The organism is Sphingomonas ginsengisoli An et al. 2013 (assembly GCF_009363895.1).
Taxonomy (GTDB): domain Bacteria; phylum Pseudomonadota; class Alphaproteobacteria; order Sphingomonadales; family Sphingomonadaceae; genus Sphingomicrobium; species Sphingomicrobium ginsengisoli.
In genome coordinates this window covers 897,667-1,350,484 of the sequence record NZ_CP045434.1, presented here as the reverse complement: position 1 = coordinate 1,350,484, position 452,818 = coordinate 897,667, and the positions used below count along the sequence as shown (strand labels likewise).

Below are 452,818 nucleotides of genomic sequence, written 5' to 3'. Positions count from 1 at the left end.
TTATTCGCTTGAGCTATCTCTCTCCCAAGATAGTGACCTTGATCCTCACTGGTGATCAACGCTCCCAGCTGAGCAGCAAGACGCTGCAAAAGGTGGACGGGCTGCCGCTGTGCTGGAGCCAGCAAGAAACATTGCTGCTGTGTAGTCTCGAGGCCGCGGAGATTCCCGAGACATGCCTTCCCCGCGCCAGAGAAAAGTCGACTTTTAAGCGGTAAGCCAAGACCCACCAAAGTCTCTGCGGAACCGCCGCATAAGAGACCCGCGGGATAACGGCGGAATTCAGCCAATCAATGAGGCGCGTTCGGAGGAAGCGCTCATTTCACGCCGGAGACTCAGTCCGTGGTGACCCCTACGGGAATCGAACCCGTGTTTCAGCCGTGAGAGGGCCGCGTCCTAACCGCTAGACGAAGGGGCCACATGCGGTGGCGAGGCGCGCATATGGCGGCGTCGGCCCGCTTCGTCAATCGGCGCGCCGCCAGCGGCGAAACGCGGTCGCGGCGTCAGGCGCTGAGCCGCACTTGCTCCTGTCCGCGGCGGCGGTCGAGCCAGTCGAGGCTGGCATCGGCGATCCGCTCGGCGGCGTGGCCGTCGCCGAAGGGCAGCGCGGGCAGCGCCATTTCCGCATGAGCGTCGGCATCGCCGAGCAGCCGCTCGACCTCATCGACGATCAGCTTCGTGTCGGTGCCGACCAGCCGGCTGTTGCCGCTGCGGATGCCTTCGGGCCGCTCGGTCTTGCTGCGCAGGACCAGCAGCGGAACGCCGAGCGCCGGAGCTTCTTCCTGCACCCCGCCGCTGTCGGAGAGGATGATGGTCGACTGGCGCATCGCCATCACCATCCCGCGATGATCGAGCGGCGGCAGCAGGCTGATCCGCGGGCGGCCGGCGAGCAGGTCGCGAACCGTGTCGGCCATTGCCGGGTTGGGGTGGAGGACGACGTCGATCGCCAGCCAGGGCGAGCGTGCGAGATGCAGCAGCGCCATCGCGACGGGAATGAAGGCGAGCCCCCAATTCTCGCGCCGATGGCAGGTCACCAGCAGCCGCGGCAGCCCGCCGAGCGGCGCGCCGATCCGGCGCGGCAGAGGGCCGACCAGCCGGCGCAGGGCATCGAGGCCGGTGTTGCCGGTGACCAGCACCTCGCCCGCCACCTTCTCGCGCTTCAGATTGGCGGCATTGTCGGGGGTCGGCGCGAACATGAGGCTCGCCAGCCGGTCGATGGTGGTGCGATTCTCCTCCTCGGGCCAGGGCAGAGCCGGGTCGAACGAGCGCAGCCCCGCCTCGACATGGGCGAGGGGCACATCGGCCTCGCGCGCGGCGAGCGCGCCGCCGAGCGCCGATGAGGTGTCGCCCTGCACCAGCACGAGGTCGGTTTCGACCAGTTGCGGGGCGAGCGCCGCCGCCACTCCTTGCGCGAAAGCGATCGGATTCTCGTGTGGCGCGCAGCGCAGGGTCTCCGCGGGAAGGTGCCCGATGCCGAGCCCGGCGAGGTCGAGCCGGGGATGCTGGCCGGTCAGGAACAGGCGAGGCGGGCAGCCGCGCGCTTCGAACGCCTGGGCAAGCGGGGCGAACTTGATCGCCTCGGGACGGGTGCCGAGGACAAAGGCGATGGATGGAAAAGACACCGGGACATTCGACTCCTCCGAGCAGAGTCGATCCGGCGTCGTCGTTTCTGACCCGAAATGCTTGGCTTGGCAAGCTGGTGTCGGCGCGCGGAGCGCTTATACCGGTCGATGGGGGACGAGGGGGAGCCAGATGACGCGACGCGGGACGGGGGACAAGCGATGCTGATCGCGCAGGTCACCGACATCCATTTGGGCTTCGATCGGGGCAACCCGCACGAGCTCAACGTTCGCCGGGTCAATCTGGTGATCGACCAGTTGAATGCGCTCACGCCGCGCCCCGATTTGCTGATCGTCAGCGGCGACCTGGTCGAGCATGGCGACGACACCCACGCCTACGACCATGTCCACGCGCTGATCGGGCGGTGGGAGGGGCCGGTGCTGCTGGCGGTCGGCAACCATGACGGGCGCGAAGCCTTTGCCGCCGAATTCCCGCAGGTGCCGCGCGATCCGAACGGGTTCGTTCAATATGTTCACCAGCAGGGCGAGTTGCGGATTATCGTCCTCGATACGCTCGACGAGGGGCGCCACGGCGGGGCCTTTTGCGCGGAGCGCGCCGGCTGGCTGGCCGAGCGGCTGGTCGAGGCGCCCAATGCGCCGACCTTGCTGGTGCTCCATCATCCGCCGCTCGATACCGGCATCCCGTGGATGAGCGCTCTGCCGCACGAGGGGTGGGTCGAGCGGCTGCGCGAGGTGGTCGCGCCGCACGATCAGATCGTCGGCATGATCTGCGGCCACGTCCACCGCGCGATCACCGCGACCTTTGCCGGCAAGCATTTGGTGGTGGCGCCGTCGACCGCACCGCAGGTGGCGCTCGACCTCGATCACGTCGATCCGCAGCATCCCGACGGACGCGCGCTGATCGTCGCCGACCCGCCCGCCTTCGCGCTCCACCAATGGGACGGGGAGCGGCTGCTGACGCATTTCGAAATCGCCGGGCCACGCAATGTGCTGGCGAGCTACAACAGCAATTTGCAGCCGATGATGCGCGAATTCCTGCGCGAGCGCGGGACGGGCTGAGCCCTAGCGGAAGTTGTCCGCGTAGGCCTGGAGCTTGAGCTTCACCGGCGCGGCGGGGACGAGGTGGTAGGCGAGGCCGTGCTTCTCGCAATAAGCGATCGCGGCTTCCTTCGTGTCGAAGGCGAGGCGGACTTGGGTCCGGGTGTCGGCGTTGCCGACCCAGCCGGTCAGCGGGTCGTGTGCCTGGGCGCGGCCGTTCTCGAACTCGAGGCTCCACTTGCCGGCCTTGGCCCGGCCCGACTGGGTGGTCTTGCGGTCAGCCTCGATGATGCGCGCGATTGCCATGGCCGCGCGGTGGCTCAAAGCGGGCCCGAAATCAAGCGCGCGGCTTGGCCCGCAGCGTTGGCGCGGCGCTTGCCGGATCGTCGGGCCAGGGGTGGCGCGGGTAGCGGCCGCGCATCTCCTTGGCGACCTCACGCCAGCTCCCGGCCCAGAAGCTCGGCAGGTCGCGGCTGGTCTGGATCGGGCGGCCCGCGGGGGAAGTGATGGCGAGCGTCAGCGGGACCTGTCCGCCCGCGACCGTCGGATGCTGGCGGAGACCGAATAGCGCCTGCGCCCGCACCTCGATGGTGGGACCGCCCGCCGCGCCATAGTCGATGGCGTGGCGGCTGCCGGCGGGGGTGGCGAAGTCGGGCGGGGCGAGGCGCTCAACGCTTCGAAGCGCTTCGTAGCCGAGCAGCTGTTCGAGCGCCTGGCGGAGGGCGGCGTCGCCGATGTCGGACAGGCGGCGCTTGCCGGCGACGAGCGGCGGCAGCCACTCCTCGAGCCGGTCGCGGAGGGCGTCGTCGTCGAGCGCGGGGAGGGTGGGGTCGTGCGTGGCGGCAAAGGCGGCGCGGTGGCGCAGCGCGGTCGCACCATCGCCCCACGGCAGAAGATTGAGGCCGTGGGTGCGGACGCCTTCGACCAGCGCGGCGGCGATCGCTTGCGGATCGGGCCTGGGGTCGGGGCCGCTCGACAGGCGGATGCTGCCGAGCCGGCGCGAGCGGGTCGGGGTGACCGCGCCGGTGGCGGGATCGAAGGCGCCGTCGTGCCCGGTCACCGCGCGCTCGCCGAAGAGGCTGAGCACCGCTTCCTCGTCGAGCGCGGCGGCGGAGAGGATGCGTGCCCCCGCCGCGCTGCCGGCGACCTCGGCGACCGCCAGCCAAGGCGCGCTGGCCAGCGAGGAAGCGGGGTCGAGGCGGAAGCCGCGCCCGCCGACCGATTGCCAGCGCTCGCCGTCGGCGCTGCGGCGGCGGGCGAGGCGATCGGGGAAAGCGAGGGCGATGGCCTGGGCGAGGGCTTCGCCACCGCTCGTCCCGAGCGCAGTCGAGGGGCGTTGGTCCGACGCCCCTCGACTACGGCCTTCGGCCTCCGCTCGGGACGAGCGGGTTTGTTGTTCCCACCGCCGCGCCAGCCCACGGGCCGCTTCGGCGCGCTTGCCTTTGTCGCCGCGCCAGCGTTGCCAACGGCGTTCGAGGTCGGGGTCGGTGCCGCCGAGGCCGCGCTCGGTGAGGAGGACGGCGGCCTCGGCGGCGATCCTGCCGAAGCCGCGCGTCGCGCCTTCGATCAGCATGTGCGCGAGGCGCGGTTCGAGGGGGAGGCGGGCGATGGCGCGGCCGTGGTCGGTGACTCGGCCGTCTGCGTCGATTGCGCCGAGGCTGGTCAGCCGCCGCCGCGCCTCGGCGAGGGCGGCGGCGGGGGGCGGGTCGAGGAAAGGGAGGCGCGCGGGATCGGGCTCGCCCCACAGCAGGCTGGTCAGCGCCAGGCTGGTGAGGTCGGCTTCGAGGATCTCGGGCGGGTCGTGCGCGGGCAGCGCATTGGTGGCGGCCTCCTCCCACAGCCGGATCGCCACCCCCGGCGCCTGGCGCGCGGCGCGGCCGGCGCGCTGGGTGACCGCGGCGCGGCTGGCGCGCTCGGTGACCAGCCGGGTCAGACCGGCCTCGCGGTCGTAGCGCGGGCGACGGGCGAGCCCGCTGTCGATCACGATCCGGACGTCGTCCAAGGTGACGCTGGTCTCGGCGATGCTGGTCGCGAGCACGAGTTTGCGGGTGCCGGGGGCGGGGGCGGCGAGGGCGGCGCGCTGGTCGCGCGGGTCGACCTGGCCGTGGAGGCGGTGGAGGACGATATCGGACGGCAGGTTGCCGAGCGCATCGGCAGTGCGCTCGATCTCGGCGACGCCGGGAAGGAAGGCGAGCAGCGAGCCTGGCTCTTCGGCAAGCGCGCGGCGGCAGGCGGCGGCAACCTGCGGTTCGATCCGCGCGGCAGCGTCGCGGCCGATGTGGCGTACGGTCAGCGTGTGACTGCGGCCTTCGCTCCCGATCCGGGGCGGGTCGCCGAGCAGTCGCCCGAAGCGCTCGCCGTCGAGCGTCGCCGACATCGCCACCAGCCGGAGGTCGTCGCGTAGCGCGCCGGCGGCGTCGAGGGCGAGGGCGAGGGCGAGGTCGCTGTCGAGGCTGCGTTCGTGGACTTCGTCGAACAGCACCGCCGAGACGCCGGCGAGCTCGGGGTCGGCTTGGATGCGGGCGAGGAAGACGCCGTGGGTCATCGCGATGACGCGCGTGGTGCGGCCGACCTTGCTGTCGAGGCGGGTCTGGTAGCCGATGGTCGCGCCCGGCTCCTCCCCCAGCTGGCGGGCGATGAACTCGGCTGCGGCGCGGGCGGCTAGGCGGCGGGGGACCAGCAGGAGGATCTGGCCGGTACACCACGGCTCGGCCAGCAAGGCGGGCGCGACCTGCGTCGTCTTGCCCGCGCCCGGTGGGGCGATCAGCAACGCGCGCGTCCCCGCCCGCAGTGCGGCGATGAGGTCGGGCAGGACGGCGTCGATCGGCAGGGTCACGCCGCCGCCTTAGGCGAAGCGCCGCCGTGCGCGCAAAAAGAGGGCTCAGACGGTGGCGGAGCGTCCGGCGGCGCCGTGACGGATCATCAGCCCGCCGAGGACTAGCGCGACCAGCAGCAGAGCGGGCACATCGCCGAGCAGATGCCCGCCCTGCATTGGCGACCGCAACGCTTCGAGCGCCATCACTACGGCGTGGACCACGCTCGACCAGACGGTGAACCAGATCAGCGAGGCGTTGGCCGCGGGGTCGCGGGCGGCGCGGATGAGGAAGACGCCAAGGGTCGCGTAGACGCCGACGATCATTAGGAAATAGTCGTTGCTGGCCGGGCTGCCCGAATGCCAGGCCCAGCCGCTCGGCCAGAACATCGCCAGCGGATAGACGAGGCAGAAGATCACTCCGAACAGCAGCAGCGCCGCGCTCAGCAAACGGTTGTCGGACATCGCAAGTCTCCCCCAACGGCGCCCTCATCGGGAAGCCGAGAAGCGTAATACCATGTTTTGCGCCATTTCCGATGCGCCGTCGGCGCAATGCGGCGGTTCGCCGTTAATCGGTTCCGGGGGTGCGGCCGGCCCGGTAGGACGACTGCTCCCCCGGAAATTTCCAGCGTCTTTTCAGATGGTTGGAGTGCCAAAACCTTGCATGAAGGAGTAATCCATGCGCAATTTCAGCCGGCTTGTGCCGGTTCTCGCCGCGGCCACTGCGATCGCGGCCTGCTCGACCAATTCGACGTCGCCCGCCAAGAGCAGCGACCTGACCGCACCGCCGGCCGACGCCGCCACGACCAGCACCACCCCCACCGACACGGGAACCACGACCCCGCCGACGACGGCACCGACCGATCCGACCAGCGGCACCTCGAGCACCGGGACCACGGGCACCGGAACGACCGGCACCACCACCACTCCGCCTCCGCCGCCCCCGCCGGGTCGCTAAGCGAGGCTAATAGGCGCGCGCCACGGCGAATTCGACCGCCTGCGACAGCGCGGCGCGCGCCTTTCCATTGGGAAACCCACTGATCGCGTCGAGCGCGCGACGGGCGTAGAGACGGGCGCGCTCGAGCGTGTCGCCGATCGCGTCGGTGTCGCGCAGCAAGGTGATGGCGTGGGCGAGGTCGTCGTCGCTGGTCCGCTCGCCGCTGACCGCCGCCTTCCAGAACGCCCGATCGGTCTCGCCGCCGCGGGCGTAGGCGAGGATGATCGGCAGCGTCATCTTGCCCTCACGGAAATCGTCGCCGAGGCTCTTGCCGCTGGTCCCCTCGTCGCTGGTGTAGTCGATCGCGTCGTCGACCAGCTGGAAGGCGATGCCGAGGTTGCGGCCGAACGCCTCGAGCGCGTCCTCGGCGTCCTCGCCCGCTTCGGCGACCACCGGGGCGATCCGGCAGGCGGCGGAGAAGAGCGCGGCGGTCTTGGCCTCGATGATGTGGAGGTAAGTGTCCTCGTTGGTCGCGATCTGGCGCTGCGCGGTCAGCTGCGCGACTTCGCCTTCGGCAATGACGGCGCTGGCATGGCTGAGGATCTTCAGGACTTTCAAGGAGCCGTCCTCGACCATCAGCTCGAAGGCGCGGCTGAACAGGAAGTCGCCGACCAGCACGCTTGCCGGATTGCCCCAGATGAGGTTGGCGGTGCGCTTGCCCCGCCGCATCCCCGAGCCGTCGACCACGTCGTCGTGGAGCAGGGTGGCGGTGTGGATGAACTCCACCGCGGCGGCGAGCTTGTGGTGGCGCGAGCCCGAATAGTCGCACAGCGCCGCCGAGGCGCAGGTCAGCATCGGCCGCATGCGCTTGCCGCCGCCCGCGATGAGGTGGCCGGCAAGCTCGGGGATGAGCGGGACCTGGCTCTGCATTCGGCCGAGGATGACCTGGTTGACCGCGTTCATGTCGGGCGCGGTCAGTTGGACCAGTGGCTCGAGGCTGGGGGAGGCGCCGGGGCGGAGGTCGTGGAGCGAGGCAGTCACGTGGGCGCGGTTAAAGGGGGCGGCGCGTCAGGGCAAGGATTCGACGGACGTCATTGCGAGCGTAGCGAAGCAATCCACTGTGCCATCGGGCGGCATGGATTGCCTCGCCTGCGGCTCGCAACGACGATTGGTTACCAGACGTGCACGCGGTCGGCGGGGGCGAGGTAGAGCTTGTCGCCGGGCTTGACGTTGAAGGCAGAATACCAGGCGTCGACGTTGCGGACGATGCCGTTGACGCGATATTTGGCGGGGCTGTGCGGGTCGGTCAGCAATTGCGCCCGGAGCGCGCCGTCGCGGGTCTTGGTTTCCCAGCTGTAGCCGTAAGCGATGAAGAAACGCTGGTCGCCGGTCAGCCCGTCGATCACCGGCGGTTCGCCATGCTGGGCGACGTAGCGGCGGTAAGCGGCGTAGGCGACCTCGAGCCCGCCAAGGTCGCCGAGATTCTCGCCGAGGGTAAGCTGGCCCTTGATGTGGACGCCGGGGATCGGCTCGTAGCCGTTATATTGCTCGACCAGCCGCTGCGCCTTGGCGGTATAGAGCTTGGCGGTCGCCGGGCTCCACCAGTCCTTGAGCTCACCCGCGGCGTTGAACTTGCGGCCCTGGTCGTCGAACCCGTGGCCGATCTCGTGGCCGATGGTCGCGCCGATGCTGCCGTAGTTCGACGCCGGGTCGGCGTTGGGGTCGAAGTAGGGCGGCTGGAGGATCGCGGCGGGGAAAGTGATCTGGTTCTGGGTCGGGTCGTAATAGGCGTTGTTGGTCTGGGGCAGCATGTCCCACAGCGTCCGGTCGACCGGCTTGGGATAGCGGCTGAGCAGGAGCTGCCAGTCGAACTGGTTCGAGCGGACGACGTTGCCGAGCAGGTCGTCGCGCTTCACTTGGAGGCTGGAATAATCGATGTACTTGGCGGGGTGGCCGGTGCGCGGGTCGAAGCTCGCCAGCTTGGCGAGCGCCTGGGCGCGGGTGCCGGCGTCCATCCAGCTCGCGCCGTTGATCTTGTCCTTGAGGGCGAGGCGGATGTTGGTGATGAGCTCACCCATCTGGCGGTCGCTCTCGGCCGGATAGTGGCGCTGGACGTAGATCTGCCCGAGCCCTTCGCCGAGCGCATTGTTGACGAGGTCGACCCCGCGCTTCCAGCGGGCGCGTTGGGTCGGCACGTCGCGGAGCGTCTTTGAGTAGAAGTTGAACTTCGCCTCGTCGAACGCCCTGGGGAGGTAGCCGGCGTAATTGCTGATGAAGTGGACGGCTTCCCAGTCCTTCCACGTCTGCAGGGGCACGCTGGCGAACAACTGCCCTTCGGCGGCGATCGCGCTGGGCTCGCTGACGATGACCTGGCTCGCGTTGCCGAGGCCGAGCTTGTCGAGGGCGCGGTCCCACTGCCACTGCGGAGCGAAGGCGCGGAGCTGGGCGCGGGTCTTGGGGTTGTAGCTCTTGTCGACGTCGCGGCTCTGCTCGGGCGTCCAGTGCGCCTTGGCGATCTGCGTCTCGAGCGCGATGATCCGGTCGGCGCGGGCGGCGGCGTCGCTGATGCCGGCCAGCTCCTGCAGGCGGATTAGGTAGGCGCGATAGGCCTGGCGGTAGCCGTCATATTTGGCGCCCGTCAGCAGGTAATAATCGCGGTTGGGCATGCCGAGCCCGCTCTGCGAGGCGTAGATGCCGTAGCGGGTCGGGGTCTTGACGTCGGAGTAGATGCTTAGGCCGATGGGCGAGGGGAAGGCGGGGTTGCTGAACAGGTCGATCAGCCCGTTGCGGTCCTGCACCGCCGCGATCTGCGCGAGATAGGGACGCAAGGGGGCCGTGCCGCGCTGCTCGATCCCCGCTTCGTCCATCCAGCTGCCGTAGAGGTCGCCGACCTGGCTGCCGATGCGGCCGCCCTTTTGGGGATCGCGGGAAAGGTCCTCGACGATCGCGCGGACGTCGCTGTCGATCTTGTCGTTCAGGACCGAGTCGATGCCGGCGAAGGTGCGGTCGGGCGCGATCTGGGTGCGCGCGTCCCAGGCGCCGTTGACGAAGGCGAAGAAGTCGTCGCCCGGCTTGACCGAGCGGTTCATCGCGGTCGCGTCATAGCCCCAGCTGCCGAACGCCGGCGGCGCGGCCGACACCGCCTGAACGCCCATCGCCAGCGCGGCCGCCGCAACGCCCGCCAGAATCACCTTTTTCATGTCTCTCATCCACCCTCGAAAAGCTGCGCTTTGGTTCGCCGCCCCCAGCGATAAGTCAAATGCCATTTCGACCGGACGACGAACGGCGGCTCAGCCGCGCGGCAGGGTCAGCCGCACCATGAGCCCGCCCAAATCCTCGCTCTCCTCGAGCGCGACCGAGCCGCCGTAGATTTCGGCGACGTCGCGGACGATGGCGAGGCCGAGGCCGGTGCCGGGCTTGCCGGTGGTGTCGAGCCGGACCCCGCGGGTGAACAGCTCGCTGCGCTGGTCGGCGGGGATTCCGGGGCCGTCGTCCTCGACCAGCACGTCGACCTTGGCAGCCCCCGGCTCGACGGTGACGAAGACGCGGCCGTGGCCATATTTGGCGGCATTCTCGACGAGGTTGCCGAGCATCTCGTCCAGGTCCTGGCGTTCAACCCGGACCTCGACCGTGCGGTCGCCGGCGATGTCGACGGTGACCGCCTCGTACATCCGGTCGACCGCGCGCTGCACCGCGTCGAGACTGTCCCACACCTTGGAGCGCGCCTGGGTCGAGGCGCGACGGCCGATCGCCCGGGCGCGGGCGAGATGGTGGTCGACCTGGCGGCGCATGGTGGTCGCCTCGCGGCAGACGAGGTCGGCGAGATCGGGGTCGCGCGCGGTGGCGGCGTTGGTGATGACGGTGAGCGGGGTCTTGAGCGCGTGGGCGAGGTTGCCGGCGTGGGTCCGGGCTTCCTCCGACTGGGCTTCGCCGTGGGCGAGCAATTGGTTGATCTCCTCGGTCAGCGGCTGGACCTCGACCGGGAAGTCGTCGGTCACCCGCGCCCGCGTGCCCGAGCGGATCGCCGCCACCTCGCGGCGCACGCGGCGGAGCGGCCACAGGCCGTAGACGGTCTGCAAGGCGGCGAGGACCACCAGCCCGATGCCGAGCAGGGCGAAACTCCAGATGAGCGTGCGGCGCAAATCCTTGATCTGCGCGTCGAGGTCCTCGCGGCTCTGCGCCACCTGGAAGCGCCAGTGGACGTTCGAACCGGGCAGGATGACGTCGCGCTCGACCAGCCGCAGCGGCTCGTCGGGGAATTCCTTGCTGTCGTAATAATGCGGCTCGACGTGGAAGCGGTTGCCGTCGCTGATTGCCAGACGCCGGTCCCATAGCGAGCGCGAGGGGAAGCAGAAGGGGGTCAAATCCTTCGCCTTGCAATGGTTCTGCGGAACGTCGGTGATCTGGAAGTAGAGACCCGAATAGGTCTCGATGAAGCGCTGATCGGCGGGCAGGCGAGTGAAGCGGACGTCGCCGTCGGGACCGATCTCGGACGAGGCGATCATGCCCTTGAGGATGTAATTGAGCTGCGTGTCGAAGCTGCGGATGAGGCTGGTCGTCAGCACCCGGTCGAGCGCGAACCCGCCGGCGAACAGCAGGATCGAGATCCAGATCGTCGCGATGACGATCATGCGGCGGGTCAGCGACCCGGTGTAACGCTCCGACCGGGTCGGCTGATGTTGTCCGGCAAGATTGTCGGGCTTCTCAGCCACCAGCTTCCGGCGGCCGCGCCACAGACGCTCAAGCCCATTGCCGATGCCGACGCCGCCGACGGCCGCAACGGTTCCGGCAAGGTCGAAGCCGCTTGAATTACCGACACCGGCTCGATGAAGGAACAAAGCGAACAGAATTCCGACCAGTCCGATGACCAGCCGCAGCAGCGCCGCGTTGACCGCGCGCAGCTGCAGCGGTGCCATTGTCACGCCGCGGGCTCCTCCAGGCTGTAGCCGAGGCCGCGGATGGTGGTGATGACGTCGGGGCCGAGCTTCTTGCGGATGCGGGTGACGAACACCTCGATCGTGTTCGAATCGCGGTCGAAGTCCTGGTCGTAGATATGCTCGATGAGCTCGGTCCGGCTGACCACCTTGCCCTTGTGGTGGAGCAGGTAGGAGAGGAGCTTATACTCCTGCGCAGTGAGCTTCACCGGCTCGCCGGCCTTGGTGACCTTGCCCGAGCGGGTGTCGAGGCGGATGTCGCCGGCGATGAGCTCGCTCGAGGCATTGCCCGAGGAGCGGCGGATGAGCGCGCGCAGGCGGGCGATCAGCTCCTCGGTCTGGAATGGCTTGGCGAGATAGTCGTCGGCGCCGGCGTCGAGGCCGGCGACCTTGTCCGACCAGCTGTCGCGCGCGGTCAGCACGAGGACGGGCATCTTCTTGCCTTCCTTGCGCCAGCGGTCGAGCACGGTCAGCCCGTCGACCTCGGGGAGGCCGAGGTCGAGCACCACCGCGTCGTAATTCTCGGTCTGGCCGAGATAATGGCCGTCCTCGCCGTCGGTGGCGAGGTCGACAGCATAGCCGGCGCCCTCCAACGTCGAGCGGAGCTGCCGCCCCAGATTGGGTTCGTCCTCGACGATCAACACGCGCATGAGCTCTGGTCCTTACGTCCTTAGGCCTTTGGCGCGTCTAACCCGTGCCAAGCTGAACGGTTGCTTAGACGGAATGAATGGGGGTGGGGAACCTCCCTGTGCGAGCGCAGCTCGGATGGGGAGGTGGCAGTCGCCGCAGGCGGCTGACGGAGGGGCCTGCAACGGCGCCGCTGGCCCCTCCACCATCCGCCTTCGGCGGACGGTCCCCCTCCCCACGGCTGCGCCGCAGGGAGGCTCTAGCGCGAGCGGCCGATGATGCGGCCGGTCTGAGCGTCGACGTCGACCCAGATGACGCGGCCGCCGCGCATGAACTTGAGGCGATAAGTGTCGCCGTTGAATTCGGGGCCGAGATAGTCGGCGCCGCCCATGAACGGCATCACCCGCCGCTCAATCGACGGCAGCGGCATCGAGCGGCCTTCGCGATAGGCCTCGAACACGCGGTCTTGGTCGCGGCCGCCGCGCTCGTGACCGGGACGCGGCTGGGGCGGGTCAGCCAGCACCGGGCTGGCGACAAGGCCGGCGGCGAGCGCGGCGAGGAGGAAGCGGAACTGGCGCATGGCGAATCTCGTGAGGGCGGTCCTACCAGAAGCCATTGAATAGGTTGTGAACAGCACTGTCAGCAAAGTCCACCGACACGGGTGACGCGGGACGACGGGCTGGGTAAAGGCCGCCGCCATGGCCGCTCCTCCCATCCTGTCGTTCGAAGACCTCGGCCTCGTCCAGGGCGACGGCTGGCTGTTCCGCAAGCTCGACATCTATGTCGGGCCGCGCGACCGGCTGGCGCTGATCGGGCGCAACGGGGCGGGCAAGACGACGCTGCTCAAATGCCTCGCGGGCGCAATCGACACCGACGAGGGGCGGCGGACGATCGTGCCGGGGACGCGGGTCGTGCTGCTCGAGCAGGACCCGGTGATGACCGGCCATGCTAGCCTTGAGGAGTGGGTGCTGGCCGGGGCCGACGCGCCGCCGGCGCATGCGGCGGCGGCGATTGCCGACCAGCTCGGGATCGACCTCACCCGTTCGACCGCGACCGCCAGCGGGGGCGAACGGCGGCGCGCGGCGATCGTGCGAGCGCTGGCGCAGGAGCCCGACGTGCTGCTGCTCGACGAGCCGACCAACCATCTCGACCTCGCGGCTATCGACTGGCTCGAGGATTGGCTCGGCCGCTTCACCGGGGCGTTCGTGGTGATCAGCCACGACCGGACATTCCTCACCCGGCTGACCAAGAGCTGCCTGTGGCTCGACCGCGGGCAGATTCGCCGCGCCGAGATCGGCTTCGGCGGGTTCGATGCGTGGACCGAGAAGGTCTATGCCGAGGAGGAGCGGGCGGCCGAGAAATTGGACGCCAAGCTGGCGATCGAGCTGCACTGGCTCCAGCGCGGGGTGACCGCGCGGCGGCGGCGCAACCAGGGGCGGCTGGCGAAGCTCGGCGAGATGCGGGCCGCACGCGCGGCGATGCTCGGGCCGGCGGGGGCGGCGAAGCTCGGGCTGGCGCGGGACGACACCAAGACCAAGTCGGTGATCGAGGCCGACAAGGTGTGGAAGTGGTTCGATACTGATCCCACCACCGCTCGTCCTGAGCGGCGGCCGGAGGCCGAAGTCGAAGGGCGTACCGCGGAACGCCCTTCGACTACGCTTCGCTCCGCTCAGGACGAGCGGGAGGGGGGCGCGGAGCGGCGCGTGGTCATTCGCGACTTTTCTCTGCGGATTCAGCGGGGCGACCGGATCGGGGTGGTCGGGGCGAATGGGACGGGCAAGACCACGCTCTTGAAGCTGCTGACCGGCGAAATGGCTCCTGACGAGGGGAAGGTCACGCTGGCGCGGACGCTGTCGGGGATCGTGATCGACCAGCAGCGCAAATTGATGAGCCCCGAGAAAAGGGTCCGCGACGTGCTCGCCGAGGGCGGTGACTGGATCGACGTCCGCGGGACCAAGAAGCACATCAAGGGCTACCTCAAGGAATATCTGTTCAACCCCGAGATGACCGAGGCGCCGGTCGCGAGCCTGTCGGGCGGCGAGCGGTCGCGGCTGCTGCTGGCGCGCGAGTTCGCGCGGGCGTCGAACCTGCTGGTCCTCGACGAGCCGACCAACGACCTCGACCTCGAAACGCTCGACCTCCTGCAGGAGGTGATCGCCGACTATGACGGGACGGTGCTGATCGTCAGCCACGACCGCGACTTCCTCGACCGGACGGTGACGGTGACGCTCGGGCTCGACGGGTCGGGCAAGGTCGACATCGTCGCGGGCGGCTATGACGATTGGGCGCGGCGGCGGGGCGAGGCGGCACGGCCGCAGCCCAAGCCGAAGAGCCCGGCGCCGGCTGCAGCGGCCGCGCCCGCCGCGCCGGCGAAGAAACTGAGCTACAAGGACCAGCGCGACCTCGACCGGCTGCCCGGCGAGATCGAGGCGATCGAGGCGAAGATCGCCACTGCCGAAGCCGCGCTGGCCGACCCCGACCTCTACACCCGTGATCCGAAGCGCTTCCAGGCGCTGATGGACCAGACGGCCAAGCTGCGCGCGGACAAGGAAGCCGCCGAATTGCGCTGGCTCGAGGTCGCGGAAATGGCCGAAGCGCTCTCTTAACCTGCTTTCACTGTCATTCGTGCCGGTTTCGCGCTAAGGCGTTCGCACATGCAACATGATCAAGCTCATCCCGTGCTCGCCGCGGCTCTCGCCGCGCGTGGGTATGACACGCTGACTGCCGTCCAGGACGCGGTCATCCAGCCCGAGGCCAAGGGCCGCGACCTCATCGTCTCGGCCAAGACCGGGTCGGGCAAGACCGTCGCCTTCGGGCTCGCTATCGCCGACCAGCTGATCGAGGTCGACAAGGCGCCGTGGACGCGCGAGCCGCTGGCGCTGTGCATTGCGCCGACCCGCGAGCTCGCGCTGCAGGTGTCGAAGGAGCTCGAGTGGCTCTATGCCGAGACCGGGGCGCGGGTGGTGACCTGCGTCGGCGGGATGGACCCGATGCGCGAGCGCCGTGCGCTGCAGGGCGGGGCGCATATCGTGGTCGGGACGCCTGGTCGCCTTCGTGATCACCTTGAGCGCGGTGCGCTCGACCTGTCGGCGCTCCGCGCGGTGGTGCTCGACGAGGCCGACGAGATGCTCGACATGGGCTTTCGCGAGGAGCTCGAGGAAATTCTCGACGCGACCCCAGCCGAGCGGCGCACTTTGCTGTTCTCGGCGACCATGCCGCGCCCCATCGTCGCGCTCGCCAAGCGCTACCAGAAGGACGCGCTGCGGATCGAGACGATGGGCGAGCGCGAGGCGCATGCCGACATCGCCTACCAGGCGGTGACCACCTCGCCGACCGACATCGAGCATGTCGTCGTCAACCTGCTCCGGCTGCACGAAGCCGAGACCGCGATCCTGTTCTGCGCGACGCGTGACGCCGTGCGGCGGCTCCACGCCAGCCTGACCGAGCGCGGCTTCCAGGCGGTGGCACTGTCGGGCGAGCACAGCCAGAACGAGCGCAACAATGCGCTGCAATCGCTGCGCGACGGACGCGCGCGCGTCCTGGTCGCGACCGACGTCGCCGCGCGCGGGATCGATTTGCCGACGGTGACCCTGGTTATCCACGTTGAATTGCCGCGCGATGCCGAGGCGTTGCAGCACCGCTCGGGCCGGACCGGGCGCGCCGGCCGCAAGGGAGTGGCGGTGCTGATCGTGCCTTACCGCCGTCGCCGCCAGGTCGAGGTCATGCTGCGCAATGCCAGCATCAAGGCCGAGTGGATCGTGGCGCCGACCGCGGAGGACATCCGGGTCAAGGATCGCGAGCGGCTGCTCGAGCGGCTGCGCGCGCCGGCCGAGGTCGACGAGGAGGATCAGGCGCTGGCGGCGACGCTGATGGCCGAATTGAGCCCCGAGGCGATCGCCACCGCGCTGGTGCGGACGCTGCGGACCGAGCTGCCCGCGCCCGAGGATATCCTGTCGAGCGACCCGGCGGAGCGGGGCGAGTCGCCCAACCGCGCCGGCTTCGAAGGCTCGACCTGGTTCCGGATCAATGCCGGGCGGCGCCACAATGCCGACCCGCGCTGGCTGCTGCCGCTGATCTGCCGCTACGGCCATGTCGGCCGACAGGACATTGGGGCGATCCGCGTCGCGCAGAACGAAAGCTATTTCGAGATCGCGGCGCGCAGCGTCCCGGGCTTCGTCAAGGCCCTGAAGCGCACCCCGGTCGCGCCCGAGGACGAGGGAATGGTGATCGAGGTCGCCCCGCCGCGCGATGTCGAGGCGGCGGCGCGGCCGGTCGGACCGCCGCGCCACAAGGGCCGGCCGATCCGCACTCCGCGTCCGGCGCGGGCAGGGCGCTGAGCCGGTCGCTTGAGTTCACTTCGCGAAGGCTCCGTTTCGGCATAACAGGTGGCGCATGAAGACGGCGCTGCTCATTCTCCTGCTCGCTTCCGCCACGCCTGCGTGGGCGGGAGATGACGATTTCTGCGCCGATCGGCCCGGCCTCGCCACCGGCACCTGCGTGGTGCCGGGCGGGCATGTGCAGGTCGAGTTCTCGCTCGGCGAATATAGTCGGATGCACAACAGCGATGGGACCGAGCACGACTGGTCGTGGTTGCCGGCAGAGCTCAGGATCGGGCTCGACCAAGCGACCGAGGTCAATTTTGCGTTTGCGCCGCTGCTGCGGTCGAAGCTGACCAGCGATGGCGTCACCGACCGCACGCACGGCGCCGGGGACCTCACCGTCGGGATCAAGCGTCGGCTGACTGCCGCCGACGCCAAGGTGGTGGTGACGGCGCTGCCGTTCGTTACCCTGCCGACGGGGTCGCGCGACTTCACGCAGGGGCGGGTGTCGGAGGGGATTTTGGTGTCGCTGACCGGTAATCTCAGCAAGAAGTGGTCTTGGACGCTGACGCCCGAGGGCGAGCGCAACCCCGACAGCGACGGCCCCGGCCATCACTGGCGGGGGGCGCTGGCGAGCGAGATCGCTTATGCGGTGTCGGACAAGTTGAACCTCGGGCTCGACGCCTTGGTCGCGCGCGAGCGCGACGGCGACGATCACAAGCGCGAGGCGCAACTGGGGCTCGCCGCGGCTTATCAGGCCAGCAAAAAGGTCCAGCTCGACGTCGAGGTCGACACGGGCTTCGCGCGCTCGTCGCCCGACCTGACGCTGATCAGCGGCGTCGCCGTCCGCTTCTAGCGGATCGGCTCGCCGAAGGTCAGCTGGCGGATGAAGCGCACCGGCGGGGAGCCGTGGCTCAAGGCCGAGTCATGGAAGCGCTTGAGGTTGAAACCCGGGCGTCGCTCGGCCGCGGCGCGGAAGTCCTTCCACTCCGAATAGCCGACCCAGTAGGTCGGCAATTGCGCGCTCGACAGCTGCATCCGCACCCACTTGCCGGCGGCCTCGCGCTCTTCCTGGAAGGCGGTGCGCGTCATCAGCCGCATCGCCGCCTCGCGAGTGAGGTTGCCGGTGTGGAAATCCTGGTCGAGGATCGCATTGACCGGCGGCCGCATCGCGAACTTGTAGTGGGCGAGGAGGTAGCGCGGGTCGCGATTGAGGAAGCCCGCCTCGGCCATCACATCCTGCCCGTAGCAAGCCCAGCCCTCGATCATCGAGCCCGACTGGAGCAGCGCGCGCAGCCGCGACTTGTAGAGATTGGCGTGGGCGAGCTGAAGGAGGTGGCCGGGCACGCCCTCGTGCAAGGTCAGCTCGTGCAGCGTCCACTTGTTATATTCGCGCAGGAAAGAGGCGGACTGTTGCGGCGTCCAGTCGGGCGGGATCGGGGTCACCGCGTAGTAGCCGCGCTGATCCTTTTCGAACGCGCCGGGCATGTCGGCATAGGCCGCCGCGACGCCGCGCGCATATTCGGGCATCTCGATGACGTTGAAGCTCTGCGTCGGGAAGCTGATGATGTTCTTTGCCTTGGCGAAGGCGATCGCCTCCGTAAGCGTGCCCTTGGTGAAGGGGATGACCTGGTCCTTGGCCGGCACGTCGGCGGTGACGATGGCGAGCCCGGCCTCGATCACGGCTTGCTGCTGATCGGAGCTCGGGTTGGCGGGGGTCGGTGGCGCGCCGGCTTTTCCGCGCAGCATGCCTGCGGCGACGGTGTACATCTCGGCGCGGAGGCGGGTGATCTCGGCCTCGGCGCGGGCGCGGATGTCCTGCCGGCTGAGTGTCGAGTTGAGCGCGAGGCGCAATTTCTCGTCGTAGAGCGCAACGCCGATCCGCTCGTTGCCGCGCGCCTGCGGGACGAGCGTCTTGTCGAGCCAGACCTGCTGCTGCGCGACGGCGGCTTTCGCCGCCGCGCCGGCGCGCACCAGCCGCGCGCGCTCGGCGGCGGGGAGGGCGGCCTGCTGCTTGACGATGTCGTCGATCAGGCTGGTGAGCCCGCCATTCTGCTTGGCGGCGGTCTCGGCATGGATCTTAGGGACGCGTGCCGGCACGAATGCTTCGCGCATCTGCTGGAGGAAGCGTGGCAGCGCCTCGAGCCGCTGCGTCGCGGCGCGCAAGCGCACCGGCAGCGGGGCGAACTCGCGCGAGGAGAGGCCGAACAGCGCGGTGCCGATCGGGCCGGTGTAGGTCAGCGGGTCCCATGCCCAGTCCTGCAGCCGCGCGTCGCTGAAGATAGTGTAGTCGAGCTGGTCGCGCAGCAGGATGGCGTCGACCTGATGCTCGCGGCTGAGACGGGCAGTGTCGAAGCGGGCGAGCTCGACCTTGGCCTGGTCGGCGAAGCGGCGCTGGGCGAGGCGGCCGGCGGCCGACACGTCGGTCAACTGGCCGTCGAAGCGATGGTCGCCGAGGGTGGTCGCGTAGATCGGGTTCAGGCGAAGAAACTGGTCGACCACGCGGTCGCTGAACGCCTGGAAGCGCGCGTCCTCGCTGACCCGGGCGGCGCGGGGCGGGGCGCCCGCCGCCGGGCCGACCAGCCCGATACCGGCGACACCGAGCGCGAGGGCAGCGATGAGAGACCGCATCGCGCTCACGCCCGGGCCTGCGCCGCGGCGCGCTCGCGCACCCGTCGCTCGAGGATGGTCAGCGGCATGGCGCCGTCCTTGAGCACTTCGTGGAACTGCTTGATGTCGAACTTGGCGCCGAGCTGGGCTTTGGCGGCCTCGCGGGCGCGGAGCCAGGCGAGGTGACCGATCTTGTAGCTGCAGGCCTGGCCGATCGAGGCGCAATAGCGCTCGACCTCGCGCTGGACACGCGGGCGGGGGAAGCCGGTGGTGGCGGTCATATAATCGACCGCATGTTCGCGGCTCCAGCCGAGGTGGTTGAGGCCGGTGTCGACGACGAGGCGGGCCGAGCGGAACAGGAAGCTCTGCAGATAGCCCGCTCGCTCGATCCCGGTGTAGCCGCCGATCTCGTCCGACAATTGCTCGGCATAGAGCGCCCAGCCTTCGACGTACGAATTGAAGAAACTGATCTTGCGCAGCATCGGGATGTCCTTGGACGCCTGCGCCAGGCTGATCTGGAGGTGATGCCCCGGAACGCCTTCGTGATAGGTGAGGCTGGGCAGCGAATAGCGCGGCCAGTCGCCGGTGGACTTCAAGTTGATCCAGTAGATCGCCGGGCGCGAGCCATCGAGCGAGGCGCTGTTGTAATAGCCGTTGGGGGCGCCGTCCTGGATGTCGACCGGCACGCGGCGGATCTCGAGCGGCTGGGCGGGGAGGGTCGCGAAGGCGCGGGGGAGCCGCGCGGTCATCGCCTTCACGCCCGCGTTCAGATCGGCGATGAGCTGGGTGCGGCCGGCGTCGGTCTCGGGATAGAGCTGCTTGGGATCCTTGTTGAGCGCGGCCAGCCGCTCACCGACGGTGCCCTGGGTGTAGCCCGCCTGTTTGAGCAGGCCGTCGAGCAGGCCGGTATATTCGGCGACCTGTGACAGGCCGAGCTTGTGGACCTCGTCGGGGGTCATGGTGGTGGTCGTCGCTTCGGCCAGCGCCGCGGCGTAGATGGCGTCGCCGTTGGGGATGCGCCGCGCGCCGTCGCCCGGCTGTGTGGTCCGCCGCAATTGCTCGACCAGCGCGATCTGGCGGTCGAGAGCGGGATAGACGCTGGTCTCGACAATCTTCGCGGCGCGGGCCGACCAGTCGCCGGCGATACCCTTGGCCTTGGCGCGGTCGGCGAGTGAATGGACCATGCCGCTGTCGGCCGGCGCCGGGCTGCGCAGCTTGCGCATCTGCCCGAGCGCGAGGTCGAGCGACCAGCCCGGCGCGACCCGGCCCTTGGCGGCCTGGCGCTTCTGCTCGGCGCTTTCGTAGTCGAGGATTTGCCCGAATTCACCGAGGCGCGAGAGATAGGCCTCGGCGTCGGCGCGGGTCTCGACCGGGTGCTGGCTGTTGAGGAAGTCGGGGATCTGGAAGTAGGCGCCGTCCTGCTGGGTGATGAGATAGGGGCTCTGCACGCTGTCGAGGTCGAAGCGGGTCGGGGCGAGGAGATTGCGCTCGAATCCGTAGAGGACAATCTCGCGGTTGAGCTGTGCGGCCTGGCTGAGGCTGGCGGCGGGGATCGCCTGCACTTCGGCCTGCCAGCGGCGGGTCCGCGCGACTTCCTTGGCGCGCGCCTGCTGCGCGGGTTCGGGGTCAAAGGTCGTGCGCAGCTTGGCGTTGGCGCCCTTGTCGAGCCCGAGCGCGGTGGCGAAGGCGGGCGATTCCCTGATCCGCTCGTCGAAGATCTGCTGGAACAGCGTATCGATCTTGGCATCGTTGCCGGCGACCGCGGCGGCGGCCTGCTCGGGCGCGCTCAAAACGGCGGTTGCGGTGACCGCTCCGGCGGTGGTCAGAAAGCTGCGACGGTCCACTTGCAGATACTCCCCTATTCTGTTCGGCAGGGAGCGTAGCGGGGCTTCACCCCGGGACAAGCCCCGCTCGATGAACGGCGGAAATCCGACCTTACGGTCCGATTGCAACCGATTCTTAACCCTGTTCCAGCACAACCGCGGCATGAGATTGGCGCAGGGGGCAGGGAAATTGGCGACGCGAACCGCGCACGGTCCGCCCGACGTCATCTGGCTGTCGGCGCTGTTCGGCCTCACCTTCTTTTGCACCGCGCTGGCGTTCGTCCTCGGGCAGGGCGCCGGGATCGACGCCATTCAGGTCTATTATCTCTACATCAGCCGGATTTTCCTGCTCGCCCCTGTGCTGCTGATCGGCGGCGCCTCGATCGGCGTCCTGATGCTGGTGATCGGCGGCGACCAGCTGCCGATGCAGACGTTCGGCAACTATTTCGGCAAGCGCTTCGAACGGCGCGGCAGCGTCGCCGCGGCGTTCGCGCCGGTCCTGTTGATGCCGCTGCTGCTGGGCGCGTTCGGGACGCTCAAGCAGCTCATTCCGATCTACAATCCGTTCAGCTGGGACGATACGTTCGCGCGGATCGGCTACCACATGTTCTTCAACCATTCGCCGTGGCGGTTGACCCACGCGCTGTTCGGCTCGCCCTTCGCAACGATGGCGCTCGACCGGCTTTATGCCGCTTGGGTGCCGCTGCTGTTCCTGGTGACCCCGGTGGTGGCGCTGGTCGCGCCGCCGCTGCTGCGCGCGCGCTTCTTCCTGAGCTTCGGCTTCGGCTTCATCCTGATCGGGGTGGTCGGCGCCTATTATTTCAGTTCGGCCGGGCCGTGCTTCGCCGCCCATCTCCATACCGAGACGGCGGTCCGCTATGTCGAATTGATGCAGCGGCTGCATACGATCGACCAGACGAGCTACCACCTGTCGTCGATCTACTTCCAGGATCACCTCTGGCAGGCCTATCAGAGCAACGAGTTCGGCTTCGGCAACGGCATCTCGGCGATGCCCTCGATGCACAATGCGGTGGCGATCCTCTACGCGCTGGCGGTCGGCGGGCTCGGCTGGCGGCTGCGGGCGGTGGCGTGGACCTTCGCGGGGCTGATCATGGTCGCCTCGGTTCACCTTGGCTGGCACTATACCGCAGACGGCATCATCGCCTGGTCGTCGATGTACTGCATCTGGTGGACGAGCGGCTGGTTCCTCCGGGCGACCGGCTATGAGCAAGCGGTGAGCGGACCGGCGACCGCGGAGCCGCAGCTCAGCCTCGTCGTCAACAATGGGGCACGGCTCGCCGCCTGAGCTGGTCGCGCCTGCCAAGTCGCGTCAGGCGGTCAGGCGATATTGCTTCAACAGATCGTAGAGCGTCGGACGGCTGATCCCGAGCAGCTTGGCCGCGCCCGAGATGTTGTTCTCGGTTCGGGTCAGCGCCTGGCGGATCGCCTTGCGGTCGGCGGCTTCGCGCGCGGCGCGCAGGTTGATCGCTCCCGGTCCGTCAAGGTCGGTGGCCTTGGCGCCGAGGTCGAGGTCGGCGGCGGTGACCTGCTTGCCCTCGGCCATGATCACCGCGCGCTTCAGCCGGTTCTCGAGCTCGCGGACGTTGCCCGGCCAGCCGTGCGCGTCGATCGCCGCGGCGGCATCGTCGGATAGCGACGTCACCGGCCGCCCGAGCTCGCGCGCGAAACGCTGGACGAAGTGGCGGGCAAGCAGCACCGAGTCCCCAGTCCGCTCCTTGAGGCTGGGGATGCGGACGACGATCTCGGCGAGGCGGTAGTAAAGGTCTTCGCGGAAGCGGCCATCGGCGGTCATCGCGTCTAGGTCCTGGTGGGTCGCGCTGACGATCCTTGTGTCGACCGGGATCGGGGCGCGGCCGCCGACCCGCTCGATCACCCGTTCCTGGAGGAAGCGCAGCAGCTTGACCTGGAGGGGCAAGGGCACATCGCCGATCTCGTCGAGGAAGAGGGTGCCGCCCTGCGCCAATTCGATCTTGCCCGGGGTGGTCTTGACCGCTCCGGTGAAGGCCCCGCGCTCGTAGCCGAACAGCTCGGCCTCGAGGAGGTTCTCGGGGATAGCCGCGCAGTTGATCGCGACGAAGCCGGCCTTGGCGCGGCGGCTCTTCTCGTGGACCGCGCGAGCGAGCAATTCCTTGCCGGTCCCGCTGGCGCCGAGCAGCATCACCGAGACGTCGGCACTCGCCACCCGCTCGATGGTGCGGGCGACGCTCAGCATTTCGGGCGCGGCGGAGATGATCGAGCCGAGCACGGTGGCGCCGCCGTCGAGGCTGTCGGCGAGGCGACGGTTCTCTTCCTCGAGCTCGTGGAGCTGGAAGGCGCGGCTGACGATCAGGCCGAGGTCGTCGATGTCGACCGGCTTGCGGTAGAAATCGTAGGCGCCGAGCGCGATCGCCTTCAATGCACTTTCGCGCGCGCCGTGGCCCGAGGCGACGATCACCTTGGCGTCGGGCTTGAGGGCGAGGATCTCGGACAGGCAGGCGAAACCTTCGCTGGTGCCGTCGGGATCGGGCGGCAGGCCGAGATCGAGCGTAGCCACCGCCGGCTCGTGCAGCCGCAGCATCTCGATCGCTTCGGCGCGGTTGTGCGCGGCGACCACGCGATAGCCGTCGTAGGCCCATTTCAGCTGGCGCTGGAGGCCCTCGTCGTCCTCGACGATCAGCAGCACGGGCAGGTCGGGGGCGGGCTCGGTCATGCGCTGAGGCTTTCGGGCTGGGCGAGGTGGGGGAGGAGGATGGTGAAGCGGCTGCCGTGGCCGGGGCGGCTCTCGACTGCGAGGCTGCCGCCCATCGCGGTGACCAGCGCGCGCGCCTCGTAGGCGCCGATGCCGAAGCCGCCGGGCTTGGTCGAGGCGAAGGGCTGGAAGAGGCGCTGGCGGATGAATTCGGGGTCCATCCCGGTGCCGCGGTCGATGATCTCGATCGCCACCTGGTCGTCGAACTGGGCGGTGTGGACGGTGACCGGCTCGTGCTCGGGGCTGGCGTCGAGGGCGTTCTGGAGCAGATGGCCGACCGCCTGCTCGAGGCCGCCCGGATCGCCGCGCACGACGAGGCCGGTGGGGCCGAGCAGCCGCACCGGATGGCGGCCTTGCTTGCCCGCCACCGCGGCGGCGAGCACGCCGCGCAAGGCGAAGGGGACCGGCGCGGGGGTGCCGCCCGGCGCGCTCGCCGGAGAAAGCTTGACGAGGAGGTCGTTCATCTTCCCGACCGAACTCTTCAGGGTGGCGATCATGTCGGCGCGGAAATCGGGGTTGTCGGCGTGCCGCTCGGCATTGCGGGTGAGCAGCGAGAGCTGGCTGACGAGATTCTTCACGTCGTGGAGGATGAAGGCGAAGCGGCGGTTGAAATCCTCGAAGGCGCGCGCGGTGGTGAGCGCCCGCTGGCCGACGCTTTCGGCGAGCGCCGAGGCGGCCTGCCGCGCGGCGGTGCGGAGGAGGTCGAAATCCTCCCAGTCGAGTATGCGACGGACCGGGGGCGGGGCGAGCAGGACGAGGCCGACCACCCGCTCCTGATGGACCAGGGGAATGCCGGCCCACAGCCGCTCGTCGATCAGCCAGTCGGCGGGCGGGGCGAGCGCGCGGTCGGCGGCCGAGCCGCGCGTCACCGCGCCGCGATCGAGCTCGATCACCCGGCCGCTGCTGAGCTGGTCCCACAGGGCCGCCAGCACGTCGCTGCCGGTGCTGGTCGGCAGGCGGCCGAGCCAGTTCCACTGGCCGGTCCAGCCGATCCCGCCCTCGTCATTGGTGAGCAATAGGCCGCCGGGCGCCTCGACGATCTCGGCCAGCGCCTGGATGACGCGCTCGGGGAGCGGCGGCGCGTGCGGGCCGCTGCGGCCGAGCGTGTCGGCGACGCGCAGCCATTCGGTGCGATAATCGTAGCGATGCTCGAACAAATGCTTGGCGGCGACGACCTTGAACCAGCCGCGCAGGCGGGCGGACGGCAGGATCGCCACCGCGGCGACGGTCATCAGCGCGAGCAGCAGCAGCGCTGCCGACTTGGCGATGCCCCAGTCGGACCCGCGCAGCGCGGTGGCGAGCACCGCCATCACCGCGAAGTAGGAGCAGACCGCGACCAGGCCCAGGGACTGGAAGGTCGCTGCGCGCGACAGCCGTAGCCGCCAGCCATCGAGCTGCTGACCGCCCAAGGCGAACAGGGGCGTGACCAACGCCACCATCAGCCCGCGCGCGGCGAAGGCCTCGTCGGCGGGGTTCGTACGCCAGTAGATGAGCGTGTAGAGGTTGAGGTCGTAGAGCCAGATCGCGCCGAGCCCGAGCATCAGCAGGCGGATCGACGAGCGGCTGGTCGGTGAGGCCTGGCCGTAGAGGTTGTGGACCAGCAGCAGCGCGCCCGAGGCGGCGACCGCGCGCAGCATGGTGCCGATGCGGCCGAGAAGGACCATGCGGGCGGGATCGGCGAAGATGAGCTGGTCGGTGATGAACTGCAGCGCGATGACCGCCGCCACCGCGGCATAGACCCAGCCGACGCCGTGGAGCTGGCGCCCGCTCTCGCGCCCGCTGCTGGCGAGCGCGTGGAGCAGGCTGACCCACATCAGGTTGCGGGCGGTCTCGGCGTGCGCGGCGAGCAGGCTGTGCGGGTCGATCGCGGTCAGCCACGCCCACAGGCAGGTCAGCAGCAGCGCGCCGAGGAGATTTTTCTGGACGCTGCTGCGCACCCCTTCGCGCAGCTGCCAGACGAGCAGCGTCGCGAACAGGATCGCCGCCAGCGCATGGCTCCAGAAGAGCAGCAACGCATTCACAGTGTCAGCTCCACCGACATGGAGCGGCACTGTCGGAGAAATTTACAAAGGAAGGGTGAAGATGGGGCGTTTCCTCCCTGGGACGGGGACGGGGACGGTGGCGCGGAGCGTGGAGGGGGTCCGTAGCCGCGCAAGCCCCTCCACCATGCTTCGCATGGTCCCCTCCCCGTCCCGGGGAGGAGATCAGGCCTTTTTCAGCACGTCTTGCGCGGCGACCGTCATCGCCTCGATCGCGGTGCCGATGACAGCTGGCGCGTCGGGCGCCCAGTAGGGCGAGTGGAGGCTCGGCAGCTTGGTGGTGTCGCCGCCGGCCGCGGCCCACTTCTCCTTGGGCACCCCGCCGACCCAGAAGATCAGGCTCTGCTTGCTCTGATCGGCGAGCCAGTAACGGCCGAAATCCTCGCCGACCATCGCCGGGGGGACGCTCTTCACCCGGTCGGCGCCGAAGGTTTGCGTGAACAGCGCGGCGGTGTGGGTCGCCAGGTCTTGCGTGTTGAAGGTCGAGGGGGTCGAGCGGTCCTCGACCGTCACCACCGGCATCCGGTCGTCGGGCATCCCGGCGGCGATCGCCTCACCGCGGGCTACGCGGGCGATGCCGTCGAGCAGGCTCTTGCGGACCTCGGGCGTGTAGCTGCGCACCGTGATCTGCAGCCGCGCCTCGTCGGGGATGATGTTGTGGGTGGCGCCGGCGTGGAAGCTGCCGACGGTGACCACCGCGGGATCGAGCGGATTGCGCTCGCGGCTGACGAGGGTCTGCAGGCTGCCGACGATCCGGCTGGCGAGAACGATCGGGTCGCGGCTGTTCTGCGGGGCGGCGCCGTGGCTGCCGACGCCCTTCACCAGCACATCGACGCTGTCGACATTGGCCATGACGTAGCCGCCGGCGACCCCGATCGTCCCGGCCGGCAGGCTCGCGCTGTCGTGGAAGGCGAGCTCGACGTCGGGCTTGGGAAAGCGGGTGAAGAGGCCGTCGGCGAGCATCGCCTTGGCGCCCTCGCTGGTTTCCTCGCCCGGCTGGAGGATCATCACCAGCGTGCCGCTCCATTGTGCCTTGCTCGCCATCAAGCGGCGGGCAGTGCCGAGGAAGGCGGTCATGTGGGTGTCGTGGCCGCAGGCGTGCATGACGCCGGTCTCGACGCCCGAATTGGCGGTCGCGCGGACCTTGGAGGCGAAGGGCAGGCCGGTCTGCTCGACCACCGGCAGCGCGTCCATGTCGGAGCGGATGAGCAGGGTTGGGCCCGGCCCGTTGCGGAGGACCGAGACGACGCCGGTCTTGCCGACATGCTCGGTCACCTGGAAGCCGAGCTTGCGCATTTCGCCGGCGAGCTTGGCCGATGTGCGCACCTCCTGCATCGACAGCTCGGGATTGGCGTGGAGGTCGCGGTAAAGGGTCAGCAATTGCGGCATGTCGCCGGCGATGCTCTCGCGCAGGGTTGCGGCGGAGGCGGGGGCAGCGAGGGATGCGGCGAGGAGGGCAATGCCCAAGGACTTTGTCATGCGGAACCCTTCGGCTTGCTCAGGACAGGCTTGTTTCAGCATCCATGCGCGAACGCAAACCGAGTCTTGGGTGAGGAACTGGACCCTGAGACAAGTTCAGGGTGACGGGCGCGCGTTGAAAGTTACGCCGGCACCAGTTCCATCACGTCGGTCAGGCTCTCGAAGGTCGGTGCGGGCATCACCAGCCGCCAGCGCTGCGGGCCGATCCGCTCGACGAAGCCGACCACGTCGCGGTCATGGTCCTGGCCATATACCAGCGCCCGCCGCTCGTCGCCGAGCACCAGCGTGCCGAGGAACACCGAGCGCATCTGGTCGGCCGGATAGAGCCCGCCGACCGGCCGCTGCGAGCCGCTGACCTTGGCTAGGCTCTGCAACTGGCCGTCGCTGCCCACCCGGCACCGGAAAGCGGGGTAGGCGATGTAGGGCAGCATCCCGGCGCTCTTGGCGCCGAGTTTGATCGTCCGGCAGCGATAGTCGCCGTTAGGGAGCGTCGAGCCGGGGAGCGCCGCGTCGGGCTGGAGCAGCACGCCCTCGCGCGCGATCTCCGCGCCGTGGCCCGCCTTGGTCGCCTGGTCCAGGCCGCGAAGCCAGTCCCTGCGCCAGTCGCGCAACCGGCCGCGGTCGGCGGGGGTGACCACCCGCTGCCAGTCGGCGGTGCGTTGGGGGACGACCGCGTTGGGCGCCATCGTCTGGCAAGCGGTGAGCGCGAGGAGGGCGCCGAGCGGGGCCAGTTTCATCGTCATTGCGAGCGCAGCGAAGCAATCCATTGCGGCCAAGTCAAACGGGATCGCCGCCGCGCTGCACGCCTCGCCATGACGAGGTTGGGTCACTGCGCGGTCCAGCCGCCGTCCATCGACAGGTTGGCGCCAGTGATGCTGCCCGCCTCGGGGCGGCAGAGGAAGAGCGCGAGGCTGGCGACCTCGACCGGCTCGACGAAGCGCTTGGTCGGCTGGGCGGCGAGGAGGACGTCGTTCATCACCTGCTCGCGGGTGAGGCCGCGGGCCTTCATCGTGTCGGGGATCTGGTTCTCGACCAGCGGCGTCCAGACGTAGCCGGGCGAGATGCAGTTGGCGGTGATCCCGTCCTTGGCGGTTTCGAGCGCGACCGCCTTGGTGAAGCCGGCGACGGCGTGCTTGGAGGCGACATAGGGCGCCTTGTTGGGGCTCGCGACCAGGCTGTGGGCGCTGGCGGTGTTGATGATCCGGCCCCAGCCGCGCTGGCGCATCGAGTGCAGGCACAGCCGGGTCGTATGGAACACCGCGCTCAAATTGACCGCCATGATCAGGTTCCACTTCTCCGGCGGGAAATCGTCGACCGGGGCAACGTGCTGGACCCCGGCGTTGTTGACGAGGATCGACGGACTGCCAAGCTCGTTGGTACAGGTGGCGATCATCTTATCGATCGCGTCGGGCTTGGAAAGGTCGGCGTCCGAATAGCCGGACAGGTCGTGGCTCAATTCGGCCATTTCCTCGCGCAGGGTCTTGATCTCGGCCTTGTCGCCGAAGCCGTTGAGCATCACCCGCGCGCCTTCGGCGGCAAGCGCCCGGGCGATCGCCAGCCCGATGCCCGAAGTCGACCCCGTGACCAGCGCAACCTTGTCCTTGAGCAGCATGCGGCTATCCTTTCGTCGATCGGCCTGTCGCGTGCCGCCGGGAACATTGCAACCGTTACGGTGCGCGAAGCATTTCAGGGCGCGGAGCGACAGGAGAAGACATGCGTCTCGACGGACCGGAAAGCAGCAATTTCGAGGACCGCACCGGGCAGGGCGGTGGCGGCTTCTCACTCGGTGGCGGAGGCGGAATCCTCGGTTTCCTGCTGCCGATGATCCTCGGCCGGTTCGGGATCGTCGGCATCTTGATCCTGGCGCTCGGCTATTGCGCGCTGTCGAGCCTTGGCGGGGGCGGCAGCATTCTTGGCGGCGGCAGCGCACCGACCCAGCAGACGCAGGGCAGCAGCGCCGCGGCCTCGCGCCTGCCGCCCGCGACGAAGCAGTTCATGACCAAGGTTCTCGGCTCGACCGAGCAGGTGTGGGGGCGGATCTTCCAGCAGTCGGGGTCGCGGTACACGCCGACGACGCTGGTCGCCTACAGCAGCAATTCGCAGTCGGGCTGCGGCGCGGCGCAGTCGGCGATGGGGCCGTTCTACTGCCCGACCGACAAGCAGATCTACATCGATCCGAGCTTCTTCAACGAGCTGTCGCAGCGGTTCGGCGCGCCGGGCGATTTCGCCCAGGCCTATGTCATCGCGCACGAGGTCGGGCACCATGTCCAGGACCTCCAGGGCCTGCTCGACAAAGCCAGCGCCCAGCAATCGAGCAGCAGTGAGGCGGCGGGCAATGCGGTGCAGGTCGGGATCGAGCTGCAGGCCGACTGCTACGCCGGCGTGTGGGCGGCTAATGCGACCAACCCCGACGGCACGAAGGTGCTCGAGGCGGGTGACGCCGAGGAGGGCCTCAAGGCCGCGCAGGCGATCGGCGACGACACGCTGCAGCAGGAAGCCGGTGGCCGCGTCCGCCCCGAGACTTTCACCCACGGCACCTCGGCCCAGCGGGTCGGCGCGCTGCGTAAGGGGCTGGAGACCGGCGATCCGAGCCAGTGCACGTATAATCAGGGGTGAGGAGATGCCCGCTCCGGTCCACCGGAGCGGGCTACCGGCTCAGAGCCGGACCAGCATCTTGCCGGTGTTCTTGCCACTGAACAGGCCGAGGAAGGCGTCGGGGGTGGCCTCGAGCCCGTCCATCACCGTCTCGCGGCCCTTGACCTGGCCGCCGGCGACCCATGGCCCCATCTCGCCGTAGAATTCGGGGTTGCGGCCCAGATAGTCGGTATAGATGAAGCCCTTCATCATGATCCGCATCGCGATCACCCGCATGATGTAGCGGAAGGCCGCTGGCTCGCCCGAATTATAGCCGTCAATCATCCCGCAGATGGCGAAGCGCGCATTCTGGCGGGCGGCGGCGAAAGCGGCGTCGAGGTGCTCGCCGCCGACATTGTCGAAATAGACGTCGATGCCCTTGGGTGCGGCTTCGGCCAGCGCCTTCACCAGCGGCGTGCCCGACTTGTAATCGACCACCGCGTCGGCGCCCAAGGACTTCACGAACTCGCACTTGTCGGCGCCGCCGGCCGAGCCGATCACGGTCATGCCCTTGGCCTTGGCGATCTGGACCACCGCCGAGCCGACCGCACCCGCCGCCGCCGAGACGAAGACGATGTCGCCGGCCTTGGCCTGCGCGGCATCGAGCAGGCCCCAATAGGCCGTCCCGCCGGTCAGCCCGAGATTGCCGAGGAAGGCTTCGGGCGCGACGCCGGGGATCGCCGGCAGCTTGGTGAAGTTGGCGGCGGGCTCGACCACCTCGTCGCGCCAGCCGGCCATGTGCACGACCAGATCGCCCGGCTGGAGCGAGGGATCGCGGCTCTCGACCACCTCGCCGACCGCGCCGCCGGTCATCGGCTCACCAATCTGGAACGGGGGGACGTAGCTCTTCACGTCGTTCATCCGCCCGCGCATGTAGGGGTCGACCGACAGCCAGCGGTTGCGGACATGGACCATCCCGTCGGTGAGTTCGGGAAGCGCGACCTCGGCGAGCTGGAAATTGTTCATCGTCGGCAGGCCGGTCGGCCGGCTCTTCAATTGCCATGCGCGTGCCATCGTCGTCTCTCCTCCGTGGGGCGTCGTCGCGCTTCGCTTGCAAGGCAGGCAGACCCCGGGTCAAGCCCGGGGTGACGAGCGTAGGGCAAAAGAAAGGCCCGGCCGCCTCGTGGCGACCGGGCCTTCCTGTCACGCCGTCAGCGTGAAGGCGGGTTAGGCCTTCTTGCTGCCGTCGTCATAGGTGCCGGAAAAGCTCCGATCGAGGATGTGAGGACCCTCGCTGGTGCTGTCCGTACTGCCGGTCGAACCGCTCATGGTCGCCGCGCCGGTCGAGCCGGTCGCGCCCGTCATGCTGTTCTGCCGGTTGAGGTCGTCGCGGTCGCGGTTGGAGCGGTCGCGATTGTCGCGGTCGTCACGGTCGCTGCCGAACAGCCCGCCGAGGAAGCCGCCCGAACCGCGGTCGTCGCCACGCTCTTCGTGGAGCTGGTTGCGGAGCGAGTCCTTGGTGCCGTTCAGCGTCACCTTGTTGCCTTCGACCTTGTCGAGCAGCTGGCAGGAGAAACTGCGGTGGACGCCGTTCGCTTCGGGGTCGTGCTTGGTCAGGATGACCTTGTCACCACGGACCTTGTCGACCGTGCCGATGCGCTCACCGCTCTGGTCGACGACCTCGAAATGCTCGCGAACCTGGCCGAGCAACTCACGCTTGGTCTGGCGCTGCTGACGGAAGCCCGTGAACTCATTCTCGAACCGGCTCTGATGCTCCTGCCGATAGGCATGATAATCATTGTCGAGCTCGTCGATCTGACGCTGGCGCCAGCTCGAATAATGGTCGTCGTGCGGGCTCGAGCCGCGGCCGAGCAACGAGGCGCCGGCCCCGCTTGCCGCGCCGACGAAGCCGCCGCGGTTGCGGCTGCGGTCGTCATCGCGGTCGCGGTCGCCGCCGAACATGCGGTCATTGCGCTGGTCCTGGCTATAGTCCTGGCGGCCGTACTGCTCGCGGCTGAAGTCCTGGCTGCCCATGCCCGAGCGGCCCATGTCGCTGCCGCGGCCATAGTCGCCGGTCAGCGGCTGGTAGCGGTCGCCGCCCTGGCTCTGGAAACCACGGCTCGAGCGATCCTGGTCGCGGTCCCAATTCTGCCCTTGCGACGACGAGTAGCCGCCGCTGCGCTGGCCATAAGCCGAGGGATAGTCGCGGCCGCGGTCGGCGCGGTCGTCCTCGCTGTAGTTGGTGCTGCCCCACGGCGAGCGTTCCTGGCGGGCATAGTCGCCGCTGCGGCCAGATTGGCTGCGGTAGTCGCTTTGACCCTGGCCGTAGCTCGACCGGCCGCCGAAGCCCGAACGGTCGTCGCGGTCGCGGTCGTTGCCGAAGAAGGCGCCGCGATCATTGCGGTCGCTGCCGAAGCGGTCGCGGTCCATGCGGGCATCGCGGTCACGCCGGCCGCCCGAGCTTTCGTCACCGAACCAGCTTTGCACCTCGTCGCGCGCACGGTCCCAGAAACCGCGGTTGTCGCCACCGCGATCGCGGTCGCCACTCATGCTGTTGCGGCTCGAATAGCGATCTTCGTCGCGATATCCGCTGCCACGATCATACCGGTCGTAAGCCATTGCAACTCCTCCAAAGAGAGCATGTCGGACGGGGCAGGGGGATGCCCGCCGCATGTGGTTTGGTTAACGAGCGGAGGTGCCCCGCGTTCCGATGAATACGGGCTTCGCAGGCCAAGGGGAGGCGGCGGATCGACGAGGCGAAAAGGCGCGTTGCATGGCAACAAAAGCGCCGCTAGAGGAGCGCTCACCCAAGGTGCGGGGCTGTAGCTCAGATGGGAGAGCGCTGCAATCGCACTGCAGAGGTCAGGGGTTCGATTCCCCTCAGCTCCACCACTCACCTTGGATTAGACGCCGCGCTGTTCGCGCCCGGATTTTCCCCTTTATTCGCACTGGCTCAGCGCACGGCCTGCTTCACATAGCGGTCGAACCAGGCGATCGAGCGCTTGCTGACGTCGGCGGCCTGGGTCGGCACGCAATGGCCGGCGTCGGGGTAGATGACGAGGCTGGTCGGGACGCCCTGGCTCTTGAGCGCATTCCACCATTCGACCGACTGGGTCGGCGGCACCTCGATGTCGCGCTCGCCGACGTAGATGAAGGTCGGCGTGCGCGCCTTCTTCACATGATAGACCGCCGAGGCATCCTCATAGGCCTTGGGGTCGTCGTAGGCGGTCTTGCCGAAGAAGGGCGTCATCCAGGTGTTGATCCCGTTGGTGCCGTAATAGCTGATCCAGTTGCTGAGGCCGGCGCCGGCGACGATCGCCTTGAAGCGGTTGGTCTGGGTGTTGGCCCACATCGCCATGAAGCCGCCGTAGGAACAGCCGGTCAGCCCGAGGCGATTGTCGTCGACCGGCGCGATCTTCTCGACCGCGTCGATCCCGGCGAGAATGTCGCGCAGGTCGCCGCCGCCGAAGTCGCGCTTGTTGGCGGCGGTGAAGGCCTCCCCCTGGCCGTAGGAGCCGCGCGGGTTGGGCAGGAAGACGTAGTAGCCGGCGTCCTCGAGCGCGCTGCCGAGGCCCTTCTCGATGAAGCGGGGGGTGCTCGCCGCCGAGGGGCCGCCGTGGACCGAGACGATCATCGGGGCGCGGGTGCGGGGGTCGGCGGTGAGGGGTGAGAGCAGCCAGCCCTGCACCGTATAGCCCTCGTTGCGCCAGCTGACGCTGCGCGCCTGCACGGCGGCGGGAGCGGCGTCATTGTCGTGGGTCAACTGGCGCGGGGCGGTGGCCGGGCCGGCGTAGATCGCCGGGGCATGGGTGAAGTCCTGGACGACGCTCGCCACCGTGGTTCCGTTTGTGTCCCAAGCGAGCTTGCCGTCGCCGGCGGCGAGGCTGACCGGCATGGCGAACAGCGGACGCGGGGCGCGGCCCGGCTCGAGCGTCATCGCGCCCATGCGGTCGTTCTGCAAAGTCGCCGCGCGCAGACCGCCGTTGGTCCACTCGAGCGAGGTGAAGGTGACCGGCTGACCCTTGGTCAGGTTGGTTGGCTGGCCGCCGGCGAGCGGCACGCTCCAGACGTCGCCGCCGATCGAGCCGAAGTCGCTCATCAAGCCGCCGATATAGGCGACGCTGCGGCCGTCGGGGGAGACCCGCGGCATGTTGAGCTGGGTCGTGGGGCGGGCGATGCTGGTGACCGCACCGGTCGCCGCATCGATCCGGTCGAGCGTCGCCACCCACCAATTGGCGTCGCCGTTGCCGAGCGCCGAGGTCACCACCAGCCCGCGCCCGTCGGGCGTCCAGTCATATTCGTAGATGTAGCGCCCGCTCGGCGAGAGCGGGGTGACTGCGGCGGTTGGGGCGCTGGCGAGCGACACGATGGCGAGACGCTGCTCATCGTTGGTGACGCCAATCTCGCCGACCTGGCGGGCGCCGGCTTGGGTCGCGCCGGTCTCCTTAGTGGCGCCAAGCGTCACCAGCAGCGCGATCCGCTGGCCGTCGGGCGAGAAACGCGGGGTCGAGGCGAGGCCGGCGACGGTCGCCACCGTGCTGACCCGCCCGCCGCGGGCGAGCATCAGCATCGCCTTGCCCTGCTTCTGATCGCGGGCGAGGAAGGCGAGCGCGCCGCCATTCGGCGCGTAGGTCAGGCCCGAGTAGGAGCAAGTCGCGCACGGATCGAGACGGCGGACGATCCGGCCGTCGCGCGCCGAGCGGATGACGATCGCGCTGTGCGGCGCGGCGTCGCCTTCGATCGCCGCCAGCTCGGTCCCCGACGGCGCCAGCGCGAGTCCCCCGTAGCGATGCAGCGCGGCCGAGGCCGGGGCGAGGCTGATGGAAGCGAGCAGAATGGCGGCGATCGAGTGCATCGGGGTTCCTCATCCAAGGCCGACCGAGCGACCGCGTCCGGCTCGCATATGGAGGCCGGCGGGCGCTGTCCATTCCGGGCGCGCCGGCGGCGGTCAGTGGCGCGCCAGTGTCGCCCGTGCCTGCCGCGCCGCCGCCCAATTGGGCGCCAGCCGCAGCGCGGCATCATATTCCTTGGTCGCGTCGGCGCTCCGGCCCTGCGCCGCGAACAGGTCGCCGCGCAGCTTGTGCGGATCGGCCCAGTTGGGCGCGAGCCGGATTGCGGTGGCGAGCTTCTCATCGGCCGTGTCGAAATGGCGGACCTTGCCGAGCAGCCGCCCCCAATCGGCATAAGCGGGGGCAAGCCGCGGCGCCTGGCGGACGGCCTCGGCGTACCAGCGCTGCGCCTCACGGGCATTGCCCATCGCCTCGGCGACGAGGCCGCGGTCGCGGACGCAGGTGTAGCAGTCGAGCGGGGTGCGGGCGATCAGCGCCGCCGCCTCGGGCAGGCGGCTGAGTGCGACCAGCGCCTCGGTCTCGAGCGGCCAGTCGCCGGTCAGCGCGATGCTGCGCGCCCGGGCGGGATAAGGGATCTCCGCTTCCTGCGCCGCCGCAGCTGTGCGGAAGGTGTTAAGGGCCGACGCCAGCGCGGGCGAAGGGCCGCGAAGCAATTCCGCGCTCAAAGAAGCGAAGGCGGCGTTCGCCGCGATTGCGGCCGGGGTATCGCCCAATCCGGGCGGGGGCCGGTAGGAAAGCGCAGCCGCGAGGTCGTGCCGCTCGATGCTGGCCTCGAGCCGGGTCGCCGCGGCGGCGTCGGCCCGTCCGCTCATCGCATCGAGGCATAAGGCGGACTGGTCGAGGGCGACCGGATCGCGGGCCAGGCTGGCGCTGATCGAGCGTTGCCGACAGCGGTTCGCCTCCATCTTCGCCGCATCATATTCCTTGCTCATCGGCAACGCGAGCGAACGGGCGATCACATCGACCGCGCGCTGGTCGTGACCCATGTTCTGCTCGGCCGAAGCGACGTTCGACGAGGCCGGGATCATCTGGGGATCGATCGCCAGCGCGCGATTGGCGGCGGCAAGCGAGCCGAGGTAATCGCCTTCGCCGCGCAAGGTAACCGACAGCCCGTTATACGCCCATTTGCGCTCGCGCTCGGACGGATCGTGGGTGAGGTCGAGCAGCACCTGCTTGGCCTCGGCCGCGCGCTTGGGATCGGTCTGGACATAGATGCTGTAGCGATAGGGCTGGGTTTCGCGGAAGATCAGCTCGGCGCCCTGATTGACGAGTGCGTCGAGGTCGCCGGTCTTGCTGACGAAGCGCTGGCCGGGGGTGCCGCTGACCCGCGCGGTGAGGGCGAGCCCGGCGGGGGTCTGGCTGACCTCGCCCGAAATGCGGGTTTCCTTGCCGAGCCAGGCGCGGAGCAGCTTCCAGATCTGGTCGGCTGTGGCGCCGGTGTTGGGGATGTCGATCTTGAGCTCGTCGCCCCAATTATTGTCGTAGCTCGACGCCGCCCGCGTCGTGTCTGTCTGGGCCTGCATGGCGGCCAGCCGGTCGAGCACCTGGCTCGCCACCACTTCGCCCGACAGTCCCTGCTGGGTCATCGCCGGGGGGACGCGAAAGCTTTCCACGATCAGCGCGTCGCTTCGCGCGGCGTGGACCAGCAAGGTGACGAGCAACCCGACGACGCCGAGCGCGGCGATGGCGAGCACCGCCCAAAGCGCCGCGCGGACTCGCTCGCCGACCTCGCGGACCCGAAGCTCGGTGCATTGGGCGTGGATGAGGTCGGCCTGCCGCTCTAGCAGCTTGCGCGCGACCTCGGGCAGGGGCCTTCCCGCCGCTGCCGCGGCCATCGCGATGTCGAGCGGGTTGGGGCTTTCGGGGAGCGGCTCGGCGCGCTGTTTGCGCTGGCGACGAGGCGGCGCTGCGGCGTCAGTGGCCATTGCTTCCCTGAACCCCCCAGTTCGTGACGGTGCGGAGGCTATCAGCAATGGCTGGAAAACCAAGGGGCTGGAATTGCTCGGCCTTTGGCACAGGTGGCGTCGGCTGTTTGGTCATGCTTGAAGGTGGAAGAGCCACGGTCGGGGCAAAACGGGGAGTGAGGGCGTGCGGGCAAATCTTCGGGTGGGAGTGGCGCTCGTGCTGGCGGTGGCTGCCTCGTCGTGCGGCAAGCAGCCGGCCGAGGCGCCGCTCGAGGCGCCGCCGCGGCTGACGACGCCGGCGGTGCTGCCGCAGACGACCTCGGCCTTCACCGTTCCGATCCAGCTTCCCACCGCCGTCCTCCGCGCGGCGCTCGAACGCAGCGCGCCGCGGCAATTATGGTCGATCGACGAGCGGCGGCCCAAGTGCGTCCCGGCGCAGCGGCTCAAGCTCTTCGGACGCCGCCTCAAGGTCACGCCCGACCTCTCATGCCGGATCGTCGGCCAGGTCACCCGGGGGGCGATCAGCATCGCCGGGCAGGGGGAGCGGCTCACGATCAGCCTGCCGGTGTTCGCGCGGATCAGCGCGCGCGATGTCGGCGGGGTGCTCAAGGGCGAGACGGCGACGGGCTCAGCGGTGGTCCGCGCCGCGGTCCGGCTGGCGCTTGGCGCCGACTGGCGGCCGCGCGCCACGGTGGCACTATCCTACGACTGGCGCGAGCCGCCGGGGATCGACTTCCTCGGCCAGCGGATCAAGTTCGTCGGTCGCGCCGACCGCGAGCTCGCCAAGGTGATCGGCGGGCTCGAACGCGACCTTCAGCGCGAGATCGCCAAGGCGCCGGTCAAGCCGCTGGTCGCGCAGGCCTGGCGCGAGGGCTTTACCGTGATCGAGCTCAACCGCGACAAGCCGCCGGCGTATATGCGGATCACGCCCAAGACACTCGGCCTCGCCAGCTATGCGGTCGACAGCCGTTCGGTGCAGCTGCTGATCGGCGGCACCGCGCTGACCGAGACGACGGTCGGCGCCGAGCGGCCGGCCCCGCCGGTGCTGACGCCCCTGCCGCCGGCGAGCAAGGTGGCGCCCGACTCGCGCGGGCTGTCCTTCACCGCGGCGGTGCTGGCCGACCCGCGCCAACTAGAGCCGGTGGTGCTGCGCGCGCTGCAGAAGCTCAACGCCAAGGGGATCAAGCTCGACAAGCTCGGCCCGATCGAGGCGCTGTTCGATAAGGTCACCATCTATCCGACCAGCAACGGCCGGCTGGCGGTCGGGATCGACGTTCGCGCGCGGCGGCTCGACCCGGCGGCGCGGATGCTCGACATGAAGTCGCAGGGCACCGTCTGGCTGACGGGCAAGCCGGTCAACGACAATGACAGCCAAGTGGTGCGGGTCGAGGACCTCGCCATCTTCGGGCGGACCGACAATCGGCTGACCAACCTCGCGCTGCCTTTGGTCCAGCGGCCCGACATCATGGCCGCGATCACCGCCGCGCTGACCCAGGACTTCACCAAGGATTACGACAAGGTGCTGACCTCCGCGAGGAAGGCGATCGCCGATCGGCCGCTGGGCAAGTTCCGGCTGCAGGCCACGATCGACCAGGTCCACCACGGCCAGCTGGTGGTAACCGGCTCGGGGCTGCTGCTGCCGGTCAGCGCGCGCGGCACCGCCCGGCTGCAGCTCGCGCGCTAGATGCCGTCGCCTCCCAGTGCGCGGAAGACCTCGACCCCGTTCTGCGCCTGCGCGAGCCGCGCCCCGACGAGATTGCGTTCCGCGCTATAGGCCGAGCGCTGCGCGTCGAGCGTGGTGAGGAAGGGGTCGATGCCCTCGCGATAGCGGGCGGTGACCAGCCGCAGGGTCTCGTCGGCGGCGGCGACGTTGCGCTGGTTGGCGCCGACCCGGTCGACCAGGGTCGAGCGGTCGGCGAGCGCGTCGGCGACTTCGCGGAAACCGGTCTGGATCGCCTTCTCGTAGGTCGCGACCGCGGCCTGGGCCTGCGCGCGGCGAAGCGCGACGGTGGCGCGGCTCGCCCCGCCGTTGAAGATCGGATAGTTGAGCGCGGCCCCGGCGGAAAAGCTCAGTGCGCCGCCGGTAAAGAGGCTGGTCAGCGCGCTGCTGGCGAAGCCGAGCAGGCCGGTCAGGCTGATCCGCGGGAACAGCGCAGCGCGCGCCGCGCCGACCTCGGCATTGGCGGCGCGCAGCTGATATTCGGCCTCGATGATGTCGGGACGGCGCAGCAAGATGCGGCTGTCGAGCCCGGCGGGCAGCTCGGCGATGGTTGGCGCCGCCTGCTCGATCGAGGTCGGCAGCAGCGAGGGGTCGATCGGCGCGCCGACCAGCAATTGCAGCAGGTTGATGTCCTGCGCCTTGGCGGCGCGCTGGACGGCGAGGTCGTTGCGCGCTGTCTCGAGGATCTGCTGGGCCTGGAGGAGGTCGGTCTTGGGCGCGACCCCGCCGCGCAGGCGAGCATCGGTCAGCTTGAGGCTCTGGTCGGCCGAGCGGACGGTCTGCTCGGCGATCACCAGCAGGCTCGAATCCGCGGCATATTGCAGCCAGGCATTGGCGATTTCGCCGAGCAATGTAACGCGGATCGCGCGCGCCTCGGCGCTGGTGGCGAGCAGCCGCTGCTGGTCGGCGCGGGTCAGCGAAGCGAGCCGGCCGAACAGGTCGAGCTCGAAGCTGGGCACCTGCAGCCCGAGGTTGCCGCCGACCTGGACCCCGTTGATGTCGCCATTGGCATTGCGGGTCGGAGTGGCGGTGACGCCGGCGTTGACGTCGAGCGCGGGTAGTTGGTTGGCGCGGGTGATCCGGACCTGTGCCCGCGCGGCGGCGATGTTGGCGACGGCAATCGCCAGGTCGCGATTGTTGATCAGCGCCTGCGCCACCAGCGTCTGGAGCCGGACGTCGCGGAACACCGTGTGGTGGTCGAAGGCCGGGAGCGAGGGCGCCTCCTGCACATAGGGGTCGCCGGTCGGCCAGGTGGACGGCACCGGCGGGGCCGGGCGGACATAGGCGGGGTCGAGGCTGGTGCAGCCGCTCAGCAGCAGCGCGCCGGCGGTCAAAGCGGTGGCAAACCTCATCATGTCGTGGCCTCGCGCGGTGTCTCCGGCGACGTCTCGGGCCTCTGGGCGCGGCGCTGCCGCCAGCGCTCGCGGACCCGGCCGAGGCCGTTCTTCACGCTGGCGCGAACGAGGACGAAGAAGAAGGGGATGTAGAACAGCGCGAGCATGGTCGCGGTCAGCATCCCGCCGATCACCGCGGTGCCGATTGCGATGCGGCTGTTGGCACCGGCACCGGTCGAGATCGCCAGTGGGAGCACGCCGAAGATGAAGGCGAAGCTGGTCATCAGGATCGGACGAAGCCGGATCCGGGCGGCTTCGAGCGCGGCATCCATCACATCCTTGCCCGCCCGCTCGGCCTGTTCGGCGAACTCGATCATCAGGATGGCGTTCTTGGCTGCCAGCCCCATCGTCGTCAGCAGCCCGATCTGGAGATAGACGTCATTCTCCAGCCCGCGCAGCGTCACCGCGATGATCGCGCCGACCAGGCCCAAGGGAATGACCAGCAGCACCGCCACCGGGATCGACCAGCTTTCGTAGAGTGCGGCGAGACAGAGGAAGACGACCAGTAGTGACAAGCCGTAGAGCAATGGTGCCTGACCCGACGACAGCCGCTCCTGATAGGAGGCGCCCGACCAGGCGACGCTGGTGCCGGGGATCTGGCTGGCAAGCTTCATCATCTCGTCCATCGCCTCGCCCGAGCTGACGCCGGGCGCGGCCGATCCCTGGAATTCGGCGGCGGGCACGCCGAGGAAGCGCGACAGGCTCGACGGACCAGTGTCCCAGCCGGTCTCGCTGAAAGCGGTGAACGGCGACATCTGCCCGCTCGAGCCGCGAACGTACCATTGGCTGAGGTCTGACGGGTCCTTGCGATAAGGCGCGTCGCCTTGGACGAAGACGCGCTTGACCCGGCCCTTGTCGATGAAGTCGTTGACGTAGCGACCGCCCCAGGCGGTCGACAGCGTCGAGTTGACGTCGCCCTGGTTGAGGCCGAGCGCGGTCAGCTTTTGCTGGTCGACCTTGATGTCGAGCTGGGCGACATCGGGGAGATCGGACAGGCGCACGCCGGTCAGCTTGGGATTGGCGTTGGCGGCCGCGAGCAACTGGTCGCGCGCGTCGGCGAAGGCCTGGCGGGTCATCCCGCTCGAATTCTGCAACTCCATGGTGAAGCCGCTCGACTGGCCGAGGCCGCGGATCGCGCCCGGCACGAGCGCGAACACCTGCGCGTCGCGGAAGCCGCGGAAGGCGCCCGAGGCGCGCGCGACGATCGCGTCGGCGCCATTCTCCTTCCCCTTGCGCTGGTCCCACGGGGCGAGGTTGATGAAGCCCTGGCCGGTGTTCTGTCCGGTCGCGCCGCCACCACCACCACCACCCGCGACGGTGAAGACGGTGGCGAGGTTCTTGTCCTCATATTTGGCGAGATATTGCTCGATGGCGGTCTGGACCTGGAGCGTGCGCTGCTGGGTGGCGCCGGCGGGAAGGCGGAACTGGATGCTGGCCGCGCCCTGGTCTTCGGTCGGCAGGAAGCTCGACGGCAGACGGAAGAACAACACCACCAGCACCGCGCAGACCACCGCGTAGACGCCGAGCGCGAGCCACTTGCGCGCGATCACGGCCTTGACCGCGCCCTCGTAGCGCTCGACCCCGCGGCTGAAGGTGCGGTTGAACCAGTCCTGGAAGCGGTGGGTCAGCGCCATGAAGCGATTGGAATCGTGGCGCTCGGCCGCTTCCTCCTCCTTGGGCTTGCGCGCTTTCAGCAGGCCCGAGGTGATCGCCGGCGAGAGAATCAGCGCGACCAGCACCGACAGCACCATGCAGCTGATGATGGTCAGTGAGAATTGCTTGTAGATGACGCCGGTCGAGCCGCCGAAGAAGGCCATCGGCAGGAACACCGCCGAGAGGACCACCGCGATGGCGACCAGCGCGACCTGGATCTCCTCCATCGACTTGAAGGTCGCTTCCTTCGGGCTCATGCCCGGATTTTCTTCCATCAGGCGCTCGACGTTCTCGACCACCACGATGGCGTCGTCGACGAGTAGGCCGATCGCCAGCACCAGCCCGAACAGGGTCAGCGTGTTGATGGTGAAGCCGACGAGATAGAAGATGGCGAAGGTGCCGAGCAGCACCACCGGCACCGCGATCGCCGGGACCAGCGTCGCCCGCCAGCTCTGCAGGAAGACGAACATCACGATGACCACGAGGACGACCGCCTCGAGCAGCGTCTTCACCACCTCGTCGACCGACAGTTTAATGAAGGCGGTCGTGTCGTTGGCGTAGGTGTGCTTGAGGTTCGACGGGAAGCCGGTCGCCAGATCGTTCATCTTGGCCTTGACCAGCTCGGCGGTCTTGAGCGCGTCGGCGCCGGGCGCGAGGCTGACCGCAATGCCGGCGCCGGGGTGGCCATTGACGTGAATGATCGCGTTGTAATTCTCGGCGCCCAATTCGACCCGGGCGACGTCGGCGATGCGTACCGTCGCGCCCGACGGCGCGGTCTTGAGGATGATATTCTCGAACTGCTCGGGGGTTTGCAGCCGCGACTGCGAAGTGACTGTGGCGTTGAGCAGCTGCGGACCGGCGGTCGGCAGGCTGCCGACCTCACCCGCCGCGACTTCGGTATTCTGGTTCTGAAGCGCGGTGATGACATCCGACGGCATCAGCGAGACCGCCGCCAACCGGGCGGGATTGAGCCAGATGCGCATCGCGCGCGGCGAGCCGAACACGTTGACGTCGCCGACCCCGGGAATGCGCGAGAGCGGATCCTGGATGTTCGAGGTGAGATAGTCCGAGACGTCGATGTTGGTCAGCCGGTTAGTCGGGTCGTAGACCGCGACGATCAGCAGGAAGTCGGGGTTGGACTTGGTGACCGTGATGCCCTGCTGCTGGACCTGCTGCGGCAGGCGGCTGGTGGCCTGCTGGACCTTGTTCTGGACCTGCACCTGGGCGGTGTCAGGATCGGTACCCTTGCTGAACACCGCCGAGACGCTGACCGAACCGCGCGAGCTCGAGGTCGAGCTGAAGTAGAGTAGACCGTCGAGACCGGTGAGCTGTTGCTCGATGATCTGGGTGACGCTGTTCTCGACCGTCTGGGCGTTGGCGCCGGGGTAGGTGGCGCGGACGTTGACCTGCGGCGGGGCGACGTCGGGATATTGTTCGACCGGCAGCAGGGTGATGCAGCCGATGCCGGCGAGCATCACGATGATCGCCAGCACCCAGGCGAAGATCGGCCGGTTGATGAACAGCTTGGACATGCGCTAGCGGCCGCCCCCCGCCGCCGCGCCGCCGCCGCCGCGCCCGCCACGACCGCCACCGCCCTGACCGGGCGCCCGCGGGGCGATCTTTTGCGGCGTGTTCGCCGGGACGGGCTTGAGCGCCGCGCCCTCCTTCAGATTGGCGAGACCCTGCGTGATGATCTTGTCGCCCGCGTTGAGACCGCTGGTAATCACCCAGTTGGTCCCGTAGGTGCGGTCGGCGTTGACATTGCGCCGCACCGCCTTGTTGCCGGGACCGACGATGTAGACGAACGCCTCGCCACCGAGATCGCGCTGGAGCGCGCTCTGCGGCACCAGGATCGCGTTGGGGGTCACCGCCTGGATGAAGTTCGCCTGGACGAACATGCCCGGAAGCAGCGTGCCCTGCGGATTGGGGAAGCTGGCGCGCAGGGTGACCGTGCCGGTCGCCTGGTCGACCATCATCTCGGCAAACTGGACCGTCCCCGTGTAGCCGTAGTCGGAGCCGTCTTCCTGCTTCAGCCGCACCTGGGTGCTGCCGGGGTCGGCGCCGCCAGACCGGATCGCCTGCCGGAGCGCGCTTAGCGCCGCGCTCGACTGCTGGATGTCGACGTAGATTGGGTCGGTTCGCTGGATCACCGCCAGCGGGTCGGTCTGGCTGTTGCTGACCAGCGCGCCCTGGGTGAACAGGCTGCGTCCGATCCGGCCGCTGATCGGCGCCTTGATGGTGGTGAAGTTCAAGTTGATGTTGGCGGTCTGCAGCGCCGCGCGGTTCTGCGCGACCTGCGCGGTCGCCTGCCGGGCCTGGGCCGCGGCGTCGGTGTAATCCTGCTGGCTGACCGCCTGGATCTGCGCCAGCGGACGATAACGCGCCGCCTTGGCCCGCGCGGCATCGGCCGCGGCGATCGCGTTGGCGACATTGGCGCGCTGTTGGTTGGCCGCGGCCTGATAGAGGCGTGCGTCGATCTGATAGAGCGGCTGGCCCTGGCGGACGAAGCTGCCCTCGGTGAACAGGCGTTTCTGGATGAGGCCGGTGACCTGCGGGCGTACTTCGGACGTCTCGAAGGCGACCGTGCGGCCGCCGAGTTCGTTGACCAGGGGCACGTTGCTCGGCTGGACGACGACGAAGCCAACCTCCTTGGGTCCGCCCGCGCCGCCGCGGCCGCCCGGACCGCCGGCGCCGCCGCCCGAATTGCCACCGTCGCTGCCGCCGCATCCGGCCAGGGCCGTGCCCAGCATCAGCAGGCCCGCCCAGCGCCCCACGCTCGGCCGCGCGCGGCCAGGGAGTGAGGGCCGCAGCGACCGTGCCGTCATCCGATCATCCTTCAAGCAAACTTCCGGTCTTGTCAGGGGAGGGGGCACTTGGGCGTCAGCCCCGCATCCGCCAACCCGCGCATCGGCGGACGGGCGGCGACGCTCGACGAAGGGAAAACGCCGCCAAGCGCCTGTCGGTTAAGTTCGTTCCTGCAACAAAGTTCCCCTACTGGCCCATAGACCAGCCATGAACTTTTGGTCAGGCGCTGGCCGGATCCTCGCGCACCCGCAGGGTGGCAAGCGCGGCAAGCACCAGCGTTCCGGCGGCGAAGGCCATCGTCCAGATCGGTTGGCCGGGGAAGAAGGCCTTCATGATCGAGCCCATGAGTGCCGCTACCAGAAGCTGCGGGAGGACGACGAAGACGTTGAACAGTCCCATGTAGATGCCGAGCTTGCGTTGGGGCAGGCTGGCGGCAAGGATCGCGTAGGGCATGGCGAGCAGCGAGGCCCAAGCGATCCCGATCGCGATCTCAGCGAATATCAACTGTGACGGCGTGCGAAGGACAAAGAAGCTGGCATAGCCGACTGCGCCGCAAAGCAGGCCAAATGCGTGAGTCCTTACCTTGCCGATGGTTCGCGCCAAGAACGGCAGTAATGTGAGCGCGGCGATCGCCGCGACCCCGTTGTAGATCGCAAACAAAACCCCCACCCAATTGCCTGCTTCCTGGAAGCTCGCGCTGGTGCTGTCGGTCGTCCCGTAGAAATATTGCGCGACTACTGGGGTCGTGAAGGCCCACATGATGAACAACGCAGACCAGGTGAAGAACTGGACCAGTGCCAGCTTTTTCATGACCGGCGGCATGCCCGAGAAATCGCCAACGATGCTCGACAGCATTCCTGCGCCTTTTCCGCGGCGGGCAAGGATGATTGCGAGCGCGCTCAACGCGGCATAACCGATCAGCAGCGCCCCCAAGAGGTAAACCTCCTTCTGGAGGTCGAGCGCGCGCGTCCCGACGATTACTAGCACGCCGGCCATCAGCCAGACGAAACACCAGCTGAAAGTCCGGCTGGCGAGGAGGCGGATCGTGTCGTCTCCGCTCTCGTGCTGTGTCGGCTCGCCGAACTGGCTAAGCTCCTCGGGCGAATATTCGCGGGTGCTGAGCACTGTCCACAGCACGGCGGCGAGCAGCGCCGCGCCGCCGGCCCAGAAGCTCCAGCGGACGGTCGGCGGGACGCCCCCGCCGGCGACCTCGTTCGCGACCCCGAAATGCTCGAGCAGGTATGGGAAGATCGAACCGACCACCGCGCCCGCGCCGATGAAGGCGGTCTGCACCGCATAGCCGGCAGTATGCTGATCCTTGCGCAGCACGTCGCCGACGAAGGCGCGGAACGGCTCCATCGAGATGTTGAGACTGGCGTCGAGCGTCCACAGCAAGAGGCCCGCCATTAGCAGCACCTGGCTTTCGGGCATCAGGATCAGGCTCAGCGTCGCCAGCAGCGCGCCGGCGAGGAAGTAGGGCCGCCGCCGCCCGAAGCGGCCAAGCCAGGTGCGGTCTGAAAGGAAGCCGATGATCGGCTGGATCAGCAGCCCGGTCAGCGGCGCGGCGATCCACAGCGCGGGCAGGTCATCGAGGCTCGCGCCCAAGGACTGGAAGACCCGGCTCATGTTGGCGTTCTGCAGTGCGAAGCCGATCTGGATGCCGAAGAAGCCGAAGCTCAGGTTCCACAGGCCCGCCCAATTAAGGCGCGGCTTCTCCGCCATGCTCGTGATCTGATCCAATGCTTGAGGCCTCCTCCGCCCGCAACGCTGGCCGCACGCTGGCACCGAAGCGCGCCGCTGCCAACGGCACATCGCGCTTGTGCGGCACGCGTGCATAGGTATTCACAGGTGACAGCGTGCGTCGGCATGGCCAGCGTGCGGCAGGAGAGGGGATTTTTCGATGGCCGTGACAAGCGTGGCGCCGGATGCGGCGGGGGATGGTTCGGGTTCGGCCGGTCAGCACATCGATGCGCCCGAGCTGCGCTATTTCGTGTTCGCATTGTTCTTCATCTTCGGCGGCATCACCAGCCTCAACGACGTCATCATCCCCAAGCTGAAGGAGCTGTTCACGCTCAGCTTCTTCGAGGCGAGCCTGGTCCAGTTCTGCTTCTTCATCGCCTATGCGATCGTCGGCATCCCCGGCGCGCGGCTGGTCAAGCGGATCGGCTACATGCGCGGCGCGCTGGCAGGCCTCGTCACCATGCTGGTCGGCTGCTTGCTGTTCATTCCGGCCAGCCGCCAGGCGCTCTTTCCCTTGTTCCTGTTCGCCTACTTCGTGCTCGCATCGGGCGTGGTGCTGGTCCAGATCGTCGCCAATCCGCTGATCAGCCTGCTCGGACCGGCACGGACGACCAGTAGCCGCCTGACGTTCGCCCAGGCGTTCAACTCGCTCGGCACGACCATCTTCCCCTATTTCGGCTCGATCCTGATCCTCGGCGGCCTCGCCACGGTCGCCGCCAAGGACCTGTCGGGCCCAGCGCTCGACGCCTATCGGACCAACGAAACCCACGCGATCGTCAGCGGCTATATTGGTCTGGCGATCGCTCTCGCGGTGGTCGCCGGGGCGGTGTGGCTGTTTCGCAATGCCTTGAAGGGCGAGCGGCACGAGCCGAGCAGCCTCGCCGACGGCCTCGCGCTGCTCAAGGGCACGCGCTTCGGCTGGGGCGCGGCGTGCATCTTTCTCTACGTCGGCGCCGAAGTGGCGATCGGCAGCTTCATCGTCAGCTATCTCAAGCAGCCCGAGGTGCTGAACGCGACCGATCTGTCGGCCGGCAAGCTCATCCCGCTCTACTGGGGCGGGGCGCTGATCGGCCGCTTCATCGGCTCGGCGGTGCTGCGCGTCGTCAGCCCGGGCAAGCTGCTGACCTTCAACGCGATCGGGGCGATCACGCTCATCCTCATCAGCGCCAACACCAGCGGCAACGTCGCCGCCTACACGCTGCTGGCGATCGGCCTGATGAACTCGATCATGTTCCCGACCATCTTCAGCCTCGCCTGCGAGGAACTCGGCGCCAAGGCGGCCGACGGGTCGGGGATCATCAACGTCGCCATCGCCGGCGGCGCGATCATCCCGGCCATCTACGGCGCGACCGCCGACAAGATCGGCCTGGCCGCGGCGCTGGCGCTGCCGGCGCTGTGCTATGCGCTGATCGCAGGCTTCGGCATGTGGTGCGCGCGGCATCATCATGCCGACCGCGAGGTGGGCGCCTAAGGGACGCTCGATCCGCGGACCTTGAGCGTGACCGGGAGCAATTTGCTCTCGGTCCCGCGTTGCTCGATGCTGGCGATGAGGCCTTCGACCAGCGCCTTGCCCGCGGCGCGGGCGTCCTGCGCGACGGTGGTCAGCGGCGGGTTGGCGTAGCCCGCCGCGGCGAGGTCGTCGAAGCCGACCACCGACACGTCGCGCGGAACGACGTTGCCGCCTTCCTGCAGCGCATGCATCGCCCCGACGGCGGCGAGGTCCGAGGAGGCGAACAGCCCGTCGGGGAGGGGGCCGCGCCGCGCCAATTCGGTGACCGCCGCACGGCCTTCGGCTTCGCTCGGCCCCGCCATTACGCGGAGCTGCTCATCGACCGGTAGACCGGCGTCGTGGTGCGCGCGAACGTAGCCGCGGTGGCGCTCGAGGAATTCGGGATAGGCCTCGGTGGCGGTGCCGATGAAGGCGATGCGGCGCCGGCCGGCGTCGAGCAAGTGGCGGGTCGCGTCATAGCCGCCCTGTTCATTGTCGCAGCCGACCACCGCGCCGAACTCGGCCGCGCGGGGATTGCCCCAGCAGATGAAGTGCGTCCCGTGCTTGACCAGCTGCTCTAGCCGCGGGCGATGCAGCGTATAGTCGCCGTAGCCCAGCAGGATGATGCCGTCGGCCTTGCGGCTGTCCTCGTAATCGACGTGCCAGTCGTCGGAGAGCTGCTGGAAGCTGATCAGCAGGTCGTAGCCGTGCGCTGCGCAGGCCCGCACCATCGAGCCCAGCATCGACAAATAGAAGGGATTGATCAGCGTGTCGTCGGGGGTCGGGTCCTCGAAGAACAACGCGGCGAGGGTGCGCGCCTGCTGCCGGCGGAGGCCCGAGGCGTTCTTGTCGACCTTGTAGTTGAGCTGCTCCGCGGCGGCGAAGACTCGGGCCCTGGTTTCAGCGCTGACCGCCGAATTTCCCGACAGCGCGCGGGACACGGTCGGCTGCGAGACGCCCGCCAGGGCCGCGATATCGAACGAAGTTGGCCGCCGCTGTGACATCTGTGCCGCACTGTAGCCGCTTGAATACGTATGTATAGCGGGGCCCGTCCGTTCCCCTCCCGAATATGGCTGGTAGATTACGCTTCGGGGCAGATCACTGGTTTGTCCGTGGAGGAACTTATCGGCCACGACGCCTGGGTGTCAGCGCCGACTGGAGGGGAACAAACGTGACTTCGAACCTGTATCTGCGGCGCTTTACCGGCGCGGCGAGCCCGCTGGCGCTTGGCGTCGCCCTGGCGATGACCGCGAACCCGGCCGCTGCGCAGTCGACCACGCCTCCGGCGCCGAGCCCAGTGGTCACCGGTGACGCCAGCCAGGCGACCGCGGCCGCCGCGCCCGTCGCCGATCCCGCCACCACCCCCGCGGTCGACCCCAACGCCGACAGCAGTGTCGTCGTGGTTCGCGGCTTCCGCGCCGCGCTGCAGTCCGCCGTCAACAAGAAGAAGAACAGCGACCAGGTCGTCGAGAGCGTCTCGGCCGAGGACATCGGCAAGCTGCCCGATGCCTCGATCGGTGAATCGATCGCCCGCCTGCCCGGCATCGCCTCGCAGCGCACCAACGGCCGCGCCAGCGGCATCGCCGTCCGCGGCTTCGGTCCCGACTTCTCGACCACGCTGCTGAACGGCCGCGAGCAGACCTCGACCAACGACGCCCGCGGCGTCGAGTTCGATCAGTATCCCTCGGAAATCGTCAGCCGCGTCGACGTCTACAAGACGCCGTCGGCGGCGCTGGTCGGCCAAGGCCTGGTCGGCACCATCGATATCCGCACCGCGCGTCCGCTCGACTATTCGAAGCCCGTGGTCGCGATCGGCGCCCGCGCCAGCTACGACGACATCGGCAAGCGTGCCGGCTTCCCCAAGTATGGCAAGCGCTTCAACGGCACCTTCATCGACCAGTTCGCCGACAAGCGCGTCGGGATCGCCATCTCGGCGTCCTACCTCGACGAGACCTATCCCAACCAGCAGTTCAACGCCTGGGGCTATTCCGGCAGCGGCACGTCGGGCGATCCCTATGTGATCGGCGGGTCGAAGTCGTACGTGTCGACCACGCGCCTCAAGCGCTACGGCATCAACGGCACGCTGCAGTTCAAGCCGACCGACACGGTGACGATCACCGCCGACGGCTTCTACAGCCACTTCAACGACGATGGTAATTTGAAGGGCATCGAGCTGCCGCTGGCGTTCGGCGGCGGCTTCAACACCACCGGTCCTGTCAACACCACCGTCAGCAACAATGTCATCGTCAGCGGGACCTTCCCGACCGTCTATGGCGTCGTCCGCAACGACATCTTCCAGCGCAAGGCCAAGCTCTACTCGGGCGGGCTCAACCTGACCTGGAACCCGGGTAACGGCTGGGCTGGCTTCATCGATTACGGCCGCTCGCGCACCCGCCGCAACGAGCTCAGCCTCGAGAGCTATTCGGGCACGGGCTACGGCAACAATGCCGCCGACCCGAGCGATCGCATCGGCTTCACCTCGACCGAGACCGGCACGACCTTCACCCACGTGCTGAACTATTCGGATCCGAACCTCATTCGCCTGACCGATCCGCTCGGCTGGGGCGGTTCGACGATCCAGGCCGGTTACTACAACAACCGCATCGTCAAGGACGACCTGGCGCAATATCGCGCCGAGGTCAGCCACGAGTATAACAACTTCTTCAATCGCCTGCGGCTCGGCTTCAACTTCACCGACCGCAACAAGTCGCTGACCCCGGACGAGGCCTTCATCAGCCTGCCGGCCGGCCAGACGAGCGCGGTGGTGCCCTCGCAGTATCTGCAGACGCCGACCAACCTCGACTATCTCGGCCTTGGTCCGATCATCAGCTACGACGCGCGCCAGCTGCTGGCCGCGGGCGTGCTGCGCTTCCTGCCGAACAACTCGCAGGACATCCCCGCCAAGGCGTTCAACGTCAAGGAACGCCTCGCCATCCCGTATGTGCAGGTCGACCTCAAGGGTGAGTTCGGCTCGGCCGAAGTGACCGGCAACATCGGCGTCCAGGCGGTTCACACCGACCAGTCGTCGAGCGGCCTGTTCTTCGTCGCGGGCAACTCGACCGCGCAGTTCCGCAAGCTCGGCGCCAAGTATCTCGACGTGCTGCCGAGCGCCAACCTGTCGCTCCGCTATCCGGGCGGTCAGGTGATCCGCCTCGGGCTCGCCCGCGAGATCCAGCGGCCGCGCCTCGACGACCTGCGTGAGGCGCTGTCCTACGGCGTCGACACCAACCCGGCCAACTGCCCGACCGCGGCGAGCAGCTGCTACAGCGGCGGCGGCGGCAACCCGTACCTGCGGCCCTACCGCGCCAATGCGCTCGACCTGACCTTCGAGCAGTATTTCGCCGGGTCGAAGGGCTACGCCGCCCTGCAGCTCTACTACAAGGACGTGTCGAGCTACATTTCGGACGGCAAGATCGTCTACGACTTCACCGGCCTGCCCGCCCCGACGGGCGTGCTGCCGGGGACCTCTACGGTCGGCTATCTCAGCGGCAAGGCCAACACGAGCGGCGGCGGCATGTACGGCGCCGAGCTGGCGGCGACCCTGCCGTTCACGGTGTTCACCAACTATCTCGACGGCTTCGGCTTCACCGGCGGCGTGGGCTACACCCACACCCGGGTGCGCGATCAGAACGGCAACATCAGCCAGATCCCGGGCTATTCGAAGTGGGTCGCCAACGGCACGCTGTTCTTCGAGAAGTGGGGCTTCAACGCCCGCGGCAGCGTCCGCTACCGCTCGAGCTTCCTGGGTGACTTCACCGGCTTCGGCGGCTCGCCGACCCGGCGGACCGCGCTGGGCGAGACGATCATCGACGCTCAGGTCGGTTACGACTTTGGCGAGGGGAGCATGCTCAAGGGCCTGTCGCTCTACCTCCAGGGCCAGAACCTGACGGACGAGCGGTTCGAGTCGGTCGCGAACACTGCCAACCCGCTGACGGTCATCGACCATCAGACCTATGGGCGGCGCTACCTCGCCGGCTTCACCTACAAGTTCTAAGGTGCCACCGGCCCCGCTCTCACACGGGAGCGGGGCCGGACTTTTTTTGGGCCACGGGAGCCATGATGTCCAAGTCCGGGATCCGGGACATCGTCATCGCCGGCGGTGGCTCCGCTGGCTGGATGGCGGCGGCGGCGCTCGGGCGTTTCCTCGGCCACGGCCATCGTCTGACCCTCGTTGAATCCGACGCCATCGGCACGGTTGGCGTGGGCGAAGCGACCATTCCGCAAATCCACTTGTTCAACGCCTCGCTGGGGATCGACGAGCGTGAGTTCGTCGCCGCCACCTCGGCGACCTTCAAGCTGGGGATCGAGTTCGCTGGTTGGGTCCGTCCCGACCACCGCTACATGCACGCCTTCGGCGTGGTCGGTCGCGGCAGCGGGCTGATCCCGTTCCGCCAACTGTGGTTGCGTGCTCGCGCAGCGGGGGTCGCGGGCCCCTATGGCGACTACAGTTTCAACGAAACCGCCGCGCGCGCCGGGCGGATGGGGCGCGGGAACGGGCAGCCAGGACCGGTGCCCGACCTCGCTTACGCCTATCATTTCGACGCCGCGCTCTATGCCGGCTTCCTCCGCCAGCTCGCCGAGGCGGCGGGCGTTACCCGGATCGAGGGTAAGATCGAACGGGTGGAGCGCGATCCCGCCAGCGGGGACATTGCCGCGCTCCATCTCGAGGCCGATCGACGGGTCGCGGGCGACCTGTTCATCGACTGCACCGGCTTTCGCTCGCTGCTGGTCGGCGAGACGTTGGGCACACCGTTCGAGGATTGGTCGCGCTACCTGCCGTGCGACCGCGCGCTGGCGATGCCGTGCGCGCGCTCTGACGCCTTCCGCCCTTACACCCAGTCGCTGGCGCGTGCCGCTGGCTGGCAGTGGCGCATCCCGCTCCAGCACCGCACCGGCAATGGGCATGTCTATTCGAGTGCGCACCTCAGCGACGACGAGGCTGAGCGGATCCTGCGAGACAACCTCGACGGCGAGCCGCTCGGCGACCCGCGCCCGATCAAGTTCACCAGCGGGCGGCGGACCATGCCGTGGACCGGAAATGCGATCGCGCTCGGACTCGCGGCGGGCTTCATGGAACCCCTGGAATCGACCAGCATCCACCTCGTTCAGTCGGGCATCGCGCGGCTCTTGACGATGCTTCCGGCGAGTGAGGACTGGTCGGCCGAGCGCGACCTGTTCAACCGCCTGTCCGCTACCGAGTGGGAGCGAATCCGCGACATGATTGTGCTCCACTACCACGCCAACGAGCGGGTCGGTGAAGCCTTCTGGGACGACTGCCGGGCAATGCCGATCCCCGACACGCTGGCGCAGAAGATCGCCGCCTTCCGCGCCTCGGGAACGCTGGTCCGCGAGGCCGACGAGCTGTTCACCGAGGAGGGTTGGGCGCAGGTGCTCATCGGGCAGAGCGTGCTGCCCGCGGGCGCTTCGCCGCTGACCGACGGGCTCGAACCCGCCGAGCTGCAAGGCTATCTCGCCGCGATCGCCGACGCCGGGCGACGCAAGGCCGCGAACCTGCCCACTCACGCCGAATTCGTTGCCGCCTTGACGCGCGGCCAGCTCGCTCGAATGAGCGCGGTTCACTAGGGGAATGACCATGACGCGCCGCCTGACCATGCTTGCTGCGGGGCTTGCCGCGCTGACCGCCGTGCCGGCGCTGGCCGCGCCGCCCGCCGCCGCGCCGGCAGCCGACTATCGCGCCCGCCTGCCGCAGGACGAGATCATCTATTTCCTGCTGCCCGACCGGTTCGAGAATGGCGATTCGCGCAACGATCGCGGCGGCCTCAAGGGCGACCGGCTGCATACCGGATACGACCCGACCTCGACCGCCTTCTACGAGGGCGGGGACTTGAAGGGGCTGATCAAGCGCCTCGACTACATCAAGGGGATGGGAGTCACCGCCATCTGGGTCGGGCCGATCTTCACCAACAAGGCGGTGCAGGGAGGTCCGGGCCACGAAAGCGCGGGCTATCACGGCTACTGGATCACCGACTTCACCAAGGTCGACCCGCACCTCGGCACCAACGCCGATTTCGCCGCGCTGGTCGCCGCCGCGCACGCGCGGGGCATGAAGGTCTATATGGACATCATCGCCAACCACACGGCGGATGTGATCCAGCTCAAGGAATGCCAGGGCAAGCAGGAGTGCCCCTACCGCAGCGTCGCCGACTATCCCTATCAGCGGCGGGGCGGCCCGGCGGGGGCGGCGATCAACCCCGGCTTCGCCGGTGCCGAGGATCATAGCCCGGCCAACTTCGCCAAGCTGACCGACCCCAATTACGCCTACACCGTCGAGGTCCCAGCGGCCGAGAAGACCATCAAGGTTCCGGCATGGCTCAACGACCCGATCTATTATCACAACCGCGGCAACTCGACCTTCAGCGGTGAATCCGCGCGGCTCGGCGATTTCGGCGGGCTCGACGACGTGATGACCGAGAACCCGCGCGTGGTCGCCGGCTTCATCGACATCTACGGCGCGTGGATCGACAAATACGGCATCGACGGTTTCCGCATCGACACCGCGCGGCACGTGAACCCCGAATTCTGGCAGCAGTTCGTGCCGGCGATGCTCGCCCGCGCCAAGGCCAAGGGCATCCCCAACTTCCACATCTTCGGTGAGGTGTTCGACGACAGCGGCCAGCCCGGTCGCACCGCGCGCTACACCCGCGAGGACAAGTTGCCGGCGGTACTCGACTTCGCTTTCGGGGTGACGACCATCGCCACCGTCTCGGGCAAGTCCGGGACCGAGCAGTGGCGCGACTTCTTCGCCCAGGACGTGCTCTACGAGGGCGGGCCGGCGAGCGCGCAGCAGCTGCCGACATTCATCGGCAACCATGACGCCGGCCGCTTCGCCATGTTCATGAAGAAGGAGCTGCCGCAGGCTAGCGACGCCGAGTTGCTCCAGCGGGTGATGCTCGGCCACGTGCTGATTCTCACCGCGCGCGGTGCGCCGACGATCTATTCGGGCGACGAGCAGGGCTTCGTTGGCCGCGGCGGCGACCAGGGCTCGCGCCAGCCGCTGTTTCCCTCGAAAGTGGCGATCTACAACGAGGACAGGTTGCTCGGCTCCACCCGCACTAACGCGGTCGAGAATTTCGCTACCGACCACCCACTCTACCGCCTGATTGCCGAATTGAGCGCGATCCGCACCGCCCAGCCGGCGCTGCGCCGCGGGGCGACGATCGTTCGCGCGACCGAGGACAAGCCCGGCCTGCTCGCTTTCTCGCGGCTGCTGGGCGAGGACGAGGTGCTGGTCCTCGTCAACACCTCGAACGCGCCGATCACGCGCAACGTCGCGCTCGCCACCGCGACCCGCGGCTTCACCAGGCTGGCGGGCGACTGTCCGACGCTACAGGCGCCGGGCAGCGCTCGGATTACCCTGCCGGCGCTCGGCTACGCGATCTGTCATGCCGATCGCTGAGGCCGCGACCGCCTTGCCCGCCGCCGCGCGCACTGAGCCCTGGTGGAAGGGCGCCTCGGTCTATCAGATCTATCCGCGCAGCTTCGCCGACACCAACGGTGACGGGGTCGGCGATCTGGCGGGCATCACCCGCAACCTCGATCATGTCGCGAGCCTTGGCGTCGACTGCATCTGGATCTCGCCTTTCTTCACCTCGCCGATGAAGGACTTCGGCTACGACGTCGCCGATTATTGCGCGGTGGATCCGCTGTTCGGCAGCCTGGCCGACTTCGATGCCTTGCTCGCCCGAGCGCACGAGCTCGGGCTCAAGGTCATCATCGACCAGGTCTATTCGCACAGCAGCGACCAGCACCCCTGGTTCCAGGAAAGCCGCTCGAGCCGCACCAATCCCAAGGCCGACTGGTACGTTTGGGCCGACGCCAAGCCCGACGGCTCGCCGCCGAACAACTGGCAGTCAGTATTCGGCGGCCCGTCGTGGACGTGGGACGCGCGACGCGAGCAATATTACCATCACAGTTTTCTGAAGGAGCAGCCGCAGCTCAACGCTCACCTGCCGGCGGTGCAGGATGCGCTGCTGGCGGTGACCCGCTTCTGGCTCGACCGCGGGGTCGACGGTTTCCGCTTCGACGCGCTCAATTTCGCGATGCACAATCCGGCGCTGACCGATAATCCGCCGGTCACGACGCCGGGCAAGCGGACGCGTCCGTTCGATTTCCAGCAGCACATCCACAATCAGTCGCACCCGGCGATCATCGGCTTCATCGAGCGGTTGCGCGCGATGATCGACAGCTATGGCGATCGCTTCGCGTTGGCCGAGGTCGGGGGCGAGCAGGCGCTGGGCGAGATGCACGCCTTCACCGCGGGCACCGACCGGCTGCACAGCGCCTACGGGTTCGATTTTCTCTACGCCTCCGCGCTGACCCCGCGGCTGGTCGCCGCGACCGCCGCCGCCTGGCCGGCCACTGCCGGGACGGGCTGGCCGAGCTGGGCGTTCGAGAATCACGACGCGCCGCGGGCGGTGTCGCGCTGGGTCGCCCCGGCCCACCGCGACCAGTTCGCGCGCACCAAGCTGCTGCTGCTGGCTGCGCTGCGCGGGACGATCATCCTCTACCAGGGCGAAGAGCTTGGGCTCACCCAGGTCGACGTGCCCTTCGATAAGCTGCGCGATCCCGAGGCGATCGCCAACTGGCCGCAGACGTTGAGCCGCGACGGTGCTCGCACGCCGATGCCGTGGCGCGGCCAGGCGAACGACGCCAACGGCTTCTCGACCGGTGAGCCGTGGCTGCCGCTCGGTCCCGACCATGCCGCGCTGGCGGTCGACCGGCAAGACGGGGATCCTGCCAGCATCCTCGCCTTTACCCGCCGCGTGCTTGCCCTGCGCCATTCGTCGCCGGCATTGAGCTGGGGCGACTTCGAATTGATCACCGCCAGCGACCGCAAGCTCTGCTTCGAGCGGGTGCATGAGCGTCAGCGGCTGCGCTGCACCTTCAACCTGTCGCCCGACGAAGTCCCGCTCCGCCGCAATAATGGCGCGCTGATCGAGACCGGAACTGTGCTAGCCGATGCCCTCGGCCCCTACGCCGCCCTGATCGAGGAAATCCGATGAAGCTGCTGCTCGCGTTCATTGCTCTGTTGTTCGCGGTGCCGGCCGCCGCCCAAGTCGAACAATCCGGGCTGGCGGACTCGGCGCTGGCGAGCGCGACTTCGCCCGACGGCCAGCTCAAGGTCGCACTGACCCTCAATGGCGAAGGGCGGATCGGCTATCAGGTGACCCGCGGCACGCAGCCGGTGATCACCGAAAGCCACCTTGGCTTCCTCTTTGCCGACGCGCCGCAGATGCTGCGCAACTTCGGCTTCGTCTCCGCCGAAAAGGGCAGCAAGGACGAGACGTGGCAGCAGCCGTGGGGCGAATGGCGCTCGGTCCGCGACCACCACAATGAGCTGACCGCTACCTTCCAGGAGAAGGACAAGCTCAAGCGCATCCTCCGCGTCCGCTTCCGCTTGTTCAACGACGCGGTCGCTCTCCGCTACGAATTCCCGCAGCAGCCCAACCTCAAGACCGCCAACATCACCGAGGAACTGACCCAGTTCCACCTCGCCGAGGATGGTGACGCCTGGTGGGCGCCCGCGTTCGAGAGCAACCGCGAGGAGCAGCTCTACAACCACACCGCCATCGACGGCATCGGCCAGGCCCAGACGCCGTTCACCATGGTGACCAAGAGCGGGCTCCACCTCGCTATCCACGAGGCCGCGCTGGTCAATTATTCGGGCATGAACATCGGCCGGGTGCAGGGGCTCGAGCTCAAGGCGATGCTCACCCCCTCGTCGAGCGGCCCGGCGGTGGTCCGCGACCTGCCGTTCGAGACCCCGTGGCGGGTGATCCTGATCACGCCGGACGCGCCGTCGCTCTACGCCGCCAACGCCGAGTTCCTGAACCTCAATGAATCCAACAAGCTGGGCGACGTCAGCTGGGTCAAGCCCCGCAAATATATGGGCATCTGGTGGGGGATGCACCTCGACGAGCAGAGCTGGGCGACCGGGCCCAAGCACGGCGCCACCACCGCCTATGCCAAGAAGATGATCGACTTCGCCGCCGCCAACGGCTTCACCGGGCTGCTGGTCGAGGGCTGGAACAAGGGCTGGGACGGCGACTGGTTCGCCAACGGCTGGGACTTCCGCTTCGCCGAGAATACCCCGGACTTCGACATCAACGCGGTCAGCAAATACGGCCTCGCCAAAGGCGTCCACCTGATCGGCCACCACGAAACCAGCGCCAACATCGCCAGTTACGAAGCGCAACTCGACGCCGCGATGGCCTTCGCCCGTGCCCATGGCGAGGACACGGTCAAGACCGGCTACGTGTCCGATGCGGGCGGGGTCCAGGCGCGGTTGCCCGACGGGCGGATCAGCTTCGAATGGCACGAAGGCCAGATCATGAGCCGGCACCACCTCCGGGTCGTGACCGAGGCCGCGAAATATCACATCAGCATCGACGCGCACGAGCCGATCAAGGACACCGGCCTCAGGCGCACCTACCCGAACTGGGTCAGCCGCGAGGGCCAGCGCGGGATGGAATATAACGCCTGGGGCGTGCCCAAGAATCCGCCGCACTACGACACGGCGATGATCTTCACCCGCATGCTGGGCGGGCCGTTCGACTTCACCCCGGGCATCCTCAGCCTGATGGGCCGCGGCAACACGCCGATCCCGTCGACGCTGGCTCGCCAGCTGGCTTATTATGTGGTGATCTATTCGCCGATCCAGATGGCCGCCGACCTGCCGGAGAATTACCAGGCCAACCGCGCTGCCTTCCAGTTCATCAAAGACGTCGCGGTCGACTGGGACGACACCCGCATGGTCGCCGGCAAGGTCGGTGAGTATGGGGTGTTCGCGAGGCGGGAGCGGGGCAAGCCGACCTGGTTCCTCGGCGGCATCACCGACGAGCAGGAGCGCCGGCTGAACCTGCCTTTGTCCTTCCTCGACAAGGGCGCGCGCTACCGGGCGGAGATCTACCGTGACGGCGACACCGCCGACTTCCGTACCAATCCGCGCAGCATCGTCATCGAGCAGCGCACCGTCACCGCCGCCGACACCATGCCGATCCGGATCGCGCCGGGCGGCGGTTTCGCGGTCCGCTTCGTGAGGCTCGGCCGATGATCCTCCGCTTCCTCCTCGCGCTACTGGCGTTGCTGGTCGCGACGCCGGCGCTCGCCGCCGCGGATACCGGCCGCTTCGTCGAGGCCGATGTGCCGTCCAAGGCTTTCGGCCCGATCCACACCGTCACCTGGCTCCCGCCGCGCTACGACCGCGACAAGGCGCGCCGCTACCCGGTCGTTTACATGCACGACGCGCAGAACCTCTTCTTCAAGGAGCGGTCGGGCTACAACAAGGTGTGGGCGGCCGACAAAGCCGCGCTGCAGCTCATCGCCGCGCACAAGGTCGCGCCGTTCATCATCGTCGGCATCAACCATCCCGGGCCGCTGCGCTACCAGCGCTACTTCCCTGACAAGGTCGCCGACCCGGTTCTCGCCCGCGGCATTGCCGGCAAGACCGGGCCGCTCCAGGGCGATGGCTACGTCAGCTTCCTCGCCGACGAATTGAAGCCGCTGATCGACCGCACCTACCGCACCCGGCCGCAGGCGAGGTTTACCGCGACCACTGGCTCGAGCATGGGCGGCCTCATCAGCATCTACCTGCTTGGCGAGCGGCCCGACGTGTTCGGCAAGGCGGCGGCGGTGTCGACCCACACCCCGCTCATCGATCCCGACACGATCAAGGCGCGGCCCGAGCTGGCGGACATCGTCAAGCGCGACTGGGCCGCATGGCTGACCACCCGGATGGGCGCGCCGCGCGGGCGCAAGCTGTGGATGGACCATGGCACCGAGACGCTCGATTCCAACTATGCGCCCTACCAGACCGCGGTCGACGCCGATCTGAAGCAGCTCGGCTGGACCGATGCCAATTACCGCAGCCGGGTCTTCCAGGGCGCAGCGCATGAGGAATATGCCTGGGCGGCGCGGCTGCCCGAGATGTGGGGCTGGCTGCTGGCGGACTGGAAGAAGTGAGCCTTCGCCCGGCCCCGCGCCGGATCGTCATCCTCGGCGGCGGCACCGCCGGCTGGATGGCCGCCAACCTGCTGCAGCATGAGTGGGGCGGGCAGGGGACTCAGATCACCCTGATCGAAAGCCCGGCGATCGGGATCATCGGGGTGGGGGAGGGCTCCACCCCACAGCTTAAGGCCTTCTTCGACAAGATCGGCGTTGCCGAGGCTGAGTGGATGCCGCGCTGCAACGCCACCTACAAGGCGGGGATCGAGTTCCGCGGCTGGTCGGACAAGCCCGGCTTCGAGCGCTATTTCCATCCCTTCCCGACTGAGGTCGACCGCTTCACGGAGGGCAAGTTCTTCTACTCCGCGCACGCCCGCCGCAGCGGCCGCGATACGCCGGGCCATCCCGATCCCTTCTTTCTCGCCAGCCGGATCGCCGCCGAGGGCAAGGCTCCGCTGGCACCCGCCAATTTCCCCTTCCACACCAGCTACGGATATCATTTCGACGCGCATCTGGTCGGCGCGACGCTGCGCGAGATCGCCGTCGGGCGCGGGGTCACTCATGCCGCCGCGACCATCGCCGAGGTCGAGCGGAGCGAGGAAGGCGACGTCGCCGCGCTGGTCGCCGACGACGGCCGCCGCTTCGAGGCCGACCTGTTCCTCGATGCGAGCGGGTTTCGCGCGGCAATCATCGAGGGCGCGCTGGGCGAGCGGCACCTGAGTTTCGCCGACAATCTGTTCAACGACCGCGCGGTGGTTGCGCCGACCGAGCTGCCCGCCGGCGGCCCCAAGGCCCAGACTACCGCCACGGCCAAAAGCGCGGGGTGGATCTGGCACATCCCGCTGACCAGTCGCGCCGGCAACGGCTACGTCTATTCTTCGCGCTTCATCGACGATGATGCCGCCGCGGCCGAGTTGCGCGAGCATTGCGGGCTCGCCCCCGACGTCGAGGTCCGCCACCTGGCGATGCGCTGCGGCCGGGTCGAGCGCAGCTGGGTCCGCAACTGCCTCGCCATCGGGCTCGCGCAGGGCTTTCTCGAACCGCTCGAGGCGACCGCATTGCACCTCGTCATCGCCACCGTCGAAGGCTTCATCGCCGCCTGGGAGCGAAGCGAGCGCGACGCCTTAAATGCCGCGATCGCCCGCCGCTACGAAGGCATCCGCGACTATCTCGTCTGCCACTATCGCACCGCCGGGCGCCGCGACACGCCCTACTGGCAGGAGGCGACCAGCCACGACCGGCTCAGCGACAGTTTGAAAGGCATCATCACCGCCTGGTTCACCGGCGAGGATCTGGTCCGCGAACTGCACGATCAGGGCATCGCCGACATTTATCCACCCTTGAGCTGGCACTGTCTGCTCGGCGGCTACGGCAATTATCCCGGCCCTGAGCGCTTGCGCCCGCCGGGTTCGGATGTCAGGCGCATCGACATGTCCGAGATAGACCGCTTCGTCGGCGGTTGCGCCATGAACTTCCCCAGCCATGCCGAGGCGCTCGCCCGGTTGCCGCAGGACGCACTCGCCGCATGACCGACCGCTCGCCTGTCGCCACCCTGATCCTGTTCGGCGCCACCGGCGACCTCGCCGCGCGGATGCTGCTGCCCTCGCTCTACGGGCTCGACCTCGACGGGCTGCTTCCCGCTGGCCTCAAGGTCCTCGCCACCGCGCGCAGCGAACACAGCGACGAGAATTTCCGCGACCACGCCCGCCAGGCGATCGCCGAGCATGTCGCCGCGCAATATGTCGACGCCGCGGTGCTCGACCGCTTCGTCGCCCGGCTGAGCTACGTCCAATTGGACGCGACCGACGCCGCAGGCTTCGCCCGCCTCGCCGCCGCCGTTCCCGACCGTAACGCCGGCATCGCCATTTTCCTTTCGACAGCGCCTTCGCTGTTCAAGCCGACCATCGACAATCTCGAGGCGGCCGGGCTGGCCGGGCCCAATGTCCGCATGGCGCTCGAAAAGCCGCTCGGCACCGACCTCGCCTCCAGCCGCGAGATCAATGACGCGGTCGTCAAGGCCTTTCCCGAGGAGCAGACCTTCCGGATCGACCATTATCTCGGCAAGGAAACGGTCCAGAACCTGCTCGCGCTGCGCTTCGCCAACCTGCTGTTCGAGCCGTTGTGGAACAGCCAGTATATCGCGCACGTCCAGATCACCGTCGCCGAGACGGTCGGTCTCGAAGGGCGCAGCGACTATTACGACGGCGCCGGCGCGCTCAGGGACATGGTCCAGAACCACATGCTCCAGCTTGTCGCGCTGGTCGCGATGGAGCCGCCTGCCAACTTCGACGCGACCGCCATTCGCGATGAAAAGGTCAAGGCGCTGCGCTCGCTCCGCCCGATCACGGCCGCCGACGTTGCCACCCATGTGGTGACCGGCCAGTACGGGGCCGGGGCGGTCGGCGGGAAGCCGGTCGGCGCCTATCTCGACGAGCTCGGCCGCCCGTCGGACACCGAGACCTTCGTCGCCTTGAAGGCGCAGCTCGACAATTGGCGCTGGGCCGGCGTGCCCTTCTACCTGCGCACCGGCAAGCGCATGCCCGAGCGCTCGACCGAGATCGTGATCACTTTCAAGCACGTGCCCCACAGCATGTTCGCCGCCAAGGGCGCGCACACGGTTCCCAATCGGCTGGTGATCTCGATCCAACCCGAGGAGAATATCAGCCTCGAATTGATGGCCAAGATGCCCGGGCTCGACCGCGGCGGCATCCGCCTGCGCGAGGTGCCGCTCGACATCCGCCTCGCCGATGCCTTCGCCGACACCCGCCGGCGGATCGCCTACGAACGGCTACTGCTGGATTTGATCGAAGGCGACCCCACCTTGTTCGTGCGCCGCGACGAGGTCGAGGCGCAGTGGCAGTGGATCGACGGCGTACGCGCGGCGTGGACCGCGGCCGGGCTCAAGCCCCGCAGCTACGGCAGCGGGAACTGGGGACCCACCGCGGCGATTGCCCTGGCCGAGCGCGATGGAGTGAGCTGGAATGATTGAAGCCGAATGGTGGGAATATGACGACGCGGGCGAGTTCGCCGACGCGGTCGCCGGGGACGTCGGCTTCATCGTCGAAAGCGCGGTCGATGCGCGCGGCGACTGCCTGATCGCGCTGCCGGGCGGCAACACACCCAAGCCCATCTTCGCCAAGCTGGCCAAGCAGAAGTTGCCGTGGAAGCAGACCACCATCATCCCGACCGACGACCGCTTGGTCGAGATGAGCGACGAGAAAAGCAACATCCGCCTGATCGCGCAGAGCTTCATCAGCACCGGGGCGCGGGTGTTCCCGACCGCGTCGATGATCCCGGACTACAAGCTGGCCGGCAACTCGGCCGACGCGAAACTGGCTGACCTGCGCTGGCCGCCCGACCTCGTCTGGCTCGGCATGGGCGAGGACGGCCACACCGCCTCGATCTTCCCCGGGCCCGACCTCGAGGATGCGCTGAACGCCCCCAAGGCGCGGCGGATGGTTGGGGTCATGCCCGATCCCCTGCCGCCCGAGGCGCCGGTTGCACGCGTGACCCTCACGCGTGCCGCCATTCTGTCGGCCCGCGCGATCCTGATCACGATTACCGGCGAGAAGAAAAAGGTATTGCTCGAGCAGGCGATCGCCGACGGGCACAGCTCGAAGCTGCCGATCGGCCGGGTGCTGGCCGAGGCCGAGCAGCCGATCGACATCCACTGGCTCGCCTGATGGCGCTCGATCCCCGCATCGCCGCGATCACCGGTCGCATTGTCGAGAAGTCCCGGCCGACCCGCCGCCGCTATCTCGAGCTGATGCAGCGCCAGTCCGAGAGCGGGATCAATCGTGGGCGCCTGTCGTGCGGTAACTTCGCCCACGGTTTCGCCTCGTCGGAGGGCGACAAGGACCGCATCCGCACGCGCGCCGGACCGAACATCGGCATCGTCACCGCCTACAACGACATGCTGAGCGCCCATCAACCCTATGCGCGCTTCCCCGAGCAGATGAAGATTTACGCCCGCGAAGTCGGCGCGACCGCGCAGGTCGCAGGCGGCGTCCCGGCGATGTGCGACGGCGTCACCCAGGGGCAGGACGGAATGGATCTGTCGCTGTTCAGCCGCGACACCATCGCCCTGTCGACCGCGGTCGCGCTGAGCCACGGGATGTTCGAGGGCGCGGCGCTGCTGGGCATCTGCGACAAGATCGTCCCCGGCCTGCTGATCGGCGCGCTCCGCTTCGGCCATTTGCCGATGCTGCTAATCCCCGGCGGGCCGATGCCGTCCGGACTCCCCAACAAGGAAAAACAGCGGGTCCGCCAGCTTTATGCCGAGGGCAAGGTCGGCCGCGACGAGCTGCTCGCCAGCGAAAGCGCCAGCTACCACGCGCCGGGCACCTGCACCTTCTACGGCACCGCCAACTCCAACCAGATGATGATGGAGCTGATGGGTCTGCATATCCCCAACAGCGCCTTCGTCCAGCCGAACACGCCGCTCCGCCAGGCGCTGACCCGCGCCGCCGTCCACCGCGTTGCCGAGCTCGCCGCGGGCAAGCAGCGTACCTTGGCCGAGTGCGTCGACGAGCGTGCCATCGTCAACGCGATGGTCGGCCTGCTCGCGACCGGCGGCTCGACCAACCACGCCATCCACCTGCCGGCGATCGCCCGCGCCGCCGGCATCCGCATCGACTGGCAGGACTTCGACGAGCTGTCCGCTGCCGTGCCGTTGATCGCGCGGGTCTATCCCAATGGCTCGGGCGACGTGAACGACTTCCATTATGCCGGGGGCACCGCCTTCGTTGCGCGCGAACTGACCGCTGCGGGCCTGCTCCACGCCGACCTCGTCACCGCCGGCGCCGACGACTTCAGCGCCTGGCACGGCAACCCCCACCTCGACGGCGACCGACTGACCTGGGTCGACGCCGGCGAAAGCCGCAACGACACCATGCTCCGTCCGGTCGCGACGCCATTCCTGGCCGATGGCGGCATGCGCCTGGTCAAAGGCAACCTTGGCCGCGCAACCTTCAAGACCAGCGCGGTCGACCCGAGCCGCTGGACGATCGAGGCGCCGGCGCGGATCTTCTCCGACCAGGACGCGGTGCTCAAGGCCTTCCAGGCCGGCGAGCTCGACCGCGACGTGGTGGTCGTGGTCCGTTTCCAGGGCCCGCGCGCCAACGGCATGCCCGAACTGCACAAGCTCACCCCGACGCTCGGCGTGCTCCAGGACCGCGGCCACCGCGTCGCACTGGTGACCGACGGGCGCATGTCGGGCGCCAGCGGCAAGGTCCCCGCCGCGATCCACGTGTCACCCGAAGCGCTCGGCGGAGGTCCACTCTCGCGCCTCCGCGATGGCGACGTGGTCCGCCTGTCGGGCGATGACGGCTCGCTTGAAGCGGTCGGGATCGACCTCGCCGCCCACGAGCCCGCCGCCCCGACCGCGCCGCCCGAGGGCACCGGCCGCGAGCTGTTCGCGCTGATGCGCCGCGACTGCGACGATGCCGAGCGCGGCGCCTCCGCCATGCTCGCGCTGATGGAGGCCGAGCAGCAGTCGGCGCCCCACCCGGAGTTCGCCGCGCCATGAGCCGCCAGATCGTCACCACCGACATCGGCGGCACCCACGCCCGCTTCGCGCTCGCCACCATCGACGCCGGCAAGGTCGTCGACCTGTCCGAGCCGGTTACCCTCAAGACCGCCGAGCACGCCAGTTTCCAGACCGCCTGGGAAGAGTTTGGCCGCCGCATCCACATCCCGATGCCCAAGGAGCTCGCCATCTCCTTCGCCGGGCCAGTCGGCGGCGAATTGCTCAAGCTCACGAACAATCCGTGGGTGATCCGGCCCAAGCTGATCGGCGAGAAATTGGGCGCCGAGCGCTACACGATCGTCAACGATTTCGGCGCGGTCGCCCATGCCGTCGCCGCCTTCGATGCCAGCGCCTTCACCCATTTGTGCGGTCCCGACCGGGCGCTGCCCGAGACTGGCGTTGTCACCATCCTCGGCCCGGGCACCGGGCTCGGGGTCGCCGGGCTGCTGCGTCGGCCCGGCCATTATGAGGTGCTGCAGACCGAGGGCGGGCACGTCGACTTTGCACCGCTCGACGCGCTCGAGGATCGCATCCTCACCGAATTGCGCCGCAGCTTCCGCCGGGTCTCGGTCGAGCGATTGATCTCGGGCCGCGGCCTGATGAACATCTACGAGGCGCTCGCCAGCGTCGAGCAGCGCCCGTCGGGCTTCCACGACGAAAAGGAGCTGTGGACCGCCGCGATGGCGGGCAGCGACAGCCTCGCCGCCGCAGCGCTCGATCGCTTCTGCCTCACGCTCGGCGCGGTCGCGGGCGACCTCGCGCTGGCGCAGGGCGCGTCGGCAGTGGCGATCGGTGGTGGCCTTGGATTGCGGCTTGCCGACCATCTGCCGCGCTCGGGCTTTCGCGACCGCTTCATCGCCAAGGGCCGGTTCGAGCGCATGATGGACGACATGCCGGTCAAGCTCATCACCTACCCGCAACCGGGCCTGTTCGGCGCCGCAGCGGCCTTCGCCAAGGAGCATGGATGACCATCGACGAGGTGATGACCGCCGCCCCTGTGATCCCGGTGCTGGTGCTCGACGGCAGCATCGATCCCGCCGCGCTGGCCGAGACGCTGGTCGCCGCCGGCCTGCCGGTGCTCGAGGTCACGCTGCGCACGCCGCAGGCGCTCGACGCGATCCGCGCGATGACCAAGGTGCCGGGCGCGATCGTCGGCGCGGGCACGGTGCTCAACCCCGCCCAGCTCGACCAGGCGCTGGAGGCCGGCGCTGAGTTCATCGTCGCCCCCGGCCTAACCGACAGCCTCAGCCGCGCGGCGATCGCCAGCGGGGTTGCCTACCTGCCCGGCGTCGCCACCGCCGCCGACATCATGCGCGGCCTCGACCACGGCCTCACTCGCTTCAAATTCTTTCCGGCCGAGACCAGCGGGGGCCTGTCCGCGCTGAAAGCGCTCGCCGGTCCCTTCGGCCAGGTCCGCTTCTGTCCGACCGGTGGGATCACCGCCGCCACCGCCCCCCAGTGGCTCGCCCACCCGGCGGTGAGCTGCGTCGGCGGGAGCTGGATCGTGCTGGCGGGCGAGACCGACCTTGGCCGGATCGGCGAGCTGGGACGTGCCGCGGCGGTTCTCGGTCGGAACTGATCAACCTCTCGCTTGTGGATCGCGTCGCCTTCCGCGACGGTGATCCGATGGGCGACGGCTTCGACTGGCATCTGCCGCTTTTCGCGCTGCTCGCTGTTGCTGCCATTTATCCGGCGCTTCAGGTCTGGCGCTTCGTCCAGACCCTGCGGATGCCGCGCGACGTCACGCAGCCGCCGCTTCCGCCACTCACGCCGATCGAGCGCAAGCGTCTGCTGCTGTGTGTCGCGGCACTGCCGTTACTGGGTTGCGCGGCAATCCTCGTCGCGCTGGCGCCGCACCCGGTGGCTGCGTTCCCGCTAATCGTCGGGAGCCTCTTCGGCCTCGCGATCAGCCTGCTGACCGGGTTTCGGGTGTTGTCCGCGTTGCGGACGGGGACAGCCGTGGTCAAAAGTCGCGGTTGGTCGGGCACCTACGATCGTGCCGCCCAGCCGGCCCATTTCTGGCTGGCGAATGCCTTTAATGGCTTCGCCGGCCTCTTCTTTGCCTTTCTGTTCGTGATTATGGTTCTTGCCGTCACCAATCCGGTCGCGGCGCCCCCCGAAAGCTGCTTCGAACCGGATAGCGTGGCGCTTCGCCATTGCTCGGTGATCACGCATCAGCGCGAAATGCGGACCCTGTCGAAGCAGCTCGCCACCAACCCTGACGACAGCGAGGCCCTCGAGAAACGGGCCCGGCTCTATGAATCGACTGACGATCTCGTCGATGCCCGCGCAGATTGGGACCGGCTGCGCGTCATCCGCAACCGCGAAGGTCGGCCGCTCACCGGGAGCTGAGGCGAAGCGAGCCGTCGGAACATGGACAGCGTCGGTTCGCTGTTTGACTATGGCCACCCGTTTCCAGAACCCCGTCGTACCATCACCCTCGCAATTCCAGACCGATGCTTTCCAGCAGGCGCTGGCGCGCTGGAATCGCGCTCGGCTCGAACCGTCCTTTCCTGACGACGCAGCGCAGGCGCTTGAGCGCGACCGGCCGATGCAGCGCCTTGAACTCGCCTTCCTCAGCGAATTGCGCGCCGAAGTCCGCGACCGGGCCGCGGCCGCGCCGATCAATCCCGAGGGCTTCGTCGCCTGGTTCGAGGGGCTCGAGCGCAGCGGCCCGGGGCAGCACGATTCGCTGTTCGATTGGCTCGAGCATGAGGCCACGCTCGACCAGCTCAAATATTATCTGACCCAGGAGGCCGCGGGGGAGGCGGGGTTCGACGACCTCGTCGCAATGACCCAGGTTCGCGTGCCTGACCGTGCGAAACTGGAGCTTGCGCGCAATTACTGGGACGAGATGGGCCGCGGCAATCCCAAGGGGATGCACGGCCCGATGCTTCATTTCGTGGTCGGCGCACTCGGGCTCGAGCCCAGCATCGAGAACACCGTGTGGGAAAGCCTCGCGCTCGCCAACGCGATGACCGCGATGGCGTCGAGCCGCAGCTGGACCTGGCATAGTATCGGCGCGCTCGGCGTGATCGAGCTGACTGCCCCGGCGCGGTCGGCCGCGGTCGGGCGGGCGATGCGCCGTCTTGGCCTCGATGCGAAGACGCGCCGCTACTTCGATCTCCACGCCACGCTCGACATCAAGCACAGCGAGGAGTGGAACAAGGAGGCGATCCTGCCACTCGTGTTTGACGCCGAGCAGGGCGCCAGCCGCGCGACCGCGATGGCCGAAGGCGCGCTGATGCGGCTCGAATGCGGCCGCCGCTGCTTCGAGCGTTATCGCGCGGCCCTGTGGTCGTGAGCCGCCGCGCCCGCTAGGGCGGCGGCCATGCATGATTCCCTCGTCGCGCTGCTGCGCGAGCTCGACGCCGACGGCTACCAATTCACCTGCGTGACCCCGGCCACGCACCAGCGGGTCCTCGCCCGCCGCGGCTCCAACGCGCGCGCGGCGGATCTCCGCGACGTGTTCGGCTGGAGCCTGCCGTTCGCCCGCGACCTGCTGCAAGGGCCGGTATTCGACGCGCTCAAGGAAGCCGGGGGAATCGAGCCCGCCGGCGACCTGCTGCGCAGCCGCTTCCGTGTCGCTGAGCTCGACGGCCGGCTGTTCCTTCATTCGGCCTTCCCGACGACGGCGGCGGACAGCGTCTTTTTCGGCCCCGACACCCATCGCTTCGCGCGCTTCGTCAGCGAGCAGCTCGCCGACCTGCCCGAGCCCTCCCATGTCGTCGACCTCGGCACGGGGAGCGGGGCGGGGGGCATCATCGTCGCTGGCCTCACGGACGCCGAGCAGGTGACGCTGGTGGACATTAATCCCGCCGCGCTCGCGCTCGCTGCCGCCAATGCCGAAGCGGCCGGGGTCGCGGTCGAATTGGTCGAAGGCGATCTCTCCGCGGTCGCGGGGACGCCCGACCTGATCATCGCCAACCCGCCGTTCATCGCCGACGACCGCCAGCGCTCCTACCGCGATGGAGGCGGCGACCTGGGCACCGGCCTGTCGGTGGCATGGGTCAACGCCGCGTTGGCACGACTGGCTGAGGGCGGCGCCATGCTGCTCTACACTGGCAGCCCGATCGTCGCCGGCGAGGACCGCCTGCTGACCGCGCTCAGCGACGCTGCCGACGAAGCCGGCGGCACCTTGCGTTATGACGAACTCGACCCCGATATCTTCGGCGAAGAACTCGATCAGCCCGTCTATCGCGCCGCCGAAGTCGAGCGGATCGCGGCGGTGGGGGCGGTGCTTCGGAAGGGCTGACGACGGTCATTTCTTGACCCAGGTTTGACTCGCTCGATGAACAGGCAGACGGCCACCTTTCCCCGCAAAGGAGTCGAAACGATGCCGTTCGTCACTGTCGCCGATGGGACCGAAATCTTCTATAAGGATTGGGGCCCGCGCGACGGGCAGGTGATCGCCTTCCACCACGGCTGGCCGCTCAGTTCGGACGACTGGGATCTTCAGCTGATGTATTTCGTCAGCCAGGGCTTCCGCGTCGTCGCGCACGACCGCCGCGGGCATGGCCGCTCGACCCAAGCCGCCGAGGGTCATGACATGGACACCTATGTCGCCGATGCGGCGGCGGTCGCAGACCACCTCGATCTCAAGAATGCGGTCCACGTCGGTCACTCGACCGGCGGCGGCGAAGTCGCCCGCTATGTCGCCAATGCCGCGCCCGGCCGGGTCGCCAAGGCAGTGCTGATCAGTGCGGTCACCCCGCTGATGGTCAAGACCGATGCCAATCCCGACGGCGTGCCGCTGGCGGTGTTCGACGACATCCGCCAGCAGACCTCGACCAATCGCGCGCAATATTTCGCCGACTTCCCGATGCCCTTCTTCGGCTACAACCGCCCAGGCGCCGAGGTGAAGGAAGGGGTCAAGCAGAATTGGTGGCGGCAGGGGATGACGGGCAGCATCCTCGCCCATACGCTGGGCATCAAAGCCTTCTCCGAGACCGACTTCACCGAAGATTTGAAGCGGATCGCGGTGCCGACCCTGATCCTCCACGGCGAGGACGACCAGATCGTTCCGATCGACATCACCGCGCGCAAGGCGGCGAAGCTCGTCCCTGGTGCGAAGCTCATCACCTACCCCGGTTTCCCGCATGGCATGCCCACCACGCAGGCCGAGCGGATCAATGCCGACCTCCTCGCCTTCATCCGCGAGTAGAGAAGAATTTGAGCGGCAGAAACAAATCGGGGTTCTGCTGCATCCGACGAAGTAATCTTGCGTAGCTGATTAACCATGAGTTCCGCGCCCTGCGGCCGCTCGCGGTAGGGAGCAACTCATGAATTACCTGAAACTGGTCGCGGCTATGCTTGCCGCGGCAACAGCGTCGACGCCGGCCGCGGCCGCGCAATTCGCATTCAATTTCAACACGACCAGCACGTTGTTCGGTGGTCCGACCCAAACCATCCAGGGCGTCTTCACCACTTCCGACACGCCTGTCGATCGCTTTGGTTTCAGCGGGCTGGAAATCACTGGCATCTCTGGGACGATCAACGGGGTCGCAATCTCAGGCCTCTACACGATCGCCGGTAACCCTTATTACTATCTGACCAGTGGCCCGACCTTCCTCGACGGCAGCGGCGTTCGGTTCAATGCTGGCGCCGCACAGAACATCGCTTTCTTTCATCAGGATAATGTGGCCTCGGATATTTATCGGGTGAATGGCAATGGCACGATCTCTGCTTTCGGCACGGCGTCGTCGAGCGCGGTGACCGCCACCAGTGCCGTCGCGGAGCCGGGGACTTGGATGCTGATGTTGCTTGGCTTCGGCGCCGTCGGCTATGCCGCACGCAGGCGGTCAGGCAGGACTGGAGCAGCGCTGCACGCCTGAGCGTGACGGGTCTTCGAGATGAGGCCTACGCAATCAGGGCCGCCGGTTCATCCCGGCGGCCCTTTGCTGTTCGACTGCTTGAGCCCGGTGCGGTTAGCCGGCGAAGGCAACCCGCACCGTCGTCGGCCGGCGGCGGCGCAGGGCGGTGCCGATGGCGCCGAAGCCAAGCAGCATCAGCGCCCAGGTCGCGGGCTCGGGCACGCCGCCGCTGACCGCGAACGACGCTGCGGTGGCGGTGGTCAGGTGGCAGCCGACGGAGGGGATGCCCGGCGGGCAGGACTGGAAGGAATAAGCGAGGTTGAGCCCCGTCAGAATCCCGTTGTTGTTGTTGATGGTGCCACTGAACAGTCCGCCCGAATAGATCGAGCCGAAGCTGAAGGGATTGTCGCCCTGCATGAGGTTGAGCGCCCCGAGCATAGTGCTGAAGCTGCCGCTATAGGGATCGACATGCTGGCTGTTACCAGGATTGCAGCTTGGCCCGCTGGTGCACAGGATGGTCGTGGTCGTGCCGCTCAGCGAGCCGCCGATGCCGACCAGATAGACCGCCGCATTGACAGGCGCGGCGAACAACGTCAGCGCCGCCGCTGCACCGAGACCCAGACGCATGCTTCTTCCCCCTTGTTGCCGCGACACCCAATTCCAGCCGTAGCCGCGACTCGTGTCGGAAATGTTTACGCCGTTGCTAAGGATGTCAAATTTCCGGCCAAAACGGCCGAAAACGCCTCCACACCGGCCCGAGCTATAATTCAGGCCGCGCGGCCTTGTTCCACCGCCGAACCGTTTGTGGCGGGCAAAGGATGCCCGAACAGGTGGCCCTGGCCAAGGTCGCAGCCGAGCCGCTGCAGGAATTGCTGCTGCTCGAACGTCTCGATCCCTTCCGCCACCACCTGCCGCCCGAGATTGTGGGCGAGGCTGACGATCGCGCGCACGATCTTGGTGCTCTCGGCGTCGCGGTTCATGCCGGCGATGAAGGAGCGGTCGATCTTGAGCACGTCGGCCGGCAGGTCGCGCAGGTGGACCAGCGAGGCGTAGCCCGTCCCGAAATCGTCGAGGCTGACCCCGACGCCGCGCGCGCGCAGCCGCCGGAGACACTCGACCACCGGGCCCCCCGGCCGGCCGAGCACGACATTCTCGGTGACCTCGACCGTTAGCGCGCCCGGCGGCAGGTCCCGCTCGGCGAGCGCGGCGAGGATGTGGTTGGCGCCCGCCTCGCCCTGCAGCTGGCAGGCAAGGAAATTGACGCTGATCGCCCGCGGGCCGGGACCGCCGCGGCGCGCCTCGCGTGCCGTGTCGAGCGCCATCACCAGCACGCTCTCCTGGATCGCGATGCTGACACCGGGGTCGTCGAACGCCTGCATGAAGGCGCCCGGACGAAGCAGTCCCTTGCCCGCGTGGCGCCAGCGTAGCAGCGCTTCATGATATTGGACGGCGCCGGTGCGCAGGTCGACGATCGGCTGGTAGTGAAGCTCGAACTCGTCGCGGTCCAAGCCGCCGCGTGCCTGCGCCACCCACGACCGCCGCGCTTCTAGCTCATCGCAGACGTCGGTGGAATAAGCGCGCCAGCAGCCGCGACCGTCGGCCTTGGCGCGGTACATCGCCAGATCGGCTTCCTTGTAGAGCCGCTCGGGGCTGCCGCTCTCCTGCTCCCAACTCGCCACCCCGCCCGAAAAGCGGAGCGAGACCGGCCGGCCGTCGTGGGTCAGTGGCTCGTCGCCCGAGCGTTCGACCACCCGCAGCAGCGCCGGCAGTAGCTCGCGTTCGCGGTCGACCAGCAGCACCGCCAGCTCGTCGCCGCCGAGGCGGGCGACGAAGCCGCGCTCACCAACCACCGCGCGGAGGCGGCGACCGGCCTCGACGATGGAGGCGTCGCCGGCGAGGTGCCCGGCGGTGTCGTTGACCTCCTTTAGGTCGTCGAGGTCGATGATCAGCAGGTCGGCGTTGCGATGGCGGCCCAGCAAGGCGATCCGCTGCTGGAAGGCGGCGCGATTGGCGAGACCGGTCAGTGCGTCGGTATTGGCGACCCGGCGCAAGATCTCATGCTCGGCATGCGCGGCGTCGCGCTGGCGCAGGAAGCCGCGGAAGCGGTCCGCGATCGCCAGGCTGAGGATGATGCTCTCGAAGGCGATCGCAGCGAAGCTCGCCATATCGAGCAGGTCGGACTGGCCCCACAGGCCGAAATTTCGCCCGACTCGCAGCATGAACACCAGCATCGGCGCAGTCCAGGCGGCGAGGTAGAACCACACGAAACGGCTCTGGCGGCGGATTCCGTAGACGATGCCGGTCCCGACCAGCAGGATCGAGACTACGAAGGCGACATTGAGCAGCAGATCGGTGCTACGCGCCGGGAGCCAGCGATCGCTCGCCGCAAGCCACCCGCACAGCACGATCGACAGAGCCGAAACCCGGCCCGCGCGGATCAGCCAGACGGGCAGTTTGCGACGTTCGATGAAGTCGAAGAAAAAGCCTGTCGCCGAGCCGATCAGCAGGCTCACCAAGAGGATGTTGCCGCGGACCCGCCAAGAGCCGTCAAGCCCTGGCCAGGCGAAGCTGACCAGCCCCGTCCAGCATAAGGTGTAGGCGATCCCGCTGCCGAGCCAGACGACGTACCAGCGCTGGAACTGGCTGCGCACCCACGCCATCAGGAACAGGTTGTAGGCAAGCGCGCATAGCAGCACGCCCGAGATGGCCATCGCCAGCCCGATCCACGTCTGCAGCTGGGCGGTCTGCTGCGTGGTCGACAGCGCATTGACCGAGCGCATCATGGCGAGATCGTCGATGCCCTGATAGCCAAGGCAGATGCGCTGCAGGCGATCGACCGGGACCGGGATCGGAATGGCGAGCCGGTTGCCGAGGGACTGGATGTCGCCGAGGTCGTTCGACGCACGCGACACCAGCAGCGGCGCGGCGCCGCGAGCCTGCAAGGCGACCGCGATCCGCTCGAACCTAATCTGGTCGACCTGCAACAGCCAGCGATCGCCGAGCGCGCGCCCGTGCGGCACCTCGACCTCGACCCAGCGCCAGTCCGAACCTTGTGCGCCCGCCGGTGCGGCGGCGGTGCAGCTCGCGCTTGGTGCAAAGCTCAATATCTCGCCGCGGGCGGACGCGGCGGTGGGCGAAGCGGCCAAGGCCACCCCCACGACTACCTTCAGCAACGCCCACAAACGCTTGAACATCAATCCCCTCGCGCGTCGTTTAACGCGCAAATGCTTCCTGAAGCTTAATATAGGTCAACACAACGGCCCGTCGGCGCGGGGTGGGAAATGGCGACGCGGCGTGACTTTCGGGCCGCGTTGATGCGCCATCGGAAGTGATCGTCAGCCGGCGTCGGCGCGATCGATCGACCCGTCGAGCTGCGCGATACGGCTGAGCAGCTCGGCCGAGCGGAACGGCTTTTCGATCCGCGGCACTTCGGCAGGGACGTCGCTGGTCTCGCTGGCGTAGCCGGTGACCAGCAGCGCGGGGAGGGCAGGGGCGAGCGTGCGCGCCGCGCGGATCAGCGCCGCGCCGGTCATCTGCGGCATCGCATAATCGGTGACAAGCACTTCGTAACCGGGGTCATCGCGCAGCTTTTCAAGTGCCGCCGCACCGCTATGGGCCTGGTCGACCCGGTGGCCGGCGTCGCGCAGCATCTCGGCGGTCGCAGCGCGGACCAGTTCCTCGTCGTCGACCAGCAGAATGCGGCGCGGCCTGGTCTCGCCGATCTCGATCCCGTCGCGGACTGGCTCGTCGACCTGGCCGCTGCCGCGCGGCACCCACAGGCTGACGGTCGTGCCCTCGCCGACCGCGCTGTCGATCGAGAGGCCGCCGCCCGACTGCGCCGCCAGGCCGTGGACCATCGACAGGCCAAGCCCGGTGCCCTTGCCGACTTCCTTGGTCGAATAGAATGGCTCGATCGCCAGCCGCAGCGTCTCGGGGGTCATGCCGTGACCGTCATCGTGGACGTCGATCCGGACGTAGTCGCCGGGCGCCAGGCTAGCCGGGTGCGCGCCAGTAACCTTCTGTTCGCTGACCGCGATGCGCAAGCGGCCGCCGGCTTCCATCGCGTCGCGCGCGTTAACCGCGAGGTTGAGCAGCGCGAGCTCGAGCTGATTGGGATCGATCCGTGCAGTGAGACCCGCCGGCGGCGGTTGCAGCTCAAGCTGGATGGTCGGACCGAGCGACTTGCCGATGAGGTCGGTCATGCCGATCAGGAGCCGCTGCAGCCCAACTTCCTTGTCTTCCAGCCGCTGCTTGCGGGCGAAGCTCAGCAGCCGCGCGATCAAAACCTTGGCGCGGTCTGCGCTGACCAGCGCGCCGTCGAGCAGGCGCCCGTTGCGCGGGGTGTGATCATGCCGGCGGAGCACGTCGAGCGCGCCGATGATCGGTGTCAGCAGATTGTTGAAGTCGTGCGCAATGCCGCCGGTGAGCTGGCCGAGCGCTTCCATCTTCTGGCTCTGGCGGAGCGCTTCCTGCGCCACCTGCAGTTCGGTCTCGCGTGCCTTGGCGTCACTAAGGTCGCGTCCAACCGCGATGAAGTTCTCTCCATCGGCCTCGGGCGCGACGGTCCATTCGATATGCTTCCAGCCACCGTCGGCGGTGGCGATGCGATTCTCGAACCGCGCCGGCTGGCGGTTTTCGCTCATCCGCCCTATTGCCGCCAGCGTCGGCGGCATGTCCTCATCGTGCATAAAGCTGGCGTAGGGCCGCGTCAGCAACTCGTCCTCGCGCCACCCGAGCACCCGGGTCCAGGCCGGGCTGACCGCCGACATCATGCCGGTGTAATCGGCCCGCGCGAGCATGTCCTGCGACAGGTCCCACAGCCGATCGCGCTCGGCCGCGCGTTCCGCCACCTGCGCTTCGAGCGTCTCATTCAGTTCGTGTAGCGCGGCATCGGCCTTTACCCGCTCGGTCGTCTCCGCGAGAATGCAGAATACGCCCGCAGGTACCCTGCTTTCATCGTAGATCGGCGAATAGTCGAGGTTCATCCAGACCTGCTCGGGCACCCCGTGCCGGTACAAGGTCAGTTCCTGGTCCTTGTAGGACAGGGTGTCGCCGGCGAGGCCGACCTTCATCACATGATCGTTGAAGTCGGCGACTTCGGGCCAGCCTTCGCGCACGTTCGAGCCAAGCAGTTCCGGATGCCGCCCTCCCGCGAACAGCGAATAGGGATCGTTGTAGAGCATCACCCCATGCTCGCCCCACAGCATCACGATGGGGACCGGCGAGCAGAGCAGGGTGACCGTCGCGGTGATCAGGCTTTGCGGCCACGCATCGAGCGGTCCGAGCGGAGAGGTCGACCAGTCGCGCCCGGCAATCAGTCGTCCGCACTCGGCGCCTGTCCGGCGGAACAATTCGGCGGCGGCGGCAGGGGCAGCAGGGGTTGACAGGGACATGAGTCGCTCACTCAAACGCAATGTTGATGCCGTGCGAAGCAAACGCGGCACCGTCGCTCCCGTTGCCCGAAACCGGCCGACAGGCAAGCGTCGGCCATTCCGACGAAGCGAATGCAAAAATGCGGGAACCCACCACGGCGAGGATGGTTAACCCTCCTGAAGACGGAGTCCCCCTTCCGCTTCAAGGCCCAATGCAGCCCGGTCGCCCTCCCCCCCGCGACCGGGCTGTTTCTTTGTGTGCAGCAAGCCGGGACAACAGATATGAAAAAGGGCCCGGCGTCGCCGCCGGGCCCTTTGGTTACGCATACTGGAAGGCGATTTTACGCCATCTGGGTCAGCAACTGCTGCGAATTGCGGCGGCGCATCGAGAAGCCGACCGCGCCGAAGCCGAGGAGCATCAGCGCCCAGGTGGCGGGCTCGGGCACCGCGGGGGTGGCGCCGAACGACAGCGTGCCGCTGTACGAGGCGTCGCCGAAGGTGGTGCCGTTGATGGTCAGCACGTTGGTCGCATTGGCGATCAGCGGGATCATCTCACGGCTGGCGCTGTCGAACACGCCGTTGGCGATGTTGAACGAATAGTTCGACACGCTGTTGTTCAGCACGACCGAATTGAAGTTCAGGTTCGTCAGCGGGTTCGACGTGTTGTAGGTCGAATTGAGGATCGACGACACGCTGTTGTAGCCGGTCGGGGTGGTGAACGTCACCGTGTCGGTGAACGACTGGCCCGACGGGCAGCTGTTGACGGTCGGCGTGCACTGCACGGTCGGGTTCGCAAACGAACCGGCATTACCGTCGATCTGCGGAGTGATGACGGCGGCGCTGGCGCCCGTGGCGAGGCCGGTTGAAAGGGCGAGTGCTGCGGCGAAACGCAATACATTGGTCATGGGGAAGTCCCTGTTACGAGAGGAAGTGAGCAATCCAGTAGGGTCTTAACAGCTCATTCACCCGTTCGTTCAACTTCGGCTTATCCGATGTCCCATAACAGGATTAAAAATCGATGTTGGCGGTTAGCGTTGCATCTCGGGCACAACATTTGTTCGTTTCTGTCCCGAAACGCCGCTCGAACAGCGTCTCCTGTTTTAGACGCCAGCAGGGGCATTCGATTTGCGCACGCGGCTGAGCATCTGCCGGCGCAAGGTCTCCTACGATTCGGTTGAAGGAGCCATTGCTGGCGCGCGGACCGGCCCTGCCGAACTCCGGCCCTATCGCTGCGACCGCTGCCGCGCGTTTCACCTCACCAGCCGCCTTAAAGGCAAGCGCCGGCTTCCGCCCGACCCGCGCTGAGCGCACCAATGAAAAAGGCCCCGCGGTCGCCCGCGAGGCCTCTTCATTCGATGGGAAGACGCGGCTTATTCGCCGTCGTTGTTCCCATTGCCGCCGGTTAGGAAGGCCGGCGCGAACTCGGGCGCGGGGCCGTCCTCGCGCTCGCGGCGCGGGCCGCGGTCTCCGCGATCTCCACCCTCGCGCGGGCCGCGATCGCCGCGGTCCCCGCGAGGACCACGGTCACCGCGGTCGCCGCCATCACGGCGCGGGCCGCGATCACGGTCGCCGCCGCCGCGACGGCGGTCGCCGTCACGGCCGCCACGGTCACCGCGCGGACCCCGGTCGCCACCCTCGCGCGGCTCGCGCGGCGGGCGGGTGTCGGGCAGTTCCTCGCCGGTATCCTGGTCGACCACACGCATCGACAGGCGGACCTTGCCGCGGCTGTCGACTTCGAGCAGCTTGACCTTGACCTCCTGGCCTTCGCTCAGGACATCGCGGACATTCTCGACCCGGTCGTTCTTGATCTCCGAGACGTGAACCAGTCCGTCCTTGCCGGGCATGAAGGTCACGAACGCGCCAAAGTCGACGATGCTTGCCACCTTGCCGGTGTAGATGGTGCCGGGCTCGGGCTCCTGGGTGATGCCCTGGATCCACTTGCGGGCCGCCTCGATCTGGTTGACGTCCGACGAGCTGATCTTGATCACGCCCTCGTCGTCGATGTCGACCTTGGCGCCGGTGGTGGCGACGATCTCGCGGATCACCTTGCCGCCGGTGCCGATCACTTCGCGGATCTTGTCCTTCGGGATCGACATGGTTTCGATCCGCGGCGCGTGCGCCGACAGCTCGTTGCGGGTGTGATCGAGCGCCTTGGCCATTTCGCCCAAGATGTGCGCACGGCCGTCCTTGGCCTGCGCCAGCGCGACCTTCATGATCTCCTCGGTGATGCCGGCGACCTTGATGTCCATCTGGAGCGAGGTGATGCCCTGGTCGGTGCCGGCGACCTTGAAGTCCATGTCTCCGAGGTGATCCTCGTCGCCGAGGATGTCGCTGATCACCGCGAAGTCGTTCCCGTCGAGGATCAGGCCCATGGCGATGCCCGCGACCGGACGCTTGAGGGGAACACCTGCGTCCATCATCGACAGCGAGCCGCCGCAGACGGTCGCCATCGACGAGGAGCCGTTGCTCTCGGTGATGTCGCTGAGAACGCGGATGGTGTAGGGGAATTCCTCGTTCGACGGCAGCATCGGGTGCAGCGCGCGCCAAGCGAGCTTGCCGTGGCCGACTTCGCGGCGGCCCGGGGCGCCGAAGCGGCCCACTTCACCGACCGAATAGGGCGGGAAGTTGTAGTGCAGCATGAAGCGCGAGTAGCTCAGGCCGTCGAGGCCATCGATCATCTGCTCGCTGTCCTTGGTGCCCAGCGTAGTGGTGCAGATCGCCTGCGTCTCGCCGCGGGTGAACAGCGCCGAGCCGTGGGTGCGCGGCAGCAGACCGACCATCGCCTCGATCGGGCGGACAGTCTTGGTGTCGCGGCCGTCGATGCGGCGGCCTTCCTTGAGGATCGCACCGCGGACGATGTCGGCCTCGAGGACCTTCACCATCTTCTGCGCGATCAGCTGCTCCTGCGGGTCGGCGTCGGCAAAGACTTCCTTGGCCTTGGCGCGGGCGGCGTTGAGCAGGTCCGAACGCTCGCTCTTGCCGGTGACGCGGTAGGCGGCGTCGATGTCGGCGCCGATCGCGTCCTTGAGCTTGGCCTTGATGGCGCTCTTGTCGAGGCCGGCGGCCAACTCCCACGGATCCTTGGCGGCCTTCTCGGCCAGGTCGATGATCGCGTTGCAGACCTTGCGGCTCGCCTCGTGGGCGAAGACCACAGCGCCGAGCATCTGCTCTTCGCTCAGTTCCTGCGCTTCGGATTCGACCATCATTACCGCGTTCGGGGTCGCGGCGACGACTAGGTCGAGCTGGCTCTCCTTGATCTGCTCAGGCGACGGATTGAGCACATACTCACCGTCGATGAAACCGACGCGCGCGCCGCCGATCGGACCCATGAACGGCACACCCGAGATGGTGAGGGCCGCGGACGCGGCGCACATCGCGACGATGTCGGGCTCGTTCTCGCCGTCGTACGACAGGACCTGCGCGATCACGAGGACTTCGTTGTAGAAGCCTTCCGGGAACAGCGGGCGGATCGGACGGTCGATCAGGCGGCTGGTCAGCGTTTCCTTTTCGGTCGCCCCGCGCTCGCGCTTGAAGAAGCCACCCGGGATACGGCCGGCGGCGGAGAACTTCTCCTGATAGTGGACGGTCAGCGGGAAGAAGTCCTGGCCCGGCTTGACGCTCTTGGCGGCGGTGACCGCACAGAGGACGACGGTCTCGCCCATGGTGGCGAGCACGGCGCCGTCGGCCTGGCGGGCGATGCGCCCGGTCTCGAGCTTCAGGGTCTTGCCGCCCAGATCGACTTCAGCAGTATGGATATTGAACATCTTGTTTCCTTCACCCCGCCGCCAGATGCGTGCGGGGGCAGCTTGAGGCAGACAACCGGTCTGCGAGCGGTGCGGGGCGTTGTTTGAGCCCCTGAACGTCCCGCCGGATTGCGGGACTGTCCGAATAGGCGAAGGGCGCCGCGATGGGCGCCCTTCAGGAAAGTCGGGTTACTTGCGGAGCCCCAGGCGACCGATCAGGTCGGTGTAGCGCTGAGCATCCTCGCGCTTGAGATAATCAAGCAGGCTGCGCCGCTTGTTGACCATCATCAGCAGGCCGCGCCGGCTGTGATTGTCCTTGGCGTGCGTCTTGAAATGCTCAGTCAGCGTGTTGATGCGATCGGTGAGGATCGCGACCTGGACCTCGGGCGAACCCGTGTCATTGGCTTCGCGGGCGTAATCCTTGATGACCTGCGCCTTGCGCTCGGCGGTAATCGACATCGTGTCACTCCTTATATCGTTAGACGTTGAACCCGCGTACGACCCGGAGGCCGTCGTCGCCGCCTTCGACCAGCGCCACCGGACGATCCTCGTCCATGGCCAGGTGGAGGCCTGCAACCGCAGGTGACCGAAGCAGCCGGCGCCCCTGGCGGAGCAAAGCAGCGTCTTCGGGTGAGACGGGGAGGGCCGGGATGTCGTCCAGCCCCGCGATCAGCGGGAGTACCGCCCCATCAAGCCGCCGCGCCTTAGCGACTTCGCCCAGAAAGTCCAGCGATATCGCCTCGGCGAGGGTGAACGGACCCGCCTTGGTCCGGCGCAGCATGGTGACGTGACCTACGGTGCCCAGCTCCAGCGCGATGTCGCGGGCGAGGCTGCGGATGTAGGTGCCCTTGGAGACAGTGGCGGAGAGGGTGATTTCGGCCAACCCGTCATGCTGAACTTGTTTCAGCATCCATTCTTGGGCCTGCGGCTCGGATGGAGAGATGGACCCTGAAACAAGTTCAGGGTGACGGACCGTGAGATCGAAAATCGTCACCGCCCGGCTCTTGAGAGCCACCTCTTCGCCCGCCCGCGCCAGCGCGTAAGCCCGCTGTCCGTCGACCTTCAGCGCCGAATACGCCGGCGGGACCTGCTCGATCGGGCCCGTGAAGCGCGGCAGCACCGCCATGACCTCAGCCAGCGTCGGCCTTACCTCGCTCTTTGCCACCACCTCGCCTTCGAGATCGAGCGTGCTGGTTTGCTCACCAAACCGCATGGTGAAGTCATAGGCCTTGGTCGCGGCGAGCATCCGCCCGGCGAGCTTGGTCGCCTCGCCCAGCGCGATCGGCAGCACCCCGCTCGCCAGCGGGTCGAGCGTCCCCCCGTGCCCGACTTTGGTCTTGGGCTCGCCCGCCTCGCGCAGCGCGCGCTTGACCGCCGACACCGCCTGTGTCGAGCCAAGCCCGACCGGCTTGTCGAGGATGATCCAGCCGTGAAGCATGGTCAGGCGGCCGCGTCGCCGCTTATGCTGCCCGCCTCGCTTGCGCGGAGCCGCTCGAAGAAGTGGCGGCGGCACAGCGCGACGTAGCGGTCGTTGCCCCCAATCTCGGTCTGCGCGCCTGCCGCGACGGCGTGGCCGGTCTCGTCCACCCGCAGGTTCATCGTTGCCTTGCGCCCGCACTCGCACACGGCCTTGAGCTCGATCAGCGCGTCGGCGAGCGCGAGCAGGGCCGCGCTGCCCGGGAAGAGCTGGCCGAGGAAGTCGGTGCGGAGGCCGTAGCAGAGCACGGGGATGTTGAACTCGTCGGCGAGGCCGCACAGCTCGAGCACCTGCTCGTGGGTCAGGAACTGGGCCTCGTCGACCAGCACGCAATGGAGCTGGCGGGCCTTCAACTCGTCGAGGACGGCGTCGCGCAAATTGGTGTCGGGCCGATAGACGTACGCTTCCGCTCCGATCTCGAGCCGCGAGGCGATCCGCCCAGTCCCGGCGCGATCGTCGTGCGCCGCGGTCCACAGCATCGTCTCCATCCCGCGCTCGCGGTAGTTGAAGTCCGCTTGCAGCAGCGTCGTCGATTTTCCTGCGTTCATCGCGGCATAGTAGAAATAGAGCTTGGCCATGGGCCGAGCCGCTTAGCGCGGTTGTCGCGCGGGGGCGACCCGATGGTCCTCGAGGCGCGCGAAAAAGCCCGGCCATTTCTGGCCGGGCTTCTCCCCCGTTATCAATCCGAAGTCTAGGCGACCTGCGCCAGCATCGACGACGAACGGCGGCGGTCACGACGCATAGCCAGACCCATCCCGCCAAAACCCAGCAGCATCAGCGCCCAGGTCGACGGTTCCGGCACCGCCGAGACGCCAAAGCTGATCGTGTCGACGGCAAAGTTGTTGCTTCCGGTGATCCGGGCACTTGCAATCCCCGAGTCAGCGAAGCTGACGTGCCCGACAGCGGCACTATTCCCGAAGCTGCCCAATGTCAGGACCCGGCTGTCGAGAAGCGAGTTGCCCAATCCGAACAGTTGAACGGTATAAGTCGATGCACTCGTCCCGTTGATGAGGTCGAACGCCAGGTTGCTGACCGGGTTCGAGAAATCGAACGAGATGCTGCCGCTTTGCGTGCCGAACAGGTTGGCACCCGACGTCTGAAGACCCGCCCAGCCCTCTCCATTCATCACGAAGCCGCTGTTGTTCGCGTCGTGGATCGTGACCCCTGCATAGGTGAGCGGCCCATGGACGCCGGTGTTGGCATAGCAGCAGGTCACGGGCGGCGACGTCAGTTCGTCGAAATTGACATTCTGGGCACTGGCCCCCGTTGCAGAGCCCAGCAGCGCCGTCGCCGCGGCCGCGAGAATGATGGTCAGCTTCATGTAATGCCCCTCTTGATGACGGACACGAGCGATAAAGCTTACGTTGCATTAGGCTAGGTTTGTTTACTCCAAGTTAAATCAAATTTGTATCGTTGCGGGATTCACACGGTCACACCGGCCACTCCCACGGCAGCACGCTGAACATCACCGTGTCGCGGATGTGGCCGGTCCAGGTGATCGTGTCGGCGCGGCGGATGCCTTCGCGGACGAAGCCGAGCTTCTTGCACGCCGCCTGGCTGCGCAAGTTGCGGCGGTCGACCCGAAACTCGATGCGGCGGAAGCCGGCGGCGAAGGCGCGTCCGATCATCATCGCCTTGACCCGCCGGTTGCGCCCGGTCCCACGGAGGTGCGGGCGGTAATAAGTGAAGCCGATCTCGAGCACCGCGTTGCGCTCGTCGATCCGCAGGAAGCTCGACATGCCGGCGAACTCGTCACCGTCGAACAGGACGAACGTCAGCGCGTCGGGCCGCGCCAGGAGCGCGTCAATCGTGCCGTCGAAATGCTCAGGATCGCAGCTGACCGAATAGATTGACCAGATGTCACCGTCTTCGGCGCAGGCGGCCTTGAGCGCCGCGCGATTCTCCTCAGCAAAGAGGAGGGCGCGACAGCCTTCGCCTGTCATCTCTTCGGCCAGCAATCGGAGGTCGGTCATCGATAGTGTCAGCGGTTCCTGAGGACGGCATCACCTCCTATCCCGCGCACTCCGGCCGCGCTAGCGTGGGGCCGTGGACGAGGGAGGATGAGCGTGGGCGTTCGGATCGGGTTGATCGTGTTGAACATGTTCGCGGCGCTGTGGGCTTACGCCGCCTTGCGCGTGGCGGGCGCTGGCCCTGTCGTGAGCCTGCTGCCCGTGCTCGTCTCGCTGGCGATCGTGGCGCTGGGCTGGCGTCGCGCCACGTTGGCGCCGGTGCGCGGGCCGCGGGTTGGGCGCGTCGTCGGCATCTGGACGGGGATCGAGTTCGCGGCGCTGTTCGTGGTCGCCAACGTCCTCGTCAACATTCATCGGCCCGACCTGATGCTACCACTCGGCGCGATCATCGTCGGGCTCCATTTCATCCCGCTTGGGCACGGGATTCCGGTGCGGCTCTATTACGGCACGGCCGCGGGGCTGCTGGTCGTCGGGCTGATCGGATTGCTGCTGGGGGACCCGCTTCGGTCGCTCGTAGTCGGCTTCGGCGCGGCCTTCGTGCTGTGGGTCACCGCGCTGGCGATCAATCGCGAAACCGCACTGGTCGAAGCCGCGCGGCCTTAAGCGTCGCCGCTCTCGTCGCCCAAATCCTGCGCGACATGGTCGGAGCGCAGCAAGCGGTCAATATGGCTACCCTCGTCGAAGCTCTCATCGGCGAGAAACTTCAGCTTGGCGGCATATTTGGTCCGCACCCGGTGCGCGACCTCGCGCTGGAGGAAGGCGGTGTTGGTCCGCAGCGCCTTGAGCACCGCCGTCTCGTCCTGGCCGAGGAGCGGCTTCACGAACACCGTGGCGTGACGAAGGTCGGGCGACATCCGCACCTCGGTAACGCTGACGAGGTGGCTTTGCAGCGTCTCGTCATGCACGTCGCCGCGCGACAGGATCTCGCTCAGCACGTGACGGACCTGCTCACCCACCCGAAGGAGGCGGACCGAGCGGCCTTCGGCGGTTTCCTGCTTACGCATCGGCGCCGGCGCTTCCGGACAGGCGAGTGAAGAAGGTCAGGCGGTTGGACGACGGATCGGCGATGGTGATCTCGCGCGAGCCCCACGGCATTTCCTGCGGCTCACCCGGCCGGCTGTTGCCATGCGCCTTGGCGCGCAACTCCGCGGCGTAAGCGACCACGTCGTCGACCTCGATCCGAATAGCGGAGCCGGGGGTAGCATCCCCATAATGCTCGGACAGGTGGATGATGCAGTCGCCGTGGCGGACGCCGAGATAGAGCGGCGCCCACTCCTCGAAGCGGTGCTCGAACACAAACTCGAAGCCGAGGAAATCGAGGTAGAAATCCCTCGTCCGCTGCTCGTCGAAGCTGCGCAACACCGGAATGATCGGACCAAGCCGGGCCATCGCCACCCTCTACGTCAGAGCGTACGCGCGCGCTCTTCGACCTCGAACACTTCAAGGTTGTCGCCAGCCTTGATGTCGTTGGTGTCAGCCAGCAGCACGCCGCACTCGAGCCCGGCGACCACCGAGCCGACGTCGTCCTTGAACCGGCGCAGCGAGCTGATCGTGGTCTTGGAGACGATGACGTCGTCGCGGGTGAGGCGCGCGGCGAGACCCTTGCGGATCTGACCCTCGAGCACGAGCAGGCCGGCGGCCTTGTCACGCTTGCCGGCCGGGAACACTTCCTGGACCTTGGCGCGGCCGACCACCGTCTCGATGATCTCGGGTCCGAGCTGGCCGCCCATCGCGTCCTTCACCCAATCGGTCAGGTGATAGATGACGTCGTAGTAACGGAACTCGACCTTGTTGCGCTCGGCCGTCTGGCGCGCATTGGCGTTGGGACGGACGTTGAAGCCGATGATCGGCGCCCCCGTCGAGGCGGCCAGCGTCACGTCGCTCTCGGTGATCGCGCCGACGCCCGATTGCAGGATGCGGACCTTGATCTCGTCGGTCGACAGGCGGTTCAAGGCATTGACGATCGCCTCGGTCGAGCCCTGCACGTCAGCCTTGACGATCAGCGGGAACTCGATCGTGGTCGAGGCGCGGTTGGCGAACATGTTCTCGAGGCTGACCGGCGCGGAGGTGGTCCGCTTGCGGTCGAGCACGCCCTGGCGATAGGCGGCGACCTCACGGGCCCGCGCCTCATTCTCGACCACGGTGAGCTTGTCGCCCGCCGACGGCACGGCGGAAAGGCCGAGCACTTCGACCGGCATCGACGGCCCGGCTTCCTTCACCTGGCGGCCATGATCGTCGATCATCGCGCGGACGCGGCCCGAAGCGGCGCCGACGACGAAGATGTCGCCGACCTTCAAGGTCCCGCGCTCGACCAGCACGGTCGCCAGCGGACCGCGGCCCTTGTCGAGCTTGGCTTCGATCACGGTCGCCTCGGCATCGCGTGCCGGATTGGCCTTGAGCTCGAGGATTTCGGCCTGCAGCGCGATCGCCTCGAGCAGTCCGTCGAGATTGGTCTTCTGGAGCGCCGACACCTCGACGTCCTGGACGTCGCCGCCCAGCTCCTCGACCACCAGCTCATGCTGCAGCAGTTCCTCGCGGACGCGCTGCGGGCGGGCGTCGGGCTTGTCGATCTTGTTGATCGCCACGATCAGCGGCACGCCGGCCGCCTTGGTGTGGTTGATCGCCTCGATCGACTGGGGCTTGAGGCCGTCGTCGGCCGCCACCACCAGCACCACGATGTCGGTGATGTTGGCGCCGCGGGCGCGCATCTCGCTGAACGCCTCGTGACCCGGAGTGTCGAGGAAGGTGATCTTGTCGCCCGAAGGGACCTTTACCTGATAGGCGCCGATGTGCTGGGTGATGCCGCCGGCCTCACCCGACTGGACGTTGGCGCCGCGGATGGCGTCGAGCAGCGAGGTCTTGCCGTGGTCGACGTGTCCCATGATCGTCACCACCGGCGGCCTCGGCTGCAGGCTCTCTTCGGTGTCGACGTCGGCGGCGGTGTCGATGTCGACATCGCTCTCGCTGACGCGCTTGATGTTGTGACCAAACTCGGTGACCAGCAGCTCGGCCGTGTCCTGGTCGATCGCCTGATTGACGGTGACCATCATGCCCATCTTGAACAGCGATTTGACGAGATCGGCCGCCTTTTCGCTCATCCGGTTGGCAAGCTCGCCGACGATGATGCTGTCAGGCACGATCACGTCGCGGACCTGCTTCTCGCGCGGGCCGGAGCCCATGTGCGCGCGCTTTTCCTTCTCGCGGGCACGACGCAGCGCGGCCAGGCTGCGCGCGCGGCTGTCGTCGCCGCCCGAGAGGGCGCGGGTGACGGTGAGCTTGCCGGCATGGCGGCGGTCGTCGGTGCGACCTCGCGAGGCCGGACGCGCCGGCTCGGGGCGGCGAACGGGCGAGGCGGGCTCGGGCCGGCGGACCGGGGTGAACTGCTGGCCGACCGGACGGGCCGGCGTGGCGGCCGCGGGCGCCTCGGCCGGAGCGGGCTCGGCCGGCTGCTCGGCGGCGCGCTTGGCTTCCTCGGCGGCCTTGCGCGCAGCCTCTTCCTCGGCGCGGCGATTGTCTTCCTGGCGGCGACGCTCTTCCTCGGTCTGGCTCTGCTTGGCGGTCTCGTCGCGGCGGCGCGCTTCCTCGAGCGCGGCCATGCGGGCCTCCTCGGCCTCGCGCAGCAGCTTGGCCTGCATTTCCTTGCGGGCAGTGATGTCGTCGACCGGGCGGCGCGGCGCAGCCGGGGCAGGCGCGGCCGGACGGACCGGCGCGGCGGGGGCCGGCGCAGCAGCCGCGGGCGGCGGCGTCTCGACAGCCGGAGCCTCCCCGGGGCGACCGAGGATGCGGCGCTTCTTGACCTCGACCACGACCGTGTTCGAGCGGCCATGGCTGAAGCTCTGCTTGACCTTGCCAGTCTCAACCGTGCGCTTGATGCCCAGCGGCGGCCGGGTGCCCAGCTTCGGCTTGTCGGTCTGGTCGCTCATAAATTCCTTCGTCTCAATCGTCAGCCGAGCCGTCGCCGGCGGCAGTATCGCCGCGGCCTAGCCCAGCCTCTCCTACAATGAAAGCGCGCCACCGGGTGAGCGCGAGCCCCACGCGCCGGGCGGCGGCGGGATCGGTCAAGGCCACATGTACCACATTTTCGCGGCCCAGCGCCATGCTCAAGATGGTGCGCGAGGCCGGAATTACCAGCCCTTCGCGCTGACCCAGTTCCTCGGCCCCGCCGACCCGCCAGGCCTGGTCGAGCTTGCGGTTGCCGTCGGTGCCGGCATCGGCGGCGTGGAGCAGCAGATGGACCTTGCCCGCGCGCGCCGCCTGCTCGACCCGGTCGGAGCCGTTGATGAGCGTGCCCGAGCGCGCCTCCATCCCCAGCCGGTCGAGCGCCGCGCGCTCGAGCTCGCGCTTGATCCGCTCGGGCAGATCGGTGCCGATCGTGAATTCCTGGGTCTTGAACGCCCGCGCCAGCGAGGCCTTCAACTTGCCCTTGGCGAGCGCGGTTTCCAGTTCGGTGCGCGAGACGCCGATCCACGCCCCACGGCCCGGAGCCTTGGCGCGGACATCGGGATGGACCTGGCCGTCGGGGCCGAGCACGAGCCGTACGAGCTCCTCCCGCGGCGCGGTGCGACGCGAGACGATGCAGGTGCGCTCGGGCGTATGCGCCTTTAGGCGATCATTGCTCGTTTTCCGCAACCGCGTCCTCCTGCGGTTGCGGCGCGGGCGCCTCGTCCTCGAACCAATGGGCGCGGGCGGCCATGATGATCTCGTTGCCCTGCTCTTCGTTGAGGCCGTATTCGGCGAGGATCCCGCCCTTGTCCTCGGCCCGCTGCGGCGCATTCTCGGCGCGGCGGCGCGGCTCCTGGCGCTTCTTCTGGATGAGCTCGTCGGTGGCGAGGTCGGCGAGGTCGTCGAGCGTCTTGATGCCCGCCTTGCCGAGCGTCACCAGCATCTGCTCGGTGAGGTGCGGCAGTTCGGCGAGTGAGTCCTCGACGCCGAGGCCCTGGCGCTCGGCACGGGCTGCGGCCTCGCGCCGCTCGAGCGCTTCGCCGGCGCGGCTCTGCAGCTCACCCGCGATCTCATCGTCAAGACCTTCGATCGAAGCAATCTCGTCGCTCTCGACGTAGGCGACTTCCTCGAGGCTGGTGAAGCCTTCGGCGACCAGCAGCTGGGCCAGCGTCTCGTCGACGTCGAGCTCATTCTGGAACATCTCGGAGCGCTCGACGAATTCCTTCTGGCGCTTCTCACTGGCATCGGCCTCGGTGAGGATGTCGATCTGGCTGTTGGTCAGCTGGCTGGCGAGGCGGACGTTCTGGCCGCGACGGCCGATCGCCAGGCTGAGCTGGTCGTCGGGGACGACCACCTCGATCCGGCTTTCTTCCTCGTCGATCAGCACGCGGCTGACCGTCGCCGGCTGAAGCGCGTTGACGACGAAGGTCGCGGTGTCTTCGGACCAGGGGATGATGTCGATCTTCTCGCCCTGCATCTCCTGGACGACGGCCTGGACGCGGCTGCCCTTCATGCCGACGCAGGCGCCGACCGGATCGATCGATCCGTCGTAGCTGATGACGCCGATCTTGGCGCGGCTGCCCGGGTCACGGGCGGCGGCCTTGATCTCGATGATGCCGTCGTAAATCTCGGGCACTTCCTGCGCGAACAGCTTCTTCATGAAGTCGGGGTGCGCGCGGCTGAGGAAGATCTGCGGGCCGCGGGTCTCGCGGGCAACGCGCAGGATCAGCGAGCGGACGCGATCGCCGACGCGGACCATCTCGCGCGGGATCTGCGCGTCGCGGCGGATGACGCCTTCGGCGCGGCCGAGGTCGACGACGACGTGACCAAACTCGACCCGCTTGACGACGCCAGTGATGATCTCGCCGACGCGATCCTTGAACTCGTCGAACTGGCGATCACGCTCGGCGTCGCGGACCTTCTGGAAGATGACCTGCTTGGCGGCCTGCGCGGCGATCCGGCCGAACTCGATCGGGGGCAGGGGATCGACGATGAAGTCGCCGACCGCCGCATCGGCCTGGAGCTTCTGCGCGCCCTTGAGGTCGACCTGCTTGAAATAGTCCTCGACCTCTTCGACCACCTCGACGACGCGCCACAGGCGCAGTTCGCCGGTGGTGGGGTCGAGCTTGGCGCGGATGTCGTTCTCGGCGCCGTAGCGAGCACGGGCGGCGCGCTGAATCGCGTCCTCCATCGCCTCGATGACAATGCCGCGGTCGATCAGCTTCTCGCGCGCGACGCTGTCGGCGATGGCGAGCAGCTCGGCCTTGTTGGCGGTGGGCGCGGCGGGCGCGGCAGTGGCCATGGGTATCAGTCCTCTTGCGTGAAGATTTTGTCGGCGCCCTCGGTCGAGAGCGGCGCGGTGGCGTTGATGAGCTTGTCGGTCAGCAGCAGCTTGGCCGACTGGACGGCGTCGAACGGAATGGCACGGACGCCCTTGGGGCTGGCGATGCGGATCTCGTCGCCCTCGATCCCGTCAATGGTGCCGGAGACCTGCTTGGCGCCGTCGACCTCACGGGCGAGCTTGAGGCGGGCCTCGTGTCCGGCCCAGTCGGCATAGTCCCGGCGGCGGGTCAGCGGCCGGTCGATCCCGGGCGAGCTGACCTCGAGCCGATAGGCGCCGTCGATCGGATCTTCACCGGCTTCCTCGAGAGCGTCGAACTTTTCGGAGATGCGGCGCGAGAGCGCTTCGCAGTCCGCGAGGTTCAACTGGCGGGTATCGGGCCGCTCGGCCATGATCTGCAGCGTCGGGTCGGTGGTCCCGCCGATCATCGCCACGCGCACGAGGTCGAAGCCCAGGCTCTTGGCCTCGGGTTCGATCAGGTCGTGCAATGCGGTCAGGTCCATTCGTCCTCGTCGAAAAGCTCATGCCCCCTCGGGACCGCTCGGGAACCCGGGCGGCCTCGCCAGCATCAACGATGTGAGGAGGAAGCAGCCATATAGGCGAGGGCCGCTGGTCAAGCAACCTGCGAAAGCGCGCGATTCTCGGCCCGGATGCGGATCGTAAGGACCGCCGCGTTGAGCAGGGTGAAGATCAGCCCGACCAGCGGCAGCCCGAACACCAGCGGGAGCACCGCGATCTCGCCGATCACCACCAGGTAATTGGGATGGCTGACGAAGCGGAACGGACCGCCCGCGACCAGCGGCGCGCCCGGCAGGACGATGATCCGCGTGGTCCAGCGCGGCCCGAGCGTCCGCAGCACCCACACCCGCCCCAGCTGTAGAGCCATGAACAGCGCGAACAGCAGCCAGTGGATCGGCCGGCCCGGGCCGAGCCACCACAGCGCCGCCAGCCACAATGTGTGGACCGCGACGATCAGTCGATAATGGCCCGGCGCGAACTCCTTCGCGCCATGCGCGAGCAGACGCGCGGTATTCTGCCGCGCCAGCACCAGCTCGGCCAGACGCTGGAAAGTGACGAACGCCATGATCGCGATACCCGGCCATAGCGGCACCCCGCTCGACCACAGTTCCTGCCATTCGCTCATGCGCGCTCCAGCAGCAGGCCGGCGCAGGTGAAGCCGGGCCCGAAGGCGGTCAGCAGCGTGTTGTCGGGCAGGCCACGTGCAAGCAGCCGCTGAAGCACGAACAGGACCGTCGGCGCGCTCATGTTGCCGTGGTCGCGCAGCACCGCGCGCTCGAGATCCAGGCTTCCGGGCTCGAGCTCCAGCGCCTGCTCGATCGCGTCGACGACCTTGGCCCCGCCCGGGTGCGAGCAGAGCCGCCCGATATCGCTCCACCGGAGGCCGAACCGGTCGACCATGGTGTGAATGGCGGGCGCCAGATTGTCGGTGACGAACGGCGGGATCGCGCGGTCGAACACCACCGCGAGGCCGGGGTCCTCGACCCGCCAGCCCATGATCTTGAGCGTGTCGGGCCACAATTGCTCGGCGCTGTCGCGAATGCTCGCGATGCCCGGGCCGTTGCCGCCAACCACGCAGGCGGCGGCGCCGTCGCCGAACAGGGCGGTCGCAACCAGCGCCGCGGGATCGTCGGTGTCGAGGCGGATCGAGATGGAGCAGGTCTCCACCGTGACGAACAGCCAGCGGCTGCCCGGCTCGGCGCTCGCCAGCCGCGCGGCGGTGGCCAGCCCCGACACCCCTCCGGCGCAGCCCAGGCCGAAGATCGGCACCCGCCGCACGTCGGGGCGCAGCCCGAACGTTGGCCCGACCCGTGCCTCGAGGCTGGGCGTTGCGATCCCGGTGGTCGAGACGGTCACGACCCCGTCGATGTCGCCCGGCGCCAGTCCCGCGTCGGCGATCGCCTTTCGCGCCGACTCGAGGAACAGCGCTTCGGCCGCCTCGAGATAGACGCGGTTGCGTTCCTCCCACCCGTGGTTGCCGGCGTACCAGTCCGGCGGGGCGACCAGGTTGCGCTGAGCGATGCCGGCATTGTCGAACACGCCCTGCAGGCGGTCGTAGAGCGCCTTGCGACCGGCGAACAATTCGCGGCCGAGCGCCTTGGCGGCGTCCTGGCTGATCGAAAAGGGCGGAACCGCGGTGGCGAGGCTCAGGAGGGGAACAGACGGCAAGCGCGGACCTTTCTACCGGACAGTGCCGGCGGGTCGGCAATGACATAGGTGTGCAATGCGAAACTTCTCATTACCAGTGGCAACTCTTGTGGCGCTGATCGGTGCCTGTTCCGGGCCCGCTCCGGCAGATACGGCACAAAGTCGCGGTCAGATGAACGGAAGTGGCGCCGCCCGCCCATTCACGGTGCAGCCGGTCGCCACTTTCTCGGGCCCGTGGGCAATGACCTTCCTGCCTGGTCGCGGAAATCAGGTGCTGGTGACCGAAAAGAAGGGGGCGGTGTGGCTGGTCGACGCCGGCACCGGCGCCAAGCAGGCGGTGGCGGGCGTTCCCAGGGTGGTGGCGCAAGGGCAGGGCGGGCTGCTCGACGTGGTCGCCGCGCCCGACTTTTCGGAGAGCCGCGCGGTCTATCTGACCTATGCCGAACCGTCGGCGAATGGCGGCAGCGGATTGGCGCTCGCCCGGGCGACGCTGGTCACCCAAAGCGGCGACCGGCTCGACGGCCTCAAGGTGGTGTGGCGCGATCCGGCCGGCGGCAAGGGCGGGCAATTCGGGGCACGGATCGCTTTCGCCCCCGACGGCAAGTCGCTCTTCCTCTCCTCGGGCGAGCGGCAGCGCTTCACCCCGGCGCAGGACCCCAGCCAGCCGCTCGGCAAGATCCTCCACCTGACCCTCGACGGCCAGCCCGCCGCAGGAAATCCGCTGGCGGGCAAGGTCGGCGCGGCGACCGTGCGGATCACCGATCCGCCCGAGGACACCGGTGCGGCCGCCAGCGCACCCACGCGCTCGGTCAGCTGGCCGGGCCCGAACCGCACCCCGGCCGAGACCTGGTCGACCGGCCACCGCAATCCGCTCGGGCTCGCCTTCGCTCCCGACGGACGCTTGTGGGAAATCGAAATGGGACCGCGCGGCGGCGACGAGGTCAACCTGATCGTCGCCGGCAAGAACTACGGCTGGCCGCGGGTGTCGAACGGCACCAATTACGATGGCCTCGACATTCCCGATCACCAGCCCGGTGACGGCTTCGAGCCGCCCAAGGTCTTCTGGAATCCCTCGATCTCGCCCGCGGGGCTGATCGTCTATTCGGGTGCGCTATTCCCGCAGTGGCGCGGCGACCTATTGCTCGGCGCGCTGTCGGGTCAGGCACTGATCCACGTCCACCTCAGCGGCGACAAGGCGCAGAAGGCCGATCAGTGGGACATGGGCGCGCGAATCCGCGAGGTCGAGCAGGGCCCGGGCGGTGAAGTCTATCTGCTCGAGGATGGGGCCAATGGCCGCCTGTTGCGGCTGATCCCCATCAAATGAGGCAAGGCGGTCCGGGCATTCCACCCGGACCGCTCGCCGACGTCCTAGTAGGAAGTGGTTGTGGTGCCCGTGCGGGCGCTGCTCGAATCGTGACCGCCGGCCTGACGCAGCAATTGCTGGAGCTGGTCAGCCGAGACGTCCGAGCGGCTGGCGTCGACCGAGACGAAGGTGCCGCCCTGACCGATGCGATCGCCATAATAAGCGGCGTCCTCATTGCTGACGCCGTGACTGGTCAGCAGGTCGGTGATGCCGCCCGCGGCCGCGCCGACCGCCGTGCCGGCAAGCGCCGCGCCGGGGATTGCCGTGGCAGCGATCGCGCCGGCCGCGGCGAGGGGCCCAACGCCCGGGATGGCGAGCGCGGCGACGCCGAGCAGCGCGCCGATGCCCGAACCGGCCGCAGCCTTGGCGATGAAGCTGGTCGGCTCGTCGTCGGTGCGGACGGTATCACCGGTCGCGTCGGTCGTGGTGACGGTGTCGTCGTCATGCTTGCCGACGATCGAAATGGCGCTGTCGTCCACTCCCGCGGAGCGGAGATCGGAAATGGCGCGCTCGGCGTCGCTGCGGCTGTCAAAGACGGCTGAGATGATGTGACCCTGCATCGAGAATACTCCCTCGGCGGCGAAGTTGCCGCGGTGACAGAGCGATGGGCGGGACCGGTTCGTTCCGTGAACTTGCGACCAAATGGTCCGCGCGCAGGTCAGCGACGGCGATAGCGGAGATAATAAGGCCGACGGCCCTCGCGGCGGCTCTTGGCGCCGTAGCGGGTCTGGATCCAGCCGCCGACGGGCTCGAGGAAGTCGTCCGGAGTTTCCGCCAGCCACTCGAACTGCGCGAGGTGCGCCGGCCGTTGCATCACCATCAACGTCCACTCGAGATAGACCGGATGGTCGGTCGCAATCCGGAACTCTCCGCCCGGCTTCACCTTGGCAGCGATGAGGTCGAGTGGCCCGTCGTTGACCATCCTTCGCTTGGCATGGCGCGCCTTGGGCCACGGGTCGGGATGAAGCAGATAGAGCATGGTCAGCGCTCCCTCGGGCACCCGCGCCAGCACCTCTAGCGCGTCGCCCATGTGCAGCCGGACATTGGCGAGCGGACCGTCGCGGACATGGCCGAGCGCGGTGGCGACCCCGTTGAGGAACGGCTCGGCCCCGATGAAGCCGTGGTCGGGCAACAGGTCGGCGCGGTGGGCGAGATGCTCGCCCGAGCCGAAGCCGATCTCGAAATGGAGCGGGCGGTCGTCGCCGAACAGTGCGCGCGCGGTCACCTCACCCTCGGCCGGCACCGCGATCTGCGGCAGCAGCGTCTCGACCAGTGCTTGCTGACCCAGCCGCAGCTTGTGCCCGCTCGAGCGCCCGTAGAGCCGGTTGATGGTGGTCGGATCGCCGGGCTTGAACGCGCTCATGGGAGAGGGCGGCTAGAGCGTCGGGCGGCCGCGGACAAGGCCAAAAGGCGGCCCCCCGGTGAACCCCGGATGACTGCCAAACTACGTCAGATGAACGGCGGAAACGAACCGAATTCGGCGCGTTGCCCTGTCATTACGACGACCACATCGAAGGAGTATCGTCATGCGTACCACCCTTATCGCCCTCAGTGCCGTCGCCGGGATCGCCGGTGTCGCCGCGCCAGCCTCGGCGCAGGCCTGGACTCCGATCCAGCAGCGCCAGGCGAACCTCTACAACCGGATCGAGCAGGGCGTCCGCAACGGTGCGCTCACCCGCGCCGAGGCCAGCCGCTTGCGCAGCGACTTCACGGCGCTCGCCCGGCTCGACGGTCGCTACAGCCGCAACGGCTATTCGCGTGCCGAGGTCGGCGATCTCCAGCGTCGCTATGACGCACTGTCGCGCCGGGTCTATGTGACCAAGCACAACGGCCGCACCCGCTACTAAGCAGGCGCCGTAAAACTAAGAAGGGCGGGGCCTCGCGGCTCCGCCCTTTCTCTTTGTCAGTTAAGCGCCGACTTGAGCTCGTCGGCGAGGTCGGTGCGTTCCCACGGGAAGTGGTCGCCCTCGGCCTTGCGCCCGAAGTGCCCGTAGGCGGCGGTCGGGGCGTAGATTGGCTTGTTGAGGCCGAGGTGGGTACGGATGCCGCGCGGGGTCAGCCCGCCCAGCCGCTCGATCTTGCCGATCGCCGCCTCGAGCTGGTCGTCGCCGACCGTCCCCGTGCCGTGCGTGTCGACATAGAGCGACAGCGGCGCCGAGACGCCGATCGCGTAGGCGAGCTGAATGGTGCAGCGGGTGGCGAGGCCCGCCGCGACGATGTTCTTGGCAAGATAGCGCGCGGCATAGGCCGCCGAGCGGTCGACCTTGGTCGGGTCCTTGCCGCTGAACGCGCCGCCGCCGTGCGGGGCCGCGCCGCCATAGGTGTCGACGATGATCTTGCGCCCGGTCAGCCCAGCGTCGCCGTCCGGGCCGCCGATCTCGAAGCTGCCGGTCGGGTTGATGTGATAGACGGTCTCGTCACTCAGCAGCGCGGCCGGAATCACGTCAGCGACGACGCGCTTCACGTAAGCGTGGAGCTCGGCTTCCTTGTCGCCTTCGTCATAGCCCTTGGCGTGCTGGGTCGAGACCACGATCGCGGTCGCCGCGACCGGCTTGCCCCCCTCGAAGCGCAACGTGACCTGGCTCTTGGCGTCGGGCTCGAGGAACGGCGCCGCGCCCGAATGGCGGTCGGCCGCCATCGCAGCGAGGATCTTGTGGCTGTAATAGAGCGTCGCCGGCATCAGGTCGGGGGTCTCGTCGCAGGCGAAACCGAACATGATGCCCTGGTCGCCCGCGCCCTCGTCCTTGTTGCCGCTGGCGTCGACGCCCTGCGCGATGTGCGCCGACTGGCCGTGTAGGTTGTTCTCGAAGACGAACTCGTTCCAGTGGAAACCGGCCTGCTCGTAGCCGATCCTCTTCACCGTCGCCCGTGCGGTCGCCTCGATCTCTGCGAGCGCTCCGTCGGCCCACTGGTCGTTCTCGTACACGCCCTTGCAGCGGATCTCACCCGCAAGGACGACGCGCTGAGTGGTGGTCAGCGTCTCGCACGCGATACGCGCCTCGGGATCCTTGGACAGGAACAGGTCGACGATGGAGTCGCTGATCTGATCGGCGACCTTGTCGGGATGGCCCTCGGACACGGATTCGGAGGTGAACAGGTAAGACTGGCGCATGGTTCTCCAGGGGCTCTGGCGGAGCGACAACGAGATATAAGGAAAGCTTTATATGACGCGCCTGTAGCGGCGTGATCCGTCGATGCCAACCGCGATCATCAGCAGCAGGAAGGCGAGGCCCAGCGGCAGGATGTTGCCGGTCCGGGAAAAAAGTGTCGGCGGCAGCACCGGGGGCAGGGCCGCGTCGATCCGCCCGGCCGTTCGCCACGGCAAAGAGCGAAGAAGCCGTCCGTCGGCGTCCACCAGCGCACTGATTCCGGTCGGCGTCGAGCGGATGATCGGGATGCCTTCCTCGGCCGCGCGCAAGCGGGCCTGAGCAAGATGCTGCGGCGGTCCCCAGCGGCCGAACCAGGCGTCGTTCGACGGATTGAACAGGAAATCGGGCCGGTTCGCCTCGTCGACAACCTGACCCGAGAAGATGATCTCGTAGCAGACTTGCACGCCCATCCGCCCGAAGCCGGGCAGGTCGAGCGTGCGCGGTCCCGGCCCCGGCTGGGTGTCGCCGATTCCCGGCGCGAGTTGCGACAGGCCGATGGCGCTCAAGAGCGGCCGCATCGGCAGATATTCGCCATAGGGGACCAGATGAGCCTTGTCGTAGCGGCCGAGGATCTGCCCCATCGGGGTGATCGGCATGACGCTATTGGTCTCGCCGACGATTTCGCCGCGAGCATTGGCGACGAGACCCGGCGCGCCGGTCACCAGCAGGTCGCCGGGACGGAGATAGGCCGCCGCCTGCGCCACTGCGGGGAGGGTGATCGGAGGTCTGCCCGAGCCGGGCTCGATCGCCTGGAACGGCACCGGCACCGCGACCTCGGGCCACAGCAGCAGCCGCGGCGGACCCTCGCCGCCCCACGACAGCCGGCCGAGCCTGGCGAATGCCTCCCGGTCGAGGCCCGGCCGCCACTTCTGTTCCTGCCCGATGTTGGGCTGGACGATGCGGATGGGGCGGGTGCCGGCGCCGACGTGGGATTGGCTAAGCCACCCGCCGACACCAATCAGAAGCAGCAGCAGTGCACTCCATGCGGCGGTCCGCTTGGCGCTCCCAATCGCCAGCCCTAAGGTGCCGCCAAGGATAACCGTCAACGCTGACAGCCCGTAGGTGCCAATCACGGCCGCCGCGCCCCGCCACCACGTATCGACCAGCGTTACGCCAACCGGATTCCAGGCAAAGCCGGTGAACATGGTCGCGCGGAGCCATTCGGTGAGCGCCCACGCGCCCGCCAGGGCGAGCACCAGCGCGAGCGGGTTGCGCTGTCCGAACCGCCATGCCAGCCCCGCTGCCAGCGCCGGGTAGACCGCAAGGTATAGGCTCAGCAGCACCACCGCGATCCACCCGTACCAGGCCGGCATCGCCGCCTGAAAGGTGAAGGCGGTCGCGATCCAGTTGAGGCCGATGACGAACTGGCCGACTCCGAACAGCCAACCAGTCAGCAACACCCGCCACAAGCCACCCGTCCGCCGCAGCACTTCGCACAGCCCGGCGAAGGCGAGCGGCATCAGCGGCCACCAGCCGACCGGCTGGAAGGCGAAGGCCGAGCCGAGCCCGAGCAGCAGCGCCGCCAGCGGCAGCAGGCGCGCGGTCCTGGGCGTCATCGTGCTGATCAGGCGTCCGCCGCCGCGGGATCGGGCGCGTGCAACCGCAGTCGGTGCATCTTGCGATCGTCGGCGGCGACGCTTTCGAGCCGCCAGCCGCTTGGATGCGCGACGCTTTCGCCCGGCGCGAGGATCCGGCCGGCGAGCATGAAGGCGAGACCACCGAGCGTGTCGACCTCGTCGTCCTCGGCCACCAGTCTCTTGTCGACCGCTTGCGCGAGTTCATCGAGTTCGCAACGCGCGTCCGCCTCCCACAGCCCGTCGTCGAGCTTGGCCAGCAGCGGCTGGACTTCCTCGTCATGTTCGTCGGCGATGTCCCCGACGATTTCCTCGACCACGTCCTCGATGGTCACAAGGCCCTCGGTCCCGCCGAACTCATCAACGACCAGCGCGAGATGGACCCGCTGCGCGCGCATCCGCGCGAGCAGGTCGATCACCCCCATGCTCTCGGGCACGAACAGGGGCTCGCGGATGATCTCGGCAACGCTCTTGCGCTCGGTCGCGTCGAAGTAGGCGTTGAAGACGTCCTTGATGTGGACCATTCCAACCACTTCATCGAGGCTTTCGCCGGTCAGCGGCAACCGGCTGTGCCCGGCCTCGGCGAAGATCTTGGCGAGTTCGGCCATCGAGCTGCTGCTCGGCGCGGAGATGATCTCGCCGCGGGTAACGCAGATATCGCCCGCGGTGCGGTCGCCGAAGTGGAGGAGGTTGCGCAGCATCTGTCGCTCGAGCGGGGACAGGTCGCTGCTCTCGCCGCCGCGATGCTCCTCGGCCTCGTCGATGACTTCCTCGATCTGGTCGCGCAGCGAATGGTCGGAGTCGCCGCCGAAGAACAGGTGGCGCATCCCGCGCCATAGCCGCGATCCGCTGTCGGGTGACGTCGCCATCAGGCAGCTTCCTCGACAGGATAGGGATTGGCGATGCCGAGGCGCGCCAGCGCCCGCGTCTCGCGCGCTTCCATGTCCTCGGCCTCGCCGTCCTCGTGATGGTCGTAGCCGAGCAGGTGCAGCGTGCCGTGGACCATCAGGTGCGCGGCATGGTGGGCGAGGGGTATCGCCTTGTCGTGCGCCTCGGCGGCGCACACGCCGCGCGCCAGCACGATGTCGCCGAGCAGCAGTTCGGGCCCGTCCGCGCCGACGTCGGTCAGCTCGTCGGCCTCGGCGAGCGGGAAGGAGAGAACGTTGGTCGGCTTATCCTTGCCGCGCCATTCGGCGTTGAGCGCACGGACTTGGTCGTCACCGGTCAATTGGACCGACAACTCCACCGCGCGGTCGAGGTCGGCGAGCGTCGGATAGCGGCTCTCGGCAATGGCGGCGCGGGCCGCGGCCTGGGCCAGTTCGGCCCAGTCCGGACCCTCGCTACTGTCCCACTCCGCGTCGGCTTCGAGGGCAATTTCGAGGCTCATCGCCCAGGCCCCTCGTAAGCTTCGACGATCCGCCCGACCAGCGGGTGGCGGACGACGTCGGCGGCACTGAAGCGGACCATCGAGATCTTGGGAATCCCCTCGAGCTTGCCGACCGCGTCGTTGAGGCCGCTTTCGACCCCGCGCGGCAGGTCTGTCTGGTTGGGATCGCCGCAGATCACCATCCGGCTGCGCATGCCGAAGCGGGTGAGGAACATCTTCATCTGCTGCGGCGTGGTATTCTGCGCCTCGTCGAGGATGATGAAGGCGTCGTTGAGCGTGCGCCCGCGCATGAAGGCGATCGGCGCGATCTCGATCTCGCCGCTGGTCAGCCGCCGCTCGACCTGCTCGTTGGGGAGCATGTCGTAGAGCGCGTCGTACAAGGGGCGGAGATAAGGATCGACCTTCTCCTTCATGTCGCCGGGAAGGAAGCCCAGCCGCTCGCCCGCCTCGACCGCGGGGCGCGACAGGATCAGCCGGTCGACCTGCCCGCCTATCAACATGGCAACGGCCTGCGCCACCGCGAGATAGGTCTTGCCGGTGCCCGCCGGCCCGAGCGCAAAGATCATGTCCTCGCGCGCCAGCGCCTCCATGTAGGCGGTCTGCACCGTCGAGCGTGGAACGATCGTCTTTTTGCGGGTGCGGATCATCGCCCGCGGCGCCGCGGCGACCTCGCTGCGGTCGTCGACGATCCCGTCGAGGCTCGGCTGGCGCGCGGCCATGCCGATCACGCTCTCGACCGCCGCCATGTCGACTTCCTGGCCCTGGTCGAGACGGTTGTAGAGCCCGACCAGGACGTCGCGGGCGCGCGCCGCATCGTCGGGCTCGCCCTCAATCTGCACCTTGGTACCGCGCGCAGCGATGTTGACGTGGAGCCGGTCCTCGATCGCGACTAGGTGGCGGTCATATTCGCCGAACAGGGGACCGAGCAGGTAAGGCTGGTCGAATTCGAGCTCGAGACGCGAACGGTCGGGAATTGCGGCGAGGTCGGGCTTGCGGGCCATCAGGCGGCCTCCGCCACGCGGACCAGCTCGCCGCCGAGGCTGTTCGGCAGCGCATGAGTCAGCCGCGCCTCGACCATCTCGCCGATCCCGGCGCTGGTCTCGAGGAACACCGACTGAAGCCAGGGCGACTTGCCGATCATCTGCCCCGGCTTGCGCCCCACCCGGTCGATCAGCACCGGCACGGTCGCACCGACGCAGGCCTGGTTAAAGTCAGTGCTATGCTCGGCCAGCCGCGCCTGCAGCCGCTGAAGCCGCTCGTCCATGATGCCCTGGGGGATCTGATTCTCCATGGTTGCGGCCGGGGTGCCCGGGCGCGGACTGTATTTGAAACTGAACGCCGCGGCGTAACGCACCTCGTCGACGATCCGCAGCGTTGCTTCGAAATCCTCGTCGGTCTCGCCGGGGAAGCCGACGATGAAGTCGCCCGAGATGGCGATGTCCGGCCGCGCCGCGCGCACCTGCGCGATCGTCGCCAGATAGCTGTCGACCGAATGGCTGCGGTTCATCGCCTTGAGGATGGGATCGCTGCCCGACTGCACCGGCAAATGGAGATAGGGCATCAGCTTGGGCACATCGGCATGCGCCTGGATCAGCGCCTCGCCCATGTTGACCGGATGGCTGGTGGTGTAGCGGATCCGCTCCAGCCCCGCGAAGGTCGCCAGGCGGCGGATCAGGCTCGCCAGGTCATGCCCGTCGCTCGCCCAGGCGTTGACGTTCTGGCCGAGCAAGGTGATTTCGCGCGCGCCGCCGGCGACCAGGTCCTCGGCCTCGGTGACAATGTCGCCGAACGGCCGGCTAATCTCAGCCCCGCGGGTATAGGGCACCACGCAGTAAGTGCAGAATTTGTCGCACCCTTCCTGAACCGAGAGAAACGCCGACGGACCCGAGCGCTTACGGCGCGGCAATGCGTCGAACTTGCTGATCGCGGGCATGTCGGTGTCGACACTGCGGCGGCCCGCGGCGGCCTCGGCGACCATCTCGGGCAGGCGGTGGTAGGCCTGCGGTCCGACCACCAGGTCGATCAGCTTCGAGCGCCGCTGCGCTTCGGCGCCCTCGGCCTGGGCTACGCAGCCGGTCAGCGCGATCAGCGGCTTGCTGCCGTCCTCGCGGACTAGCCGCCCGACGTCGCTATAGGCCTTGTCGGCAGCCTTCTCGCGGATGTGGCAGGTGTTGAGGACGACGAGATCGGCATCCTCGCCTGCAGCGGCGGTCATCCCGCGGTCGCTCAGCAACTCGGCCATGCGCTCGCCGTCATAGACGTTCATTTGGCAGCCGAAGGACTTGATTCGGAAGGTCTTGGGAGAGGTCATTCGAGCCCGCCTATACGGCAGCCGGAGCGATGCCGCTAGGAGCCAGCGTCGCGGCGATCGCATCGTGCGCGGCGCGGGCGAGCTCCTTGCGGTCGGCGCTCGGCGGCAGCGGCGCGAGCAGGTGGAGCGTGACCTCCACCGTCCCTTGCCGGCCGAGCAGGCGGAGGAAGTTGGCCACCCCCGTCTCGCCATCGGGCCAGCCGAACTCGCGCGCGGCGCCGCGATAGTCGATCGCCACCGCCCGCAGCGGGATATGCGCCGGAGGCGGGGCGAAGGCGCTGAGCAGCGCCGGCCGAAAGGGGAGGAGCCGCCCGCCGTCGCCAACCGTGCCTTCGGGAAACAAGGTCAGCGGCCGCCCCTTCTCGAGCGCGCGGCGCATCGTCGCCGCCTGCTCGCGGATGCCGTTGCGATCGCCACGGTCGACGAACACCGTGCCATTCTCCTCGCACAGCCAGCGCATGACGCGATGGTTCTGGAGCTCGTCCTTGGCGACGAAGGCGCAACCGGTCGCACCGGCGAGCATCGGGATATCGAGCCAGCTGACATGGTTGGCGATGAGCAGGCTATGCTCCGCGACCGGCGCGCCTTCGATGCTGACCCGCGCTCCGGCGAGATGGGAGATCCCGCGCAACAATCGCCGTGGCCAAGGCGACGGCCCGAACGAGCGCACGATCAGATGCGCCACCACGCAGACGCCTAGCCAGCCCAGCATCGCCGCCAGCCTCCCCGCGGCCCGAAGCGTCGAGCTTGGTCTAGCGGTCGCGGTCGAGGGGGACGCCGTAGAGCTCCATCCGGTGGTCGACCAGGCGGAAGCCGAGCTTCTCGGCGACCCGGCGCTTGTGAAACTCGAGCTCCTCGTCATGGAATTCGATCACCTTGCCGCTCTCGACGTCGATGAGATGGTCGTGATGTTCCTCGGTCACCGCTTCGTAACGCGCGCGGCCGTCGCGGCCGAACTCGTGCCGCTCGAGGATGCCGGCTTCCTCGAACAAGCGGACCGTACGGTAAACGGTGGCGATGGAGATGTTGGAATCGACCGCCGCGGCCCGGCCGTGGAGCGTCTCGACGTCGGGATGATCCTCGGCTTCCGAGATAACGCGCGCGATCGTCCGGCGCTGCTCGGTGATGCGCAGCCCCTTTTCCGCGCAGAGCGCCTCGATGTCGATCATTCGGTGCATGGGCCGCAAGGTAGGATGCCCGGGCGGCGAGGTCTAGGAGAGATCGTCACCCGGCCCGCGGCCGGGCGACGACCTCGCCGATATTACTTGGCGCGGGCGGTGCGCTTGCGCTTGGTGCCGAGCCCGATCGACTTGGCGAGCGTGCGGCGCTGCTCGGCATAATTAGGCGCAACCATCGGATAGTCGGCAGCCAGGTTCCACTTCTGCCGGTACTGGTCCGGAGTCATGTTATAGTGGGTCATCAGATGCCGCTTGAGCATCTTCAACTTCTTGCCGTCCTCGAGGCAGACTATGAAGTCGGGCTTGACCGAGGAGCGGACCGGAACCTTGGGCTCCTGCTTGACTTCGGGCACCGCGGGCTGGCCACCAAGACCGCTCAAGGCACCGTGAACGTTCTGAATGAGTTGCGGCAGGTCATTGACCGCGACGCTATTGTTGCTGACGTGCGCCGCGACGATGTCGGCAGTCAATGTGATCAGCGTGTCCTGACCGACGTCATTGTCATTCATCTTTTCATATTCCTAACCGAGGTTAAACTCGCGCTTCCGGATACATCCCGTCGTGGGGCGCGACCTAGTTTCTTTTCTTTGGCGTATCAAGTCTTGCAAATGAAGACTTGGCGTCAAGACTAGTTTTCGATCGCCATGGTCAAGGCATCGAACTGCTGGCCGTCAGCACCGCGGTAATATTTGCTGCGGCGCCCAACCAGCCGGAACCCGGCGCGGCGGTACAGTCCCAGCGCACTATTACCGTCGCGCACTTCGAGATGGAGGTGGCGCGCCCCGGCCTTGCCACCGTCCGCGATGAAGTTGTCGACCAGCGCCGTCCCGACGCCGCGGCCGCGCCACTCGGGCAGGACGGCGAGCAACAGCAACTCGGATTCGCCGGCGACCGTCCGCACCAGGCTGAAGCCGACCGGCGTGTCGCCGCTCAACGCCAGTGTCATCGCCACTCCGTGCATCGGCAAGATCCCGGCGCATTGCGCGCGGGTCCAGGCCTCGCCGAAACTGGAGTCGAACGCCGCTTCCATGATCCGCATCACCGCGTCGAGCTCGCCGCCGCCGGCCGGGCGCAGGCTGATCGACGTTGGGATGCGGTCGCTCATGCGGCCTTGGGCCGGGCGTCTGGGGCACGGGCATAGACCGGCCGCGGCGGAAGGTTGGCCAGCGCCGTCGGTAGTAGCAGGGCGTCCGCCGCCGCCGGCAGGCAATCGAGGGCCTCGCCGAACCCGCGCGCCGCGACCAGCGCCGCCGCGCCCGTGCCGACCACCAGCGGCGCATCGATCGCGGCCGCCGCGTCCTCAGCGCGCAAATTGAGGAGCGGCCCCTCGGCCGCCAATGGAGCGCGAGAAAACGACTGCAGGAACAGCTCGCCATGCCCGCCGGCCACCGCCGCTACTACCCGCCCGGCGCCGGGCGCCCCGGCGGCAAGCAGCGCAAGCGAATTGAACCCGCGCAGGTCCGCGTCCCAGCCGATCGCCAGCCCGTGCGCGGCGGCGATCGCGACCCGTAGGCCGGTGAAGCTGCCTGGCCCGCAGCCGACCAGCACCGTTTCCGGTGCGCGACCGCCGAGCATCTCCGCGATCATCGGGACCAGCCGCTCGGCATGACCGCGCCCGATCACCTCGTCGGCGCGCGCCAGCAACGCCCCGTCAGAATCGAACAAGGCGGCGGTGCAGGCAGCGGTGGACGTGTCGAGCGCGAGGATCATCGCCGGCCAGTTTGGCCACTGTTCGTCGTTCGGGGCAACCCCGTCAGACCGCTTCGACCGTCTCCACTTCGGGGACGTAGTGGCGAATGAGGTTCTCGACGCCGCGCTTGAGCGTCACCGCCGACGACGGGCAACCGGCGCAGGCGCCCTGCATCGCGAGGTAGAGCGTGCCCGAGCGATAGCCGCGATAGACGATGTCGCCGCCGTCCTGCGCAACCGCCGGGCGGACGCGCGTCTCGAGCAGGTCGTGGATCTGCGCGACAATGTCGGCATCGGCCGGGTCTTCCTCGACCACCGTCTCGTCGGGCGCGACCTGGATGCCCGCCGCGCTGCCCGCGGCGAACAGCGGCGCGCCACTCGCAAAATGGTCGAGCAGGATCTGCAGCACGTCGAGTTCGAGCCCGGCCCAGTCGACGCCAGGTACCGCTGTCACGGAGACGAAATCGCGGCCGAAGAAGACGCCCTCGACTTCGCCGGTGCGGAACAGCGCCTCGGCCAGCGGCGAGGCGCCGGCGCTGTCGGCGTCGGGGAAATCGCGGCTGCCCGCTTCCATCACCGGCACGCCGGGCAGGAACTTCTTGGTCGCCGGGTTGGGCGTCGGGGCGGTCTCGATCAGCATGCGCGCGATGTGGCGCGCCGGTGAGCACGGATCAAGGCTTGAACGGCGGCGCGCCCATGATGACCCAGGCGGTGAAGGCGGCAGCCAGCAGCAGCGCGATGACGAGCCGGCCGGTCGACGCCGGCACGAACGGCGCGGTGCCCGCGGGAACCGTCGCTTTCCCGCGCACCATCGGCCCGACGAGGTCCTTGGCCCTCACGACGCGATAGAAAGCGATCGCGCCGATATGGAGGACGATGAAGCCCAGCAACACGTTGAACAATTGGTGGTGGATGGTCCGCGCCAACTCGCCGGTCTCGAAGTCGACCAACCGATTGAGCGGCCCGGCAACGAGGCCGTCCTCGTCGGTGGTGATCAACCCGAAATAAAGCTGCGCGGCGATCAGCCCGAGCAGCGCGACCACGCTCAGCGCGCCAAGCGGGGTGTGGCCGATGCGGTCCCAGCGATGCGCCCGGCGCAGATAGTCGATCACGCCGCGCGGACCGCGGACGAAGCCGGCGAACCGCGCCGTCGAACTACCGAAGACGCCCCACAGCAAGCGGAAGCTGACGAGGAACAGCACCCCGTAGCCGCTCCACAAATGCCAGTCGGTGTGATGATACTCCGCCGACCACCAGGAGAAGGCGACCAGCAGTACCAGGTTCCAGTGGACCAGCCGCACGGGGGCGTCCCACACCGGGGCGGCCAAAGTCGCCTCCGCCACCGGCGTGGCGGGGTCAGCCTCAGTCATCCTTGACGCGGAAGCGGTCGTGGCAGGCGCCGCAGGTCTTGCCGAGGTTGGCATGCGCCAGCTTCATCGCATTGACGTCGCTGCCTTGCGCGGCGCGGTTGAAGCCGGCGGCGGCGGTGCGGAAATTGCGCATCGCCGCGGCGAAGTCCTGCGGGTGCGCCCAGATGTCGGGCTTGGCGTGGGTCTTGCCGACGTCGGGTCCGGTGCCGACCGGGAACATTCCCGCGGTTTTGGCCGACAGCGCGTCGATCGTCGCGGCCGCGGTGCGGACCTGCGCGACATTGCCGGCATCGAGGCCTTGCTTGGCAGCCCGCATCGACTTGCCGATCAATCCCATATTCTCATGGCGGTCGTGCATCAGCGCGAGGGCGTTGTCCTTGGACAGCGGGGCGGCGGCGGCCAGCGTGGCGAGGGCAGCAAGGCCGAGCAGCAACTTCATGGAATATCCTCCCAAAGTACGGATCGCTTACCTGCCCGCGTCGGCGGGCGGCGTCCAGCTATCGTCGATCATCTTGATGATCGCACTGAAGTCGAGCCCCGCGCCGCCGCGATCGGCGAAGCGCTGATAGAGTTCCTCCGCCTCGCCGCCCATCGGCGTGTAGGCACCCGCCGCGCGTGCCGCCTCGGCGGCGAGCTTCAAATCCTTGAGCATGAGCGCGGTCGCGAACCCACCCTGATAGTCGCGGTCCGCCGGCGTTTCCGGCCCGACGCCCGGCACCGGACAATAGGACGTCATCGACCAGCTCTGCCCCGACGCCTTGGACGAGATGTCGTAAAAGGTCTGAAGGTCGAGCCCGAGCTTCTTCGCCAGCGCAAAGGTCTCGCAGGTCGCCACCATCGTCGCGCCGAGCAGCATGTTATTGCAGATCTTCGCCGCCTGGCCCGCACCCGCCTGGCCGGCGTGGATCACCGCCTTGCCCATTTGCTCGAGATAGGGCCGCGCCCGCTCGAATCCGTCATCCGACCCGCCCACCATGAAGGTCAGCGTGCCGCCCTCGGCCGCCGCGATGCCACCCGACACCGGCGCGTCGACCATCGTGTAGCCGGCGGCGGTCGCTTCCTCCTCGACGGTACGCGCTGTATCGACGTCGATGGTCGAACAATCGAGCAGGATGGCAGACGTCGGCGCCTTGCCGAACACCGCCGAGCGATAGACTTCGGCCACATGCTTGCCGGCGGGCAACATGGTGATCACCGCCTCGGCATCCTGGACGGCGGCGGACGCATCGGCCGCCCGCGTCGCGCCGCGCTCCTCGGCCTTGGCCAGCGCGGCTTCGCTGAGGTCGAACGCCCGCACTTCATGCCCCGCCTTGGCGAGGTTCGCGGCCATCCCGCCGCCCATGTTGCCCAGACCGATGAATGCTACCTTGGCCATGTTACCGCCGTCTCTTCCGCAAAAATGCTCCGATCGTCACGCCTAGGCCAGCCGGGATGATCGCGAAAGGCAGGAACCCCGGCGCCCAGAACATCCAGACGTAAATTGGCACGAAGACCAGAAACGCCAGCTCACCGAAGAGCGTGCCGACCAGCAGGGCAACCCACCAGCGGCGCAGGATGGCCGCGACCAGTCCCACTACGAGGGCCACCACCATCGCGGAAACGATGAAGGGCCCGGCGCCGTCCACTTACCGTCCCGTCCAATTCCCCGGACGCTTCTCGACGAAGGCAGCCATGCCTTCCTTTTGATCCTGCGTCCCGAACAGCCCGTGGAACAGCCGGCGTTCGAACCGGATCCCCTGGGTCAGCGACTGCTCGAGCGCGCCATTGACCATTTCCTTGACCGCGATCGCGGCGAGCGGGGGCATGGCGGCGATCTCGGCGGCGGTCTTGAGCGCCTCCTCGACCAGGCTCTCCGCCGGCACGACCTTGGCGACCAGCCCGGACCGCTCGGCTTCTTCCGCGCCCATCATCCGCCCGGTCAGGCACATCTCCATCGCCTTGGCCTTGCCGATCGCCAGCGTCAGCCGCTGCGATCCGCCCATGCCCGGGGTGACGCCCAGCTTGATCTCGGGCTGGCCGAAGCGCGCCTTGTCGCCGGCAATGATGAAGTCGGCCATCATCGCCACTTCGCACCCGCCGCCTAGCGCAAAGCCGTTGACCGCCGCGATCCATGGCTTGCGGGTTGCGGTGACCTGCTCCCAGCCAGCGAAGAAGTTCGACGAATACATGTCGGCGAAGGCTTGGGCCTGCATCTCCTTGATGTCGGCGCCCGCCGCGAACGCCTTTTCGCTGCCGGTCAGCACGAGGCAGCGCTGGCTGTCGTCCGCGTCGTAGGCGGCGAAGGCGGCGATCAGGTCCTTGAGCACCTCGCTGTTGAGCGCGTTAAGCGCTTGCGGCCGGTTGAGGGTGATGAGCGTGACGGCGTCGCGCTGCTCGACGAGGATGGTGCTGTACTCGGCCATGGATTCCTCAGGCTGAAGGGAAGGGGGTCCATTCCTCGCCGGTGGGCAAGGGCGCGAACAGCGCGTCGACGGTCGCCTCGCTGACTTGCTCGGGCTCGAGCGGGTCCCATTTGGGCGACTGATCCTTGTCGATCAGCAACGCGCGCACGCCTTCGATGAAGTCGTGGGTGCGGACCACGTGACAGGCGAGCGCATATTCGGCGCGCATCTCTTCGGCGAAATCGGTCCGCCCCGCGCCGGCGGCGAGCAGCTTCAGCGACACCTTGCACGACAGCGGGCTCTTCGTGCCCAGCGTGTTGCGCTCGGTGATCGCCCACTCCGAACCGTCGGCCTCGAGCGCATCGACCACCTCCTCGACCCGGTCGGAAGCGAACAGCCGGGCGATGGCCGGCAGATTCTTCTCGATCCGCGCCTCGGGCGGCGTCGCCGCGAACGCGCCGATGGCGCCCGCCGCGCGGCCGGGCGTCTTGGCCAGCCTCTCGAGCATCTCCGGCACGCTTGCCTGCTCGACATAATGGGTGGCGAGGCCGAGATATTTGCACTCGGCGCCATCCAGCCGCGCGCCGGTCAGCGCCATGAATTGACCGACTCGCCCCGGCAGCCGCGACAAATACCAGCCGCCGCCGACGTCCGGGAACAGGCCAATCCCCGTTTCGGGCATCGCCAGCCGCGTATTTTCGGTCGCGACGCGATATTTGCAGGGCATGGCGATGCCGACGCCGCCGCCCATCGTGATCCCGTCCATGATCGCGATGGTCGGCTTGGGACAAGTGAACAACAGGTGGTTGAGACGATATTCGGCGAAGAAGAAGCCCGCCGCATCGCGTCCGTCCGCGGCGCCGCTGCGCGCCAGCATCACCACGTCGCCGCCGGCACAGAAGCCACGGCCCTCGGCATGGTCGATCACCACCGCCTTGATCGCCGCGTCATCGCGCCACTCGAGCAGCGCGGCGGAGATCGCCTCGCACATCTCGCGGGTCAGCGCGTGGATCGCCTTGGGCCGGTTCAGCCGAATGCGACCGAGCGGCCCTTCGACCTCGATAAGGACGTCGTCGGTCACTGGCGCAGCATTTCGCGCGCGGTAATCACCCGCATGATCTGGTTGGTGCCTTCCAGGATCGAATGGACCCTCAAGTCACGCCAGAAGCGCTCGATCGGATAGTCCTGCAGATAGCCGTAGCCGCCGTGGAGCTGGAGCGCCCGGTCGACCACGCTCGAGCCGGTGTCGGTCGCCAGCCTTTTGGCCATCGCCGCGAACTTGGTCTTGTCGGGCGCATTGGCGCTGACCTTGGCCGCTGCGACATAGAGCAGCCAGCGCGCCGCCTGCAGCTCGGTCTCCATGTCGGCCAGCATGAACTGGGTGTTCTGGAAGTCGGCCAGCGCATTGCCGAACTGCTTGCGCTCCTTGGTGTAATTGACCGCCTCGTCGAGGCAGCGCTGCGCGCCGCCGAGCGAACAGGCGCCGATGTTGAGCCGCCCGCCGTCCAATCCCATCATCGCGATGCGGAAGCCCTCGCCCTCGCCGCCGACGCGGTTGGCGATCGGCACCCGCACTTCGTCGAAATTGACCTGCGCGGTGGGCTGCGAATGCCAGCCCAGCTTCTTCTCGTTGGCGCCGAAGCTGACACCGGCCATGTCCTTCTCGATCACCAGGCACGAAATGCCCTTGGGGCCGTCCTCGCCGGTGCGGACCATGGTGACGTAGATTTCGTTCTCGCCGCCGCCCGAGATGAACGCCTTGGAGCCCGACACGACATAATGGTCGCCGTCGCGCACGGCCCTGGTCTTGAGCGCCGAGGCGTCCGATCCCGACGACGGCTCGGTCAGGCAGTAGCTGCCGATCCGCTCCATCGTTATCATCGACGGGAGATACTTCTCCTTGACCTCCGGCCCGCCGAAGCGGTCGATCATCCACGACGCCATGTTGTGGATCGAGATGAAGGCGCTGGTCGAAGGGCAGCCATAGGCCATCGCCTCCATAATCAGCGCCGCCTCGAGCCGTCCGAGCCCGATCCCGCCGCTCTCCTCGGAGACATAGATCGCTCCGAAACCCAGTTCGGCGGCCTGGCGGATCGTCGCCTTGGGGAAGATGTGCTTCTCGTCCCACTCGGCCGCATGGGGAGTGATCTCGGCGGCCGTGAACTGGCGCGCCATCTCCTGGATCTGCTGCTGATCCTCGGTGAGCTCGAATTGCTGCATGGCGCCGGCCCTAGCCCCCTCATCGGCGAGTTTCCAGAGCGGCCGGGCGAAAGACGGGTCCGCGCTTACGGCACGGTGTCCGTCAGCGAGCCAGCAACGCCTCGGCCTCGATCTCGACCCGCCATTCGTCGCGCAGTAGCGCCGCAACGACGACCATCGTCGCGGCCGGCCGCACGTCGCCGAACAATTCGCCATGCACCGCGCCGACCGCATCGGCGTCGGCCGGATCGGTGATGTACATCCGCGTCCGCACCACGTCGGCGGCGGTCCCGCCGAGTTCCTCGATCGCGGTCAGGATGATGGTGAAGCACCGCCTCGCCTGGGCGGCTGCGTCACCTGGGGTGGATGACCCGTCGGGCTCGACCGGCGCCGTGCCCGAGATGAGGATTGGGTCCCCGACGCGGACGGCGCGGGAGAAGCCGTAGGCGATTTCGTAAGGAGAGGGGCCGGTTGTGCGCGACCGGGCCGTCACGGGACTAAATTCCGTGACGTCGATCCTGTCAGCCTTGGCGGCTGCAGGTCGGCCGGCCGTCGCGGTCGTAGGCAGAACGTCGCTCGCTTCGCTGCGCTCATGTTCTGCTCCGCCGCTCCGGCTCACCCCATCGTCGGAATGATGAACGCATTCGCCGCGTCACCCACGCCGCCGTCGGGCCAGCGCTGGGTGACGACCTTGGTCTTGGTCCAGAAGCGCAAGCCTTCCTGCCCATATTGCCCGATGTCGCCGAAGCCCGAGCGCTTCCACCCGCCGAAGCTGTGATAGCTGACCGGCACCGGGATCGGCACGTTGACGCCCACCATCCCGACATTGACCCGGCTGACGAACTCGCGCGCGGCGTGGCCGTTGCGGGTGAAGATGGCGACGCCGTTGCCATAGTCGTGCTCGCTCGGCAGCCGCACCGCTTCCTCGAAGTCGGCCGCGCGGACCATCTGTAGGACGGGGCCGAAGATCTCCTCCTTGTACGAGCGCATGTCGGTGGTGACATGGTCGAAGAAGGTCGGGCCGACGAAGAAGCCCTTCTCATTGCCCTGAAGCGAGAAGCCACGGCCGTCGACGACCAGCTCGCCGCCCTCGTCGACACACATCTGGATGTAGCTCTCAACCTTTTCCTTGTGTGCCTGGCTGACCACCGGGCCGTAATGCGCCTCGGCATCGGTCGAGACACCGACCCGCAGGGCCTCGATGGCGGGGATCAGCTTCTCGCGCAGGCGGTCGGCGGTCTCTTCGCCGACCGGCACCACCACCGGCAGCGCCATGCAGCGCTCGCCGGCCGAGCCAAAGGCCGCGCCCGTCAGGTCGGTGACCACCTGGTCGAGGTCGGCGTCGGGCATGACGATGCCGTGGTTTTTGGCGCCACCAAATGCCTGCACGCGCTTCCCGTTGGCGGTGCCGCGGCTGTAAATGTACTGCGCGATGTCGGAGGAGCCGACGAAACTGATCCCCGCGATGTCGGGGTGGTCGAGGATGGCGTCGACCATCTCTTTGTCGCCGTGCACGACGTTGAGGATGCCGTCGGGGAGCCCCGCTTCCTGCATCAGCTCGGCCAGCCGCACCGGCACGCTCGGATCGCGCTCGCTGGGCTTGAGGATGAAGGCGTTGCCGCAGGCGATCGCCATGCCGAACATCCACATCGGGATCATCGCGGGGAAGTTGAACGGGGTGATCCCCGCGCCGATGCCGAGCGGCTGGCGCAGCGAATAGACGTCGATCCCCGGACCGGCTCCTTGCGTATATTCGCCCTTCAGCGCCTGCGGGATCCCGCACGTATATTCGATCACTTCCAGCCCGCGCTGGATGTCGCCCTTTGCGTCGGCGACGACCTTGCCATGCTCGCTCGACAAGAGCTCGGCGAGCTCCTGCATGTGCTGCTCGATCAGCTCCTTGTAGCGGAACATCACCCGCGCCCGGCGCTGCGGATTGGTCGCGGCCCACGCCGGCTGCGCCGCCTTGGCGGCATCGACCGCCTTCTGCAGCTCGCTGACGGTGCCGAGCCGGACAGTCGCCTGGACCGCGCCCTCCGACGGGTTGAACACCTCGGCCTGACGCTCGCCGGCCGCGTGGCTGCCGCCGCCGATGAAATGATCGATGCTACGCATGGGGGTCTCCTCTTGGGCTGAGCCCCTAGCCAAGCCGAGCCGCCGATGCCAGTGAGTCGGGCCGAGGAGTTCCTAGCCCATGCGTTCGATTGCGTTGCTGCCGCTCATCCTGCTCGCCGCGCCCGCCGCCGCGCAGACCACCGCTCAGGACCAGCGCCTTCAGGCCACCGTCGACCAGGTCAGTCAGCAGCGAATCTATGACACGGTCGCGCGGCTGGTCGCCTTCGGCACCCGCCACACGCTCTCGTCGCAGACCGATAAGAAGCGCGGCATCGGGGCGGCGGTCCGCTGGGCCGAGTCCGAGCTCAAGAAGGACGGTCTCCAGACTCTCCAGACCTGCGACATCGTCCAGCCGCAGGCCCGCGTGCCGGTCCCGACGAAAGTCTGCAACGCGGTGGGCATCCAGCGCGGGACCGAGCGACCCAACGACGTCGTCATCATCACCGGCCACATCGACAGCCGGGTCACCGACATCATGAACGTCGACGCGGTCGAGCCCGGCGCCAACGACGACGGCTCGGGCACCGCCGCGGTGCTCGAGTCGGCCCGTGTCCTCTCGAGGCAGAAATTTCCCGGCACCATCGTCTACGCCGCGCTTTCGGGCGAGGAGCAGGGGCTGCTCGGCGGCAAGATTTTGGCGGACTATGCCAAGGCGCAGGGTTGGAACGTCATCGCCAATCTCAACAACGACATCATCGGCAACTCGTGTGGTTCGGACGGCGTCTGCAACGACAAGGTCGTCCGGGTTTTTTCCGAGGGCCCGCGCTGGCAGGGGCATGAAGAGCTCGCGAAGGCGATCCGCAGCCTCGGCGGCGAAAACGACTCGCCCAGCCGCAATATCAGCCGCTTCCTCGACCGCCTTGCCGAGCGCCTCCCCGGCATCGGGCTCGACGTCATGCAGGTCTGGCGCAACGACCGTTTCGGCCGGGGCGGCGACCACACCGAATTCCTCAACAACGGCTTTCCCGCCGTCCGCCTCTCGGTCGCGGTCGAGAATTACGACCAGCAGCACCAGGACCTGCGGACCGAAGGCGGCAAGGTCAATGGCGACACCATCGACAAGATGGACTTCCCTTACCTCACCAAAGTCGTGAAGCTGAACACCGCCGCGCTTATGGCCCTGGCCATGGCTCCCCCGCCGCCGGAGGCGAAGGTGGAAGGCGCGGTCAGTACGGACACGCACGTGACCTGGCGCCAAGTGCCCGGCGCCAATTCCTACGTCATTCGCTGGCGGCGAACGGACGCGAATCAGTGGCAGGAGTCCAGCCCAGCGGACAACAGTTGCGCGCCAAAAGAGACCCCGCCGAACTGCACGGGCTACGTCGATTTGCGCCACGTCCGCGTCGACGACTGGGTGTTCGGCGTTTCCTCCGTCAGCGCCGACGGTTGGGAAAGCCCCGTCGCTAGTGCGGTCCCCGGCGGCGCGTTCAAGCCCTACGTCGCCCCGCCGCCCAAGCCCTGACGCACCCGCTTGCGGGTCCGCAGACGCTGACTTAGCTTTCCGCCCCTGACCAGGGAGGGGAAAGCCATGATCGTCACCACCACCGAGAATGTCGCCGGCCACCGCACCGTGGAAGCCTTCGGCCAGGTGTTCGGCGTGGTCGTCCGCAGCCGCAGCCTCGGCGGCAACCTCGCCGCAGCCATCCGCTCGATCGGCGGGGGCGAGATCAAGGAATATACTGCGCTGGTCGAGGAGACCCGCCGCCACGCGATCGACCGCCTCGTCCAGAACGCCACCGCAATGGGCACCAACGCGGTGGTGATGATGCGCTTCGACAGCGGCGAGATCGGTCAGACGATGAGCGAGGTGGTCGCCTACGGCACCGCCGTCCGCGTCGAGCCGCAATGAGCGCTCTCCTCGTGTGGCTGGTGATCGGCCTGGTGGCGGTCGTCACCGTCCTGCTCGAGCGGCGCTACCGCCACCCGGCCGCCGGCGCGCCGCTCGGCCCCGGCTGGACCCGCACCGGCGAGCGCTTCGTCGATCCCGAGACCGGCCTCCTCACCGAAGTCTGGTTCGAGCGCGCGAGCGGGGAGCGCCGCTACGTCGCCGTCGCCGACCAACCCTAGAAGCGCAAGCTCATCCCGACCATTGCGGGCGGCGCGGCGCCGGTTCGCCGGTGATGGGTCAGCAGCAGCCCGCCCGCCTCGCCGATCACCGCGCCGACCACCACGTCGTGGACATAATGCTTGTCGGCCTTGACCCGCGCCAGCCCGGTGAAGGCCGCCAGCAATGTCGCCGGCGCGCCCGCCTTCCAGCCGTAGCGCTGCTGCAGGCTGGCGGCGGCGGCGAAGCTCATCGACGTGTGTCCCGACGGAAAGCTCATCCGATTGCTCCCGTCAGGCCGCGTTTCCGGTATGGCCCATTTGAGCGCCTGGGTGATCGCGCCCGCCGCGCCGATCGACAAGGCGGCTTGCCCGACCCCGTCCCAGTCGCCGTGACCCGCCGGCACCACGAAGCTCATCCCGAAGGTGAGGTTACGCGAGATGTTGCTGGCACTGTTCCAGCCGGCCGGGCTGGCCGCGGCGGGAGTTGCGCCCACCAGCGACGCCGCCGCAAGCGGTATTGCGACGAAGGCAAGCCGCGCTCTTGAGCAAGTCATGCCGGTCAGCCTAGGCTCTCCCGGTCCTTGGAGGAACATAGCCTTGCGTCACCTCATCGCCTGCCTGCTCGCCGGTCTCGCCATCCCTGCCGCCGCGGCGCCGTCGCCGCTCGCGACCCCGAGCAAGCTCGACCCTGCCTGGCAGGCCCGAACACGCGCCTTCCTCCAGCAGACCATCGAAATCCCAAGCGTGGTCCAGCGCGGCCAGGTCCCGGCGATGGCCAATCTCGTCGCCGCCAAGCTCCGCGAAGCCGGCTTCCCCGCCGACTCGATCCGCATCCTGCCCTACGAAGGCCTGCCCGGCGACAAGACCGCCGCGCTGCTGTTCCGCTGGAAGGCCGAGCATCCGACCAAGAAGCCGATGATGGTCATCGGCCACATGGACGTGGTCGAGGCCAAGCGCGAGGATTGGGAGCGCGATCCCTTCAAGTTCGTCGAGGAAGGCGGTTATTTCTACGGCCGCGGCGCGTCGGACATGAAGAACGGCATCGTCGCCACCACCCTCGCGCTCGCCAAGCTCAAGGCCGAAGGGTTCAAGCCCGACCGCGACATCGTGCTCTTCTTCACCGGCGACGAAGAGACGATGCAGAACGGCGCACTCAAAGGCTCGACCGAGTGGAAGAGCCTGCTCGACAGCGAGTTCGCGCTCAACGCCGACGGCGGCGGCGGGGCCTTTGATAAGACCGGCCGACCGCTCGGCTATGCGCTCGACGCTGCAGAAAAGACCTACCAGACCTATTTCTTCACCGTCCACAACCGCGGCGGCCACAGCTCGCGCCCGCGCCCGGACAATGCGATCTACGAGCTCGCCGACGCGCTGAAGAAGCTCCAGGGCTACCGCTTCGCCCCAGCGCTCAACGACGTCACGCGCGCCTACTTCCAGGCGCGCCAGCTCGACGAGAAGGGGCCGCTCGGCGACGCCATGCGCCGCTGGCTCGCCAACCCCAATGACGGCGCCGCCGCCGACGCGATCGAGGCCAATGAGCTCGAGACCGGCAAGACTCGCACCCGCTGCGTCGCGACCATGCTCAGCGGGGGCCATGCCGACAATGCGCTGGCCCAAACCGCCAAGGCCACCGTCAACTGCCGGATCATGCCCGGCGAGGAGCCGCGCGCGGTCCAGGCCGAACTGCAGGCCCTGGTCGGCAAGGGGGTCGAGATCACCCCCGACGGCACCTTCATCGGCAAGCCCACCCCGGTGCCCGCGATCCGTTCCGACGTCCTCGCCGCCTACACCGCCGCGGTTCGCCAGCTGCGCGGCCCGGCGATGCGGGTCATCCCCAGCATGGCGACCGGCACCAGCGACGCCAGCTTCTTCCGCTCCGGCGGAATTCCGACCTACGGGGTCGACGGCAGCTGGGGCATCAGCCCCGACGACGAGCGGGCGCACGGCCTCAACGAACGCATCCCGGTCGCCGCCGCCTACGACGACGTGCTCCACTGGGAGATCATGATCCGCCAGCTCGCCAGCGGGCGCTGAGCCGAACGACAAAGGGGGAGGGGATGGGGGAAGCGTCCGACCTGTTCGATGCGGAGCCGCTCGCCAAGCATCTCGAGCGGCACCATTACGACCGGCTGCTGATGCTGTCCGACGGTGTTTTCGCGATCGCCATCACCCTGCTCGCGCTCGAGCTCAAGATTCCTGAACATTGGGACGGAACTGTCGCCGATCTCCTCCGCCAGTCGGGCCGCTCGATGTTCGGCTATTTGTTCGGCTTTCTCGTCGTCGGCATCTTCTGGATAAACCATCGCCGGATGTTCGCGCGGCTGATCCGCGCCGACATGCCGCTGACGATCATCAACCTCTTGCTGCTGTGCCTGGTCGCGCTCGCGCCGGCGGTCGCCGAGCTGTTCGCCATGCACGGTCCGCACCTCGGCAACCCCTATTATTTCACCCTGTTCGCCGCGATCGGCGTCGTGCAGCTGATGCTGTGGCTCTACGCCGCCTTCATCGGCAAGCTTGGTCACCCTGCGCTCACGCAGCTTCAGCTCAAGCTCGAAGCGGTGGTGCTTGCCATCCCCGGAATGGTCGGGGCGCTGCTCGCCATCTCGATCGCGCTCGGCCTCTACGACCGGTTCGCCGGGCCGCTCATCCTCTTGGTGGTGGTGCCGGCGGCGTGGCTACGCCGCCGGCTCCGTCGTCGGATCGCCGCTGCCTAGCGCAGGACGGACTGGATGATCGACTGGACGATCTGGGTCGTCGGGTCGACGCCGTACAACTGACCGTCATTGTAGTAATAACGGTAGTTGCGGTTCAGATTATACTGGCGGCGGACGCTATACGGGATCGAATTGTACGAATAGGCGCGATAGCCGTAGTCCGGCGCGTAACGCATTCCGCGCGACAGGCGGCGGGCCTGGCCCGGCGGCAGGCAGCCATTGTGCTTCTTGGCGAGACCCGGCGGGCAGCCGCGATCGTTCCAGCCATAATTGCCGCGGTCGCGGTCGTGGCCCCGGCCGTGACCGGGGTCGGCGGCAGCCGGCGCCGCGATCGCGGCGAGCGACGCGCCCGCAATGACCAATGCGATTTTCATGCGATGTTCCTCTTAGGTAACGCGGGAATCCGCGTCTGATGAGGGCGTAACTCGCGAGCCGGGTAGCGGTTGCCCGACGGCTGCCATCGGGCTAGAGGCCCCCTCGCACCGCCGCCGGTCCTCGGTCGGCTCACTCATAGCTGTTTGGAAGAGGCCCGAAGCACTCCATGGCTCGCAAGAAAATCGCGCTGATCGGCGCCGGCAACATCGGCGGAACCCTCGCTCACCTCGCCGCCCAGAAGGAATTAGGCGACATCGTCCTGTTCGACGTGGTCGAGGGCGTGCCCCAGGGCAAGGCGCTCGACCTGTCCCAATGCGGGCCGGTCGAGGGCTTCGATGCCAAGGTCACCGGCTCGAACGACTATGCCGACATCAAGGGCGCCGACGTCATCATCGTCACCGCCGGCGTCGCTCGCAAGCCGGGCATGAGCCGCGACGACCTCCTCGGCATCAATTTGAAGGTGATGAAGGCGGTCGGTGAGGGCATCAAGGCCAACGCGCCCGACGCGTTCGTCATCTGCATCACCAATCCCTTGGACGCGATGGTCTGGGCGCTGCGCGAATTCTCGGGCCTGCCGCACAATAAGGTCGTCGGCATGGCGGGCGTTCTCGACAGCGCGCGCTTCGCCACCTTCCTCGCGCAGGAGTTCGGGGTCTCGGTCCGCGACGTCAACGCCTTCGTGCTCGGCGGTCATGGTGACACGATGGTCCCGGTGACCAGCTACACCACTATCAGCGGCATCCCGGTCGACGACCTCGTCAAGATGGGCAAGTCGTCGAAGGAGAAGATCGACGAGATCGTCAAGCGCACCCGCGGCGGCGGCGGCGAGATCGTCGCGCTTTTGAAGACCGGCTCGGCCTATTATGCCCCGGCGACCAGCGCGATCGCGATGGCCGAGGCGTACCTCGGCGACCAGAAGCGGATCCTGCCCTGCGCCGTCTATGTCGAGGGCAAGTACGGTCTCGACGGCCTCTACGTCGGCGTGCCGGTGGTGATCGGTGCCGGCGGCGCCGAGGAGATTATCGAGATCGCGCTCGACGACGAGCAGAAGCAGAACCTTCAGGTCAGTGTCGATGCGGTCAAGGAGCTGCTCGACGCCTGTAAGCAGATCGACGGCTCGCTGGCGTGATCAGGAGAACTTTGATCGCGACGGTTCTCGCACTAACGGCAGTGCGGGCGGACGCTGCGATGCCGGTCTCACCGCTGGCCGACATTTATCAGAGTTATAATGACTGTATTGCAGTGGCCTCTCCTGTCGGGATCGATCAAGCGAAGCTTGCGTCGCTCGGCTGGGTTCGGGCAACCTCGCAGGCATCCGATGGCAAGCCCATTGCGGGCGCTCCGCTGATTTACGGCAAGGCTGACCGAAAGCCGCTTATCATTCTGTCCGATCCCAGCGGTGAGGGACTTTGCATCGTTATGGCACGGCTCTCCAATCGCGCGGCCTTCGGGGAATTTCTGAAGGCTTGGCACGGCGCGCTACCCGCGGCCGATGGCAACGGCGCGATCAGCTTCCGTGACGAAGGCCACATTGTTCAGATCCGTCAGACTGGCACGGACCGTGAGCCTGGTCTGAGCATGGCCGTAATGACCCCGGAGACGAAATGAGCATTCTCGTAAATCGCAAGACCAAGGTCATCACCCAGGGCATGACCGGGGAGACCGGCACTTTCCACACCCAGCAGGCCCTCGCCTACGGGACGCAGATGGTCGGCGGAGTCACCCCCGGTAAGGGCGGCTCGACCCACATCGGCCTGCCCGTGTTCGATACCGTGGAAGAGGCGGTTGCCCGTACCGGTGCCGATGCCAGCGTCATCTACGTTCCGCCGCCCTTCGCCGCGGACTCGATCCTCGAGGCGATCGACGCCGAGGTGCCGCTGATCGTCTGCATCACCGAGGGCATCCCGGTGCTCGACATGGTCAAGGTCAAGCGCGCGCTCGACGGCTCCAAGTCGCGGCTGATCGGGCCGAACTGCCCGGGCGTCCTCACCCCCGAAGAGTGCAAGATCGGCATCATGCCGGGCAACATCTTCAAGAAGGGCAGTGTCGGCGTCGTCAGCCGCTCGGGCACGCTGACCTACGAAGCGGTGTTCCAGACCTCGAACGAGGGCCTCGGCCAGACCACCGCGGTCGGCATCGGCGGCGATCCGGTGAAGGGCACCGAGTTCATCGACATGCTCGAGATGTTCCTCGCCGACGACGCTACAAGATCGATCATCATGATTGGCGAGATTGGCGGCAGCGCCGAGGAAGACGCCGCCCAGTTCCTCGCCGACGAGGCCAAGCGCGGCCGCTCCAAGCCGACCGTCGGCTTCATCGCCGGCCGCACCGCCCCGCCGGGCCGCCGCATGGGCCACGCCGGCGCGATCGTCTCGGGCGGTAAGGGCGACGCGGAAAGCAAGATCGCGGCGATGGAGGCCGCTGGAATCCGCGTGTCGCCGAGCCCATCTGAGCTCGGCAAGACCTTGAAGGCGCTGTTGAACGGCTAAAAGGGTAGCGGGGCCCCGGTGGCATCCGGGGGACGGAGAGTAGCTGTGACTGACCTATTCGAAGCTGAGCAAGGACCGAGCTGGGAACGGCCCAATTGGCCGGTGACGGCGCTCGACGACCTCAATCTCGGGCTCGATCCGACCGAAGCCACCATCGAGCAGGTCAAGCAGGGCGCCAAGGCCGTTGCCGCCGCGACCGGCGTGATCGACGAGGCCGCGCTCCACAGCGCCGCCGACGACAGCGTCCGCGCGATGATGCTGATCCGCACCTATCGGGTGCGAGGCCATCTCGCCGCCGATCTCGACCCGCTCGGCCTGTCGCACCGCGAGCTGCCCGCCGACCTCACCCCTGAGTATCACGGCTTCACCGCCGCCGACCTCGACCGCCCGGTTTACATCGCTGGCGCGCTCGGCCTCCAGACCGCCACCGTCAACGAAATCGTCGCCACCTTGCGCAAGAATTACTGCGGCAAGATCGGCGTCGAATATATGCACATCAACGATCTTGGCGAGCGCCGCTTCCTCCAGGATCGGATCGAGGGCCGCGACAAGGGCGTCAGCTTCACCCCCGAGGGCAAGCAGGCGATCCTCGAGAAAGTGATCCACGGCGAGCAGTGGGAGCGCTTCCTCGCCAAGAAGTACGTCGGGACCAAGCGCTTCGGCCTCGACGGCGGCGAGAGCATGATCCCCGCGCTCGAGAGCGTGATCAAATATGGCGGCCAGCTTGGGGTCGAGGAAGTCACCTTCGGCATGGCCCACCGCGGCCGCCTGAACGTCCTCGCCAACGTCATGGGCAAGCCCTACCGCGCGATCTTCAACGAATTCGCCGGCGGCAGCGCCAACCCCAAGGACGTCGGCGGTTCGGGCGACGTCAAATATCACCTCGGCACCAGCTCGGATCGCGAGTTCGACGGGGTCAAGGTCCACCTCTCGCTCCAGGCCAACCCGTCGCACCTCGAGGCGGTCAACCCGGTCGTGCTCGGCAAGGCGCGCGCGGTGCAGGTGATCAAGGAGGACGCGCAGGGCGACAAGGTCCTGCCCGTGCTGCTCCACGGCGACGCGGCCTTCGCCGGCCAGGGCATCGTCTGGGAGTGCCTGAGCTTCTCCGGACTGCCCGGTTACGGCACCGGCGGCTGCCTCCACTTCGTGATCAACAACCAGGTCGGCTTCACCACCTCGCCGCAATTCGCGCGCTCGTCGCCTTACCCGTCGGACGTCGCCAAGGGGATCATGGCGCCGATCCTCCACGTCAACGGCGACGATCCCGAGGCGGTCACTTTTTGCTGCAAGCTCGCGATCGAGTTCCGGCAGGAATTCAACCGCGACATCGTCATCGACATGTGGTGCTACCGCCGGTTCGGCCACAATGAGGGCGACGAGCCGAGCTTCACCCAGCCGCTGATGTACGACGCGATCCGCCAGCATCCGCCAATCAGCAAGCTTTACGCCGACCGGTTGATCGCCGAGGGCGTGATCGATCAGGCGTGGGCCGACGCCAAAACGGCCGAGTTCACCCAGTTGCTCGAGGGCGAGTTTGAGGCCGGCGCCACCTACCTCCCCAACAAGGCCGACTGGTTCGAGGGCCGCTGGTCGGGCCTCAAGCGTCCCGCCGAGCCGGTCAGCGGCCGCCGCAACACCGGCACCGCGATCGACGCCGAGGAGATGGAGCGGATCGGCGAGGTGCTGACCACCATCCCCGCCGACTTCGCGATGCACAAGACGCTCCAGCGGATCATCGAGGCCAAGCGCCAGATGTTCGGCAGCGGCGCCAACTTCGACTGGGCGACGGGCGAGGCACTCGCTTTCGGCGCCTTGCTTGCCGAGGGCCACAACGTTCGCCTGTCGGGCCAGGACAGCGGCCGCGGCACCTTCTCGCAGCGCCATGCGGTGTGGACCGACCAGCTCAACGGGTCGAAGTTCGTGCCGCTGACCCGCGTCAACAGCGGCCGGTTCGAGGTTCGCGACAGCCCGCTGTCCGAGTTCGGCGTGCTCGGCTTCGAATATGGCTACAGCCTCGCCGACCCGCGGACGCTGGTGTTGTGGGAGGCGCAGTTCGGCGATTTCGCCAACGGCGCGCAGGTCATCATCGACCAGTTTATCGCCAGCGGCGAGGCCAAGTGGCTGCGCGCCAGCGGGCTCGTCCTGCTCCTCCCGCACGGGTTCGAAGGGCAGGGTCCCGAGCACAGCTCGGCCCGGCTCGAGCGCTATCTGCAACTCTGCGCCGAGGACAATATCCAGGTCGCCTACCCGACGACCCCGGCCAATTACTTCCACCTGCTCCGGCGCCAGTTGCTGCGCGACTTCCGCAAGCCGCTGGTGGTGATGACGCCCAAGTCGTTGCTGCGCCACAAGCTGGCGGTTTCGAGCGCGGCCGACTTCACCGGGGAAAGCCACTTCAAGCGGATCCTCTCCGACCTCAACCCGCCGGCCGAGGGGCAGACCCGCCGCCTCGTCCTCTGCTCGGGCAAGATCGCCTACGAGCTGATCGAGGCCCGCGACGCCGCCGGGGCGACCGACATCGAGATCGTCCGCCTCGAGCAGCTCTATCCCTTCCCCTCGGAGCCGCTGGTCAAGCGGCTGCAGGCGATGCCCGCGCTGGAAGAAGTCGTCTGGTGCCAGGAAGAGCCGCGCAACAACGGCAGCTGGTTCTTCGTCGAAAGCTACATCGAGGAAGCGCTCAAGGCCGCGGGCAAGGACTTCCGTCCGCGCTACGCCGGTCGCGCCGCCTCAGCTTCGCCTGCCACCGGCCTCGCCAAGCGCCATGCGGCCGAGCAGGCCGCGCTGATCGGCGACGCGCTCGGCACCCCGCAATCGACCAATGCCGCGGTGGAGGCTAAACAGCCTGCCGCGGCCACTGCCAACTCCTGAGGAATTCGATGGGCATCGAAGTCAAAGTCCCCACGCTCGGCGAGAGCATCACCGAAGCGACGCTTGGCCAGTGGCTCAAGAAGCCGGGCGAGGCGGTCGCGGTCGACGAGCCGATCGCCAGCCTCGAGACCGACAAGGTCTCGGTCGACGTGCCCTCGCCGGTGGCAGGCACGTTCGGCGAAGCGCTGGTGGGTGAGGGCGATACGGTCAACGTCGGCGCGGTGATCGCGACCATCGCTGAAGGTGCCGCGGCGGCTCCCGCCGCTGCCGCGCCCAAGGCCGAGGCTGCCCCGGCGCCGGCCGCGCCGGCCGCTGCGCCGGCTCAGGGCCATGAAGTCACCGACGAGCAGGCGCAGGCGCTTCGCCTGAGCCCCGCCGTCCGCCGTGCGGTGCAGGAAAGCGGCGTCGACCCGGCCGGCCTCACCGGCACCGGCAAGGACGGTCGCCTGACCAAGGAAGACGTGTCCAAGGCCGCCGGCGCGCCCACCGCCAAGGCGCCCGACGCTCCGGCCGCGGCGCCCGCTGCGCAGGCAGCGGCCCCGGCCACCGGCAGCCGCTCAGAAGAGCGCATCCGCATGACGCGTCTGCGCCAGACGGTCGCCAAGCGCCTCAAGGACGCACAGAACACTGCCGCGTTGCTGACGACCTTCAACGACGTCGACATGACCGAGGTCATCGCGGCCCGCGCCCGCTACAAGGATTTGTTCGAGAAGAAGCACGGCATTCGCCTCGGCTTCATGGGCTTCTTCGTGAAGGCGGTGGCGCTCGCCGCGCGCGACGTTCCCGCGGTCAACGCCCGCATCGAAGGCGACGAGATCGTCTATTCGAACTACCTCGACGTCTCGGTCGCGGTGTCGGCGCCCAAGGGCCTCGTCGTCCCGGTGGTCCGCTCGGCCGACCAGATGAGCTTCGCCGAAATAGAGAAGGCGATCGCCGGCTACGGCAAGAAGGCCAAGGACGGCACGCTCACCGCCGACGACATGAAGGGCGGCACCTTCACCATCTCCAACGGCGGCGTGTTCGGCTCGCTGCTCTCGACCCCGATCATCAACCCACCCCAGTCGGCGGTGCTCGGCATGCACCGGATTGAGGAGCGCCCGGTGGTCAAGGACGGCCAGATCGTCGCCCGCCCGATGATGTATCTCGCGCTCTCCTACGACCACCGGCTGATCGACGGCCGCGAGGCGGTCACCTTCCTCGTCCGCATCAAGGAAGCGATCGAGGACCCGACCCGCCTGCTGATCGATCTCTGACCGTCGTCCCGGCGAAGGCCGGGACCTCAGCGAATGAATGGCGCGACGGGCAAGCTGAGATCCCGGCCTGCGCCGGGATGACGAGGAATTTATGGCTGACGATAATTACGACTTTGACGTTCTGGTGATCGGCGCCGGCCCCGGCGGCTATGTCGCGGCGATCCGCGCCGCGCAGCTCGGGCTCAAGACCGCCTGCGCCGAGAGCCGCGAGACGCTCGGTGGGACCTGCCTCAACGTCGGCTGCATCCCGTCCAAGGCCTTGCTCCACGCCTCCGAACTGTTCGAGGAAGCCACCCACGGCCATTTCGCCGCCTGGGGCATCAGCGGCGACTTCAAATTCGACCTCGACAAGATGCACGGCGGCCGCAGGGACGCGGTCAAGGGGCTGACCCAGGGCATCGAATTCCTGTTCAAGAAGAACAAGGTCGAGTGGCTCAAGGGCCGCGCCGCCTTCACCGGCAAGGACAGCGTCACCGTCGGCGACCGCATCGTGCGCGCCAAGAACATCGTCGTCGCCACCGGCTCGTCGGTCACTCAGCTGCCCGGCGTCACCGTCGACCAGGACCGCATCGTCGACTCTACCGGCGCGCTCGAACTCGCCCAAGTCCCGAGCCACCTCGTCGTGATCGGCGGCGGCGTGATCGGGCTCGAGCTCGGCAGCGTCTGGCGCCGCCTCGGCGCCAAGGTCACCGTGGTCGAATTCCTCGACCAGATCCTCCCCGGCATGGACGAGGAAGTCCGCAAGGAATCGAACAAGATCTTCAAGAAGCAGGGCTTTGAGTTCAAGCTCGGCACCAAGGTTACCGGCGTCATTCGCGAGGGCGATACGCTCAAGGTCGCGGTGGAGCCCGCCAAGGGCGGCGCGACGGAAGTCATCGAGGCGAGCCACGTCCTCGTCGCCATCGGCCGACGCCCGAACACCGACGGACTCAACCTCGAGGCGGCCGGCCTCCAATTGAACGCCAAGGGCCAGATCGAGACCGACCACAGCTTCCGCACCACTGTCCCCGGCATCTGGGCGATCGGCGACGTCATCCCCGGCCCGATGCTCGCCCACAAGGCGGAGGACGAGGGCATCGCGGTGTCCGAGAACATCGCCGGCCTGACCGGCATCGTGAACCACGCGGTCATCCCGTCGGTGGTCTACACCACGCCCGAGATCGCGGGCGTTGGCCTGACCGAGGAACAGGCGCGCGCCGGAGGCGAGGTCAAGGTCGGCAAGTTCCCGATGCTCGCCAACAGCCGTGCCAAGACCAACAAGGAGCCCGACGGCTTCGTCAAGGTCGTCGCCGACGCCAAGACCGACCGCGTGCTCGGCGTGTGGATGATCAACAACCTCGCCGGCACCATGATCGCCCAGGCCGCGCAGGCGATGGAATTCGGCGCGACGTCCGAGGACATCGCCTACACCTGCCACGCCCACCCGACCCACGCCGAAGCCTTCAAGGAAGCGGCGATGGCGGTCCGCGGCAAGCCGATCCACGTCTGAGGAAGCACCGGCCATGGCGAAGCTCCACGACGACTGGACGGTGCTTCCCCATGACCCGCTGCAAGAGGTCGCGCCCGGGCTGCTGACCGTTGTCGGGCAGATCCCGATGCCGCTCGGCAATTTCCCGCGGCGGATGACGGTGGTCGCGCTGAGCGGCGACCACACCGCCATCTTCTCGCCGATTTGCCTACCCGAGGCCGAGATGGCGCGGATCGAGGCGCTCGGGCAGCCGGCCTTCCTGATCGTCCCCAACCCCGCGCACCGCCTCGACCTCAGGCCGTTCCACCGCCGCTATCCCAAGGCCGCGATCGTCGCGCCCGAAGGGGCCCGGGCCAAAGTCGCCGAGGCGGTGCCGGTGACCACCACCACCGCCGACCTCGGCACGGGGCGGACGCTGATCACCGTGCCCGGGCTCGATGCGATCGAGTTCGTCCTGAGGGTCGACGACGCGGGCGAAACCAGCCTCGTCACCAACGACATCATCGGCCACGTCCGCTCGCCACGCGGGGTGGGGGCGTGGATCATGGCCCGGCTGATGGGGTTCGGCCCGGCGTCGCAGGTCCCGCGCGTCGCGCGCCGGATGTTCGTCAAGGACGCGCCCGCGCTCGCCGCTCAGTTCGAGTTGTGGGCCGCGCTCCCCGACCTCAGGCGCATCATCCCCTCGCACGGCGACATCATCGAGCGCCCCGCGCCCGTGCTGCGGACGCTCGCCCGCTCGCTGACCCAGTAGGTGCGCCTCCGCAGGACCCTGCGCCGTTGGCACGTCTGGCTCGGCTGGCTCATTGGCCTGCCATTGCTCTTCTGGACTGTGTCCGGCGTCGTCATGGTGTGGAAGCCGATCGACGAAGTGCGCGGTTCCGACCTGCTAGCGCCCGTCGCGCCCATCCGGCTGACTGGCCCGGCCGTGGCGCCGAACGTCGCCGGATTGCCGCTTGACCGGCTGAGCCTCGAATCGCGCGCCACCGGACCGCGCTGGGTCGTGGCGATGCGCGACGGTCCGACGCGACTGGCCGACCCCAACAGCGGCTTGCTGTTGCCACCGCTCGGGCCTGCCGATGCGGCCAGCGAGGTCATGGCCCGCTATCGCGGCACCGCCACGGTCGTTCGCGTGTCTCGCACCGATGCCGCCCACCCGCCACTCGAATTGCGCCGCCCGGTCGCGGCCTATGAAGTCGATCTCAGCGATGGGACCCATTTCTTCGTCGACGCGGCCTCGGGCGAGGTGATCGCCCGCCGCACCCGGTGGTGGCGCTTCTACGACTGGATGTGGGGTCTCCACATCATGGACCTGGGTGAGCGCGAAAACACGCACAACCCGTGGGTCATCGGCTTCGGACTCGCCGCCTTGGCGGGCACGATGCTTGCGCTGTTGCTGCTGCCGCTGACGGTGCGCCGTCGCCGCGCTAGGACAGCAGCGCCACCAGCCTCGCGAACCAGCCGAGGTCCTCGGCCTTGACCCGCGCCGTCGGCGGGGTCGCCGGGCCGCATTCGAGGCAGCGCACCTGGATGGTCGGCCCGCTCAGCACTTCGCGCGCCTGGGCGAGCCCGCTCATCAGTTCGGCGGTGCCGCGGCCACCCAGCACCGCGAAGCCATCGGCCTCGTTGGCGGTGCTGCTGTCGTCGTCATCGCGGAAGGCCGAATAGAGCGCCGACTTCCAGCTCTTGGGCCGGTCGAGGTAGGTTACCCCGCGCTCGTCACCCAATTTGGCGAGCTCGGCAGCCTTGGCGATCGCCTCGTCCATCCCTCCGAAGCTGTCGACCAGCCCCAGTTGCTTGGCCTGGCCGCCGGCCCATACCCGCCCGCCGGCGATGGCGTTGATCTGCTCGGGCGTCTTGCCGCGCGCCTTGGCGACGATGCCGAGGAAGTTGGCGTAGATCGAGTTGACGCCCATCTGCAGCAATTGCCCGGCCTCAGGCGAGGGGCCGCGCAGCAAGTCGGGCTCGCCCGACTGCGGCGTCGTCTTCACCCCGTCGGCGCCGACCCCCAGCTTCTGCAGCGTGCCCTGGAAGCTTGGCAGCACCGCGAACACGCCGATCGAGCCGGTGATGGTCGACGGCTCGGCGATCACCTGGCTGGCCGCGGTCGACACCCAGTAACCGCCCGACGCGGCGACATTGCCCATCGAGGCGACCACCGGGATGCCCTTGGCCTTGGCCGCGAGCAGCGCCGCGCGGATCCGCTCGGACGCGGTGACCGAGCCGCCGGGCGAATCGATCCGCACGACCAGCGCCTTCAGCTTGCCACTGCGAACGCCCTTTTCGATCACGTTGGCGATGCTGTCCCCACCGGCGGTGCCGAGCGGCGCCTTGCCGTCGACGATCGTGCCCGCGACCGTGACGATCCCGATTGGGCCGTGGTCGTCGTCCTTGACCTTGTCGTTGACGTAGGCGGGGAGGGCGATGTGCTTGTAGCCGCCGCGCTCCTTGTCGGCGGCGCCGCCGAGCTCGGCCAGCCGCGCCTCATATTGTTGGCGCTCGCCGACCTTGTCGATCAGGCCAGAGCGCAGCGCCGCCTGGGCGAAGTCGCCCCCGGCGGCGGTCACCACCCCCGCCATGTTCTGCAGATAGGGGTCGATCGCCGCCTTGGGCCGCGCGGTGTGAACGTCCTCGCGCCACGTTTCTAGCAGATTGGCGGCAAGGCTCTGCGCATTCTCGCGCGCCTCGGGCGACATGTCGTTGCGGATGTAGGGCTCGACCGCGCTCTTGAAGGCGCCGACGCGGTAGACGTTGGCGGTCACGCCCAGCTTGTCGAACAGGCCCTTGTAGTAAAGGTTGGTGCCGCCCGGCCCGGCCAGCGCGACGGTGCCGAGCGGGTTGAGCCACACTTCCGAGGCGTGGGCGGCGAGCTGGTAGCTGTCGTCGGTGTAGGCGGTGGCGTAGGCGACCACCGGCTTGCCCGCGCGGCGGATGCCGTCGAGCGCTTGGCCGACATCGTGTAGCGCCGCCTGGCCACCGCCGCCGAAGCTGTCGAGGTCGAGCGCGACCGCCTTGACCCGGTCGTCGTCCTTGGCGGCGATGAGCGCGGCGCGGAGCTGGCGCAGGCTGTACTGGCGCGGCGCGCTGCCGCCGCCGAACGCCGCCACCGGATCGCTCTCGCTCGGCTGCTCGACGATCGCGCCCTTGAGCGCAAGGTCGAGCACGCCGTCGCCGACGGGGGCCGGGCGGTGCGACAGGATCGCGTAGAGCGTCCCGAAGAACAGCAGCATGAAGAGCAGGACCAGCGCGTCCTTGATCCCGACCAGCAGATGCCAGACCCCACGCACGAACTTCATCGAACCGCTCTCCTGATGCGGCGTGGTGGTTAGCCGAGCCCGCGGGCCCGCGCCATAGGTGACGCGCGTCCTGCCCCACGCTAGGGCAGCGCTCATGCCGCGCGCCCTCGCCGCCGCTCCCGCCGGCTGGCGCGAGGAGTTGAGCGCCAGCCTCGCGCTGGCCTGGCCGCTCGTGCTCTCCAACCTCGCCGCCAATGCGATCACCACCACCGATGTGCTGATGCTCGGCCGGCTGAGCGCCCGCGCGCTCGCCGCCTCGGCGCTCGCGGTCAATTTCTACAGTCTGATCCTCTTCACCGGGGTCGGCCTTAGCTACGCCATCGCGCCGATGATCGCCTCCGCGCTCGGCCGCCGGGTCGAGGCGGTGCGCGAAAGCCGTCGCAGCTTCCGCATGGGGCTGTGGCTAGTCGGCTTCTACAGCCTCGCCGGAATGCTGCTGCTGAGCCTGGTCGAGCCGCTCTGCCACCTGCTCGGGCAAGACCCCTTGCTCTCGGCCGATGCCGGCCGGTTCATGGCCGTGCTGCGCTGGGCGCTGCTGCCCGGCCTGCTGGTCTTCCTCTTCCGCACCGCGCTGACCGCCTTTGGCCGCACCCCGGTCACGCTGGCGGTCGCGCTCGGTGGGGTGGCGCTGAACGTGCTGCTCAACTGGGCGCTGATCTTCGGCCACCTCGGCCTCCCCGCGCTCGGCATGGAAGGCTCGGCGCTCAGCACCGTCATCACCAACACCGCCATGGCCATCGCGCTCGGGCTGGCGGTCGCACGCATGAAGCGGTTGCGGCTGATGCACCTGTTCGGCCGCTGGTGGCGCCCCGACTGGCCGCGCTTCCGTGAGCTCGTCCGGCTCGGCACCCCGATCGCGCTGACCTGGTCGTTCGAGGTCAGCGTCTTCTCCTGCGCGGTCTATCTGATGGGGCTGATCGACACCGTCTCGGTCGCCGCCCACGTCATCGCCCTGCAGATCGCCGCCTTCGCCTTCATGGTGCCGCTGGGGCTCAGTCAGGCGGCAACCGTTCGCGTCGGCTACGCCCACGGCGCGCGCGACCCGCGCTGGATCGGCCTTGCGGGCCGGGTCGCGCTCGGCTGCGCGCTCGGCTTCGCGCTCGTCTCGGCGCTCGTCATGTGCCTGGTTCCGCGCCAGCTTGCCGGGCTGTTCCTTGACCTCAGCGAACCCGGCAGCGCCGCCGTCCTCGCGCTGGCGGTTGAGTTCCTGCTGGTCGCCGCCGTCTTCCAGCTCGCCGACGGCGCGCAGGTGATCGGCGCGGCCGTGCTTCGTGGCCTGCACGACACCCGCGTCCCGATGCTGTTCGCGGCGTTCGGCTATTGGGCGATCGGGCTCGGCTGCGGCGCCGCGCTCGCCTTCCTTACGCCATTGAAGGGGGTCGGGATCTGGATCGGCCTCGCGCTCGGCCTCGGCGCGGTGTCGCTGATGATGTGGTGGCGGTGGAGCCGCCGCGCTGCACTTGGGCTGGTCCCCGCCTCCTGAACTTTTTCACTGCCGCCACCCGTTGACAGGGGCGGGGGCGGCACCCAAATGCGCAGCGTCGCTGGCACTCTCCCAAGGTGAGTGCCAAGGCGAAATGGTTCAACTCTAAGAGCAACAAAGGGGCTCCAGGCATGGCTTTCAGGCCGCTTCACGATCGCGTTCTCGTCCGTCGGATTGAGGCGCAGGAGAAGACCGCGGGCGGGATCATCATTCCCGACACCGCCAAGGAAAAGCCGCAGGAAGGCGAAGTCGTCTCGGTCGGCACCGGTGCGCGCAATGACAGCGGGCAGGTTACGCCGCTCGAGGTCAAGGCCGGTGACCGTATCCTGTTCGGCAAGTGGTCGGGCACCGAAGTCAAGGTCGACGGTGAAGACCTCATCATCATGAAGGAAAGCGACATCCTCGGGATCGTTGGCTGACGCTAACGGGCTCGGGATCGTCCCCGTCCATCTCACTCAATTCATCTATTCTGAAAGGGTAGCCACATGGCAGCCAAGGACGTGAAATTCAGCCGCGACGCGCGTGAGCGCATCCTCCGCGGCGTCGACATCCTCGCCGACGCGGTCAAGGTGACCTTGGGGCCGAAGGGCCGCAACGTCGTCATCGACAAGAGCTTCGGCGCGCCGCGCATCACCAAGGACGGCGTCACCGTCGCCAAGGAGATCGAGCTCAAGGACAAGTTCGAGAACATGGGTGCGCAGATGCTGCGCGAAGTGGCCTCGAAGACCAACGACAATGCCGGTGACGGCACCACCACCGCCACCGTGCTCGCCCAGGCGATCGTCCGCGAGGGCATGAAGTCGGTTGCGGCCGGCATGAACCCGATGGACTTGAAGCGCGGCATTGACCTCGCAGTTGAGAAGGTCGTCGCGGACATCAAGTCGCGCTCGAAGCCGGTCAGTGGCTCGAACGAGATCGCCCAGGTCGGCATCATCTCGGCCAATGGCGACAAGGTCGTCGGCGAGAAGATCGCCGAGGCGATGGATAAGGTCGGCAAGGAAGGCGTCATCACCGTCGAGGAGGCCAAGGGCCTCGAGTTCGAGCTCGACGTCGTCGAAGGCATGCAGTTCGACCGCGGTTACCTGTCGCCCTACTTCATCACCAACCCCGAGAAGATGACGGTCGAGTTGAACGATCCGTACATCCTCATCCACGAGAAGAAGCTCTCCAACCTCCAGGCGATGCTTCCGATCCTCGAGGCGGTCGTGCAGTCGGGTCGTCCGCTGCTGATCATCGCCGAGGACATCGAAGGCGAAGCGCTGGCCACCCTGGTGGTGAACAAGCTGCGCGGCGGCCTCAAGGTCGCGGCCGTCAAGGCGCCGGGCTTCGGCGATCGCCGCAAGGCGATGCTCGAGGACATCGCCATCCTGACCGGCGGTGAGATGATCTCGGAGGATCTCGGCATCAAGCTCGAGAACGTCACCGTGGGCATGCTCGGCACCGCCAAGCGCGTCACCATCGACAAGGACAACACCACCATCGTCGACGGCGCTGGTGAGAAGTCGGGCATCGAGGGCCGCGTCGCCGCGATCCGCCAGCAGATCGAGAACACCACCAGCGACTACGACCGCGAGAAGCTCCAGGAGCGTCTCGCCAAGCTCGCCGGCGGCGTTGCCGTGATCAAGGTCGGCGGTGCGTCCGAGGTCGAGGTCAAGGAGCGCAAGGACCGCGTCGACGACGCGCTCCACGCGACCCGCGCGGCCGTCGAAGAGGGCATCGTTCCCGGCGGCGGTACCGCGTTGCTCTACGCGACCAAGGCGCTCGAGGGCCTGACCGGTCAGAACGACGACCAGACCCGCGGCGTGGACATCGTCCGCAAGTCGCTGACCACGCTGGTGCGCCAGATCGCCACCAACGCCGGCCATGACGGTGCGGTGGTCTCGGGCAAGCTGCTCGAGGGCAACGACCCGACGATGGGCTTCAACGCCCAGACCGACACCTACGAGAACCTGGTCCAGGCCGGCGTGATCGACCCGACCAAGGTCGTCCGCACCGCCCTCCAGAACGCGGCCTCGGTCGCCGGCCTGCTCATCACCACCGAAGCGGCGGTGAGCGAGCTGCCGGAAGACAAGCCCGCGGCCGGCGGCATGCCGGGCGGCATGGGCGGCATGGGCGGCATGGACTTCTAAGCCAAGCCGGCCGGGGCTAGCGACGAGACCGCGAGGTCGAGGAACTGGCCCCGGACTCGGCGAAGGCCGGCCGACAGGTCGCGTCAGCGAACCTGATCGACGTCACGGGGTTTACTCCCGTGACGGCCCCGCCCGAAGTCTAGTGCACATTCCCCGAGGGGCCGGCGTCCCCCGACGTCGGCCCTTCGTCATTCCCGAGCGCGTTCAACTCCGCCTCGGCATTGTCGAGCTGCGCCGCTTCCGCAGCCGTCGGCGCGGCCACCGGCTCCGCCCTCCGGCAGCCGGCAAGCGCCACCGCCATCACCAGCGCCGCGACGCTCATCGCTGCCTTCACCCGACGACTCCCCAAACGAAAAGGGCCGCCCGGTCGCCCGGACGGCCCTTCGTGTAACAACGCTCGTGACGAGCGTCGATTACATCGCGTTGGTGGCGTTGCTGGTCGCGTTCGAGACCGAGTTCGCACCGTTCGAAACCGCATTGCCGGCCGCGTCGAGCGCGTTGTCGGCAGCGACGCCGGCGTTGTCGAGCGACGCGTTGGTGTCGGTGGTGGTCTCGGTGGTCACCGTGTTCTCGGTGGTGACGGTGTTGGTGTCGGTCTTCTTGGTGCAGGCGACGAGGGTCAGGCCGGCAACCGCAACGGCGACAATGGCGATCTTCTTCATGGTGAGTCCATCCCTATCGAAAAACCTCGCTCCACAATGAAGCCGAGGGCCCGGCCCGCCGCATCTTTGCGGTCAAACCAGCGCGCGGATTTAGTGGAGGTGTAACCTTGGTGCAATGCACAATTGCGACGAACCGTGTTTGGCGGTCGGCGCGGTTTCTCCTTGCACCTCATATAAAGACTTCTTTATATCCTTATCCCGTGTCGCTGCCGCTTCCTCTTGCCGACCTGTTCCAGGCGCTCGCCGACCCCACCCGGCTGCGGGTGCTGGCGCTGTTGCGGGAACTCGAATTGTCGGTGGGCGAGCTCGCCCAATTGCTCGGGCAGAGCCAGCCGCGCGTTTCCCGCCATGTGAAGATCCTGGTCGACGCCGGAGTGCTCGAGCGGCGCAAGGAGGGCAGCTGGGTGTTCCTGACGCTCGCCCGGCCCGAAGTCGCCGAGGCGCTGTTCGCCCTTATCGAGGGCGCCGCCGACGAGGCCACCGCCGCCGCTTTCGCCACCGACCGGACCCGGCTCGCCGCCGTCCGCCGCGACCGCGCCGAAGCGGCCGAGCGCTATTTCGCCGCCAATGCGCATGTGTGGGATGAGATCCGCTCGCTCCACGTCGCCGAAAGCGAGGTCGAAGGCGCCATCGTCCGCGCGCTCGGCAGCCAGCCGCTCGGCCGGCTGGTCGACATCGGCACCGGCACCGGGCGCATGATCGAGCTGTTCGGCCGCGACGCTGCCCAGGCGATCGGCATCGACAAGTCGAGCGAGATGCTCCGCTTCGCCCGCGCCAAGCTCGCGGCGGCGGCGGTTCCGGCTTCGCTCCGCCAGGGGGACATGTACGCTCTGCCGCTCCCCGACGGCAGCGCCGACGTCGTTCTCCTCCACCAGGTCCTCCACTACGCCCAGGCCCCCGGCCAGGCGATCGCCGAGGCCGCACGCCTGCTCGGCTCCGACGGCCGCCTGCTGATCGTCGATTTCGCCCCCCACGAGCGCGAGGAGCTGCGCGAGCGCGCCGAGCACGCCCGGCTGGGCTTTGCCGACGAGGCGATCCTCGGCTGGTTCGCCGAGGCCGGGCTGACGGGCCAGGTGGTCGAGCAACTCGCCGGCGGCGAACTCACCGTTACCCTCTGGGCCGGGCGGAAGGCGCCGGTCCGCCAGCCCCGCCGGAGAGCCGCATGACCCGCCCCGCGCTCGTCACCATCCCTTCGTCCGAGCCCGCGCCGCTGTTCGCCGCCGCCAAGGGCGACATCGCCGTCAGCTTCGAATTTTTCCCGCCCAAGAGCGAGAAGATGGCCGAGACCCTGTGGTCCTCGATCGAAACCCTCGCCCCGTTGCGCCCGCAATTCGTCTCGGTGACTTATGGCGCGGGCGGCTCGACCCGTGAGCGCACCCACGCCACCGTCGCCCGCATCGTCCGCGAGACCAATCTCCCCGCCGCGGCGCACCTCACCTGCGTCGATGCCTCGAAAGCCGAGATCGACGACATCGCGCGCCATTATTGGGACGCCGGCGTCCGCCACATCGTCGCACTGCGTGGCGATCCGCCCGAAGCCGGAAAGGCCTATGAGCCGCACCCGGACGGCTACGCCGACGCCGCCGACCTCGTCGCGGGCCTCAAGAAGATCGCGCCGTTCGAGATCAGCGTCGCCTGCTATCCCGAGGTCCATCCCCAGGCGTCATGTCCCGAGGCCGACCTCGACAATCTCAAGCGCAAGGTTGACGCCGGCGCCGACCGCGCGATCAGCCAGTTCTTCTTCTCGCCGGAAGCGTTCCTCCGCTTCCGCGACCGCGCCGCCGCCTGCGGGATCGCGGCCGACATCGTCCCCGGTATCCTGCCGGTCAGCAGCGTCGCCCAGACCCGCAAGTTCGCCGACCAGTGCGGCGCGGCGATTCCCCAGTGGATGGACGAATTGTTCGAAGGCCTCGACGACAAACCCGCCGCGCGCCAGCTGGTCGCCGCGACCATCGCCGCCGAGCTCGCCGGCCAGCTCTACGCCAGCGGCATCCGCCACTTCCACTTCTACACCCTGAACCGCGCCGAGCTGGCCTATGCCATCTGCCACCTGCTCGGGGTGCGCGCCGACCGAAAGGCCCTAACATGACCGACGCCGCCACCGCGCTCCGCGCCGAGGCCTCGAAGCGCCTGCTGATCAAGGACGGCGCCTATGGCACCGCGATCCAGCGCGAAGGCCTCGCCGCCGCCGATTATCGCGGCGACACTGGTCTTTCGAAGGATCAGAAGGGCAATAACGATCTGCTCTGCCTGACCCGTCCCGACCTCATCGCGACCATCTGCCAGGCCTACGTCGACGCCGGCGCCGACGTGCTCGGCACCAACAGCTTCAACGCCAACCGGATCAGCCAGGCCGATTACGGTGCGGAAGACCTCGTCCCCGAGATGAACGTCTGCGCCGCGCGGATCATCCGCGAGGTCGCCGACCGCGCCGCTGAAGCCGATGGCCGCCGCCGCTATGTCGCCGGCGCGCTCGGTCCGACCAACAAGACCCTGTCGCTCTCGCCCGACGTCAACGATCCCGGCTTTCGCGAGGTCGACTTCGACACGGTCAAGGCCGCCTACCGCGAGCAGGCCGAGGCGCTGCTCGAGGGCGGGGCCGATTTCATCCTCATCGAAACCGTGTTCGACACGCTGAACTGCAAGGCGGCGGTGATGGCCGCGCTCGACCTCGCGCCGATCATGATTTCGATGACGCTGACTGACCTGTCCGGCCGCAATCTATCGGGCCACACGGTGGAAGCCTTCTGGGCCAGCGTCCGCCACGCCAAGCCCGTCACCATCGGCCTCAACTGCAGCTTCGGCGCCGCCCAGCTTCGCTCGCACCTCGCTGCGCTGTCGGCACAGGCCGACACGCTGATCATGGCCTATCCCAACGCCGGCCTGCCCAACGACCTCGGCCAGTATGACGAGGCGGCGAGCGAGACCGCGGCCCAGGTGGCGGAGTGGGTCGCCGACGGCCTCGTCAACATCGTCGGCGGCTGCTGCGGCACGACGCCGTCGCACATCGCCGCCATCGCCGAGGCCGTGGCAGGCCAGCCGCCCCGCGCGATCCCGCAGGCGCCTCGCCGCACGGTTCTCGCCGGCCTCGAACCAATGGTCCTCGCCGCCTGACATGACCGACCGTAACGCGTCCGACGCCGCCAGCGCGGCCACCAGCTTCGTCAACATCGGCGAGCGCACCAACGTCACCGGCTCGGCCCGCTTCAAGAAGCTCGTCCTCGCCGGCGACTATGATGCCGCGGTCGAAGTCGCCCGCCAACAGGTCGACAACGGCGCCCAGATCATCGACGTCAACATGGACGAGGCGCTGCTCGACGGCGAACTCGCCATGACGACGTTCCTCAAGCGCATCGCTGCCGAGCCCGACATCGCCCGCGTGCCGGTGATGATCGACAGTTCCAAATGGACGGTGATCGAGGCCGGCCTCAAGTGCGTGTCGGGCAAGCCGATCGTCAATTCGATCAGCCTGAAGGAAGGCGAGGGGCCCTTCCTCGAACAGGCCCGCCTCGTCCGCCGTTACGGCGCCGCGGTGGTCGTGATGGCCTTCGACGAGACTGGCCAGGCCGACACCGCCGCGCGCAAGGTCGAGATCTGCGCCCGCGCCTACGACACGCTGGTCGCCGACGGCACCGAACCGCAGGACATCATTTTCGACCCCAACGTCTTCGCCGTCGCCACCGGGATCGACGAGCACCGCCGCTACGCGCTCGACTTCATCGAGGCGGCGCGCGAGATCCGTGCCCGCTGCCCCGGCGCCCACATTTCGGGCGGCCTCTCGAACCTCAGCTTCTCCTTCCGCGGCAACGAGCCGGTGCGCCGCGCGATGCACTCGGTCTTTCTCTACCACGCCATCCCCGCCGGGCTCGACATGGCGATCGTCAACGCCGGCCAGCTCGACGTCTACGACGCGATCGACCCCGAGCTGCGCGAGGCCTGCGAGGACGTCATCCTCGACCGCCGCGACGATTCCACCGAACGGCTGATCGCGCTGGCCGAGCGCTTCAAGGGCACCGACGAGGTCGCCGAGAAGCAGGCCGCCGAGTGGCGCTCGCTCCCGGTCGCCGAGCGATTGTCCTACGCGCTGGTCAAGGGCATCGACGCCCACATCGTCGACGATACCGAGGAGGCCCGCCAGACGGCCGACCGCCCGATTGCGGTGATCGAGGGACCGCTGATGGACGGGATGAACGTCGTCGGCGACCTGTTCGGCTCGGGCAAGATGTTTCTGCCGCAGGTGGTGAAATCGGCCCGCGTGATGAAGAAGGCGGTCGCCCACCTGCTTCCCTACATCGAGCTCGAAAAGGACGAGGGCGCCAAGGGCAAGGGCCGGATCGTCATGGCCACCGTCAAGGGCGACGTCCACGACATCGGCAAGAACATCGTCGGCGTGGTCCTCCAGTGCAACGGGTACGAAGTCGTCGACCTTGGCGTGATGACCCCGTGGACGAAAATCCTCGAGGCGGCGAACGAGAATGACGCCGACATCATCGGCCTCTCGGGCCTCATCACCCCCTCGCTCGATGAGATGGTGACGGTGGCAACCGAGATGGAGCGGGCGGGAATGAAGCTGCCTTTGCTGATCGGCGGCGCGACCACCTCGAAGGCGCATACCGCGCTGCGGATCGCACCGGCCTATTCGGGTCCGGTCCTTCATGTGCTCGACGCCAGCCGCGCGGTCGGCGTTGCTTCCGCGCTCGTCAGCGACGGCCCCCAGCGCGGCGAGCTGATCGAAGGCACCGCCAGCGAATATGAGGCGCTCCGCGTCGCCCGCGCTAACCGCGGCGGGCAGGATCGCGTCAGCATCGCCGAAGCGCGCGCCAACCGCTTCGTCGCCGATCCCGCCCGCCAGGCGCCGGCGCCCTACCGCCCAGGGAGCCACGTCTTCGCCGACTGGTCGCTCCGCGATCTGCGCGCCCACATCGACTGGACGCCCTTCTTCCGCGCGTGGGAATTGCACGGCACCTTCCCGGCGATCCTCGACGACCCCATCGTCGGTGAAAGCGCGCGCAGCCTGTTCCGCGACGCCGAGGCGATGCTCGACCGGATCATCGCCGAGAAATGGCTCACCGCCCGCGCCTCGGTCGGCCTGTGGCGCTGCTGGCGCGAGGGCGACGACGTCCTCGTCATCGCCGGCAATGAGCCCGTCCGGCTGCCCTTCCTGCGCCAGCAGATGAAGAAGCGCGAGGGCCGCGCCAACATGTGCCTCGCCGACTTCATCCAGGAAGAGGGCGAGGACTGGATCGGCGGGTTCGCGCTCGGCATCCACGGTGCCGAGGCGCACCTCGACCGCTTCAAGTCGGCCAATGACGATTACAGCGATATCCTGCTGAAAGCGCTCGCCGACCGCCTCGCCGAGGCGCTGGCCGAGCGGCTCCATCACCATGTCCGCACCTATCTGTGGGGTTATGCCGAGGAGCATCTCTCCAATCAGGAGCTGATCCGCGAGCGCTACGAGGGCATCCGCCCCGCGCCCGGCTACCCCGCCAGCCCCGATCACAGCCTGAAGCCGGTGCTGTTCGACCTGCTCGGCGGCGACCCTGCCGGCCTGTCCCTGACCGAGAGCTTCGCGATGATGCCGACCGCGGCGGTCAGCGGCTTCTATTTCGGCCACCCCGACAGCGCCTACTTCGGCGTCGCCACCATCGGCCGCGACCAGCTCGAGGATTACGCGCGCCGCCGCGGGGTCGACGTCGACACGGCGGAGCGGTGGCTGCGGCCGAACCTGGACTGACGCCACTAAAGCGTCACCCTGAAATCGTTTCAGGGTCCATGCCTTCACACGGGCCTTGGTCCGGGTTTGAAGATGGATGCTGAAACAAGTTCAGCATGACGCTAGGGGAGAGCGAACCGTGCCCCGCATTCTCCTCTTCCTCCTCGCGCTGCTCACCGCCGTCCCCGCCACGGCGCAGCTTGGGTCGGCCAAGCCGCACATCACCGCGCAGCTGATCGTCGATGGCCCGGTCAAACCCGGCCAAGACACCGACCTCGCCATCCTGATGACCCCCGAGCCCGGCTGGCACGGCTATTGGTCGAACCCCGGCGACGCCGGCCAGCCGATGAAGCTCGACTGGCAATTGCCGCAAGGCGCGTCCGTCGGCGAACTGCGCTACCCGGTGCCCAAGACACTCACCATTGCCGGGCTGATGAATTACGTCTTCACCGGCCCCTACGCGATCCTCACCCGGCTACACGTACCTGCGGACGCCAGCGGCACACTGCCGATCAAGGCCCACGCCTTCTGGCTCGCCTGCACTGACGAGATTTGCGTCCCCGAGCAGGGCACGCTCAGCCTGGACGTGCCGATTGGTGGCGGCACCGACGAGCAGGCCCGCTTCGACGGCTGGCGCCGCGCCCTCCCGCGCCCGCTGGGAAGCGCCGCGCATTTCCAGGCGAGCGGCACCGCTGTCCGCCTCGGCATCCCGCTGCCGGCGAGCGTTGCCGCCGACAACCTCCACTTCTTTCCGGCCGACGGCGTCCCGCTCGACCATGCCGCGCCGCAGCGCTTCTTCCGCAACGGCGACCTGGTGGTCGCCGAGCTGACCTTCAAGCGACCGCCGCAAACCATCAACGGCGTGCTCGGCATGGGCCAAAGCGGAGGCCTCGCGATCGCCGCGACGCCCGGCTCCGTTCCCGCTGGCGGCACACCCATCGGCGAGCCGGCGAAGGGCGAGGGGTGGGGCGCACTCGGCTGGGCCCTGCTCGGCGCGCTCGCCGGCGGGTTGCTCTTGAACCTGATGCCGTGCGTCTTCCCGATCCTCGCGCTCAAGGCCCTCGCACTTGCCCGCGCTGGCGGGGATGAGCGCCACGCCCGCGCCGACGCGCTCGCCTACACCGCGGGCGCGATCGTCGGGACCGGCGCGCTCGGCATCGCGCTGCTCCTGATCCGCGCGGGCGGCACTGCGGCGGGCTGGGCCTTCCAGCTCCAGGACTCGCGCACCATCCTCATCCTGCTGCTGCTCGGCACCGCCATCACGGTGAACCTGCTCGGCATCTTCAAGCTACCCGTGCTCGGCGGCGAAGCATCCCCGCGCGGTGGCTTCGCCACCGGCGCGCTCGCCGCCTTCGTGGCGACCCCCTGCGCCGGGCCATTCATGGGCGCGGCGCTCGGCGCGGCCCTGCTGCTCCCCGCCGCCGGCGCGATCCTCGTCTTCGCCTCGCTCGGCCTCGGAATCGCGTTGCCGTTCCTCCTCGTCGCCTTCGTCCCCGCGCTGCGTCGGCGCCTGCCCAAGCCGGGCGCCTGGATGCTCCGCCTCCAGCGTATCCTCGCCGTGCCGATGGGTCTCAGCGCCGCCGCCGCGCTCTGGCTGCTTTACCGCCAGGGCGGCACCAGCGGCCTGCTGCTCGGCCTCGTCGCCGCCGGCTTGCTCATCCTCGCCCTCATCATCGCCGGCCGCCGGCAAATGCGCGGCGAGCCCGCCCTCGGCGCGCCGGTCGCCATCGCGCTGGCGCTCGCGCTCGTCCCTTTGTTTGGGATCGGCCGCGGCGAACAGGCGGTGATCACCAAGCCGACCAACGCCGAGGTGTGGAGCGAGGCCAAGGTCGCCGCCTATCGCGCGCAGAACCGCGCGGTGTTCGTCTACTTCACCGCCGACTGGTGCCTGACCTGCAAGGTCAACGAAGCCAACGCGATCGACCGCCAGCCGGTGCAGGACGCATTCAAGGCGAAGAATGTCGCGGTGCTCGCCGGCGACTGGACCGACGGCGACCCCGCCATCACCCGCTTCCTCGAAAGCCGCGCCCGCGCCGGCGTGCCGCTCTACCTGTGGTACGCGCCCGACAAGGAACCCGAGGAACTGCCGCAGATCCTCACCCCCGCGATGCTCACCGCGCGGGCTGGTTCCTAGCCCACACCCGCTCGCCCGCGATCCAGGTCTCCTCGACCTGCGTCCGCGCCATGTCGTGCGCGCTGACCTTGTCGACCGGGCGATCGACCAGGATGAAGTCGGCCCATTTGCCCGGCTCGAGGCTGCCGTAGCGCCCTTCGGCGAAGCCGGCCCAGGCCGCCCAACGGGTGAACCCCGCCAGCGCCTGCGCGAAGGTCAGTTTCTCCCACGGCCGCCAACCGCCCGGCGGCTGGTCGTCCAGCCCCTGCCGGCTGACCGCCGCCGCCAGCCCCGGGAAGGGGTTGGGGTCCTCGACCGGAAAGTCCGACCCCAGCGCCAGCCGCGCCCCGCTCTTCGTCAGCGTCTGCCAGGCGTAAGCGCCCGCCAGCCGCTTGGGCCCCAGCCGCGCCTGCGCCATCAGCCGGTCGCTGGTCTCGTGCGTCGGCTGCATCGAGGCGATCACCTTGTCGCGCGCGAATCGCGGCAGGTCGGCAGGATCCAGGATCTGCGCATGCTCGACCCGCCAGCGCCGGTCGCCCCGCGCCGAGCCGAGTTGCTCATAAGCGGTCAGCACCATGTTGTTGGCCGCATCGCCGATCGCATGCACCGCGATCTGCCACCCGCCGGAGGCCGCCACGCCCGCTTCCGCCTTCAACTGGGCCGGGGTCAGCAGCGCCAGCCCGCGCGTCGGCGCGTCGGCGTAAGGCTGCTTCAAATAGGCGCCGCGTGATCCCAACGCGCCGTCTGCATAGAGCTTGATCCCGTTGAGCTTCAGCCGATCCCCGAACGACCAGCCGGTCTGCCCCTCCGCCGCGATCGCCTTGAGATTGTCCGGGCCCATCGCATAGCTCATGATCCGCACCTTGAGCGCGCCCTCGCCATAGGCGCTGCGCATCGCGTGCCAGTCGTCGAGCGGGGTTCCCATGTCGGCCGCCGCCGTCACGCCCTTGCTCAGCAGATCGGCCTGCGCCGCCAAAAGCGCGGCACGCCTCTGCGCCGGGGTCGCGGCCGGCACGGCGCGTTCGACCAAGCCCGTCGCCGCATCGACAAACAGTCCCGTCGGCCGCCCGCTCGCATCCTTGTCGATCCGCCCGCCGCTCGGTGTTGCGGTCGCCGCGGTCACCCCCGCCGCGCGCAGCGCCGCGCTGTTACCGACCGCCGCATGCCCATCGACCCGGCCGAGCCACACCGGCCGGTCGCGCACCACCGCGTCGAGATCGGCGGCAGTCGGGAAGCGCTTGTCCGCCCACAATTCCTGGTTCCACCCTCGCCCGACGATCCACGGCAGCTCGGGATGCGCCGCCGCATAGGCCTTGAGGCGCGCCTGGAGCTCGGCCACCGAGCGCGTCCCCGTCACGTCGAGCTGGAGCCGGCTCGCCCCCAGCTCCATCACATGCCCGTGCGCGTCGATCAGCCCCGGCAACATGGTCCGCCCGCCGCCGTCGATGACCTTGGTGCTCCCCGGCAGCTTCAACAGCTCGCCATGCAGCACGCGCTTCACCCGGCCGTCGTCGCCGACCAGCAATCCGGTGAAATGCTCGATCCCGCCCGCCGGCGTCACCTGCACCCCGTTCACATGGTTCACCAGCGTGTCGGCCAGCGCCGGCGTGGAGCAGAGGAGGGCGGCGAGCAGCAGGGCAGGGCGGGTCATGCGCGCCAGCCTAGCATTGTTCCGCTCCGCCGGAAGGGCTAGCGGAGGCGCCCATGGAGCTTCCCACCCTGTCCGACATCCGCGCCGCCGCGGAGCAGATCGCCGGCGCGGTCCAGCTGACCCCGACCCAGCGCAGCCGCACCCTCTCCGAGATCACCGGCGCCGATGTCTGGCTCAAGTTCGAGAACCTCCAGTTCACCGCGGCCTACAAGGAACGCGGCGCGCTCAACAAATTGCTCTCGCTGACCGAGGAAGAGCGCGCCAAGGGCGTTATCGCCGCCTCGGCTGGCAACCACGCCCAGGCGGTCGCCTATCACGGCCGCCGCCTCGGCATCCCGGTCACCATCGTCATGCCGACCAACACCCCGGCGATGAAGATCAGCCAGACCCGCGAGCATGGCGCCCGAGTGATCCTCCACGGCGAGCGGTTCGACGACGCCTACGCCCATGCGCTTGACGTCGCCGAAGCCGACGGGCTGGTGTTCGTCCACCCCTTCGACGACCCCAAGATCATGGCTGGCGCCGGGACCGTCGGGCTCGAATTGCTCGACCAGGTCCCCGATCTCGACTGCGTGGTTGTCCCGATCGGCGGCGGCGGGCTCATCAGCGGCATCGCCACCGCGATCAAGGCGCTCAAGCCCGAGATTGAAGTCATCGGCGTCGAGGCGACCCTTTACCCCTCGATGAAGAACGTCATCGAGGGAGGGCACGGCGCGATCGGCGGCGACACGCTCGCCGAGGGCATCGCGGTCAAGGAACCCGGTCGCCTCACCCGCCAGGTGATCGCAAAGAACGTCGACCGCATCGAGCTGGTCGAGGAGCGCCACATCGAGCATGCCGTCGCGCTGCTGGTCGGGATCGAGAAGACCGTGGTCGAAGGGGCGGGGGCCGCCGGCCTCGCGCTCATCCTGGCGAAGAAAGAGCAGTTCGCCGGCAAGCGCGTCGCCACCATCCTGTGCGGCGGCAACATCGACACGCATCTGCTCGCCAACGTCCTCATCCGCGAGCTGGTCCGCTGCGGCCGCATCGCTCGCCTGCGCATCTTCGCCCAGGACCGTCCCGGCGCGCTCGCCAATATCACCCGGATCATCTGGGAGCAGGGCGTCAACGTGGTCGAGGTCTACCACAACCGCATCTTCACCGCGCTGCCCGCCAAGGACACCGAGATCGAGGTCGAGGTCGAAGCGCGCGACGCCGGCGACATCGACGCGCTCGAAGCCAAGCTCCAGGAGCAGGGCTTCCAGGTCCATCGCGAGCGGCTCGATTAACGATCTTCCCGGCCCTTTGGGGAGGGAGAAACGAAGGCGGCGACGGGATTGCCGGGGCCGCGCGGCAGGTCCGTTGCCCCACCACGATACAGACTGGCGCCTTAACCACGATAGGGAGGGAGCGACCCCTTCCCATGCGCGTTCAACCGGCACATAAACATTTTCGTAACCTTTTGCCGGAGCCGCCGGACTCGTGAGTGCCCCTTTCCGCTTCCCGAAATTCTTCGTCACGTCGCCGAGCCCGTGCCCCTATCTGCCCGGCAAGACCGAGCGGAAGGTCTTTACCGAGCTGTCGGGCCACCAGGCGAGTGAACTGAACGAGGCGCTCGGCCGGATCGGTTTCCGTCGCTCGCAATCGGTCGCCTACCGGCCGAGCTGCGTCGACTGCCAGGCCTGCGTGTCGGTCCGGGTCGACGCCAACGAATTCACGCCCACCCGCACCCAGCGCAAATTGCTCAAGCGCTACGCCGACCTCGAGGTCACCGCCTGCAAGCCGTGGACCACCGAGGAGCAATATGCGCTGCTTCGCCACTATCTCGCCCAGCGCCACCCCGGCGGCGGTATGGCCGAGATGGACGAGAACGACTTCGCCGACATGGTCGAGCAGACCCCGGTCCGCACCTATGTCGTCGAATATCGCGAGCCCTCGGTCGACGGCCGCCCGGGCCGCCTCGTCGGCGCCTGCCTCAGTGACCAGCAGAACGACGGGCTGTCGATGATCTACAGCTTCTACGATGTCGGTCCCGAGGCGCGCAAAGGACTGGGCACCTTCATCATCCTCGACCACATCATCCGCGCCGCCCGCGCGGGCCTGCCCTTCGTCTACCTCGGCTATTGGGTCGAGGGGTCGGACCGGATGGCCTATAAGGCGCAGTTCCGGCCGATGGAGAAACTCGGGCGCGAGGGCTGGCAGCGGTTCGAGCCGCCGGCCCCGTCGCATGCCCCGCGCCTCGACCGCGTGCTGCGCCAGCGCGGCCTCAAGGTCTGAGCGCAGCCAACCTAACCGGTCTTTCCTCTCTCCGGCATCGGCAAGTCCCGCGGGCGTCGACCGCACATGAACTTTGCCGGCCCCGGCTTCCGACCAGCTTGAACAATAGGGTTTCGCCTGCTTCGCTATTCCCTCGGCGAGGGCGGTTTCGGTCATGACGGCGCAGGATGACGGGGAGGGGAGCGGGAAGCGCCAGGTCGACGTCTCGTCGCCGCACTGGTGGCTGAACCAGGGAAACATGGAAACTTCGCGTGCCGTCCCGGGACAGACGGCCTGGCCCGAGCAGCCTTCGGCGCCGATCCTGACCCCGCACCAGGGAAACTTGGAAACTTCGCGGCTCAGGATGGGACGCTGGACCGGTCGGTGGCCGTGGCCCGTCTGGGTCGCCGCCCTCGCCGGATTGCTGCTGACCGCGCGCGGCTTCTGGCCGGGCGTGATGATCGACGATGCGCGCTGGCAATATCAGCAGTCGGTCGACAACGCTTATGAGGATTGGCACCCGCCGGTGATGGCGTGGCTGTGGCGACAGCTGAGCTTCCTCTGGCCCAGCCCGGCGCCGATGCTCCTGCTGCAACTCCTGCTGGCGTGGGGTGGGCTGGCGCTGATCGGCGCCTGGGCGTGGCGGCGCGGATGGCGCCGCACCGCGCTCGGCCTCGTCGCGGTCGGTTGGCTGCCCGGCGCGCTGATGCTGATGGGGGCGGTGACCAAGGACTGCCTGATGGCCGGCTCGCTGCTTGCGGCGACCGGCTTGGTGCTGTGGTTAGGCGACATGCGAGGAGAGGGTCGGCAGTGGCTGACCCGCCTCGCGATCTTCGCGTTGCTGATGTTCGCCGCGGCGCTGCGCTTCAACGCTTTCCTCGCCTGCCTGCCGCTCGCACTCGCCGCGCTCCCCGCGAACTGGCTCAAGACCTGGCCGCGGCGAATTCTCGCCGCCTTATTGTTCGTCGCCGCCTTCCTCGCCATCGGCCCGGCGATCGCGCGCGCGCTCGAGGCCGAGCAGACCGGCGTCCAGCAGTCGCTCGTCATCTTCGACCTTGGCGGGATCACTCACTTCAGCGGGCAGAACGTCTTTCCCGATCTCGGCGTCGCCGACCCGGTGCGGGTCAACGAGCGCTGCTACGATCCTTTCCAGTGGGACACCTATTCAGACTGGGCCAAGACGCCGTGTCCGCTTGGGTTCGACGCGATCCAGCCGCTGGTCGACGACGACGATCTTGATCCCAAGGCGCTCTGGATCGACGCCATCCGCCACCATCCCGTCGCTTATGCCGAGCATCGGCTCGCGCACTTCAACCAGGCGACCTATTTTCTCATCCGCGCCAGTCCCGACAGCACCGGCTGGATCCAGTCGGCCGACAATCCCTGGCATTTCCAGGTCGCGTCCAACGCCGCGCGGTCGCTCGTCGCGAGCGCCGATACTCTCGTCGTCCATAGTCCGCTCGGCTGGCCGTTCGTCTGGCTGCTGGTCGCGCTCGCCGGGCTGATCGCCGGGCTCGCGCTCGGGGTGCGCGGGCCATTGCTCGCACTTGCCGCGTCGGGCTTCCTCTACGGCAGCGGCTATCTCCTGGTCGGGGTCGCGACCGGGATGCGCTATCAGTTGTGGACCTGGTTCGCCGCTGCGCTCGCCGCATTGCTGCTGTGGGCGCAGATACGAGACAGCCAGCGCAGTCTCCCGCGCTGGCTGGTCATCGCGCTCCCACTCCTGGTCCTGGTGCCCACGGCCCTCGCACTTGGCATGAGGGCCGGGAGCTGATCGGTCAGGCGACCGCCGCTTCGGGCAGTTCGGCCTCGTTGGGATCGCGCAGCACGTAGCCGCGGCCCCACACGGTCTCGATGTAATTGTCGCCGCCGCACGCGAGGCTCAGCTTCTTCCTGAGCTTGCAGATGAAGACGTCGATGATCTTGAGTTCGGGCTCGTCCATCCCGCCGTAGAGATGGTTGAGGAACATCTCCTTGGTGAGCGTGGTGCCCTTGCGGAGCGACAGCAGCTCCAGCATCGCATATTCCTTGCCGGTCAGGTGGACGCGGTTCGAGTCCACTTCGACCGTCTTGGCGTCGAGGTTGACCGCCAGCTTGCCGGTGCGGATGACCGACTGGCTGTGGCCCTTCGAACGGCGGACGATGGCGTGGATGCGGGCGACCAGCTCATCGCGGTGGAACGGCTTGGTGACATAGTCGTCGGCGCCGAAGCCCAGCGCGCGGACCTTGCTGTCCATCTCGCCGATGCCCGACAGGATCAGCACCGGCGTCGCGACCTTGGCGGTGCGCAGCTTCTTCAGTACGTCATAGCCGTGCATGTCGGGCAGGTTCAGGTCGAGCAGGATGATGTCGTAATCATACAGCTTGCCCAGATCGAGGCCCTCTTCGCCCAAATCGGTCGTGTAGACGTTGAAGCCTTCGGTCCCGAGCATCAGCTCGATGCTCTTGGCGGTGGTCGGCTCGTCCTCGATCAGCAGTACGCGCATCGCTAGTTCCCCCGTTCAGAGGCCGGTTACTCACTCGATGCTCATCATAGAGCGTTACGCGAGCTTAACGGCCTTGAAGCGTCCATTAACCATTCGGGATTTCGTCGACAAAGGTTAATATCGCCTAAACGACTGGATTCCGGTGGAATCGTTGCGCTTGTGCATCAGTGACGAGAGGGCGGCCTTGTTGCGGAGCAGGCGGCGGCGTGCCACCGCGCATCCATGTCCCTTTCCGACCGGATCATCTTCATCGACGCCGAAGCTCTGGTGATCGACAAGCCGGCCGGACTGCCGGTCGATCGCCCGCGCGCAGGCGGGCCGAGCGTTGAGAGTCGGATCGACGAGCTCAAGTGCGGCTTCCAGCGGCCGCCGGTCGCGATGCACCGGCTCGACCAGGATACCAGCGGCTGCCTGCTGCTGGCGCGCAACCCCAAGGCGGTGAAGCGCATCCAGGCGAGCTTCGAGGCGGGCGAGGTGCGCAAATCCTACCTCGCGGTTGTCGCCGGGGAGTTGGCCGAGACGGAGGGCCTGATCGACCTCCCGCTGGCCAAGGTCTCCAGCGAGCGCGACGGCTGGCGCATGACGGTCGAGGAGGGCGGCAAGCCCTCGCGCACCCGGTGGCGGCGGATCGCGGTCGCCGAGGGCCAGTCGCTGGTCGAGCTTCGCCCCGAGACCGGCCGCACCCACCAGCTGCGCATCCACGCCGCGCGCGGGCTCCACGCGCCGATCGTCGGCGATCCCGTCTACGGCGGGGCGAGCGCGCGTGGCGGAGCGATGGTCGAGCCGGGCGCGGGCATGCTGCTCCACGCCTGGCGGCTCGCCGTGCCGCGCGCGCCACGCGAGGAGATCGACGTCACCGCCGCCGTCCCCGAGCGCTTCGGCCGCTGGCGCGAGCTGCTGCCGTGAGCCCGGGCGAGGTCGTCATTCCCGAGGACGCGCTGTCCGAGCGCTTCCTCGCCGCGACCGGCCCCGGCGGGCAGAACGTCAATAAGGTCGCTACCGCCTGCCAGCTGCGGGTCGACGTCTATCGCCTCGGCTTGCCGCCTCACGCCTATGAGAAATTGAAGTCGCTGGCGGGAAGCAAACTGACCACCGGCGGCGAGCTGATTATCACTGCGCGCAACTATCGCACCCAGGAAGCCAATCGCGAGGATGCGCGCCGCCGGCTGGCCGAGCTGATCGCCGCCGCTTATGTCCGCCAGGCCCGCCGCCGCCCGACCAAGCCAAGCCGCGCCGCCAAGGCGAAACGGGTCGAGACGAAAAAGGGGAGGGGCGCGGTCAAGGCCGGACGGGGACGCGTGACGGATTACTGAGAAGCCCGTCATGCTGAACTTGTTTCAGCATCCACCGTGACACACATGCGGCGGCGACCGAACGACGATGGACCCTGAACCGAGTTCAGGGTGACGGAGCAGGTAATGTACGACTTCAAGATCACCGCGGCCGACAAGCCCACCGCCTACCGCGACCTGCTGCTTGCGCTCGAGGGGCTGACCACCGGCGAACCCGATCCCATCGCCAACATGGCCAATGCCGCGGCGCTGATCTGGGAGAGCCTGCCCGACCTCAACTGGGCGGGCTTCTACCGCAATGTCGGCGGCGAACTGGTGCTCGGACCGTTCCAGGGCCGCCCCGCCTGCATCCGCATCCCGTTTGGCAAGGGCGTCTGCGGCACCGCCGCGGCCGAGCAGCGCGTCCAGCGGATCGACGACGTCAACGCCTTCCCCGGCCACATCGCCTGCGACGCGGCGAGCGAGAGCGAGCTGGTCGTCCCGCTCGTGCGCGAGGGCGAGCTGATCGCCGTGCTCGACCTCGACAGCCCGCAAAAAGCCCGCTTCGACGCGGAGGACGAAGCGGGCTGTGTTGCGCTGTGCGAGCTGCTCGCCCGCGTGCTGTAGAAGCTTAGTTCGACGCGATCTGGATCGCGATCGGCTCCTTGGTCGAAGCCTTCCATTCCGAACCCTGCGCGGCGATCGCGCTGTGGCCGGTCACGAAGGCGCCGAACACGCCGACCGCGACCACCGCGCCGACGGCGGCGCCGGTGTTGCCCTGGCCTTCGACCCGATAGTGACCGGTGACCGGCACGGTGCGGCCGTTGAGGCTGATGCTGTCGATATCGAACTCGAACTTGGCCGACTTGCCGAACGCGCCCTTGCCGGTGCGGTAGGAGACGTGGCCGACACCCGGCGTGCCGCGCGGAATGACGACATACTGGCCGACCATCACGTCGCGCGAGACCTTGAAGCTCAGCGTGTCGCCGACCCGCACCTTCTTGCTGTTGGCTTCATTGTCGAGACTCAGCCAGATGTCGCTGTTGCTCGGCAGCATGCTGCCATTGGCGACCGCAGGGACGGCCTGGACCATCACCGGAACGGCGGGAGCGGCCTGCACCGCCGGGGCGGCTTGCGCCGAAAGCGCCGACGCGGCGCACAGGAAAGCGGCGCCGCCAACGGCGCGCATCGATACGAACATGGAAGATCCCCCTGATCAACTCGCCCCAAATCGGGCAGCCAGAGGTCGTAAATTGTTCTGGGGGCGTTACAAGGTTAACGATTTCGGAACAACCGTTTTATGCAACCTGTGTGTCGAAATCGCCTCAGCTAAGCTGCTCAAGCCGCTCGTCGCTGAGGCCGCCGGGAATGATCATCACCGGGCAGGGGAGCTTGCCCGCGTCGGTGCCGGCGAAGGCGGCGACCATCACGCCGGGGGAGCCGCTGGGGGTGGCGCCGAGGACCAGCGCGGCGATGTCGTCGCGGGTGCCGATGAGCGCGCGGACGACGGTCACCGGATCGCCCGCCTGGACCATGATGTTGGGCGTGATCCCGGCAGCATCGACGATCTCGCCGACCGCGCTCGACACGCTGCCCTCGATCCGCAGCCGTTGTTCTTCCTCGATCGCCGCCTGAACCCCGCCCCATTGGACGAAATCCTGCGGCTCGGTGATCGCCAGCACCTCGATCGCGCCATCGGTCTTGGCGGCGCGGCGCGCGGCGAAGCGCAGCGCCTGACGCGCCTCGGGGCTGTCATCGATCACCACCAGATAGGTGCGCTTGGGGCTGTCCATCGGCCGCCAGTCTAGTCCAGGACGCTTGACGGGCAAAGGGGCTTGGTCTTTGAGCGGGCCACTTATCGACCGCTCTCAAGCAAGGCTCCCCATGGCGACCGAACTCAAGATGCCCGCGCTGTCCCCCACCATGGAGGAGGGCACGCTCGCCAAGTGGCTGGTCAAGGAAGGCGACTCGGTGAAGAGCGGGGACATCCTCGCCGAGATCGAGACCGACAAGGCGACGATGGAGTTCGAGGCGGTCGACGAGGGCACCGTCGCCAAGATCCTCGTTCCCGAGGGCACCGATGGGGTGAAGGTCGGCGCGCCGATCGCCCTGATCGCCGGCGAGGGCGAAGATGCCAGCGCGGCTGCTGCTGCAGCGCCCGCCGCTCCTGCACCGGCTGCTCCGCCAGCCGCGCCGGCCCCTAAGGCCGATGCGCCGGCATCGCCTGCACCCGCGCCCGCCGCGCCTACTCCAGCCCCTGTCGAGACCCCGGCCGCGCCCGCCCAGGCGGCGGCTCCGCACGCCGCGAGCGGTGACCGGGTCAAGGCCAGCCCGCTCGCCCGACGGCTGGCGCAGGCGCAGAACATCGACCTGTCGACCCTGACCGGTAGTGGTCCCGGCGGCCGCATCGTCCGCGCTGACCTCGGCAAGGCTGCCGGCGGTGCCGCCGCGCAGCCCGCCGCCGCCGCGCCGGCCGCCGCGACCGCGTCGGCCCCGGCCGCCGAGGCGCCCGCGCAGCCGTTCACGACCGACATCCCGCACGAGGTCGCCAAGCTCTCGAACATGCGCAAGACGATCGCGCGCCGCCTGTCCGAGGCGAAGCGTGAGATCCCGCACATCTACCTTACCGTCGATGTCCGGTTGGATCCGCTGCTCAAGCTACGCGGCGAACTCAACGCGAGCCTGTCGGGCCGCGGGGTCAAGCTCAGCGTCAACGACATGCTGATCAAGGCGCTCGCCCTCGCCCTCGAGGCGGTGCCCGAGTGCAACGTCAGCTTCACCCCCGGCGAGCTCATCAAGTACAGCCGCGCCGATATCTCGGTTGCGGTGAGCATCCCCGGCGGCCTCATCACCCCGATCATCACCGACGCCGCCGCCAAGTCGATGAGCAAGATCTCGACCGAGATGCACGAGCTCGCCGGCCGCGCCAAGGAAGGCAAGCTGCAGCCCAACGAATATCAGGGCGGCACCGCGTCGATCAGCAACATGGGCATGTACGGCATCAAGCAGTTCGACGCCGTCATCAACCCGCCCCAGGCGATGATCCTCGCGGTCGGCGCGGGCGAGAAGCGGCCTTATGTCGTTGGCGACGAACTCGCCGTCGCTACCGTGATGAGCGTCACCGGCAGCTTCGACCACCGCGCGATCGACGGCGCCGACGGCGCCCGCCTGATGAAGACGCTCAAGGAACTGGTGGAGAACCCGCTGGGGCTGGTGGCTTAGGCCTTGTCCTCTGAGATCAATTTCTTGCGGGCTTGGCGCAAGAAGCGTGGCCTGACCCTCGACCAATTGGCCGGCCAGATTGGCACGTCCAAAGGTCAGCTATCCGATCTAGAACGAGGACTGAGGCGCTTTTCAGAGCCGTGGCTTACTAAATTGGCGACAGTTCTGGGCGTTTCAGTCCAAGAGCTTCTGCAGGATCCGCTCGCAATCGCTCGAGGTGCGCCACTCATCCGCACCACCGCCATGCCGACCGACACCAACCCCTATGGCGGCGTGTTCGGGGGCTGGCTGATGGGCCAGATGGGGCTCGCCTGCGGGTCGTTCGCCTCGCGGCACAGCGCGGGCAAGGCGATCCTGGTGGCAGCCGATGGGCTCAAGTTCCCCGGCGCGATGGCGGTCGGGGATGAGCTCAGTGTCTATGTCGACCTGGTGAAGCAGGGCCGCACCTCGCTGCTGCTCAAGGCCGAAGCGGTCGGGCGCGCGCGCGACGGCGATCTTGAAACAGTCGTGGCGGAGGGCGAGTTCACCTTCGTCGCGCTCGATGAACACAACCGACCGCGTCCGATCGCGGCAGAGGAAGCAAGCAATGGCTGAGCAATATGATGTCATCGTCCTCGGCTCGGGCCCTGGCGGCTATGTCGCGGCGATCCGCTGCGCGCAGCTTGGGCTCAAGACCGCGATCGTCGAGCGCGAGAATCTGGGGGGCATCTGCCTCAACTGGGGCTGCATCCCGACCAAGGCGCTGCTCCGCTCGGCCGAGGTGCTTCACTACATGCAGCACGCCGACGCCTACGGCCTGATCGCCGGGGGCGAGGCCAAGGCCGACCTCGGCAAGGTCGTCGCGCGTAGCCGGGCGGTCGCCAAGCAACTCAATCAGGGCGTCACGCACCTGATGAAGAAGAACAAGATCGCGGTGCACATGGGGTCGGGCGTCCTGACCGCGAAGGACAAGCTCACGGTAACCGGCGCCGACGGCAAGGCGACCGAGCTTCAGGCGAAGAACATCATCCTCGCCACCGGCGCGCGCGCCCGCGACCTGCCCTTCGCCAAGGCCGACGGCGAGCGGATCTGGACCTATCGCCATGCGATGACTCCCAAGGAGATGCCGACCGACCTGCTGGTCATCGGCTCGGGCGCGATCGGGATCGAGTTCGCCAGCTTCTACAACGACTTGGGCGCCAAGGTGACCGTGGTCGAGATGCTCGATCGGATCGTGCCGGTGGAGGACAAGGACGTCAGCGACGCGCTCGCCAAGTCGCTGACCAAGCAGGGCATCACCATCCTTGCCGGGGCCGGGGTCGAAAGCCTCAAGAGCGACGGCCAGGGCATTGCCGCGACGATCAAGACCAAGGACGGCAAGGCCGCCGAGCAGCGTTTCTCGCACTGCATCGTCGCGGTCGGGATCGTCCCGAATACCGAGAATATCGGATTGGAAGCGCTCGGCGTCACGACCGACCGCGGCTTCCTCAAGACCGATCCGATGTGCCGCACCAACGTGCCGGGCTTGTGGGCGATCGGCGACATCACCGCGCCGCCGTGGCTGGCGCACAAGGCGAGCCACGAGGGCATCATCGCCGCCGAGGCGATCGCGCAGAGCCTCGGCAACAAGGACGTCCACCCGCACGCGATGGACCCCAAGAACATCCCCGGCTGCACCTATTGTCATCCGCAGGTCGCCAGCGTCGGCCTGACCGAAGCCAAGGCCAAGGAAGCCGGCTACGAGGTCCGCGTCGGCAAGTTCCCGGCGATCGGCAACGGCAAGGCAATCGCGCTGGGTGAGGTCGAGGGCTTTATCAAGACGGTGTTCGACGCCAAGACCGGCGAATTGCTCGGCGCGCATATGATCGGCGCCGAGGTGACCGAGCTCATCCAGGGCTACACCGTCGGCAAGACCGCCGAACTGGTCGAGCAGGATTTCATCGAGACCGTCTACCCCCACCCGACCCTGTCGGAGATGATGCACGAGAGCGTGCTCGCCGCCTACGACCGGGTGATCCACATCTAGCGGAACGCCCGTGCCACACCGGGGTTGGGAAAGGACCATCCCGGGAGGCAGGCATGAAGCGCGGTTTCTGCGACGATCTTGAAGAACTGACGATCGCCAACAACGACTTTCGCCGCGTGCTCTACACCGGCGAGCATCTCCAGCTCGTCCTGATGAGCTTGGCTGCCGGTGAGGAAATCGGCGAGGAAGTGCACGAAGACCGCGACCAGTTCTTCCGCTTTGAGGAAGGCGAGGGAGTGGTGGTCATCGACGGCAAGGAGAATGCCGTGAAGGAAGACGTGGCGGTTATCGTCCCCGCCGGCGCCCGCCACAACGTCAAGAACACCACCGACGAGCCGCTGCAATTCTACACGCTCTACGGACCGCCCGAGCATAAGGACGGGACGGTCCACAAGGACAAGGCGCAGGCGGAACGCGACCACGATCAGGACGAATGGGACGGCAAGACGACCGAATAGGCGTTAACGGTCCGGCAGTGTTGCGCCGCTAATCTCCCCCGCACGTGACAGGGGAAAAGCGCGTGCAGACGGTCCATTACAAATCGGCCCGCCTCGGCACCACGCCGCTGGTCGGAGCGATGTTCACGCTCGGCGCCGGCTGGATGTGGTGGAACGACGGCAGCTGGCTGTTCTTGCTGATGATGCTGGTGTTCGGCGGAATGACCGCGATCGGCATCAGCAACGCCGTCAGCGGCGAGCCGCCGCTCAAGTGGGACAATGCGGGCCTGACCATCCGCACCGCCGGCCGCAGCCGGACTGTTTCCTGGTCGAGCGTCCAGGCGATCTTCGCCGAGACGATGACCATGCGCTATTATTTCGTCATCCCCGTGCACCGGACCACCTTCCTCGTCTTCAAGGTCGATGGTGGCCTCACCGGCGGCAAGAAATTGCGCGTCAACGCCGATTCGCTCGCGGTAGCGAAGAGCGACCTGCCGCTGCTGATCGCGACGCTCAATCGCGCGCATGTCGCGGCGGTCGGCGAGGCGGGTGTCGCGATGAAGGGGGCAGGGGCGCATGGCTGGGGTGCGCGCTCGGCTGCGGCGCCGTCATACGGTGAGAGCGAACCGACGAGCAGCAACGGATTCGATCCCGATGCCGCGCTCGCACGCTACCTGCAGCGCAAGGAAAGTGGCGAAGCCCCGAAAGCGAACGCAGCGCCCGAGCCGACCCGAGCGGCGCCATCCGCACCGACCCCGAGTGTGCCGCCGCGGCCGGCGTTCGGCCGCCGCGGCCTCACCAGCTAGCGGGCGTTCATCCGCAGCAGCGCCAGTTCCTCGCGCAGCTTCTGCAACTCGAGCTCATAGACTTTCGAGCAATCGAGCCGGGTCGGCTTGTGGCCGAGCGGAACGGTGACCCTCGCATAAGCAATCCCTTGCGATCCGCGGTCGTCGTTGAACACATAGGAGCGCGGGTCATTGCCCCCGCCCGAGGTCGCCCCGGCGATGCCGACATCGAGATAGCCGTCGTTGCTGTTGATGCTCTGGCGGCAGCGGGTTCCCGACGAGGTCTCGATCGTGTCCTCGCCGCCGGGGCCCTGCGGCGCCTGCGGCAGATAGACGCCGGACTGCGCCAGGGCGGCCGTGGCGACGAGCGGCTCAGCCAATGCGGCGAGCAACAAGCTTCGAACAAACACGCGCATGGATCAGGGCTCCTTGGCCAAAGTCGGCGCGCTCGGCGCAGACACGGAAACGGAAGGTCTCGCCGGGGCTAAGATCGCTGGCGATCACCAGCACGCGCCGCTGGGAATTCGCCGGCAAGGTCAGGATCGGGCTGGGCAGCATCACGCGCGGTTGCGCCGCTTCGTCGCCGTAGCCGATCGCATAAAGGCGAAGGGCATCGGGTCGGCGGTCGTCGTTGATCAGCGTGACATAAAAGCCCTTGCGATCGCTCATCGTGACGCCGTCGGCGTTGAGCGGCCCCAGCCCGACCGCGGCGGCGGGGCCGGCCGCCCACATCAGCGCAAGGATGAGCCCGGCGCGATGGGTCATTGCTGACACGTCACTGTGGTTTGCAGGCGGTAGGATCCGGCCGCGAACCCGCCGCTGTCGTCGGCCTTCATGTTGAGCGTGACGAGGTCGCCCAGCGCATTCGTGCTCGTGTAGGAGCTCTGGCCGGTGGTGTAGCTCTGATTGCCGCCTCCGGTGGAGCTGTATTTCAGGTTGATGATCGGCGACCCGGCGTAAGCCGCTGGGCGCTGGCTCATCGTCGGCGCGGAGAAGGTGAGGGTGGGCCGCCCGCCGGTGGACACCACGGTCAGGACCGCGGCCGCGCCTCCGGACAGTTCCGACCCGATCTCGGTACCCGTCGAGGTGTTGACGCCGAGGGAACCCGACGTGCTCACCGAGAGGATGCAGGATGTGGTCACGAGCCCATTGAACGCCAGCACCGACTGGGCGTGGGCAGGCGCTGCAAGACCGGTCAGAAGCGTGCCGGCCGCGAGCGAGTATTTCGCGATGATGTGCATACGCAATCGGGCCTCCGCCCCAAGCTGGCGCAATGGGGAATCCATCGCGGCAAATGTGCTGATCGCGGTGTTAACCATGCCGGCTTACCGCCGACCTACGCGCGGCTCCATTTCGGACCTGCACGTGTCGAATGCGCGCGATTTTTCCGCTTGCAGTTGACCTAACGTCAAGCGCTACAGGGGTCTTATGACGACCCCGCTCGACATCCGCGACGTCGCTCGCCAGACCGGGCTGACCAGCCGCGCCCTGCGCTTCTACGAAGCGCGCGGGCTGGTGGCGCCGTTGCGGACCCACAGCGGCCGGCGACTCTACGGTCCCGCCGAACTCGAGCAATTGAACCGCGTGCTCGCGCTCAAGAAGGCCGGGTTGACGCTGGCGCAGATCGAGCGGCTGACGCGGGGGCAGAGCCTGCCGCTGGCCGCGCTGATCGACGCCCAGCTTGCCGTCATTAACGATCGCACGGCCGAACTCGCCGAGGCGCGAGCGCTGCTGGTGTCGGTCAAGTCACGCATCGACCGCGGCGAGCCCGTCGATGCCGCGACCTTCTGCTCGCTGATCCGACATGAGGAACTGACCATGACCAAGGAACAATGGGACAAGGTGTCCGACCAATATCTGACGCCCGAGGCCAAGGCCGACTTCGCCGCCAGCCAGATGCCCGAGGGCTTCGACCAGGCGGCCTACAGCGCCAAATGGGCCGATCTCGGCGCGCGGGCCAAGGCGATGATCCCGCTCGGCCCCGACAGCCCCGAGGCCGGCGCCATCTACGACGAATGGCAAGATCTGCTCGCCCCGTTCAAGGCGATGGCGACCCCGGCGATGGCCGCCGGGGTGACCGCCATGTACGAGAAGATGGGCGAGTGGCAGGACCGGCCCGAGGCGCCGTCGCCGGGCTTCGACGCCGACACCTTCCGCTTTATCCAGGAGGTCGGCCGGCGCCGCCAGGGCTGACGCGAGCGGGCGGGCGGGGCGCTGCTCCGCCCGCTTACACCCGGCGTTGACCTGTTCGCCCGCACTCTGTATTGGGCCGCTCGTTCGTCCCGCCTGGCGATTCCTATCGCCGATGGAACGGACAGAGCTGAACATTGTGCTCTTCGCGGCGAGACGGCCGGCGACCCTCGGGTCAGCCGGCCTTCGCGCTTGAAGCGCACAAAGTAACCGCCGGGTCTTCCGGCACTGTAAAGGTGAAGGGCTTCATGCCAACGATCAACCAGCTGATCCGCAAGGGTCGCGAGCCGCAGAAGGCCAAGTCCAAGGTCCCAGCGATGGAACAGAACCCGCAAAAGCGCGGCGTCTGCACCCGTGTCTACACCACGACCCCGAAGAAGCCGAACTCGGCGCTGCGCAAGGTGGCCAAGGTCCGCCTGACCAACAGCCGCGAAGTCATCAGCTACATTCCGGGCGAGGGCCACAACCTGCAGGAGCACAGCGTCGTCCTGATCCGCGGCGGCCGTGTGCGCGACCTTCCGGGCGTGCGCTACCACGTGCTTCGCGGCGTGCTCGACACGCAGGGCGTCAAGGACCGCAAGCAGAGCCGTTCGAAGTACGGCGCCAAGCGGCCCAAGTAAGCTGATCGTTGGCCGCGCCGCGATCAGACGCAGGCGCGCCGCTCAAGAAGGAATAATCCTATGTCCCGTCGTCGTCGCCCAGAAAAGCGCGAGATTCTCCCCGATCCCAAGTTCGGGGACATCACCCTGTCCAAGTTCATGAATTCGGTCATGCTGGACGGTAAGAAGTCGGTCGCCGAGAGCATTGTCTACGGCGCGCTCGACAACGTCGAAGCCCGCCTGAAGCGTGAGCCTATCGCGGTCTTCCACGAAGCGCTCAACAATGTCCGTCCGGGCATCGAGGTCCGCAGCCGCCGCGTCGGCGGTGCGACCTACCAGGTCCCGGTCGAGGTCCGTGACGTTCGCGCCCAGGCGCTGGCGATCCGCTGGCTGATCACCGCCGCCCGCGCGCGGTCGGAGAAGACCATGGCCGGCCGCCTGTCGGGCGAGCTGATGGACGCCGCGCAGAACCGCGGCAACGCCGTCAAGAAGCGCGAAGACACGCACCGCATGGCCGAAGCGAACCGCGCCTTCAGCCACTACCGCTGGTAAGGAAGAAGCCCTTCGGCATCGCCTCCGGGTGGCGCTGGTAAAAACCCTACCTATATTGTGGGAGCGCGGGTCACCGGCCTGCCTCCCACATCACTAAGGAACTGACGACCATGGCCCGCAGCCATCCGCTCGACCGTTATCGCAATATCGGCATCATGGCGCACATCGACGCCGGCAAGACGACGACGACCGAGCGCATCCTTTATTACACCGGCAAGTCCTACAAGATCGGCGAGGTCCATGAGGGCACCGCCACCATGGACTGGATGGAGCAGGAGCAGGAGCGCGGGATCACGATCACGTCGGCCGCGACGACCTGCGTGTGGCGGGCCGCCGAAGGCAAGGGCGAAGAGCACCGCATCAACATCATCGACACCCCGGGCCACGTCGACTTCACCATCGAAGTCGAGCGTTCGCTGCGCGTGCTCGACGGTGCGGTCGCCTGCTTCGACGGCGTTGCCGGCGTCGAGCCGCAATCGGAGACCGTGTGGCGTCAGGCTGACAAATATGGCGTGCCGCGGATGTGCTTCGTCAACAAGCTCGACCGCACCGGCGCCAACTTCGAATTCTGCGTCCAGTCGATCATCGATCGCCTCGGCGCGCGTCCGGCGGTGCTCTATCTCCCGATCGGCATCGAGGGCGGCTTCAAGGGCCTCGTCGACCTGGTCGAGAATCGTGCCATCATCTGGCTCGAGGAGAGCCTGGGCGCCAAGTTCGAGTATCAGGAGATTCCGGACGACCTTAAGGACAAGGCCGCCGAGGCACGCACCAACCTCATCGAGATTGCCGTTGAGCAGGACGATGCGGCGATGGAGGCCTATCTCGAGGGCACCGAGCCCGACACCGCGACGCTCAAGGCGCTGATCCGCAAGGGCACGCTCAACATGGCGTTCGTGCCGGTCGTGTGCGGCTCGGCGTTCAAGAACAAGGGCGTGCAGCCCCTGCTCGACGCGGTGGTCGACTATCTGCCGAGCCCGCTCGACGTGCCGGCGATCAAGGGCGTCCTGCCCAACGGCGACGAGGACACCCGTCCGTCGGACGACGCGGCCCCGTTCGCGGCGCTGGCGTTCAAGATCATGAACGATCCCTTCGTCGGGACGCTGACCTTCGCGCGCATCTACTCGGGCAAGCTCGAAACTGCGTCGCAGGTCGTCAACAGCGTCAAGGATAAGAAGGAAAAGGTCGGCCGCATGCTGCTGATGCATGCGAACGAGCGCGAGGACATCCAGATCGCTTATGCGGGCGACATCGTCGCGCTGGCGGGTCTCAAGGACACCACCACCGGCGACACGCTTTGCGCGATCAACGCGCCGATCATCCTCGAGCGGATGGAATTCCCCGAGCCGGTGATCGAGCTGTCGGTCGAGCCCAAGACTAAGGCCGACCAGGAGAAGATGGGCGTCGCGCTCAATCGCCTGGCCCGCGAGGACCCCTCGTTCCGCGTCTCGACCGACCATGAGTCGGGTCAGACCATCATCAAGGGGATGGGCGAGCTCCACCTCGAGATCCTGGTCGATCGCATGAAGCGCGAGTTCAAGGTCGAGGCCAACGTCGGCGCTCCGCAGGTCGCGTATCGCGAATATCTGAAGAAGCCGGTCGACGTCGACTACACCCACAAGAAGCAGTCGGGCGGCACCGGCCAGTTCGGCCGCGTCAAGGTCAAGGTCACGCCGGGTGAGCGCGGTTCCGGGATCGTCTTCAAGGACGAGATCAAGGGCGGCAACATCCCCAAGGAGTTCATCCCGGCGATCGAGAAGGGCTTCCGCGAGACCGCGGCGACCGGTTCGCTGGTCGGCTTCCCGATCATCGACTTCGACATCGTGCTCTATGACGGCGCCTACCACGACGTCGACTCGTCGGCGCTGGCGTTCGAAATCTGTGCCCGCGGCGCAATGCGCGAAGTGGCTCAGAAGTCGGGCATCACGCTGCTCGAGCCGGTGATGAAGGTCGAGGTCGTCACTCCGGAGGACTATCTGGGCGACGTCATCGGCGACTTGAACAGCCGCCGCGGCCAGATCCAGGGCACCGACTCGCGCGGCAACGCGCAGACGGTCGAGGCGATGGTCCCGCTGGCCAACATGTTCGGCTACGTGAACGCGCTCCGCTCGTTCACCCAGGGCCGGGCGAGCTACTCGATGCAGTTCTCGCACTATGACGAAGTTCCGCAGAACGTGGCGGACGAGGTCAAGGCGAAGCTGGCGTAACCATTTTTTTGACGCTAAGGGCGCGCTCGCATTGGGCGAGCGGGCCCATTTGAACCCAAGAAGAGGCGTAACATGGCGAAGGCGAAATTCGAGCGGAACAAGCCGCACTGCAACATCGGGACCATCGGTCACGTTGACCATGGCAAGACCTCGCTGACGGCGGCGATCACCAAGGTGCTCGCCAAGACCGGCGGTGGTGTTGCGGTTGACTTCGCGAACATCGACAAGGCGCCGGAAGAGCGCGAGCGCGGCATCACCATCTCGACGGCGCACGTCGAGTATGAGACCGCCAACCGCCACTATGCGCACGTCGATTGCCCCGGCCACGCCGACTATGTGAAGAACATGATCACCGGCGCGGCGCAGATGGACGGCGCGATCCTGGTCGTGTCGGCTGCCGACGGCCCGATGCCGCAGACCAAGGAGCACATCCTGCTCGCGGCGCAGGTCGGCGTTCCGACCATGGTCGTGTTCCTCAACAAGGTCGACCAGGTCGACGATCCCGAGCTGCTCGAGCTGGTCGAGCTCGAAATCCGCGAGGAGCTTTCCAAGCGCGGCTTCGACGGCGACAACATTCCGATCGTCTCGGGTTCGGCGCTGGCCGTCCTCGAGGACAGCAACGAGGAAATCGGAGAGAAGGCGATCCTCAAGCTGATGCAGGCCGTCGACGACTGGATCCCGCAGCCGGAGCGTCCGCTCGACAAGCCGTTCCTGATGCCGATCGAGGACGTGTTCTCGATCTCGGGCCGCGGCACCGTGGTCACCGGCCGCGTCGAGACCGGCATCGTCAAGGTCGGCGAGGAAGTCGAGATCGTCGGCATCAAGGACACCAAGAAGACCGTCGTCACCGGCGTCGAGATGTTCCGCAAGCTGCTCGATCAGGGCCAGGCCGGCGACAACATCGGTGCGCTGATCCGCGGCGTCGGCCGTGAAGAGGTCGAGCGTGGCCAGGTGCTCTGCAAGCCGGGCTCGATCACGCCGCACACCGACTTCCAGGCCGAGGTGTACGTCCTCAGCAAGGACGAGGGTGGCCGTCACACGCCGTTCTTCGCCAACTACCGTCCGCAGTTCTACTTCCGGACCACGGACGTCACCGGCGAAGTCCAGCTCCCCGAGGGCACCGAGATGGTCATGCCGGGCGACAACGTGTCGCTGGGCGTGAAGCTGATCGCCCCGATCGCCATGGACACCGGTCTGCGCTTCGCGATCCGCGAAGGCGGCCGCACCGTCGGCGCCGGCGTGGTGGGCAACATCACCAAGTAAGCTTCAACCGCTTTATCAGCGGGGGAAACGACAGAGGGCCCGGTACTCGCAAGAGTGCCGGGCCTTTTGCTGTCCGCGGCCTTCGTGGTGTCGATTGCAGCGGGTGCCTACTCGAGGTCGGTCTGGATCCACTGGGGCGAATGATGGACGTCGACGGTCTGCAGGCGTCCCGGGCCGAGGTTGCGGAAGCGGTGGGGGACGCCGGCCGGGCCGAACACCACCTCGCCGGCTTCCGCGTCGATGATCGTGTCACCGACCTCGAAACGGGCGCGGCCGGCGATCACCACGAACGTCTCGTCATAAGGATGAACGTGCAGCCGGGGACCGACCCCGACCTCGTCCGTGCCGTAGGTGAGGACTGTCACTTCGCCGCCAAGCGCGCGGCCCTCGACGAATCCGCGCCACGGGGACGTCGAGCTATCGTCGAAAAGCCGGAATTTGACGGGCTGTCGACCGTCTGGTGCGACCGTGGCCGGGTCGAAATCATGTCGCATGAGGGCCTCGTCCTCCGAATGTAAGGCGACTTTTGCATAGAGCCTGGCGACGCGACTTGCACACGGGGGTTGATCCGACCGCCGGTCCTCTGTAGAGGCGCCTCCACAGACGGAGATTCGTCCCCGTCGCCAAACTTTTAGCGTTGAGGTCGTCCGCCTCGGGAAACCGGGAATAGGCGGGTGCGGCCTCTTGTTGTTCGGGCTGGCAACAGCCTGGTGGCTCTTTCGCATCGGTAGTGGATATGGAAACGCAGAACATCCGGATTCGTCTGAAGGCCTTTGATCACCGCGTGCTCGATCAGGCCACCGGCGACATCGCTGACACCGCGCGTCGCACCGGCGCACTGATCCGTGGCCCCATTCCGCTCCCGACGCGTATCGAGAAGTTCACCGTGAACCGCTCGCCGCACGTCGACAAGAAGTCGCGCGAGCAGTTCGAGGTCCGCACTTACAAGCGGCTGCTCGACATCGTGCAGCCGACGCCGCAGACGGTCGACGCGCTGATGAAGCTCGATCTCGCCGCGGGTGTGGACGTGGAGATCAAACTGGCCTAAGGGCCATCGCGCAGCGGTTGAATCGCCTCTTCAGAAGCGATCCTGCAGCGCAACTTAAAGGGATACCGCGGGCGGTCCTGGTCTCAGGACCACCCGGTCTGCGTCCCCCGCTTTCCGCTTCCGAGCGGAAATAGCCCAAGCGGGGCGACGCTTCATTTCATGGGCTGCACGCCCGTCTTCGGTAGCGAGGACGGGCCTCTGTGAGGGAGTGTCTGATCATGCGCACTGGCGTGATCGCGAAGAAGGTTGGAATGACCCGCCTGTTCCAGGCAGACGGTCGGCACGTGCCGGTCACCGTTCTGCAGATGGAGGGGCTGCAGGTCGTCGGTCGCCGCGAGGCCGATAAAGATGGATACACCGCCGTTCAGCTCGGCGCCGGCTCGGCCAAGGCGAAGAATGTCGCCAAGCCGCAGCGTGGCCACTTCGGCAAGGCCGAAGTTGAGCTGAAGGCCAAGGTCGCCGAATTCCGGGTCGCCGAGGACGCGCTCCTCGACGTGGGCGCGGAAATCACTGCCGACCATTTCGTCACCGGCCAGCTGGTCGATATCTCGGGTGTCACCCAGGGTAAGGGCATGGCCGGCGCGATGAAGCGCTGGGGCTTCGGCGGTCTGCGCGCGACCCACGGCGTCTCGGTCTCGCACCGTTCGCACGGGTCGACCGGTAACCGCCAGGATCCGGGCCGCGTCTTCAAGAACAAGAAGATGGCCGGCCACATGGGCGCCCGTAACCGCACCCAGCAGAACCTCGAGATCGTCCGCACGGACGCTGAGCGTGGTCTGCTTTTCGTCAAGGGCTCGGTGCCCGGGCACAAGGGCAGCTGGCTGACCGTCCAGGACGCGGTGAAGCTGCCGCGCCACGACACCGCGCCCTATCCGGCCGGCATCCGCCAGGCCGCGCAGAACAACAACGCCGACGTGAGCGCCGACAACTCGGTCGCCGCTGACGAGAGCACGGAAGGCTAAGCGATGAAGGTCGAAGTCAAGACCCTGGACGCGCAAGGCAGCGGCGACCTGGAGCTCAACGACGCCGTGTTCGGTGTCGAGCCCCGCGCCGACATCCTGCACCGCGTGGTCACCTGGCAGCTGGTCAACCGCCGCGCCCCCGCCCGCGCCACCCGCGAGCGGTCGGACGTGGCCCGCACCGGCAAGAAGTTCGGTCGCCAGAAGGGCGGCGGTACCGCTCGTCATGGCGATCGCCGCGCGCCGATCTTCATCGGCGGTGGTAAGGCCCACGGTGCCCGCGCCCGGGTGTTCAGCGCCTCGCTGAACAAGAAGGTGCGCGCGCTCGGCCTCCGCATGGCACTGTCGAGCAAGGCCCAGGGCGGCCAGCTCATCATCGTCGACAACCTCGATGTGCCCGAGGGCAAGACCAAGGCGCTGCAGGAGCGGCTGGGCAAGCTCGGCTTCGGCAAGACCGCGCTGGTGATCGACGGCGACGCGCTCAACGTCAGCTTCGCCCGCGCCTCGTCGAACCTGGGGACGGTCAACCTGCTCCCGGCGATGGGCGCCAACGTCTACGACATCATGCGCCACGAGACCCTGGTCCTGACCAAGGCCGCGGTCGAGAAGCTGGAGGCCCGCTTCCATGGCTAAGCAGCCGGAAACTAAGGCGATCGACAATCGCCACTACGACGTCGTCCTGACGCCGCACATCACCGAGAAGTCGACCATGCTCTCCGAGCATAATGCGGTCGTCTTCAAGGTCGCGCCGACGGCTTCCAAGCCGCAGATCAAGGCCGCGGTCGAGGCGCTGTTCGGGGTCACCGTGACGGGCGTCAACACCATCGTCCAGAAGGGCAAGTCGAAGCGCTGGAAGGGCAAGCCCTATCAGCGGTCGGATGTGAAGAAGGCGGTCGTGACGCTGGCCGAGGGCCAGTCGATCGACGTCACCGAAGGGGCTCGGGGCTAATGGCACTCAAGCAATATAAGCCGACGAGCCCGGCCCGCCGTGGCCTCATCCTCGTCGACAAGTCGGCGCTGTGGAAGGGCAAGCCCGTCAAGGCGCTGACCGAAGGCAAGCGCAAGACTGGCGGCCGCAATAACAAGGGCCATGTGACCAGCCGCGGCATTGCGGGCGGCCACAAGCAGAAGTACCGCATCGTCGACTTCAAGCGTCGCACCTGGGACGTCTCGGCCACCGTCGAGCGGCTCGAGTATGACCCCAACCGTTCGGCGTTCATCGCGCTCGTCACCTACGACGGCGGTGAGCAGGCCTACATCCTCGCGCCGCAGCGTCTTGCGCCCGGCGACAAGGTCGTCGCCGGCAAGAAGGTCGACGTGAAGCCCGGCAACGCGATGGAGATCGGCCAGATGCCGGTCGGCACCATCGTCCACAATGTCGAGCTCAAGCCCGGCAAGGGTGGCCAGATCGCCCGCGCCGCCGGCACCTATGTGCAGGTGGTGGGCCGCGACCGCGGGATGGTGATCGTTCGCCTGAACTCGGGCGAGCAGCGCTACATCCGCTCGGATTGCATGGCGACCGTCGGTGCGGTGTCGAACCCCGACAACGGTAACCAGACGCTGGCCAAGGCTGGCCGCAACCGCTGGCTCGGGCGTCGTCCGCTGACCCGCGGTGTCGCCAAGAACCCGGTCGACCACCCGCACGGCGGTGGTGAAGGCCGGACCTCGGGCGGCCGTCATCCGGTGACCCCGTGGGGCAAGCCGACCAAGGGTGCGCGCACCCGTCACAACAAGGCGACCGACAAGATGATCATCCGGTCGCGCCATTCGACCAAGAGGAAGGGCTAAATGGCTCGTTCAATCTGGAAGGGCCCGTTCGTCGAGCTGTCGCTGCTTCGCAAGGCGGAGAAGGCGCAGGACGGCGGTGGCCGTGCGCCGATCAAGACCTGGTCGCGTCGCTCCACCATCCTGCCGCAGTTCGTCGGCCTGACCTTCAACGTCTACAACGGCCGCAAGTTCGTGCCGGTGTCGGTCAACGAGGACATGGTCGGCATGAAGCTGGGTGAGTTCGCGCCGACGCGCTTCTTCCCCGGCCACGCCGCCGACAAGAAGGGCAAGCGCTAATGAGCAAGCCAGCATCCCCCCGCAAGGTGGGCGACAAGGAAGCGCTCGCCGTCGGCAACACCATCCGTGGTTCGGCCCGCAAGCTGAACCTGGTGGCGCAGCTGATCCGCGGCCGCCGGGTCGAGGAAGCGCTCAACATCCTCAAGTTCAGCCCTAAGGGGATGAGCGAAGATGTCTACAAGGTGCTCGCCTCCGCCGTCGCCAACGCCGAGAACAACCACAACCTCGATGTCGACGCGCTCGTCGTCGCCGAGGCATCGGTCGGCAAGTCGATCAGCATGAAGCGGTTCGCCACCCGCGCCCGCGGCCGGTCGAGCCGGATCGTGAAGCCGTTCAGCCGCATCCGCGTCGTCGTGCGCGAGCAGGAAGAAGCCTAATGGGTAACAAGTCCTCTGCGATCGGCCTTCGGCTGCAGATCAACCGTACCTGGGACAGCCGCTGGTTTGCGGAAGGTCAGGACTACGGTCGGCTGCTGCTGGAAGACCTCAAGATCCGCCAATACATCTTCAAGACGCTGCCGCAGGCCGCGATCTCGAAGGTCGTCATCGAGCGTCCCGCCAAGCTGTGCCGCATCTCGGTGTATGCCGCCCGTCCGGGTGTCATCATCGGCAAGAAGGGCAGCGACATCGAGAAGCTGAAGAAGACCCTGGGCAAGATGACCGGGTCGGAAGTCAGCCTCAACATCGTCGAGATCCGCAAGCCGGAAGTCGATGCGCGCCTCGTGGCGCAGGGCATCGCCGACCAGCTCGAGCGCCGGATTGCTTTCCGCCGCGCCATGAAGCGCGCCGTTCAGTCGGCGATGCGGCTGGGCGCCGAGGGCATCCGAATCGAGTGCGGCGGTCGTCTCGGCGGCGCCGAGATCGCCCGTTCGGAGCGTTATCGCGAGGGCCGGGTGCCGCTGCACACGCTGCGCGGCAACGTCGACTATGCCGAGGCCCAGGCCCACACCGCTTATGGCGTGTGCGGGGTCAAGGTGTGGGTGTTCAAGGGCGAGATCCTTGGCCACGACCCCCTGGCCCAGGATCGCCTGATGATGGAAGCCCAGACTTCCGGCGTGCGCCCGGCGCGCGACGACGACCGTCGCCGGTAAGGATCGAGAACCATGCTGCAACCAAAGCGCACCAAGTTCCGCAAGGCCTTCAAGGGCCGCATCCATGGCAACGCCAAGGGCGGGACCGAGCTCAACTTCGGCGCCTTCGGCCTGAAGGCGATGGAGCCCGAGCGGATCACCGCGCGGCAGATCGAGGCGGCTCGCCGCGCGATCACCCGCCACATCAAGCGCCAGGGCCGTCTCTGGATCCGGATTTTCCCGGACCTGCCGGTCTCGTCCAAGCCCGCCGAAGTCCGCATGGGCTCGGGTAAGGGTGCGCCCGAATATTGGGTCGCGCGGGTCAAGCCCGGCCGCATCCTGTTCGAGCTCGACGGCGTTCCGGGGCCGCTCGCCAAGACCGCGTTCGAGCGGGCTGCCGAGAAGCTCCCCATCCGCACCAAGGTGGTTGCCCGCCTCGGTGAAACCCTGGTTGAGGCTGACTAAGATGGCCAAGCGTGAAGACCTGTCGGTCCAGACCGACGACCAGCTGTCGACCCAGCTCGGCGACCTTAAGCGGGAGCAGTTCAACCTGCGCTTCCAGGCCGCCACCGGCCAGCTGGAGAAGCCGAGCCGCGTGCGCGAGGTTCGTCGCACCATCGCCCGTATCAAGACCCTGCAGGGCCAGCGCTCCAAGAGCGCCCCGGCGCAGCAGGGCTGAGGAGAGAATAGATGCCCAAGCGCGTCCTCACCGGCACCGTGGTGTCCGACAAGGGTGACAAGACCGTGGTGGTCCGCGTCGAGCGGCGGGTGAAGCACCCGCTCTACGGCAAGATCATCAAGCTGTCGAAGAAGTATCATGCCCACGACGAGGCGAATGCCTACTCGCTGGGTGAGCAGGTGCGCATTCAGGAATGCGCGCCAGTGTCGAAGCTCAAGACCTGGACCGTCGTCGAGCGGGTCAACGAAGCCAAGGCTTCGGACCTCGCCGAAGCGGCCAACGTCTGAGCCCCGTAGCAGTCAAGGATAGGGTGAACCCATGATCCAGATGCAGTCCAACCTGGACGTCGCAGACAATAGCGGGGCCAAGCGCGTCCAGTGCATCAAGGTGCTGGGCGGGTCGAAGCGCCGTACCGCGGGCGTCGGCGACATCATCGTCGTCTCCGTCAAGGAAGCGCAGCCGAAGGGCCGGGTGAAGAAGGGTGACGTGCATCGCGCGGTCATCGTTCGCACCGCCAAGGACATCCGCCGTCCCGACGGTTCGGTGATCCGCTTCGACTCGAACGCCGCCGTGCTGGTCAACAAGAACGAGGAGCCGATCGGCACCCGTATCTTCGGCCCGGTGGTGCGCGAGCTGCGCGGCCGCAAGCACATGAAGATCATCAGCCTGGCGCCGGAGGTTCTGTAATGGCTGCCGCGAAGATCAAGAAGGGCGACAAGGTCGTCGTCCTGTCAGGCAAGGACAAGGGCAAGACCGGTGAGGTCGTCCAGTCCATGCCGAAAGAGCAGAAGGTGGTCGTCAGCGGCGTCAATGTCGCCGTCCGCCATCGCAAGGCGAGCCAGGAGAACCCGCAGGGTGGCCTGGAGCGCAAGGAAGCGCCGCTGCACGTGTCCAAGGTCGCGCATGCCGACCCGAAGACCGGCGGGCCGACCCGCGTCCGCTTCGAGGAGCGCGACGGCAAGAAGGTCCGGGTGGCGGTCAAGTCCGGGGAGCTGATCAATGGCTGACGCTTATATCGCGCGCCTGAAGAAGGATTATGACGAGCGCATCGCGCCGGCCATGACCGAGCGGTTTGGTTACAAGAACCGCATGGAAGTGCCCAAGCTCGAGAAGATCGTCATCAACATGGGCGTCGGCGAGGCGACCCAGGACAAGAAGAAGGTCGAGCAGGCCGCCGCCGAGATGCAGGCGATCGCCGGGCAGAAGCCGGTGATCACCAAGGCCAAGAAGTCGATCGCGCAGTTCAAGCTGCGTGAAGGCATGCCGATCGGCTGCAAGGTGACCTTGCGCCGCGAGCGGATGTACGAGTTCCTCGACCGTCTCGTGACCGTGGCGCTGCCGCGGGTCCGCGACTTCCGTGGGCTCAACCCCAAGTCCTTCGACGGTCGTGGCAATTACGCCATGGGCCTGAAGGAGCAGATCGTGTTCCCCGAGATCAACTACGACCAGATCGACAAGGTCCGGGGGATGGACATCATCGTGACGACGACCGCGAAGACGGATGAGGAAGCGCGCGAACTGCTGCGCCTCTTCAATTTCCCGTTCCCGGCCGCCGACGACCAGAAGCAGGCCGCCTGAGCGGCCGTAGGAGAGAACTTAAGTCATGGCGAAACTGAGTTCCATCAACAAGAACGAGCGGCGTCGCAAGCTGGTCGAGAAGACTGCGCCCAAGCTGGCGAAGCTGAAGGCGAAGGCTAACGACAAGTCGCTCGACGAGACCGAGCGGCTGATCGCTCGGCTCAAGATGGCCGAACTTCCGCGTAACGGTAACAAGACGCGGATCCGCAACCGGTGTGAGCTGACGGGCCGTTCCCGCGCTTATTACCGCAAGTTCCGTCTGTCGCGCGTGATGCTTCGGGAAATGGGCAACAAGGGCCTCATTCCCGGCCTCACCAAGTCGAGCTGGTAAGGGGCAGCACTGATGCCAATGACCGATCCCCTGGGTGATATGCTCACCCGCATCCGCAACGGCCAGCAGGCGCGCAAGGACTCGATCCTGACGCCGGCGTCCAACCTGCGTGTCCGCGTCCTCGACGTGTTGCAGCGCGAAGGCTATATCCGCGGTTACGCCGAGGAAGAGCTGTCGGGCCACAAGGGCCTGCGGATCGAACTCAAATATTTCGAAGGCCAGCCGGCCATCCAGCATCTCGCGCGTGTCTCGAAGCCCGGTCGCCGGGTCTATTCTGGCGCAACCGAACTGCCGCGGATCCGCAATGGCCTTGGCATGACCATCGTCTCGACGCCTCGTGGCGTTCTGTCCGACGCGGAAGCGCGCGAGCAGAACGTCGGCGGCGAGGTGCTGGCGGAGGTGTTCTAAGATGAGCCGCATCGGCAAAAGGCCCGTCCCGGTTCCGACCGGCGTGACCGCCAACCTCGAAGGCCGCAACCTGTCGGTGAAGGGACCCAAGGGCACCCTCTCGATGACCGTCATGGACGACCTGGTGAACACCACCGTCGAGGACGGCCAGATCAGCGTCCAGCCGGTCAACGACAGCCAGCGCGCTCGCGCCGCCTGGGGCATGCAGCGCACCAACGTGCTCAACCTCGTCACCGGTGTGACCGAGGGCTTCACCAAGGTGCTCGAGATCACCGGCGTCGGCTACCGCGCCGCGGCCCAGGGCAAGAACCTGCGCCTGCAGCTCGGCTACAGCCACGACGTCAACTACGCCGTGCCGGAAGGCATCGAGGTCAAGACTCCCGACCCTAACACGGTCGAGATCAGCGGCATCGACAAGCAGAAGGTCGGCCAGGTCGCCGCCGAAATCCGTCGCTGGCGCAAGCCCGAGCCGTACAAGGGCAAGGGCATCAAGTACCGCGGCGAGTTCATCTTCCGCAAGGAAGGGAAGAAGAAGTAATGGCCAAGCTCTCCCTCTTCGACCGGCGTCGTCGCCGGGTTCGCACCGCGCTGAAGGCGCGCGCGTCGGGCAAGGCGCGGCTGTCCGTGCATCGCTCGGGCCGCCACATCTACGCCCAGGTCATCGACGATGCCGCCGGCCGCACGGTCGCGTCGGCCTCGACCCTCGACAAGGACCTGCGCGGCAAGACCAGCGCGACCGCTGAGGGCGCCAAGGCTGTCGGCAAGGCGCTCGCCGAGCGCGCCAAGGCGGCGGGTGTCGACCGGGTCGTGTTCGACCGCGGCGGTTTTCTCTTCCATGGCCGGGTCAAGGCCCTGGCCGACGCCGCCCGAGAGGGCGGTCTGGAGTTCTAAGTGATGGCTGACGAGACTGAAACCCAGACCCAGGCGGGTGCTCCCGACGCGGCTCCGGCGGCCCAGGGCGCCGACGCCGGTCAGCCGGCCACCGAGGGCCGCGGTCCGCGCGGCGGTCGTGGCCGTGGCGGCCCCGGCGGCGGTCGTGACAATCGCGGCGGCGGCAACCGTGGCCGGCGCGACGATCGTCGTGGCGGTCCGCGCGGCGACGACGACGGCGAAGAGCTGATCGAGAAGCTGGTCCACATCAATCGCGTCTCCAAGACCGTGAAGGGCGGCAAGCGCTTCGGCTTTGCCGCGCTGGTCGTGGTCGGCGACGGCAAAGGCCGCGCTGGCTTCGGTCACGGCAAGGCGCGCGAAGTGCCGGAAGCCATCAGCAAGGCGACCGCGGCGGCCAAGAAGGCCATGATCCGCGTGCCGCTGCGCGATGGCCGCACCCTGCACCATGACGGCCTCGGTCACTTCGGTGCCGGCCGCGTCACCGTCCGCACCGCTCCGGCGGGGACCGGGATCATCGCGGGTGGCCCGATGCGCGCCATCTTCGAGAGCCTCGGCGTCGCCGACGTGGTCACCAAGTCGGTCGGGACCTCGAACCCGTACAACATGATCCGGGCGACCTTCGAGGCGCTCAAGGAACAGACCAGCCCCCGTTCGGTGGCGCAGCGTCGCGGCAAGAAGGTCGCCGACCTGCTCGGCCGTGGCGGCATGGCCAGCGCCGAGGCGGAAGCGACCGCCGAAGCGATCACGGAGTAAGCCTGTCATGGCCACCATCAAGATCACCCAGACGGGTTCGCCGATCCGCCGCGACAAGACCCAGCGCGCGACGCTGGTCGGTCTCGGCCTCAACAAGATGCATCGCACCGTCGAGGTGGAGGAGACCCCCGAGGTCGCCGGCCAGCTCCGCAAGGTGCAGCATCTGGTGAACGTGGAGCGCTAAGCTTCACGACCCCGCCGGCGGGTTGGCCGGCTGCGCGACAAAAGCGAAAGCGAGTGCACTGACATGAAACTGAACGAACTCCGCGACAACGAAGGCGCCCGCAAGTCCCGCATGCGGGTCGGCCGGGGCATCGGCTCGGGCAAGGGCAAGACCTCGGGCCGCGGCCAGAAGGGCCAGACCAGCCGCTCGGGCGTCAGCATCTTCGGCTTCGAAGGTGGCCAGATGCCGCTCCACATGCGGATCCCGAAGCGCGGCTTCAACAACATCTTCGCGCGTGACTATGCCGAAGTGAACCTCGGCGCGATCCAGAAGCTGGTCGATGCCGGCACGCTCAAGACCGACGGCACGATCGACCACGACGCCTTGAAGGCCGCGGGTATCGCGCGCGGCGGCAAGGACGGCGTTCGCATCCTCGGCAAGGGTGAGCTCAAGGCCAAGCTGGCGCTCAAGGTCGCCGGCGTGTCCAAGGGCGCGCGTGAGGCGATCGAACAGGCCGGCGGCAGCGTCGAGCTGATCGAGCGCAAGGTTCCGGCCGAACTCGCTGCTGCCAAGAAGGGCAAGGCGCGAGAGGCGCGCATTGCCAGCAAGGCCGCGAAGTCCGGCAAGTAAGCCGCCTCGCGCCAGCGCTTCTCAAGCGCGGTAACGAGACTATATGAGGCGGCGGGGGGCTGATGAGCCATCCGCCGCCTTGTTTCCTTAAGGACTTCGAATGGCATCCGCAGCCGAACGCCTGGCTTCCAGCATTACGTTCTCGAACTTCAGCCGGGCGACCGAGCTCAAGAAGCGCATCTGGTTCACGGTGGGGGCGCTGATCCTCTTCCGTCTGCTCAGCCACGTGCCGATGCCGGGGATCGACCCCCGCGCCATGGCCGAGCTGTTCAAGACCCAGCAGGGCGGCGTGCTCGACTTCTTCAACACCTTCTCGGGCGGCAGCCTGCAGCGGATGAGCATCATCGCGCTCGGCGTCATGCCCTACATCACCGCTTCGATCGTCGTGCAGCTTGCCGCGACCATGTATCCGCCGTGGATGGCCCTCAAGAAGGAGGGTGAGACCGGGCGCAAGCGCCTCAACCAGTACACCCGCTACCTGACCGTCCTGCTGACGATGGTGCAGGGCTATTTCATCGCGGTCGGGCTCGAGGGCCTCGGTCAGACGCAGAACATCGCTGCGGTGGTCCAGCCGGGTATCACCTTCCGCGTCGCCGCGACTGTCAGCCTGATCGGCGGCACCCTCTTCCTGATGTGGATCGGTGAGCAGATCACCAGCCGCGGGATCGGCAACGGCGTGTCGCTGATCATCATGGCCGGCATCGTCGCCTCGCTGCCGACCCACCTCGCCCAGCTGCTCGAAGGCGGCCGCGCGGGGACGATGGACCCGATCGTGATCATCCTGGTGATCGCTCTCGTCGTTGGCCTCATCCTCTTCATCTGCTTCATGGAGCGGGCCCAGCGCCGCGTCCTCATCCAATATCCCAAGCGCGCCACCGCGCGGGGCATGATGAGCCAGGAGCGCAGCCACCTGCCGATCAAGATCAACACCGCGGGCGTGATTCCGCCGATCTTCGCCAGCTCGCTGCTGCTGATGCCGCTGACCGTCATCCAGATGGCCGGCGCGCGCACGGCGGGCTCGGGCGGCAGCGACTTCCTGATCACGCTGTCGACCTACCTGCAGCACGGCAGCCCGATCTTCATGACCCTCTACGGGCTGGGCATCGTCTTCTTCTGCTTCTTCTACACCGCGGTGCAGTTCAATTCGGAAGAGACCGCCGAGAACCTCAAGCGCAACGGCGGCTTCATCCCGGGCGTTCGGCCGGGCAAGGCGACGGAAGAATATTTCGACCGCCTGCTCAACCGCCTGACCGTGCTCGGCGCGGCTTACCTGGTGATCATCTGCCTGGTGCCGGAGATCATGTTCACCCAGCTCGGCATCCCGTTCTACCTCGGCGGGACGAGCCTGCTGATCGTGGTCAACGTGACGATGGATACGGTCAGCCAGATCCAGAGCCACCTGATCGCGCATCAATATGGCGACCTCATCAAGAAGGCCAAGCTCAAGGGGGCGCGGGCAGCGCGCCGCTGACCGCTTGCATCGTGGGGGACGGTCTGGTGACTTGGGCGCTGAACAGGCGGGAGCGTTGGGCGTGAATATCATCCTTCTTGGGCCGCCGGGCGCGGGCAAGGGCACCCAGGCCCAGCGGCTCGAGCGCGAGCGCGGCATGATCCAGATGTCGACCGGCGACATGCTGCGTGCGGCGGTCAAGGCCGGCACGCCAGTCGGACTGAAAGCCAAGGCCGTGATGGAAGCGGGCGAGCTGGTCAGCGACGCAATCGTCTCCGCGCTGATTGGCGAGCGGCTCGACGAGACCGCCGACAAGGGCGCGATCTTCGACGGCTTCCCGCGGACCGGCCATCAGGCCGAAGCGCTCGAAATCCTGCTCGCCCAGCGCGGCCGCAAGCTCGACTATGTGATCGAGCTTGAGGTCGACGAGGAAGCGCTGGTCGAGCGCATCACCGGCCGCTTCACCTGCGCCAATTGCGGCGCCAGCTACCACGACCGCTTCAAGCAGCCGCAGGTCGAGGGCACTTGCGACGTCTGCGGCCACCACGAGTTCAAGCGGCGGCCCGACGACAATGAGCAGACCGTCCGCACGCGGATGGCCGAATATCGCGCCAAGACCGCGCCGATCCTACCGTATTATGAGGACAAGGGACTGGTGCGGCGGGTCGACGGCATGGCCAGCGTCGACGACGTCGCGCGGCAGATCGACGCCATCCTTGACACTTAAGGCGCGCGATAGAGCGTGACGAAGGCGAAGGCGGGCCGCTCGCCCTCCGCCGGATGCTTCTCGCGTCCTACCTCCCGCCAACCGCCTTCTGCGCGCGGATCGGGCATGATGGTGTCGCCAGCGATGTCGGCCAGCACCTCGGTCAGCTCGATGCGGGTCGCACTCGGCAGCGTCAGCGCGAAGATTTCGGCGCCGCCGATCACGCTCACTGGTGCGCCGGCGGCAGCAGCGATCGCTTCCTCCACCGAATGAACCACCTCGGCGCCCGGCGCCTGCCACTGCGTATCGCGCGTGAGCACCAGGTGCCGCCGGCCGGGCAGCACGCCCGGCAGGCTGTCGAAGGTCTTGCGGCCCATCAGCATCGCCGTCCCCATGGTCAGCGCCTTGAACCGCTTGAGGTCGGCGGGGAGATGCCAGGGCAGCGCGCCGTCGCGCCCGATGACGCCATTTTGCGCGCGCGCGACGATCAGGGTCAGGGGCGGACGGGCAGCATCGTTCATGCCCGCGACCTTGCCGCTCGCTCTCGGTCAGGCAAGCGCTTATGTGCGGGCGCATGACCGCGGCGGAGCAGATGATCGAGGCAGCCCGCGCCCGTCTCGACGCGCGCGCGGTGGTGACAGAGCCCGCCAATCTTGAGCCCTGGCTGACCGATTGGCGCGGCCGCTGGACCGGGCGGGCGGCGGGTCTGCTCCAGCCGACGACCACCGACGAGGTCGCCGAGATCGTCCGCCTCGCCGAACAGCATGGAGTCGCGCTGGTGCCCCAGGGCGGCAATACCTCGATGGTTGGCGGCGCGACCCCCGACGAGAGCGGCGCCGCGGTCATTCTGTCGCTGCGGCGAATGAACCGCATCCGCCATCTCGGTGAAGGCCAGGCAATCGTCGAGGCGGGGGTGATCCTCGCCGACCTCCAGGCCGCCGCCGCGGCGGAGGGCCAGCGCTTGCCGCTCGACCTCGGCGCGCGCGGCAGTGCGACGCTGGGCGGGCTCGCCTCAACCAATGCCGGCGGCACGCAGGTACTCCGCTTCGGCACCATGCGGCGGCTGGTCGGCGGGGTCGAGGCGGTGCTGAGCGGCGGGCTGGTCCACGACGGCCTAGCCGGGCTCAAGAAGGACAATCGCGGCTATGCGATCGACCAGCTGCTGATCGGCGCCGAAGGCACGCTCGGCATCGTCACCGCGGTCGCGGTCCACCTGGTCCCGGCCGTGCGCGAGCGCGCGGTGGCGTGGGTCGGCCTCGCGAGCCCACAACAGGGGCTCGACCTCCTCCGCTTCCTCGACGCGCGGACCGCGACAGTCGAAGGGTTCGAGATCCTGCCGCAGGACAGCCTCGAACGCGTGCTGCGCTTCATTCCCGACACGCGCGCACCGCTTGGCGGCCGCCACGCCTGGCACGCCCTGATCGAGGCGACCGCCACCGCCGACCATGCCGAACCGCCGGCCGCCCTGCTCGAGCGACTGCTTTCGGACGCGCTGGCGGCGCATCTGCTCGACGATGCGGCGCTCGCCACCAGCGAGGCCCAGGCCGAGGCCTTCTGGCGCATCCGCCACAGCATTTCGGAGGCCGAGAAACGCGCGGGGCCGGCGCTGCAGCACGACATCTCGGTCCCGGTCGCGGCGATGCCGCGCTTCATGGTCGAGGCGGCGGCAACGGTGGAGCGGGCGTGTCCCGGCACCCATGCGTCGGGCTTCGGCCATCTCGGCGACGGCAATGTCCACTTCCACGTCCGCGCGCCAGCGCAGGATGGCGACCGCTGGCTGGAGCGCGACGGGCCGGCCGCGACGCGGCTCGTCCACGATCTCGTCACCGCCGCCGGCGGCTCGCTCTCCGCCGAGCATGGCATCGGCCAGATGAAGCGCGAGGAGCTCGCCCGGCTCAGCTCCCCGGCGCGGATGTTCGCGCTGCGGGCGACCAAGCAGGCGCTCGACCCCCACGGTATCTTCAACCCGGGCAAGCTGGTCGGCTGACGATTGCCTTGGCCGGCGCGGGCTGGCACCACCCTGCCATGGCAAAGAAGAGGCTGCGCAAGCTCAGCGCCGAGGAATATGAAGCCAACCTCCAGCCGCTGCTGGAAGAGCTTGGCGACATGGCGCGCTGGGTGTCCGAGACCAAGCAGCGCGTGCTGGTCTTGTTCGAGGGGCGCGACACCGCCGGCAAGGGCGGCGCCATCCAGGCGGTGCAGCGGCCGCTCAATCCGCGCCAATGCCGGGTGGTCGCGCTGAGCGCCCCGACCGACCGCGAAAAGACCCAATGGTATTTCCAGCGCTACGTCCCGCACCTGCCGGGCGAGGGCGAGATCGTGCTGTTCGACCGCAGCTGGTACAATCGCGCCGGCGTCGAAAAGGTGATGGGCTTCGCCACCGACGAGCAGGTCGATCGTTTCCTCGCCGAGGTGCCGGCGTTCGAGCAGATGCTGATCGACGACGGCATCCTGCTCTTCAAATATTGGCTGTGCTGCGACCAGGAGAAGCAGGAAAAGCGCTTCCGCGAGCGGCTCGAAAACCCGCTCAAGCGCTGGAAGCTGTCGCCAATCGACCTTTCGGCGCGCCAGCATTACGACGATTATACCGCCGCGCGCGAGCGGATGCTCAAGAAGACCGACAGCAAGCACGCGCCGTGGACGCTGGTCGACTTCAACAATCAGGGGCTGGGCCGACTGACGCTGATCCGCGACCTGCTTGATCGGCTGCCCGACACCAAGCTGCCGCTGCCGGTCGTCGACTGGCCGCCGCTGCCGGGTGAGCCGATCAAGGAAAGCTACAAGGTGTTGAAGCCGATCAAGCCGGTGAAGGTCTCACTGATCGATCCGGAATAGCTTGGCAAAGCGCGCCTTGCGCGCCAAGCTTCGCGCCAGCTCGATCGGGGGAACGAGATGCGCGCTGTCCGGCTGTCCATCACTCTGCTCATCTATTTCGGCGCGCTCGCGCTGATCGCCTGGTTCCTGCTAACCCGCTATCCCGGCCTGCAGACGATGCTGCCGATCGGCAGCGCCCAGCATCTCATCACCCAGCCGACTGGGGCAAGCGGCGCCAACGCCATCAAGCCGGTTGCCAAGGGCAGCTACGACCATGTTGCTACCATCGGCGGCAGCATCGGCTGGATGCTTGCGGCGGTGCTGGCGTCGTTCCTGTCGTCCTGGCCGGTGAGCTGGGTCTACATGGCGACCCGCAACGAGGCCGAATATGACCAGTCGTTGATCAGCACGATCCTGGTCCTGCCGATCACCGTCACCTCGATCGTGATCATCGTCCAGAACAGCCTCAGCCTCGCCTTCGCGCTCGGCGGAATCGCTGGCGCGGTGCGGTTCAAGAACAGCCTCAAGAGCTCGGGCGACGCGCTCTACATCCTGTTGAGCGTCGGCATCGGGCTCGCCGCGGGCACCGGCGCGGCCGAACTGTCCTACGTGATGAGCCTGACCTTCTGCGTCAGCTTCGTGCTGCTGTGGCTGACCGAATATGGCGAGCGCGAAGGCATGAAGCGCTACATGAGCGACTTCACCCCCGGCGTGCGCGGGGCGAAGACCGCGCCAGCCGAGTCAAGCAGCGACCTCAGCAAGCCTTTCTAGTTCACGCACCGCGCGAGGATGCTCGACTGCACCGAGTGGTCGGTGGCGAATTGCGTCCACATCGGGTCGAGGAAGGCGGCGGCGCGCTGCGCGGTCGCGGGCAACAGCCCGGGAGTCGAGTTCAACGCCTGCAGCAGTTGCGCCCGCTTGCTGCGTATGTCTGCGGCCGCAGCGAGCGCAGTGCGGTTGTGGACGCAATAGCCGCGGTAGAGCCGCGAGCGCACACTGCTCACCGGCACGCCGGCGGGCGGGGTCGCGTAGGGCGCGTTGACCAATCCCGAGAAGTCGAAGTCGTAGGGCACCGGGACATAAGCGCCGCCGGCAGGCGACTGCAGCAGCCGCCCGTTGTGGCAGCACGGCTCGCCCTTCGGCGCGGCGCGCATCGACCAGTCGAGGTTGGAAATGAAATATTCGAACAAGGCGAACCGCCCGCCGTCGGCTGCCGACAGCCGCTCGAGCGGGACGCGGTCGCCCTCGTGCACCTTCTTCAGGTCGTTGCGGCGGGCGACGTCGTCGAGGTCTTCGAGGAAGAAGCCCACCCGGGTGACGACCGGCCTACCTTGCGGGTTGGTGTAGGTGACATTGGCGAGCCGCGTCCGAAAGCTGAGCGGGGTCAGCACATTGTACATCCGATAGGCGGCCGCCTCGAGCAGCACATATTGCTGGTGGCTCGGCGAGTTGCGGCAATGGGTGATGAGCTTGAGGCTCTTCTGCCCCGCGAACAGGCCCGACTTTGGCTTGCTGGTAAATTCGACTCGCAGCGGCGGGAAATCGCAGACATCGGCCTCGCGCCGGGTGATCCCGCGCGGGTTGAGGCGGATGGGCAACGTCTCACCGCCGACGGTGAGCGTGCCGTCGCGCTTGTTGGTCTCGTCGCGGTCGCTTGTCAGCTGCGCGATCGGCGCCGAGACGGTGATGGTGATCGGCTCCTCGCTGCTGAACAGCGGGGTCGCGGGCCCGGCGTGCGCGGCGGCGGCGGTCGCGAGGATGGCGCCGAAAGTGACCGTTCGAAGGTGGCGAGGCATCAGCGGGCCTTTGCTGGAGTGGGCAAGGGACGCGGGACTGTGTGCGGCGCCAGCCGATCACCGAGGATTTCGAGATAGGTGAGGGGGCCGCCGTAGTAACGGCTGTTGCCGCTATCGATCCGGACCAGCCGACCGTCCTGGTCGACGATGATGCCCTTGAGGCTCGGCGTATGCCCGACGACGATCCGCTTGGCACCGGTGGCGGCGAGCACTTGCGTCAGGTCGTCGGCGATGCTCGGGCGGGAAGCGGCGGCGGCCACCGTCGCTTGCGGCGCGCCCGGCTCGGGCGCCCGGGTGACGAGGCCGCGGTACCATAACGGCCCGAGCGGGTCGTTGATCAGCGCCTTTTCATCTTGCGACTTCGCGAGCAGTTCGGTGCGGGCCTGGGCGTTGAGCGCATCGAGCGTCCGCGCCGAATATTCGGCGCTCAGACCACCATGGACGAACAGCGTGTCGCCAAGCTTCACGATCACGGGATTGGCGGCGATCCACTTGCCATAGGTGCCCTTTGCCGGGTCAAAGGCGAGCTGATGTTCGACGAGGCCGAGCGGCGTCTCCGCTTCGAATTGCGCCCGCAACTGCGCCGGGGTCAGCCCCTTCGCGGCTGCCCCGATACGGGTGGCGAAGGCGACGCCCTGTTGGGCGAATAGCAGGTCGCGCAGGCGTGCGCTGTCGGGAGTGACGAACGCGGCATATTCGCCGGGCGTCACGTAACGCAGGTCGCCGGTGACGTTCATCGCCTCATGATTGCCGGTGAGCACGATCACCCGCCCGCCCCGGCGCGGCGCCTCGCGCTCGAGGCGCATCAATTGGTCCATGATCTTGCGGCTGTCGGGCTCGCGGTCGACCATGTCCCCGGTCTGCACCAGCACGGTCGTCCCGCCGGCCCAGCGGCCGCGTGCGTCGATCAGCCCGGCGGCACGGGCGATCGCGGTCCATGCGTCATAGTCGCCATGAAGGTCGCCGACCGCGATGATCCGGGCGGGGGCCGGGGCGGGCGTTTGCGTCGCGCCCGGCCCCGCGCAAAGCGCGAGCAGGATCGCCAGCCAAGGCCACAGGCGTCGCATCATCTCGAGCCCCCCGGGAAGGACTTGAGAAGGCCATGTCGCGGCGCCGATTGTCAAGCGGACCGTCGGAACGCGTCCGGGTGCCGCGGGTTCGGCTTGGGTGTCCCAACTTTCTGTCGAGCGCACCAGCGCTTCCCTTGAGTCGCCTTCGCCCGCCCCGACCACCGAAAAGACTGCCGCCGCGCTGCTCGACGCGGTTTCGCAGCATGAACTCATCTACCTCGCCGCCGACGAGGTAGTCGGGCGCGACCTTCAGCGGATGGTCGCCGCCGCCGCGCCCGAGGCGTTGGTGCTCTTCTATCCCGCGAGCGATTCGCTTCCCGGCGAGTCCGCCCCGCCGACCCCGGCCAACGCGGGCGAACGCACCGCGGTCCTCCGCCACGTCCATGTCGAGCTGACCAGGCCCGACCGCCGCCGGATCATGCTCGTCAGCAGCGGCGAAGCGGCGGCGCGGCTGACCGCGCCTCCGGCCGCTTTTGCCACCTCGCCCCCGATCGTCACGCCCGGCCAGGAACGCAGCCTCGAGGCGCTCGCTGCTGAGCTGATCGAGCTCGGCTATGTCGCCGACGACCGGGTCGACGAGCCGGGCGAGGTCGGCCTGCGCGGCCAGGTGCTCGACGTCTTCCCCGCCGACACTCACCAGCCGTTCCGGATCGAGGTCGCCGACGGCAAGGTCACCGCCATCCGCGCCTTCGACGCCGTCACCCAGCTCACCGTCGACGAGTGCGACCGGCTCGAACTCGGGCGGGTGAGCGAGCCGGCGCTTGGGGACGGCGCGACCCTGCTCGACCACCTGCCGGGCGCGCTGCTCGCGTTGGCCGACAAGGCCGACGGCCGCCGTCGCCGCTTCCTCGATCTCGCCAAGGACGCCGGCAAGCGCCGCCCGCGCCGCGCGCTCCGCGACATCTGCCCCGACGAGCGCTGGCAGGCGGCGGTGGCCGACCACGAACCGCTCGCCATCGCCGGTGGCGACAGTGAGCCACCGCCGCGCTTCGCCGAGCAGCGCGCCCCCGACCGCGCCTTTCTCCGTTTCGCGCGCGACACACTCGCCGCCGGCGAGCGATTACTGATCGCCGGCACCCCCCGCGACCTGCGTTTCCTGGCGCCGCGAATCGCGCGCAAGCTCAAGCAGGAACTTCAACCGCTCGAACGGTGGAGCGACGCCGCCACGCTCGAACCCGGCGCCGTCGCGACGCTCGCCGCGCCCTTCCTGCGCGGGTTTCGGCGTTCCGGTCTCGTGGTGGTCGCGGCGGCCGATCTCCTCGGCAGCCGCGCGCAACGCGACGACGCGGCCGCGCTCAGCGATCCGCTGGCGATGCTCCAGGCGCCTGAGCTGCGGCTCGGCGATGTTGTGGTGCACGAAGATCACGGCATCGGGGTCGTCACCGGCCTCCAATCGCTCGACGACGAGGGCGAGGCGATCGTCCTGCGGTTCGCGGGCGATGCCCGCCGGCTGGTCCCGGTCGCAGAGGCCGACCGGCTGTGGCGCTACGGCGCCGACGAGGACGCCGTGACGCTCGATAAGCTCGACGGCTCGAGCTGGGAGAAGCGCCGGCTCGACATCCTCAAGGGCATCGCTGAAACCGCGCGCGGACTGGTCGCGCTCGCCGCCGAACGCGAAAAGCTGGAGGCACCCTCACTCGAACCGGACCCGGCACGCTACGAACAGTTCGCCGCCGACTTCCCCTTCACCGAAACCGCCGACCAAGCCCGCGCAATCGAGACCATCCGCGGCGACCTCGCCTCGGGCAAGCCGATGGACCGGCTGCTGATCGGCGACGTCGGTTACGGCAAGACCGAGGTCGCCTTGCGCGCGGCGGCGATGGCGGCGCTCGCCGGGCGCCAAGTGGTCATCGCCGCCCCGACCACGGTGCTCGCCCGCCAGCATCTCGAAACCGCGCGCGAACGCTTTGGTGCGCTCGGAATCGAGGTCGGCGGCCTCTCGCGGCTGACCTCCGCAAGCGAGCGCAAGCGCATGCTTGTCGGCATCGCCGACGGCAGCATTCGCGTCGTCGTCGGCACCGGCGCGGTCGCCGGCAAGGCGGTCGGCTATGCCGACCTTGCGCTCGTCATCGTCGACGAGGAGCAGCGCTTCGGCGCGGCCGACAAGGCCAAGCTGCGCGCGCTCGGCGCGGGACATGTGCTGACGCTCAGCGCGACCCCGATTCCCCGCACCCTCCAGATGGCGCTGATCGGGCTCCAGCAGGTGTCGGTGCTCGGCACGCCGCCGGCGCGTCGCCAGCCCATTCGCACCACCATCGCCGGCTATGACGAGGCGAGCGTGCGCACCGCGCTGCTGCGCGAGCATCAGCGCGGCGGGCAAAGCTTCGTCGTGGTGCCGCGGATCGAGGACATGGCCGACATGGCGAAGCGCATCGCCAAGGCCGCGCCCGAGCTCGAACTGCTCCAGGCCCATGGCAAATTGCCCGCCGCCGAGATCGACGAGGTGATGGTCCGCTTCGCCGGCGGCGAGGGCGACGTGCTGCTCGCCACCAACATCATCGAGGCCGGGCTCGACGTGCCCCGCGCCAATACCATGCTGGTCTGGCGCGCCGACCGCTTCGGCCTGTCGCAGCTTCACCAGTTGCGCGGCCGGGTCGGGCGCGGCTCCCGCCGCGGGCAAATCTATCTGCTGACCGAGGAGGGCGCCGAGATCGCCCCGCGCACCCGCGCCCGGCTCGCCACGTTGCAAGCGTTCGACCGCTTGGGCGCCGGGTTCGAGATCAGCGCCCGCGACCTCGACCAGCGCGGCGCCGGCGACCTGCTGAGCGACGAGCAGTCGGGCCACGTCAAGCTAATCGGGGTCGACCTCTACCAGCATCTGCTCGAACGCGCGCTCCGCGAAGCGCGCGGCGAGCCGGCCGACGACTGGGTGCCCGAGCTTAATCTCGGCGACATCGGCCACCTGCCGGCAAGCTGGATCCCCGACGAGGAAATCCGGGTCGGGCTCTACGCTCGCTTCGCGCGGCTCGCCGACCTTGGCGCACTCGAACGGTTCGAGGCGGAACTGGCCGACCGCTTCGGCGAACTCCCGGCACAGGTCGAGCGGATGCTTGTCGCCGCGCGTCTCCGCGTCCTCGCCCGCGCCGCGGGCATCGCCCGGCTCGACGCCGGCCCCGCCGCCATCGCTTTCACGCCGCGTCGGGGTCGCACTCCGTCCGACCTGCCCGTCGAACTCGAGGAAAAGGGCGACCGCTTCCTGCTGCGCGAGGCGCTCGACACCGACGCCGACCGCCTCGCCCGCAGCGAGGAACTGCTCGCGGCGATGGCCTGACCGGCAGGTGGCGCGCCTGCCAGTCGGGAGCGAAATCGTCTCTGTGCGCTGAAGTCAAAAAAACGGGAAAGTATCGCGATTTAGACTGACAAGGACGTCACGCGCTTCCGAAGGAACGGCAAAATTCCGCCCTTGGCGCAAGCAGCGCGGGAATTTGGAAACGGGAACTTTCGCAAACTATACGGGACGCAGTTCGATCAGACTGCGTAGGGGAGGGTTTTGCAAAGGCGACGACCGAGGTCAGCTTTCGGGGCTGCACTCCCCCTCAAGAAGGATCGCTCGGCTATCTCAAGCGAGTCAATAAGCCGTGTGCTAAAGCCGCTCGAAGATGGCGCGCAAGTCGATCGTGTATTAGGTGAGCAGTTACTCGCAGAGGTGCTTAGCGAGTACCTGCTTTCGCGCGCACTTGAGGCTGGCAGACCCTCGCGCCCGGACGTGACCGAGACACTCAGGCGATTGGGTGCCACAGCGGACTCCACGCGTGTCTTGATCAAGCGCATTGGCGTCAATGAGGAGGAACTTTGGCTGCATTTTGATCAGAATGCTGAAGAGTGGCTGCACATGTCGACACTGGCTCGTGCAATCATCGAATTGACTGAAGATCTCGCATTTTCTGATTGCGCCGCAACAGCGTTGACCGAAGCGGCGGTCATACAGAAGCTCGTCAATTCGCTCGAAAAGCTCAGCGTTATGCTGGCAAATTTGCCTCAGTCGGCCGAGTGGTTGCTTATCGTCCATCAGGAAGACGAGCCCATACGACGCGAGGGAGATCATGGCAGACTGCTGCTCTCCGGCACACTGAGTTGGCTTGCAGCCAATTGCAAGAGAAGTTGCGGGGAGCTGCGAAAACAGCGAGGCACTAAGAGTGACTCTGGGCAGATGCAGGCTGTTCAAAGATTAGCAGAAGTCTACGAGCGTCTAACCAATCAGGTGCCGACACATTCGGTACGCGAGCATCGTATTTATATGGGCGAGCCTCAGACCGCTTTCACGAAGATGGTCGAGGCATTTTTCCTTGAGTTTGAGGAAGACCCCGCGAAGCGGCGTGGTTTTCGAAGCGCTTGCATGTGGGCCATAAAGCAGCGTCGGCAGCTCGGATGACGAACTGACTGCCGGACCGGCCTGCCGTTACATACTTTTGATCCCGAGGCGCACGCGTCGATAGATAGGCCCGCTTCTCCACAAGCAGGAGAAGATGAGTGGCCAAGGTTCGCACATGCGCTCTCGAGATCGTCGAACTGCCGATCGAGCACATCAAGCCCTATCCGCAAAACCCGAAGCTGCATCCGGAGAAGCAGCTTGCGATGCTCGAGGCCTCGTTCCGGCGGTTCGGAATGATCAATCCGGTCCTCGTCGCGCCCGATGGCGAGCTGATCGCTGGTCACGCGCGGCATCTCGCCGCAATGCGGCTCGGTCTCGTTAGCATTCCGGCGGTGATCCTGCCGCACCTCAGTGAAGCTGAGCAGAAGGCTTACCGGATCGCCGACAACCGCATCTCGGATAAGGGCGAGTGGTCCGTGGAACTCCTGTCCCGCGAGATCAAGCTGATCAGGACGCTCGAGGTAGGGATCTCGCCGATCGAGCTTGGTTTCGAAACGCCGGAGATGGATGAGGTTCTCTTCGGGACTGACCAAGGGGATGCGTCTGTTGAGCAGGTGCCCGAGCCCCACCGAAATAGCCCTGCCACTTGCCGCCCCGGCGACGTCTTCACGTTTGGAGACAAGCACCGCATTGGCTGCCTGGACGCCAAGCAGCGGTCGAGTTTTGAGCTGTTGTTGGACCGAGAATGTGCGCGGGCGGTCATCTCGGACCAGCCGTGGAATCTGCCGGCAAGCTTCATCTCGGGCCGAGGCAAAACCAAACATCCTGACTTTCACGAGTGCGCCGGTGAGATGACTCGCGAAGAGTTCCTCGCCTTTACCAAGGGAGTTCTGCGCAACCAGGCGTCCTGCTGCGCGCCGGGGACGCTGATCTACCAATTCATCGACTGGCGCAGCGTGGACGTGATGCTTGAGGCCGGCAAGAATGAGGTGGGTGAACTCGTCAATATCTGCGTCTGGGCGAAGCAGTCGGGCAGGCTCGGCTCGCCATACAGGAGCCAGCACGAACTGGTGTGCGTGTTTCGCGTGCCCGGGGGCAAAACTAAGGACAACGTTTGCCTCGGCAAGTACGGTCGCAACCGCACGAACCTGTGGCGTTATGACGCGCCCTCAGCGTTCGGTAACGGCCACGCAGAGTTGAAAAGTCATCCCACGGCCAAGAACGTGAGCATGATTTCGGACGCTATCCTTGATTGTACCGACGAAGGAGACGTCGTTCTCGATGCTTTTCTTGGCTCCGGCACCACGGTGCTCGCTGCCGATCGAGTGGGGCGTCGCGGCTTCGGGATGGAAATCGACCCGTGGTACGCCGATCTGGCGATCAGGCGCCTCAGCGAGCAGATGGGTGTAGATCCGATTCATTCCTCCGGAATGGTCTGGTCGGACCTGAAAGCTTCCCGTCAGGAGGGAGGCCTGTGAGCAAGAAGCCGGATGTTCACTCCAAGGATGAGAACACGCGCCGGCCCAAACGGCGGAAACCCCGTTCCGAACTCTATAAGGGAAACAACGAAGGGGGCTTTTGCAACCCGCCTGTTCGTACCCAGTTCGGCATGGGTAACAAGGGCGGCGGACGTCCGCGAGGCAGCACGCTCGAGAGCGCCCTCCGAAAAGCTCTCGCGAAGCGCATCGCCGTCAACCGAGATGGCGAACGCATGTCGATGGCAGTCGCCGACGCCTATGCGGAGCGTATTCTCGAAGCGCTCTTCAAGGGACCGGCATCTCCGCGCATGCTCGAGTTTGGCATCCGGCTGCTGCAAACTTACGGGCGGCAGGACAACGTCGCTGAAGAAGCCAAGAGCGGCCTTACGAACATCAAGGCATTGTCGCTTGCCGAGAGTACGCTGCTGCTTGCCCTGATGAATAAAGGAATGGGTGAGCCGGCTCCTCAAGACAGAGAGTCGCCGCTCGGACCGCAGTACGCGCGACGATTGGCGGGCACCTACGAGGTCACGCGTGGTGCCGACGGCATGGTAGCGATCCGAAATACTGACTGGTTGGTACACGACTGAGACGCTCTAAGGTGTGCGTTCTCGGCCAATTGTTCGCTCTAATGGTCAATCGCGGCACGACCCAAGACGCGTCAACAAACGCCTGCATTCGACCCACTGCGGACTTTTCGGTCAGTAGATGCATGAAATATACAATAGGCTCATGCTCGCGCTCACCAACGGGGAGCGCGGCAACGCGAAACATCAGGCGGCAACCATCATCGTTTTACCGTATTGATTGAAGATTTCGACGCATTTCCCGGCATGCGTAAGGATCATACCGCCTGTCTCGCCCGATGTCATACCATAGACGTCTGCAATCTGTGCCTCGATGACGGCGGTATCGGGCTTTGAGAAACCGTAGGTTGAAGCGATGATCCTTGGGAAGGGATGATTAGGGTGGCGACCAACGGTAAGCAGTTGCATGTTTGGTTCGTGAAAAGCAAAGCCGAGGTATATCAGGTTTCGCGCTTCTCGCATCTGATGGTGAATTGCAGCGGCGAGCGCTGCATCCCGCGTGCTTTCCGAATAGGTCATCAAGCCGTCAGCGACCTCACGTAACTCAACGTTTTCGCCACCAAACGGAATCGCAGTGCCGTTCGTTGCCCATATCGAACCAAGCCGACCATATGGGTGGTAAATGCGTACGCCGCTAAGGACGTCCCGGGCCTCGTTCGAGTCGATCCCAAACCATTGAATGAGTGCGGCGTGCAGGAATAGCTCGAGGCATCGGTCATAGTTGAAGGTGACAAAAGTCACATTCTTGAAGGCTGACTTGATGTCGCGCGCAGACACGCCCGAAAACAGTTTTTCAGCCAAGCTGGCAAACCACGTTCCGCGCACTCGGCGAAGGTCCAATCCATTAGAATTCGCAAAAAGAGCGCTGCCCTTTTCAGCCTGTAGAATTGCCTTAGCGATGCCGAGCTTACTGACCGCAACAAGCGTCTGATCGTGACTAAAATTCTCAACAAACGTGTCGATTGACGGAGCAACAACCAATGCTTGGCTGACCCGGTTACCGGCGACGTATATCTCATTGTCGATTTGCATCCGGTTCGAGCCAATTGCCGCACGCGCTGCGAAGAAAACCGCGGGATCTCCCGACTCGATCTGATCGAACTTAAAGCGGAAATTCAGTAACTCACTAATCTTTACGGCCAACTGATTGCCAACCGGCATGTTGACCTCGGCACTAGCTCCCGCGCCGATCACGAAAACTGTGGGGTACTTGAACATCGCTTAGCTCAACGCCCCATCATTGCGCCTTCAACGGCTTGCCGAAGCGCAGTGGTTTCGCTCGCATCTTTGCTTTGGTAGGCTTGGACCTTGTTGCTCGATGTCATAAGGAAAAGCCGGTAAACAGCTTTAGCCTTAATCCAGAGATATGCGCCAAGAGCCAAGAATATGGCGGCGACCATCCAACCTTGATTGCCAGGTGCGAGGTTACCAAGAAGCACGATTGCGCCGACGCCTACTAGGAGGGTGGCTGCCCCGTGCCTTGGTTGCTGTTCTCGGATCTCAACGGTGTTCATCTTGTTGATTGCGTAACTCTTGGAACCGAACCGTGCGAAATAGCGGTCAACAGAGATGTTACCCCTTTGGTAAGTTGTCACGCTGGTTCCCCTGTCTTGATTCAGCGGACGCTAACGCGTCCAGCGAACAAGGCAAGTAAGGTTGACCACAATTTTAGTGTTTAACCTATGAAATGTTAAGGGGGCGGCACTTATGAGATTGGTTTCGATATTTGGCCGTCTGTCGCTCGCTGCATGCGAGCCCAATAGCGGCGACAGTGGCGCCGACAAGTCGGCTAATGACTTGGCGAGAATATCTAATAAGTATCCTCCGGCCGATCTTGGCCCTTGTTAATCCCCCATACGATCTTTCCTCACGTGTCCAGCATCGTCGAGGACGGCGTGATAGGCAGCCTCGGAATATTCGCGCTTCAAGGCCTGCTCGCACGGTTCTTGTTCAGCCGAATGGTGGAGCGGTCAGCGGGCGATTGCCGCAGCATCGATCTAGCTTTTGTGACTGGCTCAGGCCTGTTTGGCGGCGTTCTCTGGTTGCCGGTGGTTGCCGCATTCTGATGAGTCACAGCGTCTGTCTTCCAGACCTCGTGGATGTCAGGACTTGGATTACAGGATCGACGCGAATAGCCCCCGCCGGCTAGGGCGCGCCGCCAGGCGCCTCATCGCTCCCACGCTTAGAACGCTTGCCTTCTTCGCTGCCCGCGACGCCAATTGGTCTATCTCGAATTTCTCGACGGAGTCGATTGGTGCTTGCTGAGCGTCTATCGATATTAGTCCCGCATTCTCTTCTTGGTCCCGGATAGAAGCGATGGTGGGTGTCTATACTTCCAGAGTATCCGGCATAAATGAATCCACCGTTCGAGACAGCGGGTTTCAACCTTCTTATGAAGGCATCGCGCTGTACAACAAAACAGCCGCAGCTCCGTCCAGCCTTGTGACCATTGCCCTCAATATACTCGTCACTCACGTAATCGGGAGACTCGTTGAAGGTTGAGTGGAGGTAAATAAATCTTGATCGCGCCTGATCGTTGAGCGGTCCGTCCAGTCCGTAAAGCACCACCGCGTCAGGATGGGCATCCGTCTTCGCGTCCCTGCCACCTACAAAGGCGCCTAGCGAAGACATTTGACTGTCGTGAATATTCCCAAAAAAAACTGCTCGGCCCTTCTGATCAGGATCGGAGCCCTGTCCATGGGCAACGATGAAAGGCACGTCCTGACCAGCGCCGGTGACAACGTTCACTAACCAAGATCGCGGCGTGCCGGAGGGGAGCGCAAAATCCACGACCATGACCTCCGCGCGCGGTCCAGGTCGGCAGCCGTGCTTTTCCAGACTGTCCATAGCGTCCGAGAGTAGTTGCAATGGAATTGAACGTTCGGAGTTCGCGAGAGAGGCGCGCGCAGCGAGAACAGCGCTGCGGCTGGGGCAGCTAACTGATACTGTGGGCGGCGCCTCAGCCGTCGCCGCGTTAAGCCTAGCAATTGGTATCAGAGTGAGTGGGACCAGGAAGCAGGCCGCAAACTTCATGTTGACCCTCCACGAGTAGGCAAACCGAGACGAAACAGCAGATCCAGTGATCATCCTCTCAAACAAGCCACTGCCGAGGGCGCGCCTTCGCTTAGGAGGCAAGAGCTCCTACCCGATAAAACCATGGTTGACATTCCGTTTACTTACTTCAGGATAATATGGAAAGCGGTTCTGCGTACTCGACTCGATTGTAGTCTGGGGGCTGAGCGATGATCACGAGAGCTGTACTGCTGAGCGCTGCAATTCTCTCGTCGTGTTCAGCATGCAGCAGCTCTCGCGGAGCCGAGCGTATCCACGAGTTCGCTCCAATTGGCGGTGCGTACGCGGGTCCAGCACCCCGCTCGTTGGGTCTCCGAACCATCTTTGCGAACGACTTACAAATCGCTTTCGCAGCGCGGACCTCGCAGCAATTCTCGGGAACTGCTTACGAGCAGAAAGTGCATAGGGTGCTCGATAGCGGTTTCGCGCTCATACAAGCGAACTGCAACGAGTACTTTAACCAAATGGGGCGCAATCAGCGCGACACGCGAGTCCTCCGCGACCTCATTGCGCCAGTTTCTGCGGTGGTCACTGGCATCATCGGTCTTGGTGCTTTCGCAAAGCAAAATAACCGAACGGACGTTTTGACTGGGTTCTCGCTCGTGACTGGCGCCGCCGCGTCGTCGCTAGATATCTACGACCAGCGCTTTCTCTTCGGTGCCGAAAACATTGGGTCGGTACGAACGATGACGATGACTGCTCTGAGCAATCATCGCCGTGCTGTGATGGACGATGCCCCTACGGAGCTCGTGTTTGCGATAAATCAGCTGCAAGACAACGAAGACCTTTGCACGCCGCCTCAGATTCTCACTCTAGTCCGTGAGTCTATCAAGAACGCGGCGCCAAAAACACCTGAGCAGGCCAATCCTATCAGTGGCGAGAATAGAGCGCACGATCTGACTGGCGCGCAAAGCGGTGGGGATGTTGGCCGTGCCGTTGCTCCAGCGGCAGGAGCAGGCTCTCGGTCAACATCGACTCCCAGTCCTGCGCCCGAAGATCATCACCCGATAGCTGTTCGACCCGGTTGAGGTGCCGCCGACCGTTCCGTTCTCACCATCGCGCCGGATGCAGTTATCCGTTCTTTCTGGAGAGGCTGTATGACAAAGCTCGCCGATATGGTGCCAGTCTCGTCAATACCGAATCTCAATGTGGGATTGAGTTCGGCGCGCGAGGAAACGATGATTAGCTGCCTGGGCAGCCCGCAACTCCCGTTAACGACTGACGATACGCCCGAGCGCGCCAGCGCCCTTGTCCGCAAGCTTGAGTTCTTCAAAAAGATCGGCGGCGTCAATGCTAACGGAATTGCGCCAGCGGTGAAGAGCTTGGCAACCTTGCTCTCGAAGGCCTTCAGGGACAATCCCGAACTCAGGCCCGTGCTGCGCGGCGATGGTATGTTAGTCGTGAGATTGCGGCGACCGACTGATGGCCACCCCTCGAAACTGATCAGCAACCACGCCTGGGGAACGGCAATCGATCTCAGACTCGATAAGACGCCGCCGCCAGCAAATACAGGCCACGTCGTTCCCAACTTTATCGCGCTCTTAGTGCCATACTTTAATGAAGCTGGATGGTATTCTGGGATCGGCTTTGCCGACGACATGCATTTTGAAGTTGCTGACCAGACCATTCGGACGTGGGCGCACGAAGGAGAGCTAGGCTACACATACGCCCAGTTTGAAAGGTTCTCAGTGCCCTTAGGACGCGCTGGCATCCCCGACCACCTTATCGCGTCTCACCCTGATCACGAATTAGAGCTTGCCGAAACGTACAAGCCGTTTGTCGCCGCCTCTGCAGCAAAATATTCACTCGATCCCTTGCTTGTTTATGCACTTGGCTCGCGCGAGTCCGACTGGGGGCTGACTCTCAAGCCACCGGGCCCCGCCGGAACCGGTGATTGGAGGCCTCGTAGCGCAGCAAAGTGGGGGTATTCTATGCCTCCGGATGGCCTGGGCTGGGGCAGGGGCTTGCTGCAGGCAGATTACCAACAGCCCTTCGCCCAAACAGGCAATTGGCGTGACCCGGGCGCGAATATTGATCATGGCTGTCGCGAATTAGCCGAGAACATCGCTTACTTTGATGCCCACAAGGCGCCGAACATCGATCCACTCCGAGCGGGTGTTGCAGCTTACAATTGCGGCCGTGGGGGAGTGCGGACGGCTATCGCAGCAGGACTAGACGTTGATCACTTCACCACAGGAAAAAACTATTCAGCCGATGTCTTGTACCGCAGGACTCGTTTCAAGAGTCTAGTCGCTTGAGATCAACGATCGGCGCGGCTGCGATTGACCCTTCGCAATTTGAAGCAGCGCATCGTCACCGGATTGGCTTTGCTGATGCTCGCAAAGAGAAGACTTAGCCTGCCACGTTGTCGACGACGGATGGCTGAAACTTGACGAGCGTGAGCCGCTGTCTTTCCGGCATGCGCAATCTCGAACCACGAAGCGAAGACGTCTCTTCACAGTACCCCCTTTTCGTGGTCAATCGAAGGTCGTGGAAGTTCAGCAGCAACATAACGTGATAGCATCGGCTATTGCTTGGCTGAGCGAGCTCATGACGGGCTCGCTCGCTGTCACTGTTGCTGTGATCGCAGTGGCTTGGATCGGGCTTATGCTGCTTACTGGCAAGATGAATCCTCGTGTCTCAGCGCGAACGATCTTAGGCTGCTTCATTGTATTTGGAGCAGGTGGTCTGGCCGCAGCGCTGCTGAGCCTTGGCTCGCCATCTCAAGAAGCCGAAATCGCTGCGATTTCACCAGCACCAGTAGCTCCAATCACGTCGCCGATCGCAGCGCCCCCAAGCAAGCCGCAGACGCCTTCAGATCCTTACGCGGGGGCTGTTCTGCAACAACCGAGGTGAGGGCGTTTCGCTGAGGCAGTTGCCTTTAGGATCGGATGCGTACGATCGATGTATTTGTGCAGCTTGAGCGCACGGCGGGGCGGCGCTCGGTCGGGCAAGTAATTTGCCGAACGATGTTGGCTTAGTGGCGACGGCCGTTAACAGGATTCGCTGTGAAAACATCGGCTTACCGGCGGCATTCAGAAGTAATGGTTCTTAACGCAGTTTGTAGCTTCACAGCGGGTTTGAATGGGGCATAGTTTGCGCTGAACCGCTCGATTCGCCGCTTTTTGCGTTGCGATGGCGGAACGGGGGCAAGATGAGATCAGGCGGTTTGGCCCCAAAATGGTCCCTGCGATCTACTCTCATCGCGGCAGGAGCGATGTGCCTGCTTGCGGCTCCAGCAGCAGCTGAAACCATCACCTACACCTACGACGCGCTCGGCCGGTTGGTAACGGTTACCCACGCAGGTGGGCGGAATGACGGCGTGAACGCGGTCTACAACTACGACAAAGCGGACAACCGGACGTCGGTGCAGGTGACGGGTAACAACCTGCCGGTTGGCGGAGCGACCGGTGCAGGCGTCTCTTCAAATACAATCTACATCGTCGTTCCGCTCAACGGCTTTGCCACAGTGAGGGCCAAATAATCATGCGTTTGTGCGTGCTGACGATGGGCGATCGGAGCGCATCTTAGAAACAGGGGGGCGACAAGTTGATCGGCTACATTTTCTTGGCCGCACTGATGCAAAGTACATCGAGTGTGCCGATACACCCATTGTGCGCTGGCGGAGGGGTTTGCACGCCCCCGCCGGTCACCCCCGAGACCCAGGCCGAGGCCGAGGCGCGCAAGAGCGCGGAACAAGCGCTTGAAGCGCAGGTGTATGCGCCGCTGCGTAGCGGCCGCACCGACGCCACCTGCGCCAGCGCCCGCCAACTCGCGGCCACCGCCAGGCGGCCCGATATGATCGCCGCCATCAACGCACTGTGCGCGGTTCCAACCAACTGAGGCTGACCATGAAGAAAGCACTGCTGGCACTCTGCGTCCTGCCCCATTGCAACTCCCGCTCTCGCTGGAACGGCGGGCTCCGGTCCGCCCATCAATGTGTTGGTGGCCCAAGGTGGGCCGATGCTGTTCGATCTTCCAAACAATCGCTCAGGGGCGCCGACTTGCGCCGCAACAAGCCAAATCGCTTTGCCATTCCGTCAAACACGGACTGGGGCAAGGCGATGATCGCCATGATCCTCTCGGCACAAGCTGGCGGCAAACAAGTCTTCATCAGCCGCACCGGCATTTGCATCGCCGGGGTGACTCCGAAGGCGTCGACTTCGTGCTGATCTCTAATTGAGTCGGTTGCTCTGATTGAAGAGGCGACCAAGCAGCAAGGGATTAGAACCTGGCCTAAGGATTCGACTGACGCTGGGTGGCGCCGAATGGAAGCCCTTTCAGTGTTAATTACTAAACTTTTTCCATTGAACTCGGGATAGTCAAAACATGTTTCGTGGAAAGCGGTGGGTCCTCGCATATGCCGGGATAACGTTGCATGTAGGTGCAAACGCCTATGGTCCTGCGCCGGAAATTCACCAACCGGTCACTGACGACTTTGGGGTTGAGAGAAAGTCCGGGCGTATCTTCACTCCGACTCCGACGCAGATTCAGATAGGGCAAGGCGACTCAAATATAAGCCTAGCCTACATGCCGATGAATCCAGGAACACCGGGATCTCAAGACTACGCAAGCATGAATCAACTGGACTTCCGACCAGTTGGTCATATTTTCGTTTTCAAGAGTACTGGAACTGATGGAGCTTACGGCTACGAGTATTACTCCATTGAGTACCCTGAAGGTTCGTGCACCTTCCGTCGAAATTTGACGCAGGGAACGCCCTTCGAGGCCGAATACCCCAACTGCGGAACGATGACGTTAACCGCCAATGGCGTACTCTTTCAAGATAAGAACGGGGTCACCCTCGAAACGAATGTTACGGGAAGTGGTGTAATCGTTTTAACTTATCCAGATGGCCGGCAAATCCAATACAAGTTCCTTGATGGGCAATTTAATCGTGCTGTCACGATTGCGAACAATTTTGGATTCATTTTAAAAAATGAGACCAACAGCCAAGGCGTGCTCGTTCGTGCAATAAATAGAGCAATTGATGCTTGTGCGGTAGAGGCGACATCCTGCGGCGCAGTCAGCTTCGACCGGCACTCTAGCCTTCAAACAGGGGACGTTCCTGGCCTCTATTTTTACGATTCTGCTGGCGGAAGAACTATCTATCGTAGCACGGTCATCAATGCATATACCGAGAAAAAGTACTACATCAATAATTATAACGCTTCCCCAACTCCAGGAAATGATCCGTTCATTGTGCCAAGATACTACCCAGCTGGTATCACGTTTCCTTGGAATACTGCAGAATCGCTCACAATTTCCTATTCTAATCCAGACACCCAAGACGAGGTACTTGTCTCGTCTATAGTCAAAGACGGTACTACTGTCACTTACAACCAGCAGCGGCAACTGTATGGGAGCTATGGTTCGTCAAATAATATTAATACACTTCCCTACCTTCTCAAGATTTCCTCTTCGTCAAGCGGAAATCAGCTGTCTTACTCAGAGGCTAATCGCGGTTTTCGAGGATGGGGTGGTGGGCGTTTGGTGCTCGATTTCGTAACTGATGCTCTTGGTAAGACAACGACCTACGGTTTCAACATGCTTCACGAAGTATCGAGCGTGGGCTTGCCTGAGGGTAATGGCCAGCGATTTGAATACGACTCCAGATGGAACGTCAAAGTAGCCTATCAAACCCCGAAGCCAGGATCAGGTGCTAGCGAGATCGCAACTCAATATGTCTATCCTGAGTCCTGTACTGCCCAGACTCAGGCCTTCTGCAATAAGCCATCGGCAGTTATCGATGCTCGGAACGGCGAGACTGACTACACCTATAATTCGGCCGGTCAAATCACGTCTGTAACTCTTCCGGCGGATCGCAGTGGTCTGAGAAAGACTACTCTTTTTTCCTACACGCTGAGAACGGCGTACATCAAGGATAACCAGGGAAATGTCGTCCCAGCTGGCCCCCCAATCTCAATGCTTACAAGCGAAACATCATGCCAGACAACTCAGACGTGTAGCGGGACAGCAGACGAAGTGACAAAAACGTACGACTACGGACCGTTTTCTGGTCCAAACAACCTCCTACTAAAAGGCATAGCGGTTACCTCGAATGGAATTACACTACGCACATGCTACGGTTATAACTACTTCGGCGAAAAGATTTCGGAAAGTTCTCCCAGAGCTGGATTATCGTCATGTTCGTGATCAAGAAGCGACCCCTTGATAAGCTGTTCGTTGCCTCATTGAGCTCTTCCTTTTTAGCCGCTTTTTTAGGGGCGGAGCCGGCAACCGCACAAAGCTCGCCTGCCGCATTCACCAAAGAGTGGCGGTATGACATGGCTGGCCGCGTCGTTGCGGTCATTTCTGCTGATCCAGACGGTATCGGTACCGCCAATCCAGCCGTCGCAACAAGGACAACTTACGGAACGGGAGGTTTAATTTCTCGGATAGAAGAAGGTAGTCTCACAACGTGGCAACCGCCGTCAGTTCCTCCAAATAGCTGGTCGAATTCTTTTCAAATCCTTTCGTACAAAGATTTCAGCTACGACTCCGCAGGTCAGAAGATTGCTGAAGTGCTTAGGAGTGCCGATGGGGTCATCAGAAGCTATACCCAGTTCAGCTACGATGCCTTCGGGCGTATAGACTGCACGGCAGTGCGTATGACGCCAGCCGTGTTCGGCTCACTGCCGGCCAGCGCGTGCACGCCAAGTACGACAAACTCGCCGAATAATCCCAGTCCCGATCGGATTAGTCGCAACATCTACGATGCGGCCGGTCAGGTCGTGCAGATTCGTAACGGGGTCGGCACTGACAAAGAGCGGGCGGAGGCAACGCTCAGCTACACGCCCAACGGCAAGCGTGAGTATGTCATCGACGCGGTCGGCAATAGGGCGCGCTATGTCTACGACGGCTTTGACCAATTGAGCCAGTGGCAGTTCCCGTCTGTCGCGGCGCCACCTTCAGGTTATGATTTCTCGAGCCAGGCGACGGCGTTGTCCACAGCTGGAGCCGTCAACACGGGGGACTACGAGCAGTACGGCTACGACGCCAACGGCAACCGCACGAGCCTGCGCAAACGCGATGGGACGACGCTCACCTTTGCCTTTGATGCGTTGAACCGGATGGCCACCAAGACAGTGCCGACGTCGGCTACTGGCGCTCCCGGGTACACAGTATCGTACGGGTATGATTTGCGTGGGTTGCAGACGTACGCCCGGTTCGCCTCGGGCGAGGGCATCTCCACCACGTACGACGGCTTTGGTCGCGCGACCTTCGCAACGGTGAACATGGCTGGGCTCTCGGGTACGATGGGCTCGCATTACGATTCCAATGGCAACCGGGACATCCTGCAGCATCCGGACGGCGACTATTTCACGACGGCCTACGATGGACTTGATCGGCCCACCACAGGCACCTGGACGACGCCGGCTGGCACTAGGCAGTATCTGGCCATCAATTACGACGCGGCTGGTCGACGAAGCGGCATGCAGCGCTTAGCAAGCGGAACCACCTACAACTACGATGGTATCTCACGCCTATCGTTACTTCAGCAGAGTTTTTCTGCCAATTACGGCAACTTGGCCGAGAGCTTCACTTACAATTCGGCAAGCGGTATTACGAGCGAAGCCCGTGATAACGATGCTTACGCCTGGACGGGCGTCGCTGCGGTCAACCGGCCGTACACCACTAATGGCCTGAACCAATATACGGCTGCGGGCGGTGCGACATTCACCTACGATGCCAATGGCAATCTTGCCACGCAGACCGTCAACAATGCCAATGGCACACCGGTCACCACCACCTTTGTCTACGACGCTGAGAACCGGCTTGTCTCTTCGAGCAACGGAACGGCGCTGACGTACGATCCGCTGGGTCGACTGTTCCAGATCAGCAAGGCCGGGATGATCACCCGCTTCGTCTACGACGGTGATCGTCTCGCGCTGGAGTACAATGGCTCGAACGCTATCACGCGGCGCTACATCTTCGGACCAAACACTGACGAGGTGCTGGTCGACGATGCCGGCGCGCAGCTCAATTGCTCGGGCACGCGCTTTCTCCACACCAACTGGCAGGGTTCGGTCATTGCCAAGGCGGACTGCTCTGGAGCACAGGCCGCCGCCAACAGCTACGACGAGTACGGGATTCCGGCGGCCACAAACACCGGCCGCTTCCAGTACACCGGCCAAGCTTGGTTGCCCGAGCTCGGGATGTATTACTACAAAGCCCGCATTTACTCGCCAACGCTCGGCCGTTTCCTGCAAACCGACCCCATCGGTTACGACGACCAGTATAACCTTTATGCCTATGTCGGCGACGAGCCCATTAACGGCAGGGATCCCACCGGTCAGTCGGTTCTTGTGGATGACGCTATTGGTGGCGGGGTCGGAGCTCTAGTCGGAATTGGTGTGACGCTAGCGCTTCACGGTTCTAACACGACTTGGGGCGATGTTTCCGGAGCTGCTGCTAGTGGTGCGATCATGGGCATAGGTGTAGTAAATGTGCCCGAGACAGCAGGAGTATCCCTGGTCGTAGCAGGCGCAGCAGTTGAAGGCGGCATCGCCGCCGGAACAGGAAGCGTCATTCGGCAGGGTGTAGATACTGGTCATGTCAGTGGTCGAGTGGTTAGAGTGGACGCAGCTTTTGGAGCGGTCACAGCCGGAGTCGTGCGTTTTTTGCCTAGTGTTCGGATTGGTGGAGTTACGGCGGGCCGCAACAGCTGGCAGGCTGTGCATCAAAGCGTGGCAACCCGCGTTGCGAATGGCACGGCGCGAAACATTTCAGTGCAAACGGCCCTTAAGGGTGCGGCCGCTCATCAGGTTCGTGACTTAGCCCATACTGGAGCAGAGGCCGGAGCGGACAAAGCCAGAGAGAAGTCTAAAAGCTATGTCTGTCGGTGGATAGGTATGGGATGTTGACAAGTAATGGAGACCAATTCGAGCTGCGTCATTCTCTTGCGCCACCGATAACTTACTTGGCGATGGGTGCAGCAATCCAATGTCTTATGTTAGTTCTGTACTACAAGAAATTTGATAATGGTTTTCTTTACTTCGGAGGAATATTCTGGCTCTATGTTGCTGCCAAAGTCTCGACTATGTACCTCTATAGGGTTGTTATCTATCGAGACGGCATCGCCAAACGTCCTTTTGGCACAAGTAAATGGGATTGCTTGAATTTTGATGCAATCAAATTGATTTCTATTCGCAAATTGCGCCCTGATTATAAAAATCAGAACCGGCAGTTGCCAACTTCGAGAGTCGAATTTATAACTAAGTCGGGAGGTATTTTTTCTGTATCTCTAAATCATTTTCGCCACGAAGATGTTCTTCGTCTTCGAAAGCATCTAAGTGCCTCTCGGCCAGACTTAGAATGGAAATAGAAGCTATTGTGAGCAAATGAACCGATAGAATCGGCTTTGTGGGGGGGGGGCAGTTTCAAGTCCACTCATTTGCTGAGCAATTTATCTAAGAATTTCTAAAACTAAATCGGGGAATTATTATTGTTCAACTCGTCCAGTCATGGAGCTATAGAATATTAGCGGATTTCCGCTTTGCTCAAGGTCTTCCGTTGGCTGCATTTTCGCTTCCTGCCAGTCGTCTTGGATTTGACAACCGGAGGAGTGGACGATTGCAGAAAAGACATTGAAGCGCAGTTCTTCGCGTCATTGCGCCGTTTTAAATATCGCGCCATCGGTGTGAGTGCGCGGAATTTGGCATTGACCGAAGACGCCGAACTTGATCGCCGTGATCGTGGCCGACGCGCCGTGCGCGTTCCAACCTAGTGAGGCTAACCATGAAGAAAGCACTGCTCGCGCTCTGCGCGTTGACCATCTCGACACCCGCACTCGCCGGAACTGCCGGGTATGGCGTTCCGATCAACGTGCTCGTTACAGAGTGGGGTTTTATGCTCTTTAACGTCGTCAACAATCGATTAAACGCACCATCCTGCGCAACTCAGACTTCTCGATTTGCTATCCCCTCGAATACTGACGCAGGTAAATCGATGATTTCGGCGATTCTCACGGCACAGTCACGGGGCAAGCAGGTTTACGTCAACGGTGCAGGCACCTGTAACGTCTGCAGTGATTCGGAAACCGTCGACTACGTTCAAGTCGAAAATTGAAAGTTTTGCATTCCTGTCTGACACCGTCGAAAGGTGGTTCTTGGCCCGGCGACGCTTAAAGGGGGTTCTAGAAAGGTTGAGATGACGATTGGGCTGGTCAAGCTCGCCAACGTCGAACAGATTGTATCAGCGAATCATTTCAATAGGAGGAAGCATGCTTCGTAGGCATGCGCTTGTCGGCTTGGCGGGTAGTTTGCTTTCTGCACCGGTCCTTGCTCAGGAAGCAGGGGCTGATCCTGCCGGATCAGGCGTTTTCCTGTCGGCCGTCAATTGGGCGCAAGGGACCCTGCTAGGGACATTTGCGACGGTTGCGGCGGTCATCGCTGTTGCTGCCGTCGGGTTCATGATGTTGACCGGCCGCATCAATTGGAGACATGGCGCGACAGTTATCCTTGGCTGCTTTGTGCTGTTTGGGGCGACAAGCATCGTTGCTGGCATCCATAGCACCGCGGCATTGGGTCAATAGATGAGCGGGCTTGAGCGCGACACGGTTTTCGTAGCGCTCACGCGCCCTCAGATGTTCGCTGGCGTGACCTATAGCTTATTCGTCACGAACTTCGTCGTCGCAACGGAGCTCTTTCTCGTTTTCCGGTCGCTTTGGGTGCTAGCAATCTGCACATTGCTGCACGTCATCGCTGCTGTGCAGTGTTTGCGAGAACCGCGCATATTCGATCTTTGGATCACCAAACTCTCGCGTTGCCCGCGCGTGAAAAACTATCGAGTGTGGGGTTGCAACTCCTACCGCGCCTAACCGCTGATGCGAAAGTGCAGCTGCGCGAGGAAGGCAGCGCTAAGCATGTGCCTTACGCTAGGCATGTCGACGACTTTACCCTCGAGACCCGAGACGGCTTATTGCTCCAAGTCATTCGGCTCCGTGGTTATCTGTTCGAGACTGCGGATACCGACGAGCTAAATCATCGCAAGCGGCTGCGGGATGCAATGCTGCAAGCGATCGGATCTTCACGGTTTGCGGTGTATCATCATCTCGTTCGCCGAGAAATCAGCCCCGAGCAAACAGGAGAGTTTGCCGACGAATTCTCTAAGGACTTGGATCTGCGATGGTCGGAGCGTCTCGGGTCGCGTCGGCTATACGTCAACGACCTTTATCTGACGCTCATTCGCCGGCCGTTGCAGGGCAAGGTCGGGGTGTTCGACCGCGTGCAGCACGTGCTGGGGCGTAAGACTGGATCGGCAGGCAGGCGCGGCGAATTCGACCTTCAGCAGCTAAATCAGGTCCGCGATGCCTTGGTAGCTTCGCTGGGGAGCTACGAACCGCAGCTCCTCTCCGTGTACGATACACCAGAGGGGCCGTGCTCGGAGCCGCTGGAATTTTTGTCATATTTGCTCAACGGAGAACTTCGGCCTGTTCTGCTGCCAATGCAGGATCTGGGAGATTACCTGCCCTACAGGCGCGTTAGCTTCGGACAGGATACGGTCGAATTGGGGCGCGCGGGTCAGAGCCCGCGGCAGTTTTGCGGCATCGTGTCGATCAAGGATTACGCCGCGCAATCGTCGTCCGGGATGTTCGATGAGCTTGCGCGCTTGCCTTATGAGCTCACCGTCACGCAGTCCTTCGCATTTGTCGATCGTGGGGCAGCGCTGTCGCGGATGAACCTGGCGCTTCGCCGGATGCGCTCAGCAGAGGACGAGGCGCTCAGTCTTCGCAATGAGTTGAGCGATGCCAAGGACAATGTCGCGGCTGGGCGCGCAGCCTTCGGCGAGCATCACATGACGGTGCTCGTCCGGAGTGAAAGCCCGAAAGAACTTAATGATGCGATCGCCGAAGTGCAGGCGGCACTCTCCGAGCTAGGCATCAATGCTGTCCGCGAGGACTTGGCGCTTGAACCGGCATTCTGGGCGCAGCTGCCGGGCAATTTCTCCTACATCGCTCGCCGTGGACTCATTTCCACGACCAATTTCGCCGGCCTGGCAAGCTGTCACAACTTTGCGCTGGGGAGGGCCGAGGGCAATCATTGGGGTCCTGCCGTCTCGCTACTCGAAACGACGGCGGCTGGCCCATACTTCTTCAACTTCCACGAGGGCGATCTCGGCAATTTCACGATTATCGGACCGTCCGGCTCGGGCAAGACAGTCGTGGTCAACTTCCTGCTCGCGCAGGCCCGTCGTTTTCAGCCCAGGATCGTCTTCTTTGACAAAGATCGTGGCGCCGAACTCTTCATTAGAGCGCTCGGTGGCCGCTATGATGTGCTTCGACCTGGCAGTCCTTCAGGTTTGAACCCGCTGCAGTTGCCTGACACTCCGGCAAACCGGCAGTTTCTGATGGAGTGGATAAGCGCTCTCGCTGGCGGGCTCGATAATGCTGAGGAAGAGCTCGTAAGGGAGGCCCTTGAGGCCATCTTCGAAGAGCCGCTGCAACACCGCCGTTTGCGGCATCTCGTTGAGCTGTTCCGGGGAGCGGAGCGACCGCTCGCCAATGATCTGTGGTCGCGCTTGCGGACGTGGTGGGGCGAGGGCGATCGAGCTTGGCTATTCGATAACCCGCTAGATCTCACCGATCTCGCGCTCGATACCGTTGGCTTCGACATGACGCTGTTGCTGGACGACCCTGTTCTCCGGACGCCGGCGATGATGTACCTATTTCACCGGGTCGAAGAGCGTCTTGATGGCAGCCCGGCGATCATCGTCGTCGATGAAGGCTGGAAGGCGTTGGACGACGATGTGTTCGTGCGGCGGATCAAGGATTGGGAAAAGACCATCCGTAAGCGCAACGGGATCGTGGGGTTTGCCACCCAAAGCGCTCAGGATGCTCTGGAAAGCCGTATCGCAAGTGCCATCATCGAACAGGCCGCGACTCAGATCTTCATGTCCAATCCAAAGGCCCGGGCAGCCGATTACATCGATGGTTTTGGGCTAACCGAGCACGAGTTCGAACTTGTGCGAACGATCCCGGAGAGCGCACGCTGCTTCCTCATCAAGCACGGCAACGATAGCGTGGTGGCTCGGCTCAATCTCGACGGCGAAGGCGAGTTGCTGACGATCCTGTCGGGTCGAGAGCGGACTGTCCGCCTGCTGGACGGCTTGCGGGCTGAGGTTGGTGACGATCCGAAAGACTGGATGCCGCGGTTGCTCGAGCTTGCGTCATGAGCCTGTGTGAGAGCTCGCCCGAGAGCATCGGGTTCATCGGCTCTGTGCTCCGGTGGACTGACTGCCAGGCTGAAGCCTTCTCATTGGGCAGCTGGCAGGCTCTGAGCGCGCCAGGCTCAACGCTCTCGCTCGTGCTCAGCGGCTTCCTGACGCTATTCATTGCCCTGATCGGCTACAATTTGCTCTTAGGCCAGGCTCTGACGGTGCGGAGCGGCGTCGTCGCGATGGTGAAGATTGGCGCTGTCCTCGCGCTGGCGACGAGCTGGCCAGCATATCGAACGCTGGTCTACGACGTCGTTGTCGACGGCCCATCCCAGCTGTTTAGCGAGCTAGGGTCACGCACCTTTGCCTCGGGCGATGATCGAACTCTCGTGGCGCGTCTCGACCGGATCGATGATGCTCTCACGCGCCTCGCCATTTTGGGCCCGGGGTATTCCGCGCTGATCAACACCGCTCCGCAGACTGAGCCAGCAGTGCCGCCACCGTTTGCAGGCTTCGACTCGTTCGCTCTCGGGACGTCGAGGATCATCTATCTTTTCACAGCGATCGGCTCACTGGGCCTTGTGCGGCTCGTCGGTGCCCTCATGCTGGCACTTGGACCACTTCTTGTCGCCTTCCTCTTTTTCGATAGCACACGAAGCATCTTTGAAGGCTGGATCCGGGTGACCGCGGGGGCTGCTTTGGCGGGCTTGGGAGCGCGGTTCGCGTTGACCCTGCAGCTAACGATGCTGGAGCCATGGCTCACGGATCTGATCGCGAGGCGGCAGGCTGAGCAGATCATTCCGTCGGCACCCATTCAGCTGCTCGTGATCACCCTTTTCTTTGCGATGCTGGCGGCTTCACTCGTGTTCGCGTCGTCACGGATTGCAAACGCGTTTCGGTTGGCTCCTCTGTTGCACCTGCTTCCGCTTGGTGAAGGCGAAGGTAGATCGTTTGAAACGTCGGCAAGCTTTAAGGGCCAAGCTACCCCGCGTTTGGTTACGCTCACTGCGGGCGCCCCAGGCCGAGTGAGTGGCATCGCTCAATCGATCACCGGTCGAGAGAGATTGTGGTCTACTCAATCGGAACGATTGATCAGCGCCCGAGCTGTCGCGAATGAAGAAGTAGCAGCTCGCGGCGCTGATGGGCGGGGACGAGTGCCCTTGGGCCAGAGCGGTCGCAACCGGTCACGCTCTCGGTCGGTCGCGGGGGCTGTAGAGCGGGATAGTCGCGGATGAACGAGCATAGCCGAGAAGCGCTTGACGCTTATTATGCCGAGGCGGCGAGTTGGAATCGCGATCGCGTTCAAGCGCTTGTATCATCGCGCAAGGTGGCTTGGTGGGTCGCCATTGGAGCCGGCTCGATCGCGGTCATGGAAGCGGCTGCGCTGATGCTGCTTACGCCGCTGAAAACGGTCGAACCTTACACTCTGTTGGTCGACCGCACGACGGGCTTCGTTCAACCGCTCAAGCCGCTCGATCCGGCCAAGATCGCGCCGGACACTGCGCTCACCCAATCCTTCCTAGTTCAGTATGTCATCGCACGAGAAGGATTTGACCGCGCCACGATCCGTAATGAGTATAATAAGGTTTCATTGATGTCCGCGGACACCGCACGCGCTTCTTATGTGAGCGGCATTCAGGTCACCAACCCCACGAGCCCAGTGAATATTCTGCCGCCAGGCAATGTCATTGAGGCGCGTGTAAAGAGCGTATCTCCTGTTGGACCGAACGTAGCTATGGTTCGCTTCGACACAGTGAGAAGCGATGCTTCTGGCCGCCTGTCTCTGGCAATGCCTTGGGTAGCAGTCGTTACCTATCGCTACTCCGGTGAACCGATGTCGCTTGAGAGCCGGTACGTGAACCCGCTCGGATTCCAGGTGACGAAATACCGACGTGATCCGGAGGCGCTGCCGATTGCAGATAGGGCTGCGTCAAAGCCCGAAACAGTGGAAACCGTGGTGACGACGCAACCGGTCGGTGTACCGACCCGATGAAGTTCGTTTTCATCATGGCGGGGGCGGCTCTGGCAGTCCCGAGCGCGGCCTCCGGACAGAGCTATTCCCAAGATCCGCGTGTTCAGACGGTCGCCTATGCGCCCGGTGGCGTCGTTTCGATCCGCGGCGCTCCCGGCTATGAGATCACGGTTGAGCTATCACCTGATGAGCAGGTGCAAAACATAGCCATGGGCGATAGCTCGATGTGGCAGGCAGCGGCCAACAGGCGCGGGGACTTTCTCTTTTTAAAGCCGCTGGTGAGTGACGGCTCTACCAATATGACGGTCGTCACCAATGTTCGAATTTACAATTTCGAATTGATAGCGAGCTCCTCGAACGGATCATCATCGCCTTGGCATTTGCAGTTTTCCTATCCGGCCACGACTTCGTCGATGGTTCAACAGACCGAGCCAACTATCGGACCACATCCTGCAGGGATCTACCGGGTAAGCGGCGACGCCAAGCTGCGGCCTGCCAGCGTTCGCGATGATGGCAATCGCACTTACATAAGTTGGCCGAGCGATCAGGCTCTCCCGGCCGTCTTCACCATCAACGACGACGGCAATGAAGCGCTGGTCGACGGGATGATGCGCGATGACGTGATGGTCATTGACCGCGTCGTGCCTAAACTTGTTTTCCGAATGGATGAGCGCGTCGCTCGTGCGGAGCGCATGCCGCTAAAGAGGCGCCGATGACGACTGCGCGTCACGCTAAAGATCCGCGGCTCGATGCAATGTTCGGGTTGGACGATCCCGAGCTCGCAGATATCCGACCGGTGGTTCGTAAGCCAAACACCGGCTTGTCACCGTGGGCATTTGGCATTGTTCTTGCCCTGTGCGCCACGACGTTGTTCGTCGTGCTAGAGAGCCGCCGGCAACCTGCATCGCAGCCAGCTGTCCGCGTTCAGGCGAGTGAGCGCGTGCCTAACTATGCTGACGCGCAACCATTGTACTTGCCACCAATTGCCGTGGCGCCGATCACCCCAGCTCCAGCGCCGCACCCTGTTCAGACTATCATCCGGCCCCTTACGGCCCCCCCGCAAATTCTCGTTACGCCTGGCCGACCTGCCACGCGACAAAGCGCCGTGCTGCCGCTGCCGAGCGCAGCACCAATGCCGTATGCGCCGCCGCCCCCCCTGAGCGCTCCGCTTCCCCGCGTTTCTTCGGGCTCGATCATTGTCGCCGACGCCTCAACCGGGAGAGAGGTCACCCCCGAGAGCAATTCAGCCCACTCGTCCGCCAATGACTCTCAAAACGGTAATGATGCGGCGTGGGCGGGGGCGCCGCGGGTTCGCGCCGGCACGCTTTCAAATAAGTCTGGCACCGTTGCTCAGGGATCGATGATTTCAGCTGTGCTTGAGACGGCGTTGGACTCCAATCAAAAAGGCTTTGCTCGCGCGCTCGTCTCTCGCGATGTCAAAAGCTTCGATGGCAGCCGAGTCCTCGTTCCTCGCGGCAGTCGATTGATTGGCGAGTATCAGTCTCAGCTCTCGCCAGGTGAGCGCCGCGCTGGGATCATCTGGAGCAGGATCATCCGACCGGATGGTGTGACGATGGAGCTCGACTCGCCCGCCGTTGATCCGCTCGGTCGTAGCGGCGTGCCTGCCAGCGTGAACACTCACTTCTTCTCTAGACTCGGCACCGCGCTGCTCCGTACGACGCTCGACATCGGAACCGGGCTTGCCACGCGATCCTCTCGCTCGCCCGTGATCGTCGCTTTGCCCGGATCGCTCCAAGGTACGACTGCGGCGACAGTTGCGAGCCCAGAGCGGCCGCCGACACTACGTGTGCGCGCTGGCAAGAGCATCAGCGTTTTCGTGGCCCGCGATCTCGACTTCGGTTCCGATGAGCGGCGCCAGTGAACGCCGAGGTCAAGGTCGCAGCTCCCGACGGGATCTTCTTAAGAGCTTGTCTCGCTCCGTTCGCGGAGCTTCTTGCAAGAGCGGACGTCACCGACATCTACGTCAACCGCCCTCACGAAGTCTGGATTGAAACCTTGGGCGGCACCATCGAACTTCAGGAGAATGCGCAGCTAAGTCCCGCGATGCTGAAGCGGTTCGCCCGCCAGATTGCGGCGCTGACCCATCAAGGCATCAATCGCGAACATCCGCTTCTTTCGTCCTCACTGCCCGACGGATCGCGCGTTCAAATCGTGGCTCCTCCAGCCACACGGGGACCACTTGCGCTCGCTATTCGTCGGCATTTGCCGGCAGCGCTCTCCCTGCGGGAATTCGAGCAACAGGGGCTCTTCAATGAATGCAGCGTCGATGGAATCAAGGACCGCAAGCTGACTACATTGGACGACCTCCTGCGAGCGGGACAGGTGGGTGCGGCGCTGAGTCATGCTGTCACTTCGCGTTGTAACATCCTGATCGCCGGCGGCACGTCGACCGGTAAGACGACCTTCCTGAACGCATTGCTGCGAGAAATCCCATCTGAAGAGCGGCTCCTCTTTATCGAGGACACCCCCGAACTTTCTTGCGATCATCCCAATCAGGTCGGGTTGATCGCGGTCAGGGGTGAGTTAGGAGAGGCTAAAGTTGGCGCAGACGATTTGCTCGCTGCGAGTTTGCGCATGCGCCCCGACCGCATCATCCTTGGCGAGTTGCGCGGCGCTGAAGCATTCACTTTTCTTCGCGCGATCAACTCGGGCCATCCAGGATCCCTTACAACCATCCACGCCGACAGCCCCGAAGGTGCTATCGAGCAGCTCGTTCTACTTGTGCTGCAGGCCGGAACCACTTTGAGCCGTAGCGATGTCCGGCATTATGTTCTGAGCACGATTGATGTGTTTGTGCAGCTTGAGCGCACGGCGGGGCGGCGCTCGGTCGGGCAAGTAATTTGCCGAACGATGTTGGCTTAGTGGCGACGGCCGTTAACAGGATTCGCTGTGAAAACATCGGCTTACCGGCGGCATTCAGAAGTAATGGTTCTTAACGCAGTTTGTAGCTTCACAGCGGGTTTGAATGGGGCATAGTTTGCGCTGAACCGCCTGAGTCGCGCGCTTTCTGCGCTGCGATGGCGGAACGGGGGCAAGATGCGATCAGGTGGTTTGGTGCCGGAGTGGTCCTTGCGATCTGCTCTCATCGCGGCAGTAGCGATTGGCCTGCTTGCGGCACCGGCATCGGCTGAAACCATCACCTACACCTACGACGCGCTTGGCCGGCTGGTGACGGTTGTTCACACCGGCGGACGGAATGACGGCGTCAACGCGGTCTACAACTACGACAAAGCGGACAACCGGACGTCGGTGCAGGTAACCGGTAACAACCTGCCGATTGGCGGAGCAACCGGTGCAGGCGTCTCTTCAACTACAATCTACATCGTCGTCCCGCTCAACGGCTTTGCGACGGTGAGGGCCAAATAATCATGCGCTCGTGCGCGCTGACGATGGGCGAGCGGAGCGCATCTTAGAAACAGGGGGGGCAAGTTGATCGGCTACATTTTCCTGGCCGCACTGATGCAAAGTACATCGAGCGTGCCGCTACACCCATTGTGCGCTGGCGGAGGGGTTTGCACGCCCCCGCCGGTCACTCCCGAGACCCAGGCCGAGGCGCAGGCGCGAAGGAGCGCGGAACAAGCGCTTGAAGCGCAGGTGTATGCGCCGCTGCGTAGCGGCCGCACTGACGCCACCTGCGCGAGCGCACGACAACTCGCCGCTACCGCCAGGCGGCCCGATATGATCGCCAGCATCAACGCGCTGTGCGCAGTTCCAACCAACTGAGGCTGACCATGAAGAAAGCACTGTTGGCATTCTGCGCGTTGATCATTTCGACACCCGCACTCGCCGGTACCGCGGGATATGGTCCACCAATCAATGTTCTGGTGGCTGAATGGGGGATGATGCTTTTCAATCTACCGAACAATCGCTCCGGGGCGCCCGCATGCGCAACTCAAGCAACCCGTTTTGCGATCCCGTCCAACACGGACGCCGGCAAATCGATGATTTCGTCCGTTCTGACCGCTCAAGCACGCGGTAAGCAGGTGTATGTAAACGGGGCAGGCAATTGCAACGTTTGGAGTGACTCAGAGACCGTGGACTACGTGCAGGTCGAGAACTGACTTATGTGTTTACTCGAGCCCAAATTCGCGCCCGGCAACTCGCTGCATCTGCCCGGCCGCCCGGCATGAACGCCACCATCAACGCGCTGTGCGCTGTCCCAACCAACCGAGGCTGACCCATGAAGAAAGCACTGCTCGCGCTCTACGCCCTGACCGTGTCCTCCCCCGCTCTCGCTGGCACCGCAGGCTCCGGTCCTCCCATCAACGTGCTAGTGACCCAAGGTGGTCCGATGCTGTTCGACCTTCCAAACAATCGCTCGGGTGCACCCGCATGCGCAACCCAAGCAACTCGCTTTGCCATTCCGTCCAACACTGACTGGGGCAAGGCGATGATCTCGATAATTCTCTCGGCTCAGGCCGCAGGCAAGCAGGTCTTCATCAACGGTACCGGTAACTGCAGCACCTGGGGTGACTCCGAAGGCGTCGATTACGTGATGATCTCGAACTGATTTTAACGCGTACAACCCGAGCTAATCGGAAATCTGCGACGCTTTTCGTAGAAATTCCTTACCGTCTGACTTCAATCCTCTTGAGGGTTTTGCATTGGCGCTCTTACCTCAAATCGATAGGCAACTTCGGCGCTCAGTTTCGATCCTAGGCGCTGCGCTCTCGCTCGTTGTTTTGGGTGGGCCGGCCTATGGCGATAGTATTCTTGCGCCGCCGCCTGAGAAGATGCTTATCAGCCCTGGTGGTGTCGATTTGCGGTCAGGCCGCTACAACTATGAGCACAAGGATGTTGCGATCGGGGATGCGAACGGGATCGTCCTCACGCGCAGTATCTCTCAGCAGCTCGTGGGCCATAACAATCCATTTGGCTCATTTTCGCATTCGTTCGACATTATGGTCTCCGAGAAGAGGATCAACCTATTCACGGGCGATCTTATCAATGGTCACGGCAATGACTTTCAAATCGAAGTGAACTTTGGCGGCTTGTCACAGACGTTCTCTTCGCAACAGCAAGCTGGCTACGGCTACTCTCAGGCTTCCCGCTCGGGTTACGCCATCCTTACCTATTCGGCGCCCGGTGGTGACAAGGCTAGTGGGAGCACAGTGTACACATTTCAGGCTGCTGACGGCACGACAGCGGTGTTCCGTAGCATGGGAAGCGGTGACTGCTCATCGGTCTTGAGATGCGCCTACGTGTCGCAAGTCGTGAAGCCGGATGGTACGACGTTGGATTTCGCTTACGACGCCACCGGTGGCCAAAACACGACCCGTTTGAGAAGTGTGCGTAGCAGTCGCGGATACGCGCTAATCCTTGAGTATGCTGGTCAGTATGTGAGCAAGGCATGCGTGCTTAACCTTGCCGCGACGACCATGCCGACAAGTGCAACGTGTCCCGCAGGCGTCCAAACGAGCAGTTACACATATGAGGTCGTCAATGGGAAACAATCGCTCCTAAGTGTGACTGATGCTCGAGGCGGACTTTGGCGCTTCGTGAACACCGCCACCTCCATGGGCTTCATCAAGCCCGGGAGTAACTCGCCATGGCTGACGAACCAGATCGACTGGCAAGTCAATGACGACGGCCTATCTCAAGCAATCATCGATTCACAATCGTTCGCAAGCGGCGAGTCTTACACTTACAACTACCAGTATGCACCGCAGATAAGCGGTCATGCCAAGACCCTTGCGGGCGGTACCTACTCTGATGGAAATGGGACGGGCATTGGTGCGGCGTATGATTTTCCGCGACGGCCCTATAGTGGCGACGTCGGAGACCCATGCATAAGCAACCCATGTGCGCCTTATTCGATCCCACCCTCAGACCCTGACAATAGTCTCTATCAGATTACGCCAGGGCCGGTGACGATCAGCGATAGCTTGCTACGCCAAACGACAGTTGACTATTGCGACCCGCAAGCTGAAGCAAATCTACCAGCCACGATGCAAGATCGCTGCTATGTTATGCCAACTCCGGTCTCGTCAACCGATCCGCGGGGCATCACGACCTATTACACTTGGGATATACAGGCGCGCCTGCTTCTAAAAACGAGGCAGGTCGGGTTGAGCGGCGGTGAGATCGTGAATACCGCCACATACAATTGTGGGCCCAATACGATCAAATACTGCACTAAGCCTACATCCCAGACGGATGCCAATCAGAATGAAACGGACTGGACTTATGATCCTGTGCACGGCGGTGTACTGACAGAAACTCGTCCAGCGGTTGGCGGCATACGGCCTCAAACTCGCTATGCGTATGCGCAACGCTATGCTTGGGTCAGCAACGGCAGCGGCGGGTATGTTAGGGCTACCTCACCAATCTGGGTGTTAGCTTCTGAAAGTTCGTGCCGAACATCGGGGGCGACGGGCGGCAGTCCGGCTTGCTCAGGTGGAGCTGCTGATGAGGTCATCACGACGTATGACTACGGTCCGGATGCAGGCCCCAACAATCTCCTTCTGCGCGGCAAGACGATAACGAGCACGGACAGCAATACTGTCACGACCCTTCGCACCTGTTTTGGCTATGATGCGCAAGGTAACAAGATATCGGAGTCGTCGCCGCGTGCCGGTTTGACGGCTTGTCCATAATGAGGAGACCGATGATGAAGCGTCGCTATCCTCTGCTCGTCCTCGCTATTGCCGCGCTTGCTGGAGTAGGGTCGCCAGCGCTGGCGCAGAGCGTGCCCTCGGCATTCACGACCGGCTTCCGCTACGATGCGGACCACCAATTAGTGGGGACCATTTCGGCCGATCCCGATGACACAGGTCCGCTTCATTATGCGGCGGTGCGCAACACTTACAACGCTGCGGGCGAGCTTATCGTTGTCGAGAAGGGTGAGTTGGCGGCCTGGCAAAGCGAGGCGGTGGCGCCGTCGGCTTGGTCCGGCTTTACAATCCAGCAACGGCTAGAGACCGATTACGATAGCGAGAGCCGCAAGGTCCAGGAGCGGACGATCGCGGTAGCCGGCGCCAATCCCGGCCTCAAGACAGTAACGCAATACAGCTACGACAATGCCGGAAGGCTGGACTGCACGGCAGTGCGTATGACGCCAGCCGTGTTCGGCTCGCTACCGGCCAGCGCGTGCACGCCAAGTACGACCAACTCGCCGAACAATCCCACTCCCGATCGCATCAGCCGCAACATCTACGATGCGGCTGGTCAGGTCGTGCAGATCCGCAACGGGGTTGGCACTGACAAGGAGCGGGCAGAGGCAACGCTCAGCTACACTCCCAACGGCAAGCGGGAGTATGTCATCGATGCGGTCGGCAACAAGGCGCATTATGTCTACGATGGCTTTGACCGGCTGAGCCAGTGGCAGTTCCCGTCGGCAGCGGCGCCACCTTCAGGTTTTGATTTCTCGAGCCAGGCGACGGCGCTGTCCACGGCTGCAGCGGTCAACACGGCCGACTACGAGCAGTACGGCTACGACGCCACCGGCAACCGCACGAGCCTGCGCAAGCGTGATGGGACAACGCTCACATATGCCTTTGATGCGCTGAACCATGTGACCACCAAGACCGTGCCGACGTCGGCTACGGGCGCCACGGGGTACACAGTTTCGTACGGCTACGATTTGCGGGGATTGCAGACCTACGCCCGGTTTGCCTCCAGCGAGGGCATCTCCACCACGTACGACGGCTTTGGTCGCGCGACCTTTTCGTCGGTCAATATGGCCGGGCTCTCGGTTACGATGGGCTCGCACTACGATCCGGATGGTAACCGTGACATCCTGCAGCATCCGGACGGCGACTATTTCACGACGGCCTACGATGGCCTAGACCGGCCCAAGTCCGCCAGCTGGACCACGCCTTCAGGCACTCAGCCCTACTTGACTATTACGTACGACGCAGCGGGCCAGCGTAGCACGATGACACGCACTGTAAGCCCGACGCCCTCCAACTATGACACGACAACCTTCAACTACGACGGTGTCTCACGCCTGTCGTTGCTGCAGCAAGTCTTTGCCGCCAACTATGGCAATGTCGCCGAAGCCTTCACCTACAATTCGGCGAACGGGATCGCGAGCGAAGCGCGCGACAACGATGCTTATGCCTGGACTGGCGCCGCGGCGGTCAATCGACCGTACACCACCAATGGCCTAAATCAGTATACGGCCGCAGGCGGTGCGACGTTTACTTACGATTCTAATGGCAACCTGGCGACGCAGACCGTCAACAATGCCAACGGCACACCGGTCACCACCACTTTCGTCTATGATGCTGAGAACCGGCTTGTCTCTTCCAGCAACGGGACGGCGCTGACGTACGATCCGCTCGGTCGGCTGTTCCAGATCAGTAAGGGCGGTACGGTCACTCGTTTCGTCTACGACGGCGATCGTCTTGCGGTCGAGTACAACGGCTTTAACGCCATCACGCGACGCTACATCTTCGGTCCCAACACCGACGAGGTGCTGGTCGACGACGCCGGCGGGCAGCTCAACTGCACCGGTACCCGCTTCCTCCACGCCAACTGGCAGGGCTCGATTATCGCTAAGGCGGACTGCTCGGGCACTCAGGCCGGCGTCAACAGCTACGACGAATACGGGATTCCCGGTGCGGGTAATACCGGTCGCTTCCAATACACGGGCCAAGCCTGGCTGTCCGAGCTTGGCATGTACTATTATAAAGCGCGAATCTACTCACCGACCCTCGGGCGATTTCTTCAAACCGATCCCATCGGTTATGAAGACCAGTTCAATCTCTACGCCTACGTCAGAAACGATCCGGTAGATAAGACGGACCCCAGTGGTGAAGATGGATTTTGCCTCGGCTCATGCCCTGACTACAACGAGAAGGTGGTCATAGGGTTCACCACATCCGGCCTTTACGTAAATCCAAATGCTCCAAATGCTGGCGTTGTCGCCACCATCGCCACCTTATTCATTCCTATCGCAGGTGAGGAACGCGGGGCAGCCGAAATTATGAGTGCTGCTAAAGGGGAGGGTGTGCTTGCCCGGGTGGAACAGAGAACTTATCAGACTTATACGAAGGCCAATGAGCGTACCGGTCAAATCTACACAGGGCGGACAAGCGGCATTGGAACTCCCGCTCAGAACATTGCTAGGCGAGATGCAGGTCATCATATGAGTGCGCGAGGATTTGGACCGGCGAGGCTCGATAGGTCATCGACTAATCCAAGGGCAATCAGAGGACGCGAACAACAGATGATTGAAAAAAATGGCGGAGCTCAATCACAAGGTGGAACATCTGGAAACCGCATCAACGGTATCTCCGATCGTAACCCAAACGGCCCGGCGTGCCGTGCCGCTGCTGAAAAAGAATTTGGTGGATGTTAGGGCACCGAAACATCTCCAAGAAGCAGCGCCGCAAGTCAGGTCAGGTTTTGAAAGTGGGACTTGGAGACGGTGCATACGCTCTTGCGATGGTTCTGAAGGAGCCTCTCATAGCTTTCTTCGACCGACTTTTCTTAAGAGATCAACCCGAACATTTTGAAGTAGGCGGATTACCGGTAGCTTTTACACTCATGGTGATGAACCATGCCGTGACATCCAGGCGATGGCCTGTTGTGGGCAGCGCAGATATTCCTGAAGAGCTCAGATTTTCTCCAAAATTCTGTAAGCAAGATGAGCTATCGGGTATACTTTCAATCTACCATGAAATTCCAGAGCTTGCGCCCTTGTATGAGAGATACGCCAGTCCGGGAGAGTGCATCGGTCTAGAGACCGCAGCAGTGTGGGAGCCCGAGCACGTTGAAGACCGATTAAGGGACCACTTCAGGGGTTTGCCGAACAAGTGGGTTGAACAGCTGAAGATCACCTGAACTGCAATGCAAGGTCACGAGTCTGTTTAAGGAGCCTCTGACCACAATGGTAGGCGTGAGCGTCCGATTTGGTGCTCTGAATGGGTCGTCGCCCGCACACAAAACCATTTCCTTTAGATGGTTAGCAGGGGTCGATTATTCCCGAAGCCTAATGATCCTGCGCCAGGGCAGCACAAGACTTTTAGGGCAAGCACGCGAGGCGGCAGCTGAACGATTAGATCAGCAGCACTCAGCGAGTGGCCCGACGAGCGGTGACCTCCACTCGCCAGGCCGCATTTTAGACAAGCTCAGCTTGAGGCTTTCTGCCGCCTCGCACGCGTTGCCTTCGGAGGTTGGCCTCCGGTTGCTGCCTTCGGCTTACGTCCCAGACCAATTGATTTCGCCAGAGCCCTCCGCTTCTCGGCATAAGCAGGCGCAACCATCGGATAGTCAGCCTTGAGACCATAACGCTGACGATATTCAGCAGGGGTCAAACCATGGCGCGACAAGTGCCTTTTCAGCGACTTGTACGCTTTCCCGTCGATCAGCGAGACGATGTGCTCAGGTGATGCGATAGATTTGCGCACTGTCACGGCAGGTTGATGAGAAGACTCAGTGACGCTCTCGTCGCCGGCAGCTGCCGGACTAGCGAGATCAGTTACAGCCTGATGCATTGTGCGCAGAAACTCGGGAATTTCATTGGCCTGCGCGCGAGTGTTTGGATTCGAGAGCCAGGCGATCGTAAGTTCCGTAGCAAGTTCAATCGATCCATCATTGGATTGGTCATCAGCCATCGTCTTTTCTCCGAGCAATTATGGGGGCCTATTAATCAATCAGACGTTGATATCAATGTGAGCCAAGTTAGATTTTCGGTCTGCGTACCGCCCCATCCGCGCTAACGCGCGGACGAATTCTACGGTCAAGCCTCGATCCAAGTTTTGTTGGACGACGCTTTCGGCTTGAGGGTCAACCCGGCAGTTTGCAAGTTCGGATGCGGAGACAAACTGCGTGCCCGAATAAACTGTCGTTTCAGGCAGGTTCTGTTTCTCAGAGTGTTAGCCGCACTTTCCAAGCACAACGACCAGGCCCAGCGGTGCTAAGGCAAAACCGCAACTATTCTGACCAGTCTTCGGCTGAGAACGCCTCGTCGTTGCACCTTACGGGAATGTCCACTTAGTGGGCTCATGAAGCTTATTCAGTAGGAGGCTCCGCGCATTTTGCGTCAACCGCTGTCTGCCGGATAGAGTCTAAAACCTGGCCGAGGTCATCGTCAGCGATCAGCCAGTTTCGATAGCGCGGCACCCATCGGCCTTTGCCTTTGCAGGCGTTTCGTACCACGGCGATCAGTCGCGGATCACTGTCGTTGCGCAAGGCGACTTGCGCTGCCGAGACACGAGAAATTTTGATCTCGCCGAATGGCGTTCGCACAGTATTCGGGGTTGCTGCCTGACTAGGATAGGTCTCTGAATCAGCCTGCGGCTTCTCTGGAACGGGGACTACCTCGGCAACCGCCTTGCTAATACCAATCCGCGCTGCCCAATCGAACTTGATGGGCTCGTGCGCGCCGACAAGAGTCCGACCGAACGCTTCGAATTCCGTCGGGCTCAGGCCACTCACTGCATGCCGCCCCAACATTTGCAATGCGGTGCCAAGGCCAATCTCGCCGGCTTGCTCTTTCCACCATGTCGCAAAGTTATCTGCCTTCACGACGTGCTCGTCGGGAGAGAGTTTTCGCCGATCGACGCTCGACTTTGGGGAGATGAGGACGACAGGATGCACGTTCCGGAGCCACGTGTAGCCATGAGCGTCGAGCCACAACTGCAAGGCTTGGCATTGCCGGCGTGCTTGGTTGATGGGGGAGGGGACAGAGATTGGTTTTCCGCCCCGCCACAGAGTCCAGTCTCCGTGCTCGTCACAACTCAGGCGCCCGTTGTAGTTCTTGGTCTCAAGCACCCACGCGGTGGCCTGCAGTCGATGGATCAGAAGGTGGTCGATTTGGGCGTAATCGCCATCAGTGCCGATCCGCAGATCGTGAAAAATTGCGACCCGCTCGCTTTTGCCAAACTCAAGGTCGATGAAGTGTGCAGCACTGCGTTCTCCAGCGGCTCCGGACCGAATGTTTGCGATCTGTTTGTCGATCGCGGTTTGGCTTGAAGACGGCGCAAGCAACCGCAACCGCTCAAGTTCGATTACATCGTCTTCGCGATCATCAGCAGTCTTCAAGATCATCAATAAAGCCCTGAACGCCAGCGCGACTTTCCACGAGGTTGCCGCCCTTATGCGATCCCCAGTGTGACCAGGATGCTAAGATGATCGCAAGGGTGGAGGCGCCGTGCCGAATTAAGCAATGCTGTTCTGCGCGGATCGACGGAGGAGATGTTCACCGGTCAGGCGGCGATGGGCGCGGGATACAGGATCGCTTCAGCCGTTTCTCGATAAACGCAGATCATTCAGTGCAGCGTCTAATCGGCGTTCGGGAGCTCAACCGAAAGGTCTTCTGGCATTCGCCAGCCGCAGATCGCGCATGCGACCCGAATGATCCCCATCTTCGTTCGGTTAGCGATATTGAGACCAACGGACCATCCTGGAGCGATCTCTACGGCACGAGCGAGGTGAGGCTTCGCTGGGTTTATCTCCTCAGGCGACTGTCCGATGTGGTTGATCTTTGTGCCACTGACCGCCGCTGCGATCTCGGGAAGCTTGTCTTCATGACCGATGACGATAGCGCGCAGGATCTCGACTAATGCGACGCTTGCATTGGGCGCGATGCAATTTTGGCCTTTCAGCGTGTAGTTGACCGATCGGTCGGAGCCCTTCGCGCCCCTGTCTGGGAGTGAGGTCGGTTCTTGCGGTGGCGCACGATCGCTGTTGAGCAGGGAAGGGGAGGGCAATGACTCCTCCACCGCCTGGGTAGTCGGCCGCAAAGCACGCAAGAAGCGGACGACCTCGTCCTGAGCAGGCTTATAGCCGCAGAGCGCTTCAGCCTTGTCGGTCAGCGCCTCAAGCAGCTGGTCGTGAGAGTCAGCCGTGAGCTCGCGCCACGCACGAGGTAGGACACTTGAGGCTTCTCGCCTGCGAGCTGCATCGCGGTGATCGCGCTGCGCATCCTCGAACGCACTCTGATCCCTGACCCGGTCACGCGATAGATAGCGTCTCAGCATCTGCTCGCATTTCGCGGGTTCTCGATCGTCGATCTGCAAGCGATAGACCCGGCGGTCCTCATAGCTCCCGAGCCCACCCGGCAGATAGAAGCTCCACTCACGGCCATCCGTCAGCACGCACAAGGGCACGCCCTGGTGGAAGCAGTACTCGAACAGCTGCCGATCACCGGCGACAGCGCGCCCGACCTGCTTAACCTCGATAAAAACGGCAGGCTTGTGGCCCAATCCGAACAGGGCAAAGTCGACTCGTCCGCCCGAGATCGGGAATTCAGGAACGACCTGCTGCGGATCCGCGGTGTCCCAGCCAAGAGCGTTGATGATTGGCATGACTACGCCATGGCTGATGGCGGCTTCGTTGACGTAGGCGCTGCGTTGCAGACGGCCCCTAATTTGCTCGATCAACAACTGCACGCGCACCTGCCTTCGGAAAAAGCAGAATAGCTATCGCCGGCAATGAACAATGTCACTCATCGTCTGTAGAACCTTCGTCGACAGCCGCGCTTCAAGGAGCGGGTGGATGTCCAGCATCGCCTTGCCGCCAATCTGCGGCGTTTGCGCCAGCAGCGCGAGCTCAGCCAAGAGGCGTTCGCGGATGAGGCCGGCATTCACCGGACCTATGTCAGCGATCTCGAGCGTGCTGCTCGCAATCCGACCATCAAGGTTGTCGAGACGCTTGCTTCTGCTCTCGGCGTGACTGTGTCCGAGCTACTAAGTTAGGTCACTTACGCTCGGCCGACAGCAGCGCCTGCATGGCTGCTACGAGTTTCCCGGCAGCATTGAGTGCCGCTTGCATGTCGGTGACAACCGACGGACACTGCGCGTCGGTCACACTGGGCAATAGCGCGGCATTGACGCTCGCTTCCTCGAAGATCGCTGCCAGCTCACTGCCAAGCTGATTGAGCAAGTCGCGTCGCGCTGCGTCCATACCCGCACCAAGCGCACAAAGGCGCGCGAAGTCGAGCCACAGCTTTCAAGGCCTTCTGCGGAAAGCCCTCGCTACAAGCGAACCCAAACTTGAGACGTAGACGATCAGAGACAATCAGCTTGACTGTAGCGGCCGGCCAAGCGTGTGTCGGACGTCTCTCATCGTCTACAGGAGCTAACCCGCATGCTTCGCCTTCGTGCCCAAATCTTGCTCGCTACGGTGTGCTGCTGGACCCAAGCGGCCGCGGCGCAGAGCCGAGAAGACCGTATCGAGCCGTCCGCTAAGCAGATGGCAAAACTGCAGGAGCTAACGCCCGCCGGTGTCGCGGCCGTGGTGCAGGTCAAAGACGACGACCTTGAGCCGACTGCCGTCCTCGACACATCCAAAGCTTATTTTAGCAACGGAGCCTTCACTGACCGGGTAAGATCGGATGCCTTCCTCCGCGCTCTCGTGAACAAATCGACCGGCGCGGTAACCTATCAAGTCTACGAGAACGTGCGGTATAATTATGTGGCGCGGCACTTCACCTCGGCGAACATCGCGACGGCCGCGGGGCCGATGACGGTCCCGGTGCAGCCGATCTCATTCAAGGTCGACGCCTGCTTCGCCACGCTCTGCTCTTATGAAGAAGATGTCGGCTTCGTCGTTCCGGAGCCCATCCTGCGCGAAATCGCGGCCAGCTATAAACCGAGCGAGTCCACTCCCTGGCGCTTCAGGCTGAAGTCGTCAGGACTCGATTGGGAGGACCGTCTTATGCCTGCAGAGGTCGCTGGCCTCCTGCAGGCGGTCGAGGCTTACCAAAGCCGTCATCTCAAACGATAGGCGCTCGCCGGCGCTCTTCTGCTGATGGGGTCGTGGTTTGCCAGCTGTCTCTTGCATTCCGTGACACAGCTCGGCGGGTGCGGATGTCTTAGTGTACGATTGAAGGAGCATCGGGTCGCCAATTTCAGGGCCAGCTGGCATCAAAGGGAAAGCGTTGGAATCCCCGGAAAAGCGGGCTCAAAATCTCGAAAGCGAACCTTAGGTGACGACTTCCATCGCAACGGACTTGCAACACCGCAAGACAAAGCACCTTTGTCTTTAAATTGGGGCGTTTAAGGGTCAGCAGAGTGAGCTATCCCATGCGCATGAGCGTTCGCTGCCTCTTCAACGCGCACCGCCCCATGTTGAACTCAATCGTGCCGCGCGACGATAGGTACGCGGCCTTGTGCGACGACTGCGGCTTGCCCCTGCAGCGCTCAAAGGCAGGGCGCTGGAGTATTTCCCAGCCCGTTATTCGATCTGGTGTAAAGCACCCGAAAACTCGGCTCAGCTAGCTCATCCTAGCCCATGGCAGGGGTGGCAAACCTTCAGTGCGAAACCCAACCAGCGGGCACTTGGCGCCCTGCCGACCGCCCCGCGTATCACTCAGCGGGACCGATGTCCGTTTGTGGTGGAAAGCGGACCGGCGGCTTTCGGGTGAGCAAGGGCAAATAGCAGCCTCTCGTTCAGGCGATCTTGGCGCGGGACGGCTCGGGGGGTTTATCTCGTACTCCGGTGCATCAGATCGAGTGCCGGTGACTTTGACTTTGCGGATCCCGATTACGCTTCTCCTTGCCAAAAGCCTTCGCCCGTAGGCAAGCTCGCCACAGACTTCATTCTGGCAGGTAAGCTGCGTGTCGCGTCCACTTCTCAACACCACAGCCAAAGAACTAAGCGAAGCAGTTGAACGGAACCGGAGTAATCTGGCTGAGCTGCAACTGATTATACGTGAGCTTGGCCACCGCAGCACACCAAGTGCGAGGCAAGCGGCCGCAAAGGCGAGGGGCTACATTCGAGACATAGAAAGGCAGGCGGGGCGGCCGGTGGAGGAAGGGCAGGTAGAAACGCCCGAGTTGCGCCAGAGGCGTATCTGGACACTTGAAGCCATCGCAGGCCTCAGGTCGAAGCTCATCGATCTTGGCAAGCGCAATCCGTTGGTCTCCTTCAAGCACTCCGAACGGGGAGCGACCTACCTCAGGATCATCGATGAGCGTCCCGACCTCCTGTTCGAGGCGCTCTCGGAAGGGCAGATGAGGTTCGAGGCTCTGCCCGATGAAGAGGTCGTCCCGAAAGACGAGCAAACAGATGACTTCAGGATCGCGTTCGAGAGGGCGCGATTGACCGATGCCGAGTTCCTCGGCGCAATCGAGGGCCTTGGCGAAGAAGAAGGCGACACCGTTGCGCTTCAAGCAGCCGAACGGGCGCTACGCGCGCGAATTCGCCAACAGCTTGGCCTGCCCCAGCTCAGCTTCGGTAAGACGATAGACATCGCTTCCCTGGCCCGCGCGCACCACTTCGATCCCTCATATGAGCTACGCGACAGCGACGATGACGAAGATGCCGAGCATCATCGTGACAATCTCATCAGGGTCCTCCTGACTGAAAAGCAGCTTGAGCGCCGGCTGGGCACCATCCACGATCGGTACCGGAGTCATGAACGCGAAACAGGGTTGCACACGCTGTTCCTCGTTTTTGGCTTCGTTGAGTGGTTTGAGGATGACGATAGCCAGCTAGCGCTTCACGCTCCTGCGTTGCTGCTTCCAGTCCATCTCGAGCGTTCGCTTGTCCGTGGTCGGTACGTCTTCAGCATCAGCGGAGAGGACGAGGACCTGCAGGTCAACGTGGCCATGCGCGAGCTGCTCCGGCAGCGTTTCGGGCTTGAAGCGCCCGGACTGCGGGAGGACGAGACTACAGAGTCCTATTTCATCCGCCTTGCTGGGGTGCTCGAGCAAACGAAGCGGTTCCGGCTTCGCCGCTTCGTGACCCTCGCAGTGCTGCCGTTCCCCCGAATGGTGCTGTGGCAAGACTTGGATCCTGAAGTATGGCCAGAGGGAGCCTTCGCCCGGCATGACCTACTAGTCCGTCTTCTCGGGGCGGAGAGTACTGGCGGCGCACCGGCCTTCGGCGAAGACTACCCGATCGATGACTCCACATTCCCGGAAGCCGTGCCGCCGCTGGTCACGGACGCAGACGTGTCGCAGCATAGCGCGCTCATCGATGTTGCTGCCGGCCTCCCGCTCGCCATCGAAGGGCCTCCTGGTACTGGTAAGTCGCAGACGATTACGAACATGATCGCTGGCGCACTCGATGCGGGCAAGAAGGTCCTGTTCGTAGCAGAAAAGCAGGCTGCGTTGGGAGTCGTGGCTGAGCGACTACGGGCGCTGGGCCTGGGGCCGCTTCTCCTGGAGCTCCACTCTGACCGGGTGACCAAGGCAAGCCTGATTGAAAGCTTGCGGGAGCGCCTTGATGCTCGTGCCAGCGGCAGGGACCGGGACATTTCCGAGCTCCAGAGAACCTTGGTGTCCCAGCGTGACCAGCTTCGCACCTATCTCAGCCTGCTCGGGCAGCCCCTTGGCAAGCTCGGACGCACTGCACACCAGCTCATCTGGCGCTTCCTAAACCTGCGGCAGGGATTGCCGGACGATGCAGTGGCCGTGGGTGACCGGCATCCAGGCCTGGGTAGTGCGGGATCAATCGACGCCCTGTCACTCCAACAGCGTCGCGAGGTGCTGGATCGAATAGCCCAAAAGATCGACGAGCATGTCATTGTATTCGGCTCCGTCGAACAAAACCCTTGGTCTAACGCCAAGAATATCGAGACGTTTGAAACAGCCTCCATTCTGGCAGCTGCACGAAAGTGCCTCCACATCGCGGAGGAGCTGGTTGCGACAGTGTCGACCGGCTGGGAGGAAACCGGTTACCCAATCTCGCTCAAGCTGGACGAACTGGGCCGCCAAGCCAGCGTCATGGCAGCGGTTCCTTTGCCAGGTGGGTTGTCCACGGTGGCCCTGCGCGGGGTCCTGCAAGCACCTAAGGCGGCAGAAACCCTCGCCGGAGTGCGGCAGGCTTGGACCGCTACCGAAGAGGCTGCGCGGGCAGCCTGCAGCGATCCCCTCGGCTTGGACGATGATTATCTTCAGCGCCTCAAGACCGCGATTTCGGAAGCCAATCCGGTAGGATTGAGCGTTGCCCAAGCGGTCGACAAAGCTGCCGCCGAACGTGCGCGCATTGAGGCCCTCAAGGCCTTGTCAGCCGACGCGGCCGTGCTTGCCGGGCGCTTTGGGCTAGATGGCGGAAGCCTCACGACGCTTCAGCTTCGGGAGTTTGCCAGCACCCTCGTCGAGCTCAACGAGGCGCCAGAAGCAGTAAGGGCCATGTGCCAACCGGCTGTCCTTGAGAATGCCTTCAACGGCGTTGCGCAGTCCGCCCAAGTGGCCGCTTCGCAACTCGCCGAGAGGCGCGCGGCTATCGCACAAGTGGCTGCTTCCGAGATCTTTGGCGAGGCGCCGCGCGACCTGGACGAGGTGGCCGAAACCTTGTCGAACACTGGCTTCATTGGCCGCCTGTTTGGGGCGGAGTATAAGAAGCAGAGGGGCGCGGCAGAAAGGTTGGTGCCGGGTACGACCGAGCGACAAGAGCTTGTCGATCGGCTTCGCAGCGCCAGCAAGCTCCTCGCCGACGAACAGGCGTTTAAGGACGCCTCTTCCGCCAAGGCGTACTTTCCGCCCTCCCTGTGGGCCGGAAGCGACTCTGATTGGGCTAGCCTTTTTGCGGCGAGAAGCCTCCTCGAAGGCGGATATGGCAGGCTGGCATCGCTCGATCTTGAACGGGCCCTCTGGCGCCTCGTCGAGTGCCCTTCAATCGAACTGCGCGCGCCAGCGAGGAAGGCTGCCGCTGTATTGGAAGCCATCGGCAGCCTCGAAGAACCGCAGCTGCGGCTAACGTTCGGGGCCTTGCTGGAGGAACTTGAACAGGGGTGTGCCCGACTGGAGCACCTTGCTGGCTTAATGGGTGAGGGCGGACTCGTCGCAACGGCTGCCTTGGTCGGTGGCGAAGGGACGATCGTTGAGGTCATCGAAGCCTTTCGAGAGGTTGATCGTGACTTCCGGGCCCAACACTTGCCATCGTGCTTGTCGTGGGCATCTGATCCACGCACCGCCGCTCCCGAGCTCGGGGAAGCACTCGGGTACCGGGCTAGCCTCGATCCCGAAGTCCTTGCGACGCTTGCCGGGAGCGAGGAGCCACTCCAGCTACGGGTGAAGCTAATTGGCCTTGGCGGGGAACTGGTCAGCAGCCTGGGTGGCTGGAAGGAAGCCCGCTCGGCCTTCGAGGCCAGCATCGAGACCGATTTGTCGGTGCTGTTCCCGGCCGCTTCTTCGTCGATCAACGACTTGGGCGACGCGCTTAGGCTGCTCTCGGCCGATGAAGCTGGCCTGCGGCTCGCAGCGGATTTCCAGCGCTACACGGCAGAGGCCAGGGCGCAGGGTTGCGATTTCGTCATCAGCCTGGCGAGAAGCCATGGAGTTCCGCACCGTCGGCTTAGCGACCTTTACGAGCTGCTGGTCTGCCGTGCAGTCCTAGGCGCCTACCTCAAGGCTGAAGGCGAGGAGCTCAGTCGCTTGGGAGGCCTGACACTCGAAGCGATCCGCACTCGCTTCCGCGAGATCGACAAAGAGCTGCAGTCAATGGAGGCTCAGCGGATCGTCAGCCAGAGGCTCGCAGACCGCGCCCCATGGGGCAATGACACGGGACCAAGGGGAACTTGGACCGAGGCCGCCCTTATCGATAACGAGGTGAACAAGAAGAAGCGGCACATTCCAATCCGCGACCTCACCAAGCGGGCAGGCCAGGCCCTCCAAGCCTTGAAGCCCGTCTGGATGATGTCGCCATCATCGGTGGCGCAATACGTGCAGCCCGATACCGTGACCTTTGATCTCGTGGTGATCGACGAGGCTTCGCAGATGCGCCCGGAATATGCGACGAGTGCGATCCTCCGCGGCAAGCAGCTGGTCGTTGTTGGCGACAGCAAGCAGCTGCCGCCGACTGACTTCTTCCAGACAACCCTTGCCGGTTTGGGCGACCGCGATGATGCAGATGACGAAGAAAGCATCACAGTCGACACGGAGTCGATCCTAGACTTAGCAAACTCGCGCATCGGCAAGCGTCGCCAGCTAAGCTGGCACTACCGATCGCGCCACGAGAGCCTGATCCAGTTCTCAAATAGGCAGTTCTACGACCGCCGGCTGGTGGTTTTCCCCAGCCCGAGCACGAATGACCCGCTGCTCGGGGTCAAGCACGTCTACGTGAGGGGGACGTACGAGGCTTCCATCAACCAAGCGGAGGCTGAAGCGATTATCCGTGATGCCATCGGATTGATGATTGCCCACCCCGAGTGCTCGATGGGCATCGCCACGATGAACATCAAGCAAACTGAATTGATCAAGGCTGAGTTCGACCGGCTGTCTGGCGAGCACGAAGCCGTCCGCAACTATATCAACGCCTATTCGGGCGGGATCGACAGCTTCTTCATCAAGAACCTCGAGAACGTGCAAGGCGATGAGCGCGACATCATCCTAATCTCCACGGTGTACGGTCCGGACAAGGCGGGGCGGGTAATGCAGCGCTTCGGACCCATAGCCAGCGATGTGGGGCACCGGCGCCTTAACGTACTCGTCACCCGTGCGAAGCTTTCGACCCGAATCTACACCTCGCTCCGATCCGGCGACATCAAGGTCGTCGACGGCTCGAAACCAGGAACCATCGCAACCCAAGCCTACCTCACCTACGCCGAGGGCGGCGCGCGGTTCGACTTGGCGGATGGTGGCGAGCCCGATAGCGACTTCGAGGTCTTCGTCGCCGATAGGCTTCGCGCGGCAGGTTTCGAAATCACGCACCAAGTCGGCGTCGAGAAGTTCCGTATCGACCTTGGGGTGCGACATCCCGATTACCCACTTGGCTTTATCGCAGGTATCGAGTGCGATGGCGCTCGCTACCACTCTGGCTTCACGGTCCGGGATCGTGACAAGATCCGGCAATCGGTCCTCGAGGGACTTGGCTGGAAGATTTATCGCGTTTGGTCGACGGACTGGTTCACGGACCCCGATCGCGAGGCCGCGAAACTCATCGCGCAGGTGACGAGGTGGCGCGACGAATTCATCGCGAGCTTCCAGGCGCGTCAGGCAAGTGGAGAGTTTGCGATTGCAGCGGCCAATGATGTTGAGCCTCCTGCGGAGGTCCCGGTGCCGCCTGACGCTGCGCCGGCCGCGCAAAAAGTCAGTTCAACGCCCGTCGCGGCTCCTACTCAGCCCGTCGAGGTCGAGCAAGGCCCGCGCCAGGTCCCGACGGGGCGGAAGCGCGAACTCGATGGAATCGACTGGTACGAAGTCGAGACCGCCACTCGTTATGAAGTCTGGCCGGATGGCATCTTTGGGGGCGAAGTTGAGGTGCTGGCGCGGGCGATGGGAGCGCCCCAAATCTATGGTGGGGGAATGCGCATTCCCAAGTCCGAATATCGCGGTATCGTCGAGGCCACTGGAGCCACCTTCATCGAACATGATATCTACGCGGCAGTTCGCCGTGTCGCTCGGCTAGCTAGAGCCGGGCTAAGCACATGAGCGGAGCCGCATTTGATCTCACCTGGTTCAGATTTCGATTGGTCACACAGACAGCCAGACGGATGCTTGAGGATCAGTCCTTCCTTCAGGATCGCAGCGGCGGAGAGGACAACGCAGGTAAACTTAAGTCGGCTTAGATGATTCCTCTATAGCTTGCTGCAGGACCTTAATTGGAACTGGTGTGCTTGCAGCAAGCGGGAAGGCTTCTTGAAATTCTAACCACGAGTGGTCGTAACCATCGAGAAGTGCCTTCCGGGCAAGCTCAACTTTCGCAACGGTCCAGGTCCCTCTTTTGAAGAGAAGCGCAGCGTTGCAGTCGAGCAGAATTACAGGCCGGTCCTCGACTTCCCTCAACCTGAAACGAAGATTAGCCATAGCGAACAATATCCTGCCTCCACGCACAAGCAAGGACCAGCTGTGGTGGTTAGCAGACGGTCCGCATTTGGGCAGAGAGGGCGAAAAGCAGACTCGTTGGTGCGGAGTGCAAATCGGCATTAGGCCGGTTCTACACGCTTAAGTTTACTTCTCCCGTCGCCCTTGAGCGGACTTCGTTAGGCTACCTGGACCCGAGTTTCGACGACAAAGGCGCTTAGGAAATCGTGAGGCTGTCACAACCTAGCTGAAGCAAGTCGAGCAATTCGGCGGCATTGCGTGGGGTCATGAAAGTATCTTAATCAGCTGCACACATCCCCAGCAATGCCAGCTAGTCACGATCGCCTATTTCAAGCTTTAAGGCCGCGTTGTTCTTGCGTCCGGAGCATGGGTTGAAGACAGTGCGAGCTACCCACTCCAGCGAGTTGTTCGGAGTAAGAGTGAATGCCTGTAACCCTCTGCGATCTGGCAGCTAAGTTGCCGCTAGTTATCGGCCGGTTCCTCGACCGCGAGAGGCTTCTACAGCGGGGCCGCTTCGGCGAAACGACGATGACCGACATCTTCACCACCGCGCTGACGGCCTTCGCCGGTCCCGAGCTCCTTATTGAATATCCGCCCGAAACGGAGACCGGTGGAGACGTCGACCTTGTATTCGCCAATTTGCGGTCTGGCTGGAGCTTAAACGCGAGGCTCCAGGCGAAGCGCCTCTCGGCAGAGCGGCAGGCTGGCAAGCCCGTGAAGATCGAACATCGCAACTTCTCTGAGCTGCTTCACAAGCCCAAAAGGGCGACCCAGTATCAGTATCAGACTCTCGTGAACGCGCCAGACCCGTGGATTCCACTCTACATGCTCTACAATCATCATAGCGTCGCTGGTCACGCCCATTTCGCAACAGCAGGCCCAAAGGTGAGCGGCGTGAATCTCGCCTTTGCCTTCGACATCGCTGACGAACTGGATGCCAAGGTCAGCGCTGCAGCTACTAAGCCGAAGAAGATTCTGCATCATAAACGGCTTAGCCACCTGCGGCCGCATCTCTTCGGCTTGGATGTGATTCTCTGCCCCGCTGGCAATTGGGATCGTTCAAGTGTTCCGCCCCCTGAAGCGGTCGCAGAATCGCTCCTCCGACAATGGAACATCGCTGGTGAACATGAGCTACGAACTGAGGACGTCGACACCGTTCTCCGCAAGCTTCTCCAGCCGGCCCGACTGACAGGTGGAAGGCAGGAGGAACAACTTTTCACGGATGGTCCGTCAGTGCGGATCAACGAGCGGCTCCAGCGGCCAAGGATCACACTGCTCTCGGGCCGAACTGCCGACGATAACGGCCCAGTTATCAACGACAACGACGGCCGTGACCCCCAGTAACGTGCCCGTAGTCGGTGGAAAGCGGGACGGCGGGTTTCGGGAATGGAAGCGTCTCTATTGGACGTACGGCTTCGAAGTCACCAACTTCGCTCCCGGCGCCGCTGTCCGAATGCGCTATCACAACTACAGCAAGGACAAGCCGCCCAAGGCCTGCGATCGTCCGTTCGCGGGTGCTACGGTGACCTTCGTCATATCGCCAGTGCTCGAAGTAGACTGACGAACATGCGCGGTCTCCTTGGTAAGGCACCTCGCCAGCGATAGCCGCCGGCAGGGCACTAGCCGGTTCGCTATCGAACAGACCTCCAAGCAGCTTGGATGATCAAGTCCATATCAGTAGTCTCGTGCTCGATCCGTCCTGCAAGAAAGACCATCAGTGCGTAAAACCATGTATTTCTTCGAACCCGGCCTCGTTCATCCGCATCCTCTTGAGCTAAACGAGTGGGCGCGCGAGAGAGGCCGCACCGCACACCAGACGACTGACGCTTCGCTCATGTTGGAGGCCGCTGAACTTCTGCGTGAGCAGGGGCCGACTGCGATCCTCCGCCGTCAAGCGCTTACCGAGGCCGTTCTGCCGGATGGTACCAGCAGAGCCGACCTTCTCGACACTCTCTGTTACCAGCTGAACCGTTGCGGCCCGACGCAGTCCCTGCTGATCGTAGATCCGTACCTCTTTCCGAAAGCGGCTGACGCGAGTTACCTCACTGACCTTATTTCACTCATTGAGCCAGCACTTAAGGCCGGTGCCAAGCTGCGGATTGCAACCAAGCAGGATCATGATCAGGCTCTGAATGCGGCTTTCATGAACTCCGTTTCAGCGCTGCAGAACGGAGCGCCGCCTGAGCTTAAGCTTACTGACGTCTTTCATGACCGCTTTTGGATAGCGGATGGCGAGAGAGGCATGTTTGTCGGTACCTCACTGAACGGAATCGGCCGGCGCTATGCCATGACCGACTACTTGGCAGTGGATGATGCACGTGAGGTAACCGCGAGATATGATGCGCTGCCCTGAGCGCAGGCGTTTGCCGGACGCGAGCGAATAGCTGCCGGGTTGGCCTGCTACCTGGCTTCCAGGAAGCTCCGCACCGCACGGCAGACTCCGATTGTTTCGCCCACATCCAAGCTTCCATCCGGGGCATATGGCGGCGGATCCGTCTGCCAGAGGATGCCCGCGTCGCGATCGTAAGTCATGCCGGGAACATTGCCGGTAAGTAGCGGCTTCTCCCGCTTGTCCTCCAGCCACAGACCTACCCTAAAGACATTGTCTTCCATGTCGGCGCAGAGCCACAGCCGCTCGGCTCCCTGGAGAAAGAGGCGACCGAACCAGTTCTCTTCCCAGCAGACATTCGGGTGTGGATTGAGATTGCGGTTCAGCGGAACCTGCTCGTCGGGGTCCACGGCGTTCCAACCAGCGGGCACGTTGTCTGACCAGCATGCTTCCCATAGCTCGAGCAAGGTCAGGGCCCAGTCACCCTTCACCCGCTGAGCTGCCAACCACGCCTCATAGTAGGAAGGGAGCTCATTCCATCGAAGGTCGGGCACGAGCTTGCTCGAAGTGTCAGCTAGAAGATCGACGCCGGCGCCGATCATCCGGTCGTGGAGGTAAGAACGCACACTGTCCCTGAAGTGGTAGATCATCATGGTTCCTTAGCGGCTGGAGCGATCGAGCAGGGTGCGACGAAATCGCCTGAAGTCATCGTCGTCGAACTCGCGGGGCAGTTCGCGTTCCAGGTTGAGGAGGAGGCGTCTCCAGGACTGAAAGGACCAGGCGGGATTGCGCCGGAGCCTCGCCTGGATGGTCGCATCGATGGCGACCGCAAGGACAATGAAGCGGCAGTTTCCTGTGTGGAGGCCGAGGCGACCGGCCGTCGCGTGATAAGCGGGCAGGGGATTGGTGCTAAGGTCGTGGCCGAACTTGGCTTCGATAACCGCGCCGTAATCCTGCCCAGCACTCTTTCCTGCGACCAGGAGATCTATGCGGCCCGCAGACACCTTCCTGCCGCGCCCGCGTGCAGGCTTCTCGGCGGTAACTTGCGCCTCGTTCAGGGTAACTGGCCACTGCGTTCCGGCCGGCGGTTCGAGAGATCGCAGGAAGGCCAAGCAGCGGGCCAGGCGCACGCTCCGGCTCGGCTGCGCGAGGTAATAAGCAAGGCCCTCGGTCGCTTGCCATTCAAGAACCCAGAGCCAATCATGCCCGAGCATAGCTAGGCAGTGGCTCTCGTCGTGCCAGCCTTGAAAGGCTGCAAGCGCCTCCCGATCGGTTTGCCAGTCCCGCTTAGGGAGGCGTTCAAGCGTTTGCGGCTGCATGAGGTGACGCGAGGCATGCACGGTACGAGCGCCGAAGCGCGACAATGCCTCAACGCCAGCGCACGACCAGGGAGGCGACGAGAGCTGAGCTGAAAGCTTATTGATGAAGTTCGACATGTCAGTCACTCAGCCCATGATCCTCTGGCGGGTCGCCGAGTGCAGGAAGAGCGCGGGCAAGCTCCACTAAAACACTTGGCCTACTTTCGGGCCTTTGGTGTACGAGCTGCCGAGAAGCTATCACCAGTAGATCGCAATCACTTCGACATCGAGGAGCTTGGGTAGCTTTTGCTCAGGACCGGCATAAACGACTGGCGCCGGAGCTTCCGTGTCGGAACCTGGAAGGAGGGCCAGACCGGCGAAGGTTCGGGCTTCATTCCTGAGCGCCAGGTCGCTGTCCGGGTCTATGGTCTTGTCCTGGTCCTTCAGGATCGCGTCGCGGACCACGGCAAAGGCCGTTCGCTGCTCGCCGGCGCTGCCATCGGTGGCAGCAAGGGCATCGATCAGGAAGTCGGGAGAGGGGCGCGATGCAGGCTGTTCGTCGGCGAGATGCGCTACGATGCTGTTTGCGTAATGCTTGAGCGCGACTTTCATTCGGTTCGGCCCTTCGTCGGCCGGCTTTTTCGATCCGTCCAGGAAGGGATCTCGGCTCGCCCGGGTTATCTGGCTCACCAGGTCGGGCGTGAACGGCCGGAACAGCTCAGCAAGCTTCACGGGCGTCCAGCTGTCGTGCAGTCGGGAGCGTGCTACACGCGCGAGCATCGTGCATTCAGCACCGGAGAACAGCACCCGACGAATGTCCTTCCAGTAGGCTAGGTGCTCCGTCACGCCCACTAGCTCGAGTGTCCTCGTTTCCAATCCAAGACCCTTAACGAGCTCACGCCGCGCGACATATTCCTCGCCTGCGACCTCCACGACCACGTAGTCGAGTGCCTCGCACCTCACCGGGATCAAGCCGGCTAGAAGGCGGCTCAGGAGACGGCTCACCACATACGTGTCGCCCAGCATTGCCTTCGCCTGTGGTGACGCGACGATCTGGGGAAAGTCTTTGGCGATCCCGGCGAACTCCTCGGCGATGGTCCCGAGGTGAAATACGTAGTCAGCCGCCAGACGGATCCGGAACTCGACCATCTCGCCGCGCTTCAAGCTTGCCGCGGGTAACGCGACGTTGGTGTCGCGGACTTGGCTGAGCTCATCTTGATGCCGGAGCGGCGACACCTCGCCGGTCGGTTCGACTAGACGAACGTTGCGGAACCCATGCAGCTCGCGAAACCACGACTGCACAGTGGCCTTGCGCGAAGTCTGGAGTGTGCTGCTGTTGCTCGTCTGATACTTGGACGTGACCTCGGCTTTACCGACGACGGTAGCGCCCATGGCCATCTTGCCCACCAGCTCGCCCTGAAAGCCCGATCCCTGCTGCTCGGACGTGCTTTCGGTTACTTCGCCCCTCAGCGAGGAGAGCAAGCTGCGAAGGCTAACCTCATCGAGGTAGATAAATTCGCGTAAGTTGGGTGGGGTTTCCTCCTCTACCGGCAGCGGACGCTGTCCGAGCCCCACCAGCCGCTTCAGCCGCTCAGCGATCGTCACATCACTTCCTTGTCGTCGTTGGCTGATTGCTCCCGGCGCGGGCGGGCAGCCACTCGCTCGTACCCTTGGGCCAGGTCTTCCCCGGCAATGCTATGACGGTCGTCGCCAGCGGCTACCAAGGCCGCTTCGGCCCAGATCGAGTCCAGCTCTGCCGATGACCAACCGGCGCTGAGTTCCGCAAGCTGCCTGAGCGGCAGATCTCCGGTCGTCTTGATCTGCTTGGCTCCCACAGCAAGGATCGCGAGCCGATCTTCGAGGGAGGGCAGGCCGAACTGGATCTCCCAATCGAACCTTCCTGGCCGAGTAAGCGCGGGATCGAGCGATTCCACCCGGTTGGTCGCTGCAATCACGACCACACTTCGATCCTTGTTCTCGAACCCATCCATGAGAGTGAGAAGCTGTGCGACCAGTCGCTTTGAGGCCTCGTGTGACTCTCCCGAGCGTCGCTCGGCGATACTATCAATCTCATCGAAGAAGATGATGGCGCGCCCGTTCTCTGCCGCGGCCGCGGCTTCGAAGATCTTTCGCAGATTGTCCTCCGTGTCGCCGACCCACTTGCTGACGATCGATGGGCCACTGATCAGGAAGAAGTCGGCTTGTGATTCATGCGCGATGATCCTGGCGAGATGTGTCTTCCCTGTCCCCGGCGGTCCCGTGAACAAGATACCTCTGACTGGTCGCGCGCCGATCGCCGCGAGTTGCTCACGGCGATCCAGCTGTGTTTCGATCAGCTCGCGGGCGCGGCCGACCACCTCCCGGTAGCCACCGAATTCTTCGAACGTGAGGGGATTGGCAGAAGGCGCAACCAGATAATCTTTCAGGATATCTGTCGCTTCGAGGCCGAAGTCCCGGGGTCGTACCGGCGTTTTCGACAGGACCCTCACGATCCCGTCGATCTCGTTGTATTCGACCGTGTTATGCGGCTCGATCGCGACGTGATTGGGATTGGTGGTCAGACTGAGCCCCATCCACCCATCGATCAGCACCCGCGCATCTTCCTGGATGCTTCGCACCACAGCGATATTGTTTTGCCCAGTCCAGGCGCCTTCGGGAGCAGGTTCGTAGCGATTATCAAAGAGGAAGAGGACGTCACCATGCTCGGGAAGGACGCCATCGGACTGTTGGAACTTGCGATTGACCCCTTCGGCAGTCTTCGCGTGGACCCAGCCGGTTTCCTCGTCGATGAAGAACACCTTGACGATGTGACCGATGTCGACTCCGTTGTGCTCACCCATGAAAGCTTAGCTGCTCCCTGATGTACGCCGGCCGACTGGCGGTCTGCAGTCTGATCTGCTTAGCTCATGTAGCGCAGGATCTAGCACCGCGCATGTAGCCAACACATCGATTAGCCGAGATCCGCGCTAATTGCGGCATTTCTGCACTTGGCGCGGTCTCCACCAGCCAGTTATTTCCGTGTATGCTCTTACGTACGGTAGTACCATCAGGTGAAAGCAGGCGTAGCCTGGTTCGCTAAGCGCCTACGTCGATCTCGCGCTAAGAAGGCCGCAAATGCCTCGCGCTTCACCCAGACGCGTGGGTATTTCGGGCTACGCTCCGCACGAGTGTCTTTCCTCAAATGCTGAGAGGAGAAACGGTGTCCGCTCGCTGCGGCTTTTTGCAGAGACCGGCCACTTACAGTTTCAAGACATGCATGAACAAACGGCTGCTTACGGGAAACGGCGAGGTTGCCCTGAATGGCGGCAGATGGGTCTTTTCAGACACTTCTTCACCGATTGGAACCGCGGGTCAGCTCAGAATGCTTCGTCGTCCGAAAAGACCCAGAAACGGTCGTTCAACTCTCGTCTGGTGGCCCCCGCTTGCGGACGTTGGATCATCGGAGCACAGTTATCCTGAGAGCAGGGACTGATTTCAAGGAACTTAGGAATTGGCGTTCGACGTTCCGCATTTCGAGCGCGAGTTCGAGACCTTCAGCGACTCGACTTACCGGCACTTCAACGATGGCCCGTTCATCAGCTTCGCGTCGGGTGCAGCGGACGGCTGGGAAGGGTACAAGCCGCAGCTAAGAGAGCGAGCGCTCGGAGAACTCAGCGCTGGATCATGGACCGAGGGTGACATTGGCAGCGGTAAGATGCTCGACGGCGCCATAGCCGCGATCGAAATTAAGGGCACCGACCAAACGCGCAATAATCTCGTCTCGTGGGAAGGACGCTACGGTCCAGGCTCGGCGAGCCATGCTTCCCTCGTCTCGGCCCGGACTAATTCGCAGCGGCGCCGGGCGTTTGAAAGGTGGCTTTGGGAAGCCTTCCGCACCGTTAGCCACCCAGGCGAGCTGTTCGAGCGCCTGCGCGAGCTCGCTGGCGATGGCTACCCACTGGTGGCATATCTCTTCTTCCTGATTGACATCGATCGGTTCGCTCCCATCGCTCCCCGCACCTTCGATCAGGCGTTTACGCGGCTCGGCATCGATCTCAGGACGAGCGGGCGCTGCTCGTGGGCGAACTACGCCGACTTCAACGAAGCCCTGGAAGCTGTACAGGAACGGCTCGCCACCAAGCCGGGTCTGGCGAACGCAAGGCACATCGACGCACATTCCTTCTGCTGGATGCTGGTCCGGATGGACGAGGAAAGGCGCGCTAAGGGCACCGGACCGGGCACCGTACGCTATTCTAGCGCGCAGAAGAAGTCGGTAGTCGAGATGGCGATCAACGCTATGGCTGCCGCCGCGCAGTCCGGTCAGACCTCGACGACCATCCGCAAGATCAAGCGGGTCCACCACTCTCAATCGGAGCTCGAGGCAATTATCGTCCGTTTAATTGCGGAGCAGGAGAAACGCTGCGCAATAACGTCGCTGCCGCTGCAATGGCGTGGCGAGGCCGAAGATTTAGCGATGCTTGCATCCCTGGACCGCATCGACAGCGGGGGACACTATTGTGATGGCAACTTGCAGGTGGTGTGCCGCTTCGCGAACATGTGGAAGGGCGCGACGCCAGATGGCGAATTCAGGCGGCTGCTCGACCTCATTCGATCGTAAGAGCGGCCATGACGAGAACCGAAGGTGCCATGCCTGATACCGTTTTGGACTCCGAGGTCGAGTTCATGAAGGTTCTCAACGCTGAGTATCAAGCACGCTCTATGCTCACCGAGCGACGCTTCTATAGCATCTTCTACAGTCGCATCACGCCCTCGCCAATCATGGTGCTTGGCATCAATCCCGGTGGGGATCCGTCGACGTGGACCATGAACCCCGATGCGGACGAGTTTTGCTCCGCTTGGCAGCACGACTACGTTGACGAGCGGTACGACATCCAGGCCGTTATGCAGCCGCTGCTCAAGCGCGTCCTCGGAATCGACGACGCAATTCTCCGCCGCGTGCCCAAGACGAACATGGTCTTTCGCCGCTCGCAAAGCGTGACCAAGTTTCGCAAGCAGCAGGGCGGCATGCCGATGGCCAAAGCGTTGCAGGAGTCGATCCCGGTTGTCTCGCAGATCGTCGGTCGCGTCTCACCCGAGGTCATTATCTTTGAAGGTCACGATGCGCTTGCGATGTTCCATCAGGCCTTCGGGACCGCGCCTCTCGGGCCTTCGCTTGTGGCACCGGTCCTCACGCCCAACGGTCGGCACTCAGCGCTCGTCTATGCTGTCAAAGAGGTTCAGTGCTCGATCCTGCCGCGGCCGGTACTCGCGTGCGCACTGGCACATCCATCAAAGTATGCACGGCGAGTGGAGTTTCTAACCGCCGAACAGGACATGAAGCTTCGCCTCAGTCATATCGGCGCTCGGCTTAGGGAAATGGGTCCACCCCGTCCGGTGAACAGGGGCAGCTCAAAAAACCGCTCTTCAGACGGAGCGCTCGGGTGAAGGCAGCAGGGAACCACGAGCCGACATCGAGAGCGGCGTAATCAGTTCCCGAGAGTAGCCGCTTGTTCGGGTCCACCCTCAGGCTCCGAGAAGATCACTCGCTCGCAGATCACATCGATGACAGCCTAAGGGCTTCGAGACACTGCCGATTTGCCTTGGGCTCCATCACACCCGATAAGTCACGGATCGACAACCATCACGGCGGGCTCGGGCGTCTGATCAAAGGGGAAAGCAATCAGTGCCATTAGAGAACCTGACTATTGGCAGGGTTTGTCTGCACGAAGTGCATCGGCGAACCGAAGAAGGGCCACTCCGCCGGCCGACGTATGGGACCGGTCTCCTCCGGCTTGAAGACCGCGCGCTCGAGGCATTTCGCAGTCGAGTGATCGCCGCCTTCAAGGCGAGCGCCCAGTGCATGGAGATGACGATCCGAGAGTTCGGCGCCGGCAGCGTCGTGGCGAATGGCGTCGAGCTGATCACTAAGAGCGATGATGATTTTGTTGGCCACTCGCAGCTGTTTGCGGATGCCTTAGCGAACGCTCAAGGATCGCGCGCCATCCCGGGCGGGCTCATAGTCGTGTTCGACGGAACAGTTGGTCATCCAGCCACTCGTTTCTTCGGCCTCATGAAAGCTGAGCTGCACGAGGGATTCATCAAAACGAACGATCTTCAAGCCAGGTTTGAAAACAACCTTTTCCTCAGTCCGAAGACCAAGCTCTACAAGATCGGGCTCTTCATCAGCGATGGAGCCGAGCCGCGGCCGGCCCTCCCAGAGGGATGGCGACCGGTAGTCTACGATAGCGCTATGACGTCCTTGCAGCGCGACGCTGCAGCTACCTATTTCTACAGCACTTTCCTCGGGCTCAACATCCCCGAGAACGCCGCTCAGCAAGTTCGAAAGTTCTTCGAGGAGACCAAAGCCTTCATCAAGGCGAGCAACTTGGCCGAAGACGAGAAGGTCGACCTCTTCAACGGGCTGTATTCTTACTTGAAGCTTGACCGCGGCAACACGATCCAGACTTCGCGGTTCGCCAACACGTACATGCGGCCGGAGATGGCAGATGAGTACGAGAGGCATATGCGCCAGAAGCGGTTCCCCGCAGGCGCGGTCACCAAGGACCTGTCGGAGGTCACAGGGTTGCTGCGTTGGCGGAAGCTCAAGTTTCCCAGATCGATCACTCTGTCGGGTCCGCCGGATGCTGTGCGAGACCTCGTTACTGTCGACAGGATCGAGGGCGAGCGGGGTGCCGGCTGGACGCAGATCACGATCCGCGGCGAGATGCAGGGGCAGGAATGAGCAAGGAGCAGGAACTGCTCGATCGGTGGCACGCCGAGAGGGGCACCTACTTGGCATGGGGACGGAAGATATCTCGCGAGGTCGCAGAGCGGCTTGCGCCCATCATTGCCCCAGTTCCCGCGAGTTACTTCTTGCGGACGCCGGCGGAGCCCCGGGCGAAAGATGGACAGAAACTGATTGAAAAGGCGTTCTACCGGAACAAGCCTTACGCCGACCCATATGACGATATCACCGATAAGGTGGGGACGCGTTTCGTCGTCCTGCTCGGCAGCGACATCAAGAAGGTCGAACAGGCCATTGAGTCAGTTGGGGGCTGGACGCTCTCGAAGGATCGAGACTATGAGGCGGAACAGAACGAGAACCCACTCAAGTTCGATTATGCCGCTGTCCACTTCATCGTGCGTCCAGACGCAGACACTGATCATGACGGCATCAACATTCCTGCCGGCACTCCATGTGAGGTGCAGATCAAGACTCTGCTTCAGCACGCGTACAGTGAACTTACGCACGACACGATCTACAAGCCACAAATTGCCGCGACTCCGTACATGCAGCGCAATGCGGCGAAGGCTATGGCCCTACTCGAGGCCACTAACGACTACTTCGAGAAAGTCTCCACAGATGTCGATGCGGCCCTCGCGGCTGTCAGGCAGATGACATCCGACCTAAGCGCCATTTATCGCGAACTCATTGGGATCGAGCCGAAGCCAACATCCTTGGAAGGCCTTCTGCTCGGCGCCTACGAGAATACTTCTCCCAATTATCTGGAAGAGGTGAAGCGCCTTTTGGATGAGAAAGGCTTTCTTCCAGGGCTGATCCGCGAAAGGGTTGCCGCGAACAATCCGATTTTTAAACAGCCGTCGGTACTGCTCGCGTACCTTGCGATTTGCTCGTCGGCACGGCGCGCGAAGGCTCAGTGGCCGCTCACCGAACGAGAGATGGAGCCGCTTTTGAACGACCTTGGCGAAAGTGTTCACTGACCAGCCTTCGAGGTAGCGGGTCCGGGCGTGAGCGGCCGGCAATGGCGCTGGGCAGACATCTAGCTGCGCATCAGCGAACGTCAGCTATGCGCGAGGGCTCGCCCGGAAGCAGTCGGTTCGCTTCCCACCACGGATGGACGACCCGTTGACTTCTCCGAGTCAGCTTCGGCAAGTGGTCACTTGCAGACTGCTCGCGAGGGCTTTGGCCTAGCTCACAGACGCGGGTCGACAGGCTCGCTTTCCATTGCCAGCACACCGAATACGCATTGATGCACCCGCGTGAGCGGAGAGTGTTCGACGAAGCGGTGCAGCGCCTCTAGCCCGAGGGCGAATTCTCGCAGCGCCATTGACCTTTTCTGGCCGAGGCCACGCTTCTTCAGGCGGAGCAGGTTCTCGGGCCGGTCGTAATCGGGTCCGTAGATGATCCGGAGATACTCCCGGCCGCGACACTTGATGGCGGGCTGAAGCAAACCTTTCTGTCCCAGGGTGACGAAGTCTAATGGCTTCACGACCATGCCTTCGCCGCCTGCCTCGGTCATCTGCTCCCACCAGGCAATTGCATCCGCAGTTGAGCGGTCATCATCAAGATCGATGCGCCGATACTCGGTCGCAAGCAGCAAAGCAGGATCAGCAGTGGACAGCCGGTGCGCCGCGCCCATGTGCCACAAGTGGCTCTTGTCGGAGTGCGCAGAACTCTCGCTGGCCAGCAGGTGGAAGGGCGCGATCTTCAGGTCGTCGATGCCAGCGAACGGAGCAACGTAGCGGTTGTAGGCCGAACGGAAACGAACGGCATCGTTGAGCCGTCCGAAAGTTGTCTCAGCCAGATCAGCGACCCCCACCCCGCGCGACCGTGCGGACGAAAGCGCTCGTGAAAGCGTATCCAGACCACTGATTGCCGCGGCCCCGACGGCCGCATACTGCCCCCGCACCAAGGCACCAGCTTTCATGCTCCAGGGCAGGATCTCCGCGTCCCACAAAACCCAGTCAGTAGAGAGCTCGGACCACAGCGCCGATGCCTCCATCGCCGCATCCACCCGGTGCAGCGCTGCGGCCTCAAGCTCCGCATCGTTGAAGAAGCGTCGACCCGTACGGGTGACGATCACGCCACGGCTGCCATCATGGACGCCAAAGCGCTTGGCGGCAGCCTCCTGCGTGCGCGCAAGCAGAATGAGGCCTCGCGAACCCATGTGCTTCTCTTCGGCAATGAGCGTTTTCACGCCCTTGCTGCCGTAATAGGCGAACGCCTCTTCCGGCCGCTCCAGCCACCCATCCATGGCGCTGGTTTCAGCCGGCGACATGGTTGGCGGGAGGTAGATGAGCCATCGAGGGTCAACAGCATGGCGGCTCATCACTTCCAGTGCCGCCGTCGCATTCTCCTCACGCACCGTCACCATGCCGTAGGTACGAGTCTCGATCACCTGCTTGCCGAGCACGTCGGCCAGGTTCAGCTGGAGCGGATTCGTGTCGCCCGTGTCCGCCGGTGGTCCTGCGAGCGGGCGGATGGGCTCGTAGTAGCTCTTGGCCGCCGGGACAGAGACAAGCTCCAGCTCAGGGTAGCGCAGCGCCGTCAGCTTGCCACCGAAAACGCAGCCGGTATCGATGCATAGCGTGCCGTTGACCCAGTTGGCCTCAAGCACCGGGGTGTGGCCGTAGATCACCTTGGCCTTGCCCTTGTAATCGGCCGCCCAGTCCCAGCGCACGGGCAGGCCGAACTCGTCGATCTCGCCCGTGGTCTCGCCATACATGCAGAAGGATCGAATAGCGCCCGAGGCGCGGCCCTGCATCTCTTCCTTCAGGCCGGCATGCGCAACGACGAGCTTGCCGCCATCGAGGACGTAGTGGCTGATCAATCCGTCAAGCCACGATTGCAGGCTGGCGGTGAACTCGGGCGGCTCTGCGGCAAGCTGCTCGACGGTCTCGGCAAGGCCGTGGCTCAACTTCACCTGCCGGCCGGCTAGATGGCGCTTCAACTTGTCGTCATGGTTGCCGACAACGGCGAGCGCATGGCCAGCTTCCACCATATGCTTCGCAATGCGCAGCACATCTGGTGAGCGCGGTCCCCGGTCAACCAGGTCGCCGACGAAAACCGCCCGTCGACCGTCCGGCGGCGTTACCGTCACATCCTTGCCGCTCCAGGAGACGGCGTATCCGAGTTGCGACAGCAGACTCTCGAGCTCGTCACCGCAGCCGTGGACATCACCGATGATGTCGAAGGGGCCGGTAAGCTCCCTTCGGTCATTCCACAGGCGTGTGCGAGTGATCTCTACAGCATCGATGTCTTTGACGGAGCGAAGCCGGTGAACGTAACGCAGCCCCTCGCGGCTCATCCCGCCAATCGAGCGACGAAGGCTTTGCATCTGCCGTCGGACGGGACCGGCTCCGAATTGCCGATCGAGGCGTTGCGCATTGCGGTCGACCGCAATGTCCTCCGGTAGGTCGAACACGATCGCCACCGCCAAGGCATGCCATTTGCGGGCAAGCGCAATCAGGCCCTTGCGCGCTTCCGGCTGAACGTTTGTGGCGTCGATAACGGTGAAACGTCGACCTTTCAGGCGCTTCTCGACGAGATAGTGCAGGACGTCGAACGCATCGCTGGTGGCGACTTGGTCCGTTTCATCGTCCGCGACCCACCCGCGCATCCGGTCCGAAGAGATCACCTCAGTCGGAAGGAAGTGCTTGGCGGCGAAGCTGGACTTACCGGTGCCGGATGCTCCGACCAGCAAGACAAGGGCGAACTCAGGAATTTCAATCTTCACGCTGCCGCCCTCACGTTCTCAGCGCGCACGAAAATGGCGACCTGAGTCGGGTGCCCGTGAGCGGCGTCCTCAGCGCCAATGCCTTCGAAACGGATTTCGTAGCCATGAGCCTGAGCCACGCTCTGGGCCCAGTGGCGGAACTCGGCGCGCGTCCACTCGAAACGGTGATCCGGATGGCGCATGGCCTCCGGCCGCATGCCTTCGAACATGACATTAAACTCGCGATTAGGCGTGGTAATGACCGCCAAACGCGGCCTGGCATGTCCGAACAGAGCCGCCTCGAAGGCGGGAAGACGCTCCGGCTCCATATGCTCAATGACCTCGATCACTGCTGCCGCGTCGAAGCCAGTAAGCCGGTCGTCGCGGTATACCAGCGATCCCTGCAGAAGCTGGATACGCTGCCGCTTCATGTCCGGCATATGGTCCAACTTTAGGCGGTCGCCGGCAGCGGCCAGCACCCTCGGCGCAACTTCGACACCGATGATCTTTCTCAGGCCGGGTATCTTGATCAGCTCGCGAAGGAGCCGTCCCTCGCCGCAGCCGAGGTCGAGGATGCTCTCGGCGCCGCTTTCGCGGATAAGCGCCGCCACATAGGTCATCCGCTGGTCATTAAGCCGGATTGGCTTCTCGATCGCTTCTTCCTCCGCGTCGCGGGACGAATGCTCCTCCGCATCCTCGGCCTCCACGCGCTCGTCCAACCGGGTCCGCGCCTGCCGCATGAGCGACTGAAAGCCCCGCAGGTAGCGCCGGACGATCAATTCTCGGTCTGGGTGCGTCTCAAGCCACCCTTCGCCCTTGCGGAGCAGCTTCTGCACCTCGTCTTCGCCCACGTAGTAATGCTTTGAATTGTCGAGCACGGGAATGAGCACGAACAGATGGGCGAGCAGCGCCGCCAACCGTTGCTGGCCGGCCAGCTTCAGCTGGACGTAAGGGCTATCACCCCATTCCGGGTGCGCCGGATCGAGCGGGATGGCAGACACTTGGACGGAATAGCCAAGCGGCTCGAACAAGCGGGCGAGCAGATCGGCGGCTCCTCGAGCCGGCAATGGTGTAAGTTCGACCTCCAAAGGGATCGCGACCTCGGCCAGCTCCTGTCGGTGCTTGGAGCGGCCGCCCATCGCCGTGTTGAGGAGCCGCCCAAGCGCGACCGACAGCAGGGAGGAAGCCACATAGGGCCGGTCGCTGACATACTGATCCTCGATCTTTGCCTTGCCGCGCACCAACTCGACCGTATCGACCTCTAAGGTGATCGCAGCCGTGCAACGTTCCTCCTTCGCCTCGGGGTAGAACAGGGTCGCGCGACCGAACGACAGGTCCACCGAATGCACGTTGTCCGGATGCTTCATCAGCAGGAAGCCCAAGTCGGTCGCGGGCTGATGCGTCGTCGAAATGGTCAGCAGCATACGGAAACTCACTTACAAAAAAGCCCTCCCGGGAAGCGGAAGGGCTGTGGCGATGGTCGGAACGTCAGGTTCGACTAGGGCACAGCTCCGGTAGGGGGTTCTGGCGCGTTGTATGGGCGCGCGAAAGCAACGGCCGCTCTCGACCGACGAAGAATGGAGGCAAGGGCGTCCGCTCGCATGTAACCTTCATCGACCGAGGTCTGACTTCGGTCAAGCTTTAGGTGTTTTCACTGGCTGTGAGTGCCAGCTACGCTTCTAACCTTCACCTAAGCCGTGGTCCGGTGGATTCGAGATGTGGTCGAAGCCCCGTGATGGCTAATAAGCTAGCTCCGAGCCGCGCATGAACGACTGTCGGCTATACGCCTGCGTTCACCCTCAAGCAGCCGTTCCGCTTTCCACCAGCTCCAAGCATGGGGGTTAGAGCTAGTCCGAGCGTCAACAGCTGGCCGTAAGCAGACCTTCTGATATGGTCCTTTTATTTCTATCCAAGCGATGTTTGGCCATCACCGCATCAGCAGACCGACCTTTTAGCGAGACTCAGATGAAGCTTTGGTCGATTGTAATCGCGGTCTTGGCTTCATTGTCGTCTGCTCCATCCTCGGCCCAAGGCTCTGTTGGCCTCTCGTTCAGAATGAAGACAGACACGGCAACAGTGATGGCTGAAATGGCCGTCCTCGGCATGAGAGAGGTTTTCATATCTGGTCCGATCACGTCCGGAGATGCTGATCGTTTCGTTCAATTTGCAGAATCGCACAAACTTGAAGCGGCAAGGATAGTGCTCGACTCTCCGGGGGGTTCCTTGCTTGAAGGTATCAAGCTGGGCCGCGCGATAAGGGAGAAGCGATTTTTCACGAGCGTAGGTGCTTTCGATGATCAGGGTACATCGTCGAATGCCATCTGCGCTAGCGCCTGTGCATACGCCTTTGCTGGTGGTGTGAGTCGCTTCCTTGATCGCTCGAGCGGCAGACTAGGTATTCACCAGTTCGAGAGGAGCGGCGGGCTCTCCCAGAGTGAGGCCCAGCTGATTAGCGCTATCGTGGTCTCTTACCTTAGAGACATGGGCGTGGACGCGAAAGCCTTCGTGATTGCGTCGGCGACAAGTGCCTCGGGAATTAGATGGCTGACGCCGTCGGAGGCCCAAGAACTCGGGCTTGTGAACAATGGCGTTCAGCCGACTTCCGCTGAAGTCCGGATCGTTCGGCTTCACCCGTACCTTCGGTTAAACCAAGACAAATCCAGCGGGACCATTCGGGCTCTTTTCACCTGTGGGAAAGGCACGCTCTTACTACAAGCGGGAATAGTGACCGATCCAGAGCAGAGTGCCCTCTTCGGCGATGCGAGATGGCAAAAGCGTTCATACTTAGAGATTGACGGGCGGGAGACTGCTGTCGTGAATGGACCGGCAGGTGCGAAACCGGAAGACAGTGCTGTATGGCTATTCCGGGTTCTGGATAGCAAGCAAGCAGCGGACCTATTAAAAGCGAGCGAGCTTGGAGTTTGGATCGACGGCTTCGGAGCAGTTCGTGCTGGTGGATCAATGGACCTCAAACCCGTCAGATCTGAGATAGCTGACTACTTCAAGCAGTGCCTTAGCAGCTACGTTCGTCGGTAGGACGCAGAACGCCTGTCGTTCGCCTTTGCACCTAGAATCAGCCCTTCCGACCTTACCGGGCAGCGCCGCTCAGGCCTGCGTTGGCCCTGAACGTCCACGATGCGTCGCATCCCGTTATAGCGGCTTGGCTGAACGAACGTCGACCATCCACCTACGCCGCGCCGAAAGCAGACTGTCGGATTTCCACCAATGCCAGACGTCGGAGAAGGCCTCCTTGGGCCATCTTGAGTAGCCGCGAAAGCAACCGCCCTGGCCTCGATGAGCTGATCTTTCGCTCGACTTCGTCGTCAAGCTGAGCATTGGTGCTGTCAGCGCCCCGAAGCTGGGCGCCTAGCCCCGACCGGCGAACCGGTGGGGCTGTCGATGGTGGGAGCAGCGCTTGGCTGCTCTGCACAGGGAGCCATCGACATGAACAAGACGACTTCGACAAAGTCTCGAGGCGGTAAACCACGCGGCAGCGTGCCACAGTCCGAGAGTGCAACGCGCAGCCACGCTTCCAACATTACTACCGCGAAGCCTAGCAAGCAGGCGAAGATCGTAGCGATGCTGGTCAGCGAGGCTGGAGCCACGCTGCCAGTCCTGGTTGAAGCGACCGGCTGGCAATCGCATACGGTGCGTGCCTCACTGACGGGCTTACGTAAGCGTGGATACGCAATCACCAGCGACAAGGTCGATGGTGTTCGCACTTACCGCGCGGTGGCGCCCGAATGAGCAGGAACCTCGACGCGAAGCTAGCGGCGCTCCAGCAAATGAGCGCCGTCGAACTCAGGGCCGAGTGGACTCGCCAGCTCAAGGCTGAGCCACCAAAAATCACTGCCGAGTTGATGCGCCTCGCAATCGGCTATCGGCTTCAGGAGCGCGCACTAGGCGGCTTGTCCGCCCGTTGCCGGAGGAAGCTACTCGCTCCAACTGGCCGAGGTGCGGCGCTGCCGGTCATGAAGCCAGGAACGCGTCTACTGCGAAGTTGGAATGGCCGGACGATCGAAGTGCTGGTCACTGATGAAGGCTACGAGCACGAAAACCGAAGCTATCGTTCGCTCAGCCAGATTGCGAGGGAGGTGACCGGGACCGCGTGGTCGGGCCCACGCTTCTTCGGTCTGAACGCCAATGCATGACGCCGGTAAAAGGGAGGGGGTGAGGAAGCTCCGTTGCGCCGTCTACACTCGTAAGTCGACCGAGGAGGGACTGGAGCAGGACTTCAATAGCCTCGATGCCCAATATGAAGCCTGCGCCGCCTACGTCAGCAGTCAGCGGCACGAGGGCTGGACGCTCGTAAGGGAGCGTTACGACGATGGTGGTTTCTCCGGGGGCACGCTTGAGCGGCCCGGATTGAAGCGACTGCTCGCCGACGTGGAAGCGCGAAAGGTTGATGTGATCGTCGTCTACAAAGTCGATCGACTTACTCGCGCTTTGTCTGACTTCGCTAGGATCGTGGATGTGCTGGACAGCAGAGACGCCTCGTTCGTGAGCATCACGCAGTCGTTCAACACGACCACAAGCATGGGTCGGCTTACGCTCAACGTTCTTCTCAGCTTTGCTCAATTCGAGCGAGAGGTCATTGCCGAGCGCGTCCGTGATAAGGTTGCGGCCTCCCGTCGCAAAGGCATTTGGATGGGTGGGAGCCCGCCGCTCGGGTACGAAGTTCAGGACCGCAAGCTGGTCGTGAACGATGTTGACGCTGCCACCGTGCGCCACATCTTCCGCCGTTATGTCGAGTTGGGATGCGGCAGCCTTTTGCTCGCCGAGCTTCGACGCGAAGAGATCAAGACCAAGGCACGCGCCGGCAGGGGAGGTGTCCACTTCGGGCGGGGCTCGATCTATTATCTGCTGACGAACCGTTCGTATTTAGGGGAAGCTCGCCACAAGACGAATTGGTACCCGGGCGAGCACAGCGCGATCATCGGACCGGAGCTCTGGGCGCAGGTCCAAGCAAAGCTTGTTGTTAATCGTGTGAGCCAAGCTCGCGAGAAAGCCAAAACGCGCCGAAGCGTCCTTGCGGGCATCCTATACGACCAAGACGGTCGCAGGATGGTCCCAAGCCACACGAAGAGGCGGGGCAGGGCGTACCGCTACTACGTCACAGATCAGAGCTTTGCTACGCCAGCGGCTCCGGCGTTGCGGGTGCCAGCGTGGGACGTGGAACAGGCGGTACTCTCGCGAGTGCGATCATTTCTCAGTTCAAACAGTGAGCTTAAGGCCAAGCTGGGGATCGAGTGCGCGAGCGAGCTCTCGCGGGTGGCCGCTTCGGCTGAGATTGCCGGAGGACGTCTTCAGGAGAACATCGGGCCGGAGAAACTGATTGGTCGCGTCGAGTTGACGGAAAGAAGCCTGACCATTGGTCTGCGTGGAGACTTGTTAGCCGACACTCTCAACCGACCTTCCGAATGCGCGGGTGAGCTCATCCTGTGGGCTAGGGTCTCTCGTGTGAGGCGAGGCAAGGAGATCAAGCTGGTACTCGGGGAGGGCGCCAAGCACACGGAGCCTCAGTCACAATTGCTTTCGGTTCTCAGAGAGGCTGCGGAAGCTAAACGACTTATCGACTCTTCCGCAGGAGTAAGTCTCTCCGCAATTGCCGCCAAGGCTGGTCGCTGCCGTGCGAACCTGGCAGCGCTCTACCGTATAGCCCACCTCTCGCCCGAGATCGTCGTCACCATACTCGACGCAGCCTGTCCTACTCACCTAACTAAGCGAGCTTTGCTTGCCGCCGATCTTCCGGCCAATTGGACAGAGCAACAGCGCTTGCTCTTCCGCAACTAAGCGCATCAGACTTGCGGTCACGAAATCGGCCACCTGAGATTTGCGTGCGAAAGGGCCCGCAACTCGCTCTTGAGCTCCGTCTCACGGCGGCAATCACGGAAAGGGCGCCTCCAGGTATCCGGGGTTTCCGGCGAGTTCCTGAGGCGCGAGGGTGCCGGCCTCGAAAAAGGAGAGGCGAGCAGGACTGGGTGGCGCGCCCGGTAGGGTTCGAACCTACGACCTCAAGCTTAGAAGGCTCGTGCTCTATCCAGCTGAGCTACGGGCGCGTGCAGGCGGACTTATCGCCTTGCGGGCGGTGGCGCTAGGCCGCGACGGCGGCGAACAGGCCTTCGAACAGGCGGCGGCCGTCGCGATTGCCGTGGGCCGTCTCGAGCGCACGCTCGGGGTGGGGCATCATGCCGAGCACGTTGCCGCCCTCGTTGACGATGCCGGCGATGTCGCGCGCCGAGCCGTTGGTCCGCTCGGCATAGCGGAAGGCGACGCGGCCTTCGCCTTCGAGCCGGTCGAGCGTCTCGGCATCGGCCTGGTAATTGCCGTCGTGGTGGGCGATCGGAACGGTGATTTCCTCGCCCGCCGCATAGCCGCTGGTGAACAGCGACTGGCTGTTGCCGACCGCCAGCTTCACCGGCCGGCAGATGTAGGCGAGCCCGGCGTTGCGCATCAGCGCGCCGGGCAGCAGCCCCGCCTCGGTCAGGATCTGGAAACCGTTGCAGACCCCGATGACGGTCACGCCGCGGGCGGCGGCGTCGGCCACCGCGCGCATCACCGGCGAGCGCGCCGCCATCGCGCCCGAGCGGAGATAGTCGCCGTAGGAAAAACCGCCGGGAACGCCGATCACGTCGAGGCCGTCGGGCAGGCTCGTCTCGCCATGCCAGACCAAGTCGGGCTCGCGCCCGCCGACCTCGCGGAAGGCGACCGCCAGATCGCGGTCGCAGTTCGAGCCGGGGAAAACGACGACCGCGCTACGCACCGGCGCCATCCATCGACTCGATGCGGAAATTCTCGATCACCGTGTTGGCGAGGAGCTTGCGGCACATCTCCTCGATCTGCGGGATCGAGGTACCGTCGGCGAGGTCAAGCTCGATCAGCTTGCCTGCGCGGACGTCATTGACCCCGTCGAAGCCGAGCCCCTGCAGCGCATGGTGGATGGCCTTGCCCTGCGGGTCGAGCACGCCGGACTTCAAGGTGACGAACACGCGCGCCTTCACGGTCTTTTCTCGCCGGCTGTTTACGGTGCTGCGCCTATGGCGGGGAGGGGCGCGACAGGCAAGCCTTGGCGGCTCAACACCGGCCAGCCCATTGACGCCATGCCGCCGCCGGATGCAGCATCGCCAAGCATGAGCGAGGCCGATCCCACCCCCAGCCTGCAGGGCGAAGACGAATACGTCTTTCCCAAGGACGTGCACGAATTCCTGCTCGCCGCCGACAGCGGGCAGATGGCCTTGAGCCAGATGGCCGACAACAAATCCTCGATGCTGATGGGCGCCAGCTTCGTGGTGTTCAGCCTGTCGATCAGCGACGTCGCGGCCGGCAAGGCCAGCCTGCCGTTGGTGCTGCTGACCGCCTTTTCCTTCATGGCGACGGTGCTCGGCATCCTTACCGTCCGTCCGGGCCCGCTGCGCAAGTGGAAGGTCACGCCCGAGACCGCCAACCTGCTCTATTTCGGCTCCTTCACCAACATCAGCCGGGCGGCCTATATCGAGCAGGCGATCAAGGTGATGAAGTCGGAGGAGGCGGTCTATCGGCACATCGCCGGCAGCGTCTACGACCACGGCTTCGTGCTTCGGAAGGAGAAGTATCGCTGGCTCTACTGGAGCTACACTTTCTTCCTGACCGGCCTGATCGTGACCGGGCTCGCGGTCGCCTACGAGCTGGTGATCAAGCGCTAGATCCAGCCCTGCGCGGCATACCAGGCGGCGGTGTCCGCAAGGCCGGTGGCGGCGTCGATCCGCGGTTCCCACAGTTCGCCCGGCGGCCGCTTCGCTGGATCCACCGCCCAGTCGGGATGGCAGAAATAGGCCGCGCGGTCCTGGGTCAGCTTGGCACCCTTGCCGCGCAGCAGCTGGTCGGCGCGCGCGCTGAGCTTGAGCAGCGGGGCAGGGATCGACAGGCTGAGCGGACGGCGCTCGACCGCCGCGCCGATCGCGCGGGCGAATTCCTTGTGGCTGTAGCCATGCGGCCGGCCGTCGTCGGGTTCATAAAGCACGCGGTGCGGCGCATCGGGATCGGCTAGCGCTAGCAGCAGCCGGGCGAGGTCGTCGGCATGGATGATCGACAGCCGACCCGCGGGCGGCAGCGGAACGAACCCGCTGCGCGCCGCCTTGAACAGGTCGAGCATCTCGGCATCGCCCGGGCCATAGACCGCAGGCGGCCGAACGATCGCCCAGTCGAGGCCGCTGTCCATCACGATCTGCTCGGCGCGCGCCTTGGACGCGCCATAGAGTGACAGCGTCGGCTCGCGCGCGGCGAGACTCGAGACATGGACGAAGCGGTGGACGCCCCCGGCGGTCGCCGCCGCCAGCATGTTGAGCGTACCGGTGACGTTGCCCGCGTCGAACTCGGCGCGGGTGCGTGCCTTGAGCACGCCGGCGACGTGGATCACCGCGTCGCATCCCTCGACCAGCCGCTGCAGCGTCTCGCGATGGTCGAGCGCGCCGACGATCCATTCGACCCCGCGCTCGTCCTCACGCGGCTGGCGTGTCAGCGCGCGGAGCTTGTGCCCGGCGGCGACCGCGAGGGCACGCAGACGCCCGCCGACGAAGCCAGTCCCCCCGGTGATCGCCAGCTTCACAGCGGCGACCAGGCCTTTTCGGTCGGCTCGTCGTTATCGTCGAGGTCGGCGTAGTCGGTCGCCTCCGATCCGCCGCTGAGCCGCTCGAGCAGCGTGTCGAGCACCTCGTCGACCCCGTCGCCGGTGGCGGCCGAGACCAGCAACGGCTCGCTCGCACCCGCCTTCTTGAGCGCCTTGCGGGCCTGCTTAATCTGCTCGGGCGTGGCGGCGTCGCTCTTGGTCAGGACCAATACCTCGGCCTTGTCGTCGAGATCGGCGCCATAGGCCTCTAGCTCGCCGCGGATCACGCGATAGGCGTCGGCGGGGTCGTCGCCCGCGGCGTCGATCAGGTGAAGCAGCACGCGTGTGCGCTCGACATGGCCGAGGAAGCGGTCGCCGATCCCGGCCCCCTCGGCCGCGCCTTCGATCAGCCCGGGAATGTCGGCGAGCACGAACTCGCGACCCTTGTGGCGGACGACGCCGAGCTGCGGGCGCAGCGTCGTGAACGGATAGTCGCCGACCTTGGCCATCGCGTTGGTGGTGCGGTTGAGGAAGGTCGACTTGCCCGCATTGGGAAGGCCGACCAGTCCGACGTCGGCGAGCAGCTTGAGGCGCAGCCACAGCCACAATTCCTCGCCGGCGATCCCCGGCTGGTGCTGGCGCGGCGCGCGGTTGGTCGAGGTCTTGTAGCTGGCGTTGCCGCGCCCGCCCATGCCGCCTTCGAGCAGCACGACCCGCTGGCCGAGCTCGGTCAGGTCGGCGATCACCGACCGGTCCTCGTCGTCCGCCAGCACCTGCGTCCCGACGGGCACCTTGATCACCAGGTCGGGGCCGCCGGCACCGGTGCGGTTGGAACCCGACCCACCCTTGCCGCGGGGGGCGCGGAAATGCTGGGTGTAGCGGAAGTCGATCAGCGTGTTGAGGCCGGCGACGGCTTCGAACACGATGTCGCCGCCCTTGCCGCCGTCGCCGCCGTCGGGACCGCCGAACTCGACAAACTTCTCGCGGCGGAAGCTGACGGCGCCGGGGCCGCCTGCGCCCGCGCGGACGTAGATCTTGGCTTGATCGAGAAAATGCATGGGCTCGCCCTACTCCGGGGCGGCGCAATGCGCCACCTCAGGCGAACAGGCGGGTCAACCCCCAGGCGCTGGTCGCGGTGAGGACGATCCCGACCATCACGAGCAGCCGATCGGCCGGAATCCGCTTGGCGAGCATCGCGCCGAGCGGCGCCGCGACCACCCCGCCGATCAGCAGGCCGACCGTGGCGTAGGTGAACGCCTCCCAGCCGAGCGCGGCGATGAAGGTCGCCGACACGGTCACGGTGACGAAGAATTCGGCGGTGTTGACGGTGCCGATGGTAGTTCGCGGCGCGGCGCCCTGGACCATCAGGTTGGAGGTGACGATCGGCCCCCAGCCGCCGCCGCCCGCCGCGTCGAGGAAGCCGCCGATGAGCCCCAGCGGCTCGACCACCCGCGGTTCCTTCTCGACGTGGCGGTGGGTGAGGCCGCGCCACAGCAAATAGAGACCGATCGCCGAGAGGTAGGCGAGAACGATTGGCCGCGCGGTGGAAGCGTCGATGTTGCTCAGCGCGTAGGCCCCAAGCATCCCGCCGATCACCCCCGGCACCACGATCCGCAGGAACAGCCGCCAATTGACGTTGCGATGGGCGACATGGCTCACCGCCGACACACCGGTGGTGAAGGTCTCCACCGTATGCACCCCCGCCGAGGCCATCGCCGGGGGCACGCCCATGCCGACCAGCAGGGTCGAGCTAATCACCCCATAGGCCATGCCGAGCGCGCCATCGATCAATTGCGCGGCGAAGCCGACCAGGATGAAGGGTAGGAGGACCGACGGGTCCGAGAGGAATTCCGGGATGGCCGGACCTTTCGCGTAACGGGCGCTCCGCCTCTGGCGCGCATTGCGTGCGCTCGCAAGGTGCCAAGGCGCGGGCGGGCGTCGGCACGGGCCGGACCGGCGCAGCGCGGAACAGCTTCGCGTAGGCGACTGGCAAAATGCCCGCTCGTTGCTTAAATTACGCGGGCACGAGGCAAGAGGCGCGACACGACTTGGCGTTCGGACTGATCGATTATCTGGATTCGGTGAAGACCCGCGATCCGGCGGCGCGCAGCCGCTGGGACGTGATTCTCTACCCCGGCGTGTGGGCGCTCGGGCTCCACCGGGTCGCGCACTGGCTGTGGATCGGGCGGCTCTACTGGCTGGCCCGGCTGGTCAACCATCTCAGCCGGTTCCTCACCAGCATCGACATCCATCCCGGCGCGACCATCGGCCGCAACTTCTTCATCGACCACGGTTTCACCGTGATCGGCGAGACCGCGCACATCGCCGACAACGTCACCATCTACCAGAACGTCACGCTCGGCGGGACCAACCCCTCGACCGGGGTCGGCGGCAAGCGCCACCCGACCCTGTGCGACAATGTCGTGATCGGCTCGGGCGCGCAGGTGCTGGGGCCGATCACCGTCGGCGAGGGCGGGCGGGTCGGCGCCAATGCCGTGGTCACCCGCGACGTGCTGCCGAGCACCACCGTAGTCGGCATCCCGGCGCGGCCGGTGCCGGTCGACCTCGTCCACTACAGCCCCGGTTTCGTCCCTTACGGCACGCCGTGCGGCGAGGACCTCGACCCGATGCGCACCCGCCTCGCCGAGATGGAGCAGGAATTGGCCGCGCTTCGCCGTGAATTGCAGGTGCTCAAGACCCGCAACCAGGATGCTCCCGAGGTGAAGGCTTCGTGAGCGTCGTCACGCCCTTTCCGGGGGCGTTTCCCCGGAAGGTCGTCGCCACCTTCGAACGCTTCGAGCTGCAGCGGATCATGGACCTCTACGGGCGGATGGTCGCGGCGGGCCACTGGCGCGACTATGCGATGGACTTCGCCCCCGACCTCGCCAGTTTCGCCGCCTTTCGCCGCACCGCCGAACGACCGGAAATCCGGATCGAAAAACGCCCCTCGCTTCGGGTGAAGCAAGGGGCGTGGGCCTTGATCAGCGAGCATGGCCAGGTGCTCCGGCGGGGCCACGAGCTCAAGCCCGTGCTGGCCCCGCTGGAGCGGCGCCTGATCAAGCTGGTCGAGGACTGAGCATCGCCGGGTCGATCACCGGCAGGTGGGCCCTCAAGCCGCCGGGCAGGCGGGTGACGATCGCCGCCCGCGCCTGGTGCCAGAAGGCCGACAGCAGCAGCAGCGCCGAGCCGATCACCAGTGCGGTCAGCGCGATGTTGAGGCTGACCGCGCCAAACCGCTCGAACAGGCTGTTGAGCGCGAACAGCACGTAGGCGAGCGCCGACACCAGCAACGCGCGGCGATCGATCGCCAGCGCCGCGATCCCGAGCAGGACGTAGATGGCGACCACCGTCAGCCCGCTGCCGATGCTCGCATCGCCATTGTTGAGGCCGAGCAGGGTGAACACCGGGTGGACGATCATCGGCGCCGCCAGCAGGTGGAGCCAGAAGGCGACGTCCGAGCGGCGGGTCACTCGCGTCGGGTCGGAGCTGTCCCAGCGCATGGCGTAGAGGAATACGCCGACGCCCAGGACCAGGATGGTCCCCAGCACGAGGTTCATCGTCTGCGGCGTGTCGCCGATCACCGAGGCGAGCAAGGCGACGACGATGCCCGAGACCGCGAGCGCGCCTGCCGCGACGGTGATCGGGACTCGGAACCGCTTCCAGTGCGCGAAGGCAGCGAGCGCGCCGGAGCCCGCAGCGGCCGCGCCGATCAGGCCGGCGACCAGCGTCTGCTGGTTCGCTTCTTGGTCGGGATGTCCGAACAGCATGATGAGCAGCGCCCCGACGCTCGCCGTCACCCCGAAGACGAAGGCGAGGAGGAGCAGGATCGAGGGCAGCGCCATCCGGCGCCTGGCGGTGAAGAAGGTGGCGAGGCCCCAGGCGGCGATCGCGACCAGCGCCGGCGCCAGCGGGGAGGGACCGTGCGTGTCGATGGCTAAGCCAAGGTTGGCGCCGATGCTCTGGCCGATGAAACCGACCGCGAACAGCAGGATCGCCGCGGCGATCGAGACGAAGATGTCGTTGAAGCCAGTGATCAGCCGGAACTGCTCATCGTCGACCGCGGTCGACTGGCGCGACTGGTCGAGAAAGCGGCGGAGCGAATCGGCCGACTCGGCGCTGATCGCACCGGCCGCTACCGCTTCATCGAGATCGATTTGCGAATACATGGTCACCTCCCTGTTGGCGCCCAGCCTACGGAAGGTGTCTTAGCTAGTCAATACAGCGATACGGTTTGCACCGGCGCCCCGTGGGGACGCCGGTGCTCACCCTGCCGATTTAGCGGCAATAATAGCGGTTGCCCGACCGGTTGCGGTCGATCGAGCGACCGAGCAGCGCACCCGCCGCGGCGCCGAGAATGGTGCCGGTGGCGCGATGGCCGTGGGTGTCGATCGCCCGGCCGACCAGCGCACCGCCGGCGGCGCCGATCAGCAGGCCGGTGGTGCCGTTCGACCGGCGACAGCGCGCCTGGCCACGGTCGTCATACCAGGTGCGACCTTGGTAATAATTCTGGTTGTAGCTCTGGTCCTGGTAATAGTGCGGGCGGGCCTCGGCCGGCGCGGCCATCACGGCCGGCAAAGTGATCGAGGCGGCGCTGAGCGCCATGAGCATGGTCCGCATGATGATTTCCCTTCGTGGTTGCGGTCGTTGAGACCGTTATGCTCCGCACAACATGAACCTCCCTCGTCGGGTCCGTTCATCTACCGCGGGAGTGCCTCAGTTAACGCTGACCGGAGCCGAAATAATAGGCGAACGGAGCCTTTCGCCGCCGCCTGACGTTGCCCGCTTCACCGATATGTCGCCGCGCGCCGCGGCCTTTGGGGAGCAAGCATGACCGAGGATACCACCCGCCACCGCATCGCCATCGTCGTCGGCTCGCTCCGCGAAGGGTCGCTCAACCGCAAGCTCGCGCGGGCAATCTGCGGCGCGGTGCCGCACAGCCTCGAATGCCGCATCCTCGAGATCGGCGATCTGCCGCTCTACGACCCCGACCTCGACCGCGAGCCACCGGCGCCGTGGGCGCGCTTTCGCAAGGAATTGGGCGACTGCGACGGCGTGCTGTTCGTCACCCCCGAATATAATCGCGGCATCCCCGGCGCGCTCAAGAATGCGATCGATGTCGGCTCGCGGCCCTATGGCCACAGCGCCTGGGCCAAGAAGCCCACCGCGGTCGTGACCGGGTCACCGGGCGGGCTCGGCGGATTCGGCTGCAACCACCAGTTGCGCCAGTGCTGCGTCTTCCTCGACATGCCCGTGATGCAGCAGCCCGAAGCCTACGTCGGCCAGCTCGCCGACGAGAAATTCAGCGACGACGGCACCATCACTGACGAAGGGCTGGCCAAGCTGGTCACCTCACTCGGCGAAGCCTTCGCCGCGTGGGTCCAGCTGATCCACGCCGGCCGCGCGGCGCTGCGGCCCGACCCGAGCGGCAACCAGGGCTGAGCCAATTAGAAAGCGAGTGGCCGTTCAAGGAGCTGACGGAAATCGTCCGGCGCATACAATCGGTAGATGGGCTTGCCGCCCTGGGCGCCGATGAACGCTATCCGGCCCTCTTTCGTCAGCCATATGCTCTGGACATCGTTGAGCTTCGTCGCGACCCATTGTTGGCGGCCGGTCGAGAAATGTCCCAGCAGGACGTCATACGTCGGCGGTCGCTCTTTCTCACTGGATGGGCGCCTCACGACCATCGCGTAGCTGTCGGCCGGCGTTTGACCTTTGGCTTGATCGGACGAAACGTCGTAGACATTGTCTTGCGAGGGAGCGTCGCCGAGGACGATCCACTGACGCACTTCGAAGTGCTCGTCGGGCAGCACCTTGCGGCTTTCACCGGTTGCCGTGTTGAGGATGAGCCGGTTGCGCTCAGTGCCCGCATCGCGAGAACCGAACGTTATGGAGCCGTAGGAATTTCCGCTATCTCTCTTCGGCATCACGGACATCGTGACGAATGCCGTCCCGCCCACACGTTCCACGTCCCCGAGGATTAAAGGCGGCACGTCCGGCTGACCGCTGTTCTTGACGACGCGATCCTCCGTCCGATCGATTCTCGGTCCGCAGCCCGCGAGCACGAAGCAAAGCAGGAGAAAGTAAGCCTTCACTGCCATGAACTCCCGAGAGGTCAAAGACGCGGCAACGTCACCCCGCGCTGGCCCATATATTTGCCGGCGCGGTCGGCGTAGGTCACCTCGCACGGGCTGTCGCCCTTGAGGAACAGGAACTGGCAGGCGCCCTCGTCGGCGTAGATTTTGGCCGGGAGCGGGGTGGTGTTGCTGAACTCCAGCGTCACATGCCCCTCCCAGCCGGGCTCAAGCGGGGTCACGTTCACGATGATCCCGCACCGCGCATAGGTCGATTTGCCGAGGCAGATCACCAGCACGTCCTTGGGCACCCGGAAATATTCCACCGTCCGCGCCAGCGCGAAGCTGTTGGGCGGGATGATGCAGACCTTGGTCTGGCGGTCGACGAAGCTGTTGCCCGCGAAGTCCTTGGGGTCGACCAGCGCATTGTCGACGTTGGTGAAGATCTTGAACTCGTCGGCCACCCGCGCGTCATAGCCATAGCTCGACAGCCCATAGCTGATGCAGCCGTCACGCCGCTGCGCCTCGACGAACGGCTCGATCATGCCGTGGTCCTGGGCCTGGCGGCGGATCCAATGGTCGGGGAGGATGCTCATGAGGGCATGGGTTAGCGAGCGAAACTCTCCCCGTCACCCCGGCGGTTGCTGAGCGGACGCGGCTCGGCGCGCCCAACCGTTGGTCGCGTCGGCTGTGGCGGAAATGCGCCAGTTTCCCGTAATCCCCCTTATCCACAGCTTGGCCGCAACCGGCCCATGTGCCTAAGGACCGCGCATGGCCGAAATCCTGAGACATCCCGGCGCCGGCACCGACGCGCCGCAGCCGCCCAGCCTGCCCCAGAACATCGAGGCCGAGGCCGCGCTGCTGGGCGCGATGATGCTCGACAACCGGCTCGTCGAGGACGTGCAGTTGAAGCTGCGTGCCGACCATTTCTTCGAGCCGCTGCATGGCCGCATCTATGATGGCATCCTCCGCCTGACCGACCGCAACATGGTCGCCAATCCGGTCACTTTGCGCCCGCTGTTCGAGGCCGATGAGGCGATGAAGGAAGTTGGCGGCCCCGGCTACCTCGCCCAGCTCACCGGCTCAGGCGCGGCGATCATCGGCGCGCGCGATTTCGCCCAGCAGATATACGATCTCGCCCTGCTCCGCAGCCTGATCTCGGTCGGCCGCGAGATGGTCGAGGTGGCGCTCGACACCAGCGAGGACGTGGTGCCGCTCGACCAGATCGAGCGCGCCGAGACCGAGCTCTACAAGGTCGCCGAGCAGGGCGGCGGCGAGGGCAAGGTCAAGGCGTTCGCCGAGGCTTCCACCGTCGCGCTGCGGACGGTCGAAAAGGCGCTCCAGTCGGGTGGCCACCTGTCGGGCATCACCACCGGACTCGAGAGCCTCAACGCCAAGATCGGCGGCATGCACCCGAGCGATCTGATGATCCTCGCCGGGCGTCCGGGCATGGGGAAGACCTCGCTCGCGACCAACATCGCCTTCGCCGCGGCGCAGCGCTGGCTGCGCGACCAGGAAGACGGGATCGAGCCGGCCAAGTCGGTGGGGGCGCCGACCGCCTTCTTCAGCCTCGAAATGAGCGCGGACCAGCTCGCCACCCGCGTGCTTGCCGAGCAGTCGGGGATCAGCTCCGAAAACCTCCGCATGGGCAAGATCAGCACGGCCGAGTTCCACAAGCTCGCCCGCGCCGCCGCCGAACTCCAATCGCTGCCGCTCTACATCGACGACACCCCCGGCCTTACCATCGCCGCGCTGCGCGCCCGTGCCCGCCGGCTTAAGCGCCAGAAGGGCATCGGCTTCGTGGTCGTCGACTATCTCCAGTTGCTGTCGGGCACCGGGCGCGGCGGCAACGACAATCGCGTCCAGGAAATCTCCGAAATCAGCCGGGGCTTGAAGCAACTCGCCAAGGAACTGGACGTGCCCGTGCTCGCGCTGTCGCAGCTCAGCCGTGCGGTGGAGCAGCGCGAGGACAAGCGCCCGCAGCTGTCGGACCTGCGCGAATCGGGCTCGATCGAGCAGGACGCCGACATGGTCTGGTTCGTCTACCGCGAGGATTATTACCTCAACGCCAAGGAGCCCAAGATCCCGGTCGACGGCGACGACCCCAAGATCTTCGAGGCGCATGACGAGTGGAAGCGCAGTATCGAGCGGGTGTGGGGCCTCGCCGAGGTGATCGTCGCCAAGCAGCGCCACGGCTCGACCGGTAAGGTACGGATGAAGTTCGACAGCCGCGTCACGCGGTTCAGCGACCTTCCCGAGGACCAGCATCTGGCCGACATGAACGACTAAAGGCCCAGGGCGGGGCAGGCGGGCCGGGGCGGACGCGCTTCGGCCCGCCCCAGAAAATCAGCGATCCGCGATGATGTCGCGAAGGCCTTGGGCGATGCTGGCGCGGGCGATTTCCGCCTCGCTGCTGGTCACCGGATAGGCGCAATAGTCCGCTGCGTAGAAGGCGCTCGGGCGGTGGTTGCCCGACAGCCCGACGCCGCCGAACGGGGCGTTCGAGGGGGCGCCGTTGGTCGGCTTGTTCCAGTTGATGACGCCCGCGCGGACGGCGGACCAGAAGTGCTCAAATTGCTTGGGCGAGCCGCCGATCAGGCTCGCGGCGAGGCCGAAGCGGGTGTTGTTGGCCTCGGCGATCGCGGCCTCGAAATCGGGCACGCGGACGACCTGCAGGACCGGGCCGAACAGTTCCTCGTCGGGGCGGCCCTGGACGTTGGTGACGTCGATAACCGCGGGGGTAAGGAAAGGGCGGTCGGCCTGGGGACGGTCGAGCCGGCGGATCACCTTGCCGCCCTTGATCATCAATCCGACGAACTGTTCCTGGAGGAGGTCGGCGGCGTGGTTGTCGATCACCGGGCCCATGAACGGGACGGGGTCGGCGTGGGGGTGGTCGACGATGATCCGGTCGACCAGCTTGAGGACCGCGGCGAGGAGGGCGTCGGCCTGCTGCTCGGCGACCACCAGCCGCCGTGCGGCGGTGCAGCGCTGGCCCGCCGAGAGGAAGGCCGACTGGACCACCATCGCCGCGGCGGAGTCGAGGTCCTTGGCGTTCCACACCACCAGCGGATTGTTGCCGCCGAGCTCGAGCGCGAGGATCTTGTGCGGCGTGTCGGCGAACTGGCGGTGGAGCGCCTGGCCGGCGCGGGCCGAGCCGGTGAACAGGAGGCCGTCGATCCCCTCCTCGGCGGCGAGCGCGCGGCCCTGCTCGGGCCCGCCGATCACCAGCCGCGCGACGGCTTCGGGGACGCCCGCTTCGTGGAAAAAGTCGATCAGCCGGGCGCCCACCGCGGGGGTCTTTTCCGACGGCTTGAACACCACCGCATTGCCGGCGAGCAGGGCTGGCACGAGGTGGCCGTTAGGGAGGTGCGCCGGGAAATTGTAGGGGCCGAGCACCGCCAGCACGCCGTGGGGCTTGTGGCGCACCGCGACCTTGGCGCCGAGCGCACCTTCGGAGCGGCGGTTGGAGGTTCGCTCGGCGTAGGCGGTGATCGAGATGTCGACCTTGTTGACGACCGATTGCACCTCGGTCGCGGCTTCCCACAGGGGCTTGCCGGTCTCGCGGGCGATTAAGTCGGCGAAACCGTCGGCGTTGGTCCTGACCACATTGGCGAAGCGGCGGAGGGTTTCGCTACGGTAACCGACTGATTTGGCGGCCCATTCGGGCCAGGCCTCGCGGGCGATGGCCACCTCTTGCGCGGGGTCGCCGAGGGGGCCGGACCAGAGTTCGGCGCCGGTCGCCGGTTCGTGCGAAATCAGCAGGTCAGTCATGCGCCGCCCGTGTCGAGCATGGCTGGCGCACGGTCAAGCATCGGCCCGAAAAGCGGCTCCCATCCGCCAAATGGCGGAAAGCTTTCCGCCAAATGCCAACCAATCGTCGGCCTCCGCGATCGGCGCCCAGATCGCCTCGACCTCGTCGATCAATAGCGAACAGGGTTGGTCGTCCTGCCAATAGGGATGAGTGACCGGGCGGACCCGGGTTTCCAACTGGCGGCGGAGGTCGGGGTCGGCGAGGGCGGCGAGGCGGCCGGCGCGGGCGTCGAAAAAGAAGCGGTCGATTCCGATTTGCTGGCGGCCGAGCTCGGCGATGACTTGGCGGACGAGGGCGCGGTCCTGGTCGGGGTCGGTGGGGGCGAGCCCCAAGCGCTTGAGGATCGCGGCGACCAGGGCCTGGTGAAAGCGCTCGCCCCAGCCCTGGAGCAGGTCGGACAGCGGCGGGGCGTCGGCGATGAGGGCGAGGCAGCCGGCGAGCTGGGCGAGGTTCCACTGGATCGCCTCGGGCTGGCGGCCGAAGGCGTAGAGGCCGGCGTGGTCGAAGTAGGCCGCAGTGAACTGCGGGTCCCAGGTCGGCGCGAAGCGCCACGGGCCGTAGTCGAAGCTCTCGCCGGTGACGTTGATGTTGTCGGTGTTGAGGACGCCGTGGACGAAGCCGGCGGCGAGATAGCTCGCGGCCAATTCGGCGGTGGCCTGGGCGACGCGGTCGAGCAGGCGCACCGGACCGGCGTCGGGATCGTCGTCGAAGAGATGTTCGAGGCAGTAGCGGGTCAGCTTGGCGAGGTTGGCGGTGTCTTCGAAGTAAGCGAGCCGCTGGAAGGTGCCGATGCGGATGTGCGAGTGGCTGAGGCGGGTGAGCACCGCCGAGCGCGTGGGCGAGGGCTCGTCGTTGCGAACGAGGTCCTCGCCGGTCTCGAACATGGCGAAGCTGCGGCTGGTTCGGACGCCGAGCGCTTCGAGCATCTCGGTCGCGAGGATTTCACGGACCGCGCCCTTGAGGGTCAGCCGGCCGTCGGCGGTGCGGCTCCAGGGGGTCTGCCCGCTGCCCTTGGTGGCGAGGTCGAGCAGGCGGTTCCGGTCGTCGCGGAGCTGGGCGAAGAGGAAGCCGCGGCCGTCGCCGAGGTCGGGGTTGTAATGGCGGAACTGGTGGCCGTGGTAGCGTAGCGCGAGCGGCTCGGGGAGATTGTCGGGCAGCGGCTCGAAACGGTGGAAATGGCGCGCCCAGTCGACGTCCTCCAGCCCGACCTCGGCGGCGGCGCGGCGGTTGACGAAGCGCTCGGTCGCCGCCGGGAAGCGCGCGGGGGTGACCGGATCGTAGAAGTCGGATCCCAGCTCGAGGATGCGGGGGTCGGGCCGATAGGCTTGCGTTCGGGTCATATGGTCCGGATAGGGGGCGGAGGAATCATGGGAGGCAATGTGGCCGCTTTCGAGGACCGCTACTACAACAGCGCGGACGGCGTGCGGGTCCATTACCGCGATTATGCCGGGGGCGAGCCCGAGCAGCCGCCGATCATCTGCCTACCCGGGCTGACCCGCAACGCGCGCGATTTCGAGCCGGTCGCCGATCGCTTCTCGGGGGAATGGCGGGTGCTGGCGCTCGATTTCCGCGGGCGCGGGATGAGCGATGCCGACCCGCAGCCCGAGCGCTACGTGCCGCCGACCTATGCCAAGGACGTGCTCAAGCTGCTCGACCAACTCGGCATCGCCGATGCGGTGTTTATCGGCACCTCGCTTGGCGGGCTCACCACCATGCTAATCGCGGCGATGGAGGAAGAACGGATCGCCGGCGCGCTGATCAACGACATCGGCCCCGACGTCGACCCGGAGGGGATCGCGCGTATCCGCAGCTATGTCGGCAAGGCGACCGGCTGGCCGAGCTTCGCCGCCGCCGGCGCGGCCTTCGCCGAGCGGATGGGCGACGTCTATCCCGACTGGACGCCGGCGCAGTGGGAGCAGTTCGCCCGCCGTTGCTGCCGCGAGGAGAACGGCGAGGTCGGCCTCGACTATGACATGGCGATTGCGCAGCCGTTCGCGGCCGCCAACGACGCCCCGCAGCCCGACCTGTGGCCGCTGCTCGACGGCCTCAAGGGCAAGCCGGTGGCGATCCTGCGGGGCGAGGTCAGCGACCTCTTCTCCGCTGCGACCGCCTCGAGGATGGTCGAGGTGCTGGGACCGAGCGCCGAGCTGGTGACGGTGCCGCGGGTCGGCCACGCGCCGAGCTTCGACGAGCCCGAATCGATCGCGGTGCTCGAGCGGCTGCTGGCGCGGGTCGCGCGCTAGCTCGTAATCCGCTTCAGCTTGGCGAGAGCAGTGTCGTCGCCCTCTTCCTGGGCGATGGTGGCGACGAACTTGCCGTCGCGGCCGAACAGCAGCGCGGCGGCGCTATGGTCCATCGTATAGCCGTCGGGGGCGCTCGAATCGGCCACCTTGGCTTCATAGACCGCGTGCTGCTTGGCGACCTGGTCGACCTGGGCGCGGGTGCCGGTGAGGCCGATGATCGGGCTGTTGAACAGCTTGGCGTAGCTGCCGACCGCCTCGGGCGTGTCGCGCTCGGGATCGACGCTGACGAAGACGATCTGGAACGGGGTCTCGCCCTTGCCGAGCTGGGTACGCAGGCGGACCAGCCGGGCGAGCGTGTTGGGGCAGACGTCGGGGCAGTGGGTGAAGCCGAAGAACATCACATAGGGCTGGCCGGCAAGCTTGGCCGAGGAGAAGGACTTGCCGTCGGCGCCGGTCAGGGTGAAGGGGCCGCCCAGCGTGAAGGCGCCCTGGGCGGGGCGCTGGGTCACCTCGCCCGAGGTCGCCGGCCGGAGCCAGAAGAAGGCGAATACGGCGAGGACGACGAGGACGACCGCCCAGATAATCAGGCGGAGGCGATGGAGGCTGGAGGTCGCCGCCGGCGCGGGGACGGGGTCGGTGGGCTCGGTCGTCGGATCGATCACTGGGGCGCGCTCATCTGGATCGGAAGCTGAAGGGTGCGGCGGCCGGCCTTGGCGAAGGTGACGGTCAGCGGGAGCTTCGCGCCGGGCTTGAGCGGGGCTTTCAGGCCCATCAGCATGACGTGATAGCCGTTGGGCGCCATGGTCAGCATCTTGCCGGGCGCGATCTCGATCGGGCCGGCGGGACGCATCCGCGAGACGCCGCCGGTCAATTGCGAGCGGTGGACGCCGGCCATGCTCGCGGCGGGGCTGGCGACGGCGACGAGCCGGTCGGCGCCGGGGCCGTAGTTGCGGATGACGAGGTAGGCGGCGCCGCTGCTCTGCCCGGCGACGGTGGGGCGGGCCCAGCCGCTGACCGTGACGCCGGTCGGCGCGGCGGACGCCGGGGTCGCGGCGAGGGTGGCGGCGAGCGCCAGGAGGAGGGGCGTGCGGTTCATGCGCGGCATGTAGGGGCGGGGGCGGTCACTCGCCAGTGAAACCGCTCAGTCCTCGGGGGCGACGGTGACCGCGAGGCCGTCGAGCGCCGGGCTGACGATGATCTGGCAGGAGAGGCGGCTGTCGGGGCGGCGGACGTCGGTGGTGTCGAGCACCTCGTCCTCGAGCGGGCTGACGGGATCGAGCCGGCCCAGCCACTCGTCGGCGACATAGACCTGGCAGGTGCCGCAACTGCAGCAACCGCCGCACAACGCGAGGATCTCCTCGATCCCGGCGGCGCGGAGGTTATCCATCAGCGAGCGGCCGGGGGTGACGCTCACCTGCTTGGCGCGGCCGTCGCGGGTGGTGACGGTGACCGTGACGCTCATCGCGCGGCTCTAAAGCGCCTCGACGATGGTGACGTTGGCGATGCCGCCGCCCTCGCACATGGTCTGCAGCCCGAAGCGCTTGCCGTTCTTGCGCAGCGCGTGGACGAGGGTGGTCATCAGCTTGGTGCCGCTGGCGCCGAGCGGGTGGCCGAGCGCGATCGCGCCGCCGTTGACGTTGAGCCGGTCGGGGTCGCCGCCCAGCTCGCGCAGCCAGGCGAGGGGGACGGGGGCGAAGGCCTCGTTGACTTCGTAGAGGTCGATGTCGGCGAGGCTGCGGCCCGAGCGCTCGAGCGCGCGGCGGGTGGCGGGGATCGGCTCCATCAGCATGATGACGGGGTCGCCGGCGGTGACGGTGAGGTGATCGACCCGGGCGAGCGGGGTCAGCCCATGCTCCTTGAGCGCGCGTTCGCTGACCACCATGACGCCACTGGCGCCGTCGCAGATCTGGCTGGCGTTGCCGGCGGTGACGACGCCGTCGGGCTTGAGGGTTTTGAGGCCCGCGAGGCCTTCCAGCGAGGCGTCGGCGCGGATGCCTTCGTCGTGGCGGTGCTGGTGTTCGCTGCCGTCCTCGCCGACCACGGTCAGGGGGACGATCTCGTCGTCGAAGTCGCCGCGCGCGGTGGCGGCGGCGCCGCGGCGGTGGCTTTCGAGCGCGAAGGCGTCGAGCTCCTCGCGGGCCATGCCGTAGTTGCTGGCGATCATCTCGGCGCCGGTGAACTGGCTGAACTCGGTGACGCCGTAGCGGTCCTTGATCGACTGCGGCCAGGGGCCGATGCCGATCCCGGCCTGCATCGGCAGGATGACGGGGAGGCCCATCGGCACGCGGGTCATGCTCTCGACCCCGCAGGCGATGACCACGTCCTGGGTGCCGCTCATCACCGCCTGGGCGGCGAAGTGGAGCGATTGCTGCGAGCTGCCGCACTGGCGGTCGATGCTGACCGCCGGGACGCTGTCGGGGAGCTTGCTCGCCATCACCATGTTGCGGCCGATGTGGAAGCTCTGCTCGCCGACCTGGCCGACGCAGCCGGCGATGACGTCGTCGACCGCGGCCGGGTCGATGCCGGCGCGGTCGACCAGTGCGTTCAGGACCGCGGCGCCGAGGTCGGCCGGGTGCCAGTCCTTGAGCGCGCCGCCGCGCTTGCCTCCGGCGGTGCGGGCGGCGGCGACGATATAGGCTTGGGGCATCGCGGTTCCTTGAGGGACTTAGGGGATGAGGAGGACCGAGCCGGTGGTCTTGCGCGCTTCGAGGTCGGCGTGGGCGCGGGCGGCGTCGGTGAGGGGATAGCGGGCACCGATGTCGGCGCGGACCTTGCCCTCGCGGATCATGGTCCACAGCCGCTCGGCCCCGGCGCGGCGCTCCTCGGCGTCGCGGTAATAGTCGAACAGGGTGGGGCGGGTGACAAACAGCGAGCCGTGGCTGGCGAGGAGGGCGAGGTTGACCCCGGTGACCGGGCCCGAGGCGTTGCCGTAGCTGACGATCAGGCCTCGGCGGCGGACGGCGGCGAGGCTGGCCTCCCACGTGTCCTTGCCGACGCCGTCGAAGACCACCGCGGCGCCCTTGCCGGCGGTCAGCTCGCGGACGCAGGCGGCGACGTCTTCATGGTCGTAGCGGATAACCTCGGCGGCGCCGGCCTGGCGGGCGAGGTCGGCCTTGGCCTCGGTCGAGACGGTGCCGATCACCCGCGCGCCGAGCGCATGGAGCCACTGGACGAGGAGCTGCCCGACCCCGCCCGCGGCGGCGTGGACGAGGACGTCCTGGCCGGCCTCGACCTTGCCACAGCGCTCGGCGAGGAATTCGGCGGTGCAGCCCTTGAGGAGGGCGGCGGCGGCGACCTCGGCGGAGATGCCCTCGGGGACCGCGACGAGCTGGTCGGCGGGGACGACGCGGGCGGTGGCGTAGGCGCCCTTGCGCGGGCCGAAGGTGGCGACCCGCTCGCCTTCCTTGAACGGCGCGTCGGGGCCGGCGGCGCGGACGATGCCGACCGCTTCCATGCCGAGCTGGCTGGGCAGCTCGCCCGGGTAGATGCCGTTGCGGTGGTAGACGTCGATGAAGTTGAGGCCGACCGCCTCATGCTCGACCAGCACCTCGCCGGGGCCGGGGGCGGGGAGGTCGACCGTCTCCCATTCGATGACCTCGGGACCGCCGGTGCGGCGGAGAATCGCGCGAGTGGCTTGCATGGGCAGCGATCTAGGATGCCGGGGCGGCGGGCGCCAGAGCGGGGCGAGCTCAGGCGATCGGCAGGCTGACGGTGGCGACGATGCCGCCTTCGGCGCCGTTGGCAAGGCTGACGTCGCCGCCGTGCGCGCGCGCCGCGCCGCGCACGATGGCGAGGCCGAGGCCGATGCCGCCGGTCTGGCGGTTGCGGCTCTGCTCGGCGCGGTAGAAGGGCTCGAAGGCGCGGGTGAGGTCGGCGTCGGTCATGCCGGCGCCGCGGTCGGCGATGGTCACTTTCGCCGTCTCGCGGGCGACGTCGACGCGGACGCGGGCTTCGGATCCGTAGGTGACCGCATTGGCGATGAGGTTGCCGAACAGGCGCTTCAGCAGCAGCGGGTCGCCGCGGACCACCGCCTTGCTCGCGCTCTCGAGGACGACCTGGCGGCCGAGGTCGGCATGGTCGTCGACGATCCCCTCGACCAGCAAGGCGAGGTCGATGAGCTCGGAGGAGCGGGCGCGGGTTTCCTCGAAGACGAAATCCATGGTCGCGCTGATCATTGCTTCCATCTCGGCGATCTCGCCGTCGGCGCGCTCGCGGGCGGGGCCGGCCATGTCGTGGAGGTGGAAGCGGAGGCGGGCGAGCGGGGTGCGGAGGTCGTGGGCGATGGCGCCGATGACGCCGGTGCGCTCGGCGATGTAGCGCTGGATGCGCGACTGCATCTCGTTGACCGCGTGGGCGGCCTTGCGGATCTCGGCCGGGCCGGCGAGTGCGACCGGGGCCAGCTTGGGCTCGCGCCCGATCTGGTCGGCGGCGCTGGCGAAGGCGGAGATCGGCCGGGCAAGGGCGCGGGCGAACCACCAGGCGATCGGCAGCACGAGGCAGAGCGCGAGGATGAGCAGGGTGACGGTGCTGCGCTGCCACGCCCCGGCCGGATCGTGATTAAGGCGGACGAGGACGCGCTCGCCGCCGTCGGGCAAGGTCGCCATCACCTCGAAGCCGCCGAAAATGAGCGGGTTGAAGGCGGTCGCGGGGTAGAGCCGCGCCTGGAGGAGCATCTCGTGGTCGGTGTGGGCCAGATTTTGCGGCAGTTCGGCGGTGCGGTGGAAGCGGACCGCGGTCGGCGCGACGCCGAGGTGCATGGCGATCGCGCTGCCGATCAGCCGGTCGGTCGGGGTCTCGGGGGCGATGGCGATGGGGCGCTCGCCGCGGACGATCTCGGTCGCTTCCTTGGCGATGGCCTTGCCTTCGAGCAGGCGCGAAATCTCGTAGGAGGTCAGCGGCGCCTCGCGCGGGGGCGAGCGCCACAGGATGATGCTGAGGTTGATCGCGGTCAGCAGCACCACCAGCGCGAACGACAGCGCGAGGGTCCGGCCGAGGATCGAGTCGAGGAACTGCAGCCGCCGACCGATCACCGGCGGACGACCTTGGGCATGAACATATAGCCTTCGGAGCGGATGGTGCGGATGAGCTCGGCGTCGTCGCGGCTGCTGAGCTTGCGCCGCAGCCGGCTGACCTGCGTGTCGACCGCGCGGTCGAACGCCTCGCTGTCGGGGCCGCGGGCGAATTCGAGCAATTGGTCGCGGGTCAGCACACGCTGCGGCCGCTCGACCAGCACGCGGAGGAAGGAGAATTCGCCCTCCGACAGGCTGACGATCACCCCGTCGGGATCGCGCAGCACGCGGCGCATCGAATCCATGATCCAGCCGGCGAAGAAGAAGCTGGTCGGCAGCTCGTCGACCGGCTCGGCGGGTTGCTGGCGGCGGAGCACGGCGCGGATGCGTGCCAAGAGCTCGCGCGGGTTAAACGGCTTGGCGAGATAGTCGTCGGCGCCGACCTCGAGGCCGATGATGCGGTCGGTCTCGCTGCCGAGCGCGGAGACCATCACGACGGCGAGGTCGCGGCGAGCGGAGAGCGAGCGGGCGATGGTCAGCCCGTCCTCGCCGGGCATCATCACGTCGAGCACGACGAGGTCGATCGGCTCGGCGTCGAGCGCCGCGCGCATCGCGCTGCCGCCATCGGCCGCCGACGTGCGGAAGCCGTGCTGGGTGAGGAAATCGCACACCAGCGAGCGCAGGCCCGGGTCATCGTCGACGACCAGGATATTGGCGGAATCGATCATCCGACCTCGCTAGCACCTTGCGGTGCCGGGAGTTTGTCGCGCCCGTAACGTGGCGGCAAGTGATCCGCCACCCGCGGACCGGCCGCCCCCTGCCATAATCAGACACAATCGCGACACGAACGAGGCAAGGCCGAGCGGCAGAGGGCCCGATACGCCCCGCCGGGCGACGTCTCACGATCCTTCGAGGACCTGGCCATGCTCACTCGCGACCGCATCTCCTTCCGCCCCGCCGTGACCGCACGGCGCCTGCCGACGATCGCCGGCGGGCTCGGCGCGCTGGTGCTGTTCCCCGGCACGGCATGGGCGGATTGCACCCCGCCGTCGCCGGCGGTGAGCGTGCAGTGCACGGGCGCCTCGACGGGCTATTCGAACGTCTCGACCGGGGTAAACCTGACCGCCGACAGCACCGCGGCGATCACCGGGCCGATCCTGCTCGGCAACAGCGCGGTCGTGACCAACGGCGGCTCGGCGACGAGCAGCACCACCGCGCCGCTGATCCAGGTCGGCAGCGGGACCCTGATCACCAACAACGGGACGCTGTCGCTGACCAGCAGCACCACCGGCAGCGCGGCGCTGCTGCTGGGCGACAATGGCACGGTGGTGAACAACGGGTCGCTGAGCGCGGTGGCGGGGACGCCGGTGGTGCAGTTCGGCCAGAATGGGACCTTCACCGACAATGCGGCGGCGACCGCGGCGGTGACCGGCAACATCGTGTTCGGTCCGAACGTGAACGGCGGGACCAGCACGCTCAACAATAACAGCACGACCTACGGGATCACCGGCAACATCTATTCGAGCGGAAGCACCGCCATCAACAACAATGGCCTGCTGACCGGGCTGCTCGTCCAGACCCCGACCGGGAGCAATGTCAGCTTCAATAACGGCACTGCGGGCGTGTTCACCGGCGGGCTGTCGACCGGCGACACGACGACGCTGGTCAACAATGGGGCGATGTCGATCGCCTCGGCGAGCAGCCTCGGCAGCGCCCGGCTGGGGGTCAGCAGCCTCACCAACAACGGGACGCTGACCATCGGCACCACCAGCCCGACCAGCCTGGTGGTGGCGGGCAACTTCACCAACAGCGCGAGCGGCGTCCTCAACATCGCCTTGCACAGCAGCGGCGCGGTCGCGCCGGTCGCGGGGACGACCTACAGCCAGATCTACGCGGCGGGGAGCGGCGGGACCGCGATCCTCGGCGGGACGCTCAACCTCGTTCCGACGGCGGGCTTTTACCAGTCGGGCTCGACCTACAATGTGATCGTCGCCGACCAGTCGATCAGCGGCAACTTCGCCAGCGTCAACGGGACGACGCTGCCGTTCATCAGCTTCGTGCCGGTCGGCGTGGTCAGCCTTGGCACGGGGCAGGCCTATCAGGTGATGGCGGTGCGCACCGCGACTTATGCCGGGGCGATCGGGTCCGCGGGGACGGCCGACCAATTGGTCATCGCCAACGCGCTGCAGCCGCTGGTCACCGCCGCCAACGCCGACCCGACCTCGAACGCCGCGGGGCTGGTGGGGACCATCGACCTGTTGACGGTGCCGCAGTCGCTGACCCTGCTTAACCAGTTCAATCCGGTGGGTTACCTGGCCTACGGGCAGGCGCTGGCCGACCAGATGAACATCTTCAACCGCCAGGTGCGGATGCGGATGCTCGATTTCCGCGCGGATAGCGAGCCGGCGGGGTTCTGGATCGACGCCAATGCGCAATTCCACCTCGGCAGCACCCCGACGGAGGGGTCGCGCGAGCAGCTCTACGGGCTGACCGCGGGCTATGACATCAGCGGGCCGCACTGGGTGCTGGGGGCGGCGATCGGGCTGTCGTCGGCGACCCTGCGCGATGCGACGAGCGGGCTCAGCGGTCACAACAACGCCTTCATGTTCGGCGGCTATGGCGCGGTCCATGCGGGTCCGCTGGTGGCGACCGCGCAGCTTGGCTACGACCTCGGCAACATCTCCGCCACCAAGGCGCTGTCGCTGACCTATGCGACGACCACCGTCGCGGCGACCTCGACCGCCGCGGCGACGACGACCACGGCGGCCAGCAACACGACGGTGACCGCCTCGCCCAAGGATCATCTGCTCAAGTTCAGCGGGACGCTCGGCGTCGCGCTGCCGGTCGCCGGGATCAAGGTGACGCCGTTCGTCGGGCTCGACTATGCGCGCGGAGCGATCAACGGCTTCACCGAGGCGGGCGCGAGCGCCGCCGACCTCACCGTCAGCCGGATCTCGCTCAACCGCACGGACCTCTTGGGCGGCATCGAGATCACGCCGAGCGACGGCAAGTTCCGGCCCTATGTGCGGGGGGACTATCGGTCTGAGCTCGGTGGGTCGGCGAGCCCGGTGGTGACGGCGGTGTTCAACGCCGACCCAAACACCAGCTTCTCGCTCACCGACCTGACCGCGAGCCGCAAACAGGCCGACGTCGATGCGGGCGTCAACATCGTGTGGGAGGAGGGCGGGACGATCTTCCTCGGCTACCAGGGTACGCTGAGGAGCCACATGAGCGAGCATGGCCTCCATGCGGGGATCCGGCTGAGCTTCTAGGCGGCTGCAGCGACGCGGAAGGGCCGTTTTCTCACGTTCGTTGACTCAAGGTTAATCAGGAGTAAACTTTCCGGCGGCACCCAGGGGAGATCAGTTGTGAACGCAACCGTGACCGTCGATCGTAGTGACCGCGTCTCCATCCCACACAGCAACACGAAATATTGGACGGTCGGGGCGATCGTCGCCGCGGTCGCGGTGGGCGCTTACGGTGTTGGCCGCGTCTATCCGCCGCAAGGTCCGTCGGCGGGCACCATCGCGCCGGCTGACCGCTATGTCTCGTCGCAAGTCGGGGCGAAGGACGTGCAGCTGGGCGACCAGTCGGTCGCGCAGCTGATGCAGACCGATGCGTTCGACCTCCTGACCCGCGATCCGGGCTTCCGGGCGTTGGCGCGCGATGCCGGCTTCCAGGCCGCGCTGCAGAACCCGCAGGCGATGGCCGCGGTCGCCGCCAATCCCAAGGCCTTCGCGGCGCTGGCGGCCAATCCGGCGGCCTTCGCGGCGGCGGTGCGCGACGCCAATGCGATCAGCGCGGCGGCGACCCAGGCGGACGCGAGCCGGGCGGCCGCTATCGCCGCGATGGCGCAGAATGCTGCCGGCTTCTCGGCGTTGGCCGGGCATCCGCAGGTCTTCTCGGCGATCGCCAGCAACGCCGATGCCTTTGCCAAATATAACCAGGCGAACGGGATCGCCGCGGCGCTGCGCAACCCGCAGGCGGTGGCGGCGGTGCGCGGCGATGCGGCGGCGTTCGCCAGGCTCAGCGCCGACTCGGCGGCGATGGCCAAATTGAGCCAGAGCAATGCGGTCGCCGCCATGGCCCAGAACGCCAAGGCCTTCGCGGCGCTGAGCGCCAATGCGCAGGCGCTGGCCAATGCCGCCAACCAGGCCGCTTCGCTGTCGGCGCAACTGACCTCGGCCGATGCGATGAGCGCGGCGGGGACGATGGCGCAATATGGCAGCAACTTCGGGGCGATGGCGACCAATGCGCAGCTGTTCTCGGCGCTCGCCCAGAACGCGCCGGCGTTCGCGGCGCTGGCCAATCATCCGCAGGCCTTCGCGGTGATGGCGCACAATCCGCAGGCCTTCGCCCAGTTCGCCGGGCGCGGGGCCGACTTCGCCGCGGCGGCGCGCTCGGGTCAGGTGTCGGCGATGCAAAGCGATGCGGCGGCCTTCGCGCGACTCGCCGCCGACAGCCAGGCGATGGCGGCGGTGGCCAAGTCGAACGTGTTCGATGCGATGGCGCGCAACGCCGCCGCCTTCCAGTCGCTCGCCGCCAATGCGCAGATGTTCCGCAGCGCGACCAACGCGGCGGCGCTGAGTGCGATGGCGCGCGACCAGGCGGCGTTCGCCTCGCTCGCCCGCAACGCCAATGCCGCGGCGAGCGCCGCGCTTTCGGCGCAGGCGGCCAACGCCGCCGCCGCCGCGGCGCAGATGGCGGCGAGCGGGCAGGCCAATGCCCAATTGATCTCGGCGATGGCGCAATATCCGCAGGCGATGTCGGCGATGGCGAGCAATCCGGCGGCCTTCGCGGCGCTGGCGCGGCAGCCGGCGGCGGTCGCGTCGCTGGCGCGCAACGCGGACGCGATCGCCGCGCTCGGGCGTAATCCGTCCTTCGCGGCACTGGCGATGAACCCGAGCTTTGCCGCGGCGCTGCGCAGCGGCGGGCTGGCGGAGGCGACCGCCCGGCAGTGAGGGTAAGAGGGCGGGCCTCGGTCGAGGCCTGACCCGAATAGAGGGGAATGCGGTTGGGGGCAGCCAGTTGCGTCGGGGGCCTGTGCGCCTGAGTGGCATGCTGCTGGCCGGACTGGCGATGCCGGTGGCCGCCCAGCAGGCGCCCGAGCCGCAAGCCCCGCCGCCGGCGCCGCCGCCGACCACCGTGGTCGAGCCGGGCTCGCCGATCCCGCCGACGCCCGAGCCGGGGCCGACCCCGCGCCCGACCGAGGAGACCAAGACGGTCCCGCAGGACGCGTCGGGCATTCCCCTGTCGACACTCGAGACGAATGACTTCTCGCTCCTCTACTTCGACCCGGTGCAGACCTTTCTCACGCCCTACCTCGGCCGGGCGTTCGAGAATGCGATCGACTTCCACAAGCGCAAGTTCAACTGGAAGCCGTGGGATCGCACCACCGTGCTGCTCAAGGACTTCGGCGATTACGGCAACGCCGGCGCGCGGGCGTCACCGAACAACGCGGTGCTGCTCGACGTTGCGCCATTGAGCCAGAGCTTTGAGACATTCACGCCGGGCGAGCGTTTCTTCACGCTGATCAATCACGAGCTGGCGCATGTCGCGACGATGGACGTGTGGAACCGGCACGACGCCGCGTGGCGGCGGCTGCTGCACGGCAAGCCGATGCCGATCCAGGAGCATCCGGAATCGATCCTCTACAATTATCTGACCACGCCGCGGACCAACGTGCCGCGCTGGTATCTCGAGGGCAGCGCGGTCTTCTTCGAGACGTGGATGGCGGGCGGGCTCGGCCGGGCGCAGGGCGCCTTCGACGAGATGGTGTTCCGCGCCAAGGTCCGCGACGGCGAGCGGCTCTATTCGCCGCTCGGGCTCGAGAGCGAGGGGAACAGCGTCGACTATCAGGTCGGGGTCAACGACTATCTCTACGGCACCCGCTTCTTTTCCTACCTGGCGCTGACCTATGGGCCTGAGCGCGCGGTCGACTGGCTGCGGCGGCCGGAGGGGAGCGCGGGTTTCTATTCGGCGCGGTTCAAACAGGTATTCGGCAAGCCGCTCGACCAGGTGTGGGGCGAGTGGCTGGCGAGCGAGCGGCAGTTCCAGCAGGGCAATCTGGCGCGGCTGGCGCAATATCCGCTGACGCCGGTGACGCCGCTCAGCCCGCGCGGACTGGGGTCGATCTCGCGCGGTTACGTCGACACCAAGACGAACAGCCTGGTCGCGGCCTTCCGCTATCCCGGGCGGATCGGCTTCGTCGGGACGATGGACCTCGCCACCGGCAAGCTGAGGCCGCTGCGCGAGATAAAGGGCATGATGCTCTACAAGGTCACCAGCCTGGCCTTCGACGAGCAGGCGCGCACGATCTTCTACACCGAGGACAATTACGCCTTCCGCGACCTGATTGCGCTCAACGTCGACACCGGCGAGCACCGGATGCTGCTCAAGGACGCGCGGATCGGGGACATGGTGCTCAATCCCGTAGATCGCTCCTTGTGGGGCATCCGCCACCAGAACGGCTATGCGACCTTGGTGCGGATTCCCGCACCCTATACCTCGTTCAACCAGGTCCACACGTTCGACTATGGGCAGATCCCGTTCGACCTCGACATCTCGCCCGACGGCGCGCTCGTCTCGAGCAGTTTCGGCGAGATCGACGGCAAGCAGTCGGTGCGGGTGTGGAAGAGGCAGGAGCTGCAGGACGGGCTCGGCCCCATCGAGGTGACCCGGCTCGAGCTGCCGCCCTCGACGCCCGAGGGGTTCGTCTTCACGCCCGATGGGAAGAGCCTCATCGGGTCGAGCTATTATACCGGCGTCTCCAACATCTACCGGTTCGATCTGGCGACCGCGAAGTGGGCGGTGGTCAGCAATGCTTCGACGGGTTTCTTCCGCCCGCTGCCGCAGCCCGACGGGTCGCTGATCGTCTACGATTATTCGGGGCAGGGCCTGCGCCCGGTGCGGATCGTGCCCAAGGTGCAGGACGACCTTGGCACCATCCAGCTGTTCGGCACCAAGGTGGTGCGGACCCATCCCGAGCTGCAGTCGTGGGGAGTCGGCTCGCCGGCGAAGATCGATCTCGACCCGCTGGTGACGGGGCGCGGGCGTTACGATCCCGGCAAGCGGATGCGGCTGGCGGGGGCCTATCCGATCGTCGAGGGCTATCGGAAGACGCCGGTGGCGGGATACCTCTTCCACTGGGAGGACCCGATGCAGTTCCGCCAGGTGACCGCCACGGTCGGCGTGTCGCCGCTGGGCGAGCGGACGCGCGGGGGTGAGCGGCTGCACCTCGACGTCCAGTATAAGACGCTCGCGTGGAAGCTGCGCTACCGCCACAACGGCGCCGACTTCTACGACCTGTTCGGTCCGGTCGAGCGGAGCCGCAAGGGCGACATTTTCACCGCCGAATACGTGAAGAGCCTCACCTACGATCCGCCGCGCCAGCTCGAGCTGTTCGGCAATGGCGGCGTCTATCTCGGCCTCGACCGGCTGCCCGGCGCGCAGAATATCGTCAGCCCGCGCAACATCGTCAGCGTCGAGGGCGGGCTGCGCTTCCACAATCTGCGCAAGAGCCTGGGCAGCGTCGACCGCGAGAAGGGGCTGGCGTGGCAGGTCAGCGGGGGCGTCGACCGGGGCGGCGGGGTGACCAGTCCCAAGCTGGCAGGGAGCCTCGACGTTGGCGTGCCGCTGCCGCTGCCGAACAGCTCGGCCTGGCTCTATGCGGCGGCGGGGAGCGCGTGGGGCAAGGCTGCCTCGCCGCTTTCCAATTTCTACTTCGGCAGCTTCCGCAACAACTATGTCGATGACCGGCCCGAGAAACGGTATCGCGAGACCGAAGCCTTTCCGGGCTTCGAGATCGATGGGATCGCGGCGCGGCGTTATGCCAAGCTGATCGGCGAGGTGAACTTGCCGCCGGTGCGCTTCGCCGAGGTGGGGACGCCGTCCTTCTACCTTTCCTCGCTGCGGCCGGCGCTGTTCGGCGGGACTTTGCTGACCCGCGATCCGGCGGGCGGGGGGCGGCGCTTCGGGACAGTCGGCGGGCAGCTCGACCTTAACTTCACCGTCGCGCTGCGGCTGCCGATGATCGTCTCGGTCGGCGCCGCGCACGGCTTCGGGCGACGCGGGGAGGGGCGGACCGAGACGATGATCAGTTTGAAGATCATGTGATGGCCGGGACGGTCGGCCACTGGCTGGTGGCGTTGGTGCCGGTGCTGGCGATGCTCGGCCTGTTCGTCTGGCTCGACGCGTTCAAACTGATGCGGCTGCACGAGATAGCGGCGCTGCTCGGGCTTGGCGCGGTGGCGGCGGCGCTGTCCTATCCGGTGGCGGGGCGGGTGATCGACGCGCTGCCGCTCGGCTTCTCCTTCTACAGCCGGTTCATCGCGCCGTTCATCGAGGAAACGATCAAGGGCGCGGCGATCGTGCTGCTATTTCGGATGAACCGCATCGGGTTCAAGCTCGACGCGGTGATCAGCGGGTTCGCGGTCGGCGCCGGCTTCTCGGTCGTCGAGAACATCCTCTATTTGCTGCGCTTCCCCGAGATGGCGATCGGCGTCTGGCTGGTGCGCGGGCTGGGGACGGCGGTGATGCACGGGACGACGCTGGCGGTGCTGGCGGCGATCGCGCACGAGCTGGCCGAGGCGGAGACGCGCGGGAACGCCGACGACTATGACTTTCGCTGGTGGTGGTTCGTGCCCGGCTATGCGGCGGCGGTGGCGCTGCACCTCATCTTCAACCAATTGCCCGACCACCCGCTGCTGGCGATGATCGGAGCGCTGACGGTGGCGCCGATCGTGGTGATGGGGCTGTTCCGCTTCGGCACCGCGGAAGCCGAGCAGTGGCTGCTGAGCGAGCGCGCGGCGCATGCCGAGACGCTGGGCGTGCTCGAGGCGGGCGGGTTTCCGGACGATGCGCGGGGGCGACGGCTGGCGGCGCTGTGCGCGCGGAGTGGGGCGGCGGCGGGCGAACGCATCCGCGCCTACGCCTGCGCGCAGCTCGCGCTGATCGTGATGGCGGAGGGGGCGCTGGCACGGCCGGGGGAACGACCGGAGGGCGGCGAGGCGGCGTTCGCGCGGGTCCGGGCGGCGCGGCGGGAGCTTGGGCCGACCCTGCTCGCCGCGGTCGATCCTTTGCTGCCGATCAGCCGCAACGACCAGTGGGAAATCCGCGAGCTGGAGGAGCGGCTGACGCGGCGGTGATCAGCTCGCGGCGCCGGCGATGCGGAGGAAGTTGCGGCTGGGAATGGTGATGTCGTCGCTCTGGTGGATGAGCCACATGCCGGTCACCGCGCGCGGGTCGCTCAGCGGACGGTAGACGAGGTTCGCCGACTGCAGCGCGCAGAGCGATTCCGCGAGCACGGTGATCCCGAGGCCCGCCGCGGCGAGCCCGAACATGGTCGAGATTTCGGCCACCGTCTGGGCGACGTGGGGCCGGATGCCGGCGTCGGCGAGCATGGCCATGAATTCCTGGGTGAAGCCGCCGCTGCGATCGAGCGCGTAGACGAGCATCGGTTCGCCCTGGAGGTCGGCGAGGGTCAGCTCCGAGCGCTCGGCGAAGCGGTGGTCGGGGCGCATGGCGACGAACAGTCGCTCGGTCAGCAGCGAGACGGCGGTCACCCCCTCGGGGAGGGGCGGGGGGCCTGAGCGGCGCAGGAAGCCGACGTCGAGCGTCCGCTCGGCGACCGCCTCGATCTGCGCCGGGCCGCCCTTCTCGCACAGGTTGAGGTGGACGTCGGGAAAGGCCTGGCGGAAGTCGTGGATGGCGCGGGCGACGCGGGGGACGAAGGGGGCGGAGGCGTTGAAGCCGATGCTCAATTCGCCAAGTTCCCCGGCGGCTGCGCGGCGGGCGATGGTGACCGCATGGTCGGCCTGCGCCAGCGTGGTGCGCGCTTCGTCAAGGAACAGCCGGCCGGCCGGGGTCAGCGCGACGCTGCGGCTGGTCCGCTCGAGCAGCCGGACTCCGAGCTCGTCCTCGAGCGCGCGGATCTGCTGGCTCAATGGCGGCTGCGAAATGCCGAGGTGGCGGGCGGCGCGGGCGAAGTGGAGATCCTGCGCGACCTGGACGAAATAGCGAAGATGCCGCAGCTCCATCAATATGTTTTAGCTATCGATCCTGCTGCAAACAATATTAGACAATCGCAGGTGCGGACCTAGGTGCTGCGACGGTGCCGCCGTCGCGGCGCCAGTCTCGTCTCGACCTCTGCCCGGCCATGCGTTCCCCCGGCCGGCGACCTGGAGCGGTCCGCCTTGATCGGAATCGTACGCATCGCGCTTGCGCGGCCACTCACCTTCATCGTGATGGCGCTGCTGATCTCGATCGTCGGGGTGCTGGCCGCCTTTCGTACCCCGGTCGACATCTTCCCCAACATCGGCGTCCCCGTGATCGCCACCGCCTGGCAGTATCAGGGCCTGTCGCCCGACCAGATGTCGGGGCGGATCATCACCCCGTTCGAGCGGGTGCTGACGACCACGGTCAACGACATCGACCATATCGAGAGCACGTCGCTGCCGGGGATCGGGGTGGTCAAGATCTACTTCCACCCGGGCGCGGACATCCGCACCGCGACGGCGCAGGTCACCAGCGTCAGCCAGTCGGTGCTCAAGCAATTGCCGCCGGGCGTCACCCCGCCGCTGATCCTCAATTACAACGCCTCGACCGTACCGATCCTGCAGCTCGCTTTGTCGGGCAAGGGGATGTCGGAAGGGCAGATGTTCGACAGCGCGATCAACCAGATCCGGCCCGGGCTGGTGACCGTGCCGGGGGCGGCGATCCCTTATCCGTCGGGCGGGCGGCAGCGGCAGATCCAGATCGACCTCGACCCGCAGGCGCTGCAGTCGAAGGGCCTGTCCGCGCAGGACGTGGCGACCGCCATCGCCGCGCAGAACCAGATCACGCCGGCGGGCTTCGCCAAGATCGGCGACTTCCAGTATAATGTGGCGCTCAACAACGCGCCCAATTCGGTCGAGGCGCTCAACAACCTGCCGATCAAGACCGTGGGTGGCGCCGCCATCACCATGCGCGACGTCGCCCATGTCCGCGACGGGTCGGCGGTGCAGACCAACGTCGTCCACGTCGACGGCTCGCGCTCGGTGGTGATGACCATCCTCAAGAATGGCGTGACCTCGACCCTCGCCATCGTCCAGGGCGTCAAGGACGCGCTGCCCAATATCCAGGCGACGCTGCCGGCCAATTTGAAGGTCGTCCCGATCGGCGATCAGTCGCTGTTCGTGAAGGCGGCGGTGCAGGGGGTCGTCAAGGAAGGGGCGATCGCGGCGGCGCTGACCAGCCTGATGATCCTCTTGTTCCTGGGGTCGTGGCGCTCGACGGTGATCATCGCCATTTCGATCCCGCTCGCCATCCTGTCGGCGATCATCGCGCTGGCGGTGACCGGCAACACGCTCAACATCATGACGCTGGGGGGCTTGAGCCTCGCGGTCGGCATCCTTGTCGACGATGCCACGGTGACGATCGAGAACATCAACTGGCACCTCGAGCAGGGCAAGCCGGTGCGGCAGGCGATCCTCGACGGCGCGGCGCAGATCGTGACCCCGGCGTTCGTCTCGCTGCTCTGCATCTGCATCGTCTTCGTGCCGATGTTCTTCCTGCCGGGGGTGGCGGGCTTCCTGTTCGTGCCGCTGGCGCTGGCGGTGGTGTTCGCGATGATCGCCTCGTTCGTCCTGTCGCGGACGCTGGTGCCGACGATGGCGATGTATCTGTTGAAGCCGCATGGCGCGGGCGACGACCATGACCAGCACAGCGCGGGCTCGCCGACCTCGCGCAACCCGCTGGTCCGTTTCCAGCGCGGGTTCGAGAACCGGTTCGAGAGATTCCGCACCCGCTACGGCGGACTGCTCGAGCGCGCCTTGCAGACCCCCAAGCCGTTCGTGATCGGCTTCCTCGCGGTGGTGCTGCTGTCGTTCCTGCTGGTGCCTTTCCTTGGCCAGAACTTCTTTCCCTCGCTCGACGCGGGGCAGATCGCGATGCACGTGCGTGCGCCGGTCGGCAGCCGGCTCGAGAGCACGTCGGCCGAGTTCGACCGGATCGAGACGCGGATCCGCCAGATCATCCCGCCGGATGAGCTCGTCTCGGTGGTCGACAACGTCGGGCTGCCGGTGAGTTCGATCAACACGACCTACAATAATTCGGGGACGATCGGTCCGCAGGACGGGGACATCCTCATCCAGCTGAGCGAAGACCATCGGCCGACCGCCGACTATGTCGCCAAGCTGCGCGCCGCGCTGCCGCGCGAGTTCACCGGCTCGACCTTTTCCTTCCTGCCCGCCGACATCACCAGCCAGATCCTCAATTTCGGCGCGCCGGCGCCGATCGACATCCAGGTGGCAGGCGGGACCGACGCCGCGCAGAGCGAAGCCTATGCGAGGAAAATCCTGCGCAAGATCGCGCTCATCCCCGGCGTCGCCGACGCCCGCGTCCAGCAGAGCGCGCATTATCCGCAGCTCAACGTGACGGTGGACCGCAACCGCGCCGGGCTGATCGGGCTGACCGAGCGCGACGTCACCAACAGCCTGGGCGCCAGCCTGGCGGGAACCCAGCAGACCGCGCCGACCTTCTTCCTCAATCCGCAGAACGGGGTGTCCTACCCGGTGGTGGCGCAGACGCCCGAGCGCCAGGTGGCCTCGATCAGCGACCTTGCCAACGTGCCGGTGACGGGCAGCGGCGCCAGCGCCGCGCAGGTGCTGGGCGGGGTGGCGACGATATCGCGCGGCACCTCGCCGGCGGTGGTTTCGCATTACAACATCATGCCGACCATCGACATCTATGCGACTCCCAACCGGCGCGACCTCGGCGCGGTGGCGGGCGACATCCAGCAGGTGCTGGCGGGGATGAAGGGGCAGGCGCCCAAGGGCGTCACCGTCACGCTGCGTGGGCAGTATGAGACGATGCGCGCGGCTTTCTCGGGGCTCGGCTTCGGGCTGATCGGGGCGATCTTGCTGATCTACCTGCTGATCGTGGTGAACTTCCAGAGCTGGCTCGACCCGTTCGTGATCATCACCGCGCTGCCCGGCGCGCTCGCCGGGATCGTCTGGATGCTGTTCACCACCGGCACCACCTTGTCGGTCCCGGCGCTGACCGGGGCGATCATGTGCATGGGCGTGGCGACCGCCAATTCGATCTTGGTGGTGAGCTTCGCTCGCGAGCGGCTGGCCGAGCATGGCGAGGCGGCGAAGGCGGCGCTGGAGGCCGGGCTGACCCGCTTTCGCCCGGTGCTGATGACCGCGCTGGCGATGATCATCGGGATGCTGCCGATGGCGCTCGGCCTGGGCGAGGGCGGCGAGCAGAATGCGCCGCTCGGCCGGGCGGTGATCGGCGGATTGTTGGTGGCGACCTTCGCGACCCTGCTGTTCGTTCCCGTCATCTTCAGCCTCGTCCACCGCCGCCGCGCCGCCGCGGCCGCGACACCCGAACCCGTATCGATGGAGACTGCGCTTGCCTGAACCCGGCAATCAACGATCGCTCAAGGTCGCCGGAATCGTCGCCGCCGTGGTCGCGCTCGGGATTGCCGGCGCGGGCATCGCGTCGCGCCAGCACAATGAGCATGAGCTGGCCAGGGAGACCGCGGTCGGGTCGGTTCCGGTGGTGTCGGTCATCCACGCCGCGGCTGCGACCGCCAATGGCGAGCTGACCCTGCCGGCGACGCTGCAGGCATTGAACAGCGCGCCCATCTATGCGCGCACCAGCGGCTATGTTCGCAAGTGGTTCGTCGACATCGGCTCACCGGTCCATGCGGGGCAGGTGCTGGCGGTGCTCGACGCGCCGGAAGTCGACCAACAACTGGTTGCTGCCGAGGCCGACCTCCAGACCGCTCGCGCCAACCAGCAGCTCGCCGCGACCACCGCCGCGCGCTGGCGGAGCATGCTGGCCAAGGATGCGGTGTCGAAGCAGGAGACCGACGAGAAGGTCGGCGACTATGCGGCCAAGGCGGCGGTCACCCGCGCCGCCGCGGCCAACGTCAATCGGCTGCGCTTCACACAAGGCTTCACCCGGCTGGTCGCGCCGTTCGGCGGCATCGTCACCACCCGCTCGACCGAGATCGGGCAGCTGGTGACCGCCGGCAGCGCGGGGGCGGCGCCGCTCTTCACGGTCGCCGACGTCAGCCGGATGCGCGTCTTCGTCCATGTGCCGCAAAGCTATTCGGCACAGGTCCATCCGGGGATGCACGTGGCGCTGACGCTGCCCGAATATGCCGGGCGGACCTTCGACGCGACGCTGGTGCGCAGCGCGGGCGCGGTCGATCCGAGTTCGGGCACGGTGCTGGTCGAGTTGCAGGCGCCAAACGGCGGGCGCGAGCTCAAACCCGGAGCCTATGCCCAGGCGAGCTTCTCGCTTCCCGGGACCGCCAGCGCGGTGTCGCTGCCCGCCAGCGCGCTCATCACCAACAACAAGGGCACGCAGGTGGCGACCGTCGGTCCGAACGGCCATGCGGTGCTGAAGAACGTGACGCTCGGCCGCGATCTAGGCAGCACGGTGGAGGTCACCGCCGGCCTGTCGGCGTCTGACCGGGTGATCGACAGCCCGCCGGACTCGCTCCAGAACGGCGACCCGGTCCAGGTCCAAGCGGGCGCCCGTGCGGGGCGGTAGGGCGGCCCTGACCGGGGCGCTCCTGCTCGCCACGGGCGCGTGCGCGATGGCGCCGCCCTATGCGCCGCCGGCGGTGCCGACGCCCGCGCAATTTAAGGAGGCGCGCGGCTGGCAGGCGGCGGGGATGAACCTCGCGCCGGCCGGCCGCTGGTGGGAGATTTTCGGCGACCCGATCCTCAATGGGCTCGAAGGCCGGATCGAGGCGGGCAATCCGTCGCTCGCCGCGGCGGTCGCCCGCTATGATGAGGCGCGCGGGCTGCTCGGCGAAGCCAATGCCGCCCGCTTCCCCGAGGTGGGCGCGAGCGCCAGCGCCGAACGCACGCGCATTTCCGCCGGGCGGCCGCTGTCGCCGGGCAGTTCGGCGACCTACAATGAAGTGACGGTCGGGCCGTCGCTTACTTACGAGATCGACCTATTCGGGCGGGTGCGCAACTCGGTCCGCGCCGCCAGGGCGGGGGCCGAGGCGAGCGCGGCGGACGTGGCGGCGACGCGGCTCGGCCTCCAGGCGCAGCTCGCCAGCACCTATTTCGAGATGCGCGGGTTGGATGCGCGGACCGTGCTTTTGAGCCAGACGGTCGATGCCTATCGTCGCGCCTACGACCTGACCTCGACCCGGCATGACGGCGGCATCGACTCGGGCGTCGACGTCAGCCGGGCGCGGACCCTGCTCGCGACCGCGCGGGCCGAGCTGAACGCGGTCGCGATCGAGCGCCAGCGCGACGAGCATGTCATCGCCGTGCTGATCGGCGATGCGCCGGCGGCGCTGACGATCCCGGTCGCGGACCAGGCGCTGGCGGCGCCGACGATCCCCGCCGGACTGCCCTCGACCCTGCTCGAGCGGCGCCCCGACGTCGCTGCGGCCGAGCGCCGGGTGGCTGAGGCCAATGCCAAGATCGGGGTCGCGCGCGCCGCGCTGTTCCCGTCGCTGACGCTCGAGCTGGCGGGCGGTTTCCAGGCGTCGTCGGGGGCGCTGCTCAGCGCCGCCAACAGCTTCTGGGCGCTGGGGCCGCTGTCGGCGGCGATGGCGATCTTCGACGGCGGGCGCCGCCGCGCCGGCGTGCGGGTCGCCCGCGCGCAATTCGACGAGGCGGCGGCCAATTATCGCGAGACGGTGCTGACCGCCTTCCGTGAGGTCGAGGACGATCTGGCGAGCCAGCGCCTGCTCGCCGCGCAGGAACGCGACCAGCGCGAGGCGGCGGCGGCGGCCGACCACACTCGCGACCTGGCGCTGATCCGCTACCGCGACGGCGCCGCCGACTATCTCGAAGTCGCGACCGCCCAGACGACGGCGCTCGATGCCGAGCGGGCACTGGTCCAGGTCCGAACCCAGCAGATGACGACCGCGGTCGATACGGTGAGGGCTATCGGCGGGCTCTATTAGGCGAGCGTCGGCTCAGCCGAGCGAGGCCCGAAAAGCGCGCAAATTCAAAGGAGTGGAGGCCCGAGCCGGAATCGAACCGGCGTGCAAGGATTTGCAGTCCTCTGCGTCACCACTCCGCCATCGGGCCGCCGGGGGTGCGTTTGTCGGGGTTGGGCGGGAGTGTCAACCGGTGACGGCGGCATACCAGCGCAGCGCGAGGCGAACGGCGACATAGAGGATGAGGAGCGCGGTCACCAGCCGGACCCACTTGGGGTCGAGCGCACGGGCGCCGAGCAGGGCGCCGACCGCGCCGCCGGCGACCACCGCGGGGAACAGCGGCCAGTAGCTCGCGACCACGGCGGTGGTGGCGGCGGCGCCCTTCAGGGCCTGGCCGACCAGCCCGGCGAGCGAATTGACGAGGATGAACATCGCCGAGGTGGCGGCGATCGCCTTGGGGCTGCCCCAGCGGCGGACGTGGAGCAGGGGCGCGAGAAAGATGCCGCCGCCGATCCCGACCACCCCGGCGGCGAAGCCGAGCAGGCCGGCGGCGAGCGGCTCGATCCAGCCGCTGCGGTGCTCGGCGGGTTCCTCGTCGCGGCGCCAGAAGGGCTGCCACAACATGGTCAGCCCGGCGCACAGCAGCGACAGCGCGAGCAGGCCGAGGAAGAGCGTCTCGCCGACCGGGAGCCGGCCGCCGAGCGCGGCGGCGGGGACCGAGAGGACGAACAGCGGCCAGCTCCGCCGCGCGTCGAAGTGGCCGGCGCGGGCGAAGGCGAGCGTGCCCATCGTCACCACCAGCACGTTGCACAGCAGGCTGATGACCGGCACCGCGCGATAATCGACCCCGGCGAGGACGAGCAGCGCGGTGTAGGTCGAGCCGCCGCCGAACCCGACCATGGCGTAGATGAGGGCGGTGAACAGGAAACCGCCGGCGAGCAACAGCATGGATGTCAGAACCTTCGCGCCGCGAGCAGCGGCCCGCCCGGCCCTTGTTGCAGCAGGACAGCGGTCTTCCAAGCCGGATCGGCGGGTGGGGTGACGGCGAGGCGCAGCGGAGCGCCGGTCCAGCGCCCGCGGTCGCTCAATTCGGTGACGATGTTGCGGTGGGGGAGGGTGCGGCCGCCATTCTCGCCCGCGGTGATCGCGACCTGGCGAACGCGGGGATCGTAGCGGACCAGCCAGACGGTGGCGGGCTGGGTGGGCTTGCCGGGGCCGATGTTGATCGCGCCCGGCGCGGCGTCGATCGCCGGGCCGGCGGTGAGCGGGGGCGTGGTGCGGAGGAGCTGGTCGACCTGTCTGGGATTGCCGCCGACGATCGCCTGGCGGCCGTTCCAGATCATCTGCGGGGTCGCGACCTGGTTGCGGCCGCCGGCGTGGGCATAGTCCCATTGGCGGCGGGTGAAGGCAGGGCTGGCGAAGCGGTCCTTCCAGCCGAGCTGGTCCCAATAGGTCACCGCGAAACTGAGCGCGAGGACGTCGGGGCGGTCGGCGATCCGGTTCAGATTGGCATTGGCGGGCGGGCAGGAGGAGCAGCCCTGGCTCTGGAACAGCTCAATGACGCGGGGGTGGCGGGCGTCGCCGGCGATGGGCGGGGAGGCCGGCTTGGCGGGCGCGTCGCGCATCGGCTGGCCGCTGCTCGACGAGCAGCCGGTCAGCAGGGCGGCGATGAGCAGGGCGGCGCGGCGCACGTCAGATACCGGCATACCAGGCGTAGCCGGCGCTATCCTCCCAATAGCCGCCCTTGCCGCCGAACAGGTCGTCGAGCCGCTCGCGCGCCTCGATCCGCATGACGAACTTGGCCTGTTTGTAGCCGAGTTGGCGTTCGACCCGGAGGCGGATCGGGGCGCCGTGGGGGACCGCCAGCGGCTGGTCGTTCATGTGGGTGGCGAGGATGGTCTGCGGGTGGAAGGCGTCGACGATGTCGATCGATTCGTAATAGGGGCGCCCGCCGCTGTCGTCGGCGCAGTGGAAGACGATGAAGTTGGCACGGCTCGACAGGCCGGCGGCGCGGAGCACGGCGCCGAGCTGGGGCCCCTGCCACTTGCCGATCGCGCTCCACCCCTCGACGCAATCGTGGCGGGTGATCTGCGCGCGTTGCGGGGCAGCGTGGAGCTGGGCGAGGGTGAGCTGGAGCGGATGCGCGACGAGGCCGTCGACGACCAAGCGCCAGTCGGTGAAATTGGCGGCGGCATGGGCCTGATAGGCGGCGGCGGCGGGCATCGAATTGCCGTTGACGCGGAAGATCGGCGACATGTCGGCGGCGTCATATTCGCGGGCGAGCGCGTCGCACCCGGCGATCAGCCGGTGGGTGCGGTAGTGAAGCCCCTCGGCGCTTTGCAGCAGGTGCTTGAACTGGGGGACGGCGTAGAGCTTGTCGCAGCCCGCCAGCGTCAGGCTGCCGGCGCCGAGCGCGAGGCCGCGGACGAGGGTCCGCCGGTCGAGAACGGGATCGCTCATTCCGGGTCCCTTTCCTTCGGCAGGCGATAGCGGCCGGTGATCATCGAGCGGACCTCGTTGATCGGCCCGGCGAGCACCACCATCACGATGTGGACGATGAAGAAGCCGACCAGCAGGACGGCCGCGATGAAGTGGAGCGAGCGTGCCGATTGGCGGCCGCCGAACAGGTCGATGAGGAAGGACCAGCCCGAATCGAGCGCGGGGCTCATAGTCATGCCGGTGAAGATGATCAGCGGGAGGAGGACGAACAGCACCCCGGCGTAGGCGAGCTTCTGGAGGATGTTGTAGCGCAGCGCCGCGATCCCGGTCGGGAAGCGCAGCCGGGCATGGTCCTTGATGTCGTGCCACAGGTGGCGCGGCGCGACCTCGGCGGCGCGAATCCGCAGGTCCTGCTGGAAGTGGCGGTTGACCAGCGAGACGATCATGTAGGCGGTGAGGCCGAGCGCCAGCACCCAGGCGAAGGCGAGGTGCCAGATGCGCGCGTCGGCGAGGCTGTAGCTCGAGGGAATAGTCGCCCAGTGGGGGAAGGCGCGGTGCTGGACGGTGCCGTTCTCGGCCTTCCACACGCCGAGCACGCCGGTGGTCTCGACCTTGAGCGGGCCGACGCGGGCGAAGCCGCGCTCACCCACACTGCCGATCTCGAGCCAGGCGCGGTCGTAGTTGGCGCCATATTGGCCCCAGTAGAGGCGGGGGTGGGCGTTGAAGATCATCAGCCCGCTCATCAGCATGACGAGGAGGGTGATGGCGTTGACCCAGTGCCACAGGCGGGTCGACAGGCGGTGTCGCTTGACGAGGTCGCCGCCGCGGGGGGCGTCGGCGGGTGCCGGAGCGGCCGGCGGTTCGGGCCTCGGTTCGGGCAGGGGCGAGTCGAGCACGGTCGCCATGTCAGCGGCTGGCTGACCTGAGGGCAATCCCCGGCGGACGCGTGAGCATGAAGCGACTCCTTGCTTGCCGGGGGTAGGGAAAGCCACTAAGTCAGTCAACTTACTTATGGGACGGGCTCACGAAATCGAAGGACGCGGCGCGGTGCGGCGGCAACGGCTGGTCGCGGCGGCGGCCGAGCAGTTCCACCGCCGCGGCGTGCCGGCGACCGCGCTGGCCGACGTCGCGCGGGGCGCCGACGTGCCGCCGGGCAACATGTTCTATTACTTCCGGACCAAGGATGCGCTGGCCGAGGCGGTGGTCGCCGACTGGACGGCGCGGATCGAGGCGTCGCTGGGTGAACTCGAGGCGGCGAGTGCCGACCCGCGCGAACGGCTGGGGCTGCTACTCGAGCGGGCGGCGGGGCGAGGCGCCAACTATGCGGCGTATGGCTGTCCCCTGGCGGGGATCGCGCGCGACCTGCGGCAGATGGGGGCCGAACCGGCGCTGGCGGCGGCGCCGCTCAAGCGGCTGACGGCGTGGGTCGAGCGGCAGCTTGGCGAGGCGGGCGACGGCCAAGCGGCGCGCCACGCTTTGTTCGTGGTCGCCGCGCTGCAGGGGGCGTTCGTGCTGGCGCATGCGTCGGACGAGGCGGCGGTGGTGGACGAGGTCCGCCGCAGCCTCGACGCGTGGCTGGCAGGCGACGTGGCGCGCCGGGCAGGCTAGGGGCGCTTCATGCGAGTGCGGTTCTTCGGACTATTGGCGGATCTGGCGGGGCGCGAGCGCGCGCTCGACTGGCCCGGCGAGGGCGGCACGGTGGCGGCGCTGATCGAGCGGCTGGGGGCCGAGGCCGGGCTCGGCGCGGCGCTGGCGGGGCCGGGCGTGCGGACCTGTGTCGGGCGTGACTTCGTCGGGCCGGAGCAGTGGCTGGCGGGCGATGAGATCGTCGAATTCTGGCCGCCGGTTTCGGGCGGATGACGCGGATCGTGACCGAGCTGGTCCTGACGCCGTTCGACGAGGCGGCGCTCTATCGCGCCTTCGTCGCGGCGGTGCCGGCGACCAGCGGGGCGGTGGTCAGCTTCACCGGGCGGATGCGCGGGGCGGACGCCGAGGGGGCGGCATTGGAGCGGCTGGTGCTCGAGCATCATCCCGAGCGGACCGCCGAATCGTTGCGCGAGCTCGCCGAGCGGACGGCGGCGCACTGCCCGGTCGACTTGCTGCAGGTGATCCATCGCGCGGGGGCGGTGGCGCCGGGGGAGGCGATCGTGTGGGTGGCGGCGGCGGCCGCGCATCGCCGCGCGGCGTTCGACGCGGTTGACCAGCTGATGGATCGCCTCAAGACGGAAGCGGTGTTGTGGAAGCGCGAGGAAGGCCCGAGAGGACGGCGCTGGATCGAGCCGTGCGCTGGCGATCACTCGGACCGCGCGCGATGGGAGGATTGAGTTTGGGCGGACGGATCGACGAGAGCTTGCCGTTCCATGCGCTGCGGATCGCGGTGCTGACGGTGTCCGACACGCGGACCGAGGAGACCGACAAGAGCGGGGCGACATTGGTCGAGCGGCTGACCGGCGCGGGGCACGAGCTGGCGGGCAAGGCGATCGTCCCCGACGAGGTGGCGGCGATCCAGGGCGCGGTGCGCGGGTGGGTCGACGACGGGAAGGTCGACGTCATCCTGACCACCGGCGGCACCGGCTTCGCGCCGCGCGACGTCACCCCGGAAGCGATCCAGCCGTTGCTGCGGCGGACGATGGAGGGGTTTGCGGTGCTGTTCCACCAGGCGAGCCGGACGACGGTCGGGGTGTCGACGCTCCAGTCGCGCTGCTTTGCCGGGCAGATGGGCGATGCGTTCATCTTCTGCCTGCCGGGGTCGACCGGCGCCTGCCGCGATGCGTGGGACCTGGTGCTGGGGGAGGAGTTGGACAGCCGCTACCGGCCCTGCTCGCTGCCCGGGCTGCTGCCGCGGTTGAGCGATGCGGTGACGCATTGAGCGGGCTCAGCCATGTCGGCGACGACGGCCGGGCGCGGATGGTCGATGTCGGCGACAAGCCGGTCACCTATCGCACCGCGCGCGCCGAGGGCGAGCTCAGTTGCGCCGCTGAGACGCTGCGGATCGTCGCCGAGGGACGCGCGCCCAAGGGGGCGGTGGTGGCGACCGCCGAGCTGGCGGGGGTGATGGGGGCCAAACGGACCGCCGAGCTCATTCCGCTGTGTCACCCGCTCCCGCTGAGCAAGGTTGAAGTGACGATCGTTGCCGATGCGGAGCTGCCCGGCTTCCGGATCGCAGCCGAGGTTCGGACCAGCGGGCGGACCGGGGTGGAGATGGAAGCGCTGACCGCGGTCAGCGTCGCCGCGCTGACGTTGTTCGATATGCTGAAGGCGGTCGACCGGACGATGGCCATCGGCGGGGTGCGGGTGGTCGCCAAGAGCGGCGGGCGGTCGGGCGACTGGGCATGATCGGATTTGACGAGGCGGCGGCGCTGCTGGCGACGCTGGCGCGAACGCTGGGGAGTGAGGAGGTGGCGCTGGCGGAAGCGGCCGGGCGGGTGCTCGCCGCGCCGGTGGTGGCGGGGATCGATTCGCCGCGCGCGGACGTGTCGGCGATGGACGGCTATGCGGTGCGCGAGGCCGAAGTGGCGGCGGGCGCCGCGCTGCCGATCGTTGGGAAGAGCTATCCAGGGGCGCCGTTCGACGGGGAGTTGGCGCCGGGCAGCTGCGTGCGGCTGTTCACCGGCGCGGCGCTGCCGGCCGGGGCCGATCGGGTAGTGATCCAGGAAGAGGTCGACGAGGCCGACGGGGTGGCGCGGTTTCGCGGTGTGCCGGCGGGTCCGCGCTTCGTCCGCCCGCGGGGGAGCGATTTCCGGGCTGGTGAGACGCTGCTCGAAGTGGGGCAGCGGCTGACCCCGGGAGCGCTGATGGCGGCTGGCGGCGGCGACGCGGGAAGCGTGACGGTGTGGCGGCGGCCGCGGGTCGGGTTGCTGGTGACCGGTGACGAGCTGGTCGCGCCCGGCGAGGCGGCGGCGACGGTGGCGGCGGTGCCCGACAGCGTCTCCGCCGCGCTGGCCGCGCTGGTCGAAACATGGGGCGGGACAGTCGGGCGGGTCGAGCGGCTCGGCGACGATCTCGACGCCTCGGTGGGGATTGCCGGGGCGCTGCTCGACGCGAGCGACGTGCTGGTGATCAGCGGCGGGGCGTCGGTCGGTGAAAAGGATTTCGCCAAGGCGATCTTCGCCGCGCTGGGCGGGGAATTGCTCTTCTCCAAGGTGGCGATGAAACCGGGCAAGCCGGTGTGGGCCGGGCCGGCGCGGGGCAAGTCGGTGCTCGGATTGCCGGGCAATCCGACCTCGGCCCTGGTGACGGCGCGGCTGTTTCTCGCGCCCTTGCTGTGTGGATTGGGCGGACGCGCGTTCGGCGAGGCGCTGCGCTTTGGCGAGCGGGCGCTGGCCGCCGAGCTCGCGCCCGTCGGCGACCGCGAGACATTCTTGCGCGGGTTCGATGGCGATGGGTCGGTGGCGCTCGCCGACCATCAGGATTCGAACGGGCAGCGGACCCCGGCGAGCGCCGACCTGCTGGTGCGGGTGGCGGCGGGGACGGGCGCGCTCGCCGCCGGCACCCGCGTCGCGGTGCTGCCTTTGTGAGAAACTCACCACGCCATTCGAGCGGGCGACGGCCCGCTTCGACGAAGCGCGTGGGCAACGCTTGAGAAGCCGCCCCGCTCGCGTGTAAGGACGGTTGCACCGGCTGTTTTAACAGCATAACACAGCAGCCGACCGAGGGGTTTCATGGACTACGCAACCGCCCGCCGCGCCATGGTGGACAGCCAGCTACGCCCGCAGGCGGTGACCGATCCGCGCGTCATCGCGGCGATGGCCAGCGTGCCGCGCGAGCAATTCGTGCCCGCCGCGCTGCAGCCGATCGCCTACAACGACCGCATCCTCGACCTCGGCGACGGGCGTACCTTAAGCCCGCCCGCGACGCTCGGGCGGATGCTGACCGAACTCGAGCCGCGGGCCGGCGAGCAGGCCTTGGTGATCGGCACCGCGCCGGCTTATGCGGCGGCAGTCCTTGCGCAAATGGGCCTCAACACCAATTTGCGCGCCGACGGCGATCTTGCCGAAGGGCTGGTGGGCGGTGGACCCTACGATCTCATCATCCTCGACGGGGCGGTCGAGCTCGTGCCCGGCACCATCATCGCCCAGCTGCGCGAGGGCGGTCGGCTCGGCACCTGTCTGATCGAAAATGGGGTCCAGCGGCTGGTGGTCGGCCGGCGCTCGAGCGGGGGTTTCGGAACCCGCTCGATCGCCGACGCGGCGGCCGGGCCGCTGCCCGGGTTTGAGCGTCCCCGCGCGTTCGTTTTCTAGGAGTTTCCCGCTTTGAAGCGCTTCCTTCTCGCTACCGCCGCATTGGCCAGCCTGGCCACGCCGGCGCTTGCCGACACCCTGCGCGACGCGCTGGTCTCGACCTATCGCAACAATCCGACCCTGAACGCCCAGCGCGAGGCACTGCGCGGGACCGACGCGACGGTCGCGATCGCCCGCGCCGGGGCCCGGCCGCAGGTGGCGGCGACGGTAGGGGTCAACCGCGACCTCACCCGCTCGGGCGTGCTGGTCTCGACCCAGACCAAGGGGCCGACGATTTCGGGCGGGCTCGACCTCAGCCTGCCGCTGTTCCAGGGCGGGAGGGTCAAGAACTCGATCGCCGCCGCCAAGACCCGGGTCGAAGCGGGCCGGGCGACGCTGCGGGCGGTCGAGGGCGACACGTTCACCGACGCGACCTCGGCCTACATGGACGTGATCCGCGACCGCGCGATCGTCGAACTCAACCAGAACCAGATCAAGGTGCTGTCGACCGACCTCGAGTCGACCCGCGACCGCTTCCAGATCGGCGACGTGACCCGCACCGACGTCGCGCAGTCGGAAGCGCGCCTGAGCCTGGCGCGCGCGCAGTTCGAGACGGTCAGCGCCCGGCTTTCCGCGAGCGAGGAGAATTATCGGCGGGTGATCGGGCGCCGGCCCGACCAGCTGCAGCCGCCGCCGCCGCTGCCGCCGCTTCCGGCGACCGGCGACGAGGCGGTGCGGATCGCGCTTGCCAACAACCCCGACCTGATCGCGGTGACCCGCGCCGCCACCGCCGCCGGGTATGACGTCCGCACCGCCCGCGCCAGCCTGCTGCCGACCGTCTCGGCGACCGCGTCGGGCGATTATGTGAACGCGCTCGGCGGGACCAGCGTGGTCGGCATTCCGCGCTCGGGCACGCAGACCACGGTCGGCGTCAACACCCGCATCCCGCTCTACCAGGGCGGCCTGCCCGCGGCGCAGATCCGCCAGGCGCAGGCGTTCGAGGGCCAGGCGCTCGAGCAGGTGGTCGGGACCGAGCGCGCGGTGGTCGCCAACGCGCAGTCGGCGTGGGCCGCCTACACCGCGGCGCAGCGCGCGATCCAGTCGAACCAGGTGGCGGTTAGCGCCAACCAGCTCGCGCTCGAAGGCGCGCGGGCCGAGCGTTCGGTCGGCACCCGCACGGTCATCGAAGTTTTGAACGCCGAGCAGGAATTGCTCAACGCGCAAAGCTCGCTGGTGACCGCCCGGCGCGACGCTTATGTCGCCGGCTTCCAGCTGCTGAACGCGATGGGCCAGGCGCAGGCCGACACGCTCGGGCTCGACGGCGGGCCGCTCTACGACCCCACGGGCAGCTATCGCCACACGGTGAAGAGCTGGAGCGACTGGGCGCACGACCCGCGCTACACGGTGGTGTCGACGCGGACGCTGACCCCGTCGGAAGCGCAGCCGCTGGCCACTCCGGTGCAGCCGATGCAGCCGGGGGTGGCGGGGCCGCCGCGCTAAGGCTACCGTCGGCGCCATGCAGGACCAGACCGATCCGTCGATGGAGCAGGCACTCGCGGCCATCAAGCGCGTGATGGCCGAGGACAAGGGGCAGCGGGCGGCGAGCAAGGCCGCCGCGCCGCCGCCGGCCGAGTCGGCTGCGGGAGAGAGCGGGGTCGACAACGACCCGGTGCTCGAGCTCGACCAGCCGTTCATCGAGGACATCGGGCTGCCGATGATCGACTTGACCGCGCCGCTGGTCGACGTGCCTCACGAGGAGCAGGCGGGCGAGCCGCTGATCAGCGAGGTCACCGCCGAGACGACCCGCGCAAGGCTGGCCGAGCTGCAGCAGGCTGCGAGCGCGCCGCCGCCGTCGCCGCCGAGCGATCAGAACCCGTTCGAGCGGATGGTGCGCGAGATGATGCGTCCGATGCTCAAGGACTGGCTCGACGAGCATTTGCCGCGCGTCATCGAGGAACAGGTCAAGCGCGAGATCGGGCGGATTACGGGCCAGCGCTTCTAGCGCATCTTGCGGTTCATTACGGCAGTGCTACGCCCTGCCACCATGACCAGAACCCACCTGCTCGCCGCCGCGGCGCTTGCCGCTTTCCTTAGCCCCAGCGCCGTCGCCGCGCGGCCGATGACCGCCACCGACATGCAGATGATGCACCGGCTGGCGCTGCTCGACGTGTCGCCCGACGGGCGCACCGCGGTGCTGAGCCTGTCGACCACCACCGACCTTGCCAACAACAAGCGCAGCAACGCGCTTTACACGCTCGAGATGGGCCGAGCGGGCGCGGTGCCGCAGCCGCTGGCTGGGGCCGCGGGCGGGCATGACGCCGCGTTCGGGCCCGATGGCGCGCTTTATTTCCTCAAGGCCGACGGCGACCACGACCAGCTGTTCCGGATGCCGGTCGGCGGCGCGGCGACGCGGATCAGCGACTTCGGCGCGGATATCGGCGGGTTCAAGCTGTCGCCGACCGGCGACCGGGTGCTGGTATGGGCCGACCAGAAGGATTGTCCGGACCTTGCCTGCTCGACCGTGCGCTTCGCCGCCAAGCCGGGTGGCGCGGGGCGGACCTACGACCAGTTGTTCGTGCGGCACTGGGATACGTGGGCCGAGCCGGGGACGCGCAGCCGGCTCTACAGCTTCCCGCTGCAGGGCGGGCGGCTGACCGGGCAGGGCGTCCGGCTGACCGGCGGGCTGGTCGGCGACACGCCATCGAAGCCGTTCGGCGGAGGCGAGGAATTGAGCTGGTCCAAGGACGGGCGCACCGTCTTCTTCGCGCTGCGCGAGGCGGGACGGATCGAGCCCAAGTCGACCAACCTCGACATCTTCAGCGTGCCGGCCGACGGCTCGGCGCAGCCGACCAACCTGACCGCCGCCAATCGCGGCACGGACAATCTGCCGACCGTCTCGCCCGATGGGCGGACGCTGGCTTATTTCTCGATGGCGCGCGAAGGCTATGAGGCCGACCGCCAGGTGCTGATGCTGCGCGACCTCGCCAGCGGGCAGACCCGCGCGGTGACGCAGGGGTGGGACCGCTCGGTCGGGTCGATCGAATGGGCGCCCGACAGCCGTTCGATCCTGGTCACCGCCGACGACACGCTCGAGGCGCCGATCTTCCGGGTCGAAGTGGCGAGCGGGCGGGTGACGCGGCTGACCGGCGAGGGCCATGCGGGGAGCGTCCATGCGCTGCGCGACGGGTCGGTGCTCTACGCGTCGAACAACATCCTGGCGCCCGACGACCTCTATCAGCTGCGCGGGCGGGGCCGGCCGGTGCAGCTGACCAACGTCAACCGCGACCTGCTTGCCCAGCTTGATCCCGTCACGGTCGAGCGGTTCAGTTTCACCGGCGCCAACAACGACAAGGTGTGGGGGATCAAGATCAAGCCGCACGTCGCGGCGGGGCAGACGCTGCCGATCGCCTTCGTCGTCCACGGCGGGCCGCAGGGGAGCTTTGGCAACGGCTGGTCCTATCGGTGGAACCCGCGCGTGTTCGCCTCGATGGGCTATGGCGTCGTCAGCGTCGATTTCCACGGGAGCACCGGCTACGGCCAGGCCTTCACCGACGCGATCCGCAACAATTGGGGCGGCTGGCCGCTCGAGGATCTGCAGAAGGGGCTGGCCTACGCGACGGCCAACGACCGCCAGCTCCAGGCCGACAATGCCTGCGCGCTGGGTGCGAGCTACGGCGGCTACATGATGAACTGGATCGAGGGGAATTGGCCCGACCGGTTCAAGTGCATCGTCCAGCATGACGGCGTGTTCGACGCCCGCGCCATGGCCTATGAGACCGAGGAATTGTGGTTCGACGAGTGGGAGCATGGCGGCAAGGCCTATTATGAGGACCCGGCCGCGTTCGAGCGGTGGAATCCGGTCAACCATGTCGCGCAGTGGAAGACGCCGCAGCTGGTGATCACCGGCGAGAAGGACTTCCGCATTCCCTACACGCAGGGGATCGCCGCCTTCACCGCGCTTCAGCGGCGCGACATTCCGTCGCGGCTGATCGTCTTTCCGGAAGAGAATCACTGGGTGCTGAAGCCGCAGGATTCGATCCAGTGGTACCGCGAGGTGCAGGGCTGGATGAACCGGTGGACGGGGACGGGAGCCGGGGCTCCGGTCGCCGCCGCGCCGGCGCCGTCAGCGCCGACGAAGGGTGAGCGCGGCTAGGTCGATTTGGCCGCCGCTGACCGCGACGCGCAAGCGGTTGCGGCCGGGGCGGAGGACGACCGGGATTGTGACCTGCTGCCACGCCTGACCGGGTTTCACCGTCCGGACTGTTGGAGCGCCGCCGTTTGCCGCGATGGTGACGGTGGCCGGGGCGGGCGCGCGGAGCGTCAGGGTCAGGGCGCGCTGGCCGCTGGCCGCCGCGTCGAGGCTGTATTGGAGCCACTCGCCGGCTTCGAAGGCGGTGACATAGGGCTGGCCGGTCGCGTCGCGGGCGAGGTCGACGCCGTCGTTGCGATAGGTCTTGCCGTCGTTCCACTCGGTCCGCTCGCCGCCGGTGGCGACGTGATAGTCGGCGTCGACCCGGTCGACGTAGGCGATTCCCGGTGCGCCGAGGTCATAGTCGGCGGCGCGGATGGTCAGCGCGGCGGGGCCGAGCCGACGGGGGCGGAAGGGAAGCGCGCGATCGTCGTGCGGCTGGCGCATCAGCGCGTCGACGACGTCGGGATGCTGGCGGTTGAAGCGGACGTCGACGTCGTAGGTGGCGAGCTGCATCATCGCCGCGCGGGCGGCGGCGGGCGAGGGCCTGGGTCCCTTGCCGGTGAGGTAGGCGACGACTTTCGTCCAGCCGGGGTTGGCGACGATTTCGAGCGGGTTGCTGTGGCCGATCTTCTTGAGCGGCCACCATGCCCAGCCGACGCGGTTGGCTTCGAGCAGCCGGACGACGTCGCGGCCCCAGGCGTTGCTATTCTCGCCGGTCTCGCCGACCCATACCGGGCGGCCGGTGGCACTGCGCAGGGCGACCATCTTGGCGATCGAGGCGGGGTCATTGCGATTCCAATATTTGTGGAAGCTCAAGACCAGCCGCGGGTCCCAGTCGGGGGCGATGCCGTCGTAGTTGTTGCCCCAGCAATTGCCCTCGATGAGGATGAGGTGGCCGCGGTCGCTTTCGCGGATGGCGGCGGTGATGCGGCGGTAGAGCGCTTTGATCGGCGCGTTCTTATGGTCGTTGCAGCCGTGGCCGCCGCTGCCGTCGAAATCCCAGTTGGGCTCGTTCAAGATGTCATAGGCGCCGACCCACGGGTTGCCGGCGTAGCGCCGGGCGAGCGCGCGCCACAGCGCGACGGTGCGGCGCTGGTTCTCCTCGCTCTGCCATAGCGAGGGCGTGTTCGGATCGCGGTCGGCGATGGCGAGGTCGGTGCCCTGGCCGCCCGGCGCGGCGTGGAGGTCGAGGATCACCCAGATGTGGTTGGCAGCGGCCCATTGGAGTAATTGGTCGGTGCGGCGGAAGCCGTCGGCGCGCCAGCGGATCGTGCCGGTGGGGGCGGCGGGGTCCATGAACAAGGCGTGGTGGAGCGGCAGGCGGACCGCGTTGAAACCCCAGCGGTGAAGCAGTTCCAAGTCGCCGCGGGTGGTCTGGTGGTCGAGCCAGGCGGTGGCGAAGCGGTCGACCGCGGGCTGGCCGACCAGCGCGGCGAGCCGCTGGTGGATGACGTGCTGCTGCCCGAGCTCGCCAAGCTGGAGCATATAGCCTTCCTGCAGCATCCATCCGCCGAGCCCGACCGCGCGGAGGAGGATGGGGCGGCCGGCGCGGTCGACGATCTCGGTCCCGCGGGCGTCGAGGAAGCCGGGGGTGGGCGGCGGCGCCGCGCCCCCGAGGGCCAGCGACGCCAGTGCCACCATCGCCGCCTTGCGCATCCTCGTGCTCCCCTGTGAACGTTCTCAAGCGAGTGTGATACGGCGCGGCGGTGCTGGCAAGCGGGCGGCGCCGCACGGTTGAAGCGCGGAGCGCGGGCGTCTAACCGCGCGGACATGAGCGAATTGCCGAAGACCTTCGAGCCGGGCCCGATCGAGGCCCGCTGGTACGACCATTGGGAAAAGACCGGCCAGTTCCGCCCGCAGCGGGAGGGCGCCGAGCCGTTCACCATCGTCATGCCGCCGCCCAATGTGACGGGCTCGCTCCACATCGGCCATGCGCTCGACAATACGCTGCAGGATATCCTTGTCCGCCGGGCGCGGATGCAGGGCAAGGACTCCTTATGGGTCGTCGGCACCGACCATGCCGGGATCGCGACGCAGATGGTGGTCGAACGTCAGCTCGACCTCGAGCAGAAGAAGCGCGCCGACCTCGGCCGCGAGGCGTTCCTCGAGCGGGTGTGGCAGTGGAAGGGTGAGAGCGGCGGGCAGATCACGCGCCAGCTGCGGCGGCTGGGGGCCTCGTGCGACTGGTCGAATGAGCGCTTTACCATGGACGAGGGTTTCTCGGCCGCGGTGACCAAGGTTTTCGTCGAGCTGCACAAGCGCGGCCGCATCTACCGCGACAAGCGGCTGGTGAACTGGGATCCGCGTTTCCAGAGCGCGATAAGCGACCTCGAGGTCGAGACCCGCGAATTGCAGGGCAAGTTCTGGACGCTGCGCTATCCGCTGGCGGACGGCAGCGGGCAGATCGAGGTGGCGACGACGCGGCCCGAGACGATGCTCGCCGACATGGCGGTGGCGGTGCATCCGAGCGACGAGCGTTACAGCGCGCTGCTCGGCAAGCAGGTCAGGCTGCCGATCACCGGGCGCCTCATTCCGATCGTCGCCGACGAGCATGCCGATCCCGAGCTTGGCAGCGGCGCGGTCAAGGTGACGCCGGGACACGACTTCAACGATTTCGAGGTCGGCAAGCGCGCCGGAATGCTCGCGCGCGACATGCTCAACATGTTCGATGCCTCGGCGAAGGTGGTGCAGACCGCCGACGGGCTGGTGCCGGGCGAGCTCATCGGGCTCGACCGCGACGACGCGCGCACGGCGGTGGTCGCCCGGCTCGAGGCCGAGGGCGCCTTGGTCAAGGTCGAGGACCGCACCATCGCCACCCCGTTCGGCGACCGCTCGGGCGTGGTGATCGAGCCGTGGCTGACCGACCAATGGTATTTCGACGTGGCGCCGCTCGCCGAGCGGGCGATGGCGGCGACCCGCTCGGGCGCGATCAAGATCGTGCCGGAGAGCTGGGCCAAGACCTGGTATATTTGGCTCGAGAATATCCAGCCGTGGTGCATCAGCCGCCAGCTGTGGTGGGGGCACCGGATCCCGGCGTGGTTCGACGAGCAGGGCACGATCTTCGTCGCGGCGAGCGAGGAGGAGGCGCGTGCGCTGGCGGGGGACGACCGCCCGCTGCGGCAGGACGAGGACGTGCTCGACACCTGGTTCAGCTCGGCGCTGTGGCCGTTCGCGACGCTCGGCTGGCCCGAGCAGACGGCGGACCTCAAGCGCCATTATCCGAACGACGTGCTCATCTCAGGCTTCGACATCCTGTTCTTCTGGGACGCGCGGATGGCGATGCAGGGGCTGGAGTTCATGGACGAGGTGCCGTGGCGCACGCTCTACCTTCACGGGCTGGTGCGCGACGCGCAGGGCCAGAAGATGTCCAAGTCCAAGGGCAATACGGTCGACCCGCTCGGGCTGATCGACCGCTACGGCGCCGACGCGCTGCGCTTTACGCTGACCGCGATGGAGAGCCAGGGGCGCGACATCAAGTTGGATGAGAAGCGCGTCGAGGGCTATCGCAACTTCGCGACCAAGCTGTGGAATGCCGCGCGCTTCCTGCAGATGAACGGGGTCGGGCCGTCGCAGTCGATCGCGGCGCCCCCCGCGACGCTGCCGGTCAACCGCTGGATCATCGGCGAGGTGGTGGAGACGCTGGGCCGGCTCGACCGCGCGTTCGACGAGTTGCGCTTCGACGGGATGGCCGATGCGGTCTATCACTTCGCCTGGGGCACCTTCTGCGACTGGTATGTCGAGCTGATCAAGGGCGCCTTCGACGAGGAGACCAAGGCGGTCGCGGGGTGGGTGTTCGACCAGATCTTGGTGATGCTCCACCCGTTCATGCCGTTCGTAACCGAGGAACTGTGGCACGGCGTGGGTGAGCGGCCGTACGATCTCATCGTCGCCAAATGGCCCGCGCCGGAGGCGGCGATCGATGCGGCGGCGAAGGGCGAGATCGACTGGCTGATCCGGCTGGTCGGCGAGGTGCGTTCGGCGCGGACCGAGCTGAGCGTGCCGCCGGGGGCGAAGCTGCAATTGTTCGCGGGCGAGGGCGGCGAGGATGTCACCGCGCGGCTCGACCGCCAATTTGCCACGCTGAGCCGGTTGGCGCGGCTCGAGGCAATCCAGCGCTCGGCCTTCGCCGGGACCGGCGCGGCGCAGGTGGTAGTTGACGGGCTAACCTATGCACTGCCGCTCGAAGGGGTGATCGACCTCGACGCCGAGCGCGCGCGGTTGGCCAAGGCGATCGCCGTGGCGGAAAAGGATCGCGACGGGCTGGCGGCGCGGCTCGGCAATCCGAGCTTTACCGAGCGGGCCAAGCCCGAGGCGGTGGAGAAGGCGCGGGCGGACCATGAGGCGCGCGCGGCGGAGGCCGAACGGCTGGGCGCGGCGTTGGCGCGGTTGGGGTGAGGGACGGCCGCCACCCCGGCCTTGAGCCGGGGTCCACCTGCCTTCATTCCGGACGACAAGAACAGGTGGATGCCGGATCAAGTCCGGCATGACGGAGACGAATAGAATGGCCGACGCCGAACCCGCTCCCGCCGCACCCGCCCCGCGACGCGGCGGGCGGGACCTGACGCAGGGGCCGATCACCAGGACGCTGATCGCCTTCGCGTTGCCGACGCTCGGCAGCAGCGTGCTCCAATCGCTGAACGGGTCGATCAACACGGTGTGGGTGGGGCGCTTCCTCGGCGAGGGGGCGCTGGCGGCGACCAGCAATGCCAACATGACGATGTTCCTGCTGATGAGCTTCGTGTTCGGCTTCGGCATGGCCTCGACCATCCTGATCGGGCAGGCGTTTGGGCGCCGCGACGTCGAGGAAGCGCGGCGGGTGATCGGGACCGCGATCGGCGCGTTCAGCCTGGTGGCGATCGCGGTGGCGGTGCTGGGGTGGATCTTCGCCCCGCAACTGCTGGCGCTGCTGGCGACGCCCGAGGCGGCGAGGCCGCTGGCACTGGCTTATCTGCGGGTTATCTTCCTCTCGATGCCGGGCGGGCTGATGCTGGTGCTGTTGATGATGGCACTGCGCGGGGGCGGGGACAGTCTGACGCCCTTGTGGTTCATGATCCTCTCGGTGGTGCTCGACAGCGGGCTGAACCCCTTCTTCATCGCCGGGATCGGGCCGTTCCCGAAGCTCGGCATCGCCGGCTCGGCGACGGCGACGGTGATCGCCAATACGACCGCGCTGATCGGGCTGGTGATCTACATTTACGCCCGCGACCTGCCGCTGCGGCTGCGCGGGCATGAGCTCGCTTTTCTGAGGCCCGACCCGGCGCTGCTCCGAATCATCCTCAAGAAGGGGCTGCCGATGGGGCTGCAGATGATCGTCATCTCGGCCTCGGGGCTGGCGCTGTTGGGGCTGGTCAATCGCGAGGGGGTCGACACCACCGCCGCCTTCGGGGTGGCGATGCAGCTGTGGACCTATCTGCAGATGCCGGCGATGGCGGTCGGCGCGGCGGTCAGCGCGATGGCGGCGCAGAATATCGGCGCGGGCAAGTGGGAGCGGGTGGGGCGGATCACCCGTTCGGGCGTGCTGACGGCGCTGGTGCTGACGGGCGTGTTGGTGGTGCTGCTCGCCGCCGCCGACCGCACCGCTTTGTCGCTGTTCCTCGGGGCGAACAGCCCGGCGATGCCGATCGCCCGGCACATCCAGCTGATGGCGACCTGGAGCTTCCTGCTGTTCGGGGTGACGCTGGTGCTGTTCGGCACGGTGCGCGCGAACGGCGCGGTGGTCGGGCCGCTGGTGATCCTGTGCATCGGGCTGATCCCGGTGCGGCTGGGGTTCATCCTGCTGGCGCGGCCGTATCTTGGCGCCGATGCGCTATGGCTGAGCTTTCCGGTCAGCTCGCTGTCCAACCTCGCGCTGGCGGCGGCTTATTATTTCAAGGGCGACTGGCGGAAGATCAAATTGCTGGTGCCGGCCTCCGAAGACGAATGCGTCGAGCTCGCCGAGACCGCGGGTGAGGCGGGCGGCCGGCTCAACCCGAGCGCCTAGGCGGGCGCCGCCACCCACACCGCGGCCCGCGCCACTGAGACCTCGCACGGCGTCTTGGCGCACAGCTCGCCATCGACCGAGATCTTCTGCTGCGGGCGGGCCGAGAGCTTGAGCTTGGTGCCGTGGAACTCGCTCACCGTCTGCTTGCGCGCGCGCAGCTTGAAGAGGGTCGTGAACCAGCTCCAGGCGAGGCCGAGCAGGCTGCGACCGGTGACCGCCTGGACCATGATCCGGCCGCTCTGGACGCAGGCGTTGTCGGTCAGCTCGACCCCGCCATGAAAGCGGCCATTGAAGATGCGCGCTTCGGTCGCCCAGACGCGGTGCACGGCGGTGCCGTCGTCGATCTGCAAGCGAAAGGGCTGGAATTGGAACGCGACCTTCACGGCCCACAGCAGATAGCCGATCATGCCGAGATGGCGCTTCAATTTGTGCGGGACGGTCTCGGCGATCAGCGGCGACAGCCCCATGGCCGCGGCATTGGCGAAATAGTCGCCGTCGATGACGCCGAGGTCGATCCGCAACGCGGCGCCGGCGGCGATCACCTCGACCGCGCCGGCGACGTCCTGGGGGATGCCGAGGGTGCGGGCGAAGCTGTTGGCGGTGCCGAGCGGAAGGAGGGCGAATACGGTCTCGGTGCCGAGGAAGTCGTCAATCGTCGAGGACAGCGACCCGTCGCCGCCGCCGACGATGATCATCGGGGCTCGGTCGGCGAGTGCCTGGCAGACCGTGGGCCGCAACTGGTCGGGATCGGTGATCGCGTGCGCGGCAATGAGGTCGATGCCCTTCTGGGTCAGCAGGTCGCGCGCTTCGTCGAAGGCGTCGGCGCCGCGCCGGCTCATGGCGTTGACGATCAGCACGGCCTGCTTGGGAAGGGGTCGGGACATGGCCGCTCAATGCTTGGGCGTCGGCATCTTTCCCGCTAGAGGCGCGAGCATGACCGCCTCATTTCCCGCGTTGCGCATGCGCCGGGGCCGCACGAGCCCGTGGATGCGCGTTATGCTCGCTGAGCATCGGCTGGCCCCGAGCGATTTCATCCTGCCGCTGTTTGTCTGCGACGGGCATGATTGCGAGGAGCCGATCGCGGCGCTGCCGGGGGTCAGCCGCTGGTCGGTCGACCGGATCGGGGCGGTGGCGAGGGACGCGGCGGCGCTGGGTATTCCGTGCGTGGCCTTGTTTCCGAACACGCCGGCCGGGCTGCGGTCTGAGCGGGCCGAGGAGGCGCTCAACCCCGACAATCTCATCTGCCGCGCGGTGAAAGCGGTAAAGGACGCCTGTCCCGAGATCGGCGTGCTGACCGACGTCGCGCTCGACCCCTATACGGCGCACGGGCATGACGGACTGATCGACGACCAGGGCCGGGTGCTCAACGACGAGACGAGCGAGGTGCTCGTCCAGCAGGCGCTGGTCCAGGCCGAGGCGGGGGCCGACATCGTCGCCCCGTCGGACATGATGGACGGGCGGGTCGGCGCGATCCGCGCCGCGCTCGAGCAGGGCGGACGGCAGGACACGGCGATCATGGCCTATGCCGCCAAATATGCCTCGGCCTTCTACGGGCCGTTCCGCGACGCGGTCGGCTCGCGCGGGCTCTTGAAGGGCGACAAGCGCGGCTACCAGATGGACCCGGCCAACGCGGCCGAGGCGCTGCGCGAGGTCGCGCTCGACGTTGCCGAGGGGGCCGACATGGTAATGGTGAAGCCGGGGCTGCCCTATCTCGACATTGTCGCGGCGGTGAAGCGCGAGTTCCTGCTGCCGGTGTTCGCTTACCAGGTGAGCGGCGAATATGCGATGATCGAGCATGCCGCGGCGGCCGGTGCGGGCGAGCGCGACGCGTTGATCCTCGAGACGCTGCTGGCGTTCAAGCGGGCGGGGGCGACTGGCATCCTGACCTATCACGCGGTCGACGCGGCGCGGCTGATCCATGGTTGAGGTGGTCGCCGAGACCGAGCGGCTGCGCCTCCGGACGTGGGGGCCGGGCGACCGCGAGGAGTTCACCCGGGTGACCAATACGCCGGCGGTGATGCGCTGGCTGGGCGGAGTGTCGGACGAGGCGACCCGCAACGGCGCGTTCGAGCGGATGGACGGCTTCCAGCGCGATCATGGCCACACCTTCTGGATCGTCGAGCGCAAGGACGATGGCGCTTTGCTCGGTTTCTGCGGCTTGAAGCGGGTCAATGCGCCGGGGGCCGAGCCGTTGCACGGTGAATTCGAAGTGGGCTGGCGGCTGCGCGAGGATGCGTGGGGCGCGGGGTATGCCAAGGAAGCGGCGATCGCCTCGCTCGACCTGGCGTTCGGCCGCTATTGCGCGAGCCGGGTGCTGGCGATGACGGTGGCGGGAAATCGGCCGAGCTATGGTTTGATGGAGCGATTGGGGATGCGCCGGCGCGAAGACCTCGACTTCGTCGACCACCGCTTCCCGTCGCCGAGCGAGATCAACCCGGCGATCGTCTACTCAATCGATGCCGCCGATTGGCCGGCGGCGCGCGCGGCGGCGCTGGCCTAGCTGCCGAGCCGGCGCTGCATCGCCTCGATCCGTTCGGCCTGACGGGTGTCGATGGCGGTGACCTCCGCCGCGGCGGCGGCGACATTCTTGAGGTCGGTCGGGACCAATTGATTGACCGAGCGCGAGGTCAGCGCGTCGATGTCGCCCAGCGCGGTGGTGACCGGTGAGCGGGCGGTGATGGCGGCCGACAGCAGCTGCTGGGCGGCGATCCAGCTTTCGCTTTGCCGCGGCCCGGCGCGCGACGCGCTCGCTTCCGCCGCGGCGATGGCGCGATCGGCCGCGCCTTGCGCTGACCGCGCGCGGGCGACGAGGCTGCGGAGTTGCGTGGACAGCGAACCGCTGGCGGGCAGGCTGCCGCTGGTGTCAGGGATGGGGACGCGCGGATCGATCAGCTCGGCGGCGCGGGGCGCCAGGCTCGGCTCGTCGCCGGGAGTGCTGCAGGCGCCGAGGCCGGCGATGAGGAGGAGGAGGCCGAGGCTGCGCATCGCCGATTGCCTTAGGCGAGCGGGCCCCCTCCCAACAAGGGGTTGCGCCCTCCGGCGCATCCCCCTAAGTGCCCCCCACGGCAAGCGCCCGTAGCTCAGCTGGATAGAGCATCAGACTACGAATCTGAGGGTCGGACGTTCGAATCGTTCCGGGCGCGCCATTTTCCCACATCGATGCACTCAGGGAATGATCGTCAGGTCGACCCGGCGGTTCTGCGGTTCGCGGACCCCATCGGGCGTGGGGACCAGCGGGTCGTCTTCACCATGCGCAACGACCGCGATGGCGACCGGGTTCGCGCCGAGCTGGAGCAAGGCGGCGCGGACGGCGTCGGCGCGTTGCCGGGCGATGCGGCGATTGGCGCCCGCCGGGCCCGAACGGTCGGTATAGGCATCGAGTCGGAGATGACCATCTGTGGGGAGCCGGAACGCGATAGTCTTGACCCTATCTAGCCATTCGGGCCGGATCGCGCTTCCCTCGCCGCTGTCGAAATAGATCGATTCAATGCATCCGGAAGGCTTGGCGGTCGAACAGGCCGGCATCGGCGGCGTGGCAAGCGCCTGGAGCGCCAACACTAAAATTATCGAGAGCATGAGCGGCCTTCTGGCTGACAGGACCCGAGCCGGGTCGTCATGCGCCGCTGCTGCTCGAAATGTAAAGCTTAGCCGCGGCTAAGGTCAGGAGCGGCGCGGCTGCACAGGTCAGGCGGCCGACAGTCCGGCGGTCAGGCCCTCGGCCTCGGCCGCGCGCGCGGCGAACTGCTGCGCCAGCTTGGCATGCCATTGGCGGGCATTGTCGGTCATCGCCCGCTGTGCCGCCATCCGTTCTTCCGCCGCCCGGCGGAAGTAGTAACGCTGATTTGATTCCACTGCCCGTCCCCGGCTGAATCCACGCGATTTGCTAGCAGAGCATGGGTGAAGAGTCCTACCGACTGGTAAATATCCACAGGCCACCCAGCCCGCTTACGGCTCGTTCCAACGCGGGACAGGCCTGTGCTCTCGCGGTGACAGTTGGGTGAACTCGGTTTATCGATGAAACCCAACGGTTCACCGACCGTTGAAGGAGCGTACCGAGTTTTTGGGCGAGAGGGACACTTACGATGCTTCAGCAGACCGACCATCAGCGCCGAGCGTTTGATCCGGCGACGCGTGGCTATCATGTCGTCTACCGCGAGAATGCGGTGAACCGCTGCCCGGGCTGCGGCCGCAGCCACTGGCTGATCGGCCGGATGCTGGCCGAGTGCGGCTTCTGCGGGACCGCGCTGCCCTTGAGCGAGAGCCAGTCGAGCGGGACCGTGCTGTTCCGCAGCCATGGCCCGCGCGGGACCAAACTCGCCGCCTGACGGACTCCCGCGCGGGGCCCGTTTCGGCTATGGAACGGGCATGCGGCGGATTTCGAGAATCGCTGTTTTGCTGGCTTTGGCGGGCTCGCCGGCGGTTGCCGCGCCGCGCTCGATCACGATCTTGAATGGCACCGGCGCGCCGCTGAGCGAGGTGTCGGCGCGGCCGCAGAATGGCGGCGAGTGGAGCCGGCTGACGCCCGGCCTCAGCCCGGGCGCGCGAACCAAGGTGACGGTCGATCCCGACCTGTGCGCTTATGACGTCAGGGCCAGGGCCGGCGGCGCCGACCTCGTCTGGCGGGGGGTCAACCTCTGCGAGACCAACTCGGTGACGCTGAGCCGGCGGGGCGACGGTGCGCTGTGGGTCGACTACGATTGAGTCGGCGCGGGGCCGTCCGCGAGACGGCCAGCACCGGCTTGGGCTGACGGACGCTGTCGAGCAGGCGCGGGCCGGCGACGAACACCACCAGCAGGCAGACGCCGAAGAACAGCCAGCCGAGCCAGCCGGGGTAGAGATCGAGGTAGTGCTTGCCGCGTTCGGCGGCGCCCAAGGCGATCGCCCAGGTCACTGCCCAAGCCTCCAGCCGCGTGCGGATCAGGAACGGGCGGGCAAGACGCTGCAACATCGACATATAGTTAAGCAACGGGCGTGCCAGCGGCGCAGTTCCGGGATTTTTGCGTTAACCATAATGAGACACTGTCAGTTATTCCGACAGGGATGCGAGGGAACTTTTGGCTCAGGCGAGCTGGGTAAGGTCGAGCGCCGCGAGCAGCGCGGTCCGGGCGCGCTCGACCTCGGCGCTCAGCGTCGGCTCGCCGAGGTCGGCGGGGGCGATCTCCTCGGGCCAGTGGGCGGCGACGACCTCGGCGAGGCGGTCGAGCTTGGCGTCGTCGACGAGGAAGCGCGGATCGACCGTCGCGGGGTCGGCGACGACGCGCAGCCGCAGGCAGGCGGGGCCGCCGCCATTGGCCATCGATTCGCGCACGTCGACCACCTCGACCCGGCGGATCGCGCCATTGCCGGCAAGGTGGCGCTGGAGCCAGGCCCAGACGCTCGGCGTGTCGCGCGCCTCGGAGGGAACGATCAGCGTCGGCTGGCCGTCGGGCGGGGTCACCAGCTGGGCGTTGAACAGGTAGGAGCGAATGGCATCGTCGAGGCTGACCTCGGCGGCGGGGACCTCGACATATTCGAGCGCGGGAAAGCGTGTGCCGAGCTGGTCGAGGAGGCCGTCGCGGTCGGCGAAGGCAGTCTCGTGGGCGAACAGCACGCGCTCGTTGGCGACCGCGACGACGTCGTTGTGGAAAGCGCCTGCGGCGATCGCTTCGGCGGACTGCTCGACGAACAGGGTGCGGTCGGGGTCGAGGGCGTGGAGGCGGGCGACCGCCCGGCTGGCCTCGAGATGCTGGCGGGCGGGGAAGGCGCCGCCGCTGACGCCGTAGACGAACAGTTCGAGCCCCGGCTGCCCGTGGCGCTCGGTCAGCCGCATGTGGTTGGCGGCGCCCTCGTCGCCGAAGGCGGGGGGGACGGGGGCGTGGACCGCGAAGTGGCTCTCGTCGGCGAAGGCCAAGCGGAGCTGCGCCAGCGTCGCGGGCCATTCGTGGCTGCGGTGCGGCATCGACTTCAGATTGGCGACGGTGAGGTGGGTGCGGCCGTCGGCGGTGTCCGGGGCGGGGGAGACGGTGGCGGCGTTGGCGGCCCACATCGCGCTTGCCGACATGGCGTTGGCGAGCAGCGCGAGGTCGGCTTCCTCGGGCGTGGTGCCGAGCTCGGCGAGCCAGGACCGGGCGGGGCGCGGTGGGGGGACGAACAGGCCTTGGGTGAGGCCGAGCGCGAGATTGGCGCGCATTTTGGCGAGGCCCTGCAGCGCGGCGGCGCGGGGCCGGCTCGGCGCACCCATGTTGCGCATCGCGGCGAGGTTGCCGAAGCTCAGCCCCGCATAATTGTGGCTGGGCCCGACGATGCCGTCGAAGTTGATCTCGACGAGCGCCATCGTCAGCGGCCCGCGACCAGCACGGTGTCGCCGACCTCGACCTCGAGCAGCGCGGCGGTCTCGGGGCTGAGCTGCAAGCCGCCGTCGTCGCCGCGACCGACCTGGCCGAGGCAGGCGCGGAACTGCTTGAGGCGACCGGTGGCGAGCAGCACCTTGGTGGTACCCCCCGTGACGATCGCGACAACCTTCTCTTCGACCGACTCGCGGACGGTGCGGATCTGGTCGGTGCGGCAGGTGACGGTCGGGCCGCCGTCGAAGATGTCGATGTAGCGCTCGAATTCGAACCCCTCGCCCTCGAGCATCCGCAGCGCGGCGCGGCCGGTCGGGTGGGGAAGGCCCATCACCGCCCGCGCGCTGTCGGGGAGCAGCGAAACGTAGATCGGCGACTTGGGCATCAGCTCGGCGATGAAGTGGGTGCCGTGGACCGCGTTGAAGGCGTCGGCCTCGGGGAAGCTCATGTCGAAGAAGCGGCCGGCGAGCGCGTCCCAGAAGGGCGAGTTGCCGGCTTCGTCCATGACGCCGCGAAGCTCGGCCAGCACGCGGTCGCCGAAGCGCGCGCGATGCTGCTTGATGAACAGGTAGCGACTGCGCGCGAGCAGGAGGCCGAGCCCGCCGGCGCGCATGCCGGGGTGGAGGAACAGCCCGCCGACCTCGCTCGACCCTTCGAGGTCGGTGGTCAGGCTCAATTGCTGGTTGCGGAAGGTCTTGCCGAGTTCGGGCGACCATTGGGTGAGGGTCGAGAGGTGGTAGGAATAAAAGGCCTGAGTCGAGCCGACCTGGCCGAACACCTGGCAGGTGCCGCGGATGATCTTGGCCTGCGGATCCTCGAGGACGAAGATGTAGCAGTCGTTGCCTTGCTCCTCGGCAGTCCGCTCGAACGCGTCTTCGGAGCGGGCGAGCTTGTGGACCAGAGTCCCCTTGTCGGCGGGGAGGTTGGTGAAGCCGCCGCCGGTCAGCTTGGCCATCTCGTAGATGGCGTCGAAGTCGGCGGGGCGAGCGGCGCGGACGCGGAAGGTCATGCGGCCTCTCCGGCGAGGCGGGCGATGGTCAGGGCCGACAGCGCCGCGCGCTCGGCCAGCGAAGCCACAATCAGATATTCCTCCGGCGAATGGATCGCACCGCCGCGAACGCCCATGGTGTCGACCACGGGCACGCCGCAGGCGGCGATGTTGTTGCCGTCGCATACCCCGCCCGAGGGCTGCCAGCGGATCGGCTGATCGAGGTCGGCGCCCGCCTTTGCGACGAGGCCGAACAGCGCCTCGAGCGCGGGGGTCATCGGCTTGGGCGGGCGGCCGAAGCCGCCGTGGCGGTGGATGGCAAGATCGTGCGCGGCGGCGACCTCGCGGACCGCGGCGGCGATGGCGGCGTCGGCCTTGGCCTGCAGCTCGGGGGTCGCCGGGCGCAGGTTAACGCGAAGGACGGCGCGCTCGGGCACGACATTGTTGGGGCCGCCGCCGTCCATCCGGGCGACGTTTACGGTGAGGCCGGGCTCGATCAGCGCGGTGAGGCGGAGCGCGAGGTCGGCGGCGGCGACCACGGCGTTGCGGCCGTCCTGCGGGTTGCGGCCGGCGTGGGCGGAGCGGCCGGTGACGACGAAGCTGAAGTTGCCGCTGCCCGGGCGGGCGCCGGCGAGGGTGCCGTCGGGCAGCGCCGAGGGCTCGTAGGTCAGCGCGGCGCGCTTGTTCGCAGCGGCGGCGGCGAGCAGCGCGGCGGAGGCGGGCGAGCCGACTTCCTCGTCACTGTTGATGACGACCTCATAGCCGACCGTGGGGCCAAGCGGGCTTGTCTCGATCGCCTGCAATGCCGCGAGCATCACCGCGAGGCCGCCCTTCATATCGGCGACGCCGGGGCCGTTGAGGACACCGTCTTCGCGCCAGTGGAGCTGCTTGAAGGGGTGATCGGCCGGGTAGACGGTGTCCATGTGGCCGGTGAAGAGCAACTGGACCGGGGCCGAGGGGCGGACGGCGAGGTGGAGGTGGTGGCCGTGGCCGACGGTGCGCTCGGCGCCCGATGAATCGACTGCGGTGACCGGCGTCGGTTCGGCGAGCCGCAGCTCACCCGGGAACGCGGCGAAGGCGTCGGCAAGAACGCCGGCCATGTCCTTAAGGCCGGCGAGATTGGCCGAGCCGCTGTTGATCGCAGCCCAGCGCTCGACCTGTGCGAGCATCGGGGCCGCGGCCGCTCGCTCGACCAGCGCCTGTTCGGTTGCGGTAAGCTCCCCCATGGCCGGCTCCTAGCGAGCCGCGCGCGCGAACGCCACACCGGCGGGCGCGACGGTCAGGGATGCGCGTCAAGTTCCTTCTTGAACGCGCGCAGATTGGCTTCCAGCCCATCGGCGTTGGCAAGGTAGTTCGCTACCGCAGCGAGATGACCGTTCAATTCCCCGGCGAGCTCCGGATGCGCTCGGAGCGCAGCCGCCGTTGCAGCGGCCCGATCTGGCGGCAGGTGCAAAGGGCAGGTCGGCGGCAGCGCGACATATTGAAATCCGCTGGCGAGGGTGACCGTGCGGTCGCCGCACCGTTGCCGGATGTCGTCCTGGACGTCGGCGGGGATGACGAGCCGCACATGCTCGCGGTAGGGCGACGCGACCGAGTTGAATCCGACCGGCTCGTAATCGGCAACCAGTACCGTCGCCAGCGTCTGGCGCAGACGGGGATTGTCGATGTCGCGCAGCTGGTTGCCGCCAAAGGTCAGCGACCAATTCTGCGGATTGATGCCGATCCCGTAGATCTGGCTGGCCTGGTAGGCGGCGATCGCGAACTGCTCGTCGGTGAGAGTGTGATCCCCCTGCCAGCCAGCAAGCGCCTGAAAAGAATAGCGCCGCGCGTTCGCGTAATAATTACGCGCGGTCTTGAAGAAGGTCAGTTCGTTGGCGACTTCGGGGCGGAGCTGGTCGAGCATGCGCCGGGTCTGTTCGCGCTGCGCGCGCTCCTCGTTCCAGCCGGTCACGAGATTGGCGATGAACACGCCGATGATCACGATCACCAGCTCGATCGTGATCGACAGCCAATGCTGTTGCTTCAGTCCAACGACCAGGCGGCGCAATAGCATCGCAATTTCCCCCGAACGGGAGCTTACCGCCATTCGCCAGCCTGGCAATCCGGCTCAGTCGCCGAGAAAATTCGCCCAATGATCGATGAGCTGGCGGTAGAGGTCGCGCTTGAAGGGGACGATGAGGTCGGGGAGCGCGTGGGCGGGGACCCACTTCCAGTCGCAGAACTCGGGATGCTTGGTGGCGATGTTCACGTCCGACTGGCGGCCGAGGAAGCGGCAGAGGAACCAGTCCTGCTCCTGCCCGCGCCACTTGCCGCCCCACAGCGAGGATCGCAGCTCCTTGGGGAGGTCGTAGCGGAGACGCTCGGGATGGTCGGCGATCCGCTCGACGAGGTGGGGCGGGATGCCGGTCTCCTCCTCGAGCTCGCGCAGCGCTGTCGCCCACGGCTGCTCGCCCGGATCGATCCCGCCCTGCGGCATCTGCCACGCCTCGTCGGTGTTATCGATCCGCCGCCCGACCCAGACCTGGCGGTCGGCATTGAGCAGCATAACGCCGACGCCGCGGCGGTATTTTGCGTCCTGTCCCATGCCGTCCGCCAATGCAGAGCGCAGCCCCCGCACGCAAGCGCCTGAAATGGCGCCAATGTAATGTGGCCGACACTGGGCATAACGATTTGTTTGCGTCACAGTGACAAGGCTCGGCTGCGTATCTTGCTGTTGGGGGTTGCTTGACCGGCTTGTTCTTATTCCATCTTCCTAAGGCCGGCGGCTTGTCGCTGCGGGCCGCACTCCAGGGTTTGTTCGAGCCGGCGGAACGGTGTCCGGTCATCGAGAACGATACGATCGATCACATCCGCAACGGCGGCAATTACCACTTCGCGCGCGGCTATCGCTGCTACGCGGGGCATGTTGGGGTGGACGTGTTTCGAACCGTTGCCGACGGCCATGCGGCGGTGACGAACTTCCGCCATCCGGTGGCGCGGATCGGCTCGCTCTATCGCTATTTCCGTGCGGTCCCGATCGCCGCGCCGGAACTCGAGCACCCGCGCTATCATGCGGTGCGGTTCGCGCGCGAGCGCAGCTTCGAGGAATTCGTGACGACCGACGATCCGCGGGTGCGGGTCTATACCGAGAACCAGCACGCGCGGCAGCTGACCGGCTCGCCGTGGCGGCTCGACCCCGCGATCGACATGGCGGCGGCGGTGGGGCTGATCGACACCATGCCCTGCTTCTATGTCTGCGAAGAGCCGGCGCGGTCGCTGGCGTGGTTCGGCGAGCGGTTCGGGATCGCCACCATCCCGCGCGACAATGTGACGCCGGGCGAAGCGGGACAGGCGCCGCTGCCCGACCTTTCGGAGGCGATCCTGGCGATGAACCGCTGCGATCTTGCGCTGCACGACTATGCGGTGGCGCGGCTGCGGGCGCTCCAGCCGGGCGGGGCGGCGCGGGTCGCCGCCTAGGCGAGCAGCAGCTTGAGGTGCGCGATGCAGCGCTCGAGGTCCGTCTGCGCGCTGGGCAGCGCTTTCCTCAGGTTGAGAAAGCCGTGGATGGTGCCCTCGGCCTCGAGATAAACCACCGACACGCCGGCCTCGGCGCAGGCGGCGGCGTAGGCGCGGCCCTGGTCGCGGATGGGATCGAGGCTGGCAGTGACGACGAGGGTCGGCGGCATCCCGCTTTGGTCCTGATGGAGCGGGTCGTAGCGCCAGTCGGCGCGGTCGGGCGCATAGCAGCGGTCGAACCAGTCCATGCCGTCGCGGGTGAGAAGATAGCCCTCGCCGAAATCGGTGAAGCTGGGATAGCCCTCGGTCGGGTTGGCGGCGGGGTAGATCGGCCATTGCGCGAGGACGGGGACGGCGGCGGGGCGGTCGCGCAGCGCGAGCGTCACCACGATCGCAAAATTGCCACCAGCGCTGTCGCCGCAGGGGATGAGGCCGGTTGCCTCGCGGCCGAGCTCGGGCGGGTTGGAGGCGACCCAGCGGGTGGCGGCGAGCGAGTCCTCGACGCCGGCGGGGAAGGGATGCTCGGGCGCGAGCCGATAGTCGACGCTGACGACGGCAAGGTCGCTGAGCCGTGCGATCTCGGCGCAGGCCGAGGCGTGGGTGTCGAGGTCGCCGAGGACGAAGCCGCCGCCGTGGTAGAAGACCATGACTGGCCCGGGTCCGCGTTCGGCGCGGGCGTCGAACAGCCGCATCGGGCAGGGGCCGCCGGAAAGGTCGCGGATCACGGCGAGGTCGCCGACCTCCTGGTCGAACAGCTTGCGCGAAGCGTGCATCATCCCGCGCGCCTGCTCGGGGCCGACCTCGTGGCTCTTGGGGCCGTTCAGGCCGTTGAGCATCTCGAGAAAGGCGCGGACATCGGGGCGGACGAAGGGTTCGGTCATCGGGCCAGTGTAGCGCGCTGCGCGGGCAGGGCCAGCGGCTCCTCGCCACCAGTGAAAAAGGCCCCGCGGCATGGACTGCCGCGGGGCCTTTTCCTCAGTCGGCGCTGGCGCGCTCAGGCGAAGGCGACGCTCGTCGTCGTCGCGCGACGCCGGCGCATGCCATAACCGACCGCCCCGAAACCCAGGATCATCAGCGCCCAGGTGCCCGGCTCCGGCACCGCGGCGACGGCGTTCGAGACGTCGGCGCGCAGGCCGGCGTTGCCAGCGCTTTCTCCGCCGCCCGAGAAGTTGGCATTGAAGCCGAGCGTGTAGGACGCGCCGGCGATCGTCGCGATGGTCTGCGCGAACGAATCGTACGAGCCCGTGCAGGTGCCGCCGAAGCTGAGGTTGTTGGTGCCGGTCGTGCTGCCGCCAAACTCGTTGGCCAGTGAACCGCAGGCCGCCGGGGTGAAGGAGAAGTGGGTGCCGAGCAGGTTGGTGGTGCTGCCCGCGGCATAGAGATAGATGTTGGTGAAGCTCGAGAAGCTGGGGACGTCATAGCCGGAGAGGGTCACCGCGGTGCTCGCCGAACCGGCGGTGAAGGCGATCGCCTGGGTCGAGCTCACCCCGTTGACGACGTCGAAAACGACGGTCGCATTGGCGGCGGTAGGAACGGCGAATAGCGCCGAGGCGGCGAGCAACAGGCCAGCAATTTTCATGACGATACCCCTATTCAAAACGACTCATCTCAACGAGTGCTGTTTACTTGCCATTAATCAAAATCAGATTCACCTCTTTAATGATCGTCAGGCGTCCCGGATCGGAACATGGCGTGGGATCGGCATCGGCACCCGGCTGGGTCGCGCAAGTGTCTGGCGCGTGACGGCGCGGAGTCCTAAGGACGGGGGCGAACCACTCTCCACAGGACGAACGGATGGCCTCGGCCTCTCATTTGCTCACTCCCGAAGAAGCCCACGCCGACCTGCCCCAGGAGGCGGTGGTCGTCCGGTTCGCCGGCGACAGCGGCGACGGCATGCAGCTAACCGGCGGACAGTTCACGCTGTCGACCGCGCTGGCCGGCAACGACCTCGCCACTTTTCCCGACTTCCCCGCCGAAATCCGTGCACCGCAGGGGACGACGTTCGGGGTGTCGGCCTTCCAGATCAATTTCGGCTCGACCGCAATCGAGACCGCGGGCGACCAGCCCGACGTGCTGGTGGCGATGAACCCGGCGGCGCTCAAGACCAACGTCGGCGCGCTGCGCGAGGGCGGGCTGATCATTGCCGACGAGGGCGAGTTCTCGCAGCGCAACCTCGCCAAGGCGGGCTATGACGCCAATCCGCTCGAGGACGACAGCCTGGCGAAGTGGCAGCTGGTCAAGTTCAACATCAGCCAGCTGACGATGGACGCGGTGAAGCCGTTCGGCCTTGGCAACAAGGAAGCGCTGCGTTGCAAGAACATGTGGACGCTGGGGCTGGCGCTGTGGATGTTCGACCGCAGCCGCGAGCCGATCGTCGACTGGCTCAAGACCAAGTTCGCCAAGGCGCCTCAGCTCGCCGAAGCCAATATCGCGGCGCTGAACGCCGGCCACGCCTATGGCGAGACGGTCGAGATGGGCGCAGCGGTCAAGCCGCGGCACATCGCCGCCGCACCGGCCGAGCCGGGGCTCTACCGGACGGTGACCGGGGCCGAAGCGCTCGGGCTCGGGCTGGTCGCGGGGGCGCAACTGGCCGAATTGCCGATGTTCTTCGGCTCCTATCCGATCACCCCAGCCTCGCCGCTGCTGCACCACCTCAGCCGCCTCAAGGAATATGACATCACCACCTTCCAGGCGGAGGACGAGATCGCGGCGATCTGCGCGGCGATCGGCGCGTCCTATGCCGGAAGCCTGGGGGTGACCTCGTCGTCGGGGCCGGGAATCGCGCTCAAGACCGAGGCGATGGGGCTGGCGTTCATGACCGAGCTGCCGCTGGTGATCGTCAACTCGCAGCGCGGCGGGCCGTCGACCGGGCTGCCGACCAAGACCGAGCAGTCGGACCTCTACCAGGCGGTCTATGGCCGCAACGGCGATGCGCCGCTGCCGGTGATCGCCGCGCGCTCGCCCGCCGACGCGTTCGAATGCGCGATCGAGGCGTGCCGGATCGCGGTCCATTACATGACGCCGGTCATGCTGCTGACCGACGGCTATATCGCCAATGCCGCCGAGCCGTGGAAGGTGCCCGACATGAGCGGCTTCGCGCCGTTCCCGGTGACGTTCGCGGGCGCCGAGACGCCGCGCAACGCCGAGGGCAAATTGCTGCCCTATGCGCGCGACGCCAAGCTGGCGCGGCCGTGGATCCGGCCGGGGACGCCCGGTCTCACCCATCGGATTGGCGGGATTGAGAAAAACCCCGGCACCGGCGACCTCGATTATTCTCCCGCCGCGCATGCCGAGATGACCCGCCAGCGGCACCAGAAGGTGCTCGGCATCGCCGACGACATTCCCGAGCAGGAGGTTTGCCTGGGCCAGGCCGGGGCCGCGCTAGCGGTGGTCGGCTGGGGTTCGACCTTCGGGCCGATCCACCAGGCGGTGCGGCGGTTGAGGGCCAAGGGCCACGACGTCGCCCACGTCCACCTGCGCCACATCTGGCCGCTGCCGCGCAACCTCGGTGAGCTGCTCAAGGGGTTCGGGCGGATCATCGTGCCGGAGATGAATGCGGGTCAGCTCAAGACCGTGCTGCGCGACCAGTATCTGGTCGACGCGCGCTCGCTGACCAAGGTGTCGGGCCAGCCGTTCCAGATCGCCGAGATCGAGGCCGCGATCCTCGACGCGCTCGGCGGGACCACGCCCGCCAATCTCCGCCCCGACGCGGGCCAGCTGCCGACCCCCGACAGCGGGCACGACGACGGCCGGCTGGTCCGCGAGGAGGGGGCATGAGGCCGATCAACCCCGTCCCCTTGATCGCGATGCTGATCGCGGTGCTGTTCCTGCTCTATTGGTTGCTGGTGCGATGAACGAACTCACTCCCCTCGAAAAGACCACCGCCAAGGACTGGGCGAGCGACCAGGAAGTGCGTTGGTGTCCGGGCTGCGGCGACTATGCGGTGCTCAAGGCGGTGCAGCGGACGATGCCCGACCTCGGCATCGCGCGCGAGAAGACGGTGTTCGTCTCCGGCATCGGCTGCTCGAGCCGCTTTCCTTATTACATGGAGACTTACGGCTTCCATACGATCCACGGCCGGGCGCCGGCGGTGGCGACGGGGATCAAGCTCGCCAATCCCGAGCTGGATGTGTGGATCATCACCGGCGACGGCGATGCGCTGAGCATCGGCGGCAATCACACGATGCACGTGCTGCGCCGCAACCTCGATTGCCAGATCCTGTTATTCAACAACGAAATCTACGGGCTGACCAAGGGCCAATATTCGCCGACCAGCCAGATCGGCACGCGCAGCCCGTCGACCCCGTTCGGCTCGGTCGACCGGCCGGCGCGGCCGTGCGCCTTTGCGCTTGGCGCCGGGGCGCGGTTTGTGGCGCGCGGGATCGACGTCAACAAGAACTTGCCCGACGTGCTCAAGGCGGCGCACGCCCACCGCGGCGCGGCGTTCGTCGAGATTTTCCAGAATTGCGTGGTCTATAATGACGACGTGTTCGCGCCCTTCACCGCGCGCGAGGTCGCAAACGACATGCAGCTGTGGCTCAAGGCCGGCGAGAAGATGCTGTTCGCCGGCGGGGCCAAGGGGCTGGCGCTCGACGCCGAGACCCTCACGCTCAAGGTGGTGGCCGGGGACGATCCGGCGGTGCTGGTGCACGATCCCAAGAACCGCTCGCTCGCGCACATGCTGGTCGAGCTGCCGACGCACAGCTTCCCGGTCGCGCTCGGCGTGCTCTACGACGATCCCGCGCCGACCTTCGCCGAGGCGGTGATCGAGCAGAATCGCACCGCGGCCGCGGGCAAGAAGCCCGACCTCCAGGCGCTGGTCAGCAAGGGCCAGAGCTGGATGGTGGATAAGGAACCGCGCGCTGAATAATCTGTCCCGGCGGGGGCGGTCGCTGTGATCCCCCGCACGCTTGTCGCGTCAGCGCAAATCCCCAACGGTCCCGAGATGCGGCTCTATCGCCGCGGCGAGGATCACATGATCCTGCTCGAGCGCGAGGAGCTGATGAGCAGCCGCCAATCGGGCTCGGAGGTCGCGCTGGCGACGCTGACCGCCGACCGGCTGGGCCCACGGCCCGGGCAGCGCTGGCTGATCGGCGGCTATGGCATGGGCTTCACCCTGCGCGCGGCGCTGTCGAAGCTGCCCGGCGACGCCGACGTAACGGTGGCCGAGCTGGTGCCCGAGATCATCGACTGGGCGCGGGGGCCGATGGCGGCGCTGACCGCCGGCGGGCTCGACGACCCGCGGGTGACCGTGGCGATGGGCGACGTCACCGACGAGATTGCCAAGGGCGGGTGGGACGCGATCCTGCTCGACGTCGACAACGGTCCCGACGCGCTGGTCCGCGCGCAGAACCAGTGGCTGTACGAGCCGGGCGGGCTGGCGGTCGCGAGGCGCGCGCTCAAGCCCAAGGGATTGCTGGCGATCTGGTCGGCGTCGTCCGACGCGAAGTTCAGCAAGACGCTCGCCGCCGCCGGCTTCGCCATCGAGGAAAAGGTCGTTCGCGCGCGCAGCAACGGCAAGGGGCCGCGCCACCACATCTGGTTCGCCCGCCCGCGCTGAGCGGGGGCGTAGGGTGGACCAAGGGCCGCATGGCTCTGGTGCGCGGGTTCGTCGTTGAAGGCAGCATGACCGCTCCACATCTCGTCTGGCTGCGCCAGGACCTTCGGCTCGACGACCAGCCCGCCTTCGCCGCAGCGGCCGAGGCCGGGCCGGTGGTGGCGCTGTTCGTGCTCGACGATGAAACCCCCGGCGCGTGGAAGATCGGCGGGGCGCAGCGCTGGTGGCTGCACCACAGCCTGGCCGCGCTCAACGAGGAGATCGAGGCCAAGGGCGGGGCGCTGATCCTGCGGCGGGGTCGGGCGGCCAAGGTGGTGGCCGAGGTCGCCGACCAGCTTGGCGCCGAGGCGATCCACGCGGTGCGGCATTACGAGCCATGGTGGCGGGCAGCCGAAGAGGCGCTGGGTGAGCGGCTGACGCTCCACGAGGGCGACGTGCTGCACGATCCCGACGATCTGCGCACCGGCGCGGGCGGGCGGTTCAAGATCTATGGGCCCTTCTATCGCGCGCTGGCGCAGACGCTGCCGCCAGCCGCGCCGGTCGCCGCGCCGCGCCGGTTCGATGCGCCCGCCAGGCTGCCGCACAGCGAGGCGCTGGGCAGCTGGAAGCTGCTGCCGACCAAGCCCGACTGGGCGGGCGGGTTCGACGTGTGGGAGCCCGGCGAGAGAGGCGCGCGCAAGCGGCTGCGGGCGTTCGCGGGTCATGTCGGCGACTATGGCAAGCTACGCGATCACCCGAGCGAGGACGCGACCTCGCGGCTGTCGCCGCACCTTCACTGGGGCGAGGTCAGCCCGCGGCGGGTGTGGCAGGCGGTCCACGAGGTCCGCAGCGACAAGTTCGCGCGCGAGCTCGCCTGGCGGGATTTCTCGCGCGCGGTGATACTGGGCGATCCCAAAGTGGGCGAGAAGGAGCAGCGGCCGAGCGGGGTCCATTACCGCGAGGGCAAGCGCGCCGACGCCGACTTCGTCGCCTGGACGCGGGGGCGGACGGGCTATCCTTTGGTCGACGCCGGGATGCGCCAGCTGTGGACGATGGGCTGGATGCACAACCGCGCGCGGCTGGTGACGTCGAGCTTCTTGATCAAGCATCTGCTGCTGCCGTGGTGGCGGGGCGAGCAATGGTTTTGGGACACGCTGGTCGACGCCGATTACGCCAACAACAGCCAGAACTGGCAGTGGAGCGCGGGCACCGGCTTCGACAGCCAGCCCTTCTACCGGGTGATGGCGCCGCTGACCCAGTCGGCGAAGTTCGACGCGGCCGACTATATCCGGCGCTGGGTGCCCGAGCTCGCGAAGCTGTCGGACGCCGACATCCACGATCCGCACGGGCGCGGGGTCGCGCCCGCGGACTATCCCGAGCCGCTGATCGGGCACAAGGAAGCGCGCGAGCGGGCGCTCGAGGCTTTTCGCAAACGGACGAGCCGCTAGCTCGTCATTGCGAGCGTAGCGAAGCAATCCATCTTGTTTCCTCGAGCGCTGCGAAACTGGATTGCTTCGTCGCTGCGCTCCTCGCAATGACGGCGGATGGCTTCGCGCGGCGCGCATCTCTTGAACGCGGATCGGACCTTCGCGACCGGCGGCGGGCTGCTTGGGCGGCTGGTCGCGCCGGCCTTCGCCACGGTGGTCGACCAGCTCGACCGGCGACTGCTTCAAGGCGGCATCCATGCGACGCTGCCGGGTGGCGCGGAGCGGCGGGTCGGCTTCCACGCGCCGGGTCCCGAGCCGGTGGTGCGGCTGCATAGCTGGCTCGCGCTGGTCCGGCTGGCGACGTCGGGAAGCGTCGGCTGGTACAAGGCGTGGGAGAAGGGCGAATGGTCCTCGCCCGACCCGGTGCCGCTGTTCGAACTGTTCATGCTCAACGCCGCCAGCCTCGGCGGGGCGGCGCGGGCAAAGGGGCCGTTCCGGCTATTGAACTGGCTGGCGCACCAGTGGCGCGACAATGCCGTGGCGCAGGCGCGCGAAAACATCGCGGCGCATTACGATCTCGGCAACGACTTCTACGCGGCGTGGCTCGATCCGAGCATGACCTATTCGGCGGCGCGGTTCGCCCCTCGACTGCGGCCTGCGGCCTCCGCTCGGGACGAGCGTGAGGAGACGCTCGAGCAGGCGCAGGAGCGCAAGATTGCGCTGCTGCTCGACCGGCTCGCGCTCAAGCCGGGAGACCGGCTGCTCGAAATCGGCTGCGGGTGGGGGGCGCTGGCGATGGCGGCGGCGAAGCGCGGGGCCCTCGTCACCGGGCTGACACTGTCGACCGAGCAGAAGGCGTGGGCCGAGCAGAAGATCGCGGCGGCGGGGCTGGCCGAGCGCATCACCATCCGGCTCGAGGATTATCGCGAGCATCGCGGGCAGTATGACGCGGTCGCCTCGGTCGAGATGGTCGAGGCGGTCGGGCAGCGCTGGTGGCCGGCCTATCTCGACGCCATCGCCGGGGCGTTGCGGCCGGGCGGGAGGGCAGCGCTCCAGTATATCGCCATCCGGCCCGAACTGTTCGAGCGCTATGCGGCGAGCGCGGACTTCATCCAGACCTACATCTTCCCGGGCGGGATGCTGCTCGACGAGCCGCGCTTCGCGGCGCTGGCGGCGGCGCGTGGGCTTGGCTGGAGCGCGCGCGACGGCTTCGGGCTCGATTATGCCGAGACGCTGCGGCTGTGGCGCGAGCGCTATGACGCGGCAGTGGCGGCGGGGACGCTCGCCGGGTTCGACGAGCGCTTCCACCGGCTGTGGCGATATTATCTGATGTATTGCGAAGGCGGGTTCCGCGGGCGCGGAATCGACGTCGCGCAGGTGACCATGGTCAAGGGGGCTTGAGGATGCGCTGGAAGCTGATGGCGGCGGCGACGTTGGTGCTGGCCGGGACCGCGGCGGCGCAGCAGCCCAGGCCGGTCGACGCCGCAACCAGCGCGCGGCTGCGCCAGGCGGGCGCCGAGGTGCTGTTCTGGAGCCAGGCGCAGCGCGACGCCAATTTCCGCCGGATGGAGCAGCTGTTCCCGACGGTGACGATCAAGGCCGGGGGCAAGGTCCGCGTGCTGCCGCGGGGGCGGCCGCTGGCGGTGCCGGCTGCGGAGGTCGACCGCTACCTCGCCGAGCAGAACATCGCCGGGTTGATCGTGCTTCAGGACGGCAAGGTCCGGCTCGAGCGCTATGCGCGCGGGTTCGGGCCGGCAGGAAGGTGGACGACCTTCTCGGTGGCGAAGTCGCTGACCTCGACGCTGTTCGGGGCGGCGGTGAAGGACGGCAAGCTCAGCCTCGACGATCAGGTCACCCGCTTCATCCCCGAGATGCGGGGCAGCGCCTATGACGGGGTGACGGTGCGGCAGGTGCTGACCATGTCGTCGGGCGCCAAGTGGAACGAGAATTATTCGGACCCGAAGAGCGACGTCGCGCAGATGTTCTCGCGGCCGGTGGCGGCGAACGAGGACGTCATCGTTGCCTACATGAAGACGCTCGGGCGGGCGGCGGCGCCGGGGACCAAGTTCAACTACAACACCGGCGAAACCAATCTGGCGGGCACGATCCTCAGCCGCGCGGTGGGGATGCCGATCAGCCGCTACGCGTCGGTCAGGGTGTGGCGGCCCTACGGAATGGAGGCCGACGCTTTTTGGCAGGTCGACGAGCATGGCCGCGAGATTGCCGGCTGCTGCGTGTCGATGCGGCTGCGCGACTATGCCCGGATCGGGCAGCTTCAGCTCGAGCAGGGGCACGGGCTGCTGGCGCCGGGGTGGGTGGCCGATGCGACCCGCATTCACGTGCCCTTCCCGCAGCAGCCGGGGTGGGGCTACGGCTATTTCTGGTGGGTGCAGCCGGGCGGCTATCGCGCCAGCGGCATCTTCGGCCAGCAGATCTGGATGGACCCCGCGCGGCACGTGGTGATCGCAGCGGTGGCGGCGTGGCCCAAGGCGGTCGACGACAAGATGGCGGCCGACCGGCAGGCGTTCTTCCACCGGCTGGCCGAGGCGGCGAGCCGCTAGTCGACCCGGACCTTCGCGCCGGTCTCGCGTTCCTCGCCGAGCAAGGCGATTAGCCGATCGGCGACGGCTTCGGGCGGCTTGACGCTCTCGGGCTCCTCGCCCGGGAAAGCGAGGCTGCGCATGCGGGTGCGGGTGGCGCCGGGGTCGAGGATCGTGACGCGGAGCCTGCCGGTGTAGGCGGTCTCGTCGGCGTAGGCGCCGAGCAGGCTTTCGAGCGCGGCCTTGGACGAGCCGTAGGCGCCCCAGAAGGCACGGGGCCTGGCACCGACCGAGCTGGTGACGGCGATGACTTCCGCCTTGTCCGAGCGCTTGAGCAGCGGATCGAAGGCGTTGATCAGCGCAAGGTTGGCGACCAGGTTCAAATTGAGGATCCGGGTATATTCCTTGGGGTCGATGTCCTGCACCGGCGACAGGCTGCCGAGCATGCCCGCGTTGAGCATCAGCAGGTCGAGCTTGCCCCAGCGCTCGGCGACCGCGGCCGACAGCTTGGCGATGCCGTCGGCGTCGGTGAGGTCCAATGGGGCGATGGTCGCCGAGCCGCCGGCCGCATGGATGCGTTCCTCGACATCCTCCATCGCCTTGCCGTTGCGGGCGACGAGGATGACGTGCGCGCCGGCTCGGGCGAGCGCCTCCGCCGAGGCCGCGCCGATGCCGCGGCTCGCGCCGGTGACCAGCGCGAGCTTGTCCTTGAGATCAGTCATGGGCGAGGCGCTTAGAACGCCTCGACCGGCAATGCCATGATGGTTTCGGCGCCCGCCTCGATCTGGCCGCGATAGGCGCTCGCTTTGGGCAGCTCGCGCTGCGCGTAAAAGCGCGCGGTGGCGAGCTTGGTCTGGTGGAAGGTGGCATCTTCGCCTGCTTCGTTTTCGAGCCGGGCGCTGACCTTGGCCATCTTGAGCCACATCCAGCCCAAGGTCACCAGCCCCATCAGGTGCATGTAGGGCACCGCGCCGGCGCCGGCGTTGTTGGGATCGGCCATGCCGTGCTGGGCAAGCCACATGGTCGACGCCTGGAGGTGCTGGAGCGCCTGCTCGAGCGGGGCGGCGACGCCGGCCGGGTCGCCGTTCGCCTTGGTGTCGGCAATGTCGGCGCCGACGGTGCGGAAGAAAGCCTGGACGGCGCGGCCGCCATCCTTGCCGAGCTTGCGGCCGACGAGATCCATCGCCTGGACACCGTTGGTGCCCTCGTAGATCTGGGCGATGCGGGCGTCGCGGACGAACTGCTCCATCCCCCATTCGCGGACGTAGCCGTGGCCGCCGAACACCTGCTGCATGTTGACCGCGGCCTCGAACCCCTTGTCGGTGAGGTAGCCCTTGATGACCGGGGTCAGCAGGCTGATCAGGTCGTCGGCCGACTGGCGGTCCTCTTCGGTCGCGGCCTTGCGGCTCAGATCGACCTGGAGCGAGCCCCACAGGACGAGTGCACGCGCCGCCTCGTTGAACGCCTTGGCCTCGAGCAGCATGCGGCGGACGTCGGGGTGGACGAACAATGTGTCGGCCTTGGCGTCGGGATCGCGCTGATCGGGGCGGAGCGCGCGGCCCTGGCGGCGATCCTTCGCGTAGGCGACGGCGTTCTGATAGGCGACCTCGCCCTGGGCGAGGCCCTGCAGGCCGACGCCGAGGCGGGCGGCGTTCATCATGATGAACATGGCGGCGAGGCCCTTCTCGGGCTCGCCCACCAGCCAGCCGGTCGCGCCGTCATAGTTCATGACGCAGGTCGAATTGCCGTGGATGCCCATCTTGTGCTCGATCGAGCCGCAGCCGAGCGCGTTGCGCTCACCCGGGCTGCCGTCCTCCTTGACGAGGAACTTGGGCACGATGAACAGCGAGATGCCCTTCACATTGTCGGGCGCGCCGGTGATCTTGGCGAGCACCAGGTGGATGATGTTGTCGGACATGTCGTGCTCGCCCGACGAGATGAAGATCTTGGTGCCCGAGATCCTGTAGCTGCCGTCGGCCTGCGGCTCGGCCTTGGTCTTGATGAGGCCGAGGTCGGTGCCGCAATGCGGCTCGGTCAGGTTCATGGTGCCGGTCCAGGTGCCCCCGACCATCTTGGGCAGATAGGTCTGCTGCTGTTCAGGACTGCCCTTGACCAGCAGCGCGGCGATCGCGCCCTGGGTCAGGCCATTATACATCTCGAAGCTCTGGTTGGCCGAGAGGATGTATTCGCTCATCGCGGTGGCGAGGACGTGGGGCAGGTTCTGGCCGCCGAACTCGGCCGGGGCGGAGAGCGAGGTGAAGCCCAGCTCGCAGAATTGCTTGTAGGCGTCCTTGAAGCCCGGCGGGGTGGTGACGGTGCCGTCGTCGTTGCGCTTGCAGCCGACCTCGTCGCCGACGCGATTGAGGGGGGTCAGCACTTCCTCGCAGAAGCGCGCACCTTCGCCAAGGATCGCCTCGACCATGTCCGGCGTGGCGTCCTCGAAGCCCGGCAGATTGCCGTAGTTGTGCATCTCGACGATGTGGTCGAGGAGGTAGCGGGTATCGCGGACGGGGGCGGTGTAGACGGGCATGGGGCGTCTCCGATGAAGGTCTGGACGGGGTCTAGGGGGTTGGGCCTCAGCTAATCAACAATAATGTCAGCAAAGCGGATCGCCGGCGAGGTCGGTGACCGGTTCGGGCTTCGGCGTGCGGGTGAAGGTCTTGCCCGCGAAGCTGGCCGGGGCGGCGCAATAATAAGCGCAGTTCGGCGCGATCGGGCCGAGCCGTATCGAGTCGCCGGTGCGGGTCACGGTGACTTGGCACTGCGCGTCGCCGTCGGCGGTGAGGGTGGCGCCGGCGAGCGTGCCGCGGACGCTGCAATTATGGTCGCCGGCGGCGGCGTAGGTGATGAAGGCGGCGCGGTTGCCGGCGAGGCACAGGCGATCGCGGCCGGTGCCGGCGAAGCTCAGCACCGGTGCCGGGGTGGCGGCGACGTTGTTGGTGGGGGAGGGCTGCTGGCGGCAGGCGGCGAGGGCGCCGGCGATCAGCGCGAGGGTTATGAAGCGGGAAGCGCTGGCCGGCATGGCTGAAGGAGGTGGCAGGCGGGCTTCGCTTGTTCAAGCGCCGAGCGGTGGCGCGAGGGCGGTCAGGGAGGGGCGACAAGCGCGGCCGGCGCCCCTATATTCGCGGCTCTCCTCACCGACAGGCGATCAGGCGATGCTCTCGACCAACCCGTTCGATGACGACAAGCTCAAGGAAGAGTGCGGCATCTTCGGCATCTGGAATGCCGAGGCGGCGGCGAGCTTCGTCGCGCTGGGGCTCCACGCCCTCCAGCACCGCGGGCAGGAGGCGGCCGGGATCAGCAGCCTCGATGGGTCCAATTTCCATTCGCACCGCGCGGCCGGCCATGTCGCCGGCAACTTCGACCGCGACGAGGTGATTCGCGCATTGCCGGGCCGGACCGCGATCGGGCACGTGCGCTATTCGACCACCGGCAGCTCGGCCATGCGTAACGTCCAGCCGCTGTTCGCCGAGCTGGCCGAGGGCGGCTTCGCGGTCGCCCACAACGGCAACATCTCCAACGCGATGAAGCTCAGGCGGACGCTCAACCGGCGCGGCTCGATCTTCCAGTCGACCTCGGACACCGAGGTCATCATCCACCTCGTCGCCACTTCGCAGGAAACGCAGCCGCTCGACCGGATCGTCGATGCCTTGAACCAGGTCGAGGGCGCTTACTCGCTGCTGATGCTGACCGAGCAGGGGCTGATCGCGGTGCGCGACCCGCTTGGCATCCGGCCGCTGGTGATGGGGCGGATCGGCGATTCGGTGATCTTCGCCAGCGAGACGGTCGCGCTCGATGTCATCGGCGCGCATTATGAGCGCGACGTCCAGCCGGGCGAGATGGTGCTGGTCAACGGCGAGGGGGTGCGGAGCTTCCGTCCGTTCGCCGCGCAGTCGCCGCGGCCGTGCATCTTCGAGCATGTCTATTTCAGCCGGCCCGACAGCGTCGCCGACGGCGTCTCGGTCTATGAGGCGCGCAAGAACATCGGCGCGGTCCTGTCCGAAGAGGCGCCGGTCGAGGCCGACATCGTCGTGCCGGTCCCCGACAGCGGGGTGCCCGCGGCGATCGGCTACAGCCAGGCGTCTGGCGTGCCGTTCGAGCTCGGCATCATCCGTTCGCACTATGTCGGACGGACCTTCATCCAGCCGAGCCAGGAAGTCCGTCACCTCGGCGTCAAGCTGAAGCACAATGCCAATTCGGCGCTGATCCGCGGCAAGCGCATCGTGCTGATCGACGATTCGATCGTGCGCGGCACCACCAGCGTCAAGATCGTGCAGATGATGCGCGACGCCGGCGCGGCCGAAGTCCACCTCAGGATTGCCTCGCCGCCGACGCGCCACAGCTGCTTCTACGGGGTCGACACGCCCGAGCGGGCCAAGCTGCTCGCGGCGCAGATGGATGTCGCGGCGATGGCGAAATACATCAATGCCGACAGCCTGGCGTTCATCAGCATCGACGGGCTCTACCGGGCGCTGGGCGACGCGCGCGATCCGGCCCAGCCGCAGCGCTGCGATGCCTGCTTCACCGGCGATTATCCGACCCGGCTGACCGATCTCACCGAAAAGGAAACGGGCGCCGCCAGCCTGCGGGTGGTCGCCTCGCGTTAAGCGCTCAGCTCGCCGCCTGGTCGACGTACCACGGGCGGAGCACCGTGACGTCGTTGCGCTTGATCGGCTTGGGGGCGAGCCTGGCGAGGTCGAAGTCGCCGTCGAACTGGAGCCCGAAGCGGTCCTTGGAGGCCCAGCGGACGATTCCGCCGACCGGGCCGACGCCAACGATGTCGAGCGCGATCTGCATCCCCGGGGTGACCGGGATCGGGCACTCGACCAGCGCCCCGGTCGAGGAGATGTTGCGCAGGCGGACCTCGCGGACCTGGCCTTGGATGGCGGTGATCGCGCGGCGCATCAGCCGCTGCCGCGGCTGGCGGATGAACTGGTGGCCGTCGGCCTCGACCGCCGCAGCCTTGGCGAGCCGGCTGGCGCCCTCACCGTCGGTCGGGCGGCCGAAGATATAGCCCTGGACCTGGGCGACTCCGAGCTCGCGGATCAGGGCGAGGTCGTCGTGGGTCTCGACGCCCTCGGCGACGGTTTCCATCTGCAGGCTTTCGGCGAGCGTCACGATCGCGCGGATCAGCGCGGCGTTGCGGCTCGACACGCTGGCGGCGCCGCGGACAAAGCTCTGGTCGATCTTGATCTTGTCGAACGGCGCGTGGCGCAGATAGCCGAGCGAGGAGTAGCCGGTGCCGAAATCATCGAGCACCAGGCGGACGCCGAGTCGCTTCAGCCTAGCGAATGTCTCTTCGGTGGCGTCGCTGTCGGCGAGGAACACGCCTTCGGTGATCTCGAGCTCGACCCGGTTCGGGGCACAGCCGGTGTCGCGCAGCGCCTCGGCGACGGTCTCGACGATCTGCGGATCGTTGAACTGGATCGGCGAGAGGTTGATCGCGATGCGGACGTTCTCGGGCCAGTTGGTGGCCTCGGCAATGGCGGTGCGCAGGACCCACGCGCCGATCGGCCCGATCATCCCGCATTCCTCGGCGAGCGGGATGAACTTGGCGGGCGAGATCGAGCCGCGGATCGGATGCGACCAGCGGACCAGCGCCTCGAAGCCGGCGACTTCCTCGCCGGCGACGCGGATGATCGGCTGGTAAGCGACGCTAAGTTCGTTGCGGTCGAGCGCGAGGCGGAGCTCGTTCTCGAGCATTTGGCGGTCGGTCGCCTCGGAGTGCATCGAGGGTTCGTAGAAGCAATGCTTGCCGCGCCCGGCGGCCTTGGCGGCGTAGAGCGCCAGGTCGGCGTTGCGGATCATCGAGTCGGCGCAGGCGCGGCCGGGGTCGCCGATGGCGATGCCGACGCTGGCGCCGATGGTCACCCGATGGCCATCGATGTCGTAGGGGCGCGAGACTTCGCTGATGAGGGTGCGGGCGAGGTTCTCGATCAGGCCGACTTCGGCGGCGCCGGGAAGGACGGCCTTGAACTCGTCGCCGCCAAGCCGCCCGACCTTGCCGTGATCGCCGAGCACCGCGGTCAGCCGCTGGGCGACCTGCTTGAGTAGGGCGTCGCCGGCGGGATGGCCAAGCGTGTCGTTGACGTTCTTGAAGCGGTCGAGGTCGATCAGGAACAGTGAGCAGGCGCGCTGGCGGCGGGCGGCGTTGCGCAGTGCCTCGTCGAGCGTCTGGCGCATCATCGGCCGGTTGGGCAGGCTGGTCAGGCTGTCGTAGCGGGCGAGGCGGCTGATCTCCTGCTCCGAACGGCGCTGCTCGGTGAGGTCGGTGCCAATGCCGCGAAAGCCGAGGAAACGGCCATTGTCGTCGAAGATCGGGTTGCCCGACAGCGACCAGTGGACGTTGGGGTCGCTGGCCGGGCGGACCACCACGTCGGAGAAGGGGAAGCGCGCCGACAGGTGGAAGCCGAGCGTGCGCTCGTCGCGCATCTCCTCGCCCTTCTCCATGTCGACCGAGAGGAGGTCGGTGAACTGGCGGCCGAGCAACGCGCTGGGGGTCGTCTTGAAGTCGTCGGCGAGCTGCTGCGAGACGTAGGACAGGGTGCCGGCCGAGTTGGTCTCCCAGAACCAGCCGCGGCCCGAGGCCTCGAACTCCTCGACGAAGTGGAGCGCCTTCTGGGCGAGATGGTCGAGCTGGAGGCGGCGGCGGGCATTGGCGAGCATCAGCCGGGTGACCGCGACGCTATAGCCGACGGTCAGCAGGCTGAGCGCACCGATGGTCGCGGTGACCTCGGTGCTGCCCGAAAAGAGGAAGGCGCCGAAAGTGGCGACCAGCGCGTTGACGATCGACAGCGGGGGCGAACCGAAGCTGACCAGCGAGCGCATGGTGAGGCCGGCGCCGAGCACCAGCGGCAGGAAGCTCGCCTGGTCTAGCCCTTCGAAGCGCGAGGCGGCGCCGGCGAACAGCATCCACAGGACACCCGAGCCGGCGAGATAGGCCATGGTGATCCGACCGACGCTGTGCGGCGCGAAATTGAGCCGGCGGAACTGCGCGAGGAACAGGCCCATCGCCCCGTCGAGCAGCATCGCCAGGAGGAGCGGAAGCACAGCCGAGAAGATGCCGCGCCACGACGAGCCCGACAGGCCGTAGCAAAGCACGGTGATGCCGACCACGGCGTGGCTGGCGGCGAGCAGCATCGGGCCGTTGCTGAAGGTGCGGACCCGGCGCGTGGCGAGGATGCCGTCGCCGGCCGATTCGGTCGGCGCGACGTCGAAGAACAGCGCTTCGCGAACGGACGTGCGCGGGGGTAGCCCCGTCATGCCCACTCCGCCTTCAAGCCGCTGCCGACGCATTCGTCCCCACTTTCTCGAGCGGGGATGATGTACCGGCCGAGGCGTTAACGACCCTAGCAACCGATCAGGTTAACAACCCTTCAACTTCATTCGGGAAGAAAATCCGGAACGGACAAATAACGCTCGCCGGTGTCGTAATTGAAGCCGAGCACGCATGGCCGTTCACCAAGTTCGGGCAGCTTCTGTTTAATCGCGGCCAGGGTGGCGCCCGATGAAATCCCGACCAGCATGCCCTCCTCGCGGGCGCTGCGGCGGGCCATTTCCTTGGCGTCGGCGGGGTCGACCTGGATGGTCCCGTCGAGCAGGTCGGAGTGAAGGTTCGACGGGATGAAGCCGGCGCCGATCCCCTGGATCGGGTGCGGCCCGGGCTGGCCGCCCGAGATGACGGGCGAAAGTGTCGGCTCGACCGCGAACACCTTGAGCTGGGGGAACTTGGCCTTGAGCACCTCGGCGACGCCGGTGATGTGACCGCCGGTGCCGACCCCGGTGATCAGCGCGTCGAAGCCCTCGGGGAAGTCGGCGATGATCTCCTGCGCGGTGGTGTCGCGGTGGACCTGGATGTTGGCGGGATTGTCGAACTGCTGCGGCATCCACGCGCCGGGGGTTTCGGCGACGATCTCCTCGGCGCGGGCGATGGCGCCCTTCATGCCCTTTTCCTTGGGCGTCAGGTCGAAGGTGGCACCGAAGGCAAGCATCAGGCGGCGCCGCTCGAGGCTCATACTCTCGGGCATGACGAGGACGATCTTGTAGCCCTTGACCGCCGCGACCATCGCTAGGCCGATGCCGGTGTTGCCGCTGGTCGGCTCGACGATGGTGCCGCCGGGCTTCAATTTGCCGCTCTTCTCGGCGTCCTCGATCATCGCCAGCGCGATGCGGTCCTTGATCGAACCGCCGGGGTTGGAGCGCTCGGACTTGATCCAGACCTCCGCGTCAGGGCCGAACAGGCGCTGGATGCGGACGTGCGGCGTCTTCCCGATCGTCTCGAGGATGTTGGTGGCCTTCATGCGGGTTTCTCCTCAGTCACAGCCCTGGCGAGCACCTCTGGCGGCGGGTCGAAGGTTCGCGCCCGCCGAAGTTCGGGAAACAGTTGGGACCACGCACCCGCAATAACAATGGCCGCGGCGCCGCCGAACACCACCGCGCCGACCGGGCCGAGCATGGCAGCGAACAGCCCGGACTGGAGTTCGCCCAGTTCATTGGAGGCCGAGATGGCGAGCCCCGAGACGGCCGAGACCCGCCCGCGCATCATGTCGGGGGTGTGGAGCTGGACCAGGCTCGAGCGGACGTAGACGCTGAGCATGTCGGCGGCGCCGAGGCCGGCGAGGATGAGCAGGCTCGCCGGGAAGTTGCGCGACAGGCCGAAGAGGATGGTGGCGAGGCCGAACGCGGCGACCGCCCAGAGCATTTTTACCCCGACGTTGCGGTGGAGCGGGCGGACCGCGAACACCGCGGCGACCACCGCGGCGCCGACCGCCGGCGCGGCGCGGAGCAGGCCGAGCCCCTCGGTCCCGACTGCGAGGATGTCGCGGGCATAGACCGGCAGCATCGCGGTCGCACCGCCGAGCAGGACGGCGAATAGATCGAGCGTGATCGCGCCTAGGAGGAAGCGGTGGCCGCGGACGTAGGTCAGTCCGTCGACCATCTGGCGGATAGGATGGGGATGACCCTCGATCTTCGGTGGGACGATGCGGCGGATGGGGGTGATCAGCAGCATCGCCGCGATCATCAGCGCGGCGGCGGTCCAGTAAGGCGCGCTCGGGTGGGCGGCATAGAGGAAGCCGCCGAGCGCTGGGCCGGCGACGGTGGCGCTCTGCCAGGCGATGGAGGAGAGCGCGATCGCCTTGGGCAGCAGCTCGGGCGGAACGATGTTGGGGGCGATCGCCGACATCGCCGGACCGACGAATACGCGGGCGACGCCGTGGAGCGCGGCGAGGGTGAATAGCAGCGGCAGGGTGAGCCAGCCGTTCATCGTCGCCAGCCCGAGCATCAGCGCGATCGAGGCGTCTATCCCGTTGGCGAAGCGCGCCACGGTGCGCCGCTCGAAGCGGTCGGCGACCCAACCGGCGACGGGGGTCAAAAAGGCGAGCGGCACGAATTGCGCGGCGCCGAGCAGGCCGAGGACGAAGGAGGCTTCCTTGATCGACATGCCATAATGGGCGCGGGCGGTGTCGTAGACCTGGTAGCCGATGATCACTACCATCCCCATGGTCGAGATCACCGCGCAGAAGCGGGCGAGCCAGTAGAGCCGGAAATCGCGGATCGCGAGGGGGGAAGTGGGCACGAGGCGGCGTTAGCGACGGGGGCGGGGGAGGGCAATCGCGGGTCGCGCGGGCCGTGCCTTACTTGTCGCGCCGTGCCCGCTCGACCTGTTGCTTGAGCGCGCGGCGAATGTCGCCGCGCTGGGACGGGCCGGTGCCGAATTCACGCGCGCCGTAGAGGGCGCGGAGATAGCTGAAGTCCCATGTGGTGAGACCCGCGGGCACGACTGCGTCCTTGGGGGCATCGAGGACCTTGAGGACGGTTGGGGTGCGGCCTTGCTGCACCCGGGCCGGATCGGCGCCGGTGAGGAAGCGCATCGCCGCATAATCGGCGAGCTGGTCGCGCGTCAGCCCGGCGAGGCCGCGCTGTTCGACCACCAGCACGGCGACGTCGAACACCGGGCGGGTGCGGTCGCCGAGCCGGCTGGCCGACGCGCCAAGGCGCATCGGGGTCATGTCGGAGGCGTCGTTCAGCGCCTGGCCGGTGTCGGTGACCTTGCCGCCGAGCTGCCACGCGGTCGCATAGCCCGGGGTGCGCAGCAGCGCGCGTAGCGGGGCAGGGTCGAGGTTGCCGAGGGCGTCGGGCTGGCGCTCGGCCAGCAGGCGAACGAAGGCGCGCTTGTCGGGAGTGGCGATGAGCAGCATGTTGGGGCGGCAGGACGGTACGCCGACCTTGACCCCGACCGCGCTCGCCACCGTCCGCAGCCGCGCCGCGATCGCCGCCGCATCCTCTTTCGCCAGCCCCTGCACGGCGGGGCAGAAGCTCGCGGCGAGCACGCCGACCTGCTCGAGCGGGTGGGGCGCAAGCGAGCCGACGAAATCCTTGACCTGCCGATCGACGTCGGGCGCGGCGGTCACGGTGACAATTGGAGGCTCGGCGGGCGGCGGCGGCGCGACCGGCGGCGGCGCGGCCGCGAGCGGCGCGGTCACGGCGGCGAGGGCGATGAATGAGACAATACGCACGGTCGGCTCCCGAACGGTCAATGGCCGCTGCCGGCCCGCGCCGGGATCGGGCGGAGCTTGAAGGCGGTGATGGCGGTGGTGAAGCGGCATTCGAACGACTGACGGCCGCTGGCGCCGGTAACCGTGCCCCAGACGGTCAGCCGGTCCACGCTGTCCTGGACGACGTCGATGATCGCGACGGTGCCGAGCGGCGCGGCGCGGGCGGTGCAGGCGGCGCGGGCCTGCGGGGCGAGCGCGGCATTGCTTTGTGGCCTGCCCTGCGCCTCGCGCGCGGCCATGCCGGCGGCGCCCGCGACCATCCCGGCGACGCAGCCGGCGAGCGGGAGGAGGAGTAGAGCGGCGACGACCGGGCGTGGGGCTGGCATGAGCGGCAGGCTAGCGGGACCGACCGCTGCTGGACAGCCCGCACGGGCGCGGCGAGACTAAGTCGCCGCAGCAGCAGGAGTCGCGTTGACCATGGCCGCAGGAGCAATCGATGTCGCCGCCATCATGGGCGGGCTCTACGGCGACGGGATCATCGGCTGTCCCGGTGCCTTCACCGCGGAATGGGCCGACCGGATGGCGGCCGACGTCTGGCGGGTGTGGGAACGGGTCAAGGACCGGCCCGGCGGGGCGCTGCCGCGCGGGCCGCACCGCTTCTATGTTGAGGTCGCGCCGGAAGACCTTTCGGGCTTCGTCGACATCGTCACCCACCCGTGGTTCGTCGCGGTGTGCGAGGCGGTGCTGACGAAGGATTATCGGATCGTCGAGGTCGGCTTCGACATTCCCTTCCCCGGCGCCGAGGATCAGCCGTGGCACCGCGACTTCGCCGCCCCGGCCGAGACGCTGGCGGGGCGGCGGCTCAACAGCCTGGCCTTCAACCTGACCTGCGTCGACACGCGTCCCGAGCACGGCCCGTTCGAGATCGCGCCGGGGACGCAGTGGGATGCGATCGAGGGTGCGAAGGACGGGATGTTCCCGGAACCGGCGGGGTGGGAACGGTATGAACAGCGCGCGGTGCGAAAGCTGCCGCGGCGCGGGGACATGGCGGCGCGCTCGGCGCTGACCATCCACCGCGGCACCGCCAACCGCTCGAACGAGCCGCGTCCGGTGGTGGTGGTCGGGGTCGATGCCCCCGGGGCGACCAATGCCGCGCACCACGATCTGCAGGTGACAAGAGCATATCTCGACGCGCTGCCCGCGCGGGTGCGCGACCATTTGACCTGCCGGGTGGTCGACCGGGTTACGATGATCGAGCAGCACCATGTGATCGAGGGGCTGCTGTAGGTCTGCCTGCGGGAACCGTCGCCCGCCGTGCGCGCTGAGGGGCGAAAGACCTTCAGGAGTAGATCAAAATGGGCAACATGCTAGGCGCGCTGATCGGCGCGGCGATCGACCGCGAGGACGGCGACAGCGGGATCAAGGGAGCGATTGTCGGAACGGTCGCGGAGGGTGCCATCCGCGTGCTGGCGCCGGTGCTGCTGACCTATGCGCTTGGCTGGGCAGTACAATATGGCGTCGCCAAGGGCTGGCAGGCGATCACTGGCAACGACCCGGCGCAGACCGGGCGGCTGCGCTCGGCCTGACGCTGCGGGGGCCTGGTCTCCGAATGTAGAAACCAGGCCCCCACCTGCGCAGGCGCGACTTATTGCGCGCTTAAGGGGATCGCGCTGCCGCTGGTGTCGGCGGCGGTGCCGCGATTGTCCTGCGTGAGGAAGCTCACCACGTCCTGGCAGAAGCGCGCCTTGTCGGTCTCGAAGATGCCGTGCGGGCTGCCGTCGTAGCTGATGAGCTGCGCGTGGGGCAGGGCTTCGGCGACCTTCTTGGCCGTGCCTTCGAACGGAACGGTCTTGTCGCTGGTGCCGTGGATGATCAGCGTCGGAACGCCTTCGAAGGCGGGCAGGTCGGGACGGAAGTCTGTGCTCGCCCAGGCCTGCGCCGCGGCATAGGTCGAGCGCGCGCTGGCCATGTTGGCCTGCTGGAAGGCGCTGTCGAGCACGCCGGCGCTGACCGGCTGGCTGACCAGGCCGACTCCAAAGAAGTCCTTAAGGAAGGACTGGAGGAAACCGGCGCGGTCGGTCGTCATCTGCTTGACGATGTCGTCGAGCGCGATCTGGGGGACGCCATCGGGATAATCGTCGGCCTGCGCCACCTTGGGGACGACCGAACTGGCGAGCACCGCGGCGCTGACCCGGCCGCGGCCCTGCTTCGAAAGCAGGCGGGCGACTTCGCCGCCGCCCATCGAAAAGCCGACCAGCGCGACCGGCTGGCTGATGCCCGCATCCTCGAGAATGGCGACGACGTCGTCGGCGAACGTGTCGTAGTCGTAGCCGTCCCACGGGCTGTCCGAGCGCCCGAAGCCGCGACGGTCGGGGATGATGGCGCGCTTGCCGGCCTCGACCAGCTTGATGCCAAGATCGTCGAACGTGTCGCCGGTGAGCGGCCAGCCATGCATGAGGACGACGGGATCGCCGCGGCCCCAGTCCTTGTAATAGAGCATGGTGCCGTCTTTGGCCTTGGCATAGGGCATCGGGAATCTCCTTGGGGGGAGCGGCGTCAACGGCCCGGACCGCCGACTGTTGCGTGTGTTCCTCCTTTGTTCTAGGCTTTATTTCGATGGCCAAATTGAAGTCCCGCTATGTCTGTCAGGCCTGCGGATCGGCCCAGTCGCGCTGGCAGGGGCAGTGCCCCGATTGCGCCGAGTGGAACACGCTGACGGCCGAGGCGGCCAACGTGACGGTATTCTCGGCCAAGCATGACCTCCACAGCGGCGGCCGGGCGGTCGAGCTGGTGGAGCTCGACGCCGCGGTGGCGCTGCCCGAGCGGGTGCCCACCGGGATCGCCGAGTTCGATCGCGCGGTCGGGGGCGGGCTGGTACCGGGCTCGGCGATGCTGCTGGCGGGCGATCCGGGAATCGGCAAGTCGACGCTGCTGCTGCAGGCCGCGGCGGCGATCGCGCGGAGCGGGCGCGGCGCGGTCTACATCTCGGGCGAGGAAGCGGTCGACCAGGTCCGGCTGCGCGCGTTGCGGCTGGGCGCGGCAGGAGCGCCGGTGCGGCTGGCGAGCGTGACCAGCGTGCGCGACATATTGACGACGCTGGGCGAAGGGCCGCCGCCGGCGTTGCTGGTGATCGATTCGATCCAGACCATGCATTCGGACCTGATCGAGGGCGCGCCGGGGACGGTCAGCCAGGTGCGGGCGAGCGCGCAGGAATTGATCCGCTTCGCCAAGGACCGCGGCACCGCTTTGATCCTGGTGGGCCACGTCACCAAGGACGGCAGCATCGCGGGCCCGCGCGTGCTCGAGCATATGGTCGACGCGGTGCTCAACTTCGAAGGCGAGCGCAGCCACCAGTATCGCATCCTCCGCGCGGTCAAGAATCGCTTCGGCGGGACCGACGAGATCGGCGTTTTCGCGATGGAGGGTGCGGGGCTCGACGAGGTGCCCAATCCGAGCGCCCTGTTCCTGACCAAGCGCGACGATCCGGTCAGCGGGACGGCCATCTTCCCGGCGCTTGAGGGGACCCGGCCGGTGCTGGTCGAGATCCAGGCACTGGTGGTGCGGCTGGCGAGCGGGGCGACCCCGCGCCGCTCGGCGGTCGGCTGGGACAGCGGTCGGCTGGCGATGCTGCTGGCAGTGCTCGAAGCGCGCTGCGGGGTGAGCTTCGCCACCGCCGAAGTCTATCTCAACGTCGCCGGCGGCTACCGGCTGCAGGACCCGGCGGCGGACCTCGCGGTGGCCGCTGCCTTGGTCTCGGCCCTCTCTGAGCGGCCGGTGCCGAGCGAGGCAGTGGTGCTGGGCGAAGTCGCGCTGTCGGGCGAGGTGCGCCCGGTCGCGCACGGGGCCCTCAGGATGAAGGAAGCTGCTAAGCTGGGGTTCGAGCAGGCGTGGGTCCCGGCGGGGGTCGAGGGCACCAACGGCATCCGCACCGCCAATTTCGGGCAGGTGCGCCAGCTGGTCGAGCGGATCCTCGGCCGCTGAGCAACTTTCCGGTAAGCTCGCCGCGCTAAACCCGTCGGCGCAAATCGGGGGGGTATGCGTGGATCAACGAGGATCGTTCGGCCGCAAGGCATTGCCTGGCTTCGCTCCGGAGCCGGCGCCGTCGACGGTCGCGCCGCCGGCCTTCACGCCTACGCGCGCATCGTTCGACTTCGCCGCTAGCAGCGACCCCGGTCCGTGGCTGAAGCGCGGGCTGCTCGCGCTGCTGACGCTGCCGCTGGCGATCCTGTTCGTTGACAGCCTGGTCTCGGGCACCGAGCTGATCACCCCCATCGACCATCAGGGGCTGGTCGTGATGCGCTGGCTGGGCGCGGCCGACGGGCTGTTGCTGTGGCTGGTGGTGCGCAAGGAAGATGCGATCCGGAACCGCACGCTCGGACGCCGGATCATCATCTGCGTCGGGCTGCCGCTGATGATGGTGCTCGCCTTCGACGCGCTCGCCTGGCGGCTCGCCAATTGGGGGGCGTTCGGCGGCTCGGACGCGGCCTTCGAGACCGCTTCCTACCCGATCAAGTCGCTCAACCACGGCCGCAAGGGGCGGCGCGATTCGATCACCATCGACCCCTTTGGCGTCGGCGAATCGTCGCATATCCCGATCCCCAGCTGGCAATATTCGCAGCTGCTGGGGACCGCGAGCGGGCAATGCGTCGAGGTCCAGCAGCGCCGCGCGGCCAGCGGCGCCATTCAAATCAAGACTGACGGGCAATATGTGCTGCAGGAGCCGGCACCGGTCAGGATCACCAGTTGCTAGGCTGAGCGCGGGTCTGGCCAGCGCCGCCTTGCTTGGGCTAGCGCTGGGGGATGACCGCGCTCGACGTCTTCGTGCTGATCCTGCTTGGCGGCGGTGCCCTGGTCGGGTTCGTCCGCGGCTTCGTCCATGAGGTGCTGAGCCTCGCCGCCTGGCTCGGCGCGGTGGTGGCGATCAAGCTCTTCCACGCCCCGGTCACCGACTATGTCATGGCGTTCGGGCGGGGGCCGTCGTCGGCGGCGATCATCGCCTTCGCCATCCTGTTCCTGCCGACCTATTTCATCATCCGCGTGCTCGCCGCGCGGGCCGGCCGCGCCAGCCGTCGGTCGGTGCTGGGGCCGATCGATCGCGGGCTCGGCGGCGGGTTCGGGATGCTCAAGGGGCTGGTCACCGCGACGCTGGTTTTCCTGCTCGCCAACTTCGCCACCGACCTGCGCTACGGCCCGACCGCCGAGCGGCCGGCGTGGATGACGACGAGCCGGACCTTTCCGCTGTTGAACGCCAGCGGCCACGCGATCGTGGACATGGTCGACCGCTACCGCCATGCGGCCCCGGCCAAACCATGATCAAGCTTCACGACACCCAGGCGCGCGAGAAGCGCGCATTCGTCCCCGGCGAGCCCGACCGGATCACCCTCTACGTCTGCGGGCCGACGGTCTATGGCCGCGCGCACATCGGCAATGCCCGCCCACCGGTGGTGTTCGACGTGCTGCGGCGGTTGCTCGAGCATGAGTATCCGAGCCATGAGGTAGTCTTCGCGCGCAACATCACCGACGTGGACGACAAGATCATTGCCGCGGCGGCGAGCGAGGGGGTGGCCCCCGACGTCATCACCGCGCGGTGGGAGCTGGCCTACCTCGACGACATGCGCGCGCTCGGCGTGCGCGACCCGAGCATCGCGCCGCACGCGACGCAGGAAATTGGGCCGATGGTGGCGATGATCGCTGACCTCATCGAGCGCGGCCACGCCTATGCGGCCGAGGGGCATGTGCTGTTCGATGTCGGTTCGGACCCCGATTACGGCGCGCTCAGCCGCCGCGACCGCGAGGCGATGCTGGCGGGCGCGCGGGTCGAGGTCGCGCCCTATAAGCGCAGTCCCGGCGACTTCGTACTGTGGAAGCCGAGCGAGCCAGACGTGATCGGCTGGGAGTCGCCGTGGGGGCGCGGCCGGCCGGGCTGGCACATCGAATGTTCGGCGATGATCCGCGCGCATCTGGGCGAGACGATCGACATCCACGGCGGCGGGATCGACCTCGTCTTTCCGCACCACGAGAATGAGGCGGCGCAGAGCCGCTGCGCGCATGGCGGAAAGCCGCTGGCGCGTTACTGGGTGCACAACGGCTTCGTCGATTTCGGCGCTGAGAAGATGTCGAAGAGCCTCGGTAACGTAGTGACCCCGCGGGAACTGTTCGACGCGGGGCACAAGGGGGAGGTGCTGCGGCTGGCGCTATTGAGCGCGCACTATCGCTCGCCGCTGCCATGGACAGAGTCGCTGGTGGCGCAGAGCAAGGCGGTGCTGGACGTATGGTACCGGCTTCTCTCAGATTTAGAGAGATTTGCACACGACGATCCTACCGATGAAGTCGATTGGCAATTTCTTGAGGCTCTTCGAGACGATGTGAACACGCCAGCAGCGATCTCTCGCTTAAACCGCCTTGCTGATAACCTGCGGCAACTTCGGAATCAGTGGGCGCATGCGACTGAAGATTCCGTAGAGTTTGCCGGGATCGCCGAAAACATGGCGATCTTTCGAAATTCAGTCAGGCTGTTGGGCCTGCTGACTGAAACTTTCGAGTCCTGGTTCCGCGGCGACGGCGACAGTGCGGTCGACGCCAAGGTCGCCGAGCGGACCGCCGCCAAGCAGGCGCGCGATTTTGCGGCGGCGGACCGGATCCGCGACGAGCTCAAGGCCGAGGGCATCTTGCTCGAGGACGGGCCGGTCGGGACGACGTGGCGGCGGGCGTGAGCTTCTTTTTTCTGGACCACCGTCCGCTCGTCCCGAGCGGAGCGCAGCAAAGTCGAGGGGCGTTTCGCGAGGCGCCCCTCGACTTCGCTCGGGACGAGCGGACGGGTAAGCGCTTGGTTCTGCCATGAGTGACCCTGTCTACACGCTCGACATCCTGCGGCTGGCGACATCGTTGCCGCTGGCGACCACGCTGGCCGAGCCTGACGGGCGGGCCGAGCGGCGGTCGGTGACGTGCGGGAGCCGAATCGCGGCCGAGGTGCGGCTGGTCGATGGCCGGGTGGCCGAGGTCGCGCAGGCGGTTCAGGCGTGCGCGTTCGGGCAGGCGAGTGCGGCGCTGCTGGGTGGATATGCGGTCGGGCGCACCCCGCTCGAGCTGGCGGCGGCGCGGGTGGCGTTGCGTGGCTGGCTGGGCGGGGCGGGGTCGCCGCCGTCCGGCTACGAGGTGCTCGAACCCGCGCGGACCAAGACCGGGCGGCATGGCGCGATCCTGTTGCCGTTCGACGCGCTGATCGCGGCGCTCGACGCGGCACTCGAGGAACGGGTCGAATGACCGAGCTGCTGACCGGCCTTGCGGTGATGCTCGGGATGGCGGTCGCTTGCGTCGCCTTATTCCGGAAATTGGGGCTCGGCGCGACGCTCGGCTACATCGTCGCCGGCGCGCTGATCGGGCCGCAATTGCTCGGCCTCGTCGGCAGTGCCGACGCGATCATGCAAGTGAGCGAGGTCGGGATCGCCTTCCTGCTGTTCCTGGTCGGGCTCGAGCTCCAGCCGAGCCGGCTGTGGCGGCTGCGCAAGGACATCTTCGGGCTGGGGCTCGCGCAGGTGGTGATCGCCGGGGTCGCGCTGTCGCTGCTGCTGCGCTTCGGGGTGGGGCTGTCGTGGGGCGCCAGCTTCGCAGTCGGAATGCCGCTGGCGCTGTCGTCGACCGCGCAGGTGCTGCCGATGCTGCGCTCGACCGGCGAGATGAACTCGCCCTACGGCGAGCGCGCCTTCTCGATCCTGCTGCTGCAGGACCTCGCGATCATCCCGCTGATCACCGCGGTGGCGGCGCTGAGCCGGGTGCCCGATCCGAGCGCGCCGTCGGGGCTGATGCTGGGGGCCTATACCGTCGGCGCGGTGATCGGGCTGGTGCTGGTCGGGCGCTTCCTGCTCAACCCGGCGTTCCGCCTGATCGGCCGGCTGCAAGAGCGCGAGCTGTTCGTGGTGGCGGGGCTGTTCACCGTCATCGCCGCCGCCGCGCTGATGCATCAGCTCCACCTGTCGGTCGCGCTCGGCGCCTTCGTGGCGGGCGTCATGCTGGCCGAGAGCCCCTATCGCCACGAGCTCGAAAGCGATGTCGAGCCGTTCCGCTCGATCCTGCTCGGCCTGTTCTTCATGTCGGTTGGAATGCTGCTCGACCTGTCGGTGATCGCTGCGCGGCCGCTGATGGTGTTCGGGCTGGCGGCGGCGATCATCCTGATCAAGGCGGCGGTGCTTTACCCGCTCGCCCGCGGGTTCAAGATGAGCCAGGGCCGCGCGATCAGCCTGGCGCTGCTGCTCAGCCAGGCGGGCGAGTTCGGCTTCGTGCTGTTCGCCCAGGCCAAGAACGCGCTGCTGATCGCGCCCGAGACCGCCAGCCTGTTCGGCGCGGTGGTCACCCTGTCGATGGCGACGACGCCGTTCCTGATGCGGCTGATCGGCTGGCTGCAGGCGCGCGCGCCGGCCGACCCGGTCGACCTCGAAGGCCCCGAATATTCGCCCGAGACCAATGCGATCGTGGTTGGTTACGGTCGCTTCGGCCAGACGGTGGCACAGATGCTGATGGCCAAGAAGATCCCGGTCACGCTGATCGACCTGAAGGCGACCCAGATCGAGCTGGCGGGCGAGTTCGGGACCAAGGTCTATTATGGCGACGGCCTGCGGATCGACCTGCTGCGGACCGCGGGGGCCGAGGGCGCCGAGGCGATCCTCTTTTGCCACGACGACCGGACGATGAGCCGCGACCAGCTCGAGCCGATCATCGAGGCTTTTCCGCAGGCGCGGATCATGGTCCGCGTGTTCGATCGGCGGCAGGCCATGGACTTCAGCGAATTGCGCCTGGGGCTAGTTCAGCGCGAATTGTTCGAGAGCGCGGTGACGATGGGCCGCGAGGCGCTGCGCCAGCTCGGCATCGCCGAGCGCGAGGTCGGGCGGGTCGAACGCGCCTACCGGCAGCGCGACGGCGAGCGGCTCGAGCTGCAGGCGGCGAGCGGCGACCTCCACAGCGGCATGGACCGCAGCTTCAGCGTCGACAACACGCTGCCCGACGAGCCGCGCGCGCCCGCTGCTTAAGCGGCGCGGGCGAGCAAGTCGGCGAGGCGGGCGGGCTCGACCCCGTCGCTGAGGAAGGCGCGGCCGATGCCGCGGGTCAGCACCAGCTTGAGGCGGCCGCCCTCATTCTTTTTGTCGGCGCCCATCAGCGGCAGGAGATCGGCGCGGTTGAGCGCGACGTCGACGAGGCGGGTGGGCAGGCCGACTTCGTGGAAGTGGGCGGCCACCCGGTCGGCGTCGGCGCGCGAGCAGAGGCCGAGCTCGACCGAGAAATCGTGGGCGAGGACGCAGCCGAGCGCGACCGCTTCGCCGTGGAGGATCGTGCCGAGGCCCGCCGCGCTCTCGATCGCGTGGCCGAAGGTGTGGCCGAGGTTGAGCAGCGCGCGCACGCCCTTGGTGTCGTCGACGTCGGCGGTGACGAAACGCGCCTTGCTGGCGATGCTTTCGTGCACCGCATGGCTTCTCAGTTCGAGGTCGCCGGTGAGCAGGGCCGCGCCGTTCGCCTCGCACCAGGCGAAGAAATCGGGCTGGTCGATCAGCCCGTATTTGACCACCTCGGCATAGCCGGCGCGGAGCTGGCGGGGGTCGAGGGTGTCGGTGAGCGAGGGGTCGGCGAGAACTAGCGCGGGCTGGTGGAACAGGCCGACGAGATTCTTCTGCCCCTCGACGTCGATCGCGGTCTTGCCGCCGACCGCGCTGTCAGCCTGGGCGAGGAGGGTGGTGGGGAGGTGGATGACCGGCAGCCCGCGCTTGAACAGCCCGGCGGCGAGACCGGCGAGGTCGCCCACCGCGCCGCCGCCGAACGCCACTATGGGGCGCTTGCGGTCGAGGTTGCGCGCGGCAAAGGCGGCGACCAGAGCTTGGAGATGGGGCCATTGCTTGGCCTCCTCGCCTTCGGGGACGAACAAGGGGTCGCAGGGCACCAGCCGTTCGAGTGCCGGGCCGTGGAGGGCCCAGACCCTGGGTTCGGTGATCACCGTGACTGGCCGCTCCGCGCCGAGCCGCGCGAGGAAGTCGGCGGAGGCGGCGAGGGGGCCGACGACCACTTCGTAGCGGGTGTCGCCGGCAATGATCTCGATCACGCTCATCGTTCGTCCAGATAGCGTTCGAGCGCGGCGACGATGGTCTCGACCACCTCGCCATGCGTGCCGCCAAGGCTCGGCACGCGGATATGCGCCTCGGCATATTGCGGGCGGCGCTGCGCCATCAGATTTTCGAGGATCTGGTCGCGCGGGCCCTTGTTGAGCATCGGCCGGGTCTCGGGGCGGCGGGCGGTGCGCTCGGCAAGGAGGTCGGTGGGCGCATCCAGCCAGACGGTGATCGCCTTGTCGTTGAGCAGGCGGCGGGTCTGCTCGTTGATGTAGGCGCCGCCGCCGGTAGCGATGATCCGCACCCCGCCGTCGATCAGCCGGGCGACCAGCCGCCGCTCGCCGTCGCGGAAATCCTGCTCGCCATAGCGTTCGAACACTTCGCCCGCGGGAAGTCCGGCGGCATCCTCGATTGCCGCGTCGCTGTCGATGAAGGGCAGTGCGAGGCGGCGCGCGAGGCGGCGGCCGACGGTCGATTTGCCCGCGCCCATCAGCCCGACCAGCACGACGGGCCGGTCGAGCCGGGCGGTCAGTGCGGAGTGGTCGCGCGGGCTCATGTCGGTCGGGGCTATACAGGCGGTCGGCGCTTCGGCAAAAGCCCGCCTCATGGCTATCCAGAAGCGTCCGCCCCATCCCGCCCGGGGGCCGGTTACCCTGCTCGTCGTGCTGGTCGTCCTGATCGGCGCGATGGTGCTGATCTCGCGCCACGCGCATCCGGTTCCTCCCAAGCCGATCGAGGTCGACGTCGCCCGTGGCCAACCGGCTTAAGCTCTTCTGGCTGCTGGCCGGGGCAGCCGGCGCGGTCGCGCTGGCGCCTGCGTTGGCGCAAGAGGTGCTGCTGCCGCCCGGCTTCGGTAATGTGCCTGCGCCGGCCCCGCAGAACAATGGCCAGGCGCCTGCTGCCAACGGCCAGACAACCGCGCCCCCCGCCGCTGACACGAGCACGGCCGACGAAGGCGGCGACCTCGTCGAGACCAGCGATCTCGGCAATGAGGATTTGCCCGCGCCGCCGCCGCCGGTCGAGATGCCCGACGCCTCGCGCCGCGACCCGCGGCTCGTCGGCGCGATTGATCCCGAGCATTGGGGCTTCGGCGCCAATCCCTGGGGCAGCGCCGACGGCAGGTTCCTGAGCGGACTGCTGCGGCGGCAATCGACCCCGCTGCCCTCGCGCTGGCTACAGATCACCTTGCGTAATGCGCTGCTGGCGCGGGCCGAGGCGCCCGCCGGGGTCAACGGCGCCGACTGGGCCGCCGAACGCGCTTGGCTGTTGCTGCGGATGGGCGAGGCCGATGCCGCGCGGATGATCGTCAGCGGAGTCGATGTCGCGGAGTTCAGCCCCAAGCTGACCCAGGTCGCGGTGCAGTCGGCGCTGGCCAACGCCGATCCGGCCGGCCTCTGCCCGCTCAAGGACAAGCTCGGCCAAGCCGACGCGCGAATCGCCCCGCTGGTGCAGGCGATGTGCGCCTCGCTCGAAGGCGAGGGCGCCAATGCCGCCTCGCAGATCGACCAGGCGCGGCGCCGCGGCCGGATCGGCGGGATCGACCTGACGCTCGCCGACAAGGTGGTCGGGGCGGGCGAAGGCACCGGCCGCGCGGCGACGATCGAGTGGGAGCCGGTCGACGCACTGACCAGCTGGCGCTTCGGCCTCGCCGCGGCGACGGGCATGCTGCCGCCGGCGCGGCTGTTCGACGCGACCAGCCCGCAGGTGCGGGCGTGGGCGGCGCGTGCGCCGCTGCTGGCGGCCGACGTGCGGCTGCCGGCGGCACGGACGGCGGCGGGGCTGGGGGTGTTCTCCTCGGCCGCGCTGGTCGACCTTTATTCGCAGATCTACGATTCGACCGATCCGTCGGACCTGCCGGGGACCGACGCATTCCGGCTCCGCACGGCGTTCGTCGGCAAGACGGTCGACGCGCGCCTCGATGCGATGCGCGCGCTGTGGAAAGTCGGCGAGGGCGAGCTCGAGAAGAGCGCCGGCCATGCGCTGCTCGCGCTGGCAGCGACCCGCATCACCCCCGACGCCAAGCTGCAGAAGGAAGCGCCCGACCTCGTCGCCTCGATGCTGGCGGGGGGCTATGACAGTCAGGCGGCACGCTGGAACGCGGTGCTCGGTGACATGGAAGAAGGGCCGGCCGACCGGGTGTGGGCAATGCTCGCGCTCGGTACCGACGCCCGCGGGCTCGACCTCAGCGCCAGCCGCATCCAGGGCTTCATCGACCGCGACAACAGCCGCGACCACCAGCGCAGCAAGCTGCTGGTGGCGGGGCTGGCGGGGACCGGTCGGATCAACGGCGAGACGCTGGCGAAGCTGAACGAGAAATATGAGCTCGGGCTCGGCGCGGCCTCGGTATGGACGCGGCTGGCCGACGGTGCCGGGCGGCGGCACCAGGCGGGTACGGCGGCGGTGCTGGCGGGGATCGGGCTGCAGTCGCCAAGCTTCACCCGCGTGCCGGCGTGGCAGCTGCTGCACGCGCTGGCCGCGCTGCGCGGCGCGGGGCTCGACTATAATGCGCGGATGATCGCCGCCGAGGCGCTGGCGCGGACGTGAGCCCGGACGACCGGCTGCTGGTCGACCGCTTCTGCGAGATGCTGGCCGCCGAGGCGGGCGCCGCGCGTAACACGCTGCTCGCCTATCGCGCCGACCTTGCCGCCGCCGCCGAGACGGTGCCCGACCTGGGGTCAGCGAGTGGCGAGGACCTCGGCCGCCTCGCCGAAGCCTGGGCCGCGCTCGCCCCGTCGACCGTGTCGCGGCGGGCGGCGGCGCTGCGGCGCTTCTATGGGTTCCTCCACGAGGAAGGCGTGCGGAGCGACGATCCGTCGGCGTCGCTGCCGCGGCCGCAACTGGTCCGCCCGTTGCCGCGCATCCTCGAGCCGGCCGAGGTCGACGCGATGTTCCACGCCGCCGAGGACCGGGCGGCGAGCGGGCAGCCCAATGCGCTTCGCAATCTTGCCTTGCTCGAGCTGCTTTACGGGTCGGGACTGCGCGCAACCGAACTGGTCAGCCTGCCGCGCATCGCGCTGCGGCCGGGGCAGCCGTTCCTGATCCTCAAGGGCAAGGGCTCCAAGGAGAGGCTGGTGCCGATTTCGGAGCGAGCCCATGCCGCGGTCGCCGCGTGGCTGCCGCACGTTCCCGGCAAGACCGGCTTTCTGTTCCCGGGCGGCAAGGCGCATCTGAGCCGGGTGCGATTGTTCCAGCTGGTCCGGGCGATGGCCGCCGACGCCGGCATCGCGCCCGAGCGGGTCAGCCCGCACGTCCTGCGCCATGCCTTCGCCACCCACCTGCTCGCCGGCGGGGCCGACCTGCGAGCGCTGCAGGCGCTGCTCGGCCATGCCGACATCGCGACCACGCAAATCTACACGCATGTCGACAGCGGGCGGCTGGTCGAGCTGGTCAACCGGGCGCACCCGCTTGCCACTGACCGCCGCCCGGCCTAGGTCGCGGCCCTCATGACGACCTACCTCGATTTCGAAAAGCCGATCGCCGAGCTGGAAACCCGTGTCGCCGAGCTGCGCGAGACCGCCAGCAGCGGCGAGATCGACATCGATTCCGAGATCGGCAAGCTCGAGACCAAGGCCGAGCGGCTGCTCAAGGACACGTACGCCCGGCTGACCCCGTGGCAGAAGACGCAGGTCGCGCGCCACGCCGAGCGGCCGCACTTCAAGGACTATGTCGCTGGGCTGACCGACGACTTCCTGCCGCTCGCCGGCGACCGCAACTTTGCCGACGACCAGGCGATCGTCGGTGGGCTGGCGACGATCGACGGGCGCAAGGTCGTGCTGATCGGGCATGAAAAGGGCGACGACACCGCCAGCCGCCTCCGCCACAATTTCGGGATGGCCAAGCCCGAGGGCTATCGCAAGGCGATCCGCCTGATGGAACTGGCCGACCGCTTCGGGCTGCCGCTGGTGAGCCTGGTCGACACGCCCGGCGCTTTCCCCGGGGTTCAGGCGGAAGAGCGCGGGCAGGCCGAGGCGATCGCCCGCTCGACCGAGCAATGCCTCGCGCTTGGCGTGCCGCTGGTGGCGGTGATCGTCGGCGAGGGCGGCTCGGGCGGGGCAGTCGCCATCGCCACCGCCAACCGGGTGTTGATGTTCGAGCATGCGGTCTATTCGGTGATCTCGCCCGAGGGCTGCGCCTCGATTCTGTGGCGGACCGCCGACAAGGCCGCCGACGCCGCCGAGGCGATGAAGATCACCGCCGCCGATCTGCTCAACCTCAAGGTCATCGACCGGATCGTGCCCGAGCCGCTCGGCGGCGCGCATCGCGATCCGGCAGCGGCGATTGCCAGCCTGAAGACCGCGATCGGCGAGGAGTTGGCGGCGCTCGACGGGCTCGACCCCGCCGCGCTCCGCCGTGCGCGGCGCGACAAGTTCCTCGCGATCGGCTGAGGCCGCGGGGCAGGAACCCGGCGCAATAACCTCCGTTCAGAAGCGCGACAGGAACGGGGAATAATCTTTCGCTTATGATCAGGAAGAGCTTGCTGCTGCTCGGCGCCGCGCTGGTCGCCGCCGCGCCTGGCCTTGGCACCGCGCAGACCACCGGCCGGCAATTGTCGCCCCGCTATGTGCAGGAAGCGCAGCGCGACAATGCGGCGCTGGTCGCCGAATTCGGCGGCGCCGAGACCGGCGCGCGTGCAGCCTATGTCAGCGAGGTCGGTCGGCGGATGGCGGCGCAATCGGGGGTCGACCCGCGCTTCTTCCGCTTCACCACCTTGAATTCGGCGGTCGAGAACGCGTTCTCGGTTCCCGGCGGCTACGTCTACCTGACCCGTCAGCTGATGGGGCTGATGAACAACGAGGCCGAACTGGCCTTCGTCATGGGGCATGAGGTCGGCCATGTCGCCGCCGACCACGCCCAGGCGCGCGAGCAGGCCTCGCGGCGCAACAGCGTCGGCGGAATCCTGGGCGTGATCCTCGGAAGCGTGATCGGCGGCGGATTCGGCGATGCGATCGGGCAAATGGCGGCGCAGAGCTCGGCGCTGAGGACCTTAAGCTTCAGCCGCGCGCAGGAATATCAGGCCGACCAGCTCGGCGTCGCTTACCTGACCCGCGCGGGCTATGACCCGATGGCGTCGGCGACGATGCTGGCGGCATTGGCGCGGGCCGATGCGCTCGAGCTCCGCGTGCAGGGACGCGGCTCGCGGCAGACGCCCGAGTGGGCGCAGACCCATCCCAACAGCGAGAACCGCGTGGTGCAGGCGGCGCAGCTGGCGCGGCAGACCGGGCGGGCAGGAGCCGGCGTCGTCAACCGCGACGCGTTCCTCGCGCAGGTCAACGGGGTGACGGTCGACGACGATCCGGCGCAGGGGATCATCGACGGGCGGACCTTCACCCACCCCGACCTCAAGCTGCAATTCTCGGTCCCGGCCGGTTACCTCATGCAGAATGGGACCGACGCGGTCTCGATCAGCGGCAGCGCGGGTAAGGCGGAATTCTCCACTGCGCGGTTCACCGGCGACCTCCAGGCCTACATGGCCGGGGTGCTGCAGGAGCTGACCGACGGCAAGATCCCGCTGCAGGTGACCGACACCAACCGGATCAGCATCAATGGCATCCCGGCAGCGTACGTCATCGCCCGGGCACAGACCTCATCGGGCGTCGTCGACGTCAGCGTGTTCGCTTATCAGTTCTCGCCCACGCAGGCCTATCATTTCGTGATGATCACGCAGGGCGGGCAGGGGGTCGGGGCGTTCGTGCCGATGGTCAATTCGCTGCGCCGGATCAGCGCGGCCGAGGCGGCGCAGATCCGCCCGCGGGTGATCGAGGTGGTGACAGTGCGGCCGGGCGACACCGTGCAGTCTCTTGGAAATCGGATGGCCTACCGCGACTATCAGGTCGAGCGGTTCGTGTCGTTGAACGGGCTCGCCGCCAACGCGCGGCTGGTCCCTGGTCAAAAGGTCAAGCTGGTCGTCCTGGGAACGCGGAACAGGAGCTGACGACCGGCCTGGCAGTCCGGCGTCGCTTAGGACGCCGGCGGCTGCATCGCGGTGACGACGCGGGTCTTGATGATGTCCCACATCCCGCCGGCACCGCCGCCCAGCGCGTTGAACGCGCCGATGCAGGCCACCGCGATCAGCGCGACGATCAGGCCGTATTCGATCGCAGTCGCCCCGTCTTCGTCACGGCGCAGCTTGCGCAACATCAATCGGACAGCGCTCACGCCACCCTCCTCTGGTCCACGTCCACGGCACGGCGATAGCGCACCGCAGGTTAACAAGACGTAGGGATGGGCCGGTTATCCGGTCGTTAGGGACGTTTGTTGTCCGCCGGGGTCCAGGCCGAGAAGTGGATCAGCTCGACCGTCTCGACCGTGCCCTGCGCATCGCCGGCGGCGGCGAAGGCGGCGCGGGCGGCGGCGAGCGCGGCGTGTGTGAGCGGACGGCGGCTGCGCTGCACGAGCGCGTTGGTGGCGCCCATGCCCCTCAGGTCGGCGATGAGGTCGTCGAAACGACGGTAGCGCAGGCGAACGCGGTCGACGTCTACCACTGGCAGGTCGAACCCGGCGTCCTGCAACAGTCCGGCAAAACCGGCCGCGGCGACGCGCGGATGGATCCGCGGCGCGACCCCGCCACCCTGCGCCTGGTCGGCGGCGAGCATCGCGCCGCGCAGCACTGGCAACGTATCGTTGCCGGGGAAGGCGCCGACGAACAGGGCCTCGGGGGCGAGCAGGTGGCGGACGACCTGGAGCAGAGCGGGAAGCTCGGGCGCGGTGTCGAGCTCGCCGAGCACGATCAGCAGGTCGAGGCTGCCCGGCGGAAAGGCGGCGAGTTCGTCGAGCGAAGGAGCGAGCAGCAATTGCTCGGCGGCGGCGCCGAGCGGGCTGGCAAGACCCGGCTCGGGGGCGCCTACCACCAGGCCGCGCCCGAAGCGGCGGCTCACCAGCGCGAGCCGCTCGGCCAGTTCCTCGATCACTCGTTCGGCAAGGAAGGTGCGCGGCCCCTTGGCGAGCGCGCGGGCGCGGCGGGCGGCGAGGGCTTGCTCATCGAACAGGGGTTCGGCCATGATGCGCCTGTGCCGGTCGCAGTCAGGATGGACAAGCCTGTTGAGCCCGCGCGCGTTGCTGACCCTGCCGTTCCGTTTTGCCTTGGACTTCGCGCTGCCGCCGCGCTGCGCGGGCTGCGGCGCGGTGGTGGCCGAGGTCGGGCTGTTCTGCGCGTCCTGCTGGCCCGAGATCGAGTGGTTGGCGGGCGGGTGCGGGCGGTGCGGCCTGCCGCTCCGCAGTACCGAGGCGGAACTTTGCGCCGGCTGTCTCGCGGGGGGCGGTCGGCTCGACCGGATTCGCGCCGCGGTCGCCTATGACGAACGTGCGCGGAGCCTCGTCCTGCGCCTCAAATATGGTCGCAAGACCGCGCTGGCGCGGGTGATGGCGGGCTATATGCAGCGCCCACTGCGCGACTTGCCACCCGATGCCCTGCTGGTGCCGGTGCCGCTCCATCGCAGCCGGTTGTGGAGCCGCGGCTTCAACCAGGCGGCGCTGATCGCGGCGGTGCTGGCACGGGGCTCGGGGCACCAGGCCGATCCGTTCGTCCTTGAACGGCGGCGGCGGACACCCAAGCTCAAGGGCATGACGGTCGCCGAACGGAAGCAGACGGTGCGGGGCGCATTCGCGCTGCGCGCGGGCAAGGATGTCCGCGGGCGGCATCTCATTCTGGTCGACGACGTTTATACCAGTGGCTCAACTGCCGAGGCCTGCGCCCGGCTGCTCAAGCGCAAGGGGGCGGCGAGCGTGTCGCTGCTCGCCTGGGCGCGGGTGGTCGCTCCGCAGCGCATCGGTTAGGACGGCCCGAAACCAAGCAAGCGGAGGTGCCGCGTGGCGCGTGTCGAAATCTATTCCAAAAGCACTTGTCCCTATTGTTTCCGGGCCAAGGACCTCCTGCGGAGCAAGGGCGTCGCGGCCGAGGAACATAATATCGACGCCGGCGGCCCGAAGCGGGCGGAGATGATCGATCGCGCCGGGCGGACGACCGTGCCGCAGATCTTCATCGACGGGCGTCATGTCGGCGGGTGCGACGACCTGTTCGCGCTCGAGCGCGAAGGCAAGCTGGACGCACTGCTCGCCGCATGAGCCGGATCGCGATCCTCCAGGCGCAGACCGGGATCGACCCGGCGCGCAACGCCGCCGACCTCGTCGAGGCGGTGCGGCAGGCGCGGGCCAGCGGGGCCGACATGCTGTTCACGCCCGAGATGAGTGGCCTGCTCGACAAGGAGCGCGCGCGCGCGTCGCAGCATTGGCGGCTCGAGGAAGAGGAGCCGGTGCTCGCCGCGGTGCGCGAGGCTGCCGCGCGCGAGGGACTGTGGGTCCACCTCGGCAGCCTCGCGGTGCGCAGCGGCGAGGGCGAGCTGCTCGCCAACCGCGGCTTCGTGATCGATCCGGCGGGCGCCATCCGTGCGCGCTACGACAAAATCCATTTGTTCGACGTCGACCTGCCGACCGGCGAGAGTTGGCGCGAGTCGGCGGTCTATCGGCCCGGTGACGGGACGGTGGTGGTGCGCGATACGCCGGTCGGCGCGCTGGGCCTAACCATCTGCTACGACCTGCGCTTTCCCGCGCTGTTCGCGGCGCTGGCCGAAGCGGGCGCGGAGACGATCGCGGTGCCGGCGGCGTTCACCGTCCCGACCGGCCAAGCGCATTGGGCGACGTTGCTCAAAGCGCGCGCGATCGAGGCCGGGCTGTTCGTGGTCGCGGCGGCGCAGGCCGGCACCCATGAGGACGGGCGCACCACCTACGGCCACAGCCTGGTGGCGGGTCCGTGGGGCGAAATGCTGCTCGAAATGGACGGCGCACCGGGGATGGGGTTTGCCGAGATCGAGCTTGGCCGGATCGCGGAAGTTCGCAGCCGGGTTCCGGCGCTCAGCCATCGCCGACCGATCCCGCCGGTGCGCGTCGCATGATTGATTTGCCGCCTGCGCCTCCTGTAGGGCTGCGCGGACGGCCCCGTAGCTCAGCAGGATAGAGCGCCAGATTCCTAATCTGTAGGTCAGTGGTTCGAATCCACTCGGGGTCACCATCGTCGCCAAGGGAGCAAGCAAGTGCTGGGCCGGCTGTTCACCAATCACCCGAAGTCCCTGGGGATGAGCTGGGCGGGTCATGCCGTCGGCGCGGTCCGCATCGGTGGCGAGATGATCGGCGCGGGGACCGCGTGCCTGATCCACGCGGTGGTGCCGGGCGTGTTCACCGAGACCGCCGGGCGGACGGTGGTCCGGCTTCACGACTATATGCAGAAGCGCAAGCACGGCAGCCCCGACTGGCCCGATTATGAAATCTGACGAGACCGGCGACACGCCGGTCGCGATTGTCGGAGGCGGGTTCTCGGGGACGATGACCGCGCTGCAGCTTGCCCGCCGCGGGGTCGCCAGCGTGGTGATCGACGGCTCGGGGCTGGCCGGGCGCGGGGTGGCCTATTCGACCACCGATCCGGCGCACGTGCTCAACGTGCCGGCCGCCAAGATGAGCGCGTGGCCCGACGCGCCCGAGCATTTCGCAGGCTGGAGCGGGCTGCCCGGCGGCGCCTTCGCGGAGCGGCGCGCCTTCGGCCGCTACCTGTCCGAGCAATTTGCCGAAAGCGCGGTGCCGCTGGTCGAGCAGACGGCCGCCGGTGCCGAGCGCACCACGAATGGCTGGCGCGTGCGCTTGGGCGAAGGCAGCACGCTCGACGCGCGCGCGCTGGTGCTGGCGCAGGGCAACCAGCCGCCGGCGCCGCTGGCGGTCGCGGAGGGCCTGCCGCCTGAGCTCTACGTCGCCAATCCGTGGACCGCCGAGGCGCGCGCCGCGATCGCGCGCGCCGCCGAGCGCGACAGCGACGTGCTGATCATCGGCACCGGGCTGACCATGGTCGACACGGTGCTGTCGCTGGTGGCGGCGGGCCACCGTGGGCAGATCACCGCGCTGTCGCGGCGCGGGTTGGTACCGCGCGCGCACGCCGACCCGGCCCCGCCGCCCGCGCCGGTCGAGCTGAGCGAAGTCCCGCTGGGCTCGGTCACCCGCCTCTCGCGCTGGCTGCGGCGGCGCTCAGGCGAGGTCGGCTTCCGCGCCGCGGTCGATTCGCTGCGGCCGCACAGCCACGCCATCTGGCAGAGCTTCGACCAAACCGAGGAAGCGCGCTTCATCCGCCACGCGCGGCCGTGGTGGGACATCCACCGCCACCGCATCGCGCCCGACGTCGCGGCGCAGCTCAAGGAGCTGATCGCCGCGGGCAAGCTGCGGATCATGGCCGGGCGGCTCAATTCCCTGCGCGACGAGGGCGGCGAGGTGAGCGCGACGATCCAGCGGCGCGGCGACGGGATCGTCGAGCGGCGCTTCTGCCTCGCGGTCAATTGCACCGGTCCGCTGGGCGAGATCGCGAGGACCCGCGATCCGCTGCTCGCCGACCTCCTCAGCCGTGGCGAGGTTCGCCCCGACCGCTTCGGCATCGGGCTCGAGGTCGATGCGCACGACCGGGCGGGGGCGGGGCTGTGGGCGCTCGGGCCCCTGACCAAGGGCCGCTATTGGGAAATGACCGCGGTTCCCGATATTCGTGGGCAGGCGGCCGCGGTGGCCGAGGACATCAGCGCGGAGCTGGCGAGGCGATGAGCGACACCCCCGACGACGGCGACTTGGTGGGACCGCCGCCCAAGCTGCCGGTCCCCGACGACGTCGCCGACGCGGTCCGCACGCTCATTCGCTGGGCGGGCGACGACCCCGCGCGCGAGGGGCTGCTCGACACCCCCAAACGGGTCGCGCGGGCGTGGAAGGAATATGCCCGCGGCTATGACGAGGACCCGTCGCACCACCTCAGCCGGACCTTCAAGGAAGTCGGCGGCTATGACGAGATCGTGCTGCTGAAGGACATCCCCTTCCAGTCGCATTGCGAGCATCACATGGCGCCGATCATCGGCAAGGCGCACATCGCCTATCTGCCGCATAACCGGGTGGTCGGCATCTCCAAGCTGGCGCGCGTGCTGCACGGCTTCGCCCGCCGGCTGCAGGTGCAGGAGCGGCTGACCGCCGAGGTCGCCGACTGCATCTGGGAGCATCTCCAGCCCAAGGGCGTCGCGGTGGTGGTCGAGGCGACCCATGCCTGCATGACCGCGCGCGGGGTCAATACGCCGGGCGTGATGATGACCACCAGCCGGATGATGGGCACCTTCCGCGAGGACGAGCGCAGCCGCAAGGAAGTGCTGGCGCTGATCGGCCGGCCAAGCGCTTGAACCAAATGTAACTTTGCCGAGGGAGCCGGCGGCGCGGGTCGTTCGTTGTGGTGCCGTACCCTTGCGAGGAGCATCTCGATGATAAATCGTTCTTTGAAGCTGGCGGCGGCGACCGCGGCGCTGCTGGCGGCGTCGGCCTGCACCACCACCGGCATGGGCACCGGCCAGTCGCCCAATGGCCAGCTCGGCGCCACGTTTAACTGGACCGAGACCGGCGGCACCCGCGGCACCATGATCGCGTCGCTGACCAACGGCCAGCAGTTCCAGGGTCCGTTCTTCCAGGTCACCCAGGAATCGCGGGTCGACGATTATGGCCCATTATGGAACGGCTGGGGCGCCGGCTTCGGCTGGGGCCGCGGCTGGGGCGGCCGTCGCTGGGGCGGCGGCTGGGGCGGCTGGGGCCCGTGGGGTCCGGACATGGAGACCATCACCCACTACAGCGGCCAGGTGCTCGCCAACCTGCAGGGCCCGGGCGGCTTCATGCGCTGCCACTTCACCCTCGCGCGGCCGAGTTCGGGGCTGGCGAGTGGCGGTCTTGGCCAGTGCCAGCTGCCGAGCGGCGCGGTGATCAACGCCCAGTTCCCCCCGCATTATTGAGTGAAAGGCGGCGGAGCGGAGCCGATCGGTTCCGCTCCGCCTCTCAGCAGTTGATCACCACCTCGCGGGTTCGGATCGGTTCGTCGAAACCCTTGAGTTCGACTTCGCCCACCGCCGCGAACTTCATCCCCTTGCCAAGGCAAAGCTCGGCGATCGCGTTGGTGACCAGGACGCTGCCGGGCTCGGCGTAAGCACATAAGCGCGCGGCTAAGTTCACAGTTGAGCCGAACAGGTCGTTGTCTCGCTCAATCGGTTCGCCTGCGGCCGCGCCGATCCGAAGTTGAAATGCGGGTCGACCGTTGTCGGGGATCAGCGCCGCCACGGCCGTCTGAATCTGGCAGGCGGCCCGCACCGCCTGCACCGGCGAAACGAAGGCCGCCATCACACCGTCACCAGTATGCTTGACGACCCGCCCGCCATGCTGCGCCACCGCCGCGCGAACGATGGCGTCGTGGGTCGTCAAGACCTCGAAAGCAGCATCGTCACCGAGCCGCTGCGCCAGCTCGGTCGAGCCGACGAGATCGGTGAAAAGGACGCTGCGGACGGCCGTATCGCGCTCGCGTCTGCCGGGCAGCCAAACTGCGCCGTTTGCGTCAGCTTCGCCGGCGCCGAGGAAGCCGTCGATCATGTCGGGATCAACCTCGATAATCTTTTCGGCCACCAGGCCGTGCGCCTCCTGGTGGACTTGCCGCGCCGCCTCGGCATTGGGAGCTTCGAACAGGCAGAAGGCCTTGCCGCACTGGGCGTTATGCCAATAGCGCCGGTAGTCCACCCCGTGCTGTGCCTGCACCGCAAGATCGGCAAGGTGCGCGCGGCGCAGGTCCTCGGCATCCGCGCCCGGCACCGTATGGATGTCGAGGTAAAGTGGCATGAGACCCCCGGCTTCGCCTTGCCGTAGCGCAAATGAGGTAATTTCGCCATTGCCAGATCGTTGCCGGTCGATGCTGCGCATGGCAGACATCGTGCCATGGCTACCCAGCTCCGCCCCGTCGATCCCGCTGCCGATCCGCTCGACGGCGTCAGCCTGCCAGGCTGGCTCTATCACGATTCCGAATTCTTCGCCGCCGAACGCCGCGCCTTCCTCCGCGCCGTGCCGCAGGTGGTGTGTCACGAGAGCGAGCTCGCCGCGCCGGGGGAATGGCGCAGCCTCGACTATCTGGGCGAAAGCATCATCGTCATCCGCGGCGACGACGGCGCGGTGCGCGCCTTCACCAACGTCTGCCGCCATCGCGGCTCGCGGCTGGTCGACGGCGAGGGCGGCTGCGCCCGGGTGCTGACCTGCCCCTATCACGGCTGGAGCTATGCGCGCGACGGGCGGCTGGTCGGCGTGCCCCACCGGCGCGAATATCCGGGGCTCGAAACCGACCAGCTCGGCCTGGTGCCGGTCGCGCTCGAGCGCTGGCACGGTTTCCTGTTCGTCACGCTCGAGCCGGGTGCGCCAAGCGTGGCCGCGATGATGGCGCCGTTCGAGGATGAGGTGGCGCCTTACCGGTTCGAGGAATTGCGCGCGATCGGGCGGGTGACGCTGCGCCCGCGCGATCTCAACTGGAAGACCATCGCGGACAATTATTCGGATGGGCTGCACATCCCGATCGGCCATCCCGGCCTGACCCGGCTGTTCGGTCGCGGCTACAAGATTGAGGCGCACGAGCAGGTCGACCGGATGGAGGGCGACCTCGTCGAGCAGCCCTCGGCCAACCCGTCCGAGCGGGCCTATCAGAACCTGTTGCCCGAGGCCGGGCATTTACCGCCGAGCCACCGCCGCAAGTGGCTCTACTACAAGCTGTGGCCTAACGTGGCGTTCGACATCTACCCCGATCAGGTCGACTTCATGCAGTTCCTGCCGGTCAGCGCCACCCAGACGGTGATCCGCGAGATCAGCTACGCGCTGCCCGACGACCGGCGTGAGATGCGCGCGGCGCGGTACCTCAACTGGCGGATCAACCGGCGTGTCAATGCCGAGGACACCGAACTCATCACCCGGGTGCAGCAGGGGATGGCCTCGCCGACCTATCGGCCGGGCCCGCTCGGGACGTCGGAAGTGTGCCTGCGCAGCTTCGCGCAGAAGCTGCGGCGGCTGATCCCCGAAGCTAGGCTGGAGTCGCCCCCGCCGCGGGGGTGGAGCGCCGGCTGAGCCAGCGCAGCGGCAAGCCCGCGAGCGCGAGGCCGAGGCCCCAGACGGTCGCCTCGAGCCCGGCGCCGACGAACATCGCGAGCGCGTAGACGAGGGCGAGCGCCGGGATGGCCAGCCCACGGCTCGGGCGGAGCTTGAGCGCGGCGGCGGCGCAGACGGCGTAGAGCACCAGGCTGGCGACGGTCGAAACCAGTGCCATGAATTCGTAGACGCTGACGAAGCTGTCGGAGGTGCTCAGGCCGACCAGCACCGCGGCGATGGCGGCGCCGACCAGCAGCGAGCCGACCGGCACGCCGGCGGCGTTGGTGCGCGCGAACAGTGGCGGCAGGTCGCCGGCGGCGGCGATGGATTGGCCGACCTCGGCCGAGAGCAGGAGCAGCGCGTTGCAGGTGCCGAAGGCGCTGATCGCGGCGATCACGGCGACCACGGCGCCCGCCTCGGGGCCGAGCAGGGGCGCGATGGCGTCGGCGAAGGGCGCGCTGCTCTTGGCGGCGACGAGGCTCGGCAGGATCATCAGCGTCGCCAGCGTCGCGGCGAAATAGATCGCCCCGGTCAGCCCGGTCCCGAGGATGGTCGCGCGCGGGACCACCGCGGTCGAATCGTCGGTGACGTTGGCGGTGACGGTCGCTGCTTCGAACCCGGTCAGCGAGAAAAGCATCAGCGCCGCCGCGCCGGCGATCCCGGCGAGGCCGACGGGCACCGCGGCGAGCGGCTCGGCCGGCTGGCCGCCGCCGACCCGCGCGGCGAGCAGCAGGACGACGAGGATGAGCGGAATGATCTTGATCAGCGTGGCGGTCAGCTGGACCCACCCCGCCGAGCGCGCCCCGGTGAGATTGATGACGAGGAGGATGAGGATCGAGCCCAATGCGACGATGCTAAGGCCAGCTCCGCTCGCCGCCGCGGGGAGGACGTGGCCGATCGCCCCGCCGACCGCGATCGCGACCGCCGCGACCCCGACCCATTGCGAGACGAGGTAGCTCCACAGCGTGAGGAAGGCGGCGGTGTCGCCGAAGGCGGTGCGGACATAGACGAACGGGCCACCGGGCAGTTTGCGGGCGAGCGCGGCGAAGGTGATCGCCAACAGCATCGTCCCGGCGACGGTCAGCGCGAAGGCGACCGGGATGTTGGGCCCGAATGGCGCGAGCGTGGTCGGCAGCAGGTAGATGCCCGAGCCGATCATCGTGCCGACCACCATCGCCAGGCTCATCGCGCCGCCGAGGCGCTTGGCCGGTGGCGGCGGAGGCGGGGTGAGGGTGGCGGTTTCGGTCATCGTGCCGGCGGCTTTGCACCCCCGGCCCGGCTTGGCAATTGCGACGCCGCAGCCTAACCGCGCCGACACGTTCACGAGGAGGCACCATGCGCGCGTTCATCTTTCCCGGGCAGGGGAGCCAATCGGTCGGCATGGGACAGGCGTTGAGCATCGCCAGCCGCGCTGCGCGCGACACCTTCGCCGAAGTCGACGAGGCGCTCGGCCAGCATCTGTTCAAGCTGATGACCGAGGGGCCCGAGGACCAGCTGACGCTGACCGAGAATGCGCAGCCGGCGATCATGGCGCATGCCATCGCGGTGTTCCGCGCGCTGACGCAGGAGGGCGGCGTGTCGTTGACCAAGGCGGCGAACTTCGTCGCCGGGCACAGCCTCGGCGAATATAGCGCGCTGTGCGCGGCGGGGACGTTCGATCTCGCCACCACCGCCAAGCTGCTGAAGCTACGCGGGCAGGCGATGCAGGCGGCGGTGCCGGTCGGCGAGGGCGCGATGGCGGCGCTGCTCGGCGCCGATCTCGACAAGGCCGAAGCGATCGCCGCCGCGGCCGCCGAGGGCGAGGTGTGCACCGTCGCCAACGACAATGATCCGAGCCAGGTCGTCATCTCGGGCAAGCGCAGCGCGATCGAGCGCGCGGTGGCCATCGCCAAGGATCATGGCGCCAAGCGCGCGGTGCTGCTGCCGGTGTCGGCGCCGTTCCACTGCCCGCTGATGCAGCCCGCCGCCGACCGCATGGCGGAGGCGCTCGGGAGCATTGACCTCATGGCGCCGGCAGTACCGGTGTTCGCCAATATCATCGCCGCGGCGGTCAGCGATCCCGCGCGCATCCGCGAGCTGCTGGTCGAGCAGGTGACCGGCATGGTCCGCTGGCGCGAGAGCGTTCAGGAGATGGTCGCCGCCGGGGTCGAGGAATTCGTCGAACTGGGCGGCAAGGTGCTTGGACCCATGGTCAAACGCACCGCACCCGACGCCAAGGTGACGAGCCTGCTCACCATCGACGATATTGAGGCGCTGGCGAAGGAGCTCGCATGATGTTCGATCTGACCGGAATGACCGCGCTGGTGACGGGCGCGAGCGGGGGCCTCGGCAGCGCGATCGCCAAGGCGCTCAGCGCGCAGGGCGCGCGGCTGGCGGTGAGCGGGAGCAACGAGGCCAAGCTTAACGCCTTCCGCGACGAACTTGGCGGGGACCATGTCGCCTTGCCATGCAACCTGTCCGACGGGGCGGCGGTCGATGCGCTGGTGCCGCAGGCGGTAGAGGCGCTCGGCGGCAAGCTCGACATCCTGGTCAACAACGCCGGCGTCACACGGGACAACCTCTTGATGCGGATGAAGGACGAGGAATTTGCGGACGTGATCCGCATCAACCTCGAAGCCGCCTTCCGGCTGATGCGCGCGGCGGCCAAGCCGATGATGAAGGCGCGCTTCGGGCGGATTGTCTCGATCACCTCGGTGGTCGGCGCGACGGGCAACCCGGGGCAGGCCAATTACGTCGCCTCCAAGGCCGGTCTCGTCGGCATGAGCAAGGCGGTGGCGCAGGAGCTGGCGACGCGCGGGATCACCGTCAACACGGTGGCGCCGGGCTTCATGACCTCTGTGATGACCGATGCGCTGAACGAGGCTCAGCGCGCCGCCATCCTCGGCAAGATCCCGTCGGGGGCGATGGGCACGGGCGAGGATGTCGCCGCCGCGGTATGCTACCTCGCCAGCAAGGAAGCCGGCTATGTGACTGGCCAGACATTGCACGTGAATGGTGGCATGGCGATGTATTGACGCCGCACCGTTGCACCCGAAAGCCACAACCCTTGTTGCGCCCGAACTGACCCCTATATCGCCGCCGTAATAACGAAATCCGGCGCCTCGGAGGAGGAGTCCGGGGGCTAGTCAAAGGGTCTGATAAATATGGCGAAAGTGATCGGGATCGACCTCGGCACGACCAACAGCTGCGTGGCGGTGATGGAGGGCGGCAAGCCCAAGGTGATCGAGAATTCGGAGGGCGCGCGGACCACACCGTCGGTGGTGGCCTTTGCCAAGGACGGCGAGCGGCTGATCGGCCAGCCCGCCAAGCGCCAGGCCGTCACCAATCCCGACAACACCATCTTCGCGGTGAAGCGCCTGATCGGCCGCCGGTTCGACGACCCGGTGACCAAGAAGGACACCGAGCTGGTCCCCTACAAGATCGTCAAGGGCGCGAACGGCGACGCGTGGGTGCAGGCCGGCGGCAAGGACTATAGCCCATCGCAGATCAGCGCCTTCACGCTGCAGAAGATGAAGGAATCGGCCGAGGCCTATCTTGGCGAGACGGTCACCCAGGCGGTGATCACCGTCCCGGCCTACTTCAACGACGCCCAGCGCCAGGCGACCAAGGACGCCGGTCAGATTGCGGGCCTCGAAGTGCTGCGCATCATCAACGAGCCGACCGCGGCGGCGCTCGCCTACGGCCTCGACAAGGACAACAACAAGACGATCGCGGTCTATGACCTTGGCGGCGGCACCTTCGACGTGTCGGTGCTTGAGATCGGCGACGGCGTGTTCGAGGTGAAGTCGACCAACGGCGACACTTTCCTCGGCGGCGAGGATTTCGACGCCAAGATCGTCGAATATCTGGCCGAGAAATTCCAGCAGAAGGAAGGTATCGACCTCAAGAAGGATCGCCTTGCGCTGCAGCGGCTCAAGGAAGCCGCCGAGAAGGCCAAGATCGAACTGTCGTCGGCCGCGACGACCGAGATCAACCAGCCGTTCATCACCGCGCGGATGGAGGGTGGCTCGACCACTCCGCTCCACCTGGTGGAGACGATCACCCGCGCCGACCTCGAGAAGCTGGTCGCCGATCTGATCAACCGGACGCTCGAGCCGTGCCGCAAGGCGCTCAAGGACGCCGGGCTCGACGCCAAGGCGATCGACGAGGTCGTGCTGGTCGGCGGCATGACCCGCATGCCGCGCGTCCGTGAAGTCGTGAAGGAGTTCTTCGGCAAGGAGCCGCACACCGGCGTCAACCCGGACGAGGTGGTCGCCATCGGCGCCGCCATCCAGGCCGGCGTGCTCCAGGGCGACGTCAAGGATGTGCTGCTGCTCGACGTGACCCCGCTGTCGCTCGGCATCGAGACGCTGGGCGGCGTCTTCACCCGGATGATCGATCGCAACACGACCATCCCCACCAAGAAGAGCCAGGTTTTCTCGACCGCCGACGACAACCAGAATGCGGTCACCATCCGGGTCTTCCAGGGTGAGCGCGAGATGGCGGCCGACAACAAGGTGCTCGGCCAGTTCGACCTGGTCGGCATCCCCCCGGCGCCGCGCGGAGTGCCGCAGATCGAGGTTACTTTCGACATCGACGCCAACGGCATCGTCAACGTTTCGGCCAAGGACAAGGGCACCGGCAAGGAGCAGCAGATCCGCATCCAGGCGTCGGGCGGGCTCAACGACAACGACATCGAGAAGATGGTCCGCGAGGCCGAGCAGTTCGCCGAAGACGACAAGAAGCGCAAGGCGGCGGCCGAGGCCAAGAACCAGGCCGAAAGCCTGATCCACTCGACCGAGCGCCAGCTTGCCGAGCATGGCGACAAGGTCAGCCCGGAAGTGAAGAGCGAGATCGAGAATGCCATCGCCGAGGCCAAGGCCGCGGTCGAGGGCGGCGATGCCGACGCGATGAACGCCAAGGTCCAGGCGCTGACCCAGTCGGCGATGAAGCTTGGCCAGGCGATCTACGAGACCCAGCAGAGCGCCGGTGGCGAAGCCGGTGCCGGCGCCGAGCAGGCGGCCGACGTGGGCTCGAACGACGAGGAAGTTGTCGACGCGGAATTCTCCGAAGTCGACGACGAGAAGAAGGCGTAAGCCATCATGAGCGCCGCCCCGGTGCGTCTCACCGGGGCGGCGGTTTTTAGGTTTCGCCCATGACGGTTCACACCGACTATTATGAGTTGCTCGGGGTCGCCAAGACCGCCGACGAGCGGGAGATCAAGGCCGCGTTCCGCCGCCTTGCGATGGAATGCCATCCCGATCGCCACGGCGGCTGCACCGACAAGGAAGCCAAGTTCAAGGCGCTCAATGAGGCCTACGACTGCCTCAAGGACCCGCAGAAGCGCGCGGCCTACGACCGCTTCGGCCACGCCGCCTTCCAGCAGGGCGGAATGGGTGGCGATCCGTTCGGCGGCGGCGCCGGGTTCGACGGCTTCTCCGACATCTTCTCGTCGATCTTCGGCGAATTCATGGACCAGCGCGGGGGCGGCCGGCAGAGCGCCGCGCGCGGTTCGGACCTGCGCTACGACCTCGAGCTGACGCTCGAAGAGGCGTACGCCGGCAAGCAGTCGACCATCGAGATCGAGACGCTGCAGCGGTGCGAGCCGTGCGGCGGCGACGGCTCGCGCGGCGAAAGCCGGCCCGAGCGCTGCGCCACCTGCGGCGGGCAGGGCAAGGTCCGCGCACAGCAGGGGTTCTTCGTGGTCGAGCGTGCCTGCCCGACCTGCCACGGCCATGGCGTGACCATCGCCGATCCCTGCCCGAGCTGCGAAGGCGAAGGCCGCATCCTCAAGCGCCGCCAGCTATCGATCTCGATCCCCGCCGGGGTGGACGAGGGCACCCGCATCCGCGTTGCCGGCGAGGGCGAGGCGGGCGTACGCGGGGCCGCGAACGGCGACCTCTACCTGTTCGTGCATTTGAAGCGCCACGCGCTGTTCGGGCGCGAGGGCACGACGTTGATCGCCGAATGCCCGGTCAGCTTCACCACTGCGGCGCTGGGCGGGAGCATCACCGTTCCCGGCATCGACGGCCAGCCGATCGAGATCAAGATCCCCGCCGGCATCCAGTCGGGCGACACGCTGCGCCAGCGCGGCGCGGGGATGAGCGTCGTCAACGGCCGCGGCCGCGGCGACCTCGTCACCCGCATCCTGGTCGAGACGCCGACCAGGCTCTCGGCCAAGCAGAAGGAACTGCTCGCCCAATTCCGCGAGACCGAGACCGGCGAAGAATGCCCGGCGAGCAAGAGCTTCTTCGGGCGGCTGAAGGACGCGTTGGGATAGAGGGTTCGGCGTGGAGCCGGCACCCTTAAGCCAACGCCGCGCGTTCGTCGTCCATGCATCATTATCGAACCGGCTACGGGCCGCCGCTACTCCTCGTCCATGGACTGGGAAATACACCGTCCGCGTGGGATCCGATCGTGCCCGTGCTGGCCTGCCATCACGAACTGATCATCGTCACTCTTCCGGGCCACGACGGCAAACCGGTCGAAGACGACAGCGGCACCTTCGCCGGGCTCACCCGCAGTGTGGCCGACTTCATCGCCGACCGTCAGCTGGACGCGGCGGCCGTGGTAGGCAGCTCGCTGGGCGCACGAATGGTGCTCGAGCTGGCGCGGCGCGATCACGCCGGGCCGGTCGTCGCGCTCGATCCGGGCGGCTTTTGGCGCGGAGCCGAGCGCACGCTGTTCCGCACCACCTTGCAGGCATCGCTGGCGCTCCTGCGCGGGCTTTCCCGCACGCATATGCTTGCGCCACTGGCGAGAAGTGCGGTCGGAAGAAGCGTCCTGCTGGCGCAGCTATCCGCTCATCCGTGGCAGCTCGATGGGACGCTCGTGGCGAGCGAACTGGAGGCTTTGGCAAGCACGCCCACGGCGGCGGCGCTGATCGACGATCTGGCGACCGGGCCGGAGCAGCGCGGACCTGGTGCCGCCGGGAGCGGCAAGGTCACGATCGGCTGGGGTCGGCATGACCGACTTTGTCTGGCGCGTCAGGCCCGTCGGGCCACCGCCGCTTTCCCGAGTGCGCGTCTGCACTGGTTTGACCATAGCGGCCATTACCCGATGTGGGACGAGCCTGCCGCCACGGCGCGGCTCATTCTCGAAGCGACGGGAGCGGCTGCCTAACAGGCCAGCCAAAGGCAATGCTCAGACGCGGCCGAACACGCGGCGAAAGATCGTGTCGACCTGGCCGAGGTGGTAATCGAGGTCGAAGCTCTTCGCGAGTTGCTCGGGCGGAATGGCGGCGGTTACTTGCGGGTCGGCCTGAAGCAGGCCGAGCAGGCTTAAGCGTCCGTCCGATTCCCATACCTTCATCGCGTTGCGCTGGACGAGGGCATAGGCGTCCTCGCGGCTGAGGCCCGCCTGGGTGAGCGCCAGCAGTACCCGCTGCGAGTGGACGAGGCCGCCCATGCGGTCGAGGTTCTTCTGCATCCGCTCGGGGTAGACGAGCAGCTTGTCGATGACCCCGGTCAGCCGGGCGAGGGCGAAATCGAGGGTGATGGTCGCGTCGGGGCCGATGTAGCGCTCGACCGACGAATGGCTGATATCGCGCTCGTGCCAGAGGGCGACGTTTTCGAGCGCCGGGGTGACCGCCGAGCGGACCATCCGCGCGAGGCCAGTGAGGTTCTCGGTCAGCACCGGGTTGCGCTTGTGCGGCATCGCCGAGCTGCCCTTCTGCCCGGGCGAGAAATACTCCTCGGCTTCGAGCACTTCGGTGCGCTGGAGGTGACGGACTTCGGTCGCCAGCCGCTCGATCGACGAGGCGATGACGCCGAGCGTCGCGAAGAACATCGCGTGGCGGTCGCGCGGGATGACCTGGGTCGAGACCGGCTCGGGAGTCAGGCCGAGGCGCTGGGCGACATGCTCTTCGACCCGCGGATCGATGTTGGCGAAGGTGCCGACCGCGCCTGAGATGGCGCAGGTAGCGATGTCGGCGCGCGCGGCCTGCAAGCGGACCTTGTTGCGGGCGAATTCGGCGTGCGCCTGCGCGAGCTTGAGGCCGAAAGTGACTGGCTCGGCATGAATGCCGTGGCTGCGGCCGATGGTCGGCGTCAGCTTATGCTCGAACGCGCGCCGCTCAAGCACGGCGAGCAGCTCGTCGAGGTCGGCGAGCAGGATGTCGGCCGCCTGGGTCAGCTGTACCGCCAGCGCGGTGTCGAGCACGTCCGAGCTGGTCATGCCCTGGTGGAGATAGCGCTTTTCGGGCCCGAGCCGCTCGCCGATCCAGGTCAGGAAGGCGATGACGTCATGCTTGGTCACCGCCTCGATCGCGTCGATCGCGGGGACGTCGACCGGGTCGATCGCCTTGGCGTCATGCGCGGCGACGATTTTCTGCGCGTCCTCGGCCGGGATCATCCCGATCTGGCCCATCGCCTCGGCGGCGAAGACCTCGATATCCCACCAAATGCGGAAGCGGTTCTCGGCTTCCCAGATGGCGGTCATGGCGGGGCGGGAATAGCGGGGGATCATGGGCCGCGCGCCTAGCAGGGGCGGCGGCAAGCGGCAATCGGACGGGCCGGGTGGAATGCTCGGGCAGCATACCTATCTGTGGGTCGGGCGGGGACGAGCACGCAGATCAGAAAAAAGGCGCAGCGCGATGAAAATACTGATGGTCCTCACCAGCCATGACCAGCTTGGCGACACCGGCAAGAAGACCGGCTTCTGGCTCGAGGAATTCGCCGCGCCATTCTACGTCCTGACCGACGCCGGGCATGAAGTGACGCTGGCGAGCCCCAAGGGCGGCCAGCCGCCGCTCGACCCCAAGAGCGACGCTCCCGACGCGCAGACCGAGGCGACCAAGCGCTTCAAGGGCGACAGCGCCGCGCAGCAGCAGCTCGCCACCACCAGGCGGCTCGAAGAGGTGTCCGCGGACGACTTCGACGCGGTCTTCTATCCTGGCGGGCATGGTCCGCTGTGGGATCTGGCCGAAGATGCCAACTCCAAGGCGTTGATCGAGCAGACGCTGCGTGCCGACAAGCCGGTGGCGCTGGTCTGCCACGCCCCCGGCGTCCTCAAGAACGTCACAGCCGAGGACGGCCAGCCGCTCGCCAAGGGCAAGCGTGTGACCGGCTTCACCGACGAGGAGGAAGCCGCGGTCGGGCTGACCGCGGTGGTGCCGTTCCTGGTCGAGGACATGCTCAAGGAGCAGGGCGCCGAATATAGCAAGGTAGAAGCCTTCAAGCCGCACGTCGCGGTCCACGGCAAGCTGATCACCGGCCAGAATCCGGCGTCGAGCGAACCGGCGGCGCAAGCGCTGCTCGAGGTGCTGGCGCGGCAACCGGCCGACGCTGCCGCCTGAAGGATGAGCACGGCGGCCGGATTGTGCCCGGTCGCCGCCGTTCTCGGATCAGGTGCGATCTTAGCCCACGCGCCGCGATCGCTGCCATCGGTTCGCGGCCCAATTCGTCGCCCAGCTTATGAGCAATGTGCAGGGCGTCAGAATGGCGATCATTATCGCCCCGCCGATCAGAAGTGCGCCGGGTGGTGGGCTGTCGACCTGCATGTCGCTCAGCTCATACAACCCCAACAGACCGACCATTGCCGGAATTAGCATGCCGCCAAAGACGGTGATCGCGAAAGCCGATTGAAGAAACCGACGCAGGGTGAGCGTCGCTGTCACATTGAGGATGATTGCGACGGCAATCGCTAGGGAGATTGCGAGCCCGTCAGTCATGGCAGCAAGATCGCCATGATCGGTCTCGGTCGCATTAGGGGAAGGCGAAAGGTCATCACATCAACCCCTGCGCGCGCAGGCTGGTCTGGCCTTGGGTGCCGACAATGATGTGATCGTGGACCGCGACCTTCATCAGGCGGCCGGCCTCGACCAGCTCCTGCGTGAGGCGGATGTCGGCGCGGCTCGGGGTGGGGTCGCCGCTGGGATGGTTGTGGACGATGATGATCGAGCTGGCGCCGAGCGCGATGGCGCGCGCCATTACCTCGCGGACATGGACCGCCGCCTCGTCGACCGAGCCGGTCCATAGGGCTTCATTCGACAGCAGCATGTTCTTGGCGTTGAGAAACAGCACGCGCACCTGCTCAATCGCGAGGTGGGCCATCGTTGCCTTGAGATAATCGCTCAGCGCCTCCCAGTTCGACAGCACGGGGCGGTCCTCGAGCCGCGTCTCGAGCAGGCGTTGCGCGGTGGCGCGGGCGATCGCCAGCGCGCCGACAACTGGCTCCGACAGCCCTTCGCGCAGAAGCACTTGCGGCGGCGTGCCGAGCAGCCGGCCGAGCCGGCCATAGGTCTCGAGCAATTGCTTGGCCTTGTCCTTGGTGTCGACGCGCGGCAGTCCGGTGGTCAGCAGATATTCAACCAGCTCATGATCAAGCAACGCGTCGCCACCGCCGTCCAGCAGCCGTTGCCGAAGGCGCGCGCGATGCCCGTCGGCGCCATTCGGCTTGTCGCCCATGGGCCACAGAGTAAGAGCAAAGCCGGCGCGCGCGCAACCGCGATCATGCCGGTGGCGGAACGGCATCGGCGCCCCGCAGTTTGAAAGGACAATGACCGTCGAGCCCAGCGTAAATCCCGAGCGGCCGGAGGAAGCTGGGTCAGCCGAGTCCCCGCTCGTCGCCGCCCGTCGGCGGCGGCGCTGGCCGCGGCTGCTCGGCTATTTGCTCCTCGGGCTCCTGGCGCTGCTGGTGGTGGCGATTGCGGTGGTGTGGACCCAGCGGCGTCCGCTCGCGTCCGACATCCTCGCCCGCGAACTTGCCAAGCGCGGGGTGCAGGCGACCTATCATCTCGACCGGGTGGGCCTGCGCACACAGCAGGTCTCGAACCTCGTTATCGGCGATCCGCGCCGGCCCGACCTCACCGCGCGGATCGCGCAGGTGCAGATGCGGATCCTGCTTAACGGGCGGGTCGAAATTTATCGCGTGGTGGCGCGCGGGGTCCGGCTCAACGGTCGCTTCGTCGGCAACAAGGTCAGCTGGGGCCAGCTCGACAAGCTGCTGCCGACCCCGTCGACCCCGGGCAAGCCGTTCACGCTCCCTGATATCGCGGTCGATCTTGCCGACACGTCTATCGCGCTGGCGACCCCGTTCGGGCCGCTGGGAGTCGCGGTCGAGGGGGCGGGCAATCTGACGGGCGGCTTCAAGGGCCGGCTGGCGGCGTCGAGCCCGCGACTGGCGCCGGGGCGCTGCAGCCTCGAAGGAATGCGAGCGACGGTCCGGCTAGCAGTGATCGCGCGGCGACCGCAGGTCACGGGACCGGTGTCGGCCACGGGCTTCTCCTGCCCGACAAGCAACATCGCGGTCGCCCAGCCGCGGTTCGACGTCGACGTCTCGTTCAGCGAAGCCTTCGAGCGCTTTCTTGGCAAGGCGCGGGTCGGCGCCGCCGGGGTTCACGTCGGGGTCAACGCGTTGGCCGGGATGAACGGCACGGTCAGCGTGGCGGGCGATCCCACGCGCGCGCTCGGCAAGCTCGACGTCGCTGCGCTCGGCGCGCGGCTGGCCGACGTGAGCGCCGCGCGGACGCGGCTCAGCGGCAGCTATCTGCTCAACGCCCGGCGCGGTGAGATCACCCTGGTGTCGGATTATGCGGTGCAGGGGGTGAGCCTCGCGCCGACGCTGACCGCTGGCTTCACCGACAGCCTCGGCGGCGCCAAGGGTACCCCACTCGAGCCGCTCGCGGTCGCACTCCGCCAGGCGGTCGGCAACGCCACGCGCGACATGGCGGCCAACGGCTCGCTGCGCCTGGTCAACTTCACCGGCGGCGGTGCCGTGAGGGTCGAGACCGCCAACGTCCGCAGCGCCAGCGGCGCGCGCATCCAGGTCGCCGGCGGCGACGGCATCACTTATTACTGGCCGAGCAAGAAGCTGCGCCTCGACGGCACGGTCGCGACCGAGGGTGGCGGGCTGCCGACCGCGCGGATCGCGCTCCGCATGCCGCGCGGCGGCGGCCCGGTCAGCGGCCGCGCCGAGCTCGCGCCTTATTCCGCCGGCGGCGCACGGCTGGCGCTCGCGCCGGTGACCTTCGCCGCGCAGGCGAATGGTGGGACCAGCCTCGACACGGTGGTTGTGCTTGACGGGCCGCTCGCCGGCGGGCGGGTCCAGGGCCTGCGCTTCCCGGTCAACGGCAGCATCGGGCCGGGCTCGGCGCTGGCCTTCGGGCGCGGCTGCGTCCCGATGTCCTTCACCGCGCTCCAGCTCGGCTCGCTCCAGCTCGGGCGGACCACCGTTCCCGTCTGCGCGACTGGTCAGGCGATCGTCACGCGCCAGGCCAATGGCGCGATCGGCGTGGGCGCCTTCGCCAACCGGCTCGCCGTCGCCGGCCGGCTCGGCAGCTCGCCCTTTTTCGCGCAGACTCAGCGTCTGACCATGCTCGACACCAAGCGGTTTGACCTCACCGCCGTGCGCGCGCGGCTCGGCAATCCGGCGGCGCCGATCCTGCTCGATGCCGCCAACCTCAAGGGCAGCTTCATCCCGGGTGGCCTCGCGGGCATGTTCAGCGGCGGCGACGGGATCATTGGCAAGGTGCCGCTCAAGATGACCGAGGCGCGCGGCGACTGGCGCTTCGTCGACGGCCGGCTAAGCGTAGCGGGCGGGCTGACCGCCAACGACATCGGGGTCGACCCGCCGCGCTTCTACGCGCTGCGCAGCGAGGATTTCCGCTTCCTCCTCGACCACGACCTGATCACCGCATCGGGCTCGCTCCACCAGCCCTCGAGCAGGACCTTGGTCACCAACGTCGCCATCCGCCACCGCCTATCGAGCGGGGTCGGCGGCGCGACCCTCGACGTGCCGGGCATCCGCTTCTCCACCGGCGGGCTCCAGCCCGAGCAGCTCACCCGCCTCAGCGAAGGCGTCATCGCGCTCGTCAACGGCGAGGTCCACGGCCAGGGGCGGATCGACTGGAACAACGCCCAGGTCACCTCGACCGGCTCGTTCACCACCGACAACATGGACCTCGCCGCCGCCTTCGGTCCGGTCACCGGCCTGAAGGGCACGATCAATTTCAGCGATCTGCTCGGCCTCGAGACCGCGCCCGGCCAGACGCTCAGCATTGCCAGTCTGAACCCGGGCATCGAGGTTCTGAACGGCACCGTCCGCTACCAGCTCCTGCCCGGCCAGCTGGTCCGAATCGAAGAAGGGCGCTGGCCGTTCATGGGCGGCACGCTGATTCTCCAGGAAACGGTGCTCAACCTCGGCAAGCCGAGCGCCAAGCGGCTGACCTTCCGGGTCGAAGGGCTCGACGCCAACCAGTTCGTCCAGAGCTTCGGCTTCAAGGAGATTTCCGCCGAGGGCGTGTTCGATGGCGTGCTGCCGATGATCTTCGACGAGAATGGCGGTCGGATCGTCGGCGGCCGGCTCGACAGCCGGGCGCCGGGCGGGCGGCTGTCGTACAACGGCACGGTCAGCAAGGCCGACCTCGGCACCGCGGGCAACCTCGTCTTCAATGCGCTGAAAGACCTGCGCTACCGCTCGATGATCATCCGCCTCGACGGCGACCTGGCCGGCGAATTCGGCACCAGGCTGACGGTCGACGGCGTGTCGCTGGCGGGGAGCACCGGGACCCAGCGGCTGATCCAGCGGGTGATCAACGTGCCCTTGAAGTTCAACGTCTCGATCCGCGGGCCCTTCCGCGCGCTGATCAACATGGCGAAATCGATGCGCGACCCGCGCGAGCTCATCTCGACCACGCTCGAGGTGCCGCTCGAGAATATTCCCGGCATCACCACCGAGGTGCGCCGCAAGGAAGACGAGCAGACCCAGACCCAGACCCCCGTCGTCGACCAGACGACCGCGCCAGCGAGGTAATGCCCATGATCCCCCGCAAACCCCTGTTGCTCGCCGCAGCGCTGCCCGCGGCGCTGTCCGGCTGCATCAGCGTCAAGACCCCCGACAAGCCGATCGAGATCAACCTGAACGTCGCCATCCGCCAGGAAGTGGTGGTGCGGATGCAGAAGGACGTCGAGACGCTGATCAACCAGAATCCCGAGGCCTTCCCGCGGCAACCGGGCACGACCACCACCACGCCGCCGGCGCCGCGCCAGTGAGGCGGACGCTGCTGCTGGCGGCGGCCGGCCTGCTGGTCGCGGCGGGTCCGGCACTGGCGCAGAGCGGGCCGACGGCGCTGCTCGCCGTCAAGTCGGCCGGGGTGATCGGCGAGCGCTACGACGGCTATCTGGGCTATGTCCGCGAGCCCGACAGCAACGCCGCGCGGGTCCAGACCGAGGCGGTCAATATTCGCCGCCGGGCGATCTACACCCGCTTCGCCGGGCTGCACCGGTTGAGCCCGCAGGATGTCGGCATCACTGCCGGCTGCACTACGCTGGCGCGGCTCGAGGTGGGCGAGGCCTACATGCTCGCCGACGGCCAGTGGCGGCGGCGCGAGCCGGGGCAGCCGGCGCCCGTCCCCGCTTACTGCACGGGTGGCTGAGGCTCGAAGCTGGCGCGATAGTCGGGCTTGATCCGCGCAATCATCGCCGCGGTCAGCGGTAGGCTGACCTTGTACATCCCCTCGGCATAGGGGCCGGCAACATAGGGGTCGGCGGTCACCACCACATGGTCGAGCCGGCCGTTGCGATTCTCGTCGGCGAGGGTCAGCGTGACTTCCTTGAGTTGCGGACAGGCGCCGAAGCCGAAGCTGTCGGTCTTGTCGACCGGGGCCTGGCGGCGGACGGCGCGGGCGCGGTCGAGGAGGATGCAATAGGGCTGGCGGATCGCGCCGTCCCACCAGCCGCTGCGCTGCAGCAGCGTGTCGATCTTGACCTCGCGGCCAAGGCGGCGGTCCCACAATAGCGGCAGGGTTGCCGAATTGCCGTGCGCGCCGCCGCTGAAGACGTAGGTCAGCGATGACAGTGAGAGGAGCCGCGGGGTCTGGCCGGCGGTGTGCCAGTCGCGCTGGAACTCGTAGGGCGCGGGCCAGGGGAAATGGCTCTTCTGCCGCTCGGCATAATCCGTTCGCGCCATCGCCGCATAGCGCGCGCGCTGGTGCGCCGAATCGGCCCGGAAGCGACGGTCGAGCGCGGAGATGGCGGCGGCCTCGGCCGACCAGGCATAATGGAAGGCGAGGAACTGGTCCTTCGATCCGACGGTGACCGGCGCGGCGGCCAGCAGGAGGAGACTGAGCATCGCGGCACCCTAGGCCTCACTCGCTCCACCGGCCAGCGCATACGGTTGACCTGTGCGCCCCCCCTGCTAAAGGGGCGGCGCCTTGGCGGGCTGGTTGGCCGCCATGTTCCTTGCCTTACGCGATCGACGCGCGATTTTCGCTGCGCCGCCGCGCACATGAGGGAGTCGGGGTCATGGTGGATGAACAGCCCGGGGCGGACCCGTTGCTTCCCCCGGATGCGCGGCTCGACCGGCTCGAAGAGCGAGTGGCCGAGGCGCGGCGGAAGGAAGAAACGCGGGCCGGCAAGGGACCGCCGGCCGACACGAACGAGCAGACCGGGCAGCGCGTGCTGTCCTACCTGCTCGGCGGTCTGCTCGGTGGGGCGCTGCTCGGCTGGCTGTTCGACGGCTGGTTCGGGACGGGGCACGTTGGTCTGGTGGTCGGGGTTGTGCTGGGCACGATCGGCGGCTTCTGGAGCATCATCAGATTGTCGTTGCGCAAGTAAGGATAGAGGCAAGTGGCGGCTCAGTCGGGCAAGATCGATCCGATGCACCAGTTCAAGGTCGAACCCCTGTTCGGCCAGGATTGGAGCATTGCGGGCCACTCGATCGCCTTCACCAACTCGGCGCTGTGGATGGCGCTGACCGCGCTCGTCATCTGGGCGTTCATGCTTGGCGGCATGAAGCGTGAGCTCGTCCCCGGCCGCTGGCAGGTGATGGTCGAGGGAGTCACCGGCTTCATCACCGACATGCTCGACACCAACATCGGGCCGGCGGGACGCAAGTACGTCCCCTACGTCTTCTCGCTCTTCATGTTCATTCTGGTCGCCAACGTCCTCGGCCTGCTGCCGTTCGGGATCGTGCCGGGCGTTCACCCCTTCACCGTCACCAGCCACCTGACCGTCACCGGCGTGCTGGCGATCGTCTCCTTCTCGATCGTGCTGATCGTCGGCTTCGCCAAGCACAAGCTGCATTTCTTCAGCCTGTTCGTTCCGCACGGCACCCCGCTGGTGATGATCCCGCTCATCTTCCTGGTCGAGCTGCTGAGCTTCCTCGTTCGGCCGTTCAGCCTCGGCCTGCGACTGTTCGTGGCGATGACCGCCGGGCACATCCTGCTGAAGGTGCTGGCCGGCTTCGTCATCAACGGCCTCAACGCCGACGCCATGTGGGTCGCCCCGGTGGTCAGCCTGCCGTCGCTGCTGCTGATGATTGGCATCTCGGCGCTCGAGCTGCTGGTCGCCGCGATCCAGGCCTATGTCTTCGCGCTGCTGACGTCGCTCTACCTCAACGACGCGATCAACCTTCACTAAGCCAACAACCAGAATAGATAAGGGAGTAATTCATCATGGACGCAAATGCCGCCAAGCTTCTCGGTGCCGGTCTCGCCGCGATCGGCGTCGGCATGGCCGCCCTCGGCGTCGGCAACGTGTTCGGCTCGTTCCTCGAGAGCGCGCTGCGCAACCCGGCCGCCGCCGACAGCCAGCAGGGCCGTCTGTTCATCGGCTTCGCCGCCGCCGAGCTTCTCGGCCTGCTGGCGTTCGTCGTGGCGATGATCCTGCTGTTCGTCGCCTAACCAACTGAACACTCCTTAGGGGTCGGCCATGCCGCAGATCGCCCAAATCGGCGAAATCTACGCATCGCAGCTGTTCTGGCTGGCGATCATCTTCGGCGCGATCTTCGTGTTCGTGGGTCTCGGCATGGTGCCGAAGATCCAGGGCACGGTGGACGCGCGCGACGCCCGGATCGCCGCCGACCTCCAGGAAGCCGCCGGTGCGCGGCAGGCCGCCGAAGGCCTCGAGGCGGACTATCGCGACGCGATGGACCGCAGCCGGGCCGAAGCGGCGCGGCTCGCCTCTGACGCCAAGGCCGAGGGCGCCAAGGCGACCGAAGCCAAGGTCGCCGCGGCCGATCAGGTCTCGGCCGGCAAGCTCGACGAGGCCAGCCGCCGCATCCGCGACGCGCAGACCTCGGCCCAGGCCGAGATCGAGAATGTCGCCGCCGAGGCCGCCGCGGCGATGGTCGCGCGGGTCTCCGGCCTGACCGTCGACGCGGACACCGCCCGCGCCGCCGTCCAGCAGGAGCTCGTCCGTGGCTGATAACGTCTCCCAAGCCACCCACACCGAGGTGGAGTCCGGCGCCGAGCATCATGTCGATCCGAGCGCGCTCGGCTTCGACGCGACCATGCTGGTCGGGCTGGCGATGCTGGTCGTCATCCTGCTGATGCTGTGGAAAAAGGTCCCGGCCGCGATCGGCAAGTCACTCGACAGTAAGATCGCCGCCATCCGCGCCCAGCTCGACGAGGCCGCCGAGCTGCGCAAGGAAGCCGAGGCACTCAAGGCCGAGTATCAGGCGCGCTTCGCCGCCGCCGACCAGGAAACCGCGGCGATGCTCGAGCGCGCCCGCCACGAGGCGGACTCGATCCGCGCCAAGGCCGAGAGCGACGCCGCCCAGCTGGTCGAGCGCCGCACCCGCATGGCCGAGGACAAGATCGCCGCCGAGGAGCGCGCCGCGCTACAGCAGCTTCGCGCCACCGCCGCCGATGCCGCCGCCAAGGCTGCCGGGCGGATCATCGCCGAGCGGCATGATGCCGGCGCCGACAAGGCGATCATCGACCAGGCGATCGCCGGCCTCGGCCGCTAAATCCCGTCGCAGTGTAGCTTGAAAAGGCCGTCGGAGCGATCCGGCGGCATTTTCATTTTCGCTTTCCCGCCGCCTATGGTGCTGAGAGAAGCGGCGCCGCCTGCTCGTAGCGGCGCTGCTCGACGAAGGGCGTGCGACGAGTGACGACGTCGATCCGCTGGCGCTCGATCCGGCCGGGGTCGCGCGTGGCGCGGGGCCAGCGCGGCAGGCCGGCGCCGTTGGGATCGCCGCGCTTCACGAAATTGGCCCAATAGCCGAGCATCGTCCGTGAGACGGCGCGGTCGGCCGGCTCCCAGCGGTAGAGCGGGTTCACCGCGAGGTTGCCGAGCGCATATTCGATCTCGCCGCTGTGCACCGCGCCAAATTCACGCGGCTTGTCGGCGGGGTCGGTGACGAACGGCGGGCGGACCCGGGCGAACTGATACCAGTAGGTCGGCGCGCCGGTGCGCCGTTGGAGGTCGAACCAGCGCCAGGTCGAGACACCGAGGAAATCGTCGCCGGCGAGTGCGGTGGCGGCGGCGGTGACCTCGTCGTCAGAGCGCGCCGGGTAGAGCGCGAACAGCGCGTCGGCCCGGGCGCCGTAGGCGCGGGCGAGCGCGGCGCGATAGGCGGCGACAGTCCGCGGTGCCTGGTCGAGCAACGCGGCGGCGCCGGCTTCCTGCGAGTTGGTCCCGACCAGCAGCGGCACATGCGCGGCGCGGCCGGCGGCGAAGGTGGCGGCGGGCAGTTCGGTCAGCGCCAGGCCGTCGACGATGATCCCGGTGGTGATTGGGGCGCCGCGGTCGCGCGCGGCCATCAGCGCCTCGGGGGTGAGCGCGCGCATCGCGTCCAGCGTGGTCGCGCCAAGCGCGGCCGTGAAGGCGACGCCCTCGCGCTCGGCAGTCTCGCGCGACGGTGGGGCGATCTTCTCCATCGCCCCGCCGCTCTCCCCGATCGCCCCCGCGATCAGCCCGCGCGACAGTGGCGAGGCCATCAGCGCGCTGACCGAGATCGACCCCGCCGATTCGCCGCCGATCGTAATGTGCCTGGGATTGCCTCCGAACGCCGCAGCATTGCGCCGGAGCCATTTCAGCGCCGCTACCTGGTCAAGCAGGCCGTAATTGCCCGAGGCATGGGCGGGACTCTCGGCCGTCAGCAGCGGGTGGGCCATCCAGCCGAACACGTCGAGCCGGTAGTTGGCGGTCACCACGACGATCCCGTGCCGTGCCAGCGCCGCGCCGTCGTAACGCTTCTCCGAAGAATCGCCGGCATCGAAGCCGCCGCCGTAGAAGAACAGCAACACGGGATAGCCATTTCGGGGCATTGGGGTGCCGCGCGGTGGCTGCCAGACGTTGAGGAACAGGCAATCCTCGCTGGGAGTGGGCGAGCGGAACTGCATGTCCGAGAATAAGGGTCGCTGCAGGCAGCGCGCGCCGAAGCTGCTTGCGTCGCGTCGCCCATGCCAGTGGGCGGCGGGCTGCGGAGCGACCCAGCGCAGTGGGCCGACCGGCGGAGCGGCGAAGGGGATGCCGCGGAACATCCGCACGCCGGCAGGATCGACGATCCCGGCGAGACGCCCGGTCTCCACCGTCGCGGCCGGCGGCGGTGCGGCCAGCGCCGGACCGGCCACGCTCGCGGCGATCAGCGCCAGCAGCAGGCGCCGGCTCACGGCACATTCTCCGTCAGCAGGTCGTAGGTCGCGACCAGCTCGTCCTTCTGATTGAAGATCTCGACTGCCCAGCGGACCACGCCGGTGTCTTCGCTCTTGAGGCTCTTGGAGCGGACGGTGAGCTCCACCCGCATGCTGTCGCCCGGATAGAGCGGGGTGAGGAAGCGGAGGTTCTCAAGCCCGGTATTGGCAAGCACGGGGCCGGGATCGGGATCGACGAACAGGCCGGCGGCGAAGCTCAGGATCAGATAGCCGTGGGCGACCCGGCCCTCGAAGATCGGCGAGGCCTTGGCAGCTTCCTCGTCCATGTGGGCGTAAAAGGTGTCGCCGGTGAAGTGGGCGAAATGCTCGATGTCCTCGATGGTGACCGTGCGGCTCTTGGTCCGCAGCGTGTCGCCGATGTGAAGCTCGCTCATCTTCTTGCGGAAGGGATGGGCATCAACGAAGTGCTTGGGCGCGCCAGGGATATATTGCCCGGTGATCGCGGCGATCATCGCGGGCGAGGACTGGATCGCGGTGCGCTGCATATAGTGGGCGACGCCGCGGATGCCGCCCATCTCTTCCCCGCCGCCGGCGCGGCCGGGGCCGCCGTGGACGAGGACGGGGAGGGGCGAGCCGTGGCCGGTCGAGTCCTTCGCGTTGGTCCGGTCGATCACCAGCATTCGGCCATGGAAGCTCGCCGCGCCGAGGACGAAGTCGCGCGCGGCTTCGGGCGAATGGGTGAATAGCGACAACGCGAGGCTGCCACGCCCGCGGTTGGCGAGCGCGATGGCGTCATCCAGGTCGCGGTAGGGCATCACCGTCGCGACCGGGCCGAACGGTTCAACATCGTGGACCGCTTCGCAGGCCCAGGGATCGTCAGCGCGGAGCAGCAGCGGCGAGAAAAAGGCGCCGCCGTCCGGGCCGGTGGTGGCTTGCATATCGCCGGCGACGACCAGAGCGCCCTGGGCGGTGATGGCGGCGACCGCCTCGCGGACGCTGTCGCGCTGGGCGCGGCTGACCAGCGCGCCCATGCGCGTGTCCTCGGCGCGGGGATCACCGACCTTGGTGGCCGCCAGCCGGTCGCGGATCGCGGCCTCGACCGCGTCGAGATGCTCGGCGGGCGCCATCGCGCGGCGGATGGCGGTGCACTTCTGCCCCGCCTTGACCGTCATCTCGGTGACGACTTCGCGGACGAACAGGTCGAATTCGGGCGTGCCGGGGGCCGCGTCAGGACCGAGCAGCGATGCGTTCAGACTGTCCTGCTCGGCAATGAACTTGACGCTTTCGCGCTGGATGGCCGGATGGGTGCGCAGCTTCAATGCGGTCGCGGCCGAGCCGGTGAAACTGACCACGTCCTGCCCCGACAGATGATCGAACAGGTCGCCGACCCCGCCGACGATCAGTTGCACCGCGCCCGGCGGGAGGATGTCGGCCTCGATCATTACCCGGAAGGCGGCCTCGCACAGCCAGGCGGTGGCGCTGGCCGGTTTCACGATCGCGGGGACGCCGGCGAGGATGGTCGGGGCGAGCTTCTCGAGCATCCCCCAGACCGGGAAGTTGAAGGCGTTGATGTGGAGCGCGACGCCCTGCAGCGGGGTGAAGATATGCTGGCCGACAAACAGCCCCGACTTGCTCAGCGGCTCGAGCGGGCCATCGAGCAGGACGTGCGCATCGGGCAGCTCGCGGCGGCCCTTGGACGAGAAGGAGAGGAGCGTGCCCGCGCCGCCCTCGATATCGATCCAGCCGTCCTTGCGGGTCGCGCCGGTCGCATAGTTGAGCTCGTACAATTCCTCCTTGCGGGCGAGGATGGCGAGGCCGAGCGCCTTCAGCATTCGCGCCCGCTCGTGGAAGGTGAGGCGGCGCAGCGCCGGGCCGCCGACTTCGCGGGCGAAAGTCGCCATCGCGGCGAAGTCGAGCCCGCCCGAACCGGTCAGCGCGACCGGGCTGCCGTCGATCGCTGAAGCCAATTCCGTCAGGCTGGCGGCATCGCCCGGGGTCCATCGGCCCGATGCGTAATTGAGCAATTGAGGGGTCTTCATGGCCGCACCCTAGGCGATCCGCCGCCGCGCGCGAAGAGCGCCAACGTCGGTCCGTTATGGAGAAGTGGTCAAGCCAATCTTGCCGGCCGTCGTCGCATCTCCAAGCCCATGACCGATGGCACGCTGTGGCAGCGCGAATATTGGGAGAGCAACGACCCGGGTCGCCCGATCCGCTGGCGCCAGGGTGTCCGCTGCAAGCTCAAGGCGCAGGTCGTCCTGCGGCGCTCGAATTGGGACAAGTTCGAGGTCGCGGTCGACAATTTCTCGCGCCACGGCTGCTGCCTCACCTTCGTCGACGAGCCGACGCTCGACGAACGGGTGTCGCTCAAGTTCGAGGGCCTCGAACTGCTCGGCGCGATGGTCTGCTGGGTGCGTCATCGCCAGGTCGGGCTCGAATTCGAGAAGCCGCTCCACGACGCGGTGTTCACGCATATGGTGCAACGGCTCGGCGCGCTCTGCCCCGATCGCGGGTGAAGGCGCCAGCGGTCGAAGCGCCGCGACGGTAGATGTCACTGACAGCCGCGCCCGATCAGCGCACTCCACCGGAACTGACGGTGATCGGATGCGCGCGGGCGGTGGCGACAATGTCTTCCCATGGCGCCTGGCCGTAGGTGGGTGGAGCATCCCGCGGGATGGGTTGGCAGATCGCCAGTTTCGCCACCGGATTTTCCGCATAGTCGCGAACCTCCCCTGCATCGACCTTGAGGCGGTAGGCCGTCGCGATCTGATCGGCGCGAATTCCAGACAATGTGATGAAGCGGTGCAGGGTGCGCGCCTCGATGATCGTCTCGCGCGTACGCTCGGCCTCCGCCGGGGAAAAGGCGCGGCCGGGGCCGACCAGACTGTACAGCCGCGACCAGACGTCGAGCTCGCGCCGGTTGGAGTCGTTGAGCAGATCGACGAAGCGGTAGAGCGCCGTCAGCCCGTTGGCTTCCGCGCGGGGGAAGTGGAATGCGGTCTGGGAGGCAATGGTGCTGTCCCATACGCCCCGATCCCAGGTCCGCCACGGTGCGGTCGACAGCTTGCCGACCGGGGGTAGCCGACCCGATTTCTCGGCCGCGTCGACGATGGCGGTCACCTCATCCAGTCGGCGCTCGATACACGGGCCGAAATTGACCCGCTCGCGCGCCTGCCCGACCGTTTCGCCGATCTCGAAGGCCAGCGCGTCGCGCGCGTCGCCGACATCGCTGCGCTGGCTGATCGCCGTCGCCACCACGCCCAGCCCGAGCGCGATCAGCACACCCAGCACGATGATGCCGACTTCGCCGGCGAAGCGGCGCCAGCCATCGATCGGTCGCAGGCGTCTCCACACCATCGGTCAACGCCCGGTGAAGTTCGCCGGGCGCTTTTCGAGGAAGGCGGCGACGCCCTCGCGATAGTCGGCGGTGAAGCCGAGCCGGCGCATCTCGTCGCGCTGGAGGTCGAGCTCGGTCTCGAGGTCGCGGGTCCAGCTCGAGCGGACAAGCTGCTTGATCGCGGCGAGTCCGAGCGGGGGCAGCGCGGCGAGCTTGGCGGCAAGCGCGTCGACCGTGGCGTCGAGCGCCTCATCCTCGACGCATTGCCAGATCATGCCCCACTCGGCGGCCTGGGCAGCCGACAGCGGCTCGCCGGTCAGCGCGAGGCCCAGCGCGCGGGCCTGGCCGACGAGGCGCGGCAGGTGCCAGCTGCCCCCGCTGTCGGGGATGAGGCCGAGCGCCGAGAAGCTCTGGATGAACTTGGCCGACTTGGCCGCGATCGCCAGGTCGCAGGCGAGCGCAACGTTGGCACCGGCGCCGGCGGCAACGCCGTTGACGCGCGCAATCACCGGCTGGGGAATAGTGGCGAGGCGGCGGATCAGCGGGTTCCAGCTCTCCTCGACCGTCTCGCCGAGATCGACCGCCTCGCCCGGCGCGACCGCGCGGTCGTTCAGATCCTGACCGGCGCAGAAACCGCGCCCGGCGCCGGTCAGCACGATCACCCGCGCCGACGCCGCCTGCCGCAGCGCGTCCGACAGCTCGGCGTGCATCTGGCGGGTGAAGCTGTTGAGCCGCTCGGGCCGGTTGAGGGTGATCCGGGCGACATGGTCCGCCTGCTCGAGGATGATGGTTTGGTAGGTCATGTTGGCTCCTCGGCGAATCGCGGCGTCCGTGGTGCCGCCCGCGCTGGTCAGTGGCAACCGCCCCTGCTACCGCTTGGACATCATGGAAGCGCAGCCGCACCCCCGTCAGGCCGAGCGGCTGAACACGCTGCGCCGTTACGCCATTCTCGACACCCCGCAGGAAGCCGAGTTCGACGCCATCGTCGCGCTCGTTGCCGCAATCTGTGAGGCGCCAGTTTCGGTCATCAACCTCATCGACGCCGACCGCCAGTGGTTCAAGGCCGAGGTCGGGCTGGGCGTGCGTTCGACTCCGCTCCAGACCAGCCTGTGCAGCCACGTCGTGCTCGAAACCGGCTTCGTTGAAATTCCCGACACACTCGCCGACCCGCGGATGTGCGACAATCCGCTGTGCGTCGCCGACGGCGGCTTCCGCTTTTACGCCGGCGCGCTGCTGGTGGCCGACGACGGGCTGCCGCTAGGCACGCTGTGCGTGCTCGACACCAAGCCGCGGGTGCTGACGGCGCTGCAGCGGCAGACGATCGAAGTGATGGCGGCCGCGGTGATGCGTGAGCTCAACCTCAGGCGGGTAGTCGCCGAGCAGGATGTGCTGCGGCGCGAGGTCGATCACCGCGTCAAGAACTCGCTCGCCTCGATCGCGGCGATCATCCAGCTCGAGGCGCGGGCCCAGGCCAGCGCAGAAGCGCGGGAGGCGCTCGAATCGGTCTTGAAGCGGCTGACGGCATTGAGTGCGCTTCATGAGGAGATGCACGATGGCGAAGCGGGCGGCGACGTGGCGATTGCGCCGCTGATCGACCGGGCCTTCACTAAGCTGCGGCTGCTGGTGCCGGCGCGAGTCACGCTCGCGGCCGATGTGGCGGCATTTTCGCTGCCGGTGGCACAGGCCAGCGCGCTAGCGCTGATCGTCAACGAATTCGTCGCCAATTCGGTCAAGCATGGCTTTGCCGACGGGCGCGAGGGGCGGATTGCGGTGCAGGTCGCCAACGACACCGCCGGGTTTGCGCTCCACTGCCGCGACGACGGCGCCGGCAACGACGCCGCCCTCGTGCGGTTGGAGGGCTCGGGCGGTCTCGGCACCCGGATCATCACCGCGCTTTCGCGCTCGATCGGTGCCGAGGCGCGCTGGGGCAGCGACGGCCGGGGAATAACGCTCGAGGTTGTCGCCCGCTAGCGGGGCATGTTCGCCAGTATCGCGGCTTTCTCTTCGACCGAGCCGTCCTTCTCGGCAAAGCGGAAGCCCTTCACCCGTTCGACCAGGATTTCGGACGGGGTCGGCTGCTGGCCGAACAGTGACATGACCTCGTCGATGAATTCGTTCAGCGGCATATAGCCCTGGCGGGTCGCCTGGCCGGGGGTGAGGTCGGTCTGGACGCCGGGCGGCACCAGCTCGATCACCTCGATCTTGTCCATCAACCGATTGCGCAGCGAGATGGTGTAGCTGTGCAGCGCGGCCTTGGTCGCCGAATAGGTCGCGAACAGCGGCTGGGGCACGGTGGCGAGGCCCGAAGTGACGTTGACGATCGCCGCATCGGGCTGGGCTGTCAGGTGGTCGACCAGCGCGTCGATCAGCCGAATGGGGCCGAGCAAATTGGTGGCGATCGTCGCCTCGGCATCGGACAGGTCACGCTTGGACCGGGGATCTTCCTGGCGCATGATCCCGGCATTGTTAACCAGCACGTTGAGCTGTGGATGCTCGGTCGTGACGCGCTCGACGAAGTTCTGCAGCGCGGCCGGATCGTCGACGTCGACGGCATAAGCGGTGATGGAATCGCGGTCGCCCTTGGTCTCGTCGAGCGCGTCTTGGCGGCGGCCGGCGACGATCACCTGGTTGCCGGCGTCGGCCCACCGCCGCGCGAGTTCGCGGCCGATGCCCGAGCCGCCGCCGGTGACGAGGATGGTGTTGCCCGAGGTCTTCATGCGGCATGCTCCAGATGGGTCGTGGTGGCAGGGGAAAGGTTCATCGTGTCGGCAAGCAGGTCGTAGGAACGCTTGCGGGCCTCGGGATCGAAGATTTGCGCCGTGACCATCAGTTCGTCGGCTTGCGTTCGTTCGATGAAGGCGTCGACCTGGGCCCGCGCGGTGGCGGGGTCGCCGATCGCCGAGCAGGACAGCACCTGTTCCATCGTCAGGCGATGCTGCATCGGCAGGCTTTCGAGATAGCCGGCCTGGGGTGGCGGTAGCTGGCCGGGGGTGCCGCTGCGCAAGGCGACGAACGCCTGCTGGACCGAGGTGGCGAGCAGCTGCGCTTCCTCGGCGCTGTCGGCGACAAAGGCGTTGAAGCCGAGCATGACGTAGGGCTTGTCGAGCTGCTCGGACGGCTCGAAGCGGTCGCGGTAGAGCTTGATCGCAGCGTCCATCTGCTGCGGCGCGAAATGCGAGGCGAAGGCGTAGGGCAGGCCGAGCATCGCCGCGAGCTGGGCGCCGAACAGGCTTGAGCCGAGGATCCAGATCGGCACCATCTGCCCCTCGCCGGGGATGGCGCGGATGCGGCCGTTCTGGCCTTTGAAATAGCCCATCAGCTCGACGACGTCGTTCGGGAACTGGTTCTCGTCGGCGTTGAGGTTGCGCCGCAGCGCCCAGGCGGTCTGCTGGTCGGTCCCTGGCGCGCGACCAAGACCGAGATCGACCCGGCCGGGGTAGAGCGCTTCCAGCGTGCCGAACTGCTCGGCGATGGTCAGCGGGGCATGGTTGGGGAGCATGATCCCGCCCGCGCCGATGCGGATGGTGCTGGTGCGGGAGCCGACATAAGCGAGCGCGACCGCAGTGGCGGCGCTCGCGATGCCGGGCATGCCGTGATGCTCGGCCATCCAGTAGCGATGGTAGCCGAGCCTCTCGGCATAAGCGGCGAGCTCGCCCGAGCGGCGCAACGAATCGCCGGGGGTCGAGCCCTGGGGGACGGGGGAGAGGTCGAGGACGGAGAGGAGGGCCATCGCACTTACATGGGTGGCCCAGCGGCCAGTTTGAACCGCTGCCCGCGAACGACTAGATAGAAGTCATGTACACGACCGATCTCTCCAAGTCCGGCGCGGGCGCTAAGGTCCAGCCGATCGGCCCCGCCGAGGACCCCCAGCTGCTCGCCGCCTTCGAAGCGCGGGTCGCGGCGGACGAGTTCATCGAGCCCAAGGACTGGATGCCCGAGGCCTACCGTCGCACGCTGACCCGGCAGATCAGCCAGCATGCGCACAGCGAGATCGTCGGCATGCTGCCCGAGGGCAATTGGATCACGCGGGCGCCGAGCCTGCGGCGCAAGGCGATCCTGCTCGCCAAGGTGCAGGACGAGGCGGGGCATGGCCTCTATCTCTACTGCGCGGCCGAGACGCTGGGCACTGCCAGAGAGGAAATGATCGAGGCGCTTCACTCGGGGAAGGCCAAGTACAGCACCATCTTCAATTATCCGACGCTGACCTGGGCCGACATCGGCGCGATCGGCTGGCTGGTCGACGGCGCGGCGATCATGAACCAGGTGCCGCTGCAACGGACCAGCTACGGTCCCTATGCCCGGGCGATGGTCCGGGTATGCAAGGAAGAGAGCTTCCACCAGCGCCAGGGCTATGAGATCACCATGGCGATGGCGAACGGCTCGCCGGCGCAGAAGCGGATGGCGCAGGACGCGCTCAATCGCTGGTGGTGGCCGAGCCTGATGATGTTCGGCCCGCCCGACGAGAATTCGCCCAACACCGAGCAGTCCCTGCGCTGGCGGATCAAGCGCGAGACCAATGACGAGCTGCGGCAGAAGTTCGTCGATATCACCGTGCCGCAGGCCGAATATCTCGGGCTGACAGTGCCCGACCCGGACCTCAAGTGGAACGAAGCCAAGGGCGGCTACGACTTCGGCGCGGTCGACTGGGAGGAATTCTACTCGGTCGTGCGCGGCGAGGGGCCGGTCGCCAAGGAGCGGATCACCGCCCGGCGTGAAGCGTGGGAGAGCAACGCCTGGGTTCGCGAGGCAGCAGCCGCGCACGAGGCGAAGCGGCAGGCGAAGGCCGCGGCTTGACCTTGTCCGTCGGCCCGGCGAAGGCCGCCGGCGGAGGAGTGACCCATGTCTGACTGGCCGTTGTGGGAAGTGTTCGTGCGCGCCAAGGGCGGCCTCGCCCATCGCCACGTCGGCTCGGTCCACGCCCCCGACAGCGAATTGGCGCTGCGCCACGCCCGCGACACCTACACCCGGCGGCAGGAAGGCGTCAGCCTGTGGGTGGTCAAGTCGACCGACATCGTCGCCAGCGATCCCGACCAGGCCGGTGAGCTGTTCGAGCCCGCCGCCGACAAAGTCTACCGCCACCCGACCTTTTACGACATTCCCGACGTGGTGAAGCACATCTGATGCCGAGCCTGCCGCCGATCCGGCCCGAGGACGAAGCCGCCGCCGCGACGCTGCGGGCGACCGGGGAGTTCGATGCGCCCGCCGACGTGCACGATCCGGTCCGCGCCGGCTATTTCGCCCGGCTCGGCGACGACGCGCTGATCCTCGGCCAGCGCCTCAGCGAATGGTGCGGCCATGCGCCGAGCGTCGAGGTCGACCTCAGTCTCGCCAATCTCGCGCTCGACCTGATCGGGCAGGCGACGTTGTTGCTCGGTGAAGCCGGCGATGCCGACGAACTGGCTTTCAAGCGCGACGTGCTCGACTTCCGCAATTGCTGGCTGGTCGAGCAGCCCAATGGTGATTTCGCGCGGACGATGGTCCGGCAGTTGCTGTTTTCGACCTGGCAACATTTGCTCTACCAGCGGCTGACGCAAAGCAGCGACACCGCGCTGGCCGGCATCGCCGCCAAGGCGGTCAAGGAAGTCGCCTACCATCGCGAGCTTGCCGCCGACTGGGTCATTCGGCTGGGCGACGGCACCGACGAGAGTCGCGCGCGCACCGAGGATGCTCTGGCGTGGTGCTGGCGCTTCGTCCCCGAGCTGTTCGAAGTCGACGCGGAGCTGGAGGCGGCGATCACCTGCGGGCTGGCCGCCGATCCGCGCGCGTTCGAGGCGGACTATCGCGCCGCGATCGCCGCCGTGCTCGGTGAGGCCGGGCTGCCGGTCCCGCAGGACCAGCGCCCGATCCTCGGCGGCCGGCGCGGTCATCACAGCGAGCATCTCGGCCACCTGCTAGCGATCATGCAATATCTGCCGCGCACCTATCCGGACGCGGTCTGGTGAGCGGCAAGGAATTCCACTCGCTCGAGGTCGCCGAGGTCGTTGCCGAGACCGACGAGGCGCGCTCGATCCGCTTCGCCGTCCCGCCCGAACTCGCCCCAATCTTCCGCTTCCGCGCCGGCCAGCATCTGACCCTGCGCGCCGACATCGGTGGCGAGGATGTGCGCCGCAACTATTCGCTGTGCGTCGCGCCCGACGACGGTGCGCTGACGGTGACGGTGAAGCAGATTGCCGGCGGCGCTTTCTCCAACTGGGTCGCGCGCGAATTGAAGGCGGGTGACCGCCTCGACGTCATGCCGCCGCACGGGTCGTTCACGGTCGACTTCGATCCGAGCAAGGCGCGCCGCTATGTGGGTTTTGCCGGCGGGTCGGGGATCACCCCGATCATGAGCCTGATCCGCACCGCGCTGAAAAGCGAACCGCGCAGCCGCTTCACCCTCTTCTACGGTAACCGCGACGCGAGCTCGATCATCTTCCTCGAGCAGCTCGCCGCGCTCAAGGACCGCTACCTCGGCCGCTTCGAGCTCTACCACTTCCTCGCCGACGAGGAGGGCGACGTCGAGTTGCTCAACGGCATGCTCGACCAGCCGACCTGCGAACGGGCGATCGCGGCATTTGTCGGCGATGCTCAAGACGTCGACGCCTGGTTCGTCTGCGGTCCGGGGCCGATGATGGACGCCGCCGAAGCCGCGATGCTCAAGGCCGGCGTTGCCCCCGACCGCATCCACATCGAGCGCTTTACGGCGGGCCGTCCCTCGGCGGCGCTGGCGGCGGAAATGGCGCAGCTTTCGAAGCAGGCGTCTGGCCTGCAGATGAGCGTCACCATCGACGGCCGCACCCGCAAGGTCGCATTCGACGGCTCGAACATCCTCGACAGCGCGCGGGCGAGCGGATTGCCGGCGCCCTTCGCATGCAAGGCCGGGGTCTGTGCCACCTGCCGCGCGCGGGTCACCAGCGGCGAGGTCAGCATGGCCGCGCGCTATGGGCTGACCGACGAGGAGATCGACGCCGGCTACATCCTCACCTGCCAGTCGGTGCCCACGGGCGACGGCGTGGCGGTGGATTACGACGCCTGAACGGACTAGACGCTCTTCCCATGCTGACCACGCCTGCGCCCAAGGGCATTGCCGACCTCGACCCCGTCGTCAGCGACTCGCTGCTGGCCCTGATCGGGATGATCGCCGCCGACAAACGGGACAATTTGATCGACGTCGGCGTCGGCGTCTTCCGCGACGGCGAGGGACGCACCCCGATCCCGCCGAGCGTCAAGGAAGCCGAACGGCGCCTGCTCGAGACGCAGGAGACCAAGGCCTATTTGGGCGGCTGGGGTGATCGCGGCTTCACGCAGGCACTGCGGCCGATCGTGCTCGGCAACCATGCGGACGACGACCGCATCTCGGGGGTGCAGACGCCGGGCGGCTGCGGTGCGCTGTTCCTGGCGACGCGGCTAATCAAGCTGGCGCGGCCCGATGCGAAGGTGCTGGTCGGAACCCCGACCTGGCCGAACCATCCGCCGGTCATCAAGGGCGCCGGGCTCGCGATGACCGAATATCGCCATTATGATTTCGGCAGCCGCACGGTCGATTTCGGCGCGCTGCGGCAGGCGGCGGAAAATGCCGCGCCGGGCGACGTGCTGCTGCTCCACGGCTGTTGCCACAACCCGACCGGCGGCGACTTGAGCGAAGCGCAGTGGCGCGAAGTCGCCAGCATCGCGCGGGAATGCAAGCTGACCCCGCTGATCGACCTTGCCTATCAGGGGTTCGGGCGCGGGTTCGAGGAGGACGGCTATGGCGTCGGGGTCATGCTCGACGCCTGCGACGAAGTGCTGATCGCGCAAAGCTGCGACAAGAATTTCGGCGTCTACCGCGACCGTGTTGGCAGCTTCTGGCTCAAAACCCGCGACAAGGACGCCACTGCCAACGCGATGGCGCACGTGCTGCAGATCGCCCGCGAAGCCTGGTCGATGCCGCCCGATCATGGCGCCGCCGCCGCGCGCATCGTGCTCGAGGACGAGGGCCTGCGCGCCCAGTGGCTTGAAGAGGTCACGGCAATGCGCGACCGCATCAATGAAGTGCGCCGGCGGATCGCGGCCAGCGACCAGCGCCTTGGCTACATCGCCAGCGAATATGGCATGTTCTCGATGATGCCGCTCAACCGTGAGCAGGTGCAGACGCTGCGCGACCGCCACGCGGTCTACATGGCCGACAGCGGGCGCTTCAATGTGGTCGGGATCGCCGATCGCGACATTGACCGCTTCTGTGCCGCAGTGATCGAAGCGATGGACAGCGTGCCCGCGCATGGCTGACGCGGACCCTGCCTTTAGCGGGACCGACGTCGACTGGCGCGAGGTCGCTCGGCTCGTCCTCACCAGCCGCGAATTGGACCGGATCGAGGAAGAGGAACTCGTTCCCGCCCGCAAGGTGCTCTACCAGTTCAGCGCGCGCGGCCACGACATGGCGCAGGTGCTGCTCGGGCTCAAACTGCGCGACGGTGATGCGGCGTGTGGCTATTACCGCAGCCGGCCTTTGCTGCTCGCGCTTGGCGTGCCATTGGCCGATGCGCTCGGCTCGGGGATGGGTCGCGAAGGCGGCTATTCGGGCGGGCGCGATATCGGCGTCGTCTTCAATTATCCCAATCCCGGGGGCGCGCATGCGCTGCCGATGAGCGGCGGGGTCGGCGCGCAATATACCCCCGCCGCCGGCTGGGCGCAGGCAATCCGCTACAAGGCCGAGGTGCTGAAGAGCCAAGGCGGCAACAACATCGCGCTCGTCCTCGGCGGCGACGCGAGCTGCGCGACGGGTGGCTTCTGGTCGGCGCTGACCATCGCGACGACGCAGCAACTGCCGCTGCTGATTTACGTCGAGGACAATGGCTACGGCATTTCGGTGCCGTCGACATACCAGACGCCGGGACAGGACATCGCCGCCAATCTGGGCTCGTTCAAGGGCCTGACCATCTTCAACGGCGACGGCACCGATCCGGTCGAGGCGGCGCGGTTGATCGACCAGGCGGTACGCCATGTGCGCGACAAGCAGGCCCCAGCGCTGCTGCGTCTGACCGTGCCGCGGCTCGAGGGGCACAGCTACCAGGACACGCAGACCTACAAGAGCGAAGAGGTGATCGCCGCCGAATGGGCGCGCGATCCACTACCCAAGCTCAAGGCGCACTGCGCCGAGCGGCAGATCGGCGAGGGGGAGTGGGCCGAGATCGAGCAGCGGGTCGGCTGGGAGGTTGGCCAGGCGCGCGAGGAGGCCGAAGCGCGCGGCGTGCTGCCGGTGGCGAACGTCGCCGACAACGTATTTTATGGAGGCACGCCGAGCACGATTGGCGGCGGCGCCGGGCTGAGCCTCGACGGCACGCACGACGAGCCGCGCCCCGACGGCCAGCGGATCAACATGGTCACCGCCATCCGCCGTGTGCTCGAGCAGGAACTCAGCGCCAATCCGAAGATGGCGGTGTTTGGCGAGGATGTCGGTCCCAAGGGCGGCGTCCACGCGGTGACGCTCGGGCTACAGGAGCGGTTCGGCCACGACCGGGTGTTCGACACCAGCCTGAACGAGGAGGGCATCGTCGGCCGCGCGGCGGGAATGGCGATGGCCGGGCTCTTGCCCGTGCCCGAAATCCAGTTCCGCAAATATGCCGAGCCGGCGACCGAGCAGATCAATGACATCGGCACCATGCGCTGGCGGACCGACAACCACTTTTCGGCGCCGATGGTGCTCCGCGTGCCGGGCGGCTTCTTCAAATGCGGCGATCCCTGGCACAGCCAGACCAACGAGGTGCAGTTCGTCCACAATCCCGGCTGGCTGGTCGCGGTGCCGAGCAACGCTGAGGACGCGGTCGGCCTGCTTCGCATGGCCCTGCGCGGCCACGATCCGGTGCTGTTCTTCGAGCATCGCGCGATGCTCGACGACAGCTGGGCGCGGCGGCCGTGGCCGGGCGACGGCTATGTTCTGCCCTTCGGCAAGGCGAAGAAGACGCGCGAAGGCGACAGGATCACCATCGTCACCTGGGGTGCGATGGTCCCGCGCTGCGAGGCGGCGGCCGAGGGCGTCAGCGCCGACGTCATTGACTTGCGCACGCTGATGCCGTGGGACCGTGAAACGGTGCTCGACAGCGTCCGCCGCACCCGCCGCTGCCTGATCGTCCACGAGGACCTGCGCACCGGCGGCTTCGGCGCGGAGATCGCCGCGGTGGTCGCCGACGAGGCGTTCCTCGACCTCGACGCGCCGGTTGCGCGCGTCACCATGCCCGACATCCCGAGCCCGCATCATCCGAGCCTGCTCGAGGCGGCGGTGCCGAGCGTCGAACGCATCCGCGCCGAAATCGACCGGCTGGTGGGCTTCTGATGATCGAAGTCCGCGTTCCCGACGAGCAGGAAGGCACCAAGGCGGTCGTTCGCGCCTGGCTCAAAAGGGTAGGGGAGCAAGTCGCGCTCAACGATCCGCTGGTCGAGCTCGAGACCGACAAGGTGACGCAGGAAGTGCCGGCGCCGGCGGCGGGGGTGCTGAGCGAGATCTTGCTCGACACCGATGCCGAGGCGGTGCCGGGAGCGCTGCTGGGGGTGATTTCGAGTGCCGAGGTTTCCGCTCGTCCTGAGCGGAGGCCGGAGGCCGAAGTCGAAGGGCGTCCGGACCAGCGCGCTTCGACTGCGCCGCTTGCAGCGGCTCCGCTCAGGACGAACGAAAACAACGAGGAGATGGAAACCCGCCTTTCCCCCTCGGTCCGTCGCGCCCTGCTCCAGCACGACCTCGACCCGGCGCGGATCGACGGCACCGGCCGCAACGGGCGCATTACGCGCGAGGACGTCGACCGCGTCGTCGCCTCCGCCACCGTCAGCCATGTCGAAGGTGGTCCCAAGCCGATCGCCCAGCCACGCGTCGCCGAAACCAACTGGTCCGACATTCCTCACGACCGCATGCGCCGCACCATCGCCGAGAACATGGTCCGCGCGGTCGGCGAGGCGCCACATGTCACTGCATTGTTCGAGGCCGACTTCGGCGCGATCGCCGCGCACAAGGCGGCGCTGGCGGCGCGCGGCACCAATCTCAGCTACACCGCCTATCTGCTCAAGGCCGCGGCCGAAGCGATGGCGGTCGCGCCGGCGATCAACGGGCGCTGGGCCGACGACCGCATCGCCATTTCTCCCACCGTCGACATCGGCGTCGGCACCGCCCTTGGCGATAAGGGTCTCGTCGTCCCAGTCGTGCGGAACTGCGGCGCCTTGAGTGTCGAGGAGATCGGCGCCCGGCTCGACGCGCTGACCGCCAAGGCGCGCGACGGCAAGCTCGAGCGGGCGGACGTCAGCGGCGGCAGCTTCACCATCTCGAACCACGGCGTAGCGGGCTCGCTACTCGCCGCGCCGATCATCCTCCACCAGGGCCAGGCCGCGATCCTCGGCGTCGGCAAGCTCCAGAAGCGCGTGGTCGTCCGCACGGTCGACGGCGTCGATGCGATCGCCATCCGCCCGATGGCCTATGTCACGCTGACCATCGACCATCGCGTCGTCGACGGCCATCAGACCAATGGCTGGCTGTCGCGCTTCGTCGAGTTGATCGAAAGCTGGCCCGCGCCCTGAGCCTATCCGCCGGAACGCTCCGCGCTCCGGCCCGTTGGCGGGATGATGAGAAGCGGCACTTCATTTTCGGCCTCTCCCGCAAACCCGGGACAGGCTGCATTTTGACCTCGAATCGCGCCGCATGAGCGATGCCGTCTTCATCCGTCGGACGCTGATCGTCCTCGCGCTGACGGCACTGTTGTTCCTCGCCTGGACACTGCGCGACGTCATGCTGATGGTGTTCGGGGCGGTGGTGTTCGCGACGCTCTTCCGCGCGCTCGCCGGGCAGATCCAACGTCTCGGCATCCGGCGCGACGGATTGGCGCTGGCGATCTCAGTCATCGTCATCTTTGCCGTCGTCGCTGGCGCCATCTCGCTGTTCGGAACGCAGCTGGCCAGTCAGGCCGAAGGGTTGAGCCAGGCGATCCCGAAGGCCTGGGCCTCGCTCCAGCAGCGCCTCCACGGCTGGGGCATCCCGGTCCCGCCCAAGCTCAACGCCGGCGGCATCTTCGGCAACCTTGCCGGCAGCCTGCCGAGCTTCGTCATGTCGGTCGGGGGCGGGCTCGCCGACGGGCTGCTGATCGTCGTCGGCGGCATCTTCATCGCCGCCAGCCCGCGCTTCTATGGCAAGGGCCTGCTGACGCTCTTCCCGGCCGAGCGGCGGGCGGTGGTCGGCGAGGCGATGGTCGACAGCGGCCGCGCGCTCGGGCTGTGGCTCAAGGCGCAACTGGTGGCGATGCTGCTGATCGGCGTGTTGACCGGCACCGGGCTGTGGCTGCTCGGGGTGCCGGGGCCGCTCGCGCTCGGCGTGCTCGCCGGCCTGCTCGAATTCATTCCCTTCGCCGGGCCGATCCTGTCGGCGACCCCGGGCATCCTCATCGCGCTCGCCATCGACCCGCAGCTCGCTCTGTGGACGATGCTGCTCTACGTCGGCATCCAGCATGTCGAGGGCTATGCGATCCAGCCGATCATCCAGAGCTGGGCGGTCGAGATTCCCGGCGCGGTGCTGCTGTTCGCGCTGCTCGCGTTCGGTGCGCTGTTCGGCCCGATGGGCATCATCTTCGCCGCCCCGCTGACCGTCGTCGTGTTCGTGCTGGTCAAGCGGCTCTACGTGCAGGAAGCGCTCGATACGCCGACCGCCATTCCCGGCGAGGAACCCGCCGACGGCTGAGCCTCAGTCGGCCTCCAGCTCGCGCAGCGTGCGGCCGCTAGTTTCGCGCCCGAACCAGGCGATCATGCCCGCGGTGATCGCGGTTGGAATGATCAGCGCAATCGCGGCTCCGACCAGCGTCGGCACGAAGCCGAGCAGTGCGCCGACCTGCACCGCGACCCCGCCGAACTTGCTGCTCCCCGCGACCACGCCGGTGGTCCGCCCGCGCCGGCCAAGCGTGGTGTTCTCCGCCGAATAGGGCAGCAGCACCGCGATGGTGCCGTTGGTGCCGACGATCAGTAGCGCAATGACCGCGATCAGCACTGGCTGGATGGTGAGCAGACTGGTGGGCAGGAGCGCGCCGACCAAGCCGAGCAAGGTGACCCCGATCGTCGCGACCAGCGTCCATTTGCTGCTCACCTTGGCGTAGAAGAAAGCGGCGAGCGCCACCGTCGGCAAGGCCAGCAGTGACGATTTGGCGAGGATTCCGGTGGCAAGCTCTGCGCTATACCCGCGCGCGCGCAGATCGCTCGGCAGCCATAACAGCAGGCCGAAATTGACCAGGCTCCAGCACAGGGCGGTGACGATCAGCGCGGCGTTCAGCCGGCGGTGCGCGGCCGGGGTCGGCGCATCGGGAGCGGGGGCGGCGCGGGGTTTGGGCAGCAGGCCGAACCGCTCCTGCATCTGCGCGAGCTCGGCGGTGCGGCCCTGTTCGGCGAGGAAGCGCGGGGTCTCGGGAATGAAGCGCGCCAGCGCGAGCAGCAGGAGGCCCGTCGGGAAGCCCTGCAGCCACAGCACCCGCCAGCCATAGACCGGCTCGAACGTATGCGCCGCGCCGCTCGCCGCGAGATAGCCGCCGACCAGTCCGACCCCGCCGACCAGCACCAGCACCCAGCTGCGGTGGCGCGGCGGCATGACCTCGGTCAGCAGCGTGTAGACAACCGGCAGCATGCCCCCGGCCGAGCTTCCCATCAGGAAGCACATCACGAGATTCCAGCCGAAGCTCGGCATCGCGCCGCAAATGGCGGTTGCGGCGAACAGGATGGTCGACAGCAGGATTGAAACCCGCCGCCCGTAGACGTCGGCGAGCCAGCCCCACAGCAGCGAGCCGACCGTCGTTCCGGTCAATGCCACCAGAGGCAGCAGCGCCGCGGTCGACTGGGCGATGCCATATTCGGCGCGCAGGCCCGGCAGCACGAAGCCGAGCGTCGCGGGCTTCATCACGTCAATCACCAGCCCGAGCGTCAGCACCACCAGCACCGCCACATGCCAGCGGCTGAGCGGCAGGTCGTCGCGCGCCTCATAATCGGTGCCGGCCGCGTCGCCGTGCGGGGCGCGGCGGGCAGGGAGGGCGCCCCAGCAAGAAATCGGCACGCCGAGTACGATCGCCGCCATTCCGACCAGCATCTCGGGGCTCGTCGGCATGGCGGAGAAATGGCTGCCCATGCGGTGCGCCATCGCCAGCATCGGCAAGTGCAGCAGCACGCCAATGCTGATCAGCCCGCAGCCGAGCCAGAACCAGCGGCCGCGCGCACCGACGATCGAAACCTTGTCCCCCATAAGCTTCGCTTAGTGAGGCGGTTTGACCGTAACAAGCTGCCGCGAACCTAAGCGGCTGTTAACCCTGACCCGGTAGCCCTCCTGCCATGCACGGCAGCAGTTCTCGCGAGATCTGGATCGACGCGGCGCTCGCGCTCGGCATCGCGCTCGTGCTCGCGCTGATCGGCTGCGTGCGCAGCTGGGCCGAGCTGTCGCAGCTGCGCCTTCCCGACGCCGACGACATGATGCGTCTGCAGCAGATCCGCGACTGGCTCGGCGGGCAGCGCTTCGCCGACCTCACCCAATATCGCCTCGGCGCGGCCGGGGTGCCGATGCACTGGTCGCGCCTGCCCGACCTCGTTCCCGGCGCGCTCATCCGGCTGCTGGAGGGACCGCTAGGACGCCACGCTGCCGAGCTCGCCGCGGTGATCGCCTGGCCGACCGCCTTGCTGGTCGCGGCGCTGTGGCTCGCAGGCCAAATCGGCCGGCTGGTCGGCGGCGCCGAGGTCGGCTGGCGGACGATGATCGTCGCCGCCGCCGCTTACCCCGCCAGCACCGCCTTCGCCCCGGGCCGGATCGATCATCACGGCCTCCAGCTCGTGCTGTTGCTGGTCAGCGTCTGGGCGCTGCTGCGACCGGCATCCGTGCGCAATGGCCTGGTCGCCGGCTTCGCGATCGTGCTGAGCCTGGTGACGGGGATGGAAATGGCGCCGCTGCTGGCGGTGATCGTCGCCGCGGCGGTGCTCGAATGGGGGCTACGCGAGGACGGCGCGCGGGCTCGGCTCGCCGGTCTCGGCGCCGCGCTGTTTGCTGGGACGCTGGCGGCAAGTGTGGTGTTCCGCCCGCTGGCCTGGTCCTATCCGGCCTGCGACGGCTTCACCGCCGCGAGCGCGCGGGCGATGCTGATCGGGTCGCTCGCCCCGCTGGCTCTCGCTGCCCTGCCCACCCGCTGGTCGTTGGCGTGGCGTGCCGGTGCGGCGCTGGCCGCAGGCGGCGCGGTCGCAGTGGCGGTCGCGCTCGCCGCGCCCGCCTGCCTGTCGCCCTACGGCCAGGTGCCGCCGTTGCTCCGGCAGCTCTGGCTCGACCGCGTGCTTGAAGCGCAGCCGCTGATCGCCGCGCCGCTGGCGGTAGTGGTGGCGCATTGCGGGTTGATGGCGGCCGGGCTGGTGGCCGGTTGCTGGCAGGCGTGGCGGACGCCGACGCGGCCGTGGCTGCTGCTGCTAGTCCTGCAGCTCGCCGCGACCGCCGTGACACTGGTCCAATTACGCGGTTTCTACGCGGGCGCGCTGCTCGCTGCCCCCGCGCTCGGCGCGCTGCTGGCACGGGTGGCCGAGCGGGGCGGGGCACGCACCGTCGCGGCGTGGCTCGTCTCGGGCGGGCTCGTCTATCCGGTCGCCGCGCAGGCGCTGCCACCCGCCGCTACTCCCGCCCGTGTGGCAATCGGAGCGGGCGCCAGCTGTACCGCGCCCGACCTCGTCGATCGCCTCGCCCGTCTGCCGGCAGGAGTCGTCATGGCCCCGACCGACACCGGCGCCGCGGCGATGCTGCCGACCCGCCAGCGCTTCATCGCCGCCGCTTACCATCGCGACGTCGCAGGCGATCTCGCCATGTATAATTTCTTCATCGGCAGCCCGGACAATGCCGAGCGCCTCGCCCGCCAGTGGCGAGTGCGCTGGGTGGTCGCCTGCGACGGCTTCGGCGGCGTCTCGGCGCCCTTCGCCGCCCAGTTGCTCGAAGGACGACAGCCGGGCTGGCTGCGCCCCCTCGGGCAGGTCGCGACGGGCGCGCGGCTGTTCGAGATCGCGCTGCCGGCGACGCGCTGAACGCTACTTCTCGCCCGGGTGTTCGACCGTCAGCGTGCCGATCATCAGCTCGCCGTCCTTGCCGCGGCTGACGTCGAAATCGATCACCTGCTCGCGCTGCGTCGGCCGGCCCCAGTCACGATAGAGGTGCGCCGTCACCCGCGCCGCCCCATTGGGGTCGAGCCGGTCGGGCGCGAAGACGTGGGCGCGGGTGACATAGGCTCCTGGCGCGGCGCGGCGGAGGAAATATTCCTCCGGTCCGAACCCCTGCGTCATGTCGTCCGATAAATGCCCACCGATATGGCTGCGCTGGTTCGAATAGATCACCCGCTCGCCGCTCGGCTCGTCGACCCACAGGTCAATGTCGGTGGCGTCGTTCGACCAGTCGATCACGATCCGGAGGTCGCTCGCGAGGTTGCGAACGAGGCGCGGGTCGATCGCGACGTCGCCGCCCAGTGCGCGCAGCTTTGGCAGCAGCGCATTGGCCTCGACCAGGCTGACGAGGTCGATGCCGTTCCAGCGCGCGTCGTGCGGCTTCACCGCGACGTCGATGAGCAGCTCGATCGCGCGGGTGAGGTCGGCCTTGGCGGTCGGCCCGCCCAGCGCGGCGCGGCGGGCGAGGACCAGCGCCAGCAGCCGCTTGGGCTGCGGATGATCCAGGTCGAGGTTCATTTGTCGCTCGCGCAGCGCCACCGCAGCGTCGAGCGCGCCGTAGCGCTCGAGCCGGGTCGCGACCATGCCGATCGTCACCTGGTTGGCGGTCGGCAGGTCGAGCGCCGACAGCAGCACCTCGGGCGCGTCGGCGGCGCGATCGTGCCGCACCAGCCAGTCGGCGCTGTCGAGATAATAAGCCGGAACGTCGCCCGCCTTGCGCTCCCACTCGGCGTAGAGGCGGTCGAACTCGGCCGGCGCGGCGTCGAATGCTTTCAGATATTCGCGATCGGGATTCCACGCGTCGACCGAGACGCGGACGTCAGCAGGGGCGGCGGCGCGGTTCGGCATCCGCGTACTGGTGACCACGATGTCGCCCGTGGCTGTGCTGGCCTCGTCTTCCCGCTCGGGAGCGGGCGGCGGCGGAGGCGGAGGCGGAGGCGGCGGTGGGGGCGGGGGCGCGTCCGGTGAGTCCGCCACCGGCGCCGGCGACATCATCGCGGGGGGAGCGCCCCGCGGCTTGCCCGGCGTCACGACCGGCGGTCGCCAGGTCAGGTCGAAGCGCTTGTCGTACCAGGCGAGCTCGGCGGTCCAGTCCTTGACCAGCTGGTCGAGCCGGTTCGCCGCGGCGGCCTTGCGGTTGGCGTCGGCGGCGAATTGCAGCTCCTCATATTTGGCGAGCTTGGGATAGTTGGCCGGCGGCCGCACCCCGTTCAGCACATAATCCTCGGGCTGCTCGAGCACGACGAACGACAGCGACGGGCTGGCGATGGCATAGCGGCGGCTGGTGGCGACGAACTGCTCGCGGCTGGCGGTGCCTTCGAGCAGCGACAGGCGGGCGGCGGCGAGCAGCGCGCTGTCGCCGTCGAAGCGGACCGCCGCGGCGGTGGGCTGGCGGGCGACGGTAACCCCGCCGACGGTGACCTGGGCAGGGCCGCTCGCCGGCGCCTGGACGATCGCCCGCCAGTGGTCGGGTGCGCTCGGCAGCAGGGTGAAGGGCAAGGCCGTGCCGGCTGTATCGGAAATCCGCTCGACCCCCGGCGCCGTGAGGTCGGCAGCCGCATCGTCGGCATCGATCACCCGCCCGCCACCGGCCTGCGCCAACGCGGTCAGGCGCGCGCGGTTGGCGCCGCTGGTCGGGGCGATGGCGAATAGCCGGCAGCCCGGCGCGACCATATTGTCCTGGTCAAGCGTCAGCTGCCCGTCGCTGACCAGCAGGCAGGTCCCCCCCGCGCCGCCGTTGCTCAGCGCGCGATAGCTCGTCGCGCCGCGATAGCGGACGGCGGCGACGCGCGCGGCCAGCTCGGCGGCACTGGCGAGCACCGCGCGCTCGGGCGCGCCGCTGGCGAAGGCGACCCACTCGATCCGCGCCGGGCGGAGCGCGGCGATCGCCGCGGTCACCCGCGCGAGTTCCGCCGCATGGTCCTGGTCGCGGCGGCTGCGCGAGCGGTCCCAATAGACGCGCACCGTGCCGCCGGTCGGCGCCACCGCATGGGGCAGGGGGCCGCTCACCTGCCACGTCTGCTCGCCGGTCGCGTGGACGCTGGCGAGCGCGTCGGTCTCCGCTTCGGACGCCGCAATGGTGAGGTCTCCGGGAAGGGCACCGCGGCCCGACAGGCTCAGCACGCCGCCGCGCTCGGCGAGCGCCCGTCCGCCCAGGCGAACCGAGTCGCGCGCGGCGCCGGTCACGCTGACGTGCCAATCGGCGGTGGCGAGCGCGCCGCCGAGCGGGAGCCGCCAGACGGTTCCCGCCGGCGCGGTGAAGCGCACCTTGAAGGTGCGCCCGGCTGTGCGGCTGATCGGAAAGACGCGGGTGTTGAAGCCGCCCGCGGCGTCGATCGTAGCGACGCCCGGGTCGACCTGCCGGCGCAGATTCTGCTCGTAAGCCGCCTGCGCCTTGGCGCCATCGACCAGCGAGCCGTCGACCAGCCGGCCGTCGATGTCGAGCGCGTATCCGGTCACCACCGCGTCCGCCGGCAGGGGAATCGCCACCCGCCCTTCGACCGGCTCGTCAGTGGTGCCGTGGACCTCGAGCGTCAGCTCGGCGGTCGCGACCGCGCCGTGGACGGTGGCGACCAGCGCCAGCCGCCGGATCTCGAGCGGCCGCACCGCCTCCGCCTGGTTGACCCCGCGCACCAGCGCGGTGACCGAGGGCCCGGCGAGCACGGTCGGCGCCGCTGCGGCCACTCCCCCAAGTCCCGCGAACGCTGCGCCTGCCAGCAACATCCCGCTCATCCGCATGACCGACCCCCCTCCTGGTTCAACACCAATCTAACGCGGTCATCACGCGCGGAAAGGCGCCTTTCGATCGACCGCGCGCTTAATGAGACATTGTAACATTTTAGCATCAAGGTCGCAGACAGCCGCGCCAGGCTGCGCGGCTAAGGTGGGGAACTGCGAGGAAAAATGGCGCACCCAAGAGGGGTGCAACTAGCTATACCTTTCAGGTGCTTAGCTTGGCGCACCAGCCGCTTAGCACCTGATAGTTGTCCCTCGCACAACTCCTTGATGGATAACCTTCAAGCTGCCGGTCTCGTGCCAGCAGGGGAGGGTAGCTGCGACAAGCGCATAAGCCCTGCCAAGGAGCTGAATACACTGGCGGAAGGGCTCTACAGCCAAACCAGGGGGGTCCGATATTATTTGCGAGCCAAGTTCGAAAGGCAGAGCGGCGATCGGCGGGGCGGAGGACAGCCTCGTAAGCAACTGCTGAGCATCTTGCGACCTCTCGACCAGAAGCGTCCGAAAGCGAGGGTCGGCTCCGACTGTCATACTTGAACGGACCGGACTGCCTTCGGCAATCGAGCGATACACGCTCGGCGCCGGGGATTGTTGTCCTATGTCCGTTCGCTCAGGTCTCACCAACTGTCATGTACTGCCCTCTTTGGCAAAATCACCGCTCTGATAAATAATCACGCTTTCCTGATTATTTAGGAAAATCTGGAGAATTGACGTGGGCGGATGTGGCTCAGGTAATTACGGCGGCAAACTGACCGCTGACCTCTGGCTTAAGGTCGACATTGCTTGGAGGATCCGCACTGAGCGGCTGATCCCCGGATGCTTCGTTTTTGGCGGCCTGAGCTGGACCTGCGGCGGCTCGCCTTCCGGTTCAATCGACTACGAAGGAATATGGCCGACCTTGGGAACGCCACCCTTACGCTTCGCTACACGCTGACGAAAGGTGGCGCGCGACAAGAGATGCAGCAGCCGATCCGGCTGAACTTCACGACGCCAATCTCCTGCGGCCGGCGTTGATGGATGCACTGTCCGGCAACTGGGCAACGTGTCGGCAAGCCCTACAAGCCCTTGCCTGGCGACCGATTTGCCGGTCGGAAAGCTGGCGGCTCGCCTACCAGTCACAACGTCATGCACCTCGTGACCGGCCCTTTGAGAAGGCTGTTCCGTCTGCAAACGAAGCTCGGGGGTGACAGAGGCTTCGACATGTGGCTGAACCGGCCAAGGGAATTTGGCACCGCACCTACGAGCGCCACTGGGACGAGTAAGAGCGGCTCGCTGGCTTGTGTAATGTCGAGATGATGCGGATGATCGGCCTGCTCAGAGACCTAGGCTGAGCCGAATGTCTGCTCTCGACCCATTGTGGACGTTCGTTACCGGTGAGATGCATGGGCTAGATCGTGGTAATTTCGAGGGCAAAGAAGCGTAAGATAGCGATCCCTGCCTTAATCAGCCTGATCGTTGTCTTGCTCGCGTTCTATTTCGAGTTTCTTCAAAACCCCGCTCAGAACGCTCATCCACGCATCGGTTCGGAGAAGCAGTAAACCGAAGTCACCCAATCAGACTTCGATGAGAACGTCCGCTCTGCACCCATTGCGGACGTTCGTAGGAATGGGCACCATCCAGCGACGAGGGTTTATGTACTCCGCCCCGAGACCGATGTTTTCGATGGGAGCGGCAAGCTCAGCCAAGAAGCCCAGATGACCCTGGCTGCTCGCTGACCTCGTGGCGGACCATCTGCGAGAGGGAGGTTATTGTAGTCATCAGGCAGTGGTCTGGGAGGGACCAAGTTTACTCGAACGGACTGCGACTGTGAGATCGCTTGGCGAGCGAGCAGACGTTGTGAAAACCGCTCTCCGCCTGATCGACCCCAACAACTTCGACGAAGGCGGCATTAGGTCTGCCATAAACTGTTTAGCGATCACTTTCGGTCAAGACGGCCAAGCCATCCTCTGCCTGCGACACGAGGACAGCAAGGCGCAATTATCACCCTCCGGCCTCGTCACAATGGAGGAGGCCTCGCGGTGGCTGATCGAAACTGACTTGCTGGATGGCACCGCCACAAACTGACGTCCGCTTTCCACCCAAAGCGGACAGTCCGCTTGCGGCTCAAGTCAGATGTTTGATTTCGGCCTCCAGGATAGCCCCAGCAAACGAGTGATGTGCCGTAATCAAACAGAAGCGCCGAGCTGCCTTTTGAAGGCGACTTCACGAGGCTAGTTCCGCTCGCAGGCAAGCTGTCCCCTTGTCCTAGGCCACGAACAGCTCGGTTGCGAAGGCGGCCGGGCTGTTTTGAGTTTCGTGCGATGAGAATCCGCTAGACCAGCTCGCCTTCGGTTTGGGATCTGGCTTGTTCTGACGCTGCTCGTTCTGCGCCGGTGAAGGGCGCGATGACTTCATCGTAGAAGGCTGGCGGGACCGGGCGGTCGATACCGTAGACGGTCGGAAAATGGTCGGGGAGGTGGAGCGTCCCGAACAATCGGTCGATGAACGGCAGCGTCGCGGCAAAGTTGTGATCACGATGCTCGTCGTTGGTATGGTGCCAGTGATGAAAGGCCGGGGTCGCCAGGAGCTGCTCGAGCGGTCCGAACCGCCACCGGACATTCGCATGGACGAAGAATGACCAGATCGTTCCGATCACAACGATGATGAGCGGTACCAGTCCGCGCTCCGAACCACCGCCGTCGAGCCCGAGCATGTACAGCGGCACCAAACCGCCAAGCCGCGTAAACACTACATCGACCGGATGCGCGCGGCTGTTCACCAGCCAATCGAGATGCTCGGGCGTGTGATGGACGGCGTGGAACCGCCACAGCGTGGGGGAATGGTGTGCCCAGCGATGCGCCCAGTAGGAACCGACTTCGGCGACGAGGAGACCGAGCGGAATCGTCAGCCAGAGCGGAAGGCTCGTGACGGCCTGGTGCCAAGCAAGGGGGGTCACGCCCCGGACCACGGCAGCGAGCGCCGCAAGGGGCACCGCCATGACCAGCGTGGGGATCAGCCCGTTGAGATAATAATAGAAAATGTCGGCGACGATCGAGGTGCGCCGTTGCGCCTTGCGCAGGGTGAAGAGCTTTTCGAGCGGCGCGAAGAGAAGCGCCAGCAACGAGAGCCAGACCGTCAGCCTAATGAGATCAATTAGGATCGACGGCATCGCGAGATTCTCCGGCAAAGCGGCCTCCTCCTGCTCGCGCCAGCGAACGGAGGAGGCCGTCAGTGCTTAGTATCGATCGGAAATCTTCAAACCGTAAAGAGACTTCCCGATCAGGCCATGGCCGGAATGTGCGCCCGGCGCTTGCGCATGCTCACGCCCACCGCGCCGAAGCCGATCAGCATCAGCGCCCAAGTGGCCGGTTCCGGCACGGCGGCGGTCACCGAGACGTTGTCGAGCAGCGCGACCGGCGGCAGTCCGTTGGGAGTGCCGGTGGCAAGGAAGCTCAGCGTCTGCGTGGCGCCGGTTGCCGTGAAGGTACGGGTGACCGTCGACCAAGGCGTTGCGCCTTCCGACGGCGTGTTCTGGTTGGGAAGCGAGATGACGAGGTTGCCGACGGTGATGTTGAGGCCCTCGGTCGTCGCGCCAGTGCGGCTGGCGATCTGCCCGGTCGCCCAGTCAAACGACAGCGTGTAGAGCGCGCCCGTGGTCAGGCCCGTCAGGATCGTCGAGAAGGTCCCGTTGACACTGGTGTCGCCGTCGAGCGCCATGAAGTTGCCATGGCCGGCATTGTTGCTCGGCAGCGCCCAAAGGAATTCGCGGCCGGTGCCCTGATACTGGCCAAGCGCGCTGCTCGAAGTCGCGATGTCCGAATGATAGAGCAGGTTGTACGGATTGGTGCTCGTCGACGAATTGCCCGTCGACCAGCCCGTGACCGAGCCATATTGATTCGAGGCATTCACCTGGAAGTTTTGGCTGTTGTTCGACACGCTGTTGAAATTGCCATTGGTCACATACTGCTGCGCCGCCGCCGGAGTGGCGGACAGGGCCGCAGCGGCGAGCCCAATCATGCTGAGAAGTTTGCTGTTCATGGTTCCCCTTTTGGACCGGCCATCTCGATCCCGAACTCTCCCGTGAAAGTTCTGATGACCGAACCGCTATCTTGCAGGTGATCGCGAGCCGACGCGCCAAATGACCAAGCCGAGGTACCGAGAAAAGTCAGGACATTGTCACTGTCCTAGTCCGGTACAGGTCGAATATTGTCATGGGCGGGAAAGCGCGGTCGATCCCATCTTCCGCTGCTCCAGTGCGGGAAGAGGCCAGTCAGACGACGTCCGTTTCCCACCCAAAGCGGACGTTCCCAACGTCGCCGCCACCGCGCCTACAGGTACGGCCCGGGCGCGCCGAGGAGGGTGCGGGCGCCGTCCTGGAAGTCGTCGACCGCGGGGGTCTTGAGGCGGAAGTGGCGGAGGACCTGCTCGCCGGGTGCGACGTCGAGGCGGAAGTTGCCGCTCTCGAGCAGGGTGGCGAGCCAGGCGAGGAAGCGGCCGAGCGAGGGGGCGAGGACCGCTTTCACGTCCTCGTCGCGGCCGTAGAGGATGATCTGGCCGACCCGCCCGCCGGGCCAGGGCGCGAAGTCGAGCCCGAGGTGGTTGCCCGAGCCGTCGGCGGTGAGCGGGATCCAGCCGGGGTTAGTGTAGGCGGGGTCGACCGCGCCGACCGGCCAGCCGCCGCCGGGGATCGCATAACGGTTGCCGCCGAAACCGGCGGCGACCTTCTGCCAGCTCAGCCACTCGCGGCCCGCCGCATCGAGCGAGAGGATCGGCAGGCCGTAAATGTGGCCGCGGCGGTCGTCGTTCTCGCCGTCGTGCCAGCCGTAGAGCTGGCGGTAGGCGCGCGGCAGGCGGACGCGCACGAGGCGCTCGAAGGCGTCGAGCTGCGCCTCGCTCGCGGGTGGATTGAAATTGGCGGCGTCGGCGGCGAGGTGCGCCGCATACCAGGCGTCGAGCCGGGCGAGGACGGGGGCGATGTCCTCGTCGAGCATCGGTTTCGCCGCGCCGGCGGGGCGCTGGGGGGAGGCCGTGCGCTTGCCCATCGACTGGCAGCCGCGCGCGCCGAGGCCGGCGGCGACGAGGGCGGCGCCGAGCGCGGTGGCGAGCCAGCCGCGGCGGGAGAGCGTGCCGCTCATGCTTGCGCGGACACCGGGGCGCGCGGGGTCACCGGCGGCATGGCGGCGGCGAGGAGGACGTTGTCGCTGGCGAGCGCGCGCATGACCGTGATCGCCATGATCGGGCCTTCGTGACGGGCGGCAAAGGTCTCGACCCGCATGCCGTCGCGCGGGGTGCCCGGCGCGGCGCGCGCGAAGCCGCGGGCGCGGATCTCCTCGGCCAGGCGGTCGAACAAGTGAGCGGCGCCCGCCGCGGCGAGCTTGGCCTTGGGGAGCGGCAGCGCCGGCTTGGCGAAGAGGCAGACCGCACCGTCGCCGACCGGACGGGCGAGCATCGGAGTGCCGTCGGCCTGCCGCGCCATCCGATAGCCGACCGCGGCGAGCGCGTCGTGCGCGGTCTCGGATTTGCCGCCGAAGAAGAGGGGAAGATGGTCGAAGATGGCTTCCACCAGCGCGTCGAAGCCGTGGTCGTCGGTCATCTTCATCCCCCCTTCGTCCACCGCCTGTAGGCGACGGGCTTTGCCAAATTCTTAGCCGGGGGCCGGCGCGGTGGCGAGGCGGGTGCTGGCCTTTCGCGGGGGCGGGGCTAGGCTGGTGGGATGTCCTTGCGTCTCAGCGCCCTCATGCGGGCTTCGGCTTTTCTGCTCGCGTTCGGCGCGGTGCCAGTAGTAGCCGCCACGCCGCCCGCGCCGATCACCATCGGAACCAGCTATCGGCTGCCGTCGGCGGCGCTGGGGGGTGAGCGGGTGGTGAATGTGGTGCTGCCGGCGGGCTATGCCGCGCATCCCGAGCGGCGTTACCCGGTGCTCTACCTGATCGATGGCGGGGTCGATCAGGATCTGCTGAACATCGCCGCGCTGGTCGGCAATGGCGGGCAGTGGGGGCGGTCGGGCGAGGCGATCCTGGTCGGGGTGGCGACGGTGGATCGTCGCCGCGAGCTGGTCGGCCCGACCCGCGATCCGGCGCTGCTGGCGAAATATCCGACCGCAGGCGAGAGCGCGCGCTTTCGGACGTTTATCCGCGACACGGTCAAGCCGTGGGTGGCGCGGAGTTTTCGCTCGAACGGGCGGTCGGCGGTGATCGGCGAGTCGCTGGCGGGGCTGTTCATCGTCGAGACCTACTTGCGCGAGCCGGGGCTGTTCGACGCTTATGCGGCGATCGATCCGAGCCTGTGGTGGGACGGGGCGGCGCTGGCCAAGGGCGCGCGGCCGGCCCTGGGGGCGGCGCAGCGGGGGCATCCGCTCTACCTCGCGCTGGCCAAGGAGGAATTGGCCGAGCCGACCGGGTCGCCGGCCTTGCTGGCGGCGCTCGGCGGGGCGGGGGTGCCATTGTGCTACGCACCGCGCCCGGACCTGGGGCACGCGACCATCTACCAGCAGCTCGCCCCGCAGGCGCTGACCAATGTGCTGCCCCCGGCCGAGCCGGCGCCGGCGGAATATGGCTTCGCGGTGACCTGTGCCGCCAACCCTTATTCGTCGCGGTAGGCGAGTTCGAAATTGCCCCAGCGGCGGCCGTTGACGAACAAAGGCACGAAGACGTTCTTCACCGGGATGTTCTTGTCGCCCAATTCCATCCGGTAGGTCATCAGCATCGCCGGCTTGTCGCTGGCGATCGCCGCGCGGGTCTGCTCGTCCATGAAGATGCGGCGGTTGCGGCAGTGGGCGTCGTTCCACACCGGATCGGTGCCGGGCTGCTGGCAGCGCTCGGACAAATGGGTCGGCAGGAAGCCGTCGACGTTGGTGATCGCCGAGCCGATGACGCGGGCCTCGCGCGCCTTGAACTGGTCGAGGATCGGGCGGATGTGCGCGTCGGCGAAGTCGCAGAAGCGGTTGTCATACTGGACCGGGTTGCGGCCGGGGATCGGCACGTAGGTGCGGTCGAAGATGTCGTCCATGCCGATCTCGCCGGCGGCGACGCCGCGCTCGCAGGCCTGCGCGATCGCCTTCATCGCATCCTGGGCGAGGATGATCATCGGCGTGTCGTCGATCTCGGCGCCCGAATTGGCGAGCGTGTCGAGCATCGCGTTGCTCATCATCTCGAGCCCCGAGAGGCGCTTCTGGGCGATCATCAGCGCGCCGCCATTTTCGCGCGCGTCGGCGGCGAAGTCGGTCAGCGACGCCTTCACCCGGTCGACGCTGGTCTGGATCATGCTGGTCGAGTGGGCGATGCCCTCGGTCTGGCGGTCGACCATCGAGACGATCTCGGTCACTTCGCGGACGGTGTCGCCGATCTGGCCGAAGCCCTTCTGCGCGGCGCGGCTGCGCTCGACGCCGGTCTTGATCTCGGTGGTGACGGCGCCGGCCTCGCGGGTCAGCTCGCCGATGGTGAGGCCGATCTGGCTGGTCGCGGCGCGGGTGTCGTGAGCGAGCTTCTTCACCTCGGCGGCAACCACCGCGAAGCTGCGCCCGGCGTCACCGGCGCGGGCGGCCTCGATGGTGGCATTGAGCGCCAGCATGTTGGTCTTGCGGGCGATCGCCTCGATGGTCGAGCTGACGGTCTGGACCTGGTTCATCGCGCTGGCGAAGCCGGCCATCCGCTCGCCCAGCTGGACGACCAGCTCGGTCAGGCCCTTGAAGCCGGCGATGGTGTCCTCGATCGCGGCGCGGCCGGCGTCCAACTTGGCCTTGGCCTGCTCGGAAAGTAGGCGCGCCTCGTCGGTCGAATCGGCGACGCGGGCCTGGTCGGCGAGGAGGCGGGTGGTGACGTCCTCGAGCGCGTCGAGGGTCTTCAAATGGTCGGACAGGCGCTCGGCGACGTCCTCGACATAGCCCGACACGTCGGAGCATTCGATCGACAGGGAGCCACAGTCGCGCGCGACCGTGCGGATCGCATTCTCGGTAATTTCTTCGATGCCGGCCGTCGCCATACCCAGTCCTCGAACCAAAACTCGTGGGGGGAGGTCTAGGGAGGAGGTTCTACCGTTTCGTTAACCGTGCTGGGGGCTCGTCAGTGAATTGCTTCGCTGCGCTCGCAATGACGATGGGGCCGGGGTAGACCGAGCCCATGTTCATCAACTTCGTCGAGGCGCTGCGGCGCGGGGGGATATCCGCAAGCCTCAAGGAGCATCTGGTGCTGCTGGAGGCGCTCGACGCGGCGGTGATCGAGCGGAGCCCGGAGGAATTCTATTACCTCGCCCGCGCGGTCTTCGTGCACGACGAGAGCCAGCTCGACCGCTTCGACCGGGTATTCGGCGAGGTATTCAAGGGGCTGCTCCCGGCTGAGGGGGAGGACCTCGCGGCGCAAATCCCCGAGGAGTGGCTGCGCGCGGTGGCCGAGCGCTACCTGACGCCCGAGGAGATGGAGGCGGTCAAGGCGCTCGGCTCGTGGGACGAGATCATGGAGACGCTCAAGAAGCGGCTCGAGGAGCAGCAAGAGCGGCATGAGGGCGGGTCGAAGTGGATCGGCACCGGGGGCACCTCGCCGTTCGGACATGGCGGCTACAATCCCGAGGGGGTGCGGATCGGCGGGCCGGGCAAGCAGGGCCGCGCGATCAAGGTGTGGGAGAATCGCGAGTTCAGGGATCTCGACGACACGCGCGAGCTCGGCACCCGCAACATCAAGGTGGCGCTGCGGCGGCTGCGGCGCTTCGCGCGCGAGGGGCGGGCCGACGAGCTCGACCTCGACGCGACGATCGACGGGACCGCGCGGCAGGGCTGGCTCGACGTCCAGTTCCGGCCCGAGCGGCACAATGCGGTCAAGGTGCTGCTGTTCCTCGACATCGGCGGGTCGATGGACGGGCATATCCGCGTCGCCGAGGAACTCTTCTCGGCTTGCCGGACCGAGTTCAAGCACCTCGAGCATTTCTATTTCCACAATTGCATCTACGAGGGCGTGTGGAAGGAGAACCGGCGGCGCTGGACCGACCGCACCGCGACCTGGGACATCCTCCACAAGTTCGGCCACGACCATAAGCTCGTGATCGTCGGCGACGCGGCGATGAGCCCCTATGAGGTGAGCCATCCCGGCGGCTCGATCGAGCATATGAACGAGGAGAGCGGGGCGACCTGGCTCAAGCGGCTGACCGACACTTACCCGGCGGCGGCGTGGCTCAACCCGACGCCGGAGGCCTATTGGGGGCATAGCGCGTCGACCGGACTGATCCGCCAGCTGATGGGCGAGCGGATGTATCCGCTGACGCTGGGCGGGCTCGACGAGGCGATGCGCGAGTTGAGCCGAAAGAAGTGACGCCTCAGCCGAACGGCTGGTCGATGCTCGGCGGCGGGACGCTGAACCAGGCGGGGCCGGCCGTGGTCATGTGGAAGCAGTCTTCGAGGCGGATGCCGAACTTGCCGGGGAGGTAGAGGCCGGGCTCGTTCGAGAAGCACATGCCCGGCGCGAGCGCCGTCATCTCGCCGTGGACGAGGTTGACCGGCTCGTGGCCTTCCATGCCGATGCCGTGGCCGGTGCGGTGGCTGAGCCCGGGGAGGGCATAGCGCGGGCCGTAGCCCCACGATTCGTACAAGCGGCGGACGGCATCGTCGACGCTGCCGGCGGGGGCGCCGAGCCGGGCGGCGGCGAAGGCGGTGGCCTGGCCCTGGCGGACCTGGCTCCACACCTTGCGCTGGGCGGGGGTCGGGTCGGCGCCGAACACGAAGCTGCGGCTGATGTCCGACTGATAGCCGCGAACCGCGCAGCCGCAGTCCATCAGCACGACGCTGCCGCGCTTGACCACCTGCGGGCGGCCGCTGCCGTGGGGCAAAGCGGCGGCCTCGTCGATCAGGACCAGCGCCCAGGTGTCGGTGCCGCCGAGCTCGCTCACGATCCGCTCGAAGCGGGCGGCGATGTCGTGGTTGGTCTCGCCCAGCTTGACCCCGGCGTGGGTGGCTTTCAGCGCCTCGATGGTGATGTCGGACGCATATTGCATCAGCGCCAGCTCGGCCGGCGACTTGCGCATCCGGATCGGGCGGACCAGCGCGGCGCCGTCGGCGAGCTGGGCGGCGGGGAGCAATTTCCGGACGCCGTCGACGATGAAGGCGCGGGTGGTCTCCTCGAAGGCGAGCGGGCGGCGGTCGGCGCGGCGGGCGCGAAGGTAAGCGGCGACCGGCGCGTAGGGGCTCTCATCCTCCTGCCACGGGCGGATCTCGAGCGGGAGCTGGAGGCTCTCAGCTACTGACGGGCGCTCGAAGAAGGGGGTGACGATGATCGCCGCGCCCTCGGCGGGGATGACCGCCAGCGTTGGCCGCTCGCTGCGATGCCACTGGACGCCGGTGAAATAGTCGAGCGCGGGACCGCTTTCGACCACCAAGGCGCCGATACCGAGGGTTCGCATCCGCTGCTGGAGGGTGGCGACGCGGCGGCTGCGCTCGGCGGCGCCGATCGGCGGGGGCGGACCGCGGCGGGGGGCGACTTGCGCGAGGGCGGGCGCGGCGGGGAGGGTCAGCGCGGCGAGGCTGCCGACCAGCGCGCCGCGGCGGCTGAGTTCAAATGAGCGCATAGGGACCGCCGGCTTTCAGCGCGCGCTGGTAGGCGGGGCGCTCGTGGATGCGCTGGAGCCAGGCCCAGACGTGGCGGCGCGAGGCGTTGAGCCCGGCGCGCTTGGCGGCGGCCTCGAGCGGGAAGCTCATCATGATGTCGGCGCCGGTCAGTTCGTCGCCGGCGAAATAGGGGCGGCCCGACAGCTCGAGGTCGCAATAGTCGAGGTGGCGGTCGAGCATCCGGAGGATCGGCTTGCGCGCGGGCAGGCCGAGCAGCCCGAGCCGCTTGATCACCAACAGGACGAGCAGCGGGGGCATCAGCGAGCCCTCGGCATAATGGAGGAACTGGCGGTAGCGCAGCTTGCCGCATTGCTGGTCGAGCGGGCCCATCCGGCCGCCGGCTTTCTCGACCAGATATTCGACGATGGCGCCGCTCTCGGCGATCACCATCTGGCCGTCCTCGATCACCGGCGACTTGCCGAGCGGGTGGAGGCGGCGCAGCTCGGGCGGGGCGAGCATGGTCTTGGAATCGCGCTGGTAACGCTTCACCGTATAGGGGAGCTCGAGCTCCTCGAGCAGCCACAGTATGCGCTGCGAGCGGCTGTTCTCGAGATGATGGACGACGATCATCCGAGCTGTCTGACATGGCTTCGCGCGCCACGCCAGCCTGGCTACCGCCGGCGAAATGATCGCACGCGCTGGAACTCCGGCGCCAGGCGGTCCATTGGGCGGTTTCCCATGCCATTCACCCTCCACCACCTGCCCGGCGACGGGCCGCGTCCGGGCGCGCGCGAAATGGTCGCGCTGCTCGCCGCGCTGATGGCCTTGAATGCCATCGCGATCGATTCGATGATCCCGGCGCTGCCCGACATCGGCGCGCACCTCCATGTCGCCGACCCCAACCGGCGCCAGCTGATCATCGTCGTCTACATGCTCGGCTTCGGGCTCGGGCAATTGCTGTGGGGGCCGCTCGCCGACCGCTTCGGGCGTAAGCCGATCCTGACCTGGGGGATCGGCGCTTATGCGCTGTTCGCAAGCCTGTGCTCGGTCGCGCCGAGCTTCGAGGTGCTGATCGCCGGGCGGCTGTGCCAGGGCGCGGCGGCGGCGGTGACCCGCGTGCTGGTGGTGGCGATGGTCCGCGACCTGTTCGAGGGCGAGGCGATGGCGCGGGTGATGAGCCTGACCTTCATGGTGTTCATGCTGGTGCCCGTGCTGGCGCCGAGCTTCGGCCAGGCGGTGCTGGCGATCGGGCCGTGGCAGGCGATCTTCTGGGCGCTGGCGGCTTACGGGCTGTTGCTCGGGGTGTGGAGTTTCCTCCGCCTGCCCGAGACGCTGCATCCCGAATTTCGGCGGAGCCTCAAGGTTGGCGAATTGTGGGCGGCGGCGAAGGCGGTCGTCAGCGAGCGCCAGTCACTGGGCTATACGCTGGCGCAGACGGCGTTCTTCGCGGGGCTGGTCGCCTACATCTCCTCGATCCAGCAGATCGTGTTCGACAGTTTCCACGCCGGCAGCCGGATCGGGCTGGTGTTCGGGGCGGTGGCGGCGCCGATGGCGGTGGCCGCCTTCACCAACAGCCGGATCGTCGGCCGCTTGGGGCTGCGGCGGGTCGGCCATTGGGGGGTGGTGGCGTTCGTCGCGGTAACCAGCGCGCACGCCCTGCTGGCGTTGCTCACCCCCGAGCGGCTGGCCGAGTTCGTGGTGCTGCAGGGGCTGGCGATGGGGAGCTTCGCCTTCACCTCGTCCAACTTGAACACGCTGGCGATGGAGAAGATGGCGCCGATCGCGGGGATGGCGAGCTCGATCCAAGGGCTGGCGAGCACGGTGCTGGCCTCGGCCGCGGGCTTCGCGATCGGCCAGGCGTTCGACGGCAGCCAGCGGCCGTTCCTGATCGGCGTGGCGGTGTGCGGCTGGGTCGGGGCGCTGCTGGTGGTGCTGACCGATCGGCGGCGGTTGTTCGAGCGGTTGCCGGTGGGCGGGGTGAGCGCGGCGGTGGTGGCGGAGTAGGGGGGGTGGCGGAGGGGTGGCCGTCACGGGAGTAAATCCCGTGACGTCGATCAGGTTCGGCTGCGCCGACCTGTCGGCCGGCTTTCGCGCTCTCTTCGTCTAAGCGGAAAATCGCTTTCGCAATTTTCCGCTTAGTCTTGGGCGCTCAATCTTCCGGCCCAGCCCCAACCATCAACGCTTCACCAACCTCATCCTTCTTGCCGCGGACGGCGTTTTCGATGCGGGCGGCGATGTCGGGGTTTTCGCGCAGGTAGACCTTGGCGTTCTCGCGGCCCTGGCCGATGCGGATCGAGTCGAAGCTGAACCAGGCGCCGGACTTCTCGACCAGCCCGGCCTTGACCCCGAGGTCGAGGATTTCGCCGACCTTGCTGACGCCTTCGCCGTACATGATGTCGAACTCGACCTGCTTGAACGGCGGGGCGACCTTGTTCTTGACCACCTTCACGCGGGTGGTGTTGCCGACGATATCGTCCTTGTCCTTGATCTGCCCGGTGCGGCGGATGTCGAGGCGGACGGAGGCGTAGAATTTGAGCGCATTGCCGCCGGTGGTGGTTTCAGGATTGCCGTACATCACGCCGATCTTCATCCGCACTTGGTTGATGAAGATGACGGTGCAGCGCGAGCGGCTGATCGAGCCGGTGAGCTTGCGGAGCGCCTGGCTCATCAGCCGGGCCTGGAGGCCGACGTGGCTGTCGCCCATCTCGCCCTCGATCTCGGCCCGCGGGACCAGCGCGGCGACCGAATCGACCACCAGCACGTCGACCGCGTTCGAGCGAACCAGCGTATCGACGATCTCGAGCGCCTGTTCGCCCGTGTCGGGCTGGGAGACGATCAATTCGTCGATGTTGACGCCGAGCTTCTTGGCATAGACCGGGTCGAGCGCATGCTCTGCATCGACGAAGGCGGCAGTGCCGCCGATCTTCTGCGATTCGGCGATCGAGTGGAGCGCCAGCGTGGTCTTGCCCGAGCTTTCTGGGCCGTAGATCTCGATGATGCGGCCGCGCGGGAGGCCGCCGACGCCGAGCGCGATGTCGAGCCCGAGCGAACCGGTCGAGACCGTCTCGATCTCGATCTTCTCGCGGCTGCCCAGCTTCATCGCCGAGCCCTTGCCGAAAGCGCGGTCGATCTGCGCCAGCGCCGCGTCCAATGCCTTTTGCCGATCCGTAGTCACCGCATCCCCGCTCATTCCGACGACCTTCAGTTGCGTGGCCATGCCCCTATTCCTTTCGTCAGTCAGCCATGCGGATCAACTCCGCGCTGAAACCGATGTACCCTATCCGTTCCGGTGGAACAAGTAGGGAACGAAAAGGAGGGGCCGTGGCCCGAATTCGCCGAGCAAGACCTTGATAGCCGACCGGCGGGGGGCGGCAAGGCGAAAGTGCGGCGGGGCCTCGCGTGAGATCGAGAACGAACCAAACAGGCAAAATATATTGACTTGTTGGAGTTCGTTTGGCTTGTCCCGGGCATGGGACGAAATAGTGGCGATGCGCCGGGGGACGAGGCCGCGGACAGCAAGCTGGCGCTGGCGCGAATCTACACAAAGCTCGAGTTTGCTTTAGTGAGGGCGGCGACTTCCGTGCTGAGCGGGGCCGGGCTGCCCGAAGGTGCCCCGCTGATTAGTGCGGAGACGGCGGTCAAGCTGCTGACGCTGCGCAACGCGGCGCGCGCGCAGGCGGCGGAGGAGGATCGCCCGCCGCCGCCCGACCCGGCGCAGCTGCGGGAGATGATCGCGGCGCGGGTGGCGGCGGTCCGTGACGACGGGGCTGCCGAGCCGCCGACCGCGCCCGAGTGAGGCACGGCGAATTTCCGGCGCTGGTCGCCGGGCTGAGCCACGCCGAGGTGCTGGCGCTGCTCGGCACGCTCGACCCGTCCGAGCTGGCGGCGATCGCGGACGACTGGCGCCTGTGGGCGCGGCCCGAGCAGGTCTCGCCGGCGGGGGCGTGGGAGACCTGGGTGGTGATGGCCGGGCGCGGGTTCGGCAAGACCCGCGCCGGGGCCGAGTGGATCGCCGAACAGGTTCGCGCGCGGTCCGACCTCAGGATCGCGTTGGTCGCCGCGACCTATGCCGAGGCGCGCGACGTGATGGTCGAAGGCGACAGCGGGCTGCGTGCGGTGGCGGATCCGCTGATCGGGCGCTTCTACCCCGCGCGGCGGCTGATAAAGTTCCATAACGGTTCGGAAGCGCGGCTGTACAGCGGCGCCTCGCCCGACGAGCTGCGCGGGCCCCAACATCATTTCGCCTGGTGCGACGAGCTGGCCAAATGGAAGAAGTCGCACGAGACCTGGTCGACGCTGCAGCTCGGGCTTCGGCTCGGTCATCGGCCGCAGGTGATGGTGACGACGACGCCGCGCGCGCGGACCGTGCTCGCCCAGCTGCTGGAGAGGGAGGGGACGGTGCACACCGGTGGGTCGACCGCCGCCAACCGCCACCTGCCGCTCGCCTTCCGAACGGCGATGGAGCGGCAATATGGCGGGACGTCGCTCGGCCGGCAGGAGCTGGAGGGCGAGCTGGTCACCGACGTCGCGGGAGCACTGTGGACCGCGGCGCTGATCAAGCGCTGCCGCTGGCCGGGCGGGGTGCCGCTGCCGGGCTTCGCGCGGATCGTCATCGGGGTCGACCCGCCGAGTGGCGGCGGGACGTGCGGGATCGTCGCCTGCGCGCTCGACCGCGAGGGGCGTGGCCATGTGCTCGCCGACCATAGCGTCACTGCGGCGACCCCCGAGCAATGGGCGGCGCGGGTGGCGGAGGCCGCCGCGCTCCACGGGCCGCGTAGCAGCGAAGGCCGCGCGCTGGTGGTCGCCGAGCAGAACCAAGGGGGCAAGATGGTGCTGAGCGTGCTCCACGGCGCCGCGCCCGACCTCCACGTCCGGCTGGTCACCGCGCGGGTCGGCAAGAGCCACCGCGCCGAGCCGATCGCGCTGCGGTTCGAGAACGGCAGCGCCTTCTTCCACGGACGGTTCGGGCCGCTCGAGGGGCAGTTGATGGGGCTGATCGCGGGGGGCGGCTATGACGGGCCGGGCACCAGCCCCGACCGCGCCGACGCGATGGTGTGGGCGCTGACCGAGCTGCTGCTGGCGCCGAAGCGGGCGAAGCCGGGGATCGGGTCGCTTTAATTGCCCTGGCGTATCTTGGCCGCGACGTCGGGGTGTGCGTTCAAATAAGCGAGCACCTCGGCTTTGAACTGCGCGACCTTGACCTGCGAGCGAGCGCGGCCCTGTTCGACCGCTTCCTTCGCCACGGCCTGGACTTCGGGGTCGGACACCAGTTCCAGGCTGCGCTGGAGATAATGGCTCCCGGCAGGTGTGAGGGCAAAGGCGTGGATGTTCTTAAGCTCGGCGAGGGTGAAGGCGCGGGCGTAAGCGCCCTCCATCGCCGCCAGACTCTTCGGGAAATTGGCGCGAGCATTGGCGGCCGCCTCCGCCCGCGCCGATGCGATGAAGCGATCGAACATCGCCTTGAGGCCCGGATCGTCGACCGTCGGCAGCTTGAATGTCTGCAGCATGGTCGCGGTAAGCGTGTCCATCATCTTCTGCATCGTCGCCTCGCGAGTGGCGGGCGGGAACATCACCTCGATGATGGCGTGCGCCTCAGTGCGGCGGGCGGCGTCGTCGGGGGCAACCGCGACGGACGCCGGCTGGGCGTGGAGCGCGGCCGGCGCGGCGACCGCGAGCAGCGCGGCGGATAGGCTGATGGTACGCATGACTTTTCTCCCCCGTGAGGAGGCGATGCTAGCGCGCCGGTGGCGGGGTGCAAGCGAGCCGCGGCGGTGGGGGCGTCGGCCGGGCGAAAATGCGGCTGGCGGAGCGAACCCGCGGCGGCCTCAATCGTTAATCTTTGCGAACCCCAACCAGCTGGAGATGACCGCCATGCCCATCCTGTCCGTTCGCGCCCTCGCCCTGGCCGCCGCCGCGCTGGCCGGCGCCGTGCCCGCTGCCGCGCTCCAGACCGCGCCGCCCGCCGCTGCGTCTGCCGCCATCGCCCCGGGGACGGCGGTCGTCGATGCCAACGGCGGCGCCGTCGGCGTGGTGAGCCGCGTCAATGGCGACCAGTTGGTGGTCAAGACCGACAAGCATGAGGTGCAGCTGCCCGCCTCGTCCTTCACCCCGCACGACGGCAAGCTTATGTTCGCGCTCACCCAGGCGCAGCTCAACGCGCAGGCCGAAGAAGCGCTGGCCGAGGCCAATGCCAAGGTGACCATCGGGACGACCGTCTATGGCCAGGCGGGCACGCCCGCCGGCACGATCACCGCGATCGACGACCAATATGTGACGATCAAGCTGACGGGCGGAAAGCTCGTCCGCCTGCAGCGCAACGCCATCGCGCCTGGCCCGCAGGGGGCGGTGCTGGGCATCAGCGCGAGCGAGCTGCAGAAGCTCGCCGACCAAGCCAAGTAAGCGCTTCCGGGCGGGGTCAGGCGTTCGCAGGCATCGGCGCCTCGACCCCGACCATCGCGGCCTGGGCGGGGGCGTAACGGTCGCCTTCGACTTCGAGCTCGCCCAAGCCGACACAGATGCGGTCGAGCTCATCGTCGCCGAGCGCGAGGTCGGCGGCGGCGAGGTTCTCCTCGAGGCGGGGGAGCTTGGTCGTGCCGGGGATGGGGACGATGTAGGGGCGCTGGGCGAGCAGCCAGGCGAGCGCGACCTGCGCCGGGGTGGCGCCTTTCTCGGTAGCGATTTCCTTCAACAGGTCGACGAAGGCCTGGTTGCGGTCGATCGCTTCGGGGGAGAAGCGCGGGGTCGTGCTGCGGAAGTCGCCCGCGGGGAGCGCCTCGCCGGGCTTGATCGCGCCGGTGAGGAAGCCCTTGCCGAGGGGGGAGTAGGGGACGAAGCCGATGCCGAGCTCGTCGCAGGCGTCGAGGATGCCGTTGCTCTCGGGTGCGCGCCACCACAGCGAATATTCGTTCTGGACCGCGGCGACCGGCTGGACCGCGTGGGCGCGGCGGAGGGTCTGGGGGCCGGGCTCGGACAGGCCGAACGCCTTGACCTTGCCGGCGGCGATGAGGTCGCGGACGGTGCCGGCGACATCCTCGATCGGGACCGCGGGGTCGACGCGGTGCTGGTAAAGGAGGTCGATGGTCTCGACGCCGAGACGCTTCAACGAGCCATCGACCGCGGCGCGGATGGTCTCGGGGCGGCTGTCGGTGCCGGGGAGCTGCTTGCCGTCGGGGTCGAACTTGAAGCCGAACTTGGTGGCGATGACGACCTGGTCGCGGTGGGGCTTGAGGGCCTCGCCGACGATCTCCTCATTCTCGAAGGGGCCGTAGACTTCGGCGGTGTCGAAGAAGGTGACCCCGCGCTCGACCGCGGCGCGGATCAAGGCGACGCCGTCGGCGCGGGAGAGCTTGTTGGCATAGCCGAAGGAAATGCCCATGCAGCCGAGGCCGAGGGCGGAGACGAGGGGGCCGGAGCGGCCGAGCTGGCGGGTGTGCATGGGTGGCGTAACGAGCGAGGGGGGAGAAGGTGGCGCGGGCGGGGGCGGCGAGCGGGCGAAGCGTCAATATTTAACTTGGCGAAGGGGGGCGGCAGGGGGATAGCTGGTGCGGACGCCGTCACGGCGCCCGGTTGCTGGCGTTTCTTCGCATCATGGAGTGTCGCGCATGAGCCTGCTCAATGGAATCCTCGGCCAGGTGACCGGGTCCGCCACCGTCCAGAACCTCGCCGAGAAGGTCGGCCTCAGCCCCGAGCAGGTCGAGCAGGCGGTCACCGCGCTCGGCGCGGCGCACACGCAGGAAGGCGACACGGTGGAGACGGCGGCCGATCAGACCGGGCTGCCGCAAGACAAATTGCAGGAGATCGTCGGCCACATCGGCGGCGAAGGCTCGCTCGGCCAGTTCGCCTCGCTGCTGGGCGAGGAAGGCGGGGTTGGCGGGATGATCGGCAAGATCAAGGGTATGTTCTAAGCGCGAGCGGCCGAGCCTAAGCGGCAGAGCGCAGCGAGCCGCTTAGGCGAAGAGCCCGCGAGCGCCGGCCAGCCTGCGCGCAAGCCGCCTAGGCGGCGAGGGCGGCAGGACTGACGTTAGCGCAACGTCGAAACGAACGTAAGCGCGATCGTTCGCGCAATCTCGTGGCCCTGAATTAATTCACGTACTAGTGCCCGGTAAGGCTAAAAGCGTCCTACGGTTTGCATGATCTTGCCTGGCACCCTTCACAGTCTCAAACCGACCCCACCGGTAGCTTCACGTCTGGAAAAGCATCAGGTTCTGACGAAGCCACTCCATCCTTGAAAGCTGACTTAAGCTGTTCGGCGCTTTTCAACATAAGAGAAGCAGTCGGGCTTATTGCTGTTCTTAAACCGGCTATGGCTGCATCAATATCACTAAGAGATTGCTCTTTATCGATCTTTTGCTGGGCAATTGCCCTATTGAGAAATGCACCATAAGCGACCAAGCGGCTTTCCTCGTCCGGAGCATGCTCCAGTTCCCGGATAATCCTGCTGAAAATACGAACTGCTTCCTCGACACGATTTGATTTTGCTAGAGTAACACCTTGGTTCGATCGAATGCTGTTTTGCAGCCGAGATGGAATCTGATCGAGAGTGAATGGAAATATGTCTTCAGCTTTTTGATAATAATCGATTGCTTTGGGAAAATCTTTCTCATTCGAGTAAAGTTGCCCTAAGGCGGCGTAAGCCTTAGCGACTTGGGCTCTCACGCTCGGTTCGTCGTCGTCAGACAGAGAACTGATCAAACCCTCGAATGCCGCAATGGCTTCACGATCTGTGCTGAGCTCTTTGATTATGGCAGCCCGATTGTACATCGCTCTTGCTAGGGTATCTCGCGCATCAGCCGAGATCGCACCTTTCGAACGCTGAATGACAAAATCATAAGTTGAGAGCGCTTCGGCATTTCTATCAAGATTGGAGAGCGTCACACCCTTGTTATATAGAAGAGAGTTAAGCCCATCCCTGATATCCGGCTCAGCACTTGAGGCCAAACGATCCACAGCATCGTTATAAGTCAAGAGCTCTAAATCATGCGCACCTAGTTTGTCATAGCAAACGGCTTTAGTATCGAAACCGGCGAGAATTTCCGATTCTTGACCGGAAACGGTAATCAAGATGCTTGCGAAGTCGAGAGCAGAGAAAAGCTCCCCGCTCCGGATTTTAGCATCAATTTCCCTATTTGCGTGCTCCAATAGAGTTTGGCAATCGGCAAAAGGAAGGCTGTTCATGATGGTCTCTTCTTCGGATTCGCTTCCGAAACGTTGATTTTGTACTGACGAATCTTCTCAACATCTTGAGCGGCCACAACTTTATGCCCTTCGATTTGAAGAAGAATTCGCTGCGTATCCTTGAGAGCCTGCTTACTCTCAGTCACACAATTCTCAATTTCTTCCTTACTGTCTTTGAGATCATCTTTAGCTACGCCAGTGGCAGCTCGTATGGCAGATTGCTCAACACGCCAGCCAAGATAGATTACCAACAGTGTGAGAAGGACGCCAAATACACCCAGTAAGATCTCAACGCGCGCGTATGCTTCGTTTTGTTCGTCGAGCCGTTTATCAAGCGCCCCAATTTTTACCTCTATGATCGCCGACCGTTGATCTTGAGCTTTCAAGCCCATTAGCAGATTTGCCGCGCTTTGTGTCGGTTCGGGTGTAGCCACTTGACCTTTGTTGCTCCGATTGCGCGTCGCGCTTGAAAGACTCTTCAGGAGGCCAGTGTCTTCACTGATCCAAGAACGACCGCATCTTCCGCGACCGGCTAGGATGCTTCAGCTTCCGCAGCGCCTTGGCTTCGATCTGGCGGATACGCTCGCGGGTCACGCTGAACTGCTGGCCGACCTCTTCGAGCGTGTGATCGGTATTCATGCCGATGCCGAACCGCATGCGCAGGACGCGCTCCTCGCGCGGCGTTAGGGACGCCAGCACGCGGGTGACCGTTTCCTTGAGGTTCGCCTGGATGGCGGCGTCGACCGGGATGACGGCGTTCTTGTCCTCGATGAAGTCGCCGAGGTGGCTGTCTTCCTCGTCGCCGATCGGCGTCTCGAGGCTGATCGGCTCCTTGGCGATCTTGAGGACCTTGCGCACCTTCTCGAGCGGCATCGAGAGGCGCTCGGCGAGCTCCTCCGGGGTCGCTTCGCGGCCGGTCTCGTGGAGGAACTGCCGGCTGGTGCGGACGAGCTTGTTGATCGTCTCGATCATGTGGACCGGGATGCGGATGGTCCGCGCCTGGTCGGCGATCGAACGGGTGATCGCCTGCCGGATCCACCAGGTGGCGTAGGTCGAGAACTTGTAGCCGCGGCGATACTCGAACTTGTCGACCGCCTTCATCAGGCCGATGTTGCCTTCCTGGATGAGGTCGAGGAACTGCAACCCGCGGTTGGTGTATTTCTTGGCGATCGAAATGACGAGGCGCAAGTTTGCCTCGACCATTTCCTTCTTGGCGATGCGCGCCTCGCGCTCACCCTTCTGGACCATGTTCACGATCTTGCGGAACTCGGCCAGGTTCATGCCGGTGGCCTGCGCGATCTCCCCGATCTCGACGCGGATGCGGTCGACGCTGTCGCCCTCGCCGGCGGCGAAGGCGGCCCACTTCTTGTCGAGCTTGGCGACGCGCGGCAACCACGCCTCGTCGAGCTCATTGCCCATATATTCGTCGAGGAAGGCTTTCCGCGGGACGCGGTGGCGCTCGGCGAGGCGGAGCATTTGCCCACCTAGGGCAGTGAGCCGGCGGTTGTAGCTGTAGAGCTGCTCGACCAGATATTCGATCTTCGAGCCGTGGAACTGCATCGCCTCGACTTCGGCGGTGAGCTGTTCGCGCAGCTTCTGATATTTCTTCTCTTCGGCAGAGGCATAGGCCTGGCCGGCGCTCATCGCCACCAGGCGCGCGTCCTGGAGCTTGGCGAACTTCTTGTAGTGGGCGGTGATGAGGGCGAACTTCTCGAGCGCCTGCGGCTTGAGCGTCTCCTCCATCTGCGCGAGGCTGAGGGTGTTGTCGTCCTCTTCCTCTTCGGCGGCGGCGCCTTCGGGACGGGCGCGACGTTCGGTGAATTCGTCTTCCTCGTCGTCGGCGGCCGGGGCCTCCTCGGGCTCGGCATCTTCCTTGATGGTCGGACCGGCAACCGCGGCGCTGATCTCGCCCGCGCCTTCCTCGCCCTCGCTCTCGGCGGCGTTGATCTGCTCGGCGGTGGGGCCCTTGGAGAGCATGGCTTCGAGATCGAGGATCTCACGCAGCTGCATCCGGCCTTCGTTCAAGGCGTTCGACCATTCGATGATCGAGGTGAAGGTGATCGGGCTGTCGCACAGCCCCCAGATCATCGTGTCGCGGCCGGCCTCGATCCGCTTGGCGATGGCGATCTCACCCTCGCGGGAGAGGAGCTCGACTGCCCCCATCTCGCGCAGGTACATGCGGACCGGATCGTCGGTGCGGTCGGTCGGCTCTTTCTTGACCGCCGCGGCCGGGCGCGCGCCGCCGTCGTCGAGCGGGTCGACTTCCTCGACCTCGTTCGCGCTGTCGCTGTCGCCGTCCTCGTCCTCGTCGTCCGAGCCTTCGCCCTTCTCGACGATCTGGACGCCCATGTCGTTGAGTTCCGACATCAGGTCTTCGATCTGCTCGTTCTGGTCGGCCGGAAGCGCTGCGTTGATCTCGTCAATGGTGATGGTGCCGCGCTTCTTGGCGCGCGCCTTCAACCGCTTAATCGCAGCGTCGTTCTGGTCGATCAGGGGCGCATCGTCGCCGTCCTGGGGTTCGGTTTCTTGAATCTCTGCTTTCGCCATCGTGCCGCCACTTAGTCGTCCGCGGCCAGTTCCGCCAGACGCTTGGTTGTTTCGATTTTTGCGACGCTTAGTCGCTGTTGCTCTTCAAACCCTTCAACCTCGCCCAACGCCAGCCGTTCGGTGGCGGCGCGAAGGGCGCTGGCGATCTCATAGTGCGCGCAAAGGGCGTCTATGACGTTGCCGAGTTCACGCTCTGCGCGCGCCGGATCCGTGCCGGGCTGAGTGAAGGAATATCCTGCGCCTGCTCTCCTGCCGCTCCGTTCAAGGAGGGTCGAACCGCCTGCACCCTGCAATATGGTGGCGATTCGCGACCGATCAAGCACTTCGCCCGATAGCGCCGCTTCGAGCAGCTGGTCGCGAATTCGGGCGAGCGCGCGGTCGCTGAGCGGGAGCCGCTGGACCTCGGAGAAATGGTCGATCAGCGCGGCGGGGAACAGCGCCAGTCCCTCGAGCACCGCGCGCGAGGTCTGCGGATCGATTCCCTCCGAGCCGATCGCTCGCGCGGCCGGGCTGGCGGGGGGCTCGGGGGGGACGAAGCCCTTGCCCTTGACCCAGCTGCCGCGGCGCTGGCCGACGGGGCTTAAGGCCCCGCGCGTCCGCTCGGGGCGGGTCAGCGCGTCGAAGCGGACGAGCCATTCCTCGCGGTAGAGTTGGCTGAGCGAGCGGTCGCCAATCGCGGCGGCGTGGGCGACGAGGCGCTGCTTGAGGCCGGCGCGCTCCTCGGGCGTGGCGAGGGGGGAGGCGTCGCGCTCGTGCCGCCAGAGGCGGTCGACCAGCGGCTCGGGCTCGGCGAGGATGGCGTCGATCGCGGCGCGGCCGCCGGCCTTGACGAGGTCGTCGGGGTCCTGACCCGCGGGGAGCGCGACGAAGCGCAGCGTCCGCTCGGGCGCGAGGTGGGGGAGGGCGCGCAGGGCGGCGCGGATCGCGGCCTTCTGCCCGGCGGCGTCGCCGTCGAAGCAGAGGATCGGCGCGGGGTCGAGCCGCCAGAGGATGGCAAGCTGGGCCTCGGTCAGTGCGGTGCCGTTGGGGGCGACGCTCTCGGCGATCCCCGCCTGGTCGAGCGCGATCACGTCCATATAGCCTTCGACCACGATAATCCGGTTGGCCTGGCGGCTGGCGGGGGAGGCGCGGTCGAGGTTGTAGAGCGTGCGGCCCTTGTCGAAGAGGACGGTCTCGGGGGAGTTGAGATACTTGGGCTCGCCGGCGCCGAGGATGCGGCCGCCGAAGCCGATCACCCGCCCGCGCGCGTCGCGGATGGGGATCATCAGCCGGCCGCGGAAACGGTCGTAGGGCTCGCGGTTGCCGTCGTCGGGACGGATCAGCAGGCCGGTATCGACGAGTTGCTCCTCGCCCTGCTCCTTGAGCGCGGTCTTGAGGCGGGTGCGGCCGTCGGGGGCGAAGCCGATCCCGAAGCGCTGGACGGAGAGGGCGGAGAAGCCGCGCTTCTTGACGTAGGCGCGTGCGTCGGCGGCTTCGGGGCCTTCGAGCTGCTCGGCGTACCAGCGCTGCGCCGCGCCCATCACGTCGTGGAGGGTCGCGGCGCGGCTCGCCTGCTCCTGCGCGCGGGGGTCGGGCGCGGGGACCTGCATCCCGGCCTTGTCGGCGAGTTCCTTAACCGCATCGATGAAGGGGAGGCCGCGTTGCTCGGTGAGAAAGCGGATCGCATCGCCGTGCGCGCCGCAGCCGAAGCAGTGGTAGAAGGCCTTTTCGTCGTTGACGTAGAAGCTGGGGGTCTTCTCGTCGTGGAACGGGCAGCAGCCTTTAAATTCGCGGCCGGCGCGGGTGAGCTTCACCTGCGGGGCGACGACCGCGCTGAGCAGGGTGCGGGCGCGGAGTTCGTCGAGGAAGGCGGGGGAGAGGGTCATGGGGTGGAAGCGCCCCTCGACTTCGCGCCTCGCGCTCCGCTCGGGACGAGCGACCCAGTCGCTGCCCTACTATCGGCAGTTGCGACCACCCTTTCGCTCGTCCCGAGCGAAGTCGAGGGGCGTTCGCAAGGCGGCTTGGCGAAATGCGACACCCGGGCCCAGTCGCGCGCGATCAGGCCCTCTTTCTTAGCGCGTGACCAGGGCTTGATGCGGCGTTCGGCTTCATAGGCTTCCTGCCGAGTGGGCAGGACTTCGCACCAGACGAGGGAGACCGGTCGCCGCCGCCGGGTCCAGTCGCCGCCGATGCCGGAATTATGCTCACCCACACGCTTTTCGAGATTGTCCGTGTGGCCGGTGTAGAAGGAGCCGTCGCTGCAACGCACGATGTAGACCCAGAAATGCACGTTGCTTGGGCGCCCCTCGACTTCGCTCGGGACGAGCGACTCTCCTGCGGGAGTTTTCTCTCAACGCGGCGAGAAGTCTAGCTCAACGCCGCCTTGACCAGCGCGCTCGCCCGGGCCGGTTCGATGCTGGTCGGATGACGCTCCTTCACCGCGGCCATGACGCGGCCCATGTCCTTCATGCTCGAGGCGCCGAGCTCGGCGACGATCGCCTGCACCGCGGCGCGGGCTTCGTCGTCGCTCATCTGCTGGGGGAGGAAGCGTTCGATGATGGCGATTTCGGCTTCTTCGGTGGCCGCCAGCTCGTCGCGGCCGCCCTTCTTGTAGAGCTCGACCGATTCGCGGCGTTGCTTGATCATTTTCTGGAGGACGTCGGTGACCAGCTGGTCGTCGTCGGCGGGGGCGGTGCCGGTCCTGAGCTCGATGTCGCGGTTCTTGAGGGCGCTCTGGATCAGGCGGATGGTGCCGGTGGCGGGCTTGTCGCCGCCCTTCATCGCCGCGACCAGCGCGGCCTTGAGGTCGTCTCGGATCATCGCTTCAACTCGTTCGGGAAAGCGGCCAGCCGTAGCGGCGGTTTTCCGCCCTGACCAGCCGTTGACCCTGCGCGCTTATGCGCTTAGCGACCGCGGCTTAGCGACATCGTTGTCTAACGTCCGAAGGAGCCTCCCGCCGATGGCCAGCCCCATGCCCGCGCCTGCGCCGCAACCGAGCGGAGCGACCGGAGTCCTGGTGTTCGCCGACGGCCGGGTCGCCTGGGGGCAGGGGTTCGGGGCCGAGGGCGAGGCGGTCGGCGAATTGTGCTTCAACACCGCGATGACCGGCTATCAGGAAGTGATGACCGACCCCTCCTACGCGCGGCAGGTGGTGGCGTTCACCTTTCCCCACATCGGCAATGTCGGGGCCAACGACGAGGACGTCGAGGCGGCCGATCCGCATGCGCTCGGCTGTATCGTCCGCGAGGCGGTGACGGCACCGAGCAACTTCCGCTCGAAGAGCGATTTCCCGAGCTGGATGGCGAACAACGGGCGGATCGGGCTCGCCGGGCTGGATACGCGGGCGCTGACCCGGCTGGTGCGGCGGGAGGGGCCGCCGAGGGTGGTGATGGCGCATCGGGCGGACGGGGTGTTCGACTTGGCGGCGTTGCAGAAAATGGCGATGGATTGGCCGGGGCTCGAGGGGATGGACCTCGCCAAGGCGGTGTCGCGGGAGCAGTTGGAGATTTGGAGCGGGGGGAAGTGGAGCCTCGAGTTGGGGTATGCGGGGGAGCGCCCCTCGACTTCGCTCGGGACGAGCGGTGTTGTGGCGGAGCGTCCTTCCGATGCGCTCGTCCCGAGCGCAGTCGAGGGGCGTTCTGACCGCCCCCACGTCGTCGCGATCGATTATGGGGCCAAGCGTAACATCTTCCGCAACCTGGTCGAGGCCGGGGCGCGGGTGACGATCTTGCCGGCGACCGCCACCTTCGACGAGGTGATGGCGCACGCGCCCGACGGCTTCTTCCTCTCGAACGGGCCGGGCGATCCGGCGGCGACGGGGGAATATGCGATTCCGGTGATCAAGCAGATGCTGGAGACGGGGAAGCCGCTGTTCGGCATCTGCCTCGGCCACCAGCTGCTCGCGCTCGCGGTGGGGGGCAAGACGGCCAAGATGTTCCAGGGCCATCGCGGGGCCAATCATCCGGTCAAGCGGCTGGCCGACGGGGCGGTCGAGATCACAGCCATGAACCACGGCTTCGCGGTCGAGCGCGAGGGGATGCCGGCGGGGGTCAGGGAGACGCACGTCTCGCTGTTCGACGGCTCGAACTGCGGGCTCGAGCTCGAGGGGCGGCCGGTGTTCAGCGTGCAATATCACCCCGAGGCGAGCCCGGGGCCGCAGGACAGCTTCTACCTGTTCGAGCGGTTCGTGGGGATGATGCGGTGAGCGATCTCGGCGCATCCCAAAAATTGCCGCTAAGCGTCTTTGGCTCGGCCATTCATCCTGACTGCGAAGTACGCGGCGGGCACCACGGCGACTGCCAGGCGGGTGTAGTCGCCGGCAAGCACGGCTTGTGCGAGCAGCCAAGAGCCGCCGACCAATGTCACGACGATGAAAGTCCAAACGATAAGCTTGAACCGCGTAAGTCTGCGCTTCTTGATCATGATCGTGGCCATACCGTCGCAATTGTTAAGGCTCTCTAATGCCCCGCCGCACCGACATCTCCTCCATCCTCATCATCGGCGCCGGCCCGATCGTCATTGGCCAGGCGGCGGAGTTCGATTATTCGGGTAGCCAGGCGGTCAAGGCGCTCAAGGCCGAGGGCTATCGCGTCATCGTCGTCAACTCGAACCCGGCGACGATCATGACCGATCCGGAAGGCGCCGACGCGACCTACATCGAGCCGGTCACCCCCGAGATCGTCGCCAAGATCATCGAGGCCGAGCGGCCCGACGCGCTGCTGCCGACGATGGGTGGGCAGACCGCGCTCAACACCGCGCTTGCGCTATTCAAGGACGGCACGCTCGACCGTCTGGGGGTCGAGCTGATCGGCGCCAATGCCGAGGCGATCGAGAAGGCCGAGGACCGCCAGAAATTCCGCGACGCGATGGACCGGATCGGGCTCGAAAGCCCCAAGTCGGCGATCGTGCACACGGTCGAGGAGGCGATGGCGGCGCTCGACACGATCGGGCTGCCGGTGGTCATCCGGCCGAGCTTCACGCTGGGCGGCACCGGGGGCGGGATCGCGTACAATCGCGACGAATATAACCACTTCGTCCGCACCGGGCTCGAGGCCTCGCCGACCACCGAGGTGCTGATCGACGAGAGCCTGGTTGGGTGGAAGGAGTTTGAGATGGAGGTGGTCCGCGACCGCGCGGACAACGCCATCATCATCTGCTCGATCGAGAATGTCGATCCGATGGGGGTGCATACGGGGGATTCGATCACCGTCGCCCCCGCGCTGACGCTGACCGACAAGGAATATCAGCGGATGCGCTCGGCGAGCATCGCCGTGCTGCGCGAGATCGGGGTCGAGACGGGCGGGTCCAACGTCCAGTTCGCGGTCGATCCCAAGACCGGGCGGATGGTCGTCATCGAGATGAACCCGCGGGTGTCGCGCTCGTCGGCGCTGGCCTCCAAGGCGACCGGCTTCCCGATTGCCAAGGTCGCGGCGCGGCTGGCGGTGGGCTACACGCTCGACGAGATCGCCAACGACATCACCGGCGGCGCGACGCCGGCGAGCTTCGAGCCGACGATCGACTATGTCGTCACCAAGATCCCGCGCTTCACCTTCGAGAAGTTCAAGGGCGCCGAAGGGGTGCTGTCGACCGCGATGAAGTCGGTCGGCGAGGTGATGGCGATCGGACGGTCGTTCGCCGAGAGCCTGCAGAAGGCGCTGCGCGGGCTCGAAATCGGGTTGTGTGGGCTCGACCGGGTGCGGCCGCTTGAGGAAGCGTCGACCGACGAGATCGCGGCGGCGCTGGCGCGGGCGACGCCCGACCGGCTGCTGGTCGCGGCCGAGGCGCTGCGCCACGGCTTCACGGTCGAGCGGATCAACGAGATCGCGGGGTTCGACCCGTGGTTCCTCGAGCGGCTGGCGGAGATCGTCCGCGCCGAGGGGCAGGTGCGCGCGTTCGGGCTGCCCAACGACGCGGCCGAGATGCGGCGGCTGAAGGGGATGGGATTCAGCGACGCGCGGCTGGCGCAGCTGTCGCTGCGCTCGACCGGCATGAACCGCGAAATGAGCGAGTTGCAGGCGCGCGGGCGCGGGATCGTCCATGCGGCGATGCGGGCGATGACCGGCGGGGTCACCGCCGAGGAAGTGCGCTGGCACCGCCAGGGGCTCGGCGTCCACCCGGTCTACAAGCGGATCGACAGCTGCGCGGCCGAGTTCGACGCGTCGACGCCTTATCTCTACTCGACCTACGAGGCGCCCTTGTTCGGCGAGCCCGAGGACGAGGCCGAGGTCAGCGACCGCAAGAAGGTCGTCATCCTCGGCGGCGGGCCGAACCGGATCGGGCAGGGGATCGAGTTCGATTATTGCTGCTGCCACGCCGCCTTCGCGCTGCGCGACGCGGGCTATGAGACGGTGATGATCAACTGCAATCCGGAGACGGTGTCGACCGACCCGGACACGTCGGACCGGCTCTATTTCGAGCCGCTGACCGAAGAAGACGTGCTCGAGATCGTCACGCGCGAGCAGGCCAAGGGCGAGCTGGCGGGGGTGATCGTGCAGCTGGGCGGGCAGACGCCGCTCAAGCTGGCGGCGGGGCTGCAGGCGGCGGGGATCCCGATCCTCGGCACCAGCCCCGACAGCATCGACCTCGCCGAAGACCGCGAGCGGTTCGCGGCGCTGGTCTCGCGATTGAAGCTGCGCCAGCCCGAGAATGGCCTCGCCCGCAGCCGCGAGGAGGCGTTGGCCGTCGCCGAGAAGATCGGCTACCCGGTGCTGCTGCGGCCGAGCTACGTGCTCGGCGGGCGGGCGATGGAGGTGGTCGACGGGCCGGCCCAGCTCGACCATTATATCGCTACCGCGGTCGAGGTGTCGGGCAATTCGCCGGTGCTGGTCGACCGCTATTTGCGCGATGCGGTCGAGGTCGACGTCGATGCCATCTGCGACGGGACCGACGTCAAGGTCGCCGGGGTGCTCGAGCATATCGAGGAGGCTGGTGTCCACTCGGGCGACAGCGCCTGCTCGATTCCGCCCTACAGCCTGCCCGCCGACATCGTCGCCGAGATCGAGCGGCAGACACGCGAGCTCGCGCTGGCGCTCAAGGTCAAGGGGCTGATGAACGTCCAGTTCGCGGTCAAGGACGGGCTGGTCTACCTCATCGAGGTCAATCCGCGGGCGAGCCGGACCGTGCCCTTCACCGCCAAGGCGATCGGGGTGCCGGTCGCCAAGCTGGCGGCGCGGGTGATGGCGGGCGAGGCGCTCGCCGACCTGCCGCATCTGCGCAAGCCGCAGGGCTATGTCGCGGTCAAGGAGAGCGTCTTCCCCTTCGCGCGCTTCCCCGGCACCGACCCGGTGCTCGGCCCCGAGATGAAGTCGACCGGCGAGGTGATGGGGATCGACCGCGATTTCGACATCGCCTTCGCCAAGAGCCAGCTCGGCGCGGGGACGATGCTGCCCGATGGGGGCACCCTGTTCGTCTCGGTCAAGGACAGCGACAAGGACCAGATATTGCCCGCGGTCGAATTGATGATCGAGCTGGGCTTCGAGGTGATTGCGACCGGCGGGACGGCGGCGTTCCTGCAGGGCAAGGGGCTCACGGTGACGCTGGTCAACAAAGTCGCGCAGGGGCGGCCGCATATCGTCGACCGCATGGTCGATGGCCAGGTGAGCCTGGTCTTCAATACCACCGAGGGGTGGCAGGCGTTCAAGGACAGCCAGTCGATCCGGGCGACCGCGCTCAATCGCAAGGTGCCCTACTTCACCACCGTCTCGGCGAGCCTGGCGGTGGCGCGCGCGATCAAGGCCGTGCGCGGCCGTTCGCTTGAAGTTCGCTCCTTACAGTCCTATTATTCCGCCCTCGAAAGTTAATCTTCCCGCATGCCCACCCGTTTCGGTGCGGACCTTCCGGTCGGCGCAGCGGGTGGGTTTTGGCGAGTGAACACAAGGACTGGATGCGCCCATGGCGAGCGACAAGGTGCCGATGCTGGCCGAAGGCTATCGTCAGCTCGAAGACGAACTCAAGCGGCTCAAGATCGAGCGGCCGCAGGTCGTCGACGCGATCGAGGAAGCCCGCGCCCACGGCGATCTGAGCGAGAATGCCGAATATCATGCCGCCAAGGAGCGGCAGGGCCAGATCGAGGCCTATATCGCCGACATCGAGGACCGGCTGGCGCGCGCGCTGGTGATCGACCCGACGACGCTGTCGGGCAACAAGGTCGTGTTCGGCGCGACGGTCAGCCTGATCGACGAGGACGACAAGCCGGTGAAATATCAGCTCGTCGGGCAGACCGAGGCCGACGCCAAGGTCGGGCGGATCAGCTACAACAGCCCGCTCGGCCGGGCGCTCATTGGGCGCGAGGTCGGCGACGAGGTCGAGGTGACCACGCCGTCGGGTGACCGCTATTACGAGATCGCGCAGATCGAGTTCGTGTGAGGCGCGTGCTGCCGGGTTTTTGCTTCGCTCGTCCTGAGCGGAGCGCAGCGAAGTCGAAGGGCGCCCTTCGACTGCGGACCTTCGGTCCTTCGCTCAGGACGAGCGGTTCTCTATGACACTCAACTGGCGTTCGCCGACGATCGCGATCGCGGTGGTGAGCAGCGTGATCTCGCTGCTGATCCTGCTGGCGGGCTATGGCCCGCTTGCCGCCGGGGCGATGGGGGTGGTGCCGGCGCGGCTGTCGGGGGTGCTGCAGGTGTCGTCGGCGCTGCCGGCGTGGCTGACCCCGTTCAGCTGCACCTTGGTCCACGGCAGCCTCATGCACCTGCTCTTCAACATGCTCATGCTGCTGCTGTGCGGGGTGGCGGTGGAGCGGGTGCTCGGCGCGCCCGGGCTGGTCGTCATCTATCTGGTCAGCGCGGTGACCTCGGCGCTGGCGCAGTGGGGCTACGCGCCGCTCAGCGACGTGCCGGTGATCGGGGCGAGCGGGGCGATCAGCGGGGTCATCGGCGCTTATGCGCTGAGCTTCGGGCGGCCCAAGCAGGTCAGCCGCAACCAGTCGCTCAACCGGCTGGTCCATATCGTCTGGCTGGCGGTGGCGTGGACGCTGCTGCAGATCGGGGTCGGCTATGCCGCGGGGACCGAGGGGCTGATGGTTGCCACCCCGGCGCATGTCGGCGGGTTCATCACCGGGCTGCTGCTGCAGCGGCCGTTGCTGCTGTGGCGGTATCGGAAGGCCTGATCAGGCCTTGGCGTCGACGTCCGGCTCGAGCAGCCGGTGCAGGTGGACGACGACATATTTCATCTCGGCATCGTCGACCGTGCGCTGCGCCTTGTCGCGCCAGGCGTCCTCGGCGTCGGCGTAATTGTCGAACAGGCCGACGATGTCGATCTGCTTCAAGTCGGTGAAGTCGAGGCCCTGCGGATCCTTGACCCGGCCGCCGAATACGAGGTGGAGCTTGCTCATGGGAGCGGGCGGATAGCAGAAGCGCGAAGGCGGCCCAAGTCGTCATTGCGAGGAGCGCCAGCGAGGAAGCAATCCACTCCGCCGCGCGGCAGGAATGGATTGCTTCGCTTCGCTCGCAATGACGATTTTCAGTCCTTGCTGCTACTCGAGCCCGAGCCGAAGAATTCGCGGACCTTGTCGCCGGCCATTTCGTCGAAGCGCTGCTTGGCCATTTCGCGGCCACGCTCGATCGCGCCGGTGCTGGCGGTGTTGAGCTTGGCGCCGAGCGGCTGGAGCAATTCCTTTTCGCGGCGGCTGGCCGGAAGCACCGCGCCGAGCACGGCGCCGAGCGCGATCCCCGCGCCGAGCGCGATCAGGGGCGAATCCTCGATCCGGGCCGCGGCGCTGTCGGCAAAATCGTCGAAGCGGCGGTCGGCCTCGTCAAAGGTGGTGGTGTCGGTGTCGTTACGCTTGGCCATTACTTGTCCTCCTCGGCGCGAGCGCGCTTGCGCCGGCCGTTGTCGTGAGTGTGGTTGTCGTCTTCGTCTTCTCCGCGCCACCAGCTTGCCGCCAGCGCGAGCAGCGGCTTGCGGGCGATCAATAGCGCGGCGGCCCCGGCGATGCCGGCGGCCATCAGCGGGCTTTCCTTGACCGCGGTGACCGTGTCGTCGGCCACCACGATGCTCTTGTCCTTGGCCGCCTGAAACGCCTGGCCGGCGAGGGTCTTGGGCGCGATCCGCGCTTTCAGTTCCTCGAGAGTGGCGATCAGCCGGGCCCTGGCCTCGTCGGCCTCACCGCGGGCGCGGGCGATACGGACCTCGTGCGCGTCGCTCATCGGCCGGCCTTGCCCTTGATCCGCGCCTTGGCGAGCGCGGCGAAGAGGCCGGCGAGACCGCCGAGCACGACCAGCGTGACGAGCCCGGCGAGCGCCGCATTCATCACCTGCGCGAGACCGACCCAGAGGAGGGCGCACAGCGCGAGGAAGGCGGCGTGAGCGAAGAACAGCGCCAGCACCCCGAAGACGAGCGGCTGCTTGAGCTCACTCGCCTTCTCGGTGCCGAGCGTCTTCACATAAGCGAGCTCGGCCTTGGCGTAGGCCTTGCCGTCGTCCACCAGCCGGTGGACCAGCTCACCGATATTGTCGTCGCCGCTCGAAGGCGTGCCCGCAGGCTTGAGCATGCGGTCAGTCCGTGTGGCGGTTGTTCCGCGCGCGGCCGCCGCTGGTGTCGCCCGCGTCGATCCCGGCTTTGAGCAGGCGAACGAGGCCGAAGCCGACGATCGCCGCGCCGGCGAGCGCGAGACCTGGGCTCTTGCGGACCAGTTCGCGCGCGTCGTCGACGAGTTCGTCCGGGTCCTTGCTCTGGAGCGTGGTGGCGTAGCGGTTGACCGTCTCGGACGCCGAGCGGGCGTAATCGGCATATTGCGGGCCGAGCCGCTCACCGATCTGCTCGACCGTGTCACCGATGATCGAGGCGACGTTGCCGAGCGCGGCCGAGCCGCTGGTCAGGCCTTGGCTGACGAGGCCGCGGGCGCGGGTGGCCGCTTCGTCGCGGGCCTTGGTCCCGGCGGTCGAGATCATCCCGCGGATGCCGCCGCTGTTCTCGTTGGTGCCGTCGGTGATCAGGCTGTCGGTGCCGCGGTCGCTGGCGGTCATGCTTCGTCCTCCGGTCGCGTTGCTAGCGCCGGTCCCGCCGGCTTCGAGGATGGTGTCGGTGCCCTCGGGCAATCCATTGTTCGGTTCGGCCATGTGGCTCTCCTTGGGTACGAGTTACTCTTGCCCCAAGAACCCGGGAGCGACACGCACGTTCCGGTTCGCAGCGGCGAATGTTGCCGCCGCTGGCCGGCACCGATAGAGGCCTCTCATACCGCATCGCCGCGCCGGAGACTATCGTTCCATGACCGCAATCATTGACGTCCATGCCCGCCAGATCCTCGACAGCCGGGGCAACCCCACGGTCGAAGTGGACGTCACGCTGGAGGACGGCAGCATGGGCCGCGCGGCGGTCCCCTCGGGCGCCTCGACCGGGGTGCACGAGGCGGTCGAGCTGCGCGACGGCGACAAGAGCCGGTGGGGGGGCAAGGGCGTCACCAAGGCGGTCGCCGCCGCCAACGGCCCGCTCGCCGACGCCATCCTCGGCTATGAGGCGGAGGACCAGCAGGACATCGACGCCGCGCTGATCGCCGCCGACGGCTCACCCAACAAGGGCAAGCTCGGCGCCAATGCGATCCTCGGCATCAGCCTGGCGGTGGCCAAGGCCGCCGCGGAGGCACGCGGGCTGCCGCTCTACCGCTATGTCGGTGGGGTCTCGGCGCATTTGCTGCCGGTGCCGCTGATGAACATTCTGAACGGCGGCGCGCACGCAGACAATCCGATCGACTTCCAGGAATTCATGATCCTGCCGGTCGGGGCCGACAGCTTTGCCGAGAGCCTGCGCTGCGGGACCGAGATTTTCCATGCGCTGAAAGCCAAGCTGCACGGCGCTGGCCTTTCGACCGCGGTCGGCGACGAGGGCGGCTTCGCCCCCAATATCGAAAGTCCGCGCCAGGCGCTCGACTATATCGGCGAGGCGACGCACGCCGCGGGCTATACGCTCGGGACCGACGTCCTGATCGCGCTCGACTGCGCGGCCTCGGAATTCTTCAAGGACGGCCAGTATCGGCTCGGCCAGAAGGACGGGCGCGGCGGCGGCGAGGCGCAGAACCTCACCCCTCAGCAGATGGTCGATTATCTCGCCGACCTCGCGCGTGACTATCCGATCGCCTCGATCGAGGACGGGATGGGTGAGGACGACATGGTCGGCTGGAAGGCGCTGACCGAGCGGCTCGGCGACCGGGTCCAGCTCGTCGGCGACGACCTGTTCGTCACCAACGTTGAGCGGCTGGGGCAGGGGATCAAGGACGGGATCGCCAACTCGATCCTGGTCAAGGTCAACCAGATCGGCTCGCTCTCGGAGACCATCGCCGCGGTGCGGATGGCGCAGTCGAGCGGCTACACCGCGGTGATGAGCCACCGCTCGGGCGAGACCGAGGATTCGACCATCGCCGACCTCGCGGTCGCGCTCGACTGCGGGCAGATCAAGACCGGCAGCCTCGCACGCTCGGACCGCACCGCCAAGTACAATCAGCTGCTGCGGATCGAAGAGGAACTGGGCGACGCCGCCCGCTACGCCGGCCGCGCCGCGCTCAAGGCCTATCGCCCGAGCTGAGGCTCAGCCTAGCACGAACATGCCGAGCGCGGCGGCGGCCATCACCGCCGTCGCGGTCCAGCCGAGCCAGCGCTGCCAGCGGTTGGCGACATAGTCGCCCATCTGGCGGTGGCGGCCGCTGATCCACATCGTCGCGGCCATGATCGGAACGGCGATGACGCCGTTGAGCACCGCGCTCCAGAACAGCGCCTTGATCGGATCGAGGGTGGAGAGCGGCACCGCCAGTGCGACGATCATCAGCGTGGCGATGATGCCGTAGAAGGTCTTCGCCTCGCCCATCGACTTCTCGAGGCCGGCGGGGCGGCCGAGCACTTCGCACAGCGCGTAGCCGGCCGAGCCGGCGAGCACCGGCATGGCGAGCAGCCCGGTGCCGACGATGCCGATGCTGAACAGCCAGAAGGCGAGCGGACCGGCGATCGGCTTCAGCGCCTCGGCGGCCTGGGCCGAGGTCTGGATGTCGGTCATCCCGCTCTGGTGGAGGGTGACCGCGGTGGTCAGGATGATGAAGAAGGCGATGAGGTTCGAGATGCCCATGCCGGCGAAAGTGTCCTGGGTCATTCGCCGGATCTCGCGCCGGGCGGTGACTTCGGACGCGTCGCGCAGCGCGACCCGGTTCTTGAGCTGCATCTCCTCGACCTCCTCGGCCGACTGCCAGAAGAAGAGGTAGGGGCTGATGGTGGTGCCGAAGACGGCGACCACCATGGTGGCGGCCTCGGGAGTCCATTTGAACGAGGGCATGAGGGTGCTGAGCACGACCTGGTGCCAGTCGATGGCCACGGTGAAGACCACCCCGACATAGGCGAACAGGACGAGGGTCAGCCACTTCAGCAGCTTCACGTAGAAGCGGTAGGGGACCAGCACCTGCAGCACGAGCGAGAGCAAGGCCGCGCCGATGGTGAACCAGGTGTCGTCGCGGGCGCCGGTCACGAGGGTCGCCGCCGCGCCCATCGCGCCGACATCGGCGCCGATGTTGACGGTGTTGGCGACCATCAGGCCGAAGACCAGCAATCCGACCATCCAGCGCGGGAAGACTTCAGTTAGATTGGCGGCGAGGCCGCGCCCGCTGACCCGCCCGACGCGGGCGCAGATCACCTGCACCGCGACCATCAGCGGATAGGTGAAGCAGACCGTCCACAGCATGTTGAGGCCGAATTGCGCCCCGGCCTGCGAGTAGGTGGCGATCCCGCTGGGATCGTCGTCGGCGGCGCCGGTGATGAGGCCGGGCCCGAGCCGGCCGATCGTCCCGGCGACGAGCAGACGATACCAGTGGCGGCCCTGGGGCGGAGCCGCCGCCGCGGCTTCCTGGGTGGTCGTTGCCATTGTTTCTCTCCCAAGGGCACGGCGGAAATTTCGCGCGGCTGCTAGGCGACCTCGTTCTTCAAGGCCAATGAACCTTTATTCAACCGGGTAAGCGGTGCTGTGCTTGACCCGCTCCATCGCGAAGTGGCTGGTGACGTTCTTGAGCGGCACCGCGGCGATCAGCCGGCGGTAGAAATCGTCATATTGCGCCATGTCGCGGACGCTGATGCGGAGCAGATAGTCGAGCTCGCCCGCCATGCGGTAGATTTCCATCACTTCCGCCATCGGGCTGACGGTGGCGGTGAAATGGTCGAGCCAGGCGGGGCTGTGGTCGCCCGCCTCGATCCCGACGAAGACGTTGAGCCCGCGGCCGATCGCCTGCGGATCGACGATCGCGACCGTGCGGCGGATGACGCCGCTCGCCTTCAACTTCTGGATGCGGCGCCAGCAGGGGGTGGCGGAGAGGCCGACCGCGGCCGCGATCTCGGATACCGGGCGGTCGGCGTCCTCCTGCAGCAGCGCGAGGATGCGGGTGTCGGTGCGGTCCATGGCGCGACTTTGCCCGATCTTGGAAGAAAGTTGCAAGGATGGGCGGTCAGGGCGCGCGTTCGCTGCTATTTGCGGCGGTGGTCTTTGCGGATCTTCCTTCGCGACGTAGGTAAGGCGTGTCACCGGCGGCGCGAGATCCTGGCGGAGCACGCAAGATTTTTCCAAATCCCGCCGGTGACACCCTTTGGAACTGGCCCCGGCGAGGCGACTCGCCGGGGTCTTTTTTTGATGAACATATTACGCTGCCGTCTCAAAGGGGTTGCCACGAGTCGCAGACTCTGATTCTGTGTCTTTATGGGAGGCGCGGCACAGCGAGCGACGGGGTTGATCAGGCGGGCAGTCTTGCCGGCGCTGGCCCTGCTCATCATCGGCACGTTCGCCGGCCACGCGGTGGCGGGGCCGAACGGGCTGCTCGCGCTCGGCGGCTATGCCCACGACCTCAAGGCCCGCAAGGCCGAGCTGGCGTCGCTCGAGGCGCAGCGCGACGAACTGCGGCACCGCTCGGCGCTGCTCGACCCGCGCAAGGCCGATCCCGACATGGCCGACGAGATGGTCCGTGCGCGGCTGGGACTGGTTCGTCCCGACGAGGTCATCGTCCCGCTCGACAACTAAGCGGGCCGGCGTCGTAAACGCCATTTGCGAGCCGGCGACGGCGCTCCTATAGGTCCGCCAACTTTCAGTTCAGCGAGGATATGCCGTGGCGCGTTCCGCCAAGCCCCAGGCCGCCGCAGCGCCGGCCGCACCCAGCCCCACCGCCGACGCAGCGCCGCTGCTGCTCAACCGGGAACGGCCGGCCGAGCCGCAGCGCTTCCAGGCGACCAAGGAGCAGCTGCTCGACTTCTACAAGCAGATGCTGCTGATCCGCCGCTTCGAGGAGCGCGCCGGGCAGCTTTACGGGCTCGGGCTGATCGGCGGCTTCTGCCACCTCTACATCGGCCAGGAAGCGGTCGCGGTCGGGCTGCAGAGCGCGATGACGGTCGGCAAGGACAGCGTCATCACCGGCTACCGCGACCATGGCCACATGCTCGCCTACGGGATCGACCCCAACGTCATCATGGCCGAGCTGACCGGCCGCGCCGCCGGCATCTCCAAGGGCAAGGGCGGCTCGATGCACATGTTCTCGGTCGAGCATGGCTTCTACGGCGGCCACGGCATCGTCGGGGCGCAGGTGAGCCTCGGGACCGGCCTCGCGTTCAAGCATCAGTATAGCGGCGACGGCGGGGTCTGCCTGACCTACTTCGGCGACGGCGCGGCCAACCAGGGCCAGGTCTACGAGAGCTTCAACATGGCCGAGCTGTGGAAGCTGCCGGTCGTCTATGCGATCGAGAACAACCACTACGCGATGGGGACCAGCGTCGAGCGGTCGTCGTCGGAACCCGATTTCTACAAGCGCGGCGAGAGCCACCGCATCCCCGGCATCCAGGTCGACGGGATGGACGTTCTGGCGGTGCGCGGGGCCGCCGAGGAAGCGCTCGCCTGGACCCGCGCGGGCAAGGGACCGATCATCCTCGAGCTCAAGACCTACCGTTATCGCGGCCACTCGATGAGCGATCCGGCCAAGTACCGGACGCGCGAGGAAGTGCAGGGCTATCGCGAGCACCACGACCCGATCGACCGCGCCGGCAAGGAGCTGGAGGCGCTCGGCGTGGGCGAGGATGAGCTCAAGGCCATCGACAAGGAAATCAAGGACATCGTCGTGAACGCTGCCAAGTTCGCCGAAGACGCGCCCGAGCCCGAGGCCGGCGAATTGTACACCGACGTGCTGGTGGAGCGTTACTGATGGCGCTCGAACTCAAGATGCCCGCGCTGTCGCCGACGATGGAGGAGGGCACGCTCGCCAAGTGGCTCGTCAAGGAAGGCGACACGGTCAAGTCGGGCGACATCCTCGCCGAGATCGAGACCGACAAGGCGACGATGGAATTCGAGGCGGTCGACGAGGGGACGATTTCGAAGATCCTCGTTCCCGAAGGCACCGACGGGGTGAAGGTCGGCGCGCCGATCGCGCTGATGGGCGGCGAGGGCGAGGAAGCGGCAAGCGTCGCCCCGCCGCAGGCCGGGGCGGCGGCGAGTCCTGACGCTGCGCCCAAGCCCGCTGAGGTCCCGGCCTCCGCCGGGACGACGCCTGCGCCAGCCGCCGATCCCACTCCGCACCATGCCGAAACCGGGGCGCGGCAGTTGTTCGACGCCGCCAACCAGCAGCCGGTCGCCCCCGACAGCGAAATTCCCGAGGGCGCGACGATGCAGAGCGTCACCGTCCGCGAGGCGCTGCGCGACGCGATGGCCGAGGAAATGCGCCGCGACGAGCGCGTGTTCGTGATGGGCGAGGAAGTCGCGCAATATCAGGGCGCCTACAAGGTGACCCAGGGGCTGCTCGACGAGTTCGGCGCCAAGCGCGTGATCGACACGCCGATCACCGAATATGGCTTTGCCGGGCTCGGCTCGGGCGCGGCGATGGGTGGGCTCAAGCCGGTCATCGAGTTCATGACTTTCAACTTCGCCATGCAGGCGATCGACCACATCATCAATTCGGCGGCCAAGACCAACTATATGTCGGGCGGCCAGATGCGCTGCCCGATCGTCTTCCGCGGGCCCAACGGCGCGGCCAGCCGGGTCGGCGCGCAGCACAGCCAGAATTACGGGCCGTGGTACGCCAGCGTCCCCGGGCTGATCGTGATCGCGCCCTATGACGCGGCCGACGCCAAGGGGCTCTTGAAGGCGGCGATCCGCTCGGATGACCCGGTCGTCTTCCTCGAGAACGAATTGCTCTACGGGCACCACTTCGACGTGCCGCAGGTCGACGACTGGGTGCTCCCGATCGGCAAGGCGCGGACGATGCGCGTCGGCAAGGACGTGACGCTGGTGAGCTATTCGATCGGGGTCGGGGTCGCGCTCGAGGCGGCGGAGACGCTGGCCGGCGAGGGGATCGACGCCGAGGTGATCGACCTGCGCACGCTGCGGCCGCTCGACAAGCAGGCGGTGCTGACCTCGCTCGGCAAGACCAACCGGCTGGTGGTGGTCGAGGAAGGCTGGCCGACCTGCTCGATCGCCTCGGAGATCATGGCGATCTGCATGGAGGAGGGGTTCGACGACCTCGACGCGCCGGTGATGCGGGTGACCGACCAGGACGTGCCGTTGCCCTACGCCGCTAACCTCGAGAAGATGGCGCTGATCAAGGCCGAGGACGTGGTCAAGGCCGCCAAGGCGGTTTGCTACCGCTAGCCGCCAGGCTCGCTCGTCCTGAGCGGAGGACCGAAGGTCCGAAGTCGAAGGGCGTATCGCGGAACGCCCTTCGACTACGCTACGCTCCGCTCAGGACGAGCGGTGTGGTCCTTTACGGCTGTTCATGACGACCGACCGCGACCTCGTCCGCCTGCACTGGCCGCCCGCGCTGCGGCCGGCATTCGATGCGTTGTTCGCGATCGACGATGCGCTGGCCGAGGTGGTCGAAACCGCGCGCGAGCCGATGCTGGCGGCGATCAAGCTGGCGTGGTGGCGGGAAAGCCTCGAGAAACTGGACAGCGCGCCCGCCCCGGCCGAACCGCGGCTGCAGGCGGTGGCGGCGGAGTTGCTGCCGCGCGGGGTGAGCGGAGCCGAACTGGGGCGATTGGCGGACGGCTGGGCAAAGTTCGTCGAGTTAGAAGAACCGCAGACCTTCATTCAGGCGTCGGCGATCCGCGGGTCTATGTTATTCGCCTTGGGAGCGCGCTTGCTCGATCCGGACGATCGGGGAGATTGGAAAGACGCCGGGATCGAATATTGCGCGACCAACTTCGCCCGGCGCAGTTATTATGACTCTCCCGGGCAAAAGCTCGGGCGGATCCCGCGCATCCCGTCTCGCCTGCGACCCATAAGCGCATTGTGGGCACTCGCGCGCCGGGACAATCGCCGAGGTGGGCCGCCGTTCGAGCCCGAGGCAACGCCGGGGCGGGCGTGGACGCTTTTGCGGCACCGCCTGACCGGGCGTTGACTCGCTTTCCACCGCGGTCCATCCGTTTCGGTGCCGAATCCGTTGCTTGAGAGGTCCGCATGGGACGCTTTTTCGCCGGAGTGGCAGCCTGTTTTCTGATGGTCACCGGGGCCTTTTTGCTGTGGCAGGGCCATGCCGCCGATACCAGCGGCTTGCCCGCGGTGCCGGCCAAGTTCGCCGGCACGGGCATTTCGCCGACGCCGTTGCTGGCGGTGTCCGACACGATCCGCCCGCCCGAGGCCACGCCCAAGTCGCGCGAGGAGAAGCGTTTTTCGCGCGCCGACCGCAACAAGGACGGCCGGATCGAGATCGAGGAATTGCTGCAGCCGCGGCGCAAGGCATTCGCCAAGCTCGACACCAATGGCGACGGCAAGCTGAACTTCGAGGAATGGGCGACCAAGACGCTGACCAAGGTCAAGGATGCCGACGCCGACGGGAGCGGCTGGCTGAGCCCGGCCGAATATGCCTCGACCGCGCCGCCGCCGCCCAAGCGCCGTGCGACCTGCAGCTGCTGAGCGTTTTCAGACGCCCCCGAAACGGTTAATACGGGGGCGATGGATCTGCTGTCGCTCACCTACACCAGCCAGGCGGTTGCGGGGCTCAACGAAGCGGCGATCGAGCGCATCCTGCACAGCTCGCAGGGCAACAACGCGCTCGACGGGATCACCGGCTTCCTGCTGTTCGACGGTGCCGCCTTCGTGCAGGTGCTCGAAGGGGCGGAGGACGCGGTCGACGATCTGCTGGCGCGGATCAAGGCGGACCCGCGGCACCGTGACCTCGAGGTGAGCGACCGGCGCGCGGTGGCGCAGCGGGCCTTTCCCGACTGGACGATGGGCTATCTGTGCGTCGACGGGACGCTGGGCAATGCCGCGGCGGTGACGCGCGCACTCGATCGCGACACGCCGCCGCCGGTGCGCGCGCTGCTGGCGCGGCTGGCGGGACCGCTCGGGGAGCGGGGCTAGGCGGCGACCAGCCCGGCGGCCGCGCCGGCCCAGCCGTCGAAGGCGGCGCGGGCGCGGTCGGTATAGGCTTTCTTGCGGTCGGCCTTGCGGAACTTGGGGCCCAGCGGCGGCATCAGCCCGAAGTTGACGTTCATCGGCTGATAGCTGTCGGCGGTGGCGCCGCCGGTGATGTGGTTGAGGAGCGCGCCGAGCGCGGTCTCGACCGGGGGCGGGGCGAGGGTCTCACCGCGCCGCTCGGCGGCGGCGAAGCGGGCGGCCATCAGCCCGACGGCGGCGCTCTCGACATAACCTTCGCAGCCGGTGATCTGGCCGGCGAAGCGGATGTTGGGCCGGCTCTTGAGGCGCAGCTCGGGGTCGAGCAGTTCGGGGCTGCGGATAAAGCTGTTGCGGTGGATGCCACCCAGCCGCGCGAACTCGGCATTCTCGAGGCCGGGAATGGTGCGGAAGATGCGGACCTGCTCACCGTGCTTCAGCTTGGTCTGGAAGCCGACCATGTTCCACAGCGTGCCCAGCTTGTTGTCCTGGCGGAGCTGGACGCAGGCGTAGGGCCAGCGGCCATTGGGATGCTCGGGGGTGGCGGTGTGGGGGTTGTCGAGGCCGACGCCCTTCATCGGGCCGTAGCGGAGGGTCTCGACCCCGCGGTCGGCCATCACCTCGATCGGCATGCAGCCTTCGAAGTAGGGCGTGTCCTTCTCCCACTCCTTGAACTCGGTCTTGTCGCCGGCGCGCAGCGCTTCGACGAAGGCGACGTACTGGTCTTTGGTGAGCGGGCAGTTGATGTAGTCGTCGCCGCCCTTGTCCCAGCGGGCGGCTTTCCAGCAGACCGACATGTCGATGCTGTCGAGGTGGACGATCGGGGCGATGGCGTCGAAGAAGGCGAGCGCGTCGCTGCCGGTCTCGGCGGCGATGGCGGCGGCGAGGCCGGGGCCGGTGAGCGGGCCGGTGGCGATGATCGTCGGATGATCGGGGAGGGCGTCGACCCGCTCGCGCACGACGGTGATGTTGGGGTGGGCGGCGATGGCGGCGGTAACGCCCGCGGCGAATGCCTCGCGGTCGACCGCCAGCGCCGAGCCGGCCGGAACGCGGTGGGCGTCGGCCTCGCGCAGGATGAGCGAGCCGAGGCGGCGCATCTCCTGGTGGAGCAGGCCGACAGCGTTGTTGTCGGCATCGTCGGAGCGAAAGCTGTTCGAGCAGACCATCTCGGCCAGCCGGTCGCTTCCGTGCGCCGGGGTGGTGTCGACCCCGCCGCGCATCTCGCTGAGGCGGACGGTGAGCCCCGCTTCGGCAAGCTGCCACGCGGCTTCGGACCCGGCGAGGCCGCCGCCGATGATGTGGATGTCGTGCATGTGGCTCGCCTTAGCCGGGCTGAAGCGCGGCGCGAAGGGTGCATGACGGATGGACGAGAAAAGCGCACCAGGCGCCGGTCCCGCCGAGGGCGAAACAGAGGAGCGGCGGCGCTCCGGCCAGCCAGGCGGGCACGGCCACGAGCGCCGCACCGGCGACGACCCAAATTTCGGGCAAGGCTGCCCAAGCGAGGTGGCGCGCGGCCGCGGTGAGCAGGTGTCGTCCGAGCAGGCAAGCGACGAAGGCTGGGAGAAAACCGACGCCGGCCGACATCACCACTGTGAAGAAGTAGAACGGGAACATCCGCGGCCAGATGTCGACGGCGTTCGGGATCGAGTCGACCAGCCCCGCGAACGCCAGCAGGACGAGGAAGGTCGGACCTGCCAGGGTGCTCGCCAAGGTCACGGCGCTCGCGGAATCTGTCGGCCGGTGCATTGCAAAACTCCTCGGATGGGAGGGCGGCGCCGGGCCGAAGCCCGGCGCCGTTCGGGTCAGGCGTTGGCCGGCACCGGCTCGGTCCCGAGCCACTGATTCACCTTGCGGCCGAAGCGGGCGATCGCCGACATGTTGAAGAAGTGCATGCCGCCGAGGACGAGGACGGCGAGGCCGACCTTGCTGCTGAGGAAGCGGATCGCCTCGGGCCAGCTGTGCGGCTCGTTGCCGAGACTCAGCGTCATGGTGATGAAGCCGATGTTGATGAGGTAGAAGCCGACCACCAGCAGGTGATTGGTCGAGGCGGCAAGCTCGGCATTGTGGCCAAAGCATTGGACCAGGAAGACCTCGCCGTTGCGCGACAGCGTGCGCGCGACCCAAACGGTGATCGCCAGCGAGATGGCGAGGTAGAGGATGTAGGCAATCTCGACCATGTTTTATTCCTTTCCGTTGTTTCTGTAGTTACCGAAATAGGTGAGTAAGCGGATACGGCTCCTTGTTGGCGGTTGACGTTTAGTGGGAGGTGGCCTTCGCGCCCGGGATGAAGCGGGCGACCTTGGCGCCCAGCTTCATCAGGGTGACGAGGGTGGGCTTGGGCAGGCTGCGGACCTGGCTGTACCAGTTACCGAGCGTGCCGATGAAATCGTGCATGCGGGTGATGCGCTCGCGCAGGAGCGGGGGCGCGGCGGGGTCGTCCTTGAGCTGGTCGGCGAGCTCGGCGAGGAGGGCGACGGTGGGGTCGACCTCGCGCCGCTTGCGCTCGGCGGTGATGCGCAGGAGCAGCTCCCACAGGTCGGTCTCGGCGATGAAGTGATCGCGGCGGTCGCCTTCGACGTGGACCCGCTTGACGATGTTGTAGCCCTGGAGTTCCTTCATCCCGGTCGAGACGTTGCTGCGGGCAAGGCCGAGCTGGTCGACGATGTCCTCGGCATTGAGCGGGCGGTCGGACAAATAGAGCAGCGCATGCATCTGCGCGACCGAGCGGTTGACGCCCCACTGGGTGCCCATTTCGCCCCAGTGAAGGATCAGCGCCTTGGCGGCAGGATGGTCGGCGATCTTCATGTCGAGAGTTTCTGTAATGACAGAAATAGCGAAAGGCAAGCGCTGATTGCGGCGAGCCTGCATACGTTTTCACCCGCGCGAGGCTGGCGGCGCTCGAGGCGGCGTGCTTCACTCCGCCAATGAGGAGCTTCCTGTTCGCCGCCGCCGCGCTGTCGCTGGCTTTTGTCCCCACCGCGGCCCCGGCCGGCATCTATGCGCCCAAGGATCTGAGCGGGGTGCGGCACGCCGACTGGACCAAGGACGCGGTGATCTACCAGATCAACACGCGCCAGTTCACGCCCGAGGGGACGTTCCGCGCGGCGGAGGCGCGGCTGCCTGACCTGAAGGCGATGGGGGTCGATATCCTGTGGGTGATGCCGATCAACCCGATCGGCGTGAAGAACCGCAAGGGGCCGCTCGGCAGCCCCTATTCGGTGCGCGACTATCGGGCGGTGAACCCCGAGTTCGGGACACTGGCCGACTTCCAGCATTTCGTCCGCGCGGCGCACGCGCTGGGCATGAAGGTGATCATCGACTGGGTCGCCAACCACAGCGCGTGGGACAATGCGCTCGTGACCCAGCATCCCGACTGGTACGAGCGCGACTGGAAGGGCGATTTCCATCCGACGCCGTGGTGGGACTGGTCGGACATCATCGACTTCAATTACGACCGCGAGGGCCTTCGCCAATATATGGCGGACTCGATGCTTTACTGGATCCGGACGGCGGACATCGACGGCTTCCGCTGCGACGTCGCGGCCTATGTCCCGCGCGATTTCTGGGAGGCGGTGCGGGCTGAAGCCAACAAGATCAAGCCGGTGTTCTTTCTCGGCGAGGCGCAGATGCGCGACCTCCACGCCAAGGCATTCGACGCGACCTACGGGTGGGACTGGTACAAGGCACTGGAGAGCGTCGCGCAGGGCAAGGCCGATACCGGGGCGCTATTCAGCTACTTCAGCGAGAACGAAAGCGCGTGGCCGACCGGGGCGATGCGGATGGTCTATACCGAGAACCACGACGAGAATGCGTGGCACGGGACCGCGCGCGAGGTGTTCGGCGCGGCGCAGCGCAACGTCACCGTGCTGAGCTTCGTCGGCGAGGGGATCCCGCTCATCTACAACGGGCAGGAGGGCGGCAACGACAAGCGCCTGAAGTTCTTCGAACGCGATCCGATCGAGTGGAAGGAGTCGCCCTATCGCGCGCTCTACACCCGGCTGGCGGCGCTCAAGACCCGCAATCCGGCGCTGTGGAACGCGCCGTGGGGAGCGCGGATGGTGGGGGTGGTCAACGACCAGCCGCAGAAGGTCTTTTCCTTCGTTCGCCAGAAAGGCGGCGACCGGGTGTTCGCGGTGTTCAATTTCTCAGCCCAGCCGCAGACGGTGAAGTTTACCGAGCGGCTGGCCGACGGCGCCTATCGCGATTTCGACAGCGGCGCGGCGGTGAGCGTCGATGCGGCGACGCGGATGACGCTGGCCCCGTGGGCCTACCGGGTGCTGACGACCCGCTGATTTCTAGCGAGCGCCGAAGCCCGAGAGCATCGTCTTCACCGTCTTGAAGACGATCAGCAGGTCGAGCCAGGGCGAGAAATATTTGATGTAGTAGAAGTCGTAGTGGAGCTTCTCGTGCACCAAGGCGACCTCGGCGACATGGCCCTGGTTGACCTGCGCCCAGCCCGAGATGCCGGGCTTCACCACGTGGCGGTAGCGATAAAAGGGTAGCTCGGCGACGTACCATGAGGAAAGCTGATGAGCTTCGGGGCGCGGGCCGATCCAGCTCATCTGGTTCAAGAGGATGTTGAAGAGCTGGGGCAACTCATCGATCCGCGACTTGCGCAGGAAGGCGCCGACGCGGGTGACGCGCGGGTCGATCGCGTCGGTCATCAGCGCCTGGCGGGTGTCGGTGGGCTCGTCCGCGCTCACCCGCATGGTGCGGAACTTGGTGACCTTGAAGCGGCGGCCGCGGTGGCCGATCCGGACCTGGCGGAAGAAGATCGGGCGGCCGTCGTCGAGGAGGACGGCGAGCGCGGCCAGCAGCATTACGGGCGTGATGATCGGCAGCAGCAGCACGGCGGTGAGCCAGTCGAGCGCCGACTTGAAGTGGAAGTAGCCGCGCGCGGGGAGCAGGCTGCCGAAGCTGTTTTCCGACAGATGGTCGATGCGGACGCGGCCGGTCAGCGATTCCTCGAGCGGCTTGGCCTGGTAGACGATCATGCCTGCCAGCGCGACGTCGGCGAGGAAGGCTTCCCACGCCGGGGGCAGGTCGGCGCCGAAGTCGGCGACCACCGCGTCGAAGCGGCGGCGGAGCTGGTCGACGCTGGGCTCGTTCAGCTCCACCCAGGTGACAGTGTCGATGCCGAGCAGGCGGCTGAGATCGCCGATCGGGACCACCCCGATCCGCAGCCGCACGCGCCGCTGGACGAGGAAGTAGATGAGGTAGAACCAGGCGACGTGGAGGAGGAAGCCGGCGAGAAAGGCGAAGCGGTCGTAGGGGAGGCGGGTGAAGAAGAAGAAAGCGAGCACCGAGCCATGCGCCACCGCGGCGGTCGGCAGGATGACGGTGCTCGAGCGGATGCCCGGATAGGGCTCGATCGACAGGCGTACCCAGAAGGCGATCACCACCGCGACCAGATTGGCGAGGAAGGTATTGCCAGTGGCGACGTCGATCGCCTGCGGGGTGAAGGCGAAGCGCCAGAGCAGGGGCGGGACGGAGGCGATGAGCAGCGCGCCGATCAGCTGGACGCGGCGGCGGGTCAGCCAGAAGCGGCGGCCGAGCTGCTGGGTCTTGCGCGGGGTCGGCTGGAGCATCGGGACAGGGGGCCTAGAGCGTCCACAGCGGCAGGCGGTCGCCGAGACTTTGGCGGTCCCACACCCGCTTGATGTCGGCGACGGTGCCGCCCGGCTCGAGCAAGGCGGCGAGCCGGTCGGCGTCCCACGCCTTATAGTCGGCGTGGGGGACCGCGCCGACCACCATCGCGTAGCGGCTTGACCCCGGGGTGACGAGCTCGAGGCCATATTCGGCGCGCGCCTCGGCGGGGTCAGCGAGCGGGTCGGCGACCTCGACCTGGTGGCCGAGCCACTGGAGCCGGCGGACGATGTCGATCACCCGGCTGTTGCGCAGGTCGGGGACGTTTTCCTTGAAGGTGAGGCCGAGCACCAGCACCGAGCGGCGCTCGCGTCCGAGCCGCTCGTGGAGGCGGTCGGCGATCCACGCCCCCATCCCGTCGTTGGTCGCGCGGCCGGCGAGCACCACCTGCGGATGGTGGCCCAGCTCCTGCGCGCGGTGCGAGAGGTAATAGGGATCGACCCCGATGCAGTGGCCGCCGACGAGGCCGGGCTCGAAGGGGAGGAAGTTCCACTTGGTGCGGGCGGCGTCGAGTACGTCCCAGATCGACAGGTCCATCCGCGCGAAGATCTGCGCCAGCTCGTTCATGAAGGCGATGTTGATGTCGCGCTGGGCATTCTCGATCACCTTGGCGGCCTCGGCAGCCTTGATCGAGGCGGCGCGGAAGATGTTGCCGCCGTTGATCGCGCCATAGATGCGGGCAAGGAGGTCGAGCGTCGGTTCGTCCTCGGCGGCGACGACCTTGGTGATCTTGTCGACGGTGTGGACGGTGTCGCCGGGATTGATCCGCTCGGGGCTGTAGCCGAGGCGGAAGTCGCGGCCCTGGACGAGGCCCGAGAGGCGGGCGAGTTCGGGGCCGCAAATGTCCTCGGTGACGCCGGGGTAGACGGTGCTTTCGTAGACGATCACCGGCTGGTCCGAGGCGGCAAGCGCGGCGGCGACGGTGCGGGTGGCGCCAAGCAAAGGGGTGAGGTCGGGGCGGTTGGCCTCGTCGACCGGGGTCGGGACGGTGACGATGAAGACATTGGTGCCGGCGAGGTCGGCGGGATCGCTGGTCAGCCGCAGCGAGGTGGCGCGCAGCCGGTCGGGCGTGACCTCGCGAGTGCGGTCGTGGCCTTGCGAAAGTTCGGCGATGCGGCCGGCGTCAATGTCGAGCCCGGTGACGGGGAAGTGTTGCGCCAGCGCCACGGCCAGCGGCAAGCCGACGTAGCCAAGGCCGATGACGGCGATGCGCGGAGACTCTGACACCTGATTTTCCCAACCGCCGCCGTGACTTGCCCGTCCTTAGCCGCTGCCACGGGCGCGGCAAGCGCCTTGTTCGCTTGTGCAACCAAGCCTTAAGGTGTGGCGTTGAGAATGGTTGATGTGCCCGCCGTGCCAGCGTAGGGTCCGCCATGTATCGCCAAGGGGTTGTTTCGACATGAAGCTTGCCAAGATCAGCGTCGGCCTGGTGGCCCTTTCCTTGAGCGGCCTCGCGGCGGCGCAGAGCTGGACCCCGGGGTCGGAAATCGTCGGCCAGTCGGTTCAGGTCGAGACCAACGGCGTGGTCAACACGGTGACCTTCAACGCCGACGGGACCGCCAGCATCGCGACGCCCGCGGGCCGGCTGGTGCCGGCAACCTGGTCGGGCACCGGCGGCAAGCTGTGCCTGACGACCGGCGGCGCGACCGAATGCTTTCCCTACACCCACGCCTTCCAGGCCGGGCAGCCGGTGACGGCAACCAGCGATTGCAACTCGACATCGCGGTGGCTGGCGAATGCGGTGAACCAGCCGCCGGTGCAGGCGGTCAAGGGCGAGCGCGGCTAGGCCCACCCCCCGAGTTTCAAGAAAAAGGCCGCTCCGCCGACTGGGCGGGGAGGCCTTTTCTTATGGTCAATCGGCCGGAGCGAATTGGGCGCCGAGCTTGGCGGCGACCCGGGCGACTTCCTCGTCGGTCGGCGGGTCGGGCAGTTCGCGGCCCGGGCCGAGCGCTTCGTCGGGAATGCCGGGCCCGGTTCCGGCAATGGTCTCGTTGACGGCGGCTTCATTGGGTCCGGTGCTGATCTTGGCGCGGTCCTTCATCGGCTCTCTCCTCGTCAGGCGACCCGTCCATAAAGGCCGGGGAGGGACGAGCGTTCCCCACAAACGAACCGAAGCGGCCGGTTCGTCGCGCGCGCGGGCCGCCCCGGCGTCTTTGTTGCGCGGGCGAGAGGCACCGCCCATATGAGGGCTCTATGAGTCAAACGCTTCCCATTCTGCCGTTGCGCGACATCGTCGTCTTCCCGCACCGGATCGTCCCCCTGTTCGTTGGCCGCGAGAAGTCGGTGGCCGCGCTCGAGACCGCGATGGCCGCGGACAAGGAAATCTTTCTCGTCGCCCAGCTCGACCCCGCCGAGGACGAGCCCGATCGCGACGCGCTCTACGACCTGGGCGTGGTTGCCACCGCGATGCAGCTGCTGAAGCTGCCCGACGGCACGGTCCGGGTGCTGGTCGAGGGCGTGCGCCGCGCGCGGCTGCTCTCGCTCGAGCCGGCCGAAGGGCACCTCATGGCCACCATCGAGGATGTGCCCGAGGACGAGGCCGACGATACCGAGACCCAGGCGCTGATGCGCTCGGTGGTCGACCAGTTCGACACTTACGCCAAGCTCAACAAGCGCCTGCCGGCCGAGACCAGCATCCAGCTCGGCGAGATCGAGAGCGCCTCGGTGCTGGCCGATGCGGTGGCGTCGAACCTGTCGATCAAGGTCGCCGACAAGCAGGCGGTGCTGGCGGAGCTGAATGCCGCGCGCCGGCTGGAGATGGTCTACGCCTTCATGGAGGGCGAGCTTGGCGTCCTCCAGGTCGAGAAGAAGATCCGTAGCCGTGTGAAGCGGCAGATGGAGAAGACCCAGCGCGAATATTACCTCAACGAGCAGTTGAAGGCGATCCAGCGCGAGCTCGGCAACGAGGACGGCGAGGGCGGGGACGACTTGAACGAGCTTGCGGCCAAGATCCGCAAGACTCGGCTCAGCAAGGAAGCGCGCAACCGGGCAAACGCCGAGCTCAAGAAGCTGAAGGGCATGGCGCCGATGAGCGCCGAGGCGACCGTCGCGCGCAACTATCTCGACGTGCTGCTCGGCCTGCCGTGGGGCAAGAAGAGCAAGCTCAAGCACGACATCGGCGAGGCGCAGCGAATCCTCGACGAGGACCATTATGGCCTTGAGAAGGTCAAGGAGCGGATCGTCGAATATCTGGCGGTCCAGGCGCGGACCAACAAGCTCAAGGGGCCGATCCTCTGCCTTGTCGGCCCGCCGGGTGTCGGCAAGACCTCGCTCGGCCGTTCGATCGCCAAGGCGACGGGGCGCGAGTTCGTTCGTCAGAGCCTCGGCGGGGTGCGTGACGAGGCCGAGATCCGCGGTCACCGCCGGACCTACATCGGCTCGCTGCCGGGCAAGATCGTCGCCAATCTCAAGAAGGCGGGGACCAGCAATCCGCTGTTCCTGCTCGACGAGATCGACAAGCTTGGTCAGGATTTTCGCGGCGATCCGGCGTCGGCGCTGTTGGAGGTGCTCGACCCCGAGCAGAATTCGAAGTTCCAGGACCATTATCTGGAGCTCGACTACGACCTTAGCGACATCATGTTCGTGACGACCGCCAACTCGCTCGACATGCCGCAGCCGTTGCTCGACCGGATGGAGATCATTCGCCTCGAGGGCTATACCGAGGACGAGAAGGTCCAGATCGCCGAGCGGCACCTCATCCCCAAGCAGCGCGAGGCGCATGGCCTCAAGCCCGAGGAACTGGTGTTCGAGGACAGCGGGATCCGCGCGATCCTGCGCTATTACACCCGCGAGGCGGGCGTCCGCACGCTCGAGCGCGAGCTGGCCAAGGTCGCCCGCAAGGCGCTGCGCAAGATCCTCGAAGGCGCCTACCAGACGGTGACGATCAGCGAGGCCAACCTGGCCGACTTCCTCGGGGTCCAGCGCTACCGCTACGGGATGAGCGAGGAGGAGGACCAGATCGGCGCGGTGACCGGGCTCGCCTGGACCGAGGTCGGCGGCGAACTGCTGACGATCGAGGCGGTGACGGTGCCCGGCAAGGGGCAGATCAAAACCACCGGCAAGCTTGGCGACGTGATGCAGGAGAGCGTCCAGGCGGCGTGGAGCTTCGTCCGCGCGCGAGCGCCGGCCTACGGAGTCAAGCCGTCGATCTTCGCCAAGAAGGACATCCACGTCCATTTGCCCGAAGGCGCGGTGCCCAAGGACGGCCCAAGCGCGGGCATCGGCATGGTGACCACGATCATCTCGACTTTGACCGGCGTGCCGGTGCGGCGCGACGTGGCGATGACCGGCGAGGTGACGCTGCGCGGGCGGGTGCTCCCGATCGGGGGCCTCAAGGAAAAGCTGCTCGCTGCGTTGCGCGGTGGCATAACCACGGTGATCATTCCCAAGGAGAATGAGAAGGACCTTGCGGAACTGCCCGCGAATGTGAAGGAGGGCCTGCGCATCGTGCCGGTCGCCCATGTCGATGAGGTGTTGGCCGAGGCGTTGAGCGCCAAGCTCGAGCCGATTGAATGGACTGAGGCGGACGAGCTTGCGGCCGAGCCTCCCCTGGCGGGGGGGACTCACCCGGTCGTTCGGCACTAGTCACGCGTAACGGCGGTTCCTTGCGGGCCGCCGCAAGGAGAGTTTTTCCAAGATGAATAAGCAGGACCTCATCAGTCAGGTCGCGGACCGCGCCGGGCTGAACCGCAACGACGCGTCGCGCGCCGTCGAGACCATGCTCGAAGTGATCACCTCGGCGCTGAAGCGCGGCGACGAAGTTCGGCTAGTCGGGTTCGGGGCCTTCTCGGTCACTCGCCGCAAGGCGTCGACCGGGCGCAACCCGCGCACCGGCGAGCCGCTCGAGATCCCGTCGAGCGCCAATCCCAAGTTCCGCGCCGGCAAGGTCCTCAAGGACGCGGTGCAGTAGTAGTTCTGGACAGGGCGGGAAGTTCAATCTATCCGCCCGGTCCGCGCGGGATGGGCGCGTAGCTCAGTGGTAGAGCACACCCTTCACACGGGTGGGGTCGTAGGTTCAATCCCTACCGCGCCCACCATCCACCCGCTGCGAACAGCCCCGGCGAACCATCTGGTTTGCCGGGGCTTTTTCGTGGGATCGCCATTTGAGCCGCCAGCGCGCGATGCTCCCGGCGTTGCGATTGCCGCCCGCCTGAGCCACTTCTTCACTCTGCCTTGGGGCCGCCGCAGTTCGCTGCTAAGGGCGCGCCCATGCTTAACATCAACGGCATTACGGTTCGCCTTGGCGGGCGGACCATCCTCGACCGCGCCACCGCCGCCATTCGTCCGAAAAGTCGCGTCGGGCTGATCGGCCGCAACGGCGCGGGCAAGTCGACGCTGATGAAGGTGATGATCGGCCAGCTCGAGGCCGATGAGGGCGCGGTCGAGATGCCGCGCAAGACGCGGCTCGGCTATATCGCGCAGGAAGCGCCGAGCGGCACCGCGACCCCGTTCGAGACGGTGCTTGCGGCCGATACCGAGCGCGCGGCGCTGATGCTCGAGGCCGAGGACCATAGCGACATGGATCGCTTCGCCGAGGTCCATGAGCGGCTGCTGGCGATCGACGCCTATGGCGCGCCGGCGCGGGCGGCGCGGATCCTGCTCGGACTCGGCTTCGACGAGGAGATGCAGGGGCGGCCGCTCGACAGTTATTCGGGCGGATGGAAGATGCGGGTCGCGCTGGCGGCACTGCTGTTCTCCGAGCCCGACGTGCTGCTGCTCGACGAGCCGTCGAACCACCTCGACCTCGAGGCGACGCTGTGGCTGGAGAATTTCCTGCGCTCCTACGCGGGGACGTTGGTGGTGATCAGCCACGAGCGCGACCTCCTCAACAACGTGGTCGATACCATCCTCCACCTCGAGGGCGGCAAGATCACGCTCTACGCGGGCGGCTACGACGATTTCGAGCGGCAGCGGGCCGAGCGGGCGGCGCAGCTGGCGGCGGCCAAGGCGGCGCAGGACGCCCAGCGGGCGCGGCTGCAGGACTATATCGCCCGCAACAGCGCGCGCGCCTCGACCGCCAAGCAGGCGCAGTCGCGCGCCAAGATGCTCGCCAAGATGCAGCCGATCGCGGCGATGGCCGAGGATCCGAGCCTTAGCTTCGCTTTCCCCAATCCGAGCGAATTGCGTCCGCCGCTGATCACGCTCGACATGGCGGCGGTCGGTTACAGCAAGACGCCGATCCTCAGCCGCCTGAACCTGCGGATCGATCCCGACGACCGGATCGCGCTGCTCGGCCGCAACGGCAACGGCAAGACGACGCTCGCCCGCCTGCTCGCCGCGCAATTGCCGGCGATGGAGGGCGGGATGACCGCCACCGGCAAGATGAAGGTCGGCTATTTCACGCAGTATCAGGTCGAGGAGTTGCACGGCGACGAGACCCCGCTGCAGCATATGAGCCGGGCGATGGAGGGGCACACGCCCGGCGCGGTGCGGGCGCAGCTGGGGCGGTTCGGCTTTTCGGGCGACAAGGCGATCACGCAGGCAAACCGGCTGTCGGGCGGCGAGCGGGCGCGGCTGGCGCTGGCGCTGATCACCCGCGACGCGCCGCACCTGCTGATCCTCGACGAGCCGACCAACCACCTCGACGTCGATGCGCGCGAGGCGCTGGTCCAGGCGCTCAACGACTATACCGGCGCGGTCATCCTGATCAGCCACGACCGCCACATGGTCGAGCTGACCGCCGACCGGCTCGTGCTGGTCGACGACGGCAAGGCAGTCGAGTTCGGCGGCAGCATCGAGGATTATATCGACCTCGTGCTCGGGCGGAATCAGCCCGCCGCGCCGGCCAAGGCCAAGGGTGGCAAGCCCGACCGCAAGGCCGCGGCCAAGGCGCGCGACGAACTCAAGCAATGGCAGAAAGCGGCGAGCGAGGCCGAGCGCGAGAGCCAGCGGCTGGCGGCGCTATGTTCGGCGATCGACCAGGCGATGTTCGATCCCAAGGGGGCCGACCCGGCGCTCGCCAACCTGCCGATGAGCGAATTGTCGCGGCGGCGGGCGAAGCTGGCCGACGACCTCGCCCAGGCCGAAGCGCGCTGGCTGGCGGCGAGCGAGCAGATCGAGGCCGAGGCGGCCTAGCGCCCCTAGTGGAGATATTCCGGCTGGAAGCTCGCCAGCCGGCGCATCTCCGCCCAGTCGGTGAAGACGATCTCGCGGCCTTCGCGGACGATCAGGCCCTGCCGCTCGAGGTCGGCGAAGACACGGTTGACGTTGACGCTGGTCTGGCCGGTGATGTCGGCGATCTGCTGCTGGGTGAAGGGGTTGCGCATCCGCTCCCCCTTGGCGGCGAGGCCGAAGCGCTCGGCGGTTTCGCACAGCAGATGCGCGACCCGCGCGGTGCTGTCGCGGCGCCCGCAATTGACCAACCATTCGTAGCCGATCGCGGCGTGGCGCTGGGTCAGCGCCCAGAAGAAGCGCGCCATTTCCGGATTGGCGTCGACGATCGCGTCGAAATCCTTGGCGCTGCCGATCATCACGTCGGCACGGGTGATCGCCTGGATGCCATAGTCGGCGGGACGACCAGTCGGCAGGATGCCGTCGCCGGTCATCCTGAGCGCGATGATCTGGCGGCGGCCGGCGCCGTCGGTCTTGAACTTGGAGAGCATGCCCGAGCGGACGAACATGACCTCGTCGCGCAGATGGCCTGGCTCACGGAACGGCCGGCGCGGCTCGACCACCACCAGGCGGTGCGGCATCGCCTCCAACTTTTCGGCCAATGGCGCTGACAAACCTGCGCCGATCAGCGTCTCCGCCAGCGAAGCGCCCGACTGATCGAAAGCGCGAGAGCGATTGCCCATCGTCACTTGCTCCTCTCCCCACGAAACCAGTATCTACTTAGCTACTCACATAGGCAAGCTATATTGCAGCGCCCTAAATCCCGTTTAAACAATTGGTCTATTTGGGTGTTTTTACATCTGGTCGATTGCCTTAACAATCGACCATGACTTTGGCGGGGTGCGCCGAAGAAGGCGCGGCGACTCATCTTGCCATTCGGGGCGGGCCTCCGTAAGGGACCGGCGCGCCCGCACGCCGGGCCGTGGCGATCGTAGCTCAGTTGGTTAGAGCACCGGTTTGTGGTACCGGGGGTCGCGGGTTCAAGTCCCGTCGATCGCCCCATCATCTCCTTCTTTTTCGACGGGAAATTGGCGATCATGACCGCTGTGTGGGCGTTGCCCGATTTCGATGCGCATGAAGAGGTGCACTTCATCACCGACGCGGCGAGCGGGCTCAAAGCAATCATCGCCATGCACTCGACCCACCTCGGGCCCGCCGCGGGTGGTTGCCGCTTCTGGCATTATGCCGAGGACGAGGCCGCGCTGACCGACGCGCTGCGGCTGTCGCGGGGGATGAGCTACAAGAATGCGATGGCCGGGCTGCCCTTGGGCGGCGGCAAGGGCGTGATCCTGGCGCCGGCCGACGGCCGCAAGACGCCCGAGATGATCGCCGCCTTCGGCCGCGCGGTGAACGGCCTGGGCGGACGCTACGTCACCGCCGAGGACGTCGGGATCAACGAGGCCGACATGATCGAGGTCAGCCGCCAGACCCCGTTCGTCGCCGGCCTGCCGGTCGCGGAAGGCGCGGTCGGCGGCGATCCGGGACCGCACACCTCGCTGGGCGTGTTCCTCGGCCTCAAGGCCGCGGTGCGCCGCGCACTCGGCAAGGACAGCCTCGCGGGGCTTCACATCGCGATGCAGGGCGCGGGCAGCGTTGCCGGCGGGGTCGCCCGCCGCGCCGCCGCCGAAGGCGCACGCCTGTCGATCGCCGACGTCAACCAGGAGCGGGTTTCGAGCCTCGCCGCCGAGACCGGCGCGACCATCGTCGACCCGACCGAGATCATGACGCTCGCCGCCGACGTGTTCAGCCCCAATGCGCTGGGCGCGATCCTGACCGAGCAGTCGATCGCCGCGCTCAACGTGCCGGTCGTCGCGGGCGGGGCCAACAACCAGCTGGCGACACCGCAGGACGGCGAGCGACTGATGGCGCGCGGCATTCTCTACGCCCCCGACTATGTCATCAACGCCGGCGGGATCATCAACGTCTCGACCGAATATGTGAAGGACGGCGACACCGACCTCGTCCGCCAGCGGATCGAGGCGATCCCCCAGCGGCTCGAGCGGATCTGGGCCGAGAGCGCCGAGACCGGGCTCAATCCGGCCGCGGTCGCCGACCGGATGGCGCAGCGGCTGATCGGGCGCGGGTAGGCAATACACCCTAGTGGCAATCGGCGGCCCCGGTCGCTAGATAGCCACCGCGCTTATGCACCGGTTCGCCAACCCCGCCCGCTTCCTCCGCATCGCCCGCCCGGCCACCGCCTGGCTGCTGGCGATCGGGCTGCTGCTGTCGCTGGCCGGGGTGGCGGGGGCGCTGTTCGTGATCCCGCCCGATTATCTGCAGGGCGAGACCGCGCGGATCCTCCATATCCATGTGCCGGCGGCCTGGCTGGGCATGGCGGGATGGACGGGGATCGCCGCCGCGAGCATCGCGACGATCGTCTGGCGGCACCCGCTGG

The 452,818-nt window shown here is 66.9% G+C and carries 434 protein-coding genes, 8 tRNA genes and 2 pseudogenes (2 of these 444 running past the window's edge); 251 read left to right on the top strand and 193 right to left on the bottom strand.

Annotated elements, in window-relative coordinates; genetic code table 11:
- Nucleotides 1–215, top strand: partial view of a recombinase family protein gene (locus tag GCU42_RS06510; protein ID WP_114226775.1) — the 3' portion only. The gene continues 1,423 nt to the left of window position 1, outside the view; the window shows 215 of its 1,638 coding nt (coding positions 1,424–1,638); the start codon falls outside the window, past its left edge; the stop codon is at nt 213–215.
- 125 nt (nt 216–340) lie between these two features.
- Here GCU42_RS06510 and GCU42_RS06505 read toward each other — a convergent pair.
- Both GCU42_RS06505 and wecB read right to left on the bottom strand, forming a co-directional pair.
- Nucleotides 341–415 (bottom strand) — tRNA-Glu (locus GCU42_RS06505).
- An 85-nt stretch (nt 416–500) separates the two neighbouring features.
- Nucleotides 501–1,619 (bottom strand): non-hydrolyzing UDP-N-acetylglucosamine 2-epimerase, encoded by a 1,119-nt coding sequence (gene wecB, locus GCU42_RS06500; protein WP_114226774.1) that lies wholly within the window; start codon nt 1,617–1,619, stop codon nt 501–503.
- Between the two features lie 159 nt (nt 1,620–1,778).
- Here wecB and GCU42_RS06495 point away from each other — a divergent pair, with 159 nt between their 5' ends.
- Nucleotides 1,779–2,636, top strand: a complete 858-nt coding sequence (locus GCU42_RS06495) for a phosphodiesterase (protein ID WP_114226773.1) — start codon at nt 1,779–1,781, stop codon at nt 2,634–2,636.
- A gap of 3 nt (nt 2,637–2,639) precedes the next feature.
- Here the strand turns inward: GCU42_RS06495 and GCU42_RS06490 are convergent, their stop codons facing one another.
- The 3 genes from GCU42_RS06490 to GCU42_RS06480 are packed head-to-tail and all read right to left on the bottom strand — an operon-like array spanning nt 2,640 to nt 5,892.
- The gene (locus tag GCU42_RS06490) at nt 2,640–2,921 is read right to left on the bottom strand and encodes an ETC complex I subunit (RefSeq protein WP_114226772.1); all 282 of its coding nucleotides are present in this window, start codon (nt 2,919–2,921) and stop codon (nt 2,640–2,642) included.
- Between the two features lie 31 nt (nt 2,922–2,952).
- Nucleotides 2,953–5,451 (bottom strand): ATP-dependent helicase HrpB, encoded by a 2,499-nt coding sequence (gene hrpB / locus GCU42_RS06485; protein ID WP_114226771.1) that lies wholly within the window; start codon nt 5,449–5,451, stop codon nt 2,953–2,955.
- Between the two features lie 45 nt (nt 5,452–5,496).
- Entirely contained in the window at nt 5,497–5,892 is a 396-nt protein-coding gene (locus GCU42_RS06480) for a DUF6632 domain-containing protein (RefSeq protein ID WP_114226770.1), read from the bottom strand.
- A 214-nt stretch (nt 5,893–6,106) separates the two neighbouring features.
- Between GCU42_RS06480 and GCU42_RS06475 the strand changes: the two genes are divergently transcribed.
- A complete protein-coding gene (locus GCU42_RS06475; RefSeq protein ID WP_152569476.1) occupies nt 6,107–6,385 on the top strand; it encodes a hypothetical protein in 279 nt (92 codons plus the stop codon).
- Nucleotides 6,386–6,391: 6 nt separating this feature from the next.
- On the opposite strand, the gene GCU42_RS06470 is transcribed toward GCU42_RS06475, so the two are convergent.
- The 5 genes from GCU42_RS06470 to GCU42_RS06450 form a co-directional block, all read right to left on the bottom strand.
- Nucleotides 6,392–7,405: a polyprenyl synthetase family protein gene (locus tag GCU42_RS06470; RefSeq protein WP_114226768.1), complete on the bottom strand. Its 1,014-nt coding sequence runs from the start codon at nt 7,403–7,405 to the stop codon at nt 6,392–6,394.
- Between the two features lie 131 nt (nt 7,406–7,536).
- The gene (locus GCU42_RS06465) at nt 7,537–9,564 is read right to left on the bottom strand and encodes a M13 family metallopeptidase (protein ID WP_114226767.1); all 2,028 of its coding nucleotides are present in this window, start codon (nt 9,562–9,564) and stop codon (nt 7,537–7,539) included.
- Between the two features lie 90 nt (nt 9,565–9,654).
- Nucleotides 9,655–10,995, bottom strand: a complete 1,341-nt coding sequence (locus GCU42_RS06460) for a sensor histidine kinase (RefSeq protein WP_114227754.1) — start codon at nt 10,993–10,995, stop codon at nt 9,655–9,657.
- A gap of 287 nt (nt 10,996–11,282) precedes the next feature.
- Nucleotides 11,283–11,948 carry a response regulator transcription factor gene (locus GCU42_RS06455; protein WP_114226766.1) on the bottom strand — a complete coding sequence of 222 codons (666 nt, stop codon included), beginning with the start codon at nt 11,946–11,948 and terminating at the stop codon, nt 11,283–11,285.
- A 236-nt stretch (nt 11,949–12,184) separates the two neighbouring features.
- Nucleotides 12,185–12,505 carry a hypothetical protein gene (locus tag GCU42_RS06450; protein WP_114226765.1) on the bottom strand — a complete coding sequence of 107 codons (321 nt, stop codon included), beginning with the start codon at nt 12,503–12,505 and terminating at the stop codon, nt 12,185–12,187.
- A 118-nt stretch (nt 12,506–12,623) separates the two neighbouring features.
- Between GCU42_RS06450 and GCU42_RS06445 the strand changes: the two genes are divergently transcribed.
- The 3 genes from GCU42_RS06445 to GCU42_RS06435 are packed head-to-tail and all read left to right on the top strand — an operon-like array spanning nt 12,624 to nt 17,100.
- Nucleotides 12,624–14,531: an ABC-F family ATP-binding cassette domain-containing protein gene (locus GCU42_RS06445; protein WP_114226764.1), complete on the top strand. Its 1,908-nt coding sequence runs from the start codon at nt 12,624–12,626 to the stop codon at nt 14,529–14,531.
- 48 nt (nt 14,532–14,579) lie between these two features.
- Nucleotides 14,580–16,262, top strand: a complete 1,683-nt coding sequence (locus GCU42_RS06440) for a DEAD/DEAH box helicase (RefSeq protein ID WP_114226763.1) — start codon at nt 14,580–14,582, stop codon at nt 16,260–16,262.
- A 55-nt stretch (nt 16,263–16,317) separates the two neighbouring features.
- Nucleotides 16,318–17,100, top strand: a complete 783-nt coding sequence (locus GCU42_RS06435; protein WP_114226762.1) for a transporter — start codon at nt 16,318–16,320, stop codon at nt 17,098–17,100.
- On the opposite strand, the gene GCU42_RS06430 is transcribed toward GCU42_RS06435, so the two are convergent.
- Entirely contained in the window at nt 17,097–18,875 is a 1,779-nt protein-coding gene (locus GCU42_RS06430) for a DUF885 domain-containing protein (protein ID WP_114226761.1), read from the bottom strand. The genes GCU42_RS06435 and GCU42_RS06430 overlap by 4 nt on opposite strands.
- Before the next feature lie 5 nt (nt 18,876–18,880).
- Nucleotides 18,881–20,698: a DUF885 domain-containing protein gene (locus tag GCU42_RS06425; protein WP_205214936.1), complete on the bottom strand. Its 1,818-nt coding sequence runs from the start codon at nt 20,696–20,698 to the stop codon at nt 18,881–18,883.
- Nucleotides 20,699–20,867: 169 nt separating this feature from the next.
- On the opposite strand from GCU42_RS06425, the gene GCU42_RS06420 reads away from it, so the two are divergent.
- Entirely contained in the window at nt 20,868–21,983 is a 1,116-nt protein-coding gene (locus GCU42_RS06420; protein WP_162789153.1) for a phosphatase PAP2 family protein, read from the top strand.
- Nucleotides 21,984–22,007: 24 nt separating this feature from the next.
- Here the strand turns inward: GCU42_RS06420 and prsR are convergent, their stop codons facing one another.
- The 5 genes from prsR to GCU42_RS06395 all read right to left on the bottom strand — a co-directional run bounded on the left by prsR (nt 22,008) and on the right by GCU42_RS06395 (nt 28,556).
- Entirely contained in the window at nt 22,008–23,387 is a 1,380-nt protein-coding gene (gene prsR, locus GCU42_RS06415; RefSeq protein WP_114226760.1) for a PEP-CTERM-box response regulator transcription factor, read from the bottom strand.
- Nucleotides 23,384–25,447: an XrtA/PEP-CTERM system histidine kinase PrsK gene (gene prsK, locus GCU42_RS06410; RefSeq protein WP_114226759.1), complete on the bottom strand. Its 2,064-nt coding sequence runs from the start codon at nt 25,445–25,447 to the stop codon at nt 23,384–23,386. The genes prsR and prsK overlap by 4 nt, the downstream gene beginning before the upstream one ends.
- Nucleotides 25,448–25,630: 183 nt before the next feature.
- On the bottom strand, nt 25,631–26,944 hold the full coding sequence (locus GCU42_RS06405; RefSeq protein ID WP_114226758.1) for an amidohydrolase: 1,314 nt from the start codon (nt 26,942–26,944) through the stop codon (nt 25,631–25,633).
- Between the two features lie 122 nt (nt 26,945–27,066).
- On the bottom strand, nt 27,067–27,687 hold the full coding sequence (locus GCU42_RS06400) for a DUF4893 domain-containing protein (protein WP_114227751.1): 621 nt from the start codon (nt 27,685–27,687) through the stop codon (nt 27,067–27,069).
- A gap of 83 nt (nt 27,688–27,770) precedes the next feature.
- Nucleotides 27,771–28,556, bottom strand: a complete 786-nt coding sequence (locus tag GCU42_RS06395; RefSeq protein WP_114226757.1) for a 3-hydroxybutyrate dehydrogenase — start codon at nt 28,554–28,556, stop codon at nt 27,771–27,773.
- 101 nt (nt 28,557–28,657) lie between these two features.
- Here GCU42_RS06395 and ypfJ point away from each other — a divergent pair, with 101 nt between their 5' ends.
- Nucleotides 28,658–29,560: a KPN_02809 family neutral zinc metallopeptidase gene (ypfJ, locus tag GCU42_RS06390; protein WP_114226756.1), complete on the top strand. Its 903-nt coding sequence runs from the start codon at nt 28,658–28,660 to the stop codon at nt 29,558–29,560.
- 39 nt (nt 29,561–29,599) lie between these two features.
- On the opposite strand, the gene GCU42_RS06385 is transcribed toward ypfJ, so the two are convergent.
- On the bottom strand, nt 29,600–30,592 hold the full coding sequence (locus GCU42_RS06385; protein WP_114226755.1) for an NADP-dependent oxidoreductase: 993 nt from the start codon (nt 30,590–30,592) through the stop codon (nt 29,600–29,602).
- 153 nt (nt 30,593–30,745) lie between these two features.
- Complete coding sequence (locus GCU42_RS06380; protein ID WP_114226754.1) at nt 30,746–32,137, bottom strand: DUF2171 domain-containing protein; 1,392 nt, start codon at nt 32,135–32,137, stop codon at nt 30,746–30,748.
- 197 nt (nt 32,138–32,334) lie between these two features.
- On the opposite strand from GCU42_RS06380, the gene GCU42_RS06375 reads away from it, so the two are divergent.
- Nucleotides 32,335–32,410, top strand: a tRNA-Ala gene (locus tag GCU42_RS06375).
- 61 nt (nt 32,411–32,471) lie between these two features.
- Here GCU42_RS06375 and GCU42_RS06370 read toward each other — a convergent pair.
- Both GCU42_RS06370 and GCU42_RS06365 read right to left on the bottom strand, forming a co-directional pair.
- On the bottom strand, nt 32,472–34,373 hold the full coding sequence (locus tag GCU42_RS06370) for a S9 family peptidase (protein WP_114226753.1): 1,902 nt from the start codon (nt 34,371–34,373) through the stop codon (nt 32,472–32,474).
- 93 nt (nt 34,374–34,466) lie between these two features.
- Nucleotides 34,467–36,293, bottom strand: coding sequence for a tetratricopeptide repeat protein (locus tag GCU42_RS06365; RefSeq protein ID WP_114226752.1), 1,827 nt, complete (start codon nt 36,291–36,293; stop codon nt 34,467–34,469).
- A 163-nt stretch (nt 36,294–36,456) separates the two neighbouring features.
- Between GCU42_RS06365 and GCU42_RS06360 the strand changes: the two genes are divergently transcribed.
- Nucleotides 36,457–37,956, top strand: a complete 1,500-nt coding sequence (locus GCU42_RS06360) for a DUF4403 family protein (protein WP_114226751.1) — start codon at nt 36,457–36,459, stop codon at nt 37,954–37,956.
- Here the strand turns inward: GCU42_RS06360 and GCU42_RS06355 are convergent.
- The 4 genes from GCU42_RS06355 to GCU42_RS06340 form a co-directional block, all read right to left on the bottom strand.
- Entirely contained in the window at nt 37,953–39,347 is a 1,395-nt protein-coding gene (locus GCU42_RS06355; protein ID WP_114226750.1) for an efflux transporter outer membrane subunit, read from the bottom strand. The two genes, GCU42_RS06360 and GCU42_RS06355, sit on opposite strands and share 4 nt — an antisense overlap.
- Nucleotides 39,344–42,571, bottom strand: a complete 3,228-nt coding sequence (locus GCU42_RS06350) for an efflux RND transporter permease subunit (protein WP_114226749.1) — start codon at nt 42,569–42,571, stop codon at nt 39,344–39,346. Before GCU42_RS06350 ends, GCU42_RS06355 begins: the two co-directional genes overlap by 4 nt.
- A 3-nt stretch (nt 42,572–42,574) precedes the next feature.
- Entirely contained in the window at nt 42,575–43,864 is a 1,290-nt protein-coding gene (locus GCU42_RS06345) for an efflux RND transporter periplasmic adaptor subunit (RefSeq protein WP_240309356.1), read from the bottom strand.
- A 199-nt stretch (nt 43,865–44,063) separates the two neighbouring features.
- On the bottom strand, nt 44,064–45,566 hold the full coding sequence (locus tag GCU42_RS06340) for an MFS transporter (protein ID WP_205214974.1): 1,503 nt from the start codon (nt 45,564–45,566) through the stop codon (nt 44,064–44,066).
- Nucleotides 45,567–45,744: 178 nt separating this feature from the next.
- Here GCU42_RS06340 and GCU42_RS06335 point away from each other — a divergent pair, with 178 nt between their 5' ends.
- Nucleotides 45,745–47,055, top strand: a complete 1,311-nt coding sequence (locus GCU42_RS06335) for a sugar MFS transporter (protein WP_114226748.1) — start codon at nt 45,745–45,747, stop codon at nt 47,053–47,055.
- Here the strand turns inward: GCU42_RS06335 and GCU42_RS06330 are convergent.
- Nucleotides 47,052–48,077, bottom strand: a complete 1,026-nt coding sequence (locus GCU42_RS06330) for a LacI family DNA-binding transcriptional regulator (protein WP_114226747.1) — start codon at nt 48,075–48,077, stop codon at nt 47,052–47,054. The two genes, GCU42_RS06335 and GCU42_RS06330, sit on opposite strands and share 4 nt — an antisense overlap.
- Nucleotides 48,078–48,244: 167 nt before the next feature.
- Between GCU42_RS06330 and GCU42_RS06325 the strand changes: the two genes are divergently transcribed.
- The 17 genes from GCU42_RS06325 (at nt 48,245) to GCU42_RS06245 (ending at nt 70,398) form a co-directional block, all read left to right on the top strand.
- Nucleotides 48,245–51,067, top strand: coding sequence for a TonB-dependent receptor (locus GCU42_RS06325; RefSeq protein ID WP_240309355.1), 2,823 nt, complete (start codon nt 48,245–48,247; stop codon nt 51,065–51,067).
- Between the two features lie 62 nt (nt 51,068–51,129).
- Complete coding sequence (locus GCU42_RS06320) at nt 51,130–52,656, top strand: tryptophan halogenase family protein (RefSeq protein ID WP_335341006.1); 1,527 nt, start codon at nt 51,130–51,132, stop codon at nt 52,654–52,656.
- Between the two features lie 10 nt (nt 52,657–52,666).
- Nucleotides 52,667–54,490, top strand: a complete 1,824-nt coding sequence (locus GCU42_RS06315) for an alpha-amylase family glycosyl hydrolase (protein WP_240309354.1) — start codon at nt 52,667–52,669, stop codon at nt 54,488–54,490.
- Nucleotides 54,477–56,096 (top strand): alpha-glucosidase, encoded by a 1,620-nt coding sequence (locus GCU42_RS06310; RefSeq protein ID WP_114226746.1) that lies wholly within the window; start codon nt 54,477–54,479, stop codon nt 56,094–56,096. Before GCU42_RS06315 ends, GCU42_RS06310 begins: the two co-directional genes overlap by 14 nt.
- Complete coding sequence (locus GCU42_RS06305) at nt 56,093–58,147, top strand: glycoside hydrolase family 97 protein (protein ID WP_114226745.1); 2,055 nt, start codon at nt 56,093–56,095, stop codon at nt 58,145–58,147. Before GCU42_RS06310 ends, GCU42_RS06305 begins: the two co-directional genes overlap by 4 nt.
- The gene (locus GCU42_RS06300; RefSeq protein ID WP_240309353.1) at nt 58,144–59,055 is read left to right on the top strand and encodes an alpha/beta hydrolase; all 912 of its coding nucleotides are present in this window, start codon (nt 58,144–58,146) and stop codon (nt 59,053–59,055) included. The genes GCU42_RS06305 and GCU42_RS06300 overlap by 4 nt, the downstream gene beginning before the upstream one ends.
- Nucleotides 59,052–60,566, top strand: a complete 1,515-nt coding sequence (locus tag GCU42_RS06295) for a tryptophan halogenase family protein (protein ID WP_114226744.1) — start codon at nt 59,052–59,054, stop codon at nt 60,564–60,566. Before GCU42_RS06300 ends, GCU42_RS06295 begins: the two co-directional genes overlap by 4 nt.
- Nucleotides 60,563–62,026 (top strand): glucose-6-phosphate dehydrogenase, encoded by a 1,464-nt coding sequence (zwf, locus tag GCU42_RS06290; protein ID WP_114226743.1) that lies wholly within the window; start codon nt 60,563–60,565, stop codon nt 62,024–62,026. Before GCU42_RS06295 ends, zwf begins: the two co-directional genes overlap by 4 nt.
- On the top strand, nt 62,019–62,720 hold the full coding sequence (pgl, locus tag GCU42_RS06285) for a 6-phosphogluconolactonase (RefSeq protein ID WP_114226742.1): 702 nt from the start codon (nt 62,019–62,021) through the stop codon (nt 62,718–62,720). Before zwf ends, pgl begins: the two co-directional genes overlap by 8 nt.
- Nucleotides 62,720–64,564 carry a phosphogluconate dehydratase gene (gene edd, locus GCU42_RS06280; RefSeq protein ID WP_205214935.1) on the top strand — a complete coding sequence of 615 codons (1,845 nt, stop codon included), beginning with the start codon at nt 62,720–62,722 and terminating at the stop codon, nt 64,562–64,564. The genes pgl and edd overlap by 1 nt, the downstream gene beginning before the upstream one ends.
- On the top strand, nt 64,561–65,532 hold the full coding sequence (locus GCU42_RS06275; RefSeq protein WP_114226740.1) for a glucokinase: 972 nt from the start codon (nt 64,561–64,563) through the stop codon (nt 65,530–65,532). The genes edd and GCU42_RS06275 overlap by 4 nt, the downstream gene beginning before the upstream one ends.
- Nucleotides 65,529–66,143: a bifunctional 4-hydroxy-2-oxoglutarate aldolase/2-dehydro-3-deoxy-phosphogluconate aldolase gene (eda, locus tag GCU42_RS06270; RefSeq protein WP_114226739.1), complete on the top strand. Its 615-nt coding sequence runs from the start codon at nt 65,529–65,531 to the stop codon at nt 66,141–66,143. The genes GCU42_RS06275 and eda overlap by 4 nt, the downstream gene beginning before the upstream one ends.
- 47 nt (nt 66,144–66,190) lie before the next feature.
- A complete protein-coding gene (locus tag GCU42_RS06265) occupies nt 66,191–66,916 on the top strand; it encodes a hypothetical protein (protein ID WP_152569474.1) in 726 nt (241 codons plus the stop codon).
- A 49-nt stretch (nt 66,917–66,965) separates the two neighbouring features.
- Nucleotides 66,966–67,868 carry an iron-containing redox enzyme family protein gene (locus GCU42_RS06260; protein ID WP_114226737.1) on the top strand — a complete coding sequence of 301 codons (903 nt, stop codon included), beginning with the start codon at nt 66,966–66,968 and terminating at the stop codon, nt 67,866–67,868.
- Nucleotides 67,869–67,895: 27 nt separating this feature from the next.
- Nucleotides 67,896–68,819, top strand: coding sequence for a methyltransferase (locus GCU42_RS06255; protein WP_114226736.1), 924 nt, complete (start codon nt 67,896–67,898; stop codon nt 68,817–68,819).
- Nucleotides 68,820–68,900: 81 nt separating this feature from the next.
- Entirely contained in the window at nt 68,901–69,728 is an 828-nt protein-coding gene (locus GCU42_RS06250; RefSeq protein WP_114227744.1) for an alpha/beta fold hydrolase, read from the top strand.
- Nucleotides 69,729–69,846: 118 nt separating this feature from the next.
- A complete protein-coding gene (locus GCU42_RS06245) occupies nt 69,847–70,398 on the top strand; it encodes a PEPxxWA-CTERM sorting domain-containing protein (RefSeq protein ID WP_240309352.1) in 552 nt (183 codons plus the stop codon).
- Between the two features lie 93 nt (nt 70,399–70,491).
- On the opposite strand, the pseudogene GCU42_RS15605 reads toward GCU42_RS06245, so the two are convergent.
- The 10 genes and pseudogenes from GCU42_RS15605 to GCU42_RS06190 all read right to left on the bottom strand — a co-directional run.
- Nucleotides 70,492–70,620: pseudogene (locus GCU42_RS15605) on the bottom strand (PEPxxWA-CTERM sorting domain-containing protein); the annotation flags it as partial.
- A gap of 524 nt (nt 70,621–71,144) precedes the next feature.
- Nucleotides 71,145–73,523, bottom strand: a complete 2,379-nt coding sequence (locus tag GCU42_RS06235; RefSeq protein ID WP_162789152.1) for a putative bifunctional diguanylate cyclase/phosphodiesterase — start codon at nt 73,521–73,523, stop codon at nt 71,145–71,147.
- A gap of 189 nt (nt 73,524–73,712) precedes the next feature.
- A complete protein-coding gene (locus GCU42_RS06230) occupies nt 73,713–75,770 on the bottom strand; it encodes a hybrid sensor histidine kinase/response regulator (protein WP_114226734.1) in 2,058 nt (685 codons plus the stop codon).
- A 320-nt stretch (nt 75,771–76,090) separates the two neighbouring features.
- Nucleotides 76,091–76,654 (bottom strand): FxDxF family PEP-CTERM protein, encoded by a 564-nt coding sequence (locus GCU42_RS15225; RefSeq protein WP_205214934.1) that lies wholly within the window; start codon nt 76,652–76,654, stop codon nt 76,091–76,093.
- Between the two features lie 465 nt (nt 76,655–77,119).
- The gene (gene pnp / locus GCU42_RS06215) at nt 77,120–79,513 is read right to left on the bottom strand and encodes a polyribonucleotide nucleotidyltransferase (RefSeq protein WP_114226732.1); all 2,394 of its coding nucleotides are present in this window, start codon (nt 79,511–79,513) and stop codon (nt 77,120–77,122) included.
- A gap of 168 nt (nt 79,514–79,681) precedes the next feature.
- Nucleotides 79,682–79,951 (bottom strand): 30S ribosomal protein S15, encoded by a 270-nt coding sequence (rpsO, locus tag GCU42_RS06210; protein WP_114226731.1) that lies wholly within the window; start codon nt 79,949–79,951, stop codon nt 79,682–79,684.
- A gap of 19 nt (nt 79,952–79,970) precedes the next feature.
- Entirely contained in the window at nt 79,971–80,930 is a 960-nt protein-coding gene (gene truB / locus GCU42_RS06205; protein ID WP_114226730.1) for a tRNA pseudouridine(55) synthase TruB, read from the bottom strand.
- A 2-nt stretch (nt 80,931–80,932) separates the two neighbouring features.
- On the bottom strand, nt 80,933–81,547 hold the full coding sequence (locus tag GCU42_RS06200; RefSeq protein WP_114226729.1) for a thymidine kinase: 615 nt from the start codon (nt 81,545–81,547) through the stop codon (nt 80,933–80,935).
- 113 nt (nt 81,548–81,660) lie between these two features.
- Entirely contained in the window at nt 81,661–82,290 is a 630-nt protein-coding gene (locus GCU42_RS06195) for a PEPxxWA-CTERM sorting domain-containing protein (protein ID WP_114226728.1), read from the bottom strand.
- A 109-nt stretch (nt 82,291–82,399) separates the two neighbouring features.
- A complete protein-coding gene (locus GCU42_RS06190) occupies nt 82,400–82,942 on the bottom strand; it encodes a GNAT family N-acetyltransferase (protein ID WP_114226727.1) in 543 nt (180 codons plus the stop codon).
- Nucleotides 82,943–83,029: 87 nt separating this feature from the next.
- Here GCU42_RS06190 and GCU42_RS06185 point away from each other — a divergent pair, with 87 nt between their 5' ends.
- Nucleotides 83,030–83,542 carry a hypothetical protein gene (locus GCU42_RS06185; protein WP_114226726.1) on the top strand — a complete coding sequence of 171 codons (513 nt, stop codon included), beginning with the start codon at nt 83,030–83,032 and terminating at the stop codon, nt 83,540–83,542.
- Here GCU42_RS06185 and rbfA read toward each other — a convergent pair.
- The 8 genes from rbfA to GCU42_RS06145 all read right to left on the bottom strand — a co-directional run bounded on the left by rbfA (nt 83,539) and on the right by GCU42_RS06145 (nt 91,409).
- Nucleotides 83,539–83,943 (bottom strand): 30S ribosome-binding factor RbfA, encoded by a 405-nt coding sequence (rbfA, locus tag GCU42_RS06180; protein WP_114226725.1) that lies wholly within the window; start codon nt 83,941–83,943, stop codon nt 83,539–83,541. The two genes, GCU42_RS06185 and rbfA, sit on opposite strands and share 4 nt — an antisense overlap.
- The gene (locus GCU42_RS06175) at nt 83,936–84,328 is read right to left on the bottom strand and encodes a glyoxalase superfamily protein (protein ID WP_114226724.1); all 393 of its coding nucleotides are present in this window, start codon (nt 84,326–84,328) and stop codon (nt 83,936–83,938) included. The genes rbfA and GCU42_RS06175 overlap by 8 nt, the downstream gene beginning before the upstream one ends.
- A gap of 14 nt (nt 84,329–84,342) precedes the next feature.
- Nucleotides 84,343–86,862 (bottom strand): translation initiation factor IF-2, encoded by a 2,520-nt coding sequence (infB, locus tag GCU42_RS06170; protein WP_114226723.1) that lies wholly within the window; start codon nt 86,860–86,862, stop codon nt 84,343–84,345.
- A gap of 13 nt (nt 86,863–86,875) precedes the next feature.
- Nucleotides 86,876–87,568 (bottom strand): DUF448 domain-containing protein, encoded by a 693-nt coding sequence (locus tag GCU42_RS06165; protein ID WP_114226722.1) that lies wholly within the window; start codon nt 87,566–87,568, stop codon nt 86,876–86,878.
- On the bottom strand, nt 87,549–89,183 hold the full coding sequence (gene nusA / locus GCU42_RS06160; protein WP_114226721.1) for a transcription termination factor NusA: 1,635 nt from the start codon (nt 89,181–89,183) through the stop codon (nt 87,549–87,551). The genes GCU42_RS06165 and nusA overlap by 20 nt, the downstream gene beginning before the upstream one ends.
- Nucleotides 89,184–89,188: 5 nt before the next feature.
- On the bottom strand, nt 89,189–89,725 hold the full coding sequence (gene rimP / locus GCU42_RS06155) for a ribosome maturation protein RimP (protein WP_114226720.1): 537 nt from the start codon (nt 89,723–89,725) through the stop codon (nt 89,189–89,191).
- Between the two features lie 110 nt (nt 89,726–89,835).
- Entirely contained in the window at nt 89,836–90,366 is a 531-nt protein-coding gene (locus GCU42_RS06150; RefSeq protein WP_114226719.1) for an isoprenylcysteine carboxyl methyltransferase family protein, read from the bottom strand.
- Nucleotides 90,363–91,409, bottom strand: coding sequence for a type III polyketide synthase (locus GCU42_RS06145; RefSeq protein ID WP_114226718.1), 1,047 nt, complete (start codon nt 91,407–91,409; stop codon nt 90,363–90,365). Before GCU42_RS06145 ends, GCU42_RS06150 begins: the two co-directional genes overlap by 4 nt.
- A gap of 55 nt (nt 91,410–91,464) precedes the next feature.
- Between GCU42_RS06145 and GCU42_RS06140 the strand changes: the two genes are divergently transcribed.
- Nucleotides 91,465–92,712, top strand: coding sequence for a PQQ-dependent sugar dehydrogenase (locus GCU42_RS06140; RefSeq protein ID WP_114226717.1), 1,248 nt, complete (start codon nt 91,465–91,467; stop codon nt 92,710–92,712).
- Between the two features lie 44 nt (nt 92,713–92,756).
- Here the strand turns inward: GCU42_RS06140 and GCU42_RS06135 are convergent, their stop codons facing one another.
- Together GCU42_RS06135 and trmB are read right to left on the bottom strand one after the other, a co-directional pair.
- Nucleotides 92,757–93,311, bottom strand: coding sequence for a general stress protein (locus tag GCU42_RS06135; RefSeq protein WP_114226716.1), 555 nt, complete (start codon nt 93,309–93,311; stop codon nt 92,757–92,759).
- A gap of 98 nt (nt 93,312–93,409) precedes the next feature.
- Entirely contained in the window at nt 93,410–94,114 is a 705-nt protein-coding gene (trmB, locus tag GCU42_RS06130; protein WP_114226715.1) for a tRNA (guanine(46)-N(7))-methyltransferase TrmB, read from the bottom strand.
- A 163-nt stretch (nt 94,115–94,277) separates the two neighbouring features.
- Between trmB and GCU42_RS06125 the strand changes: the two genes are divergently transcribed.
- Nucleotides 94,278–94,598, top strand: a complete 321-nt coding sequence (locus tag GCU42_RS06125) for a hypothetical protein (protein WP_114226714.1) — start codon at nt 94,278–94,280, stop codon at nt 94,596–94,598.
- 56 nt (nt 94,599–94,654) lie between these two features.
- On the opposite strand, the gene metK is transcribed toward GCU42_RS06125, so the two are convergent.
- The 21 genes from metK to GCU42_RS06020 form a co-directional block, all read right to left on the bottom strand.
- A complete protein-coding gene (gene metK, locus GCU42_RS06120; protein ID WP_114226713.1) occupies nt 94,655–95,863 on the bottom strand; it encodes a methionine adenosyltransferase in 1,209 nt (402 codons plus the stop codon).
- Nucleotides 95,864–95,911: 48 nt separating this feature from the next.
- A complete protein-coding gene (gene lnt / locus GCU42_RS06115; protein WP_114226712.1) occupies nt 95,912–97,456 on the bottom strand; it encodes an apolipoprotein N-acyltransferase in 1,545 nt (514 codons plus the stop codon).
- Nucleotides 97,457–97,464: 8 nt separating this feature from the next.
- Nucleotides 97,465–98,343, bottom strand: a complete 879-nt coding sequence (locus GCU42_RS06110) for a hemolysin family protein (protein WP_114226711.1) — start codon at nt 98,341–98,343, stop codon at nt 97,465–97,467.
- Nucleotides 98,343–98,861 carry an rRNA maturation RNase YbeY gene (gene ybeY, locus GCU42_RS06105; protein WP_114226710.1) on the bottom strand — a complete coding sequence of 173 codons (519 nt, stop codon included), beginning with the start codon at nt 98,859–98,861 and terminating at the stop codon, nt 98,343–98,345. The genes GCU42_RS06110 and ybeY overlap by 1 nt, the downstream gene beginning before the upstream one ends.
- Nucleotides 98,858–99,862, bottom strand: a complete 1,005-nt coding sequence (locus GCU42_RS06100) for a PhoH family protein (RefSeq protein WP_114226709.1) — start codon at nt 99,860–99,862, stop codon at nt 98,858–98,860. Before GCU42_RS06100 ends, ybeY begins: the two co-directional genes overlap by 4 nt.
- Nucleotides 99,862–101,172: a tRNA (N6-isopentenyl adenosine(37)-C2)-methylthiotransferase MiaB gene (gene miaB, locus GCU42_RS06095; protein WP_114226708.1), complete on the bottom strand. Its 1,311-nt coding sequence runs from the start codon at nt 101,170–101,172 to the stop codon at nt 99,862–99,864. Before miaB ends, GCU42_RS06100 begins: the two co-directional genes overlap by 1 nt.
- A 10-nt stretch (nt 101,173–101,182) precedes the next feature.
- Complete coding sequence (locus GCU42_RS06090; RefSeq protein ID WP_114226707.1) at nt 101,183–101,884, bottom strand: lysophospholipid acyltransferase family protein; 702 nt, start codon at nt 101,882–101,884, stop codon at nt 101,183–101,185.
- 40 nt (nt 101,885–101,924) lie between these two features.
- Complete coding sequence (locus GCU42_RS06085; protein WP_114226706.1) at nt 101,925–102,350, bottom strand: Fur family transcriptional regulator; 426 nt, start codon at nt 102,348–102,350, stop codon at nt 101,925–101,927.
- An 83-nt stretch (nt 102,351–102,433) separates the two neighbouring features.
- Nucleotides 102,434–102,859 (bottom strand): Ros/MucR family transcriptional regulator, encoded by a 426-nt coding sequence (locus GCU42_RS06080; RefSeq protein ID WP_114226705.1) that lies wholly within the window; start codon nt 102,857–102,859, stop codon nt 102,434–102,436.
- Between the two features lie 119 nt (nt 102,860–102,978).
- Nucleotides 102,979–103,455 (bottom strand): GNAT family N-acetyltransferase, encoded by a 477-nt coding sequence (locus tag GCU42_RS06075; protein ID WP_114226704.1) that lies wholly within the window; start codon nt 103,453–103,455, stop codon nt 102,979–102,981.
- The gene (gene tsaB, locus GCU42_RS06070; RefSeq protein ID WP_114226703.1) at nt 103,452–104,060 is read right to left on the bottom strand and encodes a tRNA (adenosine(37)-N6)-threonylcarbamoyltransferase complex dimerization subunit type 1 TsaB; all 609 of its coding nucleotides are present in this window, start codon (nt 104,058–104,060) and stop codon (nt 103,452–103,454) included. Before tsaB ends, GCU42_RS06075 begins: the two co-directional genes overlap by 4 nt.
- Before the next feature lie 43 nt (nt 104,061–104,103).
- Nucleotides 104,104–104,679, bottom strand: coding sequence for a NifU family protein (locus GCU42_RS06065; protein ID WP_114226702.1), 576 nt, complete (start codon nt 104,677–104,679; stop codon nt 104,104–104,106).
- A gap of 31 nt (nt 104,680–104,710) precedes the next feature.
- A complete protein-coding gene (locus tag GCU42_RS06060) occupies nt 104,711–105,409 on the bottom strand; it encodes a cytochrome b/b6 domain-containing protein (protein ID WP_162789151.1) in 699 nt (232 codons plus the stop codon).
- Nucleotides 105,402–105,848 carry a c-type cytochrome gene (locus GCU42_RS06055; protein ID WP_114226700.1) on the bottom strand — a complete coding sequence of 149 codons (447 nt, stop codon included), beginning with the start codon at nt 105,846–105,848 and terminating at the stop codon, nt 105,402–105,404. Before GCU42_RS06055 ends, GCU42_RS06060 begins: the two co-directional genes overlap by 8 nt.
- 27 nt (nt 105,849–105,875) lie before the next feature.
- Nucleotides 105,876–106,784 (bottom strand): 3-hydroxyisobutyrate dehydrogenase, encoded by a 909-nt coding sequence (gene mmsB, locus GCU42_RS06050; RefSeq protein ID WP_114226699.1) that lies wholly within the window; start codon nt 106,782–106,784, stop codon nt 105,876–105,878.
- Between the two features lies 1 nt (nt 106,785).
- Nucleotides 106,786–107,034 carry a hypothetical protein gene (locus tag GCU42_RS06045; protein ID WP_114226698.1) on the bottom strand — a complete coding sequence of 83 codons (249 nt, stop codon included), beginning with the start codon at nt 107,032–107,034 and terminating at the stop codon, nt 106,786–106,788.
- A complete protein-coding gene (locus GCU42_RS06040; protein ID WP_114226697.1) occupies nt 107,035–107,811 on the bottom strand; it encodes an enoyl-CoA hydratase in 777 nt (258 codons plus the stop codon).
- A gap of 7 nt (nt 107,812–107,818) precedes the next feature.
- A complete protein-coding gene (locus tag GCU42_RS06035; RefSeq protein ID WP_114226696.1) occupies nt 107,819–108,871 on the bottom strand; it encodes an enoyl-CoA hydratase/isomerase family protein in 1,053 nt (350 codons plus the stop codon).
- Nucleotides 108,868–110,010: an acyl-CoA dehydrogenase family protein gene (locus GCU42_RS06030; protein ID WP_114226695.1), complete on the bottom strand. Its 1,143-nt coding sequence runs from the start codon at nt 110,008–110,010 to the stop codon at nt 108,868–108,870. The genes GCU42_RS06035 and GCU42_RS06030 overlap by 4 nt, the downstream gene beginning before the upstream one ends.
- 82 nt (nt 110,011–110,092) lie before the next feature.
- Nucleotides 110,093–110,482: a RidA family protein gene (locus tag GCU42_RS06025; protein ID WP_114226694.1), complete on the bottom strand. Its 390-nt coding sequence runs from the start codon at nt 110,480–110,482 to the stop codon at nt 110,093–110,095.
- Nucleotides 110,483–110,604: 122 nt separating this feature from the next.
- Nucleotides 110,605–112,104 carry a CoA-acylating methylmalonate-semialdehyde dehydrogenase gene (locus GCU42_RS06020; protein ID WP_114226693.1) on the bottom strand — a complete coding sequence of 500 codons (1,500 nt, stop codon included), beginning with the start codon at nt 112,102–112,104 and terminating at the stop codon, nt 110,605–110,607.
- A gap of 79 nt (nt 112,105–112,183) precedes the next feature.
- Between GCU42_RS06020 and GCU42_RS06015 the strand changes: the two genes are divergently transcribed.
- From GCU42_RS06015 to GCU42_RS06005, 3 genes are all read left to right on the top strand, one after another.
- Complete coding sequence (locus GCU42_RS06015) at nt 112,184–113,566, top strand: M28 family peptidase (protein ID WP_114226692.1); 1,383 nt, start codon at nt 112,184–112,186, stop codon at nt 113,564–113,566.
- A gap of 66 nt (nt 113,567–113,632) precedes the next feature.
- Nucleotides 113,633–113,953 carry a heavy metal-binding domain-containing protein gene (locus tag GCU42_RS06010; RefSeq protein WP_114226691.1) on the top strand — a complete coding sequence of 107 codons (321 nt, stop codon included), beginning with the start codon at nt 113,633–113,635 and terminating at the stop codon, nt 113,951–113,953.
- Nucleotides 113,950–114,171: a hypothetical protein gene (locus GCU42_RS06005; protein WP_114226690.1), complete on the top strand. Its 222-nt coding sequence runs from the start codon at nt 113,950–113,952 to the stop codon at nt 114,169–114,171. The genes GCU42_RS06010 and GCU42_RS06005 overlap by 4 nt, the downstream gene beginning before the upstream one ends.
- Here GCU42_RS06005 and GCU42_RS06000 read toward each other — a convergent pair.
- Entirely contained in the window at nt 114,168–114,644 is a 477-nt protein-coding gene (locus GCU42_RS06000) for a phosphatase PAP2 family protein (RefSeq protein ID WP_162789150.1), read from the bottom strand. The genes GCU42_RS06005 and GCU42_RS06000 overlap by 4 nt on opposite strands.
- A gap of 103 nt (nt 114,645–114,747) precedes the next feature.
- Here GCU42_RS06000 and GCU42_RS05995 point away from each other — a divergent pair, with 103 nt between their 5' ends.
- The gene (locus tag GCU42_RS05995; protein ID WP_162789149.1) at nt 114,748–116,184 is read left to right on the top strand and encodes a M20/M25/M40 family metallo-hydrolase; all 1,437 of its coding nucleotides are present in this window, start codon (nt 114,748–114,750) and stop codon (nt 116,182–116,184) included.
- Between the two features lie 23 nt (nt 116,185–116,207).
- Nucleotides 116,208–116,864: a TMEM175 family protein gene (locus tag GCU42_RS05990; protein ID WP_114226688.1), complete on the top strand. Its 657-nt coding sequence runs from the start codon at nt 116,208–116,210 to the stop codon at nt 116,862–116,864.
- On the opposite strand, the gene GCU42_RS05985 is transcribed toward GCU42_RS05990, so the two are convergent.
- Nucleotides 116,861–117,238 carry a hypothetical protein gene (locus tag GCU42_RS05985; RefSeq protein ID WP_114226687.1) on the bottom strand — a complete coding sequence of 126 codons (378 nt, stop codon included), beginning with the start codon at nt 117,236–117,238 and terminating at the stop codon, nt 116,861–116,863. The two genes, GCU42_RS05990 and GCU42_RS05985, sit on opposite strands and share 4 nt — an antisense overlap.
- A 167-nt stretch (nt 117,239–117,405) precedes the next feature.
- On the opposite strand from GCU42_RS05985, the gene mdh reads away from it, so the two are divergent.
- The 8 genes from mdh (at nt 117,406) to GCU42_RS05945 (ending at nt 126,794) form a co-directional block, all read left to right on the top strand.
- Nucleotides 117,406–118,368: a malate dehydrogenase gene (gene mdh / locus GCU42_RS05980; protein ID WP_114226686.1), complete on the top strand. Its 963-nt coding sequence runs from the start codon at nt 117,406–117,408 to the stop codon at nt 118,366–118,368.
- 11 nt (nt 118,369–118,379) lie between these two features.
- On the top strand, nt 118,380–118,847 hold the full coding sequence (locus GCU42_RS05975; RefSeq protein ID WP_152569473.1) for a hypothetical protein: 468 nt from the start codon (nt 118,380–118,382) through the stop codon (nt 118,845–118,847).
- A complete protein-coding gene (sucD, locus tag GCU42_RS05970; RefSeq protein WP_114226684.1) occupies nt 118,844–119,728 on the top strand; it encodes a succinate--CoA ligase subunit alpha in 885 nt (294 codons plus the stop codon). Before GCU42_RS05975 ends, sucD begins: the two co-directional genes overlap by 4 nt.
- A 45-nt stretch (nt 119,729–119,773) precedes the next feature.
- Nucleotides 119,774–122,596, top strand: coding sequence for a 2-oxoglutarate dehydrogenase E1 component (locus GCU42_RS05965; protein ID WP_114226683.1), 2,823 nt, complete (start codon nt 119,774–119,776; stop codon nt 122,594–122,596).
- 8 nt (nt 122,597–122,604) lie between these two features.
- The gene (gene odhB / locus GCU42_RS05960; RefSeq protein ID WP_114226682.1) at nt 122,605–123,849 is read left to right on the top strand and encodes a 2-oxoglutarate dehydrogenase complex dihydrolipoyllysine-residue succinyltransferase; all 1,245 of its coding nucleotides are present in this window, start codon (nt 122,605–122,607) and stop codon (nt 123,847–123,849) included.
- Between the two features lie 91 nt (nt 123,850–123,940).
- Nucleotides 123,941–125,338 (top strand): dihydrolipoyl dehydrogenase, encoded by a 1,398-nt coding sequence (gene lpdA / locus GCU42_RS05955; RefSeq protein WP_114226681.1) that lies wholly within the window; start codon nt 123,941–123,943, stop codon nt 125,336–125,338.
- 13 nt (nt 125,339–125,351) lie between these two features.
- Nucleotides 125,352–126,068 carry a hypothetical protein gene (locus GCU42_RS15000; RefSeq protein WP_162789148.1) on the top strand — a complete coding sequence of 239 codons (717 nt, stop codon included), beginning with the start codon at nt 125,352–125,354 and terminating at the stop codon, nt 126,066–126,068.
- Nucleotides 126,069–126,794, top strand: a complete 726-nt coding sequence (locus GCU42_RS05945) for a PepSY domain-containing protein (protein ID WP_114226680.1) — start codon at nt 126,069–126,071, stop codon at nt 126,792–126,794.
- Here the strand turns inward: GCU42_RS05945 and sppA are convergent.
- A complete protein-coding gene (gene sppA / locus GCU42_RS05940) occupies nt 126,742–128,610 on the bottom strand; it encodes a signal peptide peptidase SppA (RefSeq protein WP_114227740.1) in 1,869 nt (622 codons plus the stop codon). The two genes, GCU42_RS05945 and sppA, sit on opposite strands and share 53 nt — an antisense overlap.
- A gap of 94 nt (nt 128,611–128,704) precedes the next feature.
- Here sppA and GCU42_RS05935 point away from each other — a divergent pair, with 94 nt between their 5' ends.
- The 3 genes from GCU42_RS05935 (at nt 128,705) to groL (ending at nt 132,222) form a co-directional block, all read left to right on the top strand.
- The gene (locus tag GCU42_RS05935) at nt 128,705–130,093 is read left to right on the top strand and encodes an MATE family efflux transporter (protein ID WP_114226679.1); all 1,389 of its coding nucleotides are present in this window, start codon (nt 128,705–128,707) and stop codon (nt 130,091–130,093) included.
- Nucleotides 130,094–130,224: 131 nt separating this feature from the next.
- Nucleotides 130,225–130,512 carry a co-chaperone GroES gene (gene groES / locus GCU42_RS05930; protein WP_114226678.1) on the top strand — a complete coding sequence of 96 codons (288 nt, stop codon included), beginning with the start codon at nt 130,225–130,227 and terminating at the stop codon, nt 130,510–130,512.
- Nucleotides 130,513–130,578: 66 nt separating this feature from the next.
- Nucleotides 130,579–132,222 (top strand): chaperonin GroEL, encoded by a 1,644-nt coding sequence (groL, locus tag GCU42_RS05925; RefSeq protein ID WP_114226677.1) that lies wholly within the window; start codon nt 130,579–130,581, stop codon nt 132,220–132,222.
- A 139-nt stretch (nt 132,223–132,361) separates the two neighbouring features.
- On the opposite strand, the gene GCU42_RS05920 is transcribed toward groL, so the two are convergent.
- Nucleotides 132,362–132,556, bottom strand: coding sequence for a hypothetical protein (locus tag GCU42_RS05920; RefSeq protein WP_152569472.1), 195 nt, complete (start codon nt 132,554–132,556; stop codon nt 132,362–132,364).
- A 79-nt stretch (nt 132,557–132,635) separates the two neighbouring features.
- On the bottom strand, nt 132,636–132,884 hold the full coding sequence (locus tag GCU42_RS05915; protein WP_114226675.1) for a circumsporozoite protein: 249 nt from the start codon (nt 132,882–132,884) through the stop codon (nt 132,636–132,638).
- Between the two features lie 206 nt (nt 132,885–133,090).
- Between GCU42_RS05915 and GCU42_RS05910 the strand changes: the two genes are divergently transcribed.
- The 5 genes from GCU42_RS05910 to GCU42_RS05890 all read left to right on the top strand — a co-directional run bounded on the left by GCU42_RS05910 (nt 133,091) and on the right by GCU42_RS05890 (nt 140,731).
- On the top strand, nt 133,091–134,050 hold the full coding sequence (locus GCU42_RS05910) for an ArsR/SmtB family transcription factor (RefSeq protein ID WP_114227739.1): 960 nt from the start codon (nt 133,091–133,093) through the stop codon (nt 134,048–134,050).
- On the top strand, nt 134,047–134,973 hold the full coding sequence (gene metF / locus GCU42_RS05905; protein WP_114226674.1) for a methylenetetrahydrofolate reductase [NAD(P)H]: 927 nt from the start codon (nt 134,047–134,049) through the stop codon (nt 134,971–134,973). The genes GCU42_RS05910 and metF overlap by 4 nt, the downstream gene beginning before the upstream one ends.
- Nucleotides 134,970–135,998: a homocysteine S-methyltransferase family protein gene (locus tag GCU42_RS05900; RefSeq protein WP_114226673.1), complete on the top strand. Its 1,029-nt coding sequence runs from the start codon at nt 134,970–134,972 to the stop codon at nt 135,996–135,998. The genes metF and GCU42_RS05900 overlap by 4 nt, the downstream gene beginning before the upstream one ends.
- A 1-nt stretch (nt 135,999) precedes the next feature.
- Nucleotides 136,000–138,618 carry a methionine synthase gene (gene metH / locus GCU42_RS05895; RefSeq protein ID WP_114226672.1) on the top strand — a complete coding sequence of 873 codons (2,619 nt, stop codon included), beginning with the start codon at nt 136,000–136,002 and terminating at the stop codon, nt 138,616–138,618.
- A gap of 118 nt (nt 138,619–138,736) precedes the next feature.
- Entirely contained in the window at nt 138,737–140,731 is a 1,995-nt protein-coding gene (locus tag GCU42_RS05890; RefSeq protein WP_335341005.1) for a protein-disulfide reductase DsbD family protein, read from the top strand.
- Here the strand turns inward: GCU42_RS05890 and GCU42_RS05885 are convergent.
- Nucleotides 140,709–142,361, bottom strand: a complete 1,653-nt coding sequence (locus GCU42_RS05885) for an amidohydrolase (RefSeq protein WP_114226670.1) — start codon at nt 142,359–142,361, stop codon at nt 140,709–140,711. The two genes, GCU42_RS05890 and GCU42_RS05885, sit on opposite strands and share 23 nt — an antisense overlap.
- 53 nt (nt 142,362–142,414) lie before the next feature.
- On the opposite strand from GCU42_RS05885, the gene GCU42_RS05880 reads away from it, so the two are divergent.
- The 3 genes from GCU42_RS05880 to GCU42_RS05870 all read left to right on the top strand — a co-directional run bounded on the left by GCU42_RS05880 (nt 142,415) and on the right by GCU42_RS05870 (nt 146,370).
- Nucleotides 142,415–143,629 carry a threonine ammonia-lyase gene (locus tag GCU42_RS05880; protein ID WP_114226669.1) on the top strand — a complete coding sequence of 405 codons (1,215 nt, stop codon included), beginning with the start codon at nt 142,415–142,417 and terminating at the stop codon, nt 143,627–143,629.
- Between the two features lie 193 nt (nt 143,630–143,822).
- Nucleotides 143,823–144,617: an arginyltransferase gene (locus GCU42_RS05875; protein ID WP_114226668.1), complete on the top strand. Its 795-nt coding sequence runs from the start codon at nt 143,823–143,825 to the stop codon at nt 144,615–144,617.
- A 154-nt stretch (nt 144,618–144,771) separates the two neighbouring features.
- Nucleotides 144,772–146,370: a hypothetical protein gene (locus GCU42_RS05870; protein WP_114226667.1), complete on the top strand. Its 1,599-nt coding sequence runs from the start codon at nt 144,772–144,774 to the stop codon at nt 146,368–146,370.
- 4 nt (nt 146,371–146,374) lie between these two features.
- Here GCU42_RS05870 and ctrA read toward each other — a convergent pair whose 3' ends face one another.
- Nucleotides 146,375–147,082: a response regulator transcription factor CtrA gene (gene ctrA, locus GCU42_RS05865; protein ID WP_114226666.1), complete on the bottom strand. Its 708-nt coding sequence runs from the start codon at nt 147,080–147,082 to the stop codon at nt 146,375–146,377.
- A 222-nt stretch (nt 147,083–147,304) separates the two neighbouring features.
- On the opposite strand from ctrA, the gene GCU42_RS05860 reads away from it, so the two are divergent.
- The 3 genes from GCU42_RS05860 (at nt 147,305) to GCU42_RS05850 (ending at nt 148,980) form a co-directional block, all read left to right on the top strand.
- Nucleotides 147,305–147,988, top strand: coding sequence for an RluA family pseudouridine synthase (locus tag GCU42_RS05860; RefSeq protein ID WP_114226665.1), 684 nt, complete (start codon nt 147,305–147,307; stop codon nt 147,986–147,988).
- The gene (gene arfB / locus GCU42_RS05855; RefSeq protein ID WP_114226664.1) at nt 147,985–148,395 is read left to right on the top strand and encodes an alternative ribosome rescue aminoacyl-tRNA hydrolase ArfB; all 411 of its coding nucleotides are present in this window, start codon (nt 147,985–147,987) and stop codon (nt 148,393–148,395) included. The genes GCU42_RS05860 and arfB overlap by 4 nt, the downstream gene beginning before the upstream one ends.
- A gap of 105 nt (nt 148,396–148,500) precedes the next feature.
- Nucleotides 148,501–148,980 (top strand): GAF domain-containing protein, encoded by a 480-nt coding sequence (locus GCU42_RS05850; RefSeq protein ID WP_114226663.1) that lies wholly within the window; start codon nt 148,501–148,503, stop codon nt 148,978–148,980.
- Between the two features lie 4 nt (nt 148,981–148,984).
- Here the strand turns inward: GCU42_RS05850 and GCU42_RS05845 are convergent, their stop codons facing one another.
- Together GCU42_RS05845 and GCU42_RS05840 are read right to left on the bottom strand one after the other, a co-directional pair.
- Nucleotides 148,985–149,554 carry a hypothetical protein gene (locus tag GCU42_RS05845; RefSeq protein WP_114226662.1) on the bottom strand — a complete coding sequence of 190 codons (570 nt, stop codon included), beginning with the start codon at nt 149,552–149,554 and terminating at the stop codon, nt 148,985–148,987.
- A gap of 124 nt (nt 149,555–149,678) precedes the next feature.
- On the bottom strand, nt 149,679–150,146 hold the full coding sequence (locus GCU42_RS05840; RefSeq protein WP_114226661.1) for a universal stress protein: 468 nt from the start codon (nt 150,144–150,146) through the stop codon (nt 149,679–149,681).
- A gap of 91 nt (nt 150,147–150,237) precedes the next feature.
- Between GCU42_RS05840 and GCU42_RS05835 the strand changes: the two genes are divergently transcribed.
- From GCU42_RS05835 to GCU42_RS05815, 6 genes and pseudogenes are all read left to right on the top strand, one after another.
- On the top strand, nt 150,238–151,575 hold the full coding sequence (locus tag GCU42_RS05835; protein ID WP_114226660.1) for a pyruvate dehydrogenase complex dihydrolipoamide acetyltransferase: 1,338 nt from the start codon (nt 150,238–150,240) through the stop codon (nt 151,573–151,575).
- A gap of 3 nt (nt 151,576–151,578) precedes the next feature.
- Nucleotides 151,579–151,710, top strand: a pseudogene (locus tag GCU42_RS15600) (helix-turn-helix domain-containing protein); the annotation flags it as partial.
- Nucleotides 151,711–151,818: 108 nt separating this feature from the next.
- Entirely contained in the window at nt 151,819–152,169 is a 351-nt protein-coding gene (locus GCU42_RS15340; RefSeq protein WP_240309349.1) for an acyl-CoA thioesterase, read from the top strand.
- On the top strand, nt 152,162–153,580 hold the full coding sequence (gene lpdA, locus GCU42_RS05825; protein WP_114226658.1) for a dihydrolipoyl dehydrogenase: 1,419 nt from the start codon (nt 152,162–152,164) through the stop codon (nt 153,578–153,580). Before GCU42_RS15340 ends, lpdA (GCU42_RS05825) begins: the two co-directional genes overlap by 8 nt.
- A gap of 53 nt (nt 153,581–153,633) precedes the next feature.
- Entirely contained in the window at nt 153,634–154,038 is a 405-nt protein-coding gene (locus GCU42_RS05820; RefSeq protein WP_114226657.1) for a cupin domain-containing protein, read from the top strand.
- A gap of 62 nt (nt 154,039–154,100) precedes the next feature.
- Entirely contained in the window at nt 154,101–154,823 is a 723-nt protein-coding gene (locus GCU42_RS05815) for a hypothetical protein (RefSeq protein ID WP_114226656.1), read from the top strand.
- Here GCU42_RS05815 and GCU42_RS05810 read toward each other — a convergent pair.
- The 3 genes from GCU42_RS05810 to GCU42_RS05800 form a co-directional block, all read right to left on the bottom strand.
- Entirely contained in the window at nt 154,820–155,182 is a 363-nt protein-coding gene (locus GCU42_RS05810; RefSeq protein ID WP_114226655.1) for a hypothetical protein, read from the bottom strand. The genes GCU42_RS05815 and GCU42_RS05810 overlap by 4 nt on opposite strands.
- Nucleotides 155,175–155,471, bottom strand: a complete 297-nt coding sequence (locus tag GCU42_RS05805) for a hypothetical protein (protein ID WP_152569471.1) — start codon at nt 155,469–155,471, stop codon at nt 155,175–155,177. Before GCU42_RS05805 ends, GCU42_RS05810 begins: the two co-directional genes overlap by 8 nt.
- A 92-nt stretch (nt 155,472–155,563) precedes the next feature.
- The gene (locus GCU42_RS05800; protein WP_152569470.1) at nt 155,564–156,121 is read right to left on the bottom strand and encodes a hypothetical protein; all 558 of its coding nucleotides are present in this window, start codon (nt 156,119–156,121) and stop codon (nt 155,564–155,566) included.
- Between the two features lie 109 nt (nt 156,122–156,230).
- Between GCU42_RS05800 and GCU42_RS05795 the strand changes: the two genes are divergently transcribed.
- The 5 genes from GCU42_RS05795 (at nt 156,231) to tuf (ending at nt 161,610) form a co-directional block, all read left to right on the top strand.
- Nucleotides 156,231–156,995 (top strand): MerR family transcriptional regulator, encoded by a 765-nt coding sequence (locus GCU42_RS05795; RefSeq protein WP_114226652.1) that lies wholly within the window; start codon nt 156,231–156,233, stop codon nt 156,993–156,995.
- 245 nt (nt 156,996–157,240) lie between these two features.
- Nucleotides 157,241–157,612: a 30S ribosomal protein S12 gene (gene rpsL / locus GCU42_RS05790; RefSeq protein WP_114227738.1), complete on the top strand. Its 372-nt coding sequence runs from the start codon at nt 157,241–157,243 to the stop codon at nt 157,610–157,612.
- A gap of 60 nt (nt 157,613–157,672) precedes the next feature.
- Nucleotides 157,673–158,143: a 30S ribosomal protein S7 gene (gene rpsG / locus GCU42_RS05785; protein WP_114226651.1), complete on the top strand. Its 471-nt coding sequence runs from the start codon at nt 157,673–157,675 to the stop codon at nt 158,141–158,143.
- 110 nt (nt 158,144–158,253) lie between these two features.
- A complete protein-coding gene (gene fusA / locus GCU42_RS05780; RefSeq protein ID WP_114226650.1) occupies nt 158,254–160,347 on the top strand; it encodes an elongation factor G in 2,094 nt (697 codons plus the stop codon).
- Between the two features lie 72 nt (nt 160,348–160,419).
- Nucleotides 160,420–161,610 carry an elongation factor Tu gene (gene tuf, locus GCU42_RS05775; protein ID WP_114226649.1) on the top strand — a complete coding sequence of 397 codons (1,191 nt, stop codon included), beginning with the start codon at nt 160,420–160,422 and terminating at the stop codon, nt 161,608–161,610.
- A 107-nt stretch (nt 161,611–161,717) separates the two neighbouring features.
- Here the strand turns inward: tuf and GCU42_RS05770 are convergent, their stop codons facing one another.
- Nucleotides 161,718–162,104, bottom strand: coding sequence for a cupin domain-containing protein (locus GCU42_RS05770; RefSeq protein WP_114226648.1), 387 nt, complete (start codon nt 162,102–162,104; stop codon nt 161,718–161,720).
- A gap of 242 nt (nt 162,105–162,346) precedes the next feature.
- Between GCU42_RS05770 and rpsJ the strand changes: the two genes are divergently transcribed.
- The 23 genes from rpsJ (at nt 162,347) to GCU42_RS05655 (ending at nt 174,360) form a co-directional block, all read left to right on the top strand.
- Nucleotides 162,347–162,658, top strand: a complete 312-nt coding sequence (gene rpsJ, locus GCU42_RS05765; protein ID WP_028969184.1) for a 30S ribosomal protein S10 — start codon at nt 162,347–162,349, stop codon at nt 162,656–162,658.
- 218 nt (nt 162,659–162,876) lie between these two features.
- Nucleotides 162,877–163,620, top strand: coding sequence for a 50S ribosomal protein L3 (gene rplC, locus GCU42_RS05760; protein ID WP_114226647.1), 744 nt, complete (start codon nt 162,877–162,879; stop codon nt 163,618–163,620).
- Nucleotides 163,621–163,623: 3 nt separating this feature from the next.
- On the top strand, nt 163,624–164,250 hold the full coding sequence (gene rplD / locus GCU42_RS05755; RefSeq protein WP_114226646.1) for a 50S ribosomal protein L4: 627 nt from the start codon (nt 163,624–163,626) through the stop codon (nt 164,248–164,250).
- Complete coding sequence (locus tag GCU42_RS05750) at nt 164,243–164,566, top strand: 50S ribosomal protein L23 (protein ID WP_114226645.1); 324 nt, start codon at nt 164,243–164,245, stop codon at nt 164,564–164,566. Before rplD ends, GCU42_RS05750 begins: the two co-directional genes overlap by 8 nt.
- The gene (gene rplB, locus GCU42_RS05745) at nt 164,566–165,405 is read left to right on the top strand and encodes a 50S ribosomal protein L2 (protein ID WP_114226644.1); all 840 of its coding nucleotides are present in this window, start codon (nt 164,566–164,568) and stop codon (nt 165,403–165,405) included. The genes GCU42_RS05750 and rplB overlap by 1 nt, the downstream gene beginning before the upstream one ends.
- Nucleotides 165,406–165,681: a 30S ribosomal protein S19 gene (gene rpsS / locus GCU42_RS05740; RefSeq protein WP_114226643.1), complete on the top strand. Its 276-nt coding sequence runs from the start codon at nt 165,406–165,408 to the stop codon at nt 165,679–165,681.
- Nucleotides 165,681–166,058 (top strand): 50S ribosomal protein L22, encoded by a 378-nt coding sequence (gene rplV / locus GCU42_RS05735; protein ID WP_114226642.1) that lies wholly within the window; start codon nt 165,681–165,683, stop codon nt 166,056–166,058. Before rpsS ends, rplV begins: the two co-directional genes overlap by 1 nt.
- Nucleotides 166,058–166,771 (top strand): 30S ribosomal protein S3, encoded by a 714-nt coding sequence (gene rpsC / locus GCU42_RS05730; protein WP_114226641.1) that lies wholly within the window; start codon nt 166,058–166,060, stop codon nt 166,769–166,771. Before rplV ends, rpsC begins: the two co-directional genes overlap by 1 nt.
- 12 nt (nt 166,772–166,783) lie before the next feature.
- Nucleotides 166,784–167,215 (top strand): 50S ribosomal protein L16, encoded by a 432-nt coding sequence (gene rplP / locus GCU42_RS05725; protein WP_114226640.1) that lies wholly within the window; start codon nt 166,784–166,786, stop codon nt 167,213–167,215.
- A gap of 1 nt (nt 167,216) precedes the next feature.
- Nucleotides 167,217–167,429 carry a 50S ribosomal protein L29 gene (gene rpmC, locus GCU42_RS05720; protein ID WP_114226639.1) on the top strand — a complete coding sequence of 71 codons (213 nt, stop codon included), beginning with the start codon at nt 167,217–167,219 and terminating at the stop codon, nt 167,427–167,429.
- 11 nt (nt 167,430–167,440) lie between these two features.
- Nucleotides 167,441–167,716 (top strand): 30S ribosomal protein S17, encoded by a 276-nt coding sequence (gene rpsQ / locus GCU42_RS05715; RefSeq protein WP_114226638.1) that lies wholly within the window; start codon nt 167,441–167,443, stop codon nt 167,714–167,716.
- Nucleotides 167,717–167,747: 31 nt separating this feature from the next.
- Entirely contained in the window at nt 167,748–168,116 is a 369-nt protein-coding gene (gene rplN / locus GCU42_RS05710; protein WP_114226637.1) for a 50S ribosomal protein L14, read from the top strand.
- Nucleotides 168,116–168,436, top strand: a complete 321-nt coding sequence (gene rplX, locus GCU42_RS05705; protein WP_114226636.1) for a 50S ribosomal protein L24 — start codon at nt 168,116–168,118, stop codon at nt 168,434–168,436. Before rplN ends, rplX begins: the two co-directional genes overlap by 1 nt.
- A complete protein-coding gene (gene rplE / locus GCU42_RS05700; RefSeq protein WP_114226635.1) occupies nt 168,429–169,007 on the top strand; it encodes a 50S ribosomal protein L5 in 579 nt (192 codons plus the stop codon). The genes rplX and rplE overlap by 8 nt, the downstream gene beginning before the upstream one ends.
- A 25-nt stretch (nt 169,008–169,032) precedes the next feature.
- Complete coding sequence (gene rpsN, locus GCU42_RS05695) at nt 169,033–169,338, top strand: 30S ribosomal protein S14 (protein WP_114226634.1); 306 nt, start codon at nt 169,033–169,035, stop codon at nt 169,336–169,338.
- A gap of 12 nt (nt 169,339–169,350) precedes the next feature.
- Nucleotides 169,351–169,746 (top strand): 30S ribosomal protein S8, encoded by a 396-nt coding sequence (rpsH, locus tag GCU42_RS05690; protein WP_114226633.1) that lies wholly within the window; start codon nt 169,351–169,353, stop codon nt 169,744–169,746.
- Nucleotide 169,747: 1 nt separating this feature from the next.
- Nucleotides 169,748–170,284 carry a 50S ribosomal protein L6 gene (rplF, locus tag GCU42_RS05685; RefSeq protein WP_114226632.1) on the top strand — a complete coding sequence of 179 codons (537 nt, stop codon included), beginning with the start codon at nt 169,748–169,750 and terminating at the stop codon, nt 170,282–170,284.
- A complete protein-coding gene (rplR, locus tag GCU42_RS05680) occupies nt 170,284–170,637 on the top strand; it encodes a 50S ribosomal protein L18 (protein WP_114226631.1) in 354 nt (117 codons plus the stop codon). Before rplF ends, rplR begins: the two co-directional genes overlap by 1 nt.
- Nucleotides 170,638–170,640: 3 nt before the next feature.
- Nucleotides 170,641–171,390 (top strand): 30S ribosomal protein S5, encoded by a 750-nt coding sequence (rpsE, locus tag GCU42_RS05675; protein WP_114226630.1) that lies wholly within the window; start codon nt 170,641–170,643, stop codon nt 171,388–171,390.
- A gap of 7 nt (nt 171,391–171,397) precedes the next feature.
- Complete coding sequence (rpmD, locus tag GCU42_RS05670; RefSeq protein WP_114226629.1) at nt 171,398–171,574, top strand: 50S ribosomal protein L30; 177 nt, start codon at nt 171,398–171,400, stop codon at nt 171,572–171,574.
- 63 nt (nt 171,575–171,637) lie between these two features.
- Complete coding sequence (gene rplO / locus GCU42_RS05665; RefSeq protein ID WP_114226628.1) at nt 171,638–172,183, top strand: 50S ribosomal protein L15; 546 nt, start codon at nt 171,638–171,640, stop codon at nt 172,181–172,183.
- Between the two features lie 100 nt (nt 172,184–172,283).
- Nucleotides 172,284–173,654 (top strand): preprotein translocase subunit SecY, encoded by a 1,371-nt coding sequence (gene secY / locus GCU42_RS05660; RefSeq protein ID WP_114226627.1) that lies wholly within the window; start codon nt 172,284–172,286, stop codon nt 173,652–173,654.
- 61 nt (nt 173,655–173,715) lie between these two features.
- A complete protein-coding gene (locus GCU42_RS05655; protein ID WP_114226626.1) occupies nt 173,716–174,360 on the top strand; it encodes an adenylate kinase in 645 nt (214 codons plus the stop codon).
- On the opposite strand, the gene GCU42_RS05650 is transcribed toward GCU42_RS05655, so the two are convergent.
- Nucleotides 174,357–174,860, bottom strand: a complete 504-nt coding sequence (locus GCU42_RS05650) for a dihydrofolate reductase (RefSeq protein WP_114226625.1) — start codon at nt 174,858–174,860, stop codon at nt 174,357–174,359. The genes GCU42_RS05655 and GCU42_RS05650 overlap by 4 nt on opposite strands.
- 53 nt (nt 174,861–174,913) lie before the next feature.
- On the opposite strand from GCU42_RS05650, the gene GCU42_RS05645 reads away from it, so the two are divergent.
- From GCU42_RS05645 to GCU42_RS05635, 3 genes are read left to right on the top strand one after another with little or no spacing between them, the layout of a single operon-like run.
- On the top strand, nt 174,914–176,326 hold the full coding sequence (locus tag GCU42_RS05645) for an FAD-binding oxidoreductase (protein ID WP_114227737.1): 1,413 nt from the start codon (nt 174,914–174,916) through the stop codon (nt 176,324–176,326).
- Between the two features lie 38 nt (nt 176,327–176,364).
- Nucleotides 176,365–177,174 (top strand): polyphosphate kinase 2, encoded by an 810-nt coding sequence (gene ppk2, locus GCU42_RS05640; RefSeq protein WP_114226624.1) that lies wholly within the window; start codon nt 176,365–176,367, stop codon nt 177,172–177,174.
- 57 nt (nt 177,175–177,231) lie between these two features.
- Nucleotides 177,232–177,924, top strand: coding sequence for a DUF4956 domain-containing protein (locus GCU42_RS05635; protein WP_114226623.1), 693 nt, complete (start codon nt 177,232–177,234; stop codon nt 177,922–177,924).
- On the opposite strand, the gene GCU42_RS05630 is transcribed toward GCU42_RS05635, so the two are convergent.
- Together GCU42_RS05630 and GCU42_RS05625 are read right to left on the bottom strand one after the other, a co-directional pair.
- A complete protein-coding gene (locus GCU42_RS05630; RefSeq protein WP_114226622.1) occupies nt 177,921–178,949 on the bottom strand; it encodes a hypothetical protein in 1,029 nt (342 codons plus the stop codon). The two genes, GCU42_RS05635 and GCU42_RS05630, sit on opposite strands and share 4 nt — an antisense overlap.
- On the bottom strand, nt 178,949–180,019 hold the full coding sequence (locus GCU42_RS05625; protein WP_162789147.1) for a metallophosphoesterase: 1,071 nt from the start codon (nt 180,017–180,019) through the stop codon (nt 178,949–178,951). The genes GCU42_RS05630 and GCU42_RS05625 overlap by 1 nt, the downstream gene beginning before the upstream one ends.
- A 97-nt stretch (nt 180,020–180,116) precedes the next feature.
- Here GCU42_RS05625 and GCU42_RS05620 point away from each other — a divergent pair, with 97 nt between their 5' ends.
- From GCU42_RS05620 to GCU42_RS05605, 4 genes are all read left to right on the top strand, one after another.
- A complete protein-coding gene (locus GCU42_RS05620) occupies nt 180,117–183,290 on the top strand; it encodes a helicase-related protein (protein WP_240309348.1) in 3,174 nt (1,057 codons plus the stop codon).
- A gap of 435 nt (nt 183,291–183,725) precedes the next feature.
- Nucleotides 183,726–184,391, top strand: a complete 666-nt coding sequence (locus GCU42_RS05615; protein ID WP_152569469.1) for a hypothetical protein — start codon at nt 183,726–183,728, stop codon at nt 184,389–184,391.
- Between the two features lie 98 nt (nt 184,392–184,489).
- Nucleotides 184,490–185,809, top strand: coding sequence for a site-specific DNA-methyltransferase (locus GCU42_RS05610; RefSeq protein WP_114226618.1), 1,320 nt, complete (start codon nt 184,490–184,492; stop codon nt 185,807–185,809).
- Nucleotides 185,806–186,399, top strand: coding sequence for a DUF5681 domain-containing protein (locus GCU42_RS05605; RefSeq protein ID WP_152569468.1), 594 nt, complete (start codon nt 185,806–185,808; stop codon nt 186,397–186,399). Before GCU42_RS05610 ends, GCU42_RS05605 begins: the two co-directional genes overlap by 4 nt.
- A gap of 183 nt (nt 186,400–186,582) precedes the next feature.
- Here GCU42_RS05605 and GCU42_RS05600 read toward each other — a convergent pair whose 3' ends face one another.
- Nucleotides 186,583–187,614, bottom strand: a complete 1,032-nt coding sequence (locus GCU42_RS05600) for a hypothetical protein (RefSeq protein ID WP_114226616.1) — start codon at nt 187,612–187,614, stop codon at nt 186,583–186,585.
- A gap of 8 nt (nt 187,615–187,622) precedes the next feature.
- On the bottom strand, nt 187,623–187,910 hold the full coding sequence (locus GCU42_RS05595; RefSeq protein WP_152569467.1) for a DUF6232 family protein: 288 nt from the start codon (nt 187,908–187,910) through the stop codon (nt 187,623–187,625).
- Nucleotides 187,911–188,267: 357 nt separating this feature from the next.
- On the opposite strand from GCU42_RS05595, the gene GCU42_RS05590 reads away from it, so the two are divergent.
- Nucleotides 188,268–188,462, top strand: a complete 195-nt coding sequence (locus GCU42_RS05590; RefSeq protein ID WP_114226615.1) for a hypothetical protein — start codon at nt 188,268–188,270, stop codon at nt 188,460–188,462.
- A 79-nt stretch (nt 188,463–188,541) separates the two neighbouring features.
- On the opposite strand, the gene GCU42_RS05585 is transcribed toward GCU42_RS05590, so the two are convergent.
- A complete protein-coding gene (locus GCU42_RS05585; RefSeq protein ID WP_162789146.1) occupies nt 188,542–189,243 on the bottom strand; it encodes a murein L,D-transpeptidase catalytic domain-containing protein in 702 nt (233 codons plus the stop codon).
- A 530-nt stretch (nt 189,244–189,773) separates the two neighbouring features.
- Here GCU42_RS05585 and GCU42_RS05580 point away from each other — a divergent pair.
- From GCU42_RS05580 to GCU42_RS05465, 25 genes are all read left to right on the top strand, one after another.
- The gene (locus GCU42_RS05580; RefSeq protein ID WP_152569465.1) at nt 189,774–190,496 is read left to right on the top strand and encodes a hypothetical protein; all 723 of its coding nucleotides are present in this window, start codon (nt 189,774–189,776) and stop codon (nt 190,494–190,496) included.
- Between the two features lie 69 nt (nt 190,497–190,565).
- A complete protein-coding gene (locus GCU42_RS05575) occupies nt 190,566–191,726 on the top strand; it encodes a M15 family metallopeptidase (protein ID WP_114226613.1) in 1,161 nt (386 codons plus the stop codon).
- Between the two features lie 292 nt (nt 191,727–192,018).
- Nucleotides 192,019–192,324 (top strand): TrbC/VirB2 family protein, encoded by a 306-nt coding sequence (locus GCU42_RS15595; RefSeq protein ID WP_425505007.1) that lies wholly within the window; start codon nt 192,019–192,021, stop codon nt 192,322–192,324.
- Between the two features lie 361 nt (nt 192,325–192,685).
- Complete coding sequence (locus GCU42_RS05565) at nt 192,686–192,952, top strand: RHS repeat domain-containing protein (RefSeq protein ID WP_114226611.1); 267 nt, start codon at nt 192,686–192,688, stop codon at nt 192,950–192,952.
- Between the two features lie 65 nt (nt 192,953–193,017).
- Nucleotides 193,018–193,311, top strand: coding sequence for a hypothetical protein (locus GCU42_RS05560; RefSeq protein ID WP_152569464.1), 294 nt, complete (start codon nt 193,018–193,020; stop codon nt 193,309–193,311).
- A 161-nt stretch (nt 193,312–193,472) separates the two neighbouring features.
- Complete coding sequence (locus GCU42_RS14995) at nt 193,473–193,640, top strand: hypothetical protein (RefSeq protein ID WP_162789145.1); 168 nt, start codon at nt 193,473–193,475, stop codon at nt 193,638–193,640.
- Between the two features lie 403 nt (nt 193,641–194,043).
- Nucleotides 194,044–195,624, top strand: coding sequence for a hypothetical protein (locus tag GCU42_RS05555; protein WP_152569463.1), 1,581 nt, complete (start codon nt 194,044–194,046; stop codon nt 195,622–195,624).
- Nucleotides 195,615–198,335 carry an RHS repeat domain-containing protein gene (locus GCU42_RS05550; protein WP_114226609.1) on the top strand — a complete coding sequence of 907 codons (2,721 nt, stop codon included), beginning with the start codon at nt 195,615–195,617 and terminating at the stop codon, nt 198,333–198,335. Before GCU42_RS05555 ends, GCU42_RS05550 begins: the two co-directional genes overlap by 10 nt.
- Nucleotides 198,329–198,796 (top strand): hypothetical protein, encoded by a 468-nt coding sequence (locus GCU42_RS05545; RefSeq protein ID WP_168713099.1) that lies wholly within the window; start codon nt 198,329–198,331, stop codon nt 198,794–198,796. Before GCU42_RS05550 ends, GCU42_RS05545 begins: the two co-directional genes overlap by 7 nt.
- A 171-nt stretch (nt 198,797–198,967) precedes the next feature.
- Entirely contained in the window at nt 198,968–199,198 is a 231-nt protein-coding gene (locus GCU42_RS05540; RefSeq protein WP_152569461.1) for a hypothetical protein, read from the top strand.
- An 11-nt stretch (nt 199,199–199,209) separates the two neighbouring features.
- On the top strand, nt 199,210–199,539 hold the full coding sequence (locus GCU42_RS05535; RefSeq protein ID WP_152569460.1) for a hypothetical protein: 330 nt from the start codon (nt 199,210–199,212) through the stop codon (nt 199,537–199,539).
- Nucleotides 199,540–199,693: 154 nt separating this feature from the next.
- Entirely contained in the window at nt 199,694–200,005 is a 312-nt protein-coding gene (locus GCU42_RS05530) for a TrbC/VirB2 family protein (RefSeq protein ID WP_114226608.1), read from the top strand.
- Nucleotides 200,006–200,290 (top strand): VirB3 family type IV secretion system protein, encoded by a 285-nt coding sequence (locus GCU42_RS05525; protein WP_114226607.1) that lies wholly within the window; start codon nt 200,006–200,008, stop codon nt 200,288–200,290.
- Entirely contained in the window at nt 200,269–202,644 is a 2,376-nt protein-coding gene (locus tag GCU42_RS05520) for a VirB4 family type IV secretion/conjugal transfer ATPase (RefSeq protein ID WP_114227736.1), read from the top strand. The genes GCU42_RS05525 and GCU42_RS05520 overlap by 22 nt, the downstream gene beginning before the upstream one ends.
- Nucleotides 202,641–203,861: a TrbL/VirB6 family protein gene (locus tag GCU42_RS05515; protein WP_114226606.1), complete on the top strand. Its 1,221-nt coding sequence runs from the start codon at nt 202,641–202,643 to the stop codon at nt 203,859–203,861. The genes GCU42_RS05520 and GCU42_RS05515 overlap by 4 nt, the downstream gene beginning before the upstream one ends.
- Nucleotides 203,858–204,619, top strand: a complete 762-nt coding sequence (locus GCU42_RS05510; protein ID WP_114226605.1) for a VirB8 family type IV secretion system protein — start codon at nt 203,858–203,860, stop codon at nt 204,617–204,619. Before GCU42_RS05515 ends, GCU42_RS05510 begins: the two co-directional genes overlap by 4 nt.
- Nucleotides 204,616–205,314: a TrbG/VirB9 family P-type conjugative transfer protein gene (locus GCU42_RS05505; protein ID WP_114226604.1), complete on the top strand. Its 699-nt coding sequence runs from the start codon at nt 204,616–204,618 to the stop codon at nt 205,312–205,314. Before GCU42_RS05510 ends, GCU42_RS05505 begins: the two co-directional genes overlap by 4 nt.
- Nucleotides 205,311–206,480, top strand: a complete 1,170-nt coding sequence (locus tag GCU42_RS15335; protein WP_246165645.1) for a TrbI/VirB10 family protein — start codon at nt 205,311–205,313, stop codon at nt 206,478–206,480. The genes GCU42_RS05505 and GCU42_RS15335 overlap by 4 nt, the downstream gene beginning before the upstream one ends.
- Nucleotides 206,477–207,481, top strand: coding sequence for a P-type DNA transfer ATPase VirB11 (gene virB11 / locus GCU42_RS05495; RefSeq protein ID WP_114226602.1), 1,005 nt, complete (start codon nt 206,477–206,479; stop codon nt 207,479–207,481). Before GCU42_RS15335 ends, virB11 begins: the two co-directional genes overlap by 4 nt.
- A 192-nt stretch (nt 207,482–207,673) precedes the next feature.
- Nucleotides 207,674–207,985, top strand: coding sequence for a hypothetical protein (locus GCU42_RS05490; RefSeq protein WP_240309346.1), 312 nt, complete (start codon nt 207,674–207,676; stop codon nt 207,983–207,985).
- Nucleotides 207,986–208,350: 365 nt separating this feature from the next.
- Entirely contained in the window at nt 208,351–208,680 is a 330-nt protein-coding gene (locus GCU42_RS05485) for a hypothetical protein (protein WP_152569459.1), read from the top strand.
- Nucleotides 208,681–208,799: 119 nt separating this feature from the next.
- Entirely contained in the window at nt 208,800–209,129 is a 330-nt protein-coding gene (locus GCU42_RS05480; protein ID WP_152569458.1) for a hypothetical protein, read from the top strand.
- 94 nt (nt 209,130–209,223) lie between these two features.
- Entirely contained in the window at nt 209,224–211,215 is a 1,992-nt protein-coding gene (locus tag GCU42_RS05475) for a hypothetical protein (protein ID WP_152569457.1), read from the top strand.
- A gap of 11 nt (nt 211,216–211,226) precedes the next feature.
- Nucleotides 211,227–213,923: an RHS repeat-associated core domain-containing protein gene (locus GCU42_RS05470; protein WP_162789144.1), complete on the top strand. Its 2,697-nt coding sequence runs from the start codon at nt 211,227–211,229 to the stop codon at nt 213,921–213,923.
- 86 nt (nt 213,924–214,009) lie between these two features.
- Complete coding sequence (locus GCU42_RS05465; protein ID WP_240309345.1) at nt 214,010–214,408, top strand: immunity 26/phosphotriesterase HocA family protein; 399 nt, start codon at nt 214,010–214,012, stop codon at nt 214,406–214,408.
- A 287-nt stretch (nt 214,409–214,695) separates the two neighbouring features.
- On the opposite strand, the gene GCU42_RS05460 is transcribed toward GCU42_RS05465, so the two are convergent.
- The 3 genes from GCU42_RS05460 to GCU42_RS05450 form a co-directional block, all read right to left on the bottom strand.
- On the bottom strand, nt 214,696–215,181 hold the full coding sequence (locus tag GCU42_RS05460) for a Ros/MucR family transcriptional regulator (protein WP_114226598.1): 486 nt from the start codon (nt 215,179–215,181) through the stop codon (nt 214,696–214,698).
- Nucleotides 215,182–215,578: 397 nt separating this feature from the next.
- Nucleotides 215,579–216,616 carry a nuclease-related domain-containing protein gene (locus tag GCU42_RS05455; RefSeq protein ID WP_114226597.1) on the bottom strand — a complete coding sequence of 346 codons (1,038 nt, stop codon included), beginning with the start codon at nt 216,614–216,616 and terminating at the stop codon, nt 215,579–215,581.
- A 233-nt stretch (nt 216,617–216,849) separates the two neighbouring features.
- Complete coding sequence (locus tag GCU42_RS05450) at nt 216,850–217,959, bottom strand: hypothetical protein (RefSeq protein WP_114226596.1); 1,110 nt, start codon at nt 217,957–217,959, stop codon at nt 216,850–216,852.
- A gap of 102 nt (nt 217,960–218,061) precedes the next feature.
- Here GCU42_RS05450 and GCU42_RS05445 point away from each other — a divergent pair, with 102 nt between their 5' ends.
- Entirely contained in the window at nt 218,062–218,265 is a 204-nt protein-coding gene (locus GCU42_RS05445) for a helix-turn-helix domain-containing protein (RefSeq protein WP_114226595.1), read from the top strand.
- A 1-nt stretch (nt 218,266) separates the two neighbouring features.
- On the opposite strand, the gene GCU42_RS05440 is transcribed toward GCU42_RS05445, so the two are convergent.
- A complete protein-coding gene (locus GCU42_RS05440; RefSeq protein ID WP_114226594.1) occupies nt 218,267–218,473 on the bottom strand; it encodes a hypothetical protein in 207 nt (68 codons plus the stop codon).
- Nucleotides 218,474–218,656: 183 nt separating this feature from the next.
- On the opposite strand from GCU42_RS05440, the gene GCU42_RS05435 reads away from it, so the two are divergent.
- From GCU42_RS05435 to GCU42_RS05420, 4 genes are all read left to right on the top strand, one after another.
- Nucleotides 218,657–219,295 (top strand): hypothetical protein, encoded by a 639-nt coding sequence (locus tag GCU42_RS05435; protein WP_114226593.1) that lies wholly within the window; start codon nt 218,657–218,659, stop codon nt 219,293–219,295.
- A 1,022-nt stretch (nt 219,296–220,317) separates the two neighbouring features.
- Nucleotides 220,318–225,888, top strand: a complete 5,571-nt coding sequence (locus tag GCU42_RS05430; RefSeq protein ID WP_162789142.1) for a DUF4011 domain-containing protein — start codon at nt 220,318–220,320, stop codon at nt 225,886–225,888.
- 816 nt (nt 225,889–226,704) lie between these two features.
- Nucleotides 226,705–227,625 carry a DUF6615 family protein gene (locus GCU42_RS05425; RefSeq protein ID WP_114226591.1) on the top strand — a complete coding sequence of 307 codons (921 nt, stop codon included), beginning with the start codon at nt 226,705–226,707 and terminating at the stop codon, nt 227,623–227,625.
- Nucleotides 227,626–227,998: 373 nt separating this feature from the next.
- Complete coding sequence (locus GCU42_RS05420; protein WP_152569456.1) at nt 227,999–228,634, top strand: hypothetical protein; 636 nt, start codon at nt 227,999–228,001, stop codon at nt 228,632–228,634.
- 47 nt (nt 228,635–228,681) lie between these two features.
- On the opposite strand, the gene GCU42_RS05415 is transcribed toward GCU42_RS05420, so the two are convergent.
- From GCU42_RS05415 to GCU42_RS05400, 4 genes are all read right to left on the bottom strand, one after another.
- Nucleotides 228,682–229,263, bottom strand: coding sequence for a hypothetical protein (locus GCU42_RS05415; RefSeq protein WP_114226589.1), 582 nt, complete (start codon nt 229,261–229,263; stop codon nt 228,682–228,684).
- Nucleotides 229,264–229,269: 6 nt separating this feature from the next.
- Nucleotides 229,270–230,055, bottom strand: coding sequence for a hypothetical protein (locus GCU42_RS05410; RefSeq protein ID WP_162789141.1), 786 nt, complete (start codon nt 230,053–230,055; stop codon nt 229,270–229,272).
- 111 nt (nt 230,056–230,166) lie between these two features.
- Nucleotides 230,167–231,513 (bottom strand): DUF6414 family protein, encoded by a 1,347-nt coding sequence (locus GCU42_RS05405; protein WP_114226587.1) that lies wholly within the window; start codon nt 231,511–231,513, stop codon nt 230,167–230,169.
- Complete coding sequence (locus tag GCU42_RS05400; RefSeq protein WP_114226586.1) at nt 231,510–232,748, bottom strand: ATP-binding protein; 1,239 nt, start codon at nt 232,746–232,748, stop codon at nt 231,510–231,512. The genes GCU42_RS05405 and GCU42_RS05400 overlap by 4 nt, the downstream gene beginning before the upstream one ends.
- Before the next feature lie 650 nt (nt 232,749–233,398).
- On the opposite strand from GCU42_RS05400, the gene GCU42_RS05395 reads away from it, so the two are divergent.
- From GCU42_RS05395 to GCU42_RS05380, 4 genes are all read left to right on the top strand, one after another.
- Nucleotides 233,399–234,505, top strand: coding sequence for a hypothetical protein (locus tag GCU42_RS05395; RefSeq protein WP_114226585.1), 1,107 nt, complete (start codon nt 233,399–233,401; stop codon nt 234,503–234,505).
- Between the two features lie 29 nt (nt 234,506–234,534).
- Complete coding sequence (locus tag GCU42_RS05390; RefSeq protein WP_114226584.1) at nt 234,535–235,332, top strand: hypothetical protein; 798 nt, start codon at nt 234,535–234,537, stop codon at nt 235,330–235,332.
- A gap of 382 nt (nt 235,333–235,714) precedes the next feature.
- The gene (locus tag GCU42_RS05385; RefSeq protein ID WP_240309344.1) at nt 235,715–236,629 is read left to right on the top strand and encodes a nucleoid-associated protein; all 915 of its coding nucleotides are present in this window, start codon (nt 235,715–235,717) and stop codon (nt 236,627–236,629) included.
- Nucleotides 236,626–237,609: a GTP pyrophosphokinase gene (locus GCU42_RS05380; RefSeq protein WP_114226582.1), complete on the top strand. Its 984-nt coding sequence runs from the start codon at nt 236,626–236,628 to the stop codon at nt 237,607–237,609. Before GCU42_RS05385 ends, GCU42_RS05380 begins: the two co-directional genes overlap by 4 nt.
- Nucleotides 237,610–237,821: 212 nt before the next feature.
- On the opposite strand, the gene GCU42_RS05375 is transcribed toward GCU42_RS05380, so the two are convergent.
- Complete coding sequence (locus tag GCU42_RS05375) at nt 237,822–240,365, bottom strand: polynucleotide kinase-phosphatase (RefSeq protein WP_114226581.1); 2,544 nt, start codon at nt 240,363–240,365, stop codon at nt 237,822–237,824.
- Nucleotides 240,362–241,768 (bottom strand): 3' terminal RNA ribose 2'-O-methyltransferase Hen1, encoded by a 1,407-nt coding sequence (locus GCU42_RS05370; RefSeq protein ID WP_114226580.1) that lies wholly within the window; start codon nt 241,766–241,768, stop codon nt 240,362–240,364. Before GCU42_RS05370 ends, GCU42_RS05375 begins: the two co-directional genes overlap by 4 nt.
- 655 nt (nt 241,769–242,423) lie before the next feature.
- On the opposite strand from GCU42_RS05370, the gene GCU42_RS05365 reads away from it, so the two are divergent.
- The 4 genes from GCU42_RS05365 to GCU42_RS05350 all read left to right on the top strand — a co-directional run bounded on the left by GCU42_RS05365 (nt 242,424) and on the right by GCU42_RS05350 (nt 246,137).
- On the top strand, nt 242,424–243,380 hold the full coding sequence (locus GCU42_RS05365) for a COG3904 family protein (RefSeq protein ID WP_152569454.1): 957 nt from the start codon (nt 242,424–242,426) through the stop codon (nt 243,378–243,380).
- A 408-nt stretch (nt 243,381–243,788) separates the two neighbouring features.
- Nucleotides 243,789–244,091, top strand: coding sequence for a DUF3489 domain-containing protein (locus tag GCU42_RS05360; RefSeq protein WP_162789139.1), 303 nt, complete (start codon nt 243,789–243,791; stop codon nt 244,089–244,091).
- A complete protein-coding gene (locus tag GCU42_RS05355; protein WP_114226578.1) occupies nt 244,088–244,495 on the top strand; it encodes a DUF2924 domain-containing protein in 408 nt (135 codons plus the stop codon). Before GCU42_RS05360 ends, GCU42_RS05355 begins: the two co-directional genes overlap by 4 nt.
- A gap of 19 nt (nt 244,496–244,514) precedes the next feature.
- Nucleotides 244,515–246,137, top strand: a complete 1,623-nt coding sequence (locus GCU42_RS05350; protein ID WP_162789138.1) for a recombinase family protein — start codon at nt 244,515–244,517, stop codon at nt 246,135–246,137.
- Between the two features lie 189 nt (nt 246,138–246,326).
- Here GCU42_RS05350 and GCU42_RS05345 read toward each other — a convergent pair.
- From GCU42_RS05345 to purS, 3 genes are all read right to left on the bottom strand, one after another.
- A tRNA-Arg gene (locus GCU42_RS05345) sits at nt 246,327–246,403 on the bottom strand.
- Between the two features lie 35 nt (nt 246,404–246,438).
- The gene (gene purQ / locus GCU42_RS05340; RefSeq protein WP_114227735.1) at nt 246,439–247,107 is read right to left on the bottom strand and encodes a phosphoribosylformylglycinamidine synthase subunit PurQ; all 669 of its coding nucleotides are present in this window, start codon (nt 247,105–247,107) and stop codon (nt 246,439–246,441) included.
- Nucleotides 247,100–247,345, bottom strand: a complete 246-nt coding sequence (purS, locus tag GCU42_RS05335) for a phosphoribosylformylglycinamidine synthase subunit PurS (RefSeq protein ID WP_114226576.1) — start codon at nt 247,343–247,345, stop codon at nt 247,100–247,102. The genes purQ and purS overlap by 8 nt, the downstream gene beginning before the upstream one ends.
- 129 nt (nt 247,346–247,474) lie before the next feature.
- On the opposite strand from purS, the gene GCU42_RS05330 reads away from it, so the two are divergent.
- The gene (locus GCU42_RS05330) at nt 247,475–248,026 is read left to right on the top strand and encodes a Pycsar system effector family protein (RefSeq protein ID WP_114226575.1); all 552 of its coding nucleotides are present in this window, start codon (nt 247,475–247,477) and stop codon (nt 248,024–248,026) included.
- On the opposite strand, the gene GCU42_RS05325 is transcribed toward GCU42_RS05330, so the two are convergent.
- The 3 genes from GCU42_RS05325 to GCU42_RS05315 are packed head-to-tail and all read right to left on the bottom strand — an operon-like array spanning nt 248,023 to nt 250,698.
- On the bottom strand, nt 248,023–248,928 hold the full coding sequence (locus tag GCU42_RS05325; protein WP_114226574.1) for an NAD-dependent epimerase/dehydratase family protein: 906 nt from the start codon (nt 248,926–248,928) through the stop codon (nt 248,023–248,025). The genes GCU42_RS05330 and GCU42_RS05325 overlap by 4 nt on opposite strands.
- Nucleotides 248,925–249,986 (bottom strand): GTPase ObgE, encoded by a 1,062-nt coding sequence (obgE, locus tag GCU42_RS05320; protein WP_114226573.1) that lies wholly within the window; start codon nt 249,984–249,986, stop codon nt 248,925–248,927. Before obgE ends, GCU42_RS05325 begins: the two co-directional genes overlap by 4 nt.
- Before the next feature lie 37 nt (nt 249,987–250,023).
- Nucleotides 250,024–250,698 carry a sulfite exporter TauE/SafE family protein gene (locus tag GCU42_RS05315; RefSeq protein WP_240309447.1) on the bottom strand — a complete coding sequence of 225 codons (675 nt, stop codon included), beginning with the start codon at nt 250,696–250,698 and terminating at the stop codon, nt 250,024–250,026.
- Between the two features lie 278 nt (nt 250,699–250,976).
- Here GCU42_RS05315 and epsC point away from each other — a divergent pair, with 278 nt between their 5' ends.
- Nucleotides 250,977–251,663 (top strand): serine O-acetyltransferase EpsC, encoded by a 687-nt coding sequence (epsC, locus tag GCU42_RS05310; RefSeq protein WP_205214932.1) that lies wholly within the window; start codon nt 250,977–250,979, stop codon nt 251,661–251,663.
- Nucleotides 251,660–252,004 (top strand): DUF2794 domain-containing protein, encoded by a 345-nt coding sequence (locus tag GCU42_RS05305; protein WP_114226570.1) that lies wholly within the window; start codon nt 251,660–251,662, stop codon nt 252,002–252,004. The genes epsC and GCU42_RS05305 overlap by 4 nt, the downstream gene beginning before the upstream one ends.
- Here GCU42_RS05305 and GCU42_RS05300 read toward each other — a convergent pair.
- The gene (locus GCU42_RS05300) at nt 251,985–253,094 is read right to left on the bottom strand and encodes a hypothetical protein (protein WP_114226569.1); all 1,110 of its coding nucleotides are present in this window, start codon (nt 253,092–253,094) and stop codon (nt 251,985–251,987) included. The two genes, GCU42_RS05305 and GCU42_RS05300, sit on opposite strands and share 20 nt — an antisense overlap.
- A gap of 109 nt (nt 253,095–253,203) precedes the next feature.
- Nucleotides 253,204–253,545, bottom strand: a complete 342-nt coding sequence (locus tag GCU42_RS05295; RefSeq protein ID WP_114226568.1) for a glycine zipper 2TM domain-containing protein — start codon at nt 253,543–253,545, stop codon at nt 253,204–253,206.
- Nucleotides 253,546–253,755: 210 nt separating this feature from the next.
- Here GCU42_RS05295 and GCU42_RS05290 point away from each other — a divergent pair, with 210 nt between their 5' ends.
- Nucleotides 253,756–254,367 (top strand): NADPH-dependent FMN reductase, encoded by a 612-nt coding sequence (locus GCU42_RS05290; RefSeq protein ID WP_114226567.1) that lies wholly within the window; start codon nt 253,756–253,758, stop codon nt 254,365–254,367.
- Nucleotides 254,368–254,372: 5 nt separating this feature from the next.
- On the opposite strand, the gene GCU42_RS05285 is transcribed toward GCU42_RS05290, so the two are convergent.
- Nucleotides 254,373–255,026: a hypothetical protein gene (locus GCU42_RS05285; RefSeq protein WP_114226566.1), complete on the bottom strand. Its 654-nt coding sequence runs from the start codon at nt 255,024–255,026 to the stop codon at nt 254,373–254,375.
- Nucleotides 255,027–255,040: 14 nt separating this feature from the next.
- The gene (gene dcd / locus GCU42_RS05280; RefSeq protein ID WP_114226565.1) at nt 255,041–255,595 is read right to left on the bottom strand and encodes a dCTP deaminase; all 555 of its coding nucleotides are present in this window, start codon (nt 255,593–255,595) and stop codon (nt 255,041–255,043) included.
- A 175-nt stretch (nt 255,596–255,770) separates the two neighbouring features.
- Between dcd and GCU42_RS05275 the strand changes: the two genes are divergently transcribed.
- Nucleotides 255,771–257,288 carry a replicative DNA helicase gene (locus GCU42_RS05275; protein ID WP_114226564.1) on the top strand — a complete coding sequence of 506 codons (1,518 nt, stop codon included), beginning with the start codon at nt 255,771–255,773 and terminating at the stop codon, nt 257,286–257,288.
- A gap of 57 nt (nt 257,289–257,345) precedes the next feature.
- Here GCU42_RS05275 and astD read toward each other — a convergent pair whose 3' ends face one another.
- Nucleotides 257,346–258,770, bottom strand: coding sequence for a succinylglutamate-semialdehyde dehydrogenase (astD, locus tag GCU42_RS05270; protein ID WP_114226563.1), 1,425 nt, complete (start codon nt 258,768–258,770; stop codon nt 257,346–257,348).
- Between the two features lie 33 nt (nt 258,771–258,803).
- The gene (locus GCU42_RS05265; protein ID WP_114226562.1) at nt 258,804–260,150 is read right to left on the bottom strand and encodes a protein adenylyltransferase SelO family protein; all 1,347 of its coding nucleotides are present in this window, start codon (nt 260,148–260,150) and stop codon (nt 258,804–258,806) included.
- A 39-nt stretch (nt 260,151–260,189) separates the two neighbouring features.
- On the opposite strand from GCU42_RS05265, the gene GCU42_RS05260 reads away from it, so the two are divergent.
- A complete protein-coding gene (locus GCU42_RS05260; protein ID WP_114227734.1) occupies nt 260,190–261,053 on the top strand; it encodes an alpha/beta fold hydrolase in 864 nt (287 codons plus the stop codon).
- Here GCU42_RS05260 and GCU42_RS05255 read toward each other — a convergent pair.
- From GCU42_RS05255 to GCU42_RS05225, 7 genes are read right to left on the bottom strand one after another with little or no spacing between them, the layout of a single operon-like run.
- Nucleotides 261,050–261,715 carry an SCO family protein gene (locus tag GCU42_RS05255; RefSeq protein WP_114226561.1) on the bottom strand — a complete coding sequence of 222 codons (666 nt, stop codon included), beginning with the start codon at nt 261,713–261,715 and terminating at the stop codon, nt 261,050–261,052. The two genes, GCU42_RS05260 and GCU42_RS05255, sit on opposite strands and share 4 nt — an antisense overlap.
- The gene (locus tag GCU42_RS05250) at nt 261,712–262,149 is read right to left on the bottom strand and encodes a copper chaperone PCu(A)C (protein ID WP_162789137.1); all 438 of its coding nucleotides are present in this window, start codon (nt 262,147–262,149) and stop codon (nt 261,712–261,714) included. Before GCU42_RS05250 ends, GCU42_RS05255 begins: the two co-directional genes overlap by 4 nt.
- A 45-nt stretch (nt 262,150–262,194) precedes the next feature.
- Nucleotides 262,195–262,515, bottom strand: coding sequence for a 2Fe-2S iron-sulfur cluster-binding protein (locus GCU42_RS05245; RefSeq protein WP_114226559.1), 321 nt, complete (start codon nt 262,513–262,515; stop codon nt 262,195–262,197).
- 9 nt (nt 262,516–262,524) lie between these two features.
- Nucleotides 262,525–263,700 carry an acetyl-CoA C-acetyltransferase gene (locus tag GCU42_RS05240; RefSeq protein ID WP_114226558.1) on the bottom strand — a complete coding sequence of 392 codons (1,176 nt, stop codon included), beginning with the start codon at nt 263,698–263,700 and terminating at the stop codon, nt 262,525–262,527.
- 18 nt (nt 263,701–263,718) lie between these two features.
- Entirely contained in the window at nt 263,719–264,693 is a 975-nt protein-coding gene (locus GCU42_RS05235) for a quinone oxidoreductase family protein (protein WP_114226557.1), read from the bottom strand.
- A 49-nt stretch (nt 264,694–264,742) separates the two neighbouring features.
- Nucleotides 264,743–266,083: an ATP-binding protein gene (locus tag GCU42_RS05230; protein ID WP_114226556.1), complete on the bottom strand. Its 1,341-nt coding sequence runs from the start codon at nt 266,081–266,083 to the stop codon at nt 264,743–264,745.
- Nucleotides 266,080–266,790, bottom strand: coding sequence for a response regulator (locus GCU42_RS05225; RefSeq protein WP_114226555.1), 711 nt, complete (start codon nt 266,788–266,790; stop codon nt 266,080–266,082). The genes GCU42_RS05230 and GCU42_RS05225 overlap by 4 nt, the downstream gene beginning before the upstream one ends.
- Nucleotides 266,791–266,985: 195 nt before the next feature.
- Here GCU42_RS05225 and GCU42_RS05220 point away from each other — a divergent pair, with 195 nt between their 5' ends.
- From GCU42_RS05220 to GCU42_RS15505, 4 genes are all read left to right on the top strand, one after another.
- On the top strand, nt 266,986–269,334 hold the full coding sequence (locus tag GCU42_RS05220) for an autotransporter outer membrane beta-barrel domain-containing protein (protein ID WP_114226554.1): 2,349 nt from the start codon (nt 266,986–266,988) through the stop codon (nt 269,332–269,334).
- A gap of 96 nt (nt 269,335–269,430) precedes the next feature.
- Complete coding sequence (locus GCU42_RS05215) at nt 269,431–271,023, top strand: hypothetical protein (RefSeq protein ID WP_114226553.1); 1,593 nt, start codon at nt 269,431–269,433, stop codon at nt 271,021–271,023.
- Nucleotides 271,024–271,105: 82 nt separating this feature from the next.
- Nucleotides 271,106–274,177, top strand: coding sequence for a TolB family protein (locus GCU42_RS05210; protein ID WP_152569452.1), 3,072 nt, complete (start codon nt 271,106–271,108; stop codon nt 274,175–274,177).
- Nucleotides 274,177–275,208 carry a PrsW family intramembrane metalloprotease gene (locus GCU42_RS15505; RefSeq protein WP_114226551.1) on the top strand — a complete coding sequence of 344 codons (1,032 nt, stop codon included), beginning with the start codon at nt 274,177–274,179 and terminating at the stop codon, nt 275,206–275,208. The genes GCU42_RS05210 and GCU42_RS15505 overlap by 1 nt, the downstream gene beginning before the upstream one ends.
- Here the strand turns inward: GCU42_RS15505 and GCU42_RS05200 are convergent, their stop codons facing one another.
- On the bottom strand, nt 275,209–276,099 hold the full coding sequence (locus GCU42_RS05200; protein WP_114226550.1) for a LysR substrate-binding domain-containing protein: 891 nt from the start codon (nt 276,097–276,099) through the stop codon (nt 275,209–275,211).
- Between the two features lie 156 nt (nt 276,100–276,255).
- Here GCU42_RS05200 and GCU42_RS05195 point away from each other — a divergent pair, with 156 nt between their 5' ends.
- Genes GCU42_RS05195 through GCU42_RS05185 form a run of 3 tightly spaced genes read left to right on the top strand, consistent with a single transcriptional unit; the run spans nt 276,256 to nt 281,990 of the window.
- The gene (locus GCU42_RS05195; protein WP_114226549.1) at nt 276,256–279,465 is read left to right on the top strand and encodes an efflux RND transporter permease subunit; all 3,210 of its coding nucleotides are present in this window, start codon (nt 276,256–276,258) and stop codon (nt 279,463–279,465) included.
- The gene (locus tag GCU42_RS05190) at nt 279,458–280,609 is read left to right on the top strand and encodes an efflux RND transporter periplasmic adaptor subunit (protein ID WP_114226548.1); all 1,152 of its coding nucleotides are present in this window, start codon (nt 279,458–279,460) and stop codon (nt 280,607–280,609) included. Before GCU42_RS05195 ends, GCU42_RS05190 begins: the two co-directional genes overlap by 8 nt.
- Nucleotides 280,610–280,655: 46 nt before the next feature.
- Entirely contained in the window at nt 280,656–281,990 is a 1,335-nt protein-coding gene (locus tag GCU42_RS05185) for an efflux transporter outer membrane subunit (RefSeq protein ID WP_114226547.1), read from the top strand.
- 53 nt (nt 281,991–282,043) lie between these two features.
- Here the strand turns inward: GCU42_RS05185 and GCU42_RS05180 are convergent.
- From GCU42_RS05180 to GCU42_RS05160, 5 genes are all read right to left on the bottom strand, one after another.
- A tRNA-Cys gene (locus GCU42_RS05180) sits at nt 282,044–282,117 on the bottom strand.
- 35 nt (nt 282,118–282,152) lie between these two features.
- Nucleotides 282,153–282,914, bottom strand: a complete 762-nt coding sequence (locus GCU42_RS05175; RefSeq protein WP_114226546.1) for a sulfite exporter TauE/SafE family protein — start codon at nt 282,912–282,914, stop codon at nt 282,153–282,155.
- A gap of 5 nt (nt 282,915–282,919) precedes the next feature.
- The gene (locus GCU42_RS05170) at nt 282,920–283,657 is read right to left on the bottom strand and encodes a DUF1223 domain-containing protein (protein WP_240309343.1); all 738 of its coding nucleotides are present in this window, start codon (nt 283,655–283,657) and stop codon (nt 282,920–282,922) included.
- Between the two features lies 1 nt (nt 283,658).
- Nucleotides 283,659–284,426, bottom strand: a complete 768-nt coding sequence (locus GCU42_RS05165) for a molybdopterin-dependent oxidoreductase (protein ID WP_114226544.1) — start codon at nt 284,424–284,426, stop codon at nt 283,659–283,661.
- Nucleotides 284,423–285,310: a cytochrome b/b6 domain-containing protein gene (locus GCU42_RS05160; protein ID WP_114226543.1), complete on the bottom strand. Its 888-nt coding sequence runs from the start codon at nt 285,308–285,310 to the stop codon at nt 284,423–284,425. Before GCU42_RS05160 ends, GCU42_RS05165 begins: the two co-directional genes overlap by 4 nt.
- Before the next feature lie 142 nt (nt 285,311–285,452).
- Between GCU42_RS05160 and GCU42_RS05155 the strand changes: the two genes are divergently transcribed.
- The 10 genes from GCU42_RS05155 to GCU42_RS05110 all read left to right on the top strand — a co-directional run bounded on the left by GCU42_RS05155 (nt 285,453) and on the right by GCU42_RS05110 (nt 293,777).
- Nucleotides 285,453–286,013, top strand: coding sequence for a TetR/AcrR family transcriptional regulator (locus GCU42_RS05155; RefSeq protein WP_162789136.1), 561 nt, complete (start codon nt 285,453–285,455; stop codon nt 286,011–286,013).
- A gap of 9 nt (nt 286,014–286,022) precedes the next feature.
- On the top strand, nt 286,023–286,265 hold the full coding sequence (locus tag GCU42_RS05150) for a MoaD/ThiS family protein (protein ID WP_114226541.1): 243 nt from the start codon (nt 286,023–286,025) through the stop codon (nt 286,263–286,265).
- Between the two features lie 8 nt (nt 286,266–286,273).
- Nucleotides 286,274–286,729 (top strand): molybdenum cofactor biosynthesis protein MoaE, encoded by a 456-nt coding sequence (locus GCU42_RS05145; RefSeq protein ID WP_205214931.1) that lies wholly within the window; start codon nt 286,274–286,276, stop codon nt 286,727–286,729.
- On the top strand, nt 286,717–287,274 hold the full coding sequence (locus tag GCU42_RS05140; protein WP_205214930.1) for a molybdenum cofactor synthesis domain-containing protein: 558 nt from the start codon (nt 286,717–286,719) through the stop codon (nt 287,272–287,274). Before GCU42_RS05145 ends, GCU42_RS05140 begins: the two co-directional genes overlap by 13 nt.
- Nucleotides 287,271–287,741, top strand: a complete 471-nt coding sequence (gene moaC, locus GCU42_RS05135) for a cyclic pyranopterin monophosphate synthase MoaC (RefSeq protein WP_114226538.1) — start codon at nt 287,271–287,273, stop codon at nt 287,739–287,741. The genes GCU42_RS05140 and moaC overlap by 4 nt, the downstream gene beginning before the upstream one ends.
- Nucleotides 287,738–288,922 carry a molybdopterin molybdotransferase MoeA gene (locus GCU42_RS05130; RefSeq protein ID WP_114226537.1) on the top strand — a complete coding sequence of 395 codons (1,185 nt, stop codon included), beginning with the start codon at nt 287,738–287,740 and terminating at the stop codon, nt 288,920–288,922. The genes moaC and GCU42_RS05130 overlap by 4 nt, the downstream gene beginning before the upstream one ends.
- 144 nt (nt 288,923–289,066) lie before the next feature.
- The gene (locus GCU42_RS05125) at nt 289,067–289,645 is read left to right on the top strand and encodes a protein-L-isoaspartate O-methyltransferase family protein (RefSeq protein WP_114226536.1); all 579 of its coding nucleotides are present in this window, start codon (nt 289,067–289,069) and stop codon (nt 289,643–289,645) included.
- Nucleotides 289,646–289,657: 12 nt separating this feature from the next.
- Nucleotides 289,658–291,124, top strand: coding sequence for a TolC family outer membrane protein (locus GCU42_RS05120; RefSeq protein WP_114226535.1), 1,467 nt, complete (start codon nt 289,658–289,660; stop codon nt 291,122–291,124).
- A gap of 16 nt (nt 291,125–291,140) precedes the next feature.
- Nucleotides 291,141–291,626, top strand: coding sequence for a DUF2497 domain-containing protein (locus GCU42_RS05115; protein WP_114226534.1), 486 nt, complete (start codon nt 291,141–291,143; stop codon nt 291,624–291,626).
- Between the two features lie 42 nt (nt 291,627–291,668).
- Nucleotides 291,669–293,777 (top strand): S9 family peptidase, encoded by a 2,109-nt coding sequence (locus tag GCU42_RS05110; protein ID WP_114226533.1) that lies wholly within the window; start codon nt 291,669–291,671, stop codon nt 293,775–293,777.
- Here GCU42_RS05110 and GCU42_RS05105 read toward each other — a convergent pair.
- On the bottom strand, nt 293,748–295,472 hold the full coding sequence (locus GCU42_RS05105; protein WP_205214929.1) for a cellulase family glycosylhydrolase: 1,725 nt from the start codon (nt 295,470–295,472) through the stop codon (nt 293,748–293,750). The genes GCU42_RS05110 and GCU42_RS05105 overlap by 30 nt on opposite strands.
- Nucleotides 295,473–295,586: 114 nt before the next feature.
- Here GCU42_RS05105 and GCU42_RS05100 point away from each other — a divergent pair, with 114 nt between their 5' ends.
- Together GCU42_RS05100 and GCU42_RS05095 are read left to right on the top strand one after the other, a co-directional pair.
- On the top strand, nt 295,587–298,211 hold the full coding sequence (locus GCU42_RS05100; protein WP_114226532.1) for a valine--tRNA ligase: 2,625 nt from the start codon (nt 295,587–295,589) through the stop codon (nt 298,209–298,211).
- A gap of 106 nt (nt 298,212–298,317) precedes the next feature.
- Complete coding sequence (locus GCU42_RS05095; protein ID WP_114226531.1) at nt 298,318–299,796, top strand: MATE family efflux transporter; 1,479 nt, start codon at nt 298,318–298,320, stop codon at nt 299,794–299,796.
- Here GCU42_RS05095 and GCU42_RS05090 read toward each other — a convergent pair.
- A complete protein-coding gene (locus tag GCU42_RS05090) occupies nt 299,793–300,680 on the bottom strand; it encodes a diacylglycerol/lipid kinase family protein (RefSeq protein ID WP_114226530.1) in 888 nt (295 codons plus the stop codon). The genes GCU42_RS05095 and GCU42_RS05090 overlap by 4 nt on opposite strands.
- A gap of 49 nt (nt 300,681–300,729) precedes the next feature.
- Between GCU42_RS05090 and hemB the strand changes: the two genes are divergently transcribed.
- Together hemB and GCU42_RS05080 are read left to right on the top strand one after the other, a co-directional pair.
- Complete coding sequence (gene hemB, locus GCU42_RS05085) at nt 300,730–301,722, top strand: porphobilinogen synthase (RefSeq protein ID WP_114226529.1); 993 nt, start codon at nt 300,730–300,732, stop codon at nt 301,720–301,722.
- Entirely contained in the window at nt 301,715–302,296 is a 582-nt protein-coding gene (locus tag GCU42_RS05080) for a GNAT family N-acetyltransferase (protein WP_114226528.1), read from the top strand. The genes hemB and GCU42_RS05080 overlap by 8 nt, the downstream gene beginning before the upstream one ends.
- Here GCU42_RS05080 and GCU42_RS05075 read toward each other — a convergent pair.
- Complete coding sequence (locus GCU42_RS05075; protein ID WP_114226527.1) at nt 302,293–302,781, bottom strand: hypothetical protein; 489 nt, start codon at nt 302,779–302,781, stop codon at nt 302,293–302,295. The genes GCU42_RS05080 and GCU42_RS05075 overlap by 4 nt on opposite strands.
- An 84-nt stretch (nt 302,782–302,865) precedes the next feature.
- Here GCU42_RS05075 and GCU42_RS05070 point away from each other — a divergent pair.
- Nucleotides 302,866–302,942: transfer RNA gene (locus GCU42_RS05070), tRNA-Arg, on the top strand.
- 19 nt (nt 302,943–302,961) lie between these two features.
- On the opposite strand, the gene GCU42_RS05065 is transcribed toward GCU42_RS05070, so the two are convergent.
- Both GCU42_RS05065 and GCU42_RS14990 read right to left on the bottom strand, forming a co-directional pair.
- Entirely contained in the window at nt 302,962–303,351 is a 390-nt protein-coding gene (locus GCU42_RS05065; RefSeq protein WP_168713096.1) for an OmpA family protein, read from the bottom strand.
- A gap of 129 nt (nt 303,352–303,480) precedes the next feature.
- Nucleotides 303,481–303,648, bottom strand: a complete 168-nt coding sequence (locus tag GCU42_RS14990) for a hypothetical protein (protein ID WP_162789134.1) — start codon at nt 303,646–303,648, stop codon at nt 303,481–303,483.
- 230 nt (nt 303,649–303,878) lie between these two features.
- Between GCU42_RS14990 and GCU42_RS05060 the strand changes: the two genes are divergently transcribed.
- Both GCU42_RS05060 and GCU42_RS05055 read left to right on the top strand, forming a co-directional pair.
- Nucleotides 303,879–304,121 carry a hypothetical protein gene (locus GCU42_RS05060; RefSeq protein ID WP_114226525.1) on the top strand — a complete coding sequence of 81 codons (243 nt, stop codon included), beginning with the start codon at nt 303,879–303,881 and terminating at the stop codon, nt 304,119–304,121.
- Between the two features lie 40 nt (nt 304,122–304,161).
- Entirely contained in the window at nt 304,162–304,497 is a 336-nt protein-coding gene (locus tag GCU42_RS05055; RefSeq protein ID WP_152569451.1) for a hypothetical protein, read from the top strand.
- On the opposite strand, the gene GCU42_RS15220 is transcribed toward GCU42_RS05055, so the two are convergent.
- The 6 genes from GCU42_RS15220 to GCU42_RS05025 all read right to left on the bottom strand — a co-directional run bounded on the left by GCU42_RS15220 (nt 304,424) and on the right by GCU42_RS05025 (nt 309,691).
- A complete protein-coding gene (locus tag GCU42_RS15220) occupies nt 304,424–304,744 on the bottom strand; it encodes a hypothetical protein (protein ID WP_205214928.1) in 321 nt (106 codons plus the stop codon). The two genes, GCU42_RS05055 and GCU42_RS15220, sit on opposite strands and share 74 nt — an antisense overlap.
- Before the next feature lie 111 nt (nt 304,745–304,855).
- The gene (locus GCU42_RS05045; protein WP_114226523.1) at nt 304,856–306,109 is read right to left on the bottom strand and encodes an N-succinylarginine dihydrolase; all 1,254 of its coding nucleotides are present in this window, start codon (nt 306,107–306,109) and stop codon (nt 304,856–304,858) included.
- 2 nt (nt 306,110–306,111) lie between these two features.
- Nucleotides 306,112–307,128, bottom strand: coding sequence for an arginine N-succinyltransferase (locus tag GCU42_RS05040; RefSeq protein ID WP_114226522.1), 1,017 nt, complete (start codon nt 307,126–307,128; stop codon nt 306,112–306,114).
- On the bottom strand, nt 307,125–308,333 hold the full coding sequence (locus GCU42_RS05035; protein ID WP_114226521.1) for a hydrolase: 1,209 nt from the start codon (nt 308,331–308,333) through the stop codon (nt 307,125–307,127). The genes GCU42_RS05040 and GCU42_RS05035 overlap by 4 nt, the downstream gene beginning before the upstream one ends.
- A gap of 53 nt (nt 308,334–308,386) precedes the next feature.
- Nucleotides 308,387–309,160, bottom strand: a complete 774-nt coding sequence (locus GCU42_RS05030; RefSeq protein WP_114226520.1) for a hypothetical protein — start codon at nt 309,158–309,160, stop codon at nt 308,387–308,389.
- A gap of 54 nt (nt 309,161–309,214) precedes the next feature.
- Nucleotides 309,215–309,691, bottom strand: coding sequence for an RNA pyrophosphohydrolase (locus GCU42_RS05025; RefSeq protein ID WP_114227732.1), 477 nt, complete (start codon nt 309,689–309,691; stop codon nt 309,215–309,217).
- Between the two features lie 182 nt (nt 309,692–309,873).
- Between GCU42_RS05025 and GCU42_RS05020 the strand changes: the two genes are divergently transcribed.
- Nucleotides 309,874–310,563, top strand: coding sequence for a hypothetical protein (locus tag GCU42_RS05020; RefSeq protein ID WP_152569450.1), 690 nt, complete (start codon nt 309,874–309,876; stop codon nt 310,561–310,563).
- On the opposite strand, the gene GCU42_RS05015 is transcribed toward GCU42_RS05020, so the two are convergent.
- Nucleotides 310,560–311,483, bottom strand: a complete 924-nt coding sequence (locus GCU42_RS05015) for an alpha/beta hydrolase (RefSeq protein ID WP_114226518.1) — start codon at nt 311,481–311,483, stop codon at nt 310,560–310,562. The genes GCU42_RS05020 and GCU42_RS05015 overlap by 4 nt on opposite strands.
- A 113-nt stretch (nt 311,484–311,596) precedes the next feature.
- Complete coding sequence (locus GCU42_RS05010) at nt 311,597–312,181, bottom strand: PEPxxWA-CTERM sorting domain-containing protein (protein ID WP_114226517.1); 585 nt, start codon at nt 312,179–312,181, stop codon at nt 311,597–311,599.
- A gap of 215 nt (nt 312,182–312,396) precedes the next feature.
- On the opposite strand from GCU42_RS05010, the gene GCU42_RS05005 reads away from it, so the two are divergent.
- From GCU42_RS05005 to GCU42_RS04980, 6 genes are all read left to right on the top strand, one after another.
- Entirely contained in the window at nt 312,397–314,379 is a 1,983-nt protein-coding gene (locus tag GCU42_RS05005; RefSeq protein ID WP_114226516.1) for a 2-oxoacid:acceptor oxidoreductase subunit alpha, read from the top strand.
- Between the two features lie 73 nt (nt 314,380–314,452).
- Complete coding sequence (locus GCU42_RS05000; protein ID WP_114226515.1) at nt 314,453–315,472, top strand: 2-oxoacid:ferredoxin oxidoreductase subunit beta; 1,020 nt, start codon at nt 314,453–314,455, stop codon at nt 315,470–315,472.
- 24 nt (nt 315,473–315,496) lie between these two features.
- Complete coding sequence (locus tag GCU42_RS04995) at nt 315,497–316,162, top strand: polyamine aminopropyltransferase (protein ID WP_114226514.1); 666 nt, start codon at nt 315,497–315,499, stop codon at nt 316,160–316,162.
- A gap of 65 nt (nt 316,163–316,227) precedes the next feature.
- Complete coding sequence (locus tag GCU42_RS04990; RefSeq protein WP_114226513.1) at nt 316,228–317,586, top strand: cryptochrome/photolyase family protein; 1,359 nt, start codon at nt 316,228–316,230, stop codon at nt 317,584–317,586.
- Nucleotides 317,587–317,682: 96 nt separating this feature from the next.
- The gene (locus tag GCU42_RS04985) at nt 317,683–318,966 is read left to right on the top strand and encodes an SAM-dependent methyltransferase (protein ID WP_114226512.1); all 1,284 of its coding nucleotides are present in this window, start codon (nt 317,683–317,685) and stop codon (nt 318,964–318,966) included.
- A gap of 2 nt (nt 318,967–318,968) precedes the next feature.
- Nucleotides 318,969–320,126 carry a serine hydrolase domain-containing protein gene (locus GCU42_RS04980; RefSeq protein WP_114226511.1) on the top strand — a complete coding sequence of 386 codons (1,158 nt, stop codon included), beginning with the start codon at nt 318,969–318,971 and terminating at the stop codon, nt 320,124–320,126.
- Here the strand turns inward: GCU42_RS04980 and GCU42_RS04975 are convergent.
- From GCU42_RS04975 to GCU42_RS04965, 3 genes are all read right to left on the bottom strand, one after another.
- The gene (locus GCU42_RS04975; protein WP_114226510.1) at nt 320,123–320,827 is read right to left on the bottom strand and encodes an SDR family NAD(P)-dependent oxidoreductase; all 705 of its coding nucleotides are present in this window, start codon (nt 320,825–320,827) and stop codon (nt 320,123–320,125) included. The two genes, GCU42_RS04980 and GCU42_RS04975, sit on opposite strands and share 4 nt — an antisense overlap.
- An 11-nt stretch (nt 320,828–320,838) precedes the next feature.
- Nucleotides 320,839–322,635 (bottom strand): acyl-CoA dehydrogenase C-terminal domain-containing protein, encoded by a 1,797-nt coding sequence (locus GCU42_RS04970; RefSeq protein WP_114226509.1) that lies wholly within the window; start codon nt 322,633–322,635, stop codon nt 320,839–320,841.
- A gap of 66 nt (nt 322,636–322,701) precedes the next feature.
- The gene (locus GCU42_RS04965; protein ID WP_114226508.1) at nt 322,702–323,127 is read right to left on the bottom strand and encodes a hypothetical protein; all 426 of its coding nucleotides are present in this window, start codon (nt 323,125–323,127) and stop codon (nt 322,702–322,704) included.
- Between the two features lie 133 nt (nt 323,128–323,260).
- On the opposite strand from GCU42_RS04965, the gene purF reads away from it, so the two are divergent.
- Nucleotides 323,261–324,712: an amidophosphoribosyltransferase gene (gene purF, locus GCU42_RS04960; protein WP_114226507.1), complete on the top strand. Its 1,452-nt coding sequence runs from the start codon at nt 323,261–323,263 to the stop codon at nt 324,710–324,712.
- A 4-nt stretch (nt 324,713–324,716) separates the two neighbouring features.
- On the opposite strand, the gene GCU42_RS04955 is transcribed toward purF, so the two are convergent.
- The 5 genes from GCU42_RS04955 to GCU42_RS04935 form a co-directional block, all read right to left on the bottom strand.
- Nucleotides 324,717–327,368, bottom strand: coding sequence for a putative bifunctional diguanylate cyclase/phosphodiesterase (locus GCU42_RS04955; protein WP_114226506.1), 2,652 nt, complete (start codon nt 327,366–327,368; stop codon nt 324,717–324,719).
- A gap of 119 nt (nt 327,369–327,487) precedes the next feature.
- A complete protein-coding gene (gene cysK / locus GCU42_RS04950; protein ID WP_114226505.1) occupies nt 327,488–328,405 on the bottom strand; it encodes a cysteine synthase A in 918 nt (305 codons plus the stop codon).
- On the bottom strand, nt 328,402–329,682 hold the full coding sequence (locus GCU42_RS04945) for an MFS transporter (protein ID WP_114226504.1): 1,281 nt from the start codon (nt 329,680–329,682) through the stop codon (nt 328,402–328,404). The genes cysK and GCU42_RS04945 overlap by 4 nt, the downstream gene beginning before the upstream one ends.
- 58 nt (nt 329,683–329,740) lie before the next feature.
- A complete protein-coding gene (locus GCU42_RS04940; protein ID WP_114226503.1) occupies nt 329,741–330,622 on the bottom strand; it encodes a hypothetical protein in 882 nt (293 codons plus the stop codon).
- A 17-nt stretch (nt 330,623–330,639) separates the two neighbouring features.
- Entirely contained in the window at nt 330,640–330,987 is a 348-nt protein-coding gene (locus GCU42_RS04935) for a hypothetical protein (RefSeq protein WP_114226502.1), read from the bottom strand.
- Nucleotides 330,988–331,078: 91 nt separating this feature from the next.
- Here GCU42_RS04935 and GCU42_RS04930 point away from each other — a divergent pair, with 91 nt between their 5' ends.
- Nucleotides 331,079–331,888 carry a phytanoyl-CoA dioxygenase family protein gene (locus GCU42_RS04930; RefSeq protein ID WP_114226501.1) on the top strand — a complete coding sequence of 270 codons (810 nt, stop codon included), beginning with the start codon at nt 331,079–331,081 and terminating at the stop codon, nt 331,886–331,888.
- Nucleotides 331,889–331,956: 68 nt separating this feature from the next.
- Nucleotides 331,957–332,187 carry a hypothetical protein gene (locus GCU42_RS04925; protein WP_114226500.1) on the top strand — a complete coding sequence of 77 codons (231 nt, stop codon included), beginning with the start codon at nt 331,957–331,959 and terminating at the stop codon, nt 332,185–332,187.
- Between the two features lie 59 nt (nt 332,188–332,246).
- Here the strand turns inward: GCU42_RS04925 and GCU42_RS04920 are convergent, their stop codons facing one another.
- Entirely contained in the window at nt 332,247–333,131 is an 885-nt protein-coding gene (locus GCU42_RS04920; protein WP_114226499.1) for an alpha/beta fold hydrolase, read from the bottom strand.
- An 86-nt stretch (nt 333,132–333,217) separates the two neighbouring features.
- Between GCU42_RS04920 and radA the strand changes: the two genes are divergently transcribed.
- From radA to GCU42_RS04890, 6 genes are all read left to right on the top strand, one after another.
- The gene (radA, locus tag GCU42_RS04915) at nt 333,218–334,582 is read left to right on the top strand and encodes a DNA repair protein RadA (RefSeq protein WP_114226498.1); all 1,365 of its coding nucleotides are present in this window, start codon (nt 333,218–333,220) and stop codon (nt 334,580–334,582) included.
- A gap of 58 nt (nt 334,583–334,640) precedes the next feature.
- The gene (locus GCU42_RS04910; RefSeq protein WP_152569449.1) at nt 334,641–335,351 is read left to right on the top strand and encodes a hypothetical protein; all 711 of its coding nucleotides are present in this window, start codon (nt 334,641–334,643) and stop codon (nt 335,349–335,351) included.
- Nucleotides 335,352–335,401: 50 nt separating this feature from the next.
- Nucleotides 335,402–335,914: a CvpA family protein gene (locus tag GCU42_RS04905; RefSeq protein ID WP_114226496.1), complete on the top strand. Its 513-nt coding sequence runs from the start codon at nt 335,402–335,404 to the stop codon at nt 335,912–335,914.
- Nucleotides 335,911–337,314, top strand: coding sequence for a cysteine--tRNA ligase (gene cysS, locus GCU42_RS04900; RefSeq protein WP_114226495.1), 1,404 nt, complete (start codon nt 335,911–335,913; stop codon nt 337,312–337,314). The genes GCU42_RS04905 and cysS overlap by 4 nt, the downstream gene beginning before the upstream one ends.
- Before the next feature lie 124 nt (nt 337,315–337,438).
- Nucleotides 337,439–337,864, top strand: a complete 426-nt coding sequence (locus GCU42_RS04895) for an iron-sulfur cluster assembly scaffold protein (protein ID WP_114226494.1) — start codon at nt 337,439–337,441, stop codon at nt 337,862–337,864.
- Complete coding sequence (locus GCU42_RS04890; protein WP_114226493.1) at nt 337,861–339,624, top strand: cation:proton antiporter domain-containing protein; 1,764 nt, start codon at nt 337,861–337,863, stop codon at nt 339,622–339,624. Before GCU42_RS04895 ends, GCU42_RS04890 begins: the two co-directional genes overlap by 4 nt.
- Here the strand turns inward: GCU42_RS04890 and GCU42_RS04885 are convergent.
- A complete protein-coding gene (locus GCU42_RS04885) occupies nt 339,621–340,691 on the bottom strand; it encodes a 3-dehydroquinate synthase family protein (protein ID WP_114226492.1) in 1,071 nt (356 codons plus the stop codon). The two genes, GCU42_RS04890 and GCU42_RS04885, sit on opposite strands and share 4 nt — an antisense overlap.
- Nucleotides 340,688–341,248: a shikimate kinase gene (locus GCU42_RS04880; RefSeq protein WP_114226491.1), complete on the bottom strand. Its 561-nt coding sequence runs from the start codon at nt 341,246–341,248 to the stop codon at nt 340,688–340,690. Before GCU42_RS04880 ends, GCU42_RS04885 begins: the two co-directional genes overlap by 4 nt.
- A 49-nt stretch (nt 341,249–341,297) precedes the next feature.
- Here GCU42_RS04880 and GCU42_RS14985 point away from each other — a divergent pair, with 49 nt between their 5' ends.
- The 5 genes from GCU42_RS14985 to GCU42_RS04860 all read left to right on the top strand — a co-directional run bounded on the left by GCU42_RS14985 (nt 341,298) and on the right by GCU42_RS04860 (nt 346,624).
- Complete coding sequence (locus tag GCU42_RS14985; protein ID WP_162789133.1) at nt 341,298–341,459, top strand: hypothetical protein; 162 nt, start codon at nt 341,298–341,300, stop codon at nt 341,457–341,459.
- The gene (locus GCU42_RS04875; RefSeq protein ID WP_114226490.1) at nt 341,443–343,236 is read left to right on the top strand and encodes a hypothetical protein; all 1,794 of its coding nucleotides are present in this window, start codon (nt 341,443–341,445) and stop codon (nt 343,234–343,236) included. Before GCU42_RS14985 ends, GCU42_RS04875 begins: the two co-directional genes overlap by 17 nt.
- Before the next feature lie 38 nt (nt 343,237–343,274).
- Nucleotides 343,275–344,123, top strand: a complete 849-nt coding sequence (locus GCU42_RS04870; RefSeq protein ID WP_240309445.1) for a tyrosine-type recombinase/integrase — start codon at nt 343,275–343,277, stop codon at nt 344,121–344,123.
- 12 nt (nt 344,124–344,135) lie between these two features.
- A complete protein-coding gene (locus GCU42_RS04865; protein ID WP_114226488.1) occupies nt 344,136–345,077 on the top strand; it encodes an acetyl-CoA carboxylase carboxyltransferase subunit alpha in 942 nt (313 codons plus the stop codon).
- Between the two features lie 74 nt (nt 345,078–345,151).
- Nucleotides 345,152–346,624, top strand: a complete 1,473-nt coding sequence (locus tag GCU42_RS04860) for a M48 family metalloprotease (protein ID WP_114226487.1) — start codon at nt 345,152–345,154, stop codon at nt 346,622–346,624.
- A 26-nt stretch (nt 346,625–346,650) separates the two neighbouring features.
- Here GCU42_RS04860 and GCU42_RS04855 read toward each other — a convergent pair whose 3' ends face one another.
- Nucleotides 346,651–346,830 (bottom strand): Flp family type IVb pilin, encoded by a 180-nt coding sequence (locus GCU42_RS04855; RefSeq protein WP_114226486.1) that lies wholly within the window; start codon nt 346,828–346,830, stop codon nt 346,651–346,653.
- A gap of 104 nt (nt 346,831–346,934) precedes the next feature.
- Nucleotides 346,935–347,690, bottom strand: a complete 756-nt coding sequence (locus tag GCU42_RS04850; protein WP_114226485.1) for an SAM-dependent methyltransferase — start codon at nt 347,688–347,690, stop codon at nt 346,935–346,937.
- A 40-nt stretch (nt 347,691–347,730) separates the two neighbouring features.
- Between GCU42_RS04850 and GCU42_RS04845 the strand changes: the two genes are divergently transcribed.
- From GCU42_RS04845 to GCU42_RS04810, 8 genes are all read left to right on the top strand, one after another.
- Nucleotides 347,731–348,465 carry a ComF family protein gene (locus tag GCU42_RS04845; RefSeq protein WP_240309341.1) on the top strand — a complete coding sequence of 245 codons (735 nt, stop codon included), beginning with the start codon at nt 347,731–347,733 and terminating at the stop codon, nt 348,463–348,465.
- A gap of 33 nt (nt 348,466–348,498) precedes the next feature.
- The gene (gene grxC / locus GCU42_RS04840) at nt 348,499–348,753 is read left to right on the top strand and encodes a glutaredoxin 3 (protein ID WP_114226483.1); all 255 of its coding nucleotides are present in this window, start codon (nt 348,499–348,501) and stop codon (nt 348,751–348,753) included.
- On the top strand, nt 348,750–349,580 hold the full coding sequence (locus GCU42_RS04835) for a carbon-nitrogen hydrolase family protein (RefSeq protein ID WP_114226482.1): 831 nt from the start codon (nt 348,750–348,752) through the stop codon (nt 349,578–349,580). The genes grxC and GCU42_RS04835 overlap by 4 nt, the downstream gene beginning before the upstream one ends.
- A gap of 39 nt (nt 349,581–349,619) precedes the next feature.
- A tRNA-Arg gene (locus GCU42_RS04830) sits at nt 349,620–349,696 on the top strand.
- A 22-nt stretch (nt 349,697–349,718) separates the two neighbouring features.
- On the top strand, nt 349,719–349,955 hold the full coding sequence (locus GCU42_RS04825; RefSeq protein ID WP_114226481.1) for a DUF6356 family protein: 237 nt from the start codon (nt 349,719–349,721) through the stop codon (nt 349,953–349,955).
- Entirely contained in the window at nt 349,945–351,258 is a 1,314-nt protein-coding gene (locus GCU42_RS04820; RefSeq protein ID WP_114226480.1) for an FAD/NAD(P)-binding protein, read from the top strand. Before GCU42_RS04825 ends, GCU42_RS04820 begins: the two co-directional genes overlap by 11 nt.
- Nucleotides 351,255–351,875 carry a GTP cyclohydrolase I FolE gene (gene folE, locus GCU42_RS04815; protein ID WP_114226479.1) on the top strand — a complete coding sequence of 207 codons (621 nt, stop codon included), beginning with the start codon at nt 351,255–351,257 and terminating at the stop codon, nt 351,873–351,875. The genes GCU42_RS04820 and folE overlap by 4 nt, the downstream gene beginning before the upstream one ends.
- A 78-nt stretch (nt 351,876–351,953) precedes the next feature.
- Complete coding sequence (locus GCU42_RS04810) at nt 351,954–352,472, top strand: hypothetical protein (RefSeq protein WP_240309340.1); 519 nt, start codon at nt 351,954–351,956, stop codon at nt 352,470–352,472.
- 43 nt (nt 352,473–352,515) lie between these two features.
- On the opposite strand, the gene GCU42_RS04805 is transcribed toward GCU42_RS04810, so the two are convergent.
- Nucleotides 352,516–353,424, bottom strand: coding sequence for a nickel-binding protein (locus GCU42_RS04805; RefSeq protein ID WP_162789132.1), 909 nt, complete (start codon nt 353,422–353,424; stop codon nt 352,516–352,518).
- A 15-nt stretch (nt 353,425–353,439) separates the two neighbouring features.
- On the opposite strand from GCU42_RS04805, the gene GCU42_RS04800 reads away from it, so the two are divergent.
- Nucleotides 353,440–354,606 (top strand): aromatic ring-hydroxylating oxygenase subunit alpha, encoded by a 1,167-nt coding sequence (locus GCU42_RS04800; protein ID WP_114226477.1) that lies wholly within the window; start codon nt 353,440–353,442, stop codon nt 354,604–354,606.
- Here the strand turns inward: GCU42_RS04800 and GCU42_RS04795 are convergent.
- The gene (locus GCU42_RS04795) at nt 354,563–355,876 is read right to left on the bottom strand and encodes an APC family permease (RefSeq protein WP_114226476.1); all 1,314 of its coding nucleotides are present in this window, start codon (nt 355,874–355,876) and stop codon (nt 354,563–354,565) included. The genes GCU42_RS04800 and GCU42_RS04795 overlap by 44 nt on opposite strands.
- Nucleotides 355,877–355,962: 86 nt before the next feature.
- On the opposite strand from GCU42_RS04795, the gene fabD reads away from it, so the two are divergent.
- The 5 genes from fabD (at nt 355,963) to GCU42_RS04770 (ending at nt 361,728) form a co-directional block, all read left to right on the top strand.
- Nucleotides 355,963–356,901 carry an ACP S-malonyltransferase gene (gene fabD, locus GCU42_RS04790; RefSeq protein WP_114226475.1) on the top strand — a complete coding sequence of 313 codons (939 nt, stop codon included), beginning with the start codon at nt 355,963–355,965 and terminating at the stop codon, nt 356,899–356,901.
- Nucleotides 356,901–357,641, top strand: a complete 741-nt coding sequence (fabG, locus tag GCU42_RS04785; RefSeq protein WP_114227730.1) for a 3-oxoacyl-[acyl-carrier-protein] reductase — start codon at nt 356,901–356,903, stop codon at nt 357,639–357,641. Before fabD ends, fabG begins: the two co-directional genes overlap by 1 nt.
- 129 nt (nt 357,642–357,770) lie before the next feature.
- On the top strand, nt 357,771–359,702 hold the full coding sequence (gene dnaK, locus GCU42_RS04780; protein ID WP_114226474.1) for a molecular chaperone DnaK: 1,932 nt from the start codon (nt 357,771–357,773) through the stop codon (nt 359,700–359,702).
- 59 nt (nt 359,703–359,761) lie between these two features.
- Nucleotides 359,762–360,886: a molecular chaperone DnaJ gene (gene dnaJ / locus GCU42_RS04775; RefSeq protein WP_114226473.1), complete on the top strand. Its 1,125-nt coding sequence runs from the start codon at nt 359,762–359,764 to the stop codon at nt 360,884–360,886.
- Nucleotides 360,887–361,023: 137 nt separating this feature from the next.
- Complete coding sequence (locus GCU42_RS04770) at nt 361,024–361,728, top strand: alpha/beta fold hydrolase (protein WP_240309339.1); 705 nt, start codon at nt 361,024–361,026, stop codon at nt 361,726–361,728.
- Nucleotides 361,729–361,749: 21 nt separating this feature from the next.
- Here GCU42_RS04770 and purB read toward each other — a convergent pair whose 3' ends face one another.
- On the bottom strand, nt 361,750–363,072 hold the full coding sequence (gene purB, locus GCU42_RS04765; protein WP_114226471.1) for an adenylosuccinate lyase: 1,323 nt from the start codon (nt 363,070–363,072) through the stop codon (nt 361,750–361,752).
- A 127-nt stretch (nt 363,073–363,199) separates the two neighbouring features.
- Between purB and GCU42_RS04760 the strand changes: the two genes are divergently transcribed.
- A complete protein-coding gene (locus GCU42_RS04760) occupies nt 363,200–363,901 on the top strand; it encodes a type 1 glutamine amidotransferase domain-containing protein (RefSeq protein ID WP_114226470.1) in 702 nt (233 codons plus the stop codon).
- Between the two features lie 60 nt (nt 363,902–363,961).
- Here the strand turns inward: GCU42_RS04760 and GCU42_RS04755 are convergent, their stop codons facing one another.
- Nucleotides 363,962–364,276 carry a hypothetical protein gene (locus tag GCU42_RS04755; protein ID WP_114226469.1) on the bottom strand — a complete coding sequence of 105 codons (315 nt, stop codon included), beginning with the start codon at nt 364,274–364,276 and terminating at the stop codon, nt 363,962–363,964.
- Between the two features lie 55 nt (nt 364,277–364,331).
- A complete protein-coding gene (radC, locus tag GCU42_RS04750) occupies nt 364,332–365,012 on the bottom strand; it encodes a RadC family protein (RefSeq protein WP_114226468.1) in 681 nt (226 codons plus the stop codon).
- Nucleotides 365,013–365,103: 91 nt separating this feature from the next.
- Here radC and GCU42_RS04745 point away from each other — a divergent pair, with 91 nt between their 5' ends.
- Genes GCU42_RS04745 through GCU42_RS04735 form a run of 3 tightly spaced genes read left to right on the top strand, consistent with a single transcriptional unit; the run spans nt 365,104 to nt 368,980 of the window.
- Entirely contained in the window at nt 365,104–368,358 is a 3,255-nt protein-coding gene (locus GCU42_RS04745; RefSeq protein ID WP_162789131.1) for an intermembrane phospholipid transport protein YdbH family protein, read from the top strand.
- A 5-nt stretch (nt 368,359–368,363) separates the two neighbouring features.
- On the top strand, nt 368,364–368,597 hold the full coding sequence (locus GCU42_RS04740; protein WP_205214927.1) for a YnbE family lipoprotein: 234 nt from the start codon (nt 368,364–368,366) through the stop codon (nt 368,595–368,597).
- Nucleotides 368,594–368,980: a YdbL family probable chaperone protein gene (locus tag GCU42_RS04735; protein WP_114226465.1), complete on the top strand. Its 387-nt coding sequence runs from the start codon at nt 368,594–368,596 to the stop codon at nt 368,978–368,980. The genes GCU42_RS04740 and GCU42_RS04735 overlap by 4 nt, the downstream gene beginning before the upstream one ends.
- On the opposite strand, the gene GCU42_RS04730 is transcribed toward GCU42_RS04735, so the two are convergent.
- A complete protein-coding gene (locus tag GCU42_RS04730) occupies nt 368,962–369,675 on the bottom strand; it encodes a DUF4163 domain-containing protein (protein ID WP_114226464.1) in 714 nt (237 codons plus the stop codon). The two genes, GCU42_RS04735 and GCU42_RS04730, sit on opposite strands and share 19 nt — an antisense overlap.
- 110 nt (nt 369,676–369,785) lie before the next feature.
- Between GCU42_RS04730 and GCU42_RS04725 the strand changes: the two genes are divergently transcribed.
- Genes GCU42_RS04725 through GCU42_RS04705 form a run of 5 tightly spaced genes read left to right on the top strand, consistent with a single transcriptional unit; the run spans nt 369,786 to nt 372,294 of the window.
- Nucleotides 369,786–370,160, top strand: coding sequence for an AtpZ/AtpI family protein (locus GCU42_RS04725; RefSeq protein WP_114226463.1), 375 nt, complete (start codon nt 369,786–369,788; stop codon nt 370,158–370,160).
- A gap of 12 nt (nt 370,161–370,172) precedes the next feature.
- Nucleotides 370,173–370,964, top strand: coding sequence for a F0F1 ATP synthase subunit A (locus GCU42_RS04720; RefSeq protein ID WP_114226462.1), 792 nt, complete (start codon nt 370,173–370,175; stop codon nt 370,962–370,964).
- A 35-nt stretch (nt 370,965–370,999) separates the two neighbouring features.
- Nucleotides 371,000–371,227, top strand: coding sequence for a F0F1 ATP synthase subunit C (locus tag GCU42_RS04715; RefSeq protein WP_114226461.1), 228 nt, complete (start codon nt 371,000–371,002; stop codon nt 371,225–371,227).
- 28 nt (nt 371,228–371,255) lie between these two features.
- Nucleotides 371,256–371,750 carry a F0F1 ATP synthase subunit B family protein gene (locus GCU42_RS04710; protein WP_114226460.1) on the top strand — a complete coding sequence of 165 codons (495 nt, stop codon included), beginning with the start codon at nt 371,256–371,258 and terminating at the stop codon, nt 371,748–371,750.
- Complete coding sequence (locus tag GCU42_RS04705; protein WP_335341004.1) at nt 371,743–372,294, top strand: F0F1 ATP synthase subunit B family protein; 552 nt, start codon at nt 371,743–371,745, stop codon at nt 372,292–372,294. The genes GCU42_RS04710 and GCU42_RS04705 overlap by 8 nt, the downstream gene beginning before the upstream one ends.
- 73 nt (nt 372,295–372,367) lie before the next feature.
- Here GCU42_RS04705 and GCU42_RS04700 read toward each other — a convergent pair whose 3' ends face one another.
- Entirely contained in the window at nt 372,368–373,942 is a 1,575-nt protein-coding gene (locus GCU42_RS04700) for a carboxylesterase/lipase family protein (protein WP_205214926.1), read from the bottom strand.
- The gene (paaZ, locus tag GCU42_RS04695; protein ID WP_114226459.1) at nt 373,939–375,963 is read right to left on the bottom strand and encodes a phenylacetic acid degradation bifunctional protein PaaZ; all 2,025 of its coding nucleotides are present in this window, start codon (nt 375,961–375,963) and stop codon (nt 373,939–373,941) included. Before paaZ ends, GCU42_RS04700 begins: the two co-directional genes overlap by 4 nt.
- A gap of 108 nt (nt 375,964–376,071) precedes the next feature.
- On the opposite strand from paaZ, the gene GCU42_RS04690 reads away from it, so the two are divergent.
- Complete coding sequence (locus GCU42_RS04690) at nt 376,072–376,437, top strand: PilZ domain-containing protein (RefSeq protein ID WP_114226458.1); 366 nt, start codon at nt 376,072–376,074, stop codon at nt 376,435–376,437.
- 55 nt (nt 376,438–376,492) lie between these two features.
- On the opposite strand, the gene GCU42_RS04685 is transcribed toward GCU42_RS04690, so the two are convergent.
- Both GCU42_RS04685 and paaG read right to left on the bottom strand, forming a co-directional pair.
- Nucleotides 376,493–377,212, bottom strand: coding sequence for a hypothetical protein (locus GCU42_RS04685; RefSeq protein ID WP_152569447.1), 720 nt, complete (start codon nt 377,210–377,212; stop codon nt 376,493–376,495).
- A 69-nt stretch (nt 377,213–377,281) separates the two neighbouring features.
- Complete coding sequence (gene paaG / locus GCU42_RS04680) at nt 377,282–378,061, bottom strand: 2-(1,2-epoxy-1,2-dihydrophenyl)acetyl-CoA isomerase PaaG (protein ID WP_114226456.1); 780 nt, start codon at nt 378,059–378,061, stop codon at nt 377,282–377,284.
- Here paaG and GCU42_RS04675 point away from each other — a divergent pair.
- Entirely contained in the window at nt 378,060–379,229 is a 1,170-nt protein-coding gene (locus GCU42_RS04675; protein ID WP_240309338.1) for a histidine kinase dimerization/phosphoacceptor domain -containing protein, read from the top strand. The two genes, paaG and GCU42_RS04675, sit on opposite strands and share 2 nt — an antisense overlap.
- Here GCU42_RS04675 and GCU42_RS04670 read toward each other — a convergent pair.
- A complete protein-coding gene (locus GCU42_RS04670; RefSeq protein ID WP_114226455.1) occupies nt 379,226–379,975 on the bottom strand; it encodes an SDR family oxidoreductase in 750 nt (249 codons plus the stop codon). The two genes, GCU42_RS04675 and GCU42_RS04670, sit on opposite strands and share 4 nt — an antisense overlap.
- Nucleotides 379,972–380,988, bottom strand: a complete 1,017-nt coding sequence (locus GCU42_RS04665; RefSeq protein ID WP_114226454.1) for an LLM class flavin-dependent oxidoreductase — start codon at nt 380,986–380,988, stop codon at nt 379,972–379,974. The genes GCU42_RS04670 and GCU42_RS04665 overlap by 4 nt, the downstream gene beginning before the upstream one ends.
- A gap of 65 nt (nt 380,989–381,053) precedes the next feature.
- On the opposite strand from GCU42_RS04665, the gene paaA reads away from it, so the two are divergent.
- From paaA to GCU42_RS04625, 8 genes are all read left to right on the top strand, one after another.
- Nucleotides 381,054–382,052: a 1,2-phenylacetyl-CoA epoxidase subunit PaaA gene (gene paaA / locus GCU42_RS04660; RefSeq protein ID WP_114226453.1), complete on the top strand. Its 999-nt coding sequence runs from the start codon at nt 381,054–381,056 to the stop codon at nt 382,050–382,052.
- Between the two features lie 45 nt (nt 382,053–382,097).
- Nucleotides 382,098–382,379 (top strand): 1,2-phenylacetyl-CoA epoxidase subunit PaaB, encoded by a 282-nt coding sequence (gene paaB / locus GCU42_RS04655; protein ID WP_114226452.1) that lies wholly within the window; start codon nt 382,098–382,100, stop codon nt 382,377–382,379.
- Nucleotides 382,379–383,200 carry a 1,2-phenylacetyl-CoA epoxidase subunit PaaC gene (gene paaC, locus GCU42_RS04650; protein ID WP_114226451.1) on the top strand — a complete coding sequence of 274 codons (822 nt, stop codon included), beginning with the start codon at nt 382,379–382,381 and terminating at the stop codon, nt 383,198–383,200. The genes paaB and paaC overlap by 1 nt, the downstream gene beginning before the upstream one ends.
- Complete coding sequence (locus tag GCU42_RS04645; protein WP_240309337.1) at nt 383,197–384,273, top strand: ferredoxin--NADP reductase; 1,077 nt, start codon at nt 383,197–383,199, stop codon at nt 384,271–384,273. The genes paaC and GCU42_RS04645 overlap by 4 nt, the downstream gene beginning before the upstream one ends.
- 20 nt (nt 384,274–384,293) lie before the next feature.
- Nucleotides 384,294–385,502, top strand: coding sequence for an amino acid aminotransferase (locus GCU42_RS04640; protein WP_114226449.1), 1,209 nt, complete (start codon nt 384,294–384,296; stop codon nt 385,500–385,502).
- Nucleotides 385,495–387,546: an alpha-ketoacid dehydrogenase subunit alpha/beta gene (locus GCU42_RS04635; protein WP_114226448.1), complete on the top strand. Its 2,052-nt coding sequence runs from the start codon at nt 385,495–385,497 to the stop codon at nt 387,544–387,546. The genes GCU42_RS04640 and GCU42_RS04635 overlap by 8 nt, the downstream gene beginning before the upstream one ends.
- Nucleotides 387,546–388,775: a dihydrolipoamide acetyltransferase family protein gene (locus GCU42_RS04630; RefSeq protein WP_114226447.1), complete on the top strand. Its 1,230-nt coding sequence runs from the start codon at nt 387,546–387,548 to the stop codon at nt 388,773–388,775. Before GCU42_RS04635 ends, GCU42_RS04630 begins: the two co-directional genes overlap by 1 nt.
- A gap of 121 nt (nt 388,776–388,896) precedes the next feature.
- Nucleotides 388,897–389,925 (top strand): AI-2E family transporter, encoded by a 1,029-nt coding sequence (locus tag GCU42_RS04625; RefSeq protein ID WP_114226446.1) that lies wholly within the window; start codon nt 388,897–388,899, stop codon nt 389,923–389,925.
- Nucleotides 389,926–389,928: 3 nt separating this feature from the next.
- Here the strand turns inward: GCU42_RS04625 and GCU42_RS04620 are convergent, their stop codons facing one another.
- The gene (locus GCU42_RS04620; protein ID WP_240309336.1) at nt 389,929–391,464 is read right to left on the bottom strand and encodes an MFS transporter; all 1,536 of its coding nucleotides are present in this window, start codon (nt 391,462–391,464) and stop codon (nt 389,929–389,931) included.
- Between the two features lie 86 nt (nt 391,465–391,550).
- Between GCU42_RS04620 and GCU42_RS04615 the strand changes: the two genes are divergently transcribed.
- Nucleotides 391,551–393,266 (top strand): hypothetical protein, encoded by a 1,716-nt coding sequence (locus GCU42_RS04615; RefSeq protein WP_114226445.1) that lies wholly within the window; start codon nt 391,551–391,553, stop codon nt 393,264–393,266.
- Between the two features lie 3 nt (nt 393,267–393,269).
- Here the strand turns inward: GCU42_RS04615 and GCU42_RS04610 are convergent, their stop codons facing one another.
- A complete protein-coding gene (locus GCU42_RS04610) occupies nt 393,270–396,083 on the bottom strand; it encodes a VIT domain-containing protein (protein WP_162789130.1) in 2,814 nt (937 codons plus the stop codon).
- Nucleotides 396,084–397,970: 1,887 nt separating this feature from the next.
- On the opposite strand from GCU42_RS04610, the gene GCU42_RS04605 reads away from it, so the two are divergent.
- Nucleotides 397,971–398,198: a hypothetical protein gene (locus GCU42_RS04605; RefSeq protein ID WP_114226442.1), complete on the top strand. Its 228-nt coding sequence runs from the start codon at nt 397,971–397,973 to the stop codon at nt 398,196–398,198.
- A gap of 247 nt (nt 398,199–398,445) precedes the next feature.
- On the opposite strand, the gene GCU42_RS04600 is transcribed toward GCU42_RS04605, so the two are convergent.
- The 4 genes from GCU42_RS04600 to GCU42_RS04585 all read right to left on the bottom strand — a co-directional run bounded on the left by GCU42_RS04600 (nt 398,446) and on the right by GCU42_RS04585 (nt 401,706).
- Nucleotides 398,446–399,282 (bottom strand): sterol desaturase family protein, encoded by an 837-nt coding sequence (locus GCU42_RS04600; RefSeq protein WP_114226441.1) that lies wholly within the window; start codon nt 399,280–399,282, stop codon nt 398,446–398,448.
- A 110-nt stretch (nt 399,283–399,392) separates the two neighbouring features.
- On the bottom strand, nt 399,393–400,151 hold the full coding sequence (locus tag GCU42_RS04595) for a PEPxxWA-CTERM sorting domain-containing protein (protein WP_114226440.1): 759 nt from the start codon (nt 400,149–400,151) through the stop codon (nt 399,393–399,395).
- 290 nt (nt 400,152–400,441) lie between these two features.
- Entirely contained in the window at nt 400,442–401,248 is an 807-nt protein-coding gene (locus tag GCU42_RS04590) for an SMI1/KNR4 family protein (RefSeq protein ID WP_114226439.1), read from the bottom strand.
- Nucleotides 401,245–401,706 carry a hypothetical protein gene (locus tag GCU42_RS04585; RefSeq protein WP_152569446.1) on the bottom strand — a complete coding sequence of 154 codons (462 nt, stop codon included), beginning with the start codon at nt 401,704–401,706 and terminating at the stop codon, nt 401,245–401,247. The genes GCU42_RS04590 and GCU42_RS04585 overlap by 4 nt, the downstream gene beginning before the upstream one ends.
- A 144-nt stretch (nt 401,707–401,850) precedes the next feature.
- On the opposite strand from GCU42_RS04585, the gene GCU42_RS04580 reads away from it, so the two are divergent.
- On the top strand, nt 401,851–402,711 hold the full coding sequence (locus tag GCU42_RS04580; protein WP_114226437.1) for an alpha/beta hydrolase: 861 nt from the start codon (nt 401,851–401,853) through the stop codon (nt 402,709–402,711).
- Here GCU42_RS04580 and GCU42_RS04575 read toward each other — a convergent pair.
- The gene (locus GCU42_RS04575; RefSeq protein WP_114226436.1) at nt 402,696–404,093 is read right to left on the bottom strand and encodes a methyl-accepting chemotaxis protein; all 1,398 of its coding nucleotides are present in this window, start codon (nt 404,091–404,093) and stop codon (nt 402,696–402,698) included. The two genes, GCU42_RS04580 and GCU42_RS04575, sit on opposite strands and share 16 nt — an antisense overlap.
- Nucleotides 404,094–404,230: 137 nt before the next feature.
- Here GCU42_RS04575 and GCU42_RS04570 point away from each other — a divergent pair, with 137 nt between their 5' ends.
- Complete coding sequence (locus GCU42_RS04570) at nt 404,231–405,412, top strand: vWA domain-containing protein (RefSeq protein ID WP_114226435.1); 1,182 nt, start codon at nt 404,231–404,233, stop codon at nt 405,410–405,412.
- Between the two features lie 4 nt (nt 405,413–405,416).
- Here GCU42_RS04570 and GCU42_RS04565 read toward each other — a convergent pair whose 3' ends face one another.
- Together GCU42_RS04565 and GCU42_RS04560 are read right to left on the bottom strand one after the other, a co-directional pair.
- Complete coding sequence (locus tag GCU42_RS04565; RefSeq protein WP_114226434.1) at nt 405,417–406,661, bottom strand: M24 family metallopeptidase; 1,245 nt, start codon at nt 406,659–406,661, stop codon at nt 405,417–405,419.
- Nucleotides 406,648–407,271, bottom strand: a complete 624-nt coding sequence (locus tag GCU42_RS04560; protein ID WP_114226433.1) for a glutathione S-transferase family protein — start codon at nt 407,269–407,271, stop codon at nt 406,648–406,650. Before GCU42_RS04560 ends, GCU42_RS04565 begins: the two co-directional genes overlap by 14 nt.
- A 108-nt stretch (nt 407,272–407,379) precedes the next feature.
- Between GCU42_RS04560 and GCU42_RS04555 the strand changes: the two genes are divergently transcribed.
- Nucleotides 407,380–408,645, top strand: coding sequence for a multidrug effflux MFS transporter (locus tag GCU42_RS04555; protein WP_162789129.1), 1,266 nt, complete (start codon nt 407,380–407,382; stop codon nt 408,643–408,645).
- A gap of 145 nt (nt 408,646–408,790) precedes the next feature.
- Here the strand turns inward: GCU42_RS04555 and recA are convergent, their stop codons facing one another.
- Nucleotides 408,791–409,858, bottom strand: coding sequence for a recombinase RecA (gene recA / locus GCU42_RS04550; RefSeq protein ID WP_114226431.1), 1,068 nt, complete (start codon nt 409,856–409,858; stop codon nt 408,791–408,793).
- A 252-nt stretch (nt 409,859–410,110) separates the two neighbouring features.
- Here recA and GCU42_RS04545 point away from each other — a divergent pair, with 252 nt between their 5' ends.
- The gene (locus GCU42_RS04545; protein WP_114226430.1) at nt 410,111–410,437 is read left to right on the top strand and encodes a hypothetical protein; all 327 of its coding nucleotides are present in this window, start codon (nt 410,111–410,113) and stop codon (nt 410,435–410,437) included.
- On the top strand, nt 410,434–411,759 hold the full coding sequence (locus GCU42_RS04540; protein WP_114226429.1) for a terminase large subunit domain-containing protein: 1,326 nt from the start codon (nt 410,434–410,436) through the stop codon (nt 411,757–411,759). The genes GCU42_RS04545 and GCU42_RS04540 overlap by 4 nt, the downstream gene beginning before the upstream one ends.
- Here GCU42_RS04540 and GCU42_RS04535 read toward each other — a convergent pair.
- On the bottom strand, nt 411,756–412,346 hold the full coding sequence (locus tag GCU42_RS04535; protein ID WP_114226428.1) for a DUF2059 domain-containing protein: 591 nt from the start codon (nt 412,344–412,346) through the stop codon (nt 411,756–411,758). The genes GCU42_RS04540 and GCU42_RS04535 overlap by 4 nt on opposite strands.
- 166 nt (nt 412,347–412,512) lie before the next feature.
- Here GCU42_RS04535 and GCU42_RS04530 point away from each other — a divergent pair, with 166 nt between their 5' ends.
- On the top strand, nt 412,513–413,040 hold the full coding sequence (locus tag GCU42_RS04530; protein ID WP_152569445.1) for a preprotein translocase subunit YajC: 528 nt from the start codon (nt 412,513–412,515) through the stop codon (nt 413,038–413,040).
- A gap of 16 nt (nt 413,041–413,056) precedes the next feature.
- Here GCU42_RS04530 and GCU42_RS04525 read toward each other — a convergent pair whose 3' ends face one another.
- The gene (locus GCU42_RS04525) at nt 413,057–414,076 is read right to left on the bottom strand and encodes an aldo/keto reductase (protein WP_114226426.1); all 1,020 of its coding nucleotides are present in this window, start codon (nt 414,074–414,076) and stop codon (nt 413,057–413,059) included.
- A 166-nt stretch (nt 414,077–414,242) separates the two neighbouring features.
- Here GCU42_RS04525 and GCU42_RS04520 point away from each other — a divergent pair, with 166 nt between their 5' ends.
- Nucleotides 414,243–414,545: a hypothetical protein gene (locus tag GCU42_RS04520; RefSeq protein WP_114226425.1), complete on the top strand. Its 303-nt coding sequence runs from the start codon at nt 414,243–414,245 to the stop codon at nt 414,543–414,545.
- A 253-nt stretch (nt 414,546–414,798) separates the two neighbouring features.
- Here GCU42_RS04520 and GCU42_RS04515 read toward each other — a convergent pair whose 3' ends face one another.
- From GCU42_RS04515 to GCU42_RS04490, 6 genes are all read right to left on the bottom strand, one after another.
- On the bottom strand, nt 414,799–415,815 hold the full coding sequence (locus GCU42_RS04515; RefSeq protein WP_114226424.1) for a tetratricopeptide repeat protein: 1,017 nt from the start codon (nt 415,813–415,815) through the stop codon (nt 414,799–414,801).
- A complete protein-coding gene (locus tag GCU42_RS04510) occupies nt 415,812–416,249 on the bottom strand; it encodes a hypothetical protein (RefSeq protein WP_152569444.1) in 438 nt (145 codons plus the stop codon). The genes GCU42_RS04515 and GCU42_RS04510 overlap by 4 nt, the downstream gene beginning before the upstream one ends.
- 61 nt (nt 416,250–416,310) lie before the next feature.
- Nucleotides 416,311–418,362 carry an RNA polymerase sigma factor RpoD gene (rpoD, locus tag GCU42_RS04505; RefSeq protein WP_114226422.1) on the bottom strand — a complete coding sequence of 684 codons (2,052 nt, stop codon included), beginning with the start codon at nt 418,360–418,362 and terminating at the stop codon, nt 416,311–416,313.
- Between the two features lie 11 nt (nt 418,363–418,373).
- Nucleotides 418,374–420,227, bottom strand: a complete 1,854-nt coding sequence (gene dnaG, locus GCU42_RS04500) for a DNA primase (RefSeq protein WP_114226421.1) — start codon at nt 420,225–420,227, stop codon at nt 418,374–418,376.
- Complete coding sequence (locus tag GCU42_RS04495) at nt 420,224–420,631, bottom strand: GIY-YIG nuclease family protein (protein WP_114226420.1); 408 nt, start codon at nt 420,629–420,631, stop codon at nt 420,224–420,226. Before GCU42_RS04495 ends, dnaG begins: the two co-directional genes overlap by 4 nt.
- Before the next feature lie 77 nt (nt 420,632–420,708).
- The gene (locus tag GCU42_RS04490; RefSeq protein WP_114226419.1) at nt 420,709–421,161 is read right to left on the bottom strand and encodes a GatB/YqeY domain-containing protein; all 453 of its coding nucleotides are present in this window, start codon (nt 421,159–421,161) and stop codon (nt 420,709–420,711) included.
- A gap of 139 nt (nt 421,162–421,300) precedes the next feature.
- On the opposite strand from GCU42_RS04490, the gene carA reads away from it, so the two are divergent.
- Entirely contained in the window at nt 421,301–422,545 is a 1,245-nt protein-coding gene (gene carA, locus GCU42_RS04485; RefSeq protein ID WP_240309335.1) for a glutamine-hydrolyzing carbamoyl-phosphate synthase small subunit, read from the top strand.
- Nucleotides 422,546–422,574: 29 nt separating this feature from the next.
- On the opposite strand, the gene GCU42_RS04480 is transcribed toward carA, so the two are convergent.
- Complete coding sequence (locus GCU42_RS04480) at nt 422,575–422,763, bottom strand: hypothetical protein (RefSeq protein WP_152569443.1); 189 nt, start codon at nt 422,761–422,763, stop codon at nt 422,575–422,577.
- A gap of 38 nt (nt 422,764–422,801) precedes the next feature.
- Here GCU42_RS04480 and carB point away from each other — a divergent pair, with 38 nt between their 5' ends.
- The 3 genes from carB to GCU42_RS04465 all read left to right on the top strand — a co-directional run bounded on the left by carB (nt 422,802) and on the right by GCU42_RS04465 (nt 427,447).
- Complete coding sequence (gene carB / locus GCU42_RS04475) at nt 422,802–426,140, top strand: carbamoyl-phosphate synthase large subunit (RefSeq protein ID WP_114226417.1); 3,339 nt, start codon at nt 422,802–422,804, stop codon at nt 426,138–426,140.
- Nucleotides 426,141–426,231: 91 nt separating this feature from the next.
- Entirely contained in the window at nt 426,232–426,705 is a 474-nt protein-coding gene (gene greA / locus GCU42_RS04470; protein WP_114226416.1) for a transcription elongation factor GreA, read from the top strand.
- A 112-nt stretch (nt 426,706–426,817) separates the two neighbouring features.
- Nucleotides 426,818–427,447 carry a rhomboid family intramembrane serine protease gene (locus tag GCU42_RS04465; protein WP_114226415.1) on the top strand — a complete coding sequence of 210 codons (630 nt, stop codon included), beginning with the start codon at nt 426,818–426,820 and terminating at the stop codon, nt 427,445–427,447.
- On the opposite strand, the gene GCU42_RS04460 is transcribed toward GCU42_RS04465, so the two are convergent.
- The 5 genes from GCU42_RS04460 to GCU42_RS14975 form a co-directional block, all read right to left on the bottom strand.
- A complete protein-coding gene (locus tag GCU42_RS04460) occupies nt 427,448–427,672 on the bottom strand; it encodes a DUF4170 domain-containing protein (protein ID WP_114226414.1) in 225 nt (74 codons plus the stop codon).
- A gap of 128 nt (nt 427,673–427,800) precedes the next feature.
- Entirely contained in the window at nt 427,801–428,130 is a 330-nt protein-coding gene (locus GCU42_RS04455; protein ID WP_114226413.1) for a hypothetical protein, read from the bottom strand.
- On the bottom strand, nt 428,130–428,486 hold the full coding sequence (locus GCU42_RS04450; RefSeq protein ID WP_114226412.1) for a DUF3618 domain-containing protein: 357 nt from the start codon (nt 428,484–428,486) through the stop codon (nt 428,130–428,132). The genes GCU42_RS04455 and GCU42_RS04450 overlap by 1 nt, the downstream gene beginning before the upstream one ends.
- Nucleotides 428,483–428,830: a phage holin family protein gene (locus tag GCU42_RS14980; RefSeq protein WP_162789128.1), complete on the bottom strand. Its 348-nt coding sequence runs from the start codon at nt 428,828–428,830 to the stop codon at nt 428,483–428,485. Before GCU42_RS14980 ends, GCU42_RS04450 begins: the two co-directional genes overlap by 4 nt.
- Before the next feature lie 4 nt (nt 428,831–428,834).
- The gene (locus GCU42_RS14975) at nt 428,835–429,398 is read right to left on the bottom strand and encodes a hypothetical protein (RefSeq protein ID WP_162789127.1); all 564 of its coding nucleotides are present in this window, start codon (nt 429,396–429,398) and stop codon (nt 428,835–428,837) included.
- A gap of 148 nt (nt 429,399–429,546) precedes the next feature.
- Between GCU42_RS14975 and eno the strand changes: the two genes are divergently transcribed.
- Complete coding sequence (gene eno / locus GCU42_RS04440) at nt 429,547–430,857, top strand: phosphopyruvate hydratase (RefSeq protein WP_114226410.1); 1,311 nt, start codon at nt 429,547–429,549, stop codon at nt 430,855–430,857.
- A 3-nt stretch (nt 430,858–430,860) separates the two neighbouring features.
- On the opposite strand, the gene GCU42_RS04435 is transcribed toward eno, so the two are convergent.
- Nucleotides 430,861–432,177 carry an NRAMP family divalent metal transporter gene (locus tag GCU42_RS04435; protein WP_114226409.1) on the bottom strand — a complete coding sequence of 439 codons (1,317 nt, stop codon included), beginning with the start codon at nt 432,175–432,177 and terminating at the stop codon, nt 430,861–430,863.
- 75 nt (nt 432,178–432,252) lie between these two features.
- Nucleotides 432,253–432,705: an Lrp/AsnC family transcriptional regulator gene (locus tag GCU42_RS04430; RefSeq protein ID WP_114226408.1), complete on the bottom strand. Its 453-nt coding sequence runs from the start codon at nt 432,703–432,705 to the stop codon at nt 432,253–432,255.
- Nucleotides 432,706–433,047: 342 nt separating this feature from the next.
- Between GCU42_RS04430 and GCU42_RS04425 the strand changes: the two genes are divergently transcribed.
- From GCU42_RS04425 to GCU42_RS04400, 6 genes are all read left to right on the top strand, one after another.
- On the top strand, nt 433,048–433,317 hold the full coding sequence (locus GCU42_RS04425) for an FtsB family cell division protein (RefSeq protein ID WP_335341003.1): 270 nt from the start codon (nt 433,048–433,050) through the stop codon (nt 433,315–433,317).
- A gap of 157 nt (nt 433,318–433,474) precedes the next feature.
- Nucleotides 433,475–434,485 carry a pyruvate dehydrogenase (acetyl-transferring) E1 component subunit alpha gene (gene pdhA / locus GCU42_RS04420; protein ID WP_420496913.1) on the top strand — a complete coding sequence of 337 codons (1,011 nt, stop codon included), beginning with the start codon at nt 433,475–433,477 and terminating at the stop codon, nt 434,483–434,485.
- Nucleotides 434,485–435,924, top strand: coding sequence for a pyruvate dehydrogenase complex E1 component subunit beta (locus GCU42_RS04415; RefSeq protein ID WP_114226406.1), 1,440 nt, complete (start codon nt 434,485–434,487; stop codon nt 435,922–435,924). Before pdhA ends, GCU42_RS04415 begins: the two co-directional genes overlap by 1 nt.
- 124 nt (nt 435,925–436,048) lie before the next feature.
- Complete coding sequence (locus tag GCU42_RS04410) at nt 436,049–436,672, top strand: squalene/phytoene synthase family protein (RefSeq protein ID WP_114226405.1); 624 nt, start codon at nt 436,049–436,051, stop codon at nt 436,670–436,672.
- Between the two features lie 59 nt (nt 436,673–436,731).
- Entirely contained in the window at nt 436,732–437,187 is a 456-nt protein-coding gene (locus GCU42_RS04405) for an EF-hand domain-containing protein (protein ID WP_114226404.1), read from the top strand.
- Between the two features lie 39 nt (nt 437,188–437,226).
- On the top strand, nt 437,227–437,634 hold the full coding sequence (locus tag GCU42_RS04400; RefSeq protein WP_114226403.1) for a BLUF domain-containing protein: 408 nt from the start codon (nt 437,227–437,229) through the stop codon (nt 437,632–437,634).
- Here the strand turns inward: GCU42_RS04400 and trmFO are convergent.
- The 4 genes from trmFO to GCU42_RS04380 all read right to left on the bottom strand — a co-directional run bounded on the left by trmFO (nt 437,631) and on the right by GCU42_RS04380 (nt 440,472).
- The gene (gene trmFO, locus GCU42_RS04395; RefSeq protein ID WP_114226402.1) at nt 437,631–438,980 is read right to left on the bottom strand and encodes a methylenetetrahydrofolate--tRNA-(uracil(54)-C(5))-methyltransferase (FADH(2)-oxidizing) TrmFO; all 1,350 of its coding nucleotides are present in this window, start codon (nt 438,978–438,980) and stop codon (nt 437,631–437,633) included. The two genes, GCU42_RS04400 and trmFO, sit on opposite strands and share 4 nt — an antisense overlap.
- 10 nt (nt 438,981–438,990) lie before the next feature.
- On the bottom strand, nt 438,991–439,383 hold the full coding sequence (locus GCU42_RS04390; RefSeq protein ID WP_114226401.1) for a hypothetical protein: 393 nt from the start codon (nt 439,381–439,383) through the stop codon (nt 438,991–438,993).
- 86 nt (nt 439,384–439,469) lie between these two features.
- Complete coding sequence (locus GCU42_RS04385; protein WP_114226400.1) at nt 439,470–439,844, bottom strand: hypothetical protein; 375 nt, start codon at nt 439,842–439,844, stop codon at nt 439,470–439,472.
- 79 nt (nt 439,845–439,923) lie between these two features.
- The gene (locus GCU42_RS04380) at nt 439,924–440,472 is read right to left on the bottom strand and encodes a GbsR/MarR family transcriptional regulator (protein ID WP_114226399.1); all 549 of its coding nucleotides are present in this window, start codon (nt 440,470–440,472) and stop codon (nt 439,924–439,926) included.
- Between the two features lie 119 nt (nt 440,473–440,591).
- On the opposite strand from GCU42_RS04380, the gene GCU42_RS04375 reads away from it, so the two are divergent.
- On the top strand, nt 440,592–441,959 hold the full coding sequence (locus tag GCU42_RS04375; RefSeq protein ID WP_114226398.1) for an alpha-amylase family glycosyl hydrolase: 1,368 nt from the start codon (nt 440,592–440,594) through the stop codon (nt 441,957–441,959).
- A 3-nt stretch (nt 441,960–441,962) separates the two neighbouring features.
- Here GCU42_RS04375 and GCU42_RS04370 read toward each other — a convergent pair whose 3' ends face one another.
- On the bottom strand, nt 441,963–443,255 hold the full coding sequence (locus GCU42_RS04370; protein WP_114226397.1) for a sugar transferase: 1,293 nt from the start codon (nt 443,253–443,255) through the stop codon (nt 441,963–441,965).
- Between the two features lie 13 nt (nt 443,256–443,268).
- Nucleotides 443,269–444,540 (bottom strand): nucleotide sugar dehydrogenase, encoded by a 1,272-nt coding sequence (locus GCU42_RS04365; protein WP_114226396.1) that lies wholly within the window; start codon nt 444,538–444,540, stop codon nt 443,269–443,271.
- Between the two features lie 172 nt (nt 444,541–444,712).
- Between GCU42_RS04365 and GCU42_RS04360 the strand changes: the two genes are divergently transcribed.
- On the top strand, nt 444,713–445,099 hold the full coding sequence (locus tag GCU42_RS04360) for a hypothetical protein (RefSeq protein ID WP_114226395.1): 387 nt from the start codon (nt 444,713–444,715) through the stop codon (nt 445,097–445,099).
- A 66-nt stretch (nt 445,100–445,165) separates the two neighbouring features.
- Here the strand turns inward: GCU42_RS04360 and GCU42_RS04355 are convergent, their stop codons facing one another.
- Nucleotides 445,166–445,354 (bottom strand): hypothetical protein, encoded by a 189-nt coding sequence (locus GCU42_RS04355; RefSeq protein WP_114226394.1) that lies wholly within the window; start codon nt 445,352–445,354, stop codon nt 445,166–445,168.
- A 152-nt stretch (nt 445,355–445,506) separates the two neighbouring features.
- On the opposite strand from GCU42_RS04355, the gene lon reads away from it, so the two are divergent.
- The 4 genes from lon to GCU42_RS04335 all read left to right on the top strand — a co-directional run bounded on the left by lon (nt 445,507) and on the right by GCU42_RS04335 (nt 450,387).
- A complete protein-coding gene (gene lon, locus GCU42_RS04350; RefSeq protein WP_114226393.1) occupies nt 445,507–447,897 on the top strand; it encodes an endopeptidase La in 2,391 nt (796 codons plus the stop codon).
- Between the two features lie 52 nt (nt 447,898–447,949).
- On the top strand, nt 447,950–448,222 hold the full coding sequence (locus GCU42_RS04345) for an HU family DNA-binding protein (protein WP_114226392.1): 273 nt from the start codon (nt 447,950–447,952) through the stop codon (nt 448,220–448,222).
- Between the two features lie 52 nt (nt 448,223–448,274).
- Nucleotides 448,275–448,349: transfer RNA gene (locus GCU42_RS04340), tRNA-Val, on the top strand.
- A 172-nt stretch (nt 448,350–448,521) separates the two neighbouring features.
- The gene (locus tag GCU42_RS04335) at nt 448,522–450,387 is read left to right on the top strand and encodes an ABC-F family ATP-binding cassette domain-containing protein (protein WP_114226391.1); all 1,866 of its coding nucleotides are present in this window, start codon (nt 448,522–448,524) and stop codon (nt 450,385–450,387) included.
- Nucleotides 450,388–450,392: 5 nt separating this feature from the next.
- Here the strand turns inward: GCU42_RS04335 and GCU42_RS04330 are convergent, their stop codons facing one another.
- Nucleotides 450,393–451,106: a Crp/Fnr family transcriptional regulator gene (locus tag GCU42_RS04330; RefSeq protein WP_114226390.1), complete on the bottom strand. Its 714-nt coding sequence runs from the start codon at nt 451,104–451,106 to the stop codon at nt 450,393–450,395.
- 242 nt (nt 451,107–451,348) lie between these two features.
- On the opposite strand from GCU42_RS04330, the gene GCU42_RS04325 reads away from it, so the two are divergent.
- The 3 genes from GCU42_RS04325 to ccmC all read left to right on the top strand — a co-directional run.
- Nucleotides 451,349–451,425, top strand: a tRNA-His gene (locus GCU42_RS04325).
- 35 nt (nt 451,426–451,460) lie between these two features.
- Nucleotides 451,461–452,510 carry a Leu/Phe/Val dehydrogenase gene (locus GCU42_RS04320; protein WP_114227723.1) on the top strand — a complete coding sequence of 350 codons (1,050 nt, stop codon included), beginning with the start codon at nt 451,461–451,463 and terminating at the stop codon, nt 452,508–452,510.
- A gap of 55 nt (nt 452,511–452,565) precedes the next feature.
- On the top strand, nt 452,566–452,818 hold the beginning of the coding sequence (ccmC, locus tag GCU42_RS04315; protein WP_114226389.1) for a heme ABC transporter permease CcmC. 494 nt of this gene lie beyond the right edge of the window; 253 of the gene's 747 nt are visible here — the first part of the coding sequence; it begins with the start codon at nt 452,566–452,568; its stop codon lies off the right edge, out of view.

Bases quoted from the DNA above. Each gene is read 5' to 3' on its own strand.
- GCU42_RS06495 (WP_114226773.1), top strand. From the start codon at position 1,779: ATGCTGATCGCGCAGGTCACCGACATCCATTTGGGCTTCGATCGGGGC.
- GCU42_RS06490 (WP_114226772.1), bottom strand. From the start codon at position 2,921: ATGGCAATCGCGCGCATCATCGAGGCTGACCGCAAGACCACCCAGTCG.
- GCU42_RS06480 (WP_114226770.1), bottom strand. From the start codon at position 5,892: ATGTCCGACAACCGTTTGCTGAGCGCGGCGCTGCTGCTGTTCGGAGTG.
- GCU42_RS06475 (WP_152569476.1), top strand. From the start codon at position 6,107: ATGCGCAATTTCAGCCGGCTTGTGCCGGTTCTCGCCGCGGCCACTGCG.
- GCU42_RS06465 (WP_114226767.1), bottom strand. From the start codon at position 9,564: ATGAAAAAGGTGATTCTGGCGGGCGTTGCGGCGGCCGCGCTGGCGATG.
- GCU42_RS06460 (WP_114227754.1), bottom strand. From the start codon at position 10,995: ATGATCGTCATCGCGACGATCTGGATCTCGATCCTGCTGTTCGCCGGC.
- GCU42_RS06455 (WP_114226766.1), bottom strand. From the start codon at position 11,948: ATGCGCGTGTTGATCGTCGAGGACGAACCCAATCTGGGGCGGCAGCTC.
- GCU42_RS06450 (WP_114226765.1), bottom strand. From the start codon at position 12,505: ATGCGCCAGTTCCGCTTCCTCCTCGCCGCGCTCGCCGCCGGCCTTGTC.
- GCU42_RS06445 (WP_114226764.1), top strand. From the start codon at position 12,624: ATGGCCGCTCCTCCCATCCTGTCGTTCGAAGACCTCGGCCTCGTCCAG.
- GCU42_RS06440 (WP_114226763.1), top strand. From the start codon at position 14,580: ATGCAACATGATCAAGCTCATCCCGTGCTCGCCGCGGCTCTCGCCGCG.
- GCU42_RS06435 (WP_114226762.1), top strand. From the start codon at position 16,318: ATGAAGACGGCGCTGCTCATTCTCCTGCTCGCTTCCGCCACGCCTGCG.
- GCU42_RS06430 (WP_114226761.1), bottom strand. From the start codon at position 18,875: ATGCGGTCTCTCATCGCTGCCCTCGCGCTCGGTGTCGCCGGTATCGGG.
- prsR (WP_114226760.1), bottom strand. From the start codon at position 23,387: ATGACCGAGCCCGCCCCCGACCTGCCCGTGCTGCTGATCGTCGAGGAC.
- GCU42_RS06405 (WP_114226758.1), bottom strand. From the start codon at position 26,944: ATGACAAAGTCCTTGGGCATTGCCCTCCTCGCCGCATCCCTCGCTGCC.
- GCU42_RS06400 (WP_114227751.1), bottom strand. From the start codon at position 27,687: ATGACGATGAAACTGGCCCCGCTCGGCGCCCTCCTCGCGCTCACCGCT.
- GCU42_RS06395 (WP_114226757.1), bottom strand. From the start codon at position 28,556: ATGCTGCTCAAGGACAAGGTTGCGCTGGTCACGGGGTCGACTTCGGGC.
- ypfJ (WP_114226756.1), top strand. From the start codon at position 28,658: ATGCGTCTCGACGGACCGGAAAGCAGCAATTTCGAGGACCGCACCGGG.
- GCU42_RS06385 (WP_114226755.1), bottom strand. From the start codon at position 30,592: ATGGCACGCGCATGGCAATTGAAGAGCCGGCCGACCGGCCTGCCGACG.
- GCU42_RS06380 (WP_114226754.1), bottom strand. From the start codon at position 32,137: ATGGCTTACGACCGGTATGATCGTGGCAGCGGATATCGCGACGAAGAT.
- GCU42_RS06370 (WP_114226753.1), bottom strand. From the start codon at position 34,373: ATGCACTCGATCGCCGCCATTCTGCTCGCTTCCATCAGCCTCGCCCCG.
- GCU42_RS06365 (WP_114226752.1), bottom strand. From the start codon at position 36,293: ATGGCCACTGACGCCGCAGCGCCGCCTCGTCGCCAGCGCAAACAGCGC.
- GCU42_RS06355 (WP_114226750.1), bottom strand. From the start codon at position 39,347: ATGATGAGGTTTGCCACCGCTTTGACCGCCGGCGCGCTGCTGCTGAGC.
- GCU42_RS06350 (WP_114226749.1), bottom strand. From the start codon at position 42,571: ATGTCCAAGCTGTTCATCAACCGGCCGATCTTCGCCTGGGTGCTGGCG.
- GCU42_RS06345 (WP_240309356.1), bottom strand. From the start codon at position 43,864: ATGACGGCACGGTCGCTGCGGCCCTCACTCCCTGGCCGCGCGCGGCCG.
- GCU42_RS06340 (WP_205214974.1), bottom strand. From the start codon at position 45,566: ATGGCGGAGAAGCCGCGCCTTAATTGGGCGGGCCTGTGGAACCTGAGC.
- GCU42_RS06335 (WP_114226748.1), top strand. From the start codon at position 45,745: ATGGCCGTGACAAGCGTGGCGCCGGATGCGGCGGGGGATGGTTCGGGT.
- GCU42_RS06330 (WP_114226747.1), bottom strand. From the start codon at position 48,077: ATGTCACAGCGGCGGCCAACTTCGTTCGATATCGCGGCCCTGGCGGGC.
- GCU42_RS06320 (WP_335341006.1), top strand. From the start codon at position 51,130: ATGATGTCCAAGTCCGGGATCCGGGACATCGTCATCGCCGGCGGTGGC.
- GCU42_RS06315 (WP_240309354.1), top strand. From the start codon at position 52,667: ATGACGCGCCGCCTGACCATGCTTGCTGCGGGGCTTGCCGCGCTGACC.
- GCU42_RS06310 (WP_114226746.1), top strand. From the start codon at position 54,477: ATGCCGATCGCTGAGGCCGCGACCGCCTTGCCCGCCGCCGCGCGCACT.
- GCU42_RS06305 (WP_114226745.1), top strand. From the start codon at position 56,093: ATGAAGCTGCTGCTCGCGTTCATTGCTCTGTTGTTCGCGGTGCCGGCC.
- GCU42_RS06300 (WP_240309353.1), top strand. From the start codon at position 58,144: ATGATCCTCCGCTTCCTCCTCGCGCTACTGGCGTTGCTGGTCGCGACG.
- zwf (WP_114226743.1), top strand. From the start codon at position 60,563: ATGACCGACCGCTCGCCTGTCGCCACCCTGATCCTGTTCGGCGCCACC.
- pgl (WP_114226742.1), top strand. From the start codon at position 62,019: ATGATTGAAGCCGAATGGTGGGAATATGACGACGCGGGCGAGTTCGCC.
- edd (WP_205214935.1), top strand. From the start codon at position 62,720: ATGGCGCTCGATCCCCGCATCGCCGCGATCACCGGTCGCATTGTCGAG.
- GCU42_RS06275 (WP_114226740.1), top strand. From the start codon at position 64,561: ATGAGCCGCCAGATCGTCACCACCGACATCGGCGGCACCCACGCCCGC.
- eda (WP_114226739.1), top strand. From the start codon at position 65,529: ATGACCATCGACGAGGTGATGACCGCCGCCCCTGTGATCCCGGTGCTG.
- GCU42_RS06265 (WP_152569474.1), top strand. From the start codon at position 66,191: ATGGGCGACGGCTTCGACTGGCATCTGCCGCTTTTCGCGCTGCTCGCT.
- GCU42_RS06260 (WP_114226737.1), top strand. From the start codon at position 66,966: ATGGCCACCCGTTTCCAGAACCCCGTCGTACCATCACCCTCGCAATTC.
- GCU42_RS06255 (WP_114226736.1), top strand. From the start codon at position 67,896: ATGCATGATTCCCTCGTCGCGCTGCTGCGCGAGCTCGACGCCGACGGC.
- GCU42_RS06250 (WP_114227744.1), top strand. From the start codon at position 68,901: ATGCCGTTCGTCACTGTCGCCGATGGGACCGAAATCTTCTATAAGGAT.
- GCU42_RS06245 (WP_240309352.1), top strand. From the start codon at position 69,847: ATGAATTACCTGAAACTGGTCGCGGCTATGCTTGCCGCGGCAACAGCG.
- GCU42_RS06230 (WP_114226734.1), bottom strand. From the start codon at position 75,770: ATGTCCCTGTCAACCCCTGCTGCCCCTGCCGCCGCCGCCGAATTGTTC.
- GCU42_RS15225 (WP_205214934.1), bottom strand. From the start codon at position 76,654: ATGACCAATGTATTGCGTTTCGCCGCAGCACTCGCCCTTTCAACCGGC.
- pnp (WP_114226732.1), bottom strand. From the start codon at position 79,513: ATGTTCAATATCCATACTGCTGAAGTCGATCTGGGCGGCAAGACCCTG.
- rpsO (WP_114226731.1), bottom strand. From the start codon at position 79,951: ATGTCGATTACCGCCGAGCGCAAGGCGCAGGTCATCAAGGATTACGCC.
- truB (WP_114226730.1), bottom strand. From the start codon at position 80,930: ATGCTTCACGGCTGGATCATCCTCGACAAGCCGGTCGGGCTTGGCTCG.
- GCU42_RS06200 (WP_114226729.1), bottom strand. From the start codon at position 81,547: ATGGCCAAGCTCTATTTCTACTATGCCGCGATGAACGCAGGAAAATCG.
- GCU42_RS06195 (WP_114226728.1), bottom strand. From the start codon at position 82,290: ATGAAGCTGACCATCATTCTCGCGGCCGCGGCGACGGCGCTGCTGGGC.
- GCU42_RS06190 (WP_114226727.1), bottom strand. From the start codon at position 82,942: ATGACCGACCTCCGATTGCTGGCCGAAGAGATGACAGGCGAAGGCTGT.
- GCU42_RS06185 (WP_114226726.1), top strand. From the start codon at position 83,030: ATGAGCGTGGGCGTTCGGATCGGGTTGATCGTGTTGAACATGTTCGCG.
- rbfA (WP_114226725.1), bottom strand. From the start codon at position 83,943: ATGCGTAAGCAGGAAACCGCCGAAGGCCGCTCGGTCCGCCTCCTTCGG.
- GCU42_RS06175 (WP_114226724.1), bottom strand. From the start codon at position 84,328: ATGGCCCGGCTTGGTCCGATCATTCCGGTGTTGCGCAGCTTCGACGAG.
- infB (WP_114226723.1), bottom strand. From the start codon at position 86,862: ATGAGCGACCAGACCGACAAGCCGAAGCTGGGCACCCGGCCGCCGCTG.
- nusA (WP_114226721.1), bottom strand. From the start codon at position 89,183: ATGGCCACTGCCGCGCCCGCCGCGCCCACCGCCAACAAGGCCGAGCTG.
- rimP (WP_114226720.1), bottom strand. From the start codon at position 89,725: ATGGACCTGACCGCATTGCACGACCTGATCGAACCCGAGGCCAAGAGC.
- GCU42_RS06150 (WP_114226719.1), bottom strand. From the start codon at position 90,366: ATGAGCGAATGGCAGGAACTGTGGTCGAGCGGGGTGCCGCTATGGCCG.
- GCU42_RS06140 (WP_114226717.1), top strand. From the start codon at position 91,465: ATGCGAAACTTCTCATTACCAGTGGCAACTCTTGTGGCGCTGATCGGT.
- GCU42_RS06135 (WP_114226716.1), bottom strand. From the start codon at position 93,311: ATGCAGGGTCACATCATCTCAGCCGTCTTTGACAGCCGCAGCGACGCC.
- trmB (WP_114226715.1), bottom strand. From the start codon at position 94,114: ATGAGCGCGTTCAAGCCCGGCGATCCGACCACCATCAACCGGCTCTAC.
- GCU42_RS06125 (WP_114226714.1), top strand. From the start codon at position 94,278: ATGCGTACCACCCTTATCGCCCTCAGTGCCGTCGCCGGGATCGCCGGT.
- metK (WP_114226713.1), bottom strand. From the start codon at position 95,863: ATGCGCCAGTCTTACCTGTTCACCTCCGAATCCGTGTCCGAGGGCCAT.
- lnt (WP_114226712.1), bottom strand. From the start codon at position 97,456: ATGACGCCCAGGACCGCGCGCCTGCTGCCGCTGGCGGCGCTGCTGCTC.
- GCU42_RS06110 (WP_114226711.1), bottom strand. From the start codon at position 98,343: ATGGCGACGTCACCCGACAGCGGATCGCGGCTATGGCGCGGGATGCGC.
- ybeY (WP_114226710.1), bottom strand. From the start codon at position 98,861: ATGAGCCTCGAAATTGCCCTCGAAGCCGACGCGGAGTGGGACAGTAGC.
- GCU42_RS06100 (WP_114226709.1), bottom strand. From the start codon at position 99,862: ATGGCCCGCAAGCCCGACCTCGCCGCAATTCCCGACCGTTCGCGTCTC.
- miaB (WP_114226708.1), bottom strand. From the start codon at position 101,172: ATGACCTCTCCCAAGACCTTCCGAATCAAGTCCTTCGGCTGCCAAATG.
- GCU42_RS06090 (WP_114226707.1), bottom strand. From the start codon at position 101,884: ATGCTGGGCTGGCTAGGCGTCTGCGTGGTGGCGCATCTGATCGTGCGC.
- GCU42_RS06085 (WP_114226706.1), bottom strand. From the start codon at position 102,350: ATGCACCGAATGATCGACATCGAGGCGCTCTGCGCGGAAAAGGGGCTG.
- GCU42_RS06080 (WP_114226705.1), bottom strand. From the start codon at position 102,859: ATGAATGACAATGACGTCGGTCAGGACACGCTGATCACATTGACTGCC.
- GCU42_RS06075 (WP_114226704.1), bottom strand. From the start codon at position 103,455: ATGAGCGACCGCATCCCAACGTCGATCAGCCTGCGCCCGGCCGGCGGC.
- tsaB (WP_114226703.1), bottom strand. From the start codon at position 104,060: ATGATCCTCGCGCTCGACACGTCCACCGCTGCCTGCACCGCCGCCTTG.
- GCU42_RS06065 (WP_114226702.1), bottom strand. From the start codon at position 104,679: ATGCTGATCGAGACCGCCCCGACGCCCAACCCGGCGACCAAGAAGTTC.
- GCU42_RS06060 (WP_162789151.1), bottom strand. From the start codon at position 105,409: ATGACTGAGGCTGACCCCGCCACGCCGGTGGCGGAGGCGACTTTGGCC.
- GCU42_RS06055 (WP_114226700.1), bottom strand. From the start codon at position 105,848: ATGAAGTTGCTGCTCGGCCTTGCTGCCCTCGCCACGCTGGCCGCCGCC.
- mmsB (WP_114226699.1), bottom strand. From the start codon at position 106,784: ATGGCCAAGGTAGCATTCATCGGTCTGGGCAACATGGGCGGCGGGATG.
- GCU42_RS06040 (WP_114226697.1), bottom strand. From the start codon at position 107,811: ATGGCCGAGTACAGCACCATCCTCGTCGAGCAGCGCGACGCCGTCACG.
- GCU42_RS06030 (WP_114226695.1), bottom strand. From the start codon at position 110,010: ATGCAGCAATTCGAGCTCACCGAGGATCAGCAGCAGATCCAGGAGATG.
- GCU42_RS06020 (WP_114226693.1), bottom strand. From the start codon at position 112,104: ATGCGTAGCATCGATCATTTCATCGGCGGCGGCAGCCACGCGGCCGGC.
- GCU42_RS06015 (WP_114226692.1), top strand. From the start codon at position 112,184: ATGCGTTCGATTGCGTTGCTGCCGCTCATCCTGCTCGCCGCGCCCGCC.
- GCU42_RS06010 (WP_114226691.1), top strand. From the start codon at position 113,633: ATGATCGTCACCACCACCGAGAATGTCGCCGGCCACCGCACCGTGGAA.
- GCU42_RS06005 (WP_114226690.1), top strand. From the start codon at position 113,950: ATGAGCGCTCTCCTCGTGTGGCTGGTGATCGGCCTGGTGGCGGTCGTC.
- GCU42_RS05990 (WP_114226688.1), top strand. From the start codon at position 116,208: ATGGGGGAAGCGTCCGACCTGTTCGATGCGGAGCCGCTCGCCAAGCAT.
- GCU42_RS05985 (WP_114226687.1), bottom strand. From the start codon at position 117,238: ATGAAAATCGCATTGGTCATTGCGGGCGCGTCGCTCGCCGCGATCGCG.
- mdh (WP_114226686.1), top strand. From the start codon at position 117,406: ATGGCTCGCAAGAAAATCGCGCTGATCGGCGCCGGCAACATCGGCGGA.
- sucD (WP_114226684.1), top strand. From the start codon at position 118,844: ATGAGCATTCTCGTAAATCGCAAGACCAAGGTCATCACCCAGGGCATG.
- odhB (WP_114226682.1), top strand. From the start codon at position 122,605: ATGGGCATCGAAGTCAAAGTCCCCACGCTCGGCGAGAGCATCACCGAA.
- lpdA (WP_114226681.1), top strand. From the start codon at position 123,941: ATGGCTGACGATAATTACGACTTTGACGTTCTGGTGATCGGCGCCGGC.
- GCU42_RS15000 (WP_162789148.1), top strand. From the start codon at position 125,352: ATGGCGAAGCTCCACGACGACTGGACGGTGCTTCCCCATGACCCGCTG.
- sppA (WP_114227740.1), bottom strand. From the start codon at position 128,610: ATGAAGTTCGTGCGTGGGGTCTGGCATCTGCTGGTCGGGATCAAGGAC.
- GCU42_RS05935 (WP_114226679.1), top strand. From the start codon at position 128,705: ATGCCGCGCGCCCTCGCCGCCGCTCCCGCCGGCTGGCGCGAGGAGTTG.
- groES (WP_114226678.1), top strand. From the start codon at position 130,225: ATGGCTTTCAGGCCGCTTCACGATCGCGTTCTCGTCCGTCGGATTGAG.
- groL (WP_114226677.1), top strand. From the start codon at position 130,579: ATGGCAGCCAAGGACGTGAAATTCAGCCGCGACGCGCGTGAGCGCATC.
- GCU42_RS05915 (WP_114226675.1), bottom strand. From the start codon at position 132,884: ATGAAGAAGATCGCCATTGTCGCCGTTGCGGTTGCCGGCCTGACCCTC.
- metF (WP_114226674.1), top strand. From the start codon at position 134,047: ATGACCCGCCCCGCGCTCGTCACCATCCCTTCGTCCGAGCCCGCGCCG.
- GCU42_RS05900 (WP_114226673.1), top strand. From the start codon at position 134,970: ATGACCGACGCCGCCACCGCGCTCCGCGCCGAGGCCTCGAAGCGCCTG.
- metH (WP_114226672.1), top strand. From the start codon at position 136,000: ATGACCGACCGTAACGCGTCCGACGCCGCCAGCGCGGCCACCAGCTTC.
- GCU42_RS05885 (WP_114226670.1), bottom strand. From the start codon at position 142,361: ATGACCCGCCCTGCCCTGCTGCTCGCCGCCCTCCTCTGCTCCACGCCG.
- GCU42_RS05880 (WP_114226669.1), top strand. From the start codon at position 142,415: ATGGAGCTTCCCACCCTGTCCGACATCCGCGCCGCCGCGGAGCAGATC.
- GCU42_RS05870 (WP_114226667.1), top strand. From the start codon at position 144,772: ATGACGGCGCAGGATGACGGGGAGGGGAGCGGGAAGCGCCAGGTCGAC.
- ctrA (WP_114226666.1), bottom strand. From the start codon at position 147,082: ATGCGCGTACTGCTGATCGAGGACGAGCCGACCACCGCCAAGAGCATC.
- GCU42_RS05860 (WP_114226665.1), top strand. From the start codon at position 147,305: ATGTCCCTTTCCGACCGGATCATCTTCATCGACGCCGAAGCTCTGGTG.
- GCU42_RS05850 (WP_114226663.1), top strand. From the start codon at position 148,501: ATGTACGACTTCAAGATCACCGCGGCCGACAAGCCCACCGCCTACCGC.
- GCU42_RS05845 (WP_114226662.1), bottom strand. From the start codon at position 149,554: ATGTTCGTATCGATGCGCGCCGTTGGCGGCGCCGCTTTCCTGTGCGCC.
- GCU42_RS05840 (WP_114226661.1), bottom strand. From the start codon at position 150,146: ATGGACAGCCCCAAGCGCACCTATCTGGTGGTGATCGATGACAGCCCC.
- GCU42_RS05835 (WP_114226660.1), top strand. From the start codon at position 150,238: ATGGCGACCGAACTCAAGATGCCCGCGCTGTCCCCCACCATGGAGGAG.
- GCU42_RS15340 (WP_240309349.1), top strand. From the start codon at position 151,819: ATGCCGACCGACACCAACCCCTATGGCGGCGTGTTCGGGGGCTGGCTG.
- lpdA (WP_114226658.1), top strand. From the start codon at position 152,162: ATGGCTGAGCAATATGATGTCATCGTCCTCGGCTCGGGCCCTGGCGGC.
- GCU42_RS05820 (WP_114226657.1), top strand. From the start codon at position 153,634: ATGAAGCGCGGTTTCTGCGACGATCTTGAAGAACTGACGATCGCCAAC.
- GCU42_RS05805 (WP_152569471.1), bottom strand. From the start codon at position 155,471: ATGAGCGATCGCAAGGGCTTTTATGTCACGCTGATCAACGACGACCGC.
- GCU42_RS05800 (WP_152569470.1), bottom strand. From the start codon at position 156,121: ATGGTTAACACCGCGATCAGCACATTTGCCGCGATGGATTCCCCATTG.
- GCU42_RS05795 (WP_114226652.1), top strand. From the start codon at position 156,231: ATGACGACCCCGCTCGACATCCGCGACGTCGCTCGCCAGACCGGGCTG.
- rpsL (WP_114227738.1), top strand. From the start codon at position 157,241: ATGCCAACGATCAACCAGCTGATCCGCAAGGGTCGCGAGCCGCAGAAG.
- rpsG (WP_114226651.1), top strand. From the start codon at position 157,673: ATGTCCCGTCGTCGTCGCCCAGAAAAGCGCGAGATTCTCCCCGATCCC.
- fusA (WP_114226650.1), top strand. From the start codon at position 158,254: ATGGCCCGCAGCCATCCGCTCGACCGTTATCGCAATATCGGCATCATG.
- tuf (WP_114226649.1), top strand. From the start codon at position 160,420: ATGGCGAAGGCGAAATTCGAGCGGAACAAGCCGCACTGCAACATCGGG.
- GCU42_RS05770 (WP_114226648.1), bottom strand. From the start codon at position 162,104: ATGCGACATGATTTCGACCCGGCCACGGTCGCACCAGACGGTCGACAG.
- rpsJ (WP_028969184.1), top strand. From the start codon at position 162,347: ATGGAAACGCAGAACATCCGGATTCGTCTGAAGGCCTTTGATCACCGC.
- rplC (WP_114226647.1), top strand. From the start codon at position 162,877: ATGCGCACTGGCGTGATCGCGAAGAAGGTTGGAATGACCCGCCTGTTC.
- rplD (WP_114226646.1), top strand. From the start codon at position 163,624: ATGAAGGTCGAAGTCAAGACCCTGGACGCGCAAGGCAGCGGCGACCTG.
- GCU42_RS05750 (WP_114226645.1), top strand. From the start codon at position 164,243: ATGGCTAAGCAGCCGGAAACTAAGGCGATCGACAATCGCCACTACGAC.
- rplB (WP_114226644.1), top strand. From the start codon at position 164,566: ATGGCACTCAAGCAATATAAGCCGACGAGCCCGGCCCGCCGTGGCCTC.
- rpsS (WP_114226643.1), top strand. From the start codon at position 165,406: ATGGCTCGTTCAATCTGGAAGGGCCCGTTCGTCGAGCTGTCGCTGCTT.
- rplV (WP_114226642.1), top strand. From the start codon at position 165,681: ATGAGCAAGCCAGCATCCCCCCGCAAGGTGGGCGACAAGGAAGCGCTC.
- rpsC (WP_114226641.1), top strand. From the start codon at position 166,058: ATGGGTAACAAGTCCTCTGCGATCGGCCTTCGGCTGCAGATCAACCGT.
- rplP (WP_114226640.1), top strand. From the start codon at position 166,784: ATGCTGCAACCAAAGCGCACCAAGTTCCGCAAGGCCTTCAAGGGCCGC.
- rpmC (WP_114226639.1), top strand. From the start codon at position 167,217: ATGGCCAAGCGTGAAGACCTGTCGGTCCAGACCGACGACCAGCTGTCG.
- rpsQ (WP_114226638.1), top strand. From the start codon at position 167,441: ATGCCCAAGCGCGTCCTCACCGGCACCGTGGTGTCCGACAAGGGTGAC.
- rplN (WP_114226637.1), top strand. From the start codon at position 167,748: ATGATCCAGATGCAGTCCAACCTGGACGTCGCAGACAATAGCGGGGCC.
- rplX (WP_114226636.1), top strand. From the start codon at position 168,116: ATGGCTGCCGCGAAGATCAAGAAGGGCGACAAGGTCGTCGTCCTGTCA.
- rplE (WP_114226635.1), top strand. From the start codon at position 168,429: ATGGCTGACGCTTATATCGCGCGCCTGAAGAAGGATTATGACGAGCGC.
- rpsN (WP_114226634.1), top strand. From the start codon at position 169,033: ATGGCGAAACTGAGTTCCATCAACAAGAACGAGCGGCGTCGCAAGCTG.
- rpsH (WP_114226633.1), top strand. From the start codon at position 169,351: ATGCCAATGACCGATCCCCTGGGTGATATGCTCACCCGCATCCGCAAC.
- rplF (WP_114226632.1), top strand. From the start codon at position 169,748: ATGAGCCGCATCGGCAAAAGGCCCGTCCCGGTTCCGACCGGCGTGACC.
- rplR (WP_114226631.1), top strand. From the start codon at position 170,284: ATGGCCAAGCTCTCCCTCTTCGACCGGCGTCGTCGCCGGGTTCGCACC.
- rpsE (WP_114226630.1), top strand. From the start codon at position 170,641: ATGGCTGACGAGACTGAAACCCAGACCCAGGCGGGTGCTCCCGACGCG.
- rpmD (WP_114226629.1), top strand. From the start codon at position 171,398: ATGGCCACCATCAAGATCACCCAGACGGGTTCGCCGATCCGCCGCGAC.
- rplO (WP_114226628.1), top strand. From the start codon at position 171,638: ATGAAACTGAACGAACTCCGCGACAACGAAGGCGCCCGCAAGTCCCGC.
- secY (WP_114226627.1), top strand. From the start codon at position 172,284: ATGGCATCCGCAGCCGAACGCCTGGCTTCCAGCATTACGTTCTCGAAC.
- GCU42_RS05650 (WP_114226625.1), bottom strand. From the start codon at position 174,860: ATGAACGATGCTGCCCGTCCGCCCCTGACCCTGATCGTCGCGCGCGCG.
- GCU42_RS05645 (WP_114227737.1), top strand. From the start codon at position 174,914: ATGACCGCGGCGGAGCAGATGATCGAGGCAGCCCGCGCCCGTCTCGAC.
- ppk2 (WP_114226624.1), top strand. From the start codon at position 176,365: ATGGCAAAGAAGAGGCTGCGCAAGCTCAGCGCCGAGGAATATGAAGCC.
- GCU42_RS05635 (WP_114226623.1), top strand. From the start codon at position 177,232: ATGCGCGCTGTCCGGCTGTCCATCACTCTGCTCATCTATTTCGGCGCG.
- GCU42_RS05630 (WP_114226622.1), bottom strand. From the start codon at position 178,949: ATGCCTCGCCACCTTCGAACGGTCACTTTCGGCGCCATCCTCGCGACC.
- GCU42_RS05625 (WP_162789147.1), bottom strand. From the start codon at position 180,019: ATGATGCGACGCCTGTGGCCTTGGCTGGCGATCCTGCTCGCGCTTTGC.
- GCU42_RS05600 (WP_114226616.1), bottom strand. From the start codon at position 187,614: ATGTTCAAGTACCCCACAGTTTTCGTGATCGGCGCGGGAGCTAGTGCC.
- GCU42_RS05595 (WP_152569467.1), bottom strand. From the start codon at position 187,910: ATGAACACCGTTGAGATCCGAGAACAGCAACCAAGGCACGGGGCAGCC.
- GCU42_RS05585 (WP_162789146.1), bottom strand. From the start codon at position 189,243: ATGGACAGTCTGGAAAAGCACGGCTGCCGACCTGGACCGCGCGCGGAG.
- GCU42_RS05575 (WP_114226613.1), top strand. From the start codon at position 190,566: ATGACAAAGCTCGCCGATATGGTGCCAGTCTCGTCAATACCGAATCTC.
- GCU42_RS15595 (WP_425505007.1), top strand. From the start codon at position 192,019: ATGACGGGCTCGCTCGCTGTCACTGTTGCTGTGATCGCAGTGGCTTGG.
- GCU42_RS05565 (WP_114226611.1), top strand. From the start codon at position 192,686: ATGTGCCTGCTTGCGGCTCCAGCAGCAGCTGAAACCATCACCTACACC.
- GCU42_RS05555 (WP_152569463.1), top strand. From the start codon at position 194,044: ATGAATCAACTGGACTTCCGACCAGTTGGTCATATTTTCGTTTTCAAG.
- GCU42_RS05550 (WP_114226609.1), top strand. From the start codon at position 195,615: ATGTTCGTGATCAAGAAGCGACCCCTTGATAAGCTGTTCGTTGCCTCA.
- GCU42_RS05545 (WP_168713099.1), top strand. From the start codon at position 198,329: ATGTTGACAAGTAATGGAGACCAATTCGAGCTGCGTCATTCTCTTGCG.
- GCU42_RS05535 (WP_152569460.1), top strand. From the start codon at position 199,210: ATGAAGAAAGCACTGCTCGCGCTCTGCGCGTTGACCATCTCGACACCC.
- GCU42_RS05530 (WP_114226608.1), top strand. From the start codon at position 199,694: ATGCTTCGTAGGCATGCGCTTGTCGGCTTGGCGGGTAGTTTGCTTTCT.
- GCU42_RS05525 (WP_114226607.1), top strand. From the start codon at position 200,006: ATGAGCGGGCTTGAGCGCGACACGGTTTTCGTAGCGCTCACGCGCCCT.
- GCU42_RS05515 (WP_114226606.1), top strand. From the start codon at position 202,641: ATGAGCCTGTGTGAGAGCTCGCCCGAGAGCATCGGGTTCATCGGCTCT.
- GCU42_RS05510 (WP_114226605.1), top strand. From the start codon at position 203,858: ATGAACGAGCATAGCCGAGAAGCGCTTGACGCTTATTATGCCGAGGCG.
- GCU42_RS05505 (WP_114226604.1), top strand. From the start codon at position 204,616: ATGAAGTTCGTTTTCATCATGGCGGGGGCGGCTCTGGCAGTCCCGAGC.
- GCU42_RS15335 (WP_246165645.1), top strand. From the start codon at position 205,311: ATGACGACTGCGCGTCACGCTAAAGATCCGCGGCTCGATGCAATGTTC.
- GCU42_RS05485 (WP_152569459.1), top strand. From the start codon at position 208,351: ATGAAGAAAGCACTGTTGGCATTCTGCGCGTTGATCATTTCGACACCC.
- GCU42_RS05480 (WP_152569458.1), top strand. From the start codon at position 208,800: ATGAAGAAAGCACTGCTCGCGCTCTACGCCCTGACCGTGTCCTCCCCC.
- GCU42_RS05470 (WP_162789144.1), top strand. From the start codon at position 211,227: ATGATGAAGCGTCGCTATCCTCTGCTCGTCCTCGCTATTGCCGCGCTT.
- GCU42_RS05465 (WP_240309345.1), top strand. From the start codon at position 214,010: ATGGTTCTGAAGGAGCCTCTCATAGCTTTCTTCGACCGACTTTTCTTA.
- GCU42_RS05460 (WP_114226598.1), bottom strand. From the start codon at position 215,181: ATGGCTGATGACCAATCCAATGATGGATCGATTGAACTTGCTACGGAA.
- GCU42_RS05455 (WP_114226597.1), bottom strand. From the start codon at position 216,616: ATGATCTTGAAGACTGCTGATGATCGCGAAGACGATGTAATCGAACTT.
- GCU42_RS05440 (WP_114226594.1), bottom strand. From the start codon at position 218,473: ATGGACGCAGCGCGACGCGACTTGCTCAATCAGCTTGGCAGTGAGCTG.
- GCU42_RS05435 (WP_114226593.1), top strand. From the start codon at position 218,657: ATGCTTCGCCTTCGTGCCCAAATCTTGCTCGCTACGGTGTGCTGCTGG.
- GCU42_RS05425 (WP_114226591.1), top strand. From the start codon at position 226,705: ATGCCTGTAACCCTCTGCGATCTGGCAGCTAAGTTGCCGCTAGTTATC.
- GCU42_RS05415 (WP_114226589.1), bottom strand. From the start codon at position 229,263: ATGATGATCTACCACTTCAGGGACAGTGTGCGTTCTTACCTCCACGAC.
- GCU42_RS05400 (WP_114226586.1), bottom strand. From the start codon at position 232,748: ATGGGTGAGCACAACGGAGTCGACATCGGTCACATCGTCAAGGTGTTC.
- GCU42_RS05390 (WP_114226584.1), top strand. From the start codon at position 234,535: ATGCCTGATACCGTTTTGGACTCCGAGGTCGAGTTCATGAAGGTTCTC.
- GCU42_RS05380 (WP_114226582.1), top strand. From the start codon at position 236,626: ATGAGCAAGGAGCAGGAACTGCTCGATCGGTGGCACGCCGAGAGGGGC.
- GCU42_RS05370 (WP_114226580.1), bottom strand. From the start codon at position 241,768: ATGCTGCTGACCATTTCGACGACGCATCAGCCCGCGACCGACTTGGGC.
- GCU42_RS05365 (WP_152569454.1), top strand. From the start codon at position 242,424: ATGGCTGAAATGGCCGTCCTCGGCATGAGAGAGGTTTTCATATCTGGT.
- GCU42_RS05360 (WP_162789139.1), top strand. From the start codon at position 243,789: ATGAACAAGACGACTTCGACAAAGTCTCGAGGCGGTAAACCACGCGGC.
- GCU42_RS05355 (WP_114226578.1), top strand. From the start codon at position 244,088: ATGAGCAGGAACCTCGACGCGAAGCTAGCGGCGCTCCAGCAAATGAGC.
- GCU42_RS05330 (WP_114226575.1), top strand. From the start codon at position 247,475: ATGAGCGAGGCCGATCCCACCCCCAGCCTGCAGGGCGAAGACGAATAC.
- obgE (WP_114226573.1), bottom strand. From the start codon at position 249,986: ATGCATTTTCTCGATCAAGCCAAGATCTACGTCCGCGCGGGCGCAGGC.
- GCU42_RS05315 (WP_240309447.1), bottom strand. From the start codon at position 250,698: ATGGCCTATGGGGTGATTAGCTCGACCCTGCTGGTCGGCATGGGCGTG.
- GCU42_RS05300 (WP_114226569.1), bottom strand. From the start codon at position 253,094: ATGTATTCGCAAATCGATCTCGATGAAGCGGTAGCGGCCGGTGCGATC.
- GCU42_RS05295 (WP_114226568.1), bottom strand. From the start codon at position 253,545: ATGCGGACCATGCTCATGGCGCTCAGCGCCGCCTCGATCACTTTGCCG.
- GCU42_RS05290 (WP_114226567.1), top strand. From the start codon at position 253,756: ATGACCGAGGATACCACCCGCCACCGCATCGCCATCGTCGTCGGCTCG.
- GCU42_RS05285 (WP_114226566.1), bottom strand. From the start codon at position 255,026: ATGGCAGTGAAGGCTTACTTTCTCCTGCTTTGCTTCGTGCTCGCGGGC.
- dcd (WP_114226565.1), bottom strand. From the start codon at position 255,595: ATGAGCATCCTCCCCGACCATTGGATCCGCCGCCAGGCCCAGGACCAC.
- GCU42_RS05275 (WP_114226564.1), top strand. From the start codon at position 255,771: ATGGCCGAAATCCTGAGACATCCCGGCGCCGGCACCGACGCGCCGCAG.
- astD (WP_114226563.1), bottom strand. From the start codon at position 258,770: ATGACTGACCTGCTGATTTCGCACGAACCGGCGACCGGCGCCGAACTC.
- GCU42_RS05265 (WP_114226562.1), bottom strand. From the start codon at position 260,150: ATGACCCGAACGCAAGCCTATCGGCCCGACCCCCGCATCCTCGAGCTG.
- GCU42_RS05250 (WP_162789137.1), bottom strand. From the start codon at position 262,149: ATGAACCGCACGCCCCTCCTCCTGGCGCTCGCCGCCACCCTCGCCGCG.
- GCU42_RS05245 (WP_114226559.1), bottom strand. From the start codon at position 262,515: ATGAGCGTCACGGTCACCGTCACCACCCGCGACGGCCGCGCCAAGCAG.
- GCU42_RS05240 (WP_114226558.1), bottom strand. From the start codon at position 263,700: ATGCCCCAAGCCTATATCGTCGCCGCCGCCCGCACCGCCGGAGGCAAG.
- GCU42_RS05235 (WP_114226557.1), bottom strand. From the start codon at position 264,693: ATGCAAGCCACTCGCGCGATTCTCCGCCGCACCGGCGGTCCCGAGGTC.
- GCU42_RS05225 (WP_114226555.1), bottom strand. From the start codon at position 266,790: ATGATCGATTCCGCCAATATCCTGGTCGTCGACGATGACCCGGGCCTG.
- GCU42_RS05220 (WP_114226554.1), top strand. From the start codon at position 266,986: ATGCTCACTCGCGACCGCATCTCCTTCCGCCCCGCCGTGACCGCACGG.
- GCU42_RS15505 (WP_114226551.1), top strand. From the start codon at position 274,177: ATGGCCGGGACGGTCGGCCACTGGCTGGTGGCGTTGGTGCCGGTGCTG.
- GCU42_RS05200 (WP_114226550.1), bottom strand. From the start codon at position 276,099: ATGGAGCTGCGGCATCTTCGCTATTTCGTCCAGGTCGCGCAGGATCTC.
- GCU42_RS05185 (WP_114226547.1), top strand. From the start codon at position 280,656: ATGGCGCCGCCCTATGCGCCGCCGGCGGTGCCGACGCCCGCGCAATTT.
- GCU42_RS05175 (WP_114226546.1), bottom strand. From the start codon at position 282,914: ATGCTGTTGCTCGCCGGCGGTTTCCTGTTCACCGCCCTCATCTACGCC.
- GCU42_RS05165 (WP_114226544.1), bottom strand. From the start codon at position 284,426: ATGAGCGATCCCGTTCTCGACCGGCGGACCCTCGTCCGCGGCCTCGCG.
- GCU42_RS05160 (WP_114226543.1), bottom strand. From the start codon at position 285,310: ATGGCGACCGTGCTCGACTCGCCCCTGCCCGAACCGAGGCCCGAACCG.
- GCU42_RS05150 (WP_114226541.1), top strand. From the start codon at position 286,023: ATGCGAGTGCGGTTCTTCGGACTATTGGCGGATCTGGCGGGGCGCGAG.
- GCU42_RS05140 (WP_205214930.1), top strand. From the start codon at position 286,717: ATGGGAGGATTGAGTTTGGGCGGACGGATCGACGAGAGCTTGCCGTTC.
- GCU42_RS05130 (WP_114226537.1), top strand. From the start codon at position 287,738: ATGATCGGATTTGACGAGGCGGCGGCGCTGCTGGCGACGCTGGCGCGA.
- GCU42_RS05125 (WP_114226536.1), top strand. From the start codon at position 289,067: ATGGACTACGCAACCGCCCGCCGCGCCATGGTGGACAGCCAGCTACGC.
- GCU42_RS05115 (WP_114226534.1), top strand. From the start codon at position 291,141: ATGCAGGACCAGACCGATCCGTCGATGGAGCAGGCACTCGCGGCCATC.
- GCU42_RS05110 (WP_114226533.1), top strand. From the start codon at position 291,669: ATGACCAGAACCCACCTGCTCGCCGCCGCGGCGCTTGCCGCTTTCCTT.
- GCU42_RS05105 (WP_205214929.1), bottom strand. From the start codon at position 295,472: ATGCGCAAGGCGGCGATGGTGGCACTGGCGTCGCTGGCCCTCGGGGGC.
- GCU42_RS05100 (WP_114226532.1), top strand. From the start codon at position 295,587: ATGAGCGAATTGCCGAAGACCTTCGAGCCGGGCCCGATCGAGGCCCGC.
- GCU42_RS05095 (WP_114226531.1), top strand. From the start codon at position 298,318: ATGGCCGACGCCGAACCCGCTCCCGCCGCACCCGCCCCGCGACGCGGC.
- GCU42_RS05090 (WP_114226530.1), bottom strand. From the start codon at position 300,680: ATGTCCCGACCCCTTCCCAAGCAGGCCGTGCTGATCGTCAACGCCATG.
- hemB (WP_114226529.1), top strand. From the start codon at position 300,730: ATGACCGCCTCATTTCCCGCGTTGCGCATGCGCCGGGGCCGCACGAGC.
- GCU42_RS05080 (WP_114226528.1), top strand. From the start codon at position 301,715: ATGGTTGAGGTGGTCGCCGAGACCGAGCGGCTGCGCCTCCGGACGTGG.
- GCU42_RS05075 (WP_114226527.1), bottom strand. From the start codon at position 302,781: ATGCGCAGCCTCGGCCTCCTCCTCCTCATCGCCGGCCTCGGCGCCTGC.
- GCU42_RS05060 (WP_114226525.1), top strand. From the start codon at position 303,879: ATGCTTCAGCAGACCGACCATCAGCGCCGAGCGTTTGATCCGGCGACG.
- GCU42_RS05055 (WP_152569451.1), top strand. From the start codon at position 304,162: ATGCGGCGGATTTCGAGAATCGCTGTTTTGCTGGCTTTGGCGGGCTCG.
- GCU42_RS15220 (WP_205214928.1), bottom strand. From the start codon at position 304,744: ATGTTGCAGCGTCTTGCCCGCCCGTTCCTGATCCGCACGCGGCTGGAG.
- GCU42_RS05045 (WP_114226523.1), bottom strand. From the start codon at position 306,109: ATGGCGCTCGTCGAGATCAACTTCGACGGCATCGTCGGGCCCAGCCAC.
- GCU42_RS05040 (WP_114226522.1), bottom strand. From the start codon at position 307,128: ATGACCTTCCGCGTCCGCGCCGCTCGCCCCGCCGACTTCGACGCCATC.
- GCU42_RS05035 (WP_114226521.1), bottom strand. From the start codon at position 308,333: ATGGGGGAGCTTACCGCAACCGAACAGGCGCTGGTCGAGCGAGCGGCC.
- GCU42_RS05030 (WP_114226520.1), bottom strand. From the start codon at position 309,160: ATGCTATTGCGCCGCCTGGTCGTTGGACTGAAGCAACAGCATTGGCTG.
- GCU42_RS05025 (WP_114227732.1), bottom strand. From the start codon at position 309,691: ATGGGACAGGACGCAAAATACCGCCGCGGCGTCGGCGTTATGCTGCTC.
- GCU42_RS05015 (WP_114226518.1), bottom strand. From the start codon at position 311,483: ATGACCGAACCCTTCGTCCGCCCCGATGTCCGCGCCTTTCTCGAGATG.
- GCU42_RS05010 (WP_114226517.1), bottom strand. From the start codon at position 312,181: ATGAAAATTGCTGGCCTGTTGCTCGCCGCCTCGGCGCTATTCGCCGTT.
- GCU42_RS05005 (WP_114226516.1), top strand. From the start codon at position 312,397: ATGGCCTCGGCCTCTCATTTGCTCACTCCCGAAGAAGCCCACGCCGAC.
- GCU42_RS05000 (WP_114226515.1), top strand. From the start codon at position 314,453: ATGAACGAACTCACTCCCCTCGAAAAGACCACCGCCAAGGACTGGGCG.
- GCU42_RS04990 (WP_114226513.1), top strand. From the start codon at position 316,228: ATGACCGCTCCACATCTCGTCTGGCTGCGCCAGGACCTTCGGCTCGAC.
- GCU42_RS04985 (WP_114226512.1), top strand. From the start codon at position 317,683: ATGGCTTCGCGCGGCGCGCATCTCTTGAACGCGGATCGGACCTTCGCG.
- GCU42_RS04980 (WP_114226511.1), top strand. From the start codon at position 318,969: ATGCGCTGGAAGCTGATGGCGGCGGCGACGTTGGTGCTGGCCGGGACC.
- GCU42_RS04975 (WP_114226510.1), bottom strand. From the start codon at position 320,827: ATGACTGATCTCAAGGACAAGCTCGCGCTGGTCACCGGCGCGAGCCGC.
- GCU42_RS04970 (WP_114226509.1), bottom strand. From the start codon at position 322,635: ATGCCCGTCTACACCGCCCCCGTCCGCGATACCCGCTACCTCCTCGAC.
- GCU42_RS04965 (WP_114226508.1), bottom strand. From the start codon at position 323,127: ATGCCGGCCAGCGCTTCCCGCTTCATAACCCTCGCGCTGATCGCCGGC.
- purF (WP_114226507.1), top strand. From the start codon at position 323,261: ATGCTCTCGACCAACCCGTTCGATGACGACAAGCTCAAGGAAGAGTGC.
- GCU42_RS04955 (WP_114226506.1), bottom strand. From the start codon at position 327,368: ATGACGGGGCTACCCCCGCGCACGTCCGTTCGCGAAGCGCTGTTCTTC.
- cysK (WP_114226505.1), bottom strand. From the start codon at position 328,405: ATGAAGGCCACCAACATCCTCGAGACGATCGGGAAGACGCCGCACGTC.
- GCU42_RS04935 (WP_114226502.1), bottom strand. From the start codon at position 330,987: ATGCCAGCCCCACGCCCGGTCGTCGCCGCTCTACTCCTCCTCCCGCTC.
- GCU42_RS04930 (WP_114226501.1), top strand. From the start codon at position 331,079: ATGGCCGCAGGAGCAATCGATGTCGCCGCCATCATGGGCGGGCTCTAC.
- GCU42_RS04925 (WP_114226500.1), top strand. From the start codon at position 331,957: ATGGGCAACATGCTAGGCGCGCTGATCGGCGCGGCGATCGACCGCGAG.
- GCU42_RS04920 (WP_114226499.1), bottom strand. From the start codon at position 333,131: ATGCCCTATGCCAAGGCCAAAGACGGCACCATGCTCTATTACAAGGAC.
- radA (WP_114226498.1), top strand. From the start codon at position 333,218: ATGGCCAAATTGAAGTCCCGCTATGTCTGTCAGGCCTGCGGATCGGCC.
- GCU42_RS04905 (WP_114226496.1), top strand. From the start codon at position 335,402: ATGACCGCGCTCGACGTCTTCGTGCTGATCCTGCTTGGCGGCGGTGCC.
- cysS (WP_114226495.1), top strand. From the start codon at position 335,911: ATGATCAAGCTTCACGACACCCAGGCGCGCGAGAAGCGCGCATTCGTC.
- GCU42_RS04895 (WP_114226494.1), top strand. From the start codon at position 337,439: ATGAGTGACCCTGTCTACACGCTCGACATCCTGCGGCTGGCGACATCG.
- GCU42_RS04890 (WP_114226493.1), top strand. From the start codon at position 337,861: ATGACCGAGCTGCTGACCGGCCTTGCGGTGATGCTCGGGATGGCGGTC.
- GCU42_RS04885 (WP_114226492.1), bottom strand. From the start codon at position 340,691: ATGAGCGTGATCGAGATCATTGCCGGCGACACCCGCTACGAAGTGGTC.
- GCU42_RS04880 (WP_114226491.1), bottom strand. From the start codon at position 341,248: ATGAGCCCGCGCGACCACTCCGCACTGACCGCCCGGCTCGACCGGCCC.
- GCU42_RS14985 (WP_162789133.1), top strand. From the start codon at position 341,298: ATGGCTATCCAGAAGCGTCCGCCCCATCCCGCCCGGGGGCCGGTTACC.
- GCU42_RS04870 (WP_240309445.1), top strand. From the start codon at position 343,275: ATGCTGGCCGCCGAGGCGGGCGCCGCGCGTAACACGCTGCTCGCCTAT.
- GCU42_RS04865 (WP_114226488.1), top strand. From the start codon at position 344,136: ATGACGACCTACCTCGATTTCGAAAAGCCGATCGCCGAGCTGGAAACC.
- GCU42_RS04860 (WP_114226487.1), top strand. From the start codon at position 345,152: ATGATCAGGAAGAGCTTGCTGCTGCTCGGCGCCGCGCTGGTCGCCGCC.
- GCU42_RS04855 (WP_114226486.1), bottom strand. From the start codon at position 346,830: ATGTTGCGCAAGCTGCGCCGTGACGAAGACGGGGCGACTGCGATCGAA.
- GCU42_RS04850 (WP_114226485.1), bottom strand. From the start codon at position 347,690: ATGGCCGAACCCCTGTTCGATGAGCAAGCCCTCGCCGCCCGCCGCGCC.
- GCU42_RS04835 (WP_114226482.1), top strand. From the start codon at position 348,750: ATGAGCCGGATCGCGATCCTCCAGGCGCAGACCGGGATCGACCCGGCG.
- GCU42_RS04820 (WP_114226480.1), top strand. From the start codon at position 349,945: ATGAAATCTGACGAGACCGGCGACACGCCGGTCGCGATTGTCGGAGGC.
- folE (WP_114226479.1), top strand. From the start codon at position 351,255: ATGAGCGACACCCCCGACGACGGCGACTTGGTGGGACCGCCGCCCAAG.
- GCU42_RS04810 (WP_240309340.1), top strand. From the start codon at position 351,954: ATGATAAATCGTTCTTTGAAGCTGGCGGCGGCGACCGCGGCGCTGCTG.
- GCU42_RS04805 (WP_162789132.1), bottom strand. From the start codon at position 353,424: ATGCGCAGCATCGACCGGCAACGATCTGGCAATGGCGAAATTACCTCA.
- GCU42_RS04800 (WP_114226477.1), top strand. From the start codon at position 353,440: ATGGCTACCCAGCTCCGCCCCGTCGATCCCGCTGCCGATCCGCTCGAC.
- GCU42_RS04795 (WP_114226476.1), bottom strand. From the start codon at position 355,876: ATGACCGAAACCGCCACCCTCACCCCGCCTCCGCCGCCACCGGCCAAG.
- fabD (WP_114226475.1), top strand. From the start codon at position 355,963: ATGCGCGCGTTCATCTTTCCCGGGCAGGGGAGCCAATCGGTCGGCATG.
- fabG (WP_114227730.1), top strand. From the start codon at position 356,901: ATGTTCGATCTGACCGGAATGACCGCGCTGGTGACGGGCGCGAGCGGG.
- dnaK (WP_114226474.1), top strand. From the start codon at position 357,771: ATGGCGAAAGTGATCGGGATCGACCTCGGCACGACCAACAGCTGCGTG.
- dnaJ (WP_114226473.1), top strand. From the start codon at position 359,762: ATGACGGTTCACACCGACTATTATGAGTTGCTCGGGGTCGCCAAGACC.
- purB (WP_114226471.1), bottom strand. From the start codon at position 363,072: ATGATCCCCCGCTATTCCCGCCCCGCCATGACCGCCATCTGGGAAGCC.
- GCU42_RS04760 (WP_114226470.1), top strand. From the start codon at position 363,200: ATGAAAATACTGATGGTCCTCACCAGCCATGACCAGCTTGGCGACACC.
- GCU42_RS04755 (WP_114226469.1), bottom strand. From the start codon at position 364,276: ATGACTGACGGGCTCGCAATCTCCCTAGCGATTGCCGTCGCAATCATC.
- radC (WP_114226468.1), bottom strand. From the start codon at position 365,012: ATGGGCGACAAGCCGAATGGCGCCGACGGGCATCGCGCGCGCCTTCGG.
- GCU42_RS04745 (WP_162789131.1), top strand. From the start codon at position 365,104: ATGACCGTCGAGCCCAGCGTAAATCCCGAGCGGCCGGAGGAAGCTGGG.
- GCU42_RS04740 (WP_205214927.1), top strand. From the start codon at position 368,364: ATGATCCCCCGCAAACCCCTGTTGCTCGCCGCAGCGCTGCCCGCGGCG.
- GCU42_RS04730 (WP_114226464.1), bottom strand. From the start codon at position 369,675: ATGCTCAGTCTCCTCCTGCTGGCCGCCGCGCCGGTCACCGTCGGATCG.
- GCU42_RS04715 (WP_114226461.1), top strand. From the start codon at position 371,000: ATGGACGCAAATGCCGCCAAGCTTCTCGGTGCCGGTCTCGCCGCGATC.
- GCU42_RS04710 (WP_114226460.1), top strand. From the start codon at position 371,256: ATGCCGCAGATCGCCCAAATCGGCGAAATCTACGCATCGCAGCTGTTC.
- paaZ (WP_114226459.1), bottom strand. From the start codon at position 375,963: ATGAAGACCCCTCAATTGCTCAATTACGCATCGGGCCGATGGACCCCG.
- GCU42_RS04690 (WP_114226458.1), top strand. From the start codon at position 376,072: ATGACCGATGGCACGCTGTGGCAGCGCGAATATTGGGAGAGCAACGAC.
- GCU42_RS04675 (WP_240309338.1), top strand. From the start codon at position 378,060: ATGTTGGCTCCTCGGCGAATCGCGGCGTCCGTGGTGCCGCCCGCGCTG.
- paaG (WP_114226456.1), bottom strand. From the start codon at position 378,061: ATGACCTACCAAACCATCATCCTCGAGCAGGCGGACCATGTCGCCCGG.
- GCU42_RS04670 (WP_114226455.1), bottom strand. From the start codon at position 379,975: ATGAAGACCTCGGGCAACACCATCCTCGTCACCGGCGGCGGCTCGGGC.
- GCU42_RS04665 (WP_114226454.1), bottom strand. From the start codon at position 380,988: ATGGCCCTCCTCTCCGTCCTCGACCTCTCCCCCGTCCCCCAGGGCTCG.
- paaA (WP_114226453.1), top strand. From the start codon at position 381,054: ATGTACACGACCGATCTCTCCAAGTCCGGCGCGGGCGCTAAGGTCCAG.
- paaB (WP_114226452.1), top strand. From the start codon at position 382,098: ATGTCTGACTGGCCGTTGTGGGAAGTGTTCGTGCGCGCCAAGGGCGGC.
- paaC (WP_114226451.1), top strand. From the start codon at position 382,379: ATGCCGAGCCTGCCGCCGATCCGGCCCGAGGACGAAGCCGCCGCCGCG.
- GCU42_RS04640 (WP_114226449.1), top strand. From the start codon at position 384,294: ATGCTGACCACGCCTGCGCCCAAGGGCATTGCCGACCTCGACCCCGTC.
- GCU42_RS04635 (WP_114226448.1), top strand. From the start codon at position 385,495: ATGGCTGACGCGGACCCTGCCTTTAGCGGGACCGACGTCGACTGGCGC.
- GCU42_RS04630 (WP_114226447.1), top strand. From the start codon at position 387,546: ATGATCGAAGTCCGCGTTCCCGACGAGCAGGAAGGCACCAAGGCGGTC.
- GCU42_RS04625 (WP_114226446.1), top strand. From the start codon at position 388,897: ATGAGCGATGCCGTCTTCATCCGTCGGACGCTGATCGTCCTCGCGCTG.
- GCU42_RS04620 (WP_240309336.1), bottom strand. From the start codon at position 391,464: ATGGGGGACAAGGTTTCGATCGTCGGTGCGCGCGGCCGCTGGTTCTGG.
- GCU42_RS04615 (WP_114226445.1), top strand. From the start codon at position 391,551: ATGCACGGCAGCAGTTCTCGCGAGATCTGGATCGACGCGGCGCTCGCG.
- GCU42_RS04600 (WP_114226441.1), bottom strand. From the start codon at position 399,282: ATGCCGTCGATCCTAATTGATCTCATTAGGCTGACGGTCTGGCTCTCG.
- GCU42_RS04595 (WP_114226440.1), bottom strand. From the start codon at position 400,151: ATGAACAGCAAACTTCTCAGCATGATTGGGCTCGCCGCTGCGGCCCTG.
- GCU42_RS04590 (WP_114226439.1), bottom strand. From the start codon at position 401,248: ATGAGCGGCACGCTCTCCCGCCGCGGCTGGCTCGCCACCGCGCTCGGC.
- GCU42_RS04585 (WP_152569446.1), bottom strand. From the start codon at position 401,706: ATGACCGACGACCACGGCTTCGACGCGCTGGTGGAAGCCATCTTCGAC.
- GCU42_RS04580 (WP_114226437.1), top strand. From the start codon at position 401,851: ATGCGGGCTTCGGCTTTTCTGCTCGCGTTCGGCGCGGTGCCAGTAGTA.
- GCU42_RS04575 (WP_114226436.1), bottom strand. From the start codon at position 404,093: ATGGCGACGGCCGGCATCGAAGAAATTACCGAGAATGCGATCCGCACG.
- GCU42_RS04570 (WP_114226435.1), top strand. From the start codon at position 404,231: ATGTTCATCAACTTCGTCGAGGCGCTGCGGCGCGGGGGGATATCCGCA.
- GCU42_RS04565 (WP_114226434.1), bottom strand. From the start codon at position 406,661: ATGCGCTCATTTGAACTCAGCCGCCGCGGCGCGCTGGTCGGCAGCCTC.
- GCU42_RS04560 (WP_114226433.1), bottom strand. From the start codon at position 407,271: ATGATCGTCGTCCATCATCTCGAGAACAGCCGCTCGCAGCGCATACTG.
- GCU42_RS04555 (WP_162789129.1), top strand. From the start codon at position 407,380: ATGCCATTCACCCTCCACCACCTGCCCGGCGACGGGCCGCGTCCGGGC.
- recA (WP_114226431.1), bottom strand. From the start codon at position 409,858: ATGGCCACGCAACTGAAGGTCGTCGGAATGAGCGGGGATGCGGTGACT.
- GCU42_RS04545 (WP_114226430.1), top strand. From the start codon at position 410,111: ATGGGACGAAATAGTGGCGATGCGCCGGGGGACGAGGCCGCGGACAGC.
- GCU42_RS04535 (WP_114226428.1), bottom strand. From the start codon at position 412,346: ATGCGTACCATCAGCCTATCCGCCGCGCTGCTCGCGGTCGCCGCGCCG.
- GCU42_RS04530 (WP_152569445.1), top strand. From the start codon at position 412,513: ATGCCCATCCTGTCCGTTCGCGCCCTCGCCCTGGCCGCCGCCGCGCTG.
- GCU42_RS04525 (WP_114226426.1), bottom strand. From the start codon at position 414,076: ATGCACACCCGCCAGCTCGGCCGCTCCGGCCCCCTCGTCTCCGCCCTC.
- GCU42_RS04520 (WP_114226425.1), top strand. From the start codon at position 414,243: ATGAGCCTGCTCAATGGAATCCTCGGCCAGGTGACCGGGTCCGCCACC.
- GCU42_RS04515 (WP_114226424.1), bottom strand. From the start codon at position 415,815: ATGAACAGCCTTCCTTTTGCCGATTGCCAAACTCTATTGGAGCACGCA.
- rpoD (WP_114226422.1), bottom strand. From the start codon at position 418,362: ATGGCGAAAGCAGAGATTCAAGAAACCGAACCCCAGGACGGCGACGAT.
- dnaG (WP_114226421.1), bottom strand. From the start codon at position 420,227: ATGACCCTCTCCCCCGCCTTCCTCGACGAACTCCGCGCCCGCACCCTG.
- GCU42_RS04490 (WP_114226419.1), bottom strand. From the start codon at position 421,161: ATGATCCGAGACGACCTCAAGGCCGCGCTGGTCGCGGCGATGAAGGGC.
- carA (WP_240309335.1), top strand. From the start codon at position 421,301: ATGGCCAGCCCCATGCCCGCGCCTGCGCCGCAACCGAGCGGAGCGACC.
- GCU42_RS04480 (WP_152569443.1), bottom strand. From the start codon at position 422,763: ATGATCAAGAAGCGCAGACTTACGCGGTTCAAGCTTATCGTTTGGACT.
- carB (WP_114226417.1), top strand. From the start codon at position 422,802: ATGCCCCGCCGCACCGACATCTCCTCCATCCTCATCATCGGCGCCGGC.
- greA (WP_114226416.1), top strand. From the start codon at position 426,232: ATGGCGAGCGACAAGGTGCCGATGCTGGCCGAAGGCTATCGTCAGCTC.
- GCU42_RS04465 (WP_114226415.1), top strand. From the start codon at position 426,818: ATGACACTCAACTGGCGTTCGCCGACGATCGCGATCGCGGTGGTGAGC.
- GCU42_RS04460 (WP_114226414.1), bottom strand. From the start codon at position 427,672: ATGAGCAAGCTCCACCTCGTATTCGGCGGCCGGGTCAAGGATCCGCAG.
- GCU42_RS04455 (WP_114226413.1), bottom strand. From the start codon at position 428,130: ATGGCCAAGCGTAACGACACCGACACCACCACCTTTGACGAGGCCGAC.
- GCU42_RS04450 (WP_114226412.1), bottom strand. From the start codon at position 428,486: ATGAGCGACGCGCACGAGGTCCGTATCGCCCGCGCCCGCGGTGAGGCC.
- GCU42_RS14980 (WP_162789128.1), bottom strand. From the start codon at position 428,830: ATGCTCAAGCCTGCGGGCACGCCTTCGAGCGGCGACGACAATATCGGT.
- GCU42_RS14975 (WP_162789127.1), bottom strand. From the start codon at position 429,398: ATGGCCGAACCGAACAATGGATTGCCCGAGGGCACCGACACCATCCTC.
- eno (WP_114226410.1), top strand. From the start codon at position 429,547: ATGACCGCAATCATTGACGTCCATGCCCGCCAGATCCTCGACAGCCGG.
- GCU42_RS04435 (WP_114226409.1), bottom strand. From the start codon at position 432,177: ATGGCAACGACCACCCAGGAAGCCGCGGCGGCGGCTCCGCCCCAGGGC.
- GCU42_RS04430 (WP_114226408.1), bottom strand. From the start codon at position 432,705: ATGGACCGCACCGACACCCGCATCCTCGCGCTGCTGCAGGAGGACGCC.
- GCU42_RS04415 (WP_114226406.1), top strand. From the start codon at position 434,485: ATGGCGCTCGAACTCAAGATGCCCGCGCTGTCGCCGACGATGGAGGAG.
- GCU42_RS04410 (WP_114226405.1), top strand. From the start codon at position 436,049: ATGACGACCGACCGCGACCTCGTCCGCCTGCACTGGCCGCCCGCGCTG.
- GCU42_RS04405 (WP_114226404.1), top strand. From the start codon at position 436,732: ATGGGACGCTTTTTCGCCGGAGTGGCAGCCTGTTTTCTGATGGTCACC.
- GCU42_RS04400 (WP_114226403.1), top strand. From the start codon at position 437,227: ATGGATCTGCTGTCGCTCACCTACACCAGCCAGGCGGTTGCGGGGCTC.
- trmFO (WP_114226402.1), bottom strand. From the start codon at position 438,980: ATGCACGACATCCACATCATCGGCGGCGGCCTCGCCGGGTCCGAAGCC.
- GCU42_RS04385 (WP_114226400.1), bottom strand. From the start codon at position 439,844: ATGGTCGAGATTGCCTACATCCTCTACCTCGCCATCTCGCTGGCGATC.
- GCU42_RS04380 (WP_114226399.1), bottom strand. From the start codon at position 440,472: ATGAAGATCGCCGACCATCCTGCCGCCAAGGCGCTGATCCTTCACTGG.
- GCU42_RS04375 (WP_114226398.1), top strand. From the start codon at position 440,592: ATGAGGAGCTTCCTGTTCGCCGCCGCCGCGCTGTCGCTGGCTTTTGTC.
- GCU42_RS04370 (WP_114226397.1), bottom strand. From the start codon at position 443,255: ATGCTCCAGCCGACCCCGCGCAAGACCCAGCAGCTCGGCCGCCGCTTC.
- GCU42_RS04360 (WP_114226395.1), top strand. From the start codon at position 444,713: ATGAAGCTTGCCAAGATCAGCGTCGGCCTGGTGGCCCTTTCCTTGAGC.
- GCU42_RS04355 (WP_114226394.1), bottom strand. From the start codon at position 445,354: ATGAAGGACCGCGCCAAGATCAGCACCGGACCCAATGAAGCCGCCGTC.
- lon (WP_114226393.1), top strand. From the start codon at position 445,507: ATGAGTCAAACGCTTCCCATTCTGCCGTTGCGCGACATCGTCGTCTTC.
- GCU42_RS04345 (WP_114226392.1), top strand. From the start codon at position 447,950: ATGAATAAGCAGGACCTCATCAGTCAGGTCGCGGACCGCGCCGGGCTG.
- GCU42_RS04335 (WP_114226391.1), top strand. From the start codon at position 448,522: ATGCTTAACATCAACGGCATTACGGTTCGCCTTGGCGGGCGGACCATC.
- GCU42_RS04330 (WP_114226390.1), bottom strand. From the start codon at position 451,106: ATGGGCAATCGCTCTCGCGCTTTCGATCAGTCGGGCGCTTCGCTGGCG.
- GCU42_RS04320 (WP_114227723.1), top strand. From the start codon at position 451,461: ATGACCGCTGTGTGGGCGTTGCCCGATTTCGATGCGCATGAAGAGGTG.